Origin of the sequence: Scandinavium lactucae (assembly GCF_033843265.1) — a bacterium.
GTDB lineage: Bacteria > Pseudomonadota > Gammaproteobacteria > Enterobacterales > Enterobacteriaceae > Scandinavium > Scandinavium lactucae.
Genome location: NZ_JAWXRD010000040.1, coordinates 167,714 through 629,086 on the forward strand (window position 1 = coordinate 167,714; position 461,373 = coordinate 629,086).

The window sequence follows — 461,373 nt, forward strand, 5'->3', positions numbered from 1 at the left end:
TGGTGAGTGACAGTGTCACGCAACGGTTGGCGGCGGCGAAAACCCTCCAACGGGATGCCTCGCCGGATCTTCTGCCAATGCTGGAAAAACGGCTGAAGGTTGAACGGGATGACGGTGTCAAACAGCAGCTGGAAATGACGCTGGCGAATTTACAGCTCACCAGCCCGGAGGCGGCGGTGCGTAAGCTGGCGGTCATGCGGCTGGGGCATTCCGGCGATCCGCAAACGCAGGCCCGATTGTTACCCTACACCGATGTGCAGCACGAGCCGGATGCGGGCGTGCGCGCGGCAGCGGCAGACAGCCTGCAACACATCCAGCAGCGGCTGTTTTGGGGCGATATTCTCGGACAGGCGTTTATGGGTATCTCGCTGGGTTCAATTTTGCTGTTAGCCGCGCTGGGGCTGGCGATCACCTATGGTCTGCTCGGCGTGATTAATATGGCGCACGGGGAAATGCTGATGCTCGGGGCGTACAGTACCTGGCTGGTGCAGCAGGGTCTGAGCCAGTTTGCCCCGCAGTGGCTGGCGTTTTATCCGCTGCTGGCGTTGCCGGTGGCGTTTGGAATAACCGGTGGGATTGGCATGTTGCTCGAGCGCACAATTATCCGCCACCTTTACGGACGTCCACTGGAGACGCTGCTGGCGACATGGGGGATCAGCCTGATGCTGATTCAGCTGGTGCGGATGTTGTTTGGCGCGCAGAACGTCGAAGTGGCAAACCCCGGCTGGCTGTCGGGAGGTATTCAGGCGTTGCCGAATCTTATTCTGCCGTGGAATCGACTTGTGGTCATCGGTTTTGTGCTGCTGGTGCTGTTCTTCACCTGGCTGATTCTGAACAAAACGCGGCTGGGCCTGCACGTGCGGGCCGTGACCCAAAACCGCGCGATGGCGGCCTGCTGCGGGGTGCCAACCGGGCGGGTGGATATGCTGGCATTTGGGCTTGGGTCAGGTATTGCCGGGCTGGGTGGCGTGGCGCTATCTCAGTTAGGTAATGTCGGACCGGAACTCGGTCAGGGCTACATTATCGATTCCTTCCTGGTCGTGGTGCTTGGCGGCGTCGGGCAACTGGCCGGTAGCGTGGCGGCGGCATTTGGGCTGGGCATTTTCAATAAAATTCTAGAACCGCAGCTGGGCGCGGTGCTCGGTAAAATCTTGATTCTGGTGCTGATCATTCTGTTTATACAGAAGCGTCCGCAGGGATTATTTGCGCTGAAAGGGAGGGTGATTGACTGATGAGCCAGCCATTAACCTTAACGCTTGCCCGTCGGGCACCGCGTCCACTGCGCTGGATAGGCGGTGTGGCGGTGCTCGCCTTACTGATAATGCCGCTTCTGGCACTCCTGCCCGCCACGCATCCTCTTGCGGTGTCCACCTGGACGCTGACCCTGGTCGGAAAAATCCTCTGTTACGCGGTGGTGGCAGTAGCGCTGGATTTGGTCTGGGGCTATGCCGGAATGTTGTCGCTCGGGCACGGTTTATTTTTCGCCCTCGGCGGCTATGCGATGGGCATGTATCTGATGCGCCAGGCCGCGGGCGACGGGCTGCCCGCCTTTATGTCGTTTTTGTCGTGGAATGAACTGCCGTGGTTCTGGTGGGGAACCCAGCATTTTGCGTGGGCGATGTTGCTGGTAATGCTGGTGCCGGGTCTGCTGGGGCTGGTGTTTGGCTGGTTCGCCTTCCGCTCCAAAATCAAAGGCGTCTATTTCTCGATAATGACCCAGGCGCTGACCTATGCCGGAATGCTGCTGTTTTTCCGCAATGAAACCGGGTTTGGCGGCAACAACGGCTTTACCGGGTTTTCCACCATCCTCGGCTTTTCAGTCACCGCCACCGGCACGCGAGCCGCGCTGTTTCTGGCCACGGTGGTGCTGCTGTTAATCAGCCTGGCTATCGGTTTTGCCCTGGCACGCAGCAAGTTTGGCCGTATTTTGACGGCGGTGCGTGATGCGGAAAACCGGCTGATGTTCTGCGGCTACGATCCGCGTGGCTTCAAGCTGCTGGTGTGGACGCTCTCGGCGGTGCTGTGTGGCCTGGCGGGCGCGCTGTATGTCCCACAGGTCGGAATTATCAACCCGGGCGAAATGTCTCCGACCAACTCAATTGAGGCCGCTATCTGGGTCGCACTCGGCGGGCGAGGCACGCTGGTTGGGCCGGTGCTCGGGGCGGCAATCGTTAATGGCGCAAAAAGTCTGTTCACCGTGGCGATGCCGGAATACTGGCAACTGTTTCTCGGCCTGATTTTCATCGTCGTGACCCTGTTTTTACCGCGCGGCGTGATGGGCCTGCTGCGTAAAGGAGACAAATAATGCAACCCGACGAAGGACTGTTTACCCGCCAGTTGCCGGGCGATCGCTACCGGAATCAGACTGACCCGGTGCTACAGCTGGAAAAAATTAACGTCAACTTTGACGGTTTTCAGGCGCTGACCGATCTGTCGTTACAGATTGGCGTCGGGGAACTGCGCTGCGTGATTGGCCCCAACGGTGCGGGAAAAACCACGCTGATGGATGTGATCACTGGCAAAACGCGACCGCAGAGCGGGAGAGCGATTTACGACCAGACGGTCGATCTCACCGCGCTGGATCCGATTGCGATTGCCCGGCAGGGCATTGGACGAAAATTCCAGAAACCGACGGTATTCGAGGCGCTCACCGTGGCCGAAAACCTTGAGTTGGCAATGCGCGGCGATAAATCGGTCTGGGCCAGTCTGCGGGCGACGCTTTCCGGGGAACAGCACGACCGCATCGATGAGGTGCTGCAATTGCTGCGTCTGCAAGGCGAACGCGTGCGGCGGGCGGGCCTGTTGTCACACGGACAAAAGCAGTTCCTCGAAATCGGCATGCTGCTGGTGCAAGAGCCACATTTGCTGCTGCTCGACGAACCGGCGGCGGGCATGACCGATGCCGAAACCGACTATACCGCCGAGCTGTTTCGCACACTTTCTGGCCGTCATTCGCTGATGGTGGTAGAGCACGATATGGGCTTCGTCGAAACCATTGCCGACCGCGTCACCGTCCTGCATCAGGGTCAGGTGCTGGCAGAGGGGTCGTTGCGCGAAGTACAGGCTAACGAGCAGGTGATCGAAGTTTATCTCGGGCGCTAAGGAGGCAGAATGTTACAGGTTCAGGAATTGCATCAATATTACAGCGGGAGCCATATTCTGCGAGGGGTGAGCTTTAACGCTCTGCCAGGGGAAATCACCTGTTTACTTGGCCGCAACGGGGCCGGTAAAACCACGCTGCTGAAATGTCTGATGGGGCTTATCCCGGCGCGAAGCGGCAGCGTGAACTGGCAGCAGAGCAACATTACCCATCGCAAGCCGCATCAACGCGTGCAGGCCGGGATCGCCTACGTACCGCAGGGGCGAGAAATTTTCCCCCGGCTGACGGTTGAAGAGAATTTGCTGTTGGGCATGTCGCGATTTCCGGCACGAGAAGCACGCGCGGTACCGGAAGAAATTTATCAATTATTCCCGGTCCTGCGGGCGATGAAACAGCGGCGGGGTGGCGACCTGTCTGGCGGGCAACAGCAGCAGCTGGCGATAGGCCGGGCGCTGGCAAGCCGACCGCAGCTGCTGATCCTGGATGAGCCAACCGAAGGGATCCAGCCGTCGGTTATTAAAGAGATCGGCGAGGTTATCCGCCAGCTCGCCCGGCGCGGCGATATGGCTATTCTGCTGGTCGAGCAATTTTATGATTTTGCCGAAGAGCTGGCTGACTGCTATCTGGTGATGTCGCGCGGGACGATTGTGCAGCAGGGGCGCGGAGAAAACATGGCGGCTGATGGCGTGCGGGGGATGGTGGCGATTTGAACGGCATAAGGGTTGATACGGCAAATGTAATAATATAACATTTCATTTTCTGACATCGACCCGAGGGAAAATAAGTGGCCGTGCAACGTGTATCAATGACTATTCTGGGGCTGCTGTTGAGCAGCAGCGCATTCGCGCATTCACACGGGCATCAAATGACCGAAGCCGAACAACAAGCAGCGAAAGGCATTTTTGCCGACGCTGACGTTAAAGACCGATCGCTCGAGGACTGGGACGGTATTTGGCAGTCCGTTTATCCGCTGCTGCAAAGCGGCGATTTAGACCCGGTGTTTAAGCAGAAAGCTGAAAAGGATAGCAGTAAAACCGTCGACCAGGTTAAAGCGTATTATCAGACGGGATACAAAACGGACGTCGGCAAAATTGAGATTGAAAACAAGGTAATGACGTTTTATCAGGGTGATAAGTCAGCCTCGTGTGCGTATCGCTACGACGGTTACAAGATCCTGCACTATGCCTCGGGAAAGAAGGGCGTACGTTACCTGTTTAGCTGCACCGACAGCGCCAGCCAGGCACCTAAATTTGTTCAGTTCAGCGACCACACCATCGGACCGCGCAAATCTCAGCACTTCCATATTTATACCGGCAACAGCTCGCAGGCAGAACTGCTCAAACAGATGGATAACTGGCCGACCTATTATCCGGAGCAGCTTTACGCCCGCCAGGTGGTGGACGAAATGCTGCATCACTAACCCGTAATCACATAGCCCGGCGGTGTAAACTTGCCGGGAAACGATCAACCTCAGGCCGTTTTGAATGCACTGTCTGCGTTCCACGCCTTCACGCTCATTCCGCGCAGGATCATCAGCCACGCCAGCACAATTGCCAGCATCATGAAGGCAAATAGCGTCCAGGCGGGCAGCGAACTGAGGATAATCCCGGTGACCATTGGATTAATGGCAGCCCCCAGCCAACCAAGTGCCTGAGCGGAAAAATAGCTCGCTTTCATCCCCGGCGGGGCGATGTTGTCGATCAACATATATTCGCCGGGGGCATAAATGATTTCTCCCAGCGTAAACACCGCCGCGGCAATGCCCCAGTAAATCAGGTTTTCCCCGGAGAAGATAAAGCCGCCAAGGCCGAGCAGGAAACAGAGCGTGCCGAGGGCCATTAGCGGGCGAATATTATTGGCGGTGATTTTACGCCCGACGAAATATTGCAGACTGACGACCACGACGGCGTTTACCGGCAGTACCACCGAGACCACTTTTTGCGCAAAATCGGCGTTATCAGCCACGGTCAACACGTACTGCGAAATGCAGGTGGCAAACGAACCGCCGACGTATGAGGCCAGCAGGCCTGAGAGCGTGTACCAGAATAGCGCTTTGTCTTTCAGCAGTACCGACGGCTGCCAGACGTTGACGCTTTTCTCCTCGCCGCTTTCCACGCTGCGCTGCACGAAAAACTGAATAAAGACCAACGGGAATGCGGCGCACACGGCGGCAAGCCAGAACGGTAGCTGCAGGCTGTACATGACAAGCCAGGTGCCAATCGGCGGGCCGACGGTCCAGCCAATATTCAGAAAGCTGTAGTTGAGCGAGAAAATGCGCGCTTTTTCTCCCACGCTGAGGACGTCGGCAAACCAGGCTTTCAGCACGGTGGAAAAGACCGAATAGGCGCAGTTAATGAGCGAGAAGAAGAACACCACCAGGGGGATGCTATTGACCAACGGGATCGCCGCGAAACCGGCAATGAATGCCAGGATCGCCACAATCATGTAGCGTTTTTTATCGAATTTATCCGCCAGTATGCCAAAGCCGAGACTGAAGACCACCCCGACGGTAAGGGCGAGGGTCAGCGCATAACCGATGGCCTCGACGCTCATGCCGTACTGGCGCGTCAGGTAAATGGTCATAAACGGCAGCGTGGCACCGCGGCCAATGGTTAACAGCAACGACGACGCCAGCAACGCTGAGGTTGAACGCTTCACAGAGGATTTCATTATTTTACCTGATGTCTGCCCGGCTATGGCTTATGTGATTTTGTTGTGTCTTATCACAATTATCATGCCGTCCGGGGAGTTGTATAGATCCCAATTTATCCGCAAGTGCCTTGACCCCCTGCCAAAAATAATGATCTGTTCCTCGGCCTGAATTTTCGTTACCTTGAACTTGTTTACAAAAACTTAATAATTCTGGGGCGGAGTATGACGCGGAAAGATGGGCTGTTAGCGCTGTTGGTGGTCGTTGTCTGGGGCCTGAATTTTGTGGTCATTAAAGTCGGTCTGCACAACATGCCTCCGCTAATGCTGGCGGGGCTGCGCTTTCTCCTGGTGGCAATCCCGGCCATTTTCTTTGTCGCACGGCCTAAAGTTCCCTTATCGCTCCTGATCGGTTATGGCCTGACCATCAGCTTCGGCCAGTTTGCCTTTCTGTTTTGCGCTATCAATTTCGGCATGCCAGCGGGGTTGGCGTCGCTGGTGTTACAGGCGCAGGCGTTCTTCACCATTCTTCTTGGCGCGGTGGCGTTCGGTGAGCGTTTGCAGGGCAAACAGATGGCGGGCATTTTGCTGGCGGTGTTCGGGGTACTGGTGCTGATCGAGGCGAGTTTGAACGGCCAGCATGTGGCGATGCTCGGGTTTTGCCTTACCCTGGCGGCGGCGTTCAGCTGGGCCTGCGGAAATATCTTCAACAAGAAAATTATGCAGCTGAACACGCGCCCGGCGGTGATGTCATTAGTGGTGTGGAGTGCGCTTATCCCTGTCCTACCGTTTATGCTGGCCTCAGCGCTGCTGGATGGCCCGGCGGTGATGGTGCAAAGCCTGGTGAATATCGACCTGACCACTATTTTATCGCTGGTGTATCTGGCATTCGTGGCGACGATTGTCGGCTACGGGATTTGGGGCTCGCTGCTCGGGCGCTATGAGACCTGGCGGGTAGCACCGCTGTCACTGCTGGTGCCGGTGGTGGGGATGGCCAGTGCGGCATTATTGCTGGATGAAACGCTCTCGGCGCTGCAACTGGTCGGCGCGCTGTTGATCATGGGCGGGCTGTATATCAACGTCTTTGGATTGCGTCTTCGTCGGGCAAAAGCGGTGCAGGGCTGAGGCGGGAGGAAAAAAGCCCCGCATCTGCGGGGCAAAAAAGTTACTGGGAGGTTCCGTTATAGTATGGCACGCCCAGTTCGTCGGATTTGTCGCTGCCTGAACCCATGTGATTGAAGTCAAACGGCGACTTATCCTGTGCGGACGGCATCAACATGGTGTCCTGAGCCCCATGGCTGGCAGGGATTGTGGATTGCTCCGCATAACTCTGGCCGGAGACCAGCACCAAAAGGGTGAGGGCGGCGGAGGCGAACAGTTTCATTTTTTCCTCGATACGTCTTGAATTGTGCAGGCGATTAATAGTTACAGTGGTTGAGCGGCATCAGATAACGCGACTCGCCGGGCATATTTGTTATGCGATACTTGTGTGGCGGTACGTCGAAATAGTTTTTAAAGGTGCGCGTCAACGTCTGTTGGGATTCAAAGCCGTAACGTTCGGCCAGATACAGAATTGGCTCGTCGCTTTTCTTCAGCTGCTGTGCGATTTCAGTCAGCTTACGGCTGCGAATATATTGACCCAGTGAATGGCCCGTCTCTTTCTTGAACATCCGTTGCAGGTGCCACTTGGAGTAACCGGAACGCTCTGACACTTTTTCAAGCGACAGCGGTGATTCCAGATTGCTCTCGATCCAGTCCAAAATGCTATGAATAGTGATAGCGTCAGTATTACGTCTGGACATCGTCTTACCTCTTTCTTCTGTTTACGGCAGGATTTTCTTGAGCAAAAGCTCAAGGGCTGCGACCTCGTCCGCCGTTAAGTTTTTTGTTAATTCCTGGTGCAGGTCCTGACCCACCAACTGGTGGCATTTCTCACATATTGCCGCGCCGTCCGGTGTCAATCGCACCAGTACGCCACGTTTATCATTTGGGTTGGGCAGGCGTTCAATCCAGCCTTTACACAGCAAACGGTCAAGCATTCGGGTTAATGCCCCGAGATCGACCGACAGGGCTTTTTTCAGTTCAACTGGCGTGATGCAGACCGCACAGCGAATCGAACACAGCGTTTTGAACTGTGAGGCAGTGATATCCAAAGGCGACAGATAGTCGTTCAAAAGACGATCTTTTTTCTGGTTGACCATATGGATCAAGCGACCAAGTGGGATGATTTCGTTAAACAGGTCACTGGTGCTTTTCACAAAGGTTGCCCTGGCAAGTAGTTTAGTTGCGGGGGATATTATTGCCCAGGCAATCATAAGTCAACCGAATGGATAAGCTTATGCCACAAATTGCTAAAACGCTTCACGGCACATTTTTTGCTTGATAACCGGTTGATGAATAACCGGCAGTTATGGCCTGGTGTGAGGGGAAAAGGCCTGAAAATAGGCTTAGGCAGGGCGACGAGAATGCTCTTATACTCACTCGGCAGTTGATTGTTATCTGCTCTCACAGGAGTGTTTCTTCATGCTGGACTTGATTAGAGCCATTGGCCTTGGGCTGGTGGTGCTTTTGCCGCTGGCAAACCCGTTAACCACCGTGGCGCTGTTCCTCGGCCTTGCTGGGGATATGAATAAAGCGGAGCGCGACAGGCAGTCATTGATGGCCTCGGTGTATGTCTTCGCTATCATGATGGTGGCGTATTACGCCGGTCAGGTGGTCATGAATACCTTCGGGATTTCGATTCCCGGGCTGCGTATCGCCGGCGGTCTGATTGTCGCGTTTATCGGTTTCCGGATGCTGTTCCCGCAGCAAAAGGCGCACGATTCTCTGGAAGCTCGCCATAAATCGGAAGAGTTGAAAGAAGAGCCGACCGCCAATATCGCCTTCGTCCCGCTGGCGATGCCGAGTACCGCCGGGCCGGGTACCATTGCGATGATCATCAGTTCGGCTTCTACCGTGAATCACGGTTTTAATTTTCCCGGCTGGGTTGTGCTGGTCGCGCCGCCGCTGATTTTCTTTAGCGTCGCGATTATTTTGTGGGGCTGCTTGCGCAGTTCCGGGGCTATTATGCGACTGGTAGGAAAAGGCGGCATCGAGGCCATTTCACGTCTGATGGGCTTCCTGCTGGTGTGCATGGGCGTGCAGTTTATTATCAATGGCGTGCTGGAAATTATTAGCACATATCACGCCTGACTGTTCGCGGGCGGCAATCGTCGCCCGTCATTTCGCGTATTCATGCCTGCCGAGTACCGCATCTTTCATTAACGTCGCGAGTATTTCCTGCGCCGGACAGCCCTCTGACTCCGGTGCGTTTTGCACTAGCGTAATACCCAGTTTACCGGGAGAGGGCAAAAGGTCGTCTGCCGTTAGCAAATTGTCTGGTCTGCCAAAATACGTACGAAGTGTCAGACCTAACCCGGCCTGAACCGCGGCCCAAATGCCGCTCAGGCTGTGACTCACGAAATTGATTTGCCAAGGTATACCGGCTTTATCAAGGCAGTCGATAGCCCGTGAACGCATGACGCACGGGCTGTCAAACAGCACCAGCGGCAGCGGTTTTTGTTCGTCGAGCAACATGGACAGATTCAAATCAGGGTGGTAAATCCATTCCAGAGAACAGTGCATGAATACGTCACCGCGGTTGGGCGTATCCGCCGATTGCCACATCAGCGCCATGTCCAGGCTGTCAGCGGCCAGCGCATTGATAAGGGGCTGATTACGGTCGATGCGCGCGCTCATCCTCAGTTGCGGATGAAGTCTGCTGAATTTACCGAGAATGCCCGGCATCAATGATTCCCCAAAATCCTCCTGCATTCCGATACGAACTTCCCCTTTAAGCAGTTCACCATGCAGAGCGCGATGCACTTCATCATTCAGCGCCAGAAGGCGGCGCGCGTAGCTCATCACTATTTCTCCTTGTGGCGTCAGACGTAGATGACGACCTTCCTTGACGACAAGCTCAGCGTGACACTGTAACTCCAGTTTCTTCAGCTGGGCACTCACCGCAGAAGTTGAACGGGCCAACTGATGCGCAGCGCTGGCAAAGCTCCCGGAATCAATACCAAGGACGAAACTCCGCAATGCGTCGAGGTCGAGCGCCGCAGGTACCTTCACATTAATGCTCCTGAATTTCGGGATGATTTGTTTTGAATAATTCGATATTCAGGACAGAACTATTGCGTGAGGATAGCTGTACTGTCAATAAGGAGAGCGCCAATGAATCCCTCACTCGATCGAGAACACCTGGCCCGCTGTGCGCCAAAACTGGCACAACTCAGCCAGCAGGTATTGTTTGACGATATCTGGAAACGACCTGAACTCTCGCCGCGCGATCGCAGCCTGTTAACGCTGGGTGTGCTCGCCGCGCTGGGCCACACCCAGCAAATCCCGTGGCATTTGCAGTTTGCCCAACAAAATGGTTTGCATGAGGAGGAAATCATCGAAGCCTTTACCCATCTTGCATTCTATGCGGGCTGGCCTGCCGCAGTAAGTGCATTGGGCTGCGTGGAAGAGGAGAAACGAGAATGCCGATAACCCGCATTGTCTGTCGCGCGACGTTAAACGATGCCGATCTGGAACGTATTTCTGACATCTTACACGATAGTCTGGTTCGGGAATTCGCTGTGCCGTCCGACGATAAGTTTCAGATTTTTGAACGATTGCCTGAGCGTCAACGTGTTTATGACCGTCGATATCTTAGCGGTGGTCGCAGTGCTGATTTCATTCTGTTTCAGATAACTGCCGGTAAGCCGCGAAGTGCAGTACAGAAGCAACGATTTTATCGGGCGTTGAGTTCAGGATTGCATGAAAGGTTGGGGATAAATCCAAATGATGTGATGGTCACTCTTCAGTTCACCCAGGCTGAAGACTGGAGCTTTAGCCTGGGTGAACAGTACTGTCCTTAAGTGGGAACGAGGATCCGTTGCTGGTCACGGGTCCAGTTCGGCAATGGCCAGTTCAGCGACGCGAGATTGAATGGAAATGAGCTCGTGGCTTTCGAGTGACCAGGTTGCTGATAGTCCACACCAGGCGATTATCCACTTCAGAAGACGCTCCCTGTCCAGACCCGCCATCCCGGTGACAATAGCCAGACGCTGCCTGAAGATTTCCGCCACTGGCGCAACCCGCACAGTGGGGTTGCCCAGATCGGGATTGGTGAAAATATTGGCATAATCGAATCCTCTTTCACCGATTAGCCCTTTCGGATCGATTGCCAGCCAGCCTGACTCTCCAAAATCAAGAACGTTATCATGATGCAGGTCACCGTGTAATGCGATGACTTCGCGTGGAGCCGCTAGCAGTTCTGCTGCGATTTCAGCGCTGCGGATCAGGAAGCCGCCATGTTCATTGGCGGCAAGTGTTAATGGGGTAAACCATTCATCAAGCGGGGTAAGTTGAGATAACGGCTGTTTCTGGCAAGTATGCAGTCGGTGTGCGGTCAGACACATAACACGACAGGCTTCGGTATCTTCACCGTGTCGGGACATCGCGGCAAGTGACGCAGTACCGGTCGCGCGCGCCAACAGAATGGCCTCATTTTCATGGGCAATCACCGGGGCGGAACCATTCCCTGCCCACCACGCCATCAGTGCATTACCGGTTTGTTCATCCTTGTCATCGGTGATTTTGAGCATGGCTGGCAAGCCGGTTGCTGTTCTCACCGGCAGCAGTTGGGACGTATGCGTCATGAACGGCGTGCCATCTGGAATGAGTTTCCAACGGTGCAGCCAGGGGGTTAACGTATACTGCTCCATGATATTTCCCTTTATCTTCCTGTCGGTTAGATGATGGTATGGGTTAGGGTTGCTGAACCGACTCTTCCAGCTTCACCGGCCAACGGCGGAAAATAATCACCGACCACACTAGAGCCGCCAGCGCCGGAACCGCCCCGACGTAGCCGATATTGGCCATCGAGAAATGCAGGCTGACCTGATTGCCCACCAGCGCACCAGCACCAATGCCGAGATTAAAGATCCCGGAAAACAGCGCCATTGCGACATCGGTCGCGTCCGGGGCAATCGCCAGCACCTTAACCTGCATCCCGAGGCCGATAATCATGATAGCAATGCCCCAGATAATGCTCAGAATAGCGAGCGACGTTTCGTTTTGCGCCGCCAGCGTCAACAGCCCCAGACACAGCGTCAGCAGCGCGATAGCCGCACTGACCAGCGTGGAGGCGTGGTGGTTGCCGAGCTTGCCGAAAATCACCGACCCGATGATCCCCGCGCCGCCCAACGCTAACAGCAGCAGCGTTGCAAAATTGGCATCGAACCCGGCGACGTTAATCACAAAGGGTTCGATATAGCTGTAGGCGGTGTAATGGGCGGTCACCACTACCACTGTCAGTAGATACAGACTCATCAGCGCCGGACGACGGAACAGCAGCGGCAGGCTTTTCAGCGAGCCGGAGTGTTCGCTTGGAATTTTAGGCAGGAGCTTGATCAAGGCGATCAGCGTGACGAGCGCGCCGAGGCCGATAATAAAGAAGGTGGTACGCCAGCCAAAATACTGGCCGACGACGCGGCCAATCGGCAATCCGAGCACCATTGCTAACGCGGTACCGGTGGCAATCAGACTCAGGGCCTGCGCACGTTTCCCGGCGGGAGCAAGACGGATGGCAAGCGAAGCGGTGATTGACCAGAACACCGCATGGGCAAATGCGATGCCGATCCGACTCATCAGCAGCACGTTAAAATTCCATGCGAGGAAAGAGAGCACGTGGCTGGCGATGAACAATACGAACAGGCCAATCAGCAGTTTACGGCGTTCCATTTGGCTGGTGAGCAGCATAAACGGCAGCGACATCAACGCCACCACCCACGCGTAAATGGTCAACATGATGCCGACCTGTGCCGTCTGCATCGAGAAACTGTGGGCGATATCAGACAGCAGTCCCACCGGCACAAATTCCGTTGTATTAAAAATAAAAGCGGCAATGGCCAGCGTGACCACTCGCAGCCACGCCACCTTGCGTGAGACCGTATTTGTTGTCATATCAGTTTTCTGGATGCGTTACAGGAAAGAGAAGAACCGCGATCTTAAAGCTTTCGCTGTACAAAACACAATCGTTTTGTGACTAAGATCTCATAACAGAAGGTGATGACGCGGTAACCGTCAGGGTTACGCTGCGGTCCAGTTTGCGCAAGGCCAGTTCTACGGTTTCAACACGTGAGGAGTGCTCCACGTCGAGCAGGCGGTCGATTTGCGGGGGTTTTTGTTCCAGTTTCCTGGCGAGTTCTGCCTTGCGGGTGCCGGTTTCAATCATCGCGTTATGCAATGCGGCTTTCATGGCCACCAGTAACGGCACGCTCACCGGGTATTCATCATTAACCGGAATGCTGCCGGTAGGGATGGGGCGACGTTCATCTACCTCAATCGCGATGGCTGTCACCAGCCCGTAAACCACTTCGGACAGGGCATGTTCGATGCTGTTGCCCACGGAGTGCATTAACGGCAGATCACGACAGGAAGCAATCCAGCTATTGGTGTCCGGGTCGTGGGTCAATGAGACAGGGTAAGTGTACATAATCTGATATCTCCTGCGGTGTTAGTCTACATCCAGGTCTTTCAGGATGGCCCGACGAAGCGGCTCTGGCATTTCTTTTGCGCCATGATCGGGAAAAACGGAACGCTTCCCCTGACGCAGAACTTTATAGTGGCTTCCACCTCCCGGCGCTTTGGTCAACTCCGCACCATGACGTAACAGCCAGCGTTTGAACTCGGAATACTTCACTACGCGTCCCTCAGTGAAAATACCATCTATGATTAAAAATACAACATTTATGTTTATCCCTTTACGTACAACTTTACCCTGATGCCCGATGAAAGAAAAAACCCGCGCCCTAAACTGGAAGGAGGCTCGTAATTCGCTGCCAAAGACGGTATTAATGTTACTAAGTCGTTATAAAAACAAAGGATACAGACTATGCAGGAAATTCCGTTTTATATGGTCGACGCGTTCAGCGATCGGACGTTCGGCGGCAATGCGGCAGCGGTGTGTCCGCTTATTGAATGGCTGCCGGATGAGACGCTGCTCAACATGGCGCAGGAGCATAATCAGTCGGAAACGGCGTTCTTTGTACGCACTGACAGTGGCTTTGAGCTGCGCTGGTTCACCACCCAGGGTGAAATCAATCTTTGCGGTCACGCTACGCTCGCCAGCGCCCATGTTATTTTCGAGCTGCTGGATTATCCGCATACCGAGATTCGTTTCTCGACCCGTTTTGTCGGCGACTTGACGGTGACCCGCAGCGGCGACTGGCTGACATTGAATTTCCCGGCCTGGAGCACCGAGCCGGTGGATCCACCTGAATTGTTGCTCAGCGCGCTCGGTGTGAATGTCTGGGAAGAAGTGCGGGTGGCACGTGATTATTTGGTGGTGCTGAAAAATCAGCAGCAGGTGGAAGCCCTCACGCCGGATATCCACGCCATGTTACCGCTCGGGAAGATGGTTTGCGTTACCGCTCCCGGCGACACACATGATTTCGTCAGCCGTTTCTTCTGCCCGGGCGAGTCGGTGGCGGAAGATCCAGTCACTGGTTCGGCCCACAGTATGCTCATCCCATACTGGGGTGAAAAACTCGGCAAGCAACAAATGGCGGCGCGACAGGTCTCCACCCGTGGGGGCGAATTACGCTGTGAATGGCAGGGTGACAGGGTGCTGATCGGCGGCCAGGCCACGACGTATCTGATCGGCAGCATTTATCTGCGCGAAGGAGCGTTGTGATGAAAACGGTGCCTGTCTGGCTGATAGACGCATTCAGCGATCGTAACTTTGCCGGTAATCCGGCGGCAGTGTGCGCCCTTGAGCAGTGGCTGCCCGATGAACAGCTGCTGCAAATGGCGCAGCAGCATAATCAATCGGAGACCGCATTTTTTATTCCAGCCAAAGGTGGCTTCGAGCTGCGTTGGTTTACCACCCGTCATGAGGTTAACCTGTGCGGGCACGCCACGCTCGCTACCGCGCATGTGATTTTCAATCATCTCGATTACCCGGATGCCCGCATACATTTTGATACCCTGTCCGGCAGGCTGACGGTCAGCCGGGAAGGCGATTGGCTGACGCTCAATTTCCCCGCCGGGCCAACGGTTGAACAGACCCCGCCCGCGGAAATGTTGGCCGCGTTGGGCATTACGCAATATGTTCATGCGCGCAAAGGGCGGGCGTGGCTGATTGAGCTGGAAAATCGGGCGCAGGTTGAGGCGATAACCCCAAATATCAATGCCATGATACCGGTTGAGCACAAGGTGACGATCACCGCCAAAGGAACCGGTGATTATGATTTTGTCAGCCGCTTTTTCTCGCCGGGTGAAGCGGTATGGGAAGATCCGGTCACCGGCTCGGCGCACACGATGCTGATTCCGTACTGGAGTGAAAAACTCGGTAAAACGCAGATGCTGGCGCGTCAGGTTTCTGCCCGTGGTGGCGATGTGCGTGGTGAACTGCAGGGGAATCGCGTGCTGATGAGCGGTACGGCGGTGACCTGGATGCAGGGAAAGATTTTGCTGCGTCAGTAGGTCAACATGACAGCGGTGGGGTACGCACTATACTTACCTGACGCTCTTCAGACCGTCTGGGTGGACACGTTTGGCATACCAACTTCTTCGCCGCCTCAATGCCGGGCTCGGGTCCGTCACGTTCTGGCGATATCTCTGCGTGGGCGTAGGGAATACCCTGGTCCACTGGACCATTTTTTTCCTGTTAACGATTGGCGCGCACCTGCATCAGGCCAGCGCTAATCTGACTGCTTTTCTCTGTGCGGTGACCGTCAGTTTCTTTGCTAACGCTCGCTGGACATTTTCCAAACCGGCCTCCCCGGCGCGCTTTGTGCGCTATACCTTGTTTATGGCTTGCCTGGCCCTGGTGACGGGGTGGGCGGGGGAATGGCTCAGTTTCGCGCCGTTCCTGACCGTGGGGCTGTTCTCCGCACTCAGTCTGGTGATTGGCTATCTGTATGCTCATCATGTGGTCTTCAGGGATAAACAAGCATGAGGCTCTCTCTTGTGGTGCCCGTTTATAACGAAGAAGCCAGTATCGACGCTTTTTACGATGCGGTCAGAGCGCTGCCTGCGCAGGATTATCAGCTGGAAATCGTGTTTATTAACGATGGCAGCAAAGATGGCACCCAAAAGCGGATTATCGCCCTCCAGCAGCATGACAGCCAGGTCAGGCTGATTAATCTCAGCCGTAACTTTGGTAAAGAGGCCGCGCTGTTTGCCGGGCTGGAATATGCTCAGGGCGAGGCGATGATCCCGATAGACGTGGATTTACAGGACCCGGTGGATCTTATCCCGCTGCTGGTGGAGAAGTGGCAGCAGGGCGCAGACATGGTGCTGGCCAAGCGCGTAGACCGACACAGCGATCGGCCCTTCAAGCGTTTTACCGCCCGGGGATATTATCTGCTGCATAACGTCCTGAGCCGCGAAAAAATCGAGGAGAACGTTGGCGATTTTCGCCTGATGTCGCGCAGCACCGTGCGGCATATTCTGGATATGCCCGAGCGCACCTTGTTCATGAAAGGTCTGATGTCATGGGTGGGGGGCCGAGTCGCCATCGTGGAATACAGCCGTCCCGCCCGCACCTCCGGCAGCAGCAAATTCAACGGCTGGTCGTTATGGAATTTTGCGATGGACGGTATCACCTCGTTTTCTACGCTGCCGCTGCGCGTCTGGACGTATCTCGGGATGATTATCGCCGCAGGTTCACTGCTGTATGGCGTCTGGATAATCATTGCCTACTGGCTATGGGGTAATTCGGTGGCGGGATATTCGTCAATTATGGTGGTTCTGCTGTTTTTAGGCGGCGTACAGTTGATTGGGATTGGCGTGCTGGGCGAATACGTCGGGCGCATTTTCACCGAAACCAAAAGACGGCCCCGTTACATCATTGACAGTATTCTGCCCGAGCCTCCGCCCCGGCAGGATCCTCCGGACAGCTAAATCTCTTTAAATAAGGATGTGGTATCAATGATGCCTACGCATGCCAGGAATCTTCTGCAGACGGTTTGTCTTTTCAGTCTGGTTTTTGCGCTTTTCATTAGCGTGCCGTTATGGACCAATAAGATCTATTACGGCGATGACTTTTTCCGTCTCTATAACGGGGACGGGACCATCTGGTTATCCAACGGACGGCCATTAACCACGCTGCTGCATTATTTACTGGCGTTCAATACCACGCTTATTGATATATCACCGATCCCACTGCTAGCCGGATTAACCGCCCTCAGTTTCTCAGCGGCATTATTTGTCTGTCGGTTACAGTCCGGCCTGCCGCCTGCGGGCATTATTCTGCTGTCGTTGGGGGTATTAGCCAATCCATTTCTGTCGCAGCCGATGCTCTATATCTGGGATTCTTTCAGCATTTTGCTTGCCATTTCACTGGCGATGCTGGCGGCGATGTATTATCCGCGCAGCCTGTGGCGTGACATGGTGTACAGCGCCGGGTTGCTTTTGAGCATGCTGATGCTGTATCAGATTGCCATCAATCTATATCTGGCCTGCGTTGTTATCGTGGGCTATCGGCTGATATGCCTTCGCTTGCCACTGCTGCGTTTCCTGCTGATTAAGGCCGTGACGCTGGGGCTGGTGGTCCTGCTGTATAAATTCTTCATCGCCCCGGCACTGATTAATGACAATTACAGCCTGACGCAGAGCGAGTTTGTCCCTTCGCTGAGCCTGTTTATCACCGCGTTGCCGGACACGCTTGTCAACTTTTATGCGCTTATTCAGGCGGCATTTCCCGGCTGGAGAATGAGTTTTGTCTGGCTGCCAGGACTGGTGGCGGTGTTAGCGGTGCTGTATCAGACCGTTGAAATTCTGCGGGACAGGACGCGCACGCAGCGCATCCCGGCGGCGCTATTTTACCTGTTCGCGCCGGTTCTGATTGTGCTCTCTATTCCCGGCGTGTCGATTTTTCTCAAGGTTCCCTTATTTGCGCCCCGGGTGATGGCGTCTTTCAGCGCCTATACGCTATTTTGTATGCTGGTGATTTTTTCAGTCACGCCGCCACGACTGCGACTCGCGGTGGGGGCGGGATGGGGAATTGTTCTGCTCTATTCGGTGGTTTCTCTGACCACCGTGTTTAATACCCTGAACCGGGACCAGCAGTACCTCTCTTCGGTGATGTGGATGATTAAAGCAGACGTCGCCCGGGTGAAGGCGACGCAGGAGGTGAAAAATATTTCGTTTATCGGCACGCTGGTCATCGTTCCTGACACCGCCCATGCCCGCAATAATTTCCCGTTGGTTACCGAAATAAGACCGGCGATTTCAAAGTATACCTACCCTTATTTCCTGATGGAGAGAAGTACCGGTCTGAAAGCCATCCGGGCGGACGCGTCAATTGTCTACTTCCGGCCCGAAAAATATGTCTCTAAAAGCTGCGATTACACCCTGTACATGGTCAACTCAACCGCGGTGGTGAATTTTAATACCCTCTGTCAACCGAACTGATCAGCATGCAGGCTGGGGTTGTTCGTTCAGCAGGCTAATAAACGCTTCGAGCTGGCGGGTCATGCCGCCGCGTCGCCACACCAGCCAGGTGGTCAGCCAGCGCCATTTCTCTGCCAGCGGCCAGGCATCGACCTGATGATGTCCGGGCATACTTTCCAGCATACTGCGGGGGATCATTGCCAGGCCTGCACCCGCAATCACGCAGGCCAGCATGCCGTGGTAAGACTCCATTTCATGAATGCGCCCCGGCGTGGCGCGATCGGCATGGAACCAGCTTTCAAAATGACGGCGGTATGAACAGTTGGCGCGAAATGCGTAAATACTGGTGCCGTTGACCTCACTGGCTCGCATCACAGGAGCATGACCTTTCGGGGTGACGATCATCATCTCTTCCTGGTACACCGGCACACCTTCCAGATTCGGATGCATCACCGGCCCGTCGACGAACGCCGCGCTTAACCGGCCTTCGGTCACCCCGTCAATCATGGTGCCTGACGGGCCAGTCGCCAGATCGAACTGAATCTTGGGATAACGCTGATTGTACAGCGCCAACGTCGGTGGAATGCGCACCGCGGCGGTACTTTCCAGAGAGCCCAACGAAAACAGCCCCTGAGGTTCATCGCCTGCCACCACCATTCGCGCCTCATCGACCAGGGCTAAGATCTGCTGGCTGTAACGCAGGAAACTGTGTCCGGCAGGGGATAAGCGCAGGCGCTGGTTTTCACGAATGAACAATTCCACCCCTAAATCCGCCTCCAGCTGGCGGATACGGGTTGTCAGATTCGAGGGTACGCGATGCACCTTTTGCGCGGCTTGGGTAATACTCCCGGTCTGGGCGACGGCGTTGAACATCTCGAGCTGGGTTAAGTCCATAGCATTCTCGTATCGTGAATGGAGTGGTTAATATTATTCATTTTCCATAAATAGCAGAGTGGGCCAGTATTAGGCAACAGCCTCAGTGAACAGAGAGAACAAATCATGACATCACCTGCAACTCACGCAATTTCCCTTAACCCCGCCACCGGTGAAACGCTATCGACCCTGGCATGGGCCACACAGGATGACGTTAATCAGGCCGTCGCCCTGGCAGACAGCGGTTTTCGTCAGTGGAAACGCCTGTCCGTCGCCGATCGCGCCGCTGCGCTGCGTAACGTGGGTAACGTTTTGCGTCTGCACGCGGAAGAGATGGCGCAGATGATCAGCCGTGAAATCGGCAAGCCGATTGTTCAGGCCCGCGGCGAAGTGACCAAATCAGCCAACCTGTGTGACTGGTACGCCCAGCAGGGTCCGGCGATGCTGTCGACGCAAGCCACCCAGGTCGAAAATAACAAAGCGGTGATTGAATACCGTCCTCTGGGCCCAATTATGGCGGTGATGCCGTGGAACTTTCCACTGTGGCAAGTCATGCGCGGCGCGGTGCCGATCCTGTTAGCGGGTAACAGTTACCTGCTGAAACATGCCCCGAACGTGATGGGTAGCGCGAAGCTGATTGGCGATATCTTTAGTGAAGCGGGCATTCCTGCGGGCGTATTCGGCTGGGTGAATGCCACCAACGAGGGCGTTTCGCAGATGATTAACGACTCACGCATCGCCGCCGTGACCCTGACCGGCAGTATGCGTGCCGGGAAAGCGATTGGTGCCCAGGCCGGAGCCGCGCTGAAAAAATGCGTGCTCGAACTGGGCGGTTCTGATCCGTTTATCGTGTTGAACGATGCCGATATAGATGAAGCGGTAAAAGCGGCGGTGATTGGCCGTTATCAGAATACCGGACAGGTCTGTGCGGCGGCGAAACGCTTTATCGTTGAAGCGGGCATTGCCGATGTGTTCACCGAGAAGTTCGTTGCGGCGGCCGCCAAACTGAAAATGGGCAATCCGCAGGACGAACAAAACTATATCGGACCGATGGCGCGGTACGATCTGCGCGATGAACTGCATGAGCAGGTGACCGCCACGCTGGAAGAGGGCGCGACGCTGCTGCTCGGCGGGGAAAAGATTGCCGGGAAAGGGAACTACTATCCTGCGACGGTGTTGGGGAACGTCACGCCAGACATGACCGCGTTTCGTCAGGAGATGTTCGGCCCGGTGGCGACAATCACCGTTGCTCGTGACGCCGACCATGCGCTGGCCCTCGCTAACGACAGTGATTTCGGTCTTTCCGCCACGGTGTATACCGCCGATGAGAAACAGGCCCAGCGCTTTGCCGATGAGCTGGAATGTGGCGGGGTGTTTATCAACGGCTATAGCGCCTCAGATGCCCGCGTCGCCTTTGGCGGGGTAAAGAAAAGCGGCTTTGGTCGCGAGCTGTCGCACTTCGGCCTGCATGAGTTCTGTAACGTACAGACCGTGTGGAAAGATCGTCAGTAGTCCTCAGCTGAATGCCCGGTGGCGCTTACGCCTGCCGGGCTTTTAAAACTGTCATGGTTCTGTCATTTTCATTCCGTACACTCGCGCCTAACGTGTTGTTATAGATGAAAAATCATGAACTTAATGCAAATTACCCCACGCTTTACCCGCCGTTTCTTTCCTCAGCAATTTGGTTTACTGACCGGTATCTTCTTCATTATCGGGCTGTTCTGTGCGGTGCAAATCGCGTCCTCATTTCTGCTTTCCTGGTCACTGCATAACGCCCGCCTGAGCGAGCAGCATAATCAGCGTGCGTATCTGCAACAGCTTAAGGTCGATCAGGCCCGGGTGTCTCTTTTGGCCGCCAGCGACCTGCTTAATCGCGCCGGGGTGTATTTTATGCAGGATAAAGAGACCGGCTCGGTGGGCAGTTCCGATGGTCTGCTACAGGATGCTGGCGAGATGTTAAGCCTGTCGCAAAAAGAGTGGCAGGCGTGGCTGACGATGAGCCCACCGAAGGACGACGCGCTTATTAACAGCTATCAGCAGTTCTACGGCGCTATTGCGGAACAGCTTAACGGGCTGCAAAAAACGCAATCGATTGACGCCTTTTTCGCGGTGCCGGTGCAGGCATTTCAACGTGACTTTAACGACAACTATGCCCGCTTTCAGGCCGCAAGCCAGCAACACGCTGATGCAGGACGTCAGTCGTTAATCGGCAGTTTAACGCGTCTCCAGCAAGTGTTCATGCTGGCTCCAGCGGCGTTGTTGGTGGTGGCGCTGCTGGTGTGGCGCGGCATGCTGCGCTGGGTGATTGTGCCGCTGCGTCTTCTTATCGCACACGTTAAAACGCTGTCGGAGGGGAATTTGTCGCAGCCGGTGCCGACCGTGTCGCATTTTAATCGCGAAGTGACGCAGATAAGCGCCAGCCTGGTTGGTATGCAGCTCGGGTTGCAGCAGTTGATCACTCAGGTCAGTCAGGCCACTGGCTCGATCACCGGCAATATTTCGCGTCTGGCGCACAGTAACGAAGAACTGTCCCACCAGGCGCTGAAACAGACGCAAGAGCTGGATGACGTTACCCGGCACATTACGGCGTTGGAATCACATGTCGAGGGCAACGCCACCTACGCAAGCCTGGCGCGTGAACGTGCGGAAGAAGCCAGCCAGGTCGCCGCCGGGGGGGATCGGATGATGGTGACGGTGAATGCGTCAATGCAGGCGATTGTTGACCGTTCGGCGGAGATGCGTGGGATTGTGGCGATGATCGACAGCGTGGCGTTTCAGACCAATATTCTGGCACTGAATGCGGCGATTGAAGCGGCGCATGCCGGAAATCAGGGCCGGGGTTTTGCGGTCGTGGCGAAAGAGGTGGGTTTGCTGGCACGACAAAGCAGTGAATCTACGCAGACGATACAGGGGCTTATCAACCATTCCTTGCAGGGTATCGAGGAGGGATCGCGGGCGGTGAGTTTGCTGGAGGATAATTTACAGCAGGTGACACAGCTGGTGGGCAATTTGAGCGCCTTACTGACCGACATTTCACAGGCCACGCTCAGCCAGGGCGAAAATATTCACCAGATGACGCGACAACTGCATTCGCTCAATCAGGTGGCGGGTAAAACCGGCGAGCTGGTCAATTCAACCGCTTCGTCTTCACGCCAGCTGGAAACCAGCGCCCAACAGCTCACACAGGCGGTAATGCGCTTTCGTCTGCCTGCCTGACGCTGGTATACTCGCAGGCCGAAATTGGCCTGTGGGCAAGGAGCAAGAGTGGCAACGGTCATTAATAACAGCATGCTGGAATCGGTCCTGGCAGAAGTGCAACCGCTGATAGGGCAAGGCAAGGTGGCGGACTATATTCCGGCGCTGGCCTGCGTCGACGGCACTAAGCTTGGGATTGCCATCAGCACCGTCGATGGGCAGCATTTCAGCGCCGGGGATGCACAGGAACGCTTCTCTATCCAGTCAATTTCGAAAGTGCTGAGTCTGGTGGTGGCGATGAACCACTATGCCGAAGATGAGATCTGGCAGCGGGTCGGCAAAGATCCTTCCGGCCAGCCGTTTAACTCGCTGTTACAGCTCGAAATTGAGCAAGGCATTCCGCGTAATCCATTTATTAATGCCGGGGCGCTGGTGGTGTGTGACATGTTGCAAAGCCGTCTCAGTGCGCCGCGTCAGCGGATGCTGGAAATAGTGCGCAAACTGTCGGGTGTGGACGATATCGCCTACGATGCGGTGGTGGCGCGTTCGGAGTTCGACCACTCGGCGCGTAATGCCGCCATTGCCTGGCTGATGAAATCGTTCGGCAATTTCGATAATGACGTGACCACCGTTTTACAGAACTACTTCCACTATTGTGCCCTGAAAATGAGCTGTAGCGAGCTGGCGCAAACTTTCCTGTTCCTTGCTAATCAGGGACATTTCCCTCAGCGTGAGCAACCGATTATCACGCCGTTACAGGCGCGGCAGGTGAATGCGCTGATGGCGACCAGCGGGATGTATCAAAATTCCGGGGAGTTTGCCTGGCGCGTCGGACTGCCGGCGAAATCGGGCGTGGGCGGGGGGATCGTGGCGATCGTACCGCAGGAGATGGCGATCGCCGTCTGGAGCCCGGAGCTTGATGTGGCCGGTAACTCGCTGGCGGGCGCGGCGGTGTTGGAAAAACTCACCCAGCGCATGGGTCATTCGGTCTATTGATCGGGCAACACGCATCCGCGACGGATCGGGCAACTGGGTAACAAATAACTGCCCGGGATAATTGTTAATATGCGCATTGTGATCAATAGTAGTGCGTATTCCCGATTGGTCTCCTCGTTATTCCCGAAATAATCGAAATTAGCGATTATATGGAAAGATATTAATGCGTTCGATTTCTATTCCCCGGCTAACCGTATTTAGTGAAGCGCACATCCTGCGTAATGCCCTTTTCCTGTTTGCTATCACCACGCTGTTTTATGCGGTGGGCGCGATGCTGCGCCTGGTGCAGGAGCTGTCACTGTTCTGGCCGCTGAATGCGGTTATGGCCGGGATATTCGCCCGTTACGTATGGCTTAACCGGCTGCACTATTATGCAATTTGCTATGGCGCGATGCTGCTTTTTGACGTGGTCACCACCCAATGGGGAATGGCCTCATTGATAATCAATGCGTCGAATATGGTGTTTATCGTGATCGTGGCGCAGCTGGTGATGCGTGATAAACATCAGGCGGGAAGTGAGCCCGGCCCGATTAACGCGCTGCGTCTGTTCTATTATTGTCTGATTGCCGCGGTCTTTTGTGCCTTGCTGGGGGCGATAGGATCGGAGGGGATCGACCGGCAGTCGTTTATGCCGTCGCTGGCCGACTGGTTCAGTGAGCAATTTTCCACCGGAGTACTGATTTTACCCTGCGTGATGACCCTGACGTTACCGCATGAAATTACCCGCATCCACGGGAAACAGCTGCTGCCGGTCTTGTTCCTGGTGCTCTCAGTGCTGGCGGCGATTGCTGTCGGCGGGGCAGGCAGCCTGGCGTTTCCGCTGTCGGCACTTATCTGGTGTGCGATCCGTTATCCGCTGCCGGTGACCTGTGCGCTGACGCTCATTACCGGTGCCGCCGAAATCATTCTGGTTGCCAATTCAGTTATTAATCTTGCGGTCAGCGGCCCGCTGCAAACCGCACAGCTGTTTTCTACTCGTCTGGGGATAGCCACCCTGGCGATTAGTCCGGTGATCGTATCGACCAGCGTGGCGGCGATTAACAATCTGATGCGCCAGGTGTCGCTGCGTGCCGACTTCGATTTTCTCACCCGGGTTTATTCGCGTTCGGGTCTGTATGAAGCCCTGAAAAAACAGCCGGTGAACGCCAGTCAGCATATGACGGTGATGCTGCTTGATATCGACTTTTTCAAAAGCGTGAACGACAACCACGGCCATGAATGTGGGGATTATGTGCTGACGGCTTTCGCTCGCCAGGTTCGTGAAGTGGTGGGTGAGCAGGGGCTAGTGGCGCGTATGGGCGGAGAAGAGTTCGTGGTGGCGGCGAAAACCCTCGACCCGCTGGACGGTTATCAACTGGCAGAAAACATCCGCCGCCGCGTGGAATCAACCGTTTTCCATTGGCGACAACAACCTTTGCGGACCACGGTGAGTATTGGAATTGGCAGTGGCACGCTGGATACCCGAGACACCATCGACGCTTTCAATGAATTGCTGGTGGAAGCCGATGAGTACCTGTATCGCGCCAAAAAAGCCGGGCGTAACAAGACCTGCGCCAAATCAGTGGCAGAAACGGATATTCGCCATGAAGAAGCTTCCGCCTAAGCGCGTGAGGCGCTAATAAGTAAGCCCTATGGTCGGCTAGTTGTGTTATCAACGTGTTAAGTGGATAGTGATGAGGTCTTCTAAAGGAGCCTCACATGACGTCGTCGACCCGGGTTATCTCCCTCTCTCACCATGATATTTTGCAACGGCTGCCCGCATTGACCGAGATTCTGGTCGACTGCGTTCACGGCGGCGCGTCCGTCAGCTTTATGCAACCCCTTCACCTGGATACTGCCACCGCTTTCTGGCAAAAGGTTGCCCAAAGTGTGGCAGCCCGTGAACGCGTGGTTCTGGCCGTGGAACAGGCGGACGGCAGTCTGGTAGGTACCGTTCAACTGATCACCGATTTGCCAGAAAACCAACCGCATCGGGCGGACGTCGCAAAGTTGTTAGTCCACTCTCGTGGCCGACGTCAGGGCATTGCGGGCCAGCTAATGACGGCGCTGGAACAGGAAGCGGTGCGACAGGGTAAATCGGTTCTGGTGCTCGACACGGCGACGGGGAGCGGCGCGGAGAGCTTCTATCAGCGGTGTGGCTGGCAAAAGGTCGGTGAGATCCCACGCTACGCGCTCATGCCGGACGGTGAGATGACCGCCACCTCAGTATTTTATAAATTCCTGTAAACCCCTTTAAAAAGCTGCCAGCGGTTTGATCAAAACAGGGTTTCCTGGTTCTAAAGTCTGATAAGTTATTAGACCAATAACGCAGGCTGTATGACCAATCAATAAGGGAAACCATTGTGAAAACATTAAACCGCCGCGATTTTCCTGGCGCTCAGTACCCTGAACGCATCATTCAGTTCGGTGAAGGCAACTTTCTCCGCGCTTTTGTCGACTGGCAAATTGATCTCCTGAACCAGCACACCGACCTCAATGCCGGGGTGGTTATCGTGCGCCCAATAGACAGCGATTTTCCGCCGTCGCTCAGCACTCAGGACGGCCTGTACACCACCATTATTCGCGGTCTGAACGAGCAGGGCGAGGCAGTAAGTGATGCGCGTCTGATTCGCTCGGTTAACCGTGAAATCAGTGCCTATGCCGATTATCAGGAATTCCTGAAACTGGCACACAACCCGGAGATGCGCTTCGTCTTCTCTAACACCACCGAAGCGGGGATTAGCTATCACGCGGGCGATAAATTCGAAGACGCTCCAGCTGTCAGCTATCCTGCCAAACTGACCCGTTTGCTGTTCGAACGTTACAGCCATTTCAACGGCGCGGCGGACAAAGGCTGGGTCATCATTCCGTGCGAACTGATTGATTACAACGGGGATGCGCTGCGTGAACTGGTGCTGCGCTATGCCCATGAATGGGCGCTGCCCGCCGAGTTCGTCACCTGGCTGAATACCGCCAATGCCTTCTGTTCCACCCTGGTTGACCGTATCGTGACCGGCTATCCGCGTGATGAAGCTGCCGCGCTTGAAGCTGAACTCGGTTATAAAGACGGCTTCCTCGATACCGCCGAACATTTCTATCTGTTCGTTATTCAGGGGCCGAAAACGTTGGCCAGTGAATTACGCCTCGATAAACTCCCGCTCAACGTGCTGATTGTCGATGACATCAAACCGTATAAAGAACGCAAAGTGGCGATCCTCAATGGGGCGCACACTGCACTGGTGCCGGTGGCGTATCAGGCCGGGCTGGATACCGTGGGTGAAGCGATGAACGATACAGAGGTTTGTGCTTTTGTCGAAAAAGCGATTTACCAGGAAATCATCCCGGTGCTTGATTTGCCTCGCGATGAGCTGGAATCGTTCGCCAGTGCGGTGACCGGTCGTTTCCGTAACCCATATATTAAGCATCAGTTGTTGTCGATTGCGCTGAACGGCATGACTAAATTCCGCACCCGTATTCTGCCGCAGCTGTTGGCGGGGCAGGCGGCCACCGGAAAATTACCGGCTCGACTGACTTTTGCGCTGGCGGCGCTGATTGCGTTCTATCGTGCGGAACGTAACGGTGAAAGTTATCCGGTGCAGGACGATGCACACTGGATGGAACGCTACCAGCAGCTGTGGACGTTACATCGCGACAAGCAAATCAGCACCACGTCGCTGGTTGAGTCCGTACTGTCGGTGAGAGATCACTGGGAGCAGGATTTGACCGACGTCCACGGTCTGGTTGAGCAGGTGACGCGTGACCTCGACAGCATCCTGACCAAAGGCATGCGTGAAGCGGTCAAACCGCTTTGCTAAAATCTGACCCGGCCATCGAGCCGGGTATTAAATAGTCTTCATTAGTTACAACATACATTTTATTTTCGTTAATACACTTTCTTTAACTCCTCTGCGAAATGGGCTTAATAGCGCTCGAAGAGGAAATAAGCCGAACCTGGCGATTATTCAGCTCACAACATGAGCCGAATTGAGCGTCATTTTCGGCTCATGTCGGTTGGGCAATTTGATAGCGGGTGTTACGTCCTCCGCCGGGGAGCTTTTCGAGTAACCCCTGGTCAAGCAGGTAAGCGAGATGACGCGTGGCGGTGGCTTTACTCACTTTCGCCACCTTTTGATACTGGCTGGCGCTGATCCCGTCGCTAAACCCAGACTCGCCGCCGTCGAGCAGACGATTGAGAACCTTCAGTTGTTCCGCGCTGAGCGTATGCCGGACCGCATCGTGATGTTTCCAGAAACGGCTTTTCGCCAGCGTGCTATCGATTCTGGCCAGCGCACTCTCCAGTGTTGCATCGAGCGTTTGTAAAAACCACTCCAGCCATTCGGTGATGTCCAGCCCACCTTTTTGCGTGTGCTCAAGTATCTGATAATACTGATTTCGCCGCTCAAGAATCGACACCGACATGGCGTATAAACGGATGCTCTGATTATCCGCCTGAGCAAGCGCCAAATCGGTGAGTGCCCGGGTTAAGCGCCCGTTACCGTCATCATAAGGGTGCAGGGTGACAAACCATAAATGTGCCACTGCGGCACGCAGAATCGGGTCGGCCAGCGGATCGTTGTGGCTTTGATTGAACCAGGTGATAAAGGCGTCCAGCCGGGCGTCGAGCCCTTCACGCGGAGGCGCTTCGAAATGCACCACTGGCTTATCTAAGCGGCCGGATACGACTTGCATCGGCTCGCCGCCGCGCAATTCACCCGCGTTGATCGCGTGCATCGTCCACGGATCCTGCGGGAAAAGCCAGCGATGCCATTGGTGTAAACGTGCCAACGACAGCGGCTCATGGCGGTTATCGATAGCGTCGAGCATGATCGATGCCACCCCTTCGGATCGTTCGGACACCGGGAACGGCGTGTCGTCATCAACCCCCAGACGGCGGGCGAGGGAGGAGCGAACCGACTGCGCATTCAGGCGTTCATCCTCAATGGCTGACGAGGCGAGGATATTGGAGAGCAGGGCATCCAGCGTCTGACGATCTTCATCCTGCATTTCACTACGACCAATCAATACCCCGGATTTTCGCTGGAGCTGGCGCAGCAAAGGCAAAACGGTCTCATCCTGCCAGTAAAAAGCAGGCCAGTTCGAATGTTGCCAGATCCATTGCGTCATGATCACCTCTGAGCCGAATAGTGCGTCAATTGGCTCACATTATGAGCCGAATGTATGACAAAGTAAAATTGGCGTTGTTATAAAAATGTAGCGAGATGTCGCAATAAACTTGAAAGAGTGATTTGGATCACGTTAAATAACGCAGCCTTTCTTCAAATGATAATGACCCATGATTGTAAGACCGCACGAACACTGGCTGTCCCGTATTTTTGTCTGGCACGGTTCGGTGTTACCAAAGATTTTCTCCCGATTGCTGCTCAACTTCCTGCTCTCCATCACCGTGATAGCGATGCTGCCGTGGTATTCCTCACTGGGTGTAAAGCTGACGGTTGCGCCATTCAGCATCCTCGGCGTGGCGATCGCGATTTTCCTCGGCTTTCGCAATAACGCCTGCTACTCGCGCTATGTTGAAGCGCGTCAGCTCTGGGGGCAGTTGATGATTGCCTCCCGTTCGCTGCTGCGTGAAGTGAAGAATACGCTGCCACCGGACACCGATATTGCCTCGTTCGTTCGCCTGCAAATTGCCTTTGCGCACTCGCTGCGCATGCAGCTCCGGCACGTGCCGCAGGAACCGACGCTGGCGAAATATCTGACGCAGGAACAACTGACCCAAGTGCTGGCCGTCCAGTCTCCAGCTAACCGTATTCTGCTGTTGATGGGAAACTGGCTGGCGGCTCAACGTCAGCAGGGCGCGTTATCGGACATTCTGTTTCACAGCCTGAATAATCGGCTCAACGATATGTCGGTCGTGCTGGCTGGCTGTGAACGTATCGCAGGCACGCCGGTGCCGTTTGCGTATTCGCTGATCCTGCACCGCACGGTGTACCTGTTCTGCATCATGTTGCCATTCGCGCTGGTTGGTGACCTGCATTACATGACGCCATTTATCTCGGTGCTGATTTCCTACACCTTCATCTCGCTCGATGTGCTGGCCGAGGAACTTGAAGAACCGTTTGGGGTGGAAAATAACGATCTGCCGCTGGACGCTATCAGTACCGCCATCGAAACTGAACTGTTGCAAATGAACGATGAAACGGACATTCCGGCGAAGATTCTGCCAGACAGATGCTATCAACTCACCTAAGGCAATTTGACGATTTCATGCTTAATCGGAAGAATCTGTAGCACTGGCCGATAAGAAATCATTAAGATTTTCCCTAGATAATGGTCAGCAGGCCATCAAGGGGATCCTCGTGGGAAACAAAATCATGGAAAAGAAAATAGAAACCGCCGTAAACATCATTCTGTTCTTATCCCTGTTTGCGACGGCGTGGGACTTATCTTTAGTGCGCGATTTTAGCTGGTAGCGCGACGCGCAATGATGAACAATCGCGGGAACGCCAGCAGGATCTGCCCATTTTGCTGGCGAGGATAGTGCGCTTCCAGCAGTTGCAGATAACGCTGTAAAAATGCCTGCTGGCTGAGGCTATCCAACGCCTGCAAATAAGGGCGCAGCCCGGTCGCGCTCAGCCAGTCAACGATAGCCTGATGCGATTCCATCGGATGAAAATAAGTCGTCCGCCAGATATCCACCTCACAGCCACTGCCGCTCAGCCAATCATAATATTTCTGCACGCCAGCCAGCGGCGTTCTGCCACGCGGAGGATGCCCAAGTTCATTCGCTGCCTGACGCATTGAAGCATGAGAGGGCTCCTCCCAGTTATCCGGCATCTGCACCGCTAATACGCCATCTTTCGCCAATAGCGAAGCCAGATAGGGGAATAGCGTCGGGTGATCGGGCACCCATTGCAGCGAAGCGTTGGCATACAGCACGTCCAATGGCTGTTCCGGTTGCCATTGGCAAATATCGGCATTCACAAACTGACAGTCCGGCAGTGCTTTTTGCGCTTGATCCAGCATCGCCGGGGACGTATCCACGCCAACAATCGCCGCATCCGGCCAGGCCGCACGCAGCAATTCGGTACTGTTGCCGGGGCCACAGCCCAAATCAGCGATGTAACTCGCGGAGGGTTTGGCAATGCGCGCCAGAAGCTCAGCGGCAGGGCGTGTGCGTTCTGATGCAAACTGCAAATACAGGGAAGGGTTCCAGTCGGCCATCTTTGGCTCCTTAGCGCGGCTTCAATGGCATACAGCATAGTGCAGGGCGTAGGATTCGACAGGAAAAGGTTTCGTTAATAATTGACTGAAATGATCGTTTTGTGAAAGATGTTTATTGTAATGCTGTTTATAATAATTTAATTAAATGATTGTAAAGTGCAGGCATAATATGATAGGAAGAATCACCCCACTCCCTAGTTTCTCTAATAAATGCATTAATCATAACAATGACACGCATCCAAAAAAAATATTGAAAAATCAGAAAACGGATTCTGTGATTAATGTAAAAAACACCAATTGTGATTTTCGGATTATCAGCAAAGAACTATCTCTTTACAGAGATGTAAAAAACAATCCCATGTTGGCATCTGTTGCAAATACTAAATCACATTACAGCCTGAATGCTCGATTCAGCTCTTTAGGCGTTGCAGTTACTGCTATATATAATATGATTGAAAATGGAAAGGCTAAAGAAAAATCAGTTGATATATGCGATAAAAACCCTAGAAATCAATCAATGAAATTAAATCTTGATCCTTCTTTAACAACGAGAGGGGTGGAATATATTAATCAATTCATTGATACTGAAACCCCTCTTGATTCTACTAACTATGCAATCGGACTTAAAGTTGGCTCTGATATAAAGAATGCTGTGTTAAATCGAATTATGATTAATCAGTTCAACTCAACATGGAATATTCGGCTTAACATGGCACAAAAAAAGTAGCTGTGTCCAGTCAATGTATTTCATATAGCAGTAACAAACAGGGGTAGTTTCTTACGTTAGCGGGGAGTGTCCTGCGACACTCCCCGCTAATTTTAAGATGAATATCACAGAGCGAAGTTCTTATCCACTTAACACGGGTATACCGCAATATGGGGCTGGTTTAGGCGCTCCCGTTTGAGAGCTTCGGCCCCTTTTCTTTTAGCCAGGATAGATACCACGATCTTTACGCGCCAGCAGGATGCGTTCGCAGGCGACGATGTACGCCGCAGTACGCAGGGAGCAGGATTTTTCCGCTGCTTTTTCCCAGACGTGAACCATCGCGTCGGTCATGATTTTGTCCATACGGGCATTAATTTCTTCTTCACTCCAGAAGAAACTTGCCATGTCCTGAACCCATTCGAAGTAGCTGACGGTTACGCCACCGGCGTTACACACCACGTCCGGCACCACGATAATGCCACGACTGGCCAGCACATCATCGGCATCCGGATAGGTCGGACCGTTCGCGCCTTCGAGGATCAATTTACATTTCAGCACTTCGGCACGGTGACGGGTTATCTGACCTTCCAGTGCCGCCGGGATCAGGATGTCCATGTCAACATCCCAGAATGCGTCGCTGGCGATGGTTTCAGCCCCCGGGAAACCGGCAATTTGCTTATGCTCAATCTGCCAGGCGGTGAGGGCATTCATGTCGATACCCATCGCGTTGAATAACGTGGCGGTATGGTCCTGAATGGCGACCACGCGCGCACCGGACGCAGCGAACAGACGGGCGGCTTCGCTACCAACGTTACCGAAACCTTGCACTGCCACACGCGCACCTTCGACGGCGATATTGGCCCGACGCGCAACTTCCCGACCGCTGATCCATACCCCGCGCCCGGTCGCTTTTTCACGTCCAAGCGAACCGCCGAGATGGATAGGTTTGCCGGTGACCACTCCGGTAATAGTGGTGCCATGATTCATGGAGTAGGTATCCATCATCCACGCCATTACTTTGCCGTTGGTGCCGACGTCCGGCGCTGGAATGTCTTTTTGCGGCCCAATAATAATACCGATTTCGCTGGTATAGCGACGGGTCAGACGCTCAAGTTCGCCTTCTGACAGCGCAAAGGGATCGACACGGATGCCGCCTTTCGCGCCGCCGTACGGCAGATTCAGCGCCGCACATTTGATGGTCATCCAGGCAGACAGCGCCATTACTTCGTTCAGATCCACATCCGGGTGGTAGCGAACACCGCCTTTACCCGGCCCGCGGGAGAGGTTGTGCTGCACGCGATATCCTTCGAAATGACGAATGGAGCCATCGTCCATCTGTACTGGAATATCAACAATCAGGGCGCGTTTTGGATGGCGAAGGGTATCGACCCAACGGGACAGTTCGCCAAGGTGGGGCGCGACGCGCTCGATTTGTTGCAGGTAGGTGTTCCAGGCAGATGTGTTGCTATCTGAAGCGTAAGATAACTTATCCATGATGAACCTTAAGTATTGTAGGTAATATGTTCTTAATTAGCCGTGGACCATAGTGATATCGACTATGTGAGTATAAATTTAACACTATTTTAAAATTTAGCATCAGACGAAACGCGAAAATGAGAGGTGATGGAAGGAATTTTTAACAGCAGGATTGAATAATTATCCATTAAAAAAAGGCGCAAGAGCGCCTTTTTAAGCCTGAATCCATTCATTTTAAGTGCATAATCATTGAAATTAACTATTTCTCAGAAGTATGATGCGCCTCTAAAAGTAAATATAATGATAATGAACTGTGTTGACTTTGTATCTCACCGTCCTGGGTGATGTTCAATATTTACGACAGCCTGACTCAGGCGTAAGGCGTCCCCGCTAAAGCCGCTTTTTGCCCTATAGCACCTCTATCGACTAGTTCCAGAAACATGGCGGCGGCGCGGGTAGGGTCACGCGTGAGCTGATATTCCTTATGCGCACGGGTGAGCGCTACGCTCCAGCTGGCGACGAGTAATGCGGCGGCCAGGTCGGCATCTGCATCGGGCTCAGCAAGGCCTGCGCCGCGTGCCAGTTCGCCGGCAATACCGTTAGCGACTTCGTCACGAATAGCTCTGGCCCGCGCTTTCAGGGTTTCACTGCCGTTAATAATCGCAATAAAGCCCTGGCTATCTTCGGAGAACTGCAGGAAAGGGCGTTGCTCAGCAATGAGCCGATGCGCCAGCAGACGCAGGGATTCTATCGCTGAATCGGCCACTTTTCTTTTGCGCAGCGCATCTGCCAAGGTGTCACGGATTTCATCGTCTCTGTCGAAAAACAGATCCTCTTTACGCGGAAAATGGTTGAACACCGTCATTCTTCCTACATCGGCAGCCGAGGCAATTTCATCGATAGTGACGTTATCAAACCCTTTTTCGGCAAACAGGCCGGTGGCGGCCCAGGAAATGGCGCGGCGCGTTTCAAGCCGTTTTCTGGAACGTCGATCAAGAGCGTCTGACATCTTTTCTCCTTTCATTACGCGGCGTCTGTCGATTCGCTAGAGACGGTTTTACGCGTGCCCAGCACAATGAGCGGCACAGCAATCACATAGACGGCCAGGGCCGAAAGCCAGATAGCGCCCGGCCAGCTTTGTTGCACCACAAAATAGAATGAGGAAAAGCCGAGTGGGGCAACGATCGACGCCAGGCTAATGGCCGAACCTAACACGCCCTGGAATTGTCCCTGACTGTCGGCATCGACCTGACGCGTCGCCAGCGCCTGTAGGGCGGGGGAGCCAATGCCGCCCAATGCGAATAGCGGCATTATCGCAAACACTACCCAGCTTTGTTGGGTGAAGGCCAGGACCAGCAGCCCACAGCATGAACACGCCACTCCGACCAGCGCCGCACCGCGTTCACCAAACAGGCGGGTCGCTGGGCCGGGTAAGAAGGCCTGGACCAACGTCTGAAAAATCCCAAATACGCCGAGGGAAAGACCAATCCACATCCCATTCCAGGCGAAGGTGTCATATCCCCATAGCGCCCAGCAAGTGCCATACACTTCCCCGGTCGCGCTAAGAATGAAAAAGATCAGCACAATCGGCATCAACTTTTTCATTGAAAATATCCAGCGCAGCGGTTTAAGCGGATTGAGCGCGGAGAGCCGCAGTTTACGGTGGGCGGGCTGGCGAGATTCCGGCAGCAGGAACAGGGCCATCAGCAGGTTAGCGCCGTTGAGCACCGCAGCCACCAGAAACGGCAGGCGGATCCAGGCATCACCCAACACGCCACCCAGCACCGGGCCGATGATAAAACCAATGCCAAACATCGCATTGAACAGGCCGAAGCGCCGCGCCCGCTGCTCGGGTTTGGAGATGTCGGTGATATAGGCCGTGGCGACAGAGAGATTGGCGCTGGTCAGCCCGGCAATCGCCCGGCCAACGAACAGCATCCATAACTGCGGTGCAAATGCCATCACGATATAGTTAATCGCCGCTCCGGCGAGAGAGAGCAACAGCACCGGACGGCGGCCAATGTTATCGCTTAATGCCCCGAGCATCGGCGCAAAGATAAATTGCATCGCCGCATACAACGCGGTCATGATGCCGATGTAGGGCGCTATCTGCTGGGTATGGGCCACATCCTCCAGCAAACGCGGAAGAATAGGGAAAATCAGGCCGATACCCACAGCATCGAGGCAGATTGTTGTGAAGATAACAATCAGTGACTTATTCATAATGTTTCTCTAAGAGATGGAAAAGTGTACTGAGGATTAAAATATACTGAGTACAAAATTAGTCTGAGTGAAAGCGGTATGCTTGTCAACACGACCTCTGTAAGGAAAGAAAATGGAACACGATCATCCGTCAGCCGCGAACATCATCGCCCTGTATAACGAAGGTGCCGAGGAGTGGGACCGCGTACGCAAAGGGAATTTAATCGAACAGTCCTGGCTGGAACGATTTCGTGCTCTGCTGCCTTCACAAGGGTGTGTGCTCGATTTAGGCTGCGGCGGGGGTGACCCGATTGCTGGCTATTTTTTGCAGCATGGCTATGACGTCTGTGGCGTGGACAGTTCGGCTCCGCTGATTAGGCTCTGTCAGCAGCGCTTTCCACAGGGTGAATGGCATTTGGGAGATATGCGGACCCTCGCACTGGATAAAACATTCTCCGGGGTAATAGCCTGGGATAGTTTTTTTCATCTTACACGCAGCGACCAACGCAAGATGTTTCCTGTGTTTCATCAGCATTGTCAGCCGGGAACGGCGCTGATATTTACCAGTGGGCCAGAAAACGGCGAAGCGTTAGGTGAGTTTATCGGGCAAACGCTATACCACGCGAGTCTGGGTAACGACGAGTACCGTCAATTGCTCGATGAAAATGGTTTTCAAGTGGTAAAACAATTGACTGAGGATCCGCAATGCGGCGGCAGGACCGTGTGGCTGGCGCAGGTGAGATAACAAATTGTCGGTCAAAGGCATTGCTTATTCATTTGTTGACTATGTATATTTCAATTGAATAAAAAACAGAGAAATAAATATGAGCAAGAGCAATCACCTCGCAGACCGCATCCAACAACTGCAACCCTCCGCCATCCGAGAACTGTTAAAACACAGTAAAATGCCCGGCATCATTTCCCTGGCCGGGGGCATTCCTTCCGCGGAATTATTTGATAAAGAAGGTCTCGCCACCGCCACACAGCGCGTGGTTGAAGAGAGCTTTGGCGATGCCTTTCAGTACGGCTTAACCGAAGGCAACGTGGAGTTACGCCAGCAGTTGGTGGGCTTGTGCCAGGCGCGTGGAATAACGACCTCAGCCGATCGCCTGCTAATCACCTCCGGTTCGCAACAGGCGCTGGATCTGTTGATTCGTTCGTTGGCAAATCCGGGTGACGTATTCGTGGTCGAACGACCAACCTATCTCGCGACCCTGCAAATTCTCAGCCTCACCGAAGCGACAGTGAAATCAGTGGGCAGCGATGCCGACGGGATGAAGGTCGATGAGCTGGAAGCGCTGCTTAATACCACCCGTATTAAAGCGGTTTATATTGTGCCGACGTTCGGCAACCCAAGTGGCACCACGCTCAGCGCCGAGCGCCGTGAGAAGCTGGTGAAGCTGGCAATTAAGCATGATTTCGTGATCATCGAAGATGACCCGTATGGTGCGATCAGCTTTACCGAAGAGCGTCAGAAAACGCTGTTCCAGACCGCCGCAGCGTTAGGCGACCATCACAGCGTGGTATACACCTCAACGTTCTCAAAAATTCTGGCTCCGGGCCTGCGCGTAGGCTGGATTATTTTGCCGGAATGGATGCAGCAGAAAGTGGCCATCGTCAAACAGGCGACCGATCTGCACGCTAACTCCTTTACCCAATCGTTGGTATCGGCATACCTGACGATGGATCGTCTCGAACCACAAATTGCGCTGATTCGTGAAGCCTATAAGCAGAAATGCCAGGCGTTGTCGCGTTTCCTGAAAGAGGAACTCGACGACCACATTACTTTCAATCAGCCTCAGGGCGGCATGTTCCTGTGGGCCCAGTTCCGTTACGATTTTGACACCACCCAGTGGTTGAAGAGCACCCTGGAAAAGGGCGTGGTTTACGTGCCGGGCGAGTTCTTCTTTAGCGATTGCGCCGATAAGAAAACGCTGCGTTTCTCTTATGCGACCGCCACGGAAGATCAACTGTACGAAGCGGTTAAGCGTCTGAAGTCGGCGCTATAATTCCTGTCTGTTTTGCCCGGTGGCGCGATGCCACCGGGCCTGAAATTAAATCTCGCTATTTTTATCCTCTGACTTTAGCAACATAGGCCCGGCTTCTTTCTCGATATGTTTCGCCAGTTTTTTACCCAGTAAGGTAATTAACGGCCCTGCGAACAGGCCGCCTAACCCAGCCATCAATAATAGCTTGTCGTCCTGCGCGTTTCGGGAGAGGACAAAAATACTTAAAAGCATACCGGTGAAACAGGAAACTATCATCTGACAGATAACACCAGGAATGTCCTTGAGAGTTATTGCTTTATTCCTAAGCACAATATAGCGGACCAAACCACCCCAGGCTGATATTCCAATAACAGCCGCTAATATTTCTTTATCCAGAAAAATAATATCTCTGAATTGTGATGCACCAACCATAATTAAATCCTCAGAAGTAAGCGATGAACAATTAACGATACGGATAAAAATACACGCCCAATACCTGAACAGTACAATCAAAAAACAACACAACTCAATTTATCTAAAATTGAGGAAATAAGAGGGAAATGACGAAAGATGATTGACTGTGAGGTTATGGCCGTAATAAACAGTCTTACTGTTGGTTTTATGGGGTTTTGGAATAATGAGGGGTAAGTTGGCACGGATTGACTAATCTATAAAGATGCATCTTGCGGAGTATCGCTCCATGAATGCCTCTTTGTCGCAACGCCTCATCAACACGCTCATTATCGGGCCAATCGTCTCTTTTTTGCTATGCGCAGCCTACGCCGCGCCAACCAAAGCCCCTCCGGCGGATGCGCTGGCGGTGAATCTGGACGATATCCAGCAACCCTGGGTCGGGGATTTGCCGGGCATGTATGACCGGCGGGTGATCCGCGTATTAACAACCTACAGCAAGACGTTCTTCTTCATCGATAAAGGGATGCAGCGCGGATTGACGCATGATCTGTTTATGGTATTTGAGCGCGATCTGAACAAAAAATTAATGAAGCAGGACAAGCTCAGCCACCGGCATCTTCGGGTGCGAGTCCTGTTCGTGCCTGTCACGCGGGGACAGCTCTTCACCGCCTTAAAGGAGGGGAAGGGCGATATCATCGCGGCCAATCTGACCATTACCCCGGCGCGTCAGACGTTCGTGGCATTCAGTGATTCGCTTTACCCGAACGCGCAAGAGTTGTTGCTCACCGGGCCTTTCTCGCCGAAAGTCGAAAACCTGGAGCAGCTCTCCGGCAAAACGGTCTTTGTCCGCTATTCCTCGAGCTATTACGAGAGTCTGGTGGCGTTAAATGCGCGATTCGCGAAAGAGTCAATACCGCTGGTGACGCTGGAACCTGCACCTGAAGCGCTGGAGGATGAAGACCTGATTGAAATGCTTAACGCCGGGCTGGTGCCAATGATCGTCGTTGATAAACATAAGGCACTTTTTTGGAAGCAGGTATTCCCCAAAATTCAGGTTCACGAGGACATTGTGCTGCGAGATCACGCGGATATCGCCTGGGCGGTACGTAAAGACAGCCCACAACTTCTGGCCTTGCTGAATGACTTTGTGAAGCAGAATAAACTCGGCAGCACGCTCGGCAATACGCTGTTATTACGTTACCTGAAGAGTGCCAAATACGTTAAAGACGCCACTTCCGAGCAAGGGCGGCGAAAATTTTTATCGATGGTGAACGTGTTCAGGAAATATGGTGAGCACTACAACGTCGACTGGCTGTTGATGGTGGCGCAGGGTTATCAGGAATCACGCCTGAATCAGTCGGTAAGAAGTCCGGTCGGGGCGATTGGGGTGATGCAGGTGATGCCGAAAACGGGGAAGGAGCTCAACGTGGGCGATATTCGTCAGCTGGAACCGAACATTAATGCCGGGGTGAAATACATGCGCTGGATGATAGACCAGTATTACGGCGACGAGCCAATGACCCCACTGGATAAGGCTCTTTTTTCATTTGCCTCCTATAATGCCGGACCCGCCAGGATTGCGCGCCTTCGAGCGGAAACTAAAAAGCGCGGCTTCGATCCTAACGTTTGGTTTGGCAACGTTGAAAATCTGGCCGCCGAAAAGATTGGTGCTGAAACGGTGACCTACGTGAGCAATATTTATAAATACTACATTGCCTATCGCCTGGTAATGGATGAGATCGCACGAAAACAAAAAGCCGTTAAATTGGCTGAATCGCAACCGCAACCGGAACCGGCTACGCCACCGAACTGAACTCCTTAGCCCAGGAATCAACATGAGATCGATAGATAAACGCAGCAACACGGCTTCTATAGATGTCATCAGAATATTTTATCCAGCCGAGGCAAGGGTATTCTGCCGGAGCGCTTTCTATTAACAGTGAATGGATGTCGTCTTCCGTGAGCAGATCCATCGACGAAAATGTTTCTAAAATCCAGGATTCAAATTGTGTACGGTCCTGTAGTAAAACGGTCTTCATTTGTTCACCTAATAATTAACAACACGAAAAGGCTTCGTGAATGCTCAGCCGCGCGCATCTTAAGGCAGAGTGAAGGTGAAGTTTTAATGATCATTTGTAACAAAGTTGCAAATAGTTATATTGTTCTGTGAAAGCAATGAGTTGTTTTAATGTTTACAGCCTATAAATAACTATGGTTACTATTTATCGGCTAGTTATTTTTATAACGTTTCAGCTATAAATATTAATAAATATAACGCTCCCTCACTGCACCTGGCGCATGTCATGTTGACGGTTATTACGCCATTTGTTTTATATTTATTTTAAAATAAAACTAGCATTGCAATCACCCTGTGTTTATACGGTGTTAGTTTCAAAATGATTGTATTACAACTGCTTACACATGTGTTTCCGTGAAGGCATAGGATTTAACGATATTATATTCTGAATAATTAGCGAGTTAGCCGATTTAAATTCTAGTAAAACGCCTTTTATTTATTTTATCTTATTGTTTTATATGCTTTTTTGTGCGGTGGTGCGAATGTCAGCCAGGCCTTTTAGCCAATCTTTGCAAGGATGTTGGCTTGTTCTATCATAGACATAGTGGAATCTTCTCAGCATCACCAGGTTTCATTCTTGTTATTGAAACAATGTTTAACCTCACTTTATGTCATGCCTGTTATTAGCTGACCTGCCTTTATTCGTGCAGGTCCAGATAGCTACGTAGACACTATCAATTGGAATAACCTCATCATGGAAAATAACGAACTATCCACCGTCATAGAGAAAAGACTGGTTGCCAGATTTCTGGATATGTTCATCAAGCTCTGTCTTATTCTCGGACTAGGCTCTTTTTGCTTTACCATCATTTCGCCTTTCTTAAATATGCTGCTGTGGGCAGTGATTTTGGCGGTCACGCTGTATCCGCTGCATCAACGCTTTGTGGCCCGTATGGGCGGCAAACAGGGGTTAGCGGCGACGGTTCTGGTGGTGTTGGGCATCCTGCTCATTGTGGCACCGACCGTAGCGATGCTGACATCGCTGGGTGATAGCATCAGTAGCCTGGTGGTAAATGTCAGCCATCACAATCTGGTGATCCCGGCACCGCCGGAAGGCATTGCTTCAATTCCATTAGTCGGTAAAAAACTGTTCGCGGTCTGGCATCAGGCATCGGTCGATTTACCCGGTTTAATTCAAAGTTATCGCCCACAGCTCGGCGCGTTCACCAAAACACTGGTCGCGGTGATGGCCAGTATGGGCGGCGGGTTAATTGGCTTCGTATTTTCCTTTATCGTGGCCGGGATCGTCATGGCCTGGGGCGGGCCAGGTGCTCGCAGTGCCGAACGCATCGCGGTGCGTATTACCGATGAACGCCGTGGCGCGAATTTGACCAAACTTTGTACCAGCACCATTCGTGCGGTGGCAATGGGGGTTATCGGTGTCGCCTTTATTCAGGCGTTACTGGCGGGTGTGGTAATGGCGATTGCGGGCATTCCGGCAGTCGGCATCTTCTTTGTTCTGGCGCTGATCCTCGGTATCGCACAGGTGCCGGTCCTGCTTGTCACGGCCCCAGCTATCGTCATCATGTGGATGACAGGCGATCACGGTATGGTGATGAATATTGTCTTCACCGTGTTACTGGTTGTGGCCGGTATGGTCGATAACGTGCTTAAGCCGCTGCTGTTAGGACGCGGGGTTGATGCGCCTATGCCTGTGGTGCTGATCGGTGCGCTCGGCGGCATGGCTGCCAGCGGTATCCTCGGGATGTTCGTCGGGGCGACGTTGCTCTCCATCGGCTATCGCATCTTTATGGCCTGGATTGACCAGGGGCCAGATGGCCTGGCGACGCGCGAAAATGCTCAATGACGACCACTTTGGGCGCTTCCTGATAACAGGGAGCGCCTGCCTGGTGCTGACGGCCTGTACCACGCTGGGTCCGGACTACAAAACGCCTCAGGTCCCGGAGTTGAATCAGTGGCAGCCGACGGCCAAAAGCAGGGTGTCTAACGCAACGCTGACTAATTACGATCAGTGGTGGACGCAGCTCAACGATCCAACGCTGACAATGCTTATTAATGAAGCGCTGCGTAAAAACCCGGATGTGAAGATTGCCGGGCTACGCATTCTGGAATCACGGGCTCAGTTGGGCATTGCTGAAAGCTTACTCGGTCCGCAGGCCACTATCGGCAGCGGGGAAGTCATCACCGGCGGCCAGCGTCGGAACAACCGCTATATTGCGAGCACCAACTATGGCGCTGGATTCAATCTCGGTTGGGAGCTTGATTTTTGGGGCAAATTTCAACGCGGGGTGGAGTCTGCCGATGCGAGTTACTTCGCGACTCTCGCCCAGTATGACGATATTCAGGTGTTGATGGCCGCCCAGGTGGCGCAGCTGTATGTCAACATCCGCACCTTAGAAGCGCGGCTGCAAATCACCCGCAGCAACGCCAAAATTCAGCGCCGTAGCCTCGACATCACCGAGAAACTGTTCCTCAGCGGCAACAGCGCGGAGCTTGATGTCCAGCAGGCGAAAACGCAATACCTCTCGACGCTCTCCAGTATTCCACAGCTGGAAACCAGCCTGAATCAAAGTCAGAACGCGCTCAGCGTGTTACTGGCGCGCAAACCGGGTCCGCTGCCAGAGATGACGAGCAACACCGGCGTTATCCCGCAAGGCACGCTGGCAATGGTATCTGAAGTCCCTGCGGATTTGCTACGCCGTCGGCCTGATGTACGGGTGGCCGAGCGGCAGCTGGCAGCGCAATCAGCGCTGATCGGCGTTGCTGAAAGCGAGTTATATCCCTCGATTTCACTGATTGGCAGCGTGGGGATTAGCGCTCGAAACGGCGGGAGTAGCAGCCTGTCATGGGCAGCAGGCCCAACCTTTAGCTGGAATTTGTTGGATCAAGGGCGGCTGGGTAATCAGGTGCTGGTTCAGGATGCACGTTTTTTGCAACTGCATGAACGCTACCGGGATGCCGTGTTCCAGGCGGCGCGCGAAGTGGACGATGCGGCGGTCGCCTATGCCAATGACAAAGACGAAATTGCGCTCCTGACGCAAACAGGTGAAGCGGCAAATCGTTCGCTGACGATAGCCAATACGCAATATCGCGAAGGGATGGCCGATTTCCAGCGGGTGCTGGATTCGCAACGTGCCTTGTTTAATCAGCAGGAACGGCTGGTCAACAGTCGGGGTGCCCAAATGCGCGACCTGATAACGCTATATAAAGCGCTCGGGGGCGGTTGGGAAAAAGGGCGGGAACGACCGTTGGTTGACCCACAAACTGACGCGCATCTACGCCAGCGGGATAACTGGAAGCCCCTGCTTGATGCGCCATTACCCGCCGCCAACAGTCTTCAGGAAGGAACGCAGCCATGACCGAATCTTCATCTCCAGCGGGGCAAGCCAGTCGTCGCGGAGTGTTTATTCTCCTCGCCGTGATAGCGGTGCTGCTGTGTTGGTATCTCGCTGCCGACAGGTTGACGCCTTATACGTCACAGGCTCGAGTGCAGGCGTTTGTGATCCCCATTTCTGCCGAAGTGGCGGGGCAAATCCAGAAAGTGTACGTCAAGGATAACCAGCGGGTTAAGCCCGGCGATCGCTTATTCGAACTGGATCCGGAACCGTATGACATTGCGTTAGCCAAAGCGCGGTCGGACTACAACACGGTGCTAAGTTCAGTCAACGCCAACAACGAAACTATTGCGGCAGCTAAAGCCGGTGTAGACGCCGCGACCGCCGCTTACCAGAATGCCGCCAAGGACGCCGACCGCCAGGAACGGCTGTATCGGGAAGATCCCGGCACGATTTCGGTGCGTCGTCTTGAAGTAGCGCAGGCCACACGTGAAACCGCCCGCAGCCAGATGGCGGCTGCGGCTGCCGATCTGCGGCGGGCCACCGCAGCCAACGGCGTCGCGGGGGAGAATAACTCGCAGCTTCTAAGCGCCCGTTCGGCGGTACACAAAGCCGAACTGGATCGCAAAAATACGCTGATCGTTGCCACCACTCGCGGCCTGGTGACGGATTTGCAGACTGATATCGGTCAGTTTCTCGGGGCCGGTGCGCCGGTGATGACGCTGGTGTCGATCAACGATGTCTGGATAAGCGCCGACATGACAGAAAATAATATCGGCAATATTAAGCCGGGCGATGAAGTCGCAATTCTGCTTGATAGTATGCCCGGTCATATTTTTAAAGGGCAGGTGCGCAGTATCGGGTATGGCGTGAGTGCCTCGTCAAACCCGCCTGCGGGGAGCTTGCCGACCATCGACAACAATCGTGACTGGCTGCGTCAGGCGCAGCGCTTCCCGGTCAAAGTGGCATTCGCAAAAGAGGATGCCCCTCCGGTTGAAAGCCTGCGGGTCGGCGGGCAGGCGGATGTGCTGGTCTACGCCAACGGCAGCGGCCTGATGAGCGTCCTGGGTAGCATCTATATCCGCCTGATGAGCGGGTTCTCGTATCTCTATTAAGGTGGCGTGCGATGCATAACGGCGATCGTGCTGTCCTCAGGATCAGCTGCGGAACCGCCATTGCGGCGCTGATCTGCTATAGCCTCGCGCTGCCGATGCCGCATCTGGGCTGCATTATGGCGTGGATTGTGCTGTGTCAGGGCAAGCCGCTGCCAATCAAAAAAGGGATCGTCGTCGGACTTCTGCTGATGACCACCCTGGCCGGTGGCGTATTGATGGTGCCCATGCTGACGCATTTTCCGCTGGCAGCGCTGCTGTTCACCGCGCTGCTGCTGTATCTGTTGATGCTGATGGGGCTGGCGGGAAAGGGAACTCAGGCGATGCTGCTGACGGTGGCGGTAACGATCATTCCCATCGCCGGGTTGATTGAACAATCTCTTGCCGTCGGCATTGCCCAGATGATGGGGCTCGGGATCATTATCGGCACGGTGGTTAACCGCCTGGCCTTGGCGCTGTTTCCTCCCCAGGCCACTCCCGCAGGGGCTGCAAAAGTGCCTTTGATGCCAGAATCCCCCCATCAACTGGCCCTGCGCGCGGTGCTGATTGTGCTCCCGGTGTGGCTGCTGGCGTTGAGCAATCCAGCGTTTTATATCCCGGCAGTAATGAAAACCGTGATGCTGGCGCAGCAGACCAATACCCTGTCGGCGAAACAGGTCGGGCGGGAACTGGTGTTGTCGACGCTGATGGGTGCGGCGCTGGCGGTCGGGCTGTGGTTCGGACTAAGCCTCTGGCCGTCATTGATGATGCTCGTGCTGTGGCTGGCGCTGGTCAGCCTGTGGGTCGCGCGTCGTCTGGTGCGACTGGTCGCTACCCGGTTCACGCCCTCTTTCTGGAGCAACGCCTGGATAACGGGCCTGATCCTGGTGGGCCCGGCTATTCAGGATAGCGCCGCCGGGAAAGACGTCTGGCTGGCGTCGGCGATGCGCTGCTCTTTATTTATTATGGTTGCCCTGTATGGCTGGGCATGTGTGGTGTTTGTTGAGCGCTGGTATCCAAGCGGGCGACCCGCGGTAGAAGCGGTCGCAGGAGAGTAATATGCTGTTAGTTTTAGTGACGGGGATGCCGGTCATCCTGTTAAATATGCTGTTGCAGTCGTGGGTGGCGGTGTGCTGTATCCGTTTTTACATCAAACGCTTTCATCACAAAGAAGGGGTGATCGCCGGGGCGCTGGCACTGTTTGGCATCATCTTAATTGTGCTGATGGGGAACCTGTTGCAAATCATGCTGTGGGGGATCCTGTTCCTGCTGTTGGGCGAGTTTTCGACGCTCCATGAGGCGGTTTACCATTCGGGAGTGAATTTTGCCACTCTCGGCTATGGCGATATTGTGATGAGTGCTAAATGGAAACTGCTTGGCCCGCTGGAAGCGGTCAACGGTGCGCTGATGATTGGTCTGTCCGGTGCCAGCATGTTGGCCGTGTTGCAACACCATATCCGCAAGCAGGTTGGCGAGTTTAAATGATATTCACCCGAGTCTGGAGGCAGCCGGACTCGGGTATTTACATCGCGGATTACTTTTTGCTTAGCCGCTGCCGGATCGGTTCAAATTCCGGGGTCGCGTGGCGCGGTAAGGTGTCGGGTTGATTGGCATCCACTGCCTGCCAGTAGGACCACGGCACTTTAGCTTTACCTAACTCGTAATCCATCCCATCCCAGCTGTCCTCGCGAAAGCTGTAAAAAGCCCAGTGCGCCGGGGTCTTATCCAGTATAGTTAAGACATCCTGCAAATACTGCCGACAGCCGGGCAGGGTGCGAATGCAGCCAAATTCCCCGGCGACGACACGGTTAGCCGGGATCTGATGCTTCTTCGCCCAGTCAAAAGGCTGTTGTAAATAGGCCGCCACCCGCTGCGCGTTCCACATCTCGGCCCTCTGACCAAAGGGAGCAACGCCGGGATACTGATAACGTTTCTGACGCTGTTGATTCACGGCTCCCATCACTTCGTAAGGCTCGTACATATGAAAACTGTACAGCACGCGCGAGTCTTCCAGTTTGGCAGGCCAGTAGTTGAAACCGTCAGCCGCCCCGTACCAACCCCCATCGACCATAATCGGCGTGAGCGGGTCGACCTCACGAATCGCCTGAATCACGGTCTGGTAAAACGCAGGCAGGTCCCGGGCGGTGCCTTGATGATGTTGATACCAGTTCACCATTTCTGCCGGGCTGCTGTGCTCTGCCAGCTCGGTCATTTTTTCCGGGGCGGGTTCATTAACGATGTTATAGGCGGCCACGCCCGGGACATCCTTCAGGGCCGCCGCCAGGTCGCGCCAGAATTGTGCGCTCTGCTGCCAGTAAGTTTTGTCCTGCCAGAGTCGATCATCAAACTGGCCGTGATTGTTCTGCGACCAACGCATACCGGGCAACGACAGCGGTGCGATGACCACTTTCAGGCCCGCCTGCTGGGCGCGTTTAAGCGCGGCTTTCAGCGTGACCAGGTCCTCGGGCACCAGCCCCTGATAATGGTCGGCGCTGCCGAGCAAAAAGTCTCGTTGTTTGGGCTGCCATTTGTCGTAGCTCAGCCGTACCCAGCTCGCACCGTAGTCATGCAGGGCGGTGAAATAGGCGCTGCTCGGCGGCAGGCGGTTGAAGCTGTTGCCACCATATTGCGGGGTATCCCAGAAGGTGATTTCATCGCTGGCCAGCGACGGGGTGGACAGCGTCGCCAGAATCATTGCGGCGAGGTTCAGTTTAAGCGTTAGGGTTTTCAGGCTCATAGCACGATCTCAGAGATGACGATGAGCGCGCAGTATCCCCGGTTGTGGCAAGTCGATTGTCAGAGCAATGTCAGGATCTCAGTTTTGCAGCGTGAGTAGCGGCCCGGCCAACCGATGCTCGAGGCGTAAGGTCAGCCCGCCTCGGGCTTCTTCTCTGTCCACCGCGGCAATGCCCCATAACTCAGATGCGTCTTCGCGCCGCGGCCAGGGCTGCATCTGCAATTGATCGCTTTTGAGCGACCAAATTTGCTGATAGTCGCTTCCTTTGAGCATGGCTTGTTCGAGCCACGGAGCAGGGCAGGCGGACGGAGTTTCAGGCGGCAGCAGCGTGACGCTATGCCCCTGACGCTTGATCCAGTTCAGATTACGATTGCCCTGAAGCGCCAGTGATTGCTGCCACACCTCTGATCCCGCACGCAGCGTCAGTTGATATACCCCCATCGGCATCGGTTCACCCAGCTCCTGGCTCTCCAGTTGGAACTGGTCATGGGCGTAATACTCCGCCGTAGCACCAAGCATCAGGTCTTTTCCATTTGGGGCAATCAATGATATTTGCAGATTGCGGGCCGGGCTGCCGCCAACCAACTGAATGCGATAAATACGATTCAGCGGAATATCGCGTTGAATGAGCACCAGCGTGGGGCTGTCCAGCCAGGCAGGCGTTTTGACCGGTATATCGTTCCCGCACTGCGCGGAGATAACGGCATTCAGCGCCTCTTGCCATGCCCTGCGTTGCGCGTTGCTGTTGAGCTGAGGCCAGACGGCGATCAGCTGTTGCCACGCCAGCGCGGTTTGCTGGCTGAACAGGGCGTGATAGACAGGTTCCAGCGGCGTTACCGGTAGCGCCGCAGCCGTTTGATTCACCAGCATCATCCACACCAGACCCGGGAGCAATAGCGAGCGTCTCATGAGGTTTTATCCAGCCGGTAGCCGACGCCGCGTACGCTGGTAATGGCGATGCCCGGCAGTTTCTGGCGCAGTTGTAGAATATGCGTATCGACGGTGCGGGTGGTAGGAAAGGATTGATAGCCCCACACCTGATTAAGCAGTTCGTCGCGGGTGAACACCCGGCCCGCCATTTGTACCAGCATCGCCAGCAGGGCAAATTCCGTTGCGGTCAGGGATACGTCACTATTCCGCCAACGCACCGTCTGGCGTGACGGGAAAATCTGTAACTCGCCTGCCTCCAGCTGGCCTTCGCCCAGGGTGCGTAACTGGGCGCGGATCCGAGCCAGCAGTTCAACATGGGCAAAGGGTTTGGTCAGGTAATCCCGCGCGCCGGCCTCAAGGCCTGCCACCCGATCGTCCACCTGAACCCGGGCGGTGAGCACAATCACCGGCAGCGCTTTTTTGGCCAGCCAGCCTGGCAGATAACGCAGGCTGTCACCGTCGGGAAACTGCCGATCAAGGATCACAAGGTCAGCCTTATGCCACTGGCTTGCCACCTCGGTGACGTCGGGCAACCACAGGCAGGTAAAACCTTCCTGCTGCAAAAAGGTCTGCAACCCGAGGCCTAAAGCCCGATCGTCCTCTATCAGTAACAGCGTCTCGCTAGTCTGTTTCGTCACAGGGCAGCTCCAGAGTAAAAGTCGTTGGCGCAGGGGTAAACGTGAGCCGCCCGTTCAGTCGTTTGATAACCCGCATCACAATCGATAACCCGAGGCCCATTCCCGCCTGAGGTGAGTGCTGCGAGAGTAGTTGCGGCAGTGTGTTCGCGTTCAGCATCCCGCTATCAGTGACTAGCAACCTGAGCATGCCCAGATGCCAGCCCACGGTCAACCGCACTGGCGCACGTCCGTGGCGATAGGCATTTTCTATGAGGTTGGTCAGACACAGATGGGTCCAGTACAACGGCAGCGCCAACTGTTTGTCACTTTCCAGGCAGAACATCAGCCCAGGATACGCCTCTGCGAGGTGAGTCAACCAATCGCTTAACCAGACGATGGAGGGTGTTTCGAGCCTGCCTCGCGGCCCCTCAGCGGAAAGATAATGCTGGCTGGCCTGCGCCATCTGGCGCATTCGCTGTACGCTGTCGGCCAATGCGCCAAATCCTTCCTGCGCCTGCGGCGGTAAATTATCGAAGTCCCGACGAAAATGCTCCACTACATTGCCCAGTTGGGCAATCGGCGTACGCAATTCATGGGTCAACATCTGCACAATAAATCGCTGGCGCTGCTGCATTTTCCTCCGCTGCCAGACCAGCCACAGCAGGCTCAGCAAGGCGATGATCCCTGTTACGCCCAGCAGTGAGCGCCAGCCGATGGCATACGGTTCTTCGGGATTGGCACACAACGTTCCTAGCGATATTTTGCATTGTTGACTGGCAGCTTGCAGCGTCATCCCGGCTTGGCGGGCCAGTGGTTGCCAGACCTCAGGCGCATAACGTCGCCACTGTCGCTGATGTTGATGCCACAGGCTACCGTTTTGCAGCAGCCAGCGCTGCCCGGTTGCCAATGCCTCAAGATTGTCATCGGAAAGTTGACCTATACCGCCGAACGCGCGGGGTCTTTCCCGCAGGTGCAGGAACGGTTCCAGCGCTGCGCTGTCCTGCGGGTGCCGTTGCAGATAATACCAAGCGGTACTGCCACCCAAGGGGGATATCGGATGTGACTGGAACCAGTTTGACGGCAGTTCAGTATGCTGACATAACGCCTGGGCGAACTGGCGCATCGCATCAGTCAGCCCGGCGGTGGGGCCAGCGCATTGCTGTTGATAATGATAAAGCGTCGATAAAATGGGCAGGGGCGTTTCGGAAAATTGTGGATAGAGCGAGCCGGGGCGTAAAAGCTGAGGATCCAGTTGTTGCAAGGCGGCAAGCGGAACCTGCGTTGCCGCCGGGGCCTGGTTCAGTGATGCGGTAAAATCAGCCACTGACTGCGAAAACGGAACGGGCGAACAGGCCCCGAGCAGCAGCCCGGTGATGGGCGCTAATAATCTTACGCATAAACGTCCCATCACGGCGCGTATCGTTCCCGCTTATTCATTACCCCATTGATTGAGGAAGTTGGCGATATCGTCGATACGCGATTCTGCAATTCCGGCCTCGCGCGCCAGCTCACTCTGCGTCTCTTCGCTGATTTCTTCGTTGTTCATTAAGCGGGTGACCAGCGCCTGGAAGTAATGTGCCAGCGGATCGCGCTCGGCTTCACTGACCGGCTTCTCGGTTTCAGTCGAGTATTCATCAACGATGTCATAAAACTTCAGCGGGACTTCATTTGTCATTGGGTATTTCCTGTGGGTTTATTGTCTGTGCCATACCGGCAGGTTATTCGCCGCTGATAGTCTACACCAGTTTTACCCGATCATGCTGCCCGCCAGCGCCGGGGAGAATGACGGGGAAATTACTTCAGCTTGTTACCCTGTTCATCCACAACCCGCTCGCCATCTTCTTTCGTGAATGCGCCGAGCTGAGTATCGGACAGAATGTCTAATACCACTTCCGAAGGGCGGCATAAGCGGGTTCCGAGTGGGGTCACCACAATCGGGCGGTTAATCAGAATAGGGTGTTGCAACATATAGTCGATCAGCTGTTCATCGCTGAAACGGTCTTCTGCGAGCCCTAATTGCTCGTAAGGATCTACGTTCTGGCGCAGCAGGGCACGTACGGGAATGCCCATATCGGCAATCAGTTGCAGCAGTTCCGCACGGCTTGGTGGCGTGTCCAGATACAGAATAACCGTCGGTTCCGTGCCGCTGTTGCGGATCAGTGCCAGGGTATTGCGCGACGTTCCACAGGCCGGATTATGATAAATGGTCACATTGCTCATTGTAATCTCTCAGGTAAAAGGTTTAAAAAGTTACAGTGTCACTGACAACCGCAGGGCCAGGGCCGCCAGGGTGACGAACAGCACCGGGAGGGTCATAACAATGCCCACCCGGAAGTAGTATCCCCAACTGATTTTAATATTTTTCTGCGACAAAACATGCAGCCACAGCAGCGTGGCCAGACTTCCAATCGGGGTGATTTTTGGTCCTAAATCGCTGCCAATCACGTTGGCATAAATCATCGCTTCTTTGATAACGCCAGTGGCGGTACTGCCCTCAATCGACAGCGCCCCAATCAACACCGTGGGCATATTGTTCATTACCGAAGACAGAAAGGCGGTCAGGAATCCGGTTCCTAACGTCGCGGCCCACAATCCCTGTTTAGCCAACTGGTTGAGCAGAGAAGAAAGCGCGTCAGTTAGCCCGGCGTTGCGTAAGCCATACACCACCAGATACATGCCCAGAGAGAAGATGACAATTTGCCATGGCGCGCCGCGTAACACTTTTCCAGTGTTAATAGCATGGCCTTTTTTAGCCACCATAAACAGGATTAACGCCCCCATGGCCGCGACCAGACTCACCGGCACACCAAGCGGCTCCAGGCCAAAAAAACCTACCAGTAAGAGAAGAAGCACCAGCCAGCCGGTTTTGAACGTCGCGGCATCGCGGACAGCGTCTTTCGGTTCTTTTAACAGGGAAACATCGTAAAGCGCGGGAATGTCTTTGCGAAAAAACAGATGCAGCATCCCGAGCGTGGTGGCGATGGCCGCGAGGTTTACCGGCACCATCACGGCAGCGTACTCGGTGAAACCGAGGTTAAAGAAATCCGCCGAGACGATGTTGACCAGGTTCGACACAATCAGCGGCAAACTCGCCGTATCGGCGATAAAACCGGCCGCCATCACAAAAGCTAATGTCGCGCCCTGGCTGAATCCCAGTGCCAGCAGCATCGCAATCACGATAGGCGTCAGGATGAGGGCTGCGCCATCGTTGGCAAACAAAGCGGCTACCGTTGCCCCCAACAGCACAATCCAGGTAAACAGCAGTCGACCACGGCCATTTCCCCAGCGGGAAACATGCAGGGCGGCCCACTCAAAGAATCCGGACTCATCCAGCAGCAGACTGATAATGATCACTGCGATAAAGGTGGCGGTTGCATTCCAGACAATCTGCCAGACCACCGGAATATCCCCCACCTGAACCACGCCGGTCAGCAACGCCAGACCCGCACCGATCGAAGCACTCCAGCCGATACCCAGCCCTTTGGGTTGCCAGATAACCAGCACCAGCGTGAATAAAAAAATAGCCGCAGCCAGTAGCATCAGAAACTCCGTTTACATTTGATTTGATGAATGTGTTAATGCGAATTCAGCATGCAGAAGACGAGGCAGAAGCCATTTTCTGACGGATATTTTCGCGTTCGCTATTCCATGCTGCGTCGATGATGGTTGCCGCCCAGGCAGGCATATGGGGTGACAGTCGATAATGTACCCATTTCCCTTCCCGGCGATCGGTCACCAGCTCAGCCTCGCGTAACAACGCCATGTGTCGTGATATTTTGGGTTGCGACTCCGCGATTGCGGCACAGATATCACACACGCATAACTCGCCGGATTCCCGAAGCAGCAGCACGATAGTCAAGCGGGTATCATCAGAAAGCAGTTTAAAAAGTTGCACGGGTCGGATCATCTGGCACCTCATCATGAGCTGTAAACACATATGTTATTTCATATATGTAAACATTAAAAGGACTCAATTACGCGGATACAAGATCAGCGCCGTTATCGAACAACCAGCCTTCCAGCGCCTGGTTAAATTCACTCAGGGCGTCATTCGCCTTTAACCACAGTGGCAGAATGACCGTTTCTGACTGCTCGGGCAGGAGACAGGCAGCCTCAAGCTCTCGACAGGTGACGACCACCCCCTGAGCTCCGCAAATTTGCGCTGCACCGGAAATGCGATGTATGCATTTGGCCAGTTCAGGCCAGTCCTGCAACTCGAGTAAATCCCTGGCGAGTCGCTGGTCATCCCGGTTGCTGTGTAGAGTCAGGGTCAATAGTTCGCGGAGCATTTCATCGTCATAATTGCTTAGTTCCTCAAGCTTTTGGTAATCAACCAGCTGGCGCAGCAGGTCCTTCTCAGCGCCGTGACCGGGTAGATTCTTCACCACCTCGTTAAGCAGGATTTTAAGCTGCGCGAGCTGCAACGGCTTGAATAAGCATTCGTTCATTCCTGCGGCCAGACAGCGAGCCCGCTCCTCTGGCCAGGCATTGGCCGTCAGCCCAAGAATAGCGACCGATCCCCCCGGGCTTTCGCGGATCAATCGGGTAAGCGCCAGACCATCCATACCCGGCATACTGCAATCGGTGATGACCATATCAAACGGCTCCACCTGCCAGATGGCCCAGGCTTCGGCCCCATCACACGCTTCGGTCACCCGATGACCGAGATGGGTTAACTGGCGTCTGAGCAACATCCGGTTGGCAGGATGATCGTCCACGGCGAGGATCCTTAGCGGCACATGGATAATCGATGTGTCGTTAGCTTCACGCTGCGGTATCTCCGACTGTTTATCGCGCATCATCCCCGGTACGGTAAAACTGACCCGCGTGCCTTTGCCCGTGGCGCTGGTCATGGCGATGGTGCCGCCCATCATGTGGACAAGTTGAGCACAAATCGCCAGACCCAGGCCTGATCCGCTGAGCACCGGGCCATTTTTAGCTTGTACCCACGGGTCAAAAATATCTTTCTGTTCTTCCCACGATATGCCTTTCCCGGTATCCGTGACGCTCACCTGTAACAGGGTGGCTGTCGAATGGGCTTCTTCGGCTAACACCATTTCTACGCTGATATTGCCTTGCTCGGTAAACTTAATGGCGTTACTGACCAGGTTGGACAACACCTGGCGAAAGCGCAGCGGATCGATAAGTACCTGATAAGGCATTTGCGGTGGCATTGAACAGTGCAGCCGCAAAGATTTCTGCCGCGCCAGCCCTTCGAACACCCGCACCACCGGCGGCAACAGTTCCGTGGTTCTGACCCATTCAGGCGTCAGCTCCAGCCGCCCGGATTCAATTCGCGCCATGTCCAGAATGTCGCCTATCAGCCCCATTAACGAACGGGCTGATTCCCACGCGACCCTGAGCGGATCGTCCTCATCGAGTTCCTTTCCCGAGGTATTCACTGTCAGTTCAAGTAAGCCAATAATCGCACTCACCGGGGTGCGTATTTCATGACTCATGGTAGCGAGGAAGGTACTTTTGGCACGATTAGCCTGTTCGGCACGTTCCGTTTCTTCTGACAGGGCATGAGTCAACGTTTCGTTGTACTCCAGCTGAGACTGCAACTTTTGCTGTGCCAGTTTGCGGGCACCAATCTCCCGTCGCAGATAATAAATCCAGATAAGTGACGTCAGGATGGTCACGCCCGCCACCCCGAATACCAGCCAGAAACGTGTTTTATACAATTCCCAGGTATCGAGCCGCACATCCGGTCGGGTTTGCCATTTGTCGATGACCCGGCTGATATCCGCCGGGGAGATATTCTCCAGGGATTTATTGATGATGCTTTGCAGTTCCGGTTGCGAGCGCGATACCGCAAAGGCGATTTTGGCGCTCTGTTCGCCGATCCTGCCGTTAATTTTCAGGCGATCGCGGAAGTAGCGTTCAATCATGTAACTGGCACCGAATAGGGTGTGAACGGCCACATCCGCGTTGCCATCATCGACCATTTGCATCGCGATACTGGCATTCGTCGTTTCAATGATCTTGATCCCCGGATTATTACGGCGCAGTTCAGGGATCAGGGTGTTTTTTTTAACCACCGCCACCCGTGTACCGGGGGGCAAAAGGGCGGGGTAATCCTTGTTTACCGATTCAACCAGCACAAATGGCGAGCTGAAATAGGGCCGCGAGAATAATAAATTCTGATTGCGTTCTTCGCTTTGACTGACCGCTCCGATGAACAGCGCTTTCTGGCTAGCTATCTGCTCATCCATGACTTCGACGGAATCCGCAGAAACCGGTTCGAAATGTAATCCAGTACGCAGGCGGATCATCCGCAGAATATCGGCGGTCACGCCATAAAAACTGCCGCTGGCATCAATCATGGTAAACGGCGCATAGAACGCATTTACCGCGACTTTGACCGATGGATTTTCTGCCAGCCATCGCTTCTCGGCAGCCGTAAATTCAACTTTTTTGCTCACTTTCCACAGATTTGCTCCGGCGCTCCATTGTTGCAAAATCACCTGATTCTGGGTGCGTGGAATGGCCTGAAGTACGCGTTCAATAGAACGAATCAGCGGTGTATTCTCCTTGCGCATCACAAAATGGCTGCCGGTATCGCGCTCCGGATAGACCTGCTGAAAAACCAGAAAGTGCGGGTAGTTACGCTCAAGAAGGTACGAGGTGGTTACCAGATTTCCGATGTAGAAATCGTTCTCGCCGAAAGCAACAGAGGCCATGGCCAGATCGTCGGTTTCATAATGGATGAGGGTCGCGCCCGGAAAATTTTGTTCGATCCAACTGTCGTCCACATACCAGCGGGCGATAGCCAGTTTCATGCCTTTCTCATAACGAAAGGGCGCATTTTGCGAATTTTTGCGATGCACTAACACCGGATGATCGCTGATAAAATTGGATGAGGAGATCAGGACATCATTGAAGGGTAATGCTTTTGCCGACGAGTCGGCCACGACATCGACTTGCTTATGTGCCAGCGCGGCGAGGGCGGCATCGCGGTTGGCGTAAGCCTGAACATCAACCCGCAGGCCAAGATAATCCCCAAGTAGGGCGATATAATCGGCGATCATGCCTTCATATCGCCCCTCGCCGGTATACAGATAGAGCGGCGGGATCTCCGGCAACCAGACCGCCACTTTCAATACGCGTTTATTCCCGAGCCAGCGCCAGTCAGCATCGTCGAGCGTAAATACGGTTCGATCGTAGCTTTCCCGGCTAATGAGCTGTAGCTGATCGGCCGGAACAGTGGCTTGTGCGCGTGCTGAAATTAACAGTAAGAGTACGATAAGTAGCGGGCTGAGAAACTTCATCGTTTAGTCCAGATTGTGGCGGCGAGCAAAATCCACCAGCCCGACCGTGTTGCTGATCTGCAGTTTATTCAGCAGTCGGGTCTTGTAAGTACTGACCGTTTTATTGCTGATAAACATATTCTCGGCGATCTGGTTAATCTTCAGCCCCAGGGCCAGATAGTGCAGCACCTGCAGTTCCCGGTTAGAGAGCGTCTTCACCACATCGGTTTCCCAGACCGGCGCTTTACGCCCGGTTTCAGACAGTCGACGAAGGGGAAAATAACCGTAACCGCGTTCCACGGCTTTTACCGCGTCTCGCAATTCGTCGAGGTTATTGCTTTTACCGACAAAGCCGTCAGCGCCAGTGTGGATACATCGGCTGAGATAATGCTCATCGTCGCGTCCGGTCAGAACTAACATTCTGCCGTTAAATCCAGACTTCCGCAGTCGGTCAATTAATTCCACACCGCTTAGGCCAGGAATATCTAAATCGACAACGACAATTTCTGGCTGGAGTCTTTGCGTCAATCTATAGGCCTCCATTCCATCACCACATTCCGCCACAATATGGTGCTGGTCTTTTTCTAATAACATGCGAATTGCCAGACGAACCATCGGGTGGTCGTCAATGATAAGTATATTTGCCATGAAAGCCCCTGAGGTTGTGTGCTTTTTAAATGCTGACATAGAAGCCATATTAAAATCAATCATAAATACGAATTTAAAAATTAACGTAAATAACCATTTCGGGTTTTGCGTGACGCCTTACAGGAAAGGATGACAGCCTGCGACCCTTGATAGCACTGACTGCGCTTAATTCTGGTTGTATTTCGCGAACTTTGTAGTCATTGGATTACAGGCGATGTCAGATTGGATTACACGCGCCGACGGCTATTCTCAATGTTTAATTATTTCTGACGAGTATAGTAGGTCTCACAAAGCGAACTTAATTACCGGGCAAGATGCTTAATGCGTAATAAAATGACGCGCTTTGTAAAACATCGGGATTAACCGGTAAGCAACAACACTTAATTTACTTACAGGAAATTGTTTTATGAAAAAGCAACTGCACGCCCTTGCATTAGTTTCAGTAATTTGTGGTGCATCCGTTTCAGCGGCAAATGCAGCAGACGGCACAATTCAGTTCAACGGCGAAATTATTGATGCCGCGTGTACTGTTTCGCCATCGAGCGCTAACCAGACCGTTAACTTGGGTCAAATCAGCGACAAAGCCTTCACTGGTGCAGGTGATACCGCGGGTGCGACCGCGTTCCAGATTGATTTGACCAGCTGTCCGGCCAGCGTCAGCTCAGCATCGGTGAAATTCGATGGGACGCCTTATCAGGGTGACAACAGTGCGCTGGAACTGACTCAGGGCGCTGGCGTAGCGACCGGTGTCGGGATCCAGATCCGTAATGCAGATAACAGCGTGCTGCCTTTGTTCACGCAGTCACAAAGCACCACGCTGTCGCAAACCGGCACTAATACCTTGAAATTTAACGCCGCTTACGTTGCCAAGGCCGCTGCCGTTACCGCAGGTCCGGCTAACGCTACCGCGACTTTCAGCGTGGTTTACAACTGATTCAGCAAGGGCAGACCGTTCTGCCGTCACCTTTAGAGCCGGCCCAAAGGCCGGCTTTTTTTACCCAGGAGTCTTCAACGTGACGACAAAAATCTCAACGCTGCTGTTCGCCAGTTTTCTCGCCAGTAGCAGTATCGCGCAGGCTGGCGTAGTGGTCGGCGGAACCCGTGTCATCTATGACGGGGGAAAAAAAGAGGCGTCCATTGGACTGGAAAACCCGGATTCATCGCCGTATCTCATCCAGTCATGGGTGGAAAACGAAGCAGGGCAGAGTGATAAAAGCAGCTTCATTGTGACCCCGCCGTTATTCCGTCTGGACGGTAATCAGAAAAATACCCTGCGGATTATGCAGGCCAATGGTGCGCTCGCCAGCGATCGTGAAACGCTGTACTGGCTGAACATCAAGTCGATCCCAACCGCCGATCCGTCTCGCTCTGACAACACCTTACAGCTGGCGGTCAATACGCGGATCAAGCTGATTTATCGACCACAGGCATTGAAAAATTCAACCCCGGAAAATGCCAGCAGTGCGCTGAAATGGACCCGCCAAGGGGACCGGCTGTCCGTGAACAATCCGACGCCGTATTACATCAATTTTCAGTCCGTCAGCCTGAACGGACGTCCGCTTGAAAAGGTCACGTACGTGGCCCCGCATGCGACCGCTTTCTTCCCTCTGCCGTCAGATGCTCGCGGTAATCAGGTCGAATGGAAAGTGATCAGTGATTACGGCGCTGTTGGCGCAGTTCACAAGACTTCTCTTTAACGCCCCGGAAACTGACCGCTGGAAAAAATAATGTGCCGTTTAACTCAATCTGCAAAAAAACGTCCTGACTTTCGCCCGACATCCTTAGCGATTGCCGTTGCGTTGCTCCTGCCTTCCCTGACTGCACAGGCAAAGGATTATTTTAATCCGGCGCTGTTAGAGCAAACAGGCGAGGGCGGTACTGCGCCTGATTTGTCTGCCTTTGAAAATGGCGGGCAGTTACCAGGGCGCTATCCCGTCGACATCTATCTCAATAACGAAATGGTAGACAGCCGGGAAGTCACGTTTTTTCAGACGCCAGATAAAGGGTTACAGCCTTGTCTTGATGTTGGCGAATTGGCGGGGTACGGCGTGAAGGTCGAATCCTTCCCTGATTTGCAGCCAGACGGGGCCAAATGTGTGGTTCTTACTGCGATCCCTGACGCCTCGGCTGAGTTCGTTTTTAGCGCCCAGCGTCTGGATATTTCTATTCCGCAGGCGGTCGTCAACCCGCGTATCCGTGGCTACGTGCCGCCGTCACAGTGGGATGAGGGGATCAATGCGGCGCTGCTCAATTACAGCTTCAGCGGGGTGAGCGAAGTTGAACATCAGCAGGGCGGCACCGGCAGCAGCCAGTATCTTAACCTGCGCCCGGGTCTTAACCTCGGCGCGTGGCGCTTTCGCAATTACACCACCTGGTCACGCAGTAACAGCGACGAAGGCGACAAGTGGAGCACGATATACAGCTATGCGCAGCGCAGCATTGTGCCGTTGAAAAGTCAGCTGACCCTCGGCGAAAGCCTGGCACCGTCTGACGTTTTCGACAGCGTTCCGTTCCGGGGCGCGCAGCTGGCTTCCGATGATGAAATGTTACCGGAAAGTCAGCGTGGCTATGCGCCGGTAGTGCGTGGGATAGCCCGCAGCAACAGTGCTCAGGTGATCATCCGCCAGAATGGCTACGTGATTTATCAGACCACCGTCCCGGCTGGCGCTTTTGAAATCACGGATATGTATCCGACCGGTGGCAGCGGTGATCTGTATGTCACAGTGAAAGAAGCCGACGGCAGTGAACAAAGCATGGTCGTGCCGTTTGCCTCATTACCGGTGTTGCAGCGCGAAGGGCGGCTGCGCTTCAGCGTCACCGGCGGCCAGTACCGAGCCTATGACAACAGCGTGGAGAAAACGCCTTTCGCACAGGGAACCGCCATCTACGGCGTTGGCAAAGGCTTAACGCTATATACCGGTGCGCAGGCGGCAGAGCATTACCGCTCGGCAGCAGCCGGGATCGGTCAAAATCTCGGCACGTTCGGAGCAATATCTGCCGACCTTACGCAATCGTGGGGCTCAGCAAAAGATGAAGAGACGCGTCAGGGGCAATCGTGGCGAGTGCGTTACAGCAAAAGTCTGGCCGAAACCGGGACACATCTGGCTATTGCGGGCTATCGCTATTCTACCGCCGGGTTTTACACCCTTTCCGAGGTGCTCGAAACCTATAGCGACAATCCGTACAGGTTGCGCAATGACCGTAAACGCAACCGCGCCGAACTGACGCTCAGTCAGGACTTGGGCGACAATCGCGGATACCTGTCGGTGGGGGCGGTCAGCGAAGATTACTGGGGAAATACTCGTAAAACGTCGTCGTGGAACCTTGGGTATAACAATAGCTGGAGTGGCATCAGCTACAGCCTCAATTACGCGATGAACCGCAATACGACATCCACCGGAGCCGGTGAAAACAGCGCTGGTAAAACCTATGAGCGGGACGATGTGGTCTCCCTGAACCTGAGCATTCCACTCGACCGCTGGCTGAGCAAAACCTACGCCAGTTACAACGTGAGCAGCAGTCGCGACCGGGGAACGGTCAACACGGTAGGACTGAACGGGACCGCGCTTGAGGACAACAATCTTAACTGGAACGTGACCCAAGGATACGCCTCGAACGGGCAGGGAAGCAGCGGCTACGCCAGCGCTAATTATCGTGGCACCTATGGCGAAGTAAACGGCGGTTACAGCTACAGCAAGGGGCAGCGCAACCTTAATTACGGCCTGCAGGGCGCTATCGTTGCGCATGCCGATGGCATTACCGCCGGGCAGAGCATGGGCGAAACGTTCGGTCTGGTCAAAGTCCCTGACGCCTCCGGTATCGGGATCAATAACCAGACCGGGGTCAGCACGGACTATCGCGGTTATGCACTGGTGCCGAACCTGATGCCATACCGCCGGAATGACGTCACGCTGAGTACCGAAACGCTGGCAGAAAACGTCGACCTCAAACAGACCAGCCGCAGCGTGGTGCCTACCCGCGGGGCCATCGTGCGCGCCGAATATCGTGCTCAGATAGGACAACGGGTGTTGATGAACCTCACCCGGGCCGACGGCAAAGCCGTCCCGTTTGGCGCGACGGTGGTAAATGAAGCCGATTCCGATGCCGGGAGCAGCATTGTGGGCGATGGGGGGCAGGTGTACCTCGCCGGTCTGCAAAGCAAGGGAACACTTAAGGTTCAGTGGGGTAGCGAAGCCGATCGTCAATGCCGGGTGTCGTACCGCCTCAGCGAAACGGACGAAGGTGCAGGTATTCAGATGGTAAACGGTCAGTGCCGCTGAGCACGCAATGAATAAGGCAAAGCAACAATGAAAACGTTAATGAAGAAATTAGTACAAAGCCGAGTGCTTTCCTGTTTGCTGCTGTTGGTCGTGTCTAAAGGCGCTCTGGCAACCTGCAGCTTTATGGACAGCCGGTTTACGCCAAATGATGCGGTACAACTGAGCCTGGGCACAGTGACCGTGCAGCGGGATGCGCCGATGGGGAGCGTGGTGTGGAGCACCAACAACAGCGTGCTGGGCGGGCGTAACAACTTTATCGAATGTAATGCCACCGGCTTTCAGACGCAGTGGGCTGTAGGCGCAGGATTCGCGCCGGTGGTCTATGGCGGTCAGACCCTTTATCAGTCCGGGGTACCAGGGCTGGCATTCAGAATCGTGACGCCAGGGGCAGGCAGTACCGCCGGACGTTATGGCACCGGTCCGTTACCCCGTCAAATATCCAATACTGCATGTAACAGCGGCAGCAACTGGTGGCGTTTATGTGGCGGTACCTGGGGGAATTATCAACTTCAGTTAGTGAAAGTGGCGCAGACCACAGGCTCAGGCCCCGTGACCACTGGCACCCTGACAAGGGCGCTGATCGTTGGTCAAACCAATATTCTGGAATACGCCATTGCAAGCGGTACGGTGCAGACTGTGGCCTGTTCTGTCACCAACAGCAATATTACGGTCAATATGGGGACGGCGAAAAACACGGATTTCAGCGGCCCGGGGAGCACCAGCGGGGATGCAGATTTTACCATCGCCCTCAATTGCGATGCTTCCGCCAATATCAACATGCGGATCGATGCTGGTAGCGCCGGGGCAGCCGATGCCACCAACGGCATACTGAATCTGGATAATGCCGGAACAGCCGATAACGCCAGCGGAGTGGGCGTGCAGGTGTTGTTCAATAACGCCCCTGTGGCTCTCGGCTCACGGATAGTGGTGGGGCGTCCAACCGCCGATGGTCCCTATGCGGTCCCGTTGAAGGCGCGTTATTACCAGACACAGCCCGCAGTGACGCCGGGTAAAGCCAATGCCAATGCCACTTTTACAATGACTTATCAGTGATGAAGACAGTGATGATGAAAAGAATACGGATGCAAATAGTCGTCGGGGGTTTACTGCTATTGGCCGCGAAAGGGGCGATGGCCTCGTGTACGTTTATGGATGCTCGATTCACGGCCAGCGACAGCGTTGCCCTTAATTTGGGTCACGTCGTGGTCCAGCGTGATGCCCCGGTGGGCAGCGTGGTGGCAACGTTAAGTAATAACGCGCTTGGCAGTCGCAATGATTTTATCGAGTGTACAACGTCTTCATTCGTCACCCAATGGGCGGCAGGTGGCGGCGGTTACACCCCCGTTAGTTATAACGCCGAGACTCTCTATCAGTCAGGCGTCATGGGTTTAGCTTTCCGCATTGTCACCCCTGGGGCTGGGTCCACAGCAGGACGCTACGGTACAGGAGCACTGCCTCGACGGGTGAGTAACATCCCGTGCCGCAGCTCGCCAACCTGGTGGCGACTGTGTGGCGGCAGTTGGGGCAATTATCAGTTGCAGTTGGTTAAAATCGCACCGGTGACCGGCTCCGGGCCAATAACCACCGGAGCAATTTCCCAGGCATTGGTGTCAGGTCAAACACAGGTCATGAATTACACCCTCGCCAGCGGTACGGTGCAAACGGTGGCCTGTTCGGTCACCAACAGTAATATCATCGTCAATATGGGGAGAACGAAAAACACGGAATTCTCAGGCGCGGGAAGTACCGCCGGGGATGTCGCTTTTGCCATCAACCTCAACTGCGATGCGGCGACCAACATTAACCTGACGCTAGAGCCCGGCAGTGCCGGGGCAGCAGATGCCAGTCACGGCGTGCTGAATATCGACCCGGCGGATGCCGGACAGACCGCCAGCGGTGTCGGGGTGCAGATTCTGCATAACGATATCCCGGTTGCGCTCGGTGAAATGCTCAAAATTGCCACCACCCGCACCGACGGGATCTTTGCTATTGCGCTGAAAGCGCGTTACTACCAGACCCGAAGTGATATCACGCCAGGCCGTGCCAACGCCAATGCGACCTTCACGACCACCTATCAGTAGCCCGCCCAGCGGATCGCCAACGCGCGATCCGCTGACTCTATCCCTCAGGCCAAATGATTGCGTTTGGCGAATTCGATCATTTCCAGCGTTTTACTCATTCCCAGCTTGGTCATAATCCGTCTTTTATAGGTGCTGATCGACTTATTACTGACATGCAGTTTTTCCGCGATATCAACCAGCATGTCACCCCGGGCAATGTAGCCCAGCACCTGCAACTCCCGGTTTGACAGCAAGCTTAACAGCTCCTGTTCTGGTTGCGGTTCGGCGGTCATCACTGAAGCGGCCTGACGCTGCGGGAAAAAGTCATAACCGTTCATCACCGCCTTAAATGCATCAGCCAGTTGATCAAGATGATTGTTTTTGCTGATAAATCCGTTTGCTCCAGCGGTTCTGGCACGGTCGATGAAGTGGCGATCGTTGTGGGCAGTCAGCACCAGAATGCCGCCGGGAAAACCGTCCTGTCGCAGTCGGGTTATCACTTCCAGCCCGTTCGGCGGGGGAATATCAATATCAATCACCACCAGATCGGCATGATTACTGCGCAGGAATATCAGGGCATCGCGCCCGTTATCACAACTTCCCACCACCTCGTAGCCGTTGCCGGTGGCGACCACCTGGACGGCAAGCTGCGAGACTGGGTGGTCGTCCACTATGAAAATTTTGCTCATACAAAAAACCTGCTTTTATGACTCACGGGCATCGTTCCTTTCATTATCATCCAGCACCTGCTTTAACTGGGTGTCGAGCTGCATAATCTGCGTGACGCATGTGGCAGCGAGCGTTTTAATTCGGGGTAAATTTGTTTCTTCCGCGGCAATTTCGACGGCTTGACACGCTTGCGCCAGCCCGGCAGCTTCAATCAGATGCGCTCCCCCCACCAGGCTATGGGCTGCGCGGCGAATAGCAGCAAAATCCTCAGTCTCAATCGCCTCTTGCAACGCCGACATATCCTGCTCATTTTGCTTAACGACAGCCAAAATCAATGTGTTAAACATCTCCGGTTGTAATTTCTCCAGCTTATCGAGGCTGAGAATAACGCCAGAATCGAGTTGAGAAGAAGGGGACTGCGCGCTTTCAGCCCCCTCAATACAAGCTAACAGACGCGCCAGTTCCACCGGCTTGAACAGACAATCGGTCATCCCAGCCTGTGCAGCGAGAGATTTCACCTTTTGTTCGGCCATCGCGGTTAAGCCAAACATGGGCTGCGGGTCACGCCCGGCCAGTTTTTCTTGTTCACGAAGCTGCCTGACCAGCTCAAAACCGCTCATTCCGGGCATATTACAGTCGGTTATCACCGTATCAAACGGCGGATCCTCTTCCAGCCAAAGCCGCAGCGCCTGAGCACCATTTTCAGCCGCCACGCTGTGGTGACCCGCGTATTCTAGCTGTTGTGCCAACAACATCCGATTAGGTGCGTGGTCATCTACCAACAGTATTTTGCGGGCGGTCGTCGCAGGGATGATCCCTGGCTGCTGCGTCCCCGCTGGGGTAACGATATCCGGTGGCGCGGAGAAACGGAAGATAAACGTCGTGCCCTCTCCGGGCGTGCTGTCGACCTCTAGCGCACCGTTGAGCAGCCCCGCCAATTGGCGGCATATGCTCAGACCCAGGCCCGTACCCGTTTGCGATGTCTGGCCGGAGTCAACCTGTACAAAAGGTTCAAAGATGGCGGTTTGCTGTTCCGGGGTTAACCCAGGCCCGGAGTCACAGACTTCAAGCACATATTCTGCGTGTGTACCGCGTAACGATCGCGTCTGATAGATGATCATTTCGACTTCACCCTGCGGGGTGAATTTAATGGCGTTACTGAGCAGATTGGACGCGATTTGGGTGAGCATCAGCGGGTCGCAGATTATTCTGTCGGTCTGTACATCGAGCTGCGTCAGCAGCGTCAGACCTTTTTCTTCCGCGCTATAACGGAACAAGGTACTGACATTATTGAGTATTTCACCGAGAGAGACCGGCACCTGGCGTACCGAAAAGGTGCCGGATTCGATTTTGGCCATATCGAGAATGTCGCCAACTAACATCAGCAACGATTTCGACGATTCATAGGCTACCGCGATATTATTGCGTCGCTGTTCCGGCGAGGATTTACCCATATTCTCCAGCTCCAGCAAACCAATAAGCGCATTGAGTGGAGTACGGATTTCATGGCTCATCTGTGACAAAAATACGCTTTTCGAGGCGCTGGCTTTCTCCACCTGCCGTTTAGTGGCTTTCAACTCATTTTGCAATTTCTGCTGGGTTTCGAGATTCCGTTTAAGAAAGCGGTTTCGCCAGTAATAAAACGCCAGCATCAGCACAATCACCAGCACTATCGCGGCCGCGACGGTAAGCGTCGTCCGATAACGCCCCCAGGCTTCAAATCGCTCAAGGGCATAACGCATCTGCCAACCGTTAAGTTGGGCATCCAGGGTGCGAGGGGGCAATTCGCGCAGCATTTTATCAATAATGGAGAGTAAAGGGCGGTTAGCGACGCTGGTCGCCATCGCCAGCCGCAGTGGTGGAAGAGGCAGGATCGTCGCGATACGAAAGCGGTCTTCAAGATAACTTTTCAGGACAAAACTGGCTGAGGTTTGCGGCACGATAGCGCCATCAATCCGGTGTGTTACCAGAGACAGGGCGGTTTCCAGCGAAAAATCTTCTTCAACAAATTGCACCTCTGGAAACTGTTTGCGCAAAGCGGGCAGATAATAGGTGCCGGTAAAAACAGCGACTTTTTTGCCATTCATGGCTGACAATGATTTCACCTGAGGGAAGCTTTTACGTGTCACCAGGACCCAATTGGAAATTTGATAAGGCCGAGAAAAAATAACATCCGGATCTTCATGGGCAGAGGCATCGGCGACGGCAATTAAGGCGTCAGGGGATTTTTTTAGCGCGTTGCGCATTTCAATGACGTTTGGGAACGCATGCCAGCGGAGAGTGATTCCGTTCTGTGCCGCCATTTTTTTTAGTAACGCGCTGGCATAACCGCTTTCTTCACCATCGTCGTTAATGTACGTCAGCGGGATGTGCGTGTGTACCACAAACACCGACAGCTCCGGATGAAGCGCTACCCAGTCGGCTTCCTCGATGGTCAATGCCGGCACTTTAGGTGGGGCAGGAGCCACCGCTTTGAGTCCCCAGGTCTGAGCAATCAGACTGTGCGTCTGTGGGCTGATATTATTCAGAACCTTATTAATTGCGCTGGCAAGCTGGGGCAGATCCCGCCGGGTAATAAATTTGAGATCCTGAACGGGCAGGGCGTGACTACGCGAGATAACCAGACGCTTATCGAACATTCGCCGATTGAGATCTTCAGCGGTGATTGCGTTGGTCCACATCGCCGCACTTTCATCGTTGATCACGGTCATGAACGCGTTGTAATAATCGGGACTGGCGATCAGTTTGAGCTGTGGATAGGCTTCGTGCAGTGCCGCCTGCAATGCATTATTGCCTACGTAGACCAAGGTCTTATAAGGGGCTAATTGTGATTGCTGTACCGGCAACTGACCGACCAAAACCGCGCGGTCGGTCAAATAACTGTCTGTGGCAAGCAGCGAAGGATGTGCATCAGCCAGCGTCGGGTCTCCCGTAATCATATCGACTTCGGCCGAATCCAGTGCCGCGATAGCCGCCTGGCGGTTGGGATATTGCAACACCTGGAATGTGACGCCGAGTGCCGGTGCGAGTAACGCCAGATAATCTGCCGTTATTCCTTCGAAATCTGCCGGGTCTGTATCAAGCTGAAACGGCGGATGCGCCGACGCCGAAACGCCAACCCGTAAAGTGGAATGTTGCTTGAGCCATTGAGCGACGCCAGGCGCTTGCCCGGATACCTCAGTCTGTATCGATGTGTGAGACAACAGCGTTAAAGGAACCGGGGTTGCAGACAGTGCGCACGGAAGGCTGAAGATGCACATTATCCCTAAAAGAGCGTAATTCAAATTCCGTAAAGAGCGCATATAGCCTCAAAAAGGTTTACCGCAGAGTGCTTAACGAAATGATAGTAGAAATCATTTTAGCCGTGGCAGTGATGAAAAATATGGTCGTCCTATTTTCTGCAGAAAGCGCTTTCAGAAGCCATCAGCGACCAGGCATAACGTGCCCACAAAACCCCGGATTCAGCACCGCCGTGCAGGCCTATCTTACCCACACCCGGAAATCGTAGAATGAGTAGTGGCGGGCTGATGGCCGGATTAGGTGTGGGATTATTGGTTAAATGACAACAGGGAAACCTCTGGCATGCAGGCCAGAGGTTTTATATTGCTACATTAGATGTAAAAGCGACTTGCCACTGTAAGAACGCGATGTCTGGAAAACCAATCGTGGTGGGCAGTCTAACAATAAGATGGCATGCATGATGGTATCAACGCTGGAGAAAGAGCTTTCAGAGGCCGTCAGCAACCAGGCCAACGATAACGATGCCCACAAAACCCCGGATTCTGTCGGATTCTTGTCAAAGCTAAGTTCAGATGTCCGTCTGCCAGCAAAGTTGAAATGACCGTCATGCGTGTTGCAAGTATGTGAATATTTCAGTAGCCTTATCTCTTTCGGAGATAGGAAATGCTTGTCACTGATTCACTTCTTGCTTACACCCTCGCTGCAACACTCCTGGCCTTAACGCCTGGTCTTGATACTGCACTTATTCTCCGTACCGCTACTGCTGAAGGTGGCCGAAAAGCCTTTCATGCTGCGTTAGGTATTGATGTAGGGTGCTTTATCTGGGGGGCTTTGGTGGCCTTTGGTTTGGGGGCTTTACTGGCAGTTTCTGAGTTGGCTTATACACTGCTGAAATGGTGCGGAGCGACATATCTTTTCTGGCTGGGCATTCAACTGCTATTGCGCCCGCGACAACAATTCAACTTGAGACTGGAAAATACTAACCCTGCAAGTAATTGGTTCCTGCGAGGAATGTTGGGGAATGTGCTTAACCCAAAAATGGGCGTTTTTTATGTCTCATTTTTGCCGCAATTTATCCCAACCGGACATTCCCCCATCGGCTGGACATTCCTTCTGGTTGCTATCCACGTATTGATTGGCACGCTGTGGTCCCTGGCACTCATTACCGCTACCCACTATGCTTCAGGTGTGTTGAAAAAGCCTGTCGTGGTGAAATGGATGGATCGCGCCACTGGGTGCTTGTTTCTAGCGTTTGCCACCAAATTGGCAATGAGTCGAAGATAGTAATACAGGGGCTTTTGCCCCTGAATTACTTCATACCACTGAAGTTATTCTCTCTTACCAAAGATTTCTTCAGAACGGGACTGTAATGTCTTCAACGCATCAAGCATATCGTCACTATTTAGTGAACGCTGGGATTTCTTCTCAGTTGGTTTTCTGCGACGCCGCGAGGGGCCATTTCCGGCAGGGAGTGCCTGCGAACGGTTATTATCGCGTTTATCCTGAACAAGCTTGATAAATTCAAGTGTCCGCCCGAGGCGTTTGTTGTCCACGATAGCACCCTGGTCAATTTCCTGAAGACGATCATATGTGGAGTAGGGAAGGACGGCTCCGTTTAGCCGGAGTTCTTTCCGGCCATCCGGGTAATGCCAGACCTCGATATATTTCCCGATAGCCCTGCGGCTTAACTCATTATCTTCAATCAGATAAAGCACTTTGTCATACTGCACCGTCAGAGATTTTGAAACACGGCGCGGCTCTCGCCATGTGAAAAATGCAGCCAGATCATCATCAGTTTCAAGTGGCCGGTGAACATCAAAGTCATGACGGGGAGCTTTTTCAAAGCGCCGGTTGTAATCAGCCATAAACTCATCAGCAAATTCATTGGCTGCATCCACAGAAGAAATTCCCCTGAGACGGAGCTCCTTTACTAGGCGATCCTGAAGCGTCAGATGGGCGCGTTCCACGCGACCTTTGGCTGAGCTTGTATTAGCGCAGATAGTCTGGATATTCAGCTCATGCATCGCACGGCCAAACTGGGTATAGCCGTCGCCACCGGTTGCATTTTTATTGTTGATTCTGAAGACGCTGGCTTTGTCGCTGTACAATGCCAGTGGTTTGCCATGCTTTTCCAGATAGCCCCCCTGGTGGCTTCAAAATAGGTAAAGGTCGATTCCGATTTAACAAAACGAAGCTGCATCAGGCGGCTCGTCGCATCATCAACGTAGACCAGAGCAGTACAGGCGGGCGCACGGTTCTCGAACCAGTGATGGTCGCAGCCATCAATCTGTATCAGTTCGCCGCAACAGGCCCGTCGATAGCGTGGCTGCTGAATTTTCGGCGCACGTTGTTTGCGGGGTATCCAGAGACCGGCTTTGACCATGAGTGAACGGACAGTCTCTTTGGACAGGTGAACATCGTGCAGTTCTGCGAGTTTCTCACACGCCAGCGTCGGTCCGAAGTCGGTATAGCGATCTCGAATAATATTGAGCGCGTACTGTGCAAGGCCATCAGGCAGCTGGTGCCAGATTCACGGTAACGCGACAGAAGGCGTCGGCACTGGCGATCGGAAATGCCCAAGCACTGCGCGGCCATCCGTGTGGTCAGACGCCGGTCGATAACGTCCTGAATGATTTTGAGTCGGTTAACTTCGTCCAAAGTGAAAAACTCCGCTGCATGAGCCGTCATCAGAATCCCTCGATGGTGAGTCTACGTGACGGACATCTTAACTTAGCCCATGGCGGACATTACAACTTTGCTACCACAATCTTGGTGCGCATAATGTATATTATGTTAAATTGACTGTATTGGTTTTGTAGGTAAGTTCATCAGCACCTCTCTTCCAGGAACTTACATGCGAATCAGCCGTTTGTTAAAGGACGCCGTCGGAACACCCTCCCAAACGAACATGAATGTCGGTGACGGTGCGGATAATGTTATTCCCTGCATCATCCGCACCGCAGGCCATTGCTGCTTCAGTTGCAGCTTGTAATAAAAGCCAGTTTCGCCGACGGGTGAACAGTGTAATGCCCGGTCAGCAAAATATGCTGCCAGGCCACCGGCGATATATCGGTTAGTTCCTCAATACCTTTGGCATTTCCTCCTCCTGAAGTGTTTTTTTTCGATAATGCAATACTAAAGGACTGGAGATGAATTTTTAACCAACACTTTTGTTTGTGATGTAATTCATAATATATTTTAAACCATTCTTATCAACTTTATTTTCTTTGTTTGTGGATATATCTACAGGGAAAAATTTATTTTTTCCTTTATCATAGAGAAAGTTATTTTCTGACATATCAGAAGGAGCGCAACGTTTTGTGACCATTTCAGCAATAAGATCCATGAAGTTAGTAGTGGCATCAGCTGGAAAGTCTTTTATTTGAGATAAAGGAGCACCTTCTATTTTATCCATACGGATAGCTTTGCCGGAAATAACATGAGCAGTATTTTCACCATAAAACATGTTGAATGAGTTGGCTTGATTGATAATTTCACTCTCTTCAACGTTATCAAAGAATATCTTTAATACTTTATGGTCATTTTTCGCATCTTCTACAACTATAGCTTCTGCCCCCTCACCAATGGTGGGGCCAATGCTATCAGAATATGCATCGACAAAATCCGCACAACTCATATATTTGGTTTGGTTAATTGCCGTTGTCTGCACACTATGTTCTGTTTTGATAAAAGTTGTAGGGTTGCAGTTTTGGATGAAAGCCCCTATTCTATCTCTTAATTCGTGGTTTGAACATTGAGAGGCCACTTTCTTTAGTTCAAAAGCCAACTTCATCGAATAAGCATTTGTTTCTATTTTTTGATTTTTAATAAATACCTTTTTGGCTTCTGCTTTTGTAAGTCCAATGTGAGAATTTGCAATTTTCACAAGCTTATGTAGAGTCTTATTCGAAAGTTTATTATTATCGGTCTTTTTTAAAAGTGCAGTAGTAATTGAGTCTCTATAAATATCAATTCGCTGTTTATTTATAAACATATCGTGTATCCATTATCAATATAATTCAAGATAACAAAAAAAGTAAAATCACATCTATAATAAAACGACCATACAGCTCATAAGATATTATGACATGTTCGCCGGGGATGGCGCATTGTGTTAAGACGAATTTGGTTTTCCGAATTGGGTTATACTATTTTTAATGAGTTCAACACAGCCTCCCAAACGAACATGAATTCAGCTACCAGTCCATCCACACCCCGCCCTGGTCACTGCTGGCGCGCAGGGTTTCGATAAAGCGCATCCCGGACAACCCTTCCATAATTCCCGGCAGCAGCGGCGTTGTGCCACCGCGAATTTTCGTTGCCGCCTCACGGTAGATTTGCGCGAAACCTTCCAGATAGCCCTCCGGGTGACCCGCAGGCGTGCGGCACTGATGGCGGACTGAATCATGATTATTCACGCCGTTACGCGTGACAACGTAGCTATTCCCGTGCAACGGATGGATTTCCAGAATCTCCGGCTGTTGCTGGCGGAAGCAGATGCTGCCTCGACTACCCACAATTCGCAGACGCAGATCGTTTTCAAAGCCCGGCGCAACCTGGCTTGCCCACAGGCGGCCCCGCGCGCCGTTGGCATAACGCATTTCGGCGTAAACTTCGTCGTCCAGTTCGCGCCCTTCAATGCGGGTCAGCAGCTCGCCGCGAATGGATTCAGGCTCCATACCGCTGACAAACGCCGCCAGTTGCCAGGCGTGGGTGCCAATGTCGCCAATCGCACCCGCCCCTGCAAACTGCGCTTTGCCGCGCCAGCTGGCCTGCTTGTTACCCGTTAATTCCAGTCGGTCGTTTAGCCAGCCCTGCAAATATTCCACTTCCACGTTGCGGACGTCGCCAATTTCGCTGTTGGCGATGCGCGCCCTCGCCTCACGCACCATCGGCAGCGCGCTGTAGTTATGAGTCAGAATAAAATGAGAGCCGCTCTGGTTGATAAGAAACGCCAGCGCTTCCCCTTCCGCAAGGCTGACGCCCAACGGCTTGTCACAGATGACATGAATTTTCTTTTCAACGAACGCTTTGGCGATCGGAACGTGCAGGAAATTAGGCGTGACGATGGCAACGGCTTCAATGCCGTCCGATCTTACGGCCTCTTGTTCCGCCATCTCCTGCCAGCTTGCGTAACAGCGATCGGGTTCGACAAACAGCGCTTCTCCGCTGCGTTTTGCCACCTCCGGCGAAGAGGAAAACGCGCCCGCAACCAGCTCAAACTGATCGTCCAGCCGCGCCGCGATGCGATGCACGCCGCCAATAAACGAACCTTCACCGCCGCCCACCATGCCTAAACGTATACGTTTTTTCATCGTTCCCCCTCCAGTCCTAACATTTTACGCACTGCGGCGGTGTCGCTGTCGTGATGCGCAAAATCGTCAAAAGCGTAGTCAGCAACGGGAATGATATGGTCTGCGATAAACGTCGCCCCTTCGCGCGCGCCCGCTTCGCCCGATTTCAGACAGCACTCCCACTCAAGCGTAGCCCACCCCTCGTAGTCGTACTGCGCCAGCCTGCTGAAAATGCCTTTAAAATCGACCTGCCCGTCGCCCAGTGAACGGAAACGCCCTGGACGTTCAACCCACGGCTGGAATCCTGCATATACGCCGCTGCGGGCAGAGCGTTGAAACTCCGCATCTTTTACATGGAAGGCCTTAATACGGGAGTGATAAAGATCGATAAAGCCGAGGTAGTCCATGTGCTGCAGCAACATGTGGCTTGGGTCAAAAAGAATATTGCAACGCGGATGGTTATCAACGAGTTTCAGAAAACGCTCGAACGTGACGCCATCATGCAAATCTTCGCCGGGATGTAGCTCATAACAAACGTCGACGCCAGCCTCGTCAAAAACATCCAGCACGGGCCGCCAGCGGTTTGCCAGCTCTTTAAAGGCCTCATCGATAAGTACGGCATTGCGCGGTGGCCACGGATAGAAATAAGGCCAGGCCAGCGCGCCGGAGAACGTGGCGTGGGCCTTCAGGCCCAGGTTTTGCGAAGCCCGCGCCGCCTGCTTCAGGCTTTCAACGCCCCACTGCTGGCGGGCCTGAGCATCGTGCGCCAGTTCAGGTGGGGCAAAACCAGCAAACGCGGCGTCGTAAGCCGGATGCACGGCAATCAGTTGGCCCTGCAAATGCGTTGAAAGCTCGCTGACTTGCAGACCGACATTAGCCAGCGTACCGCTGATTTCCGCGCAGTAGTCTTTGCTTTCTGCGGCTTTGGACAGATCGAATATATGCGGCAGATGCGTCGGGAGCTGCACCGCTTTGTAGCCCAGTCCGGCAGCCCAGGCCGCAAGAGTTTCCAGCGAGTTAAACGGCGGTCTGTCACCGATAAACTGGGAAAGGAAAATGGATGGCCCTTTTAGCGTTTTCATTACGAAACCTCCTGAATGTTCACCATGCGCTGCTCGCGTGCCGCGAGGTCAGCCGCCAGAACCACCGCCAGGCTCTCAATGGCCTGCTGCTGATGCTGGGTTAAATCGTTATCGTCAAGAATTGCGCGGGCGAAGAACTGTTGTTCCATGCGGCAGAGTTCAAAATGGTCGGGTTCACTGGCAGCGCTTATCCATTCATCCATTCGGGCAAACTCGCCGTCGGCATTTAGCCGGGAGTGATGCAGACGCAGTGACTCCGTGCGGGTATGCGCTTCAACGTTTGCGGACTGCCCTTCACCGCCCGCCTCACGGGCAACAATAGAGGCGGAACCCTCCGGGCCAATAACGTCCTTAATAAAGAACGCCGTCTGGCTCATCATCGGCCCCCAGCCCGCCTCGTACCAGCCTACCGACCCATCGGTAAAGCGCACCTGGAGCTGGCCGTAATTAAACTGTCTATCCGGAATTTCATCGCTTAACCGCACGCCGATAGCGCCGACCGACAGCGGGCTGGCCTGGGTCATCTGGCACATCACGTCCAGATAGTGCACGCCGCAGTCCACAATCGGCGACAGCGACTGCATCAGCATTTTGTGGGTGTGCCAGGCGGCCCCGGCACTCTGCTGGTTGAGGTTCATGCGCATCACCAGCGGTTTACCGAGGGTATGTGCCAGCTCGATAAACTGCTGCCAGATCGGGTGATGACGAAGAATGTAGCCAACGACGAGTTTTTTCCCTGCCAGTTGGGCCGTTGCCACTACACGTTTCGCACCGGAGACGGTGATGGCAATGGGTTTCTCGATAAAGACATGGCAACCGGCGGCCAGGGCCGTCAGCGCCAGCGCTTCATGAGTGTCCGGCCAAGTGGCGATACAAACCGCATCCGCCTGTGTCTGTTTAATCGCCTCCTGCATATCATCGAACAGCATGAGATCGGCCCCCAGCTGCCGCTGAAGACGATTTTTGGAGTCTCCACGGGCGACCAGCCCGCAGAGAATAAATTCCGGAAGCGCCTGATAAGCCAGAGCGTGGGCTGCGCCCATATTGCCGCAGCCCACTACCAGCACCCGGAGTGCTCTATCTGCCATTATCCGCACCTTCTTTGTAATGGAAGGTGAAGAAGAAGATCGCGGCGATAACAACTGCGGCGATGGCAGGCATCCACCAGAAGTGCTGCCACTGAACCAGCGCCTCGGCCCCCTGCGCGGTGACCGAGCGGTTGAACACCGCGCCGCTGATCTGTGAACCGATGAGCATCCCCAGCCCGTAGGTGAACAGCACCAGCAGGCTCTGCGCCTGGCCTTTCACCTTGTCCCCCGCCACTTTATCGGTATAGATAAAGCCGATAACGAAGAAGAAGTCGTAACATACCCCGTGCAGGATGATGCCGATGTAAATCATCCAGCGGGTTTCCTCCGCAATGCTCAGCGCGAACATGGCGTAACGCGCAAACCACGCCAACATACCGATCAGCAGCATCATTTTGATGCCCAGGCGGCGGAAGAAGAACGGGATCAGCAGCATAAACAGCAGCTCGGACATCTGCCCGAAGGCCATTACCCCGCTGACGTTTTCAAAGCCCAGCGCGGAGATAAACGGCGCGGCGTAGGCGTAGTAAGCGGCCAGCGGAATAGAGATCAGCGTGGCGCAGATGATAAACACCATGAAGTGCTTTTGCTTCAGCAGCGCGAAGGCATCGGCGCAGACCAGGTCACGCATGGAGAGAGGTTTGCCGCGATCCGGCGCTGGCGTGTTTGGCAGCGTGAAGCTGTAGATGCCCAACACCACCGAGGCAACCGCGGCCATGGTAAATATCCCGGTGCTGTCAGACAGCCCGCTCATCCCGACAATCAGACCGGCAACAATCCAGCCGATGGTGCCGAAGGCGCGCACAATCGGGAAGCCCTTCTCGCTGTTAGCCAGGCTGTGGAACGCGACGTTATTGCTGAGTGCGATGGTCGGCATATAGCAAAGCATGTAGGCGAAAACCACCCACAGCAGGCCGCTTTGCCCGCTTTCAAACATGCCTGGCAGCCACCACAGCAGCGCCGCACCAACCAGATGCAGAATGCCTAACACTTTCTGCGAGGCAAAGAAACGGTCAACCAGCATCCCAAGCACGAACGGCGAAAGGATCGAGGCGATTGGCCCGGTGGAGTACGCATCCCCTATCACCGCGCTCAGCCCGTATTTGCCCATCACCACGCCCAGCGTCACGTACCAGGCACCCCAGACGAAAAATTCCAGAAACATCATTAACGACAGGCGCGGGATCACCCATTTATGGGTAAGTACCTGAGTTCCAACGGCTGAATGAGAAGACATACATCCTCCACGACAGAGTATTGATTTAAGGGTAAGAGGTTATTTTTGTAATCGATTACATTAACAGATCATTAAAAATGTAATCGATTTCAGAAGGGTTGCCATCATGGCTACGGATTATTTGATACTATTGATGCAAATCTGGAATGTGCTTCACAAATAGCCAATGCGCTTAAAGGATCAGCATGTCGATAGAGAAAGTCGCGCGTACCGCAGGTGTCTCCACCGCCACCGTCTCCAGAGTGCTGAACGGCAATCCTGCGGTTAAGCCCAATACCCGTGACAAGGTTCTGGCTGCCATTGAGTCCTGCGACTACCAGCCTAACCTGCTAGCCCGTCAGCTTCGTACGGCGCGTAGCCGCATGTTATTGGTTCTTGTCTCCAACATTACCAACCCCTTCTGTGCCCGCGTCGTGCGCGGCATTGAGGAAGAAGCGGAAAAACACGGCTACCACATTCTTCTGTGTAACTCTGAATCCCGACTGACGCGCGAATCCGCCTATCTGCAATTGCTGAGCGGTAAAGTTGTGGACGGCGTGATCACCATGGATGCGATCAGTTGTCTACCGGGCTTGACGACGCTTATCGGCGATTCCCCGTGGGTGCAGTGCGGCGAAGGTGACCCGAGCTATAACGCCTCTTCCGTGACGATCGATAACTTCAAAGCGGCCGCGGCTGCGGTGGATCACCTTACCCGTGCTGGCTACAAGCGTATCGCACTGATCAACGGCGATCTGCGTTACCTCTATTCCCAGCAGCGTGAGGCAGGCTACCGAGCGGCGACAAGCGGTGACTGGCAGGCCGTCGTTTATGCGGACAGCCTCGAATATCAGGCAGGTGTACAGGCAATGGCAGAACTGTTCACCATGCCGGAGCCGCCGGATGCGGTGTTTGCCATCTCGGACGCATTAGCCGGAGGTGCCTTACATTACGCCCACATGAACGGACTACGCGTACCGCAAGACGTGGCTATTATGGGCTTCGACGGCGTGCCGTTCGGCTCGGTAACCCACCCGCCGCTGACCACGGTCGAACAACCCATGCACCAGTTGGGCGTGCGCAGCGTACAGCTCCTGCTAGAGAGAATTGATAACCCGGAGGTGGAAACGGTGAATGAAATTCTTGACTGGAAGCTGGTAGTGCGGGGCTCGGTGTAGGGGGGAACGATTTTCGCCCCCTGCGCTACGTGAAATCTACCGTCATCAGTCCACGGTAATTTAAAGATTTCACGCAGCGCACGATGAATTTCCCTTCTACTACTTGAGATTAACGCACCTTACTTATGCTGCGCGGACACGATGTCTGTCGACGGTGGCACATCAGTTTCAACGGTGGGAGTATCAAAGATGTTGCGGCACACCTTGCTGTTGCCCCAGCACTCTTCATATGGATGCCCAATCAACTCTTCCATCACTGCGCGAACATCCGGCGCGATATCCGTAATCTGACCGCCCGCTTTGATTCTGGCGACTTCGCCAAGTACCACCAGGTGGGTTTTACGGTTTAGTTTCATTTGGGTGCTGAACACGATTGCCATTAACGCCAGCGCCACCACGCCCACACAAAATACAACAGCAATGGCGGTAACGGCGCTTTCCGGCTGAGTGTGTGATTTAGACTGGAAACCGAAGAAGCTCAGAATAGCCCCCATCACAAAGACGATAACCGAACGCACCAGTTTGCCTGAAAATGTCATCGCCCCGGCGTAGATCCCCTCGCGACGGCGGCCAGTGAATGCCTCATCAACATCCGCAAGGAAGGTATAAACCGTCCAGGGAATGTAATATACCCCACCCGTTCCGATGCCAAAAATCACCGTAATAGTCAACATCGCCGCCGTGGCGTACTGCTGCGGCAGATTAAAGAAGTGCAGCATGCTATAGCAAATCACCGAAAATACGACAATGGCCAGCGCAAGAATGTACGGTTTGCTGAAACCGTGCTTCACGCAGATGCCGATAAAGATGGCGGTCGAGAACAATTGCAGTATGGAGTTGAGGCTGCTCAGCCCTGCCACCATAGTAGGGTCATACTGCAGCACGAAGATAATAAAGTAGGTGAAGATCGACGCAAACAGCCACTCTGCCCCGAAGCCGCAAAGATACATTCCCAAATGTTTGCGAAATACGCGCAGATGGAAGGTCGATTTCATGTCGCGTACCAGCGTCATGAGAGTTTTCCCGAGTGTCATTTTCTTCTCATCTTCTGGCATCGTCTCTTCTACCGGACGTTCCCAGGATGAAAGGTAAAGCATGCCAATCGCCACGCACAGAATTGCGCCGTAGGTCAGCGCCGTATAAAAGAACGGCTGTGCGGAGTCTTTCCCGTAGATCAGAATGAATTGACCGGGGATGATAGCGGCGAGAAAGTTAGCGATTTTACCGAATATCGCTTTGTAGCCGGTAAGTTTTGAACGTGCCGAGAAGTCGGTGGTCATTTCCGTGGCGAGTGTTTCATACGGCACCATTACGGAGGTATAAATGAGTTCGAACAGCACGTATGTGGAAAGGTAATACCAGAAGCCAAAGCCTTCGACCCACAGCAGCGGATAGACCAGCATCAGCGGAATGCCGAGCATAATGAAGAAGCGGCGGCGACCAAAGCGCTTGCCGAGGCGTGTTTTGCCGAAGTTATCCGATAGATAGCCCATCAGCGGATTGCTGACGGCGTCGATAATGCTGGCGACGGAGAAGATAGCCGACGCCTCCAACAGGGTCAGACCACAGAAAGTGGTGTAGAAATAAAGCAACCAGATGCCGGCAATGGCTAACGCCCCGCTCCCCAGCAGATTCCCACCACCGTAGGCCAGTTGATGTCTGAATAGAATTTTTCTTTCCGCTATCATTATTATTCCCTTATAAATAAACCAGTGTTTTATTTTTAAAGATACGTTGGTTTATAAATCACAATCCGACCCATTGATGTGCGACCGCTCACGCTTAACCCTGCCGCTGATGATTTTTCATCCGTTTTGCAACACGGTTAACAATTCATCCGTTGTGAAGAGAACGAATTTTTGTTTAGTGGTATTTTGTTTTCACATTATTGAAATGGCATTTTAATAAATGAGATGTGCCCTGTTCGCGGCTAAGCTCATTGCTGACAAGAGGATGAATGATGGCAAAGGGTTCTGAAATTCAGTTCAGCTTCAATCGGGTAAAGGATGCGCAGACCCATGCAATGGTCACGCGTCTGACACCCACCGATGTGCTGTGTCACCGCAACTATTTCTACCAGAAGTGTTTTACCCGCGATGGCAATCGACTGCTGTTTGCCGGGGAGTTTGACGGTAATCGCAACTATTATCTGCTCAACCTGGTCACCCAAAGGGCAGTACAGTTGACGGAAGGTCCGGGCGATAACACCTTTGGCGGTTTTCTCTCACCGGACGACAAGCATCTTTATTATGTTAAGAATGAGCGCAGCCTTCAGCGCGTTTCGCTGGCTGACTTCAGCGAGCAGACGGTCTACCGGGTACCCGATACGTGGGTCGGGTACGGCACCTGGGTCGCCAATAGCGAATGTACCAGCCTGGTCGGAATTGAAATCGCCCGCGAAGACTGGACGCCGCTCTCCGACTGGACAATATTCCAGGCGTTCTACCACCGCAAACCTCACTGTCGCCTGCTCCGCGTGGACCTGAATAGCGGTAGATCCCGGGTTATTCATGAAGAAAATGGCTGGCTGGGCCATCCCATCTATCGCCCGTTCGACGACAGCACCATCGCCTTTTGTCACGAAGGCCCGCACGACCTTGTCGATGCCCGGATGTGGCTGGTGAATGAAGACGGGAGTCACGTGCGGAAAGTAAAAACACACGCCGAAGGAGAAAGCTGCACCCATGAATTCTGGGTACCGGACGGCTCGGCGTTAATGTACGTTTCTTACCAGAAAGGCCGTAGCGACCGCTGCATTCGCCGCTTCGATCCGCAGACGGGTGAAGATTCCGGCGTGATGGTGATGCCTAACTGCTCACATCTGATGAGCAACGAAGATGGAACGCTGCTGGTTGGCGACGGGTCTGGCACGCCAGTGGATGTAAAAGACACCGCCAGCCACGTTATCGAAAACGATCCGTGGCTGTACATCTTCAACACCAAAACCCGCAAATATGCTCCGCTGGTTGCACATAACAGCTCGTGGAAAGTCCTGGACGGGGACCGTCAGGTGACTCACCCACACCCCTCTTTCTCTCCCGATAACAAACAGGTGTTATTTACTTCAGATTACGAGGGACTTCCGGCACTGTATCTGGCCGAGGTTACAGAGGATTTGTTAGGTTCTTTAAAGGATTAGATGATCGGTGGTTAAGAGATAGCATAAAAAAAGGGGCTTGCGCCCCTTTCGTTTGTGAGAGTAACGCATTATGCGTTGAGCAGTTTTTCAGCCGTCTCTTTCACGCTTGCTAACAGGATTTTAACATCCTCCAGACACACCGTTGGATTCAACAGGGTCATCTTCAGGCACGTAACGCCGTCAGCTTCAGTTACCCCAACATTGGCGCTACCGGATGCCAGCAGCACGTCGCCGATACGCTGGTTCAGCAACGCGACAAATGCGCTATCGCCACTTTCCGGGCGGAACCGGAACAGCACACTTGCCAACTGTGGCTGCATGACCAGCTCCAGATGAGGTTGAGTAGAAACATACTCTGCCACTTTTTGTGACAGTGTCACACCGTTATCAATGATCTCGGCGTACTGCTTTTTACCCAATGCTTCGAGGCCCATCCACAGTTTAAGCGCATCAAAACGACGGGTGGTTTGCAGCGATTTTGATACCAGATTTGGCACGCCGTGCTCTTCATCAAAATCAGAATTGAGGTACGCCGCCTGGTAACGCATCAGCTCATAGTGACGTGCGTCCTTTAACAGGAATGCGCCACAGCTGATGGTCTGGAAGAACTGCTTGTGGAAATCCAGCGTCACAGAATCTGCGCTTTCCAGACCGTTCAGGTAGTGACGATACTTCTCTGACAGCAGCAGCGCCCCGCCCCATGCGGCATCAACGTGAACCCAGATATTCTCCTGCGCAGCCAGCGTGGTAATCTCGACTAACGGATCAATCGCACCCGCATCGGTAGTACCGGCAGTGGCCACAATCGCCATCACCTGCTCACCGTTAGCTTTCGCCTGTGCCAGTTTGGTTCGCAGATCCGCAACGTCCATCCGCGAGAACGCATCGGTTTTTACCAGGGTGACAGACCGGTAGCCCAGTCCCATCAATGCCATATTTTTTTGCACAGAGAAATGGGCATTTTCAGAGCAGAACACTTTGATTTTACTCAGATCGCCGGTTAATCCCTGCTGCTGTACAGAGTGACCCTGGCGTGCGAAGAAGGCATCGCGCGCCAGCATCAGACCCATCAGGTTACTCTGCGTGCCACCGCTGGTGAACACGCCCGCATCCCCGGCACCGTATCCCACCTGCTCACGCAGCCACTCGATGAGTTTAATCTCAATGATGGTCGCCGACGGACTTTGATCCCAGGAATCCATGCTTTGGTTCGTGGCGTTGATCAACACCTCTGCGGCCTGGCTAATCACCAGGCTTGGGCAGTGCAGATGCGCCACACATTGTGCGTGGTGGACAGACAGGCTGTCTTTGAGGAAATACTCAATCGCACGCGCAATAGTGGCCTGGTTGCCCAGGCCTTCATCAGTAAAGTTTAACTGGATACGATCGCGCAGCTGGTCGACGGTTTTACCCTGATACATTTCAGGCTGCTTTAACCAGTCGATAACGGCCTGGCTACTCTGCGCAATGGCTTCCTGATAGGCGGCGATACTTTGCGCCGAACCGGACAGGATCGGATTGTTATCAGACACTATCATAACTCCGATTAAACCGGCTTAACGCCAGCGCCCAGCAAGGCGTTTTCAAATTTATCGAGGAAAATTTCCAGCTCAGCGTTGGTGATCAACAGAGACGGCAGCAGACGCAGAACGCAACCGTTACGGCCACCGCGTTCCAGAATCAGGCCAGACTCGAAGCATTTTTTCTGCAGCAGTGCTGAGAGCTCGCCATCTGCCGGGTAGCATCCCATGTGATCCTGTGCTTCGTTCGGCTTCACAATTTCAATGCCGATCATCAGACCCAGACCGCGAACGTGACCGATAACCGGGAAACGTTTTTGCATGTCGGCCAGTTTGCCTTTCAGCCACTCGCCCTGGGCGGCAACTTTATCGGCAATACCGTCGTCTTTGATGATTTTAAGCGTGGTCAGGCCTGTGGCCATCGCCAGCTGGTTACCGCGGAAAGTCCCGGTATGGTGGCCTGGCGCCCATGCATCAAACTGTTTTTTGATGCCCAGAACGGCTAAAGGCAGACCGCCACCGACGGCTTTGGACATGACGATGATGTCTGGCTCGATCCCGGCGTGTTCAAACGCGAACAGTTTCCCGGTACGTGCGAAGCCAGCCTGGACTTCGTCGATGATCAGCAGAATGCCATGCTCCTGCGTGACCTTACGGATACGCTGCAGCCATTCGACCGGAGCCGGGTTAACACCGCCCTCGCCCTGCACGGCTTCGAGGATCACCGCCGCAGGTTTGCGCACGCCGCTTTCCACGTCGTTGATCAGGTTTTCGAAATAGTAGGTCAGCGCTTTCACGCCAGCGTCACCGCCAATACCCAGCGGGCAGCGGTACAGATGCGGGTAAGGCATAAACTGCACTTCCGGCATCATATTGCTGACGGCTTCTTTTGGTGACAGGTTGCCGGTTACGGAGAGCGCACCGTGCGTCATACCGTGGTAGCCGCCGGAGAAGCTGATGATGCCTGAACGGCCCGTCACTTTTTTCGCCAGTTTGAGCGCGGCTTCAACGGCATCTGCGCCAGATGGCCCGGTGAATTGCAGGCAGTATTCTTTGCCCTGACCCGGTAATAAAGAGAGTAAATAAGATGAAAATTCATCTTTTAGAGGGGTGGTCAGATCCAGCGTATGTAACGGTAAGCCGCTGCTGATGACACTTTGAATGCTTTGAAGCACGTCAGGATGATTATGACCCAGCGCCAAGGTTCCAGCGCCTGCCAGACAATCAAGATATTGATTATTTTCAACGTCAGTTATCCATACCCCCTGCGCTTTGGCTATTGCCAATGGCAATTTACGGGGATAGCTTCTGACGTTAGATTCAAACTCAGCTTGTCTCGCTAAAAAGGTATCATTGCTTTGTGGTAATGAATTAGCACTTAAAGTATCAATACGGACTTTATCCGTCATCATATCACTCCTACAACCTCGGGTATTATTAACGCCGGGTTGAATAAAGGTTAAGGGACTGGCCTGTAAAAAACGCGGCTAATATATGCCGTTTTAAGAAAGGACTCAATCATTTATTTTTAAGTGGGTAATTTCCTTTTAAATCAATGCATAACCAGAAAATCCTTTGCCGATTTAGTATAGGGTGAAAGGGATAAACAGCAAGTACACAACATCATGAAATCCATCTGGTTGACAAGGTTTTACGCTTTAGCAACACAATTTTACTATTTAAAGACTTTAGGCTCATTCTCAAGGCATTCTTTTTCACTACATTTTTTCTAAGTGTAATAAAAACATCGACCCCTCCAGATAAATCACTTACTATGGCGCGCTTTTTTACGCTATGTGTAAATAAGCGCACCGGTAACGCGTAAGAGGCAATACATGTTATCGACAACAGGATGCATTCCTGGGTTGTCATCAGAAATGTTCGCGGGCGGACATTTCGTAAGGCGAAGCGAGCTTCCCTTATGCCGAGAATGAAAATTTTCTTGCCATCTTTATATGGCGCCCTGATATGAGATTGTTATGACTCGCGTTTATCCACAATTCGTCGTTGCCAAATTTGGCGGTACCAGCGTTGCTGACTTCGACTCAATGAATCGCAGTGCCAGTATTGTTCTTGCAGATGACCACGTACGCCTGGTCGTTTTATCTGCCTCCGCAGGGGTCACAAATCTATTAGTCGAACTTTCTGAAGGGCTGGAAAGTCGCGATCGTATGGATAAAATTGATACCCTTCGCGCTATCCAGCACAACATTATTTCTCGCCTTAAATCGCCATCGATCATTGGCAAAGAAATAGACCAACTCCTTGAAAATATTACACGTCTTTCTGAAAAAGTGTGGGAAGCGCCTTCCGCTGCGTTGAGCGATGAACTGGTGAGCCATGGCGAGCTGATGTCGAGCCTGTTATTCGCTGAAGTGCTACGGGAACGTGAAGCGCAAGCGGAATGGTTTGATGCGCGGAAAGTCATTCGTACCAACAGCCTGTACGGCTGCGCTGAACCCAATATCAGCCAGGTGGAAAAACAGGCTGAAGCCCATCTGCGGCCGCGAATTGAACAGGCGATTGTGATTACCCAGGGTTTTATCGGCAGTGATGATGCCGGGCATACCACGACCCTGGGTCGCGGCGGGAGCGACTATACCGCGTCCCTGCTGGGTGAAGCGTTGCATGCCGCCCGGGTGGATATCTGGACGGATGTGGCCGGGATCTACACCACCGATCCACGCATTGTGGCGCAGGCCCAGCGTATCGACCATATCTCCTTCTCCGAAGCCAGCGATATGGCTGCTTTTGGTGCAAAAGTGCTCCATCCAGCGACGCTGTTACCGGCAATGCGCAAAAATATCCCAGTGTTTGTCGGTTCCAGTAAAAACACCGCTGCCGGCGGCACACTGGTTCGCCGTGAAACGGAGAATCCGCCGCTTTACCGAGCGATTGCCGTTCGTCGCAAGCAAACCCTGCTCAGATTACATAGCCTTAATGCGCAACCGGCATACGCATTTTTTGCCGAAACGTTCGCGATTCTGGCAGAACATCAGGTAGATGTGGATTTGGTTACGACCTCGGAGAAAGGGATTGCGCTGGCCCTGAACGCCACAAGTTCCACTTCTGGCGAAGATAACACCCTAACTACCGCGCTGCTGACCGCCCTCTCAGCGCATTGCCGGGTTGAGATAGAAACCGGGCTGGCTCTGGTGACACTGATTGGCAATCAACTTCATCGTAACGCGGGCGTCTGCCGCGATACCTTTGTGGAGTTGGATGCACATTGCGTGCGCATGATTTGCCATGGCGCATCCAATGATAATCTCTGTTTCCTGCTGCCAGACGATGCCGCCAACGACGCGGTTGCGGCACTGCACCGTCGATTATTTGAGTAAATCAGAACAGGGGCGTGTATGCGCCCCTGTTCTATTTAAGTATCGATCAATGTAGACGCTGGATTGCTAAGCTGAGCCCACCATTAAGTGCATACTCTTTCAGCGGCACGTGCTATGGTGAGGCCCGTTCATTGGAAGGTTAAGCATCATGTCTTTTCTCAATTACGCAATGAAGCTCATAGGTGGTGCCTCAACCACCAGCGTCACCTGCCCCAATTGCGGGCTGAAATCCATACAGCCGGCCTCAAAAATCCGTCTCAAGCAGGCCATGCTGTGCCCTGGATGTAAATCCCTGTTTGTCGCCTCGCGCTAATCCCTGACGAGCGCGGCACCACCACGCCCATGTTCTATACTTAATAGTTAATCCGGCAGCTGTTAAATCCCCGATGCCTTACGCCCATCCTGAGAGAACGTTTCTGAACTGATTTCGCAACTGCTCCTGCGCGTTCACGTCGCATCAGAGCAAGCCTATGAAAATGAAACCTAAGGGGTGGCTGAGCCGCTCCTTGCCCCTGGTCACTGCACCCGATCTCGTCCCGTTCCCGGCCAACGATCCTGCCGGAGAAACAAGCCTACGGGCTGAACTCTTTTCCTCAGCTCAGATGGAACGTTTTGGCAAAAAGCTTGCCGGCTCGCATAAATTATCCCCCGATAAACTGCCTTATTACCTGCTTAAGCGCCTGAGTGACAACGAAACCGTTATCACACAAAACTGCTACGTGCTGAACGCCGGGAAAAAGGCCAGCATTATGCCCGCCGGGGAATGGCTGCTGGATAATTACTACCTGATTGAAGAGCAGATCCGCATCGTACGTCAGCACCTGCCGAAAAACTTCGGTAAAGGCCTGCCCGCACTTGCCGCACCGCACCACTGCCCACGTATTTATGATATTGCAGCTGAAGCTATCGCCCATGGAGACGGACGCTGGGACGCCGCCAGCCTGACCAGCTACATCAGTGCCTATCAGCTGCAAACCCCGCTGACGTTAGGCGAAGTCTGGGCATTGCCCGGCATGATGCGGCTGGCGCTCATTGAGAACCTTCGCCGGGTCAGCATTGATGTGGTAAAAGCCCAGCAGGAACGTAATCTGGCCGACAGCTGGGTGACGCGCATTTTCGAATGTGCGGAGAATGCGCCAGCGGATGTCATTATGGTGATTGCCGATATGGCGCGATCGCAGCCGCCGCTCAGCAGTGCCTTTGTCGCGGAAATGGTGCGTCGTTTACAGGGCCGCAGCAATATGCTGGCGCTGCCCCTCACCTGGATTGAACAGCGTCTGGCGGAACAGGGTGTCACCACGGAGGCCCTGATCCATCGCTTTAATCAACAGCTGGCCGCCAGTCAGCTGTCGGTAAGTAACAGCATCGCCGGTTTACGCCTGCTCAGTGAAACCAACTGGGCCGATTTTGCGGAGGCGATGAGCATGGTCGAGCAGACGTTGCGCCTCGATCCGGCGGGAACTTATCCGCTGATGCATTTTGATACCCGCGACCATTACCGCCATGTAATAGAAATCCTCGCCAGAGGCAGTCGTTTCAGTGAACCGGCTGTGGCTCAACATGTGCTGAGCCTCGCCGGACAAAGCGCGGTGAATACGCCCGCCCGGCATATTGGCTATTGGCTGATGGGGGATGGTCGTCAACAGCTGGAAATCGCGCTGACGGCAGACACTTCGCGCTTCATACGCCTGCGCCACAGCTTTAACCAAATCCCCCTGCTTTCCTGGCTCGGCAGCCTGAGCCTGCTAACCACCGCAATAACCGCCGCGATCCTGCACCAAACCGCCCTGTCCGGGATGAACGCGCTGCTTATTGTGCTGGCGCTGCCGCTGATTATGACGGTGGGCCAAATGGTAAGTGACCTGCTGAGTGAAATGACGACCCGCTTTCGCCGACCGCGCCCTCTGCCGCGGATGGACTTTTCAGCCGGGATCCCAGCGGAGTTCGCCACGCTGGTGGTGATCCCCTGCCTGCTCACCAGCAGCGAAGGCATCAGCAAGCTACTGACCAGCCTTGAAGTCTGCTGGCTCGGCAATCAGCATGAACATCTGCGATTCGCGCTGTTGACCGACCTGACCGATTCCACCAGCCAAAATAGCGCAGGTAGCAGCGCCCTGCTCGATCAGGTCGTTTCGCAAACCCAAGCGCTTAACCGACGCTACCCGGCGAGCCGGCCACGCTTTTATCTGCTGCATCGCGCCCCGGAATGGAACCCGCCAGAGGGTGTATGGATGGGGTACGAACGTAAGCGCGGTAAACTGGCGCTGCTGAACAGCTGGTTACGCCAGCCCGCGGCGCAGTTTTCCAGCGTGGAAGGGTTACCTGCGGATCAACTGCCGGAGCAGATCAAATATGTGATTACGCTCGACAGCGATACCGTTCTGCCGCGCGAGACGGCGCACAAGCTGGTCGCCACGATGGCGCATCCGCTTAACCGCCCCGAATACGATCCCGCTCGACAGCGGGTGGTGAAAGGCTACGGCATATTGCAGCCGGGGCTGGCAGAAGAAATGCCGCGCAACGGGCAAGGCCGCTATGCCGCCCTGCGTAGCAGCGTGCCGGGGAATAATCCCTACTCGATGATGTCGTCCGATATCTATCAGGATTTGTTCGGCGAAGGTTCGTTCGTCGGGAAAGGCATCTACGATGTGGATGTGTTTGTGCAGGCCACCGCCAATACCTGCCCTGAAAATCTGGTCCTCAGCCATGATTTACTTGAAGGCTGCTACGCCCGCTCCGGACTGTTGAGCGAAGTGTTACTTTACGAACAGTACCCGAATAATTACCTGTCAGATGTGGCGCGACGCACCCGTTGGATCCGTGGCGACTGGCAACTACTGAACTGGCTGAAACCCCGGGTGCGTAAAGCCGATGGCAGCCGCGATAAAAATCCATTATCGGCCCTTTCTTACTGGAAACTACTGGATAACCTGCGTCGTAGCCTGGTGCCGCCTTCGCTGCTGGTGCTGCTGTTTTGTACCCTGCTGTGGGTGCCGAATCCACTGTACTGGTTGGGCGTGCTGGCGGTCGTGTGGCTGCTGCCGACCGGACTGGCGGTCACTTACGATTTGTTGCGCAAACCTGCACGCCGCCCTTTAATGCAGCATCTGCTGCTGGTTATGGCTGGCGCACTGAAACGACTTACCCGCGTCGGACTCAATTTCATCACCCTGCCCCATGAGGCCGGATATTCACTGTACGCCATCGCCGTGACGCTGTGGCGACTCGGATTCAGCCAGCGCCACCTCAGCCAGTGGGTCAGCTTTAGCCCGAATAATGAGCAAGCCAAAGTCTCTCCCATCCGCTTTTACCGCGCGATGTGGCTGAACGTGGTCTGCGGGGTGGCGATAACGGTGTCTACCGCACACGTAGCGCCCTGGTTCTCGACCGTCGCCTTACCGATTGGCATTCTCTGGTGTCTGGCCCCGCTGCTGTTGAGCTGGCTGAGCCGTCAACCGGTGCGGAAAACGTTTTCGCCGAATAAAGAGCAAAAACAGCTATTGCGCCAGACCAGTCGTGAAATCTGGGCCTTCTTTGAAACCTTTGCCAACGCAAAAGAAAACTGGTTGCCGCCGGACAATTATCAGGAAATCCCTCAGCCGACCGTGGCGCACCGCACCTCGCCGACCAACATTGGCCTGTCGCTGATGGCCAATCTGACCGCCTGGGATTTTGGCTATCTGCCGATGGGTGACGCGTTACAACGCATCACCCAGACCCTCGATACGCTCGATAAAATGGAGCATTACCGGGGGCATTTGTATAACTGGTACGACACCCGAACCCTTGCTCCGCTGAGCCCACGCTATGTTTCCAGCGTCGACAGCGGCAATATGGCGGGGCATTTATTGACCCTGCGTGAAGGGCTGACGGCGATGCGTAATCAGCCGGTGCTGAACGGCGTACAGCTGTTAGCCGGGCTGGACGATACGCTAAGCATTCTGGAAAAACACTGGGGCCAACATGCCCCGACCGGGCTGCGACTGATGCGCCAGCATTGCCAAAAAGCGACGCATTTGCCACCTGCGCAGCTCTTTACCGAATTAAAATGGATGCGTACCCAAAGCAATCATCTGTATGCGCTGTGTCATCATGAAGATCGGCTAGTGATGCGCTGGATTGAGCATCTCCAGCATCAGCTGGTGCTGATCTGCCATGAATGGACGCACCTGCTGAGCTGGATAACCACAGCGTATAACGCGCAGACGTTACCCACCTTGAGTGAGATTGCGCAGGCCAACCATACCGGTGAAGGAACGCCATCGGCCTCGGCTATCGCGCTGGCCCAGATGCGGCTGGATATCCTAACTGAGCTGGAACAGCGGCTGAACGATCATGCGCAGATGGATTTCACCTTTCTGTACAGCGAGGTCACCAGCCTGTTGAGCATCGGCTACAACTGCGACAGCAACATGCCGGATAAGAGTCATTACGACCTGCTGCCGTCCGAAATTCGTCTGACCAGTTTCCTCGCCATTGCCACTAATCAGCTGCCACTGAAAAGCTGGTACGCGCTGGGGAGACTGTTCACGACGATTGATAACGAAACCGCGCTGATGTCCTGGAGCGGATCGATGTTTGAATATCTGATGCCGAACCTGGTGATGCCAACCTGGCCCGGCAGCCTGCTGGACGAAATGAGTCAGTCTTCGGTGATGCGCCAGATTGACTGGGGTAAAGAGCGCGGCGTACCGTGGGGTGTGTCGGAGTCCGGCTACCACGCGTTTGACGTACAGCAAAATTACCAGTATCAGGCCTTTGGCGTGCCCGGTCTCGGGCTGCGTCGCGGGCTGGCAGATGATATGGTCGTCGCGCCTTACGCCACGCTGCTGGCGCTGATGGTCTCGCCACAAAAGGCCTGTGAAAACCTGGCCCGACTGGAAAAAATCGGCGCGCGCGGTGAATTTGGTTTTTACGAAGCGCTGGACTATACCCCGTCGCGACTGGCCACCGGGCAACTGTATGCCGTGGTGCAATCGTGGATGGCGCATCATCAGGGTATGGCGTTTCAGGCGCTGGCCCACGTGTTGCTCAATGCCCCGATGACCGATCGGTTTATGGCCAGCACCGCCTTCCAGTCGGCAAGCCTGCTGTTGCAGGAACGGGTGCCGGACGCGGTCGATCTCTACAGCCCACGTCGTCATTTCGAATCGCATGAAGGTCGGGTAAAACCGGTGCGCTATGAGCCCCGCGTGTTCACCGATGCAGACAGCCCGGTGCCGGAAGTTCAGCTCCTGTCCAACAGCCATTACCACCTGATGATGACCCATACTGGCGGGAGTTACAGCCGCTGGAACGACCTGGCCCTCACCCGCTGGCACAGCGATACCACCCGCGATAACTGGGGCGCATTCTGTTATATCCGCGATGCCCAAACCGGCGAGCTGTGGAGCAATACCTGGCAGCCCATTGGCGAGGCAGACAGCAATGATGAAGTGATCTTTACCGATTCGGGCGCGGAATACCGACGCTCATTTGGTACGCTGAGCGTCAAAACCAAGATTGTGGTATCCCCCGAAGATGACATCGAACTGCGCCGCGTTACCCTGCTGCACCGGGGCCGCCAGCCGCGCACCCTCGATTTGACCACCTACGCCGAAGTGGTGCTGGCCCCTGCCGCCAGCGACGAAGCGCATCCGGCTTTCAGTAATTTGTTTATCCAGACTGAACTGATCCCCGCCCAGAATGCCATTCTCTGTCACCGTCGCCCCCGCTCGCCGGATGAAAAAACGCCGTGGCTGTTACACATGATGGTGGTGCATGGCGATAAGCAAAATGACGTGTCGTTTGAAACCGACCGGGCAACCTTCCTCGGACGTGGCAAAGGCCCGGCGGATGCGCTGGCGGCTCATCAGAGCGGCTCGCTCAGCAATACCGCCGGTTCGGTGCTGGATCCGATGCTGGCCATTCGCCAGACCCTTACCCTACAACCCGGCCTGCCGGTGACGCTGGATATTGTGTATGGCGTGTGTGAAAACCGTCAGCAAAGCCTTGGCCTGCTGGAAAAATACCGTGACCACCCGATTGCCGATCGGGTCTTTGAACTGGCCTGGTCGCACAGCCTGGTGGTATTACGCCAAATCAACGCCAATGAAGATGACGCCGCACTGTTTAACCGCCTCGCCAGCGCCATTTTGTACCCCTGCCAGGAGTTACGTGCCGACAGCCGCGATATCAGCCGCAATCGTCGGGGGCAATCTGGTCTGTGGGGCTGGGCGATTTCCGGCGACTTGCCTATCGTGCTGCTGACTATCACCAGCGAGGAAAGCATTCTTTCGGTGACCACTCTGATTCAGGCGCACCGCTACTGGCGACTGAAAGGGTTAGCAGTAGATTTGGTTATCCTTAACAACAGGCCCGGTGGCTATCAGCAAGGGTTACAAAACACGATCATGGATTTGATTTACGCCGGGTCGGAAGCCAGCCAGTTAGATAAATCCGGGGGTATATTTGTGCGTAACGGCGAGCATCTTTCCGCCGAAGACAAGCTGCTGTTAATGAGCGTGGCGCACCTGTACCTCGATGACCGCTCAGGTGGCCTGAACGAGCAGCTCGATCAGCGTATTCATACCCTGAAAGCGCTCCCGAGACCATTCGTGCCCAACATGAGCCTGGGTAACAATCTGCATATTCCGTGGTCGCCGGATACCGGCCAACTGCTGCATTTCAACGGTCACGGAGGCTTTTCTCAGGATGGCCGCGAATACCAGATTGTGCTGCGGGAGAATGAACCCACGCCCGCCCCGTGGTCAAACGTGCTGGCCAACCCCCGTTTCGGCAGCGTGCTGTCCGAGGCCGGTCAGGCCTATAGCTGGTATGAGAACGCCCATGAATATCGGCTTACGCCGTGGGAAAACGATCCGGTGAGCGATCGCAGCGGCGAAGCGTTTTATCTGCGCGACGAAGAGAGCGGCGCGTACTGGTCGCCGACCACTCTCCCGGTGCGTGGCGAAGGGGATTACCTCACCCGTCACGGTTTTGGCTACAGCGTATTTGCCCACCGTGAGAACGGGATCGACAGCGAGTTGACCATCCTGGTGGCCGAACAGGATCCCGTTAAACTGGCGATTCTGACGCTAAGCAACAACTCCGGGCGACCGCGTAAGCTGTCGGTGACCGGGTTTGTGGAGTGGACGCTCGGGGCATCACGCGCCCATTCTGCCCTGCATGTTATCACCCATGACGCCAGTGTGAACGGTGGCTGTGGCGTGATGGCAAATAACTTTTATGGCGCGGATGGCGGCGGTCGGACGGCCTTTTTAGCCGTGAGCGGCGTTCACTGTTCGATGACTGGCGATCGCCGTGAGTTTATTGGCCGCAACGGAACGCCAGCAAAACCAGCGGCGATGAACTTGCGCTGGCTGTCGAACAAAACCGGGGCCGGGCTTGATCCCTGTGGCGCGGTGCAGTCTGCGGCAACGCTGATAGACGGCGACCAGAAGACCTTCGTTTTTGTCCTCGGCGTCGGGGACGATCAGGCGCAGGCCCAGACGTTGCTCAACCGTTATTTGAATGAAGATGCGGCCCGGGAAGCGCTGAGCCATGTGCATCAATACTGGCACAACCTGCTCGATAAGCTGGTCGTCACTACCCCGGATACCAGCGTCAATTTGCTGGTTAACGGTTGGCTGCTGTACCAGACCATCGCCTGCCGTCTGATGGCGCGCAGTGGCTACTACCAGTCCGGCGGCGCATTTGGTTTCCGCGATCAGTTGCAGGACACCCTCGCACTTAGCCACGCGGCACCGGAACGCCTGCGCGAACAAATCGTGCTTTGTGCCTCACGGCAGTTTATCGAAGGCGATGTGCAGCACTGGTGGCATCCCCCGCATGGCAATGGGGTGCGCACCCGCTGCTCGGATGACTATCTCTGGTTGCCGCTGGCGGTCTGCCACTATGTGGAAACGACAGGCGATTCCGGAGTGCTCGATCAGCGCATTACCTATCTTGAGGGGCGGCCCCTGCAACCAGGCGAAGAATCTGTGTATGACCAACCGGTGATCAGCGGTCTCGAAGAAACGCTGTGGCAACACTGCGTCAAGGCTATTGAGCATGGTCTACGCTTCGGTCAGCATGGCCTGCCGCTGATGGGGGCGGGTGACTGGAATGACGGTATGAACCGGGTCGGGATCGACGGCAAAGGCGAAAGCGTATGGCTCGGCTTCTTCTTGTATGACGTTTTACACCGCTTCGCCGGGTTGGCCGAACAGCGTCATGACCCCATCGTCGCCGAACCGTGTCGGACCGAGGCGATGCGTTTAGGCAAAAATCTTGAAGCGTCTGCCTGGGACGGCGAATGGTATCGTCGCGGCTATTTTGACGATGGCAGCGCGCTGGGGTCACACGCCTCGCAGGAGTGTCGCATTGATGCGATTGCCCAGAGTTGGTCGGTGCTTTCCGCGGCGGCTAGCCCGGAACGCAGTCATCAGGCGATGCAGTCGCTGGATAACTATCTGGTGGATGACGAGGCCGGGCTGATTAAGCTACTCACCCCGCCGTTCGACGGACATGGGCCGAATCCGGGCTACATTCAGGGTTATCTGCCGGGCGTGCGAGAAAACGGCGGGCAGTATACCCACGGCGCAATCTGGGCAGTGATGGCCTTTGCCCGGATGGGCAATACCGAACGCGCCTGGCAGCTTTGGGCGCGGATCAATCCAATTAACCACGGCCTAAACGAGGAGGATATTCAGCGCTATAAAGCCGAACCTTACGTGATGAGTGCCGATGTATATAGCGTTGAGCCGCATACCGGGCATGCAGGCTGGAGCTGGTATACCGGATCGGCAGGCTGGGCCTATCGCCTGCTGACTGAGGAACTCTTGGGGATAAAACGTTACGGCGTCACTTTTTCGGTACACGCTCAACTGCCCGAGGTCTGGCCTGCAATCAACCTTAATTGGCAAAACGGCAGTAGCCAGTACCAGATAAGCGTCATGCGCGGCAGCGAAGACTATAAGGTGATGCTTGACGGTGTGGCGCTGCCGGATGACAGAATTCCGTTAGTCGATGACGGGCAAAACCATCGGGTTGAGATTACGCAAAGGTAAAACGGTCAGGCCGAAAGAGCGGGACTTAATCCTCGCTCTTTTTACCCTGCCAGTTGGCCCACGGATTGTCGGCAGTGTCGGCTTGGTCTAAGTCTTCCAGTGAATCAATGTACAAATCTTCAACCTCTTTGCGTGCCCAAGGGGTACGGCGCAGGAACTTGAGGCTCGACTTAATACTTGGGTCGCTTTTAAAACAGTTAATCTTGACGTGCTTCGCCAGTTCCGCCCAGCCGTATTTGTCCACCAGCGCAGTCAACAAGGCTTCGAGGGTAACGCCGTGGAGCGGATCTTTTGAGGGCTGAGCGGTCATGATTTTTCCTGCGATATCTGTGAAATTGCGCACACCATACTGGCTGTAAAAGCCTTCTGCAACATTCGTAAAAAAGCGGCGACCCTCAAGTGTGAGAGCCGCCGCTGGTTTATGCCCGTTTAGGCTTTGGCGCGTTTGGCGATAATTTCATCCGCCACATTGCGTGGGGCTTCAGCATAGTGATGAAACTCCATGCTGTACGTGGCCCGCCCCTGTGACATCGAGCGCAGCGTGGTGGAATAGCCGAACATTTCGGCCAGCGGCACGTCGGCACGAATGATCTGGCTGCCAAATCGTTCTTCCATGCCCTGCACCATTCCGCGTCGGGAAGACAAATCACCCATGATGTTCCCGGCGTACTCTTCCGGCGTTTCCACTTCCACATGCATCACCGGTTCCAGAATCACCGGATCGGCCTGGCGCACGCCCTCTTTGAAGCCAAAGATAGCCGCCATACGGAACGCCAGTTCTGATGAATCGACGTCATGGTACGACCCAAAGGTCAGTGTCGCCTTCAAATCGACCACCGGATACCCGGCCAGTACCCCGCTGTTCATCGCTTCGCGCAGGCCTTTTTCTACTGAAGGAATGTACTCCCGCGGTACCACGCCGCCTTTAGTCGCATCTTCGAAGCTAAAGCCGCTCCCGGATGCCTGCGGTTCCAGGCTGAGCACCACGTGGCCGTATTGCCCTTTCCCCCCGGACTGACGCACAAACTTACCTTCAACTTCCTTCACGGCTTTGCGAATGGTTTCGCGATACGTCACCTGTGGCCGACCGATATTGGCTTCCACACCGAACTCACGTTTCATGCGGTCGACGATGATTTCCAGATGCAGTTCGCCCATACCGGAAATAATGGTCTGCCCGGATTCGTCATCGGTATGCAAACGAAACGATGGATCTTCCGACGCCAGCCGTTGCAGCGCGATGCCCATTTTCTCCTGATCGGCTTTGGTTTTCGGCTCGATCGCCAGCGATATCACCGGCTCCGGAAACTCCATCCGTTCCAGGGTAATGACGTGGTCCGGATCGGTCAGCGTGTCGCCGGTGGTCACATCTTTCAGCCCCACGCAGGCGGCGATATCTCCGGTGCGCAGTTCATCGACCTCATGCCGATCGTTGGCGTGCATCAGTACGATGCGCCCGATGCGCTCTTTCTTGCCTTTAACCGGGTTGTACACCGCGTCGCCCTTTTTCAACACGCCTGAATAGACGCGAATAAAGGTTAACTGGCCGACGTACGGATCGGTCATCAGCTTGAACGCCAGCGCCGAGAAGGGTTCGTCATCGCTTGGGTGACGCTCCGCCGGTTGGCCTTTTTCATCAACGCCGTCAATCGCCGGAACGTCCAGTGGCGATGGCATCAGCTCAATCACCGCATCCAGCATGCGCTGTACGCCTTTGTTCTTAAATGCACTTCCCGCCAGTATCGGCTGGATTTCTCCGGCGATGGTCCGTTGGCGTAAACCGGCGATAATTTCGCTTTCATCCAGCGCGCCCGTTTCCAGGTACTTATCCATCAGCGCGTCGCTGGCCTCAGCGGCGGCAGAGACCATTTTCTCGCGCCAGAGCTGGGCCGTTTCCCGTAACGCCGCAGGTACAGGCTCGTAGCTGAAGGTCATACCCTGGGTTGCGTCATCCCAGCGGATCGCCCGCATTTTGACCAGATCGACCACGCCAGTGAAATGCTCTTCCGCGCCAATCGGGATCACAATCGGCACTGGATTGGCCTTCAGACGGTCTTTCATCATCTGCACCACGCGGAAAAAGTCAGCGCCGGGACGGTCCATTTTGTTGACGAACGCGATGCGCGGCACATGATACTTATTGGCCTGACGCCATACGGTTTCCGACTGCGGCTGCACGCCGCCGACCGAGTCATACACCATCACGGCACCGTCCAGCACACGCATGGAGCGTTCCACTTCGATGGTGAAATCGACGTGCCCCGGGGTATCGATGATGTTGATCCGGTGCGGCTCAACATTGCGGTCCATACCGGACCAGAAGGTGCTGACGGCGGCTGAGGTAATCGTTATGCCGCGCTCCTGCTCCTGCGCCATCCAGTCGGTGGTTGCCGCACCATCGTGTACTTCACCCAGTTTATGGCTCATCCCGGTATAAAACAGGATGCGCTCGGTGGTGGTCGTTTTACCGGCATCGATATGCGCGGAGATACCGATGTTGCGATAACGTTCGAGGGGGATGGGTCGGGGCATGATGCGTCCTTAGTCAGTTGACTGTTTGTTTGTGGCCGGAATGAGCCACCATTAGGTTACGGCATCGATAATAGTACAATTGTACGAGTATATTCGAACTATATTATCTATTGGTGTAATCGGTGAGTCGCCCGGCGGCGCTGTGCTTGCGCGGGCCTACAGCAATACGTGACTTTGATGAAGGTCTTTCGGTATATTACCGCGCACCAACCCGCCCCCCCCCGCAGACACAGGAACAGTATGATCGCCAATCACCCCGAACGTGAACAGATTCGCCTGGAAAATGTCCTTTTTGCATTAGGGAATGCGCTGCGTCTGGAGATTGTGAAAATGCTGGCCGATGGCCGCGAAATGAGCTGTGGCGCGCTGCGTCAGGATGTGGCGAAATCGACCATGACGCATCACTGGCGGGTACTGCGTGACAGCGGCGTTATCTGGCAACGTCCGCAGGGCCGGGAGAATATGATTTCACTGCGTCGCGATGATTTAGACGCACGTTTTCCGGGTTTACTGGATACGCTACTGCAGTCTATCCGCCGTAATTAATAGCCTGCCCCCCCTCACTATTTGCCCCTGCCCGTCCACTGCACCTGTCACAGGTTTGTTTTATACTCATCAAAAAGCCCCCTACTGATGAGACACCACAGTGGATAAAAACCAACGCGCCGTTATGCTGCGTGAGAGCTGGCCGTTGCTCTTTGCGCCGGACCCACCCAGACCGCTTAAAGTGGGCATCATGAAGGATTTGATTGCCGATGCCGCAAGGCGCGAGATTGATTTCCCAGGGGTTGAGATTGGTAAAGCCCTGAAGCGTTATACCCGTACTATTCCCTATCAACTGGCGCTGGTCAGAGAAAGCCAGCGCTACGGTATTGACGGCGAACCCGACGGGGTGGTCACCGACGAGCAGCGGGCTATGGCACTGAACTGGTTGAATAACAACCCAAATTATCCACAGGCCGTAGCGCCATCGGAACAACCTTAAACGCTGAATGCCTTTTGATGCGGCGACCCGCTTTCCAGGTTGCTCGCCCTGGCGAATCATACGAGAATGAGCTTCGCTAATGTGAAGGCCTGAATAAGACAGGGATATGATTATCAGCTCACGAATCCACCCTTTTATCACCCGAGTGACCTGGACCAGCGCCCTGATTGCCAGTGCGCTGCTGCTTGGCAGCTGTGGCTCAAAACCGCCTAAGTCGCTCGTGACTCCGCTGCCGCCGGTAGCGAAACACCCCCTGCCGAATAAACCGGATGATAACCGCCCGGTACGCGGCGTGTGGCTTACTACCGTGTCGCGCCTCGACTGGCCGCCGGTCTCTTCGGTCAACGTCAGCGATCCTGCTACCCGCGCCAGCCAGCAAAAGAAAGCGCTGACCGATAAGCTGGATAACCTGCAACGCCTGGGGGTGAATACCGTCTTCTTCCAGGTTAAACCGGATGGCACTGCCCTTTGGCCGTCAAAAATTTTGCCGTGGTCCGATATGCTCACCGGAAAAGTGGGCGAAGACCCGGGCTACGACCCGCTGCAATTTATGCTCGATGAAGCGCATAAACGTGGGATGAAAGTCCACGCCTGGTTTAACCCGTATCGCGTCACCACCAATATCAAACCGGGTACGGTGGCCGAACTGAATCGTACTCAGTCCCTGCATCCGTCCAGCGTGTATGTCGCGCATCGCGACTGGATCCGGGTGTCCAGCGACCGCTACGTGCTCGATCCGGGCCTGCCGGAAGCGCGGGACTGGATCACCAGTATCGTAGCGGAAGTGGTCGCACGGTATCCGGTCGACGGCGTGCAGTTCGACGACTATTTCTATACCGAAACGCCCGGCTCCACCCTTAATGACAGCCAGACGTTCCGCACCTACGGCCAGGGGTTTGCGTCGAAAGCTGACTGGCGACGCCATAATACCGAGCAGTTGATTACTCAAGTCTCGCGCACCATTAAACAGCTGAATCCAAACGTGCAGTTTGGCGTCAGTCCGGCAGGTGTGTGGCGCAACCGCTCGCACGATCCGTCAGGCTCTGACACCCGGGGTGCCGCTGCCTATGACGAATCTTATGCTGATACCCGTCTGTGGGTGCAAAAAGGGTTACTCGATTACATTGCGCCACAGGTTTACTGGCCGTTCGCCCGGGATGCCGCCCGTTATGATGTGCTGGCAAAATGGTGGGCAAACGTGGTGAAACCCACACATACGCGGCTGTATATCGGCGTGGCGCTGTATAAAGTGGGAGAGCCGTCGCGTAACGAACCTGACTGGACCGTTCAGGGCGGTGTCCCGGAACTGAAAAAACAGCTCGATTTAAACGACGCACTCCCGGAAATTCAGGGCACTATTCTGTTCCGTGAAAATAACCTGAACCAGCCCCAGACCCAGCAGGCGGTGAACTACCTGCGAAACCGCTGGGGCAGTTGATTAGCATTATGCGGGTCATCATACCCGCCGCAAGGAGATGATGATGTCACGCATTTTTGTTACAGGTTCAACCGACGGTCTTGGCAAAGCGGTTGCTCAGGCGTTGATGCAGCAAGGTCACGATATGGTGTTACATGCTCGCCATCACGGAAGGATTGAAGCGGTTGACGCCTTGCTATCTCAGGGCGCAGAGATAGTAACCGGGGATCTTGCTGACCTGTCACAAACCAAAGCCATAGCCGAGCACATCAATCGAACAGGTCCGGTTGATGTCATCATCCACAATGCGGGTATTATCTCTGGAAAAGCGCTTTTTCAGGTCAATGTGGTGGCCCCCTGGTTACTCAGCGTGTTAATCGCCCGGCCATCCAGGATGATTTTTTTAAGCAGCAGTATGCATTTTGACGGTCGGATACCTGACACCAATGAGCGCTGGGAAAAGTACATTTCCACCGTGGACTATTCAGACAGCAAACTTCTGCTCACCACGCTGTCTTTTGCCCTGGCACGCATTTGGGAAGATGTGGTCATTAATGCGGTTGATCCCGGATGGGTTGCCACCAAAATGGGGGGTGTAAATGCCCCAGATGATTTCACCAAGGGCATTGAAACGCAGCAATGGCTCGCTACGGCGACGGACGCCTGTGCATTATCTTCCGGGGGTTACTGGCATTATCAGAAGCAACGTGAGCCGCACAAAGAAACCAGAAATATTGCCTTCCAGGAGGCATTGCTCCGCTACCTGGAAAAAATCACTGGTGTGAAAATTCAGTAATCATTGCGTCAGTTCATGGTATACGCTGCGCCAACGGTTAGAAACTCATCGCCAGACCGATGCCATAGCCGCTGGTGTTTTCGCCAAACATGTAGCGCGCCACCAGCCGGGTGCGGGTGATAAACACCGGATATTTACTGCTGTCGAGTTCCAGACCCAGCCCGACGGAGCTCAGGCTGTTGAAGCCCAGTTGGCCGCGCTGTTCGCCGAGATATTCGGTATGCGCACCTTCCAGTACGTAGCGCATCGGGCTTTGCAGCAGCGTCCAGTCAAACAAGGGCGCACGACGACGCAGGTAAAGCCCGAGGTTTTCAGCATTTGCCTCGCCCTTTACCCCCTCAGAGGTGCTGCCAAACGTCTGGAGATTCATCGCTGAATAGCGCAGCTCAACGTCAATATCCTGCGGCGCGGAAATCAGTTCATAGTCCAGCATCAACGACCCCCCCAGACCGTAGGCATTGAGCCTGCCGCCATCCAGGAATTTGAAATCGGCATCGCGGCGTTTCTCAACCACAAAGCTGCCAATCCGTACATCGCTGGCCATCGTCCCGAGCATAAAATTGGCTATCGGACGCAGCACCAGATTTCCGCCCCAACGGTCGGTATGCAGTTTAAAATCCCAGCCGATGCCGCCGGTGGCGGTCAGACTGTTCCATTTGGTGGGAATACTTCGGGTTTCGGTGCCATTAGAAAAGACAAAATGCGGATCGTAACGGCTGTAGCCCATCGCGCCTTCGAGATAGATCGGAACGCTGTCGCTGAGCGTCGCCCCGCCGCCGAACTGAGTCATCGACAGGTCGTTACTCTCGCCGCTGCCGTTATTAATATTCAGGTCGCTGGCGGTGACGTCGGGGAATACCGAATAGCTCATTAAGGAGAGAACCGCATCCGCACGCTGCTTAATACGGCTCCCGTCCGCCGCGGCATCGCTACATGCGACGTAAAACGCGGCGCAAAGACAAATCGTCTGCGGCAGGAAACGACGTTCCGGGAATATTACAGTCATCGGTGTTCACACCTCCCGCAGCCTGAAACAAACTCCTCGTGTGTATGCCCTACCAGGTATAGCCCACCCCGGCGATGACATAAAACTCCCCTTTGTGCTGCACTATCGGGCTGTCGGCAATATCGTTGTCGTACAGTTCGTAGTTGGCGGCAAACAGCCCCATCCAGTGCGGGCTGAAACGGTAGCTGGTGACCACTGCCGCCATCGGCGACACCGTGGTTCCGGTGTCCCACGCTTCGCGCTGCGGGGTGGCTTCTTCTGATGAAACACCGCCAAAATAGTAGTTCGCCATTTTTTTGCTGCGGATCATTACGCCCATGCCCGGCATGACCAGCAAATTATCACGAACGATCGGGAAATCTGCCCAAAGCAACAGTTCCTGGCCGTTGCTGCGCCCGGTGACATCCGAGGCGAAACGGGCGGAAAACAGCGCGTACGGGGTGATGATTGTCCCGCCGACCCCGGCTTCAAGTTCACCTTTACGCTTATGCATCCCGTGCAGAGAATCGGCGTCATCCGGGTCAAGGTTGCCAAAGCGATAGCGACCGTATCCATACAACGCCACGTTATCATCGAAATGGAAGTAGTAGCGTGCCCGATCGCCGAGATACATCAGGTTATCGCCGAAATAGAGCCCGCCTGGAATGAAGTACGTGCTGTTATCCTGGTCTTTATAGCGTGCCTGGCCGCCCAGCGTGGCGGCACCGACGACAAACCCCTTTGGTACCGGGCTGTTCGGATTATCTCGCGCCAGAATATCCATCGAGCCGAGATCCACTTCGGCACAGGCATACGAACTGAAAAGCCATAGCGCGCTAAGCGCAGCCGCGGCGGTGCGGTTAAATGTCATTATTATTCCTGAACATGCTGTTGGCTTTCATAGGGCAACAATAGAATGCTTAAATTTATCAACCGATTAATGTAGCCGCATCCCGACATAAAACCAAAAACTTCGCGACAGGATCGTCCTAATCATCATGAAACGAAGCCGTGCGCTTCGCGATGAAAAGAGCCTGGCACAACGCCAGACACTTTGCGAGTCAGACTGATAACTCCCAAGGATACCGCTGCTGGCAGACCGCCAATACCGTTTGTCGTAGCCAGCGATGGGCCGAGTCGACTTCCATGCGCGGGTGCCACATTTGCGAGATGGTGATAGGCCGGGTTTTAAACGGCAGTTCAAACACGTGCAGGTGAATCTGTGACTGCTGAAGGAATGAAGCCGGAACGAGCGCGATAAGATCGGACGCCTGCGCTACCGCCAGCGCCGAGGGAAAGCCCGGCACGATACTGACAATGTTCCGCGTCAGCCCTAACGCGGCCAGAGCTTCATCAACCGGGCCGTGCGGTTGACCGCGCCGGGAAGCCACCACATGCCCCCAGCGAATATAAGCATTCACATCAACGGATTCTGCCGCGGCCAGTGGATGCTCTTTGCGCACTACGCCAACATAGCGATCGCGAAACAGGGTCTGCAGCCGAATTTCCGGCCCCATATTGCTCTGTACACCAATCTCTATATCCACCAGGCCTTCACGCAGATAACGGGTGTTTTTCTCCGGCTTCGGCATAAAGCGCAGACACACCCTCGGCGCGACCTTCGCCACGGCGGCGATCAGCGCTGGGCCGAACGCGTCAACAAACCCGTCGTTGGTGCGCAGCGTGAATTCCCTCTCAAGCTGCGCAAGATTCAGTTCAACGGATGCGGGTTGCAGGACCGCCCTTGCCTCCAGCACCGCGTTGCGTGCCCGGTCGCGATTCGCCTGAGCATACGGCGTTAGCACCATGATTCGTCCAGCGCGTACCAGCAGTGGATCGCCGGTCACTTCGCGTAAGCGACCTAAAGTGCGGCTCATTGCTGAGGTACTCAAACTCAGGCGGCGGGCCGCCCCGACCACGCTGGCTTCGGTCAGCAGCGCATCAAGGGCAGTCAGCAAATTAAAATCGGGATCGGTCATCAACATGTTTCCCTGAAAGCGTAGATAAGGCGTTTGATGCAACTATACAGTAGCAATGCTGCGTCTTCTGCCTATTTTGGATTGCGCATAAAGTTGCCTCATCAACATATCCCCTGACGAGACAAAAATAATGGAACTCTTTTCTGATAAACCCGGCGACGAAGGATTACCTGGCCGTGAGCGCGCCCTGGTGATGGCCGCCGTCATGACCACCACCCTGATGGCCGTATTCGACGGGTCGATGGTCAATATCGCCCTGCCTCAAATGGCGCGATCCCTACAGGTTAGCGCCCCGGTGGCGGTCTGGTTTGCTAACGGGTATCTGCTCTCCGCCGCCATGACGCTGGCCATTTTCGCCGCGCTGGCGACCCGCTTCGGCTTTCGCCCGGTGTTTATTTTCGGCCTGAGTCTGTTCACATTGACCTCGCTCGGCTGCGCGGTGTCCTCTTCCGCTGAGATGCTGATCGTGATGCGGGTATTGCAGGGCGTCGGCGGGGCTGCAACGCTGAGCATCGCCCCGGCGATATTACGCTCAGTATTTCCGGGTCGCCTGCTGGGCCGCATTCTTGGCCTCAATGCGCTGTTGATTGCGGCCAGTACCGCGCTTGCTCCGGTATTAGGCGGCACGCTGCTTGGCACGTTGAGCTGGCAGTGGCTGTTTGCTATTAACGTCCTGCCGGGTCTGGTGGCGCTGGGGCTGGCTATCAACGCCATTCCGCACAAACCGATGCTGAATACACGACGCTTCGATGTCACTGGAGCGGTCCTTTCCGCCACAATGCTTGGTGCGCTCATCATGGCCGCCAACGGTTTTGCCGAACCTCACGCGGTGAACCACACGCTCAATGCCACGATAACGGGTTGGAGTGTGCTGGCGCTGATCGGCGGGGTGGGCTTCGTCTGGCATATTCGGCAGGCTGAACAGCCGCTACTGCCGCCGATGATTTTCCGCTCCGGGCGTTTTTCCCTCGCCGCGCTGACGTCATTGGCGTCGTTTATTAGCCAGGGAATCACCTTCGTCGCCCTGCCGTTCCTGTTCCAGAGTGTGTATGGCTACAGTGCCTTTACCTCAGCGCTGCTGTTTACCCCGTGGCCGGTCGGCATTGTTCTGGTCGCGCCACACGCCGGGAGGCTGGCCGATAAATACGCCCCAGCGGTCATTTCTACGGTTGGACTGCTGGTGTTTGTGGTTGGGCTGGCATTGTTGGCAACGTTACCCGCGCACGCGGCAGCCTGGGATATCGGCCTGCGCAGTCTGGTGTGCGGCATGGGGTTTGGCTGTTTTCAAAGCCCGAATAATCGGGAGATGCTATCAAACGTGGCGCGGGAATACAGCGGCTATGCCTCAGGCGTGCTGGCGATTATGCGTACCTTCGGACAATGCCTGGGTGCAGCGTTAGTGGGCGTATTATTGGCGGTAATGGCGACATCAACCAACGTCGCGCTGGAGGAACAGGCGGTAAGAATGAGTTTATGGCTGGCCGTCGCTGCATCCGGGCTGGCTATTTTGCTGAGTCTGAGTCGCCTGCACCGCCATCAGCAGCATGATGCACAGGCATAAAAAAGCCCGATAGCGCTAGCGCTTATCAGGCCTGGAGAATTGGCAAGCTTGCGCTGCCGGGCATTCAAAGAATCAATTCAGTTTATAGTCGAGGGTTATCTCGGCTTTCAGAACCTGAGACACCGGGCAACCCGCTTTGGCTTTCTGGATAATTTCATCAAAGGTGCCTGGGTCAATATCTGGCACCGCAATTTTGCTTTGCAGCGCCACTTTAGTAATCGCAAAACCGGCGTCGACTTTATCCAGCGACACGGTGGCTTCGGTGTCAATTGAGGTGGCGGTATATCCGGCTTCGCTCAGCATCAACGACAGCGCCATTGAGAAGCAGGAAGCGTGCGCCGCAGCGATCAGCTCTTCCGGATTGGTGCCTTTCGCGCCCTCGAAACGGGTGTTAAAGCCGTACGGTTGCTTCTCAAGCGCTCCGCTTTCGGTGGAAACGGTGCCTTTACCGCGTTTCAGATCGCCTTCCCAGTGTGCCTGACCTTTCTTGTGGATTGTCATCGTTTACTCCTTTTTCCATTGGACCGTTAAGTATAGAACATCGACTTCACAGCGTCGGGGCCGCAGCCTGTAGCGACGCCATATCAATCACGAAGCGGTATTTCACATCACTTTTCTGCATCCGCTCGTACGCATGATTGATATCCTGAATGTTGATAACTTCGACATCCGCGGCAATGCCTTTTTCCGCGCAGAAATCGAGCATCTCCTGCGTTTGTGCAATCCCGCCAATCGCCGAACCGGCTATCGAGCGCCGATTAATGAGCATTGGAACGGTGTTAAATTGCGGCACATCGCCGAGCAGACCGACGAAGACCAGCGTGCCGTCCAACGCCAGCGTGGGGAGATACGGATTAATATCATGCTCATAGGGAACGGTATCGATAATCAGATCAAACTGATTTTTCACCGATTCCATCTGTTTTGCGTCTGAAGACAGCACGACATTATTGGCTCCCAGACGACGGGCATCGGCTTCTTTCCCCGCCGAGCGGGTAAACAGGGTGACCTCTGCGCCCAGCGCGTGCGCCAGCTTCAGCCCCATATGCCCGAGACCGCCGAGGCCAATCACCGCCACTTTGCTGTTTTCATCAATATTCCAATGACGCAGCGGCGACCAGGTCGTTATCCCGGCGCACAGCAGCGGTGCCGCGCCTTTCAGATCCAGGCCATCCGGCACGCGCAACACGAAATCCTGACTCGCCAGAATGAATTGCGAATAGCCGCCGTAGGTCGGCTGATGATCGTGGCGGTCATGGCCGTTGTAGGTCTGCACATTCCCTTCTTCGCAATATTGCTCTAATCCATCTTTACAGGGCGAACAGACCCGGCAGGAATCGACCATGCAACCGATAGCCGCAAGATCGCCCGGCTTGAATTTTGTGACACTGTCACCAACGGCGGTAACACGACCGACGATTTCATGACCCGGAACCAGCGGATAGGTGCTAAATCCCCAATCGTTGCGCGCCTGATGCAGGTCAGAATGACACACGCCGCAGTACAGAACTTCGAGGGTCACGTCGTCCGATCGCGGCTCACGACGCTCAAAGGAATACGGGGCCAGCGGCGCGGTCGGATTTTGTGCTGCATAACCTAACACTTTCATGGGCAGACCTCACAAAGACTAAACGGGAAACCTCATCGCGAATCAACAAGCTTAGCCTACTCAAATGTCGTTGTGATGGCGGTCGCACAAAGGGTTAAACATCAGGGCTGATTGTCAGAGAGTTCCGGAAAGCGCCTGCTGGTGTTGCTATTTTGCGCGCAATGGTCAAGTATCAATCACGCAGGCAGAAGTCTTGTCTGCGCTAAGGGGTAAATTTCGCCCGGTCATCCGGGATTGACCTTGAAACCATTCACAGGATTAAGGAGTCATCATGAAATCGAACCGTCAGGCACGTCATATCCTTGGCTTGAACTACAAGCTGTCCAACCAGAAAAAAGTCCTTATCGAAGGCGATTCGGAAACTCAGGTAAACCATTCCCACGCAACAGGCCGTAAACGCCGCACCGAGTAATTCCAGGCTATTGAGCCGTTTTCCGATAAAGACCGACACCATCGCGCACCTGCGATGGTGTTTTTTTAGTTATTGAACTGACGCTTTTTCCCTTTTTATTAACACTTGCTTTATACTTTGCCGCGCCGAAGTACCCGCCCGCCCTACCCGCTATGCACGTCCGGGCAGGCAGTGATGACAAAGGATCAGTGAGATGTTAATCAACCATAAAAACAACCGTTCTCTTTATATCCCCTATGCAGGCCCCGTGTTACTGGAGTTTCCTCTGCTCAACAAAGGCAGCGCTTTTAGCCTCGAGGAACGTCGCAATTTCAATCTGTTAGGCCTCCTGCCTGCGGTGGTGGAAACCATCGAAGAACAGGCCGAGCGTGCCTGGATCCAGTATCAGGGCTTCAAGACTGAAATCGATAAGCACATTTACCTGCGCAATATCCAGGATACCAACGAGACCCTCTTTTATCGTCTGGTCGAAAATCACCTCGACGAGATGATGCCCGTTATCTATACCCCAACCGTGGGTGCCGCCTGTGAGCGTTTCTCTGAGATCTACCGTCGCTCGCGCGGGGTGTTTATCTCCTACGAAAACCGGCACAACATGGACGATATTCTGCAAAACGTGCCCAACCACAATATCAAAGTGATTGTGGTGACCGACGGCGAGCGTATTCTCGGCCTTGGCGATCAGGGCATCGGCGGGATGGGGATCCCCATCGGTAAACTGTCGCTGTATACCGCCTGTGGCGGCATCAGCCCGGCGTATACCCTGCCGGTGGTACTCGACGTGGGCACCAACAATCAGCAGTTGCTCAACGATCCGCTGTACATGGGCTGGCGTCATCCCCGTATCACCGACGACGAGTATTATCAGTTTGTGGATGATTTTATTCAGGCGGTGAAACAGCGCTGGCCAAACGTGCTGTTGCAGTTTGAAGACTTCGCGCAGAAAAACGCAATGCCGCTGTTGAACCGCTATCGGGATGAGATTTGCTCGTTTAACGATGATATTCAGGGCACCGCCGCAGTGACTGTGGGGACGCTGATTGCCGCCAGCCATGCAGCGGGCAGCCAGCTCAGCGAACAGAAAATTGTGTTCCTCGGCGCAGGTTCCGCAGGCTGCGGGATAGCTGAACAAATCGTGGCGCAAATCCAGCGTGAAGGCCTGAGCGAAGACCAGGCGCGGGCGCGCGTGTTTATGGTTGACCGTTTTGGCCTGCTCACCGATCAGATGCCGAACCTGCTGCCGTTCCAGAACAAACTGGTGCAGAAGCGAGACAGCCTCAGCAACTGGGATACCCGCGAAGATGTCCTGTCGTTGCTGGACGTGGTGCGCAACGTGAAGCCGGATATTCTGATCGGCGTCTCGGGCCAGACCGGGCTTTTCACTGAAGAAATTATTCGTGAAATGCACAAGCACTGCCCTCGCCCTATCGTTATGCCGCTGTCGAACCCGACCTCCCGCGTTGAAGCGACCCCTCAGGACATCATTACCTGGACCGAAGGCTGCGCGCTGGTCGCCACCGGTAGCCCGTTCGCGCCAGTGACGTGGAAAGAGAAAACCTACCCGATTGCGCAGTGCAACAACTCCTACATCTTCCCGGGCATTGGTCTGGGAGTGATCGCATCCGGCGCGTCACGCATTACCGATGAGATGCTGATGTCGGCCAGTGAAACGTTGGCCAAGCACTCGCCGCTGGTGAACAATGGTGAAGGCCTGGTGTTACCGGAATTGAAGGATATTCATACCGTATCGCGGGCTATTGCCTTTGCCGTGGGTAAAATGGCGCAGCAGCAAGGCGTCGCGGTGAAGACTTCTGCTGAAGCCCTGCAACAGGCGATTGAAGATAACTTCTGGCAGCCGGAATACCGCAGCTACCGTCGGACCTCTATCTAACGTTTTGCCTGATGGGGCTTAGTTTTACAGACCTACCGAAAATAGTAGGCTTGTAAAACTAAGCCCCGTCGGGCACTCTCATTCCACCCATCAATCTCTTGAATATAAAAAAGGAGGATCCCATGCTGTATTGTGAAAAGTTTACTTTTTCACGTACTTTTGGCGATCGCACCTGCTCAAGCGTTATCCGTACCGTGCTGCGATAACATCGGCTTGAGCGAAGACACCAAAGACTGAATCCCTTCCTCGGGCTTACCGGGTTATCGTCGGCGTTATCTGACGAGGCGTTTTTACGCCAGTAACACTTGAGTAAGTTCTATGACCACATTATTAAGCGCGCACTCGCTGTGCAGCGAAACGGCCTTCGGCCAGCTGTTTTCTGACCTCTCTTTCACCCTTCAAAAGGGCTCTCGCGTCGGGCTTATCGGCTATAACGGCTGTGGCAAAAGCACCCTGTTAAAACTGCTGGATGGCACCCTGGCCCCCACCTCTGGCACGATTTCTGTCGCCGGTCACTGTCTGCTCTCCCGCGTAGAACAGCACTTACCGGAATCGCTCGGCCCGCTGACGATGCTGGAGGCAGTGCTCAATAACCTTCCCACCACGGAGCGCGACGTTCAGCGCTGGCGAGCCGAAGCTTTGCTGGGTGAAATGGGTTTTAGCCCCGTGGATATCACCTTAACCGCTGCCACGCTGAGCGGGGGGCAACATACCCGCCTGCTGCTGGCCCGGGCGTTAATCACCTCCCCGGATCTGCTGTTGCTGGATGAACCCGGTAACCATCTGGACCTGCCGACGCTGCTGTGGCTGGAGCGTTTCCTTAACGGCTGGAACGGGAGTTTTATCGTGGTCTCGCACGATCAGCAGTTACTCGACAACGTGACCAATACCAGTTGGATCCTGCGCGACCGTAAGTTGCATAGCTTTTCCCTCCCCTGTAGCGCCGCCCGTCAGGCGCTGTCGGCCCAGGACGAAAGCGATGCGCAGCGTTTCAAAGCCGAACAGAAGGAAATCGACCGGATCACCGCCAGTGCTAAACGGCTTGCCATCTGGGGGCATGTGTACGACAACGAAGATTTGTCGCGAAAAGCCAAACAGATGGAGAAGCAGGTTGAACGGCTGAAAGAGAGCCAGAGCGACGTCACCGCCGGGAGTCAGTGGCGTTTGCAGCTGCAAGGCGACATGCTTCGGGCTGACCGTTTGCTGGAGCTGGAAAATCTGTCCGTGTCACCGGCTGAAGGCGTGGCACCGCTATTCAACCTCCCCATCGCAAGACTGAAAAGCGGCGACCGGGTGGCGGTGATTGGCCGCAACGGCTGCGGAAAATCCTCGTTGTTACGGCTAATCTGGCAGCAATATCGGCAAAACAGGTTAGCCGACGGACTGAAAATCCATCCGCGCGTGGAATTGGGGTATTACGACCAAACGCTGCATCAGTTAGCCGATGAGGCCACGCTATTTGACGCCCTGGAACCGTTCGCCCCCGCACCGGAAGCACGGAAAATGGCACTCATCAGCGCCGGATTTGCGTGGAATCGGCACGGTCAACGCGTCGATTCTCTCAGCGGAGGGGAACGTTCGCGACTACTGTTCATCGGCCTGACTCTGGCGCGTTACAGCCTGCTGATGCTCGACGAACCGACCAACCACCTCGACATGGAAGGCAAAGAGGCGCTGGCTGAGACACTGCAATCCTTCGCCGGTGGCGTGCTGCTGGTGAGCCACGACCGGCATCTGATGCAGCAGAGCTGTAATCGCTTCTGGCTGATTGAAAACGGGGTGTTAGAAGAGTGGCACGATGCCGATGCCGCATGGGAGCGCTTGCGCGAGCCTGCGGGTACGCAGCCCGCGCCCCCCGTGCGGACGGGATCTCCCGTTCAGAGCCAGGACGACGTGCTCGAGCAGCTGATCGCGCTGGAAACGCTGCTGGCGGACGATATCGCCCGCAAAACAAAACACCAGAAGCCTCATTTGCAGGCGCAATGGCGACAAGAGATAACCCGGCTCAACGCGCTAATTGAAAGGCTGTAGCCCTCTCAGGCACCTTCGGGTGCCTTTTTTATCTACAACAGCAGTCATTCATAACTGAATCTAATGGATTTTCCCGCAGGGATAACTACCATTTCCTGTAGAATTATTACTTTATGTTACAGCTCCCTTGCTAATTTCGCAGAAAGCTTTAACTCTAAAGGAGTAACGACGTACCTCATTACGCCGTGCCTGCATCGCAGATTTTCATCACTAAAAGGAGAGATCTATGAAGGCTGCAGTAGTTACCCAGGACCATCAGGTTAACGTCACTGAAAAAACACTCCGTCCGCTGAAACATGGCGAAGCGTTATTGAAAATGGAATGCTGTGGGGTCTGCCACACCGACCTGCACGTTAAAAATGGTGATTTCGGCGATAAAACCGGCGTCATTTTGGGACATGAAGGTATCGGTGTCGTCAAAGAAGTCGGCCCCGGCGTGACCTCGCTGAAACCCGGTGATCGTGCCAGCGTGGCGTGGTTCTTCGAAGGCTGTGGGCATTGTGAATATTGTAATAGCGGCAACGAAACGCTGTGCCGCGCGGTGAAAAACGCGGGTTACTCCGTCGATGGCGGTATGGCCGAAGAGTGTATCGTGGTTGCGGATTATGCGGTCAAAGTGCCTGACGGCCTGGAATCCGCCGCCGCCAGCAGCATCACCTGCGCGGGCGTAACCACCTATAAAGCGGTGAAAATCTCCGGCATCAAACCGGGCCAATGGATTGCCATCTACGGCCTCGGCGGCCTCGGAAACCTGGCGATGCAATATGCTAAAAACGTATTCAATGCCAAAGTTATCGCGCTCGACGTCAATGACGAACAGTTAAAACTGGCCGCAGAGATGGGAGCCGATTTAACCATCAATTCACGTAGCGAAGATGCGGCGAAAATTGTGCAAGAAAAAACCGGCGGCGCGCATGCCGCGGTGGTTACCGCAGTGGCAAAAGCCGCGTTTAACTCCGCTGTCGATGCGGTTCGGGCCGGTGGCCGCGTAGTGGCCGTGGGTCTGCCGCCAGAATCAATGAGCCTCGATATTCCGCGTCTGGTGCTGGATGGCATTCAGGTGGTGGGCTCCCTGGTCGGCACCCGTCAGGATCTGATCGAAGCGTTCCAGTTTGCCGCCGAAGGTAAAGTGGTGCCGAAAGTGACGATGCGTCCACTGGGTGACATCAACGCTATCTTTAAAGAGATGGAACAGGGGCAGATCCGCGGTCGTATGGTTATCGACCTGCGCCATTAAGTATCATTGCCCCTCAAAATCCGGGCAGCCCTGCCCGGATTTAATCTTAAATACAGATTAAAAAACAAAAGCTATTAATGCGTTAGTTAATGCCTAAGGTTAACTAACGGAGTCTGTTAGACCTCCTAATTTCCTTTAAGCGAATAGTCGCGATAATACGGCAAGAATTAATATTCTTTTTGATTTTATTCGCTGAATTTTACAGCAGCCATCAATATTATTAACCTAATATTAATAATCAAGGTATCCAATGAAAAAAATTGTGCTAGCCACTGTTCTGGCTACGACTGTGTCTTCTGCTTTCGCCGCAGAAACTGCGACACTTAACGTGAAGGGAACGCTCACCACCGGTATCTGCACACCTACGCTGAGCAATGGCGGTGAAGTTGATTTCGGTATCATCGAACTGAGTACGCTTTCAGCGTCGGCTGATTAACCAGTTGGGCCAGAAAACTATCACCCTGAGTATCAATTGCGATAATCCAACTAAAGTGGCTTTCACCACCATGGACGATCGCCAGGATTCCTTGAAAAATCTCAATATTGTCGGTGGCGGCGCAGACGGTCGTGATATTCCTGAATCCACGGGTCAATACGGGCTGGGTAAAACTGCAGAAGGCGTGAATATTGGCGCATATTCCATTGCCGTCAATACCGCACTTGTCACCACCGAAGCCGGCAGCAAGGCGACCATCGATCAGGAACTCAATTCTGAAGAGTGGGTCAACTCGGTTGGGGGCATAACAATCGATGGCCGTCCCGGTTTTGGTCGCAAATTTACCGTGGCAGACACAGGTACAACGGTTCCTGTCGCCTTTACCGAAGCCGTGTTCCCGCTTCTGGTTACCGCAGCTATCGACTCCACCACCAATCTGGGGATTACTGACAACACCCCATTAGATGGTCAGGCGACAATCAGTCTGGTTTATCTGTAATTATTATCCCTTAGGGAAAATGACATTCCCATTATTTAAGCACTCATTGATATGAGTGCTTTCGATATTACCGCAAGGATTGGCGAGCATTTCTACGTATCGATAAAACCACCCACTCTTATTTTATCGCCAATCTGAAGCGGCATCTCGCGCTTCAGTAACCAACCATTCGCCCACTATTTGGGCATGATGAAAGGATTAACTGAGTATGTTTTTAACGCGCGTGCTTATCATCTCACTACCTTTATTAGGTGCCGCCCTCTACACCTTACCAGTGAAAGCCGCTGGTATTGTGCCAGAAACCTCTTTACTGATGATTGAAGAAGCCGATATGGGCGGCACATTGAATTTAACCAATACCGATTCCCATCCCAATTTGCTTTACACCACTATTACCGACCTGCCGGATGATCAAGGTACGCATCTTATGGTGACCCAGCCGGTGGTCCGCGTTGAGGCGGGCCAGACTCAGCAGCTGCGATTTATCCTGCGTTCGGATAAACCACTGACCACCGAGCATTTAAAACGCGCGATTTTTGAAGGTATCCCGCCGAAAGACCCGTCCAAAAAAATGAAGATTGGTTTTAACCTGCGTCAGGATATTCCCGTGCTGATTCATCCTAAAGGCCTGCCCGTGGTGAAAGATGCCTGGAAATTGCTGCAATGGTCCGCTACGGGCACCACCATGACAGTGAAAAATCCGAGCCCCTATGTAGTCCGTCTGGCGCAAAACGTCAAAACGCTGCCTTCAGGGGCGAACGGCATATTAGCGAAAACCTACATTCTGCCCGGCGAAACCATGACGACCAAACTCAATAAAACGGCGGAGAGCGACGGTCAACTGCAGTTCATCCCTGCCAGCCGCTATGGAATTGACGTACCGAGTTTCACGGCCCCGCTGAACCAATAACGTTTGATACAAGCCATTGACCGATCGGATCCCCCAATGAAGACGTTACCTACCCTACTTTGTGGGAACCGCGTGCTGAATAAAATCCTGCTACCGGTCATTATTATATTCAGCGCATCGGTCTCAGCCAAAGACGTTACCTTTGATAGCGATATTCTGAAGCTGCGTGGCGTGGACAGCAGTGTGAATACCTATTTTGCCAAAGAAGCCAAATATCTGCCGGGCACCCACTCCGTTTCTCTGAAAGTAAATGGTAAAGACAAAGGCACATTGGCCGTACGCTTTGGGCCTGAAGGCGAGCTATGTGTAGACAATGACTTTCTTTCAGCCGCTGGCCTGCTACCCATCGACGATCCCGGTCCGCAGGCGTGCCATGATTACCGCATCAATTTTCCGAATGTCACCATCACGCCGTTACCCAACAACGAGAGCCTGCTCCTGGTCGTGCCACAAGAAGCGCTTAATAACAGCCTGAATTCAATGCCAGCCAATGTGCAACATGGCGGTACCGCAGGAGTGCTGAACTACAATGTGTTTGGGGTTCATAACCAGTATGCAGGCGGCAGTTCTGATTACCGTCAGCTCTCCCTCGACGGCGGGATAAATATCGCCGACTGGCTGCTGCGCAGCAGTTATCTCATCACCGATAATGATGATACGGTCTCGGCCAATAGCCTGTTTACCTACGTCGCGCACACTTTTGTTGACCAGAAACTGCAGTTGCAGGCCGGACAGGTCAATGCCGTGTCGGGTTTGTTCAGCGGAGCTCCGATCAACGGTCTTCAGCTGACGCCGGCCAGCGCACTGATCGCCGGAGATTCGGGTGTAGCCGTTCGGGGTATTGCCCGCAGCCCGCAGGCTCGGGTTGAAGTCCGCCAGACGGGCCAGCTAATCTATTCCACGCTGGTTCCCGCCGGGCCTTTTGTACTGGAGAGCGTCCCGGTAGTGCGTACCAATACCGATTTGGACGTAACTGTGGTAGAAACTGACGGTTCATCGAGTCAGTTTGTCATCCCCTCATCGACGCTGCGCGCAACCCGTCTGGCGCGCCCGCAAGGATTATCCGTCTCATTTGGACAGGTCCGGGATGTCGATAGCGATTACGCCCCACCGCTGGTGGCAAACCTTTCCGACGGATGGCGACTCAGCCCGAACTTCACCCTGACGGCATCCGGCGTGGCGGCAGCCGATTATCAGGCCATGGGTTCCGAACTTAACTACCTGCCCCTTGAGAACCTGTCATTCAGCGGCAGCGTACTCGCCAGCAGAGAAACCTTTGGCGACGCCACCCGTGGCACGAAGAGCGAGATATCAACCAGCTACTCGCCCGTAAAATCGGTGTCAGTTTCTCTCTCAGCGGCAAAATACAGCGATGATTACCGAGAACTCACCGATGCGTTAAATGATGACTACACCAGCTATCAGAGCAGCTACAACGCGTCGGTCAGCTGGGATCGGTCGGCACTGGGCGTATTCGCACTCACTTACAGCCTGAACAAAGGCCAAGACGCCGACACGGACTCACGCTACGTCAGCGCATCGTGGGGAAAAACGTTTAAATATGCGACCGTGCAGGTGAACTGGCAGAGTCAGGTGGGCAGCAGTGATCCTGAACAGAAGGACGAAGATTTACTCTAAGTCACAATGAGTATTCCGTTTGGTGAACAGAGCATCAGCACCCATTACCGCCAACAAGGCGATGATAGAACGGCAGGCATCAGTACCAGCGGTTCAATTTCGCAGAACACCGCGTATTCAATTTCTGCGGACCATAACCTGGAAGATAACAGCGACAGCTTTAACGGCAGCGTGAACAGCAATCTGCACTATACCCAACTTAACGTCGGTGCAGGTTCGGGGTCCAATCACCAGCGCAATTACAATATGACCCTCAGTGGCGGCATGGTGGCACATGATAATGGCCTCACCTTTTCGCCCTATGCGGTTAAAGACACCTTTGCCATTGCCCAACTGAGCGCCCCTGTCAGTGGGATAGAAATTGCAACCCCCCAGGGCAACGTCTGGACAGATGCCTGGGGTCAGGCGGTCGTTCCGGGAATGCCGCTTTACCGCAACGCGCGTATAGAGATAAACGCCAATAGCCTGCCGCAGAGCATGGATCTGGCTAACGGTACGAAAGTGATCGCCGCCGGCCATGGCTCCGTCAGTAAACTGGGGTTTAAGGTGCTGAACTCACGACGCGTAATGATTCAGGTTAAAAACGCCGACGGCTCGCTGCTCAAAAAAGGCAGCACCGTTGTCGATGATAAAGGTCAATACATTGTTACCGCTGTCGACGACGGTCAGGTATTCCTCAGCGAGGCTGATGACGTATCGGCCCTGTTCGTCATTGATGATGACGGTCAACGTCAATGTCAGATCCACTGGAAACTGGCGGACATGCAAGATAAAGACGCATTCTATGAACTCACCCAGGGTCAATGCCGATGAAAAAACTCTCGCGAACCACCATCACAGCCCACGTTGTTGGTGCCTTATTGCTGGGCTTTATGGGTCAGTGCCAGGCTGATGACAGCTGCCAGATTACCCTTTCTCAACCGCTGCTTGATTTACATATACTCAATAAAGGCGAGGCAATAAAATCGGCTCAAGGCTGGTATCAAATGCAGGACGTCGATGTGAACGTCAGTGTTTTTTGCCCCACCCAGCGTACCCTTGCCGTCTTCTTTGCAGGAAGTGCGGGCGATAAAGGCCGTTTTAAGTTCGGACAGCAAAGCGGCTTAAGCCTGAAAGTTAGCCAACTCACTCTCGATGGAAAACAGTACGCTGTTACTAAAATAGTTCACCCTGGCAGTCTGACGAATTTTGACAGCGTCGCAGACATTCAACCCATTTATAACCATCAGGGAATTATCGCGACCGCCAGCAATCGAGCCGTTGAGGGGCAACAAATGAATTTTACGCTGACGGTTACGCCGTACGTCAAAGAGAGTGAATTCAAGGCATCAGATCGACAAACACTGAGTAGTGATTTAGCTTTAGCTGTAATAGATAAGTGATTTATTCCCTCTAAAAAAATTCAGAATGGGCTATAATTATCGATAATATATACATTATTTGGCACTCAGTATTTGAAAAGGAAATTAATCTCTTGACTAAACGACAAAGTCTGACTGGGCAGCCCGGAAGCATTGCAAAATTAGATTTAAATCTCATTACCTTATTTGAACTGGTCTACCGCCATAAAAGTGTAGCAAAAGCTGCCGACGTGATGGACGTCACTGCGTCCGCGGTGAGTCAGGGGTTGAACAGGCTACGCGCGCATTTTGATGATCCCCTGTTTGTCCGCAATGGATCGAGACTTGAGTCCACGGCTTTTGCAGAGAACGTTCACCGCAGTATTGCCGATAGTTTTGAAGACGTATTAACACAGCTGCAATCCCTCTCACCAACCGTGGCGCAATCTCAGCTCAATATTATTTGCCCCCCCTATTTATCCTTATTTATATTCAAACCCCTGGTGAGAATCGTAGCGGAAATATCGCCCCAATGTAAAATCTTGCATACCCCGGATGATAACCTGGAAGAAACCACCGACAAGGCACTAACCTTTCGCAAGGCTGATATTATTTTCGATCTTCAACCGCATAATATGCATTCACGAATCTCTCACCTTTTGTACAATGAAGAACTAGTCTTTATTCGCGCCAAAAACCATCCGCGCATTAGCGGTTTTGCCTCCTCCGACCAATTGTCGAAGGAACAATTCACGGTATTGAATAGTAATAAATTTTCTGTTGCAAACGTTCAGGACGAAATAAACGCTCGCATCAACGCTGTTCGCGACATTCGCTTCCGCTCGGGTTCAACTTTTTCGATTATCGCTATGGTCAGTGCCTCAGATACCATAGGCGTGGTCTCGCGCAATTTGGCCGAGATGTTTTCAGACACCTTTGATATTGGTATTGTGGAAACCGACATCAGCATTCCCGCAGTGCCTGTTTATATGGTCTACAATAAATTTTCGTTAAAAAACCCGCTAATGAAAAATATTGTTGACCGAATGGTGGAAGAGTTTACGTGATTTTTGGGGCTTTGTTCCGACGATCGTGAATCCATTCTTTGACTTCAAGAGTGAACGACTCAGGCGCTTTTCGGAACATTTTGCGCGCCAGATCGAGGATGGTATGACGACCAAGCTCTTCTTCCATCCGCTGCTGGGCACTGTCCATCACCGAACGCACGCCGCAAGGTCCCTCGCACACCCAGGCTGGCGGCGTTTCTTCAAATAATGCCAGCCGTTGACGAATCTCACGACACTCGAACATCGATTTTTGACCGTCTATAGCGTGAACGATATCCAGCACGCTAATCAACTCACTGGCCCTCGCCAGCCGAAATCCCCCGCCCTTACCTTCTGTACTCACCACCAGCCCGGCCCGGGACAAACGGGTAAAGATTTTCGCGAGATAGTCATACGGTACGTTCTGCAGCTCTGCCAACTCGCGCACGCTCATTTCACGCGCGTTGCCGTTTGCATCAACCATGCTCATCAGGCTGTGAATACCGTATTCCACCCCAGAACTGTAAAACGCCATTGTGTGCTCCTTTTCTGATTCTGTCGGGATGATAACTCAGATACTCAGAAAGATCTTGTCGTAGTTAACTCCGACAAGTATAGTCTCAGTTATCGGGGCGGAACGGCCTTAAAATCAGAAGGACAGAAAAATGAAACAACGTATTCTTATTATCGGCAGCGGGTTTGCTGGCATGTGGGCGGCAGTGAGTGCGGCACGACTGGCGTATCTGCAAAACAACGACGCTGTGGAAATCGCCGTGCTGGCCCCGCAGCCGGAACTCCGCGTCAGACCGCGTTTTTATGAAGCTAACGTCGCCACGACGACTGCCGATTTGCAGCCGCTGTTTGCTGAACTGGATATCCGTTTTATCACTGGTCACGCCGAGCGCATTGATGCGGCTGAGAACAGGGTTTGGTACAAAACGCTGCAATCTGACACAACCTTTATCCCTTACGATAAGCTGATCCTGGCGAGCGGCAGCCATCTGCATCATTTCGGAATCAAAGGCATTGCCGAGTATGGTTTTGATATTGACCAACTGGACACCGCTCAGCGTCTTGAGGATCATCTCAATGGTCTGAAAAATCAGCCAGAAAGCGCTGCCCGTAACACGGTGGTGGTCTGCGGCGGTGGATTCACCGGCATTGAGCTTGCGACGGAACTTCCCTCTCGTCTGAAGACACTTTTTGGACCTCATTCAAAGACAAAAGTAGTCGTAGTTGAAAAGGGTTCGGTGATAGGAGGCCGATACAGTGAAGCGCTGCGGAACATTATTCGTGAGGCATCAGACGAACTGGGCGTCGAATGGCGTCTGAATGCGGGTATTGAAATGGTGGATGCCGAAGGTGTAACCCTTCAGGATGGGAGCCGAATTAACGCCTCCACCGTGGTATGGACTGCAGGTGTGAAAGCCAACCCGCTGGGTGAAAACCTGACCGCCGATCGCGACGCGCTTGGCCGCTTCGTCGTCTCTCCTGAGTTGCAAATCCCGGGTTACAGTAACATCTACGCCACCGGCGACATGGCGCATGCCAAAACCGATGATGTCGGCAATACGGCGCTGATGACCTGCCAGCACGCCATTCAGTTGGGTAAATTCGCCGGACACAATGCCGCCGCCAGCCTGCTTGGGATGGAAGGTTTACCGTATCGCCAGCAGAATTACGTCACCTGTCTTGATCTCGGCGCATGGGGCGCGGTCTATACCGAGGGCTGGGACCAGCAGGTGAAGCTGGTGCGTGAGGAAGGTAAGAAACTCAAGATTGCCATTACCAATGAGCTTATTTACCCACCAAAAGCCGATCGTGAGATCGCCTTCGCCGCCGCCGATCCGTTGGCTAAATTTGTATAGCCTCCCCCTTCCCTGTGATAGAACGGGTCCGGTTTCGTACCGAACCCGTTGTCTTTTTGCGGCGATGCTCGGGCATTTGCTGTGTTCTGCTTGTTGTTTTTCCTTTCCCCCGCAAAATCACCTTCGCCATCTTACATGACGCAAAAATATCCGTTGCGTAATGCGCAACACAGTATATGCTGTTCCTCAAGAAGGAACGGGAGAGGGACTGATGATCATGAGTTTCCGCCACAAGGGATTACGCAACCTGTTCTTTTACAACGACACTACGGGTGTAATGCCCCAGCACGCGAAACGGTTACGCAACCGGCTAACGGTTCTTGATATTGCGTCAAAAGCGACAGAGCTTAATCTGCCGGGCTACCGCTTACATGCATTGAGCGGCGATCGTGAGGGTGTCTGGGCAATAACGGTTTCAGGAAACTGGCGTTTGACCTTTGAGTTTATCAACGGCAATGCCCATTTACTCAACTATGAGGATTATCACTGATGAAAATGGCAGCCCCTTCCAGTCCTGGCGACATCATTCAGGAATCGCTGGATGAACTGAACGTCAGCCTGCGCGAATTCGCCCGCGCGATGAACATCGCCCCTTCCACCGCCAGCCGTTTGCTCACAGGAAAAGCGGCGCTTACGCCCGAGATGGCCATCAAACTTTCGGTAGTGATCGGCAGTTCTGCCGAGGTGTGGATGAATTTGCAGACCAACTGGAGTCTGGCTGTGGCTGAACGTCGGGTGGACGTGTCGCAACTGCAGAAACTGTCGCTAAAGAAAGTGTGAAAAATGGCGCTAGTCAGTCGACAGCGCCATCGGATGTTAACCGTTTAGCGGCTGCTTTCTGCCTTTGCTTTCGCTTCGGCTTCGCCTCGTTCAACTTCGTCATACCAACGTGGATGATGTTTCTTCGCCCAGCGACGGCTGACTTTACCTTCAACCATTCCTTTGATCGACCCCTTAACCCAGAACGCCATGTACATGTGGATGAGGATGGCGTGGATCAGAATGATTGCCGATGTGGCGTGAATCAGCAGGCTGTAGCGAATCACCTGAGTCGGGAAATAATCGGCAAAATACGGACGCCAGATAATCACCCCGGTCACCAGCAGCACAAAAATCATGCTCATGATGGTCCAGAACATCATCTTTTGCCCGGCGTTGTACTTACCCACTTTCGCCACTTTATGTTCGTTCCCCTTCAGCACCTCCACAATCCCTTTCAGCCAGGGAATGTCCTGCTTGTCCGGAATGTTGTGATGCACGAAACGAACGAACATAAACATCAGCGCCACGAAAATCAGCACGCCAAAGAAAGGATGCAGAATGCGCCCCATCTGCGGTGTACCGAAGGTTTCCGTCAGCCATTGCAACGTCGGGAAAAAGAATGAAATCCCGGAAAGCGAGACCAAAAAGAAGCACACTACGACCGTCCAGTGACAGGCCCGGTCAATGAAAGCGGTGCGCACGATCATCTTAGACTTACTCATCGTGGCTCTCCTCATCGTCATCCACTTCGTTGTTCGGCCCAATACCGATGTAGTGATACATCAGCCCGGCGAAGGTCGCGATAAACCCGGCCGCCGAGAGCGGTTTGAGGATCCCCTTCCACAGATTAACCGCTGCATCGACTTTCGGTTCTTGAGGCAGTTTGTGGTAGAGCTCCGGCTGGTCGGCGTGATGAAGAACGTACATCACGTGCGTGCCTCCCACGCCCTGCGGGTTATACACCCCGGCCTGCGCATAGCCGCGAGCCTGTAACTTGCTCACCCGCGCTTGCGCCACCTCCAGCATCTCTTTTTTGCTGCCAAAGTGAATGGCCCCCGTCGGACAGGTTTTCACACAGGCAGGCTCCTGACCGACGCTGACGCGATCGACGCAGAGCGTGCATTTGTAAACCCGGTTGTCCTCTTTATTGAGACGCGGCACATTGAACGGGCAACCCGCAATGCAGTAGCCACAGCCGATGCAGTTATCCTGCTGAAAATCGACGATTCCGTTGGCGTACTGAATAATCGCCCCCGCTGAAGGGCACGCCTTCAGACAGCCCGGATCCTCGCAGTGCATACAACCATCTTTGCGAATCAGCCATTCCAGTTTGCCGTTCTGCTCCGTCTCACTAAAACGCATCACCGTCCAGGACTTGGCGCTCAGGTCGGCGGGGTTGTCATACACCCCGACACAGTGCCCCACTTCATCGCGGATATCGTTCCACTCGGAACAGGCGACCTGGCAGGCTTTGCAGCCCACGCAGGAAGTCACATCGATAAGCTTCGCCACCTCGGCCTTATAGTCCCTCGCACGCGGCGCAGGCGTTATGGCGTTGGTCGCGGAGCGCTTAATGATGTCCTGAGTTTCCATTGACATAAGCTTGCTCCTTACGCTTTTTCGATGTTGACCAGAAACGCTTTGTATTCCGGCGTTTGGGAGTTGGCATCACCGACGTTTGGCGTCAGGGTATTGGCGATATACCCTTTCTGCGCCACGCCTTCAAAGCCCCAGTGCAGTGGGATCCCGACGGTTTCAACCTGCTGTCCATTGACGTTCAGCGTCTGCAAACGACGGGTCACTACCGCCACGGCGCGAATAAATCCACGCTGGCTGCTGACTTTCACCCGGTCGCCATTGCTGATCCCTTTGTTCTTCGCCAACTGCTCGCTGATTTCCACAAATTGTTCCGGCTGCGCGATGGCATTAAGCCGTGCGTGTTTGGTCCAGGTGTGGAAATGTTCGGTCAGGCGATAGGTAGTGCCCACATACGGGAAGCGCTCTTTTTTGCCGAGTCGCAGGGCGTCTTCCTCGTACAAACGCACTACCGGGTTGGAGACCACATTCGGATGCAGCGGGTTGGTCCCGAGCGGCGTTTCCATCGGTTCGTAATGCTCCGGGAACGGACCTTCGGCGAGTTTATCGAGCGCAAACAGACGCCCCATCCCTTCCGGCTGCATGATGAACGGCCCGGTCGCGCTGCCCGGCGGTGCGGTATTGAAATCAGGGATGTCGTTCCCGGTCCATTTGCTGCCGTTCCACTGAATAAGCATTCGCTTCGGATCCCAGGGTTTACCGTTGATATCCGCAGAGGCACGGTTGTAAAGCACCCGACGGTTAAGCGGCCACGCCCAGGCCCAGCCTGCGGTGTTCCCGAGTCCAGATGGATCGGCGTTATCCCGGCTGGCCATCTGGTTGCCTTTTTCCGTCCAGCTGCCCGCGTAAATCCAGCAGGCAGACGCGGTTGAACCGTCATCACGCAGCAGCGCAAAACTGTTCAACAGTTCGCCTTTTTTCGCAACCTGCACGCCGTTTGCATCATAGAGATCGTCCAGCGCATAGCCGTTGTTCTCTTTTGCCACCTCGTCGGAGGCCGGGCTGTCCGGCAGATGATAGTGCCAGCCCATGTTTAACAGAGGCTCAACGCCTTTGCCGCCTTCCGCCTGATACAGTTCACGCAGACGATGGTATATCCCGGCCAGGATCTCGCCGTCATTGCGCGCCTCTCCCGGCGGCTCGGCTGCTTTCCAGTGCCACTGTAACCAGCGCCCGGAGTTGGCAATCGAGCCGTCTTCTTCGGCAAAGCAGGTCGATGGCAGACGGAACACTTCGGTTTGAATATCCGCCGAAGAGACATCGTTCATCTCGCCGTGGTTTTGCCAGAACGTGGACGTCTCCGTCACCAGCGGGTCGATAACCACCATGTACTTGAGCTTGCTCAGGCTTTGCACGACTTTATTTTTATCCGGGAAAGAGGCCACCGGGTTGAAGCCTTGGCAGAAATAGCCGTTTACTTCGCCTTTATCCATCAGGTTGAAGTATTTGATAACGTCGTAGGCCTGGTCCCATTTCGGCAGCCAGTCGAAGCCCCAGTCATTCTCTTTCTGCGCTTTATCGCCATAAAACGCTTTCATCAGACTGACAAAGAATTTCGGGTAGTTGCCCCAATAGTTCACCTGTTCCGCCAGCGTCGCTTTCGGGGTGTTGGCCTGCAGATAGGTTTGCAGCGTGGTGTGTTTCTCTGAAGGCAGCGTCAGATAGCCCGGCAGGCTGGTTGAAAGCAGCCCGAGGTCGGTCAGACCCTGAATGTTCGAGTGACCACGCAGGGCATTCACCCCGCCGCCCGCCATCCCCATATTGCCCAGCAGGAGCTGGATCATCGCCATGGTGCGGATGTTTTGTGCGCCCACGGTGTGCTGCGTCCAGCCCAGTGCATACAGGAAGGTGGTGGTTCTGTCGGCCGCACTGGTCGAGGCCAGCACTTCGCAGATTTTCAGGAAGTCCGCTTTCGGCGTACCACAAATGTTCTCCACGACTTCCGGCGTGTAGCGGGCCACATGCTGTTTCAGCAGATTCCACACGCAGCGCGGATCGGTGAGCGTATCGTCACGCTTAGCAAAACCATTGTCGTCGAACTGGTAGTTCCAGGAGGCTTTGTCGTACTGTCTTTTTTCCGCGTCGTAGCCGCTGAATAACCCGTCTTCAAAGCTAAAATCATCCCGAATCAGCAGGCTGGCATTGGTGTAATGCTTCACGTACTCGGCATTGATTTTTTGGTTTTCAATCAGATACAGCAAAACCCCGGACAGGAAGGTAATGTCCGTCCCGGAGCGGATCGGCGCATAAATATCGGCCACTGATGCCGTGCGCGTAAAGCGTGGGTCAACGACGATCAGCGTCGCATCATTATTGTTTTTGGCTTCCATCGCCCAACGGAAACCGACCGGATGCGCTTCTGCCGCATTCCCGCCCATCACCATCACGACGTTGGCGTTTTTGATATCCACCCAGTGGTTGGTCATCGCACCGCGACCAAATGTTGGAGCAAGACTTGCTACCGTTGGTCCGTGTCAAACGCGCGCCTGGTTGTCTACCGCCAGCATCCCCAGGGAGCGGGCGAACTTTTGCGTCAGCATCCCCGTTTCATTACTCGCCGCTGAGGCACACAACATGCCGGTGGAGAGCCAGCGATTGACCGTGGTCCCCTGCTCATTTTTCTCAATGAAATTGGCATCACGGTCTGCTTTCATCAGGGCGGCGATGCGGCTAAACGCCTCGTCCCAGGAGATACGCTGCCACTTATCTGAACCCGGCGCGCGATATTCCGGATAACGCAGGCGGTTTTCACTGTGGACGTAATCGAGCAAACCGGCCCCTTTCGGACACAGCGCCCCACGGCTTACCGGGTGATCCGGATCCCCTTCGACATGATAGAGTTCTTCGCGCGCATTTTTCGCGCCGTCACCCTGGCTGTACATCAACAGCCCACATCCCACGGAACAGTATGTGCAGGTATTCCGAACCTCTTTAGCACGCAGCAATTTATAATTGCGTGCCTGAGCCAGCGCGAGTTTGGGCGCAAATCCCAGAACCGCCGCTGTTGTTCCTGCCATCCCGCCCGCGCAGATTTTAAAGAATTTTCTGCGACTGACGTCCATTTTTTCCCTCATTGATTAGGACAAAAACTCGCGAAAAAATAGCACCAGGTGCGGCGCGCTTTTTGCGTCAAATCAATGTCTTCAATCAGCGCCCTATTAATAGTCGGGAAGGTCAAATTTTTGTAATCCTTAGGGATTATTCCGCAGAAGTGCTATAAACGTAGGCTGCATTTTCGGGTATCCGTTTAATCCATTATCAATAACAATCCCATGACTAAAAACAGAGCAACTTCTATCGGGCTGCTGGCTATTCTTCTCTGGAGCACCATGGTCGGCCTGATTCGCGGCGTCAGCGAAGGTTTAGGCCCGGTCGGCGGTGCGGCGGCAATTTACACCCTGAGTGGCTTATTGCTGCTGGTCACCGTCGGGTTTCCGCAGGTAAAAACCTTTTCGTTCCGCTATCTGCTGGCGGGCTGTGTGCTGTTCGTCAGCTATGAAATTTGCCTCGCGCTTTCCCTGGGCTATGCCACCACCCGTCAACAAGCGATTGAGGTCGGGATGGTCAATTATCTATGGCCCAGCCTGACAATACTTTTTGCAATTTTGTTTAACGGGCAGAAAGCACGTTGGTGGGTCATTCCCGGTCTGTTGATTTCACTGTTAGGCGTCAGTTGGGTATTAGGTGGTGAGCAAGGCCTGAACCTTGGGGAAATAAAGGACAATATCGCCAGCAGTCCGCTGAGCTATATTCTGGCCTTTGTCGGCGCATTTATCTGGGCCACTTATTGCACCGTAACCACCAAATATGCCAAAGGCAAAAACGGCATCACGCTGTTTGTTTTACTCACCGCAGTGAGCCTGTGGGTTCATTATTTCGCCAGCCCACAGCCGCCAATGGTCTTTAGCTGGCCGGTGGTCATTAAGTTGATTATGTGCGCCCTGTCGCTAGGGATTGCGTATGCGGCGTGGAATATCGGCATCCTGCACGGGAGCGTCAGCCTGCTGGCTGTCGGGTCTTATTTTACGCCCGTGCTCTCCTCCGCCCTGGCGTCTGTTCTGCTCAGCGCCCCGCTCTCCTGGGCTTTCTGGCAAGGAGCCTGCATGGTGTGTGCAGGCTCCTTGTTATGCTGGTCCGCGACGCGGAACTAGTTAGAGGGTCTGGCGCGCTTTCGCCAGACCAAACCAGATCCCCACCGCCAGCACCAGCATCATGCTGCCCGCGCTGAATAACGCCACGCTGTGCGAGGTGATAAACGCGCTTTTCGCCGCCTCTGCCACCGAGTCCGCAAGCGTTGGGGTCAGCGTTTGTGCCAGCTGCATCGCTTCGCCAATTGACGACCCGGCACGGTTGGCAGCCTCTGCGCTAAGCCCCGTCGGCAGCAGGATCGACGCGGTATAGCTCCGGGTCAGAATCAGGCCAAACAGCGCAATACCCAGCCCCGCCCCCAGTTCGTAGGCCATGGTTTCGATAGCCCCCGCGGCCGCCGCTTTTTCTTTCGGCGCGGCGGCCATAATGGCAGCCGTCGAAGCCAGTAACGCACTGGCCGCACTGAAGCCTAATAGCGTCATCAAACCCCACGCTTGCCACTGTTGGGTGCTGAAATCGGTCATCGACAGGCCGAGGAAGCTGATTGCGCTCAGCGCCATCCCGCCCGTCGCCACCTGACGTAAACCCAGACGCGATACCAGAACGCCCGCAATCGGCCCACTGAATCCACTCGCCAGCATCAGCGGCAGCATAAACAGCCCGGCCTCAAACGGTGATTTACCGTGAACAAACTGCAGTTCCTGTGCCATCAGAAGCTCAAACCCGACCAGGGTGATCATCGCCGTCACCGCCATCATTACCCCGCTGAGGATAATACGATGGGTAAACAGACGCATGTCGATCATTGGCGTGCGGGCGTTAAGCTGAATGCGCACGAAGGCGGTGAGCAATGTCGCACCGAACAACAGCACAATGCCGACAACCCACAGCGCCATCACACCTTTCATCGCCGTTTTGGCACTCCACACCAGCAGTAAAATCGCCACAATCAGCATCAGCGCATGGCTGAAATTCAGCGGTTGTTCACGACGGCCAGCCTGCTTCGGAACTATCCGGGCACTCAGCGCCATCACCACCAGCACAATCGGGACGTTGATCAGGAATACCGCTCCCCACGAGAAATGCTCGAGTACGATCCCACCAATCAGTGGGCCGAACGCCGCACCACCGGAACCGACCGCGGCCCACATCCCGAGCGCCATATTACGATGCCGCGCTTCGCTAAACGTATTACGGATCCCCGCCAGCGTGGCCGGAACAATCATTGCTGCACCAATCGCCAGCACGGCGCGCGCCGCAATCAGCCACTCCGCGGTGGTCGCGAACGCCGCACACAGTGAAGCCAGACCGAACAGACCGCTCCCGAGAAGCAGCAGACGTTTAAAACCAATTCGATCGCCCAATGCGCCCATCGGCAGCACCATCCCCGCCATCACCAGCGAGTAGATATCAATGATCCACAGCAGTTCATTACCGCTAGCGCCGAGCGCGACGCTCAGCGTCGGCGCAGCAACGTGTAAAACCGTGGCATCAATCGCTACCGGGATATACACCAGTACGATAGCAACTAACGTTAACCATTGACGAAACATAACCTTTCCCTCTTTCATAACCATTCTGGACACTTGTCCAGGTTGCGATCCTGCTTGAGAGTTGAACGCTTGTCCAGCTTTTTGTTATCATCGCCACATTATCGACAGGGACTAACACTATGAGCTATCTGAATCGGGAAGAACGTCGCGAGACCATTATGCAGGCCGCCATTCAGGTGGCGCTGGAGGAGGGATTCAGTGCGATGACCGTCCGCAATATCGCCACCCGCGCGGGCATTGCCGCCGGACAGGTCCATCATCACTTCACGTCGTCGGGAGAATTACGATCGCAGGCGTTTGTGCGGGTGATCCGCGACATGATGGCCCTGCCACTGGTGCCGGAAAATGCCAGTTGGCGCGAACGTCTGTTTTCAATGCTCGGCAGCGAAGACCGCAGGCTCGAGCCCTATATCCGTCTGTGGCGACAGGCGCAGTTGCTGGCCGACAGCGACCCGGAGATTAAAGCCGCCTATCTGTTGACCATGTCGATGTGGCACGGCGAAACGGTGCGCATCCTCCTTGCCGGACAACAAGCCGGAGAATTCACCCTGCGCGATAGCGCCAACGATATCGCCTGGCGCTTAATTGCGCTGGTCTGCGGGATGGATGGGATCTACGTTTTGGGGATGGCGGAAGTCGATGATGCCGCGTTTAGCCGCCATTTACAGCGAGCCATTACACTCGAATTATTTTAATTATTTACAATTGGTAACACTTAAGCGCAGCGATATTCTGAGCCCATTCGCGAGGCTGCGCTTTTTTATCTATCCTTCATTCTCATAACCCTAAAAAATCCTGACTTTTCGCGAAACAATACGTTTCGGCGACTCCTTATGCTTATTTTTTCATAACGAACTGGTGCAAACGAGGGCGATATGTCACAACAAGATGAGAAGAATAATCATTACCTTTTAAATGACTGGAAGCCGGAAAATCCGCAGTTCTGGGAGAATAAAGGCAAAGGCATTGCCCGGCGTAACCTCTGGATATCCGTGGCCTGCCTGCTTTTGGCCTTCTGCGTATGGATGTTATTCAGTGCCGTCACCGTTAATCTCAATAAAGTTGGATTTAATTTCACGACTGACCAGTTATTTTTATTAACTGCTTTGCCTTCGCTTTCTGGCGCAATATTACGCGTCCCCTACTCCTTTATGGTGCCTATATTTGGTGGCCGTTACTGGACGGTATTAAGCACTGTCATCCTTATTATTCCTTGTATCTGGCTAGGATTTGCGATTCAGAATATTGCTACTCCGTACTGGGTATTTATCACCATCGCTCTGCTATGCGGATTTGCTGGCGCTAATTTCGCCTCGAGTATGGGGAATATCAGCTTCTTCTTCCCGAAAGCAAAACAAGGCAGCGCCCTTGGGATTAATGGCGGCCTGGGCAATCTCGGCGTCAGCGTGATGCAACTGGTCGCGCCGCTGGTGGTATTTCTCCCGATCTTTGCTTTTCTCGGCGTTCATGGCGTGACTCAGGAAGACGGTTCCACGATGTGGCTGACCAACGCCGCATGGATTTGGGCCCCGCTGCTGCTGCTGGCGACTCTCGCCGCCTGGTTTGGTATGAACGATATTGCCAGTTCAAAAGCCTCGATTGCAGACCAGTTGCCGGTTCTGGGACGCATGCACACCTGGATCCTGGCGCTACTGTACCTCGCGACATTCGGCTCCTTTATCGGTTTTTCAGCCGGATTCGCTATGCTCGCCAAAACCCAGTTCCCGGATGTGAACATCCTCAAACTGGCGTTCTTCGGCCCGTTCCTTGGCGCACTGGCCCGCTCGTTTGGTGGGGTGATTTCAGACAAACTCGGCGGCGTGCGTGTGACGTTGATTAATTTCATCTGCATGGCCATTTTCAGTGCGCTTATATTCCTCACGCTGCCGGGCGGCGGTTCGCCGGGCAATTTCACCACCTTCTACCTGGTGTTTATGGGCTTGTTCCTGACGGCTGGGCTTGGCAGTGGCTCGACCTTCCAGATGATTGCGGTGATTTTCCGCCGCATCACCATCGAGCGTGTAAAAGCCAAAGGCGGAAGCGATGAACAGGCACAACAGGAAGCGGTCACTGATACCGCCGCCGCGCTGGGTTTTATCTCCGCCATCGGTGCCGTTGGTGGCTTCTTCATCCCCAAAGCGTTCGGCACCTCGCTGGCGATGACCGGGTCTCCGGTCGGGGCGATGAAAATCTTCCTGGTGTTCTACATCGTTTGCGTGGTGGTGACATGGTTTGTGTATGGTCGTCGCAAGGAGAAATATCATGAGTAAGCTACTGGACCGCTTCCGCTACTTTAAGCAAAAAGGCGACGCCTTCGCCAACGGTCACGGACAGGTGTACAACACCAATCGCGACTGGGAAGACAGTTACCGCCAGCGTTGGCAGTTCGACAAAATTGTGCGATCCACCCACGGCGTCAACTGCACCGGCTCCTGTAGCTGGAAAATCTACGTCAAGAATGGTCTGGTAACCTGGGAAACGCAGCAGACCGATTATCCGCGTACCCGCCCTGACCTGCCTAACCACGAACCGCGTGGCTGCCCGCGCGGGGCAAGTTATTCCTGGTATCTCTACAGCGCCAACCGCCTGAAATATCCGTTGATCCGCAAGAGCCTGATTTCGCTCTGGCGAGAGGCACTGCAACAGCACCCCGATCCGGTCCATGCCTGGAATTCCATCATGCAGGATCCGGCGAAATGCCTGAAGTACAAGCAGGCGCGGGGTCACGGCGGTTTTGTGCGTTCCGACTGGAAAGAATTGAACACGCTGATCGCGGCAGCCAACGTCTGGACCATTAAAGAATACGGCCCGGACCGGGTCGCAGGCTTCTCACCGATCCCGGCGATGTCGATGGTTTCTTACGCCGCAGGGACCCGTTATCTGTCGCTGCTCGGCGGAACCTGCCTCAGTTTTTATGACTGGTATTGCGATTTGCCCCCCGCTTCGCCGATGACCTGGGGCGAGCAAACCGATGTCCCGGAATCCGCCGACTGGTACAACTCATCGTATATCATCGCCTGGGGCTCAAACGTGCCGCAAACGCGCACCCCGGATGCCCACTTCTTTACCGAAGTGCGCTACAAAGGCACCAAAACCATCGCCATTACCCCGGATTTTTCGGAAGTGGCAAAGCTCAGCGATCAGTGGCTGGCCCCGAAACAAGGCACCGACAGTGCGCTGGCCATGGCGATGGGTCATGTAATGCTGCGTGAATTCCATCTCGATAACCCAAGCGACTACTTCATCAACTACTGTCGGCGTTACACCGACATGCCAATGCTGGTGCAGCTTGATGTCCGCGATGACGGCAGCTACGTGCCAGGCCGGATGCTACGCGCGTCGGATTTGGTCGATAACCTCGGCGAGGCCAATAATCCACAGTGGAAAACCGTCGCCTTCAACACCGCCGGAGAGTTGGTGGTGCCCAACGGTGCGATTGGCTTCCGCTGGGGCGAACAGGGAAAATGGAACCTCGAACCGGTGGCCGCAGGCAGCGAAACGGAACTCCAGCTCAGTTTGCTCGGTAATCACGACCGCGTGGCAGGCGTGGCATTCCCCTATTTTGGCGGCAACGAAAACCCACATTTCCGCAGCGTGAAGCAGGATCCTGTCCTGGTGCGCCAACTGCCCGTGAAACAGTTAACGCTGGGCGACGGCACATCAGGTCTGGTCGTCAGCGTTTACGACCTGATCCTCGCCAACTACGGACTTGACCGTGGGTTAGACGACCCGCTCGCCGCGCAGGACTACAGTGAAATCAAGGCCTACACCCCAGCATGGGCCGAGCAAATCACCGGGGTGCCGCACTATCACATCGCGCAAATCGCCCGGGAATTTGCCGATACCGCGCATAAAACCCATGGCCGCTCGATGATTATTCTCGGGGCCGGGGTCAACCACTGGTATCACATGGACATGAACTACCGGGGGATGATCAACATGCTGGTGTTCTGCGGCTGCGTCGGTCAGAGCGGCGGCGGCTGGGCACACTACGTCGGTCAGGAAAAATTACGCCCGCAAACCGGCTGGCTACCGCTGGCGTTCGCCCTGGACTGGAACCGCCCCCCGCGGCAGATGAACAGCACCTCGTATTTCTACAACCACTCCAGCCAGTGGCGTTATGAAAAACTCACCGCCAAAGAGCTGCTCTCCCCGTTGGCCGATGCCAGTCAGTTCACCGGTCATCTGATTGATTTCAACGTCCGCGCCGAACGTATGGGCTGGCTGCCGTCGGCTCCGCAGCTAAATCTCAACCCGCTGTCGGTCAAAAAAATGGCCGATGCCGCAGGCGTTTCCCCGGCGGAATACACCGCACAGGCCCTGAAATCAGGCGATATTCGCATGGCCTGCGAACAGCCGGACAGTGGGAACAATCACCCCCGAAATCTGTTCGTCTGGCGCTCTAATCTGCTCGGCTCATCCGGCAAGGGGCATGAGTATTTACTCAAATACCTGCTCGGCACCGAAAGCGGTATTCAGGGGGAAGCGCTCGGCGAAAGCGACGACGTGAAGCCGGAAGAAGTCGAATGGCAGACGGCAGCGATTGAAGGCAAACTCGACCTGCTGGTGACCCTGGATTTCCGCATGTCCAGCACCTGCCTGTTCTCCGATATCGTGCTGCCCACCGCCACCTGGTATGAAAAAGACGACATGAATACCTCGGATATGCATCCGTTTATTCACCCGCTGTCGGCGGCGGTCGATCCTGCCTGGGAGTCCCGCAGCGACTGGGAAATCTATAAAGGGATCGCCAAAGCGTTTTCAACCGTCTGTGTCGGCCATTTAGGTACCGAAACCGACGTGGTACTGCAACCGCTGATGCATGACTCTCCGGCTGAACTGTCTCAGCCTTTCGACGTTGCCGACTGGCGCAAAGGTGAATGCGAGTATGTTCCGTGCAAAACCGGACCGGGCATCGCAGTGGTCGAACGTGATTATCCGGCCACCTATGAACGCTTCACCTCACTCGGCCCACTGCTCGACAAACTGGGCAACGGCGGGAAAGGCATTTCGTGGAATACCGAAGCCGAAGTCGAGTTCCTCGGCAAGCTCAATTACGTCAAAGCCGACGGCCCGGCGAAAGGCCGTCCGCGCATTGAAACCGCCATTGATGCCTCGGAGGTTATCCTCGCCCTCGCCCCGGAGACCAACGGTCAGGTGGCGGTTAAAGCCTGGGAAGCACTGAGCAAAATCACTGGCCGCGAGCACGCCCATCTGGCACTGAACAAAGAAGACGAGAAAATTCGCTTCCGCGATATTGTCGCCCAGCCGCGCAAAATCATCTCCAGCCCGACGTGGTCCGGCCTCGAGAGCGAACACGTCTCCTACAACGCGGGCTACACCAACGTGCATGAACTGATCCCGTGGCGCACGCTGTCCGGTCGCCAGCAGCTATATCAGGATCATTTGTGGATGCGCGCCTTCGGCGAAAGCCTGGTGGCTTACCGTCCGCCGATCGACACCCGGAGCGTGAGCCACATGAACGCAATCCCGCCCAACGGTTTCCCGGAAAAAGCACTGAATTTTCTGACACCGCACCAGAAATGGGGCATTCACTCCACCTACAGCGAAAACCTGCTGATGCTGACCCTGTCTCGCGGCGGGCCGATTGTCTGGCTCAGTGAAACCGATGCCAAAGAGCTTGGCATCGAGGATAACGACTGGATTGAGGCCTTCAATGCCAACGGTGCCCTTACCGCCCGTGCGGTGGTCAGCCAGCGTATTCCGCCGGGGATGACGATGATGTATCACGCCCAGGAACGCATCATGAATATTCCTGGCTCAGAAGTGACCGGTCGACGTGGCGGCATTCACAACTCCGTGACCCGCATCTGCCCGAAACCCACGCACATGATCGGCGGCTACGCCCAACTGGCGTGGAGCTTTAACTACTACGGCACCGTCGGCTCCAACCGCGACGAATTCATCATGATCCGCAAAATGAAAAACATTAACTGGCTGGATGACGAAGGCAGTGATCAGGTCCAGGAGGCGAAAAAATGAAAATCCGTTCTCAGGTTGGCATGGTACTCAATCTCGACAAATGCATCGGCTGTCACACCTGCTCGGTGACCTGTAAAAACGTCTGGACCGGCCGCGAAGGCATGGAATACGCATGGTTCAATAACGTGGAAACCAAGCCCGGCATCGGCTATCCAAAAAACTGGGAAGATCAGGAGCAGTGGGAAGGCGGATGGATCCGAGGCATTAGCGGCAAATTAACCCCGCGCCTTGGCGGGCGAATCGGCCTGATGGCAAAAATCTTTGCTAACCCGGTCCTGCCTGCTATCGATGATTATTACGAGCCTTTCACCTACGACTATCAGGATTTACATCGTGCGCCGGAAGGCAAACATCTGCCCACCGCCCGACCACGTTCGCTGATCAGCGGCGAACGGATGAACAAAATTGAATGGGGTCCAAACTGGGAGGAGCTGCTCGGCGGCGAGTTTGAAAAACGTGCCAAAGACCGAAACTTCGAGAACATGCAGAAGGAGATGTACGGTCAGTTCGAAAACACCTTCATGATGTATCTCCCGCGCCTGTGCGAACACTGCCTGAACCCCAGCTGTGTGGCGACCTGCCCGAGCGGGGCCATCTACAAACGCGAAGAAGATGGCATCGTCCTGATCGACCAGGATAAATGCCGGGGCTGGCGCATGTGCATCAGTGGTTGCCCATACAAAAAAATCTACTTCAACTGGAAAAGCGGCAAGTCGGAAAAATGTACTTTTTGTTATCCGCGCATTGAATCCGGCCAGCCCACAGTCTGCTCAGAAACCTGCGTCGGACGCATTCGTTATCTCGGTGTGCTGCTGTACGATGCCGACCGCATTGAAGAGGCGGCCAGCACTGAGCATGTGACCGACCTCTACGAACGCCAGTGCGAGGTGTTTCTCAATCCACACGACCCGGCGGTAATCGAAGAAGCGATCAAACAGGGGATTCCGCATAATGTGATAGAAGCCGCGCAGCAGTCACCGGTGTACAAACTGGCGATGGAATGGCAACTGGCGCTGCCGCTGCACCCGGAGTATCGCACCCTGCCGATGGTTTGGTATGTGCCGCCGCTGTCGCCGATTCAGTCGGTCGCCGATGCGGGCGCGCTGCCGCACAACGGCAATATTCTGCCTGCGGTGGAAAGCCTGCGGATCCCGGTGCAATATCTCGCCAACCTGCTGGCGGCGGGCGATACCGGCCCGGTGCTGCGTGCGCTGAAACGCATGATGGCGATGCGCCATTATAAACGCTCGCAAACCGTGGAAGGCGTAACCGATACTCGCGCACTGGAAGAAACCGGCCTCACCGTGGAACAGGTGGAAGAGATGTACCGCTATCTCGCCATCGCCAACTACGAAGACCGCTTTGTGATCCCAACCAGCCATCGTGAAATGGCGAAAGAAGCCTTCCCGGAGCGTAACGGCTGTGGGTTCACCTTCGGCGACGGCTGCCACGGGTCCGACACCAAATTCAATCTGTTCAACAGCAAACGCATCGATGCCATCGACGTCTCCGGCGTGCGTCGGCATGGGGAGGGTGAATAATGCCAATCCTTAAGCTGATTGCCCTGCTGCTGGAATACCCTGACGCGGTGCTGTGGGACAATCGTGAAGAAGCCCTGACGCTGACCACCCAGGATGCGCCAACGCTGGTGCCGTGGGTGGAGAATTATCTCAGCGCCCCGCTGCTCGATCAGCAGGAACTGTGGTGCGATCTGTTTGAACGCGGCAGCGCCATGTCGCTGCTGCTGTTTGAACACGTCCACGGCGAATCCCGTGACCGCGGTCAGGCGATGGTCGATTTGATGTCACAGTACGAACAAGCGGGCCTGCAACTCGACTGCCGGGAACTGCCGGACCACCTGCCGCTGTATCTGGAGTTTCTTAGCACCCGCCCGCCGGACGAAGCCCGGGAGGGGTTACAGAACGTCGCGCCGATCCTGGCATTGCTCGGCGGCAGGCTCAAAGAGCGGCAATCGAACTACTATCAGTTGTTCGACACCCTGCTGTTACTGGCCAACAGCCCGCTAAGAAGTGACAGCGTCACGCCACAGGTAAAAGCCGAACCGCGCGACGACACCCGTCAGGCACTGGATGCGGTCTGGGAAGAAGAACAGGTGAAGTTTATCGAAGATAACGCCACCGCCTGCGACAGCTCCCCGCTGCAAAGTTATCAGAAACGTTTTAGCCAGGATGTCGCCCCGCAATACGTCGATATCCGTTCGGGAGGCCCCAAATGAGTCACTTCTTTGACGTCTTCTTTTACGACATTTACCCCTACATCTGCGGTTCGGTGTTTATCATTGGGAGCTGGCTACGTTACGACTACGGGCAGTACACCTGGCGCGCGGGCTCCAGTCAGATGCTCGACAAACGCGGGATGGTGCTGTGGTCGAACATGTTCCACATCGGCATTCTGGGGGTCTTTTTCGGTCATGCGTTCGGGATGCTGACCCCACACTGGATGTACGAGTCTTTCCTGCCGATTTCGGTCAAACAGCAAATGGCGATGATCCTCGGTGGAGCCTGCGGGGTGTTAACGTTGATTGGGGGGGCCGGACTGCTGAATCGCCGTCTGTTTAACCCGCGCATCCGCGCCACATCGACGACTGCGGATATTTTGATCCTCAGCATTTTGCTGATTCAGTGCATGCTCGGCTTATCGACGATCCCGTTTTCCGCGCAGCACCCGGACGGCAGTGAGATGATGAAACTGGTCGGCTGGGCGCAATCGGTTGTGACCTTCCAGGGCGGCGCATCCAGCCATCTGGCGGACGTCGCCCCAATTTACCGTGTGCATCTGGCGCTCGGGATGACCATCTTCCTGCTATTCCCGTTCACCCGTCTGGTGCATGTCTGGAGCGCGCCGGTGGAATATTTTACCCGGCGCTATCAGATTGTGAGGTCCCGGCGCTAACATTCATCCCTTTTCCCCGGAGCCGGGATACTCTATTTTCCGGCCTCCGGGTGGGTATCAAATGCCGCCATCACTGCGGCTAAATCAGCCAGCGTGAACCCGTTTTTCGGATCATCCACGCCCTGCCCGAATTTATCCTGCAACAGCAGATACAGGCTCTCCACGTCGGGCAGATGCTGCTGCTCGACGGTATGGCCGTTTTCATGATGGGTGAAATGGAAATTGGTGAGCGTCAACTTGCCGCCGTCCGGCAAATGGCGACACATCAGCAGGTGATGACGGAAGTGCGACTGCGGCCAGTGCGCCGACCAGAAGTTACCCGCGACGTGATCGGAAAAATACTGCGGCACCAGGTCAAAGTGGTACATCGACTGCCAGCGGTCGTGATGACGGAACTGTAAAATCCAGTCGTTGCCCTCGTGCAGCAAGCGATACACGCCGTGCGGCGTGATCTGCTCTTTATCCGCCTGAAGCAGAATCGGCGCGGTGAGGGTCTGTCCACCGAATCCAACATCGGCAATCCAGCGCTCGCCGTCCAGTTCGACAACCAGCAAACGGTGGGTGCGCGGCGGCATCTGCGGCGGATTCGACAGCACCACGCGCCCAAGCACACTGCGCACGTCAAAGCCGATATCGCGCAGTACCCGCTCAAACAGACCGTTCTGTTCGAAACAGTAACCGCCTCGTCGCGCCGAAATTAGCTTATCCTCAAGTGACTGGTCGTCGAGCTGAATTTCTCGCGGCAACAGCACGTCGAGATTCTCAAACGGAATGGTACAGTTGTGGCGCAGATGCAGCCCACGTAGCGTTTCAATGTCGACCGCGACGGAATCGGTCCAGTTCAGACGGGCTAAATACGTAGTTAAAAATGGGCTCATACGGCCTCCATGCTTCAGTTATTATTGCTTTTTATAACGTATTTTATTTATTCGCCAGGCGATTTTGTGCGGTCATTGTTCCCGTTTGTGCGCCGTCGCTGTTTTCCGCCCCCGGAACCCGCTTAAATGCAGCAAACCATCAGGAGAATTGTTATGAGCCGTTTTTGCCCCGTGGAATTAAAACATGCCAGCCGCCTGCTCAATCATGGCCCGACGGTATTGATAACCAGCTACGACGACAGTATCGACCGCCGTAATATCATGGCCGCCGCCTGGTCAATGCCGGTGGAGTTCGAGCCGCCGCGCATCGCGATTGTGGTGGATAAAAGTGCCTGGTCACGCGAATTGATTGAGCGCAGCGGAAAATTCGGCATCGTTATCCCCGCCGTGGACGCGGCGAACTGGACCTATGCGGTCGGCAGCGTCAGCGGGCGCGATGAGGATAAATTCAACTGCTACGGTATTCCAGTCGTGCATGGCCCGGTGCTGGGCCTGCCGGTGGTGGAAGAAAAATGTCTGGCGTGGATGGAGTGCAAACTGCTGCCCGCCACGGCAGCGCAGGAGAAATACGACACCCTGTTTGGCGAAGTGGTGGCCGCCGCCGCAGACGAACAGGCGTTCATCGCTGGGCGCTGGCAGTTCAACGGCGACCGACGCAACACTCTGCATCATCTCGGCGCTGGCACCTTTGTCACCAGCGGCCGGATGATTAAAGCGGCAGAATAATCAGTATTTACCGGAGAAATTAGCGCTGATGCGTTGCGCCAGATAATCCCGGGCGGTGATGGGCGGGTACTTTTTGCCCGGTCCCTCAATCAGCACATCCTCATTGGCCTGGCAGAAAAACGCCAGGCTGTAACGGGCATCGACCGATTCCCCCGGTAATGGGCTGCGCACGCGATGGAAATTCGACGGCAGTTGGTCATCGCTCCAGCGCATCAGCATATCGCCGATATTGCAGGTGATAAGCCCTTCCAGCGGCTCAATCGAGGTCCAGCTCTGCGTCTCCTGTTCTTTCCCCGGACAGACCTGTAATCCGCCCTGGCCCGCCTGTTGAAACAGCAGCGTAAGGCAGTCAAAATCGGTATGCGCCCCGGCCCGCCACGGGCCATCCGGTTCACCGGTCAAGGCGAAATAATGCAGCATCCGCAGCGTGCTCTGATAGGTTTCACGTGACGGGTCATGTGCCTGGCTAAAAAATTCTTCCGGAAAGCCCATTTTCAGCGCAAAGCAGGACAATAACTTCATCCCCACCTCCCAGCACTGACGCTCAAATGCCAGCACCTCGTCACGAAAGCCCGGCAGGGTAACCTCGTCTGGCCACAGCCCGGACATGCGCGGGCGCGTCACCTGATAAGACTCTTTTTGATCCGGTTTGCCGGTTGACGGCCTGATTTGCGCCCGGTATTCCCAGCCCGCATTGCGATTGAGCGGATAACGGGCTTTCACCTCCTGCGGCAAGGCAAAAAACTGTGCCGCACGGGCAAAAGCCGCATTGATATCGGCCAGGGGAATGCCGTGCCCGGAGACCTGGAAAAAACCAATTTCGGTCGACGCTTGCCACAGCGCATCGGCGATTTCTGTTTTGCGCTGTTCGAAGTCAGTCAGGTCAATAATGCGGATTTCACGGCTGGTTTCCAAACCGCGTGCGCCCATGCGGGATTCTTTGGTGAGTTCATGCATTGCGTAAGCCGAAGTGCTGTTCATGGGGATACCTCGTTAACAAAAATAACGGAGGACCTGCCGTGGCGTATTAATTTCCAGCGGACAGGTCACGGCATCGTCTGCAACAGACGACAGAGCAATGACCCACCGGCTGGATGCCCGGCTGACAGCTTCTACTCAGGCTGACTAAAGCAATGCGCGTGCCAGGCTGCTTAATCCTGTTTTTTCAGCTAATTAACCCGTTGCCCTAACCTGTATTGCACGCCAGATGTGCAACGGTGAAACGTTTTGCTTCATCGTTGTGCAATGTATCAGCGCCTGAAACAACCATTTCACGCCCGTCAACAGCACCAGGCGCTCATAGCCTGATAAAACGAGCCAGCAAGATGATTGGCACGCCCTTTGCTTTATCGTTGGCAGAGTATAAGCGGTCAGCGTGACAGCACGCGGGACATTGCTCTACAGCTTCGGCTGTACCTCGTCAGGGGGCGGCGCATGGCGTCGTGAGCATCGCTTACCCCCGGACAGACCGTATATTACGTTTCGATTTGGGGGTCTTTTATGTCAATGTCGTCCGTTCGTCTGCTTACCCTGTGCATCACCCTGGGCACCTGCTCCCTCTCCTTTGCCGCCGATAAACTGGTATTACAAACCACCTGGGTCGCCCAGGCGGAGCAAGGCGGTTATTACCAGGCCGTGGCGGCAGGAATCTACAAAAAATACGGGCTGGATGTTGAGGTGCGTTCCGGCGGGCCGCAGCTGAATAACATGACTCTGCTGCTGGCGAATCGTGCCGATGTGATTGTCAGCTACGATTTGCAGGTGCTGAAAGGGGTGGAACAAAACTTCCCCCTGAAAGCGATCGCCGCCCCGTTCCAGTTCGATCCGCAGGGGATCCTCACCCACAGCAACGTCAATTCTCTGTCTGACCTGAAAGGCAAAACCGTGCTGGTGTCTGCCAGCGGTCAGGCCAGCTGGTGGCCTTGGCTCAAGAATCAGTTCCAGCTCGAAGACAGCCAGGTTCGCCCGTATACCTTCAACATGCAGCCGTTCCTTGCCGATCAGAATACCGCTCAACAGGCGTATGCCACCTCCGAAGTTCAGCAGGCCAAAGCCGCCCAGCCCGACAGCAAATTCTGGCTGTTCGCCGAACATGGCTACCCAGCGTACGGCGGAATTTTAGTGACCCGCACTAACCTGCTGGCCGAAAAGCCTGACGTCATGAAGCGCTTCGTTGAGGCATCAATGGAAGGCTGGAAGGCCTATCTGGCGGATCCGACCCTCGGCAATCAGTTGATCAAAAAAGAGAATCCGCAGATGAGCGATGCAGTGCTGGCATTTGGCGTGGCGCAGATGAAAACCCTCCACCTGATTGACGGGGGCGATGCGGCACAAAAAGGTTTGGGCGTGATGACCGATAAGCGGTGGCAGGCAACGCGCAACTTTATGGTCAGCGCCGGGCTGCTGGATAAGGCGACCGATTATAAAGCGGCCTTCACCACCCAATTTTATCCGCAGGCCGCGATGTAAGGAGCCGCTATGCATCACATCTTACCTTTCGAACCGCCTGGCACGACACAATTGTCAGAGGAACCGCGTTTCCTGATGGCGCGCGGCGTGGAAAAAACCTGGCCGAACGGCACCGTCGCGCTGGAGCGCCTGAACCTGAATATAGGTCGCGGGGAACTGGTATCGCTGCTCGGCCCGTCTGGCTGTGGCAAAAGCACACTGCTGAAGATGTTCGCCGGGCTTGAACAGCCTAGCGCCGGGATGCTGCGCTGGAACGGACAACCGTCGCTGGCGCAACAGTGCCAGATGGCAATGGTCTTTCAGGAAGCCACGCTAATGCCGTGGGCCACCGTCGAAGAGAATGTGCGTCTGCCGCTGACCTTGCGCGGTGTGGGTAAAAAAGAGAGTACCCCACAGGTGATGCAGGCCCTGCTGGCGGTCGGGCTGGAGAACTTTCTCCATGCCCGCCCACGCGAGCTTTCCGGCGGGATGCAGATGCGGGTGGCGCTGGCGCGCGCACTGGTGACTGAACCTGATCTGCTGCTGATGGACGAACCCTTCGGTGCGCTGGATGAATTCACCCGCCACAAGCTTGATGCCGATATCCGTGCGCTGTGGGGCCGTCGCAACCTGACGGTGCTGTTCGTCACCCACAGCATCTATGAGGCCGTGTGGCTGTCGTCGCGGGTGATTGTGATGGGTGCCCGTCCGGGGCGGGTCATCGCCGACATCGAGATTGATGGGCCGTCGAGTCGTGATGCGTCCTTCCGCACCTCACCGGCGTTTATCCGTCAGGTGGCACAACTTTCCGACTTACTTGAACAGGCCAGCGGAGGCGTACATGACTAAACCCCTGATCCAGTATCCGCAGGTGCAGCGGGCGCTATGGCCTCTGCTGGTGCTGTGGGTGTTGCTCATCATCTGGGAGGCTGGGTTTCGCCAGTTTGCCGTCCCCGTCTATCTGGCCCCGAAGCCGAGCGATATCGCGTTGACGCTGTGTAGCCAACATTCTGCCCTGTTTGCCAGCCTGCTGGTGACGCTCAAAGTGACGCTGCTGGCATTTTTGCTGGCGGTGGCAATCGGCACGCTGGTCGCGTTTCTGTGCGTGCAAAGTCGGGTGATTGAATCCTGCCTGATGCCGTGGGCGATCCTCTTTCAGGTCACGCCGGTGGTGGCGATAGCGCCGCTGGTGATCATCTGGATCCACAACACCACCCTGGCACTGGTGGTATGTGCGATGCTGGTGGCGGTGTTCCCTATTCTGACCAACACCACCCTTGGGCTGCGCAGCGTCAGTCCTGGGCTACTGAACCTGTTCCACATTAACCAGGCCAGCCGCTGGCAGGTGCTGACGCGCCTGCGGGTGCCCAATGCCATGCCCTATTTCTTCAGCGGGCTGCGAATTTCCTGCGGGCTGGCGCTGATTGGCGCAGTGGTGGCGGAATTTGTCGCCGGAACCGGCGGCACCGGTGCCGGGCTGGCGTGGCAAATTTTACAGGCCGGGTTCCAGCTTAATTTACCCTTGATGTTTGCCGCCCTGTTTCTGATCACCTGCACTGGCCTCGCGCTGTGGGCATTGATGTCGTTATTAACCCGTTGGTGCCTGCGCGGCTGGCACGACAGTGAGTTGGCCTGAGGATAACCATGAACATACTGATTAAAGGCTGTACCGCAATCATGACCGGCAACCGCGACACGCCGCGCAGTTCCGGCCCTGACATCCGCGTAGCCGACGGACAGATTGCCGCTATCGGTAACCTGACACCGCAGGCCAGTGAACGGGTCATTGATGCGCGTGACTGCGTGGCCTATCCCGGCTGGGTTAACACCCATCATCATCTGTTTCAGTCGTTACTAAAAGGCGAACCACAGGGGCTGAACCAGAGTCTCAGCGCCTGGCTGGCCTCCACTCCTTATCGTTTTCGCGGCGCGTTTGATGAACACACTTTTCGCCTCGCGGCGCGCATTGGGTTGGTGGAACTGGTGCGTTCAGGTTGTACCACGGTGGCCGATCATCACTATCTGTACTGGCCGAACATGCCCTTTGACGGCGCGGCGATTTTATTTGAGGAAACCGAAGCACTGGGCGTCCGTTTCGTGCTCTGTCGGGGCGGCGCGACGCAAACCCGTGGCCTGGAAAGCGCCTTACCCACCGCTCTGCGCCCGGAGCGTTTTGACGACTGGATGCAGGATGTTGAGCGTCTCGCCGGGCAGTATCACCAGCCGCATGGCGACGCGATGCGCCGGGTGGTGATGGCCCCGACCACCACGTTACACTCAACCACCGCTCAGGAGCTGCGTGAAAGCGCCCGGCTGGCGCGGGCACTTGGCCTGCGTTTGCACAGTCACCTGTCCGAAACAGTCGATTATCTTGATGCGGCACAAACCAAATTTGGCATGACCCCGCTGCAATTTTGCGCCGAACAGGAGTGGATCGGTCACGATGTGTGGTTCGCGCATTTGGTCAAACTGTTGCCAGAAGAGATAGCTTTGCTGGGTGCCAGCGGCAGCGGTATCGCGCACTGCCCGCAGAGTAACGCCCGACTCGGCAGCGGCATCGCCGATGTGGTAGCGCTGGAACAGGCGGGTGTCACGGTGTCGATTGGCGTTGACGGCGCGGCATCGAATGAAGCCGCCGATATGCAGAGTGAAACCCATGCCGCCTGGCAGCTACAGCGGGCGCGTAAAGGGATGCTGGCCCGCCCACGCTATGAGGGTGGCACCTTTGAAGGCGGGGGTGATGCCGCCCCGGTGGAAGATGTGATCCGCTGGGGAACGTCGGGCGGTGCGACGGTATTGGGCCTGGACACCGGAGAGCTACGCCCGGGCATGGCAGCCGATATCGCGCTCTATCAGCTCGACGACCCGCGTTACTTCGGCCTGCACGATATCGCCATCGGCCCGGTGGCCTGCGGCGGTCGGGCGCATCTGAAGGCGCTGCTGTGTCAGGGGAAAATGATTGTCGAAAATGACGCGATCCCAGGACTGGATCTACGAGAATTAGGGCTTCAGGCGGCAGAGGCAGTTAAGCAACTTCAGCAAAGATCGGGCGTACGTGGATAAGAATAATGCCCGATGGCGCTAACGCTTATCGTGCCTACAAACATAGGCCTGGCAAGCATTAGCGCCGCCGGGTTTGTATTAGAGACTGTAGCCCGGTTTCTTAAGCAGCGTCTCGAGCTGCGGGCCAATCTCTTTATCCCAGACCTGCGCTTTCCAGTCGGCTTCAGCCACCTGTTCCAGACCGATGCTAATCGAGCCGTCTTTACTGCCGAGATGGCGGCCGATCGCGGCGGCGATATCTTCGGCCAGGGCGTTCTTTTGTTCGTCGTTCAGGTCACGGGGAAAACATTTAATGGCTACGTGCGGCATGGTGGTCTCCTTATTGTGTTCCCTAAAACTATCATCTTCTCAGCGACTTAATTAGCGTTTTGTGCAGTTAACAGGTCATTACTGCGCAGGACGGTTTGCAGTTCCTCGCGCTGGGCGATGTGGTCGGCGATGGCACTTAAGCGCGGAGTGTTTTCGGTAAACCACGCCGGACGTGGGCCCCAGGTTCTGATCACCACGATATAGGCATCAAGTAACGTGACGTTGTCACCTAAAGCATATGGCCCTACAAGCTGTTGATCCAGCCACTGATACAGCGTTTTACGGTAGGCAATACAGCTATTTTTCAGCTGTTCCGGCGCGTCGGACGCAAAGCGTTCGGGGTAATCGGCGTAGGTAAACGTAGGATAGACATTCGCCACCAGCCACACCAGCAGGCGCTGGAACAAAGCACGCTGCGATGTACCGATGGGCGGCGCGAGATGGGGATGGGTGTCGAGGATCATCAGCGCGATGGCGGCGGATTCAGTCATCACGCTGCCATCGTCGAGTCGCAACGTGGGCACCTGACACAACGGGTTTATCTGTTCCAGCACGTCGTGCTGCGGGCCAGGATTGTCGAAGCCGTTGACATCAACGAAGTGGTACGGGATCTCGGCCATCGTCAGCATCACTTCGCTGATTGCCGAACCCCAGCCCGGCACGCCATAGAGCGTTAACATACGTTGTTCCTCTTTGGATGCAGAAACCAACAGTATGGACCCAAATCACGGATAGGTGATCCCCGGCGGGTTGACCTCAGATTGCGCCACACCCTCGCCGTCTTCTCCCCAGCGTGCAAGAATTTTTTGAACATCTCCTCGTTCAATGCCGCCGTTGAGCGCGGCTTGCAGGGCATACACCAGCTGGTTACCCTTTTTGCTGGTGGTGGCCACAAACGCCTTTTTCGGCCCCAGCCCGACCACTTTGGTTTTGCCGCTCAGGGCTGCTTTATACGATGACACCGACTGCGGCCCAAAGAACACATCCGCCCGGCCCGACTGGATATAGAGATTGCCCGACGCATCATCGGTCAGATACACCGGCAGCGCCGGGGCGCGCCCGGCTTTCTCATTCTCCGCATTCCAGCCGAGTAAAATCCGTTCCTGATTCGTTCCCGAACCGACGATCACTTTTTTGCCAGAAAGATCGGCCGGGCCTTTCACCGACGCTATCGTACTGTCAGATTTCACCGAAAACGCCAGCGAATCGACGCGATACGTCGCGAAATCGAACTTCTCTTTGCGCTGCTCAGTGACCGCAATATTCACCAGTGCCACGTCATAACGCCCGGAGGTAATGCCGAGCGGCCAGTCTTCCCACGCGGTCGGCACCAGTTTGAGCTTCAGACCCAGGCTTCCCGCCAGCAATCGGGCGATATCCGGGTCGCTGCCGATTCGTGTGCGGTTATCACTGGCCAGCAGCGCCAATGGCGGAGAGTTAAGGGCAGAAATCGCCACCGTCAGGGTGCCCGGTTCAACAAATTTGTAGCTCGCCGGGATCATCGCAATCGCCTTTTCATCCCGCGCGACCGGGAGCGGCTGCTCGTTGGCTTTCAGATCGATGCGCCCTTCCGCCATCGTTGAACTGGCGCACAGCACTCCACAAAGTAAGATCCATTTGTTCATGACAGTACCTTCGATAAAAATTGTCGCGTTCGCGGATGCTGCGGGCGATTCAGCACCGCGTCGCTTTCGCCCTGCTCGACGATTTTGCCGTCGACCATAAACACCACCTGATCCGCGACTTCGCGGGCGAAACCAATCTCATGAGTGACCACCACCAGCGTAGTGCCGGACCGCGCCAGGGTTTTGATCACATCCAGCACTTCACCCACCAGTTCCGGATCCAGTGCCGAGGTCGGTTCATCAAACAGCATCACCCGCGGCTTCAGGGCCAGCGCTCGGGCGATGGCAATGCGCTGCTGCTGCCCGCCGGACAGATGACGCGACCAGGCGTCGGCCTTATTGCGCAGACCGACAACGTCCAGCAGCTCATAGGCCCGTTCTGTCGCCTGCTTCTTACTCAGCTGACGGTGCGCCACCGGGGCTTCAATCAGGTTCTCCAGCACCGTCATGTGCGGGAACAAATTAAAGTTCTGGAACACGTAGCCGACGTTGACACGCTGGCGCAGGATCTCCTTTTCCTTGAGTTCATACAGCTTGTCGCCCTGTCGGCGATAGCCGATGTAGTCGCCATCAATCTGGATAAAGCCTTCGTCGACCCGTTCCAGATGATTGATGGTGCGCAGCAGCGTCGATTTTCCCGAACCTGACGGGCCTAAAATCACCGTCACCGTACCGGGCGGGATCTCCAGCGACACGTTATCCAGCGCCTTGTGGCGACCAAAATTTTTACTGACGCCGGTAATCGAAATATGGCCTTCAGGAGAGTTGAGCATGGGCAGGCTCCTGGGTTGCAGTGGCCGCGGACGTAACGGCGCGGCTGCGGTTAGTATTCACGGCAGAGCGGCGCTCGCTCTTCGCCAGGGCGCGTTCCACCAGATACTGAATGGCGGACAGGAAGCTGGTGATCACCAGATACCACACCGCGCCCACCATCAGCAGCGGGATAACCTCTTGGGTGCGGTTGTAGATCATCTGGATGGTGTAAAACAGTTCCGGCATTGCCAGGACGTAGACCATTGCGGTGCCTTTGGCGAGGCTGATAATTTCGTTAAAGCCTGACGGTAAAATGGTGCGCAGCGCCTGCGGAAGAATAATGCGCAGGGTACGTCGCCAGGCGGGCAATCCGAGAGCCGAGGCCGCTTCATACTGACCTTGATCGACCCCGAGAAAACCGCCGCGAATGATTTCCGCGGTATAGGCACTCTGCACCAGCGTCAGGCCAACCACGGCGGTGGAAAATTGCCCCAGCACGTTGATGGTCTGGTAACTCGCCCACGTAATGCCGGTGAACGGGATGCCGACCGATAGCGTGTCATACAGATATGAGAAGTTGTACAGCACGATCAGCACCACGATCAGCGGTAGCGAACGGAACAGCCAGATGTATCCCCATGCCAGGCTGCTGAGCAACCAGGATGATGACAACCGGCACAGGGCCAGCACGCCGCCGAAGATAACGCTCAACACCGTGCCGAGCAGGGTCAACAGCAGCGTTTGCCCTAACCCTTCCAGGATTATCGGATCGAAGAACCAGCGGGCGAACACCCCCCATTCCCAGCGCGGGTTAAAGGCCACCGACTGGATGACAATCGCCAGAATCGACAGCGCCACCCCGGCACCGACTATGCGCAGCGGATAGCGCGCGGGCACCACTTTAATCGTTTCGTGCGTCTTCATCGTCACTCCTCAGGCGCTTTTGCTGAGCGCGGGCACCGCCAGCGCTTTGGTGAAACGAAGTCGTCCATCGAACGGCGGGCGGCTGTACTCTTCCGGGTCACGATACAGATCGAACTGCGGCTCATAGTCCTGGCTCAAATACAGACGCACTGCCTCAGGCTGGCGAAAACCGGTGGTCAGATACAATTGGGTATATCCGGCGAGCAGCGCCCGCCGTTCCAGTTCTGCCACCATGCGCCCGGCCAGCCCCTGCTGACGCAGGGTTTTATCGGTCCAGATACGTTTGATTTCGGCGGTCTGTGCGTCATAGGGTTTGTAGGCCCCAGTGGCGATGATCGCCCCCTCACGCTCCAGCACGATAAACAGTCCCTGCGGGGGTAAATACCATTCGGTCAGCTCGACTTCGGCATCACGCGAAAAGTAGTCGCCGTAGCGCGCGGCATACTCCGCAAACAGGCCGTTCAAAATGGGCTGGAGTTCTGCATCTTCCGGGGAAACATCTCGAAAGCGTTCGCTCATAGTAGGCTCCTCAGTCACCGAGTCCGGCAGGGTTAACTTCTGATTGCGGAATGCGCTCCACGCCTTCGCCCCAGCGGTTCAGCACTTTGTCATAGTCACCGTTTTTAATGACCCCGTTGAGCGCGGTCTGCACCGGTTCAGCTAAGCCGCTGCCTTTTTTCAGCGTTACGGCGATGTGCGCCGCTTTCGGCCAGCCGCCGTCCACGCTGCCCACCAGCTTGGTTTTGCCATTCAGCGCCGCTTTCCAGGCACCGATCACATTTGGGCCAAAGTAGGCATCGGCGCGACCGGACTGTAATGCCAGCGTCTGGGCGGCATCGTCTTTGGTGTACACCGGGGTAAACGGCTTCAGACCCTTCTTCAGGTTTTCGGCGTTCCACGCCAGCAGGATCGCTTCCTGGTTGGTGCCCGACCCGACGATGATTTTCAGCCCGGCGATATCTTCAGCTTTCTCAATCTTGCCGATATCGCGGGTAGATTTGACGTAGAAGCCGAGTGAATCCTTACGGTAGGTGGCGAAATCGAATTTCTCTTTACGCTCTTTGGTCACCGTAATGTTGCTGACCGCCGCATCATATTTGCCGGAGGCCACACCGAGCGGCCAGTCTTCCCATGAGGTCACCACCACGTTGAGTTGCAGGCCCAGGCTGTCGGCCACCAGACGCGCGATATCCACTTCGCTGCCGAGCAAGGTTTTATTGTCATCGGAGAACACGGTCAGCGGCGGCTGGTTTAACCCCGCCACGGCCACGGTAAATTTACCCGGTACCGCTGGTTTGAACCCCTGCGGTAATTGGGCAATCGCCGAAGGATTTTTGTCGGTATTAACCGGCGCTTTATTGGCCTCGACGCTAACGCCAGTGCCGTTGATGGTGACGTCACTGGCCTGCGCCAGCCCGGAAAATGCCAGCGTGAGAGCCAGCAGCAGCGATGATTTTTGCATGGTGAAGTTTCTCTTATTATTTATTTGGCGAGTGGCGTGAACTGATTAACGGGTTGAGCCAGACCTAAGCTTTCTCGCAGGGTATGGCCGGGATACTCACGGCGGAACAGGCCGCGCGCCTGAAGCACCGGCACTACCTGGTCGACAAAGCGCGGGAACGTGTCCGGGGTGCCGCCCTGAATAATGAATCCGTCGGCGGCATGGCTGTCGAACCACTGCTGCAAACCGTCAGCGACCTCTTCTGCCGTTCCGGAAAAACGCGGCCGCGGGCTGGCGGCTTCCAGCGCCACCTGTCGCAGGCTTAACCCCCGCTCACGCGCATTACGTTTGATTTCATCGGTCGTACTGCGAAAACTGTTCTGGCCCAAATCGCCCAGTTCCGGGAAGGGTTCATCCAGCGGATACTGGCTGAAATCGTGATGCTCAAAGTAGCGCCCGAGGTAGTTCAGCGCGTCGGTAATTGACACCAGCGCCGCTGTGGTTTGGTACTGCTGTTCCACATCGTCGGCATCGTCGCCAACAATCACGCTCACACCCTGGAATATATGCAGTTCATCGCCACGGCGACCGTTAATTTCAAGCTGACTTTTCACATCACGATAAAAAGCCTGCGCTTCGGCCAGCGATTCATGATGAGTAAAAATCGCGTCTGCGTGCGTCGCTGCCAGTTTTTTCCCGTCGTCCGAGGCACCTGCCTGAAATATTATTGGCCGTCCCTGCGGGGTCCGACCTATATTCAGCGGCCCGGAGACCTGGAAAAAATCACCGTGATGATTAAGGGTATGTAATTTGCTCGCATCGAAGAACTGACCGCTGGCTTTATTACGCACAAACGCATCTTCTTCCCAGGAATCCCACAGCCCTTTCACCACCTGTAAATATTCATCGGCGATGCGATACCGCAGGGCATGCTCTGGGTGCTGGGCGCGGGAGAAATTCTTCGCCGATCCTTCCAGCGGTGACGTCACCACGTTCCAGCCCGCGCGACCGTTGCTGAGATGGTCGAGGCTGGCAAACTGACGGGCAGTAATAAACGGCTCGCTGTAGGAGGTCGACAGCGTGCCGACCAGGCCCAGATGTTGGGTCACGCTCGCCAGCGCCGATAAGACCGTTAACGGCTCAAAACGATTTAAAAAATGAGGAATTGATTTTTCGTTGATATATAACCCGTCGGCGACAAAAATAAAGTCGAGCTTCCCTTCTTCTGCTTTTAACGCCGTTTGTTTGACGAATTCTAAATTAATACTGGCATCGGCCTGTGCCGCCGGATGACGCCAGGCAGACATATTTCCCGAAGCGCCATGCAATATCGTGCCGAGCCGCAATTGCCGTTGTGAAGACATAATGACCCCTTAAGTGAACGCTTAAATATGGAGTAATGCTTTTTCCGCCAGCGTGGCAAAATAGTGTGCCGCCGGGGCGAGTAATTTCTCATCCGGATTAAACGCCGGATGGTGCAGGCCAAATTCACTGGCGCTGCCGATACTGACGAACGCGCCGGGGATCTGTTGCAAATACACCGCAAAATCTTCGCCCCCCATGTGGAGATCTGCCTTTGCGGTGTGATAACCCACCTCGGCGGCAACCTGAGTGGCGAGCTCCGCCCATTCGTCGGTATTGACCAGTGCGGTTGGCCCCGCATACCAAATTACGTCGATCTGCGCATTAAAGGCGCTGGCAAAACCGGCGGCCATTTCACTGACCCGCGCTTTCACCTGCTGCTGCACTTCGGTGCGATGGGTGCGGAGTGTGCCTTCCAGTTCGACGTTTTCGGGCAACACGTTCCAGGTATTACCGCCCTGAATGCGCGTCACGCTCAGCACCACCGAATCGAGGGTATTCACCTCGCGGCTGGCGACGCTTTGCAAGGCGTTCACCAGTTGGCTGGCGAGCAAAATGGCATCCTTTCCTTCATGAGGGCGGGCTGCGTGGGCACCCTTTCCGTGCACCCGCACCACGAAGCGATCGACGTTGGCGTAGAAGGCTCCGCCGCGGGTGGCAAAGGTGCCCACCGGCAGCCCAGGTTCGTTATGCATACCGAAAATGGCGGAAACCCCCTCGAGCGCACCGGCGCGGATCAGGGTTTTTGCGCCACCAAAACTCTCTTCGGCAGGCTGAAACAGAATACGTACGCGGCCCGGCAGCTCGGTTTCGCGCGCTTTGAGCAACAGCGCGGCCCCGAGCATCACGCTGGTATGAACGTCATGCCCGCAGGCATGCATCACTCCGCTATTTTGCGATCGAAACGCCACTTCAGCGGCTTCTTCAATCGGCAACGCGTCGATATCAGCACGCAGCGCAATCACCTTTTCTCCCTTGCCGATTTCCGTCACCACGCCCGTTTTCAGGGCGTATGGCGAAATTGACAGACCGGCGCTTTGCAGCCAGTCACGGATCCGCGCGGTGGTCGCCACCTCCTGCAAAGAGAGTTCCGGGTACTGGTGCAGCTCGCGCCGCCAGGCAATCAGCTGTTGTTCGAAGCTCATGACAGCACCTCCGCGCGGTTCAGCGCCTGGGCCAGCAGACGTAATGACGTCTGACGGGCAGTGCCTTCGGCAATCGGGGTGTCGATAATAAATTCGTCCACGCCGTAATACTGATGGAGAGCATCCAGCTGGGTGCGCACCTGCAAGGCGGTGCCTGCAATTAACGACGATTCACGGCGCACGATCTCCACCGCCGGGCTGCCCGCCTGATGCGCAAAGGCTTCGGCCTGCTGCTGGCTGGCGACCGACACGCGCTGACCGTTTTCCAGCCGTACGCCCCAGACTTCAACCTGTTCCGCCAGGGTAGCCGCCTGAGCGGCGTCCGGGGCGACAATCACCTGCACAGCGACAATCGCATCGCGCAGGCTCAGCGTCCGCCAGCGGGTAATCACCTCGCGCAGCAGGTTTTTATCGCCGTTCAGATGTGCGGCGAACACAAAATTCCAGTCCAGCTGCGCGGCGAGTTCTGCACTTTCGAGGCTGGCCCCTAACAGAAAGCCGTCCGGGCGCTGGGGTGGAACCGGCGTCGCCAGCACCGCATCGGGGCTTTCCGCCCGCGTGAGGGATAACCAGTTATCCAGTTGCGCAAGCTGGTCAGCAAAGCTGCCCTTCTGCTGCGGATCCACACCCTGTTGTAAGGCGCGAGTCGAATGCGGTAAACCGCCCGGCGCTTTGCCCACGCCCAAATCGACACGACCCGGCGCGAGAGAGGCCAGCAGGTTGAAATTTTCCGCGACTTTGTACGGGCTGTAGTGTTGCAGCATCACCCCGCCGGATCCGATACGGATCCGCTTCGTCTGCCCCAGAAGCCAGCCAATCACCACTTCCGGTGACGGGCTCGCCAGCTGCGGGGTATTGTGGTGCTCGGCAATCCAAAAACGGTGGTAGCCCCAGGCATCGGCCTGTTGCGCCAGCGTTAAGGTGCGGGCCAGGGCCTGAGATGCGGTCTCGCCATCTGCCAGTGGGCTTTTATCCAGGATACTGATTCGATAAGACATGTCGCAGGCTCGTTATGAGGAACATGCCTGCATTATTAGAAGGGGATGCGTCGCGTGAGAAACAATTTATTTACATTTGCTCAGCACAAAATTAGATATCAGGGGAAGGTTGTTGCGACAATTTGGTAATAAAGGCTTCCGTATCGGCCTGATTGCGCAGTCTGACAAAGGTGAGCCCGGCAAACTGCGGGTCGTGCATATCTGTCAAATAACGTTGCCGATTTTTATGCCATGTTTTAAGCGTCCAGAGAATAATCGAGTCGCGACTCAAAAAAGAACGGCGAAAACGTTCCCTGTTACCGGTGCCTGGCCACAGTTCCTGTTTCGTCCAGGCTCGCGAAAAGGCTCTGCCAATAGCCTGTCGTAGCGTGCGCCAGAAACCATAATCTACCCAGACGATCATCTCGGCATTACGCCATTTCACCGGACGCGTACGGTTATAATTACCGTCGAGCACCCAACCTTCACTGGCGGTTAATACGTCTTCCAGTCGAGCAAACAATTCATCGTCCGGTGTTCCCTGCCAATCAGGCCGCCAGTAAAGCGTATCCATTTCGATATAAGGTACATTCAGTTGCGCAGCCAAGCGGCGAGCCAGCGTTGATTTCCCCACCCCGCTCGTCCCCACCACGTTTATTCTCATCGCTGCGCTCCTTTTGATTGCCCAGCACCATCATGAAGAAGAGTGTCTGGCATTTATTCAAACACAAACGTGTCCCCTGCGGCAGGGGTAACTACCTTGGGCAACCACCATCGTCCCCATATCCCGGTACAATGGCACCCCATTATTTTATCGGGTTTTTGCTGATTGAGAAACGCCCTAACTTGCCATAACACATGCGGAGCAGCACTACGCAGATGAAAACCACCGAATAAAGCGTGGATATGATTTATCCCGGTGATTTTCTGACAATGACGCGCAATATTAATGATCCCACGATGGCCGCAGCCGGTAATAATCACCAGGCCTTTATCTGACTTATAAATCAGCACCCCTTCGTCATTCACATAATCCACACCCGCATTATTTCCGGTAATAACACCGTATGCCTTCTGCTGGGTCATTGGGATTTCCCCTGACCAAAGAAAGCGATCGCTGATAGGCATTGGCGCAGCGCTATATTCCATGCGATGACGCGAGTAATCGATATCTAACGATAATTTCTTAATTTTCTGGCGATAGCCAAGAATCTTTACGCAAGAGAAGCGTTCATTTGCTATTTGAGGATGGCAGATAATACGGCTGTTATCAGGCAACCAGGGCACGCCTCCGCAATGGTCATAATGGCCATGGGATAGCACCGTGGCGGTTAAATTCGAAAGATCGACGCCCATCAGCGCTGCATTTTGCAAGAAACGACCATCAGGCCCGGTGTCGAACAAGATGGCATCTTTGTCGTCCTGAACCAGAAGACTCAGTCCTGCTTTAACAGAAAGTGGATGTAATGCCCTGGCAGAAAGCTGATTTTCCAACAGCACTCTGATTGTTAACGCCATGTTTGCTTTTTCCTTAGGAGGGATCCTTTGTTATTCAGCCTTAATCTTACGCCTTCCTGGTCTCCAAAAAGCGGAAGCAGGCCTGAATTCACGCTTCAGGCCTGCTTCGAAGTTGATAAGAACTGCGTTTAACGTCCGGCGTACTCTTCATCGGTGACTTTCTCAAGCCAGGTTACCGGCGATCCATTCTCGGATTCGGCGATAGCGATGTGAGTCATGGCGGTTTCTGAGCTCGCTCCATGCCAATGCTTAATACCCGGCGGGATCCACGCGATATCACCCTGATTCAGCGCCTGCGCGTCTTTCCCTTCCTCCTGTAACCAGCCACGACCCTGGGTAACAATCAGCGTTTGCCCGAGTGGATGGGTATGCCATGCGGTGCGCGCCCCAGGCTCAAACGTGACCGTTGCCCCGCCGACTTTCGCCGGTTCTGTTGCCTGAAACGGCGCATCAATTCTGACCGTACCGCTAAACCATGCTTCCGGGCCTTTGACCGACGGCAGTGAACCACTACGAATAATTTTCATACTTCCTCCTGGTTGATGGATCTAGCGTAGCGCGGATTGTACAAGACGATTAGACTGCATAATCAGAATGGAACTATGAAATCAATTCATTAATCAGGGTAGGCAATGCTGAAAGACAATATTCATGACCTGCTGTCGTTTATGGTGGTGGCGCGTGAGCGCAGCTTTACCCGTGCGGCGGCGCAGTTGGGCGTATCGCAGTCAGCGCTCAGCCATGCGATGCGTAACCTCGAGGCGCGGCTCGACGTGCGTCTCCTGACGCGTACCACCCGCAGCGTGGCTCCCACCGAAGCGGGTGAAAAGTTGCTGACCCGCCTCGGGCCACAGCTTCAGCAAATCGAAGACGAACTGAATGCGTTGCATGAGCTACGAAATAAACCCGCCGGAAATATTCGGATAACCGCCGGAGAACACGCCACGCAGTCGGTGCTGTGGCCTGCGCTGCGACCGTTTCTTCAGCGTTATCCGGATATCCATGTCGAAGTGACGGTCGATAATGGCCTGACGGACATTGTCGACGGGCGTTTTGATGCAGGCGTCCGGCTTGGCGAACAGGTGGCAAAAGATATGATTGCGGTGAAAATCGCCCCGGAAATGCGAATGGCGGTAGTGGCGTCGCCGGATTATCTGGCGCGTTTCGGTACACCCGTTTCCCCACGCGAGCTGGAACATCATTGCTGCATCAATATGCGCCTGCCGACACGCGGTGGATTGTACGCCTGGGAATTTGAACAAGGCGACCAGGTGCTGCGGGTACGGGTTGAAGGTCAGCTGACACTCAATACGTTGCCTCAGCGTATTGACGCCTCGCTCGCCGGGCTCGGTTTTTGCTATGTCCCGGAAGACACTATCGCCGACGCGGTCAGTTCAGGAAAACTGGTCAGAGTGCTGGAAGACTGGTGCCCCCCCTTCCCCGGTTACTACCTCTACTACCCTGGCCGTCGCCAGCACACGGCGGCGTTTGCCCTGTTGATTGATGCGTTGAGGCTGACATAACGTACTGGAAACGCTACCAAATAATTATGCTATCGGCTCTTTGTTAGGCAGCAGATCTGACCACACGAAATGTTTCGACGGCCGTCACTGGAATGGCGCGTATCTTTTGCGTCACTTAACATTTGCAGGTAGGATGCTGCGCCATGTTTTGCCTTATCTCTACGCCAGAATGTTCAGAAAGGCAGAACTCTGTGCTGCCGCGCAATCGTTTAAACGCTGCGGCACTTTTTGGGCCCCGATAAGGGGTAAAGACAGGAAAACGGGATACAACATGACCACAAAACACGACAGCACGGCGGAGCATCACGCAGCTAAACGCCGCTGGCTGAACTCGCATGAAGCGGGTTATCACAAGGCGATGGGCAACCGTCAGGTTCAAATGATCGCCATCGGCGGCGCAATCGGTACCGGTCTGTTTTTAGGTGCCGGGGCGCGCTTACAAATGGCAGGCCCCTCTCTCGCCATCGTCTATCTGGTGTGCGGCATTTTCTCTTTCTTCATTCTTCGTGCGTTGGGCGAACTGGTGCTGCATCGCCCATCAAGCGGGAGCTTCGTGTCCTACGCCCGTGAATTCCTCGGCGAAAAAGCGGCCTACGTCGCGGGCTGGATGTACTTCGTCAACTGGGCGATGACCGGCATCGTCGACATCACCGCCGTGGCGCTGTACATGCACTATTGGGGCGCGTTTGGCGACGTTCCGCAATGGGTCTTTGCCCTCGGCGCACTGGCTATCGTCGGCACCATGAATATGATTGGCGTGAAGTGGTTCGCCGAGATGGAGTTCTGGTTCGCGCTGGTTAAAGTGCTGGCGATTGTGGCCTTCCTGGTGGTCGGGACACTCTTCCTTGGCAGCGGTAAACCACTCGACGGCGGCACCACCGGCTTCCATTTAATTACCGATAACGGAGGCTTCTTCCCGCACGGACTGCTGCCTGCGCTGGTGCTGGTTCAGGGCGTAGTGTTTGCGTTTGCGTCGATTGAGCTGGTCGGTACTGCGGCGGGGGAATGTAAAGATCCGCAGACCATGGTGCCAAAAGCAATTAACAGCGTTATCTGGCGCATCGGCCTGTTCTACGTTGGATCGGTCGTGCTGCTGGTGCTGCTATTGCCGTGGAATGCCTACCAGGCCGGGCAAAGCCCGTTCGTCACCTTCTTCTCGAAGCTCGGCGTGCCTTATATTGGCGATGTGATGAACATGGTGGTTCTGACGGCGGCACTGTCCAGCCTGAATTCTGGGTTATATTCGACGGGCCGAATTCTGCGCTCAATGTCGATGGGCGGTTCTGCGCCGAAGTTCATGTCAAAAATGAGCAAACAACATGTGCCTTACGCGGGGATCCTGGCCACACTGGTCGTGTATGTGTTTGGCGTGTTCCTGAATTATCTGGTGCCATCGCAGGTCTTTGAGATTGTGCTGAACGTCGCCTCGATCGGCATTATCGCCTCCTGGGCGTTCATCGTGGTGTGCCAGATGCGCCTGCGTAAGTTCATTAAAGAAGGCAAATGCGCCGACGTCAGTTTCAAGCTGCCGGGTGCGCCATTCACCTCATGGTTGACCCTGCTGTTCCTGCTCAGCGTGCTGGTGCTGATGGCCTTTGACTATCCAAACGGCACTTACACCATCGCCTCGATCCCCCTGTTAGCCGTGCTGTTGATTGCGGGCTGGTTCGGTGTGCGTAAGCGAGTGGGCGAGATCCACAGCACCGCCCCGGTGCATCCGGACGAGATGAAATAAAGTTGTAGGCCTGGTCGGCGCAAGCGCCACCGGGCAGGATGGTGAAAGCCCGGCGGCGAAGCTTGCCGGGCTTTTTTGTGGATTACAGCGTAATACGAATCACATCGTCCGGCTGGGTGGCTTCTTTCTCACGGCTGGATGCCTGCTTCACACTGACGTACAGCGTTTTGCCATCGGCGGAAAGCGCCAGGCTGTTCGGGTTGGTTGGCGTATCGAACGTTTTCACCACTTTATGGGTTTTGGCGTCAATCACGCTGACCTGCCCGGCTTTACGATGCGTGACGTAAACTTCGTTCCGGGTTGGGTTGAACAGCACTGCTAAGGATTCCGGCACCGCAATTTTGTGCAGCACTTTACCGGCACGATAATCGACGACCAGCACTTCGGGCTGTTTGAAATCGGTGATGTACGCCCGATGATTGGCGGTATCTAGCGCGATATTCAGGAACGCATGTTCTTTACCGTCATCCAGTAGTTTCTGGCGGGTCAGAATGCTGTTTTTATCGGTGTCTATAGTGACCAGTTCACCCTCTGCGTTCACGGTGTATAAACGTTGCGCCTCGTTATCCAGCGCCAGCGCGGTCGCCCGACTGCCGACGCCGCTGATAGTTGCTTTCAGTTTCAGCGTTGCACCATCAATCACCCACACCACGCTCTCTTTACCGACCCCGGTAACGTAAACGGTATTGGTTTTGCCATCCACGGCCAGCTCGCGCGGCTGCAATGGTTTTACCGTTTCGCTACGCTGACGTGGATCCAGCACCACACGCCCTTTCACATCCCCCGTTTTTGCATCGATGGCAGTAACGGTGCCGTGAGTGGTATTGCCGAACCACAGCGTTTGCGTCTGGGTATCGAGCGTGGCCCCAAACGGTTTTAAATCGCTGTGAATGATCTGGGTCGCCTCCAGCGTCACCGGGTCAAGACGGTAAATCACCCCGCCTTTATCGATTTTACGGCTCTGTGAGGTCGCAACCCACAGCGCGTTTTCCTGCTGGCTGACGGCCATCTCATAAACCCCTTTCCCGACGGCTTTGCGCAGCATTTCATCCGCGGCGTGGGCGCTGAACGATCCGGCCAGCAGTAAAGAGGACAACAGCAGAGAACGGCGAAAACGCGGCATGGACATCTGACGTAAAGACATGACGACTCCCTTTGAAATGCAAAATTTTGTACTGCCCGACATGCTTCCTGCTCGCAGCGTCATGGCACTGCGTTAGTTGTTGAGAATAGTAATCATTAATAACTCAAAAGGGGAGCGTTTATTCCGCCGCTTCGCTATAAATGTGCCATTGTTAAACCTGTGTTTAACGTAACGTGCCGTTAAACTTTTCAAATAATTTACAAAAGAAGTAACATATTCACAGTTGTTCCATTTGGTTCATTATCACGAGAATTACATGAAAATCATTACTGTCCGCAGGGCCGCGCTTCCGGCATTGCTCTTGCCGCTTCTTTCACTGTCTGACGCCCAGGCTGCCGACGAACAGACGATGGTGGTCTCCGCCAGCCCACAAGCCGTTTCTGAACTGGATACGCCAGCCGCCGTTAGCGTCGTTAATGGCGAAGATATGCGTCACGCCGCCCCACAGGTGAATCTGTCGGAATCGCTGGGGGCAGTGCCCGGCCTTCAGGTACAGAACCGTCAAAACTATGCCCAGGATTTACAGCTGTCGGTGCGGGGTTTTGGTTCACGTTCGACCTTCGGCGTGCGCGGCATTCGTATTTATGTGGATGGGATCCCGTCGACCATGCCCGATGGACAGGGTCAAACTTCGAATATCGACATTGGTAGTATCGACAACGTGGAAGTGCTGCGCGGCCCGTTCTCGGCGCTGTACGGCAACTCCTCCGGCGGGGTGGTCAACGTCACCACCCAAACCGGCCAGCAGCCAACGACCCTTGAAGCCAACAGCTATTACGGCAGCTTCGGCAGCTGGCGCTACGGGCTGAAGGCCAGCGGCGCGGTGGGGGATGGAACGCAGGCAGGCGATGTGGATTACACCGTGTCCACCTCCCGGTTCAATACCCACGGTTACCGCGATCACAGCGGCGCGCGCAAGAATCTGGCCAACGCCAAACTCGGCGTACGCATCAATGACGTCAGCAAACTGACGCTGCTGTTCAACAGCGTGGATATCAAAGCCAACGATCCGGGCGGCCTGAGCTATAGCGAATGGCGAGCCGATCCGCGCCAGTCACCGCGCGGCGACCAGTACAACACCCGCAAAGAAACCAAGCAGACCCAGGCGGGCCTGCACTACGAGCGTGAGCTCAGCGCCCACGACGATTTGAGCGTGATGATGTACGCTGGTGAACGCCAGACCACCCAGTATCAGTCGATCCCGATGGCACCGCAGCTCAAGCCTTCCCACTCCGGCGGCGTTATCGACCTTGATCGTCATTATCAGGGGATCGACACCCGCTGGACGCACCGTGGTGAGCTATTGGTTCCGGTCACCTTCACCACCGGTCTCGATTACGAGAACATGAGCGAGAAGCGCAAAGGTTACGAAAACTATGTGCTGAATAACAGCGTGCCGGAGTACGGGCAACAGGGTGCGATGCGTCGCAACGAACGCAACCTGATGTGGAACCTCGACCCGTACCTGCAAACCCAGTGGCAGCTGACCGATAAGCTGACGCTGGATGCAGGCGTGCGCTACAGCTCGGTGTGGTTCGACTCCAATGATTCCTATGTCACTCCGGGCAACGGCGACGATAGCGGCGACGCCAGCTATCACAAATGGCTCCCGGCGGGCTCCCTGAAATACGCTGTGACCGACGCGTGGAACGTCTATGTTTCAGCGGGACGCGGATTTGAGACGCCGACCATCAACGAATTGTCCTACCGTCCAGATAATCAGAGCGGCCTGAACTTTGGCCTTGAGCCCTCGACCAATGAAACGGTCGAAATTGGCAGCAAAGCGCGAATCGGCAACGGGCTGCTCACCGCCGCCCTGTTCCAGACCGATACCGATAATGAAATCGTGACCGACACCAGCAGTGGCGGGCGTACCACCTACAAGAATGCCGGTAAAACCCGCCGTCAGGGCGCGGAGTTGTCGCTCGATCAGCAGTTTGGTGAAAGCTGGAAATTGAAAGCGGCGTGGACGTGGCTCGACGCGACCTACCGCAGCAATGTGTGTGACGACAGTAACTGTAACGGCAATCGTATTCCGGGTATCGCACGCAATATGGGTTACGCCTCGTTTGGTTATGAACCTGAAATGGGCTGGTATGCAGGAAGCGATATTCGTTATATGAGCGATATCATGGCTAACGACGAAAACACCGCCAAAGCACCGTCCTGGACCGTGGTCGGGCTGAACACCGGCTACAAGTTTGGCCTCGGCGACAACTGGAAAATGGACCTGTATGGCCGCGTCGATAACCTGTTCGACCGTGAATATGCAGGATCGGTGATTGTGAACGAATCTAACGGACGTTATTACGAACCGGCCCCAGGGCGTAATTACGGCGTCGGTTTATCGGTGGCGTACCAGTTCCAGTAGTCTTTTTTGCGTGCCGGAAATTCCGGCACGCTATATTAAGTTCGTAATTCGTTAATAACGTAAATTAATTAATATACTGCCGCTGTAAAATAGCCGCCCCCTGATCGATGGCCCGACACATCGCCGCCCCACTCTGCGCTTCATCTTTTTTCTCCAGCGCACTCAGCAAATCGTCATAATAACGATGCTGTTTAAACACCTCGCACGACATCGGATGCAAATAATTAAAGCACGGACCAATCCGCACCCACAGTTGCTCGATGAGTGCGGTCAGCGTCGGCATGTCGGCATAGTCGTACAGACGGAAGCGGAAACGGCAGTTGGCCTGCAACGCCCGCTCCATATCGCCCTGCGCTTTGGCCTCGTGAAATGCCTCCACGTAGTGACGTAAATCGTGCAGTTTTTCCTCGGTCATCAATGCCGCCGCCGCAGACGCCGCCATACTCTCCAGTTTCTTGCGGATCTGATTGATTTCGTTGTATCGCTGGAGTGTTACTTCTGGAACCAAAAACGCCTGCGCAGGCGTGGCCTGAAGAGCACCGGCAGAAACAAGGCGCAACAGCGCTTCCCGCACCGGGGTGATGCTGGTCCCTAATTGCTCGGCAAGATCCCGCGTGACCAGCCGAGCTCCGGGTTTGAGTGCGCCAATAATCAGCGCGCTCTTTAAATTCACTTCAACCTGCATGGTCAGACTCATTCGCTGTGCTTTTTCAAAATCAAGCATGGTTATTTCCTGTTTCCATAAGCATTGTTCTCGTCACGGCCTAAGAGAAAACAACTCTGCACGATGGCAAAAATTCGCCTGTATCGTGGTGGTGTTGGAAATAACATGGAGCAATCTGCTACAAATATTAATTTTTTAATTATTAGGTTGTTATTAAGGCCGTGCACATCATACAAATTAACTATTGCAGGATTAATTAAAGACGCTAATGGGATTTTTGCACGAAAAGTTGCGGCGCTCGGAGCGCCGCTCGTCATTTTTTACTCGTCGGAGCCGACGCGAATAACGACTTTACCGAAATTTTTACCCTTTAACAGACCAAAGAAGGCCTCTGGCGCTTGTTCCAGCCCATCGGTAATCTGTTCACGATATTTTATCAATCCTTCGCTGATCCATTGCCCCATCGCCTGCTGGAACTCACCAATGCGATGACCGTAATCCTGACCGATGATAAAGCCCTGCATGCGGATACGCTTTTTCAGTATCGTGCCCATCAGCAGCGGTAGACGGTCCGGACCGGCAGGCAGGTCAGTCGCGTTGTACCCACTTACCAGGCCGCAGACCGGCACGCGCGCCGCGGTGTTCAGCAACGGCAATACCGCATCAAACACCTTCCCGCCGACGTTTTCGTAGTACACGTCAATGCCCTGTGGACAGGCTTGCGCCAGCTGTTCGGCGAAATCATCCGCGCGATGATCGAGACATTCATCAAAGCCCAGCGTGTCGACGGCGTAACGGCATTTTTCACTACCGCCCGCGATGCCCACAACTCGGCAGCCTTTAATCTTGCCGATCTGCCCAACGGTCGCGCCGACCGGCCCGGTTGCCGCAGCCACTACCAAGGTTTCACCGGCTTTCGGCTGACCGATATCCAGCAGCCCCATATAGGCGGTAAAACCCGGCATTCCGAGAATACCCAGCGCCCAGGAAGGATGTTCCGGATTATCCCCCAGCTTCACCAGCCCTTGCCCGTCTGAAATCTCATAGTTCTGCCAGCCGCCGTAGCTCAGCACCCAATCACCCGGTTTAAAACCGTCGAGATTGGACTGCTCGACGCGGCTCACCGTGCCGCCCACCATCGTCGCGCCTATTTCCACTGGCGGCGAATAGGACGGGGCATCGCTCATGCGGCCACGCATGTACGGGTCAAGCGAAAGATAAACGGTGCGCAGCAGCAGTTGCCCGCTGCCCGGGGTGGGAATGTCGCCCTCTTCAAGGCGGAAATTGTCCTTCACTGGCTCGCCGTGGGGACGTGATGCCAGAACCCAGCGACGATGACGTAACGTGTGTTGACTCATGGTCTGCTCCTTGTGTGAAAACATCTCCTGAGACTAGTCGTTCCTCGCCAGGTGTGCATTACCATTAAGAGCCAGAATGGTTCAGGCGCACCACGAGATAAACGCAGGTTTCAGGGGTTTCATTGATAAAACGACAGTCGTTCGGCGGCCCGAGCTCCAGGCAATCCCCGGCCTGCATCGCGTGCCGGGTGTCGCCTTCGATAAACAGCAGTTCGCCCTTTTGCAGCCAGATAAGCTGACGCGCCAGGGCATAAGACGACGCAGGCATCGGAATATCGCTCCCGGCAGGCAGCTCGACCTGCACCAGGTCAATCGGCAAATCGCTACGCGGCGACACGTGACGGCGCAAATAATGGCTTTGTGGATCGTGCCAGACGGGTTGATTGGCAAAGCGCAGCAGTTTTCCTTCCTGCATTTCGGCCCGGGCGATCAGCGTAGACATGCTAATGCCGAATGCGCCGGATAAGCGACCCAGCATCGTCGCCGTCGGGCTACTGTCGCCGCGTTCGATCTTGTGGATCATCGCCCGCGATGCGCCCGCGCGCTCCGCCAGTTCGCTGAGTGACCAGCCCCGGGACTCACGCTCGATGCGGATCCGCGCGCTGATGCGCTGGTTAAGATTGTCTTCGATAGTCTTCATGGCGTAATACTATAGTGCATTACGTTGTGTTTTCTACCCACTCTCTGACGGGCCTCTTGTCAAACCTGACAGAACTATAGTATCTATATCGTACTACTATAGTGAACACCCGAGGCTTGCCATGAACATCCGTTACGCCAGCATTGATGACTGCGCGGCGATTGCCGAAATCTATAATCATGCGGTACTGCATACCGCGGCTATCTGGAACGACCAAACCGTTGATACCGACAACCGCATTGCCTGGTATGAAGCGCGCCAGATAGCCGGATATCCGGTGCTGGTGAGCGAAGAAAATGGCACAGTGACCGGCTACGCCTCTTTCGGCGACTGGCGTGCCTTCGACGGATTCCGCCATACCGTTGAGCATTCAGTGTACGTTCACCCCGACCATCAGGGCAAAGGTCTGGGCCGGGCGCTGCTGACCCAGTTGATCCTCGAAGCGCAACAGATGGGTAAACACGTGATGATTGCCGGCATCGAGTCGCAAAACCAGGCCTCTCTGAAGCTGCACGCCGCGCTCGGATTCATCACTACCGCGCAAATGCCGCAGGTAGGCACCAAGTTTGGTCGCTGGCTGGATCTGACCTTTATGCAACTCCAGCTCGACGATCGCCGGGACCCGGACGGACGCGGATGAACCAGTCGTTAACCCTCACCTTTCTGATTGCCGCCGGAATCGGGCTGGTTATCCAGAACACGCTGATGGTGCGCATCACCCAGTCGGCATCGACGATCCTTATCGCCATGCTGCTCAATTCGCTGGTCGGCATTGTGCTGTTCGTATCGATTTTGCTGATTAAACATGGACTGAGCGGTTTTCAGGAACTGGCTTCTACCGTCAAATGGTGGACTTTAATTCCTGGATTATTGGGCTCGTTTTTTGTTTTCGCCAGCATCAGTGGTTATCAGTATGTCGGCGCGGCAACCACCATTGCGGTGCTGGTCGCCAGCCAGCTGATTGGCGGCCTGGCGATGGATATCCTGCGCCAACAGGGCATTCCGTGGCGGGCACTGGTCGGCCCGGTTTGTGGTGCAGTGATGCTGGTGGTCGGCGCATGGCTGGTCGCCAGGCGTTCGTTCTGAATCATTTTCTCTATCAAAGCGCCCGGCGGCGCTACACGTGCAAGGCCTACGTCCCGTTCAATAACTTGATTTTGTAGACCTGATAAGCGTCAGCGCCATCGGGCAGAAAAGCGAGCAGAACTAAATAATCGAGCCACCTTTGGTGAGATTCTCGTGGCGTTCTTCCTCTTCTTCCTTGTGATGACGCCCTTTATGCGCGATGGCGGTACGCAGGCGCTGCTGCTGGGTAAACCTATCTTCCCGGCTCAGCTCTGCGTCATCGCTCAGTGTCACCAGCAATTCATTCATCCCGATGATAGAACCATCGTTAATTGCTGCATCCACCCGGGTACTGACCTCATCCAAATGTGACATACCGTCTCCTTAATTCAGCTTCGCTTTTGAAAAATCACTGCCCATCAGGCTGACACTGTATCCGGACACGTTGCTGCGGGTGGCGTAGAAGGTTTTCCCATTAGCAAGCGCAATCCACGGTGCCTGCTTATAGAAAATGTCCTGTGCCTGTTGATACAACTTCGCACGCGCGGCCGGATCGCTGGTCAGTTTGGCTTTTTTAACCAGGCCATCATACCCCTTATCGCACCAGCGTGCGGCATTTGAGCCGGTTTTTATGCTGTCACAGCCCAGCAGCGTATCGGCGAAGTTATCCGGATCGCCGTTGTCAGACATCCAGCCAAACAGCGCCGAATCGTGCTCCCCTTTGCGCATTCCGGAAAGGTATTCGCCCCACTCGTAGGTGGTGATCCTGGCCTTAATCCCGACTTTCGCCCAGTCGCTCTGGATCATCTCGGCAATACGACGGGAGTTCGGATTATACGGACGCTGCACCGGCATCGACCACAGCGTCACTTCCGCGCCCTTCTCCAGCCCGGCCTGCTTCAGCAGCGCTTTGGCTTTTTCAGGGTTGTAATCGTAGTCCGGCAGGTTAGCGTCGTACCCGAGCATTTTCGGCGGCAGCGGAGATTTAGCAACCGTGCCAGAGCCCATAAACACCGCATTGACGATGGCTTTTTTATCGGTGGCGTAGTTCAGCGCCTGACGTACCAGCACGTTATCGAACGGTTTTTTCTCGGTGTTAAACGCCAGATAGCCGACGTTAAGCGCCTCAACCGCATTCAGTTTCAGATCTTTATTTTTCTGAATGACATCAAACTGTACCGGCGATGGCGCAGGGATAATCTGACATTCATTGGTTTGCAGCTTCGCCAGACGGGTTTCAACATTCGGCGTGATGGCGAAGATCAGATGTTTAGTTGGCACTTCACCGTCCCAATAATTCGGATTGGCGAGATAACGAATTTGCGAATCGGTTTTATACTGCTGTAACACGTACGGTCCGGTGCCGATTGGCCAGGTATCAACGTACTCCGGCGTGCCCTTTTTCATCATTGCATCCGCATATTCCGCCGACAGGATTGAGGCGAAATCCATTCCCCAATCAGCAAGGAACGCGGCGTTCGGTTCGGTCAGCTCAAATTGGACGTGGTAATCATCAATCTTCTTCACGTCTTTAATCAGCTTATCGAGGCCGACGTCGGTGAAATATTCGTAATTACCCTGCGACACTTTGTGATAGGGATGATTTTCATCTTTCTGACGCAACACCGAGAAAATAACGTCATCGGCGTTGAAATCGCGGGTCGGTTTAAAATATTTGTTGCTGTTGAACTTCACGCCCTGACGCAGCGTAAAGGTATAGGTTTTACCGTCCGGGGAGATAGTCCAGGCCGTAGCCAGTGATGGAACCGGCGTATTTTTCTGTGGATCGAAGTTGATCAGGCGGTTATACAGAGTTTGCGAGCTTGCCACAAACGTCGGTCCGGAGCTGGCAATCTGTGGATTAAATGACTCCGGTGACGCTTCAGAGCAATAAATCAGTGTGTCGTTATTCGCCGCGATAGCGGTCCCTGCCGGGAATAATGCGCTGAGGGCCAGCGCCAGCAGCGTTTTGCCTTTTAAGGTCATGTTATAAGCCTTTCGCTTTTATTATATGAGGCTTAATCACAGCACAGGAGGTGTATCCTGGCAAATAACCAAAGCGCATCAGGTTATGCTTAAAGCGTAAATTCAGACGATTTATTCACCAGTAATTTCGCTTAAGTCCCTTAGCGGAAAGCAAGCCTTTAGCGCAAATTCAATAGCCAGAGTATTTGCTGTTTTTGCCTTTTCCTCGCCCGTTTATCCCTTACCCGCCTGCGGTAGAGTAGCGGCGTGAAAAAGTCGATGGGATAAGAACGTGGCAAAAACTTTACTACGCAGCGGCAGTCTGGACGATTTCCAGTCCTTGGGCGGCGGCGGCCAGGCCGTATTTGCATCAGCATTACAGATACGTGAGACGCTGCGCCTGCGCAAACAGCAGTTGCTGGTTGACTGTCTGGCGGTTCCGCAGGTCAACGATGAAGGCGATCGCGTGGACTGGTACTCCCCGGTGGAAGGCGACGTGCTGGCGTGGAAAGCGGCAGACGACAACCTGCGCGAACACGCGCTGCGCCAACTGAAAACCATGGCCGACGACGCGTTGAGCCTGGCCCGCAAATGTCAGCAATCCGACAAAACCGCCCAGCAACTGTTCGGCGCGTTGCTGGAAAAAGCATTGCAGTTTCCTGGCGAAAACCACGTTTTCCTCGTCGGCGGCAAGCCGGTGCTCACCTTCTGGGGCTTCGTCAATCTGAACGAAAGCGCCCGCGAAGAGCTGTTAGGCTGCCTGCATCTCGCCCCGGTTCCAGAACCGCAGAGAGAACTCGATGACGACATTCCTGAAGCGGACAGCGTAAAAGTCACCTTCAGCGATGCCGACGAACCGCTGCTGGCTGCGCCTGTATCATTAAGTATCATTCAGCAACCGGTGGCCGAACCTGACCTCATCCCGGAACCGACGGCACCTGCTGAAATCGACATTCCATCCGCACCCGTGGCTGAGAAAAAAGCCCGGCGTATTCCGCTGTGGAGCCTGCCGGTGGCCGCCGTGATTGTAGCCGCCGTCGCCGGGCCGCTGCTCTGGCCGCGTCAGACTACTTCCGCTGAACCGGTCGTGGCGCATGTGGAACCCGAAAAACTCGTGCCTGAGCGCTCTACCCCGCCGCTGCCAGCCCTGAACCCAACTCTGCCGCTGCATCAGGCGATCGTCACGGCCTCAGCGGCTCCGACGATAAAAGAAGACGCGAAGCCAGTGGTGATTGCTGCGATCCCGAAAGACGCGCTGGTCATGGAAGCCGATCAAATGCGGGCGGGCACCACCAGGTTCCTTAATGGCAATTGGCGCGTGCTTGTCGACGTGAAAGATCCGGTCACCGGCAAAGCCCCGTCGCTGCGCTATCAAATTCAAAATAACAAAGGCACCGTCCGCCTGGTGCATGGCGACAGCGTGGTCTGCAAAAGCGAAATATTCTCAGGGCTGCATCAGAACGGCGAGTTGATGATAAAAAGCCGCGGCAATGCGCGTTGCAGCGACGGATCGCGCTATCCGATGCCAGAAATCTCCTGCAAAGCAGGCACCAGCGATGTTGCCGAATGCACAGGCCGTTACGACGCGAATACCGTTGTGCCGATAACCTTCCGTAAAGTGGGAGCGTGATAATGCTGGTTACCCTTTGCGATTACCAACAGAGCGTCACGCTGATTGCCAACAGCGGCGTGCAGTTCCTCGACTTTGGCCTGACGCCACAGGATTCCTTGAGCAATGGCCGCTTCGTGCGTAAAACCGCGAATGGCCCGCTGCTGCGACTGAATTATGACATCGTCAATTGCCGCTACACCCTGCCGCCCATCGACGGTCAGCAGGCGGAAGTGGTCAAGCCGGAAAGCACGCTGCCGCTGGAGCAATCGCTGGCGGTGCTCGACGGTGTCTGGCTCCCGTTGCCGTTCCTGCGTTTTAACCCCCCGCGCACCTTCGTTGAAGGGCCGGATAACTGGGCGCGCGTACAAATTCGTAAACTGCCGGAACCGGACAGCGCCGGAAACACCCATCGCGTGACTATCGCGCTCGACAGTCAGATCCGCGATGACGCGCCGATGGGGTTGGCCCCGGTTGACAATGACCTGCTGAACGGCACCCGGTTTGCGCTGGCCTGGCGCGATGAAGAAGTCGCCGATTTTCTCGATCAAACCTGGATTGACGGCTGGCTGCGGGAAGTCTTCAGCCACTACGCCTGCGTTGAGGAAAACCGAAGCGAGCGGGAAATAGCCCAGGCGATGCGCGGCTTTGAGTATCAGGGCCACTGGCTGAACCTGCTGGCGCTGCTCGGCGAACAGCTCAAGGTGCCGGAAGTGAAAATCGTCACCGCTACCGTCAGCACTCCGGCAATACCGGTCGACTTAATCCTCGATGTCGGTAACAGCCACACCTGCGGCGTAATCATTGAAGATCATGGCGATGCCAACGACGGCCTGCGCCAGACGGCTGAATTACAGGTGCGATCGCTGAGCGAACCGCAGTTCCTCAATGCCCCCCTGTTTACCAGCCGTCTTGAGTTCTCCGAGGCGCGTTTTGGCAAGCAACACTTCTCCGTTGAAAGCGGACGGGAGGATGCCTTCATCTGGCCGTCGATCGTTCGCGTGGGCGATGAGGCCCGCAAACTGGCGATGCAACGGTTGGGTACAGAAGGCAACAGCGGTATCTCCAGCCCACGTCGCTACCTGTGGGATGAAACGCCAACCGTGCAGGACTGGCGTTTCAGCCAGATGAACAGCCGAACCCAGCGCGAACCGGTCGCCGCCGCCTTCCCGCTCGCGTATCTGATGAACGATGACGGACAGCCGCTGTTTACCCTGCCGCAGGATGAGCGGATGCCGGTGTTTTCGCCGCAGTACAGCCGCAGCACCCTGATGACGCATATGCTGTGCGAAATTCTTGCTCAGGCACTGGGGCAAATTAACAGCGTGGCGACCCGTCAGCGTCTCGGTTTTCCGTCCTCACCGCGCCAGTTGCGGACCCTGATTTTGACCCTGCCATCGGCGATGCCCAAGCAGGAGCGGGAGATATTCCGCCGCCGGATGTTTGAAGCGATCGCGCTGGTGTGGAAAGCGCTCGGTTGGCACCCGCAGGACGACGATTTCGCCACCCAAAAACAGCAGGATAAGAGCGTCGTTCCAGTGCCTAAAATCCATATGGAATGGGACGAAGCCAGCTGTGGACAGCTGGTGTGGCTGTATAACGAAGCAATGTCGCATTTTGGCGGGCAAACCGAAGCGTTTTTTGCCGCCCTTGCCCGGCCTGACCGTCAGGCGGAACCCGGCACCCGTCCGGGTCGTGCGCTGCGTGTCGCGGCGGTCGATCTTGGCGGTGGCACCACCGACATGGCGATCACCCATTATCGTCTGGATGAAGGCACCGGTAGCAACGTCAAAATCAGCCCGCAGCTGCTGTTCCGCGAAGGTTTTAAGGTCGCGGGCGATGATATTTTGCTCGACATTATTCAGCGCTGCGTCCTGCCCGCACTGCAAAACCAGCTGCAAAAATCCGGCATTGCCGATGCCCCTGCATTGATGGCAACGCTGTTCGGTGATTCCGGGCGCATCGACACCCAGGCGGTGCTGCGCCAGCAAACTACGCTGCAATTGTTCATGCCTATCGGGCATGCCATCCTCGGCGCATGGGAACAGAGCGACATCAACGATCCGCTGGCTGGCCTGCATGCCACCTTTGGCGAGCTGTTGCCCCAGGTGCCGACCCGCAACGTGATGAACTACGTTGGGCAGGCTATTGGTCACGCCTTACCGCCGGGGTCTGAACCCTTCGACGTGCTGGCGACACCGCTACAGGTCAGCTTCCGCAGCCTACACGAAGCCATGCTCGCCGGGGAGTTCACCATCGCCGCGCCCCTGCACGCGGTCTGCGAAGCTATTTCACACTATGCCTGCGACGTATTGCTGGTCACTGGCCGTCCAGGCTGCCTGCCCGGCGTACAGGCGCTGATTCGCTACCTGCAACCGGTGCCGGTCAACCGAATGGTGTGGATGGACAGCTATCACGTTCATGAATGGTATCCGTTCAGCCAGCAAGGTCGGATTGGCAATCCGAAATCCACTGCGGCCGTTGGCGCGATGCTGTGCAGTCTGGCGCTGGATCTGCGTTTGCCACGCTTCAACTTTAAGGCCGCCGATATCGGGGCTTACTCCACCGTGCGTTACCTCGGCGTGCTGGACAATACCGTCAATACCCTGCGGGAAGAGAACATCTGGTATGCAGAACTCGATCTCGACAAGCCCGGCGCGAAAGTCGATGCCCGGCTGCACTTCCCGCTACGCGGCAACGTCACGCTCGGCTTCCGTCAGCTCGCGAACGCCCGCTGGCCCGCCACACCGCTGTATACGCTGAGCATCAACTCCCCGGAGGTGGCCAAAGCCATCGCCGGAGACGGCGTTTTGCAGGTGCGATTACAGCTATCCGGCGGCAATCGCAGTCAGGGCCCGGAAGCTTTTACCCTGGCAGATGCCTGGCTGCAGGACGGCACCCCGGTGCCACCGGACGCCCTGACGCTGAAACTGAACACTCTGGCCGACCGCCGTCACAGCGGCAGCCACTACTGGATAGACAGCGGGAGCGTTTACCTGAAATGAGCCAACTGCAAACCATCATCGACTGGAGCCGCGCCACCCGCCGGATCTCGCCCATTTTTGATACCGATGCCGACGCGTTGCTAACGCGTTTATATCAGCTGAAAGCGCAGGAAACCGCGCTGCATGAGGCGCATTCCGCACCTGCCAGCATCGCGCTATTTGGCCATTCGCAGGCGGCAAAAGCCCATCTGCTCGGCGCGCTATGCAGTAGCGGTAATGGCCGTCTGCTGGTGCAGGCCGGGAGCAAAACCCTTGACTACTTCACCCATCTCAATCCAGGTCACGCCCTGACGCGAATGGCCCTGCGCTTCAGTCATTGCGAGCAAGCAGCCGATGACGCTTTCCCATTGCGCTTGCGTATCATGCGCGAAGCAGACCTGGTGCAGGTGTTTCTCGCCCACGCCGTACAGCAGGGCAACGTGCGCCCGGTAGCAAAATCGGTGGTGGCGACCCGGCTGAACGCCTGGCAATCGCTGCGTCAGACGCAACCCGTGCCGGGAATTAATCAAGAGGAGGTGGCGGCGATAGCCCGCTTCTGGCAGGAACGTACCCCGGCGCATCAACAACACATCGACGACACTCTGTGGCAGCAGTTTATTCAGCTGTTACCGTGCCTCGATCTCAGCGCACGTGCCAGCGCCTGGGCGTTGCTGTGGGGTGAACAACAGGAGTTGACGCGTCAGTGGCTGACGCTGGCCCATGTGCTCCAGCAATGTGGCAATGCCCGCGAACTGGCAGCCCCGCTGAGTCTGCTGGTTGACAGCTTTACCTTGCCTGCCGAAGGTTTCCTGACGCCGGAAAGCGAGCCTGAAGGTGAAACGGTGGTGCATCCGCTGCGTGACGGGACAATACACAGTGCAGTCAGTCTTCCGCTCAATGCACTCGCCCTGTTGACCATCGAATTAGTGTTACCGACCGAAAATGGCGTACTGGATAATGTCGATCTGATCGATATTCCGCACACTGCGCACGAAGATAACGAGGCATTGTGGGCCAGTAAATGTCGCTGGCTGCTGGACTACTATCGACAGCAGTATCAGCCTGACCTGCTGCTAATCTGCAATGCGGCAGCATCACGCGCACACATCCCTGCCAGCGCCCGCGCGCTGTCGAAATGGGTGGGCGATACGCAACCACAGCATGAGGGGGACCTGCCGGGTCTGGTATGGGCCATCACTCCGCAGGATGACCGCTTTGTGCGAAAACTTAACCTCGACGAAGCCGTGCAGCAACTGATCGAAAAGCCCGGCCAGCGCTGGGGAACATTACAGGCGCTGGACAGCAGCAGCCTGCAACGTTTGATTGAATGGCTGTCGCAGGCCACGGTTCCCGCGCGGCGTGTAGCGCGTTTGCAAAGGCTGGCAGAGCGTCAGCATCAGCAGCTTCGCCAGATAATGTCTGGCTGGCAGCAGGATGCCGGAAGCGATGCCGCCAGCGTACGGCTTCAGGCAGAAAATGTGGTGCGCGAACTGCAGGGCCACGCCGCCATTCTCGGCGAACTGCTGGAAGGGTTACTGCCCCCGCTTGCCAGCTTTGAGTTGCTCAGCCAGGTGCAGCAGCCGCGCGAAGAGAAAGTAAGTGATTTGTTTAGCGACAACGTCGACTTGTTTGCCCAAGCCGACGACTCGCAGCCCAACGGCCATGCCCATCAGGACAATGGCTTTCAGGCGCATGCCCTGTGGGTGAATTACCTGCGCCAATGGAGTCGGAGTGAGGTTCATGCCCAGCGGTATGGGTTGTCGCCTGCGGTTCTGCAACAGTTGGCCGATATACTGATTATCACCAGCTATCGTCTGGAACTGCCTAAGCAACTACAGACCGTTACCCCTGACGAGCGTGCCAGTGCGGCACACCTGCGGGCGACCATCAGTAACTATCTGGCCTGGCTGGGCTACGCCGATTTGCCAGTCGATGCCCGCCCGGCCAGCCGGGTGGTGAAAGGCAGCACACTGTTTGCTCCGACGACGAGCAATACCGAACGCCTGACTCAACTCGGTGAGCGTCCGGCTCACGCCGCCACCCGCTACGTCTATGACTGGTTAGTGGCGCTGTTTACCCGTGCCACCGAAGCCCCTGACTACCGCCCTCCGCTGGATGTCTCCCCGGAAGCCCGCGCCAAACTGACCGCCCTGCTTTGACGGAGTTGAGGCTCACAGGGATGTGAGTCTAAAGATCCCATCTTAACCCTCGTTCCTTATAAAAATTCGGGCCAAAATGGCGGCCAGCGCAGAGGGGTTTTCCCAGGACATAGAGTGCCCCGCGTTAGGAACAACATGGAGTGGGAGCCCGGCGTTTGCCACGGCGGTAGCATCCTCATCGGGTACGGGTAGGTCATGCCAGCGGACGGTAGCCCCGGCAATCGTGGAGAACAAGCTTTGCATTTGGCGCTCCTTTTTAACGATACTGTTTTTTTATACAGCACTTTAAAAAGAATGGCGAGCCCCTGTCCGGATCAGAACATCGACAGCAAGAGTGCCACCGGGAAACTGAACGGCCAGGTCGCGCCGATTAACACCGTGGCAATCAGGCGGATTCGCTTGCTCTCTTTGGTGAGAAACCACGTGATGAAGGCGCTAATGGTGGCCATAATGGCGTAAAAAATAAGCATGTGCTGGTAGAGCGTCATAGGAAAAAACTCGATCTGCGTCAAAAAATTTCGCGCGCAATATGCCATTTTTTTTGACGTGTATCAAATTTCTACAAATACGCAGTAAGAATGAGGGGCCGAATGTAAAAACAGACTTTGTCTGATTGCGAACTTGGGGATCGACGACTATATCATTAGAGGCCGATAAATAGAGGATGGTGCTATGGATGTCTCAAGCAAAACCGTTTTCCTGATTAATGTCTTTGTTGCCGTTGCCCTTGTTAGCCTGCTGTCGATTCGCTTTGGCTGGATTTGATAATGATGCTGAGAACAGAAAAGCAGCCAGTTGGCTGCTTTTTGCTTTTAAAATCATTCAGTTGTGGTTTTAACCTTCGCCGCACTTGCATTGTACGCCGCCTGTAGTGCCGCGGCGTTGTCATACTGCGTGGGATCGTACTGGGGTAACGGATGCGCTTTCTCGTAAGCCCACTCCGCTGCGTTGCAGTCCGCCTCGGAACCCCCTTTCTTTTCGCACTCGGCGATGCGATGCGCCGGTGAATGGGTACAACCACTCAAAAAAGCCAGCGCGATGAACGCGCAAATAAACGGTTTCTTCATGACAACGTAAGATTATGACCAAGGATGAGAAAGCGGACGATCCTCGCATAACGCGTTAAAACCTGTCAAAACCCGATTTATCTGGAAATATGTCGGCGCACCATGTCTTGTCGCTGGCGATGCCACTCTTCCGACTTCAGTACGTAGAACAGGCTCGGCGTGACATTCGCAATATCGGCTATCTGTCCACGCAGCGCCAGCCCGGCTTTTAGCAGCACCCGCTGTGACACCAAATGCTCAGGGCGGACTATCGCGGTGACTTTCTTCAATTGTTGTTCATCAAATGCGTAATCCAGCATTCGCTGACAAAACTCGGTTGCCAGTCCTTTTCCCCAGGCCTCGGTCGCAAAACGGTAGCCGAGATTCCAGGTCATCGCATCTGCCAGCGGGCGAAGGCTGATCCCACCGAAACCAATCACCGCCTGCGGCTGTAGTCTGTCATAAATCGCCATTTGACCGAAACCATGCTGCTGCCAGCCCTGGAGCCATTGCGCCAGCCGGGTTTTAGCAAAAGCGATATCAGGGTACGGTCCGGCGGGATTGAAGGTGTTAGTTGCGGGGTCGCCATAAATTCGGAAAAGACAGGTTGCATCATCGGCGCGCACCGGACGCATGATCAGTCGTTCTGAAGCAATAAATTGCATGTCGATTTTCTCACCGCTCCATGAATGGGATACCCGACGCAGAATCAAAGGCTGGCAGGTATGAGGTCACCTGATTATGGACACTTTTCGCTTTTTTGCGTGGCTGAGCACTGAAAAAAGAAAAGCCGCACGAGGCGGCTTAGCGGGAATGACAAGATTTACGAGACGTTTAGACCGCAGCGCCTTCCAGTGCATCCTGAATGGCATCGGCTAATGTGGCAACTTCCTGCGCCACGTTGCGCAAATCCATCTGGCTGCGAATGCCTGAATTTGCCGTTGAGGCAGACACCGACGCCTTAGAAATTTCTAATGCTGCCTGAACGGCCAGCAGGCGTTTGCGGTTTTCGGCGGCATCCGCACCAGTCGCATCATCGAGATCAAAATACCCTTCTAACATCGCTCTCTCCTTAGTTGTCTATAAATCGGTGGTTAAGAGCAGGATACTGAAAACCCCGACATAAGCCAGAGTTATAGGTAATTGGACCGCCACCGAGGCCTCGAACCTCGTACACTACAACATCAAATGTCATTTGCTCTTCCAGCTGAGCTAGTGGCGGTTTGGGCGAAAGATAATACGCTTGAATAAATGACATTACAATTATTAGGCCTAATAATGTCTTATTGCTCAATAAGTAAACACCACATCCCGCTGGCGCGATGAATGAATTATTCTCAATATCCGCCAGCAATGACGGCAGGTAAGATGAAAAAAAACCGCAGGAGACTGGAATGACCCGTCCACAGTTTGCATCACGTCAGATTGGTGAGTATATCGTTACCGCATTGAGCGACGGAAATATGGCCGCCAGCCTCGATTTGTTAGTCGGCGTCGATTCCGTCGATGCCGGTGAAATTCAGCGCCAGGCCGGGATCGGAGACGCCGGAAACATTCATATCAATGGCTATTTAATCCGTGGAAAAGGTCGCACTATTCTGGTGGATTCTGGCACCGGTGGGCTGAATAACGCCGGCGGCCTGTTGCAACAGAATCTGGTCGCGGTCGGCGTCTGTCCTGAGGAAATTGATACCATTCTGCTGACCCACGCGCACCCCGACCATATCGGCGGCCTGCTTGACGCCGAGGCGCAGCCAGTATTCACCCGCGCCAAGGTGTATATTCATCCGCTTGAAGTTGAACACTGGCTGGATAACGACAAACAGCAGCGAGCCGTTGAACGCGTACAGCGTATTTTTGCCCTCGTCCGTCGTACCCTGAACGCCTACCAGCCCGCCGTTGAGATGCTGAACGACAGCGAAGTGGCTCCGGGCATTCGTCCGGTCTCTCTGCCAGGCCACACACCAGGGCATACCGGCTTTCGGATTGATTCACAGGGGCAAAGTCTGCTTATCTGGGGCGATATCGTGCATTACCCCCATATTCAGACCGCGCATCCCGATGCATCGATAGCCTTTGATATCGATCCTGCGCAGGCCGAGGCCACGCGCACTGCACTGCTCGCACAGGTGGTGGATGAAAATCTGCTGATTGCCGGAATGCATTTCGGCGCGCAGGGTTTTGCGCACATTCTCCCGGCGGGGGATGGTTATCGGGTGGCGTACCTGGAAGAATAAATACCCGACAAGCAGTAGCACAAAACGAATCATCATCTAAGAAGGTTTTGAGTTGTTTCGTGCTAATTTTTTGCCCCACCCATGCCCCATGACCTCACCGGCACATCGTCCAGTGATATGCGTGACTCAATGGAGTCTGTAGCTGGTGAGGATCACGTTACAGGCACAAAAAAAGCCACCGGAAGGTGGCCTGCCATCGTTCTATTTCGATTAGCGTGTCTCGCAACCAGCCTGAGACTTGTCGATGATTTGCGTACCCTCGACACGGTAGCCGAAGGTGCCGAACAGGAATGCATGGTTTAGCTGATAAACGACTACATCACTCAGACCAACCGCACACTTATCTTTCTCTATAGCGCGATCCATTGCAGTTTTCACACTCGGAATGCCAAGTGGGAAAATCACTATCGGCGCTTTATCTTCGCCAGTTACACGCTGTCCTTTTTCGAACTTGGCAGCATTCAGGTTATAGTTTTTGGTACTACCCACGGTCATATCCGCAACGCGGACAGTACAACCAGACAGCATTAATGCGCCAAGCGCTAAAGCAATTACCTTTTTCACTTATGTTTCCTTTGCTTGAAATCGAAAACATATTAACAGCATGATTATTATGGTTAAAGATAAAACCCGCAGTTAAGCGGGTTGGGTTTGCACTGCGTTAACTGAAGCTTCTGGTTAAAACAGCTTTCGACGGTCCGCTCCAGATAGCCCTGCTAAAAAACAACAATTTTGACTTCAATGCCCCGCAGATGCCCCACAAGAAAGTGGCTGGAATACAAGAGATATATATCCCAGCCGCTTAACCACTCCTTAGTGTTTAATCATTACATGCCGCACCACGGTGTAATCTTCGAGGCCGTAGACCGACATATCCTTGCCGTAGCCCGACAATTTTTGCCCACCGTGTGGCATTTCGCTGACCAGCATAAAGTGAGTGTTGACCCAGGTGCAGCCGTATTGCAAACGCGCACTCATGCGATGGGCTCGACCTACGTCCTGGGTCCACACCGATGAGGCCAGGCCGTACTGCGAATCGTTGGCCCAGCCGAGGACCTGCTCTTCGTCATCAAACAGCGTGACGCTAACCACCGGGCCGAACACTTCGCGCTGGACGATATCGTCTTCCTGCTTGGCCCCGGCCAGCACCGTCGGTTGAAAGTGATAGCCGCTGCCCGGTACTTTTTCGCCGCCGGTCACTACCTTGATATGGCTGAGACGGCGGGCTTTTTCCACCGCCTGGCTGACCCTCTCCAGATGCGCCTGCGAGCTCAGCGGCCCCAGCTCGGTGGATTCATCGTTCGGACAGCCCATTTTCAGCGTCGACACCGCCGCGCCGAGTTTTTCAACCAGCGCGTCATATACGCCTCTCTGCACGTACAGCCGACACGCCGCGGTACAGTCCTGCCCGGCGTTGTAGAAGCCGAAGGTTCGTACCCCTTCCACCACCGCCTCCAGATCCGCATCATCAAATACGATGACCGGCGCTTTACCCCCCAGTTCCATATGGGTGCGTTTAATCGACGGCGCGGTGTGGGAGATAATGTGCTCCCCGGTGGCAATCGACCCGGTGAGTGATACCATGCGCACTTTTTCATGTCCGGTCAGGGGGTCGCCGACGGTTTTGCCCCGGCCAAACAGCACATTAATCACCCCGGCAGGGAAAATATCTTTCGCCAGTTCGGCCAGTTTTAACGCCGTCAACGGAGTAATTTCAGAGGGTTTGATCACTACGCAGTTACCCGCCGCCAGCGCCGGGGCAAGCTTCCACGCCGCCATCATCAACGGATAGTTCCACGGCGCAATCGACGCCACTACCCCGACCGGATCACGGCGGATCATCGAGGTGTGCCCTTCCAGATATTCACCCGCCGCCAGGCCATTCAGGCAGCGTGCGGCCCCCGCAAAGAAGCGGAAAACGTCGACCACCGCAGGCAGTTCGTCGTTGATGACACAATGCAGCGGTTTACCGCAGTTCAGCGATTCCAGCTTCGCTAACGTTTCGGCATTTTGCTCAATCACCTCCGCCAGTTTCAACAGGCATTCAGCCCGCGCTTTCGGCGTGGTTTGGCCCCATTGGACAAACGCGCGATCGGCGGCAAGAACGGCAGCATCAACCTGCTCTGCGCTGGCTTCGGCGATTTCTATAATCACTTCTCCGGTGGCAGGATTATAGACCGACTGTTTTTCGCCGTGGCCTGCGACCAGTTCACCGTTTATCAATAAGTTGTGTTGCATACCCTGCTCCCTACTTGTGCAGTTATTTATCGCTACCGGCAGCCGCGCCGTAAAAATATGTTCCTTAATAACCGTAGACGGCGGAATACGCGCGCAGGGGGAAATTTCACCAGGTTGTGACAAAGGGCGCATTACGCTGAAAATGAAACGATATATCTCAATTAAAGGCAGTATAGACAGGAAGTTAAGTGACGTTCTCAGGTATGCATATTTCCTATGATGCGGGTAAACGAAATAACCCAACAAAGGGTTATTAAACTATCGTCGGGTTATTTCCGTTTTGGGAAAAAGATATTCAGTAAATAAGAACGTTTATTCGGTCAACATTTCTTTTATCAACTGGCCCAGCACTTTTACCCCCTGCTCTTCGCGCTCACTCCACCCCCAGGCGGTGTTAAAACGGAAGAACGATGCCCAGCTGTCGGTGGTTGAGAACATCTTGCCCGGCGCGATACTGATTTTATGCGCCAGCGCCCGTGCGCCAAGCTCACCGGCGTCGATCCCGGCGGGTAGCTCCAGCCACAAGAAGTAGCCGCTGTCGTTATGATGGATTTTCACCTCGGCGGGTAAATGGCGAAGCAGCGCCTGCCAGGCCAAATGTTTCCGCTCTGCCAGCTGGCGACGTAGACGCCGCAGGTGCGCGTCATAACGTTTGGTGCCGAGATAATCGACCAGCGCCATCTGCATCGGCGAGCTGGTCGACAACGTGCTCATTAACTGCAAATGCTGAATACGCTGGGCGTGCTTACCCGCCGCCACCCAACCGATGCGAAAGCCCGGCACCAGGCATTTGGAAAACGAACTGCAGTGCAGGGTCATATCATCACGATCCCAGGCTTTAGCGGGCAGCGGCTTCTCGCGACCAAACCACAGTTCGCTGTAAACATCGTCCTCAATCAGCACCACGTTATGCGCACTCAGCAGCGCCACCAGCTGAGCCTTTTTCTCCGGTGAAAGGGTAAAACCGAGCGGGTTTTGGCTGTTGGTCATCAGCCAGCAGGCTTTTACCGGATACTCTTTCAACGCCTGTTCCAGCGCCAGCAGATCGATCCCCTCTTTCACATCCGAGGCCACCGACAGCGCTTTCAGCTTCAGGCGTTCCAGCGCCTGTAAGGCACCATAGAAACAGGGATTCTCGACGATCACCCAGTCGCCCGGTTCGGTCACCGCCTGCAAACTCAGGTTCAGCGCTTCAAGCGCCCCGGCGGTAATCACGATTTCATCGGGCGAAATGTTCATGCCCTGTAACGCATAGCGGCGGGCGATGGCGTGGCGGAGCTCGGCATTCCCCGGCGGCAGATTTTCAATCACGCTCATGGCGGTGGCGGTTTTGCTCACCTGCGCCAGCGAACGGTTCAGCTGCTGGAGTGGAAACAGGCGCGGATCGGGAAACGCCGAGGCGAACGGCAGAACCGCCGCATCGCGGCTGGCCTGCAACACCCCGAAAATATAGGTATTGATATCCACCGCTTCATCGCGCATTACCTGCGCGGGCGGCGCGGTTTTAATCTGTTTCACCGGGCGCGGCGCAACGTAATAGCCCGACTGCGGCCTGGCGATGATCCGCCCCTGGCTTTCCAGCAACTGATACGCGTGGCCAACGGTCATAAAACTCATCCCGCTGATAGTAACCTGCTCGCGCAGCGACGGCAGTCGGTCGCCGGGCTGCCACACGCCAAGGCCAATCTGTTCAGTAATTTGCTGCGCCAGGCGCTGGTATTTTTTCATCGTGGGTTTCGCCGGTTTTATGACAGATGTAAAAAGTAGCATGATTAATGTAACTGTTATAGGTAAATAAACACCGACTGTGGCTGCTACTCCATTGTCACAATCAATACCATGACTGCGAACACCGTTTTATGTCGAGGTTGTCCATGTTCGGTTTAGACGCATTCCATTTGGCGCGCATTCAGTTCGCCTTCACGGTCTCTTTTCACATTATTTTTCCGGCTATTACCATCGGGCTTGCCAGCTACCTGGCGGTGCTCGAAGGCCTGTGGCTGAAAACCAAAAACCCGGTCTGGCGTTCGCTGTGGGCGTTCTGGTCGAAAATTTTCGCCGTTAACTTTGGCATGGGCGTGGTCTCCGGGCTAGTGATGGCCTATCAGTTCGGCACCAACTGGAGCGGCTTCTCACAGTTTGCGGGCAGTATTACCGGCCCGCTGCTGACCTACGAAGTGCTGACCGCCTTTTTCCTCGAGGCGGGTTTCCTCGGGGTGATGCTGTTTGGCTGGAATAAAGTCGGCCCCGGCCTGCACTTTTTCTCCACCTGTATGGTGGCGCTGGGGACGATTATTTCTACTTTTTGGATCCTCGCCTCCAACAGCTGGATGCAAACTCCACAGGGGTATGAAATCGTTAACGGCCAGGTGGTGCCGGTGGACTGGTTCGCGGTGGTGTTTAACCCGTCGTTCCCCTACCGCTTGCTGCATATGTCGGTGGCGGCGTTCCTCAGCAGCGCCCTGTTCGTCGGCGCGTCCGCCGCCTGGCATCTGCTGCGCGGTAACAATACCCCTGCGATTCGGGCGATGTTTTCCATGGCCCTATGGATGACGCTGATCGTCGCGCCGGTGCAAGCACTGATTGGCGATATGCACGGCCTGAATACGCTTCAACATCAGCCTGCCAAAATTGCCGCCATCGAAGGTCATTGGGAAAACACGCCGGGCGAACCGACCCCGCTGCTGATTTTCGGTTGGCCGGATATGGAGCAGGAACGCACCCGCTACGGGCTGGAGATCCCGGCACTCGGTAGCCTTATCCTGACCCACAGCCTCGATAAACAGGTGCCCGCCCTGAAAGAATTTGCCAAAGAGGATCGGCCAAATTCAACCCTCGTCTTCTGGTCGTTCCGCGTGATGGCCGGGCTGGGCGGGCTGATGTTGCTGCTCGGCGTGTTCTCGCTGTGGCTGCGCAAAGGACAACGGCTGTATACCTCCCGTCCGTTCCTGCGCTTTGCGCTGTGGATGGGGCCCTCCGGGCTGATTGCGATTCTGGCGGGCTGGATAACCACCGAGGTTGGCCGCCAGCCGTGGGTGGTGTATGGCCTACAACGCACCAAAGACGCGGTCTCGGCGCACGGCGATTTGCACATGAGCATCAGCCTGCTGGCGTTCTTAATCGTCTATACCTCGGTGTTCGGCGTGGGCTACAGCTACATGATCCGCCTGATCCGCAAAGGTCCGCAGGATTACATCCCTGATCCACACGGTACACCTGCCCGTCCGCTGTCGGCAGCAATCGACGGTTATCAACATGAGGAGTCACGCTAATGGGCATCGACTTATCGGTTATCTGGTTTGTAATTATTGTCTTTGCCACCCTGATGTACATCGTGATGGACGGCTTTGATTTAGGCATCGGCATCCTGTTCCCGTTCGTGCGCGATGCGGAAGAGCGTGACGTGATGGTCAATACCGTCGCCCCGGTATGGGACGGGAACGAGACCTGGCTGGTGCTCGGCGGCGCAGGGTTGTTTGGTGCATTTCCGCTGGCGTACGCCGTTATCATCGACGCGCTGACCATTCCGCTGACCTTAATGCTGATCGGTCTTATTTTTCGCGGCGTGGCGTTCGAGTTTCGCTTTAAGGCCACGCCGTCGCACCGCCCGTTTTGGGATCGGGCTTTTCTCGGCGGATCGATTCTCGCGACCTTCTGTCAGGGCGTGGTGGTTGGGGCGGTACTGAACGGTTTCCCGGTACATAATCGCGCCTTTGCCGGGGGGCCGTTCGATTGGCTAACACCGTTCACGCTGTTCTGCGGCCTGGGCCTGGTGGTGGCCTATGCTCTGCTTGGCGCAACGTGGCTGGTAATGAAGAGTGAAAATCCGCTGCAACAGACCATGCGGGGCGTATCCCGTGGATTAGTGCTGGCGATGCTGGTGGTGATGGCAGTCATCAGCCTGTGGACCCCGCTGGCACATCCGGCGATTGCTGTCCGCTGGTTTAGCCTGCCGAATCTGTGGTATCTGCTGCCGGTCCCGGGTCTGACGCTGGTCGTGGCGCTTGGGCTGTGGCGCTCGCTTGCCAACCCCGCCAATCACGCCGGGCCGTTTATGCTGACCTTAGGGCTGATTTTCTTAGGCTTCAGCGGGCTGGGGATCAGTATCTGGCCGAACCTGATCCCGCCGGATATCAGCCTGTGGCAGGCCGCTGCACCCCCGCAAAGCCAGGGCTTTATGCTGGTCGGTGCCCTGCTGATTGTGCCGATTATTCTGGTTTATACCTTTTGGAGTTACTACGTCTTCCGCGGGAAAGTTCAGCCTGGCGAGGGGTATCACTGATGCAACAATCATTATTTAAACAGCTGTTCTGGATGGTTATTTTGTGGGGCGGCAGCGTGCTGGCGCTGGCGGCAGTGGGGATATTTTTCCGGCTACTGATGAGCGCGGCGGGGTTTAAATCGTAGATGTGATGCCCGCTGGCGCTCCGCTTACCGGCCTTACAAAACCTGTAGGCCTGATATGCGGAGCGCCATCAGGCATTAGCCTTTACGCTTCGGCAGCGTTTTCAGCAATTCTTCCGGGCTGACTGACGCCACCACGCTTCCGGGGTGTGGCATCTTCAGGATGTGATTTTTGATTTTGCCGATGACGTGCATTTCACATGGACGGCAGTCAAATTTCAGGGTCAGCACTTCGTCGCCGTTTATCAGCTGCATCGGCGTGGCTTTCCAGCTTTTGATATTGCCCTTCGCCTGTTTCGGACACAGGTTAAAGGCGAAGCGCAGACAGTGTTTAGTGATCATCACCGGCACATCGCCCTTTTCTTCGTGCGCTTCATACGCTGCGTCAATCAGCTGCACGCCATAGCGATGATAAAACTCGCGCGCTTTGTGGTTGTAAACGTTGGCTAAAAACGTCAGATGCGTTTCCGGGTACACCGGCGCAGGCGTGGAAACCGGCTTACGGCTGCCGCGCTGATAGGCCGCCAGACGCGCGGCATCCAGCATCTCAACCGTTTCACGGCGCAGCTGGTTTAGCAGGCTGTTCGGCACGAACAGTGCGCCAGGCAGAGTCACCTGCACCTCGCGCGGGTAATAAATGGTCTGGCCGAGTTTCGCCACGCCGTCCTGCAAATTGCTCAGCGCTTTTTCCGCGTTCGACGCTTCTTCAAAATTGCCGTCGAGAGTATGCGTCACGCTGACGCCGTCTTCGCTGGTCATGGTCAGGATCAGCTGTTCCTGCCAGCCGCCAATTTCGATATCCACCGCAATACGGCGTTCGCTGGAGGTTTTGGTCAGCGCCTGCGACCAGTTATGGTCGAGGTTGCGATTGAGTGCGGCATTTGGCCGGGCTTTATACAGGTCAGCAGGCATTTCATTCGGCCACACGCGATAGCGATTTTCACCGATTTTCTCGACCGTATTGGCACGGAAACCGACCACTTCACGTTTGATCATCACGTTCAGCCCGTCGCCGTTCGCCAATGGTTCGGTCACTTCCACGTCGAGACTTTCTTTGCTGACTTTCAGCACTTCGCCCACCGGCAGGCCGATGAATTTCGGCGAGTCGAATGCGCCAATATCGCCTTTACGCGCATTCACGAAATAGTCAGTGCTGCCGCGATGGAAGGTTTTGTCGGTCGAGGGAATGAAGAAATGCTCGGTGCGTCCGGCGGAAGCACGCGCCAGGTCGCCCCGGTCTTCGATGATCGCGTCCAGCATCTGGCGGTAGTGCGCGGTGATATTTTTCACATAGCTCATGTCTTTGTAGCGTCCTTCAATCTTGAAGGAGCGCACGCCCGCGTCGATCAGCGCCGCCAGGTTTGCGGTCTGGTCGTTGTCTTTCATCGACAGCAGATGTTTGTCGTATGCCACCACGCGGCCCTGATCGTCTTTCAGGGTGTACGGCAGACGGCACGCCTGGGAGCAGTCCCCACGGTTGGCGCTGCGTCCGGTATGGGCATGAGAAATGTTGCACTGGCCGGAATAGGCCACGCACAGCGCACCGTGGATAAAGAATTCGATGGTCGCGTCGGTGGCTTGGTGAATGGCGTTGATCTGCTGTAAGTCCAGCTCACGCGCCAGCACGATTTGGCTGAAGCCAACGTCGGAAAGGAATTTGGCTTTTTCGACGCTGCGGATATCGCACTGGGTGCTGGCGTGCAGTTCAATCGGCGGGATATCGAGCTGCATGACGCCCATGTCCTGCACAATCAGCGCATCAACACCGGCCTGGTACAAGTCGGTAATCAGTTTTTGCGCCGGTTCCAGCTCATCATCATGAAGAATGGTGTTCAGCGTCACAAATATCTTTGCGCCATAGCGATGGGCGAACGGCACCAGGTCGGCGATGTCGCTCAGGCTATTGCTGGCATTGTGACGGGCACCAAAGCCTGGGCCGCCGATGTAGACCGCATCCGCGCCATGAAGGATCGCTTCACGGGCAATGCTGACGTCGCGGGCCGGGCTGAGAAGTTCAAGATGATGGTTTTGCAGGCGCATCGTTGTTATCCGTTATATCAAAATGGCGGCTATTGTAGTCAGAACTGCAGCGCGGCGAAATCATTTTCCACCCCGCCGATGCGGGCATTTTCCGCATTCCGGCAAAGCATTGATGAATTTGATATTTCCGGACGAAGCGGCAACGATTTACAGTGGCTGTGTATTCCGGATTTTTCCTCGTCGCGTTATGAATTGTCATTGAGTCGTCGTGTTTGCCGCAGCTTACCCTGCGGCTTTTTCTTTTTGCGCGTGCGGGTAATGAATCAATGAGTGAAACAGCACCGTGTGCTCGCCGCTGTTGCGGTAGGCGTGCGGCTTATCGCCTGCGAATTTAAGCCCTTGCCCTTCTCCGACCTGCTGCCACTGCCCGTCAATACACATCTCAAGCGTGCCGTTAATCGCCACCACATGTTCAATCACGCCTGCCTCGTGCGGCGTGGACTCGCTGATCGCACCCGGCGCAAGCGCGATGGCGAAATGATCGTAGTGCAAAACCGGGTCCCACGGGAAAATCGGCGTCACCACCATCGCTTGCTGCTGCGGGTCGAACGCCGTGTCTTCGCTTTCCGCCGGGGTGATAAACAGCGAAAACGGCACGTTGAGACCGGTGGCGATTTTCCACAGCGTCGCTACCGTCGGGCTGGATTCGTTGCGCTCGATTTGCCCGAGCATTGCTTTTGAAACGCCCGTTTCTTCCGCCAGTTTCGACAGACTCCATTCCCGCTGCTGACGCAGAGATTTCAGGGTCGTCGCCAGATGTTGTGCAATATTCATGGTTGCTCCTTTTTTCGGCAGTTTATCACTTGTGCGCTATAACGCCCAATGCTACATTTCACCGGACGTTATAACGCACAAGAGGATTTTATGCGCGCCTTCCCTTTCTCGACCCTACTGGCCGGATTTGTGGCCGTACTGGTGGGATACGCCAGTTCAGCGGCAATTATTTGGCAGGCCGCCGCGGCGGCGGGAGCGGATGCTCAAACCATTGCGGGCTGGATGACGGCCCTCGGTCTGGCGATGGGCGTGAGCACGTTAATTTTGACCCTATGGCGCAAAGTACCGCTGCTCACGGCGTGGTCGACCCCCGGCGCGGCGCTGCTGGTAACGGGGTTGCACGACGTGACGCTCAATCAGGCGGTGGGGATTTTCATTTTTGCCAACGGGCTGATTGTGCTGTGCGGCCTGACCGGGCTGTTTGCCCGACTGATGAAGATTATCCCACATTCACTGGCGGCGGCGATGCTGGCCGGGATCCTGCTACGGTTTGGTTTACAGGCGTTCAGCAGCCTGCAAAATAATTTTCTGCTCTGCGGTTCAATGTTAGCGGCGTGGCTACTGTTTAAAGCCATCGCCCCGCGCTATGCCATCGTTGCGGCGCTAGTCGCGGGCAGCCTATGGGCGGTCTTTGCCGCGGAAATCCACAGCGAATCACTGCATATGACGTTTACCCTGCCGCGTTACATTGCACCAGAATTTAATTTTTCGCTGTTGCTTAGCATCGGGGTACCCTTTTTCCTCGTAACGATGGCCTCGCAAAACGCGCCCGGTATTGCGGCCCTGAATGCTTCCGGCTACTCCGCGCCCGTGTCGTGGCTGATGGTGATCACCGGCGGCATTGCGCTGGCGTTTTCGCCGTTCGGCGTGTTCTCAATTTGTATTGCGGCGATCTCCGCGGCGATTTGCCAGAGCCCGGAGGCGCACCCGGCTGCGGAACAACGGTGGAAAGCCGCCGTGGCCGCCGGAGGCTTTTATCTGCTGGCGGGTATTTTCGGCGGATCAATTACTGCGTTGATGGAAGCCCTGCCGGTCGCGTGGATCCAGATGCTGGCCGGGCTGGCACTGCTCGGCACCCTTAGCGGCAGTTTGGTGCAGGCCCTGACCAAAGAAAACGAGCGTGACGCGGCGATTGTCACCTTTTTGCTCACCGCCAGCGGGTTGACGCTGGCAGGCATAGGTTCAGCATTTTGGGGACTGGTGGCGGGCGGAATGTGCTACTGCGTGCTGTCACTGGCCCGACGCGCGAAGCTGTGACGGGGTCATGCCCAGCACACTTTTAAAGCGGTTGCTGAAATGGCTGGCAGAGCTAAACCCGCAGGCCAGCGCGATCTCGGTCAGCGGTAGCGAGGTGTTGCGTACCAGCTCCTGCGCCCGGGTCATCCGGCGCTGCATCACGTACTGATGCGGGGCCATTTTCATCGACAGGCTGAACATGCGGGCGAAGTGATATTCGCTCAGCGCGGCTTCCTGCGCCAGATCTGCCAGGGTCAGCGGTTGCGCCAGACTGGCCTCGATGAACGCCAGCACATTGCGCAGCGCGAACGGTGCCAGACCACCAGTGACTTTCGGCAACTGCCACTGCACATTGGTGTAATGCTGAATGAGATGGGTCAGCAGCAGTGTGGTGGCGGAGCTTAATGCCAGATGATTCGCCTGCTGCTGCCAGTCACAGTCGAGTAAAAAATGGCGATACAGGGCGGTGATTTTATCGTCGTTAGCGAAAGTTTTTTCGTCCAGACGGAACGAGGCCGGGCTACGATCCCAAATTTTCTCACCGGTGGCGCGCAGGTGTTCATCAGTGCAGTAGAGATGCACAAACGACAGGTTATCGCGGATATCCCAACTCGATTCGCTCTCTTTGGGCATCAGGCAGAAGCGGTCTGGCCCGCCGCCGTTTTTCCAGCCGTGCGGCGTTTTGTGGTAGCTCTCATAGCCGTCAGCCACGTACAAGCTGAGGGTGTGGTGGTCGCTTTGCACCGTTACGTTGTCGTTTTGATTAAACCAGGCCGCCAGCTGAATGCCGGAGTTCAACGCCACCGTGTCACGCAGAACGGCATTTTTTTGGCGCAGGGTTTCAAAAGTCGCGTAATTCTCGGGCATCATATTCGCTGTAGCTATCAATCAGACCGCTAGTCTATGAATTGTTGCCCACCCTTGCCAGCTTTACTCCGTCTGCATTGAAAAAATGCGCAAGAATATGCAACTCCCCCGCAGCCTGCTGCAAGCGATGGCCCTCGCCGTCTGGCACACTTCCGGCATCACAGGCTGAATCGGAATAATAACCATGAACGTATTACTCTATTTTTTGGTGGTGGTTATCTGGGGCACCACCTGGATTGCCATTTTCCTGCAACAGGGACCCGTCGCCGCGCCGGTGTCGATTTTCTGGCGCTTCGCGGTGGCCAGCGTCACCCTGATGGTGGGGCTGAAACTGCTCGGTCGCCTGCGTAAGTTGCAGCTACGCGATCACCTGTTCTGCATTATTCAGGGCTGCTGCGTGTTCTGCTTCAACTTCTGGTGTTTCTATACCGCCGCGAAGTGGATCAACACCGGATTGGAGTCGGTGATTTTCTCAATGGCGGTGTTGTTTAACGCGATCAACAGTTTCCTGTTTTACCGTCAACAGCCACCGGGACGGTTTTACCTCGCCGCCCTGCTCGGTTTAATCGGTATCGTGACGCTGTTCTGGGACGATCTACAGGCCAGCGGCATGAGCAGCGAACTGCTGATGGGCATCGGTCTCAGTGCGCTGGGCACCTACGGTTTCTCGTTGGGCAATATGCTGAGTATTCGTCATCAGCGGCGTGGTCTGGAAACCCTGACCACCAATAGCTGGGCGATGTTGTACGGCACGATAGTGATGGGGGCGATTGCGCTATTGCGGGGCGATAACTTTATGCCGGAGTTTACCGTCAGCTATATGGGTGCGCTGCTGTATCTGGCGCTGTTCGGATCGGTGATTGCCTTCGGGGCGTATTTCACGCTGGTCAGGCGGATAGGCCCGTCCAATGCGGCCTACAGCACCCTGCTGTTCCCGTTAGTGGCGCTAAGCATCTCCACCTTTTACGAAGGTTACGTCTGGCACGCCAACGCGGTGTTTGGCCTGGCGTTAATTTTAGTCGGTAACCTGGTAATGTTTGCGAGACCGGAAACCTGGCTGAAACGGAGTATGTTGCGTAAAAGCGCGGCATAAAAAAACCGGCGGTTTGCGCCGCCGGTTGTCAAAATGGCTTCAGAGTTACTTCTGCGTTGGATCGAATTTCACAGCATCAATCGCCATGTCATCAATCACCGCTTTCAGCGTCTCCGCGGTCACTGGGGTATTCTCGTTTGCCAGGTCTTCCCCTTCACCTTTACGCACGACCTTAATAACCGGCTTATTGGTTTTCGGATCGATAAGTTCGCCTTCAAAATACAGGCTGGTGTCCATGGTACGGTGACCGGTCGCCATCTGAGTTCCCGCTACCACTAAAGCCACGGGAACAACTTCATAGAACTGCAATCCTTCCTCACTGCGATCAACCCCGGTAATGGCACCCCGGAATATCAGGCTGCGCGGGCCTGCAATCGTCGTCAGCGGTCTCCTCTCAGAAATCGCTTTTTTCATTTGCTCATTGGTGTAGTTCAGGATTTCAGACATCGCCTGCTCGCCAAACTGGGTCGTCGGCTTGGGCACCGGGTAATACACAATCGGGTTATAAACGATATTGTCGTAATCTGCCGGATTATAATTCGGATCGATCCAGCGCAGCTCAGGCTTGCCGGACGCAGACGTGGTTTCCTTAAGGTCGGAATATTTTTTCAGAAAACCGGAATACTTTTCCGGCGAGGCGATTTTTGAAGCACATCCCGTTAACGCGATCATGCCCGCAAGTGCGGCCACTTTAAATAAAGTTTTGCTACGCATAAAAGAGTCCCTGTAAAAGTGCAATTGCGGGCTCTTTATAACAAAGCGACCTTAATCTTGTTGTGGTAAAAAAAGCGGTTGCTAACAGATTCGGAATTAAATTAGCACCTACCGAAAATGGCAGGTGCTGGAAGGCTTATTTAATGTCAACCGGATAGAACAAATGCTTACCAAAGGGGTCGATTTCATAGCCGCTGACGTCTTTGCGCACCGGTTCAAAAATCGTGGAATGGGCAATCATCACCGCAGGCATTTGCTCGTGCATCATCTGCTGTGCCTGTTTGTAAAGTTCGCTCCGTTTCTGCTGATCGGTTATCGATTTCGCTTCGGCAATCAGCTTATCAAACGGCGCATAGCACCATTTCGCCGAATTCGAACCGCCGTCCGCCGACTGGCAGGTAAACAGCGGACCGAAGAAGTTATCCGGATCGCCGGTCGCCGTGGTCCATCCCATCAGTGCCGCCTGATGCTCACCGTCTTTCACTCGCTTCAGGTATTCGCCCCACTCATAGGTGGTAATGTTGGTTTTCACGCCGATGGCAGCCCAGTCGGCCTGGATCTGGAACGACGCTTCAACGTCGATTTTGCCTGGACCATCGACTGCTGCGAGCTCGGCGAAATCGTGTATGAGAACTTCAACGCCGCGGCGGCGGAAATTCGCTTCACCGGCGTGACCGCGCACCCGATGTCGGCCAAAGGCGTGCTGGTTAACCCGCTGCTGATGGCAACAGATTTTATCAGCCACTTCGACCGATCAGAAACGCCAGAGCATACCGAAGGCCGCGAGGGCTACGTCTGGTTTAACGGCATCGACGCGGGGCAAAGTTATGCGGTTCTGAACGCCAGCATTCGTGATTTCGACCTGGCCAGTTTCGAGCGTCGCAAACAGCAGATTGGCGACGTCGCCGGAAAGATTGCCGCGCAGTATCCCAGGGCAAAGGTGACGTATCAGATTAGCGATACCTACAGCAACATCAGCAACGCTATCGGTGAAGACCGTCGGGCAATCGACCTGATGTTTGAGGCGATGGAAAGTTTGGGCATTACGCCGAAACCGACGCCGATGCGCGGCGGCACCGACGGTGCGGCGTTGTCAGCCAAAGGGCTGCTGACCCCGAACTTCTTTACCGGCGCGCACAACTTCCACTCGAAGTATGAATTTCTGCCGCTGAAATCGTTCGAGGCCTCGTATAACGTCGCCCTTCAGCTCTGCCTGCTGGCGGCGCGTTAAGCGGGTTTACGCGCAAGAAGGGTGGCAAAGCGCAGTTTGATGCGATTGCCGTTGGCGTCGGTGCGGTGTAATTCGCCGACGTCTTCGTTGTAGCGATCAAACTCCCAACCTGCGTAATACCCTTCCAGCTCGCCGCGTTTGAAGGCAAACGGGAAACCGACGGTACACGGATAATCGTCGGTATCCATCGCCGCCACAATCAGGTTCCAGCCGCCAGGGCGCGTGCAACGCTGCATATTGGCGATAAGTCCCGGAATGGTGTTGGCCTCAAGGAACATCATCACCACCGTCGACAGAATAAAATCGTACTCACCCTCAAAGCTCAGACCGTTGAGATCAACTTCCTTCGCCTGCAGATTGTCCAGCCCTTCTTCCTGACGGATGCTTTCCAGCCGGGCGATGGAGATCGGGTTTTTATCCCATGCGCTGACCTCAAAACCGTTCGCCGCCAGATACAGGCTGTTACGCCCGTTGCCGCAGCCTAAATCCAGGGTTTTGCCCGGCGCGATTTTGCTCGCCGCATGCAACACTTCGGAATGGGTACGTGTCAGACCGTATTTCTCGGTGAAGTAATTTTCATCGCAGCGGTTCATCGTGGCTCCTGGTTTGATATCGGTATCATTTTAAAGGTGTATTTTAAAGGAATCTTAAGGGTCGCGTCATGGAGATTCTTTGCTACGTTTATGTTAAGCCCCCGTAACGAGAAGAGTGATGAACAAGTACCGTCTCAGCGACACCTCACGTGCGTACAGCTATCAGCAAGATGGCGAGAAAAAAAGCGTCACCCTGTGGCAAATCATCGCCCTGCGCGATTTTGCCGATGTGTCGGCGGGCAGCGCAGGCGGCTGGATTGAGGCTGAAAGCGCCCTCAGCCAGCAAGGCGATTGCTGGATTTACGATCACAACAGCGTGGTATTTGCCGACGCACGCGTGACCGGCAACGCCCGCGTGACGCAGGCCTGCACGCTCTCGCATGGCGCGTTGATTGAAAACAACGCCTGGCTCGATAACGCCACGGTAACCGATCGGGCAAGAATAAGTGACAACGTCACGGTTCAGTGTTCGCGGGTCCGCGGGGAATGCCATCTGTTTGGCGACGCGCGGATCCTGAATGAGTGCGACATCATCGCTGCCATCGGCCTGACCCGCGACAGCACGCAGCATCTGCAAATCTATGACCGGGCCACCGTCAGCCGCTCACGCGTCGTTCACCAGGTGCAAATCTACGGCGACGCGATTGTCGATCAGGCGTTTATTGAACACCGGGCAGAAGTGTTTGATGCGGCGCTCATTCAGGGCAACGAAGAAAATAACGTCTGGATCTGTGACTGCGCGAAAGTGTACGGCAACGCCAGGGTGGTCGCCGGTCAGGGTGAAGACGCCATCCCTACGCTGCGCTACAGCTCGCAGGTGGCGGAGAACGCGGTGGTAGAAGGCAACTGCGTGCTGAAACATCACGTGCTGGTCGGGGGGCACGCCTGGCTGCGCGGCGGGCCCATTCTGCTGGATGATAAAATTCTGGTCGAGGGTCACGCGCGGATCAGTGGTGACGTGGTGATTGAGCAGCGGGTTGAAATCTGCGGCAATGCGGTGATCGAGGCCTACGGCGACGACAGCATCCACATTCGTGGCCCGAAAGTGATCAACGGCGATGAGCGTGTCACTCGCACGCCGCTGCTCGGCTCAATCTGACACTTCATCCATGATGCGGGCGTAAATATTCTGGTCATGATAGTGACCGTTGAGGAACTCCGCCTGCTTCAGACACCCTTCCAGTGTGAAGCCGTTACGCAGCGCCACCTGGTTGCTGCGTTCATTCTCCACCCGGCACTTGATCACAAAGCGCCGCACTTCGCCCTGTTGGGCGTAGTAATACATAAACGCCGCCAGGCAGCGGCTGATAATTCCCTGCCCCTGATGCGCTTCATCCAGCCAATAACCGATATACCCCGCCTTGTTCAGCGGCTCGATAGAATTGAAAGAGAGCACGCCCACCAGCGTTTCGCGCTGCACGATCAGGAACATTTTGGCGTAACCACGCTGGTGCAGCAGCCGATTGCTGATCATATTTTGCCGGGAGTCCTCCTCACTGCCGACAAATTGCGGCCAGTTCAACGAGTGCTGCAACCAGTGGCGGTTTTTAAGAACCAATTGGTGCAACTCTGAAACAAAACGCTCATCGGCGGCATGCAGCGTTAGCTCAGGCGTGACCTGAATCATCTCATCCTGTAGCGGCTGTTCGGGGATCATAATGGCTCCTTGTGGCGCTCATTTGCACTAAAACAATGCACCAATACCTTGCAACCCGCGAACTGTGCGGCCTTGCCGGCTGGCACGCCTCTTGCTTTATCCCTTTGTAACCCAAAGGAGAGACAACAAGATGAAAGCAATCGTGATTGGTGGTGGCATTGGTGGCCTCTCTGCGGCCATCGCCCTCAGGCAGTGCGGCATTGAAACCGACGTTTATGAGGCTGTGAAACAGATTAAACCGGTTGGGGCTGCCATTTCAATCTGGCCAAACGGCGTTAAGTGCCTGAACTGGCTGGGAATGAAGGAGCCACTGCGAAAATTAGGGGGGCCTATGGAGTATATGTCCTATCGCGATTTCCGCCATAACCAGACCATGACCCGTTTCAGTCTCGACCCGCTGGTGCAAAGCGTCGGCGAACGTCCGTGGCCGGTGGCCCGCGCCGGATTACAGGAGATGCTTCTGACTGCCTACGGCCATGAAGCGGTACAGTTTGGCAAACGCGTGGTCAGCGTGGAGTCCTTCGCCGACGGCGTGCGGGCAACCTTTGAAGACGGACACACCGCCGAAGCTGACCTGCTGGTCGCCGCTGACGGCACGCACTCCGCCATTCGTTCATGGGTGATAGGCTACCAGACCGAGCGCCGGTATGCGGGTTACGTCAACTGGAACGGGCTGGTAACCATCGACGAAGACTTAGCCCCGGCCAATCAATGGACCACCTGGGTGGGCGAAGGCAAACGCGTGTCGCTGATGCCTGTCGCCGGGAATCGCTTCTATTTCTTCTTCGACGTGCCGCTGCCGAAAGGGTTGAACGAAGACCGCACCACCGCCCGCAGCGATTTGCAGCGCTATTTCAGCGGCTGGGCCGATCCGGTGCAGAAGCTGATTGCGCAGATAGATCCGCAGACCACCAACCGGATTGAAATTCACGATATCGAACCGCTGGAAACCCTGGTGCGAGGCCGCGTGGCGCTGCTCGGCGACGCCGGACACAGCACCACTCCGGACATTGGTCAGGGCGGCTGTGCGGCAATGGAAGATGCGGTGGTGCTGGCGATGACCCTGCAAACCCATTCGCTAGGGATTGAAGACGCCCTGCTACGCTATCAGGAAAAACGCGCCTGGCGGGTGAAGGATCTGGTGCTGAAAGCGCGCAAACGCTGCGACGTGACTCACGGGAAAGATATGCAGGAAACCAAAGCCTGGTATGCCGATTTGTACCATGAAACCGGGGATCGTATTTTGGCCGGGATGCGTGAAACGATTGTCGGCGGGCCGTTAGGGTGAAATGCCCTGTGTCGCCCGGCGGCGCGGTGCTGGCACGGGCCCACAAGGGGCCCGTGCCATTCACCACTTACTTCATCACGCGGTCATCAACGTAGTTACGCTTATCTGGCGCGGGCGGGAAATACTGATACAGCCAGGTTTCACTAATGGCATCGCCCTGACAGCGCAGGAACATACGCATCTCCACCGGATCGGTGGAATCGTTGGTCGGATACCAGTCGAACAGAATGCGGTAGCCGTCGAACGGTTCAACGTACAGGATTTCCACCTGCTTCGCTTCGCCGTTAGAGAGTGTGATGACCGGCTCGATGCCCTTCGGCGCAGCCGCCTTCAGATCGCCCCCGACGAAATCAATCGCAAAACGACGCGCCCATTTTTCCGGATAGTGCTCGCCTGGAGCCCAACCTTCCGGGAAACCGCCCATTCCAGTCCGGGTGGCCATCACGCGGGCCAGCGGAGAGCGCACCGGCGGCTGCGCGGCCCAGTACAGGCGATACTTAAAGTCCAGCTCGTCGCCTGCCTTCACCGCTTTCTTTGGCTGCCAGAAGCAGACAATATTATCCAGCGTTTCACCGGTGGTCGGGATTTCCATCAACGACACCGCCCCTTCGCCCCACTGATTACGCGGCTCTACCCACAGGCTTGGACGCTTGTTGTACCAGCCCATCACGTCCTGATAGTGGCTGAAATCGCGATCGAGCTGGAGTAGACCAAAGCCACGCGGGTTCTTATCCTGGAAGGCATTGAACTGCAGCTTCTGCGGATTATTCAGCGGACGGCAGACCCACTCCCCGTTGCCGCGCCACATCGCCAGACGATCGGAATCGTGGATTTGCGGATGAATGGTGTCACACATGCGGCGTTCGTTATTGCCGCAGCTGAACATGCTGGTCATCGGCGCGATACCGAGCTGCTTGATATCTTTGCGCGCGAAGATGTGGTTTTCCACATCCATGATCACCTGGGTTTCCTGACAGTTCACGGTGAACTTGTAGGCTCCGGTCACGCTCGGGCTGTCGAGTAGCGCGTACACAGTAAACACCGTCGCACCCGGTTTTACGGTTTCGAACCAGAATGACGTAAAGTCCGGGAATTCTTCCGGCGTGTCGGTGAAGGTATCCACCGCCAGACCGCGAGCGGACAGGCCGTACTGATAGGTGCTGTCGACCGCGCGGAAGTAGCTTGCGCCAAGGAACGACACAATATCGCGACGCGCCAGTTCAGGGGCTTTAAAGGTGCGGAACCCGGCAAAACCGAGATCGGTCTGCCCTTCCAGCTGTTTGGTGTCCACGCCCGCGTCGTTATATTTGAACAGCTCCGGGCGGAAGTGAATTTCACGAGCCTGCTGAGAGGCAGAATCCAGCGAGAACATGCGCACCCGGCGACGGAAGCCCATCCCGACGTGGAAAAACTGAATATCCAGTTTACGATCGTCGATGTTGTTCCACAGCGACTGCGAGGCATCATACTGAATGCTGTTGTAGGCCTGCGGAGTCAGTTCTGCCAGGGTTTTCGGCAAGTCCTTCGGCGCGCCGCCCCACGGCTGGGTGGCTAAATCACGCGCCATGGATTGCAGTACGGAATAATCAAAACGGCGCGTTTGTCCGTCGGCAATCGACGAATCGTCAGCCAGCGCGGCTTTTGAAAACAGAGAGGCAACTCCGGTTGTAGCGCTTACCGCGGCTACAGCCATTGAAGATTTAATAAAGTGTCTGCGGTTCATGCCTGCGTCAGCGTCCTTCTGTGATTGTCGACTTCGCTAAGAAGTCGCCCACTCTAGACAAAAAACGCTGATAATCCAATTGTTCGGCGTGCAAAATCCGCGCAAACCGGGAAATAAATTTTTGCGATCGGAAGTGACTGAATCGGGCTGTAAAAAAGCGTAAACCGATACAAACAAAGAGCCCCGGCGAGCGACACCACTGCCGGGGCTATAATAAGACATGAATGGGTTATTTTACGCTGACGTCAATTCCTGGGAAATACGTCGCTGCCAGCTTGGTGATGGTGCCATCGGCACGCACTTTATCGATGGCGGCGTCGAGCTTTTTCTTCTGTTCCGCATCGCCTTTACGCAGGCCGAACCCAATCCCACTGCCGAGAATGGTGTCGTCGGCGACCGGTTTACCGATAAAGCCGAAGCCCTTGCCCTGCGGCTTGCTAAGGAATCCGGCCTGCCCGGCGGCAGACATCACCAGCGAGGCGTCGATACGACCATTGAGCAAATCGGCCCACGCCATATTCTGATCTTTATACGACACCACGGTCACGCCGTGCTTTTCCCAATGCTCTTTGGCGTAGGTTTCCTGAATAGAACCCTGCAACACGCCGATGGTTTTACCCTGCAACCCTTCCGACGTGGCCTGCATCCCGCTGCCTTCTTTGCCCACTAACTGCGAAGGGATTCGATAGATTGGTTGGGTAAAATCGATGCTCTTGCGACGCTGTTCGGTGATGTTCATCGCCGAGTTAATGGCATCAAATTTCTTCGCTACCAGCCCCGGGATGAGCGAATCAAACGAACTTTCAACCCAACTGCATTTCAGCGCCGCCGCCTGACAGATGGCATTGCCCAAATCAATATCAAATCCTTGCAGCTCGCCTGCCGCGTTGCGGCTTTCAAACGGCGGATATTCTGCCTCCACGCCAAAACGCAGTTCGCCTGCGGCAAAGGAAGAGACAGAGCAAATCAGGCCCATGCCCAGAATCAATGCTTTCAGTTTCATCGCCAACGCCCCTTAACGTGGTTTAACCTGACACAGGGCCGCAGCGCCTGCCCGTAATGTCGCCTCATCTTTGGCAAAAGAGAGGCGGATCAGTTTGTTATCCGTGCCATCGGTGTAGAACGCCGACAGCGGAATGGTCGCCACACCGTGATCAATAATCAAGCGCTTTACTATCTCACTGTCGCTTTCGTCGCTGAAATGGCTGTATTCCGCCAGCAGGAAGAACGAGCCCTGGCTCGGCAGCAGACGGAACGGCGACTCCGCCAGCAGCGATTGCAGCAGATCGCGTTTGCGCTGATAAAACGCCGCCAGCGACAGCCACGTCTGCGGGTCAGTCATGTGCTCCGCAAAGGCATACTGCATGGGGGTATCAGCAGAGAACATCAAAAATTGATGCACTTTGCAGATCTCGTCCATCAGCTCCGCCGGGGCCACGCAGTAGCCCACCCGCCAGCCGGTGACATGATAGGTTTTGCCGAACGACGAAATAATCACGCTACGCTCGACCAGCTGGGGATGGGTCGCCATCCCGTGATGCGGCTGACCGTCGAACACCACGTGCTCATATACTTCGTCGGAAAGGATCACGATATCGGTGTTATGCGTCAGGGCCGCCAGCTGCTGTAAATCGTTGGCATCGAACACTTTCCCGCTCGGGTTATGCGGTGTGTTGATGATAATCATCCGTGTACGCGAGGTAATAGCGGCGCGGACTTCATCCCAGTTCACGGTGAAATCCGGCACCGTCAGCTTGATGGCGATCGGGGTAGCGCCTTGCAAACGCACTATCGGCGCATAGCTGTCGAACGACGGTTCAAAATAGATAACTTCATCGCCCGGATGCACCAGCCCGCTTATCGCAGAATAGAGCCCCTGGCTGGCGCTGGCGGTGATTAAAATTTCATTATCGGCGTCATACCGCGCCCCGTACAGATCGGCGATTTTATCCGCGATACGGTTTTTCAGGGCCTGCAACCCGGTCATCGGGGCATACTGATTGTGTCCCTCTTCCATCGCGCGGGTCACGCCCTGCACTAAGCGCGCGTCGCAGGCAAAGTTCGGCGCGCCCTGGGAAAGGTTAATGGCGTTATGCTGAGAAGATAGCTGGCCAATCACGGTAAAGATAGTCGTACCCACGTCGGGCAGCTTGGTGCGGGTTTTCACCGGTGAACGCAGAGTCATCGTCAATCCTTTCTCAGTAAATATGCATAACTATTCAACATAAAGCCATCCGCAGCGACAATCGAATTGTTGTCATACTAGCCATGAGGAAATTGCATAGCTGGAATCCCGTACTAGACTTGGTGCAGATAACAACAGGTATTCACTATGAAAAAAATAGCCATCATCGGCACCGGGCCTACCGGCATTTACACACTCTTCTCTATTCTTAAAAACCAGACGCCGGTCGCGCTGTCGCTTTACGAGCAGGGTGATGAGGCCGGAGTCGGCATGCCTTATGCCGATGAAGATAACTCGCGAATGATGCTGGCTAACATTGCCAGTATTGAAATTCCGCCGATCTTTTCCACCTATCTTGAATGGCTGGAAGACCAGCCCGAGACACATCTGGCACGATATGGCGTCGAAAAAGCATCCCTGCATAACCGGCAATTTCTGCCGCGCATTTTGCTCGGAGAGTTTTTCCGTGATCAGTTCTTGCGCCTCGTGGCACGCGCGAAACAGCACGGCTTTACCCTTGACGTGCATGAGTCCTCCGAAGTGACCGATCTTCAGGTCACCCCGCAAGGCGTGAGGCTATGGGTGAGTGGTGAACAAGCAGAAGAACAATTCGATTTGGCGGTACTCGCCACTGGCCACGTCTGGCCTGATGAAGAGCATTTCCCCCGCGCCTTCTTCCCAAGCCCGTGGTCTGGCCTGATTGAGGCCGATATTAAGGCCGGTAACGTCGGCATCATGGGTCTGTCATTGAGCGCAATTGACGCCGCGATGGCGGTCGTGGTGCAGCATGGGCACTTTACCGAAACCGATGACAACGTGCAGTTCACGCTCGATAAGAACAGTCAGGCGCTAAAAATCTCGCTATTGTCCCGCTCGGGCATTTTGCCGGAAGCAGACTTCTACTGCCCTATTCCGTACGAACCGCTACAGGTGGTGACGGACCCGGCGATCGAACGTGAAATTGCCGCCGGTAGCGCGGAATTGCTCGACCGCGTTTTTGCCCTCATCAAGCAGGAGCTTGAACTCGCTGATCCCGCCTGGAGTGAAAAAGTCGCCCTGCGAACGCTCACCGCGGACACCTTTTCCGCGGCCTGGTTTGCCGATCGTAAAAAGCATAACCCCTGGCACTGGGTGCAGGCGAATCTGCGTGAGGTAGAACGCAACAAGCGCGATAAACATACGGTAGGTTGGCGCTACACCATTCTGCGGCTGCATGAAGTGGTTGAGGAGATAGTGCCACATCTAACGGAACACGATCGCCAGCGCTTTACCTCCGGGTTGGGCCGGGTGTTTATCGACAACTACACCGCTATTCCGTCGGAATCAATTCGTCGATTAATGGCGCTACGCGAAGCGGGGATCCTCAGTCTGCACGCCCTTGGCAGCGATTACACCATGGACGTCCAGCCAGGCAAGACGGTTATCTCCAGTGAGCATGGCGATTTTGCCTTTGATACCTTTATTGATGCCAGAGGACAAAAAGCGCTCAAAATTAAGGACTTACCGTTCCCGAGATTTCGCCAACAGCTGGAGGCGCACGGCGAGGATTTCCCGGACATCGCCGACGATTACACTCTGCTTGAACCGCCGAGCGTGCGCGGGCGTGTCGCCTTTGCGGCCCTGCCTTACCTGATGCACGACAGGCCGTTTATCCAGGGGATTACCGTCTGCGCGGAAATAGGCGAAAACATCGCCAGTGCGGTGTCGCATCCGGCGGCACATTCCCGTCGGCGATTGCCGTTTATCGAGCTGTAGCGCTGTGTCATACTCGCCATGACCAAATTGCATAGCTGGAGCCAGCATGTCACGTAGGCCGTTGCCGCTAAACGCCATAGAAACCTTTCTGGTGACCGCCCGTCATCTCAATCTGACCCACGCCGCCAAAGAGCTGTGCCTGACGCAGGGCGCAGTGAGCCGCAAGATTGCGACCCTTGAGGCGTGGTTCGGTTTCCCGCTGTTTGAACGACTGGCGCGCGGCCTGCGTTTGTCCCCTCAGGGCAGCGCGTTGTACCCGGAGCTGATGACCTCGTTTAATCAGATGCTGATGGTGGCGGAACAGGCGCGCCAGCAGCAAACGGTAGTGCGCCTGAAAGCCCCGACCTGCGCGATGCGCTGGCTGGTGCCGCGCCTGGTTGAGATTGAGCAGCGCTTCCCGGAAATGCAGATTGCCCTGACCACCACCACCGAGCATACGGTCAATTTCAAAACCGAGCCGTTCGATGCCGCGATAGTGTTTGGCCCCCACATGAACGCTGGGGATCTGCTGTTTGAAGAGTCGCTAACCCCGGTGGTCAGCCATCGTCTGGCGGACAACACCCTGTTTGCCGGGATGACGTTTTTACATCCAACCCGCGATAAAACCGACTGGTCGCTGTGGCTGGCGCAACTGCCAGACCCGCTACCCGCCGCGATGCATAAGAATCAGCACTTCGATACCATGGATCTGGCGATCACCGCTGCGTTGCAAGGTTTTGGGGTGGCAATCGCCGATGAAACGCTGGTTGAAGAGGATTTGCTCAGCGGCCGCCTGGTGCGGCCTTACGCACTGAGCGTCAAAACCGGGGCCAGCTATCGGCTGGTGGTACGCGAAGTGTCGGCCAAAGCGATCGGCCTGACCCAGTTCCGTGATGGCCTGCTTAATCCAGCGTCACATGATGGCGCATTACGCGGCGAAACAGCGCCAGCCGGGCGCGCATAAACCGATTCTCCACTTTAAATCCACGCAGCTTGTTCAGGCCGATGCGCAGCAGCCGATCGCGCCCTTTGACGGAGGCGGGCCAGCGAACCGGGCCGGGCAACGTGTCATCATCTGCGCTCGCATGGCGGGCGAAATTCACCCAGTAGTCTGCCACCTGTGAGGAAAAGGCCAGGTCGTTTTCATTAACGTAATCTCGCGTCGGTTCCACCTGGCTTAGCGTATCGAAAACATACGGCACTTCGTTCCCGTGCCATGCCCCGTTTAAATAGGTCTGATGCTCGGCCTCTGCCACATAGTCAAACCAGTAGCGCCAGCACGGTTGCCCGATGCGCTGCTGCGCCTGCATCACCACATACCCGAGCGTGGTGAAGGCCATATCGCGACATACCTGACGCCCCAGTTCTGCATCGCCCTTCACGCCCGGATACAGCAGCTTAATCAGCCCTAACCCCAAACGACGCTCCTGGCGTAGCTTTTGAATTTGTCCGGCGAGGTCAACGCCAAATACCGCCATCACGCTGGCCTCATCGCTGTTGGAGCCAACCATCATCGGGAGCGGATGCTGTCGGGCAGTGAAAAACGTTTCCAGCATCGGGTGGGGTAACACGGCATCACCGCATACCGGAACCGGGCCGGGTTTAAGCGAGCCTTCCAATGGCCAGAACGCATCGGCAGGCAACGCGCGGAGCTGTTCTGCGGTAGGATTGCTCAAGCCAAAATGAGCAGCAAGGGCTTCGCCCTGCGCCAGGGCGGCATCCAGCGGCGTATCCGGCAAGGTATAACCACTCTGAATAATCGCTTTATGAAACAGCCCGTTGGCTTTTGGTGAGGCGAGTAATGACAGCACGCTGCGTGCGCCTGCCGATTCACCGAATAACGTGACGTTGTCACTATCACCGCCGAATGCGGCGATATTGTCCTGCACCCACTTCAGGGCTGCTATCTGATCCAGCAAGCCGAAATTGCACACACGCTCGCCCTCCTCGCCCGCCAGCGCCGGATGGGCAAAGCAGCCGAGATGTCCGAGGCGATAATTGACCGTCACCACGATAACCCCGCGTTTGGCAAGCTGCTGTCCGTCGTACGGCGGCAAGCTCCCCGCACCAATGGTAAACCCGCCCCCGTGCAGCCAGACCATTACCGGCAGCGGCTGTGTGCGCACGGCGGGTGCCCAAACGTTGAGATACAGACAGTCTTCGGAAAACCGGCCTGGATCGCCGCCACCTAACTCGCGGCAGTAGTCGATGTTTTGCCAGCTGGCCGCTGAAAAGGTCTGCGCCTCGCGCACGCCCGTCCACCGCGCAACGGGTTGAGGGGAACGCCAGCGCAACGCGCCGACGGGCGGTGCGGCAAAGGGAATGCCGCGCCAAATATGGATATCGTCTTCGGCCAGCCCCAGCAGGGAACCCTGCTGCGTCTGCACTAACGGCGTGGAGGGATTATGCATCGTTCGCTTCCTTCATCTGCATTTATCCCAGTGTAAACAGTCATCGCATGACCGAACAGAGGAACTATATTTGATCACTTAATCTACCTTCGCAGTTCGCGAAGGTGAAAAAGGAGTGAAAATGAAAGTCACCGTATTTTCAGTGGAAGAGTTAAGGCATCTCAATCCAGAGAGCACAGACGCCGTCTATGTTAGCGGGTATTACCATTCCGGCGATGGCGGTGGCGGATGGTACACCTGGCAAACTGGAACGCCCCGGGAGGATAATGGCGGTACGATTATCACGTCCCTGCATCATCACGCCGGGTACTGGCGACTGTCTCACGGCGGTACCGGTGATTTCAGAATGTTTGGTATTCTGGACGATACCGTCCCGGCCGATGACGCGCTTGAGGCACTGGTCAATGATCCGACGGTAACCGACATTCGTGCCTACAGTGATCTGTGGTTTCGTCGACGACATCGCTTTCAGCGTTCCGGCATCACCCTTGATTTCCAGTCCTTCCATCTGTCCACCCGTGATATTGAACCCGCCCCGGTAAACGATCCCTTCGCCGCGGTCCTCTTTTTCCAGGGCTCGCTGGATACCGAAATAAGTCAGATCACACTGACTGAACCGTTGCTGGAGCTAACGGATATCTTTCCGGTGGATGACAGCAACCACTTTAAGGTCGGCGAGTGGTATGCCGTGAAATCTGATATCTCCGGAGGAGCGGCGGCCCGCGAGCTCCAGAAACTGGTGCAGGTCACGGCGATAACGGACGAACATCATATCCAGGTCAGCTATACCAATGGCTGGACGCTTAACCCCGGGCGGGTCATCTCCTGGCAGCGGGTGGAACCCGTTCAGGATGTTACCGTCAGATCGCTACGGTTTACCGGGGCGGGCAGTGACCAGGTGACCGGCAGTCACCCGCTGGCGTTTGAGTACGCCGTGCGGGCGAATGTCTTCGGCATTCACTCCACGGGGGTCATTCTGGCCGGTAATTATGCGCCGCTGGAATACGCACTACATTACCGAACAGTGTTCCCTGCTCAATCCGCCGGACACCGCCTGGGGCGGCGCGGGTTATCTGACTCAGCAGATCTACTGCCTGTATGGCGATATCCGCGACTGCCACGTGTCCAACGCCAGACACCTGAATGATTTTACCGCCTCGGCCTACTGCCGGGTGGAGAACTGCCATGCCGATGGACAGAGCGCAGAGAAAGGCCCGTTTGTCACGCATGGGCAGTATGAGCATGACCTGACCTACGCCGGAAATTCAGGGCTGATGACGTTTGCCAACTCGGGTGTCACCTGGGGAAACAGCGCCCGGCGTATTCATGTGAGTAAACACGTGTGTCCGTGGTTTGTGGCTCGCGTCGGGGTTAGCGATCTGACGCTGGATGATGTGGTGGTGGTGACCAACAAGACCATTCCCGGCTCAGGGATGCTGTGGGTGAATGCCGATGGCCTAAGGATGACCGGATGTAGCAGTGACGGTATATTGCGCATCACGCAAAGCTCATCGCGATCGGTACGGGCAAATCTTATCCAGCAATGCAGCTTCACGTTACCCGACGATGGCAGCACGCTGGTCGACAACAGCGTTGTGTCTCCGGTGAGCTTTAGTGACACGATTTTTCGCGGGGTAAATGGGCATACGCTGGCGGGCAAGTCGCTGTCTTTCTCACGATGTGAATTTTACGGCGGCGTGAGCGCTACCCCGGCAACCTTTTCCTCGCCGTCGCTTTCCATCCATGCATCGCGCCTTTACACCTGCGAGGTTGTTGTAGGAAATCCGGCGAATAACAGCCGGACGGACATACTCAACTTACAGGCAGAGCATAGCCGACTCGATTTTGCTCCATTGAGCGGCACACTGATGTTTTGTCAGAACCAGTTGCTGGGCACCGAACTGCTGAACCTGCCCGCCGCAGGCGACCGGGTTATTCTGGCGCAAAACATCACCCTCATCTAAGAATGCGTTCTGAAGCGCCCGGCGGCGTGAAACGTGCCGGGCCTACTCTAAGACACCTTGTTATTTCAGGCCCGCTTACAGCAACCCGCAGCGCCGTTTACTGCGGTCTTCGGCAGCCTGATACAGCTCGAACTCATCCAGTACCGGGCAACCGAGCGCTTTCTCAAACGCGGCTTTGCTGGCATTGCCGTGGCTTCTGGCCTGGGTTTCATTCCCGAGATTGGACTGGAAAATACCCGCCGCGCTCACCGGAAGGAAATCCTCATAGGTGATCGGCTGGGCCACCAGCCATCCGCGCTCGATTAACGGCTGGGGATCATCCCCGGGGCGAAACGCCTGGCGGTGCGACTCACCCGCTGGGGTCAGACGGTAGCGGAAATAGGCCAGCGCCTGGCGGCGGAGGAACATTTCGCTGTCCGGGAAGGCTTTGAACATCTCCGACAGATGCTGCTGATGGCTGAGATTGTCCTTACCGGTGCCTGCTTCGGTCAGCAGCGCATCATACAGCGCGCGCCCTTTCGGCGTGAGCGCCACACCGCGCTGTTCGATTTCACCGAAACGCGCGGTATGCGTCCCGCGATGCTCTTCGGCAAACAGCACCGGCTCTTCCAGCGCTTTGAAACTGGTCTGGCGCAGCAAAATCGGCACCTCACGGCGCGGCGGACCTTCGATCAGGACTTTCGGCTCAATGCCATATTCCGGCATCAGCTGCTGAACGCGGTCGATGTCCAGCGTGCGCGGGGTGAGATGGTTGATGTGACAGCCGGGGAAACATACCACGTCGGCAATCAGGCGGTGTTCGTTATGCAGCGCGAGGTAGGTTTCCTGCTCGACCGTGGCGTGACTATGCCAGCGGAAGGTTTCCAGCGCTTCAGTGACAAACTCTTTTGCCTCGGCCGCCGTCAATGCGCCCTGCGCATCATAATGGTCAATCAACTCACGGCAGCGCGTGGTGAAGATATCGCGCTTCGCCAGAATCTCAGCGGCTTTATCACGCAGCTCGAGGTTGTCGATCAGCTCCAGACGTAGCAGGGAAGTAAACACCCGGAACGGGTTGCGCGCCAGGGCCGCGTCTTCCACCGGACGAAACGCGGTGGAATGCACAGGCACCCCCGCCTGCGAGAGATCGTAATAGCTGACCGGGTACATCCCCATAATCGCAAACATGCGGCGCAGCGTGGCCAGTTCATCTGCCGAACCGACACGGATCGCGCCATGACGCTCAACGTTGAGGCGCGCCAGTTCGTCGGCGTTGGCCAGTTGTTCATGCAGGTGCGGGTTATGTTCCAGCACTGCCAGGTTCACATCTGCCACCAGTTCCAGTAGCGTGCCGTACTGCGGAACTTCCTGCTGGTACATCGCTGACATAGCCTGCGAAAAGTTTTCCCGAATCTCATCAGCCGTGATGGTGTTCGCCATGATGTCATGTCTCCAGTGAATATTACCTGGAGTGTACATAAGCCATTTGCGGCCGGGAGGAAGAATTTCCGAATTGTGATCGCGGATAACCTCTGGCTTTAAGCCCTGTTTTGGTGCGGTTTATAACCTGTTGTTATGCAAAAAGCCGTATAAATTCACTTTAAATTAACAATATGATTACACACACTCCAGGTGGTGATATCACAACAATAAGCCGTCCTCTGACCCGGAGCGCCCTATGAACGAAAAATGGACACCACGTGAAGTGGTGCATCGCGATTACAACAATCACCCGCCCGCCTTTGCACCCGGTTATAAAACCAGCGTGCTGCGTTCACCGCGCAATGCGCTTATCTCATTGCAGAACTCACTGTCGGAGATAACCGGCCCGGTATTTAGCCGGGACGATCTCGGCCCGCAGGATAATGACCTGATCCTCAATTACGCCAAAGACGGCTTGCCGATTGGCGAACGCATTATCGTCCACGGTTATGTCCGCGACGGCTTCGGTCGTCCGATGAAAAACACCCTGGTGGAGGTGTGGCAGGCTAACGCAGGCGGTCGCTATCGGCATAAGAAAGACCAGTATCTGGCCCCGGTCGATCCGAATTTTGGCGGCTGTGGTCGGGTGCTGACCGATGAAAACGGCTATTACGTTTTCCGTACCATCAAACCCGGCCCTTACCCGTGGCGTAATCAGGCCAGCGACTGGCGACCGTCGCACATCCACTTCTCGCTGTCGGGAGAAGCCTTTGCCCAGCGTCTGATTACCCAGATGTATTTTGAAGGCGACCCGCTGATTAAACAGTGTCCGATCGTTAAAACCATTAATAACGACGACGCGATTCGCACCCTGATTGCCGAACTCGACACCCACGCGGCGGTACCGCTGGATTGCCTGGCCTACCGTTTCGACCTGGTGCTGCGCGGCAGTCGCGCCACGCTGTTTGAAAATCGCACCCAGGGAGCCGCCCGATGAAAGACTACTTAGCTGAAACTGCCTCACAAACTGCCGGGCCGTATGTTCATATTGGCCTGGCACCCGATGCCGCAGGCTTTCACATCTTCGAGAAAAATTTCGGCCCGGTGCTGACCAACAGTCACACCGAAGGTGAGCGCATCACCATTGAAGGCCGGGTGTTTGACGGCTCCGGCACCCCGGTGCGCGATGTCCTGCTCGAAATCTGGCAGGCCAACGCCGCGGGGCGCTATAACCACCCTGCCGATCAACAGCAGGAGAAAAGCCTCGATACCGATTTCCGTGGCTGGGGACGCAGCTGTTCCGATTTCGACTCCGGTGTCTGGCGGTTTGAAACCATCAAACCCGGTGCGGTCGTGGGCCGTGACGGGCGCGTGATGGCCCCGCACGTCAACCTGTGGATTGTCGCGCGCGGGATCAACATCGGCCTCAATACCCGGATGTACTTCTCTGATGAACAGGACGCTAATCAGCGCGATCCGGTGCTGAATCTGATTGAATGGGAAGTGCGGCGGAAAACCTTAATCGGCCAGCGCGAGCAGCGCGATAATGAGGTGGTGTACCGGTTTGACATTCATCTTCAGGGAGACGCTGAAACGGTATTCTTCGATCTCTAAACGCTTACCTTTCCCGGCGGCGCATGTCTTCGGGATTTTCAACTGCCACCATCCATAACCACATGTGACACAATCAACCAATATGTTAATGATATTTTGCTAGCAAGTTATCAAATTTAAACAAGTTGTCTTGTAACGCGCTGCGCTCTGTCTTTAACATCCGGTTATGGAAAAAAACGGTCTCTTCAGTCAGCGCATTCGCTTGCGCCATTTGCATACCTTCGTCGCCGTCGCTCAACAGGGAACGCTGGGGCGCGCGGCGGAAACGCTTAACCTCAGTCAGCCTGCGCTGTCGAAAACCCTCAATGAGCTTGAGCAGCTTACCGGCACCCGACTATTCAATCGCGGGCGTCTGGGCGCACAGCTCACGCTGGTCGGTGAACAGTTCCTGAGCCACGCGGTAAAAGTGCTCGACGCGCTGAATACCGCCGGGCAAGCGTTGAGCCGTAAAGAAGGCATCAGCAGCGATGTGGTGCGCATCGGTGCCCTGCCTACCGCCGCGCTGGGCATTCTTCCGGCGGTCATTGGTCAATTCCATCAGCAGCAAAAAGACATCACCTTGCAGGTCGCCACCATGAATAACACCATGCTGCTGGCGGGGCTGAAATCCGGAGAGATTGACTTAGGCATTGGCCGGATGTCCGATCCGGAGCTGATGAGCGGCCTGAACTACGAACTGCTGTTCCTCGAATCGCTGAAACTGGTGGTGCGCCCGAATCATCCGCTGTTGCAGGAGACGGTGACCCTGAGCAAAGTGATGGAGTGGCCGGTGGTGGTCTCGCCGAAAGGCACCATTCCGCGTCAAAATGCGGAAGCACTGTTGCTGAGTCAAGGGTGCAAAATTCCGGCAGGCTGTATAGAAACATTGTCGGCGTCGCTGTCGCGCCAGTTGACGGTCGATTTTGACTACGTGTGGTTTGTACCATCGGGCGCGGTAAAAGACGATTTACGTCATGGCACGCTGGTGGCACTGCCGGTGCCGACCCAGGGCGCGGGTGAACCGATTGGGATTTTAACCCGGGTGGATGCCCAGTTGTCGACCGGGGCGCAGACGCTGCTGAGCGCGATCCGTAAATCGATGCCGGGCCATTAAGTTTTCCGGCAATAAAACAGAGGCCGGGTAAGCGCAGCGCCCCCCGGCAAACACGGCTTATTTCTTACGCGGCATCATGCGCAGCAGCGTATTGTCTTTCCACAGATAATGGTGCATCAGCGCCGCCAGCGCGTGCAGACCAATCACGTAGTAGCCAATATTGGCCAGCAGCTCGTGGTATTCCTTCAGGTTATCTGCTAACTCGAAATTCGCCACCGATGCATACGGCATAATGATACCGAACGCCATCCACGGATTGCCCCGGTTGTACATCATCACCAGCCCCAGGACAGGCAGCACGATAAACAGCACAAAGATAATCAGATGCCCTAAATGCGCCATCCCGGTCATCCACGGCTTTGGCTTCGGAACGATAGGCGGTGCAGGCTGCTTAAGGCGCACCAGTAGGCGTGTAACCATCAGTATCAGAATCGAAATTCCGCCAGAGACGTGCACCATATTGAAGATGGGGCGGTACTCGCGCGGGAAGAAACCGCGCAGCTCCATTGCTGCGTACGTAATAACCACCAGCAGAAAAACCAGCCAGTGAATGCCAATTTGCAGGCTCGAGTATTTATCTCGCATCGTTGTAAATCCCGGGAAAAAACGTGAGGAAGTTAACATAGCGATCCAGGCTTAAAAATTCATTAACTTTTCTGTATAGATTTTCAAACCCTTAGCGGTGCCTGAAAATTGTTCAGTTGCCCAATCCGAGCGGCTGGTCTAAGCCTGGAGGAGTTTATTCGCTTAATGAGATAACCCTGACTGGAGAAAATCAATGAGTAAAATTGGTATTAATGGTTTCGGTCGCATTGGCCGTCTGGTCCTGCGCCGCCTGCTGGAAGTAAAAAGCGACCAGCAAGTGGTGGCGATTAACGACCTGACCTCGCCCAAGGTGCTGGCGTATCTGCTAAAACATGACTCGAACTACGGCCCTTTCCCGTGGAGCGTAGAAAGCACCGACGACGCGCTGATTGTCGACGGCAAAAAAATTGCCGTTTACGCCGAGAAAGACGCCAAAAACATTCCGTGGAAAACGGCGGGCGTAGAATTTGTGGTGGAATGTACCGGGTTCTACACCGCCACCGATAAAGCGCACGCGCACCTTGATGCAGGTGCTAAAAAAGTGCTGATTTCAGCTCCTGCCGGGGAGATGAAAACCATCGTCTACAACGTCAATGACGATACGCTGGACGGCAACGATACGATTATTTCCGTGGCATCCTGTACCACCAACTGCCTGGCCCCGATGGCGAAAGCGCTGCACGACGCGTTTGAAATCAAAGTCGGGACGATGACCACCATTCATGCCTATACGGGTACGCAGGCGCTGGTCGATGGCCCGCGCGGGAAAGATTTACGCGCCTCGCGCGCGGCGGCGGAAAACATCATTCCGCACACCACCGGGGCCGCAAAAGCGATCGGTCTGGTGATCCCGGCCCTGAGCGGGAAGCTAAAAGGTCACGCCCAGCGTGTGCCGGTCAAAACGGGTTCGGTAACGGAACTGGTGTCGATTCTGGGTAAAAAAGTGACCGCCGATGAGGTGAATGCCGCCATCAAAAAAGCCGCCGATGGCAACGAATCCTTTGGTTATACGGAGGAAGAAATCGTCTCCACCGATGTGATTGGCAGCCATTTTGGGTCGGTATTCGATGCCACCCAAACGGAAATAACGGAGGTGGGTGATTTGCAGTTGGTGAAAACGGTGTCGTGGTACGACAACGAATATGGCTTTGTCACTCAGTTAATTCGCGTGCTGGAAAAATTCGTCAAATTGTAACTCTCAAGGCGGAGGGCTGCCCCTCCGCCAGTCTCATTCAATCGTTCTGAACCGGCGTATAGCGCAGTACTCCCGCCACCCCGCCGCCGCCGTCAGAAGGATGATGAACACCGTTGGAGACCGTTACCTCGGTGAAGTCAAACGGCGACACGCCTTCGATACAGGCCACGTTGACACCGTACTGATTGGGATTAGAACGTCGCTGATGGAAGGTGTAGATCCCGCATATCGAGCAAAAATAGTGCGCGGCGGTCCGGGTGTTAAACCGGTACTCCGTCAGCTTATCGTTGCCCTCAATCACCTGAATACCCGTCAACGGGGCAGATACCACTACCGCGCCGCGCATCCGACAAAAAGAGCAGTTACAGCGTCGGAGGGTATTAAAACCCTCTGACAGTTCAACGGTAAATTTCACCGCCCCACAATGGCACTGAGCATTCACTTTTTCCGACACAGGCACACCTCTGAGCTTATCGATGGAATAAAAAGTCTTAGCACAGAACGTTTTTTGCCGCACGTTTCTCCCCGCCACAAAAAGTCAAAAAAAGGGGCCAATTGGCCCCTTTTGTCATGTGTCGTGTCTTACGACTGCAAATAGACGACCTGGGTTTGCAGATACTCTTCCAGACCGTGGCGGCCATCAGCCCCGCCGATCCCGGACTTGCGCCAGCCCGCGTGGAAGCCCTGCATTGCTTCAAAGTTCTCTCGGTTGATGTAGGTTTCACCGAATTTAAGTCCTTTGATGGCCTTCATCGCCTTGTTCAGATCCTGAGTATAGACCGAGGAGGTCAGGCCATATTCGCTGTCGTTGGCCATGTTTAGCGCCTCTTCCAGGCTATCAAAGGCCACCACCGGCAGCACTGGGCCAAAGGTTTCTTCGTGCATGATGGTCATATCCTGACGCACATCCAGCAGCAGCGTCGGCGGATAGAAATAACCTTTGCCCTCAACCGCTTTGCCTCCGAGCACCACTTTCGCGCCCTGCTCAACCGCTGTCGCCACTTTCTGCTTAACGCGTTCCAGGGCGGCGGCGTTGATCAACGGCCCCATCGCGATGTCGGTGCGCTGGGCCGGGTCGCCAAACTGTACCGCTTTCATCGCCTCACCCAGACGATTGACGAAGCTGTCATAGATGCCTTTCTGCACGTACACGCGCTCGGCGCAGTTACATACCTGTCCGGAGTTGATGACCCGCGAATCCACAATCGCTTTCACCGCCAGATCCAAATCCGCGTCGTCGAGCACGATAGCCGGGGCTTTGCCGCCCAGCTCAAGGCACACTTTAGTGATATTTTTGGCCGCCGCGGTCATGATTTTCTCACCCGCCCCGACGCTGCCGGTCATGCTGACCATGGCCACTTTCGGGTTCGCCGCCAGCTCCTGACCGACGGTTTCGCCCCGCCCCAGCACGAGGTTAAACACCCCTTTCGGCAGCCCGATTTCGTGTACGATTTGGGCGAAGGCCAGCGCGTTATTCGGCGTGAACTCACTCGGTTTAATAACAATGGTGTTACCGGTAATCAGCGCCGGGGCGAGCTTGCGGGCAATCAGGAAGAACGGGAAGTTCCACGGCAGAATACCCGTGGTCACGCCCAACGCCCGTTTAAAGACAAAAATGTTTTCCCCCGGACGGTCGCTTTGCAGTATTTCGCCTTCATAGCGACGCGCCCACTCTGACATGTAGTCGAGATAATCGGCGGTGAACGCCACTTCAACTTCCGCCAGTTGCTGAATTTTCCCGCCTTCCGCGACGATCAGGGCGCTTATCTCTTCCGCCCGCTCACGAATACCCGCCGCTATTTTTCGCAGCCAGCCTGCGCGTTGAATGGCCGGGAGTGCCTCCCATTCCGGTTGGGCGCGCTCAGCGGCATCAATCGCCAGCTGCGCTTCTTTGGCTGTGCCATCAGGAATACGGGAAATCAGTGCCTCGGTTGACGGGTTTACCACGTCAATCCAGGCCTCGCCCTGCCAGGACACAAACTGACCGTCGATATACATAGGATGTTGTACGGGTGCTGTCATGGGTTACTCCTGTGAACGTATCGTTTTTAACAAGTGAATATATTGTTAAATATCGAGACTTCCGGGTGTGAAACCCAACCCTATGAGCCTGAATTTGTGAGACATCTCATAAAAGTGATGCGCTGAACGCGATTCAGCGCCAGACAAGGGGAGTTAACGTTTGCCCGTTTGCGGCATTTTTATCGCAAACGGGCATCAACGGGGGAGATGATTATAAAAGAGAACGGCTGGCTAACGCCTCACGCAGCAGCGCATCTTCACGCAGAACCTGCCAGGCCGCCTGCACATCGACAGGCATATCAACATGGCCGATGAACCCTTTCCCGCGCGGCCCGTAACCGTGTTCGTCATCCTGAATGCGCGGCAATTCGCCCAACAGTAGCGAGAGATAACGCTCAACGGGCCAGACGGCATCTGCTTCCTCGCTGAACGTCAGGCCATTCCTGCCGTTACATAACACCGGCAGATAACCAGGATAACTGTGCCACTGCGGCGCATCCGGGTCGGCGTGCCAGACGTGAGCGAAAGTCGCCATGGTGCGGCGCTGCATGGTCGGGTCCTGCACCACAATCGCGTTTTGGCAGGTCATCCCTCGCGCTTTCATCAGCTCACGGGTGAAACGGGCATTCTCACCGCAGTTGGTGGATTTGTCTTCGACGACGATGCGCTCCCGCGGGATGTTCCAGAACTGATGCGCGATATCGGCAAGAATTGTCGCCTCGGCAAGCCCGGTAGTGCGCAATGTGTTGTAGCGCGGATGGCGGGCGACCGCCGAATAGAGGAAGGTGGTCGAGTGACCAATCCCGCCGCTGATTAGCAGCGTGCGGTTCTCTGCCGCCAGTCGACAGGCGGCGTCAATGGTCGGCATGACCGCGTTACCCGCCAGGACCACGATATCCGCCTCAACGTTCACCGGCGGCGTAGCAAAATCATTTTGCGCCAGCCATTCGCCTACGCGGTTGGCGGCGTGCAGCGTTGTTTCATTCAAATGTGGAAAGGTCGTTAGCATAAGGCTCCCTTCTTTCGATTGTGATACCACAGGGTAACGTCCGCGGCGGATGATGACAGTAGATCTCTCCGAAAGCGAGCGAGTGGCGCTATTACCCGTCTTTCACGCGGACTTTTTATTCAGAATGGTTTTGTTACACTATGCATATATTCACTTGAATAATGTTTTGTAACAGGATTACAATCATTAGCCCGCTAACGATTAACTTTCCAAATACAATTTCTGTAAGGTCTAAGGGATAAGATGCGCCTGCCGAAACGCGATCCTTACGCGCCACACGACTGGGCACCGCACGAAAAGCCCGCCCTTCTCGGCTCGCCTTCCACGCCGGAACACACCGCACCAAAGCGTATCGCTTACGGGATTGTGGGCCTGCTGGTGTGTCTGACGGGCGCACTGGGCAACGCCGTTGTTACCGCCAACCTGCAAAATTTGCAAGGCACCTTTGCCGCCTGGTCCACTGAAATCGCGTGGCTGCCCGCGGTATATGTCATGACGAACGTCTCGATCAACCTGCTGCTGGTTAAATTCCGCCAGCAGTACGGGCTGCGCGCTTTTACCGAAGGGTTTCTGGTGCTATATGTACTGGTGACCTTTTTCCATCTGTTTGTGAACGATCTCAGCAGCGCCCTGATGGTGCGCGCCGCCCACGGCATGGTGGCGGCGGCACTCAGCTCATTGGGGATTTACTACCAGATTCAGGCCTGGCCCGCGCGCCATCGCCTGAAAGGCCTGACGATTGGCATTACCGGATCGTCGTTGGCGATTCCCCTCGCCCGCCTGTTTTCCACCGAACTGTTACAGCTAGACGAATGGCGCGGCCTCTATTTCTTTGAACTCGGGCTGGCGTTGGTCTGCCTGGCCTGCGTTATCGCCCTAAAATTACCGCCAAGCGATCGTAAAAAGGTATTCGAGAAGAAAGACTTCGTGACCTTTTTCCTGCTGGCTCCCGGCATGGCACTGCTGTGTGCAGTGCTGTCCCTCGGGCGACTCGACTGGTGGTTTGAAGCGCCCTGGCTCGGCTGGTCTCTGGCGCTGGCGACGGTGCTTATTATCAGCGCTATCGTGTTTGAACATAACCGCAGCAACCCGCTGCTCAACACCCGCTGGCTGTCGAGCGGCAGCATTGTGCGTCTGGGGTTGATCATGCTGCTGATCCGCATCGTACTGGCGGAACAGAACACCGGCGTCATCGGCTGGCTGCAATATGTCGGGCTGCAAAACGAGCAGATGATCCCCCTGGCGTGGTCGATTTTTGCCGGGATTACCTGCGGTATTGTCGCCAGCTGTTTAACCCTCAAACCTCAGCGCCTGGCCTGGCCAATTGTCACCTCACTGGCGCTGATGGTGGTCGCCTCTTTGATGGACAGTCAGTCCAGCAGTCTGACCCGACCTGACCAGCTGATGGTCAGCCAGTTCTTACTCGGCTTCGCCAGCGCCTTTTTCATCGCCCCGTCGATGCTGGCGGGCATTGGCGGCGTGATCGCCGACCCGCGCAATCTGGTCAGTTTTTCAGTGCTGTTCGGCATGAGCCAGAATATCGGCGGCCTGCTCGGCTCCGCTATTCTCGGCACCTTCCAGACCTGGCGGGAAAAGTACCATTCGGCGATGCTTGCCGAACAGCTCACGACCCTCAATCCCCTGGTGACCGAGCGCATTCAGCAGTACAGCCAGTTGTTTCAAAGTCAGATTGGCGACAGCTCGCTGCTCGGCGTGCAAGCGCTGACGCAGTTACAAACCGTCGGCACGCTGCAGGCCAATATTCTGGCCTATAACGATACTTATTTGCTGACCGCCTGCATCGCAGGCATGACGCTGGTGTGGATCTGCTGGCGGCTGTTACGCCTGCGCATTACCGCCCATCTGGCATTAAAGAAAAATACAGGAACCCAATAATTATGGTCGAGGTACGGGAGTCGTTATGAGTCAGCAGGATGCCGCCAACGAGCAGGCCCGCACGCGCAATAACCTGCGCGTCGTTTCTATTTTTACCGCAGCGGCCATTGGTCTGGTGGGCGTGCTGGTCATTCTTTATGCCTGGCAACTCCCCCCCTTCACCCGCCACAGTCAGTTCACCGATAACGCCTACGTGCGCGGAATGACCACCTTTATCAGCCCGCAGGTTAACGGCTACATCACGGCGGTGAATGTGAAGGATTTTGACCAGGTGAAACCTGGCGAGGTGCTTATCCAGATAGACGATCGCATCTACCGTCAGCGCGTGCATCAGGCCGAGGCGCAGTTGGCGATGAAAGAAGCGGCGCTGAATAATAATTTGCAGCAGCGCAAAAGTGCCGAAGCAGTGATCGCCCGGAACGCGGCGGCGCTGGCGAACGCCAAAGCACAAAACCTGAAATCGCAGGCCGATTTGAAGCGGGTAAAAGAACTGACCTCTGACGGATCGCTATCGATTCGTGAGCGCGATGCGGCGCTGGCAAGCGCGGCGCAGGGCAATGCCGATATCGAACAGGCCACAGCAACGCTTGAGATGTCGCGCCAGGATTTGCAAACCACCATCGTCAATCGCGCATCGTTAGAAGCAGATGTCGCCAGCGCCAAAGCAGCGCTCGAACTGGCGCAGATTGACCTGCAAAACACCCGGGTTATTGCCCCCCGCGACGGCCAGCTCGGGCAAATCAGCGTCCGACTTGGGGCCTACGTCACCGCCGGGACGCACCTGACGACGCTGCTGCCGCCGCAGCATTGGGTGATTGCCAACATTAAAGAAACGCAGCTGGCCGAGTTAAAAGTCGGTCAGCCCGCGACCTTCACCGTGGATGCATTGAATAACGAGAAATTTAACGGCACGGTGCAAAGTATCTCTCCGGCGACCGGGGTCGAATTCAGCGCCATCTCGCCGGATAACGCCACCGGGAACTTCGTCAAAATTGCCCAGCGTATTCCGGTGCGCATTACCGTGAACGAAGGCCAAAAAAATGCCGAACGCCTGCGTCCGGGGATGTCGGTTCAGGTCACCATTGATACCCGCGAGGCGCAGAAATGAGGCGCTTATCGTTTGTTGCAGTAGCCCTGCTGCTGGCTGGCTGTCAGTCCGCGGATGTGCAAAAAGCGGAGTCGCATCTCGACATTCCAAGCCAGTGGCGACAAAACGTTGGCCCTGCCAGCCAGGCGGAAGGCGTGTGGTGGCGCAATTTCCATGACAGTCGGCTCAATCAGTATGTCGATCAATCCCTGCGCTATAACAGCGATGTGCTGATTGCCCGCGAACGGGTGAATGAGTATCAGGCCCGAGCCTATGCCAGCGAAGGCTCGCTGTTTCCCTCCCTGGACGTGGGGCTGAACGGCACCCGCGCCCGGGCGCAGTCGGCAGCCTCTGGTTTACCGGTCCACAGCACCCTGTATAAAGGCAGCCTGACGGCAAACTACGATGTCGATTTGTGGGGCGCAAACCGGTCTGCCTCGCGCGCAGCGGACGCCACACTGGCAGCGCAACAAGCCGCAGCGGCGGCGGCAGAACTGACCGTGGCCTCTAACGTCGCCGCCGGGTATGTGACCCTGCTGTCGCTCGACGAACAGTTGCGCGTCACCCAGGACACGCTGACATCACGCGAAGAAGCGTACCGGCTGGCAAAACGACAGTATGAAACGGGCTATACCTCACGCCTGGAACTGATGCAGGCCGATTCGGAACTGCGCGGCACCCGGGCGCAAATCCCGCAGTTACAGCATCAAATCGCCCAGCAGGAAAATGCGTTAAGCTTGCTGCTCGGGCAAAATCCGGCCAACGTGCCGCGCAATAGCTTCGACGCGCTCACGCCGCTGGCGGCACCTTCACAACTGCCCTCTTCATTGTTAAACCGTCGACCGGATATTGTGCAGGCGCAACGGGAACTGATCGCCGCCGATGAAACGCTGGCCTCTTCCCAGGCACAGCTGCTGCCGTCGATAAGCCTGACCGCCAGCGGCAGCTATCAGGATGATGGTCTGGCTGGTTTACTGGATAATCCGCTCCGGCTGTGGAGCGTCGGCGGCAGTATTCTCGCCCCGCTGCTCAACCGCCAGGCGCTGAATGCTCAGGTGGATGTGTCGATGTCACAGCGCAATCAGGCGCTATACGGCTATGAAAAAACGGTGCGTAGCGCCTTCGGTGAAGTGAATGACAGTCTTGATGCCATTACCCGTTATGGCGAACAGCTGGCGGCGTTGCGGGAACAGGAACAGGTGGCGGAAGATACGCTGCGCATCGCGCAAAACCGCTATCGCAACGGGTATTCGTCTTATCTTGACGTGCTGGATGCTCAACGCACGCTATTCTCTACCCAACTGAGCGTGGTTCAGGTGAAAAATAACCTGTTGCTGGCGCAAATATCCCTTTACCGGTCGCTGGGAGGCGGCTGGTCTTCTCTGTCAGGCTGACGCTCGCAATGAGGTTCAGAGATGCAAAAATCATGGTCTGCTGTTGATAATTATTTGATTAACCAACTTCTTCCGAACGATCCGTTGCTGGAAAAAGTGCTGGAAAATAACCAGCAGGCGGGCCTGCCCGCGATCGACGTGGCGGCAAATCAGGGCCAGCTTTTGGCTCTATTTGTACGTATGACGCGGGCGAAACGGGTGCTGGAGATTGGCACACTGGGCGGCTACAGCACCATCTGGATGGGGCGGGAACTGCCGGAAGGCGGAAAGCTGACCACCCTCGAATTTGATGCGCATCACGCAGAAGTGGCCCGGCAGAATCTCCAGCTCGCGGGGCTGGAAAATAAGGTCGAGGTTATCGAAGGCCCGGCCCTGGACTCGCTGGCGACGCTCGATCCGTCCGAAACCTTTGACCTGATTTTTATAGACGCCGATAAGCCGAATAATCCCTATTATCTGCAATGGGCGCTGCTGTATTCACACCCGGGCACGCTAATTGTGGGCGATAACGTGGTGCGAGAAGGTGAAGTCACGCGCCCGGAAAGTCAGGATAAAAGCGTTCAGGGCGTGCGGCGATTTATTGAAATGATGGGCAACGATCCGCGCTTAACCTGTACGGCGCTGCAAACAGTCGGATTAAAAGGCTGGGATGGGTTTACTTTGGCGTGGGTGAATGGCTGACTTTTCCCACTTTGCAGGCCCGGCAGGCTACGCGCTGCCGGGGATCTACACCAGACGTCCGGTGGCGCGTAGCTGACCGGGCATACCGGTTTTAGGCTGTCGTTATCTGCTCCATCGCTTGCAAAATACGCTTATCGGATATCGGATACGGCGTACCTAACTGCTGTGCGAAATAGCTGACCCGCAGTTCTTCAATCATCCAACGGATCTCCTGCACGTCATCATCGTCACGACGACCCGGCGGCAGCTTGTTGAGCCACTGCTGCCACGCCTGCTGGACGCTTTCGACCTTCAGCATCTGCACCCGATCGCGGTGCGGGTCGATAGCTAATTTTTCCAGCCGTTTCTCAATGGCATTGAGGTAACGCAGCGTGTCGGCCAGACGCTTAAAGCCATTCCCGGTGACGAAACCGCGATACACCAGACCCGCCATCTGTGCTTTCACATCGGACAGCCCCAGCGCCATCGTCATATCCACGCGCCCTTTCAGCCGCTTATTGATATTGAACACCGCAGTCAGGATTTGCTCGACCTGTTTGGCTATCTCCACCACCGTATCGTTCAGCTCGGCACGCACTTTTTCGTGCAGTTTCGCGAAGTTTTCTTCGGTCCACACCGGGCCGCCCGCTTCGTGGATAAGCTTGTCGATGCCACAGGAAATACAGTCGTCAATCAAATCGAGCACTTTGCCGTAGGGGTTAAAGTACAGGCCCAGCTTGGCTTTATTCGGCAGCTTTTCATGCAGATACTTAATCGGCGACGGCGTGTTGAGCAACAACAACCGACGCAGACCGCGCCACATGGCCTGCTGCTGTTCCAGCGGGTTATCAAATAATTTGATAGCCACGCTGTCACGCTCGTCCACCAGCGCGGGCCAGGCTTTCACCTTGTAGTTGCCGCGCTTCTGTTCATAGCTTTCTGCCAGGGTGCCGAAACTCCACAGATGCAAACCGCTCTGTTCGATACCATCGTCGGCCACCGCCGACAGCGTTTCCTGAACTTTGCCTTTTAACGCGTCTTTCAGTGCTGTCAGGTCACGGCCTTCCTGAAGTTTCTTGTTCTTGTCGTCCACCACACGGAAGGTCATTTTCAGGTGATCGGGCACCTGATCCCAGTGCCAGTCGTCGCGGTCGATGGTCACGCCACTCATCCGGCGTAACTCACGTTCCATCGCATCCAGCAGCGGCATCTCGAGCGGTGTCATGCGGCCCAGCAGCGCTTCGGCGTAGTTAGGCGCAGGCACAAAATTGCGGCGCACGGGTTTTGGCAACGACTTGATCAGCGCAATCAGCAGCTCGCGACGCAGGCCTGGAATTTGCCATTCGAAACCGGCCTCTTCCACCTGATTAAGCAACGGTAGCGGAATGTGTACCGTCACCCCGTCGGCATCCGCACCCGGTTCGAACTGGTAACTCAGGCGCAGTTTGAAATTGCCCTGATGCCAGAAGTTCGGATAGTCGAGTTTGCTGACGCTTTCGGCCCCTTCCTTGATCAGCATGCTTTTTTCAAAGTTGAGCAGATCCGGCGTGTCGCGGCTGGCTTTCTTCCACCAGTTATCGAAATGGCGGGCAGAAATCACCTCATGGCTGATGCGCTGGTCGTAAAACTCAAACAGCGAATCGTCATCCACCAGAATGTCGCGACGGCGCGTTTTGTGCTCAAGTTCTTCAATTTCAGTGCGTAGTTTGAGGTTTTCACGGAAAAAGGCGTGACGCGTTTGCCAGTCACCCTCTACCAGCGCGTGACGAATAAACAGCTCGCGGCACAGCGCCGGGTCAATCTGGCTGTAATTTACCTTGCGCGCGGCGACAATCGGCAAACCGTAGACGGTCACTTTCTCGGTAGCCATCACTGCGCCCTGCGAGCGTTCCCAGTGCGGCTCGCTGTAGGAGCGTTTAATCAGATGCTGGGCCACCGGCTCGACCCATTCCGGATCGATGCGTGCCGCGATGCGGCCCCACAGACGGCTGGTTTCCACCAGCTCGGCCACCATCGTCCATTTCGGCGGCTTTTTGAATAAGCCAGAGCCAGGGAAGATTGAGAAACGGGCGTTGCGTGCGCCGGTAAATTCCTGTTTATCCGCATCTTTCATCCCGATATGCGACAGCAACCCGGTCAGCAAGGCGACGTGAATTTCGCGGTATTCCGCCGGTTCGCTGTTCACCGGGATGCCCAGTTCTTTCACCACCTGACGCAGCTGGGTATAAATATCCTGCCACTCGCGCACGCGCAGATAGTTGAGATAGTCGGTGCGACACAGGCGACGGAACTGATTCGATGACAGCGCTTTTTGCTGCTCGCCGAGGTAATTCCACAGATTCACAAAAGCGAGGAAATCGGACTCTTTGTCGTGGAAACGGCGGTGTTTCTCGTCAGAGGCCTGCTGTTTGTCCATCGGACGTTCACGCGGATCCTGAATCGAGAGCGCCGAGGTGATAATCATCGCCTCACGCACGCAGCCGTGTTTCTGCGCTTCCAGCACCATACGCGCCAGACGTGGATCCACCGGCAGCTGCGAAAGCTGGCGACCCATTGGCGTCAGCTTATACACCGACTGCTGTTCATCCGTGGTGATAGCACCCAGCTCTTCGAGCAGACGCACCCCATCCTGAATATTGCGTTTATCCGGCGCTTCCACAAATGGGAAGGCACCAATGTCGCCCAGCCCTAACGCGGTCATTTGCAGGATAACGGACGCCAGGTTCGTACGCAGAATTTCTGGATCGGTAAACTCCGGACGCGACAGGAAATCGTCTTCCGAATAGAGACGAATACAGATCCCTTCAGACACGCGTCCGCAGCGGCCTTTACGCTGATTGGCCGATGCCTGAGACACCGGCTCAATCGGCAAACGCTGTACTTTAGTTCGATAGCTATAACGGCTGATGCGCGCAGTGCCTGGGTCAATAACGTATTTGATGCCCGGCACCGTGAGCGAGGTTTCCGCCACGTTGGTGGCCAACACGATGCGCCGTCCGCTGTGCGACTGGAACACGCGGTTTTGCTCGCTGTTCGATAAGCGGGCGTACAACGGCAGGATTTCGGTATGACGCAGGTCGCGCTTGCTTAATGCATCGGCGGTATCGCGAATTTCACGCTCGCCGCTAAGGAAAATCAGAATATCGCCCGGGCTTTCCTGACCCAACTCGTCGACCGCATCGAAAATCGCCTGTAGCTGGTCGCGCTCGGTGTCATCGGCGTCTTCCACAATCGGGCGATAGCGGACGTCAACCGGATAGGTTCGACCGGACACTTCGATAATCGGCGCGTTGTTGAAATGTTTTGAGAAACGTTCCGGATCGATGGTCGCCGAGGTGATGATGATTTTAAGATCGGGGCGCTTCGGCAGCAGTTCGCGGAAGTAACCGAGCAAAAAATCGATGTTCAGACTGCGCTCGTGCGCTTCATCAATAATGATCGTGTCGTATTGCATCAGCAGGCGGTCCTGCTGGATTTCCGCCAGCAGAATACCGTCGGTCATCAGCTTGACCATGGTGTTATCGCTGACGTGATCGCTGAAACGCACCTTATATCCGATGCAGCCGCCCGGCTCCGTTTGCAGCTCTTCGGCAATACGGTTGGCGACGGTACGCGCCGCCAGTCGACGCGGCTGGGTATGACCAATCAGCCCCTTCACACCGCGCCCCAGCTCCATACAGATTTTCGGCAGCTGTGTCGTTTTACCCGAGCCAGTTTCCCCCGCCACAATCACCACCTGATGGTCGCGAATGGCGTCAAAAATGTCCTGTTTTTTCTGGCTAACAGGCAGGTTTTCCGGGTAGGAAATGGCCGGACGAGACGCTTCGCGCAGCAGGACTTTACCCGCTGCCTGGGCTATCTCTTTTGCCATCTCCTGCATAATGGCCTGTTGTGATTCAGGATTTTTAACCTTCTTCACGCCATGCAAACGACGGGCAAAGCGCGTTTTGTCGCGCAGCATCAGGCCGTCGAGCTGCTGATGAAGCTGTGAAAAGGTCATTTTCTGTTGTTCTGTCATAGCGTTATCGGGCAGTGCACTGCCGGGCAAATGTCTCTGTTTTTATTGGTGTTAGAGTACCACATCGGGGCTTCGCTTTCCTTCATCAATAAATTTGAACGAAGGCTTCGATATATTGCGCTATCCCTGCGACAGGATTGTGAATAAAGTGTCAGCAAGCAACAGGGCACCGGCCCGTCAATCTCATATAAGGAAACACCCATGAGCAAAGTATTAGTTCTCAAATCCAGTATTCTGGCAGGGTACTCTCAGTCCGGTCAGTTGACCGACTATTTTGTTGATCAGTGGGCTGAAAAACACCCGGCAGATCAGATTACCGTTCGTGACCTGGCTGCACAGCCAATTCCGGTACTGGATGGTGAACTGGTTGGTGCGCTGCGTCCAAGTGATGCCCCGCTGACCCCACGTCAGCAGGAAGCGCTGGCCCTGTCCGACGAACTGATCGCTGAGCTGCAGGCCCACGACGTAATCGTGATCGCCGCGCCGATGTACAACTTCAACATCCCTACGCAGCTGAAAAACTATTTTGACCTGGTAGCCCGTGCTGGCGTGACCTTCCGTTACACTAAAAACGGCCCTGAAGGCCTGGTTACCGGTAAACGTGCTGTTGTCGTTTCCAGCCGTGGCGGCATCCATAAAGATACCCCAACCGACCTGCTGGCCCCGTACATGAAGCTGTTTCTGGGCTTCATCGGCATCACCGATGTGAACTTCGTGTTCGCTGAGGGCGTGGCTTACGGCCCAGAAGTGGCTGCTAAAGCGCAGTCCGACGCCAAAGCGGCAATCAACAGCCTGGTTGCTGCCTAAGTATTTTACCCTCTCACCACCCGGTGAGAGGGTTTTCCCGACCACATTTCCTCACCTCAGTTCTTACTTCATTCCTATAGCAGACGCTTCACGCACATGCTCTATACAAACTTTACTTGCGATAAAAGATAACGTTTTACGAGCGTGCTCGGGGAAACAACATATCGGGCTTTGACAGTGAAGAGAAGAACATACAATGGCGGCGGGTGCTTGAGGCTTTCTGGCTCAGGCATTGGACAGGTCGTTCGTGCCGGAGCTGGAAAGTTGGAGCCCCAGGAGATATTTCTATCAACCTGGGGGACTAACATCCCAAACCTTGCACGTTGGATGTTAGTCCCTTCTTAGCACGGAGGCAATAACATGCTGACAAAGTATGCCCTGGTGGCAATCGTGGTGCTGTGTTTCACAGTGCTGGGGTTCACGCTGATGGTTCGCGAAACGTTATGTGAGCTGAGCATCAAAGAGCGCGGTATGGAAATCAGAGCGGTTCTCGCTTACGAATCGAGGAAGTGACTGACTAACGCGGGGGGTCATCCCCCGCGTCTGACTGTAGGGCACGGAGCCGACAGCACCCGTCTTAGCCCTCTCTGATACCAGAGAGGGCTAACCTGAACTATTTCGCCGATTTTGGTCGCAGATTTTCGTCAAATTCCAGACGTTGCCGCCCTTCTTCCACTTCTCGCAGCGGTTCAACCTGATGCATCGTCAGTTTGCAGCGCTCCACCAGCACCTGATACTCCCGTGTGCCGCGTTTTTTCCATTCCCTTTCTTCGGGACTTAACGCACGAATCGCTTTCGCCGGGCTACCAATAATCAAATAGTCTGCGGGCATTTCCGCTCTCGCTTTTACAAAGGCCGCCGCGCCGATAATGCTGTTTTCACCAATCACCGCCCCATCCATGACGACGGCGTTCATCCCGACCAGCGCATTACGGCGGATAACACAGCCGTGCAAAATGGCGCTGTGCCCAATGTGGCCATCTTCTTCTACCACCGTGTCCTGTTCCGGGAAGCCATGCATCACGCAGTTGTCCTGAATATTGGCCCCGTCTTTGATTACGATGCGGCCAAAATCGCCACGCAGGCTGGCGTTAGGCCCGACATAAACACCTTTACCGAGAATAACATCGCCAATCAGGACCGCCGTCGGATGGACATAGCTCTCTTCCGGCACCACTGGCGTTAAGCCATCAATCTGATAAATCGGCATATACAGGCTCCTTATTGTAGTTTCAGACCACCGAAACGCTGATAAAACGGAGACGCAGGCTGCGGCAGCGGGCCGACCGACGTTTCGCCCTTTTCACTGACCCACGCCAACGCACCTGCGGCAACGCGCTGATAGATATTAATGCACAGCTGGCGCGCAGCCTGTCCGGCCCAGTGTGCGGGCAACAGTTCTTCCGGCAATAGCGGGTCTTTGAGGATAACCCGCCGATAAAGATGAATGGCCAGCAGCTGGACAGCAAAACAACGCTCGGGCGTTAACTCCTCCGGCGAGGCGTCTCTCAGCAGCGGCAGCAGCGGTCTGAAGGTATTAATGAAGTTTTCATACATCTGGTTTTGTTCGGTGAGCTGCCAGCACTCTTCCACCCGGGCGCGCAGGGCGCTGACCGATGTGGCTAACGGCGAACGCGCCTCGAAACAGATAACGTTCTCAGCCACCCCCGCTTCATGCAGCAGCACCTGCACATCGGCCAGTTTTTGGGAGGGGGACGCCATCAGGCTCGGCGCTAAGGTGCCGAAACCCTGCCAGATAAGCTGTTTTTTTACATCGGTCAGGGTGTTTTTATCCAGCCCTTCGGAAAGTAACAGCAGCCAGGTGCCGTCCCAGGCGGGCGGCTCAGCACGATAAATTTTGCTTTCTGCCCGCCGCGTCAGGCGCAACCCTTTATCACTCAGGCGGTAAAAGCTGCGCCGTCCGATACGCGACACGTCCAGCCAGCCCTCTTTGTTGAGTCGAAAAAGTGACGTCCGCACGAAGCGGTCACCGAAGCCAAGCCCTTCCAGCAATGCGGTCAGGCTGCCCAGCCAGATTTCGCCGCCACGATGGGAAAGTGCATCTCCGTACAGAGAGGAAATTAAAGACGTTCCGCTGATCGGCACGGCGGCTACCGCCTGCTGGATAAAGGCATCAAGTTTGCTCATCTGATTCATTCTTTTGTGATTTTTGTCCTTGGTGAATCATAGCATAGATTGTTTTACCCCCACCCCGACCTGAATGGTTGCCCGGCCTACAAAACCTCACGGCGTAGGCCCGGTAAGCTTGCGTCACCGGGCATCAACGGCTCAACCATTGGCCGCCAGTTTCCGCAGATCAAACACGCGACACGCTTTGCCTTCGGAGCGTGGAATACTGCCGCAGTTGACGATGGTCACGTCGGTAGAAATCCCAACCATCGATTTGATGCGGTGGCGCAACTGATGGCACACCTGGCAGCGCTGCTCATGCGACAGCATCAGGCTACTTTCTTTCAGCTCAACTTTGATCGACAGCGAGTCCAGATGCCCGCGACGGTTGACTTCCAGCTGATAGTGCGGTGACAGATGCTCGAACTTGACGATTTCTTCTTCAAGCTGTGACGGAAAGACATTCACACCGCGGATGATCAGCATGTCGTCGCTACGTCCGCTGATGCGATCCATCCGACGCATGGTGCGGGCAGTGCCCGGCAGAAGGCGGGTTAAATCGCGGGTGCGATAGCGAATCACCGGCAACGCTTCTTTAGTGAGCGTCGTGAACAGCAGTTCACCTTGCTGACCGTCGTCGAGCGGCGTACCGTCGTTCGGATTGACGATTTCCGGATAGAAATGGTCTTCCCAAATGGTCGGCCCATCGGCAGTTTCCAGACACTCCATCGCCACGCCCGGCCCCATCACTTCAGACAGGCCATAGATATCCAGCGCGGTAATGCCCAGACGTCGTTCAATTTCTTTGCGCATCGCCATGGTCCACGGCTCGGCACCAAATACGCCGACGCGCAGGCTACAGCCGCTGGCATCTCCGCCCAGTTGGCGTTCCATCTCTTCAATCAGATTCAGGCAGTACGACGGCGTGACCATGATCATGTCAGGTTTGAAATCACGGATCAGCTGCGCCTGTTTTTCGGTTTGACCGCCGGACATCGGAATTACCGTGGCCCCCAAACGCTCAGCGCCGTAGTGCGCCCCCAGGCCACCGGTGAACAGGCCGTAACCATACGCCACGTGAATTTTATCTTTCGCGCTACCGCCTGCGGCACGCAGCGAACGGGCGACGATATTGGCCCAGTTATCAATATCGGTTTGCGTGTAGCCCACCACCGTCGGTTTTCCGGTGGTGCCGGAGGAAGCATGAATGCGCACCACCTGCTCCATCGGCACCGCGAAGGTGTCGAACGGATAGTTATCGCGGAGATCCTGTTTGGTGGTGCACGGGAACTTGCGGATATCGTTCAGTTCCTTGAAATCGTCAGGGTGAACCCCCGCCGCGTCAAATTTGCGGCGGTACATCGGCACATTGTTGTAAGCATGATTCAGCGTCCACTTCAGACGTTCAGTCTGTAAAGCCTGCAGTTCGTCAACGGATGCGGTTTCAATCGGATCAAGTTTTGTTGTTGTCATTGTAGGGTACTCGCAGGTTAATCAGCTCACACGCGCTCCAGGATCATGGCAATGCCCTGACCCACACCGATACACATCGTGCACAGGGCGTAACGTCCCCCGCGACGGTGCAGTTCATTGCTGGCAGCCAGCGCCAGTCGGGCACCACTCATGCCCAACGGATGGCCTAAGGCGATGGCCCCGCCGTTGGGGTTAACATGCGGGGCATCGTCCGGGAGCCCCATCTGTCTCAGGACACCGAGCGCCTGGGCGGCAAACGCCTCATTCAGCTCGATGACGTCCATATCGTTGATGCACAGACCCGCACGCTCTAATACTTTTCGGACGGCGGGCACCGGGCCAAGCCCCATCAGACGCGGCTCCACGCCAGCGGTCGCCATCGCCACAATCCGGGCGCGCGGTGTTAAGCCTTGTTGCGCAGCCCTCTCAGCGCTGGCGATAAACAGCGCGGCGGCCCCATCGTTGACCCCCGACGCGTTTCCGGCAGTGATCACCCCGTTGGCGCGAAACGGCGCTTTCAGGGCCGCAAGCTGTTCGAGGGTGGTGTCGGCACGCGGATGCTCATCCTGCGTCACTTCGGTCACCGTGCCCTTTTTGCCTTTCACGCGCACCGGCACGATTTCCTGCGCCAGAATGCCGTTCTGCTGGGCTGTCGCGGTACGCTGCTGGCTACGCCAGGCGAAGGCATCCTGATCGGCACGGCTTATTTTTAACAATTCAGCTACATTCTCCGCCGTTTCCGGCATGCTGTCAGTGCCAAAATGCTGCTGCATGAGCGGGTTCACAAAACGCCAACCGAGAGTAGTGTCAAACATCTCTGCCTGACGCTGGAACGGGCTGGTGGCCTTGCCCATCACAAACGGCGCACGCGACATCGATTCCACGCCCCCGGCAATCAGCAAATCGGCATCGCCCGCCTTGATGGCCCGCGCCGCAAAGCCAATCGCATCCAACCCGGAACCACATAAACGGTTGATGGTGGTCCCGGACACCGTCTGCGGTAACCCCGCCAGTAGCGACGACATATGCGCCACATTGCGGTTGTCTTCCCCGGCCTGGTTGGCACAGCCGAAAATCACGTCGTCGATGCGTTCGGCATCGAGCTGCGGATGTCGGTCCAGCAGCGCACGCAACGGCACTGCGCCGAAGTCGTCGGCACGGATGCCTGACAGTCCACCACCGTAGCGGCCAATCGGCGTTCTCACCCCGTCACAGATAAATGCGTCACGCATCAGGCTTCTCCTGTCACACTGCCGCCGATGCGGTGAGATTTCCCGCGAAACAGGGCAACGGTTTTTTGCTGTTGGTTAATGATTTCAATGTCATACACGCCGGTCAGTTTGCCCTGATGCTTCACTCGCGCGGTGGCGGTGAGTTTGTCCCCCGCAAAGCCCGGACGCAGAAAGTCGATGTTGCAGGCCGAGGCCACCGCCGCCAGCCCCTGACTGTTGCAGGCGTAAGCAAAGGCGGTATCCGCCAGCGAGAACAACTGTCCGCCGTGGCAGGTTTGATGCCCATTGAGCATGTGCGGTGTGACGGTCATGGTCAGCACCGCAACACCTTCGTCCATCTCGATAATGTCGATCCCCAGCGCCTGGGCGCAGGTGTCGCGCTGGTACATCACCCGGGCGTTATGCCAGGCGGCGTTATGACTCATAGCTACTCTCCAGAAGCGCGCGCTGGCGCAGCAGGGAACAGGGGCGATAACGTTCTTCGCCATAGTGACGTTGCAGGGTTTCCAGCAGGCCCAGCACGCGCTGCCAGCCGAGCTGTTCGCCCCACGCTAACGGTCCGCGTGGGTAATTCACGCCCAGACGCATGGCGGTGTTGATATCCTCTTCGCTGGCGACGCCTTTTTGCAGCGCGTCCAGGGCTTCGTTGACTAACATTGCCACGGTGCGCCATACCAGCAGTCCCGGATAATCGGCGACCAGCAGCACTTTTTTGCCCTGCTGCTGCAACCAGTAAATAGCTTTTTCAGTGGCTTCCAGGCGATTACCCGCAGCGATGGCAATCACCACCACCGCGCCTTCGCTGCGGTCCATCATCACCACCGGACGCTGTAGACGTGTTGCCGCGGCCTGGGCGGTTTCACCGTTAGTTTCCATCAGCAGCACATCATCAAGCGTGACAACGTCACGTTCTTTCTGCACGATGGACGCCTGACGGTGCGCAGGCACCACCGGGTAGAACGCCACTTCGGCGGCACCTGTAGGCCAGGGATAAACACCCTGCCCGGTTTTCTTACCCAAGCGCCCGGCCAGCACCAGCTCCTGCTGCATCAGCGACGGCAGAAAACGGCGCTCCTGCCAGAAGGCGTTGAATACGGAACACGTCACGGCAAAGTTAACGTCCTGACCAATCAGGTCAGTCAGCGCCAGCGGCCCCATCGGAAAGCCGCCCGCTTCACGCAGCGCAGTATCAATCGCTTCCGGGGCAGCCACCTGCTCCTCCAGCGCGCGCCAGGCTTCGGCATAAAAAGGCCGCGCCACGCGATTGACGATGAAGCCCGGCGTCGACTGGCAATGCACCGGCTGTTTACCCCAGGCCAGCACGCACTGGCTAAGCTGGGTGACCACTTCGTCAGAGGTCACAACGCCACTCACCACTTCTACCAGTTTCATCACCGGGGCGGGGTTGAAAAAATGCAGCCCGGCCACGCGCTCCGGATGCTTCACGCCTGCGGCAATCGCGGTGATGGAAATCGACGACGTGTTGCTGGTCAGCAGGGTTTGTGGCGGGCAGATCTCAGCCAGTTGGCTGAACAGCGCTTTTTTGATCTCCAAATTTTCGGCGGCGGCTTCAATCACCAGATCGGCTGCGGCCAGCGCGGCGAGGTCGGTCACCGCCACTATTCGCGCCAGCCCCTGCTCGCAGGCATCTGTACTGAGTTTGCCGCGTGCCACGCGGGCTTCAAGACGCTGACGTAGCGCATCCAGGGCGCGGGTCATCGCCTCGGCAGAAATATCGTGCAACAACACCTGCTGCCCGGCCATCGCGGCCACTTCGGCAATGCCTGCGCCCATGGTGCCGCTGCCTATTACCGCCACGGTTTGAATCGGTTGGCTCATGATTATTTCCCGCTGAACTGGGCTGGACGTTTAGAGAGAAAGGCGCTGACGCCTTCCCGGTAATCGGCGCTGCGCCCGGCCATGCGCTGATAATCACGCTCAAGCTCAAGCTGCGCATCCAGGCTGTTGCTCTCCGCGGCGTTAATTGCCTGCTTGATAAGCCCCAGACCGAACGTCGGTTGAGATGCCAGATGGCGAGCCAGCGTGCCTGCGGTATCGCTCAACTGGGCGTCGTCCACCACCTGCCAAATCATGCCCCACTGCTCGGCCTGTTCAGCACTCAGTTTGTCGCCGAGCATCGCCAGCGCCATTGCCCGGGCCCGACCCGCTACGCGCGGTAAAAACCAGGTGCCGCCACAGTCCGGGATCAGCCCCAGCTTACTGAAAGCCATCATGAAATTGGCCGATCGCGCGGCAATCACAATGTCACAGCCCAGCGCCAGCGTGGCTCCTGCGCCTGCCGCCACGCCGTTGACCGCACAGATAACCGGTTTCGGCAGTTTCGCCAGACGGCGCACCAGTGGATTCCAGAAGGTGTCGACCGAATAGCCGAGATCCGGCGCTGGACCGCTTGGGTCAACGTTCCGGTCGTTCAAATCCTGCCCGGCACAGAACCCGCGCCCGGCTCCGGTGAGCATCAGGCAGCGAATGGTGTCATCGCGTTCGGCTTGGGTCAGACATTCGGCCAGTTGCTGATGCATCACATCGTTAAAACTGTTCAGTCGGTCCGGGCGGTTCAACGTCAGGGTCATCACCCCGTGTTCCACGCGGCTGAGAATGAAGGCGTCCATCGTTAGCGTCCTGTAAATTCGGGTTGGCGTTTGTCGAGAAACGCGTTGATGCCTTCGCGGCGATCGTCAGTGGCGCTGAGCAGCGAGAAGAGCTGGCGTTCCTGAGCCAGACCGGCGCTGAGCGACACCTCCTGCGACTGGCGCAGGGCTTGCTTCGCCGCCTGTAACGCCAGCGGAGCGTGCTTCGCCATCGTCGCCGCTAAGCCGAGAGCGTACTCGACGGTCAGGCCGACAGGATGCACTTCGCTGACCAGCCCGGCCTGCTGCGCACGCTGGGCGTTAATGCTGCGTCCGGTGAGCACCATTTGCGTCGCCAGTGATTTGCCTACGCAGCGGATCAGGCGCTGAGTGCCGCCCGCGCCGGGTATCATGCCGAGGGTAATTTCCGGCAGGCCAAATGCAGCGTTATCGCCCGCTACCACCACATCACACAGCAACCCGAGTTCGCAGCCTGCGCCGAGCGCGTAGCCATTGACGGCGGCGATCAGCGGTTTGCTAAAGGCCTCGATTCGCGCCCAGATGCGGGGGCGAATGTCGTTCAACGTGGCGGCTAAATCCTTCTGGGCCATCTCCTGTAAATCGGCCCCGGCGGCAAACACCCGCTCGCTGCCGGTCACGACCACCGCTCCGACGCTGCTGTCCTGCTGCGCGGCATCGAGCGCATCGGCTAGCTGCGTCAACAGCCCATTGTTTAAGGCATTACGCGCCTGCGGACGATTGAGCGTCAGCAGCAGGACACGATCGTGACGGTTAATCAGCAGTTCGCTCATTTCATCCCCTTCGCATCAAAATCGACTATCACGTCGGCGGTTAGCGGCAGCGACTGACAGCTCAGGACATAGCCAGCCGCCAGTTCATCCGGCTCGAGGCTGTAGTTGGTCGCCATCGACACTTCCCCGCGCAGCACTTTGCATTTGCAGGTGGCACACACCCCGCCTTTGCAGGCATACGGCAGGTCCGCCCCCTGACGCAGCGCCGCGTCGAGAATGCTCTCATCGTCCGCCGAGAGCGTAATCGCCCGGTCACGCCCATCCTGACGCAGGGTGACCGTCTGCCCGTCGGCCTGCACGCTGGAGGCGTGGCGCACGGTACTGCCCGGGGTGTTAAAGCGCTCCAGATGAATGGCGTTTTTGTCCATTCCCAGTGACAGCAGCGCGGTTTCGGCTTCGTCCATCATCGCCGCCGGGCCGCAGATAAAGGCTTCGTCGAACTGGCTGAAATTGAGCAGCGACCGTGACAGCGCCTGTAATTTCTCCCCGTCGATCCGCCCGTGCAGCAGCGCGCTGTCCAGCGTTTCCTGACTGAAAATACTCAGCAGCTGTAGGCGCGTCGGATAGGTATCTTTCAGGTCGGCCAGCAGCGAGCGGAACATCATGCTCTGGCTGCTGCGGTTGCCGTAAATCACGGTAAATTCGCTGTTCGGTTCGGCCTGCAACGTACTTTCGACAATCGCCAGCATCGGGGTGATGCCGGAGCCTGCGGCGATCGCCAGATAGTGCCCGCACCTTTCGGGCTGCGGCTGATAGCCGAAATTGCCCTGCGGCACCATTACTTCCAGGCTCATGCCCGCTTTGATTTCGTCGCGGGCATAGCGCGAGAAACGGCCTCCGTCGATGGCTTTGACCGCCACGCTAATTTCGCCAGGCACCGCCCGGCGACAGATGGAGTAACAGCGACGGAGTTCTTCTCCCGCCAGACGCGCTTTCAGGGTCAGATGCTGACCAGGGCGAAAAGCGTAGGCGGTATGTAGCGTCTGCGGCACAGCGAACGTAATGGTCACCGCATCGCGGGTTTCGGGTTCGACTTTTGCCACCGTGAGCGAATGAAACGTGGTCATGGCAACCTCAGATACATTTAAAGTAATCAAAGGGTTCCCGGCAGCTGTCGCAGCGGTATAGCGCTTTGCAGGCCGTAGAACCAAATTCACTGATCATCGTGGTGTGGGTGCTGGCGCAACGGGGACAGGCCACATCGGTCGGCATTCCCGCCTGGCAGGCGTGGGCCTGTGGCGGGCTGATGCCATACTGTCGCAAGCGTTCGCGGGCGTCCGGCGTCATCCAGTCCGTGGTCCACGGCGGGTCGAGTTGCAGGACGATATGCACCGGGGTAAAGCCCTGCGCGGTCATCACCGTGCGGATCTCACCCAGCAGATGTTCCGTCGCCGGGCAGCCGGAATAGGTCGGTGTGAATCCCACTACCCAGCCCTCACCCTGCGGAGTGACGCTGCGTACCATTCCCAAATCGGTAATGGTTAACACCGGCACTTCCGGGTCTGGGATCTGACTTAACAGCGCCCAAATCTGATGCACTTCGGCGGGAGCGATACTGGCCAGACGTTGCATAGCGACCTCCGTTACCACTGCTGACCGGGATAGGCGCGCTGCAGATACTGCATTTCTGCCAGCATCGGCCCCAGATGTTCGGTATGCAGCCCCTGTTTCCCGCCGGTACGGTACGGCTGTTCCTGAGGAATATTCAGCTCGGCGGCAGTCAATACCGTGGAAATCTCTGCCAGCCACTCGGTTTTCAGTTCACAGGGATCAACGGCTATGCCCTGCGCAATCAGTTCGATATCCAGGGCATCCGCCTCGAACAGCTCGGCGGTAAAGCGCCACAGATTGTCGACTGCGGCCTGCATCCGCGCGGCGGATAACGCTGTGCCACCGCCCAGACGCTCGACCCAACCGCGGCTGAAACGCAGGTGATAACGGGCTTCTTTAATCGCTTTGGCAGCGATGGCCGCAATCTGCGCGTCTTGGCTGTTCATCAGACGACTGAACAGCGCCACGTGCCAGGCGTCAATAAACACCTGCCGCGCCAGGGTGTCGGCAAAATTACCGTTCGGCTGTTCGACCAGCAGTACATTGCGGAACTGGCGTTCATCGCGCCCGAAGGCCAGCGTGTCTTCATCGCCCTGGCCCTGAAGTTCAGCGGCATAGCTCAGGAAGTTGCGCGCCTGGCCCATTAAGTCGAGGCCGATGTTAGCCAGCGCCAGATCGATTTCCAGCTCCGGCGCATGGCCACACCAGGCGGAAAGTCGCTGTGCCAGCACCAGGCAGTTATCACCAAGGCGCAAAGCATAGGTCGCCACAGGAGAGTGATTATTCATGGCAACCTCACATGTGCTCAATGCCGTCTGGCAGGGAGTAAAACGTTGGATGGCGATAGATTTTGCTGTCCGCGGGATCGAAAAATTCACCGCGTTCTTCCGGTTGCGAAGCCACGATTTCGCTGGCTTTCACTACCCAGATTGAACAACCTTCGCTGCGACGGGTGTAAGCATCGCGGGCGTTTTCCAGCGCCATGCGCTCATCGGCGGCGTGCAGACTGCCGACGTGACGATGCGATAACCCCTGTTTGCTGCGAACGAACACTTCATATAACGGCCAGTAAACATTGCTCATCGTTGTTCTCCTTATGCCACCTTACGGGCCTGTTGTTTTTCAGCATGCGCCAGCGCGGCTTCCCGCACCCACGCGCCCTCTTCCCAGGCTTTACGCTTGGCGGCCAGACGTTCGTGGTTACAGATCCCGCGCCCGTTTATCACTTCGTTAAATTCGTGCCAGTCAATTTCGCCGAAACGGTACTGCCCGGTGGTTTCGTCGAGCGTCAGATCAGGATCGGGCACGGTCATGCCGAGCATTTCCACCTGCGGGACGGTGTTGTCGACGAAGCGCTGACGCAGTTCATCGTTACCGAAGCGTTTGATTTTCCACGCCAGACTCTGCGCGCTGTTCGGTGAGCTATCGTCGTTCGGGCCGAACATCATCAGCGCGGGCCACCAGAAACGGTTGATCGCGTCCTGCAACATCGCACGCTGCTCGTCGCTGCCGTTCGCCAGCGCCATACAGGCTTCAAATCCCTGGCGCTGATGAAAACTCTCTTCCTTACAGATTTTCACCATTGCCCGGGCATAGGGCCCGTAAGAGGTACGGCACAGCGCCACCTGGTTGACGATGGCGGCCCCGTCGACCAGCCAGCCGATCACCCCGATATCCGCCCAGTTCAGCGTCGGGTAGTTAAAGATGGAGGAATACTTCATGCGTCCGTCGAGCATCTTCTGGTAGATGTCTTCCCGGGCGCAGCCGAGCGTTTCGGCGGCGCTGTAGAGATACAGCCCGTGCCCCGCTTCGTCCTGCACTTTCGCCAGCAGGATCGCCTTACGGCGCAGCGTCGGCGCACGGGTTATCCAGTTGCCTTCGGGCAACATGCCGACAATCTCTGAGTGGGCGTGCTGCCCAATCTGGCGGATCAGGGTTTTGCGATACGCCTCGGGCATCCAGTCCTGCGGCTCGATGGCCGTCTCTTCGGCGATGCGCGCTTCAAAGCGTTGTTCTTCAGTCACATTGTCACCTTTATGATTCCGTTTTGATTCAAATACAGCATTAACATGAATCACGTTGTTTATGAGAAGTTACATAATGGTTAATCAAAACCCCAAGAATGGTTTGTGTATTCTGTGATGCCTGTCGCAGGTTAAATAAGATTATCCATTTTAAACAATGAATTGGCGTTCGCACCTTCTCCATCTGAGATCTCATTGTTAACAAATTATTAAATTCGGCATTGATTTTTATGATTCATAATCAAACTATGTATAACGAAATGACGTAACATTTACGGAGAGACACTATGCAGCAGTTAACCAGTTTCTTATCCGGCAGCTGGCAGTTTGGCCGGGGCCGGTCGCGAACTATCCATCATGCGATTAGCGGTGAAGCACTTTGGGAAGTCACCAGTGAGGGGCTGGATTTGGCCGAGGCCCGCCGCTACGCGATTGCACACGGCGGTGAAGCGCTGGGCAAAATGACTTTTGTCGAACGTGCCGCGATGCTGAAAGCGGTGGCGAAACATTTACTGGAACAGAAAGAGACCTTCTATGCTCTCTCTGCACAAACCGGGGCCACCCGCGCCGATAGCTGGGTCGATATCGAAGGCGGGATTGGCACCCTGTTTACCTACGCAGGCCTTGGCGCACGCGAACTGCCTGACGATGTGCTGTGGCCGGAGGATGAACTGATCCCGCTGTCGAAAAACGGCGGTTTTGCCGCCCGCCACGTGCTGACCGCCAAATCCGGCGTCGCGGTACACATTAATGCGTTCAACTTCCCGTGCTGGGGAATGCTCGAAAAACTGGCTCCCACCTGGCTTGCCGGAATGCCTGCGATCGTAAAACCGGCTACCGCCAGCGCTCAGGTGACGCAGGCGATGGTCAAAGCCATTGTCGACAGCGGCCTGGTGCCTGACGGCGCGATAAGCCTTCTCTGCGGCGGTGCGGGCGATCTGCTTGACCAGCTCGATTTCCAGGATGTGGTGACCTTTACCGGATCGGCCCAAACCGGGCAATCGCTGCGAGTTCACCCGAACATCGTCAAAAACTCGATTCCCTTTACCATGGAAGCGGACTCCCTGAACTGCTGTGTGCTTGGCGACGATGTCAGCCCGGAGCACCCGGAGTTCGCACTGTTTATCCGCGAAGTGGTGCGCGAGATGACCGCCAAAGCCGGGCAAAAATGTACCGCCATCCGCCGGATTATCGTGCCACAGGCGCAAATCCAGGCGGTGAGCGAGGCGCTGATTTTCCGTTTGCAGGGGGTTAAAGTTGGCGATCCGGCCCTGGAAGGCGTGAAAATGGGCGCGCTGGTCAATGCTGAACAGCGTGCCGATGTGCAGGAAAAAGTGAACGCGCTGGTCGCCGCGGGCTGCGAAGTGCGTCTCGGCGGCAAAGCCGATATGCAGGCCGCCGGGGCCTTCTTCCCGCCGACGCTGCTGTTCTGCCCGCAGCCAGACGAAAGCCCGGCGGTACATGCCATTGAAGCCTTCGGTCCGGTCGCCACCCTGATGCCGTATCAGAGTCGGGAGCACGCCATGCGCCTGGCCCGCGCCGGTCAGGGGAGCCTGGCGGGAACGCTGGTCACCGCCGATCCGAGCCTCGCACGTGAATTTATTCTGGGTGCCGCCCGGGCACACGGTCGTATTCAAATTCTCAACGAAGAGTCATCGAAAGAGTCGACCGGTCACGGTTCGCCGCTGCCGCAACTGCTTCACGGCGGCCCAGGTCGGGCGGGCGGTGGCGAAGAGCTGGGCGGCCTGCGGGCGGTTAAACATTACCTGCAACGCACCGCCATTCAGGGTAGCCCGACGATGCTCGCCAGCGTGAGCAAACAGTGGGTTCGCGGCGCACAGGTGCAGGAAGACCGCGTCCATCCATTCCGCAAATATTTTGAAGAACTCCAGCCAGGCGACAGCCTGTTAACCCCGCGCCGAACGATGACCGAAGCGGATATCGTCAATTTTGCCTGCCTGAGCGGCGATCATTTCTACGCCCATATGGACAAAATCGGCGCGGCGGAGTCGATGTTTGGCGAACGGGTGGTTCACGGTTATTTCGTGATTTCTGCCGCGGCGGGCCTGTTTGTCGACGCGGGCGTTGGCCCGGTCATCGCCAACTACGGCATGGAAAACCTGCGCTTTATCGAACCGGTGAAACCGGGCGATACGATTCAGGTGCGCCTGACCGTGAAGCGTAAAACCATTAAGCGCCAGAAGACCGCCGAGGATAAACCGACCGGGGTGGTGGAATGGGCGGTTGAGGTGTTTAACCAGCATCAACAGCCGGTGGCGCTGTACTCCATTCTGACGCTGGTCGCACGTCAGCACGGCGATTTTTAACCTTCCCCGCAGCCCGGCGGCGTGTCGCGTGCCGGGCCTGCAACCTCATTCCGTAATCTGGCAAATCTGACAAAACATCTGGCAGGAGCAGACAAACACCGTGCGTCTGCCCGCTGTTAGGGTGAGCATGTCGGAAATAAACACAACACCTAAAAATACAAACAACACAACAACATTCAGACGAGGTAACAATGGGAAGTCACTCTCCATTTTCCGCCCGTAAAACGGCGCTGGCCCTGGCAGTCGCGCTGATGTGCAGTTGGCAAATTCCCGTCTTCGCCCACGGCGGTGAAGCCCATATGGTGCCGATGGACGAAGCGTTGCAGGGTTTCGGGGCCGACGTGCAGTGGGATGACTACGCCCAGATGTTCACCATTGCCAAAGACGGGGCCTTCGTGAAGGTGAAACCGGGGGCTAAAACCGCCATCGTCAACGGTAAACCCCTGACCTTATCGGTGCCGGTGGTGATGAAGGATAATAAAGCCTGGATTTCGGACACCTTTATCAACGACGTGTTTCAGTCCGGGCTGGATCAGACTTTCCAGGTCGAAAAACGACCGCATCCGCTGAATGCCCTGACCGCCGATGAAATTAACGCCGCGGTAGCAATAGTCAAAGCCGCGCCGGATTTCAAACCTAATACCCGCTTTACGCAGATTTCGCTCGCGGAGCCCGAGAAGGCCAAAGTGTGGGATTTCGTGATAAGCGGCAAAGCCGTGGATGAAGATCGTCTCGCGAATGTGACGATGCTCGATGGCAAGCAGGTGATTGAAAGCCAGGTCGATTTAAAGAATAAAAAAGTGTTGCGCTGGCAGTCGATTAACGACGCCCACGGCATGGTACTGCTGGATGATTTTGCCACTGTGCAAAGCGTGATTAACGACAGCAAAGCGTTTGCCGAGGTCCTGAAAAAGCACGGTATCACTGATAGCACCAAGGTTATCACCACTCCGCTGACCGTCGGCTATTTCGATGGCAAAGACGGCCTGAAACAGGAAGACCGCCTGCTGAAAGTGGTGAGCTATCTGGACGTAGGTGACGGCAACTACTGGGCGCACCCGATTGAAAACCTGGTGGCGGTGGTTGATCTTGAGCAGAAGAAAATCATCAAAATTGAGGAAGGCCCGGTGATCCCCGTCCCGTTGACGCCACGCCCATACGACGGCCGAGATCGGGTGGCGAAACAGCTTAAACCGCTGGAGATCACCGAGCCAGAAGGAAAAAATTACACTATCACCGGGGACATGGTTCACTGGCAGAACTGGGATTTCCACCTGCGTCTTGATTCGCGCGTCGGGCCGATTCTGTCGACCGTGACGTTTAACGACAACGGCACCAAACGTAAAATCATGTATGAAGGTTCGCTTGGCGGGATGATTGTGCCCTACGGCGACCCGGATGTGGGCTGGTACTTTAAAGCCTATCTGGACTCCGGCGATTACGGCATGGGCACCCTCACCTCATCCATCGCCCGTGGCAAAGATGCGCCGTCCAACGCCGTGCTGCTGGATGAAACCATCGCCGACTACACCGGCAAACCGATGGGCATTCCGCGCGCCATCGCGGTGTTTGAACGCTATGCCGGGCCGGAATATAAGCATCAGGAAATGGGTAAGCCGAACGTCAGCACCGAGCGGCGCGAACTGGTTATCCGCTGGATAAGCACCGTCGGTAATTACGACTACATCTTTGACTGGGTGTTCCACGAAAACGGCACCATCGGCATTGATGCCGGGGCTACCGGCATTGAAGCGGTGAAAGGCGTGCAGGCCAAAACCATGCATGATCCTTCTGCCAAAGATGACACTCAATATGGCACCCTTATCGATCACAACATCGTCGGGACCACCCATCAGCATATTTACAACTTTCGTCTCGACCTGGACGTGGATGGCGAAAATAACCGTCTGGTGGCGATGGATCCTGACGTGAAGCCGAACACCGCCGGGGGGCCGCGGAGCAGCACTATGCAGTTGGATCAGTACAATATTGACAGCGAGCAGCAGGCCGCGCAGAAATTCGACCCGGGCACGATCCGCCTGCTGAGCAACACCCGCAAAGAAAACCGTATGGGCAACCCGGTTTCGTATCAGATTATCCCGTATGCAGGCGGCACCCATCCGGTGGCGACCGGGGCGAAATTCGCGCCTGACGAATGGATTTACCACCGACTGAGCTTTATGGATAAACAGATTTGGGTTACCCGCTACAAGCCGGATGAGCGCTATCCGGAAGGTAAATACCCAAACCGTTCGACGCACGATACGGGCTTAGGCCAGTACAGCAAAGACAACGAGTCACTTGATAACCACGATGACGTGGTGTGGATAACCACCGGCACTACCCACGTGGCCCGCGCTGAAGAGTGGCCAATAATGCCTACCGAATGGGTACATGCTTTACTCAAACCATGGAACTTCTTCAACGAAACGCCGACCCTTGGCGAACCGAAAAAGTAATCTTCAACAGCCAAAGGGGCCACGGCCCCTTTTTTGATCCTGGCCGGAGCAGGCACTGATAAGGGATGATATTGTTAGCAGTGATATACTTTAGCTGCGGACAGAATTGAGTAAGGGTCAGGTCATCTTGGTACATAAAATTCGGAAGGCCACCCTTCTGGCAATTGTCATTCTCACCACTGCCATCTTTTCCGGCCTGCTGTATCGGGAATACGACAGCCTGACGGAATACATGGAGTACATTGCAGAAAACGGCAAATCGGCCTTATTCCATGAAGAGCATATTAATCAGCGCATGGCCTTTGCGCTCTCAACCGCGTTTTCCGCCACCGTGTCACCGGTGGCGGGTGTCAACGATCTCGCCAGCGTGTGCCAAAAGAGTGAACAGGTAAACGATGTTTACGGCCTGAACCTGACCGGACATACGTTCCCGGCGCTGTCAGGCACGCTGCAAACCCGTGACCCTGACTGCACCCATTGGGCCCGCGATGTACCAGAACTGGCGGCACTCATTAACGACAAAGCCAGTCCTTCTCCGCGTTATAGTTTTTCAAATTACACGGGTTATGGCTTTGATAACCTGCGCTATTATATCGATCTTGATAAAAACTATGTGTATGTCAATCGGCTGATCGACAGCCGCCGTTTTCGCTTTCAAAACTGGCTGGAGCGTGACGGCGACGCCATTACTATCGATACCCACGCCATTTCGCTTAATATTGGCCGCCATGCACTGAACGATTTGCAGCAGGGGAATAATATTGTTTCCCATATTTATAAAGACACTTACACTCATAAGAATATTATCAGCACGCTTAACCCTGTCTATTCTGACGGAAAAATAAAAGGGGTGATTGTTACTGATTTTACGATTGACGATTTGGCGACATCATTTTATACCGCCGAACATCCTATTTTGTGGTCATTGTTGACGATATATGTAAAAGACAAACGCAGCGGAGAAATCATTCAATTCCACCAGCCGTCATGGTCATTGTTGCCCGTCATGCATTATCAGACACCAATGACTGTGTATTACACGCTGAATGTGAATCTGGATATTCGTTTTTTTCTGCTGAGTCAACTGTGGCTGATTGCACTGTATTTTGTTACAACCCTGCTGCTTTGCCAGTATGCAAATTATCAGCTTAAACGCCATGCGATGCTTGCCCGCGACAACGTCACCGATCCGTTGACCGGCCTGTTTAATCGCAAAATCCTCACCGCACAACTGGACGCTAAGCTGCGCGAGCTGTTAATGAAACGTATTAGCGTGACAACCATCGCCGTGGACTGCGATGGGCTGAAGCGCATTAACGATACACTCGGACATCATATGGGTGATGAAGCGATTAAATTACTCAGCACAGCCATCGCCAGCTCATTGCGTAAAAGTGATTACGCGATTCGTTCGGGTGGCGATGAATTTAATATTATCCTGATTGATGCCAACCAGAATAAAGCCAGTGAAGTCATACAACGTATTACCGATAAATTACAGCTGATTGATACTCGTCACCTGGTCGCCTTTTCCTGGGGCTGCTATCAAATGCAAAAACAGGACAATCTGGAAACCGCCTTTATCAATGCCGATAAATTGATGTACCAGCATAAAGCAGGTAAGTATTCCCCGCGCAACCCCTAGCGGCGAGCGAATTACGAGCACGCGCGCAGGTTCAACCTTGAGAACGGCAAAACGACACCAGCGGGAATAGTATTCCGTGAAATGACGCCAACCGTACCTTTTTAAGGTGTGCAAGGTGTGCAAGGTGTGCATAGTACGCGAAATGAGTGTGCTATGTACCTGCACAAGGAGAATGTGCTTGCCGCGAAGGTGCTGGCCGTCATTCAGTCTAACCCCGCCTTTTTTCACGAACTGGCTGCGTACTGATGCTATCACCCTCCCTGATGGGAGGGCTGAACTTATGGCTAGTAACGCACGCACACCGATTTGGTTTCACACCAGCCGTCGAGCCAGTCCGGGCCGAAATCGCGTCCGGTTCCCGACTGTTTCATGCCGCCGAACGGCAGATTCGGGTCGATGAGCGTATGGCTGTTCACCCATACCGTACCCGCCTGTAGCCTGTCGCTGTAGCTCAGCGCCTGCGACAGGTTTTGCGTCCAGATGCTGGCTGTCAGGCCGTATTCAGTTTCGTTCGCCAGGCGTAGCGCTTCATCGCCGTCTGCCACCCGCACCAGGTTCACCACCGGGCCAAATACCTCTTCACGGGTCAGACGCAGATGCGCATCAGGATTCACCACCAGGGTTGGACGCACGTAGTATCCCTCCCCGGCTGGCCCGGCATTGCCGACGATCAGCTCCGCGTTATTCTGTTCGGCTTCATGCAGGAAGGCGGCGACTTTATCGCAGTGTGCACGCGAGGCCAGGGCGTTGATCTGCGCGCTTTCGCTCATCCCCGGCCCGACGCTGAGCGATTTCACTGCCTGCTCAAAGCCGGTGATCAGGGTATCAAACAGCGGCGCTTCGATGTAAATCCGCGAGCTGGCGGCGCACACCTGCCCCTGATTAAGAAAACTCCCCATCATCAGGCCTTCAATGACCCACTGCGGATCTGCGTCTTTCAACACAATCGCTGGATTTTTACCGCCCAGCTCGAGCGTAACACGGGTGAGTCTGTCCGCCGCCGCACGCGCAATCTGTTTCCCGGTGGCCGTCGACCCGGTAAAGCTAACTTTGGCCACCTGTGGATGCGAGGTCAACGCTGCGCCGCATTCCGCCCCGCTGCCGGTCACCACATTAAATACCCCTTCCGGGACGCCCGCTTCGGTAGCCAGTTCCGCCACCCTCAGCAGCGTTAACGGCGTGGTTTCAGATGGCTTGATAACAATCGAGCAGCCTGCCGCCAGGGCGGGCATCACTTTCCACATGCCAATCATCAGCGGGAAGTTCCACGGCACAATGCCTGCCACTACCCCGACCGGCTCTTTACGCGTCCACGCCTGATAGCGTGCCCCCGCCGGAAGCGGAATCGACACATCCAGCGTTTGGCCGGTGATTTTGGTCGCCAGCCCTGCGGTGTAGCGCATCCAGTTCAGGGCACAGGCCACCTCAAACGCCCGAGAAATGTTGATCGATTTCCCCTGTTCCAGGGTTTCCAGCTGCGCCAGCTCTTCGCCATGTTTTTCGACCAAATCGGCAAAGCGCAGCAGGATTCGCTCGCGTTCAGCGGGCAACCGCCCGGCCCAGCGGCGGTCCACGAACGCCCGCCAGGCGGATGTCACCGCCACGTCCACGTCCGCACGGTTTGCATCCGCCGTGCTGGCGATGGCCTTGCCCGTCGCCGGATCCCAGACGGTCAGACGCTTGTCGCTTTGTGACGCCTGCTGTGCGCCGTCAATATAAAGCCCGTGCTGGCGCGCCAGAAATTGTTGCACGCTCTCAAGCAGCGCGACCTGTGAATCAGACATATCAGCTCCTTATTACCTTTTACGCTTTCATCCAGTGTAGAAGCCCGCCGCCTGTTCCGTTTTGGTCTCTCTGTCATTCGCTTTGTCGCCTGTGACAGCCCTCGCAAACAGTGACAATAGTCAGATTGTCACCTGTCGCGGGTGATAGTTCTTTCGTATAGTCACCAGCAGACGCTTGTTTACGCAACATAAATGCAACAATGTGATAGCACTTAGACGGCTGAGGCAGGATATGGCGCAGATGACCGGCAATGAGCAGTTCCAGCGATGGCTGGCCCAGGTAAATCAGGAGTGTGGCAGTTTTGCCGCGCGCCCCTTGGAGGGGGAATTCTTTGGGCATCTGGAAACAGGATATACCCGGGCGCTTAAACTCAGCACCGTCACCTCTGCCAACGTCAATCTCTACCGCACCAAAAATGAGATTAAGAACCATAACGACAGCTGGTTTTACACCGTCTTTCAGCTGGAAGGCTTGGCGACTATTGAGCAAAACAACCGCCAGACGGTTATCCAGCCAGGTGACATAACCCTGGTCGATGCGTCGCGTCCTTGCTCTCTCGTCTGGCAGCAACCCTCACGCCAGATTTCGCTCCTGTTGCCCAGAAGTTTGCTCGAGCAGCAGCTCCGCGTTGGCGAGGCGCATTGCGTGCAGCGCTTGAGCAAAAACCTGCCCATGGTGCAGATGAGCCACCGATTGTTGCAGGAAAGCATGAGTAATCATGAATTGTCTGGCAGCGAAAGCGAGGCGGCGCTGGAAGCCATTGTGTGCCTGTTGCGCCCGGTGTTGCAGCAGCAGGACGTGCAACCCTCGCGGCGTGACCGTCAGTTTGAGAAAGTGATACAGCTGATTGAAAGCCATCTCCAGTCAGAAATGCTGCGTCCGGAATGGCTGGCAAATGAAACGGGAATGTCGGTAAGAAGCTTGTACCGCATGTTTGCTGATAAAGGTCTGGTCGTGGCGCAATACATCAAAAATCGTCGGCTCGATCTCTGCGCCCGCGAACTGCGTAGTGCGGCTGATGACGAAAAGCTGGCGGGGATCGGCTTCAGCTGGGGCTTTACCGATCACAGCCATTTCTCGACCGCATTTCGCCAGCGGTTTGGCATCTCACCGGGGGAATACCGCAAACGTCACCGCTAATTATTTCTTCAGCCACTTCCCGTTCAGGCCCTTCACATACTCGCCCGGCAGCGCACGCGCCACCAGCTTCTGTCCGGCCATTTTCGCCACTTCATCGACCGGTAAATTATTGCTGTCTGCCAGCTGCTGATAGCTTTCGCTGCGGGCATTGTTGATTTTCTTCACCAATGCCAGCGTGTCTTTATCCTGGGTTATCGGTGCCAGATAACCGGTCAGAGTTTCCCCCACTCGCCCCTGACCACGGGCTTCATCCAGGGTTAGCGCCTGCGCGCTTTGACCGATCAACCCCAGGCTCAGAACGGCCATTAACACATATTTTTTCATCGCGGCGGCCTCAGAATAAATCGCTGCGCGATTTCAGAAGGTCTTCAACGTCTTTATCGACCTTGATGTGGATCTCATGTTCGATTTTGACATTCATATTGATGGTTATCGGCTCCTTCGGGGCCGCCACCTCAATGCGCGGCGTACAGCCACTGAGGGTTAAGGCGGCCAGTCCGCTCAGCATGGCGGTTGTTGCTTTCATTATTGCTCCTTACATTCCTTGCCTGCCTGGCAGCCCGGGCCGGGAAGGACCGCGTTTTGCTCAAGCCATGCCTGAAGATTGTCGCCAAAGCGCAAACTGCGCCAGAGATCGAACACGTTCTCTTGATGGGTATAGTTTAAATTGACGGTACTGCTTTTGCCGTCCACCCGCCCGGTGCCAGTCACGGTGGATTGCAGCGTAAGCAGGCCGAGATTATCGAGATTGATTTTGGTCCACGATCGGGAAATTTCCATGTACCGCAGCCAGTTAATGGCGGCCCCGGCGACCATATTGTCTTCCACCACCGCATCGGCGGTGTCTTTGTCCAGACGCAGCGTCATCGGTCCGGGATTCATCAACCAGCCGTCTTTGATTATCCATTTCTCGTTATCCAGCCACAGCGGTAGCGCCCCGCTCACCGGGCCGGACATTGTGAACTGCTTTGGATTCACCGCGCTAATCAGTTCGCTCGATGAGATGTTTTGTACCCGCAGCAGGGCGGGATCGTGCTGCGGCATCCGCAGTTGCAGCATCGACAGTTTCCCGCCGAGAATGTCCACATTGACGTCGCTGAGCAACAGTGGATTGCTTTCGCTCCACGGATAGCTGCCCTGCAAATCGGCGGTAAAGTTTTGTGCCGTCACCTGATTGACGATTTCGCCAATCCGTAGCGATACCGGGCCGCGTGTACCCAATTGCCACACGCCCTCACTAAAGCGAAACGGCAACGCAAAATCCACACCGTTGAGCTGATTATCCGGCATCCAGGCGCTGCCACCTTTCAGTACGCCGTGCCCACCGGCTTCAAAACCCTGTCCCGGTGCGGCGGAAAACGCCACCTGGGCGTACAGTGACCCGTCACGCAGGTTCATTTTCCAGTCAGGTGGTACCAGCGGCTGGAACACCGTCAGTGACTGTTTCGGCCACCAGGCTTGCCCGCGCAGACGTTCACCATCCCAGCGGCCGGTGACCCGCACCGGGCCGATAGCGTGAGCACGCAGATCGCCTTTAAACTGGAACCAGGTCGGATCCCGACCGTCAACGCTAAATTTGAGCGTTGACGGGGGTAACAGGCTTCCGCCGCTGAAATGCGTTTCACCCGCATCCAAAGACAGCGCCCCGGTCAACGACGGATGCGGTTCGTTGCGAACCCAGTGAATCGGTTGATCGAGCACCAACCGTGGCTGGTTCACGGTCATGGTGCCGTATTTTAGCTGGTCGAAGCCAGTCGACAGGCTATTCAGCACAATAGCGCTGTCGCGCCATTCCCCTTCGCCTTTAACATCCCAGCGCGCCTGCATCGGCGTGAAATGCCCGTCGCCCCAGTAGCGCCAACGCCAACTGCCGGTATCCGGCAGGAAGTTGTCGGCCTGTCCATCGAGGTGTAATGAAAAATCGCCCATCTCTTGCTCGTGCGCGCGTAAAATTGCCTGAAGTCGGCCATCTACGCCCTCTCGACTGAGATGCACTCCCGCCAGCGGCCAGCGAATTTCATCAATGTTTAGCGAGTCAATAATACGTCCGCGAGAGCGCAGCAGCGAACCGGGCTCAAAACCGAGTTTGGGGTCAGTCAGCGGGCCGCTGAGTTGCGCCGGAAGAATAGCGTACAGCACCAGACTGTCATATTTGGCTTCGCCGGTGAGCTGTAGCGGCATGGCGCTATTATCCATGCTGAGCCTGCCTGGCCCGATGGTTAGCACGGCGTTACCTTTCCCGGCCACGCCGTGTGTCAGCACATTCAGGCGGCCGCTGATCAGCATTTTATCCAACCCCTGTTGCCAGTTATCTACCTTCAGGCCCAGTCTGCCGCTCAGCGGAATGCCTTCCAGCCACGGCCAGTTCCAGCGTCCATCACTGATGGTCAGACGCTCACGGGTCAGTTCCCACGGCACATCAAGCAACGGTTCCGTATTTCCTCGTTCCATCATCAGCAGTTGGCCCTGATTCTCACGCCACTCGAGTTCGGCATCGACGAGGGTAGAAGGATTGGGGACCTGGAAGGTGGACACCACATGACCGTTGACCGGCAGGCCATCAGGCACCAGCGGCAGGGTGAACTCCCCCACCAGTTTAATCGGCGGCTTGTCGTCCTGCACTTGCGCCTCAAAGCGTTTGACGGTCAGCTTTTGTCCTTTCAGGTTGGCCTGTAAATCGACAGCATCGCCGTTGTAGCTCAGTTCCTGCATTGACGGCGTCAATGATACCGCCAGCTTGCCCTGCCATTTTTCCCACGGCGACAGACGCAACTGGTCGATAGTCAACCAGCTGTTAGGCAGCATCGATTGCCATTCGGCGAGGCTACGCGGCGCGCCCGGCGTCGGCGTGCTTTCAGGGAGTTTGCTCAGACAAACGGAATTGATATCGAGTGCGCCGATGTGTAACCGCCAGCGGCTCGGGTGCGACAGTTCGGCGTCGTTTACCTGCGCCAACTGGCAGTCGCCCACCAGATAGCGCAACGCGGGAATGTGCAACGCATTCCGGGTGATTCGAGGACTTTGATCGAGCGCGATTCGCGTACCCGCCGGGAGCCAGATCCCGGCCAAGGTCGGCACCCAATGCGTCAACGTCAACAACAGCGTGAGCGGCAGAAGAATCAGTAACAGCAGTAGCGCAATCGCGGCTTTCCAGGTACCCTTCATGGGCGGTTAACATCCTGATTTGTTGTAATTAAAAGCCGAAGTGGCGCGTATTGTGGCATGTTTAGCCCACCCGTTAAAGTCACCGTCAGGTTTAAGCATAGATGTTGAAGTTTGTCCCTTCCTGAAACAACTGCAATTCATGCTCTACACTCTCTGTATAACCTGATGATTAAACTAAAGTTTAAAATTTGTATGATTATTTGAAATATGCTACCGTGACGTTAATATCACTGGAGAAAAGTCTTATGAAAATCGCAGTTTACAGCACAAAGCAGTACGATAAAAAGTATCTGCAAGATGTTAATGATGCATTTGGCTTTGAACTTGAATTTTTCGACTTCCTTTTAAGCGAGAAAACCGCCAAAACAGCTAACGGCTGCGACGCGGTGTGTATTTTCGTTAACGATGACGGCAGTCGCCCGGTCCTGGAAGAGCTGAAAAAACAGGGTGTGAAGTACATCGCCCTGCGCTGCGCGGGCTTCAATAATGTCGATCTAGATGCCGCGAAAGAGTTCGGTTTGCGCGTGGTTCGCGTTCCGGCCTATTCGCCGGAAGCCGTCGCCGAGCATGCCATTGGCCTGATGATGTCATTGAACCGTCGTATTCACCGTGCCTATCAACGCACCCGTGACGCCAACTTCTCGCTGGAAGGTCTGTGCGGCTTCACTATGCACGGTAAAACAGCGGGCGTGGTCGGCACCGGGAAAATCGGGGTCGCCACACTGCGTATTTTGAAAGGCTTCGGCATGAAGCTGCTGGCGTTCGATCCGTATCCGAGCGCAGCCGCGCTGGATTTGGGCGTTGAATATGTCGATTTGCCCACCCTGTTCTCGCAGTCGGACGTTATCTCCCTGCACTGCCCCCTGACGCCAGAAAACTATCATCTGCTGAACCACAACGCGTTCGAACAGATGAAAGACGGCGTGATGGTGATCAACACCAGTCGCGGCGGCCTGATTGATTCGCAGGCGGCGATTGAAGCGTTGAAAAATCAGAAAATTGGCGCGCTGGGGATGGACGTGTATGAGAACGAACGCGATCTGTTCTTTGAAGATAAGTCGAACGACGTTATCCAGGATGACGTGTTCCGTCGCCTGTCAGCCTGCCACAACGTGCTGTTTACCGGTCATCAGGCGTTCCTGACCGCCGAAGCGCTGACCAGCATTTCAGAAACCACGCTGGAAAACCTGCGCCTGATCGATAACGGCGACGCTACGCCGAACGCACTGGTTTAACCATTCTTGCTCCCCGCCCTCGGGGAGCATTTTCAGATAAGCCCTGGTCACACGCCTCAGACTAGAGTGTCATTCTGATTCAGAATTATTTATTTGGTGAATATCTAATGAACAATAAGAAAGTGAGCGTAGCGCTGCTGGCTACAGGAATGATGCTGGCGGGCTGCGTGTCCACCAGCAAAGTGACGACCCAGCCGGAGCAGCTTCAGCACCATCGTTTTGTGCTGGAAAGTGTGAACGGTAACAATGTAACCAGTCAAAAGCCACTCGAACTGAGCTTTGGCGAAAAAATGCATATCTCCGGCAACATGTGTAATCAGTTTACCGGGGAAGGAAAGCTGTCTGACGGCGAGCTGAAAGTGAAAAATCTGGCCATGACCCGCATGATGTGTACCGATCCGCAGCTGAATCAGCTGGACAGTACCCTGAGCGCGATGCTGCACGATGGTGTGCAGGTTGACCTCACCGAAAACCAGTTAACGTTAGCCACGTCAAATGATTCGCTGGTGTATAAGCTCGCCGATCTGATGAACTAATAGTTACCGCAGGTTCCGGTGGCAAGCGACTGCTCGCTGCATCGCTTGCCATTGGGTAATGCGCACATCCCGATAGCGGAACCGTCAAGCTGACGGGCTACCGATAATGCCCCTCCAATCATCGCGCAATTCGCCTGCCCGGAACCTGACATTGCCGCACGCATTCCTGGCGTGACGTGTGCCGCCGTGGCCTGCTGTTCTGGTTCACTGCTGCATGCCGATAACAACAGTGCCGCGCACCCTACCCAAAAAGCTGCTCGCATTCTTTTCATTCCCCCGTCATATACATTCGCAAAACCTGTTCATAATAGGCAGCAAGCGGCCTGCCGTCGAGAGACGAGGCGCGCATTTCATCGTTCTGAAACATTTGCTGGCAATTTAATGGCGTTTAATTGATCTCTTCACGGGTCAAACAATCATCAAGGACACAAAAGCAAAAATGGCTTTTCCCGTGCTTTGCTAAAATAGAAGGATAACTACAGGACTCGTCGACGTATCACGGGTCCCTTTTCTTGCGCAATGTAAGGGTGTCACATGATTACAACCGACGGTAATGGCGCGTGCGCCTCGGTGGCGTTCCGCACCAGCGAAGTGATCGCCATCTACCCGATCACCCCCAGCTCAACGATGGCAGAACAAGCCGATGCCTGGGCGGGGAACGGACTGAAAAACGTCTGGGGTGATGTGCCTCGGGTGGTGGAAATGCAATCCGAGGCAGGAGCAATTGCTGCAGTGCATGGCGCGTTGCAGACCGGTGCCCTCTCCACCTCCTTTACCTCTTCCCAGGGATTGTTGTTGATGATCCCAACTCTGTACAAACTGGCCGGTCAATTGACGCCGTTTGTGCTGCACGTCGCCGCGCGAACCGTGGCCACACACGCGCTATCGATTTTTGGTGATCACTCCGACGTGATGGCGATTCGTCAAACCGGCTGTGCGATGCTCAGCGCCGCCAATGTGCAGGAAGCGCAGGATTTTGCGCTAATCTCGCATATCGCCACCCTCAAAAGCCGCGTGCCTTTCATTCATTTCTTTGATGGTTTCCGCACCTCGCATGAAATCAACAAAATCGTGCCGCTGGCGGATGACACTATTCTCAATCTGCTGCCTCAGGCAGAAATTGACGCGCACCGTGAACGCGCCCTGAACCCGGAGCATCCGGTTATCCGTGGCACCTCCGCCAATCCGGATACCTATTTCCAGTCGCGTGAAGCGACCAACCCGTGGTACGACGCGGTTTACGCCCACGTTGAGCAGGCAATGAACGATTTCGCCGCTGCGACCGGTCGCCAGTACAAACCGTTTGAGTATTACGGGCATCCGCAGGCCGAACGGGTCATCGTGTTGATGGGTTCCGGGATCGGCACCTGTGAAGAAGTGGTCGATGAACTGCTGACCCGTGGCGAGAAAGTCGGGGTGCTGAAAGTACGTCTGTATCGTCCGTTCTCCGCGGAGCATCTATTGGCAGCGATCCCGGACAGCGTAAAAACCCTCGCGGTCCTGGACCGTACCAAAGAACCAGGTGCACACGCCGAACCGCTGTATCTCGACGTGATGACCGCCCTGGCGGAAGCCTTTAATCGCGGCGAGCGTGAAACCTTGCCTCGGGTGATCGGCGGCCGCTATGGCCTCTCATCGAAAGAGTTTGGTCCGGACTGCGTGCTGGCGGTGTTCAATGAGCTGAGCGCTGCCAAACCTAAACCGCGCTTCACCGTCGGCATTTACGACGATGTGACTAACCTTTCCCTGCCGCTGCCAGAAAACACCCTGCCGTCCACCGCCAAACTTGAAGCGCTGTTTTACGGGCTGGGCAGCGACGGCAGCGTGTCAGCCACCAAGAACAACATCAAAATTATCGGTAACTCGACGCCGTGGTACGCCCAGGGCTATTTCGTGTATGACTCGAAAAAAGCCGGTGGCCTGACGGTGTCGCATTTACGCGTGTCTGAGCAGCCTGTGCGCTCAGCATATCTGGTATCGCAGGCTGATTTTGTCGGCTGTCATCAGTTGCAGTTTATCGACAAATACCCGATGGCAGAGCGGCTGAAACCCGGCGGCATTTTCTTGCTCAATACGCCGTACAGCGCCGATGAGGTGTGGTCGCGTCTGCCGCAGGAAGTTCAGGCGGTACTCAATCAGAAACAGGCCCGATTTTACGTGGTCAACGCCGCCAAAATTGCCCGTGAATGCGGTCTGGCGGCACGCATCAATACCGTGATGCAGATGGCTTTCTTCCAGCTGACGCAAATTCTGCCCGGCGACAGTGCGCTGGTCGAACTACAGGGCGCGATCGCCAAAAGCTACAGCAGTAAAGGTCAAGAGCTGGTTGAGCGTAACTGGCAGGCGCTGGCAATGGCGCGCGAACTGTTGGCTGAAGTGACACTCCAGCCGGTTGATACGAATAGCCCGAATCGTCCGCCGGTGGTTTCCGATGCCGCGCCTGATTTTGTCAAAACCGTGACCGCCGCCATGCTGGCGGGACTGGGCGATGCACTTCCCGTTTCGGCCCTGCCGCCAGATGGCACCTGGCCGGTCGGCACCACCCGTTGGGAAAAACGCAATATCGCCGAAGAAATTCCTATCTGGAAAGAGGATCTCTGTACCCAGTGCAACCACTGCGTCGCGGCCTGCCCGCACTCGGCCATTCGCGCCAAAGTGGTTTCGCCTGAGGAGATGGAACACGCCCCTGCCAGCCTGCATTCGCTGGACGTGAAGTCCCGCGATATGCGCGGGCAGAAATACGTCCTTCAGGTGGCTCCGGAAGACTGCACCGGCTGTAATCTGTGCGTCGAAGTCTGCCCGGCGAAAGACCGTCAGGATCCTGAGATCAAGGCCATCAATATGATGTCGCGCCTTGAGCACGTCGAAGAAGAAAAAGTGAATTATGACTTCTTCCTCGACTTGCCGGAAATTGACAAAAACAAACTGGAACGCATCGATATTCGTACCTCACAGCTGATCACCCCACTGTTCGAATACTCGGGTGCCTGTTCCGGCTGCGGCGAAACGCCGTACATCAAGCTGCTGACCCAGCTGTATGGTGACCGAATGATGATTGCCAACGCCACCGGCTGCTCATCTATTTATGGCGGCAACCTGCCCTCCACCCCGTATACCACCGACATTAACGGTCGCGGCCCGGCGTGGGCGAATTCATTGTTCGAAGATAACGCTGAATTCGGCCTCGGATTCCGTTTGTCGGTCGATCAGCATCGGCAACGCGTAATGCGGCTGCTCGAGACCTTCGCCGATAAACTGCCCGCCGATCTGAACGAGGCTTTACATGCTGACGCTACGCCGGACGCGCGTCGGGAGCAGGTTGCAGCGTTACGTCAGCACCTACAGGGCGTGGACGAGGCTGTCGAACTGTTGACCGATGCCGATGCGCTGGTTGAGAAATCGATCTGGCTGATTGGCGGCGACGGCTGGGCCTACGACATTGGCTTTGGTGGCCTCGATCACGTGCTGAGCCTGACCGAAAACGTCAACATTCTGGTGCTTGATACCCAGTGTTATTCCAACACCGGCGGTCAGGCATCGAAAGCGACACCGCTCGGGGCTGTGACCAAGTTTGGTGAGCACGGCAAGCGTAAAGCGCGTAAGGATTTGGGTGTGAGCATGATGATGTACGGTCATGTCTACGTCGCACAAATATCGCTGGGCGCGCAGCTCAACCAGACGGTGAAAGCCATTCAGGAAGCGGAAGCGTATCCAGGCCCGTCGCTGATCATTGCCTACAGTCCGTGCGAGGAGCATGGCTATGACCTGGCCCTGAGTCACGATCAGATGCGCCAGCTCACCGCTACCGGCTTCTGGCCGCTGTATCGCTTTGATCCACGTCGGGTCGATGAAGGCAAACTCCCACTGGCACTGGATTCACGTCCGCCATCAGATGCCCTCGCCGACACGCTGATGAAAGAGCAACGTTTCCGTCGTCTGAATGCGCAGCAGCCTGAGGTTGCCGAGCAGCTGTGGAAAGATGCGGCGGCTGATTTGCAAAAACGCTACGACTTCCTGGCGCAGATGGCAGGTAAGGCGGAAAAATCAGCCAGCGATTAACCGTCACTCGTTTATTTATTTTTAAATAAAAAAAGCCCGAACAATTGTTCGGGCTTGTCATTTGAATATTGACAAATATAGAAATCATATAACGACACACAGCAACATAACTATTTGCGTGACAATATAGGCATATAACGCGCGCATCATATCCGGATTTATCTTGTGTGTATAATTCCCACCGCAAATGAATCACACCAACACATTCACCGAATCAATCAAGATTACAGTTGAATTATTTTATGCAGAATTTACTCATATAGTAACAATTGAATCTTACCTTCTTTAGATATCTCTCCATTAGCATGGCCCTACTTCCCTTAAGGAAGGCAGAGCATAAAAACAGCTTAAAGGATTATTAAAATGAAAAGAAAAGTACTGGCACTCGTTATCCCTGCATTATTAAGCGCAGGCGCTGTTCACGCGGCAGAAATCTATAACAAAGACGGCAACAAACTCGACCTGTACGGTAAAGTTGATGGTCTGCACTACTTCTCCGATAACAATGGTGCAAACGGCGATCAGTCTTACATCCGTTTAGGTTTCAAAGGTGAAACTCAAATTACCGACCAGCTGACCGGTTACGGCCAGTGGGAATACAACGTTCAGGCGAACAACACCGAGGGCTCTAGCGATCAGGCATGGACTCGTCTGGGCTTCGCCGGTCTGAAATTCGGCGACTACGGCTCATTCGACTACGGTCGTAACTACGGCGTTCTGTACGACGTAGAAGCATGGACCGACGTCCTGCCAGAGTTCGGTGGCGATTCTTATTCCAAAGCCGACAACTTCATGACTGGCCGTGCTAACGGTGTCGCAACCTACCGTAACAGCGACTTCTTCGGTTTGGTTGATGGCCTGAACTTTGCTGTTCAGTACCAGGGCAAGAACGAGAACCCAGGTTCTGGCGAAGGTACCAACAACAACAATGGCCGTAACCTGAAAAATGCGAACGGCGACGGTTGGGGTATCTCCACCACCTATGACTTCGGCGAAGGCTTCAGCGCAGCTGCTGCGTATGCGTCTTCTGACCGTACTAACGACCAGATCAACTACTCAACTGCCGGCGGCGATAAAGCTGACGCATGGACTGCTGGTCTGAAATATGACGCCAATAACATCTACCTGGCGACCATGTATTCTGAAACCCGCAACATGACGCCATATGGTGACCAGGATACTACCGTTGCGAACAAAACGCAGAACTTCGAAGTGACTGCTCAGTACCAGTTCGATTTCGGTCTGCGTCCGGAAGTGTCCTACCTCCAGTCTAAAGGTAAGAACCTGAACAACATCGACGGGACTTCCGCTGGCGATCAGGATCTGCTGAAATATGTTTCTGTTGGTGCGACCTACTACTTCAACAAAAACATGTCCACCTACGTTGATTACAAAATCAACCTGCTGGATGACAACACCTTCACCAACAATAACGGCATCAACACCGATGACGTTGTTGCTTTAGGTCTGGTTTACCAGTTCTAATTTCGGCACACTGTGTTGTAATATACACCCGCCCTCACCGGCGGGTTTTTTTATCCCTTATTTCAGCGATGACCGTAAATATCCCCACAAGTTCCTCAGGAATGTCTCATCTGTAAGAAACGGCTGATTTAAATGTAACAGCGCTCAAATGCGAGGCGGCTATTTCCACCGCACAAAATGAATAAAACGCCCTGCCGAGCGATTATTTTTTGCGCAACGTGGAGTATATTGCGCAAACCCGGAAGTCTATTTTTAATACTATCCGTTTTTCTTCCGGTTTTACTGCACTACAGTGGTTTTATCCCAACTGGAGATAAAATCATGAATAGTGTCCACACCTGGTTACGCAACCTCAAAAGTGCCTGGTTGAATGAACATTCCAATTGCCACGGCCTTGGCCCGCTTTACCTGACGCCTGCGCAACGTTACGCCCTGCTGAAAGAACTGATGATGCCGGTCAGTGAAAGCAAAAAACCGGGCAACTAAATCCGTTGCGACAGAAATCACGCTGGCATTCGGCGCTGTAATCCGTACCATACACGCCAGATTATCGATAGGGCAGCCGCAGATTATTGCTACAATCCATCATGAATCCAGATGTTCGTCAGTGCTCCTGACGCTGGCTGCCATTTACCTACGACCAGAGCCATCATTAAATGTCGCAAAATCAAGAAATTAGCAAAAAAGAAACTTATAACCTGAACAAACTTCAAAAACGTCTGCGTCGTAACGTGGGCGAAGCCATTGCCGACTACAACATGATTGAAGAAGGCGATCGCATTATGGTGTGTCTGTCAGGCGGCAAAGACAGCTACACGATGCTCGAAATTTTACGCAATTTACAGCAGAGCGCCCCGGTCAATTTCAGCCTGGTGGCGGTTAACCTCGATCAGAAACAGCCTGGTTTCCCGGAACACATTCTGCCAGCGTATCTCGAGAATCTCGGCGTTGAATACAAGATTGTCGAAGAGAACACCTACGGCATCGTTAAAGAGAAGATCCCCGAAGGTAAAACCACCTGCTCCCTCTGCTCTCGTCTGCGCCGTGGCATTTTGTATCGCACTGCTACCGAACTGGGCGCGACCAAAATCGCCCTCGGGCACCATCGCGACGACATTTTGCAAACCCTGTTCCTCAATATGTTCTACGGCGGAAAAATGAAAGGCATGCCGCCGAAGCTGATGAGCGACGACGGGAAGCACATTGTTATTCGCCCGCTGGCCTACTGCCGCGAGAAAGACATCGAGCGCTTCTCGCAGGCGAAAGCATTCCCGATTATTCCATGCAACCTGTGTGGCTCGCAGCCAAACCTGCAACGCCAGGTGATTGGCGATATGCTGCGCGACTGGGATAAACGTTATCCGGGCCGTATTGAAACCATGTTCAGTGCGATGCAGAATGTTGTGCCTTCTCACCTGTGCGATACCGAATTGTTCGACTTTAAAGGTCTGCAACACGGCGCAGAAGTCGTGAACGGCGGTGATTTGGCGTTTGACCGGGAAGAGATCCCTTTGCAGCCTGCGGGATGGCAGCCAGAAGAGGAAGAAAACGACGTCATGGCAAATCGCCTGGATATCGTCGAAATCAAATAAGTCTGCAGCTGAATAATGATGAAGCCCTCTTTCGAGGGCTTTTTTTATGTCCCCGCGTTACGCATAAGGCGGCGGGTCGATAATCGGATGCGGATCGGGATCAAGGGGGGGATCGGGGATCGGCTGTGGCCGGGGAATAGGGTCAGGCACCGGAACAGGATCGGTCGGAATCGGGTCGCTCAGTCGCCACGTCATGTTTGCCTCCAGGTCGTCGGGTGTACTCTTAAGGGTAGAAGCTGGACAGCCGGAGGCAAAAAAAAAGCCGACTTATCTAAGTCGGCGTCGTACGAATCAATTGTGCTATGCAGTAATTCAAAAAAGGAAGTAAGACAATATGGAGCGCAACGCCCATCGCTTGACGTTGCATTCACCTGCGAGAAAGATATTGCCCTGAATAGGTAGATTGTTTATTGACCTCGCTCAAATTTAGCGGCGTTTTTGGCCTGCCAGCAAGCATAAATCTGATTTTTTACAACCATTTACTGCGATGTAACCACCACGTAACACCCCCAATCAACACCACTAACCCAATACAGAACAGCGAGAAGCCAAACTGCCAGCCGCCACCGGGGATCCCGCCGAGGTTGACGCCGAACAACCCGGTCAGGAATGTACTGGGCAGAAACACCATCGCCATCAAAGACATGGTGTAAGTTCTGCGGGATAGCGATTCCTGCATCACTTGCGCAATCTCATCGGCCATGATGCCCGTTCGGGCGATACAGGCGTCAATCTCATCCAGCCCGCGACCGAGACGGTCGGCAATGTCCTGCATTCTGCGGCGATGATCGTCTGTCATCCACGGAAAACGCTCACTGGATAAGCGCGCATACACATCGCGCTGCGGAGACATATAACGGCGCATGACAATCAGCTGTTTGCGCAGCAGCGCCAGAAAACCGCGCGGGGGAATTTGCTGATCGAGCAGATTATCTTCAAGGTCGATAATTTTATCGTGCAGCTCTTCGATAAACTCGCTGGCGTGATCGGTCAGTGCATCACACACATCCACCAACCAGCCACCGCAATCCGTGGGGCCAGTGCCCTCTTCCAGATCTTTCACCACGTCGTCCAGCGCCAGCACTTTTCGCTGACGCGTTGAGATAATCAGGCGTTCATCCATGTACACACGCATGGCGACGAGCTGATCGGGCCGTTCATCGGTGCTACCGTTAATGCAGCGCAGCGTGATCAGCGTGCCTTCCCCGACCCGGGTCACGCGTGGGCGCAGACTGTCCCCTGCTAACGCATCGCGCACGCTGTTCGGCAGCAACGGCGTACTGGCCAGCCACTTTGCGCTTTCAGGCTGGGTATAGTTGAGATGTAACCAGCAGGGGTTGTCTTTATCGATAACCCTATCGTCATGCACCGGTATCACCCCGCCTTTACCGTCCAGCATCCAGGCAAATACGGCATCTGGTACGTTCACATCAGCTCCCCTAATGGCTTCCACAACGCCTCCATTAATCATTTGCTTATGCAATGAATTCTAGCCCCGTGAAACTAATACGCAAAACACTGCCTGGGCATCGCACTGAATTTATTCACGAAAGCAGAATTATCTGGCAGGAGGACTCGCAGCGCAATGTGCAAATCGTTAGCGGAGATGAAATGGCCGGGGCATAAATTAAAACGGGCCTGCATATGCAGACCCGCGGAATGACTTTCAGGTGATATTAAAATGAGTGCCAGTAGTTTTGGTCACCGCTGGCGGCGGCAACAGGGACTGGTTTTGAGGGTCCGGCAGGCGTGATTGCCGCCGGGGTTTCATTGCCAAGCCGGAAATTACGCGTCCGGGTCTGCAATTCCACCACCTGATGTTTTAATACATCCGACGAACCGGCCAGTTCTTCCACCACCGCAACGTTACTCTGGGTCACCTTTTCCAGTTCCGATAGCGCCAGGGTAATTTGTTCAATGCCTTTTTCCTGCTGCAACGTTGAGCAGGAAATTTGTTCCATCAGATTGCTCAGCAGGCCAGAACCAGACACTATCTCCTGCATGTTTTTCTCAGCCTCGGCTACAATGCTGGCCCCTTGGGTCACGTTATCGCTGGTGACGCTAATCAGGGTTTTGATACTTTTTGCTGCTTCCGCGCTGCGGTGCGCCAGATTACGAACTTCCCCTGCCACCACCGAGAAACCTTTCCCGTGATCGCCCGCCCGCGCCGCTTCCACCGCCGCGTTCAGCGCCAGGATATTAGTCTGGAATGCAATACCATCAATCATGCCGATGATTTCGGTCATTTGACGTGCGCAGTCGGTAATGGATTGCATATTAGTGGCCACATCCCCCATCAGTTCGCCGCCTCTGCGCGCACACAGTGTGGCATCGCCCGCACGGCCACTGGCAAGACGGGTATTTTCGGCATTGTTTTTGGTGCTGGCGGCAATCTCTTCCATGCTGGACGCCGTCTGCATCAGGGTGGCAGATTGTTGCTCGGTTTTCACCGATAACTCCGCGCTTCGGTTTGCCAGTTGCTCAGACAGCGTCATTGCGGTCTGCGACGACGTGCGAATTTCTGACACCAATGTCGAGATATTGCTCGATAAACTATTAATGCCCGGGATTAAACGCCCGGCACAGTTATTTCCAAATTCAGGGATATACACAGACAAATTCCCCGATGTCACCTCATCAATGCTTCTTTTCACTGCATTAATTGGCGTCACCAGATATTTGGTCATATAAAGCCATAATAATGATATTGCCACCAGCCAGCCGATATTAAACATCACCATTATCGCTACGCTGGCGGATAATAAAAGCGCTAAAACATCAATGATTAAGAAAGTTGCCAGTAAAAACATCAATATGAAGGTTCTGACACTAATATTTCTTAACATAATCAGACTCACAGAGATACTCGGAGGGGTTATATGTTTATAGCACCTGCCTTCGCTAATTCAATATGATTGCCGTGAGAAATTAATCTTCATGGTTAAAAATGGAGAGTTTGGCTTTAGCAAAGTATTTATCTATAAAAACCGTTTAATATAGGTGGAATACTCTAAAATAGACTGTATTCAGACCACAGGACGGGAGATTCTCACAGCGAAACCTTCACAAAGAGCACGAGATTTTATTGGCGCTACAGGTGAGTTGCAGTCACACTTAAATATCAGAGTATTTTTTGCACGCTGAGGTAACCGCTTTGAGAAAAAACGAGCGGTGTAAAATCAATCGAAGGAAATACCCCCTTTCTTCTGTTTTATTTCATGGCATCGCTTTGGAATTTGCTGTTACATTACTTTAACAACTTTGAAAATACGTGGATTGCATGATGCTGTACGTTTCGTGGGACCCGGTTCTGGTCGGCATTTCTTTTTTAGTTGCCTTTATTTCCTCATTTGTTGCGCTCGACAGTGCGGCGAAAATTGCCGCCTGCAATAAAAATGCCGCGCTTTTCTGGCGTTTCGCCGGAGGAGCCACCTTAGGTATTGGTATCTGGTCGATGCATTTTATTGGCATGCTGGCGATGAAAATGCCCATGATGATGCAATACGATTTTACCCTCACCACCATTTCACTGCTGGTAGCCATTGTTGCCGCCACGCTATCGATTAATATTGCCGTCAACGGCAATGTCTTATCACTGCTGCGCCTGTGCCTCGCCACCGCTATCCTCAGTAGCGGCGTGGTGACGATGCACTATGTCGGCATGGCGGCACTGATGATGGAAGACACTATTCGCTGGAGCTATGGGCTGGTGGTCCTGTCTGTCGTTATTGCGATCATTGCCTCCGGCGTAGGCCTGTGGCTGGCCTTCAGACTGCGGCTTAACAGCAAAGGCGTGCTGATAAATCGCATGATGGCCGCCGTAGCGATGGGTATTGCTATCGCCGCCATGCACTACACCGGCATGAGCGCGGCAGAATTTGAAGACAGCGGGCATTACATGAACGGCGGTGTGAGTGAACTCGGGCTATCCATCTGGGTCTCAGCGACGACGTTGGCAATCCTCGGGGTGATGCTGATTATTTCGATGATTGATTCGCAGCTGCGGACTCATCGCCTGACCGAAAACCTACAGCAGCTCAATCGGCAGCTGGAACAACAGGCACGATTTGATGGGCTGACAGGGCTGGCCAACCGCAGCCAGATTGATATGCGCCTCGAAGCCTGCCTGCAACAATCTCAGCTTACCCAAACGCCATTTGCGCTAATCTTCATGGATCTCGATCGTTTCAAGCTGGTGAACGATGCCTGGGGCCATCACGTCGGTGACCATCTGCTGGTTTCCGTCGCCAACCGTATCAGCGCCTGCCTGACACCGAAAATGACCCTCGCCCGACTGGGCGGCGATGAGTTTATTTTGCTGGTGCCGGACGCCGATCATGGCGACATCGAAGATTTAGCCACCCGCATGGTGGAGTGCATTCGTCGCCCATTTTATGAGGCCGGGCAAATGCTCCAGGTCTCGCTCAGCGCGGGCATCAGTCTGTTCCCGGAACACGGCAGAACGTTACAGGAACTAAAGCTTCGCGCCGATACAGCAATGTACAACATTAAGCAGCAAGGTCGTAACGGCTGGGCGATTTATCATCCTGAAATGGTTCATAAAGCTTGGGAAGGCGCAGAGTTTCTTCAGGATTTGACCCAGGCGCTGGAACGGGATCAGTTTGAGCTATGGTATCAGCCGAAGTATCACGCCAGGAGCAAGACCATTTTCGGGTTTGAAGCCCTGCTCCGTTGGCGTCATCCGGCGAAGGGCGTTTTGTTGCCCGAGGTCTTTCTTGCCACTCTGGAGAAAACGGGGCTGATGATTTCCGTCGGCTATTGGGTTATCGACCAGGCCTGTATGCAGCTGCGCCACTGGGGTGACCAGGGCCATACGGACTGGGGTCTGTCGATTAACCTTTCCGCTGCGCAATTTGAGCAGCACGACATTTACGACACCATTTGTGGCGCGCTGGCTCGCCACGCTGTACCGCCGTCGCGTCTGACCATTGAGCTGACGGAGAGTACCGCCCTGCGTAACCTCGATCGCAGCATCACTATCCTCAACGATTTTAATCGTATCGGCATCACCGTCTCTATCGACGATTTCGGCACCGGTTATTCGAACATGCTGACCCTGAAAAACTTGCCCGCCCGCGAACTGAAAATAGACAAAAGTTTTGTGCGTGATATCCGCGATAACAGTAAAAACGTCAAGATCGTGGCCACGATTATTGATATCGCCCATTCAATGAACATGAATGTGGTTGCGGAAGGGATTGAAACGCAGGACCAGCAGCAGCTGTTAACCAGTCTCGGCTGCGGCTACTTACAGGGTTTCCTGTTTGCCAAAGCGCTGCCCGCCAAGGAGATCCCGCAGCTTCTGGCGCAAATTGAGAGCAGTAAAAATAACAGCGTCACGACAGTGCTTGCCGCAGTACAAAAAAACCGCCTCACATAACGCAGGCGGTTTTATGCACAGGTGGCGTTAATGGTGCTTGTACTCACCAGAACTATGCTGAGGGCCAATGCGCCCCGCTTCCACCAGAATTTCCTCAATCAACTCCTCAAGGCACTCCTTCCCATGCTTATCGCAGACCAGATGTACTTGCCTGAATATCTCTTCTGCGTTCATACCATCGCAAAGCGCGGATTTAAGCATGATAGCGGCCCATCGTTTGGCTTCAGAATGCGTCAACATATCCCCTCCTGATACAGGATACTTCACTAAGCGTAGACGGCAGTCGCGCGTTTATCCACATCTCGAGAAGGGTTTTAGATTATTCCTTAAGCAGGTCCAAAAAATGATTCATCACCTCGTCGGGCGAGAGCTGTTCTTCTCGGATAATCAGGTGTAACGGTGTGGCCCGGCGTGCCCCGTGGCTCAGCGGTAAGGGCTTGAGAATGCCCTTCTCCAGCGGGGCCAGAATGTGCGCCTGCGGCAACCAGCCGTAGCCTACCCCGGAGGTCACCGCCTCAATAGCGGCATCTACGGTGGAAAACGTCCATGCATCGCCTGCGGGCAGCGACACATCCCGGCTGTCGGCAATCCTGACCAGCGGATACTGGTTCAGAATTTCCTCCGTCAACGATTCCGGGGTAGTAAACAGCGGATGATCGGCATGGGCGACGGCAATAAAATCAATGTTCATCAGCCATTCCCCGTGCCCATTCACATCCTGACGGCGGGTGACAATCATGATATCCGCCTCAGCAAACGCCTCCGCATCCGGCTGGGTACTCTCCAGCACCTCGGTGAGCTGCACCTGAATGCGTGGGTAGGTCTGCTGAAACTTACGCAGAATAGCGAACAGCCGCCCGCGCGGAAAAATACTGTCGACGACCAGACTCAAACGGCTACGCATGCCATCCTGCAAATCAGCGGCCCGCATTTCGACGTGTGAAAATGCGTTCAGTAACGGCCTGACGCGGCTCAGCAGCAGTTCACCCGCCGGGGTTAATACCGCCCGCCGCCCTTGTGGAATGAGCAACGTCACGCCGAGTCTCTCTTGCAACAGTGACAGGTTATAGCTGACCGAGGACTGGCTTCGGTGCAGTGCATCTGCCGCTTTGGCGAAGCTGCCCAAATCAATCACTTTCTCAAGGATTGCCCATTGTTCGAGAGTTGTCTTTTGCATGAATAATCTAATTATTGAATTAATTTCATCACAAAATAGCGTTATTCATCTAAATTTTAAAGAGCTAAGATAACTTCATCAAAACAAGGAGACACATTATGAGCACCTTCGACAAACATGATTTAAGCGGTTTTATCGGCAAACACCTGGTGTATACCTATGATAACGGCTGGAATTACGAGATTTACGTCAAAAACGGTACTACCCTCGATTACCGCATTCACAGCGGTCTGGTCGGCAATCGTTGGGTTAAAGATCAGCATGCATGGATTGTCCGCGTCGGTGAAAACACCTACAAAATCTCATGGACCGAACCGACCGGGACCGACGTCAGCCTGATTGTGAATCTCGGCGATAAACTGTTCCACGGCACTATCTTCTTCCCACGTTGGGTGATGAATAATCCAGAAAAAACGGTTTGTTTCCAGAACGATCATATTCCACTGATGGAATCCTATCGTGAGGCAGGCCCTGCCTATCCGACAGAAGTGATTGATGAGTTCGCCACCATCACTTTTGTCCGTGACTGTGGCCCGGATGACGACAGCGTCATCGCCTGCGCCGCCAGCGAATTACCGGCTGATTTTCCGCAGAATCTGCGTTAATAACAAACGTAAAGCAGTATTAGAAAGGCAGCTGGCGCGGAGAAAACCGCGCCAGCTGTTTTTACGATGGGGATTAATGCTTGATGATGTACATCGTGCGGCTATAGGCCACGTCTTCCGGGTTTTCGATAGGGTAACCCTTCAACCATGGCTTAATCAGCCGACCGTTGGTGTACTGATAAATCGGCGCAATCGGAGCCTGAGCAGCAATGATTTTTTCGGCTTCGTTATAGTCTGCATTACGGGCCTGTTCGGTAGATTCCAGCGTCGCCTGGTTGAGCACTTTATCATAAGCCGGATCGTTGAAGCGCGAGATGTTGCCGCTGTGCGCAGAGGTCAGCAGTGACAGGAAAGTCGACGGCTCGTTGTAATCTCCGACCCAGGAGGCGCGGATCACATCGAAATTACCGGTGTTTCGGCTGTCGATATAGGTTTTCCACTCCTGGTTCTGCAACTTCACATCCACGCCAAGATTTTTCTTCCACATTGACGCCACTGCAATCGCAATTTTCTGGTGGTTTTCTGAAGTGTTGTACAACAGGGTCAGCTTCAACGGACGGTTCGGGCCATAGCCTGCTGCCTGCAGCAGGGTCTTCGCCTGTGCATTAAGCTCTTCCTGACTCATCTTTTCTGCCGCTGACGGTTGTGGTTTGAAGCCCGCAGTCACGTCCGGGGTGAAACGCCAGGCCGGTTTCTCACCGGTGCCTAACACTTTTTCAGCCATGATGCGACGGTCAATCGTCATGCTCAGCGCCAGACGTACGCGGGAATCGGCGGTTGGCCCTTTCTGGGTGTTGAACGCATAGTAATAAGTGCCAAGCTGTGGCGGGGTATACACCTGGCCCGGAATGTCTTTCAGCAACTGCTGATACTGATTTTTTGGGAAAGATTCGGTGATATCAATGTCGCCCGCAAGATAACGTTTGGTGGCATTCGATTCCTGGTTGATTGGCACAAACGTCACCTGCTTGATGACCGTTTTCGCGTTATCCCAGTAATGGGCATTCGGCACCACCACCAGCTTTTCGTTGACCACACGCTCTTTCAGTACGTAGGCCCCGTTGCCTATCAGCTGACCAGGCCGTGTCCAGTTTGGCGAGCTGTCAACGTTGGCTTTTTGCACCGGATACAGCGAGAAGTTGGCGGTCAGGTTAACGAACCACGGCAGCGGTTTGTCGAGCTGAACGCGCAGGGTTTTGGCATCAATCGCCGTCACGCCGAGCTTATCTGTGGTCGCTTTACCATCAATAATATTTTGTGCGTTGGTAATACCTGCCAGCGCGGCAAACCAGGCAAATGGCGAGGTGGTTTTCGGGTCAACCAGACGCTGCCAGCTATAGACAAAATCCTGCGCGGTCACCGGCGAGCCGTCTGACCATTTCGCGTCATCACGCAGGGTAAAGGTCCAGGTACGGTTGTCATTGGTCTGCCATTTGGTCGCCACGCCAGGCACGATATTGCCTTTCGCGTCCTGATTGACCAGACCTTCGAACAGATCGCGGATCACCTGAATCTCGGGTAATCCCACTGCTTTCGCGGGATCCAGCGAGGCCGGTTCATCCTTGATGTGGCGAACCAGCGTCTGTTGTTGCGCCAGAACGGTTCCCTGCGGAACATCAGCCGCGAAAGAAAGAGAAGACACGCCACTCAGCGCCAGCGCAAAACAGATAGACGATACAGGAAACTTCATGGGATCCCCTTGATTCAAATGACCCAACCAACGTAGTCGGTAATTATTTGTTTCAGCAGGAAGAATTGCAAACGACTTGTGGCGAAATGTTGAAGGATATAGCGAAAAGGTTTCAGATACGGCCTAAAGGAAACTGTTTGATTATCGATAGTTTTTAAACAACACTGCCAGAAACAACACAATAAAGCAGGATCAAGCATGTCTTCCACCCGACCACGCCAACTGCGCGGCGCGTTTCCGCCGGGCACTCAACACTATGGCCGCTCCTTACTGGGTGCGCCGCTGATCTGGTTTCCCGCGCCAATAGCCGATCATAACAGCGGATTAATCATTGCGGGCACCCACGGCGATGAAAACTCATCGATCGTCACCCTCTCCTGTGCGCTGCGCACCCTCGCCTCCGACCTTCGCCGTCATCATGTGGTGCTGACGGTCAATCCGGACGGCTGCCAGTTAGGCCTGCGCGCTAACGCCAACGGCGTCGATCTCAATCGCAATTTCCCGGCGGCGAACTGGAAGGCCGGAGAAACGGTCTACCGTTGGAACAGCTCCGCCGAGAGCCGCGACGTGGTGCTGTTGACCGGCGAGAAACCGGGGTCAGAACCGGAAACCAATGCGCTGTGTCAGCTGATCCACAAAATTCATCCGGCCTGGGTGGTATCGTTCCACGACCCGTTGGCCTGTATTGAAGACCCGCAGCAAACCGCGCTCGGTAAATGGCTGGCGGACGCCTTCGAACTGCCGCTGGTGACCAGCGTCGGCTATGCCACGCCGGGCTCGTTTGGCAGCTGGTGTGCGGATATTGGTTTGCACTGTATCACCGCCGAGTTCCCGCCGATTTCCTCCGACGAGGCCAGCGAGAAATACCTGGCGGCGATGACCGCGCTCCTGCACTGGCATCCTGAATCTAAGGTGGCGTCTACGACGTCCAAATAGCGACAAAAAAACCCGCACGGCTCACGCAGTGCGGGTTTTTCTTCGCTGTGTTGGTGCTTTAGATGAGGCAAAAAACCGCTATTACTACAGCAACAACCACAACAATACCTACAGTATCAATCAGTTGCTTGATTAACACTTCTTGCGTTGCGACGCTATCGTCTTCCCAGTCAATCATCTTTTCTACACCTTCAAAGTCGTGACAGCCGTATGCTAAACGCGCAGCTCAAATGATGGATAATCGTTTTGTGCCTGATTTCGTTTAAAAATAAATGGTCACCCTCACAGGTATAGCGTACCGGCGTCAAAATGCAATGCGGGTTCGGCATCCACCGCCAGCCAGGTCGGACCATCCAGATCGGCAAAGCGCACCAGCGGCGTCAGCGGCAACACGGCGCTAATCGCGCGCGACGTACACAGCATACAGCCCAGCATCAGCCCGAACCCCTGCGCTTTCGCTTCCGCCGCCAGCGCCAGCGCCTCGGTTAAGCCCCCGGCTTTGTCGAGTTTGATGTTGACCATCTCGTAGAGACCGCTCAGTCGGGCGAGGCTTTCACGCGAGTGACAGCTTTCATCGGCGCAAATCGGCAGTGGATGGATAAAGTTCGCCAACGCCCCATCCTCAGCAGCCGGTAACGGCTGTTCGAGCATCGCCACGCTAAGGTCCGCCAATAGCTGACAGCGTGCCGCCAGCCCATCGCTGTGCCAGGCCTCATTGGCATCGACAATCAGCGTCGCCTCGGGCACCGCGGCACGAATGGCGAACATTCTTTCGCTGATCAGATGGTCGTCCAGTTTCACCTTCAGCAGGCGCGCGCCTTTATCCCACAGGGCTTTTGCGCTGTTCGCCATCTGGTCCGGGGTGCCAATCACCACGGTTTGCGCCGTCGTTACGCTCGAGGCCAATTCGCTGCCCACCAACTGCGCCAGTGAGCGACCCGTCTGACGCATTTGCAAATCCCACAGCGCGCAGTCCACCGCATTACGCGCAGCCCCAGCCGGAAGCCGTTGTTGCAGCGCCTCACGCGTCAGGCCTGACTCAAGCTGTTCGCCAATGCTGACAATCTCCGCCATCACCGAAGCAATGCTTTCGCCATAGCGGGGATACGGCGTGCATTCCCCCACGCCTTTGACGCCATTTTCTTCAATTTCGACCACCACCACTTTCGCCTCGCTGCGGCTCCCGCGCGAGATGACGAACGGCGTGTGCAGCGGCCAGGCTTCTTCGTACACTCTCAAACTTCTCATTCCCTGCACCTCGATTGATCAGCGCGATTTACCCGCACTAAAAGGATTTGCCGTGTTAACAGTGGATGTCATACACTAGCGGCGACGTTAACTATATGTAAACAGGAAGATAATCATGTCACAAACTGTGCATTTCCAGGGCAACCCCGTTTCCGTTCAGGGCTCCATTCCGCAGGCGGGCACCAAAGCACCAGCATTCACACTGGTTGCCAAGGATCTCTCCGACGTCGCACTCAGCCAGTTCGCTGGTAAACGTAAAGTGCTTAACATTTTCCCGAGCATTGATACCGGCGTGTGCGCCGCATCCGTGCGTAAATTCAACCAGTTGGCAACCGAACTGAACAACACCGTGGTGCTGTGCATTTCTGCTGACCTGCCGTTCGCCCAGTCTCGCTTCTGCGGTGCAGAAGGCCTGAGCAACGTGGTTACCCTGTCCACCCTGCGTGCGCCAGAATTCCTGCAGCAGTATGGAGTAGGTATCGCAGAAGGCGCGCTGAAAGGCCTGTCTGCTCGCGCTGTCATCGTTCTGGATGAAAATGACAACGTGGTACTGAGCGAACTGGTGAACGAAATCACCAACGAGCCAGATTACACGGCCGCGCTGAACGCGCTGAAAGCCTGATAAAAAAATGCCGCCTTCATCGCTGAAGGCGGCATCTCACTTACTCTTCGCTTTTCTTCTGACTTAATCCATATTCCCGCAGCTTATTCGCAATCGCCGTGTGCGAAACCCCCAGCCGTTTGGCGAGCTTACGCGTGCTCGGATAACTACGATAAAGTTGGGTCAGCACCGACCGTTCAAAGCGGCTGGTGATATCATCCAGCGAGCCTTCCATCGCATCTTCACCCACGGCCACCGTGGTGGTGTCGTAATCCGGCAACAGAATGTCCTGCGGACGCAGCTCATAACCGTCAAGCTGTGTCAGGGCGCGATAGACGGCGTTTTTCAGCTGACGCACGTTGCCGGGCCAGCCGTAACGGGTCAGGACAGTGTTCAGGTCCGCCGCCAGTTTAGGGCGGGCAATGCCCTGCTCATCGGCAAAACGGGCAACGAACAGCTCGGTCAGCGGCATGATGTCCTGCGGACGGTCGCGCAGCGGCGGCAGATTCAGGGTCAGCACGTTGAGACGATAGTAGAGATCTTCGCGGAACAGTCCTTTTTGCACCAGCTCAACCAGGTTCTTCTGGGTGGCGCAAATCACACGCACGTCAACATGGATCTCATGATCTTCCCCGACGCGACGGAAGGTGCCGTCATTCAGGAAGCGCAGCAGTTTGACCTGCATCCCCGGTGACATTTCACCAATTTCGTCCAGCAGCACCGAACCACCGTTCGCCTGCTCGAAGAAGCCTTTTTTGCCTTCCGGCGCGTGGCCGAACAACTCGCTTTCTACCGCATCTTCCGGGATCGACGCACAGTTCAGCGCCAGATACGGCTTCTGCGCGCGCGGGCTGGCAAGATGACAGGCGTTGGCCAGCAAATCTTTCCCGGTGCCCGTATCGCCGACAATCAGCAGCGGCGCACTCAGCAGCGCCAGTTTGCGCGCCTGTTCAACCACATGACGCATTTTCGGGCTGGCGGCGATTATCTGGCTGAACGCGCTGACATCCTGACTGGTCATGGTTTGCAGCTGGCGGCCCATGCGTAACGTTGAACGCAACATCACCACCGCGCCCATCAGCACGCGGGTCGCATTTTCGCCTTCGAGCGTGACGGGCGTGATTTCGAGCAGGAAATTTTGCCCGTTGATAACAACATGTTCGGCGTGGGACTCCACCGGAGAACCGTCCAGCCAGCGCTGGAAGTTAAAGCCGTTAATCAGCTGGGCGGCGTTGTGATTGCGCAGTTTATCCTGAGACTGACCGAACAACTGGCAGCTCGCCGGGTTGGCCAGCTCCACTTTGCTTTTGGTGTCCAGCGACAGCACCGGTTCTGGCATTGCTTCCAGCAGCGCACTCAGCGCCAGATGTTCACGTTCGGACGGCATCCACGGCACGGTGCGCACGTCGGTCACACCGGCGATACGGCGGATTTCCGCCATCAGCGTGCGGAAACTGTCAAATTCCAGTTCCGCAAAATTCAGGTAAATTCGGCCAATGGGGTCAATGTCGATCCCGCGCAGGTCAATGCCACGCAGCACCAGGAGATCGAGCAATTCACGGGTCAGACCAAGGCGGTCCTCACAAAAAACTTCAAGACGCATGGGAAGTATCACCCTCATAGCCAATAACGAATGGATGATAAGCCACTTCTCGGCCTGCGGGAAGATAGCTGTCAACAATTATTGACAGTATGGCGGAAAATCAGGCGGCTTGCCGTAAACTCGCTGGATTAACGCACAAAGCGACAAGGGAAATTGGGTACAGCCTTCCGTTAAGAAGGCCGTTTATTGATGGTCTCTTTCAGTTGCCCAATCAGCTCGCGGCGGAAATCGCCAAGCTTCGGTTTGTCGTTATCAATCCACGGCAGCGGGCGACACACTTCCATCGCTTTTATGCCCAGACGGGCGGTCAGCAATCCCGCACCAATCCCCTGCGCGGCACGGGCCGACAGACGCGCGGCTAAATCCTGCGACATCCAGTCCATTCCCACTTCGCGTACCAACTCGCTGGCCCCGGCGAAAGCGATATTCAGCAGCACCAGACGGAACAGGCGCAAGCGGCTGTAGTAGCCTAGTTCAATGCCGTACAGCGTGGCGATACGGTTGATTAAGCGCAGGTTGCGCCAGGCGATAAACGCCATGTCCACCAGCGCCAATGGGCTGACGGCAATCATTAAGGTCGATTCGGCAGCGGAACGGCTTATCTCACGCCGCGCCTGCGCGTCCAGCACCGGCTGAACCAGATGGGCGTATAGCGTGACCACTTCCCGGTCATTCTGGGTTTCATGAATAGCCGCATACCAGCGCTGGAGTGCCGGGTGGGACTGGTCGATACCGGCCTGCGCCGCGAGCTGTTCACAGAACGCCCGCCCTTTGCCGGTGCCGTGGCTGTGCAGGAGATCGCGTGCTTCATCGCGCTCCTCCGCCCGCTGGCGCAAGCGCCATAATCGCCGCCATTCCGTCGCCACTGATCCCACGCCCGCCCCGACGATCAACGCCCCGGCGGCACAACCGCCGAGCGCCACCCAGTCCTGGGTTTGCCAGGCGTGCATCGTCCACTGTACGCCCTGGGCCACCACGCTAACGCCAAAAATCGCCAGCCCGGCGGTCACCATCCGTCGCCACAGGCTGCGTTTCGGGCGCAGCGCCGCTTCAACGACGGCTTCAGCCTGCCCGTCGCCTTCCAGGCCGTCATCCACCACCGCCGGCGCAAAGCTCTCAGCCTGGCTCTGTTCAAAAGTTTGCGCGCCACGCAGATGTTCCATTTTGTCCGCTTCCAGCGGCCCGGCGAAATCGATACGCGGTTTTAACGGTTCGCTCATCGCAATTTATCTCCAATCAAAAACTCCAGCGCCGCATCCAGACGGATATGCGGCAGCGGTTTGTCGACGTCCATCGCCTGCGGGCGGAAGGCTTCAAACTGAAAGCCCTGCTTTTCCCAGAACGCCTGGCCCGGTAAACGCGCCGGAACCTCGCCGGGATAGACGGTCAGCGGTTCGCCATCGCTCAGACGGTTGCCGCGTAACGCAGGGATTTTCTCACCGTTAACGTCAATCAGCCCGCTTTGCGTCGCCTGCACCGACGCCAGCCCCAGACAGTCCATGCTGATGCCTTCAAAGGCCGCATTTTGCCATGCGTCCTGAATTAACTGCTGCAGCAGCGAAACCATATTGGCATGCTGATCGACGGTGACGTGATCGGCTTTGGTGGCGGCGAACAGCAGTTTGTCGATAACCGGCGAGAACAGGCGGCGAAACAGGGTCCGCTGCCCGTAATGGAAACTTTGCATCAGCTGGGTCAGCGCCAGGCGCATATCGTTGAACGCCTGCGGCCCGCTGTTCAACGGTTGCAGGCAGTCGACCAGCACAATTTGGCGGTCGAAGCGCAGGAAGTGATTTTTATAGAAGCCTTTAACCACATGTTCGCAGTAGTAGTCAAAACGCGCGCGTAACATGCCAGCGTTGGTGTGTTTGTCCGCCTGTGCCAGCCGAGCCTCGCCCACCGCATCGACATCCGGCCACGGGAAGAACTGGAGTGCAGGCGCACCCGCCATCTCACCCGGCAGCACGAAGCGCCCTGGTTGAATAAAGTGCAGCCCTTCCTGTTTGCAGAGGTGCAGGTATTCGGTCCACGCCTGACTGATTTCCGCCAGACGGTTTTCATCTGCCGGGGCCAGCGGATCAAGTCCCTCGCACAATTGACGCCAGCGCGTCGACCATTCGGCACGTTGCCCGGTCAGGAGTCCAGTCATCTGTCGCGACCAGCTCAGGTAGTCCTGCGCCAGCATCGGCAAATCCAGCAGCCATTCGCCCGGATAATCGACGATTTCCAGATACAGCGTGGAGGTGTCTTTGAAATGGCGCAGTAAGGAATCATTGGAGCGGAAACGCAGCGCCAGGCGGATTTCACTCACCCCGCGCGTCGGCGTCGGCCACGTCGGCGGCGTGCCGTACAGCTGCGCCAGGCCTTCATCGTAGGTAAAACGCGGGATGCCGTAATCACGCTGCGGCACCCGTTTGACACCGAGCAGGCGCTCTTCACGTACCGCGCTCAGCAGCGGCAAACGCGCACCTGCGTGCAGGTTCAGCAGTTGATTAACCATCGCGGTAATAAACGCTGTTTTCCCGCTGCGGCTAAGCCCGGTCACCGCCAGGCGCAGATGTCTGTCTACGCCGCGGTTGACCAGTGCATTGAATTCGCTTTTGAGTCGCTTCATCGCCATCCCGTTTTTCCGTATCTCACCTGTCCTTCAGGATACATGACATGAGGTCCGTTAAGAGAATTATCAACCGCACTTCGCTGTATTTCAGGCTTTTTCTCCAGTAAGATGCAGCAGATTGACTCTACGATGGAGCTCGACAGGTGTATGTCACCGACCATATATGATATTGCCAGGGTTGCTGGTGTTTCAAAATCTACCGTCTCGCGCGTACTGAATAATCAAACCAATATTTCGCCCGAGGCGCTGGAAAAAGTGCAGAAAGCGATTAAGGATCTTAATTATCAGCCGAATAAGCTTGCCCGGGCGTTAACGTCCTCCGGCTTTGATGCCATTATGGTCATTTCCACGCGTTCAACCAAAACCACGGCCGGTAATCCTTTCTTCGCTGAAGTGCTGCATGCCATTACATCTCGTGCCGAGGAAGAAGGTTTTGATGTGATATTACAGACCTCGCGCAGTACGGAAGATGACTTGCTTAAATGCGAGAGCAAAATACGGCAAAAGATGATCAAAGGGATCATTATGCTGAGCTCGCCAGCCGATGAATCCTTTTTCACGCGGATCGATGATTATCAAATTCCGGTGGTGGTGATTGGTAAAGTTGAAGGGGATTATCAAAACGTCTATTCCGTCGATACCGATAATTATCAGGACAGCATTTCCCTGACCAACGCCCTGATTTCTCGCGGGCATAATAATATCGCCTGCCTGCATGCCCCGCTGGATTATCACGTTTCCGTTGATCGCCTGGCGGGATATAAAGAGAGCCTCAACCAGCACCACATTCCAGTGCGCGAAGAGTGGGTAATCGACAGCGGTTATACCCATGAAACCGCGCTGGTGGCGGCGAAGAAACTGCTTGCCATGGAGCCGCGTCCGGATGCCGTTTTCGCTACCGACAGCATGAAGCTGGTGAGCCTGTATCGTGCGGCATATGAATCCGATATTCAGATCCCACAGCAGCTGGCGGTGGTCGGATACAGCAATGAAACGCTGTCGTTTATTTTATCTCCGGCACCGGGCGGAATTGATGTGCCGACCTACGAACTGGGGATCAAAAGCTGCGATCGGCTTTTCCAGTGTATATCCGGTAAACCCGGCCCACGGCGGGTGATTGTTTCCACCCGCGTGTCACTGACCGATTCCCTGGCATAAAAGCCGGAGGTTTGCCTCCGGCTTTATTGGCGTCAGAATGCGTAATTAATACCCACGCCAGCGTAATGGAAGCGGTCGTCGTCGCCCTCATCGTGGTGTTCCCACTCGTAGGCGTACTCAAGCGAAACGGAAATACCGTTATCGAAATCGTGGGCGTATTGTAAACCCAGACGGTTGAAGTCATGGCCTTCCCGGGTCGGATCGTCTTGCCAGTCCCAGTTTGTCCACCTGTCGAGACCGAGCCGGGTATACGGGGTTAGCGTGGTCGAACCGAATGAAACAGGCAGATAGATGCGTATTTCCTGGGTAGAAAACTCCCCGTTATCACGGCTCTTATCAAGATTAAAACCGCGCTCCAGATAATAATTGGTCTGGAGCGATACCGACTCCGACAGCTTCCAGGTAAACCCGGTTTCGGTTTCAACCCGGCTATCGGCGTAACCGGTTTGCTCGAGGTCATTCACAAACTGATAGGCCGCCAGCCAGCCGTTAAAATGCACGTCATCCGTCAGGCGTAAATTCCAGTCCGGCTGGAATTTATAACGCTGCATGTTAGCGGTTCCCGCCTCTTTATTATGTTCATCTTTAAAATGATAACCATAATTACGAATACCGCCGGTCAGGCCAAGCGTGAAATCGTCGCTATCCAGTACCTGATAACGAATTTCCAGTTCAGGCCGATTAAAATAGGTTCCCCGTGTGCCGGAACTGTAATCGACCGGACCTTCCTGGTACATTGCGAGCGATATCTTCCACGGCCCCGTAGAGGCATTAAACCACACTGACGGCTCGTATAAGCCGTCCATATCATCGGCTTGCCCTTCAATATTTTCGCTTTCATACATCGCGCCAATATTAAATTTCCAGCCGTCGTTATTTTCTGCATAAGCTGTGAGAGTACATGCACCCAATAGCAGTGCTGCACACCGAGGTAGTGTGTTCATAATTTTCACCCTAAGTTAAGAATGGGAGGAATGATTTCCTCCCTGGTTTGTTATTTTCTTTTATCCGTGAATAGCGAACTCACTTTCAATATCAAAGAAATGACTTTTCGCCATATCGAATGACAGCGCTATCGTATCGCCAGCAGAATAATCACAGGTAGACGGGGCGCGAACGACCAGCTCATGACCGCCGATGGTGATATACAACATAAATTCCGCTCCGGTTAATTCCGCCACGCTAATGCGCGCCGCGACCGGCAAGTTCGATTCGGGGCTGGTTAAGAGATCTTCCGGACGAATACCTAACACAATCGCTTTGCGCTGGTATCCCGCGGCGTTGAGCACTGCCATCTTGTCTGCCGGGATCGGCAACCTCAGGGTTTCGGTGACAAAATCGCTGCCGTCGATGGCCCCCCGAATAAAATTCATTGCCGGTGAGCCAATAAATCCAGCAACAAACATATTTGCCGGTTGGTTATAGACCTGCTTCGGCGCCCCCACCTGCTGGACGATCCCGTCTTTCATGATAACGATCCGCGTCGCCATGGTCATGGCTTCGGTTTGATCATGAGTTACGTAAATCATGGTGGTATTGAGCTTCTGATGCAGTTTGCAGATTTCAGCCCGCATCTGCACACGCAGCTTGGCATCGAGGTTAGACAGCGGCTCATCCATCAAAAACACCCCCGCCTCGCGCACAATTGCCCGCCCGAGTGCCACGCGCTGACGCTGACCGCCGGAGAGTGCGCCCGGTTTACGTGTCAGATACTCCCGTAACCCCAAAATCTGTGCCGCCCAACTGACGCGTTCTTCAATGACTTCCGGCGCAATCTTTTGCATCTTCAGGCCAAAGGCCATGTTGTCGTATACCGTCATGTGCGGATACAGCGCATAGTTCTGGAACACCATCGCGATATTGCGCGATTTCGCCGGAACGTCGTTCATCCGCAGGCCATCGATCATTAACTCGCCGTGGCTTATTGCTTCTAGTCCGGCAATCATTCTCAGGGTGGTAGATTTCCCACAGCCTGACGGCCCGACCAGCACGATGAACTCTTTGTCTTCAATCTCGAGATTGAAATCTTTCACCACGTGGACGTGGTTGTCATAAATTTTCTGAATATGTTGCAGTGATAGTTGAGCCATAGGTTTATTCCTTTGCAGGTGCAGAGGCCGAATGAAGGCGTTGCCAGTACGCATCCAACCGATGCCAGTTCAGTTCTCGTGTGGACGGTAATAACAGCCCCGCCCCCGTCAAATCGTCGCCAATCCCGACCGCTGCCATACCGCAGGCGTTAATTGCCTGGATTCCCGCCTGCGCATCCTCAATACCGATAGCGTGCTGCGCGGTCACACCCAATCCGCGGCAGGCCAGTAGGAAGATTTCCGGATCGGGTTTGGAATGCTTGATACGCGAGGCGTCGGCGCAGTAGTCAAACAGAGGGGTAATCCCGAGCGCATTCAAAATGATCGGCGCGTTAAGCGACACCGACGCCAGCCCGATACGTATTCCGCGAGCTCGAAGATCGTGCAGCAGGTCGGTGATACCCGGCAGAATCGACGCAGGCGTGAGCGACGAAAGAGTAGCCACATAACGATTGTTTTTCCGGGCACACAACGCCTCGCATTCGGCCTGCGAAAAGTGCGCCGCTTTGCCACCGTGTTGCAAAATGCGTTGCAACGACGCCATCCGACTGATGCCCTTGAGCTGTTCGTTGAACACCGGGTCGATAGTGATCCCGATTTCCTGCGCCACATCGCGCCAGGCGATGAAATGCAGATGCGCCGTGTCGGTCACCACCCCATCGAGATCGAATATGACGGCTTCCAGTTTCATTCTGCGCCCTCCCTGGTAGCGGTCCCAATTTCAGCGTTAAAAAAATCCGCTCTGGAATAACGCTGTTGTCCCTGCACAACGATCTCAGTTCCCCACAGCCACAATCGAACGTCTGCCGCACTGTGCAGAGTCACGGCCTCCGGGGTGATGTCCAGCGTCAGACTCACTCCGTGCCAGCAAATCGGTACGCACAGTCGCTGCCACTCCACTGGTAACGCCGGGGCCAGATGCAGTTCACCGTTACAGATGCTCAACCCGGCAAAACCTTCTACCGCGCCCAGCCAGATAGCGCCCGTGGCCGCGGCATGAATGCCATCGTCGCTGCTGTGCGGCTCGTCACCCAGATCAATCAACGTCCCGTCGCGCCATTGGCGATACCCGTCCGCCAACTGCCCACAGCGGGCGCTGACAATGCCGTGAATCGCTTTACTGAGCGAGGAGTCGTGGATCGTGCGCGGTTCGTAGTACGCCAGATTCGCCAGGCAGGCTGCGGTTGAAAAACGTTCCGGCAGCATGTAGTTGAGCATCACCACGTCAGCCTGCTTGAGGATCTGCATTTCGTTGACTTCAGCCCGCGAATAGTCGAGGAGGATCGTCTGTTTTCCGGCTTTCGCTTTGTATTTTGCGAGGTCGATAGTCGGCTTACCCATGAACGTATCGTCCTGCGCCAATACCCCCTGTGCATCAGGTTCAGGCAGCCACAAACGTTGTAGGAAATCGTCGGCTCTGGCGGCGAATCCGGGCTGGAGTTCGCCGAACTGCGGCACGAAATACAGCGCCTGCGCCACGTTGTGCCATGCCATATAGTTAGTAAAGGCGTTGTTGTTAACGTGCTCGGTGTATTCATCCGGGCCGATAACGTCGTGCAATTCCAGCCTTCCGTTGACCTCCACCGCGCGACTTATCCAGAACGTTGCGGTTTCCGTCAGCAGGCTGACGCCTTCGCTGCGCATGAACGCCTCGTCATGGGTGGCGTGCCAGTAGTTCACCACCGCCCAGGCGATATCCGCCACCAGATGATGTTCGGCCTGCGCGGAGGCGATTTTCTGCCGCAGTCCGGTGCGAATGTTAATGGCGGCAAATTCCGGTGTTTCTTCTTCACCGCTGCGCGCACTTTCCCACGGGAACAGCGCCCCATGCCAGCCGTTACGCCGGGCTTTTGCCCGTGCGCCGGGCAAATTCAGATAGCGGTAACGCAGCAACGATCGCGCGGTCGAGGGCGCGGTCAGCAGATGATAAGGCAGCAAAAAGACTTCGGTATCCCAGAACACATGCCCTTTATAGCCTTCGCCGGTCAGCCCCTTCGCCGCGATACTGGTGCGTTCGTCGTGCCGCGGGGTCATGGCGGCCAGGTGATAATGGGCAAAATCAAGCGCGACCTGATCGGCCTGGTTTATAGATTCAACCACCACCCGACGCGCCTGCCAGCCTTTGTGCCACTCCGCCCGCGAAGCATTGCGCAGTGCGTCGTAGCCCATCGCAGCGCTGGTCTGCAAGTCATTCAGACAACGGCGGCTAAAGCTTTCCAGCGATAAGATTTCGCGGCTACGCTGCACTATCCAGTTGATTTTCTCCAGCGTGACACTGTCACCCGCCTTCAGTTGCAGCGTGCTGTTTTGCATGAGGCGGCGGTTCTTGGCTGTAAAACAGATCTCCGCCTGCTGGCTCACCTGAATGCTGCTAGTGATCACCACTTCTGCATCGCCAGACTGTGTCGCCCATGCGCCCTGAAGCACCTGCTGACCGAAAACCCGCAGGGACAGCTCATCCAGATGCTGACGACCACTATTGGTCTGGGTACCATCAATGCCGGTGGAAAAAGCCAGGCTCACATCTTCGTCCAGCGCGGTGACGGTAAATTGCATCGCCAACAGCGGGAGCTGCGCCATTGAGCTAAAACGACGGCTGGTAATGCGCACCCGTGCACCCGACGCTGAACGCCAGATCAGTTCCCGGCGCAGTTCTCCGTCGCTGAAATCCAGTTCGCGCTGCCAGCTTTCGGTCTCCCCGCTCAACAGCGTAAACGGTGCGCCATTCACCTCAAGCTGGATCCCCACCACGTCCGGCAGATTAATCAGTTCATTGGTTTCACCCCGTCCGGCGCAGTGATACAACCCGGCAAGATACAGGCCGCGCACCTGCTGGGTGTAATCTTCTTCATGCGTCGCCCGCACGCCCATATAGCCGTTCGCGCAGGTCATTAACGAGGCGTATTTATTCAGGGTGTGCGGGCTGAAAGCCGGATCGTTCAGGGTAGTGATGTTCAGCATATCTTCACCCATTCGCCCTTCTCCGCTGATTCATACAGCGCCGCGACCAGCTGTTGAACAACAAAGCCCTGGTCTGCGTCAGCGATAGTGACCGCCTCGCCTAGCACGTGGCGCACAAACGCATCCATGCTACGAAAATGGCGATTATCGTCGGCCTGCTCACGCTGGATAATTGAATTGAGTTCGCCGTTCACGTCGTTGTAGACATGCGCCGGGAACAACGTGGCCCCGGCTTTATCTCCGCAAAAGGTCACATTCAAGCGTGACGTTTCGGCGATGTTCAGCACAAATGAAGTCTCGAGTCGTAGCAGGCTCCCGTTTTGAAACTCAATGGTGCCAAACAGCGCATCTTCTACGGTGTACTGGGTCGGGTCCCACTCACCAAACTGACCGCTGCTTTTCACCGTACCGAGCTTCTGGAAGCTGTGCGCCATCACGCGGCGCGCCGGCGGAAACCCCAGCACATACATCGCGGCATCCAGCATGTGAATGCCGATGTCGATCAATGGCCCGCCGCCCTGCATCGCTTTATTGGTAAACACGCCCCAGCCCGGGACGCCGCTGCGGCGTAAAGCGGTGGCGGTGGTGAGATAGACCTCGCCCAACACACCACTCTGCACCTGCTCACGCAACAGCTGGGCGTCAAGGGAGAAGCGATGGTGGAAATCATAGGCCAGCACTTTGCCCTGCTTATGGGCCAGGGCGCGCATCTGGTCGGCCTGCTGCGGGGTCATTGCTGGCGGCTTCTCGCACATCACGTGACAGCCGGCTTCCAGAGCGGCTAACACGTGCTCAAAATGAAAGCGGTTCGGCGAGCAGACGCTGACGATATCCGGCTGCGCTGCCTGCAACATCAGGCGTACGTCGTCATAGCAAGCCGTAATCTCGAACTTCGTCGCAAACGCCTGCGCCTGCTCCAGGCGGCTGTCACAGACAGCCACCATCTGGAGGTCATTTCGCGTGGCATAGTATGAAGCATGGACTTTGTCCGCCACCTGCCCCGCGCCGATGATGGCGACGCGTAACGGGGCGACAGCTGTAGCATTGTTCACGCGATACCTCTCAGCACTCACGCAGATAAACGAGGGAATCCTGGTACGCTTTCGCCGGATCGTCGGCGCGTACCCGGCATTCGTACACCACATAGCCCGGATATTGGTCTTCGCGCAGTTGATCAAACAACGCGGCGAAATTCAGGCTCCCGCTGCCTGGCTGATACCGGTGGTTATCCGCGATATGCACATGGCCGAGCAAATCACGATGGGCGTGTAGCGCCCCCGCAATATCATCCTCTTCGATGTTCATGTGATAGAAATCGCCGATGATCTGCGTATTTTTCAGCTGATTTTCGGTGATATAGCGACGGGCATCCGCCAGGGTGTTGATCATGTGATCCTGATAGCGATTCAGCGGTTCCAGCAGCACGGTAGTCCCGGTGCGAGCCGCGACGTCATCAAGGAAACGCAGTGAGTCGCTGACCGCCTTGCGATCGCCGTCGAGGCTGCGTGGCGAGGTCATCGGCGGCAGGCGGAACGTAAACATCCCCCATGCAGCAGGTACTACAATGCCTTTACCCCCAACGTCCGCCAGCGCTTCGAGAATGCGGGCGATTTGTTGTAACCCGTTGAGACGGCGCTCTTCGATAAAATCCCCAATCCAGCCGTCATAGCCGCCGCAGGCGGTGGTCACTGGCAGGCCGGTTTCTTTAATGGCTGCTTTCACCTCGTCCAGATTGTTCACTAACAAACGACCGTCGATTTCGTAGCCGTCAAAGCCCATCGCTTTGATGTAACGGAATTTCTCCAGAATATTTTCCGGGAAGAAAGCCTGATTCTGCGTTGCAATTTTCATTATTTGCTCTCCTTGCGCTTAAAAAGTGACGCCCATTTTGATGCTCAGTTCAGGCTGTTTATCGACAAACTTCATGTAACTTTCCGGGCTTTCGCTGAACGGCACCACCGGATCAATCAGGTCGTCGCAGTTCAGATAACCGTTCATCAGCAGTTGCCAGCAGGTTTCCTCGATACGCTTCCGACTCCAGCGCGGATAGTCCGGGTTCGGCTCGCTGCACGCACGGGAGAAGACGATTTTGGCATTGTTGAAATGCGCTTCCCGTCCGAGGTTGAAGCCCTCGGCAAACGGTTTGGCAAACGCGACGTATGAAATCGTGCCACCGTAAGCCAGGCCGCGCAGCGCGGATTGCAGCGCGTCCGCATAGCCGCTGGTTTCGATAATCACATCTGCGCCCTGCTTGCCGGTCAGCTTTTTGATTTCCAGGCCGACGTCGGTGCCGATCGGGTTCAGACAGGCATCGGCCCCGTGGCGACGGGCTATCTCGCAGCGATGAGCAATCGGATCGACACCCATCACGACGGATGCGCCCGCTTTCTTCGCCAGCTGTACTGCAATCTGACCAATCGCCCCCAGGCCAATCACTACCACAAAGTCGCCGACGCGTACGTTGGCATCGCGTACGCCGCTCATCGCGAACTGCGCCGGGTCATAGCAGACGGCGTTTTTCCACGACGCGCCCTCAGGCATTTTGCGCAGTTTGTAGTTATCAACTGCGTTAACAATGACGGTTTCAGCCAGCGGGCCGTAACAGCAGACGCTGTCGCCTTCGCGGTAGTCCGTGACATCTGCGCCACACTGGATGATGTCGCCCACCACCATGTTGCCGAGCTGGAATGTGCCAAACTCAATGCCTCGTGGCGCGTTTGCATCACGGGCGGTAAACAGCTGCCACTCTGCGTCGAACTGTTCGTCAATAAACGGGCTGGCCGCGCGGAAATCAACCACTTCGGTGCCGTGTTTCGGCGCGCCGTAACGCACACGAATTTTCACTTCATTTGCCGCCACCGGCGCGTCCTGATATTCCACCAGAGCCGCGACACGCGGGGCTGTTGCTACTAATTTTTTCATTACAGATTCCTTGTCAAACTGAAAGCCTCAGCCCTTAACGCCGCCGGCTGTCAAACCACTTTTAATAAAGCGCTCGGAAAGCGCATACATGATGATGACGGGCAGCGCGGTCACCAGCGATGCGGCCATCATGCGTCCCCAGATATAATCCGGCGTACTGAACAGCGTGTTCAGGCCTACCGGTAAGGTGAAGTTTTCTGCACTGGAGAGGAAAATCGACGCAAACAGATAGTCGTTCCACGCCACCATAAAGCAGTACACAAACACCGAAATCAGACCCGACATCGCCAACGGCACCGTGATACGGAAGATGATCTGCAGTCGGTTCAATCCGTCCATCATTGCCGCCTCCTCGATTTCATCCGGGATGGTGTCAAAGTAGCTTTTCAGCATGAAAATGGCGGTCGGCAGCGTTTGCGTCACCATGGTGACAATCAGCGCCAGTTCGGTGTCGTATATCCCCAACGCGGTGATGATTTTGAACAGCGGCACCACCAGTAATATGCCGGAGAACATGTAGACGGTATAAAAGCTGGCGTTGATGGTTTCCCGGCCGCGAAAGCGCAGTTTTGACAGCGCCCATGCCCCAAGCGTCCCGAGGAACAGCGAGATAGCCGATGAGACAATCGACACCACCAGGCTGTTACGGAAATAGCTGACGAACGGGAAAATCAGCGGATTAAAAATGTCGATGTAGTGCTCGAACGTCCACTGCTGCGGCAGCAGCGTCGGATGCAGCGAGATGGCCTCTTTGGCGCTTTTGAATGAGGTCATCAACATCACGAAGAATGGAAACAGCGTGAAGCCGAGGAACAGTGCCAGCCCGACGTAAAACAGCACGCTATTCCAGCGACGTTGTTTATTTGTTGCCATTTAAATTCACCCGTTTTCTGGTCAGCAGAATCACTGCGAAAATGATCACAAACAGCACCACGGAAATCGCCGCAGCCTTGCCCAAATCGTTGAAGGCAAACGCTGTTTTATACAGATAGACACCGAGAATATTGACCTTGGTGGTCAGCAGATAGACGTCGGCGAACATGTAGAACATCCAGATAGTGCGCAGCGTCACCACGGTCGCCAGCACTGGCATGATCGCCGGGAGCGTGACGATACGAAAACGCTGCCAGGCATTCGCGCCGTCCATCTCTGCGGCCTCGTACAGTGACTTATCAACGGTCTGCAAAATCGCGAGAAACGAGATAAAGGCGTAGGGGAAATAGCGCCAGATAGCGAACAACACCACCAGCACGAAGCTACTGCTCGGGTTGTCGAACCACAGCGGCGCTTGCTGATATAACCCGAGCAGGTCGACTCCGAGATAGTTCACAATCCCGTAGCCGTTGTTGAACATGTATTTCCAGGCGAACACCAGCGAGATAGACGGCGTCACGTAGGACAGCAACACCAGCGAACGCGCTGTTTTGCGCAAACGGAACTCGCGATTAAAGAATATGGCGACGCCCAGCCCTAACCCGGTGCTGCCCAGCACCACTAGCGCGGTGTACCAGAAGGTCATCCACAGCGAGTGCCAAAATTCCGGATCGCTCAAAATACGGGTGTAGTTATCCAGTCCAACAAACGTCGACTCAATGCGCGGGTTCAACGGCAGGCGCAGGAAACTGATTTCAATATTGGAAATCATCGGCCAGGCGACCAACCCGGCCAGCAGCAATAAGCTGGGGCCGAGTAACAGCATGGCGAACGGCAGGTCGGAACGGCCTGACATCAACTTCTTAATCATCCGATTTCCCGCCTGTATCATGGCTGTTGAAGAAGCGCATCGAGTCGTTTCTGACCGTCAGCCAGCAGCGGTTCAATCGGTTTCTTCCCTACCGTCGCCGCGTTCACCATGGCGCTGATGGTGCCAGAACCCGTCACATCGCCCATGCGGGTGAAGTTTTTATCGCCCACCGCGCCGAATACTTTCACGTTCGGGTACTCGGCGATCAGCTCGTACGGCAACTGGCCGAAGGCTTTAATCACCGCGTTATCTTTCCAGGTGGCGGTTTCAACCACACCTTTGGTCATCGGCAATGCCGCACCCGGCGACATCATCACCCAGTCGGCGGAGTTTTGTGGTTTCTCCATCCAGGCGACAAATTTCTCTGCGGCTTCCGTCTGTGCTTTCTCCTGCCCGGAGGTAATGGTCAGCGAGGTGACCATGCCGTATACCGCTGGTGTGGCCTGCGTTGGCACCATAAAGCCCAGGTTCTCAGGTTTGCCCTCTTTGTACACCGCCGGAAGAATGTAGGTGGAGTACATCGCCATCGGCGCAGAGCCGTTCATAAAGGCGTCTTTGATTTCCATCACGTCATTGGAGCCGGGCATGGTGGTCGTGGCTAAATCACGATAAAACGCCAGCGTGTCACGCATTTCCGGCGTATCCAACGAGATGCGCCCCTCGCTGTTAAACACGTTGGCGTTATTCGATAGCGCAAACTGCGAGAATGCCTGTTCGGTCATTACGCTCTCAGCGGTAGGCAACGCGATACCATACTTTTTCATCGCCGGATTGCTCAACGCCTTGCTGGCGGCTAACAATTCCTGCCAGTTTTGTGGCTCAGCAATCCCCGCCGCCGCCAGCACATCTTTGTGATACCAGACGCCCGAAAGCCACGCGCTGATTGGCGCGCCGGTCCACGCTTTTCCATCTTCAGTGCGCACGATACGCAATACGCCATCGTAGAAATTATCTTCCCCGGAATCGGCTATCGATTTGGCAATGGCGTTACGGTCAAGCAGTTGTTCTTTATCCAGCACTTTGGCGTAGTCATGACTGACTTCCATTACCGCAGGTAACGCCCCGGTCCGCGCCAGGGTGATGACTTTGGTGTTAAATGCATCCTCCTCAACCGGCACTGGTTTCACCACAATGCCTGGGTTCTCTTTTTCAAAGCGGGCAATCAGTTGAGTAATCACCGCCTGACGCTCTTGCTCGACTGAAGAATGCATAAATTCGATCGTCACGGTTTTATTATCATCCCGACAGCCTGAAATTAAGGCGCAGGAAACCAGTGCCGAGACCAGCACAGTTTTTGCCATTTTCATTTATTCTTCCTTTTATTTAGAATCTATCCACATAACCTGCCAAGGCGCGAGATCTAATTCGCTATCAGTTATATCGCAGCCGCTTATTAATTCCCGAGCAGGAGGATATTCCTGATGAATGCGCTGAGGCCGATCGCTGAAATTAAATAAACAGGTTATTCGCTGGTTATTTTCCGCGGTACGGGTAATTTGCAAGACGCTATCATTGAGCGCGCTAAATTCGGCTTTCGCATTCGGATGAAAAGCGTGATGTTCTCGACGCAAGGCAATCAGGTGAGTCAGACGACGATAGACGCGTTGACGCAGACTGCCGGTTTGCGACAGCGCCGTCTCGATTTCATCCAGGGTGTATTTCTGGCGATTGATTGCCCGGTTGTAGCCCGCCTTTTCGACGCCCTCGTAATCATTACGCGAGCCAAGAATGCTTTGGATGTATATCGCCGGTACGCCAGGAAAACTGAGTAACACTGCATGCGCCAGCACAAAACGGGCGAGTCTGTCGTCGTCACTGCTGGCTTTCGGGCTGAGCGCATCCATATAGGTGACGTTAATTTCGTAGGGACTGCGGCTGCCGTCCGGGTTATTTTTCCAGTTAACCAACGCGCCCTGCTGCTGCAACTTTTCAACCAGTTGCAGGATCTCCTCTTCGGGCAGAATGCCGCGCAGCGGATTGAGGCCAATGCCGTCATGAGAGGCAAGGAAGTTAAACCAGGTGGTCTCCGTCGACGGCAGCGCCAGACTCTGCGCCCAGCGACACAGCGTTTCTACATTCGCGCTGTGCATCGCATGCAGTACCAGCGGCGGGAGTGAGAACTGGTACACCATCTGTGCTTCGTCATGACCATCGCCGAAATAGGCAATGTTGTCTTTATGCGGGACGTTGGTTTCAGTAATGATCACCGTGCCCGGGGCAACCTCTTCAGCAATGGCGCGGAACAGCTTAATCAAATCATGGGTCTGTGGCAGGTGTATGCACGAGGTCCCCGGCACTTTCCACATAAAGCCCACGGCATCGAGACGCACATAATCCGCGCCCTGCTCCAGGTAATGCAGCAGCACGTTGACCATCGCGATCAGGACTTCTGGCGCGGCAAAGTTGAGGTCGATTTGATCTTCGCTGAAGGTGGTCCACAAATGACGCACCGACTCGTCGCTTAAGGTGAACGGCGTCAGCAAGGGCAAAGCACGTGGACGGGTCACCGCAGAAAGGTCGGTGTCAGGATCAACGGCGATAAAGAAGTTTTCGAACCCCGGCTCCTGGCGCAGATAGCGGGCAAACCATTCACTTTTCGCCGACATATGATTGCAGACAAAATCAAACATCAGCTTTGAGGAGCGCTTCAGGTCAGCAACGTCATGCCAGTCGCCCGACTCCGGTGCCACCTGATGATAATCCACTACCGAGAATCCGTCGTCAGAAGACCAGGGATAAAAGGGCAGAAGATGAACGTGGGAGAAACCCTCTTTTAGCCAGCGATTATAAAAACGGGTAAATACCGGCAGGCTTTTCTCACCCTCGAGACGAAATTGATCGGCATAGGTAATTAATACCACATCCTGTTGATCCCAGTTCATTTTACGCCGCTCACTAATACGTGATTTAGCTTTTTCAATATCGGAAAAAAGCCGCGTTAACTGGTGCGTTAAAAATGAATCGCCATAAACTTTGTCAATCAGATCTTTTATTTTCGGGTTCACGTTTATTTTCCATGGTAGCGGTCCCACGGATTGGAATCTACTCTCCGCAAAATGCGATGTCAACGCGACGGACAGGGGAAAAAACGCAAAATGCGGGTCTGCGGCGGCTCTAATTCATTAAATGTGAGCTGCCGCAAATAAATGGAGGGGGAGAATGCAAAGAACGCAGGAGCGTGCAGTCAGGGGGAGCGCCCTCCCCGCCGGTCAGGAGAAATACTTGCGTGACATCCGGCTGGCCAGGCGGGCCAGTACCGGTTCGAGCGCGACCGCCAGCAGCATTTTCAGTGGGCGACGGGCGACGGATTTGATAGCCCAACCGGCAACGCCCGCCGGGCCGTAACGCAGCGCGGTTAGCAATACCAGCTTACCGGCGATTTTCAGGCCGGGTTTCACTTTCTGCCCGGTGCGTTGCCATTTTGAGTTCATCAAATACCTCTCAGCGTTAAAGTTGGCGGAAACGGCTGCGCAGAGAAAAGGTGTCGGAGGTGACATAACGTTCCATCTCACGCAGACGCTGCTCACCGGCGGCGAGTTCGGCATCGACTGCGTTCAGCAGCTCGCCGCTGGACGGCGTTTTTTCGCCGTACATTTCGTTATCAGGGATCGGGTCGAGGGCGAAGGTCAAAATGATGTACGCCACCACCACGAAGAAAAACAGGCCAAAAATCATTGCCAGCACGGTAATCAGACGCACCAGTTTCACCGGAACGTCGAGCCAGTGCGCAATACCAGCGCATACGCCCTTGACCATGCCCTGCTGCGGAATACGCCACAGCTTCTTACTAAAATCCAATGCTGCCATTATCGTTCTCTCCAGTTCGGATGTTCCGCGTCGAGAATATCTTCCAGCGCCTGAAGGCGTTCACGCATCCGTTTCGCCTCGTCCGTCAGTTGCGCAAGCCGCTGCTGCTCGCTCGACGACAGCTCTGCGCCGGAGCGGTTACTGTAGTGCAGCCACAACCAGACCGGCAGGACAAACAACACAAACAGCGTCAGCGGTATGGCAAGAAAAAGCGCGCTCATAAGGTCTCCTTACAGATGATGAGCGGCGGTGCCAACAGCACCGCCTGAACGTTATTATTGATTATCCTGTTTCATTTTGGCGCGCAGTTCAGCGATTTGTGCGCTGATATCGTCATCCGCTTTCAGTTCAGCAAACTGCTGGTCCAGCGATTTCTGTTTACCGAAACCGTGGCTCTCCGCCTCGGCTTCCATCTGATCGATACGCCGCTCAAAAGATTCGAAACGCGCCATCGCTTCATCAATTTTTCCGCTGTCGAGTTGGCGACGCACATCACGGGACGAGTTCGCCGCCTGATGACGCAGGGTCAACGCCTGCTGACGAGCGCGGGTTTCGCTGAGTTTATTTTCCAGCTCGCCGATCTCTTTTTTCATCCGGGTCAGGGTTTCATCGACCAAAGTGACTTCGTGTTCCAGCGTACCGATCATCTCGGTCAGCTTCTGTTTTTCAATCAGCGCGGCACGCGCCAGATCTTCTTTCTCTTTACGCAGCGCCAGCTCGGCTTTGTCCTGCCATTCGGTCTGTTGCGCGTTAGCCTGTTCAATGCGACGGGTGAGCTGTTTCTTTTCGGCCAGCGCACGGGCAGAGGTAGAACGCACTTCCACCAGGGTGTCTTCCATTTCCTGAATCATCAGGCGGACCAGTTTTTGCGGATCTTCAGCCTTCTCCAGCAGTGTGTTGATGTTGGCGTTCACGATATCGGCAAAACGAGAAAAAATACCCATAATTCAAATCCTCATACGGTCAGTTCTGTTATCGGGCGTTGCCCTGCTAATGAGATAATACAAATGGCGTGCCAACTTTTTATCTTATTGATTTCACTCGTTCTGATTGAATTTTACTCGTCTGACGGCTACAGTAGGATGGCGAATTACACCAACTAGTGGCGAATTTCATCATGGCGGAATACAAGGACAATTTGCTCGGGGAAGCCAACAGCTTCATCGAGGTACTGGAACAAGTTTCACGACTCGCACCGCTCGATAAACCGGTGCTGGTGATCGGCGAACGCGGCACCGGCAAAGAGCTTATCGCCAACCGTCTGCACTTTCTCTCCTCGCGCTGGCAAGGGCCGTTTATCTCACTGAACTGCGCGGCGCTGAATGAAAACCTGCTCGATTCCGAACTGTTCGGTCACGAAGCGGGCGCATTTACCGGGGCGCAAAAGCGCCATCCGGGACGCTTCGAACGCGCGGACGGCGGGACGTTGTTTCTTGACGAGCTGGCCACCGCGCCGATGCTGGTACAGGAAAAACTGCTAAGAGTGATTGAATATGGCGAACTGGAACGCGTCGGTGGCAGCCAGCCGTTGCAGGTCAACGTGCGTCTGGTGTGCGCCACCAATGCCGATTTACCGCAAATGGTCAGTGACGGCACTTTCCGCGCCGACCTTCTCGACCGTCTGGCGTTTGACGTGGTGCAGCTCCCGCCCCTGCGTGAACGCCAGAGTGACATCATGTTGATGGCGGAACACTTCGCCATTCAGATGTGCCGCGAACTGAACCTGCCGCTGTTCCCGGGCTTTACCGACCACGCCCGCCACACCCTGCTCGGCTACGGCTGGCCGGGTAATATTCGTGAACTGAAAAATGTGGTGGAACGCTCGGTGTATCGGCATGCCAGTATCGACGAGCCACTGGATACGATCATCCTCGACCCGTTCCAGCGGCCGGTTGCTGTGCAGGAACAGGTCGAAAAAAGCGCCCTTGCGCTGCCGCTGGACTTACGTGAGTTCCAGCAACAGCAAGAAAAAGACCTGCTACAACAGGCGCTACAGCAGGCCAGATTTAATCAGAAAAAAGCGGCTGAACTGTTAGGTTTAACTTATCACCAACTGCGTGCGTTGTTGAAAAAGCATCAGCTCTGACGCTTATTTCTATCGTGATTTCATTATTGCCCTGGTTAAAAAGGAGCATTACCCCAGCTATGCTCAGCATAAAATGCTTTCTAGGGATTACATCTAGTATATTCAATCAAGACATTTGTACGTTGAATTAATTAAAGGGTTACATATAAAATACAAATAATATAATACAGTTTAAATTCTGGATTTAAAACAATATCGTATGTAATGTACTCCACAACAACTTATTTGGGGAGATTGACATGGCTAACATAATATATGCTACATTTTATGATGACGGTTATAAATTCGATGAAAGCGAATAGTCGATATATAGAATAAAGATATCAATTGAGCAAAGTTGAGAAGTTTTTATCTGTTGTTTACAAGCTAGGGTGGGGTAATCATGTAAAAAAAACATTTTCACCCTTAGCTTAATTAACTTTAAGGTGGTTGCCATTTTTATTTTTTTAACAATACTATTTCTAATTACCACTCCTATTATTATAAACATACTAATAACGAACATTGCAAACGTACCTTTTGTTAATCCATGTATGTATAACATTGCACTAACATTAATCAACCCCATAAAAGTCACCAGAAAAAAAGCACTACTTACAGCATCTGCAATCACGAGGATGTAATTTTCAAATGTTTCATCAACCGCAACTATAGCGCCCCTCCCATATACCTCACGTATAGCCTGGACATATGAGTTTTTCATCTCCAATAACTCTCTATGTGAAAAGCAATTGGTTAATATTAATTCTTTCGCTTTCATTTTAAATTCCATGTTAGTAACATCGCAACCTCGCTAGCTGAACGTCAAGATTGCCACCCGTGAATTCGACCTTAAGTATATCATCTTAAACCCCACCGTAGTTGAATATTATGACATGCACAATTTCTAGCTTTCCCTCTTCTATAAACTTAGATATCTCTGTATTTGTATGTACCGAGGGTTTTGACATTATCACTTAAGAACATTGCGCTCTACAAAAGTCGTTTCCCAATAGTCCAGCGCCTATACATAACTCAGGTCAATACATCAAGAGAATGCCTTTAGTAGAATCCAGTTCGGATTCAAGTAAGTTTTTGCAATACACAAAGGCATAAGAATGAAACCTATCTCTGCGACAATAATCGTCACTTTATTAACGGGATGTGCGTCATCAACGAATGACCTCATGTATAAGAATTGCAGAGAGGGGGGAGCGTCTGTTGAAGAATGCAACGCTCGCATATCTACATATGACTCATCATCTGAGACACATACAGATTGGGGGCGATATTGGCACAAAAGTAATAACAGGAGCCGCTGTGGCAGCTTTCGTAGTCGGTGAAGCCATAGCAGGTTCAAATGGAGCAGGTGCAACGCAGAATACTTACACAGGGAATTGCGAATACTCCTGTGATACCGCCGCTGACGGCTCATCCTGTGGAGCGCGATCTGCTGAAGCAAGATCCGGTGGTTACGAACCTTATTAGCCATCAAAACGAAACAAGTACTGGCACTTTGATGTCTGCGTCGCACTGCTAAAAAAGCATCAGCTCTGATCCCGCCATCGCCCAGCGGCGCTACGCTTGCGCGGGCCGACTTAAAAGCACTGCACTTGCCAGCATTGACCCGACGCACAACGCGCTGTTAAACAACAGTGCGTACTGGGCCGCACTTGCCATGCCGAAGGGTAAAAATATGGCATACAGTGATGCGGTGACCGCAATGCCCATCGCCCCACCCAGTGAGCTGCCCATTTTGTAGATGCCGGATGCCACGCCCACTTTCTCCTCTGGTGCGTTAACCACGGCGGTGTCGGTGGACGGCGTAGCGTAGCAGCCCAGCCCAAGTCCCAATAGGATATTGCTGAAGAATACGACCCCGATATAAATCTCTTTCTCAAGGAAGGTACAGGAGATCAGCGCCACGCCAATCCCGGCGATAATCGGCCCGGTCATCATTGGCAAACGCGCTCCGTAGCGCTGGAGCAGTTTTTCACCAACGCGAATCATCACCAGCACCGTCACCAGATATCCCATCGTCATCATCCCGGTTTGCAGGGCGGAGAGATGATGCCCCTGCTGGAGCCAGATACTGGTGATCATCAGCGTGCCGATACAGCCATTGAGCATGAAATTCGACAACACCGCCCCGCTGTAGGCGCGATTTTTGAACAATGCGAAATCAATCAGCGCCTCGTCACCTTTGCGTAATCCCGAGCGAACAAACCACGTCGTCGCCAGTACCGCGCCGCACAACATGGTGAGTGACAAACCGCTGATCCAGCCCCAGCTGTGCCCTTTGCTGATAAACAGATTGAGCATCACCAGCGCACTCACGAAGCTGAGCAAGCCGCTAAGATCCAGTTTTCGATTCTGGGCGCTTTCACTGCGGCTTTCCGGCGTACCGCGAATGAGCAGCAATGACACCAGCGCGGCCAGCATCGAGAAAACGAAAATCCAGCGCCAGCCCAGGCCGGTGGCGATCGCCCCACCGACGAAAGAGCACAGGCCGCTGCCGCCCCAGGAACCAATCACCCAGAAGCTGATCGCCCGCTGACGCGCCTTCCCTTCGTACCAGGTTTTGATCAGCGCCAGCGTCGCGGGCATGATGCATGCCGCCGACAGCCCCTGAATCACCCTGCCCGCCAGGAACAACACCGGGCCGTGCGACAACACCAGCAACGCGCTGCCGATAATGCTCAGCACCAGGCCAATCAGCGTCAGGCGCACGCGGCCAAACTTATCCGCCAGCCCGCCGCTCGCCACCACAAAACAACCGCTGAATAAAGCGCTGAGGCTAACCGCCAGGGTCAGCGTCTCTAGCGAAATATCAAGGCTATTTTTCATCGCCGGAACTACGTTGATAACCGACTGTGCAAACAGCCAAAAAGTTAAAACGCTAAGAACAATGCCCGCCAGCAGTCGGTCATTACCGGCAAACGGACGGGTTTCTGTCAGGGGAACGGTACTCATCGGGCGGCCCTCCTTCGTGGTGATTCATCAACGCAGATAGTGTTCGGTCAGCCCGCTCCACAATGCCGCGCCGGTGATGAGGATCTTGTCGTTGAAGTCGTAACCGGGGTTATGCACCATACAGCGATCCGGCTCGTCGCCCGCGCCGATCGTGAAATAACAGCCGTTCGGGTTCTTTTCGAGCATGAAGGCGAAATCTTCGCTGCCCATGAATGAACCGATGGTCACCACCTGATCCTGACCAAACAAATCGCACGCCACGCTGCGCACCATTTCGTTCGCCGCCGGGTCGTTTTTCAGTACCGGGCTACCATTGACGTGAGTGATGGATGCGGTGGCGTTAAAGCTTTCTGCCTGGGCAATGGCAATATCATGAATGCGTTGCAAAACCGTCTGGCGCACTTTTTCGCTGAGCGTGCGCACGGTGAGTTTCATCAGCACTTTTTCATTGATGATGTTTGGGGCGTGACCCGCCTGAATGCTGCCGACGGTGACGACCGCAGGCTCGAACGGAGTGATATTGCGCGAGACAATCGACTGCAACGCAATCGTGATATGACAGGCAACCAGCGTGGCATCCACGGTATGTTCCGGTACCGCGCCATGACCGCCGACGCCGTTGACCTCAATGTGCAGCGTATCGGACGAGGCCATCATCGCGCCATCGTGCAGGCCGATTTTGCCCAGTTTCTGTGAGGGCATATTGTGCAGGCCGAAGATGTGGTCGCAAGGGAATTGGTCGAACAGACCGTCTTCCACCATCACCCGGCCACCGTACAACAGTTCCTCGGCTGGCTGGAAAATCAGATTCAGCGTGCCGCTAAAATTGCGCGTGCGGGCCAGATATTCCGCGGCGTACAGCAGCGTGGTGGTATGGCCGTCATGTCCACAGCCGTGGAATTTACCGTCGGTTTTACTGGCCCACTCTTTGCCGCTGTTCTCCTGCATCGGTAAGGCATCCATATCGGCGCGGATCCCTAACCGCTTACTGCCATTCCCCACTTTCAGCGAGCCAACCACCCCGGTTCCCGCCAGCCCACGATGCACTTCATAACCCCATTTAGTCAGCAAACGCGCCACCTGCTCGCTGGTTTGATGTTCCTCAAAGCCAATTTCCGGGTGCTGATGAAAGTGACGACGTAGCTCGGTGAACTGCTCTTCAGTGCCCTGCAATGCTTCAACAATTGGATGTGTCATTTTTGTTATCCCTTTATTGCTTCACAGTGATAATGTCGAGTTTATGCCGCCGCTTTGACGGAAAAGTGCATTTTTTTGTTGTGAAGTGACGCATTCCTGAAGACTGTTTTTCATACAATTCAGTTATGACAAAAAACAGCAGGAGATTATTTGTCTTACTGTGAGGTGAATCATGGATCAAAGTGGCAGCGAGTTTGCAGTTACAGTCCTCGACGTGCGCCAGCTCAGCCAGGAGGAAAGCAACGCCCTGACGCTGCTGTGGCTGCTCGAAGGCAGCGCCGAGCTGGAAACGCAGGATCAACGCCAAACGTTGAGCGCCAATAGCTTGACCGTGATTAACCGCAACCAGCGCTTTCACCTGACCAGCACCTGCCCCAATGCTACCCTGCAGGTCACCCTTTCCGGTCCATGGCTGACGCGGTTGTACAACGACATTTTCAGCCACGAGTACCACATTCCCGATGAGTCCAGCGGCAGCTGGCCGCAGTGCGATGAACTCCGTCATCTGCTGCGCCAGCTATTGGTGGTGACGCTGATTAATCACCCGAGCCGCTACCGGCTGGAGGCCCAGCGTTGGCTCAGCGAGATCCTGCTCTTGCTGACCACCCGCTTTCAGCAACCGGCACGTATCAGCCAGCGTTCTGATAATCCCGGCTGGAGCAAGCGCATTACCCAGGTGGTGGAACGCATTGACGCAAGCTTTACCCGGCGTATCACGTTGGCGGAGATTGCCGAAGCCGAGTTTGTGTCAGAAGCGTGGCTTTCCCGGCTGTTTCGTAAGGAAGTCGGGGTGAGCTTTATGCAATACATCACCACCTTAAGGCTGGAAAAAGCCGCCGATGCGCTGCGCCTGAGCAATCGCCCTCTGCACCAGATTGCGCTCGAGCAGGGTTTTGCCAGCACCCGCATGATGAGCGACCTGTTTCGCCGCTATCACCAGATGACGCCGCGCGAGTTTCGCCGCCTGCGGCAAAACCCGTCTAGCGGAGCGCGTCCCCGCCAGGCCACAAGCGACTGCTTATTCCCGGTCGCCGTCGATAAACTTTTCAGCCTGCTGAATGAGCCTGAAACGCGCGGCTGGGAGCCATCGCCGTTGACGCTGCATCAGCAGCAGGAACGCATCGTCGACTTGCGCGAACTGACGCCGCGCACCACGCCGCTGCGCCATACCCGGGTGATGATTACCCTGCGCGAACTGGATGATTTGCTGCGGGAAGACGTGCGCCGGGAACTGGAAAGCCTCGACGCCCAGATTCCAGTACACGGAATCGACATCAGCGAACCGTTTCTCAGTAGCCGTTTATTTGCCAGTGGCTGGGATGACCCGCTGATGGCGGGCTACGCCTGCTGGTATAATCTGCATCAGATTTTCAGCTGGCTGGCAGAAAAGAGATGGACCGTACTGCTGCACACCGGCCTGACCACCCGCAGCGATTTGCTGCGCCAATTCCTGAAACAGTCGATCAATCATTTCCCGCCGCAGGTCACCGCAGGCTGGCAGTTCGTCTGGCACTGGTCGGCGCAGGCTAGCGATGAGACGCGGGAAAACGTGTGGCAAACACAGCGTGCTGCGCTGCGTGAGTTTCTGCCGAAAGCCAAATTTGGCCTGTGGCACCGCTTTGCCGTCAGCCCGTTGCCGCTGGCCAACGAGGCGATCTTTCAGTCACGCCTGCTGCGTGAGGCCGACTTCCTCGCCTGCCCGGCGGATGCTAATGAGCTGCTTAATCTGACGGAGTTAGATCCGGCACGTCTTGCCTCCACGGAGAACTATCCGGTGCAAAAGATCCGCCAAATCCAGAGCGCACTGCGTCAGCAGCAAATTTCCCTGCCGTTGTGGCTGCTCTCCTGGAACACGCTCACCGGCAACACCCGCGCCACCAACGGCTGGTTTTTCCGCGGCGCACTGCTGATGCACAATCTGTTGGGACTATCGGAACAGGTCTGGCTGGCGGGATTCTGGCTCAATTCGGGGTTGCAAGGGGAAGCCCGCGCCAATGACACGCTCGACACCTCAAGCCTGGCGCTACAGTACAATCACGGCCTGCCACGTCCGATTTATTGGGTGCTATGGCTGTGGCAACGCCTGCGCGGCGACGTTCTTGTGAACGACAAAAACCTGCTGCTGTTGCGCCACGAAGACCGCTATCAGTTACTGCTCCGCAACACCGTGGTGTTCAATCCGTGGCTTTCCAGCGAAGAGGCCTTTATTCAGCGTTTCCGCCAGCAGTACCGGGTCCAGCTGGGGGGTTTAAGCGGCGCATGGCGTATTAAATCGCATCTCTACGATCAGCATAACGGCGCACTGTATCCGCTGCTCGATGCCTTCACCGTCGCCAGCGGCCCCGACGAAGAAATCTGGCGTTGGGTGCGGCATAAAGCTCGCCCTACGCTTGCGGTGCGCGATGAACATCTGCACGACAGCTGGCAAATCACCGACTCGCTGGAAAGTAACGCGCTGGTGCTGTATGAATTGACTCCGATCCGTTGAAAGCGGGATGTGAGGATCAGGACAACAAAAAACCGCCCGTGAGCGGTTAATGCGAATTCACTGCAAGAACAACTACTTTTTACTTTTCTGCGGGCTTTTGACGTTGTCTTTCGGCGTGTTGTCTGGCTTTTTCGGTGCGTCTTTGCTGGCATGGGTCGCGTAATTTTTCATGGGTTACTCCAGTAGGTAAGCAGCGAAATGCTGTGTAACCAGTATAGAAGTGCTCACTAAATAAGCTATACGAAGCGGGAGCATCTCCTGCTCATGAATACCCCACTCGCAGGTTATTCCCCTTACCCCCACTGAACTGGCGACTTTTACAGCGGTTGGTCGCAGAGTTTTGTACCTGGCTGCCTCAAGTGCGATACACTTTGCAGATCGGTCTGAATTATGAAGAAATTATGCGCCTGAAATTATCATCCTTACTGGCAGTGATGGGGTTAATGTGCGGCAACGCGGTGGCGGCGACGCCGCCTGCGCTCGCGCCAAATGCCGACATACGCGACAGCGGTTTCGTCTACTGCGTCAGCGGCCAGGTGAATACCTTTAACCCGCAAAAAGCGGGCAGCGGCCTGATTGTCGATACACTCGCGGCACAGATTTATGATCGCCTGCTGGACGTCGATCCTTACACCTATCGGCTGGTGCCGGAACTGGCAGAGAGCTGGGAAGTGCTGGATAACGGGGCGACTTACCGCTTCCACCTACGCAGCGGCGTGCAGTTCCAGAAAACGGCGTGGTTCAAACCGACCCGGACCCTGAATGCTGACGACGTGGTGTTTACCTTTGCGCGCATTTTTAACCGCAATCATCCGTGGCATAACGTCAATGGTCCGAACTTCCCCTATTTCGATAGTCTGCAGTTTGCCGATAGCGTCGAAAGCGTGCGCAAGCTCGACAGCCGCACCGTTGAGTTTCGCCTTAAACGCCCTGACGCCTCATTCCTTTGGCATTTAGCCACGCATTATGCGTCAGTGATGTCCGCCGAATACGCGGCGAATCTGGCCAAAATTGACCGCCAGGAACTGATGGATCGCCAGCCGGTCGGCACCGGGCCATACCAGCTTGATGAGTACCGGGCCGGGCAGTACATCCGCCTGCAACGCCATCCGCTGTTTTGGCGCGGCGAGCCGATGATGCCGCAGGTGGTGGTGGATTTAGGCTCCGGCGGCACCGGGCGACTGTCTAAACTGTTGACCGGGGAGTGTGATGTGCTTGCCTGGCCCGCAGCCAGCCAGTTAACCATTCTGCGTGACGATCCGCGTTTACGCCTGACGCTGCGTCCAGGCATGAACATCGCCTATCTGGCGTTTAATACCGATAAACCGCCGATGAATAACCCGGCGGTGCGTCACGCCCTGGCGCTGGCAATCAATAACCAGCGTCTGATGCAATCCATTTATTACGGCACCGCTGAAACCGCCGCGTCAATTCTGCCGCGCGCGTCGTGGGCCTACGATAATGAAGCTAAAATTACCGAATACAATCCGGCGAAAGCGCGCGAACAGTTGAAAGCACTCGGTCTGGAAAATATGACCCTGCGGCTGTGGGTGCCGACCACTTCTCAGGCCTGGAACCCGAGCCCGCTGAAAACCGCCGAACTGATTCAGGCCGATATGGCGCAGGTCGGTGTGAAAGTGATCATCGTCCCGGTGGAAGGTCGTTTCCAGGAAGCACGGTTGATGGACATGAATCACGACCTGACCTTAACTGGCTGGGCGACGGACAGTAACGATCCGGACAGCTTCTTCCGCCCGCTGCTAAGCTGTGCGGCGATTGGATCGCAGACCAACTTTGCCCACTGGTGTAACCGTGAATTCGATGAGGTGCTGCAAAAAGCCCTGGCCTCACAGCAGCTGGCATCGCGCATTGACGCTTACGATGAAGCGCAGCAAATTCTGGCGCAAGAGCTGCCAGTACTGCCGCTGGCGTCGTCGCTGCGTTTACAGGCCTATCGGTACGATATCAAGGGGCTGGTCCTGAGCCCATTCGGCAATGCCTCCTTTGCCGGGGTGTCGCGTGAAAAAGAAGAAGAGGTGAAAAAACCATGATCATTTTTACCCTTCGCCGCCTGCTCCTGCTGCTGGTGACCCTGTTCCTGCTGACCTTTGTCAGCTTCAGTCTGAGCTATTTTACGCCACACGCCCCGTTACAAGGCGCGTCCCTTTGGAACGCCTGGCTGTTCTGGTTTGAAGGCTTCCTGCACTGGGATTTCGGCGTGTCGAGCATCAACGGTCAACTGATTTCCGATCAGCTGAAAGAGGTGTTCCCGGCAACCATGGAACTGTGCGTTCTGGCGTTTGGTTTTGCGCTGCTGGTGGGGATCCCGGTCGGGATGCTGGCAGGCATTATGCGCAACAAATGGCAAGATAATGTCATCAGCGCCCTCGCCCTGCTCGGCTTCTCGATTCCAGTGTTTTGGCTGGCGCTGCTCCTGACACTGTTCTTCTCGCTAACGCTTGGCTGGCTGCCGGTCTCGGGGCGCTTTGACCTGCTGTATGAAGTGAAAAACGTCACTGGCTTTGCGCTGATCGACGCCTGGCTGTCTGATTCGCCGTGGCGCGATGAGATGATCATGAGCGCCCTGCGCCATATGGTGTTGCCGGTGCTGACCCTGGCCGTCGCCCCCACCACCGAAGTGATCCGCCTGATGCGTCTCAGCACCATCGACGTGTACGACACCAACTATGTGAAAGCGGCAGCCACCCGTGGGGTGTCGCGTCTGACGATTTTACGTCGCCATGTGCTGCATAACGCCCTGCCGCCGGTAATCCCGCGTCTCGGCCTGCAGTTCTCCACCATGCTGACTCTGGCGATGATTACCGAGATGGTATTTAGCTGGCCGGGCCTCGGGCGCTGGATGATCAACGCCATTCGCCAGCAGGACTACGCGGCGATTTCCGCCGGGGTGATGGTGATTGGCGCGTTAGTGATAATTGTGAACGTGCTTTCTGACATTTTGGGTGCTATGGCTAACCCGCTGAAACATAAGGAATGGTATGCCTTACGATAGCGTCTATCTGGAAAAGCGCCCGCCCGGTGTGCTGCGCACCGTGTGGCGGAAATTCTATGGCGATACCACGGCCATGATTGGCCTGTATGGCTGCGCCGGGCTGGCGCTGCTGTGCATTTTCGGCGGCTGGTTTGCGCCCTATGGTCTCGATCAGCAATTCCTGGGTTATCAGCTACTGCCACCTTCGTGGTCTCGCTACGGCGAAGTGTCGTTCTTCCTCGGCACCGATGACCTCGGGCGTGACGTGTTGAGCCGTCTGCTTAGCGGCGCGGCTCCGACTGTCGGAGGGGCATTTGTTGTGACGCTGGGCGCTACGCTCTTTGGTCTGGTGCTTGGGGCGTTCGCCGGTTCTACCCGCGGCCTGCGTTCGGCGGTACTGAACCATATCCTCGACACCTTGTTGTCGATCCCGTCCCTGCTGCTGGCAATTATCGTGGTCGCCTTCTCCGGCCCGCACCTGCTGCACGCGATGTTCGCGGTCTGGCTGGCGCTGCTGCCACGCATGGTACGTTCGGTCTACAGCATGGTGCATGACGAACTGGAAAAAGATTACGTGGTCGCGGCGCGTCTCGATGGCGCAACCACCCTCAATATTTTGTGGTATGCGGTACTGCCGAATATCGCCGCCGGGCTGGTGACGGAAATCACCCGCGCGCTGTCGATGGCTATCCTGGATATCGCCGCCCTCGGTTTCCTCGACCTCGGCGCGCAGCTCCCTTCCCCGGAATGGGGCGCTATGCTCGGTGATGCGCTGGAACTTATTTATGTCGCGCCGTGGACCGTGATGCTGCCGGGTGCGGCGATCATGCTAAGCGTGCTGCTGGTTAACCTGCTGGGCGACGGGATCCGCCGTGCCATCAATGCGGGGGTGCAATAATGCCGTTACTTGATATCCGCAATTTGACCATCGAATTTCGTACCAGCGAAGGCTGGGTGAAAGCGGTCGACAGGGTCAGCATGACCCTCGCCGAAGGAGAAATCCGTGGTCTGGTCGGTGAATCCGGATCCGGTAAGAGCCTGATTGCGAAAGCGATTTGCGGCGTGACCAAAGACAATTGGCGCGTCACCGCAGACCGTATGCGCTTTGATGATATCGACCTGCTGCGCCTTTCCAACCGGGAACGACGTAAGCTGGTTGGTCACAACGTGTCGATGATTTTCCAGGAGCCGCAGTCGTGTCTCGATCCGTCCGAACGCGTGGGTCGTCAACTGATGCAGAACATCCCCGGCTGGACCTTCAAGGGCCGCTGGTGGCAGCGGGTGGGTTGGCGCAAACGCCGCGCAATCGAACTGCTGCACCGCGTGGGCATTAAAGATCATAAAGACGCAATGCGCAGCTTCCCGTATGAGCTGACCGACGGCGAGTGTCAGAAGGTGATGATTGCTATCGCGCTGGCGAACCAGCCCCGTTTGCTGATAGCCGATGAACCGACCAACGCCATGGAACCAACCACCCAGGCGCAGATTTTCCGCCTGTTGACGCGTCTGAATCAGAACAACAACACCACCATTTTGTTGATCAGCCATGACCTGCAAATGCTCAGTCAGTGGGCCGACAAAATAAACGTGATGTACTGTGGGCAGACGGTAGAAAGCGCCCCGAGCGAAGATCTGGTGAGTACTCCGCATCATCCTTATACCCAGGCGCTGATCCGCGCAATGCCGGATTTTGGCCGCTCGATGCCACATAAAAGCCGTCTGAACACCATGCCTGGGGCCATCCCGCTGCTGGAGTCGCTGCCGATTGGCTGCCGCCTCGGTCCGCGCTGTCCTTACGCCCAGCGTAAATGCATTGAAAGGCCGCGGCTGACCGGGCCGAAGAACCATTTGTTTGCCTGTCATTTCCCGCTGAACATGGAGAAAGAGTGAAATGGTCGAGACCCTGCTCGAAGTTCGCAATCTGAGTAAGACCTTTCGCTATCGTACCGGATTGTTCCATCGTCAGACGGTAGAGGCGGTGAAGCCGTTGAGTTTTACCCTGCGTGAACGTCAGACCCTGGCGATCATCGGTGAGAACGGCTCCGGTAAATCGACGCTGGCCAAAATGCTGGCGGGGATGATAGAACCGACGACCGGGGAACTGCTGATTGACGATCATCCGCTGGAATTCGGCGACTATTCGTTCCGTAGCCAGCGGATTCGAATGATTTTCCAGGATCCGTCGACTTCGCTTAATCCGCGTCAGCGTATCTCGCAAATCCTCGATTTCCCGCTGCGACTGAACACCGATTTGGATGCAGAGTCGCGGCGTAAGCAGATTATCGATACCCTGCGACTGGTCGGTTTGCTGCCGGATCACGTCAGCTATTATCCGCATATGCTGGCCCCGGGTCAGAAGCAGCGTCTGGGCCTCGCGCGCGCGCTGATCCTGCGCCCGAAGGTAATTGTCTGCGATGAAGCATTGGCTTCGCTGGATATGTCGATGCGTTCGCAGCTGATTAACCTGATGCTCGAATTGCAGGAAAAACAGGGCATTTCGTATATTTACGTGACCCAACATTTGGGGATGATGAAGCACATCAGCGATCAGGTGCTGGTGATGCATCAGGGCGAAGTCGTCGAACGCGGTAGCACCGCTGACGTGCTCTCTTCCCCGCTCCACGAGCTGACCCGACGCTTAATTGCCGGGCATTTTGGCGAAGCCTTGACCGCCGATGCGTGGCGCAAAGACCGCTAGAACCTGACCTAAGTGGTCGGATTAACGCTCTGCGCGACTCTATGCTAGAATCGCGACGTTTAACGACGGCCTGCCTATAATTGATGCAGCCGCTACAACAATGACATAAGGATTAAAAGCTATGGGTTTTCTTTCCGGTAAGCGCATTCTGGTAACTGGCGTTGCCAGCAAACTGTCCATCGCCTACGGTATCGCACAAGCTATGCACCGTGAAGGCGCTGAGCTGGCCTTCACCTACCAGAACGACAAGCTGAAAGGCCGTGTTGAAGAGTTTGCCGCGAACCTGGGTTCCAGCATTGTTCTGGAATGTGACGTTGCTCAGGACGAAAGCATCGATGCCCTGTTCACCGAACTGGGAAAAGTATGGCCGAAATTTGACGGCTTCGTACACTCCATCGGCTTCGCACCTGGCGATCAGCTGGACGGCGACTACGTTAACGCGGTAACCCGTGAAGGCTTCAAAATCGCACACGACATCAGCTCCTACAGCTTCGTGGCAATGGCAAAAGCCTGCCGTGAAATGCTGAACCCGGGTTCTGCGCTGCTGACCCTGTCCTATCTGGGCGCTGAGCGTGCGATTCCAAACTACAACGTAATGGGCCTGGCGAAAGCATCCCTGGAAGCTAACGTGCGCTACATGGCGAACGCAATGGGTCCAGAAGGCGTGCGTGTCAACGGTATCTCCGCAGGTCCAATCCGCACCCTGGCCGCGTCTGGAATCAAAGATTTCCGTAAAATGCTGGCTCACTGCGAAGCGGTAACCCCGATTCGTCGTACCGTGACTATCGAAGACGTCGGTAACAGCGCAGCGTTCCTGTGTTCTGACCTGTCTGCCGGTATCTCCGGTGAAGTCGTTCACGTTGACGGTGGTTTCAGCATCGCCGCAATGAACGAACTGGAACTGAAATAAGTTCTTTTTCCGCCCTGCACGCGCGGGGCGGAAATCCCGCCGTTATTCCACTCTGTTATTTGTTATCACGCTTCAATATTTTTACCTGCTCCCGCCTTACGTCAGGATAGCTATCCATAAACGATACGACGTCCTGAAGGAACTCCCATGGAGCAACGCCGCGCTCACGGCAAAAGCCATTGGTATCATGAAACGCAAGCGAGAAACCAGGCTGCCGATGTATTGCCGCTGGTTCCGGAAGCGGCCCACCATACAGACCGATTTTTACTGGATCTGACGCTGCCCCCGCACGTCGCTGCCGCAAGTCAGCCCTGGCTTGAGGTTTCCCGCCAGCTCGCTGAACAGCTTTTCCCTGATAACGTAAACGTCACGCGCCTGAATACCTTCAGTGCTTACGAACGCCTGAGCACCGCCCTCACCGTGGCGCAGGTTTTTGGCGTGCAGCGATTATGCAATCACTACGCGGCCCGTCTGGCCCCGCTGCCCGGCCCGGATTCGTCCCGCGAGAGCAATCATCGTTTAGCCCAAATCACGCAATACGCCCGTCAGTTGGCGAGTTCGCCGTCGGTTATCTGCGCCCAGTCGCGTCAGCAGCTGGATGCCGTGGGCCTGACCCCGCCAGACATTGTGCTGATCACCCAAATCGTCGGCTTCATCAGCTATCAGGCGCGGGTGATTGCCGCCGGACAAGCGCTGCAAGGGCTCCCGGTGAGGTGGATCCCCGGGATGCCGATGCAGGACGATGCACCATCCGCATTGTTCACCTCACCGTCCGGGGAATGGCAGCCCGGCCTGGACACAGTCGAAATCCGTCACGCCAGCGTGGAGCAGATGGACGCCCTCGCCCGATGTCTGGCTCAGCCAGCGTTAGAGAGTCTTGCTCCGCTGCTGGTGTGGGATGATGCGTTACTGGAGGGGCAACACGCGCTGCTGCACTCCTTGCCGGTCGACTCAATCCTCGCATCACTCGTGTCACTTCTCACCGCCCGCATCAATGGCAGCGTGAGCTGTTTTCAGCAAAACACTGCTGATGCCGACCTGAAAGCGGCGGCCCTGGAGGGCGAGCGCGCGTTACAGCGCTGGAGCACCGATAAGCCACTTCTCCCGGCATTGATTCAGGCCACGCAGCTAATGACCCGCGCCCCGGACCGCTTCAGCGCCGCGCAATTTACCCCCCTGACAGAGCAGGGTCTTTCGGGTGAACAGGCCTTTGCGCTGCTGGCATGGAGTGGCATCTGTGGGTGGCTCAATCGCCTGAAAATCGGCCTTGGCACGGTCTCTGCTGATGCGTAAAAGCCTTAAAGTTCGCTTGCTGCGACAGGCATATTCGCGTAAAACTGTCAGCCGCTCTTTAGGCCACGAAAATACATAATTATGCTTCAGGACAACCCGCTGCTTGCGCAGCTTAAACAGCAACTTCATTCCCAGACTCCTCGCGCTGAAGGGGTAGTCAAAGGCACCGAAAAAGGCTTTGGTTTTCTCGAAGTCGATGCCCAGAAAAGCTATTTCATCTCCCCTCCTCAGATGAAAAAAGTGATGCATGGCGATCGTATTATCGCCACCATCCATAGCGACAAAGGAAAAGAAAGCGCCGAACCAGAAGAACTGGTCGAGCCGTTTCTGACGCGTTTTGTTGGCCGTGTGCAGAAGAAGGACGATCGTCTGTCGATTGTGCCGGATCATCCTCTGCTCAGAGATGCCATCCAGTGCCGCCCTGTGCGCAGTCTGGAACACGATTTTAAAGAGGGTGACTGGGCCGTGGCAGAAATGCGCCGTCATCCGCTGAAAGGCGACCGCAGTTTCTACGCCGAACTCACCCACTTCATTACCTTCGGTGACGATCATTTCGTGCCGTGGTGGGTGACGCTGGCGCGCCATAATCTTGAGAAAGTCGCTCCGGACGGCGCGGCGACCGAGATGCTGGATGACGGTCTGGAACGTCGCGATCTAACCGCGCTGAACTTCGTCACCATCGACAGTGCCAGCACCGAAGATATGGACGATGCGCTGTTCGCCGAAGAAGCCGCAGACGGCAAACTGCATCTGACCGTTGCTATCGCCGATCCGACCGCGTGGATCAGCGAAGGCAGCAAGCTGGATAACGCCGCAAAAATCCGCGCGTTTACCAACTATCTGCCGGGCTTCAACATTCCGATGCTGCCACGTGAACTGTCTGACGATCTGTGCTCGCTGCGCCCCAATGAAGTGCGTCCAGTACTCGCCTGTCGCATGGTCATCGCTGCCGATGGCACCATCGAAGACAATATCGACTTCTTCGCTGCAACCATCGAATCGAAAGCCAAACTGGCCTACGACGATGTATCCAACTGGCTGGAAGGCAACGGCAACTGGCAGCCGCAGAATGACGCGATTGCTGATCAAATTAAGCTGCTGGAACGCATTTGCGGTCTGCGCGGAGAGTGGCGTCATAACCACGCCCTGGTGTTCAAAGATCGCCCTGACTACCGCTTCGTGCTGGGTGAGAAAGGCGAAGTGCTGAATATCGTCGCTGAGCCTCGCCGTATCGCCAACCGCATCGTTGAAGAGTCGATGATCGCCGCTAACATCTGTGCGGCCCGCGTGCTGCGCGATAAGCTCGGCTTCGGCATCTATAACGTGCATACCGGCTTTGATCCGGCGAAAACCGAACAGCTCTCCGAACTGATGAAGACCCACGATGTGCACGTCGATCCTCAGGAAGTGCTGACTCTGGAAGGCTTCTGCAAGCTGCGCCGCGAGCTCGATGCGATGCCAACCGGCTTCCTCGATAGCCGTATTCGTCGCTTCCAGTCCTTCGCGGAAATCAGCACCGAACCGGGCCCGCACTTCGGCCTGGGTCTTGACGCGTACGCCACCTGGACTTCGCCTATTCGTAAATACGGCGACATGGTGAACCATCGTCTGTTGAAAGCGATCATCAAAGGTGAAACCCCGCAACGTCCGCAGGATGATGCCACGATCCAGATGGCAGAACGCCGTCGTCTGAACCGCATGGCAGAACGCGACGTCGCCGACTGGTTGTATGCCCGCTTCCTGAGCGATAAAGCGGGCACCGATACCCGTTTCGCGGCAGAAATCATTGATATCACCCGGGGCGGTATGCGCGTGCGGCTGGTTGAAAATGGCGCGGTGGCGTTTATCCCGGCACCGTTCCTGCACGCCGTCCGTGATGAAATGGTCTGCAGCCAGGAGAACGGCACCGTGCAGATCAAAGGCGAAACCGTGTACAAAGTCACCGACGTGATTGACGTCACTATCGCCGAAGTGCGCATGGAAACCCGTAGCGTTATCGCGCGTCCGTTCCAGGCATAACACTTAAGGGCGGCTAATCCTTAGCTGGCCGCCCTTTTCTTCTCCCTACATGCGATATCCCCCACAATTTTTTTCCAGTTTCCCCCCACATTCCAGCAAAAGCGATCACAATAAAGTGGTGGATCACCGCTTAAAACAATAACCTGGCTGTGCTGGCTTTTATCAATGTTTGCGCTAATGGTGTTTGGGAGAAGACATGGCTGAGGAAACGGAGCAGAACCTACTTTATCGGTATCTGGGGACCACCAGTCCCTACTGGCGATTATCGGGTGACAGCAACGCGCTGCATCTGGCTGCCAGCGAGGAGACCGAAACAAGTCAGGTTGTGGCGCTAAGCGCAGAACAGGCAGACAGCATTCGCGAGATGACGGTGATCACCTCCAGCCTGACGCTAAGTCTGAGTCTTTACGGTAACACCGTGCCGGTGCATCTGGTGGGCCGCAAAATTAATAAGTCGCAATGGGCTGGCAGCGCCTCTGCCTGGGATGACACCGGATCCGTTGCCCGCGATTTAGTCCAGGGTCTTTCATTCGCCGAACAGGTGGTTTCCGAAGCCAATTCGGTAATCGTTATTCTCGACCGGCACGGCAATATTCAGCGCTTTAATCGTCTGAGCGAAGAATATACCGGGATGAAAGAGCAAGAGGTCATCGGGCAGAACGTTTTTAAGCTGTTCATGAGCCCGGCCGAAGCCGCCGCTTCCCGACGCAATATCAGCGGATTTTTTAAAAATGGCAGTTCGTATGAAGTCGAACGCTGGGTTAAAACCCGCAAAGGCCAGCGCCTGTTTTTGTTCCGTAATAAGTTCGTGCACAGCGGCAGCGGCAAAAATGAAATCTATTTAATCTGCTCCGGGACGGATATTACCGAGGAGCGCCGGGCGCAGGAACGCCTGCGGGTGCTGGCGAATACCGACACCATCACGGGTCTGCCCAATCGCAACGCCATCAACGACATGATCAGCGACGCGATTACCACCCGCGAGGATAATCAGGTCGGTATCGTGTACCTCGACCTTGATAACTTCAAAAAAGTGAACGATGCCTATGGGCATATGTTTGGCGATCAGCTGCTGCAATCGGTCGCCTTGTCGATTTTAAGCTGCCTGGAAGAAGGCCAGACCCTGGCGCGCCTCGGCGGCGATGAGTTCATCGTTTTGGCAACGCATACCTCCCAGGGTAGCCTGGAGGCGATGTCGTCCCGGATCCTGACCCGTTTGCGTGACCCGTTTCGTATTGGGCTGATTGAGGTCTACAGCGGCTGTTCCCTCGGTATTTCCCTCGCCCCCCAGCACGGCAACGATCGTGAAAGCCTGATCCGCAATGCTGACACCGCAATGTATACCGCTAAAGAAGGCGGTCGCGGCAAGTTCTGCGTGTTCTCGCCCGAGATGAACCAGCGGGTGTTTGAGTATCTGTGGCTCGACACCAACCTGCGTAAGGCCCTGGACAACAATCAGTTAGTTATCCATTACCAGCCGAAAATTACCTGGCGTGGCGAAGTGCGCAGCCTGGAAGCCCTGGTGCGTTGGGAATCGCCCGAACGTGGCCTGATCCCGCCGGGTGATTTTATCTCCTACGCCGAAGAATCCGGGCTGATTGTACCGCTCGGTCGCTGGGTGATGCTCGACGTGGTGCGTCAGGTGGCGTTGTGGCGCGACAAAGGGATTAACCTGCGTGTGGCGGTGAACGTCTCGGCCCGCCAGTTAGCGGATCAAACCATTTTCAGTGACCTCAAACAGGCGCTGCGGGATCTCAAGTTTGAGTATTGCCCTATCGATGTGGAGCTGACGGAAAGCTGTCTGATTGAGAATGAAGAGCTGGCGCACTCGGTGATTCAGCAGTTTAGTGCCCTCGGAGCCCAGGTGCATCTGGACGATTTCGGTACCGGCTACTCTTCCCTATCACAGCTGGCGCGTTTCCCGATTGATGCTATCAAGCTCGATCAGGTATTCGTCCGCGATGTGCATAAACAATCGGTCTCGCAATCGCTGGTCCGCGCGATTGTGGCGGTGGCGCAGGCGTTGAATTTACAGGTGATTGCCGAAGGGGTGGAGAGCGCAAAAGAAGACGCCTTTCTTACCAAGAATGGCGTCAACGAACGGCAGGGATTTTTATTTGCTAAGCCGATGCCCGCTGCCGTTTTCGAGCGCTGGCTTAAACGGCGTCAGACCCGCAAGCTGCGCTAACTGGCTTTACGCAGCGCAACCTGAGTATGCCGATTCTGTAGCATGACCAGACGTTCCATATAGGCAATGTCTTTCTCCTGGAGGCAGAACGCGGCCTCCACCCAATCCTCGGTGATGTCCATCAGCTCGCTTCTCGGCAGGGTTAACACCCGCTGACGCGCCCGTAGCATGGCACGCACGCCATTGAGCTTCGGCAGCAACGTGTCAATGAAAGTACGCGTTGCCACGTAACTGTCCCCCGGTTCAAACAACACATCCACCAGACCTCGCTGCTCGTGCCATTCCGCGGTATGCGCCTCGCCCCGGTAAATCAGCTGTTCGGCGAGCTTCATGCCCGATCGACGACTGACCAGCGAGTAGGCCCCCATGCCGGGGAAGAGATTAAACGCTATTTCCGGGAATCCCATTCTCGCATCGCGCTGAGCAAGGATGAAATGGTGCGCCAACGCCGCCTCAAAGCCGCCGCCCAGCGCACTGCCCTCAACCATCGCTATGCTGATAGCCCCGGTATCAAACGCTCTCGACGCCGCATGGACGCAATCGACGCAGGCGCGAGCGTAGGCGCGAAGCGCTTCCCGCCGCCCGTTGCGAATACATTCCACAAAAAAGCCCAGATCGCCGCCCGTGTTGTAGATCCCCGTGACCAGAGAGCCGGTGACCCAGAAATCAACGACAAACCCCTGCTGCTTTACCAGCCATGACAGGTTCATGATCTCTTCAATCAGCACATGGTTGAAGCACGGGCGCGGCTGGGCACGCAGCATCATCCAGACGGTGCGCCGCTCCTCCTCGTAGAAAGCAGAGAGTTGAGTGAATCGTTCAGTATCGGTGAACAGTTTACAGGTAGGCTGATTAATCACAGTCATAATCTAATCCTCATAGAAAAAAGCGCGTTGCGCGCCCCCTCAGACTAATCCAGCCCATTTGTCGCGGAAATGTAATGGTGGCAATTAATAATTTTATGTTATGTGTTTTTTCGGCAAACCATTTTCCGCTTCTCTTTTGCCGCCATTTTTTGCATCATTGATTTTTCTTACTTTTCTCTCAGGAAGGCCTATGTCAAACCTCGATGCGCGCCAGTTAGCTCAACGTGTTGATACCGTGCTGGATATTCTGGTAGCGGGTGACTATCACTCTGCGATTAACAATCTGGAAATTCTGAAGGCAGAGCTGTTGGCTCAGGCGTCCGGCGAGCAGGAACAGAATTCTGCTCAGCCGAAATCTCCCTGGGAAATTTAATAAAGCAGCGATCGTGATATGAACGCCCGACAACAATCTATTTTACAAATGGTGATCGACAAAGGCCGCATGAGCGTTGCCGATCTTGCCCTGATGACCGGTGTTTCAGAAGTGACCATTCGTCAGGATCTGAATCTGCTGGAAAAACAAAGTTATCTGCGCCGCACCCACGGTTTCGCCGTCCCGCTGGACAGCGAAGATGTCGAAACGCGCATGATGAACAATTTCTCGCTCAAGCGTGAACTTGCTGCCTATGCGGCCGGTCTGGTTAACCCTGGCGAGACGGTGTTTATCGAAAACGGTAGCAGCAACGCCCTTCTCGCGCGGGCGCTCGCGGAGCAGCCAGGCATAACCATCATTACCGTTAGCAGCTACATCGCCCATTTGCTGAAAGAGACGCCGGGGGAAGTCATTCTGCTGGGCGGCATCTATCAGAAGAAAAGCGAAAGTATGGTTGGGCCGTTAACCCGCCAGTACATCCAGCAGGTGCATTTCAGTAAAGCATTTATCGGTGTGGATGGATGGCAGAGCGACACCGGGTTTACCGGGCGCGATATGATGCGTGCTGATGTGGTGAGCGCGGTGCTGGACAAAGGCTGTGAAGCCATCGTCCTGAGTGACAGCTCGAAATTTGGCGCGGTTCATCCTTATCCGTTGGGCCTGACGAGCAAGTTTAATCGAGTCATCACCGATGACGGGCTGGCAGCCGAACAGCAGCAACAGCTGGAGCGTTCTGGCCTGACGGTAGACATCGTCAAACGTCCATAAACGTTACCCCCGCGTGCGGGGGGGATTTTTTTAACACCTTTTAACACGCGTTATTCTGTTTCACTCTTCAATATCCCGTCACATCTAGGACTGTTCTGACGCACCAATTAAGATTTTTTACCTGCCTGTTATCCCCCAACGACGTAAAATTAATGTTAGCGATATAACAGGAAGTGACTATCACTTGCGTGATTTAAGTAACCCCTGCGCAACCTGTTCCATGAATGCCGCACGGTTTTCCATTCCGGACTAAACTGAATGTAGGCACTTTCGTGGAGATATTATTCAGGAGAGAACTTTATGACTTCAATGAGCAAAAAAATGACTGCTGCCGTATTGGCTGCAACCTTGATCATGTCCCTTAGCGCATGTTCTAACTGGTCCAAACGCGACCGTAACACCGCTCTCGGGGCCGGTGCAGGTGCGATTGGCGGCGCAGTGCTGACGGATGGTAGTACCTTAGGTACTCTCGGCGGTGCAGCAGTCGGTGGTATTATTGGCCACCAGGTTGGTAAATAATTCCCTGACGGGGAATGATAAAAAAAATAATAGTCAGGTCTGACTTACGCACGATAAAAAAACAGGGCCACGCAATTGCGTGGCCCTTTTATTTAGGTCGATTATGCGACGGTTAACCACCGGCCAGTTTGACCTTCATACCTTTAGCTTCCAACAGCGATTTAATTAGGTCGCGTTTATCGCCCTGAATTTCAATCACGCCGTCTTTCACTGCCCCACCACATCCGCATTTTTTCTTCAGTTCGGCGGCAATTTTGGCCAGTTCGGTATCATCCAAATCAATGCCAGTCACCAGACACACACCCTTACCTTTACGGCCGCTGGTCTGGCGCTGAATACGCACAATGCCATCGCCTTTAGGGCGCTCGACGGCGGCTTTCGGCTCGTCAATGCGGCCACTATCAGTGGAGTACACCAGACGGCTGTTAGAATCGTTCATTAGGCCTCCTTCGTGAGAGACGCGTTAATTTGACGCAGGGTTTGTGCCGGATCGGCAGATTGAGTTACCGGCCGCCCGATAACCATATAATCAACGCCCGCCGCCTGCGCCTGTTCCGGGGTCATAATCCGCCGCTGATCGCCAGCATCACTTCCTGCCGGTCGAATGCCTGGTGTAACCAGTTTAAACGCCTGTCCGCGTTCCTGCTTGAAGCGCACCGCTTCCTGCGCGGAACAGACCACCCCGTCCAGACCGCAACGCTGGGTTAAAGCCGCCAGCTTCGCCGCGTGATCGGCCGGAGAAAGGGTAATCCCCAAATCCTGCAAATCACTGGCTTCCATGCTGGTCAGCACGGTGACCGCAATCAGCAGCGGCGCATCTTTGCCAAAGGGCAGCAGCGCTTCACGGGCCGCCGTCATCATCCGTGCCCCACCAGAGGCATGTACGTTGACCATCCACACGCCCAAATCGGCCGCAGCGGCGACCGCATGTGCCGTGGTGTTCGGAATGTCGTGGAATTTCAGATCGAGGAAGATATCGAACCCGCGCTGTTGCAGGTCACGAACCAACTGCGGCCCAAACAGGGTGAACATCTCTTTCCCGACTTTCAGACGGCAGTCGCGCGGGTCGATTCTGTCGACAAAGGCTAAGGCTTTATCACGATTATCATAATCAAGGGCAACGACTACGGGAGAGGAAGTAACAATACGGGATTCAGACGTCATGACCAGACCTTCTTGTTGTGGGCCGCAACCGGCGAAAAATCGGTAAACGGCGTGCATTCTACCTGTGAAGTGCTGAAATTGACAGGCTGGATTGGCCGGTTCCCGCCTGCCAGACTTAGGCGGGCACGATGCCACAGATGAGGTGTAAAAAGTCATAAGGATGTTGTAACTAATGCAGGCGTTTTTTAAAAATTACTGGCCGTCGAGGCCGCGGATAGGTTTGACCGTGGACCAGGCCCGGCAGGATGGACAGTGCCAATAGAGGGTGTACGCCGTGAAGCCGCATTTCTGGCAGCGATAGCGCGGTTTACTGCGGACCTGCTCACCTACCATGTCACGCAGCACCATCAGGCTGTCTTTCGCGCGCCCGGCTTCCGCTTCATTGAGGTGGTAGTCCATCAGTTTGTGGAACACGCGCATGGTCGGATGGCGTTGTAGCTGGCGCGTGACGTAGGTTTGCGCGGTATCAGCGCCTTCGCGCTGTTCCATAATTTGAGCCAGCATCAGCTCGGCAGTTGCTCCGGTGTTTTCTTCCACCGCACGTCTCAGGAAGTGTTCCCACTCCTCATCTTTACCGAGCTGCTGGTAGCAGGTTTGCAGCATTTCCAGGGTTTCACTGACCAGCTCGCGGTCCTGATCGATGACTTTTTGCAGCGATTCTACCGCTTTGGCATATTCGCCTTTGGCCATCAGCACCCGACCAATCATTATCGACACACGCGCGCTATTACGATCGGCGGCTGCGCCCTTTTTCAGGAACGTCATGGCTTTATCCATGTCGTCATTGCCCATCTGTTGCAGGGCCAGTTCGCACCAGAAATGGGCTATTTCAGGACGGTGTTTTTCTTTACCGAGTTTCACGAGACGTTCGGCCACCTCGATGGCTTTCTGCCAGTCGCTGGTCGCCTGATAAATCTGCAACAGCTGCTGGAGGGCACTCACGCGGAATTCGGTTTCATCCACCAGCTGGTTGAACATGTCTTCCGCACGGTCATACAAGCCCGCGGCCATGTAGTCACGGCCCAGCTGCTGCACGGCCAGCAGGCGCTGATCGTAGGTTAACGATGCGCTTTCCATTAAGGTCTGGTGAATGCGGATAGCGCGGTCAACTTCACCACGCGAGCGGAACAGGTTGCCGAGCGTCAGGTGCGCTTCGACGGTGCCGGTGTCCTCTTTAAGCATGTCGAGGAACAAGTCGACCGCTTTGTCCTGCTGATTGCTCAGCAGAAAGTTAACGCCCGCGACATAGTCACGGGAGAGGCGGTTCGCATCGTCCTGTTTGGACTGTTGTGCACTTCTGCGGCCCATATACCAGCCGTAAGCGGCAGCAACAGGCAAAAGCAGAAACAACAACTCCAGCATAGAAAGTTATTCCTTCACAGCCGGAACGACCGGCGCAGACGAAGCAGGGGTCGCCGGAGCAAGCTGTTGCTCGAGGCGTTTAATTTTGCGTTCAGCACGCATCAGCGAAACGCGGGTACGCAGCCAGAACATGCCGCAAATCAGCCAGCCGATGGCAAAGCCCGCAGCAAACAGTACCGCTAACAGGGTGGAGATCCGAAACTCCCCTTGCGCCAGCAAATAGTTGAAAGTGACCTGCTGATCGTTTTGTGCGCCGAGGGTGACGGAGATAACGAAAATCGCCAGCACCAGTAGGAAAATGAGTAAATATTTCACATTACTTCCCGTTATGTGGTTTATGTGAATAAATCATGTTCAGTCTTTCGCTTCCAGCCCTATAAAGTACCATCTTCGCCGCAACGGCGAAACTGGCAAGCGTGCTGCCCGCTAAGGATTTGTGGGTAGAAATGCCCTAAATCAACCTTCGTCACTCTTCAGACTCGCGGTTTCGGATTTCCCTTGCTTCTTCACCCGGTGGCGTCAATGGACCACAAAGCTTCTGGGCAAGCCAGGTGGCGACCGTGACTAACAACCAGGACATCAGGGTAGCGACCACCAGATCGCGCGGCCAGTGCATCCCCAGGAGCAGTCGACTGCCCATCACCGCCGTCGCCCAAACCAACAACACAACAAGGGTGACGGTGCGACGGCGCGGCCACAGCAGACCTACCCCCAGCAGCGCCCAACTTGCTGCAAACATGGTGTGGCCCGACGGAAACGCGAATCCAGTCTCTTTTTGCCAGTGTTGACGTAAAAATAGCGGTAAATCATTTCGGTCCGCCAGTTGGTGTTTCACCAAATGCGCGCGGTCCTTACGCTTTAAAGTGTAGAACTCCTCCACCGGCACCTGTTGCGTTTTTTCCAGCCAGATGACAAACGGTCTTGGCTCCTGCACGCGGTCTTTTACCCAGGATTTTGCCCCCTGGCCGATGAGGATGGCCCCGGCGAGGATCGCGAACAGGGTTAACGCTGCACGCAGGCGGAAGCGAAGGCACCACAAAAACCACGCGCAGAGAATGACATGCGTAATGATACCCCAGGGCTGGGTCACGGTTTCGGTTACCCAGTACAACACTTTCAGCCACCAGGCATTGTTCCCCGGCTGCCACGTCCAGCCGGAAATCCATACCGCAACCGGCATGATGAGTAACACCGCGGCTCCTGCCGTGGTTCGTCTGGCAATAGAAAGCATGGTCTCTCCTTTTTCCTTAAACATCACAATCATAACTGAAAAACGAAACTTCGTGAAAAGAGGTCGAATTGTGCGCTTAAGCAGCAGACAGCTGTCAGCCATTAGGTGAAGCCTGAGCGTTGTGGCAAAATAGCCGGAAACAGAAGGCACGAATATGCCGATATAATCTGGAGAATCACATGCAGCTTAAACGTGTGGCAGAAGCCAAACTGCCAACCCCCTGGGGCGACTTCCTGATGGTGGGCTTTGAAGAACTGGCAACCGGGCAGGATCACGTCGCCCTGGTGTTCGGCGATATATCCGGGAAAACGCCTGTCCTGGCGCGCGTGCATTCTGAATGTCTGACCGGTGATGCCCTGTTCAGCCTGCGCTGTGACTGTGGTTTCCAGTTGGAGGCAGCGCTGACACACATCGCCGAAGAGGGTCGCGGGATCCTGATGTATCACCGTCAGGAAGGTCGTAATATTGGCCTGCTGAATAAAATCCGCGCCTATGCGCTGCAAGATCAAGGATACGATACCGTCGAAGCGAACCATCAACTGGGTTTCGCGGCGGACGAGCGTGATTTCACTCTCTGTGCAGATATGTTCAAGCTGCTGGGCGTTGACGAAGTGCGTCTGCTGACCAACAACCCGAAAAAAGTCGAGATCCTCACCGAAGCCGGGATCAACATCGTTGAACGCGTGCCGCTGATTGTTGGCCGCAACCCGAAAAACGAACACTATCTTGATACCAAAGCCGCGAAGATGGGTCACCTGCTCGGCAACTAAATCCAGCGCGGTGCCTGCGGGTGCCGCACTGCATTGTGTCGAATCTCAATTTACGTTATTGTCAAACCATGAACAGCAATCGCATCTCCCTCACTTTGCGTTGGTGGCAGCCTTAATCAAGGCAGCCTGATATCCCCTACTCTTTTTTTACTCTCAGGCCGCCGGAAGGCGTCCACTCTGTCAGCAGAACCGTCTCCGGGGCCAAACACAGGAGCTTCTGATGACACACTCACCCTCTTCACAACACGTTATTTTGACCGGCGATCGTCCTACCGGGCAGCTGCATCTTGGCCATTACGCGGGATCTTTGCGCCAGCGCGTCGAACTACAGGCCTTGCACCCACAGTACATTCTGATCGCCGATTTACAGGGTCTGACCGATAATGGCTCGCAGCCGGAAAAAATCGCCCGTAACGTGCTGGAAGTGATGGCCGATTATCTGGCGGTGGGAATTGATCCACTGCGCACCACTATCTGTCTGCAATCGGCGCTACCCGCCCTGGCAGAGTTGACCATGCTGTACATGAACATCGTTACTGTCTCGCGGGTGAAACGTAACCCCACGGTAAAAAATGAGATCCAGCAGAAAGGCTTCTCCCGTTCTCTGCCTACCGGTTTCCTGGTCTATCCGATCAGTCAGGCGGCAGACATCACCGCGTTTGGTGCCGATCGGGTGCCGGTCGGCGACGACCAGTTGCCAATGATTGAGCAGACCAATGAGATTGTGCATAAGATGAACAGCCTGCTGGATGCGCCGGTGCTGCGCCATTGCACAGCGCTGCTAAGCGCCACCAGCCGCCTGCCGGGTATTGACGGCGCGGCCAAAATGTCGAAATCACTGGGCAATACGTTAACGCTTGCCGCCAGCGAAGAGGAGATTCATCGGGCGGTCAGCGCGATGTACACCGACCCGGGCCATCTGCGGATTAGCGACCCAGGTAAGATTGAAGGCAACGTCGTATTCACCTATCTCGATGCGTTCCATCCCGACCGCGATAAAGTCGCGGAAATGAAAGCGCACTATCAGCAAGGCGGCCTCGGCGACCGGCAGTGCAAGAACGAACTGGAGGAATGCCTGCAAACCCTGTTGGCCCCTGTACGTGAACGTCGTCAGAAGTATATCGCCGATAAAGAGATGCTGATGGGATTGCTGAAGCAAGGCAGTGAAAAGGCACATCAGCGCACGCAGGAAACGCTTGTGGCAGTTAAGCGCGGGTTGGGGTTACCGGTGATGTTCTGAGCGATGGTGTCAGGTGGCACTGCGTTTGCCAGACCTACAGTGGGATCCGTAGGCCTGGCAAGTGTGCGCCGCCGGGCGCTTTTACATTAACGAAGCATATTGCGAATCACATAATGTAGGATACCGTCGTTCTGGTAGTAAGTCAGTTCGGTGGCGGTATCAATCCGGCAACGACACTCAATCACTTCCTTTTTACCGTCGGCGCGCGTCAGGGTCACCGGCACGGTAGCCCCTGGTTTCAGACTTTGCAGATCGGCAATGTCTATCTGCTCTGCGCCCGTCAGCCCCAGCGTGTTGCGCGTTGTCCCCTGCGGGAACTCCAGCGGTAAAATGCCCATCCCGATCAGGTTCGAACGGTGAATACGCTCGAACGATTCGGAGATAACCACCCGGACACCCAGCAGACGTGGGCCTTTCGCTGCCCAGTCACGGCTCGATCCGGAACCGTACTCTTTCCCGGCGATCACCGCCAGCGGCGTGCCCTGTTCCTGATAACGCATGGCCGCATCGTAAATCGAAATGACTTCGGAACCCGGCAGATGGCGCGTCATGCCGCCTTCCACGCCCGGCACCATTTCATTGCGGATACGGATGTTGGCAAAAGTCCCGCGCATCATGACTTCATGGTTACCGCGTCTTGAACCGTAGGAGTTGAAATCGCGACGCTCAACGCCGTGGTTTTGCAGATAGCGCCCCGCCGGGCTGTCTGCTTTGATATTGCCCGCCGGAGAGATATGGTCGGTGGTAACGGAATCCCCCAGCATCGCCAAAATACGCGCCCCGCGAATATCTTGCACCGGATCCGGCTCTGCACCCATTTCGTCGAAGAACGGTGACAGACGGATGTAAGTGGAATCCTGCTGCCAACCGTAGGTATCCGATTTGTCGACCTGAATAGCTTTCCACTCCGGCGTGCCTTCAAAGACTTCGGCATACTCTTTGCGGAACATTTCGGTAGAGACTTCTTCTACCGCACGCGCAATCTCTTTCCCACTCGGCCAGATATCTTTCAGATACACCGGGTCGCCCTTTTGGTCGTGTCCCAGTGGATCAGTGAGCAGATTAATATTCATATTGCCCGCCAGCGCGTAGGCCACCACCAGCGGCGGCGAGGCCAGCCAGTTGGTTTTTACCAGCGGATGAATACGGCCTTCGAAGTTGCGGTTACCGGAGAGCACCGCCCCTACGGTCAAGTCACCTTTTTTAATCGCCGTTTCAATCGGGTCTGGCAGTGGACCCGAGTTACCGATACAGGTGGTACAGCCGTACCCCACCAGATTAAACCCCAGTTCATCGAGATACGGCGTCAGCTTAGCGTGTGCCAGATAATCCGACACCACTTTCGACCCCGGCGCTAATGAGGCTTTAACCCACGGTTGGCGAACCAGCCCCAGTTTAACGGCTTTTTTCGCCAGCAAACCGGCGGCCATCAATACGCTTGGGTTCGAGGTGTTGGTACAGGAGGTGATCGCCGCAATAACCACGGCCCCGTCGGGGAGCTGATACTGATGCCCGTTCAACGTATAGTCGACCGGATTACGGTCCTTTTGCGCGGTATTCAGTTCCAGTTCGGAACTCCGGGCGAAGGCTTTCGGCACATCGCCCAACGCCACGCGGTCCTGTGGACGTTTAGGCCCGGCCAGGCTGGCCTCTACCTCATCCATATCCAGTTCGAGGGTGCTGGTAAACACCGGTTCATCGCCAGTATTACGCCACATCCCCTGGGCTTTGGCGTAGGTTTCCACCAGTTCGAGTTGATCTTCACTGCGTCCACTGAGGCGCATGTATTCAAGGGTCACACCATCTATCGGGAAGAAGCCGCAGGTTGCGCCATATTCCGGTGCCATGTTGGCGATGGTTGCCCGATCTGCCAGCGGCAGCGTGTCCAGTCCGTCGCCGTAGAATTCGACAAATTTACCGACCACGCCATGCTTACGCAGCATCTGGGTGACGGTCAATACCAGGTCAGTGGCGGTGATCCCTTCGCGTAGTTTGCCGGTCAGTTTAAAACCGACGACATCCGGGATAAGCATTGAAACTGGCTGGCCGAGCATCGCCGCTTCCGCTTCAATCCCGCCGACACCCCAACCTAGCACGCCGAGGCCGTTGATCATGGTGGTATGGGAGTCGGTGCCGACTAAGGTATCCGGATAGGCAATCCACTCGCCATTTTGCAGTTCACTCCACACCGCTTTACCGAGATATTCCAGGTTGACCTGGTGGCAAATACCGGTGCCCGGCGGCACGACGCTAAAGCGACTGAACGCCTGTTGCCCCCACCGCAGGAACTCATAGCGTTCGTGGTTACGCTCCATTTCAAGGCGTACGTTTTCACCAAACGCGTCGTCATCACCAAAGTGATCGACGGTCACCGAGTGGTCAATCACCAGGTCCACGGGTGAGAGCGGATTGACCTTTGCGGTATCGCCACCGAGGCGTTTCACCGCCTCACGCATCGCCGCGAGATCAACCACGGCGGGCACACCGGTGAAATCCTGCATCAGGACGCGGGCAGGACGATAGGCAATTTCACGGTCAGCATGGGCATTTTTCAGCCACCCGGCCAGGGCGTGAATATCTTCTTCAGTAACGGAATCACCGTCCTGCCAACGCAGCAGATTTTCGAGCAGGACTTTGAGTGATTTAGGCAAACGGGTAAGATCGCCAAGGGTTTTGGCGGCCAGCGGCAGGCTATAATAGTGATACGTTTTGGCCTTGGCCTGTAGCGTGTCCTTACTGGCTTCTCGTAGGGTTGACGACATAGCTCCTCCTTTATGACAGGGATTGCGAGCCCTGAAACTCCTCAGGGTCTGTCTATAAAGATAACACAACCTCAACGTAACGCTTTGATAACAACCCGAATTGCTAAATGGACGATAAACGGGGCAGGTAAAAAAGGAAAACCCGACGTAAGCGTCGGGTTTGTCAGAGGATTATTTGATCAGCATCAAGACCAGTTGGCACCAGAAAAGGACTGAGAGTGAAAACGCCCCCATCCAGGCCCAGTATTTCGTGCTACGGTTCGTATTCATAATATAACACCAAATAGTTATTCATTTTTACAGCCTATTCAGGCAACGGAGTAATTGCTGTGGTGTATTTATTAACGAGTACAAAACGAAAAGTACCAACAACTCACAGAAACAATCAAAGGGATGAATTAACGTTTTTTATTATCAGCATCAGCAAAGGAATCAATAAAATCCTGCTGCTGCGTTGTCAGTTTCCAGGATGCGGGAACGGTCACCGTCGGCTTCTTGCGGCTCTGTGGTTTGTCATTTGACTGACATGTAGGCTTCACGGACACACTCTGACCAGAAACAACCATTTTTAACCCCAATATTTCCAGATGAGCACTGCAACCACTACCCAAAACAGCGCGGAGCCCAGGAATACCGCCAGCCAGGCTTTACGTTTCAGCTCAGCTTCCCTCTGCGGTTCTTCACGTCCTGAAGGCATTGCTAACCTCATACAATCGGCATCACTTATCAGTATTGCACCGAACAATCGGTACGATTAATCACCATTGAGATAAATCCTAATTAAAAAAGCGCCAAAAATCCAGCGATTTTACGAATCATGACCCGCTGAATCTCCAATCTTTGACGGCAAATAAATAATTGATGAGTAAAATTTGCGTAGCGGCAAAATAGTTTCTACTTTTGTCGGCATTTAACAGGATAGTAAGGCGAAAAAGAACATAGGGAGTGGCGAACAGAAAGGCAGTAAATGCAAATGAGGGAGATTTTAATTTACGTTAAGTGATCTATTTCACGATATCCCCCGACTGGGGGATATCACTATTAATGACCCAGGAAACTATTTCTCGGGCAATTTGATATCTTTAAACATCTCTTCGATATCTTCATTAGACCGCAACGCCACGGCGGTATCCACCACGTCACGGGTCAGATGCGGGGCAAAGCGCTGAATGAAATCATACATATAGCTGCGCAGGAAGGTGCTACGGCGGAACCCGATTTTGGTGGTACTGTGGCTGAAGATATCCCCTGCTTCGAGCTTGATCAGGTCCGGGTCGGAAACGGGGTCAACCGCCATGCTCGCAATCACGCCCACGCCTAAGCCCAGCCGGACGTAGGTTTTAATCACGTCGGCATCAGTGGCGGTGAATACGATCCGCGGCGTCAGCCCTGCACGGTTGAAGGCGGTATCCAGTTCGGAGCGGCCAGTAAAGCCAAAGGTGTACGTTACCAGTGGATACTGTGCCAGTTCTTCAATCGTGACTGATCCTTTCCCTGCCAGAGGGTGATCCGGCGTCACCACAATCGAGCGGTTCCAGTGGTAGCACGGCAGCATCACCAGGTCATCGTAAAGATGCAGCGCTTCGGTGGCGATAGCAAAATCCGCATTCCCTTTGGAGACCGCCTCTGCGATTTGCGTCGGCGAACCCTGATGCATATGCAATGAGACGCGCGGATAACGCTCGATAAACCCTTTGATAACGCCTGGCAGCGCGTACCGGGCCTGCGTGTGAGTGGTGGCAACGTATAGCGAACCTTTGTCAGGCCAGGTGTGCTCCCCTGCTACCGACTTAATCGCATCCACTTTGGATAGCACTTCCCGGGCAATACGGATAATTTCCTGTCCGGCGGGCGTAACCTGCGTCAGATGCTTTCCGCTGCGGGCGAAGATCTGAATACCCAACTCATCCTCGAGCATGCGAACCTGTTTACTGATGCCCGGCTGAGAGGTATATAACCCTTCAGCAGTCGAGGAGACATTGAGGTTATGGTTCACAACCTCAACGATATAACGGAGTTGCTGTAGTTTCATGACCGGTATCCGATAGGCGTATGGCACTGATGCCTAATACGATTTAATAATAAGAAATGGGTTAACTATAACCACTATATCATTTATACCGGATGTGTATAGATGGGAAGAAAAAATAATAACGCAGGTGATTTCCCCTAAACAAAAGGGCCGCAGAGCGGCCCTTGGGGGAAGGTTTAGTGGTGCTAAAAAACGTTATTTTTTCGCGACTTCTTGCCACTTACCGTCGATGAAGAAGGCAGACCAGCCGGTTGCTTTACCGTCTTTTTCCGAAGCCACATACTGCTGCTTGGTTTTACGGCTGAAACGCACCATGGTCTTGTTGCCCTGCGGGTCTTCCTGCGGAGCATCCGCCAGATAGCGCAGTTTTTCCGGCAGGCGATCGCGGAAGCGGTACAACTCTTCCACCAGCGGCGCGCGGGTCTCACGCGATTTCGGGAAGGTATTGGCAGCGAGGAACACGCCCGCCGCCCCGTCACGCAGAACGAAGTAGGCGTCTGATTTCTCGCAAGGCAGTTCTGGCAGCGGAACCGGATCTTCTTTCGGCGGAGCCACTTCACCGTTACGCAGGATCTTACGGGTATTTTTACAGTCGTCGTTGATGCACGCCATGTACTTACCAAAACGCCCCATTTTCAGGTGCATTTCAGAACCACACTTCTCACACTCAACGATCGGGCCGTCATAACCCTTGATACGGAACTCACCTTCTTCGATTTCGTAGCCGTCGCAGGTTGGGTTATTACCGCAGACATGCAGCTTGCGCTTCGGATCGATAAGGTAGCTGTCCATCGCGGTGCCGCATTTGGCACAACGGCGCTTAGCTCGCAGCGCGTTGGTTTCCGCATCATCGCCTTCGAGCACGTTCAGCACTTCGTTTTCCGGCACCAGGTTAATGGTGGTTTTACAACGCTCTTTCGGCGGTAACGCATAGCCGGAACAGCCCAGGAACACGCCGGTGCTGGCAGTACGAATGCCCATCTTACGACCACAGGTTGGGCAGTCGATGCTGGTAAGTATCATCGAGTTAGGCTGCATCCCGCCTTCTTCCGGATCCTTCTCAGCGGTTTCCAGCTGACGGGTAAAGTCGCCGAAGAAATCGTTCAGTACCTGTTTCCACTCGGCCTGATGGTTTGCGACCTGGTCGAGGCTGCTCTCCATCTGCGCGGTGAAGTCGTAGTTCATCAGCTCGCGGAAGTTGGCTTCGAGACGATCGGTGACGATTTCGCCCATTTTCTCGGCGTAGAAACGACGGTTTTCCGTACGAACATAGCCGCGATCCTGGATGGTCGAAATGATCGACGCATAGGTAGACGGGCGGCCAATGCCACGTTTTTCGAGTTCTTTAACCAAAGACGCTTCGCTGAAACGCGCTGGCGGCTTGGTAAAGTGTTGCGCCGGAAGCAGTTCAACCAGTGCCAGCTCTTCACCTTTTTTAACCGGTGGCAGGGTGCGGTCTTCATCGCCTTTGCGCAGCGCAGGCATGACTTTCGTCCAGCCGTCGAAACGCAGGGTACGGCCACGCGCTTTCAGTTTGAAATCACCCGCGCCAACGGTCAGCGTGGTGGAATCGTACTGCGCCGGTGTCATCTGACAGGCCACAAACTGACGCCAAATCAGCTGATACAGCTTCTGCGCGTCGGCTTCCATATCTTTCAGCGACTCCGCCAGCACCGCGACATCAGAAGGACGAATCGCTTCGTGCGCTTCCTGAGAGTTCTCTTTGCTGGTGTACTGATTGGCGTTTTCTGGCAGATATTTCTTGCCGAAGTTATCGCCAATATAGTCGCGAACCATGTTCACCGCGTCCTGGCTCAGGTTGGTAGAGTCAGTACGCATATAGGTGATGTAACCCGCTTCATACAGACGCTGGGCCATCATCATGGTTTTCTTCACGCCGTAACCGAGACGGGTACTTGCCGCCTGTTGCAGGGTGGAGGTAATGAACGGCGCGCCCGGCTTGCTGCTGGTTGGCTTATCTTCACGCTCAAGCACGGTGTAGCGTGCTTTTTCAAGCAGGCTAACGGCCGCCATGGTTTCGTCGCGGGTGACCGGACGGAACGGCTTGTCATTATGATGGCTGACTTCGAGCGGCAGAGCCTCGCCTGACGGCGTGGCGGTATTGGCGTCAATTTCCCAGAACTCTTCCGGGACGAACGCTTTAATTTCGCGTTCACGCTCAACTACCAGACGTACGGCAACCGACTGCACGCGTCCCGCAGACAGGCCACGGGCGATTTTTTTCCACAGCAGTGGAGAAACCATGTAACCCACCACGCGATCGACAAAGCGACGCGCCTGCTGAGCGTTAACACGGTCAATGTTCAGTTCGCCCGGCGTGTCAAACGCCTGACGAATTGCATTCTTGGTTATCTCGTTAAACACCACGCGGCTATAGCGCGAGTCATCACCACCTATCACTTCCCGCAGGTGCCATGCAATGGCTTCCCCTTCGCGGTCAAGGTCGGTTGCGAGATAGATGTGGTCAGCTTTTTCGGCTAACTGTTTGAGTTCAGCGACAACCTTTTCTTTGCCTGGCAGCACTTCATACTGGGCAGCCCAGTCGTGCCACGGATCCACGCCCATGCGGTTGACCAGCGCGCCGCGCTCATCTTTTTTCGGCTTTTTGGCCGGTTTGGCGGCGGTAGAGTCAGCGCTCTTTTTGCTTGCTGAGCCACTTGTCGGCAGATCGCGGATATGACCCACGCTGGATTTAACCACGTAGTCATTACCCAGATACTTATTGATCGTTTTGGCTTTTGCCGGGGACTCAACGATAACGAGAGCTTTACCCATATTCACCTTTACCTAATTTGATTCTTCCAGGAATACACACCCATCCCAAAAGGATGCGGCGCATATATCGCACTTGAATTCACCTTCCACTGGCGACGTGCCTAAATCTTGTGGCGGCGTCAATGGATATCAACCCCTTCTCTGGCCTGGCCCCAGAAGCCTGAGTCAGAGGATTGAGTTTGCTGGCCTTTTCCTGCCAGGTGGTATAGCACGAAGAATTTTCGGTCGAATGTCAAGCAAATCTGTTGCCAGATTGCGAAAGCGTCACACTGTACCTGATAAAATCCGTTACGCAACTTTATTAGCATGCAAAAGCAATTCCTGCCAGCAGACGGCCCTGCGCGATGTCCTTGTCTTTCACAGGGAAAATTTGCCCGTATGGCACTCGCGGCGTAGACTATTGGCAGTGTTTTAGAGGAGTCAGAGATGCAAGAACCATCCCAACCAATTGACAAGCAGTCCTTACTGGCAGAAGCCAACCGCCTTATTCGTGACCACGACGACACCATGAAAGGTATCGAGGCCACCGACGTCACACAGCGTAACGGCGTGCTGGTCTTCAGCGGCGAATTCTATCTCGATGAGCAAGGTTTACCGACGGCGAAAAGCACGGCGGTATTCAATATGTTCAAATACCTCGCTCACCAGCTGTCGGAAAAATACCACCTGGTAGATTAAAAAAATGCGAGGCTTCGGCCTCGCATTTCGTTTACATCATCGGTTTTTGCCCGCGCTGCCACCAGCGCATCAGCAGATGGTCAGCGCTTTCGGCGGCGCTACCGGTAAAACGGTCCATCAGTTTCTTGCGTTGCAGATAACGCACGTTTAACACCTCGTGACCCTCCATCAGCCCCAGCAGCAGATCGTCACTGGTGCCGATTTCATCGACCAGTCCTTTTTCCAGCGCCTGCTGTCCGTACCAGTGTTCGCCGGTCGCCACCTGGTCAATGTCCAGTTGCGGACGCATTTGATGCACAAAGTCCTTAAACAGATGATGCGTCTCGTTGAGGTCTTCGCGGAATTTCTGCCGTCCTTCTTCGGTATTCTCGCCGAGCAGCGTCAAGGTGCGCTTATATTGCCCCGCGGTATGCAGCTCGATGTCGATGTCCTTATTTTTCAGGAATCGGTGGAAGTTAGGGATTTGCGCCACTACGCCTATCGAACCGATAATCGCAAAGGGTGCGGAGACAATTCGGTTGCCAACGCAGGCCATCATGTAGCCGCCGCTGGCCGCGACTTTATCGACCGCGATGGTCAGCGGGATATTTTTATCGCGCAGGCGCTGGAGCTGTGACGCCGCCAGACCGTAGCCGTGTACCACGCCGCCAGGGCTTTCCAGCCGCAGCACCACCTGATCCTGCGGCTTAATCACCGCCAGCACCGCCGTCACTTCTTCACGCAGCGCAGTCACCTCATGGGCGTCCATGCTGCCTTTGAAATCCAGCACCCAGACTTTTGGTTTATCACCAGATGCCGTTACCCCCTTCTTCGCATTGGCTTTGGCATTTTTTGCCTCAAGCTTGTGCTTTTTCTTCTGCGCTTTGTGCCAGAGTTTTTGCTGTGGGCCATCCAACAGCGCCACGCTCATGTCATCCTGCATCTCTTTATATTGTTCACTGAGATTGGTGATCCGCAGCTCTCCGCGCTGCCGCTTACGTTGGGTAAGATTCACGATAAGCGTAGCAACCACCGCAATCGCGACCACAATCGTGGCGATTTTCGCCAAAAACAACCCATATTGAGAAAGTAGTTCCACGCTTCCACCTTGAAAAGAATCACTCGGATATCGCGCACAGTGTACAACAGCCCAAACGGTGCGTCTCCCGCCTGAATTGTACGCTGCGAGCACGCTTCCCGTTTTTTTCTCCATCAATGAAATGATTGCAAAATGTTAATTCTGAACAGGCTTTCCGCCTGGCTGATTGAAATACCTCGCCGTTTAGGGCATAAAGCCGAAAAGCGAACAAACAGAAGCAGAACAGTAACGTGGCGCAACGAAGTGCTACAGGAGACAGGCCGTGCATTATCAACCACAGCGTGATTTGCTACAAAACCGCATCATTCTGGTCACAGGGGCCAGCGATGGTATCGGACGCGAAGCCGCCCTGACCTACGCCCGCTATGGCGCGAGCGTCATCCTTGTCGGTCGCAACGAAGACAAACTGCGGGCCGTCGCCCAGCAGATCCAACAGGAAGGCGGCCTTGCGTCGCAGTGGTTTATTCTCGATTTACTCACCTGCACGCCAGAGGCATGTCAGCAGCTGGCGCAAAAAATCAGCATTCATTATCCGCGTCTCGATGGCGTGCTGCATAACGCCGGGCTGTTAGGGGATGTTGTGCCAATGGATCAGCAAAAAATTGATGTCTGGCAGGATGTGATGCAGGTGAACGTCAACGGGACGTTCATGCTCACTCAGGCACTTCTTCCTTTATTACTCAAGTCCGATTCCGGCTCACTGGTCTTCACCTCCTCCAGCGTAGGTCAGCAAGGGCGTGCCCACTGGGGTGCCTATGCGGTGTCTAAATTCGCCACCGAGGGCATGATGCAGGTACTGGCGGAAGAGTATCAGGGCCAGCTACGGGTGAACTGCATTAACCCAGGCGGCACCCGCACCGGGATGCGCGCCAACGCATTCCCGACGGAAGATCCGCAGAAACTGAAAACCCCTGCCGATATCATGCCGCTGTATCTGTGGCTGATGGGCGACGACAGCCGTCGCAAAACCGGGACCACCTTTGATGCCCAGCCGGGCCGTAAACCAGGAATTTCGCAATGAGTGACTCCCGTCATCAGGAACGCCAGCAGCGACTGAAAGAGAAAGTAGACGCCCGCGTGGCCGAGGCCCAGGAGGAGCGCGGCATTCTGCTGGTGCTCACCGGAAACGGTAAAGGAAAAACCACCGCAGCGTTTGGCACAGCCACGCGCGCCGTCGGTCACGGTAAGAAAGTCGGGGTCATCCAGTTTATCAAAGGCGAATGGCCGAACGGCGAGCGCAACCTGCTGGAGCCGCACGGCGTCGAATTTCAGGTGATGGCCACCGGATTTACATGGAATACGCAGGATAAAGAAGGTGATACCGCCGCCTGTCTGTCGGTCTGGCAACATGCGAAGCTCATGATGGCGGACGACACGCTGGATATGGTTATCCTCGACGAGTTGACCTATATGGTGGCTTACGACTATTTACCGCTCGAAGAGGTGCTCACCGCGCTGCGTACACGCCCGGCACACCAAACGGTGATCATCACCGGTCGCGGCTGTCATCGGGATATTCTGGAGATGGCGGATACGGTGAGCGAACTGCGCCCGGTGAAGCACGCCTTTGATGCGGGGATTAAAGCTCAGCTCGGTATCGACTATTAAAAAAGGCCCCTCGGGGCCTTTTTCGTATTACGAACCGCTGCCGTTGTTACGGCTGCTGGAGCGGCGTGCGCTGCCGCCGCCCTTCGGCTTGGCGGGTTTAGCGCCCACCTGAGTGTGGCGTTTCACCGCGCGGCGGATCTGGTTCGCCTTCATGCGGCGACGATCTTTTTCTACCGCCACTTTCGATTCGGTTTCCGGCTTCAGTTCCACCAGCTCGCGCAGATAGTTGGTCTGGGCCAGATCCAGTTCGGTGTAACCACCGCGTGGCAGGCCTTTCGGCAGAGGGATATCGCCGTAGCGAACACGAATCAGACGGCTCACCTGCACGCCAACCGCTTCCCACAGACGACGCACTTCGCGGTTACGCCCTTCGGTCAGGGTCACGTTGTACCACTGGTTGATACCTTCCCCACCGGTAAATTTGATGGTTTTGAACGCCGCCGGGCCATCTTCCAGCTGCACGCCACGCGACAGCTGACGGACTTTGTTGTCGTCGACTTCACCAAACACGCGCACGGCGTATTCACGCTCAACTTCACGGCTCGGGTGCATCAGGCGATTCGCCAGCTCCCCGTCGGTGGTAAACAGCAACAGACCGCAGGTATTCACGTCCAGACGGCCAACGGCAATCCAGCGCGCACCGCGCAGTTTAGGCAGACGGTCAAATACCGTCGGACGCCCTTCCGGGTCGCTACGGGTACACAATTCGCCTTCTGGTTTGTAATACGCCAGCACGCGGCAAATCTGTTCCACGGATTCTTTAACGGAAATCAGGTGTCCGTCGATACGAATTTTAAGCCCGGGGATAACTTCAACACGATCGCCCAGCGTGGCGACTTTGCCATCAACGCTGACGCGACCTGCCTGAATCATAGTTTCAATTTCACGGCGGGAGCCGTGGCCGGCACGGGCCAGCACTTTCTGTAATTTCTCGCTCATCGAGCATCCTTTAGGTGTCGCCTTCCCAGGCGTCTGGTATACATGCAAAATCAACTCGTTAGACAACTCTTAACGCATTGACAGAACTCATTCCCGGCTGCAATTGAACACTTTTCAACCAATGCAGCGCTACGTGACCGCACATCTTACATGAATTTTAGGGTAAATGATTCATCTCGTTAAGCTTCAACCTACCTTAAACGAGAGGAACTTTACCTGCTAAATATTCATGCTAATAATGTTTGTCTCGATTTATCCGGAGTTGCTCAATGAAAGACGCCGATGAAAGACCCCATTCTGACAGCTGGCTAACTCTTCAACACGATGCCGACACCGGGATAGAAAGCGTCTGCGCGCACTTTAAAGGCCATGCCTACGATCCGCATGACCATGACGAAGTGCTGATAGGCGTTACGCACCAGGGCTTACAGCGCTTTCACTGCCACCGGGCGCTGCACACCAGCACGCCGGGCCGGGCGATTTTGATTGAGCCAGGAGCGGTCCATGACGGACATGCTCCCGATGCACAGGGCTTTACCTATTCGATGCTGTACATCCCGCAGCGCTGGCTTGCCGGAATGATGGACGCGCGTGGGTTGGGCGATATTTCGGGCCTGCAATCGGCCTTTCGTCACACGCTGACCGACGATGACCGGCTGACCCATGCCATTGGGCAAAGCGTCTTTGCTATCCATCATCAGGAAGGCAAGCTCGCCCGGGATCAGAGCCTCGACCACCTGCTGTCGCTGCTATCCCGGCATATCCGCCCTGCACCGACGTCCACCCTGAGTGACTCTCAGCGTCAGATGTATCAGGTCCGGGATTATCTGCATGACCGGATGGGGAGCGACATTGGGCTGGACGAACTTGCCGCCTGGGCAGGACTCGATCGCTTTCGCCTCAGCCGTCAGTTCAAGAAGACGTTCGGCCTGAGCCCTCATGCCTGGCTGGTGCGCCTGCGCTTACGTACCGCGCGGATGCTACTGGCCAAAGGTCAGGATCCGGCGCAGGTTGCCCTGCTGGTTGGATTTTCTGACCAAAGCCATATGGGTCGCTGGTTCCAGCGCGCCTATCGCCTCTCTCCGGCGGCTTATCAGCGCCAGTGCACAAACGTTCTATATTAAAAAACGCCCCTCTCCGATGCTGTCCCTCTGCAACATGACTGGAGAACACCTGTGATTTTTGATACTAAAAATGCGCTGATCGTGCGCAATGATTTAGCCCCGTGGCAACGTCTTAACGTCGTCGCCTTCCTCGCCACGGGCATTACTTCCGGTGCACCTGAAATTTTAGGCCAGCCCTACGTCGATAGCCTCGGTCGCCAGTACGGCAAACTGGCCGGAGAGCCAATGCGAATATTTGAAGCTGACCTGGCGGCGCTGCAAAAAGCGCATGGCAAAGGGCTGGAGCGTGAATTGACGCTGACGCCTTATGTGGAAGCAATGTTTGCCACGGGCCACGATGCGGCTAATCGGGAGGTATTTCTGGCAGAAGATGCCAATAACCTGAACCTGGTGGGGCTGGCGATTCGCGGCCCTAAAAAGGCGGTCGATAAGGTGATTAAGGGGCTGAAACTGCATCCCTGAATAAAGAAGTGGGGAATGGCGAGAGCCGCCATTCCCAGCGATTTACAGGAACGGCTTCACATCACCAACGCCTTCGCGCAGCACCACCGGTGCATCTTCGGTGATATCAATCACCGTGGTCGGCTGCTGGCCGAGATAGCCACCGTGAATGATCAGGTCCACCTGCTTCTCCAGACGATCTTTGATCTCTTCCGGATCGGACTCGGTAAAGTCACTGCCCGGCAGCATCAATGAAGTTGACAGCATCGGCTCCCCAAGCGCTTCGAGCAGCATCTGCGCAATCGGGTTCGACGGCACGCGCATCCCGATGGTTTTACGCTTTTCCTGCAACAGACGGCGCGGCACTTCTTTAGTCCCTTTCAGGATAAACGTGTAGTTGCCGGGGGTGTTGTTCTTGATCAGACGAAACGCCACGTTATCAACATAGGCGTAGGTCGACAGCTCCGACAGGTCGCGGCACATCAGGGTAAAGTTATGCCCGTCTGGCAGATGGCGAATGCGGCAAATCCGCTCCATCGCGCCCTTGTCTTCAATTTTGCAGCCGAGTGCATAACCGGAATCAGTGGGATAGACGATAACGCCGCCCTTACGCACGATTTCTACCGCCTGATTAATCAGACGCTGCTGCGGGTTTTCCGGGTGAACATAAAAAAACTGACTCATACTTCCTCTCGTTTATCTTGGGGCTGTTCCCAGCTTTGCCACACGCCCTCCACCCCCGCAGGGAGCCACAGCTTACGTCCGAGTTCAATCCACGGACAGGGCTGATGAAAATCAGAGCCCTGGGACGCCAGTAGTCCGTACTGGTTCGCATAAGCGGCAAGCTGCGCACGCTCGTGGGGAGCCTGTTGGCACTGGGCGACTTCCATTGCATCGCCGCCACATTCACTGAAGAAGGCCAACAATCTTTTCAGCCACTTGGCAGACAGGTTGTAACGCCCCGGATGGGCGATCACCGCCTTACCGCCAGAATGATGAATCACATCAATAGCTTGATCTATTGTACACCACTGTGGCGGAACGTAACCGGTTTTACCGCGCGCGAGATACTTTTTAAAGACGTCGTTAAAGTTGCTCGCTCTGCCTGATTCCACCAGAAAACGGGCGAAGTGACCTCGGGTCACCGCCGCGCCATCAGCCAGTGCCAGTGCGCCTTCCCACGCCCCCGGGATCTGCGCTTTTTCCAGACGCTCGGCAATCAGCTTAGCGCGCTGCTGGCGACGCTCGGTTTGCGCGGCCAAAAATTCGGTCATTGCCGGATGGTCGATATCAATGTTCAGGCCAACGATATGAATATCGTGATTTTCCCAGACGGTGGAGATTTCCACCCCGGTAATCAGGTCGAGTGGCAATCCGGCCCGGGTGATTTCAGCCCGGGCGGCGGGGATCGCTGCGACAGTATCGTGATCGGTAATGGCTAACGTACCCACGCGCATTTCCAGCGCACGATGCACCAACTCTTCCGGCGTCAGACGGCCATCAGAGGCGGTGGTGTGGCTGTGCAGGTCGTAAATCACGGCGTAGGGATGGTCGCTCAAAATTGCTCCGGTATTCAGTTATCGCTATCAGATTTGGGTTTGACGGCACCCATCATAGCCGTTGTGCATCATTTTCTGAAATCAGGGGTTGACTTTACTCCCCTGGACTAGTTAACTAGTACGAAAGTTCACACAACGAGGTATCTGCGATGACACATTATTCCGTTACTCTGCATGGCTGGTGGCGTACAACCTGAATCCGGGCTGTAACTACGCGTCTGCACAAGACAAACAGATACCAGGCCCGCCATGCGCGGGCTTTTTTTTGAACACGACATACCAGACAACGAGAACGAAAATGCAAACACAGAAACCCGCGCTCGAATTGCTGACCAGTGACGCCATCTATCGGGAAAACCCGACGGCGCTGTTCCACCAGCTGTGCGGTGCCCGCCCGGCAACCCTGCTGCTGGAATCAGCGGATATCGACAGTAAAGATGATTTAAAAAGCCTGCTGTTGGTTGACAGCGCCTTACGCATTACCGCATTAGGTGACACCGTCACTATTCAGGCATTATCCGACAACGGCGCAGCCCTGCTGGATTTGCTCGACAGCACTCTGCCCGCAGGCATCGACAATCAGCGTCAGCCCAATGGCCGTGTTCTGCATTTCCCGGCGGTGAGCAATCTGCTCGATGAAGATGCCCGCCTCTGTTCCCTGTCGGTATTCGACGCCTTCCGTCTGTTACAGTCTCTGGTGTCCGTGCCGGTCGATGAGCGCGAAGCGATGTTCTTCGGCGGATTGTTCGCCTATGACCTGGTCGCGGGCTTCGAAGATTTACCGGCCCTCGAGAGCGACACCGCCTGCCCGGACTACTGCTTCTATCTGGCCGAAACGCTGTTAGTTATCGATCACCAGACTAAAACCACCCGGATTCAGGCCAGCCTGTTTACGCCGCTGGAAGCAGAAAAACAGCGTCTGACCCAGCGCGTGGCGCAGGTTCGCCAGCAGCTGAACGAGCCGCCAATGCCGCTGCCGGTGACCAAAATCGAGCAGATGCAGACCGAGATGAATCAGAGCGACGATGAGTACGGCGCGGTAGTGCGTAAAATGCAGCGCGCCATTCGTGCCGGAGAAATCTTCCAGGTGGTGCCATCCCGTCGCTTCTCGCTGCCCTGCCCGTCGCCGCTGGCGGCCTATGACGTGCTGAAGAAGAGCAACCCAAGTCCGTACATGTTCTTCATGCAGGATAACGATTTCAGCCTGTTCGGTGCCTCACCGGAAAGCTCGCTGAAATACGATGCCAGCAACCGCCAGATTGAAATTTACCCGATCGCCGGAACCCGCCCACGCGGTCGTCGTGCCGATGGTTCGCTGGACCGCGACCTCGACAGCCGCATTGAGCTGGAAATGCGCACCGACCATAAAGAGCTCTCCGAGCATTTGATGCTGGTCGATTTAGCGCGTAACGATCTGGCCCGCATTTGTACCCCCGGCAGCCGCTACGTGGCTGACCTGACGAAAGTTGACCGTTACTCATTCGTGATGCACCTGGTTTCCCGCGTGGTCGGCGAACTGCGTCAGGATCTGGACGTGCTGCACGCCTACCGCGCCTGCATGAACATGGGCACCCTGAGCGGTGCGCCGAAAGTCCGGGCCATGCAGCTGATTGCCGCCGCCGAGGGCAAACGCCGCGGCAGCTACGGCGGTGCGGTGGGCTATTTCACCGCCCACGGCGACCTTGATACCTGCATTGTTATTCGTTCTGCTTTTGTTGAAAACGGCATTGCTACCGTCCAGGCAGGTGCTGGGGTGGTGCTCGACTCCGTGCCGCAGTCCGAAGCCGATGAAACCCGAAATAAAGCTCGCGCGGTGCTGCGCGCCATTGCTCAGGCCCACCACGCTAAGGAGATTTTCTGATGGCTGACATTCTGCTGCTCGATAATATCGACTCCTTTACCTACAACCTGGCAGACCAGCTGCGCGCCAGCGGGCATAACGTGGTTATCTACCGCAACCACGTTCCAGCGCAAACTCTGATTGAGCGTCTGGCTACCATGGATAATCCGGTGCTGATGCTCTCTCCCGGCCCCGGCGCGCCGTCAGAAGCGGGCTGTATGCCAGAACTGCTGACCCGTCTGCGCGGCAAGCTGCCGATCATCGGCATCTGCCTCGGTCATCAGGCGATTGTGGAAGCCTACGGCGGCTACGTCGGTCAGGCGGGCGAAATCCTGCACGGGAAAGCGTCAAGCATTGAACACGACGGTCAGGCGATGTTTGCCGGACTGAGCAACCCGCTGCCGGTGGCACGCTATCACTCGCTGGTCGGGAGCAACGTTCCGGCCGGGCTGACTATCAACGCCAGCTTCAATGGAATGGTGATGGCGGTGCGTCACGATGCGGATCGCGTGGTGGGCTTCCAGTTCCACCCGGAATCGATTCTGACAAGCCAGGGCGCTCGCCTGCTGGAACAAACGCTGGAATGGGCGCAGAAGAAGCTGGAACCGGCCAATACCCTGCAACCGATTCTGGAAAAGTTGTATCAGGCACAAACCCTGAGCCAGTCGGAAAGCCACCAGCTATTTTCCGCTGTGGTGCGCGGGGAAGTGAAGCCGGAACAGCTGGCTGCCGCGCTGGTCAGCATGAAAGTGCGTGGCGAGCAGCCGCAGGAAATTGCCGGGGCCGCCACCGCCCTGCTGGAAAATGCCGCTCCGTTCCCCCGCCCTGACTATCCGTTTGCCGATATCGTCGGCACCGGTGGTGACGGCAGCAACAGCATTAACATTTCCACCGCCAGCGCCTTTGTGGCGGCGGCATGTGGGCTGAAAGTGGCGAAGCATGGCAACCGCAGCGTGTCGAGCAAATCCGGTTCCTCCGATTTACTGGCCGCATTTGGCATTAATCTGGAAATGAATGCCGATAAATCTCGCGAAGCGTTAGACGAACTCGGCGTGTGCTTCCTGTTCGCACCGAAATACCACACCGGTTTCCGCCACGCTATGCCGGTCCGTCAGCAGTTGAAAACCCGCACCCTGTTCAACGTCCTGGGTCCGTTGATCAACCCGGCGCATCCGCCGATTGCGCTGATTGGCGTCTACAGCCCGGAACTGGTGCTACCGATTGCAGAAACCCTGCGGGTGTTGGGCTACCAGCGTGCGGCAGTGGTTCACAGCGGTGGAATGGACGAGGTTTCGCTGCACGCACCGACGGTGGTCGCGGAGCTTAAAGACGGTGAGATCCAGAGCTATCAATTGACCGCCGACGACTTCGGATTGACTCCGTATCATCAGGAACAGCTGGCAGGCGGCACCCCGGAAGAAAACCGTGACATTCTTTCACGCTTGCTACAAGGTAAAGGTGAAGCCGCCCACGAGGCCGCTGTTTCCGCCAACGTCGCCATGCTGATGCGCCTCCACGGTCATGAAGATTTGAAAGCCAACGTGCAGCAGGTTCTTGACGTTCTGCACAGTGGTGCAGCTTACGATCGCGTGACCGCATTAGCGGCAAGAGGATAAGAAATGCAGACCGTTTTAGCCAAAATCGTTGCCGATAAGCGCATCTGGGTTGAAGCCCGTAAAGAGCAGCAACCGTTAGCCAGTTTCCAGAATGAGATTCAGCCCAGCACCCGTCATTTTTATGATGCGCTGCAAGGCGCGCGCACCGCGTTCATTCTGGAATGCAAAAAAGCGTCACCGTCTAAAGGCGTTATCCGCGATGATTTTGACCCGGCGCGTATTGCCGGTGTCTACAAACACTATGCGTCGGCGATTTCGGTTCTGACCGACGAAAAGTATTTCCAGGGTAGCTTTGATTTTCTGCCGATTGTCAGCCAAATCGCGCCGCAGCCGATTCTGTGCAAAGACTTCATCGTCGACCCGTATCAGCTTTATCTGGCGCGTCACTATCAGGCGGATGCCTGTCTGCTGATGCTGTCGGTGCTTGACGATGACGAATATCGCCAGCTTTCGGCGGTGGCGCACAGTCTGAGCATGGGTGTGCTGACCGAAGTGAGCAACGAGGAAGAACTGGAGCGCGCCATTGCGCTGGAAGCCAAAGTCGTTGGCATCAACAACCGCGATCTGCGTGACCTCTCCATTGACCTCAACCGCACCCGCGAACTGGCCCCACGCTTAGGCGCAGGTGTCACGGTGATCAGCGAGTCGGGGATCAACACCTACGGCCAGGTGCGTGAACTGAGCCACTTCGCCAACGGTTTCCTGATTGGTTCGGCCCTGATGTCGCACGATGATTTGAATGCCGCCGTTCGCCGGGTGCTGATGGGCGAAAACAAAGTCTGTGGGCTGACCCGGACCCAGGACGCGCAGGCCGCCTTTGAAGTCGGAGCCGTTTATGGCGGGCTAATTTTTGTGCCGTCCTCGCCGCGTTTCGTGACTGATGAGCAGGCGCAGGACGTTATCCACAGCGCCCCCTTGAGCTATGTCGGCGTGTTCCGTGATGCGCCGGTGAACGACGTGGCGGCAAAAGTTAAAAGCCTGGCGCTGGCGGCGGTGCAACTGCACGGCCGCGAAGATCAGGCCTACATCGACACCCTGCGCGCGGCACTGCCTGAGAAAGTACAAATCTGGAAGGCGCTGAGCGTCAACGATTCTCTGCCCGCCCGCAACCTGAACCACGTAGACAAATACGTGCTGGATAACGGCCAGGGCGGCAGCGGACAACGTTTCGACTGGTCACTGCTCAACGGTCAGGACTTAAGCAACGTCCTGCTGGCAGGCGGCCTGGCCCCTGATAACTGCGTAGAAGCGGCAAAAAGCGGCTGCGCGGGGCTCGATTTCAATTCCGGCGTAGAGTCTGAACCGGGTATCAAAGATGCCAACAAACTGGCCTCGGTTTTCCAGACGCTGCGCGCATATTAAGGACATGGACATGAACACATTACTGAACCCTTATTTTGGCGAATTTGGCGGCATGTACGTGCCGCAAATCCTGATGCCTGCCCTGCGCCAGCTGGAAGAAGCTTTCGTCAGCGCGCAGAAGGATCCTGAATTTCAGGCCCAGTTTACCGATCTGCTCAAAAACTACGCTGGCCGCCCGACGGCGCTGACCAAGTGTCAAAACCTGACCGCAGGCACCAAAACCACGCTGTACCTCAAGCGTGAAGATTTACTCCACGGCGGGGCGCACAAAACCAACCAGGTGCTTGGCCAGGCGCTGCTCGCCAAACGGATGGGCAAAACCGAAATCATCGCTGAAACCGGAGCCGGACAGCACGGGGTGGCCTCCGCGCTGGCGTGCGCCCTGCTCGGCCTGAAATGCCGTATCTATATGGGTGCCAAAGACATTGAGCGTCAGTCGCCGAACGTGTTCCGTATGCGTCTGATGGGGGCCGAAGTGATTGCGGTTCACAGCGGGTCCGCCACCCTGAAAGATGCCTGTAACGAGGCGCTGCGTGACTGGTCTGGCAGCTACGAAACCGCGCACTACATGCTCGGCACCGCGGCAGGCCCACACCCGTTCCCGACCATTGTGCGTGAATTCCAGCGCATGATCGGGGAAGAAACCAAAGTGCAAATCCAGCAACGTGAAGGACGTCTGCCGGATGCGGTGATTGCCTGCGTGGGCGGTGGTTCGAACGCCATTGGTATGTTTGCTGATTTCATCGACGACACCACCGTCGGCCTGATTGGCGTAGAGCCTGCCGGACACGGGATTGAAACCGGGGAGCACGGCGCACCGCTGAAACACGGTCGCGTAGGCATCTACTTCGGTATGAAATCGCCGATGATGCAGACCGATGAGGGCCAGATTGAAGAGTCGTATTCTATTTCCGCCGGGCTGGACTTCCCGTCCGTTGGGCCGCAGCACGCATTCCTGAACAGCATTGGCCGTGCGGAATATGTGTCGATTACCGACAATGAAGCGCTGGATGCATTCAAAGCGCTGAGCCGCCACGAAGGGATTATCCCGGCGCTGGAGTCCTCACACGCCCTGGCCCACGCGCTGAAAATGATGCGCGAAAACCCGGAAAAAGAGCAGCTGCTGGTGGTTAACCTCTCCGGTCGCGGCGACAAAGACATTTTCACCGTTCATGACATTCTGAAAGCGCGAGGGGAAATCTGATGGAACGCTATGACAACCTGTTTGCTGAACTGAAAAATCGCAAGGAAGGCGCGTTTGTTCCCTTCGTTACGCTGGGCGACCCCGGTCCGGAACAGTCGCTGAAGATTATCGACACTCTGATTGAAGCCGGTGCCGATGCGCTGGAATTGGGTATTCCGTTCTCCGACCCGCTGGCAGATGGCCCGACCATTCAGAACGCCACCCTGCGGGCGTTTGCGTCTGGCGTGACGCCGACCCAGTGCTTCGAAATGCTGGCGACGATTCGTCAAAAACACCCGACCATTCCGATTGGTCTGCTGATGTATGCCAACCTGGTCTTCAACCGTGGGATTGATGCGTTTTACGCAGAATGCGCGCGCGTCGGTGTCGATTCGGTGCTGGTCGCTGACGTGCCGGTGGAAGAATCTGCCGAGTTCCGTCAGGCGGCTATGCGCCATAACGTCGCGCCGATTTTCATCTGTCCGCCGAATGCCGATGACGAACTGCTGCGTCAGATTGCGTCCCACGGGCGCGGATATACCTATCTGCTGTCGCGGGCGGGTGTCACCGGAGCGGAAAACCGCGCCGCACTGCCGCTGCATCATCTGATTGAGAAACTTAACGAATACCATGCCGCTCCACCGTTGCAGGGCTTTGGCATTTCCGCCCCGGACCAGGTGAGCGCCGCCATTGGGGCCGGTGCGGCGGGGGCAATTTCTGGATCGGCGATCGTTAAAATTATCGAGAAGAATCTGGATGATCACCCGGCGATGCTGGCTGAGCTGAAAGCCTTCGTGCAGAACATGAAGGCTGCCACCCACGGGTAATGGGGATTCCCCAAAAAAGAAGGGGTTGAAGTTATTAATGAGAAGCATTATCTTTCTCATTACCGAATGGTTGAGCAAATCACTCAGGTATTCGGTACGACATTGCTCACATTGCTTCCAGTATTATTTGCCCGCCTGCGCGGGCTTTTTTTTATTTCTTGTTCAGCTCGTCATCCGGCCAGTATTTATAGCCGTTGATCATCGCCTGCGCCGCGAGGCCTTTTTCGGTCATCTCATATACGCTGACCTTTGACGGCAGCGATTGGGTGTCGGTTGCCACGCCGCTGGCAGATGCCCCGGTGCCTGCACCTTTATCGTCGTACTTCGCCGCCGCATTGGCATCTGCACCCACGACGTAGCCGTCAGTGATGAATTTGTTCAGCGACTTGGTGTCATGGAACACCATCACCGTGCTCAGCTGCTTAATGCCGACCCCGACGCCTGCCCCGCCCTGCGCCATTTTCATATAGGTATCTTTGCCGCTGTGCTGATCTTTCACCACGCCATAGCCGCTGCCGAATCCAAAGAAGAAAATTTTACTGCTGTTGCTGGCGAAGACTGCATAACCGGTCGAATGCTGAATGTCACTCCGCGCTTCCGGATGCAGCTTATAGAGCTGCGTTAAGGTATCGGTGCGCATTTGTTGAATGGTGGCGCGCTGTTGACTGGCGGTATCGCCTTTAGCGCTACATCCGGCAAGCACCAGGGCAGAAACAATGAAAAGGGATTTAAATTTCATAAGTTACATCTGTCTCTCTTTATTTTGAGAGCGCCATTTTAGTGACAACCTAAACAGATGCGAGAAATGAGCGGAATGCTGATGTAAGGAATTTATTTTTAAATTACAGATAATTGGAGCATTTTTGAACGGTGAGAGTGGCCGCCCGGCAGCCACTCTTAATACCATCAGAAGCGATAACCTGCGGAGAACATAAACACCCACGGGTCAAGACGCGTATTAATGGTGTGATTTTCGCCACCGGCCTTAAATTTGATATCGGTGTCGACATCCATATACCAGACCGAGGCGTTAATCAGCCAGTCACGGTTGATCAAGTAATCCACCCCAACCTGCCCCGCAGCCCCCCAGGAATCACTGGCGCTGAGGTCAGATAACCCCGCGTCTTTCCCGGTATCGTTGAAGTCGGCGTTAAAGAAGGTGGTGTAGTTGATCCCGGCCCCGATGTACGGACGCACTTTGCTGCTGGCATCAAGGAAGTACCACTGTGCCATCAGCGTCGGCGGTAACAGATTCACCGTGGCTATCGTTCCTGTTGGGCCAGTGCCCACTTTGCTGCGGAACGGTGACGCGGCCAACAACTCGATCCCGATGTTATCGGTGGCCATATAGGTGAAAGTTAAACCAAGCTGGGTATTGTTATCGACGGTAAAGCTGCCCAGCCCAAGTACGTTATCAGAGCCTTCGGTTGGACGGATGGTCGCCGACCCGGCACGGATAAAGAACTCGCCCGCTTCATGCGCCCAGGCTCCGCCAGAGAGACTGCTCAAAACCAGCGCTGCCACTGCTAACTTTTTCATTTCCACTCCTTCGTTATGGTTTTATAAGCGCGCTGAATATACCCACAAATAAGTAAAAACGATCCAACTCAGATCACATTCAATCTTGAGATTTAACATTCATTGATCTGGATTAATTTTTCGTTACCAAATCCGCAGAGATAAACCCCATCCACATCAATTTTCTTTCTTTTCTCTGTTACAAATAAAAGGGTAACGGCGGCGAAAAAAACGCCACAGGCCCCGGCGGCTTACCGCCTCTTTACAAAGATATGCTTTTCCATACAGGTGTTGATGCTGCCACTTTGGCGTCGGGTGGGTTACAATTGCCGGCTTATTACTACCAGTCAGACTCAAGGAGAGTGCATGTCTATCACGGCTAAGTCGGTTTACCGTGACACGGGTAATTTTTTTCGCAATCAGTTCGTTACGGTTCTGTTGATTGCGTTGTTGTGTGCGTTTATCACGGTGGTGCTTGGCCATGCGTTCTCACCGAGCGATGAACAGCTCGCCCAGTTGAGCCAGGGGGATAACCTGGCAGGCAGCGTGGGTCTGTTTGAACTGGTGCAAAACATGACCCCGGAACAGCAGCAAATTCTGTTGCGGGCGTCGGCGGCGTCAACATTTTCCGGGCTGATTGGCAACGCCATTCTCGCGGGCGGCGTACTGCTGATGATTCAGATGATTTCCGCCGGACAGCGTGTGAGCGCTCTGCGTGCGATCGGGGCCAGTGCGCCGGTGCTGCCGAAACTGCTGCTGCTGATTTTAATCACCACCTTTCTGGTACAGATGGGCGTGATGCTGGTTGTGGTCCCAGGCGTCTTGCTGGCTATTGTGCTCGCTTTCGCGCCTATCATGCTGGTGCAGGACAAAATGGGGATTTTCTCCTCAATGCGCAACAGTATGCGTCTGGCGTGGGGCAACATGCGTCTGGTCGCACCGGCGGTGATTGGCTGGCTGCTGGCGAAAACGCTGCTGCTAATGTTCGCGCCGAACTTCGCGGTACTCACGCCGAACGTCGGCGCGGTGGTGGTAAACTGCATCAGCAATTTGATTTCCGCTTTATTGCTGATCTATTTATTCCGCCTGTATATGCTTATTCGTAACTGATCCCCCAGGCCCGGCGATCCCGGGCCACTATTGAAATACGGAACCGATGTATGAAGCAGTTTTTGGATTTTTTACCGTTGGTGGTGTTCTTTGTTTTCTACAAACTGTATGACATCTTTACCGCTACCGCGGCCCTGATAATCGCCACCGCCATCGTCCTGGTTTACTGCTGGGTACGCTATCGCAAAGTCGAAAAAATGGCACTGATTACCTTTGTGCTGGTTGCGGTATTTGGCGGCATGACCCTGTTCTTCCATAACTCTGAGTTTATTAAATGGAAGGTGACGGTTATTTATGTCCTGTTTGCCGGGGCGCTGCTGTTCAGCCAGTGGGTTATGAAAAAGCCGCTGATCCAGCGGATGCTCGGCAAAGAGCTGACCCTGCCACAGTTCGTGTGGTCGCGACTGAATATTGCCTGGGCGCTGTTCTTTATCATTTGTGGCCTGGCGAACATCTATATCGCCTTCTGGCTGCCGGAAAACATCTGGATTAACTTTAAAGTGTTCGGCTTAACCGCCCTGACCCTGATTTTCACGCTGCTGAGCGGGGTGTACATCTACCGCCACATGCCGCAGGACGACAAGTAAATGACCGTGAGCAGTAACGTCCCGCAGGGCGATTTAGTTCTGCGTACCCTGGCGATGCCAGCGGATACCAACGCCAATGGCGATATCTTCGGCGGCTGGATCATGTCGCAGATGGACCTCGGTGGTGCCATCATGGCCAAAGAAATTGCGCAGGGCCGTGTGGTCACGGTGCGCGTTGATGGCATGACGTTTTTACGTCCCGTCGCGGTCGGTGATGTGGTGTGTTGCTATGCCCGCTGCACCAAACGCGGTACCACCTCAATCACGGTGAACATTGAAGTGTGGGTGAAGAAGGTCTCTTCTGAGCCAATCGGTCAGCGTTATAAAGCGACCGAAGCCCTGTTTATCTATGTGGCGGTGGATAGCGAAGGAAAGCCCCGGCCCTTCCCGCAGGCGTAAAAAAAGCCCGGTCAATACAACAGTTTGACCGGGCTTTTTTATTACAGAAAACCGAGCAGTTTAAAGAAGAAGTATCCCGCCACAATCACAATCACCGGCAGGACATACAGGGTGAAAATCTGCAAAAAGATGGTGTGGTGCGGAACCACAATTTTCGCATCGATTTGTACTTTGTTTAACCCTTCCGGCCCTTTGGCTTTCTCCAGAATCAGCTGATCCTCCACGCCTTCGCGTAGAAACTTGGCCTGACGACTCATTCGCGCCCCGGAGGCCTGCAACGCCAGCCCGATGAAAATCAGGGCAAAGATAATCCAAAAGCCGATATTCAGGCTGTGATGAAAATCGGGCTGCGGCGAGTTGTACCAGAAAAAGTTCAGGAACGGCGTATTGAAGCGGATCATCTCAATCATTACATGGGCGAAATCGAGCAGAACCGCATCGATCCCTGGCTGCTTCTCACTGTGCTCAAACATGAATTTGAACACCGAAATGAGGGTGGAGATAACGGCCGGGATAAAGATGACCCAGCCCAAAATGCGTTTCAGTACGGCGATGCGTCCTGCTTGTTGATACGTCATGGGTTCCCCTTGTTCAGACGCGCTTTCTGTTTCGCAGTAAGTCTACCTTTAGTTGCGCCTTTTCGCCTGCGCTTTAAAAGCGATATGGTGTACGATGAGGTCGAATCTCAGGTCTTTTTCCCTACAGGAGTTGCCTTATGACAGCCGAGCGTCAAATTGTTGCCGCTATCTTTGATATGGATGGTTTACTGATTGATTCCGAACCGTTGTGGGATCGTGCCGAACTGGATGTCATTGCCGGTCTGGGCGTAGACATTTCGCGCCGCAACGAGCTGCCGGACACGCTCGGTCTGCGCATTGATATGGTGGTAGAGCTGTGGTTTGCCCAGCAACCGTGGAACGGCCCAAGCCGCGACGAGGTCACCGCCCGTATCATCGGCCGCGCAATAACTCTGGTTGAAGAACAACGTCCGCTGCTGCCGGGTGTGCGCGAAGCGATTGCGCTGTGCAAATCTCAGGGGCTGAAAGTCGGTCTGGCCTCTGCTTCCCCGTTACTTATGCTGGAAAAAGTGCTGGATATGTTCGACCTGCGCGATCAGTTCGACGCCCTGGCCTCCGCCGAAAAACTGCAGTACAGCAAACCGCATCCGCAGGTGTATCTCGACTGTGCGGCGAAACTCGGCGTTAACCCGCTGGCCTGTGTGGCGCTGGAAGATTCCGTTAACGGCATGATTGCCAGCAAAGCGGCGCGGATGCGGTCGATTGTTGTCCCGGAGCATGCCAACTTCGCCGACCCGCGCTACGTCCTGGCTAACGTGAAGCTTTCTTCGCTGGAACAGCTCACCGCCGAACATTTGCGCGGTTAACCCGGCGCGCGGTTTGTTAATCTAAGAGAGTGACAAACAGTTACACCGTCACCTCTTCCGCCTACTGTATAAAAACCCTATACTGTATGAATTGACAGTTTGACGGGTATTATCATGACGGCGGAAGGACACCTGCTCTTTTCTATCGCCTGTGCGGTGTTTGCTAAAAATGCAGAACTGACCCCGGTTCTTGCACAGGGTGACTGGTGGCACATTGTTCCCGCTGCGGTGTTGACCTGCCTGCTGCCAGACATCGATCACCCCAAATCCTTCCTCGGGCAACGCTTAAGCTGGATAGCCAAGCCCGTGGCGAGGATGTTCGGCCATCGCGGTTTTACCCATAGTCTTCTGGCCGTTTTCGGCGGCCTGACCCTGTTCTACCTGAAAGTACCCGAGAGCTGGTTTATCCCCGCCGATGTGTTGCAGGGCATGGTGCTGGGCTATCTGAGCCATATCCTCGCCGACATGTTAACCCCTGCCGGGGTGCCGCTGCTGTGGCCGTGTCGCTGGCGCTTTCGATTACCTATTCTCGCCCCACGCAAAGGTAACCAACTGGAACGCGTATTATGCATGGCGTTGTTCGTGTATGCCGTGTGGATGCCGCAGTCGATACCGGATAACAGCGCGGTGCGTTGGTCCTCAAGCCTGATCAGCGCCCTGCAATTTCGCTTCGACCGCTTTATTAATCATCAAAGCGGACAGTAAACCAGCAGTATCAGCGCTTTTGTCATAAACCATTCCATTTGGATATAAGCGCCACTTCACACTTCTGATAATCTTGCGTCATTAAAAGCAGTATATTTCTAGACAGAATAAAGAGATCAGGAGAACGGGGATGAATTTTCCATTAATAGCGAACGTGCTGGTGTTCGCGATATTGCTGTTTGCTCTGGCGCAAACCCGCCATAAAAACTGGAGCCTGGCCAAGAAAGTGCTGGTCGGTCTGGCGATGGGCGTGGCGTTTGGTCTGGTACTGCAGCTGATTTACGGTGCAGACAGCACGGTCCTTAAAGAGTCTATCCAGTGGTTCAACGTCGTGGGCAATGGCTATGTTCAGCTGCTGCAAATGATCGTCATGCCGCTGGTGTTTGCCTCTATTCTCAGTGCGGTAGCGCGTCTGCACAATGCGTCGCAGCTGGGTAAAATCAGCTTCCTGACCATCGGCACCCTGCTGTTTACCACGCTGATTTCTGCGCTGGTCGGTGTGCTGGTTACCAACCTGTTCGGTCTTACCGCTGAAGGTCTGGTTCAGGGTACCGCCGAAACCGCGCGTCTGAATGCCATTCAGAGCACTTACGCCGGGAAAGTGGCTGACCTGAGCGTGCCGCAGCTGCTGCTCTCCTTCGTGCCGAAAAACCCGTTTGCTGACCTGACCGGCGCAAGCCCGACGTCAATTATCAGCATCGTCATTTTCGCGGCCTTCCTCGGGGTGGCAGCCCTGAAACTGCTGAAAGACGACGAGCCAAAAGGCAAACGCGTGCTGACCGCTATCGATACCCTGCAAAGCTGGGTAATGAAGCTGGTGCGTCTGGTCATGCAGCTGACACCTTACGGTGTGCTGGCGCTGATGACCAAAGTCGTGGCGGGTTCTAATCTGCAGGACATCATCAAACTTGGCGGTTTCGTGGTTGCCTCTTACCTGGGCCTGGCGATCATGTTCGTGGTTCACGGTCTGCTGTTGGGTGCCAACGGCATCAACCCGCTGAAATACTTCCGTAAAGTATGGCCGGTGCTGACCTTCGCGTTCACCAGCCGTTCCAGCGCCGCGTCGATTCCGCTGAATATTGAAGCGCAGACCCGTCGCCTGGGCGTACCTGAATCCATCGCCAGCTTCTCCGCTTCGTTTGGTGCCACCATTGGTCAGAACGGTTGTGCGGGTCTGTACCCGGCGATGCTGGCGGTGATGGTTGCCCCAACCGTTGGGATTAACCCCCTGGATCCGCTGTGGATTGCGACCCTGGTCGGTATCGTGACCGTGAGTTCCGCAGGCGTGGCGGGTGTGGGTGGCGGGGCAACCTTCGCGGCGCTGATCGTTCTGCCTGCGATGGGCCTGCCGGTGACCCTGGTTGCGTTGCTGATTTCCATTGAACCGCTGATCGACATGGGCCGTACCGCTCTGAACGTCAATGGCTCAATGACCGCCGGGACCCTGACCAGCCAGTGGCTGCGTCAGACCGACAAAGCGGTGATGGAAAGTGAAGATGAAGTAGAGTTGGCACATCGCTAAGCCTGCCCTCTGCGCCATACACCACAACGGTGAGCCATCTGGCTCACCGTTTTTTTTTGCTTACAGACCGCGATACAGGCGCTGTGGCCGGCCCACTTTACCGTAAACAATCTCCGCCAAAATCTGCTGCTGCCCGGCGGCGAACTCCAGATAGCGCCTTGCGGTGGTGCGGCTTAACTTCAGTTCCTGCGCCACGCTCTCTGCCGTATGCCGCGCCGCGCTATCGGCAAACAGGCCCAACACTTTCCCGAGTGTCAGCGCATCGATACCGGCGGGTAACTCCGCTTTGGGCTCCCCACGCGCGTAGGCATTGAACATCTGATCGATTTGGCGCTGGCTGGCACTGGCGCAGGTCTCCAGCATCAACCTCCGTTGCTGATAGCGCTCCAGAGTTTGCTCCAGCCGCTCGTAAGAAACCGGTTTAACCAGATAATCAAACACCCCGCCACGCACGGCCTCGGACACAGTGTCCATATCGCTTGCCGCGGTGGTAAAAACCACCCCACAGGGACTGTGCGCCTGGGTTAACTCATGCAACAGAGTGATACCTTTTCCGTCCGGCAAATAATTGTCGAGCAGGATAAGTGACGGCCTGAAACGCGCAATCATCAAGCGGGCCTGGGCTAGATTCCCGGCCAACCAGACTTGCCCACAGCCGTGGAAATGGCGGATAAATTCCGCGTGCATTTCAGCCAGCGGGGTTTCATCTTCAACTATCAAAATCGTGAGAGGCTGTAGCATCGGTCAATTTCACTTTCGGAATAAAAACGGAGAATAAAGCGCCACACGGGGCATTGTCTTCGAGGGTAATCACCCCGCCGCAACGCCCGACGTAGCTCGAAATCAGATACAGACCAATGCCGTGCTCACTGGCTTCATCGCGCTTAGTGCTCACGCCCTGGTCAAAAATAGCGTCACCCAGGCCGACCGGGACCCCGCAGCCGTGGTCGCCGACTTCAATAATCACCTCGGGCCCTTCGTCGCTCAGGTACAGCTCGATGATGTTATCACCCTGCGGATTGCGCAGGCTGGCCTCAAAGGCGTTATCCAGCAGGTTGCCAACTATGGCCGCAAATTCAGTGCTGTCCAGCCCGGCAGGAAGCTGTTGCAGCTGGCTGCCCTCCACTATTTTCAGGCTTAAGCCCAGCTCGCGGGCGCGTTGTACTTTGCCAAACAGCAGCCCGGCGACCTGGCGGTCATCAAAGGATGCGCGGAGGCTGTCGATCAGTTCCTGCTGCGCCTGAGACTCACCCTTCACCATCTCCAGCACCCGGTCGTACTCTTTCATTTGCAACAGCCCGCTGAGGGTCGACATCCAGTTCAGATGTTCGTGACGCAGGGCTCTGAGGCTTTCGACATACTGTTTAATCTGCGTCAGTTGCGCGTTCAGGGTGCTTATCTCGTCCTTGCTGCGAAAGCTGATGATCGCCCCAAGCATTTCATTCCCGGAACGGATCGCCCCCCGGTTAGCGATGACGCTCAGCCCGTTAAAAGTGCAGATCACATCCTGGCGCTTTTCGGCAATTTTATCGGTGAAAAAGCTGCAAGGCTGCACCACGTCGCAAATCGGTTGGCCCAGCCACTGCCGCCCCGGCGACGCCAGCCCGAGCATCCGTCGGGCATTGCGGTTTATGGCAGTGATATGCCCTTCGGGATCGACCGCAATCAGCCCCTCAAACACCGAACCGAACAGCGCCTCCTGCTGGCGGACTACCCGCGCAATCTGACGCGGCTCCATGCCCATCATCTGACGGCGGATGTGCGCGGCAAACAGCCATGACAGCAGCAGTAAAATAATCAGGATAAGCACGAACACACCTGCCATTGGCAGCAAAAAGTCGAGCCGCCAGCTGTCGATTTTGCTGACCAGATACCCCAGAGACACGACGCCGATAACCTGACCGTGCTCGTCAAAAACCGGCGTTTTGGCGCGCATCGCCATGCCAATCGAGCCTTTCCCGGTGATGAAGTAGCTTTCCCCTTTTTCCATTGCACCTGGCTTGGTCCACTGCATCGGGTAGCCAATTTTTGCGGGATTGGGGTGATAAAGCCGAATCGAATGACGGTCGCCAATCACCACGTAGTCAAAGTCAGACCCGTCGGCCAGCTTGTGGGCGATCGCCGCCAGCCGGGCGCTGTCGCGGTTTTTAACGCCCTCCACCACGCTGTCGTTGGAGGCGATAATTTTGGCCTGATTCATCGCCATATCGCGCACGTGACGAGTGAGATAGTCTTCAAAGCTAGCGGAGAGATATTGGCCAAGTGCGGCGACCAATACAGTGGAAATCAATAACAGCAGCAGGAAAATACGCAGCGGGAAAGCGAGGCGGCGGAAGAAAGCGAATCCTTTCGCCTGTTGAGGTAATAACGGAACTTCCATAGGTCGACATTTTCCCTGGCATAATCACCCTGCCAATGTAATGGTTTTGTTTTCATCGCGTCCAGTTATCACCGCCAAATTCGTTACCAATTGCACAAATAAAAATAATTAAGCAAATAAAAACCACGCAATTAACACTCATAAGTTTAATTAAGAAAATAAAAACTATTAACTCTATTTAAATCAGACAACCCTTTGTGAAACACGTCAAAAAAGCACGCATAAATAGGCCGTACACTCGCCGCGTGGTTCAGGGATAACAAAGACCCACCGCTACAATGTTATTAATTTGCAAAGAATTATCATCAGTTGCGTTGCCTTTCCGACGACGTGAATAACAGGAAGTTCTGAACAATGTTTTCTCAAACCGTATTTGCTCAGGTGAAGCGTGCTGAAAATAAAAAAATAGCCGCCATTACGCAATTTCTGCGCGAAAACGACCTGAGTATTGATACCACGGTAGATGTCTTTATTACGGTGAGCCGTGACGATCGGCTTATCGCCTGTGGCGGCATCGCCGGAAATATTATTAAGTGTGTCGCTATCAGTGAGTCCGCGCGCGGAGAAGGTCTGGCGCTGACCCTGGCCACTGAATTAATAAACCTCGCCTATGAAAGGCAATGTACACAGTTATTTATCTATACCAAAACTCAAAACGAAGCCCTGTTTAAACAGTGTGGTTTTTACACCCTGGCAAGCGTGCCGGGGGTGATGGTGTTGATGGAGAACAGCGCCACCCGTCTGCAACGCTATGCAAGTTATCTCACCCCCCTGCGCCAGGACGGCAGCAAAATCGGCTGCATTGTGATGAACGCCAATCCGTTTACCCGCGGGCATCGGTATCTGATTCAACAGGCCGCCGCTCAGTGCGACTGGCTGCATGTCTTTTTGGTCAAAGAAGATACCTCGCGCTTCCCCTACGAAGACCGGCTGGCGCTGGTTCGCGCCGGGACACAGGATATCCCCAGGGTAACCGTGCATCGTGGCTCGGAATACATGATTTCCCGCGCCACCTTCCCCTGCTACTTCATTAAAGAGCAGAGCGTGATTAATCACTGCTACACCGAAATAGACCTGCAAATCTTCCGCCAGCATCTGGCCCCGGCGTTGGGTATCACCCATCGTTTCGTCGGTACCGAACCCTTCTGCACCGTGACCGCAGGCTACAACCACGATATGCGCCAGATCCTGGCTGACACCTCAAGTTCAGCCCCGCCGGTCCAACTGGTGGAAATCGAGCGCCTACAGTGCCAGGGGAAAGCAATTTCCGCCTCCTGGGTGCGTCGGCTACTGGTGAAAAACGACCTGGCGACGATAGCGCTTTTGGTGCCCGACGCTACCCGGGCTTATTTGCAGCAAATGCTCACCCCGAGCACGCAACAGACATCCGCATTAGTAACAGGTGAAAAATGAAAATTACCCATGCAGCCGTCGCCGGCACTCTGGAGTCGGGCGACGTGATGGTGCGAATCGCACCGATTGATACCCCCGACATTGACCTGCAGCTCAACAGCAGCGTTGAGAAGCAGTTTGGCGACGCCATCCGTGCCACCCTTCTGGAGGTGCTCTCCCGCCATGAGATCCACGGCGTACAGCTGATTGTCGATGATAAAGGTGCGCTCGACTGCGTGCTACGCGCCCGCCTCGAAACGCTGCTGGTACGCGCCAGTGACGTGGCCGCCCTGCCGTGGGAGGAACGCTCATGATCTTATCCGTCGCCGAACAACGGAAAACCCGCCTCCGTCGCAGCATGTTGTTCGTGCCGGGCGCGAACGCCGCCATGGTCAGCAACGCCTTTATCTACCCTGCCGATGCGCTGATGTTCGATCTCGAAGATTCGGTCATCCTGCGTGAGAAAGATTCCGCCCGCCGTCTGGTGTATCACGCCCTACAGCATCCGCTGTATCAGGACCGGGAAACCATTGTCCGGGTTAACGCCCTCGATTCGGAGTATGGGCTTCAGGACCTTGAGGCGGTGGTGCGCGGCGGGGTGGACATTGTCCGCCTGCCAAAAACCGACACCGCCCAGGACGTTATCGACATCGAAACAGAAATCGCACGCATTGAAGCCGAGTGTGGCCGCGAGCCAGGCAGTACCGGCCTGCTGGCGGCGATCGAGTCGGCACAGGGCATCACCCAGGCGGTGGCGATTGCGCACGCCTCCCCGCGGTTAATCGGTATCGCCTTGGGCGCGGAAGACTACGTCCGCAACCTGCGCACCGAACGCTCACCCGACGGGGTCGAACTGCTGTTCGCCCGCTGTTCCCTGTTACAAGCCGCGCGTTCCGCCGGGATCCAGGCGTTCGATACCGTCTATTCCGATGCCAACAACGACGCTGGCTTCCTGCACGAAGCGGCGCACATCAAACAGCTCGGCTTCGACGGCAAATCGCTGATCAATCCGCGCCAGATTGAGCTGCTGCACAACCTCTACGCTCCGACGCAGAAAGAAGTAGATCACGCGCAACGGGTGGTCGAGGCCGCTGAAGCCTCGGCGCGTGAAGGCCGTGGCGTGGTGTCGTTGAACGGCAAAATGGTCGACAGCCCGGTGATTGAACGCGCACGACTGGTGCTCTCCCGCGCCGCCCTTTCCGGCATCCGTGAAGAATAAGGACCCAACATGACTCAGACTCTACAACAGGAACGCGTTGCCGCCTGGAACCGTCGCACTGAAAACCACGCCCCGGCGTTTAACCCTGTTTCCAAGCTCAACCTGCAAACGCAGAAGCCGCGCGACAAAAAGCTTTGCGCCAGCCTCGAAGAAGCCATCCGCCGCTCCGGGCTGCACGACGGGATGACCATTTCATTCCATCATGCGTTTCGCAACGGCGACCTGACGCTCAATCGGGTGATGGACGTTATCGCCCGAATGGGCTTCAAGAACCTGACTCTGGCCTCCAGTTCGCTGAGCGACTGTCATGCGCCCCTGGTGGAGCACATTCGTAATAACGTGGTCAGCCGGCTCTACACCTCCGGACTGCGCGGCCCGCTGGCGGAAGAAATCTCCCGTGGCCTGCTGGCAGAACCGGTGCAAATCCACTCCCACGGTGGGCGCGTGCATCTGGTGAAAAGCGGCGAACTGAATATTGACGTGGCGTTTCTCGGGGTGCCGGCATGCGATCCGTTCGGCAATGCTAACGGCTATAGCGGCAAGGCCTGCTGCGGCTCGCTGGGGTATGCCAAAGTCGATGCCGAACACGCCCGCCAGGTGGTGTTACTTACCGAGACGCTGCTGCCCTATCCGCACAGCCCCGCCAGCCTGGCACAGGATCAGGTCGACCTGATTGTGCAGATTGACCAGGTCGGCGATGCTGACAAAATCGGGGCCGACGCTACCCGCATGACCTCCAACCCGCGTGAACTGCTGATTGCCCGCAGCGCCGCTGATGTGGTGGTCAATTCCGGTTACTTTAAAGAAGGGTTTTCCCTGCAAACCGGCACCGGCGGCGCATCGCTGGCAGTGACCCGTTTCCTGGAAGACAAAATGCGCCATCGCAATATCCATGCCGCGTTTGCGCTGGGCGGCATTACCTCCACCATGGTCGACCTGCATGAAAAAGGCCTGATCCACAAGCTGCTGGATGTGCAGAGTTTTGACCGCGCGGCGGCAGGATCGCTGGCCCGTAATCCTAATCATATTGAGATAAGCGCCAATGAGTACGCCAACTGGGGCTCCAAGGGGGCGTCCGTCGACCGGCTTGATGTGGTGGTGCTCAGCGCCCTGGAAATCGATACCCGATTTAACGTCAATGTGCTGACCGGGTCCGACGGCGTGCTGCGCGGCGCATCCGGCGGTCACTGCGATACGGCGGTCGCCGCCGCGCTGTCGATAATCGTCGCCCCGCTGGTCCGTGGCCGCATTCCGACCCTGGTTGACCAGGTCACCACCTGCGTCACGCCGGGCTCCAGCGTCGATATTCTGGTCACCGACCATGGGATAGCCGTCAACCCGGCGCGCCCGGAACTGGCGGATCGCCTGAAAGAGGCCGGGCTGAACGTGGTGTCGGTGGCATGGTTACGCCAGCGTGCCGAAACGCTAACCGGCCAGCCTCGCGCCATCGAATTTACCGATCGGGTGATTGCCGTGGTGCGCTATCGCGACGGCTCGGTGATTGACGTGGTTCACCAGGTGAAGGAGTAAGTCGATGCCGCTGTATCTGACCTGTGCCAGCCACCGCATTATTACCCTGCCTGAACTGCTTGCCAGCCGCGATGCGCGTCAGGTGCGACAGCAGACGTGGCTGGCGCAGTACGGGCTGCCGCTGATTTCGTTCACCACCCTCGCCCCCGGCCCGGTAAAAGACAGCGAACTGACCCGACGGATTTTTAATCACGGTCTGCGTGCGCTACGGGAAAGGCTGGCGGTGTCAGCGTGGGAAATCAGACGTCAGTCCTGCCTCGGTCTGACGACCGGGGCGGAAGGGTTGCTGGCAGTCGAGGCCCCGGCCCCAGCGCTAAAGCAGGCCGCTATCGCGCTCGAGCAACAGCACCCGCTGGGACGTTTGTGGGATATCGACGTGCTCACGCCGCAGGGAGAAATACTCTCCCGCACGGCACTCACCCTTCCGGCCCGCCGCTGCCTGCTGTGTGATAACGACGCCCGAATTTGCGCCAGAGAACGCGCGCATCCGCTGGCCTCCCTGCTGTCCCGCATGGAGGTACTGCTGCATGAAGCCGATCATCTCCACGCCTGATCCGAGAGTGGTTGAGCAGGTCAGTTGGCTCGCCTGGCGTGCAATGGTCGCCGAAGTGAATCTGTCGCCTAAACCGGGCCTGGTCGACCGGGTTAACAGCGGCGCACACCGGGACATGGCGCTGACCGATTTTTACCACAGCGCCGACGCAATCCGCCCGTGGCTGCCGCGTTTTATCCGCTATGGCGCGAGCCTTGCCGGGTTATCAGCGCAAGAGGTTTTACCCGGCCTGCGCGCGATGGGGCTCGGCTGCGAGGCTGATATGTTCCGCGCCACCGCAGGCGTCAACACCCATAAGGGCAGCATTTTTTCGCTGGGATTACTCTGCGCCGCCGTGGGCCGCCTGCGCGAACGCCAGCAGTCTGTGACCCCGGAAGCGCTCTGTGCCACCGTGAGCGCATTTTGTCAGGGACTGACCGCCCGCGAGCTGCAACGTAACAACCCAAAACAAACCGCGGGCCAACGGCTGTATCAGCAGTTGGGCCTGACCGGGGCGCGGGGCGAGGCCGAGGCGGGTTATCCGTTGGTTATCAACCTCGCGCTGCCGCATTACCAGACCCTACGGGCAGAGGGCATCGATCCTGAACTGGCGCTGCTCGACACCCTGCTGTTGCTGATGGCCCACAACGGCGATACCAACGTGGCGTCCCGGGGCGGCGTGCAGGGCCTGAACTGGCTACAACGACAGGCCAAAACGCTGCTCGCTCAGGGTGGCATTCGCCGCCCAGCCGACCTGTTTCAGTTACATGCTTTCGACCAGCGTTGCATTGCCCGCAATCTCAGCCCGGGCGGCAGCGCTGACCTGCTGATCGTGACCCATTTTTTACATGAAGTTAGCGCTGCACCTTACCTCGGAAACCTATAAAAATCCTTGCAGGAGTTTCAGTTATGTCTGTGTCAAAAGGTAATATATGGAAGTTGATCGCCCCGCTGTTGGTGATGGCGGTAATGCTGATTATCCCGGTGCCGGACGGTATGCCGCCGCAGGCATGGCACTACTTTGCGGTGTTCGTGGCGATGATTGTCGGGATGATCCTCGAACCGATCCCCGCCACCGCCATTAGCTTTATTGCAGTCACCATTTGCGTCATCGGCAGCGACTATTTGCTGTTCGACGCCAAGGAACTGGCTGACCCCACCTTTAATGCAGGCAAACAGGCGCTGAAATGGGGGCTGGCAGGATTTTCCAGTACCACCGTCTGGCTGGTGTTTGGTGCCTTTATCTTCGCCCTCGGCTATGAAGTCACCGGACTCGGTCGGCGAATTGCGCTGTTTATGGTCAAGTTCATGGGCAAGCGGACGCTGACGCTGGGCTACGCCATTGTGATTATTGATATCCTGCTGGCTCCGTTTACGCCATCTAACACCGCGCGTACCGGCGGTACCGTATTCCCGGTTATCAAAAACCTGCCAGCGCTGTTCAAATCGTATCCTAACGATCCGTCGTCAAAACGTATCGGCGGGTATCTGATGTGGATGATGGTGATCAGTACCAGCCTGAGTTCCTCAATGTTCGTCACCGGCGCAGCACCCAACGTACTTGGCCTCGAGTTCGTGAACAAAATTGCGGGCATTCAGATAAGCTGGCTGCAGTGGTTCCTGAGCTTCCTGCCGGTGGGCATTATCCTGCTGATCGTCGCCCCGTGGCTGTCTTACGTGCTGTATAAACCTGAAATTACCCACAGCGAAGAAGTGTCTGGCTGGGCCAGCGATGCGCTGAAAGAGATGGGTAAACTGACGGGGAAGGAGAAAACCCTGATTGGCCTGGTGCTGTTAAGCCTCGGTCTGTGGGTGTTTGGCGGGGAGTATATTGACGCGACGGCGGTGGGCCTGCTGGCCGTGTCATTAATGCTGGCGCTGCACGTGGTGCCGTGGAAAGACATCACCAAATACAACAGCGCGTGGAACACCTTAGTCAATCTGGCGACGCTGGTGGTGATGGCCAGCGGCCTGACCCGCTCCGGCTTTATTGACTGGTTCGCCAACACCATGAGCACGCACCTGGAAGGCTTTTCAGCCAATACTACGGTTATCGTGCTGGTGCTGGTGTTCTACTTCGCCCACTACCTGTTTGCCAGCTTGTCGGCCCATACCGCCACCATGCTGCCGGTTATTCTTGCGGTAGGCAAAGGCATCCCGGGTGTGCCGATGGAGCATCTGTGTATCCTGCTGGTACTGTCCATCGGGATCATGGGCTGCCTGACGCCTTACGCCACCGGGCCAGGGGTGATCATCTACGGCTGCGGCTACGTGAAATCGAAAGATTACTGGCGTCTGGGGGCTATCTTCGGGGTGATTTATATCTCGCTGTTGCTGCTGGTCGGCTGGCCAATCCTGGCGCTGTGGAGCTAATCCCGCACGCCTGACCGCCTCCCTTCTCAGCGCAGAAGGGAGCGATTTTACTCTTCCACTTTACTCTTCCACTTCCCCTTCCTGACGCATTTGTGCCGCCCAGCGCTGGGCAGACTCTGGCCCGGTAAACGGCTGCGAACGCTGAAAGCGATCGCCCATCAGCACAAACGCCACGTATTTTCCCCGCAGCAGCCAGACATCGCGAAAGCCATCGACTTTCGAGGCATGATCGGGCGGGGCCGGTTCGACACGCGGCACATAGCTGATGACGGGACGATTGTTGTGTTGACGCAGCGGTTTCATAAGCGGAAAAGCACCAAAACGGAAAAAAAGTCATGAAACTCCTATGATAGCTGATTGCGACCGCTACCGTCGCGCGCTCTGTGCTATCTCAGTTGAATCGGCAACGCGCATTAGGCATTTGTCCCACTTTGGTCAGGTCCTACCATGGCATGTTCTATAGTTAAAGGGTTTTGACGCAAAAACGACCCTTTTATTACCCCTGACCACAGGAGACGAAAGCAATGTCGAAGCAGCAAGAACCTAAAAAGAATCATAACTCACCGGTCCATGATGAGGCCGAAGCGAAGCCAGGGCTGGGCTCACTTGCTCCCGCCGATAACTCTCACCTTGCCTCTCCTCATCCTACTGCCCCAGGCGAAGAACCTACGGCCCCCGGCAGTCTGAAAGCACCGAAAACCCACAGCGAGAAACTGGACGCGCTGCAATCGTTTCGTAAAGGTGGCGAAAATGCGCCGCTGACCACCAATCAGGGCACGCGTATCGCCGATGACCAGAACTCCCTGCGCGCAGGCAGCCGTGGCCCCACGCTGCTGGAAGACTTTATCCTGCGCGAAAAAATCACCCATTTCGACCACGAGCGTATTCCTGAACGTATCGTGCATGCCCGTGGCTCTGCCGCCCACGGCTATTTCCAGCCTTACTCCGATCTGAGCGATATCACCAAAGCCAGCTTTTTAACCCACCCGGATAAACCGACCCCGGTTTTCGTGCGTTTTTCCACGGTACAGGGCGGCGCGGGGTCGGCGGATACCGTGCGTGACATTCGCGGTTTCGCCACCAAATTTTATACCGATGAAGGCGTGTTCGATTTAGTCGGCAACAACACCCCGGTGTTTTTCCTCCAGGATGCGATGAAGTTCCCCGATTTCGTCCATGCGGTAAAACCGGAACCGCACTGGGCCATTCCGCAGGGCGGCAGCGCGCACGACACCTTCTGGGATTATGTTTCCCTGCAACCGGAAACGCTGCATAACGTGATGTGGGCGATGTCGGATCGCGGGCTGCCGCGCAGCTACCGCACGATGGAAGGCTTTGGTATTCATACCTTCCGCCTGATTAACGCCGAGGGTAAGGCCACGTTTGTCCGTTTCCACTGGAAGCCACTGGCGGGTAAAGCGTCAATGGTATGGGATGAATCGCAGAAGCTGACCGGGCGCGATCCCGATTTTCACCGCCGTGAGCTGTGGGAAGCCATCGAGGCGGGCGACTTCCCTGAGTATGAATTGGGCTTCCAGCTGATCCCGGAAGAGGATGAATTCAAGTTCGATTTCGACCTGCTCGACCCAACTAAGTTAATCCCGGAAGCCTTGGTGCCGGTGCAGCGCGTCGGTAAAATGGTGCTCAACCGCAACCCGGATAACTTCTTTGCCGAAAACGAACAGGTGGCGTTCCATCCGGGGCATATCGTGCCGGGGATCGATTTCAGTAACGACCCGCTGTTGCAGGGGCGGTTGTTCTCCTACACCGATACTCAAATCAGCCGCCTCGGTGGGCCGAACTTCCATGAGATCCCGATTAACCGTCCGACCTGCCCGTATCACAATTTCCAGCGCGACGGCATGCACCGGATGGATATTGACACCAACCCTGCCAACTATGAGCCGAATTCGATCAACGACAACTGGCCACGCGAAACGCCACCTGCACCAAAACACGGCGGATTCGAGTCCTATCAGGAGCGGGTGGATGGCGGCAAAATTCGCGAGCGTAGCCCGTCATTCGGCGAATATTACGCCCATCCACGCCTGTTCTGGCTGAGTCAGACCCCGGTGGAACAGCAGCATATTGTCGATGCGTTCAGCTTTGAACTCGGCAAGGTCGCCAGGGCGTATATTCGCGAGCGCGTGGTCGATCAGTTAACCTACATCGACATTCAGCTGGCACAGAGAGTGGGCGAAAACCTCGGTATCACCCTCAGCGATGAACAGGCTAAACGGCCAGCGCCAGGCGATGTGAACGGCCTGAAAAAAGATCCGACCCTGAGCCTGTACGCCATTCCTGACGGCGGGGTTAAAGGCCGGGTAGTCGGCGTGCTGCTGAACGATAAACCGGATGCGAAACAGCTGCTGACGCTGCTGCAAGGCCTGAAGGACAAAGGCGTCCACGCCAAATTGCTTTACAGCCGGATGGGGGAACTCACCGCTGATGACGGGTCGGTTCTGACCATCAGCGCCACCTTTGCCGGTGCGCCGTCGTTGACGGTGGATGCCGTGGCGGTGCCGGGCGGGGATATCGCCAGCCTCGAGAAGAGCGGCGATGCACGTTACTACCTGCTGGAAGCCTATAAGCATCTGAAACCCCTCCTGCTGGCGGGCGAGGCGCGTAAGCTGAAGGCGGTCATTAACGTTGGCGATAAAGGTGAGGAAGGCGTTGCTGAAAGTGACACTGTCACCAAAAAATCGGTAGACTATTTCCTGACGCTGCTGGCCGGGCACCGGGTGTGGTCCCGCGAGGCGAAGATCGCGACCATTCCGGCTTAATCCGTCGACAAAAAAATGCCGGGACATCTGCCCGGCCTAACCCCTAACACGGTGCCCAGGGAGAAATCCGGGCACCAACAAAGCACTCTTTGATCGGTTATAGGTCGCGGAACGTCCCGAGACGATATCCCCGCTCTGCCACCGCATACTTCAGCGACGGCGACGTCAGCACATCCAGTTCCTTCAGGCGTGGATAACAGTAGGCGCTGCCCATAATCGTATTATCGACAAACGCCGGGTGACACATCACTTCTAGCGAGGACTCCCCTGCCTGAGCGGAGGTTTCCAGGGTTTGCAGGAACAGTTCCTCGCTGATGGCCTCGCCGTAAAACTCTACCGCAAAACCGGCGCTGCTGCGCACCCCCAAATCATCCAGTCTGTGCAGCTTTTGCTGCTGGCGGTCGATTCGCATCGGCACCCCTTTCGCTTTGGCAAACGCCGCCACAATCGGGAAAATCTGCGGGATCATATGCACATGATGATGGCTGTCGATGTGCGTCGGTTCGCAGCCGAACAGGTCAATAAAGCGGTGATACTGGCAGTCAAGCTCGCGGGAAATTTCTTCCAGCGGCAGCGTATTTTCTTCCGCCATCTGCCAGATCCATTTCCCGAACTTACCTTCGCGGGTCAGACCTGGCATCGCCGACAGCGGCATCCCCAGCGTGAGGACAAAATGCATCCCAACCGCCAGCTCCGGCAAACAGCGGCTCATCTGCGCCGCGTGTTCGATAGCCGCACCGTTCACCAGCGCGGTTGTGGAGGTCACCAGACCGTTTTTGCAGGCATCGACAATGCCGTAGTTCTGACCTTTGCTCAGACCAAAATCATCGGCATTCACGATAAGCACACGTTCCATCTGCAACTCCTTTTACTGCTTGAGGGTTTTCACCGTTTCGGCAAAGTTAGGCAGCCATTTCTCATGGGCGAGGATCAGCTCGCGGGCCAGCACTTCTGCGTCTTTGTCGGAATGAATCAGTGGGCTGAGGTTCAGCGCCAACAGCACGTCATTGAACTCACCGCTCAGCGCAGCATGGCTGGCCGCCACTTCAAAGCCTTTGATGGTATGAATCAGTCCCAGCACTTTATCATCGAAATGCGTCAGGCGTGGGTGCGGCTTCGCGCCATCACGGCCCAGGATACAGGTCATTTCAACCGCCCAGTCCGCCGGGATGTTATCCACGTGACCATGATGCGGCACGTTGACGTAGTGCTCAGCCTGCTTGTCATTGTAGATAGCGTTGATCACTTCACAGGCAGCATCTGAATAATACGCCCCGCCGCGCTGCTCCAGCTCTTTTGGCTTGATGTTGAGGTCCGGATCTTTGTACAGCTCGAACAACTGCTTCTCAACTTTCTGCACCACCTGAGCTCGCGCCCCACCTTTGTAGTACTCGCCCATTTCAATCGCCAGCATCTCTTTCTGCTTGAAGTAGTACAGCAGATACGAGCATGGCAGCAGGTTCAGGGAGCGGATCAGGCCTTCGCTAAACGGCATGTCGAAGATGTTCTTCACCGTGTTGGCAGTCAGCTTGCCGGAGGCTACACCGTCCAGCAGTTCGGCAAAGCGCGACTCACCGTTGACGATCACATCGCGAATGAAGACCATGTGGTTCAGGCCGAACAGGTCAATCGACAGGTCGTCTTTTTCGCTGAGCTTCAACACATCGGTAATGAACATTTTCATACCGATGGGGATGTTGCACACGCCGATGAAACGTTTGAAGTTGGTGTGACGGTACACCGCTTCGGTCACCATCCCGGCCGGGTTGGTGAAGTTAATCACCCACGCATCCGGGCAGATTTCTTCCACATCTTTGATGATGTCAAAGATAACCGGAATGGTGCGCAAGCCTTTGAACAGGCCGCCTGCACCGTTGGTTTCCTGGCCGAGATAGCCGTGGCTCAGCGGAATACGTTCGTCTTTTTCACGCGCCTGTAGCTGGCCTACACGCAGCTGGGTGGTCACGAAGTCGGCATCTTTCAGCGCTTCACGGCGATTCAGGGTTTTATGCACCGTCATCGGCACGCCTGCTTTCTGTACCATGCGCTCGCACAGGGCGTGGATAATATCGAGTTTTTCCTGACCGCCCTCTACGTCTACCAGCCACAGTTCGCTGACCGGCAGTTCGTGATAACGCTTAATAAAGCCTTCCAGTAATTCCGGGGTATAGCTGCTGCCGCCGCCGATGGTAACGACTTTTAATTTCTGGCTCATAACTTTCTCCCTCGTGACCCGCGAACAACGTGTGAGTGATGCTCCACATTATACGCGGATAGCTAATCGAATTTGGCGCGTGCGGCGAACCGCACGATATTAATTAATCACGGTGAGCTGTTTGCGATAGTTGCTTGGTGTGAATGAAGTCAGCTTTTTGAAAGTCTTAATAAACAGACTTGGACTGCTGTAACCTGATTCATACGCAATATCGGTCACCGAATAATTGGTAATTTCCAGTTGTTTCATGGCGAAGTTAATGCGGATGTCATTAATTATCTGCATTGGCGTTTTGCTGTAAAAGCGTTGGGTTGCCCGGGTCAAATATTCCTGAGATTTGCCGGATAACGCCACCATATTTTCCAGTGCGCCTTCACCAAATTTATGTTTATCGTGCATCTCTTCGACGGTGGTTTTTAACCACTGCGGAATAACATCCTGCGTCTGCTCTTCACGGAAATGACGGAGGCGGTTAATCACATAGAAAGAGACGACTTCAATAAACTCATCAAATTCATTTTCGCGGAAATTGAGTGACGCAATCACCGACTCTATATAGCTGAGAAAGGTACTTTTAACCGAGTAGACCTGAGAGGCCACCAGACAGGTCGGCAGCAGCGGCTGATAGTGTTGCTCAAAAAAGCGCTTGCTGATGCCAACATTCAGGATTCGGGTCGCGCCAAACTCATAAAAGCTCTGGTGGTACGACCCCATCGGGATAAAGACAAAATCCCCGCGCTCCAGCATTACCCGTTTGCCATTGATCTCCTGGTAATAGCGCCCGGTCAGTACGAGGGTAAACTCGTAGTAGTCATGCTGATGTAACCCGCTGATGCTTTCCGTTTTGTTGTAGATGAAGACGTGAAAATTTTTCCCGTTAAACAGTTGTTGTTCAAGCGCGGTACTGATTTCCAGGGTCGTCATCTTTGGTTGCCTCATGGTGGTATCTGCCCGTTATTGTACCTTCTCGTGAAGCTCAATCAATTCGGCAACCAGTTCGCGGGCCAGCATTGAGGTCATAAGATGATCCTGAGCATGAACCAGCACCAGGCTGACCTTCATTTTGCCTTCGCCTTCATCGCTTTCGATGAGCTGCGTCTGCACGCGATGCGCTTCGCTCAGCGCCACGCGGGATTGTTCCATGGTGGCTTTGGCAGTGACGAAATCCCCCTGCTTCGCCTGTTTCAGTGCGGTGTACGCCAGGCTGCGCGCCTGTCCGGAGTTAATAATCAGCCCCATCACCACTTCTTCGAGGTCGTTTTCTGCAACCTCATCTGCCACGATATTTTCCAGATCGAACATACTCTTTCCCTCTTTACGTCTGGCGGTACGGGAGTCGCCTCCCGCACCGCGTTACATCAGAATTTCAGTGCGTTAGCGATATCTTCTTCGCTCTCTTCCTGCTCGATAACAGCCTGTGCTTTGTTGGAGACCGCCACGAATGGCAGGTAGACCAGCACCGAGACCCCGAGGTTGAACAGCGCGACACACAGCGCCGCCACGCTACCGTTACTGTTGAAGAATGCGCCCAGACCGGTCGGCATGGTCCACGGAGCCAGGTTGGTGACCGGTGGGATAATGCCCATCGAGTACGCCAGCAGGGTGATAGCGGCCAGAATCGGCTGGATAAGCACGAACGGGATGAACATCACCGGGTTCATGATGATCGGCAGACCAAACAGAATCGGTTCGTTAATCTGGAAGATGCCGGATGGCAGGGCCAATTTCGCAACCTGACGATGGTCAGCGCGGCGCGAACCGATAAAGATAGCGATAATCAGACCTAACGTTGCACCGGAACCGCCCAGCAGAATGTAGGAGTCCAGCATCGGCTTGGCCCAGAAGTGGAACTCTTTCCCGGCAGCGATCGCCGCGTCGACAGAGCCGTACTGCTGGTACAGCGCAATGTTTTCCAGCGCCCACGGGGTCATGATGCCGTTGTCCAGCGCGGTGAGAGCCAGTGAACCGTGTACCCCGAAGAACCACAGCAGTGAGTTAAAGATAACGTATGCCCAGCCCACTACGCTGCCCATTGACGCCAGCGGCTTGGAGATAGAGTCGAGGATAATCTGGTGGAAGTTGCTGCCATGATTCGCCAGCACCCAAGAGATAACGCCGAATACGGTCAGGATCAGGAAGCCGGGGATCAGCGCCGAGAAAGAGCGTGACACCGAGGTCGGCACGCTATCCGGCAGGGTAATCACCCAGTTACGACGAATGACGAAGGTGAACATTTCCGCCACGATCAGGCCAATCACCATGCCCGATATAATATTTTGCCCGCCGAGCCAGTTAGCCCCTACCGCGTAAGCTTCGCCGACGCTGTAAGGCGTGACTGTCATAAAGGCGGCAACGGATAATAAGCCCGCCGCCAGTGGGTCAACTTTGCGTTCTTCAGCCAGCGCCATACCAATGAAAAAAGGTGCCATCAGCGACATAATGCCCAACGTACCGTTGTACACGTTGCCGCCGATGGCTTTAAAACCATTCAGAGTCTCAATGGTGGAAGCGTCTAACCGAATGCCCATCGAATAGAAAAACGAGCCTTCGCCAAAACTCAGAAAAACGTTATTTATTAAAACAAACATGGCCCCTGCGAGGGTCAACGGCATCAGTTTAATAAAACCGTTTTTAATCGCATTAATATGCGGCTGCTTTCCTATTTTGACAGCAAAAGGAAGGAGTACCTTTTCAAGAGAGCTAATAACTTTACTCATAGAAAATACCCTTAAAGGCCGCAATCAAATATTGCGGCGATTGTGTGTGAAATTACTCTTTGACGGGAAAATTAAAATAAATCAAAAGTTACTGCGCTGCTGCTTTCTTAATTGCGGCAACAGCGGCTTTAAGCACACCTAAACCATCGATCTTGCCATACAACGTTGAATCAATAACTTCTACCGGCTTATTGGGCAGCAGACGCTGAATTTCCGGCAACATATACGCAATTTGTGGTCCGAGTAATATCACATCAGCCTGCTCCCCTTTTTCACCCGCGAGGGTTTCAGGAAAGGCTTCAATAACCACCGGCACTTCGTATTTCTCAGCCTGCGCGCGCATTTTGGTCACCAGCAGTGATGTGGACATGCCCGCAGAACAGAACAGATAGATATGTTTTTTTTCCATAATCGCTTCCTCAATGTGCATTTTCTGCCCACCGTCAGGAGTGTCTTCCTTTTCTCACCGGGGGCGTAATGGCGGTAACGAATTGTTACTTTGTGTTTATGGGGTTGAGTATACGGCATCAGAAAGCGGCAGGATAATTCGTGGCGAACCTAAATTGTCTCTCATTGACCTTGGCTTATGACTACCCTCACATTTTGGCCAAATAATTCGCGCAATTAAATAAGCAACTCAAGACAACAAAAAGCCCGGCCAACGGGCCGGGCTTACGTAGAACTCAGCAGAATGAGCGATTCTGTTACTGCTTGGTCTGCGGGTCGGTATCGTACTCAGCACAGGTCTGGTAACCGGAATTGATCACGTGACCGGTGTCATCCAGTGCGACGAAGTAGGTTTGCGCTTTACCATCCCGTTGACCCAGGATATAGGTCTGGCAAGTACCACGGGCGTGAACCATGGTAATTTCAGAAGAAGGTTTACCGGCAATCTGCGCCACCTGCTGGCGGCTCATGCCTTTCTTAACGTCTTTCACCACTGGCTGTGTGAACTGGTCAGTGGTACGGTCGTAGGCGGTACAACCCGCCAACATGGTCAGTACTGCTGCTGCACCTAAAATTCCCGCTACGTTCTTGTTCATATTCCGTCCTCTTTTTTTTTACTCTAAATAATTCATGTTGGGGGAAGGCGGCAAGCCCGTAAGTCCCCGGGTGCATAGAAAACTATGTGACTGGGGCACACGAGTGCAGCCAACGCACCAACAACTTGAAGTATGACGAGTTATCAGTGTGTTATAAGCCTGGAATAAAGTTCGCGATATTTCAACCCGATGGCACAAATGGTATAACTTTCAGATAATTCTAGTAATTATGTACTATGCGGTTAAATCGCCGGATTTTAGCGCAGTCAAAACTGTGATCCTTGTCGTTTTCCCGGCAAAGAGGTAGCTTTAAGCACAGACACGACAACCATTTTTGGGAGGGGTAAATGGCTCTTCAACAAGAGATTATCGCGGCACTGGGCGCTAAGCCACAGGTCAACAGCGAAGAAGAAATTCGCCGCAGTGTGGATTTTCTGAAGGCATATCTGCGCACCTATCCGTTCATTAAGTCTCTGGTGCTCGGCATCAGCGGCGGTCAGGATTCCACCCTGACCGGTAAACTGTGCCAGCTCGCCATTAGCGAACTGCGCGAAGAGACTGGTGACAGCAGCCTGACCTTTATCGCCGTACGCCTGCCGTTTGGCGTGCAGGCCGACGAGCAGGATTGCCAGGACGCGATTGCTTTTATCCAGCCCGACCGCGTGCTGACCGTCAACATCAAAGGCGCGGTGCTGGCGAGCGAGCAGGCGCTGCGTGAAGCCGGAATTGAGCTAAGCGATTTTGTGCGCGGCAACGAAAAAGCTCGCGAGCGCATGAAAGCCCAGTACAGCATTGCAGGCATGACCAAAGGTGTAGTGGTCGGGACCGATCATGCGGCCGAAGCGATTACCGGGTTCTTCACCAAATACGGCGATGGCGGCACCGACATCAACCCGATTTTCCGTCTCAACAAGCGCCAGGGCAAACAGCTGTTAGCCACCCTCGGATGCCCGGAGCATCTGTATCAGAAAGCGCCGACCGCCGATCTGGAAGACGACCGCCCTTCTCTGCCGGATGAAGCCGCGCTCGGCGTGTCCTATGACAACATCGACGATTATCTCGAAGGCAAGCCGGTGGATGCCGGAATTGCCAGCATCATCGAAGGCTGGTATCTGAAGACGGAGCACAAGCGCCGTCCGCCGATTACCGTTTTCGACGATTTCTGGAAACGCTAAGTCTGTGATTTTGCCGGGTAACCTCTGTTTACCCGGCCCCTTCTCCACCCGCCCGGTCGTTTTTTTGCTTTTTTCTTGCGCATTCCCGCTGCTATACTGTACGAATACACAGCATCAGGAGTGAGTGTGGCCCGGCGTCAATCCGCCCCGCGACTTGAATTTGAAGCGGCGGCAATCTACGAATATCCCGAACATCTGCGTCCCTCACTGGAAGCCCTGCCTTCGGTGCCCGGCGTGTATGTTTTCCACGGTGAGAGTGAAACGCTGCCGCTGTATATCGGCAAAAGCGTGAACCTGCGCAGCCGGGTGCTCTCGCACCTGCGCACCCCGAATGAGGCCGCGATGTTACGGCAGTCCCGGCGCATCAGTTGGACACGTACCGGCGGTGAAGTCGGAGCCCTGTTGCTCGAAGCCAAAATGATCAAAGAGCAACAGCCGCTGTTCAATAAACGCCTGCGCCGCAATCGCCAGCTCTGTTCTTTATTGCTGAGCGACACTCAGCCGCAGGTGGTGTATGCCAAAGAGATTGATTTTGCCCACCAGCCGGGGCTGTATGGCCTGTTTGCCAACCGCCGGGCGGCGCTCCAGGCGCTGCAAACCATCGCCGATGAGCATCAGCTATGCTACGGCCTGTTAGGGCTGGAATCTGTGACCCGCGGGCGGGGATGTTTCCGCTCGGCGCTGAAACGCTGTGCCGGGGCATGCTGCGGGAAGGAAAGCGCGGAGGCGCATCATCAGCGTTTGCTGACCGCACTCGCCAGGCTGCAACTGATTTGCTGGCCGTGGCAAGGGGCTATCGCCCTGAAAGAAAGCACCCATGAGCTGACTGAATACCACATCATTCACAACTGGCTATGGCTGGGGTCGGTCACTACGCTGAGCGCTGCCGATGACCTGCGCCGCCTGCCCGCCGGGTTCGATCACGACGGCTATAAAATCCTCTGCAAGCCGCTGCTAACCGGCCAGGCTGAGATCATCGACCTGGCGGACGGACGTTAACGGCCACGCCGGGTTCCAGCTGATGGCGCTGTAGAGAATTTTGCCTTCATCCTTCAGCAACCGAATAGTATGATGCTCATCCTGCCAGTACGCGCCCTGATCGGCGGTGAGCAGTTTATCGCCCAATTGCCATGCGCCGCTCAGCACCAGCACCATACCCCCGCCCGCGCCAAAGGTAGTAAAGGTTCTGTCTGCCACCCGCACTTTGGCCTGGCAGCGTTCGCGCCGGGTCATGATATTGAGATCCATCGACATCAGCCCCTCACCCAGCTCGGCCCGCACCGTTTGCTCCCCGGCAAAGCGAAACGGCTGAAACGGCTTCAGGGTATGGTGAAAGGCGTTCCCGCCGTGGAGCGTCACTTCGCACCCTTCCAGCAGGGTAATCACCCGGTCAACGCCGGGGAACGCGGAGAACTCGCCGTTGCCCGCAATCGAGGCGATGCTGGCGCGCCAGTGAAAATCGCGGGTGGCAGGTGGAAAACAGCACAGCTCGCGGGTTTCGCCTGCACCATTTTTCCACAGACTGACCGGCATCGTGCGGATATCAAAGTATTCCATCATCACTCCTGAAGAACGACCGAGGCTGCATCGGCGGCAGCCCTCGTTATTATCTTTTTTTCACCACTGAGGGATTATCGGCAGAAGGCGCGCAGAGCCTTAGCGGCTTTCCGCCGTTATTGACACACAGAGTCAGTAACAGACTGATATCCGGGGAAAAAGAGTCTACGGGTGTAGAAGAAGAATACCGGGAATGGCGCGACAGGCAAGAGGGCTGAAAAGAAAAACCGCCGGTCCTGCCCACTGCATTTATCAGCATGTGGGCAAGACCGGCGGTCTTTAAGTCAGGGGGCTGAATTACTCAGCAGATGACGGCATTGTACCTTCCGGTGCGTGACGTTCTGTCAGACGCTTCTCAAAATTGGCATTAAATTGCTTTTTCTGTTCCGGGGTCAGAATGTTGTAGATCTTGTTCTGGGTTTCCATACGGGAAACGGCCATATCTTTGTGCTGCGCTTCCATTTTGGTCACCATCTCTTCGGCTTTGGCTTTGTCGAAGGTGTCGCTCGCAATCAGGTTGTGCATCGCACGGCGTTCGTCAACGGACGGACGCTGCATTTTGCCGCGCTGCTCTTTCATGATGCTGCGGATCTGTTGTTTCTGCGCATCGGTCAGGTTCAGATCTTTGAACATCATGTCGTGATGCATACCCGGCTTGCCTTTATGGTGCATCATCGGTGCCGTTTCAGTGCTGGTCGCGGAGGTGGTGTCAGCGGCGTGAGCCAGGTTCGCCGCGCCCAGCGCCAGGGTAGAAGCAATAATCAGAGCAGAGGTCATCTTTTTCATAATTCGTTCCTTACTTTCAGTTATTTTCTACGGCGCATTGCCGTGTTGACGTGATTAACTTTACGGGCTTTAACGTCAATTAGTCAGAGCAAGCGTAAAACAGTGAAAGTATAAAAACGACTTTTCAGCCAATTATGGAGGAAATAAGGAAAAAGTGTGGAGAGTTGCAAGAGGAAATAAATAAATGACTGTTCTGGAACGGAATATGTAGAAGTCTAGCGTAAGTCTGATTAATTAAAAAGCATTATCCAGGAATAGTCCGCAATTTTTTGTAATGCCACGTTTAGCATAACTGATAAAAAAACAGCGGTGAAACATTTCACCGCCGCAATGGAAAAAATTATCCTTCCCGAACCAGCATCAACCCCGCCCGCAGGCCGGGGGCGACGTTCGGGTTGGGGAATAACACATATTCGGTCTGATGTTTGACCATCCAGCGCGTGTCACCCTCTTGCGCCAGCAACGTGCCTTCACTAAACGGGGTGAAGTTCAGCGTTTCAGGCGACATATGCAGCTGGAAGCTGTCGTCATGGCGGGTGATTTGCTGCGCCACACGATAGGTCACCGGCAGTGGCGCAGAGGCCACTTCCCCGCCGAGCAGCTGCCCAAGTGCGTGTTGCACCCTGGCAAACTGGTTTAAATCGTTATGACCAAACGGGAGGGCTTTACCCAGCTCCAGCGTGCAGGCATAGGTGCTAAAACGTTCGGTGCTGAAATGGGTAAAGGTGCCGCCGGGGCTTTGATGGTACACCAGCGCTTCCAGCCCGGCCGCGCCAAGCCAGTGCAGAAACGCCTCGTCCCACGGTTCCTTACGCAGCGGCAGCACGCCAAAACGGACGTGATGCGAGCCGCGAATGGCGGTGTGCATATCGAGATGCCAGCGCAAGGTATCGGTGGGCTGCCAGAACTGCGACAGGGCATGTTCCAGCCGCGCCGCACGGGCGGTTTCCAGCGACGGGACAAACTCATGCCAACGCCCACCGAACATCCGGTTCATGTCGCTGTGCAGGTAGCGCTTGTTGTCCACCAGCGCCGGAGGATTCCCGAGCACCACCAGCAGACGCCAGCTCAGCGTCAACGCCCCGCTAAACAGGCCTGTCATCAACCCGTCAAGGATCTCCACCGGGGCGGTTTCATTACCGTGAATTCCCGCCGACAGCACCAGCGCCTGGGTACACGGCGCAAACGGGGTCAGCTCCAGAATACCGCGATCGTGCCACTGCCAGTGAAATTGTGCCGTTTCGCCGCGCGTGTGCGCCGGGTTTTCACCCGACAGCGTCAGGGCCAGAAAGTCCTCCATCGTGCCTCCTTTACTGCTGGAACGGGTAAACCGAGCCGAGTCCCAAAATTTGCGTCAGCTGATCCAGGGCGTCACGCCCTTCGCGCAACAGCTGCGGATCCGCGAGGTCGGCCTGGGTCAGACGATCACGATAGTAGCGGTCTACCCAGGTATTGAGCGTATCGAACAGGGTGTCGCTCATTAACACCTTTGGATTCAACGCCTGGATCTCCGCCTCGGTCAGCACCACGCGCAGACGTAAACACGCCGGGCCGCCGCCGTTGGCCATACTTTCCCGCAGATCAAACACCTTCAGTTCATTGATAGGATTATCCTGCGCCAGCACATCTGTGAGATACGACCACACGCCCGCGTGTTCCTGCGACTCTTTCGGCAACACCAGCATCATGCTGCCGTCGGGCTTGCTCAGCAGTTGGCTATTAAACAGATAGGTCGCCACCGCATCGTTGACCGAGACACGCGCGGTCGGCACTTCCACCGGGGTAAAGCCCGGGACGCGTTCCCGCAGCTGGGCCAGCAGTTCAGGCTGATTCAGAAACGCCTGTTGATGGCAGAACAGCACCTGCCGGTTACTGACCGCGATCACATCATTGTGGAACACGCCCTGGTCGATCACCCCCGGGTTCTGCTGGGCGAAAATAACCTGCTGCGGATTGACCTGATTCAGTCGGGCCACCGCCTGGCTGGCCTCTAACGTCTGACGCGCCGGATAGCGCTGAGGCTGATGATGCCCGCCCTCTTCCCGGCCATAGACGAACATTTGCAGGCCCGGCTGAGGGTACTCACCGCCGAGACGGTTATGGTTCGCCGCCCCTTCGTCGCCAAACATCGCCACCTGCGGCAGCGCGCCGTGTACCGCAAACGCTTGTTCATTATTGAAAATCGCCCGCAGCACCGCCTCGGTGGTCGGTGCCTCGCTGGCGCGGTGGAATTTATTGTTAAGGTTGGCGACGGTGAGATGCACTTTGCCATCCAACGCATCAGCCGACGGGCAAACGGTGGCGGCATTCGCCACCCACATTGACGAGGCCGAACTCACCGCCGACAACAGCTGCGGTGCCTGGGTGGCGGCTTTCTCTACCACCTGTTCGTCGCTGCCGGTGAAGCCCAGCTGACGCAACAGCGGCACATTCGGGCGTTCCTGCGGGGGCAGAACGGCTTGCTTAAAGCCGAGATCGGCCAGCGCTTTCATCTTCAGCAGGCCCTGCTTAGCCGCCAGCTGCGGGTTGGAGACGCGAAAACGGTGTTTGGTCGAGGCCTCATTGCCGAACGACAGCCCGGCATAGTGATGCGTCAGCCCCGGCAGCCCGTCAAAGTTCACTTCCCAGGCTTTCATGATTTCACCTCAGACGAAAAATCGAGGCCCGGGTTGAGCGTGCCCGGCAGACTGAGCGCCGGAGACTCAAGGCTCGCCATCGGCCAGGCGCAATAATCTGCGGCATACCACGCCCCAGGACGATGGTTGCCCGATGCGCCCACGCCACCAAACGGGGCGGTACTCGCCGCGCCGGTCAAGGGTTTGTTCCAGTTGACGATCCCGGCGCGTGCTTCCAGCAGCAGCTGGTCGAATTTCTCGCGCTCGGCGGAAATCAGCCCGCACGACAGGCCATACCGGGTGTTATTGGCCAACGCAATCGCCTCATCAAAAGTGTCGTAACGCCAGACGCCCAACAGCGGGCCAAACACTTCTTCGTCGGCCACGTTCTGCACGTGGGTCATGTCGATAATGCCCGGCGTGACCAGCGAGGTGCCTGCTTCCAGCAAGCGCGGCTCGAGCAGCGTGACGCCGCCGTTAGCCACATGTTGCTCCCAGGCGGAGCGTACATTCTGCGCCGCCTGCTCGGAGATCAGGCCACCGATAAACGGCTGCGGTTCGGCGTTCCAGCTACCGGGTATAATGCGCCCGGTGACCTCCACCAGCCGTTTGAGGAACGCATCCCCGGCGGCTCCGCGCTTCACCAGCAGACGACGCGCACAGGTGCAGCGCTGTCCGGCGGTGATAAACGCCGACTGCACCGCGACGTGAACGGCGGCATCCTGATCCTGCGGCTCATCAACAATCAGCGGGTTATTGCCGCCCATTTCCAGGGCGAGGATTTTCTGTGGCTGTCCGGCCAGTTGGCGATGCAGGGTGAACCCGGTATTCGAACTGCCGGTAAACAGCAGCCCGTCGAGATCCGCCTGCCCGCTTAAGGCTTCTCCAACCGCGCGTCCGCCCTGGATCAGGTTAAGCACGCCAGCCGGTAAACCCGCCTGTTCCCACAGTTTGACCACCGCTTCGCCGCTCATCGGCGTGAGTTCGCTCGGCTTGAACACCACGGTATTTCCGGCCAGCAGCGCAGGCACAATATGCCCGTTCGGCAAGTGCCCCGGGAAGTTATACGGGCCAAACACCGCCAGCACGCCGTGCGGACGATGACGTAAGGTCGCCGCCCCGTCAGGCATCGGGGTTTCCTGCTCGCCGGTGCGGCTGTGATAGCCCTTCACCGAAATAGCAATTTTGTTGATCATCGCCCCGATTTCGGTGGCCGCTTCCCAGCGCGGTTTGCCGGTTTCGCGGGCGATCACCTCGGTCAGCGCTTCTTTATGGCTTTCCAGCAACCCGGCAAATTTTTCTGCAATCTGCTGGCGGGCGCTGAACGGCTGCTTTGCCCAGCCAGGGAACGCGGCACGGGCGGCTTTCACCGCGTCCGCCACCTGCTCTGCGTCGGCATCATTACCGCGCCACACCGTTTCGTGAGTGACCGGATTGTTTTTGCTGCGGGCCTCTGCTCGCCCGGTGACCCAGTCACCGCCTATCCATAAACTCATGCTTTTTTCTCCTCAGGGCAAAGACGAACCAGCCGCACGCGGTCACCCGCATGGCATTTCAGGGCATCGAGCTGTTGTGCGCTCAGTAACAGTTTGTCGGTGTGCGGATCGGCCTGAACCAGCATGGCGCGATACTGATGGTATTGTTCATTAGCCACCAGACAGGTCGGCAGTTCGCCCGGCGCAGGCTGGCCTTCGCCCACTTCCACCAGACGACTTTTACGAATGGCACGTACCCGGTCGATATCGCACTCCAGGGTCGGGCCGCCGTCGAAAATATCGACATAGTTGCGATAGCGGAACCCTTCTTTTTCCAGCACCGCCCGAGCAGGGGCGGTTTGCGGATGTACTTCGCCGATCACCGCCCGTGCTTCCGGGGAGAGGAAATCGGTATAAATCGGATGCTTAGGCATCAGCTCGGCGATAAACGCTTTTTGCCCGGTGCCGCACAGGTAATCCGCGCGGGCAAACGGCATCGAGAAGAAGCGCTGCCCAAGGCTTTCCCAGAACGGGGAATAGCCGTGCTCGTCAATCACTCCGCGCATTTCCGCCACCACTTTGTCGTTAAAGCGATCGCGGAAGGCAGCCATAAACAGGAAACGTGATTTCGACAACAGATAGCCGTTGCCCTCTTTGCGCCATTCCGGATCAAGGAACAGCGTACACAGCTCGCTGCTGCCGGTGTGGTCGTTACTCAGAAACAGCGTCGGCAGCGCGTTGTACACGTTCAGCTCTTTCGAGGCGTGGACCTGGGTGCCGACGCGGTAGTTGTACCAGGAGTCGTGCAGCCCGACGGCGACTTCAATCGCGCAAATCCCCGCCACGGTGCCGCTGGCGGTATCTTCCAGCACAAAAACGTAGCCCTGCTCGCCCTTTTCCAGGCTGCCGTTCCAGGTATTGATCGACCGTTCAATACGCGCCGAGAGCGTGTTCTCATCCGCTGGGAGTGAGGTGAGCCCCCCGCCGGTTTTCCCTGCGAGTGTCAGCAGGCCGGACAAATCCTCGCGTCCGACCGGGCGGATGACCATCATGATGACACCTCAGACACAAAGCGTTCGCAGGCTTTCTCGAAGCGATCCAGCCCGGTGTTGACCTCTTCTTCGCTGATCACCAGCGCAGGCGCGAAGCGCACCACGTTGGCCCCGGCAATCAGCACCATCAGGCCATTTTCGGCAGCCAGTTGGCTAATCTGTTTCGCTTTTCCGGCATACCCGGCTTTCAGCACGCAACCGATCAGCAGGCCCATGCCGCGCACCTCGTCGAACAAACCGAACCTGGCGTTGATGGCGGTCAGGCGTTCGGTGAACCACTGGTTGCGTTGTTTGACGCCATTCAGCACGTCATGAGTATTAATCATTGACAGCACCACGCCCGCCACCGCGCAGGCCAGCGGGTTCCCGCCGTAGGTGGTGCCGTGGGTGCCTACGGTCATCACGCTGGCAAATTCATCACGCGTTAGCAGGGCGCCAATCGGGAAACCGCCGCCCAGCGCTTTGGCGGTGGACAGCACGTCCGGGGTCACGCCGTAGTGCATATACGCATACAGCTCCCCGGTACGGCCTACCCCGGTCTGCACTTCGTCAAAAATCAGCAGCGCATTATGCTGGTCACACAGGTCACGCAATTCCTTCAGGAACGCCGGAGTCGCAGGTACCACCCCGCCTTCGCCCTGAATCGGCTCAACGATCACCGCGCAGGTATCGTCATTGATAAGCTGACGGGCAGAGTCGATATCGTTGTAGATAGCGTGCTGGATTTGCGGCGGCAGCGGCGCAAAATCCTGAGAATATGACGGCTGGCCCCCGGCGCTGACGGTAAACAGCGTCCGGCCATGGAAGGCGTTTTTGAACGCCACAATCCCGCTTTTATGTGCGCCGAACTTATCGTGGGCGTATTTACGCGCCAGTTTGAGTGCCGCTTCGTTGGCTTCCGCCCCGGAGTTACAGAAAAATATTTTGTCGGCAAAGGTGGCATCAATCAGCTGTTTCGCCAGCTTGAGCACCGGTTCGTTACTGTAGCCGTTGCCGGTATGCCAGAATTTCCCCGCCTGCTCGGTCAGCGCCGCGATCATCGCCGGGTGCGCATGACCCAGGGCGTTCACCGCAATGCCGCCTGCAAAATCAATGTACTCTTTGCCCTGCTGATCCCACAGGCGAGAACCTTCCCCACGTACCGGAATAAAAGGCGCCGGGGCGTAAACCGGCATCATCCAATCGTCAAAATTTCCACGCGTAACTGACTGAGTCATAGCAACCTCTTCTTCCGGTAAACATAACGTTATTGTGATGTTAATAAATATGAGTGTTTGTGCTGTAAATGTATATTGCACGCATCGTGCCAGCCAGCGACAAAACTGCATAAACGGAAGTGCTCAACTCAATATCAATAACTTACAACCGAACGCTATTCATACAAACTGCATACAAAGTGAATAAATTTGCATTTAACGCCATTAGCAACGCTAATATCAGCAACATTATGCATTAGTAAAACTTAATTCAGGATTTGTGATCGCCTGCGATATTTGTCGGCATTTTGTGCGCCAAAACGGAGCGGAATGCGCCAAAAAGGGGCGTCTGTTCCGACATTTGTCTGCATTGATACCCTGCACTACGCTCAATCAATCTGTGCTATTCGATAATTCAGGGTGAGGTCTAGCGTGAAGGCAGTGGATTCAGTATTGATTGGGGCGGGTCAAGCCGCGCCCTCTTTAGCGGTCTCATTGGCGGCGAACGGTCAGCAGGTGGTGCTTATCGAGGGCAATCTTTACGGCGGCACCTGCGTGAATGTGGGCTGTACGCCAACCAAAACGCTGCGCAAATCGGCGCGGGTCGCCCATCTGGCGCGACGCGCGGCGGAGTTTGGCGTAATGACCGGCCCGATCAGCGTCGATTTCCCGGCGGCTATCCAGCGGATGCGCGACAAGGTTGAGGCCTCGCGCCACGGACTGGTGCAGTGGTTAGAGGGCACGGAGAACCTGGAGCTGATCCACGGCTGGGGCCGCTTTGAAGGACGCGATGGCGAACGGTTTTTGATTAGCGTTAACGGCGAAATGTTGTCTGCGGCCCATGTCTATCTGAACACCGGCACCCGCGCCCTGACGCCTGACCTGCCCGGCCTCGACAGCGTGCCGCATCTGGATAACGCCAGTTTGTTAGCGCTCAATGAATGCCCGGAACATTTGCTGATAGTTGGGGCCAGCTATATCGGCCTGGAGCTGGGGCAAATCTACCGTCGTCTGGGGGCCAGGGTGTCGATCATCCATCGCGCGGGCCGGATTGCCGAGCGCGAAGACGACGACATCAGCGCGCAGATCGCCGAGTTTCTGCGGGCCGAAGGGATCGAGTTTATTCTTAATAGCAGCGTCACCCGCCTCGCCCCTCACGCCGACGGCGTCAGCGCCGAGTTAAGCGACGGCAGCACCCTCATCGGGAGCCATATTCTGTTTGCCACCGGACGGATACCGAACGTCGAACGGCTGAACCTTGCCGCCGTGGGCGTGGAAACCGACAAGCGCGGCTTTATCCGCACCGATGCCCATTTCAATACCAACGTGGCAGGCATTAAAGCGCTGGGCGACATCAACGGGCGCGGGGCGTTTACCCACACCAGCTATCACGACTATCAGATTGCGTGGGCGGAACTCGACGGCCAGCAGCCCGACGGGCAATGGCTCGATGCCGATCGGCGGGTGCTGAGCTACGCGATGTTTACCGATCCGCCGCTTGGCCGGGTCGGCATCACCCTCGCCCAGGCCCGGGAACGGGTTCAACAAGGCCAGTCGATTCTGGTGGCGGACATCCGCATGGCCGACGTCAGCCGGGCAAAAGAAGAGAGTGAAACCGACGGCATGCTGCGTCTGATTGTCGATGCGCAAAGCGAGCGCTTCCTCGGGGCGGCGATCCTCGGTATCGGCGGGGATGAAATCATCGCGGTTATCTCCAACTACATGGCTACCGGAGCCAGCTACCGGCTGATGATGCAGGCGCTGCCGGTGCACCCTACGGTGGCGGAGTTTTTTCCGACGGTGTTGATGAGGCTTAGGGCTGTGGGCTAGAGACAAGGCGGAGGCCGATTATTTCGGCCTCAGTGTGTGGGGCATTGTCTGAACCTGTTTCCCTGCACGAAACTAGCCTGCCCCATTTCCATCAAAATTTAGGCTCGGCAGGCTTTTTTTTCCTGTTGGTATAACGACCGGTTTGTGCCAATAGCGGACATTACGAACCCGGAATGTTAGCCTGCAATCTGAAACTCAGTGTAGGAGGTGTATTAATCGGATTGTACTTAAGGCTCGATACATATGATTGGCAGAATGTATCCATGCACTAAGGATGAGTCTTAACTCATACCCTTAGAGCGTTTAAAATCAACTTGAATGCAGGAAGAGCCTGCCTTCTACTTGGATAATAAAGATGGTAACCAGGAAATGTGGGTGACCAGTCCTCAAGTACAGGTATTAATTTTCCCTCTCTGATATATTTTTGCACCACATCCTCAGGAGCATACGCCAGCCCGTACCCTGCAAGCGCCGCCGATAACAGTTGAGGCGAAGTATTGAATATCATCTGGCCGGATACCTGAACTTTCAACTCCTGCCCGTCTTTCTCAAACTCCCAGGCGAACAGGCCTCCGTGTGTGGAAAGCCGCAAATTTGCGCAGTTGTGTGAAGTCAGATCTTGTGGCGTTTCTGGCTTAGGATGTCTGGAAAAGTAATCAGGAGAGCCAACAACGATCATGCGAAAATCAGGAGAGATACGCATGGCAATCATATCTTTGGCAATCTGATCCCCGACACGGACTCCCGCATCGAAACGACCGGTCACAATGTCGATCAATCCATAGTCTATGTTGATTTCAAGCGTGATATCCGGGTACTCCCTCAATAACGTTGAAAGCTTTGGCCAGAGTATAGTGGTTGCCGCATGGTCATGAGCGGTGATGCGTATCATGCCTCCTGGCTTCTCGCGCAGCTCTCCCAAAGAGGTAAGCTCGGTCTCAATCCCATCATAGTAGGGAGCAAGATTGGCAAGCAGTCGTTCTCCCGCCTCTGTTGGCACTGCCCCCCGGGTTGTCCGGGTCAGAAGACGTATCCCCAGCCTTTCCTCCAGACCTCGAATGCTATGACTGATTGCTGATTGTGAAACGCCCAGGTGCGCCGCGGCCCGCGTGAAGCTTTTTTCACGCGCTACCGTAATGAAAACAGCAAGATGATTGAAATCCGTATGATTCATCATTAGTTCCACTCATGTCAGTTATCTGATTATGCCACTTCAGTAATGACCAGTCATTCCTTAGAGTAGATGAACACCACCTAATCAAGCCGTGCTTGTGAGGTGTTCAATCCATAAACAGGAGACTCATTATGCAAAAGCGACAATTAGGTAACAGTGGCCTTGAAGTATCGGCAATTGGTCTGGGATGTATGGGACTGACCTTTGGCTACGGGCCTGCGACAGACAAAGCTGAAGCCATCAAACTTATCCGTGCAGCTTATGAGCGCGGCGTAACGCTGTTCGACACTGCAGAAGCGTATGGTCAGATCAATGAAGAAATGGTCGGGGAAGCTGTGGCACCGTTCCGTGACCAGATCGTTATCGCTACAAAATTCGGTTTCAAAGAGGGTAATGCAGCGGCGGGACTCGACAGTCGTCCTGAGCGTATTCGTACTGTCGTTGAACAGTCCCTTAAGCGGCTGAAAACGGATTACATCGATCTCTTTTACCAGCATCGTGTGGATCCAAACGTGCCAATGGAAGATGTCGCCGGAGCTGTACGCGACCTGATTCAAGAAGGAAAGGTGAAATATTTTGGGATGTGTGAGGCGGGCGTAAAAGCTATTCGTGACGCACATGCTGTTCAGCCGCTGTCCGCACTGCAGAGTGAATACTCTATGTTCACCCGTGAACCTGAAGACGTCATTATCCCGACGCTGGAAGAGCTGGGTATCGGCTTCATTCCTTTCAGCCCGCTGGGTAAAGGTTTTCTTACAGGAAAGATTGATGGTGCAACCACCTTTGCTGAAGGAGATGTCCGAAATAATCTGCCGCGTTTTGCTGACGAAGCCCGTCAGGCCAACCATAACCTTGTCGCCCTGATCGGTAAAGTTGCTGAGCGTAAACAAGCAACCCCGGCACAGATTGCTTTAGCCTGGTTGCTGGCTCAAAAACCATGGATTGCTCCGATCCCCGGCACCACAAAACTTCACCGTCTCGAAGAAAATGTAGGCGGGGCTGCAGTTGAACTCACGGCCGCAGACCTACAGGAAATTGCAGATGTGCTGGCAAAAGTTCCCGTCCAGGGCGAGCGTTATAACGCTGCAATGATGAAGTCCATTAACCGCTAAGCCTTGCTTCATTAACCGGCGACGCCATGTCGCCGGTATCCTCCCCCGTATTCATTCTCAGAGGACATCATCATGACGACCCAATCTCTTAAAGGCCGTATCGCACTGGTCACCGGCGGAACAACCGGCCTGGGTTTCGGTGCAGCGAAGCGACTGATTGAACACGGCGCAACAGTCTATATCACTGGCCGCCGACAGAACGTGCTGGACGAGGCAGTAACCAAACTGGGCAACTCCGCCAGAGCTATATGTGCGGATGTCTCAAGTAAAGAAGACATGCTGCGTGCGGCTGCCACCATTAAAGCCGAACAGGGGCATCTGGATATTTTGTTCGCTAATGCGGGTGGTGGCCACGCCACGCCACTCGAAGAACTGACCGAAGATCAGATCGACAGCGAACTGAGCATAAATGTTAAAGGTGTTGTACTCACTATGCAGAGCATGCTGGACGTGCTTCGTGACGGTTCCTCCGTAGTGCTGAATGCGTCGATTACTGCAGATATGGGGTTACCTGGATTTGCTGTTTATGCCGCGACCAAAGCGGCAGTGCGTTCACTGGCTCGCAGCTGGACCACGGATCTAAAAGGGCGAGATATCCGGGTCAATACCATAAGTCCCGGTGTAGTCCCGACCGAGGGTTACAGCAACGAACAGAAAATGAGTGACAACGATATTGCCTCATATGCTGAGCGAGTTTCCGCAGAAATACCGGCCGGGCGCGTGGGCACCGCGGCAGATATCGCGGATGCGTTGATTTTTCTGGTATCAGACTCGAGTACTTACATCCGTGGCATTGACCTGATAGTCGATGGCGGTATGACCCGTGTTTATGCCGGTAAGAACTGAGGAAATGACGATGCAGAAAATAAAATCGGAAGAACGCCACATCATCTGTGAACTGCGATGTGAACCTGAAAATCGTGAGCGCGTTAAAGAGCTGGTCCTGAAATTTGTTGAGCCTGCACGCCTTGAAGCCGGTTGCCTTTATTACGATTTTTATCAAAAAATCGATGAACCCGACACGTTTTATATTATTGACGGCTGGGTAAACCAGGATGCAGTAACCAGCCATGCGGAAAACCCGCATGTTGCAGAAGTTATGTCATACCTGCAACCGCTGCTGACATTCGGACCTTCTGTCAGTCTCATTACCCGTGTCAGTGACTGATAAGGGTAACCCCTCGCTTTCTTATTCATGGCATCACGTATGCTTCCTCTAAGCCACAACGCTAAAAAGGGACTCAAATGAATGGTATAAATCCTTATATTACGTTGAATAATGGTGTGAAAATGCCCGCTCTGGGATTGGGTGTTTATCAGGCCAAACCTGAAGAAACTACCGAGGCGGTGAAGAAGGCACTGGAAACCGGATATCGGCTTATCGATACCGCTGCGGCCTATTTTAATGAACGTGAAGTCGGCGCCGGGATCCGTCGGTCGGACGTAGACCGCGACGATATCTTTATTGAAACTAAATTGTGGATTTCCGACTATGGCTACGATTCTGCTCTTCGCGCCTTTGATGTCAGTCTGAATAAATTAGGCATTGAGCAACTGGACCTCTGGCTGCTTCATCAGCCTCTGGCATCAGAATTTGAAAAGACCATTCAGGCCTATAAGGCGGCTGAAAAGCTGCTGGCCGAGGGGCGCGTGCGTGCCATTGGTGTATCCAACCTCACGCCCACTGAACTCGACAGATTGATTACAGAGACCAGTGTTGTTCCTGCGGTGAATCAGATCCAGGTTCATCCATATTATTCACAGGCGGAATGGCGTGCGGCTAACGACCACTATGGCATTATCACACAATGCTGGTCACCACTGGGTGGGTCTTATACCTACAACAATGCGGAGAAAAATCCTTTCGAAGATAAGGTAATCACTGGCATTGCCAGAAAATATTCGAAGACGCCGGCACAGGTTATTCTTCGATGGCATCTGGATCACGGATATTCCGCCATTCCTAAATCTGTAAAACCCCACCGAATTGTCGAAAACTTCGACGTGTTTGATTTCAGGCTCACGGCTAATGAAATTAAAGCTATTGATGCGCTTGAAACAGGCGTTCGTGGCGGCCCGGATCCCGACTCACTGGATCTGGCAACCTATGGTTTCCAGATCCCTGACTGATGATTTTCCAGTGTAATGACAAAGGTGCGTAAATGCGCCTTTGTCATGGTAGTGGGTGAGCGCTAAACCGCTGCGATGCAGGCGACCATCACACATTAACTTAGCTGATTAAAGGCCGGAAAACTGCTCCGCCTCAAAGGGATCATTCTATGAAAGTTACAGAGCTGACGAGTCGCCAGCAGGCGATCGCTCCAATTTCTGCATTCACTGCGTTGGGCGATAATCATAAACTGAGAGCCGCACTGGAAGCAGGCCTACATGCTGGCCTGACTATTAACGACATAAAAGAAATACTGGTACAGCTTTATGCTTACCTTGGTTTTCCACGTGCGCTTAACGCACTTGGAACCTTTATGACCCTTGTGAATGAACGAAAAGAACAGGGTATAAATGATATTGCAGGTTCCGAAGCCAGCCCGCTGCCTGCTGGCCGATCCCTCCTTGAACTGGGCACATCTGTGCAGACATACCTGATAGGTGTGCCAGCCAAAGGGCCTGTATTCGATTTTGCTCCTGCTATTGATACGTACCTGAAAGAACATCTGTTTGGTGACATTTTTGGACGGGACAACCTCAGTTATGAAGATCGTGAGATTGCCACCCTTGGCGCACTTGCAGGCCTGGAAGGCGTTGAGCCGCAGCTAATGTCCCATTTCAACATTTCTTTAAACATTGGTTTGACTGAAACGCAATTATGGGGGGTGATCGTCGCCCTTGAAAATTCGGCCTGTCCGGTCGTCGCTCAACGTGCAACGTCAGCCCTTGAGAAGGTGCTGGCAGCCAGTAAGTAAAATCTATGCAGCTTCTCTCTGTAGCGCAAAAGCTGCGTAATGGCATGATTATTAAAAAACAGTGAGGCCGATTTGATGGCTTTCGCGACGTGATGTCGTAAGCCCTGACCTAAAGGAATATGGCAATAATCTGGAATGCGGGGCCCATGCCTTTAATGACTTAAAAATAAAGGCATGTCCTGACAAAGTCAGCAGGGCTTTCGATGCAATGTCCGCTTTTCGCTCACAGCGGACCTTCGCCTCTGTCAGTTCGTCCGTTCCGTGCCAGGAGTGGACGTTATAACAACAACGAAGAGTTAATCAACGCCGGGGCAGGTCAACTCTTGCAGCAGTTGACAGAGATCGCATGCAAAAATGGTCGTCCGATTTTCGGTTGTGAGGGTTTCGTCGGATGTTCTAGATTTATCTTCATTCTAAAAGGAGATAATCATGAATTTCATTGAGCTTCATAATCAAAACAAACCGCTACTCATCGCGAATGTCTGGGATGCTGGAAGTGCAATTGCAGCGCAGCAGGCGGGCTATCAGGCCCTTGGTACTTCCAGTGCAGCGATTGCCGCTACGTTAGGTTACGAAGATGGAGAAGCCATGTCTTTTGACGAATTGTTCTATTTCATCACTCGCATCAAATCCGTCAGTAACCTGCCATTAAGTGTTGATGTAGAATCAGGATTTGGTGGTACAGCTGAAGAGATGATGACTCATTTTAAACGCCTCGTACAACTTGGGGTGGTTGGCATAAACCTTGAGGACAGCAGAGTGGTTAACGGTATCAGGCAACTTGATGATGCCCCGGCATTTGCCAGTACATTAAAAGAAATTCGCAAGACGTTGAACGTAGAGAATTATCAATTATTTCTTAATATCCGTACTGATACATACCTGCTTAATCATGAGCAGGCTTTGCAGGAAACGTTGTTACGCGCCCGACTTTATGAAGCAGCGGGTGCAGACGGGCTTTTTGTCCCATGCCTCACGTCAGAAAAAGATATTGCAACCATTACCAAAGAGATAAATCTGCCTTTAAATGTTATGTGTATGCCCCATCTCCCCGCATTCGACAGATTAGAAAAACTCGGCGTGAAGCGCATTTCTATGGGTAATTTCGTTCATTCAGCCATTCAATCGAAGCTTAAAGATTTAATGCAAATTATCCATTCACAACAGACCTTTGCAGGAGTTTTTGTTGATGAAAGTTCTCGATAATGAACAGTGCGATGTCTGGTATCAGGCATTACTCGAGCGCGCTTCAGAGTATACGGGGGTGTTTTTTGTTGGTGTCAAAACAACAGGGGTATTTTGTATATCGGTATGTCGGGCACGAAAACCGAAACGTGAAAATGTCGAGTTTTATAAAGATTTTAAAGCTGCTCTGGATGCAGGTTTTCGCCCTTGCAAAGTGTGCCGACCCACTGAAAATGCACACAGTGCGCCGTTGTTAATCGAACAAGCGCTTGAACTCGTGCGCGCTAATCCTAAAACAAGAATTAACGATACAGAATTACGGAAACAGGGTATCAGCCCGGAGCGGGTACGGCGCTGGTTTCTACAAAATCACGGAATTACCTTCCATGCATTTCAAAGAATGCAACGGGTGAATATCGCGCTTCAGGAGCTAAAAGGTGGGCGAACTGCCACTGATGTTGCTTTGGATAACGGCTACGAATCATTGAGCGGTTTTGGTTATACCTATAAGCGGGTCACGGGTGTTGCTCCAACTCAACAGAGTCAGGTGATTATGATCCACCGTTTTACCACACCGCTCGGCCCCATGTTTGTCTGTGCCACTGAACGTGGCGTTTGCCTGCTGGAATTTACTGACCGTCGGATGCTGGAGACTGAGTTTCGCGATCTTCAACGTTTGCTTAAAGCGCGAATAATATCAGGGGGAAATAGTCATACGCGCCAGGCAGAAAAAGAGATTAGCGAGTATTTTTCTGGAACTCGCCAACAATTTGATCTTCTCCTCGATGCCCCAGGTAGTGATTTTCAACGTTCCGTCTGGCAAGAGCTACGTGCGGTTTCTTATGGTCAAACGTCGCACTACCAAGCGCTATCAGAGCAGATTGGAAATCCCAATGCGGTACGCGCGGTGGCCGCAGCAAATGGAGCAAACCGAATAGCCATCGTCATTCCATGCCACAGAATTATCGGCAAAGATGGTGCGATGACTGGCTACGGCGGTGGCATTGCGCGCAAAGAATGGCTTATTGAGCACGAACGAAAACAGCGTTAAAAGTGGTGCTGGCAGTCAACGGCTATAACGAAACAGTGTGGCGAAGCTCATTTTTCACTTAGCTAACTCTTACCTGATCTACAAGAAAACCAAGAATCTCCGGGTGATCCAACTTCTGTTGGGTCATAAGAAACTGGAAAGCGCAGCCCGTTATCTGGGCATTGAAGTCGATGATGCGTTAGAGATCTCTGAATCGATTGAAGTCTAAGGTTGTCAGGGCTGCAACAGCAGCCCTGTGCCAGGAGCGGACGTTCATGATTTTGAGATAAGCATAAAAGTGCATACGATTTCAGAAAGCATTAACTGCCTGATACAGATTACAGAGACAGGCCGGACTCACCAATAAAATCGACAAAGCAGCGTATTCTAGGTGAGAGATACCGGCTGGCCGGCCAGAGTGCCGAGAAAACCCCCTGCCTGGTACAGCTACCTGGCAATACCTCTTTCAGTTGCCCCGTGTTCAAAGATTCGCGAACGACAAAACCGGGTACATAGCAAATCCCCATACCTGACAGGCTCAGGCGAACAGAAGCCTCTATATTATTTACGGTCAGAACAGAGACTGTCTTCGAGTCAGCACCCGGGCACATACCGCGCAGTTCCCAGGGTTGGAGCAGCCCCGTTGAAGGAAAACGAAAAGAAATGCACCTGTGCATCGTTAAATCCGCTGGCGAGCCGGGTACACCATACTCATTCAAATAAGCAGGGCTGGCGCAGAGCACAAAACGAAAATCACCAACCTTTTTAGATTTCAGTCGGGAGTCCGTCAGTTCACCGCTTCGTATGGCTACATCAAATCCTTCATCAATAATGTTTACCAGCCGGTCGCTGAAATCGAGATCGAGTTCTACATGAGGATAACGGCGGGAAAAGTCCGGCAGAAGAGGAAGGATCAACCTGTAGCCAATGACAGGAAGTGAAACCCTGAGCTTCCCAGCAGGCTGCGCTAAGCTGCTCGTCAGTTCTGACTCCGCCTCATGTAATTGCTCAAGAATATGCTGGCACCGGATTAATAAAGCAGCCCCCTCTGCTGTCAGACTCACGTTTCTTGTGCTGCGGTTTAAGAGACGTACGCCCAGTTTGTGCTCAAGTCTGGCGACATTCTTCCCGACCGCTGAGGCAGAAATCCCAAGCAACCTTGCGGCCTGTACAAAACTCAGCGTCTCCGCTGTCCGAACAAACGAAGTAAGAGAGGTCAGACTGTCCATTGATTATAAACTTAATGTCCGTTAAGAAGGGATTTTCAGTGTATTTATTCACTCTAATGTCTGCAATAACATTGCTGAAGTTTGTTAACCCATCCGCTTGGCGGAAACATAAGGTCACCCAATGGCAACTTCAGCCAGAACTCCCAGTCCATATGCCATGAATTTGGCAGCCTTTTCTGTCTATCTGGCGGCTATATTGCTGCCGTTAAGCTTTACCGGTGGTGTAATCTCCACGCCGGCAATACAAAAGGCTCTTGGCGGCTCGCCTGCCGCGCTGTCATGGCTGACGAATGGATTCATGCTGACTTTCGGCAGTTTTTTGTTGTCAGCAGGTGTTGCTGCGGATGTTACTGGCAGAAAGCGCATTTTTACCGCAGGCTCAGCCCTGTTTTGCCTGAGCAGCGTTATGATCTGCCTGACACAGGATATCTTTATGGCTGGGTTATTCAGGTCACTGCAGGGCCTTGCGGCGGCCTTGATATTGGCCAGCGGCAGCGCTGCACTGGCCCGTCTCTATGAAGGTCCGGACAGGACACGGGCCTTCAGCATACTTGGCACTATGTTTGGCGTGGGCCTGGCGTTCGGCCCTGTGTTGATGGGTTTCATTACGGATGCTTTGGGTTGGAGATGGTTGTATGCCATGTTAGCTCTGCTTTCAGGCATTGTAATTTTGACCGGTGCTACGTTTCTGCCAGCATCAGAGGAGAGCGGACATCAGAAACCAGACGGCACAGGATTAATCATGTTTACTGCAGCCCTGATGTTATTTACATCAGCGGGGATGCTTATACCTGCCTTTGGGTTTTTATCGTTTCCCACACTCGCCCTTTTCATTTCCGCCATGCTGCTTTTCAGCAGGTTTGTAGTGCGTTGTCTGGGGGTTGAAAATCCTGTTCTGGATATCTCTCTGCTGCTGCGCCCGCGCTTTGCCGGCGTTCTGCTTCTGCCGATAGCAACATGCTATTGCTATGTTGTACTGCTGATTATTATTCCGCTGCATTTTATGGGCGGTGACGGGATGAGTGAGTCCCGGAGTGCTTTATATCTTATGGCGCTGACGGCTCCAATGCTGGTTTTCCCGTCCATTGCCGCACTGCTGACACGGTGGTTTTCTCCGGGAACCGTTTCAGCTGCGGGACTTATTATTGCATCAGTCGGGCTGCTTTTCCTCGGATACGCACTTCCGGGTAACAGCAGTAATTTTCTTGTGCTTTCACTAATTATGACGGGTATCGGCGCTGCGCTTCCATGGGGACTGATGGATGGTCTGGCACTTTCAGCTGTATCTGTGGAGAAAGCGGGCATGGCCGCAGGCCTCTTTAATACCGTTCGCGTTGCCGGAGAAGGGATCGCTCTGGCGATGGCGTCAGCATTTTTAACAGAAATGAATGATTTGAATCTGAAAAAAACCGTTCACGGGTATGCGCCAGAGGTCATTCACCAGGCTGCCGCATGGCTGGGTGGCGGCAGTACTGAGCAGGCCGCTACGATGTTACCCGGTATTTCACGATTATTGCTTCAGGACAGTTATGACACTGCATATACGTTTCTTTTTAGAGTTCTGGCTGCTGTCACGCTGATTTGCGCGCTAATGGTCTGGATCACGCTGGGTCGGCAGAGGCAAGGCTGTGCTGCAGGCAATACGCTAGCCAGAGATGAGTGAAAAATCCTGATCGAATAAGGTCGTAAGCGTTCATTTCATCACTTCCGCTTTTCGCTCACTGCGGACCTTTAGCTCAGTGAGCTTGTCCGCACTGTGCCAGGAGCAGACATTGTGACAGCCTGGAAGTCCTTATCTGAAAGAAAAGAAATAATGTCGACGGGATGGTTTACTTTACAATGCCATTTTTAAACAGCCTACAAAACAGGTGATCGCGTGCATACCAACATGATTGAATACCTTAATATTTTCATACAGGTTGTTGAGCAGGGTAGCTTCACAAAAGCCGCTGATGTACTGCAGATCCATCGCCCCACCGTGAGCAAAGCGATACAGCAGATAGAGCATGATCTGGGTGTAAAACTCATTCATCGCACAACCCGAAAGCTGAGCGTTACTGCTGAAGGGGATGAGTTCTATCATCATGCCAGGCATGTTCTGGCCGAAGTGAATGACATGATGGCCAGTTTTTCACCGACTCTTCCCCCGCGAGGACGCCTGAGAGTTGATGTACCCCTGGCGCTGGCGCATTCCATATTGATCCCTAATCTCAGGCACTTTCAAGCCCAATACCCGGATATTGAAGTTGTGCTGGTTTCATCGGATAAAAAAACGGATTTGATTACGGAAGGCGTAGATTGCCTTGTCCGCCTGGGCGCGCTTCAGGATTCAAGTTTTATATCCAGACGTCTTGGTAACCTCCGGATGGTTACCTGTGCAGCCCCGTCTTACCTGCAGCAGCATGAGCGGCCAGAAACACTTGCGGATCTGGATAAACATCGGGCAATTAATTTTTTTAGCGACCACAGTCGTGACGTTATGGATTGGAAGTTTATCGAAGACGGGAGCATTGTTTCGCTACGTCCTGCAGGCAGCCTGCTGGTTGATAATTCCGATATTCTGCTTTCCTGTGCTCTGGCTGGTCTGGGCATTATTCAGGCCACCTATGATGCCGTTGCTCCCCATATTGCTTCCGGCGCTCTTGAAGAGATTCTGTCGCAATACCCATCGGTGTCAAAGCCAGTGTCAGTGATGTATCCGGACAGGCGCTATCTTTCTCCAAAAGTGCGTGTCTTTATCGACTGGTTCAGTGATGTTCTGGCCACGCAGATCCGCTGAAGCAGGCGGATTATTAATGGATAATTAATACTGAAGTTCCCTCTCAGGTATTTCTGATGTGTTTGTAACAACGTAGATTGTTCACAAATGATTCGGGCATCCCTTCGGCATTATTCTGAAGGTGTGCCGTTAACTGATGAGAGCTGAATATGTCTAAAGTTATTACCTTTAACCGCACCGGTGGCCCGGAAGTGCTGGAAGTTGTTGATGTACATGTACCTGCCCCCGCAGCGGGGGAAGTGCAGATTCGCGTACATGCGATAGGTATCAACCGTGCAGAAATCATGTACCGCAACGGCCAGTATGTTATTGAGCCTGAATTTCCGGCACGTCTTGGTTATGAAGCGGCTGGCGTTGTGCAGGCCGTAGGTGAGAATGTTGATGAGTTTACCAGTGGAGATCTGGTCAGCGTAATCCCTTCATTTATGTTTAATGAATACGGTATGTACGGCGAGGTGGTCAATGCACCTGTGCACGCTGTTGTGAAGCATCCTGAAAACCTTTCTTTTGAGGAAGCCGCTGCAAGCTGGATGATGTATGTCACCGCCTACGGTGCACTGGTTGAATATGGCCATCTTCAGACTGGTCAGAATGTCGTGATCCGTGCCGCGTCAAGCAGCGTGGGTCTGGCTGCCATACAGATAGCTAACATGCTGGGTGCAAACCCAATTGCACTCACACGGACTTCTGAAAAAAGCGAAATGCTCCTGAAAGCCGGTGCAGCCGCCGTCATTGCTACTGCGGAGCAGGATATGGTTGCTGAAATCAATCGTGCAACAGATGGCGCGGGTGCCCACATTGTTTTTGATCCCGTCGGCGGCCCGGACGTGGCTAAACTGACTCAGGTTATGGCACCGCAGGGCATGTTCTTTCAGTATGGGGCGCTCGACAGCCGTGACATGCTTGTGCCTGTATTTGATATTCTCGGTAAGCATCTCACTCTGCGTGGATATGAGCTGTTTGAAATCACGACGGACTCTGAAAAAATGGCGCGCGCAAAATCCTTTATCATTGAGGGTTTACGAGCCGGCAAACTGAAACCGGTCATCGATAAAACGTTCCCGTTCGAAGAGATTGCAGACGCCCACCGCTATATGGAGGCCAACGGGCAAGTCGGCAAAATAGTCGTGATCGTTGAGTAATCCTTACCGCAGCATTTTATAAATGAGACTGGCGCAGCCTGGATATTTTCCAGGCTTTTTATTGTTCGTGGTTTCGATACTATGGCTGCGGCAGGCACTGGCTTCGATTTCCCCTACTTGAAAATTAAATGTCCGTTTCTCGTTCACAGCGGACCTTACCGCTATAGCTGATGAGTTAATGGATCAGACTATGCAGAGAAAAAGCAATGAGCAACATTCCGCCGACAATGTTGACGTATTTTTTGAGCATTAATGGGTTAGTTTTTTTTACTGAAAATATCAGTGTCTGACTGACTGAGAAAAGCCAAACACTCATAACCACTACATGTACTGATGCCAGCGTCAGGTAGTTGCAAACACCCCCCTTTAACCCTGCGAACTGTGAAACGACTGTCAGATAAAAAAGGATGGCTTTCGGATTCAAAACATTAGCAAGCCATGCCTCTTTTAATGTCACCAAATGCTTTGTATTAGTAAACCCGCCTGTATTTACCGTCATACCACTGCGGACGAGCATCGCTCCTAACCAAAGCAGATAGGCCGTGCCAACAACTTTAAGCACAGCAAACGTTGCTGGAGACGAGATGAGCACAGCTGTCAGACCAAGCCCTATTAAAACCGCATGGGTATATATGCCCAAAGCTGTTCCGGCGAGAGTTTTGAATAGGCCTTTGTGCCCACCTGCCAGAGCAATGTTCATAACGAGAGTGAAGCTTGCTCCGGGGGACAGTGCAACAGGCAGTAGTGCTGGCATAAAGCCAAAAATGTTCACATCCATAGGGTTTGGATAGTAATAGACACTCTCATAGATTGCCAGTTAAGGCGCTTCGTAAGGAAGTAATGTTCAGCGCAACGGAAACACATAATCGTCATAAATGATAGTTCCGCTCTTCGCTCACAGCGCGCCTTCCTCTTTGTGCCAGGAGCGGACGTTGCATGTCCACTGGAGCGCTATGGAAATATTGCAGTACAACTTTTCCCTATCGTCAAAAAATGGCACTAACTGAAAGATGTCAATCTACTTCCTCATGTATATCTACATCCCCCCATAGTCATTAATAAGGATGGATGAAGATGCTGAGAGGTAAAAGAGCTGTAATTACCGGTGGCGGCGCGGGATTTGGTCAGGCGCTGAGCGTATGGCTGGCGCGAGAAGGCGTCGAGGTGGATTTTTGCGCGAGGCGCGCTGATGATATTCAAAAAACTTGCAGTGTCATCACGGCTGAGGGCGGAATGGCGAAAGGGCATCTCTGTGATTTAACCCAGCCTGAATCCCTTTCTCAGTTTTCTGCACAGTTGTTAACTTCAGACAAGCCCATAGACATTTTAATCCTCAATGCTGCTCAGTGGCTTTCAGGAACGTTAGACGATCAACCAGACACAGAAATTATCAATACCGTCAGTTCAGGACTGACAGGTTCTATTCTACTGACTCAGGCATTGCTACCTGGGTTAAGACGTTCAGAAAGCGCGGATATCGTCTCAATTATATCTTCATGTGGGGTTCCTAATTTTACAGATTCAATTGCACACCCCGCTTTTTTTGCCAGTAAACACGGGCTTAGCGGGTTTACAACTAAACTCTCGGACCAGTTGTCCGAAGAAAATATACGCGTAACTGGGTTGTATCCCCCGGATTTCGAGCTGACAGGGTTAGATACTTTTGTCGATAGCCAGACCAAAATGGGGGAACGTCTGATGAATGGGCGTTCAGTCTGGGAAACAATTCGCTTTGTGCTGACTCAGCCGCGTAGTTGCCATATCAGGAGCATCTACTTTGAAGGCCCAACTCGCGAAAAACTGGGAGTCTGAAGCTGAATCTGGCGACGTTTAACAGTGTAGCCAACGTCCGTTCCTCGCTCATATCAGCCCCCAACCCTCCCCTCCAACCTCCGGAAACACACTTGTTCACCTCCCCCCATCGCAGTATTCTCGCCCGGCACCTGCAAAATCAGGTGCCTGGATTAGCCTCCTGATTTACACTTGTTGGCGACACATGGCGCTTCGCGCCTTTTTTGTGTCGTGCGCACGGCTGCACTCCAATGGTGGGCCGGGCGAGGGCGTCGAAAGACGCGCCGGTTCCCAACAAGGCCGGTAAGGCTAACCTCTCCTGGTCCGCCACCCGTGAGATTAGCCTCTCCGCTGGCGGTATTTATTTACCACTTGTTGGAGTACTACCTATGACGACTATCCTTTCCCCCGACTGCGATTTACTGACACTCCCCTTTAGCGCCTCATCAGATTTTCTCGATCTGGCCGAATGCTGTGACCGTTTTGCTGAAACCCTTGTTGAATGTGGCAGTGACGAAGGCGTTTATAAGCTGGCCCTGTTAGGCCGACTCGGCTCCTGTCTGGCTCTGCTGGCCCCGACGCTGAACGACCCTATTCCACCGCATCTGGTTGATCGTTTGACCGTGGATAAACTGCCTGAGCCAGAACCCTTTTTCGACCCGGATCACACTGCGCTGTGCGAGTATTGCCAGGCTCTGACGCAGCTGCTGTGCCAGCAGACTTTGCCCCCTGAAATGGAGGTCACGCTACGCGGTTTATTGTGCGAGCTGGTGTGGATGTTCGCGGCAGATATGAAAGCGCCGCGTTGGGAGCGTCAGTCAGCAGACCACTGATTGAATAACGTCGGGATTGTGCCAGCGCATCGGGTTGGCACAACCCTGTTCGTTTTTATCTGCCTGACCGACGTCTGAAATTCTGCTAACATCCGTGCATCATTCACCTTGCACAGTGGCAGCGACTATGAAATTTGTTTCATTTAATATCAACGGCCTGCGCGCCCGCCCACATCAACTGGAAGCCATCGTCGAAAAGCATCAGCCGGACGTGATTGGCTTACAGGAAACCAAAGTTCACGACGATATGTTCCCGCTTGAGGATGTCGCCAAGCTTGGTTACAACGTGTTTTACCACGGGCAGAAAGGCCACTACGGCGTGGCGCTGCTCACCAAAGAGACACCGATTGCCGTGCGTCGTGGCTTCCCGGGCGATGATGAAGAGGCCCAGCGCCGTATCATCATGGCGGAAATCCCGTCTCCTTTCGGCAACCTGACGGTCATCAACGGTTACTTCCCGCAGGGTGAAAGCCGCGACCATCCGACCAAATTCCCGGCGAAACAGAAGTTTTATCAGGATCTGCAAAACTATCTCACCCGCGAGCTGAAACCTGAGAACCCGGTGTTGATCATGGGTGACGTCAACATTAGCCCGACGGATCGGGATATCGGTATCGGCGAAGATAACCGTAAACGCTGGCTGCGCACTGGCAAATGTTCGTTCTTGCCGGAAGAGCGCGAGTGGATGGATCGCCTGATCGGCTGGGGCCTGGTGGATACCTTCCGCCACGCCAATCCGGAAACCCAGGACCAGTTCTCGTGGTTTGACTACCGCTCGAAAGGCTTTGATGACAACCGTGGCCTGCGCATTGACCTGCTGCTCGCCAGCCAGGGCCTGGCACCCCACTGCATCGAAACCGGGATCGACTACGACATCCGCAGCATGGAAAAACCGTCCGATCACGCCCCGGTCTGGGCGACGTTTAAGGGCTGAGTCAGCGAAGCCGTGATGACACGTAAAAGTGATTACACGTAAAATTGAACACATCTAAAATAGTGCTGCTGGCGTTGCTGGCAGCCTGTATGGTCGCGGGGTTCGCGTTCCTCCCCCGGGAGCTGCTCACCCTGAGCACTTTGCAACACGCCCATGCCGCCGCCGTTGACGGCTATGTCCGGCATCCTCTGCTCGCCAGCCTGCTCTATTTTCTGGTGTACGTCCTGATTACCGCACTTTCCATTCCCGGTGCCACCCTGTTAACGCTGCTCGGGGCCGCGGTGCTGCCCTTCTGGCTGGCGGCGCTGCTGGTGTCGTTCGCCTCGACTTTCGGCGCTCTGCTGGCGATGCTGGTCAGCCGGTATCTGCTGGCCGAGTGGGTCAGCCAGCGCTTTGCCCGCCAGATGGCGACCGTGAACGCGGGTATCGCCCGCGAAGGCGCGTTTTATCTGTTCGCCCTGCGCCTGACGCCGCTGCTGCCGTTTTTTGTGGTGAATCTGCTCGCAGGCATTACGCGCATCGGCATCCGGCGCTACTGGTGGGTGAGTCAACTCGGGATGTTGCCCGCCACCCTGATTTACCTCAATGCCGGGCGGCAGCTGAGTCAGCTACACTCCCTACAGGATATTCTCTCTCCGGGCATGCTGCTGGCACTCACCCTGATCGGCGTCCTGCCGCTGGTGTCACGCAGGCTGTTCGGCCGCTTTCTTCACCGTTAAAGGAGTACGTATGCGCCGTGTGCGTTATGGCATCTTATTGGCTGGATTACTGGCGAGCGCCCCGCTGCTGGCGAACACCTCGTGGCAAAAAACTGAAAGCGAAGCACGCGGGCAAACCGTGTGGTTCAACGCCTGGGGCGGCGATCCGGCGGTGAATCGCTATCTCGACTGGGTCAGCGGGGAGGTTAAACGCGACTACGGCGTCACCCTCAAAATGGTCCATCTGGCTGATGCTGCCGATGCGGTGCAACGTATCCAGACCGAAGCCCGCGCCGGACGCCGCCAGGGCGGTTCGGTCGATTTACTGTGGGTCAACGGCGAGAACTTCCGCACTCTGAAAGAGGCCGGGCTATTGCAAACCGGTTGGGCGCAGGCTCTGCCGAACTGGCGCTATGTCGACCAGCAAAAGCCGGTGCTGGAGGATTTTTCGATTCCGACCGACGGGGCGGAATCCCCGTGGGGCAGCGCGCAGTTAACCTTTATCGCCCGCCGGGATCAGTCCCCGCAGCCTCCTGCTTCGCCAGCGGAACTGCTGGCGTTTGCCACCGCCCATCCGGGGATGGTGACCTATCCGCGCCCGCCTGATTTCACCGCCACCGCCTTTCTGGAACAGCTGTTGCTGAACCTGACCTCGCACCCCGAAGCCTTAAAGCAGCCGCCGGATGCGCAGACCTTTGCCACCGTGACCGCACCGCTGTGGGCGTATCTCGACCAATTGCACCCGCAACTGTGGCGTAAAGGCAGCGATTTCCCGGCCTCTCCGGCACGGATGGACGCGATGCTGGCGAATGGCACGTTACGCCTGTCGCTAACCTTCAACCCGATGCACGCCAGCCAGAAAGTCGCCAGCGGCGAACTGCCAAAAGACAGCTACAACTTCGGCTTCCGCGAAGGCATGCTTGGCAACGTCCATTTTGTGACTATCCCGGCCAACGCCCGTTCGCTGGCCGGTGCGCAGGTGGTGGCGAATTTCCTGCTGTCGCCTGCCGCGCAGCGGCGCAAGGCTGACCCGGCGGTCTGGGGCGATCCGACGGTGCTCGACAGGACGAAATTACCTGAACCGTGGCCTGCCGCGTCCCAGCCACAAACCACCCCGCCGGTGCTGGCGGAACCGCACGCGGCCTGGGTTAACGCCCTGGAGCAGGAATGGCTGCGCCGTTACGGTACGCACTGACCGGCCTGCTGTGGGCGGCGATGGGGCTGATTTATCTCCCGCTGCTGCCCGCCGCCGTTCAGTTGCTCACCCCCGCGTTGACGGTTGCAAACTGGCAGGCGCTATTCGCTGACACGCAGCTACCACAGGCCGCGCTGGCGACGCTCATTTCCACACTGCTGGCGATGGCTGGCGCGCTGGGGATCACCTGCGCGGTGGTCGCGGCCCTGTGGCCTTCTCCCGCCTGGCAACGGCTGGCCGGGCGTCTGCCGCTGCTGCTGGCCGTGCCGCATGTCGCCTTTGCCACCGCGGCGTTGCTGCTGTTTGCCGAAGGCGGGTGGCTGTTTCTTCAGTTCCCACAATTGACGCCGTTTATCGACCGTTATGGGATTGGCCTCGGCCTGACGCTGGCGGTGAAAGAGAGCGTGTTTCTGCTGTGGGCGGTCTACGCCCTGCTCGGTGAGAAACGGCTGACGGAACAGAGCCTGACCTTACGCAGCCTGGGCTACGGGCGCTGGCAGTGTCTGGCATGGATTGTCCTGCCCCAACTGCTGCCGCAGTTGCGCATTGTGCTGCTGGCCACCGCCGCCTGGACGCTCTCGGCGGTCGATGTGGGGCTGATCCTCGGCCCCGGCAATCCGCCGACGCTGGCGGTGCTGGCCTGGCAGTGGCTGTCACAGGGCGATGCCTTGCAGCAGGCGATGGGATCGCTGGCCTGCCTTCTGCTGCTGGTGATGCTGGCGGGGCTGATGCTGGGGGCCTATCTTATCTGGCGCGGTTTTCGGGCATGGGTGCCGAACGTGGATGGCGTCCGACGCCCGGCCCCTGTCGCATTCCCGGGTCACGGGCTGGCCTGGCTGCTGCCGCTCAGCGGCGGGATCTGCGTCGGAACGCTATTTCTGCTGGCAGACCGCAGCCTGGCGAACACCGACAGCATCAACAACAGTCTGTGGCTGGCGCTCGGGTCATCGTTGTTGAGTGTCATGCTAGGCCTGCTGTGGCTCGAGTTCGGCCCACCGCGCTTTGGGGCATGGATCTGGCTACCGCTGGTGCTGCCCGCCCTGCCGCTCGCTGCCGGGCAATATCAGCTGGCGCTGCTAAGCTGGCAGGACGGGGAGTGGCGCACGGTGCTGTGGGGCCATCTGCTGTGGGTGGTGCCGTGGACGCTGTTTATTCTGCGCCCCGCCTGGCGACGACTCGACCCGCGTTTACTGACGGTTGCGCGCACGCTGGGCTGGGGACGCGGGCGCTGTTTCTGGCAGCTGAAATGTCCATTGCTGTTGCGCCCGATCCTGGCCGCGCTGGCGGTTGGGTTTTCGGTCAGTATCGCGCAATATTTGCCGACGCTGTGGCTCGGCAGCGGGCGCATCACCACCCTGACCACCGACGCGGTGGCGCTCAGCAGCGGGGGCAGTACGCCGATGCTCGCCACCCAGGCGCTGTGGCAACTGCTGCTGCCCGGCGTTTTTTTCCTGCTGGTCGCCCTGCTGCTTAGGGCAATCGGCCATTTTCGACAAGGACTCCGTTAATGCTAAAAGTGGATGCGCTGACACTCAAAATGCGGGGCCGGACGCTACTCAACGGCGTGGATTTTCAGGCTGAGAACGGCGAGATCCTGACGCTGATGGGCGCTTCCGGCAGCGGGAAATCGACGCTGCTGGCCTGGATGGCGGGCGCGCTGGACCAGACCTTTCAGGCCAGCGGCCAACTGTGGCTGAACGATCGACGCTGCGACACCCTGCCGACCGAACGGCGGCGAATCGGCATTCTGTTCCAGGACGCGCTGCTGTTTGACCACTTTAGCGTCGGGCAAAATCTGCTGCTGGCCCTGCCTCGCGCGGTGCCGCGGGCTCGACGTCGCCCGGAGGTTGAAGCCGCGCTGGCAGAGGCCGGGTTGAGTGGATTTTATGCGCGTGACCCGGCGACGCTCTCCGGCGGCCAACGGGCCCGGGTGGCGCTGTTACGCTCCCTGCTGGCTCACCCGGACGCGCTGTTGCTCGACGAACCGTTCAGCGGGCTGGATGCCACCCTGCGCGACAGTTTCCGTCGCTGGGTGTTCACCGAAGTGCAGCTGCGCAATATTCCGGTGATTCTGGTCACTCACGACGTGGCCGATATTCCGCCCGGTGGCCGCTGTCTGCGGCTTGAAAGCTGGAGCTAAGCTGCGCCAGCGCAAGGATTTTCCTAAATCGGGAGTTCAAAATGTCGTTTCAATTTTCCTCTGACGGGCAATTCGATGAAACGTGTTTCTCAACTGACCGCGCTGGCCCTGCTGATCGGGCTTTCCTCCTCGGCTATCTTCGCCGCTGATAGGCTTTCTCCTCTGACCTTTACCCAACTGCAACAGCAGAAAGGGGTCGCGATTGATACGCGTCTGAGCGCGTTCTACAACGGCTGGCCACAGACGCTGAACGGCAGCCAAGGCCATGAACCGGCGGCGCTAAACCTGTCCGCCAGCTGGCTTTCGGCAATGAACGAGGCGCAGCTTGCCGACTGGATCAAACAGCATCAGCTCCAGCCGTCCACGCCGGTCGCCTTATACGGCGCACAGAGCGATAACCAGGCGGTGGCCGAGCGCCTGAAAAAAGCCGGGCTAACCCAGATAAACCTGCTCGGCGATGCGCTCCAGCAGCCGGAACGCCTGCAAAAACTGCCGCACTTTGAGCAACTGGTGTATCCGCAGTGGCTGCATGATCTCCAGCAGGGTAAAGCCGTTACCGCCCCGCCGAAGGGCGACTGGAAAGTAATTGAAGCCGCCTGGGGCGCGCCGAAGTTCTATCTGCTGAGCCATATTCCGGGCGCGGGTTATATCGATACTAACGACGTCGAAAGCGAGCCGCTGTGGAATAAAGTCTCTGACGACAAGCTGAAAGCATTGCTGGCAAAACAGGGGATCCGCCACGACACTACCGTGATTTTATATGGCCGTGACGTGTACGCCGCCGCCCGCGTGGCGCAAATTCTGCTGTATGCCGGGGTGAAAGATGTGCGCTTGTTGGATGGCGGCTGGAAAACCTGGTCCGATGCCGGTTTGCCGGTCGAGCGTGGCACGCCGGACAAGGTGACCCCCGCGCCAGATTTCGGGGCGACGATCCCGGGCCAGCCGCAGCTGATGCTGAGCATTGACCAGGCACGAGGCCTGTTGCAGCGGAAAGATGCCTCGCTGGTGAGTATTCGTTCGTGGCCAGAGTTTATCGGCACCACCAGCGGCTACAGCTACATTAAGCCTAAAGGTGATATCGCCGGGGCGCGTTGGGGCCATGCGGGCAGCGATTCCACCCATATGGAAGATTTCCACAATCCGGATGGAACCATGCGCAGCGCCGATGATATCGCTGCGATGTGGGCTGAGTGGCACATCCTGCCCTCGCAGCAGGTGTCGTTCTACTGCGGCACCGGCTGGCGCGCCTCCGAAACCTTTATGTACGCCCGCGCGATGGGCTGGGAGAACATTTCGGTGTACGACGGCGGCTGGTATGAATGGAGCCAGGACGCGAAGAATCCGGTAAGCCACGGCAACCGTGGCCCGGACACCTCGCTTTAAGGCCGATCTGGCCCGGCAGCATCTTTGTTTGCCGGGCCTGAGAATTGACTCAGCGTCAGATACCCACTCCACACCCGCGTAAAGGTCGTCAGCCAGCACAGGCTGCCGAACAGCCACGCCATCCACGCAAAAGAGTGCGGCAACAGACAGCTCAACACGAACAGCGCGAAGGTTTCGGTGCCTTCGGTCAGGCCGCCGAGATAATAAAACGATTTATGCGCATAGCCGGGGTTATCAATCTGATGCTTCGCCGCCAGGGCAGCAAACGCCAGGAAGCTGCTGCCGGTGCCGATAAACGCGAACAACAGCCAGCCGCCCGCCAGGGCGTTAGCCTGCGGATCGGCCAGAATAAACCCGAACGGCACCAGCGCGTAAAACAGGAAATCGAGCGCGATATCCAGAAAGCCCCCGGCATCGGTCAGACCACGCCGCCGGGCCAGCGCCCCATCTAACCCGTCGAGCAGCCGGTTGAGCACAATCGCCACCAGCGCCGGGATATACCAGCCCAGCGCCAGAAACGGCAGCGCCAGCACGCCTATCGCAAACCCCACCAGGGTAATGCCGTCCGGCGAAATACCCGGTCGGTCGAGCATTTCGGCGAGGCGATTCAGCCCCGGTTTCAGGCGGGGATGCAGATGACGGTCAAGCATGAGATTTCCCCTGCGTGTCACATAACCCTTGCGAAGGGATATCCAGCGCGGCATTAAAACGCGCCGAAAGATTCTGAAACGCCACCAGGGCAGTCATTTCACAGATAGCGTCGTCCGCATAAAAGCGTTTGAGCGTCGCCTTTTGATCATCGCTAATCACCGGTGGCGTGGCGGTCATCCCGTCGGCATACGCCAGCGCGGCACGCTCTGCGTCGCTGAACAGCGTCGAATCTTGCCAGTGCGCCACCGCCTGCACTTTCTCCAGCGCATGGCAGCGCTGCGCCAGCCGCAGGGTGTTGGCATCAATACAGAACGCGCAGTGGCATTGCTGCGAAACGCGGGTCATTAGCAGGGCGCGCAGTTCCGGCGACAAGCGTGCTTTTTTACGCTCCAGCCAACCGACAAACAGTGCCACCAGCCAGAACAGGCGCGGCATTCGCCCCCACCAGCGCGTCGGATGCAGCACATCGCCGTAATGTTTCTTCTGCATCATCACGATGGGGGTCAGTGACGACGGGATGTGGTCCAGCGGTGGTACCCACGGTTGATGTTTTTTCACCCGGAAACTCCTGTAAACCTTAAACATTTCAGATAGTATGACACGCTCTTGAAAGGAACCTTGACCTCTATGCTGAAAACAATTGATGTGGTGGCGGCGATTATTGAACAAGATGGGCTGATTTTGCTGGCTCAGCGCCCGTTACATGCCGACCAGCCCGGGCTGTGGGAATTTCCCGGCGGCAAAGTGGAAGCCGGTGAAACGCAGCCCGAGGCGCTGAAGCGTGAACTGCGCGAGGAGTTAGGCATCGACGCCTTACCCGCGGCGTATGTGGCGAGCCATCAACGGGAAGTCTCCGGACGGCTGATTCATCTCCATGCCTGGCATGTGCCGGACTTTCACGGCGAGCTGACCGCGCACGAGCACAGCCAGCTGGTGTGGGTCAACCCGGAAGCCGCGTTCAGTTGGGACCTGGCCCCCGCCGATATTCCGCTGCTGGAAGCCTTTATGACCTTACGCGCCGCCAGACCAGCGGATTCGTACTGATGGTTTTCTCATCGCGCTGGCACTGCAACAGAATGCCGTCAGCTTTCACCACCGCCCCTTCGCTGTAATTCTGGTCCTGATAAATGCAGCACTGGGAACAGGGCTGCGCTCGCTGGCCGCCGCTGCTGAACACTTCCGCTGGCACATTGACCTCGACGTCCGGCCCAAAGCGCTGCGCCGCCTGCCCGCCAGATGCGGCCAGCAGCAATAATCCTGTCATTAACACGCGTTTCATCGTCATTCCTTTTTTAAAAACTCTTCTAATAACTATATCGACACTGACGCCGTTTTCTTAAATTTTCATGGTCATCGCGTTTGGTTATGACAGACCGCTGATTATAAGTTTTCCCTCACGACGACGATTTTTTCTTGCCTGCCACGGCCTCAGCGGAGATAGTCGAAAGAAAGCGAACCGCAAAAAATAAACACACCAACATCATACCGTTATCACTATAAGAGGAACTTATCGTAATGGAATCTCTGGAAACGTTTCTGACCCGCGTGCAGCAGCGCGATCCCAACCAACCGGAATTTGCGCAGGCGGTGCGCGAGGTGATGTCCACCCTGTGGCCCTTCCTCGATGACAATCCACGCTATCGCCAGATGGCGCTGCTCGAGCGGCTGGTTGAACCCGAACGCGTGATTCAGTTCCGCGTCACCTGGGTCGATGACCGCAACCAGGTGCAGGTCAATCGCGCGTGGCGGGTGCAATTCAACTCGGCGATTGGGCCCTTCAAAGGTGGAATGCGTTTTCATCCGTCGGTGAATCTGTCGATCCTTAAGTTCCTCGGCTTTGAACAAACCTTCAAAAATGCCCTCACCACCCTGCCAATGGGCGGCGGCAAAGGCGGCAGTGATTTCGATCCGAAAGGCAAAAGCGAAGGCGAAGTGATGCGTTTCTGCCAGGCACTGATGAGCGAACTGTATCGCCATCTCGGGGCCGATACCGACGTGCCCGCCGGTGATATCGGCGTTGGTGCGCGTGAAGTCGGCTTTATGGCCGGGATGATGAAAAAGCTCTCCAATAACACCGCCTGCGTGTTTACCGGCAAAGGGCTGTCGTTCGGTGGAAGCCTGATCCGTCCGGAAGCCACCGGCTACGGACTGATTTACTTCACCGACGCGATGCTCAAGCGCCACGGTCTGGGCTTCGAAGGGATGCGCGTGGCGGTCTCTGGCTCCGGCAACGTGGCGCAGTATGCGATTGAGAAAGCGATGGCGCTGGGTGCGCGGGTGATTACCGCCTCGGATTCCAGCGGCACCGTGGTGGACGAAGCCGGGTTTACGCCTGAGAAATTAGCCCGTCTGGAAGCGATTAAAGCCAGCCGTGATGGCCGGGTCGCCGATTACGCCCGCGAATTTGGCCTGCAATACCTTGAAGGCCAGCAGCCGTGGGCGGTGCCGGTGGATATCGCCCTGCCGTGCGCAACGCAAAACGAACTGGACGTCGAGGCAGCACGGACGCTGATCGGCAACGGCGTGAAGGCCGTTGCCGAAGGGGCCAATATGCCGACCACCATCGCCGCCACCGATCTGTTCCTTGAGGCGGGCGTACTGTTTGCCCCAGGCAAGGCCGCAAATGCGGGCGGCGTGGCCACCTCCGGGCTGGAAATGGCGCAGAACGCCGCACGGATGGGCTGGAAAGCGGAGAAAGTCGATGCCCGTCTGCATCACATCATGCTTGATATTCATCAGGCGTGCGTGGAGTACGGTGGGGAAGATAAACATACCCATTACGTACGCGGGGCAAATATCGCCGGGTTCGTCAAAGTCGCTGACGCGATGCTGGCGCAGGGTGTGATTTAAGGTTTTAGCGTGTTGATTGCCCGGCGGCGCTGACGCATGCGCGGGCCTACGGGGGTTGTCAGGCCGACAAAACCTGTAGACCTGACAAACGCAGTGCCGTCGGGCAAAGTTATGACGCTTCGGTTTTCTTTTTCCGCGCCTTGCTGAAGGTTTTCTTCTTCTGTTGTTCGCCACCCGGTGCGACCAGCCCCCGGAACTGCTTCACCGGGGTGCTTCGCGCCTGCTGAATGAGATCGAACAGCGTGCCAACCAGCGGCTGCATGAAGTCCTGATAGCGGCACTGCTTCTCGCTGATTTGGGTTAGCACTGACTCCCAGTGCGCGGTCATATCCGGTCGCCCGGCCATTTCCGGCAGGGAGTGGATCAGCGCCCGTCCCGCTTCGGACGAGTGAATATAGCGCCCTTTCTTGGTCAGGAACCCGCGCTTGAACAGCAGTTCGATAATCCCCGCGCGCGTGGCTTCGGTGCCTAACCCATCCGTCGCACGGAGGATTTTCTTCAGATCTTTGTCCTGCACGAAACGCGCGATACCGGTCATCGCCGACAGCAGCGTGGCATCGGTGAAATGTCGCGGCGGCTGGGTTTGGCGTTCAACCACTTCGCCTTTTTCGCACAGCAGTTGATCCTCTTTCGCCACCACCGGCAGCGGCGTGCCGTCGTTCTCTTCGTCGCGCTCTTTGTTGCCCAGCAGCGTACGCCAGCCCGCTTCCGCGAGGAACCGCGCTTTGGCAACGAACTTGCCGTTGGCAATATCCAAGTCAATCTGACACTTGCGGAACACCGCATCCGGGCAGAACTGCATCAGATATTGACGGGCAACCAGCTCGTACACCTTGGCTTCATTGTCGGTCATGTTGACCGAGGAACTGCGCGCGGTCGGGATGATGGCGTGGTGCGCATCGACCTTTTTATCATCCCAGCAGCGGTTACGAATGTCCGGGTCAACCACCGGCTGCGGCAGCAGGCCAGAGGCATGAACGCTAATCGCATTCAGCACCGCATGACGACCAGCAAAATGCTCTTCTGGTAGATAGCGGCTATCGGAACGCGGATAGGTAATCAGCTTGTGGGTTTCGTACAGCTTCTGGCAGATATCGAGCACGTTCTGCGCGCTAAACCCGAAGCGTTTGGCGGCCTCAATCTGCAATGCGGATAGCGAAAACGGCAGCGGAGCCGGTTCGGAATCCCGTTTATCGTTATAGGCCGTGACCACCGCCGGTTGTCCGGCAATCCGCGCCACGACGTGATCGGCCAGCGGCCTGTGCAACAACCGCCCTTCTTCGTCCTGATAAGGTTCGCAGGCCTCGCTCGGCTGCCAGGTCGCGGTAAAACGTTCATCCGCAGGGGTGACGATATGCGCCTTCACATCGAAGAAATCTTTGGCGACAAAGTTTTCAATTTCTTCATCACGACGCACCACCAGCCCAAGCACCGGGGTTTGCACCCGGCCAACGGAGAGCACGCCCTGATAGCCCGCGTTTCGCCCCAGTAAGGTGTAGGCGCGGGTCATGTTGATGCCGTACAGCCAGTCGGCACGGGCACGGGCCAACGCCGATACGCACAGCGGGATAAACTCATTGTTAGAGCGCAGGCGAGAAATCGCCCGCTCGACCGCCGACGGATTCAGATCGTTAATCAGACAGCGCTGAACCTCCCGGCGTTTTTCCGCGGGCATGTCGAGGTAATCCAGCACCTCATCCACCAACAGTTGGCCTTCCCTGTCCGGGTCACCGGCGTGGATCACTTCGGTGGCCTCTTTCAACAGGCGCTTGATCGCGTTTAACTGTTTGGTCACCGAGGGTCGCGGTTGCAGCTTCCATTTTTCTGGCACAATCGGCAGATCCATCAGGTTCCAGCGCGCATAGCGGCTGTCGTAGACATCCGGCTGCGCCTGTTCCAGTAAGTGGCCGATACACCAGGTCACCACCTGACCGTTACCACATTCAATGTAGCCATCGCCGCGACGGTGCGGCTTGGGCAGCACATCGGCGATGGCACGGGCCAGGCTCGGTTTTTCCGCGATAAACAAGCGCATGCGGTTAGCGAATCTCAATCATCGGACGCCCGCCCCGGGCGGTAACCAGTTCACCAATCGCCGTCAGGGTGATGCCATACTCCGCCGCCGTGGCTTTGGTTTCGTTTTCCGCTTCCGGTAACACCGCCAGCAGCAGACCGCCAGAGGTTTGCGGGTCGCACAGCAGGTTGCGCCACGCTTCCGGCATGTCACCCATCAGATGACCATAGCTGGCAAAGTTACGGCTCGTACCGCCCGGCACCGCGCCCTGAGCAATGTACTCTTCCACGCCCGGCAGTTTTGGCACGTCGGCAAACCGGATTTGCGCCTGCACGCCCGCGCCCTGGCACATTTCGCTCAGATGCCCGAGCAGGCCAAAACCGGTCACGTCGGTCATGGCTTTGATGCCGTCGATATTGGCAAACGCCGCGCCCGCGATATTCATCTGACACATCACTTCCGTCGCCAGCCCCTGATGTTCTGGCTTCAGCAGCGATTTTTTCTCCGCGGTGGTCAGTACGCCAATGCCCAGCGGCTTGGTGAGATACAGCTTGCAGCCCGCCTGGGCGGTGCTGTTTTTCTTTACGCGCTCGGTCGGCACTACGCCGGTGACCGCCAGGCCAAAGATCGGTTCCGGGGCATCAATTGAATGCCCGCCCGCCAGCGCAATACCCGCCTGTTGGCAGGCAAACCGCCCGCCCTCAATCACTTCCCGGGCAATTTCCGGTGCGAGGGTGTTGATCGGCCAGCCGAGAATAGCGATCGCCATGATCGGCTTCCCGCCCATCGCGAAGATGTCGCTGATGGCGTTGGTCGCCGCGATGCGCCCGAAATCAAACGGGTTATCAACGATCGGCATGAAGAAATCGGTGGTGCTGATGACCGACGTGCCGTTACCCAAATCGTATACGGCCGCATCATCGCGGGTTTCGTTGCCGACAAGCAGGTTCGGGTCGACAAACTTCGCCTGCTCGCTGTGGAGAATGGTCTCCAGCACTTTGGGGGAAATTTTACAACCGCAACCGGCTCCGTGGCTGTATTGCGTCAAACGAATGGCTTGCTCGCTCATGGACATCTCCTGTCATTGCAATCCTGCTATGTTAGCGCCCAAACACGGTGCTGGTAAGTCAGACAGTCTGATTTCGCGCACTGTTGCTCACTATCCGCGCAATTACGGGGTTGGGCGTACATCCGGCGTGAAATTTAATTCATTCACAAGATTTATGTATCTGCCGTTTTGCGAGCTAACGCAACTTTTTCAGCCTTGATTTATGACAGAAATGTGACAGCCAGACCTTTGGACGATTCACATAAAAAAGGAACCACAATGAAAAAGAGTATTCTTGCGTTTTGCGTTGCCAGCCTGTTTTCCGTTAATGCCTTTGCGCTGGTACCTTCAGGGAATGATGCCACCACTAAACCTGACCTCTATTTCCTGAAAAATGCCCAGGCCATCGACAGCCTGGCTCTGTTGCCGCCTCCACCGGAAGTGGGCAGCATTGCCTTCCTGAACGATCAGGCGATGTATGAGCAGGGTCGTCTGTTGCGCAGCACCGAGCGCGGCAAGCAGGCGGCGGAAGATGCCAACCTGAGCAGCGGCGGCGTGGCGAACGCCTTCTCCGGCGCGTTTGGCTCGCCGATCACCGCCAAAGACAGCCCGGAACTGCACAAGCTGCTGACCAATATGATTGAGGATGCCGGAGACCTGGCGACCCGTTCGGCGAAGCAGAAATACATGCGCGTGCGTCCGTTCGCCTTCTATGGCGTGCCGACCTGTAATACCAAAGAGCAGGATGAACTGGCGAAAAACGGGTCTTATCCGTCGGGCCATACGTCTATCGGCTGGGCAACCGCGCTGGTGCTGGCGGAAGTGAACCCGGCGCGTCAGAACGAGATCCTTAAACGCGGCTATGACCTGGGCCAAAGCCGGGTTATTTGTGGTTATCACTGGCAGAGCGATGTCGATGCGGCGCGTATTGTCGGCTCGGCGGTGGTCGCCACACTGCATACTAACCCGGCCTTCCAGCAGCAGTTGCAGAAAGCCAAAGACGAGTTTGCTAAAACGCAGAAGTAAAACAGAGACTGCCCGGCATGCCGGGCAGTTTAGGATGACTTAAAAACGCACCACGAAGGGCGTGGTATCCGGTACTGAGACCGTCGTCGAGGCTTTCAGCTGTGGCGTACCCAGATAGAGGAAGCCGACGATCTTATCCTGTTCGCGGCACTGTAAGCCGTCGCGCACTACCGGGCTGTCGGTCAACGCCCCACTACGCCAGATGCCGTTAAAGCCCTGCGCCACCGCCGCCATCTGCATCGCCATCACCGCACAACCGGCGGACATTTCCTGCTCCCACACCGGCACCTTGTGCCCGGTCTCACATTTCGCCACCACTGCGATAATCAGCGGTGCGCGGAATGGCGCATTACGCGCTTTATCAATCGCTTTTTCATCCTGCCCGGCAGCAATAGCCCCTTTTTCCAGCAGCAGGCTGAAACGGTCGCGCCCTTCGCCTTCAATCACAAAGAACTGCCACGGCTGTAGGGTGCCGTGATCGGGCGCACGCAGGCCCGCACGCAAAATATTTTCCAGCTGTTCGCCTTCCGGTGCCGGTTCGGCCAGACGGGAAGCGCTACGGCGATTAACGAGTAGTTCGAGTGCATCCATTGAGAGATCTCCTGACATAGGGTTTTCATAAAATTAACATGAGAGCAGATTTTGTTACAGCGGCGGAGGCGATTCCTGCTGACAACCGGCGACGGTGTCTTTAGGATAGCCACACGTCGCGCCTTTGCGGGCGGACCTCTATTCATTCAGGCAGGGAGAAAACATGCGAACCCTTTGGCGATTCATTGCCGGATTCTTTAAATGGACGTGGCGCTTACTGAACTTCATCCGTGAGCTGGTGTTGAACGTGTTCTTTATTCTGTTGGTGCTGGTGTGCGTGGGCATCTGGATGCAGCTGAGTAGCAGCAGCACGGAAAGCTCGGGCCGCGGCGCATTGCTGATGGACCTGACCGGGGTGGTGGTTGATAAGCCCTCGACCAGCAGTAAAGTGGGTGCCATTGGCCGCCAACTGTTAGGCGCAAGCTCTGACCGTTTGCAGGAAAACTCGCTGTTCGATGTGGTGCAAACCCTTCGCCAGGCGAAAGACGACCGGAATATCACCGGGATCGTTCTTGATTTGAAAAACTTTGCCGGGGCGGATCAACCGTCGATGCAGTACATCGGGAAAGCGCTGCGCGAATTCCGCGACAGCGGCAAGCCGGTTTACGCCATTGGCGACGGTTACACCCAGGGTCAGTACTATCTGGCCAGCTTCGCCAACAAGATTTACCTCTCGCCGCAGGGCGAAGTGGATCTGCATGGCTTTGCCACCAACGGACTGTACTACAAATCCCTGCTCGATAAGCTGAAAGTGACGACCCACGTGTTCCGCGTCGGCACCTATAAGTCTGCTGTGGAACCGTTCATCCGGGACGATATGTCTCCTGCCGCACGTGAAGCGGACAGCCGCTGGATTGGCGAACTGTGGCAGAACTATCTGAACACCGTGGCTGCCAACCGCCAGACAACCCCGGAACAGATTTTCCCGGGTGCGCAAGGAGTGCTCGACGGTTTGCGTAAAGTCGATGGCGATACTGCGAAGTATGCCCTGGATAACAAACTGGTCGACGTGCTGGCCTCCAGCACCGAAATTGAAAAAGTACTGACCAAGCAGTTTGGCTGGAGCAAAGCGGATAACGATTATCGTGCCGTGAGCTACTACGACTACTCACTGAAAACGCCTTCTGATAAAGGGGCCAGCGTGGCGGTTATCTTCGCCGACGGGGCAATCATTGATGGGCCGGAAACGCCGGGCAACGTCGGCGGCGACACCACCGCGTCACAGATCCGCGATGCGCGTCTTGATCCGAAAGTGAAAGCTATCGTGCTGCGCGTCAACAGTCCGGGCGGCAGCGTCAGCGCCTCTGAGGTGATCCGCTCTGAACTGGCGGCGGCGCGTGCGGCCGGGAAACCGGTAGTGGTGTCGATGGGCGGCATGGCGGCCTCCGGCGGGTACTGGATTTCCACCCCGGCGGATTACATCGTGGCGAACGCCAGCACCCTCACCGGCTCGATTGGCATCTTTGGGGTTATCAATACCGTGCAGGACAGCCTGGGCTCTATCGGGGTGCATACCGATGGCGTCGCGACCTCTCCGCTGGCAGATATTTCGATGACCAAAGCCCTGCCGCAGGAAGTCAAGGAGATGATGCAACTGAGCATTGAGAACGGCTATAAGCGCTTTATCACCCTGGTGGCGCAGTCACGTCACAGCACGCCGGAACAGGTAGATAAAATTGCTCAGGGCCACGTGTGGACCGGTCAGGACGCGAAAGCCAACGGCCTGGTCGATAGCCTCGGTGATTTTGATGATGCCGTCGCCAAAGCCGCCGAACTGGCGAAGCTCAAGCAGTGGCACATCGATTATTACCAGGAAGAGCCGACGCTGTTCAACTCGGTGGTCGACAGCCTGACCGGTTCGGTTCGGGCTGCGCTGCCGGAAGCGTTGCAGGCCTATCTGCCTGCCCCGCTGGTTACCGCGGCAACAGCGGTGAAAGCCGAAGGCGATAAGCTCGCGGCCTTCAATGACCCGCAGAACCGTTATGCGTTCTGCCTGACCTGCGCTAACATACGCTAATACACATCCCCTCCACTGGAGGGGATTTTTTCATTCTGAATCCGTTACTTATCATGCAAAAGAAATCAATCTACGTCGCCTACACCGGCGGGACCATTGGGATGCAGCGCTCTGAACAGGGTTACATTCCGGTGTCCGGCCATCTGCAACGCCAGCTGGCGCTGATGCCTGAATTCCATCGCCCGGAAATGCCGGATTTCACCATCCACGAATATGCCCCACTGATGGATTCTTCTGATATGACGCCGGAAGACTGGCAGCATATCGCCGAAGATATCCAGGCACATTATGATGAGTATGACGGCTTCGTTATCCTGCACGGCACGGATACCATGGCGTTCACCGCCTCAGCACTGTCTTTCATGCTGGAAAATCTCGGCAAACCGGTCATTGTGACAGGGTCACAAATCCCGCTGGCGGAGTTACGTTCCGACGGACAAATCAATCTGCTGAATTCGTTGTACGTGGCGGCAAACTACCCGATTAACGAAGTAACGCTGTTCTTCAACAATCGCCTGTATCGCGGGAATCGCACCACTAAAGCCCATGCCGACGGTTTTGACGCCTTCGCCTCGCCGAACCTGCAACCCCTGCTGGAAGCCGGGATCCACATTCGTCGGCTAGGTACGCCCCCTGCGCCGCACGGCATGGGCGAGCTTATCGTCCACCGCATTACCCCGCAGCCAATTGGGGTGGTCACCATTTACCCTGGCATTTCTGCCGATGTGGTGCGTAACTTCTTACGCCAGCCAGTCAAAGCGCTGATCCTGCGCTCTTACGGCGTGGGTAACGCCCCGCAAAACGGTGATTTCCTCAAGGAACTGGCAGAAGCCAGCCACCGCGGCATCGTGGTGGTCAACCTGACGCAGTGCATGTCCGGCAAAGTGAATATGGGCGGCTATGCCACTGGTAACGCCCTCGCCCATGCAGGCGTGGTGAGCGGGTTTGATATGACCGTGGAAGCGACGCTGACCAAGCTACACTATCTGTTAACGCAGGGTCTGGATGTCGATGCGGTGCGCACCGCGATGCAGCAGAACCTGCGTGGTGAACTGACGCCTGACGAGTAAGGAACCATCATGAACCGACGCGCGTTGTTACTGGTCGATTTGCAGAACGATTTTTGTGCCGGGGGTGCCCTGGCGGTGCCGGAAGGCGACAGCACGGTGGATGTGGCAAATGCGATGATCCACTGGTGTCTGGTACGCGGGGACGCGATTGTGGCCAGCCAGGACTGGCATCCGGCCAATCACGGCAGCTTTGCCAGCCAGCATGACCTTGAGCCGTATACGCAAGGTACGCTCGATGGCCTGCCGCAGACCTTTTGGCCCGATCACTGCGTGCAGAATAGCGAAGGGGCTGCGCTGCACCCGATGCTGAACACGCAGTTTATCGACGTGGTGTTTCCGAAAGGGGAAGCCGTCAACATCGACAGCTACAGCGCCTTTTTCGATAACGGGCATCGGCAGAAAACCGGACTCGACGCGTGGCTGAAAGGTGAGAAGGTCACCGAGCTTATCGTGCTCGGGTTAGCCACCGATTACTGCGTGAAGTTTACGGTGCTCGATGCGTTAGCGCTGGGTTACGAAGTGAACGTGATTACCGACGGCTGTCGTGGGGTCAATCTCACGCCACAGGACAGCGTTCAGGCGTTTATGGAAATGGCCGCCGAAGGCGCGACGCTCTACACCTTCGCAGACTGGCAAGAAACCCAGGCCTGACGCCCTGCCCGGCATCCCGCCGGGCAATTCCTCTCAAATACAATAATTTGAAGCTTTCTCGCAGTTTTAGCGAAGCGGCAATGCTACTCTTTTCTGGCTGTTTTTTCGCCACGCCGTTGTGTGGCGTGCGTACTTTTTTATCAGTCAAAGAGGAAACTGTATGAAACTTATGCCTGTTCTGGCAGCCTTACCCCTGCTCTGCGCCCCCTACGTTTTTGCTGCGGATATGATGTCCGTCGGCTATTTCAACGGTGGTGGCGATGTGACCGCGGGCCCTGGCGGGGATATCGACACGCTGGATGTGCGCCAGATTACCCACCTGAACTACTCGTTCGGCCTGATTTACAACGATGAAGCAGGTGAAACCAACGAGGCGTTAAAAGATGCCACTAAACTGCATCAGATTTGGCTCTCGCCGAAGGTGATTGCCGACCTGCAAAAAATCCCTGAACTGCGTAAACAAAACCCACAGCTGAAAGTGCTGCTGTCGGTCGGTGGTTGGGGAGCACGAGGATTCTCCGGGGCAGCTGACAGCCGGGAGAGCCGCGCGGTATTTATCCACTCCGTGAATGACATCGTCAATACCTACGCTCTGGATGGCATCGACCTCGACTGGGAATATCCGGTCAACGGTGCCTGGGGGCTGGTCGATAAGCAGCCGCAGGATAAAGACAACTTCACCGCGTTGCTGAAAGAGCTGCGGGAAGCCCTGCCGAAAGAGAAATTAGTTACCGTCGCGCTGGGCGCGAATGCGGAAAGTCCGAAAAGCTGGGTCGACGTGAAGGCCATCGCGCCGTATCTGAACTACATCAACCTGATGACCTACGATATGGCCTACGGCACGCAGTACTTCAACTCCAACCTGTATGACTCCCGCCACTGGCCGACGGTAGCTGCCGCTGACAAATACAGCGTGGATTTTGTGGTCAACAACTATCTCGCTGCAGGACTGAAACCTGAGCAGATGAATCTGGGGATTGGCTTCTACGGCCGCGTGCCAAAACGCAGCGTTGAGCCGGGTATCGACTGGGCGAAACCCGATGCGGCGAAAAATCCGGTGACGCAACCCTACTTTGGCGCGCCGGAAGTCGAGTTGTTCAAATCGCTGGGCTACGACCTGACCAAAGATACTTATGTGAAGTACAACGACATCGTCGCCAGACTGATTAACGATCCGCAGAAACGCTTTACCGAGCACTGGGACGACGAGGCGAAGGTGCCGTGGCTGTCGGTGAAATCAGCGAAAGGCAAACCGCTGTTTGCGCTGTCGTATGAAAATCCACGGTCGGTTGACCTGAAGGCGCAGTACATCAAAGAGAAAGGTCTGGGCGGGGCGATGTTCTGGGAGTATGGCGCAGACTCGCATAACCAGCTGGCGAAGCAGCTCGCAACGTCGCTGGGGATCAAACACTAACGAGATACCCACCGGGCTGACGACAACCAGCCCGGTAGTCCCGGGAAGCGAAGCGCTACCGGGCAACAAACCACTCACTGCATTTTCAGCGTCGCAATGGGCTTCGGCGCGAGGCCAAAATCCTCTTTCAGCTGCTGTTTACTTTTCATCACCATCTGCCCTTGGGTGTCGATGGTCATGTGCTGCGCATCGGTGTTGTAACGCGCCTGCCACAGCATCACCAGTTGCAGACTGTTCTCTTTTTGCTCTGGGGTTAGCGCTACGCCATCCGGCCATTTTCCCAGCTCTACGGCGGTGGCCAGACGCTGATAAACGTCCTCTGTCATACCGTCGATAATTTGCTCAATTTCCACGTTCAGGCCCGCTCCTCAGGAATAATTTGCTGAATCGTTTCTTCAACCTTTAGTTTGGTCACCATTTTGCTCATCGGTGAAGCTCAGTGACGCCGAGTTCACACAATAACGCTCTCCGGTCGGCTGCGGACCATCCGGGAACACATGGCCGAGATGTGCGTCACAGTTCCCGCAACGAATTTCGGTGCGCTGCATCCCGTGAGAGTAATCATTCAGGTATTTGATCGCGGCGTCGTTCACCGGCTCATAAAAGCTCGGCCAGCCGCAGCCTGAATCATACTTGCTTTCGGCAGTAAACAGCGGCGCATCGCACACCAGACAATGGTAGACGCCGTCACGCTTGTTGTGCAGCAGGCGGCCGGTGAACGGCGGTTCAGTACCGTGATTCTGGGTCACGTAAAATTGCATTTCGCTCAAAGAGCCTTTCAGCTCTTCCGGGGAAGGTTTATTGGCCATATGCTCACTTCTCGCTGTAAAAGGGACCACTTCTGCGACGATTCTAACAAAACATTAACAATGAAGTGCGAACTTTTGTTCTAAACTTATTCGTTGCGAAAGGGCAGCCAGGTAATTGTGACCCACATCACATTATTATCTCTTATGGCCTTTAAAATTCCCGCCGCAGGCCGCATATGGAAATGAGCCCAATGGATGAGTGAGGCAGTCAGTCGCGCAAAGGTTGTGCATAGGATTGATTTGTCGCAATGATTGACACGATTCCGCTTGACGCTGCGTAAGGTTTTTGTAATTTTACAGGCAACCTTTTATTCACTAACAAATAGCTGGTGGAATATATGACTATCAAAGTAGGTATCAACGGTTTTGGCCGTATCGGTCGCATTGTTTTCCGTGCTGCTCAGGAACGTTCTGACATCGAGATCGTTGCAATCAACGATCTGTTAGACGCTGACTACATGGCATACATGCTGAAGTATGACTCCACTCACGGTCGTTTTAACGGCACCGTAGAAGTGAAAGACGGTCATCTGATCGTTAACGGTAAAAAAATCCGTGTTACCGCTGAGCGTGACCCGGCTAACCTGAAGTGGAACGAAGCAGGCGTTGACGTTGTTGCTGAAGCAACTGGTCTGTTCCTGACCGACGAAACCGCGCGTAAGCACATCACCGCTGGCGCGAAGAAAGTTGTTCTGACTGGCCCATCTAAAGATGACACCCCAATGTTTGTTAAAGGCGCTAACTTTGACAAATACCAGGGTCAGGACATCGTTTCTAACGCATCTTGCACCACCAACTGCCTGGCACCGCTGGCAAAAGTTATCAACGACAACTTCGGCATCATCGAAGGTCTGATGACGACTGTTCACGCGACCACCGCAACTCAGAAAACCGTTGATGGCCCGTCTCACAAAGACTGGCGCGGCGGCCGCGGCGCAGCACAGAACATCATCCCATCCTCTACCGGTGCTGCTAAAGCAGTAGGTAAAGTACTGCCAGAACTGAATGGCAAACTGACTGGTATGGCGTTCCGCGTTCCGACTCCAAACGTATCCGTTGTTGACCTGACCGTTCGTCTGGAAAAAGCAGCGTCTTACGAAGAAATCAAGAAAGCAATCAAAGCGGCTTCTGAAGGCGCAATGAAAGGCGTTCTGGGTTACACCGAAGACGACGTTGTTTCTACCGACTTCAACGGCGAAGTTTGCACTTCCGTGTTCGATGCTAAAGCTGGTATCGCACTGAACGACAACTTCGTGAAACTGGTTTCCTGGTACGACAACGAAACTGGCTACTCCAACAAAGTTCTGGACCTGATTGCTCACATCTCCAAATAAGTTGAGATGAGAATCTGATTCAAAACGGATCTAAAAAGGCGACCTCGGTCGCCTTTTTTATTGCTTTACGTTTACGGCTAACCTTTAGGATTGCACCATGATTAACAAAATTTTTGCTCTCCCGGTAGTTGAACAACTTACCCCTGTACTTTCTCGCCGCCAGCTTGATGACCTGGAACTGGTTGTGGTCGATCACCCACAGGCCAAAGCCTCTTTTGCTCTTCAGGGCGCACATTTGCTCTCCTGGAAACCGGCCGGAGAAGCCGAGGTCCTGTGGCTGAGCAACAACACTCCGTTCAAAAACGGCGTCGCGCTGCGCGGCGGCGTGCCGATTTGCTGGCCTTGGTTTGGCCCGGCGGCACAGCAGGGTCTACCTGCTCACGGCTTCGCGCGTAATCTGCCGTGGACGCTAAAAGCACATAACGAAGACGACAACGGCGTGGTGCTGACGTTTGAACTGCAAAGCAATGAAGAAACGCTGAAACTGTGGCCGCATGACTTCACGCTGTACGCCCGTTTCAAAGTGGGGAAAACCTGCGAGATTGAGCTGGAAGCCCATGGCGACTTTGAAACCACTTCCGCCCTGCACAGCTACTTCAACGTCGGCGACATTAGCGCGGTGAAAGTGAGTGACGTTGGCGATCGTTACATCGATAAAGTCAAAAATGCGGAAGAAGGTGTGTTGTCCGATGGCGTACAGACTTTCCCTGACCGTACTGACCGCGTGTACCTGAATGCAGAAGCCTGCAGCGTGATCCACGACGGTGCACTGGGTCGTAACATCGACGTGATTCACGGCCATCACAGCAACGTGGTGGGCTGGAATCCAGGCCCGGCACTGTCCGTCAGCATGGGCGACATGCCGGATGACGGTTATAAGACCTTCGTTTGCGTCGAAACCGCGTGTGTGACCCAACCGCAGAAAGCGTCGGAAGAAAAACCTTCCCGTCTGTCTCAGTCGATTCGCGTCGCAAAACGCTAATCGCTGCCGACACCAACACGCTGCACCAACACAATGCAAAACAGGGCGTTTCCGCCCTGTTTTATTGCATCTTAGGCACTGAAAAAGTGCGCTATCAGAAGCTGTAGGTTATACCGGTGGACAACAGCCCGGTCCAGTTTTTATCGACCATCGGGCTGTCGGTCACTTCGTCCGACAGGCGGGTATAGCGCCCTACCCCATACACGCTCCAGTCTGCATTCAGCTTATAGTTCACAGAAAGCTCGACATACGGGTTCCAGCCGTCGTTAGGATCGTAGCTGCGCAGGCCACTTTTCTTCGACTCGTTTTTGGAAACACCATAGTAGTAATCGTTCTGGTTCTCGCTGTTCCACTGTAAACCGATCCCCGGGGTGACGGTCAGGTTACCGGCGTTATAACGGTACAGCCACGCCATATCCCAAGCGATGCCGTTGCTCTTATCAAGCGTGTCACCGGCAAGCGTGGTGCGCAGGAAGCCGTATTGGGTGAAGTGCATATAGGACAGGCCGGCCATCATCGTCGACTGGCGACGATCGAGCTTACGCAGCTGATTGTTGTCGCTGTCACCTGGCTTAAAGTACAGCGGCGACCAGTAGGCGGTGATGGAGAGCTTATCGGCAGTATCGTTCCACAGGTAGTACCCTGCGCCGATGCCATGGAACCAGAAGTTATCACTTTCAAAATCAATGGCCGGGAACGGGTACACATCACTGCTGTACTGTTTGTACGGATGCCCAACGACCCCCACGCCTGCGCCGAGCGTCAATTTATTGTCGGCAGCCTGCACAACGGTCGATGCTGTTGCGAAGAGCAGACCCGTTGTTAATAGTTTGATTAATTTCACGTTGCATATCCCTTTCAAATTACAAGCGGCTGAAGTTTACCCGCCCGGTCCGCTGACCTCAAATTCTTTACTTCTGCTTACGAAATTTAATCGCTCAAATTGCCACTTTCGGATGACACGCCGCTTGCAGTCCGATGACAGTCCGGTGAATGCATTAAATATCTTCCACTTTAAGTGGCGGTATTTTTTGATGAGTTATTGATATGTCATTGAAATTGACTTTTACCAACATGCAAGTTTTCCAAATGCCATCTACGCTTAAATTCAGAAGGTGTAATCGCGGGGCACGTTATGTTTTCAGACCCGTCAACCTGGCATAAGGGTTGCTGGAGATTGGACAAGCGCGGTTCAGTTTACCTCTTCCGGGAGCCTCTATTACTCATACGAACGGCTCTTATCCTGTGCTAAAAAACGAAAGGACGGCATGCCATGAATATATTCGATCACTATCGCCAGCGTTATGAAGCTGCCAAGGACGAAGAGTTCACACTGCAGGAATTTCTTGCAACCTGTAAGCAAGATCGCAGTGCCTATGCCAATGCGGCAGAGCGTCTGTTAATGGCCATTGGTGAGCCAGTAATGGTGGATACTGCCCATGAGCCACGGCTGTCCCGTCTATTTTCGAATCGGGTGGTTGCACGCTACCCGGCGTTTGAGGAGTTTTACGGCATGGAAGATGCTATCGAACAGATAGTGTCGTACCTGAAACATGCCGCCCAGGGACTGGAAGAGAAGAAACAGATCCTCTATTTACTTGGCCCAGTGGGTGGCGGTAAATCATCGCTGGCAGAACGTCTGAAAGCGTTGATGCAACGCGTGCCGATTTATGTGCTGAGCGCCAACGGCGAGCGCAGTCCGGTCAACGATCACCCGCTGTGCCTGTTCAATCCGCAGGAAGATGCGCAGCTTCTGGAAAAAGAGTACGGCATCCCGAACCGCTACCTCGGCACCATCATGTCGCCATGGGCGGCAAAACGGTTGAATGAGTTCGGCGGTGATATCACCAAGTTCCGGGTGGTGAAAGTGTGGCCGTCGATTCTGGCGCAGATTGCGATTGCGAAAACAGAACCGGGCGATGAGAACAACCAGGATATCTCGGCGCTGGTCGGTAAAGTGGATATTCGTAAACTGGAAAACCACGCGCAGAACGATCCAGATGCGTACGGTTACTCCGGGGCGCTGTGCCGCGCGAACCAGGGTCTGATGGAATTCGTCGAGATGTTTAAAGCACCGATTAAAGTGCTGCATCCGCTGCTGACCGCCACCCAGGAAGGTAACTACAACGGTACTGAGGGGATCTCCGCCCTGCCGTTCAACGGGATTATTCTCGCGCACTCCAATGAATCGGAGTGGGTGACCTTCCGTAATAACAAGAACAATGAGGCGTTCCTTGACCGTGTGTACATCGTCAAAGTGCCTTATTGCCTGCGGATCTCCGAAGAGATCAAAATTTACGAAAAACTGCTTAACCACAGTGAACTGACCCATGCACCCTGTGCGCCGGGCACGCTCGAAACCCTGGCGCGATTCTCTATTCTGTCGCGTCTGAAAGAGCCAGAAAACTCGAGCATCTACTCGAAAATGCGCGTGTATGACGGGGAAAGCCTGAAAGACACCGATCCGAAAGCGAAATCCTATCAGGAGTATCGCGACTATTCGGGCGTGGATGAAGGGATGAACGGTCTGTCGACGCGCTTTGCATTCAAGATTCTCTCGCGGGTGTTCAACTTTGACCACGTAGAGGTGGCGGCCAACCCGGTCCATCTGTTCTACGTCCTGGAGCAGCAGATTGAACGCGAGCAATTCCCGCAGGAGCAGTCGGAACGCTATCTCGAGTTCCTCAAAGGCTACCTGATCCCGAAATATGCCGAGTTCATCGGTAAAGAGATCCAGACCGCCTATCTTGAATCCTATTCTGAATATGGACAGAACATTTTCGACCGTTATGTCACCTACGCAGACTTCTGGATCCAGGACCAGGAATACCGCGACCCGGATACCGGTCAGTTGTTCGACCGCGAATCGCTGAATGCGGAACTGGAAAAAATTGAGAAGCCCGCCGGGATAAGCAACCCGAAAGACTTCCGTAACGAAATCGTCAACTTCGTGCTGCGCGCCAGAGCAAACTACAGCGGACGGAACCCGAACTGGACCAGCTACGAGAAACTGCGCACGGTCATTGAGAAGAAAATGTTCTCGAATACCGAGGAGCTGTTGCCGGTGATTTCGTTTAATGCCAAAACGTCAACCGACGAGCAGAAAAAACACGATGATTTTGTCGATCGTATGATGGAGAAAGGCTATACCCGCAAACAGGTTCGCCTGCTGTGCGAATGGTATCTGCGCGTACGTAAATCGTCGTAATGTAGAAAGTCGCCCGGCGGCGCATCGCCTGCCGGGCCTACGCAGCAGAAGGTTGGCAAATGCAGTACGGGAGGGAATATGACCTGGTTCATAGACCGACGCCTGAACGGTAAGAATAAAAGTGCGGTGAACCGCCAGCGCTTTTTGCGCCGCTATAAGGCGCAGATAAAACAGTCGATCTCCGAAGCGATTAACAAGCGATCGGTGACCGATATCGACAGCGGTGAGTCGGTTTCTATTCCGACAGACGATATCAGCGAACCGATGTTCCATCAGGGACGCGGCGGCCTGCGCCATCGCGTTCATCCTGGTAACGATCACTTCGTGCAAAACGACCGTATCGAACGCCCTCAGGGTGGCGGCGGCGGCGGGGGGAGCGGTCAGGGACAGGCGAGTCCGGACGGCGAAGGCCAGGACGAATTCGTGTTTCAGATTTCCAAAGATGAATACCTGGATCTGCTGTTTGAAGATTTGGCCCTGCCCAATCTGAAGAAAAATCAGCACCGCCAACTGACGGAGTACAAAACGCATCGTGCCGGATACACCGCCAACGGCGTGCCGGCCAACATTAGCGTGGTGCGTTCTTTGCAGAACTCACTGGCGCGGCGCACGGCGATGACCGCCGGGAAACGTCGCGAATTACGGGAACTGGAAGCCAGTCTCGACACCGTCGCCAAAAGCGAGCCGGTGCAACTGCTGGAAGAGGAACGTCTGCGCAAGGAGATAGCCGAACTGCGGGCGAAAATCGAACGCGTACCGTTTATCGACACTTTTGACCTGCGTTATAAGAACTACGAGAAACGCCCGGAACCCTCCAGCCAGGCAGTCATGTTCTGTCTGATGGATGTCTCAGGCTCGATGGATCAGGCGACCAAGGACATGGCGAAACGTTTTTACATCCTGCTGTATCTGTTCCTCAGCCGGACCTATAAAAACGTCGATGTGGTGTATATCCGCCATCACACCCAGGCGAAAGAAGTGGACGAGCATGAGTTCTTTTATTCACAGGAAACCGGCGGAACCATTGTCTCCAGCGCCCTGAAGCTGATGGATGAAGTGGTGAAAGAACGTTACGACCCCGCGCAGTGGAATATTTATGCCGCGCAGGCGTCGGATGGTGACAACTGGGCCGATGACTCACCGCTGTGTCATGAAATTCTGGCGAAGAAAATTCTGCCGGTGGTGCGCTACTACAGCTATATCGAAATCACCCGCCGGGCGCATCAAACCCTGTGGCGTGAATACGAACATCTGCAGGCGATGTTTGAGAATTTTGCCATGCAGCATATCCGCGATCAGGAAGATATTTATCCGGTCTTCCGGGAACTGTTCCACAAACAAGGCACCACCACCAGCTAACCTCATCAGCCAGATAGCATTTATCTGGCTGATTTTCTTCTGTCTCCCCGATCCCTGCCCCGCGCTTGCCCCATCGCATCTGAGCGATTATTCTGACCGTTCGGTTCTTTTGATGGAGTCACTATGTCTGATTTAACGTCGTCTGAAATAGCCTCCCGCGACGTTCACCAGCATTTGCTGGCCGTGCTGAATACTCAGCAGGCGCGTTTTCGGGTGATGGAGCATGAAGCCATCGGCAAGTGCGAAGCGGTGTCTGAGGTGCGCGGTACGGCGCTCGGACAAGGTGCTAAGGCGCTGGTGTGCAAGGTGAAAGGAAACGGCGTCAAACAGCACGTGCTGGCGATCCTGGCCGCCGATCAGCAGGCCGATTTATCCCGCCTGGCGTTGCATCTCGGCGGTCTGAAAGCCTCGCTGGCAAGCCCGGCAGAAGTGGATGCCCTCACCGCCTGTGTGTTTGGCGCGATCCCACCGTTCAGCTTTCACCCGGCCCTGAAGCTGGTCGCCGATCCGCTGCTATTTGAGCGTTTTGATGAAATCGCCTTTAACGCGGGATTACTGGAAAAATCGATTGTGATGGATACTCAGGATTACCTGCGGATTGCCCAGCCAGAACTGGTTGATTTTCGACGCGCGCAAGACACTGAATAATACCAGGCGCTAGGGGTGTCTTTCCAGAAACAGGACGGACGCCACCAGAATCCCCCCCACTGATAAAAATGAAAGCAGGATAGTCAGCGTTTCGACGAACAGTTGATCGTGCATCATTACCCTCCCATTCTGATTTTCTCTTTTTACACCCTATTAATGACACTGGCATGACAGCCTGTTTTTTCTCCTGCGCAATAATAAAAGCGTAATTTGTTACCGGTATCACGAAAAGGATTTTCCATAAGTCTGATGCCAGATCTCGTAATTGTTAACTTTGCCCTGCTGGTTAACCATCAATGTCAGAACATCCTCAAATAAACCTTACACTGGCAAGGTGAATACAATGACTGACAAGGTAACCCGCAAAGAAAAAATCAGTTATGGGTTGGGCGATATGGCCAGCCATATAGGGCTGGATAACGTCATTATCTTTCTGACTTTTTATTATACCGATGTGGTTGGGCTACCTGCTGCCTTCGTCGGCACCATGTTTCTGTTGGCGCGAACCGCGGACGCCATTATCGATCCGGCGATGGGCTATCTTGCCGACAGAACGAAATCGCGTTGGGGAAAATTCCGGCCATGGATGCTGTGGCTTGCTCTCCCTTTCGGTGCCAGCTGTCTGCTCACCTACGCGGTGCCAGAATCGCTGGATTTGCACGGTAAAATGATTTTCGCCACCCTGAGCTACACCTTCATGATGCTGATGTATACGGCGATTAATATTCCCTACTGCTCAATGGGGGCCGTTATTACCCCGGATAACGACACGCGTATTTCTCTGCAATCGTATCGCTTTTTCCTGGCGACACTCGGCGGGGCGTTATCCACATTCTTTATGATGCCTTTGGCGGAATATTTAGGCGGCGCAGATAAATTACTCGGCTATCGCTGGGCAATGGGAATTATGGCCTCGGTGGCAGTGGTTATGTTCTGGGTCTGTTTCGCGAATACCCGTGAGCGGATTAACGCTCCGGCTACACATAATAATTACCTCGCTGAATTACGTGATTTATTGCGCAACGATCAATGGCGCGTGGTGGCCGTCCTGGTATTAACCAACATTGGTTTTGGGGTTATTCGTCTCGGGGCGATGATGTATTTCGTCACCTATTATCTGGGCAGCGCCAGCTATTTTATGTGGATGCTCGGGGCGCATATTCTGGGTAAAGCCGCGGGTAGCGCGCTGGCGAAACGACTCACCCATAATTACAGCAAAGTGCAAATGTTTGGCTATTGCGCCGTGCTGGCCGGGGTGATGAGCATTGCACTGTTCTTCGCGCCGAAATCGGTGTTCATCCTGGTGCCGCTCACGTTTGTGATTTCAACCCTGTACCAGGCCACGACCACCCTGATGTGGGTGATGATGGCAGATGTCGCCGACTACGCCGAATGGAAGCAAGGCAAACGCATGGACGGCGTTATCTTCTCGACCTTCCTCGCAGTGCTCAAATTGGGGATGGCGATCAGCGGGGCGATCGTCGGCTGGACCCTGGGCTTGAGCGGCTATGTGCCGAATGCCGCCGCCCAAACCTCTACCGCGATGTACTGCATTATCGCCCTGTTTACCGTCGTTCCCGGACTGTTGTCTCTGGGCGCATTCGCCACCCTGCGCTGGTACAAACTCGATGACAGCACCATGAAATCCATCAATCTCGCCAGACACAGTATTTCGTAAAAGGACAGTTAAGCCATGAGTGAACTCATTTCGCATTCCAGTAGCATTGAGTGGCGCTTCGAACGCCAAATCCTGCGCATTGAGCCGTGGGGTAAAAACAGCCTGCGCGTCAGAGCGACCTGCGCACCCGAATTCAGTGAAAGCCTTCATGCGCTGCTACCCGCTGAATCTTGCGCTGCGGCGGTAACATCCAGCGCCGAAAGCCTGACCCTGCGCAATGGCAATATTACCGCGGTGCTTAATCTGAAAGGACAGCTGGCCTTTTATAATCAGCGCGGCGAACTGCTGCTGGAAGAAATGTGGCGACAGCGCTCAACCGTGGGCATTGGGGCCAGTGAAAAAAGTCAGGATAAATATGTCAGTGCCTTAAAACTCGACGGTCGCGAATTTAAGCCGCTGACGGGCGGAAAGTATCAGCTCACCGTGCGCTTTGAATCGCGCCCCGAGGAGCGGCTTTATGGCATGGGACAGTATCAACAGCCGTGGCTGGATCTGAAAGGCTGTACTCTTGAGCTGGCCCAGCGTAACTCCCAGGCCAGCGTGCCTTTCATGCAGTCGAGCCTTGGCTACGGCCTGCTGTGGAATAATCCGGCGATTGGTGAAGTGAGCTTTGCCAAAAACCAAACCGAGTGGCGGGCACGCGTCACCGGGGAGATGGACTACTGGATAACCGCCGCCGACAGCATCGTCGACATCACTCGCCAGTATGCCAACGCGACGGGGACTCCGCCGCCCGCCCCCGCCTTTATCAGCGGTTTATGGCAGTGTAAATTGCGCTATCGCACCCAGCAGGAAGTGTTGGATGTCGCTCGCGAATACCGTCGCCGCCAACTGCCGCTTTCCGTGATGGTGATTGATTTCTTCCATTGGCCGAATCAGGGTACATGGTGTTTCGACCCGATTGATTGGCCCGATCCTAAAGCGATGGTCGACGAACTCAGCGCCATGGGGATTGAACTGATGGTGTCAGTCTGGCCCACGGTTGAAGCGCGTAGCCCTTTATATCCGCAGATGAAGGCCAAAGGCTGGCTGGTCAGCAGCGAGCGCGGTGTGCAGGTGAATCTTGATTTTATGGGGAATACCACCTTCTTCGACGCCACACACCCGCAGGCGCGCCAGTTTGTCTGGGAGACGGTGAAGAAAAATTATTATGATTTGGGGATTAAGCTGTTCTGGCTCGATGAAGCCGAGCCTGAGTATCGGGCCTATGATTTTGATAACTATCGCTACCACGCCGGGCCGGTGCTGGAAGTGGGCAACCGTTATCCACGCGACTTTGCTCAGGGGTTTTACGATGGCCTACAGGCCAACGGCGAGCGCGATATCGTCAACCTAGTACGCTGCTCCTGGGCGGGAAGTCAGCGCTACGGCGTGCTGGCCTGGTCCGGGGACGTACACTCCTCATTCCATGCTTTCCGCAATCAGATTGCCGCCGGACTGAACATGGGTCTGGCCGGTATTCCGTGGTGGACCACCGACATTGGCGGTTTCCAGGGCGGAAACGTCAACGATCCCGCCTTCCATGAACTGTTGATCCGCTGGTTCCAGTGGGCGGTATTCTGTCCGGTCCTACGGATGCATGGCTATCGTGAGCCGCAGATCCAACCGCCTGAACGCTATCGCGACGGCATTCCGCAGTGTAACAGCGGCTCGCCCAATGAGCTGTGGAGCTACGGTGAGGCTAATTTCGACATCATGCAGCACTGGCTTAGCGTGCGGGAAAAGCTGCGGCCATACATTGATGCGCTTTATGACAACGCGCATCAGCATGGGGATCCGCTGATGCGTCCGCTGTTCTGGCATTATCCGCAACAGCAGCAGAGCTGGGAGACGGAAGATCAGTATCTGTTTGGCGAGGATTTACTGGTCGCCCCGGTGATGCACGCCGGGCAACGCCAGCGTGAAGTCTGGCTACCCGCGGGCACCCAGTGGATCGCTCTGAACGGGGAGCGTTATCAGGGGGGCGAGCGCATCACTGTCGACGCAGCGCTGGAAACCATTCCGGTCTTCATCCGTGCAGGCAGCGAGTTGGTTAACATCCTCGTGAACTGACTATAGCCCCCGAAAAACAAGACTTTTTTTTACAAAAGCCTGTTTACTCACGTATTTATGCGTAAAGTAAGCAGGCTTACTTTTTTTGGCAAGGATTCCTGCATGTTTGACTCTACCCTGATGATTCTCCTCGGGCTGGCGGCGCTGGGTTTTATCAGCCATAACACCACCGTCGCGGTCTCGATTCTGGTGCTGATTATCGTGCGCGTCACCCCGCTCAGTACCTTCTTTCCCTGGATTGAAAAACAGGGTCTCAGCATTGGTATTATCGTGCTGACCATTGGTGTGATGGCCCCGATAGCCAGTGGCACCCTGCCGGCCTCGACGCTGCTGCATTCGTTCTTTAACTGGAAATCGCTGGTCGCTATCGCGGTGGGGGTGTTTGTCTCATGGCTCGGTGGCCGGGGCGTACAGCTGATGGGGACCCAACCGCAGATGGTCGCGGGCCTGTTAGTCGGAACGGTTCTTGGTGTGGCGCTGTTTCGCGGCGTGCCGGTGGGACCGCTGATCGCCGCCGGGATCGTGTCGCTGTTTATTGGCAAGGGTTAGTCAGACAGCCCGTTCAGATAACGCCCTGGGGTTTGCCCTAATCCTTTGCGAAACATAGTGATAAAGGCGGTGGTGGAATCGTAGCCCAGCGCATGGGCGGTCTGCTGGACGGTCTGCCCACGAATAAGCCCCTGTAGCGCCAGGATCAGCTGAAGCTGATGCCGCCAGCGGCGAAAGCTGAGTCCGGTCTCTTTCACCACCAGTCGGGCCAGATTGCGCTCGCTCATCGCGAAGTGGCGGGCCCACTGCCCCAACGTTTGCCAGACCGCCGGTTCGGCGGCCATCGTCTCCACCATCGTGCGAATTTTCGGATGCGTTGACACCGGCAGTTGCAGCTGTTGCTGTGGCTGCTGCGGTAACTCATCAAATAATACCTGAATCAGCCGCTGCATCGCCGGGGTCTGTTTCTCGCCCTGATTGCGCGTGGCCATCGTCAGAATAAGTTCCCGCACCAGGGGCGAAATCTTCAGCGTGCAGCAGTGGTCCGGCATCGCCGCCACCCCAGGCTCAATAAACAGAAAACAGAGTCTGGCCCCCGGTGTGGCACGGTTACTGTGCGGCAGTTGGCCTGGGATCCACACCGCATACTGCGGCGGCACCATCCACATCGCGTTTTCCACTTCGCAGGTTATCGCCCCGTGCAGGGCCAGAATCAGCTGGCCTTTACGGTGCTGATGCACGGGAATGAATTGTTCATCTTCGACCACCTGAATGCGGAACGCTTCCGCGGCGTCGTGCTGGCTGTCGGGCTCATACCCTTCCAGCCCTAATCCTGACAGCATTGTTTTGTCCGATTTGAGCGATTATTTGTCATTTTAGCTTGATTTAAAGCTGGGGGAAAACCGCTATTGTAAGCGCTCCTGAGAATGACCGAGAACACCATGAGTACAGTTGCTATGACCTCCCGTCGACAGACCCTGCTGTTGATTGCCGGGATATTACTGATCGCCACCTCACTGCGGGTGATTTTTACCGGTGCCGCCCCACTGCTGGACAGCATTCGCGCCGACTTTGGCTTGTCCACCGCCCAGACCGGAATGCTGACCACCCTGCCGCTGCTGGCGTTTGGCTTGATCTCCCCAATGGCGGCGGGCATTGCGCGCCGTTTTGGCATGGAGCGCAGCCTGCTGGCCGCGCTGCTGTTGATGTGTATCGGGATTGGCCTCCGTTCCCTGCCCTCTCCGGCGATGTTGTTCGTCGGGACCGCGATTATCGGCAGCGGCATTGCGCTGGGTAACGTCCTGCTGCCGGGGCTGATTAAACGTGATTTTTCCGGCCATGTGGCGCGCATGACCGGGGCATATTCTCTGACCATGGGCGTTGCCGCCGCGCTGGGTTCCGCCTTAGTGGTGCCGATTGCTATAAGCGGTGCAGGATGGCATGGGGCGCTGTTAGCGCTGATGGTGTTCCCGCTGCTCGGTCTGATCGTTTGGCTGCCGCAGCTGAGCAACCATACGCCTGGCACCGTCACCGGGGCGCGCAGTCTGCACAACAAGGGCATCTGGCGTTCGGCGCTGGCCTGGCAGGTGACCCTGTTCCTGGGTATCAACTCTTTGGTGTATTACGTGGTCATCGGTTGGCTGCCCGCCATTCTGATTAGCCACGGCTACAGCGAAGCGCAGGCGGGTTCGTTGCACGGCTTATTACAGCTGGCGACCGCCGTGCCGGGGCTGCTCATTCCGCTGGTGCTGCATAAGCTGAAAGACCAGCGCGGTATTGCCGTCGGGGTGGCTCTGATGTGTGCCGTCAGCGCCGCAGGCTTCTGGCTGTTGCCGCAACAGGCCACATTGTGGACGCTGATTTTCGGCTTTGGCTGCGGGGCGACGATGATTTTGGGACTGACGTTTATCGGTCTACGTGCAGGTTCAGCGCATCAGGCTGCGGCCCTGTCCGGGATGGCACAATCCGTGGGTTATCTGCTGGCCGCCTGTGGTCCACCGCTGATGGGTAAAATTCATGACGCCAGCGGCGACTGGCATATTCCATTGATTGCGGTGGCGATTCTTTCGCTGATGATGGCCGTATTCGGTGGGCTTGCCGGACGTGACCGGGAGATCGGTGGGTAGTGGAATAATGCCCGGTCGCGCTGAGTTTACCGGGCCTACACCGCGAGCGTAGGCCCGAAAAAAAGACATTTTTTTAGTTGGCAGCCGCGCGTAAAAACGCATGAACCAATGGCGCAGGACGGCCCTCCAGGGCATTGCGTTCGTGCTGGAACAGCGTGCCGACAAAGAACGGATGGGTGATGAGTTCTACCGCCCGAATCTCGCCCTCATCATCCCAGCCGGTCACGCGCAGAGCACCAGATTCAAGCTCAGCCGCAAACTCCGGTGAAATACCGTAGTTACAGTGATACCCCTCTTCAATGCTCAACCGACCGTAGGCTTTGGCTGTCAGCGTATTGGCCCGCAGCTCAATGGCATCGGTTTTTTCCACCAGCGAACAGGCCAGCGGCGCAATCACCATCCGGCCTTCGGTGTCGGTTTCGGCGTGCGCGGCATCGCTCCAGCCCAGCACGTTACGGGCATATTCGATTATCGCATGCTGGAAACCACCGCAGGTGCCGAGGAACGGGATGCTGTTTTCACGCGCGTAGCGGATGGCGATCAACGCCCCTTCAGCATTTTTGTACGGGCTGGCCGGCACCAGCCAGATAGCGTCATAACCCACCAGGTCGTCGCCACTGCGGATATCGGCGGTTGCAAGCCAGTCGTAGTCGGCGGTAAGTTCCTGAACGGCAGCAGCATCGTCAATCGCCAGCGGGATCGCCTGATGGGCAATCACGTCGGCATTAAAGTCGCCAACGAGGGCAATTCGGAGTGTCGTTTTGTTCGAAGGGTGTTCCATGAGGGGATTCCTTATGCGGTGCAGTTTACGGGCTACATAAGGAACACCAGACTACCGGGATTTTGCATGCAGAACAATCCCTAGAATGAGCAAGTGGCGATCGTTTCATCTGATGAGGGAAAGTATTACTCTTGAAGCAGACAGCCAATGGAGTTGAGATGAAAACAAAAATCCTGGTCAGCGCATGCCTGATGGGCCATCCGGTACGTTACAACGCCAGCGCCAAGACGCAGCTCGGAGAACTGCTGCAGCGTCTGCGGGAAGAAAACCGACTGGTGATCCACTGCCCGGAACTCGCCGCCGGGTTGCCCACCCCACGCCCCTCAGCAGAAATAATTGCCGCTCAGGGAGAACAGGTGCTCGCAGGTCAGGCGCAAATTTTTGAACGCACCGGAGCCGATGTTACCGGTCATTATCAGCTTGCAGCCTGGCTGGCGTTGAAAGCAGCGCAGGAATCAGGTTGCCGGGCCGCGCTGTTGACCGATGGCAGTCCTACCTGCGGCAGTACAGAAATTTATGACGGAAGCTTTAGTGGCCGAAAAATTGCCGGTAACGGCGTTGCCGCAGCGCTTCTGCGCCAGCACGGTATCGCCGTGTTTTCACATCAACAGATCCCGGCGCTGTTGACCTGGATTGCAGAGCAAGAGCAATAAACCGCGTGGGGTGATTTACTCAATCACCTTTTCAAGCTCATCAGCGGGCAGCATGTCCGGATTAAGCGGCATCAGATGTTCCGGGCGTACGAACGCAAATCCGGCCTGACCGTCTACCGACTGAATATTCCCGGTCACCAGCCACAGCGGGCGCTGCGCTTCACGCGGTAACTCTGTCACCACGCCGTTCACGGGATTGAGAATACGTTCCCCGGGCTGACACAGCGCAAAAAGTGAAACCGATTTGCCGATGTTGGCACGACCTGTAGGGGTTCGGGCCGCGATGATCATCGCCAGAGTGCCCGGTTTAAGCTGAAACATGCTGCTCTCACACTGTCCAGTTTTAAGATTTATCTTAACTCTGATTGTATCCTGGAGAGCAGCGCGCTGTCACGACTGAGAATGATCGCGACGGTACAGCGTCCACTCGTCAATCACTTCGCCGTTCGGCAATTTGCAGTCGGTACGCACGCCCTGAGGGCTCTGCACGGGTAATTCCGTCCCGCCCTTTTGCTGGCAGTAGACCGCCGCAGGATTGGCCATCCCCATGTTTGGTGGCGGTGGCGCATCGTGTTGTTTGGCCGCAGTGCATCCCGCCAGTACCAACGGGAGTAATAATCCGACGTATTTCATTGATATTCCATCCTTTAATTGGGCTAAAATGCCTTATTCTTCACTATTTCTTCATTTTAATTGCACTTTTGCAACTTAAATTAGGAGCGTTCTCGAACTTACCCGAGAACATATCATTCCATAATCAATGAGTTTTGCCCCGCCTCCCCCGGCGGGGCTTTTTTGCAACAAAATCCCGCTTTTCTCGCCCATTTGATGTATAAAATTTGATGTATTCATGTTTTACTATTGTTAGATAGTCGATATTTTCAGCATAGCGTGCAGTTGTAGCCGTTATTGCACGGGAGCTTCCAGGTCATGTCAGATATTATTCTTGCCCGCGTCTCACAAACCCTTGCCACCGAACAAACGCTCGAAAGCCTGGTGCGCCAGCTGCTCGAAATGCTGGAACTGGTTACGCATATGGAATCGACGTATCTGACTAAAATCGACAACGCCACTCGCCTCCAGCACATTGTTTATGCCCGCAACAGCAGCCAGATGCAGATCCCCGAAGGGTTTTCCGTGCCGTGGGATGACACGCTGTGCAAACGCGCCGTCGAAGAGCAGCACTATTTCAGCAATGACGTGGCTACCCGCTGGCAGGAATGCCAGGCCGCTCAGTCTCTCGGCATTAATACCTTCTTCACCACACCGGTACACCTTGCCGATGGTTCACTGTATGGCACCCTTTGCGCCGCCAGCCGCGATACGCACAGTTACAGCCTCAACAGCGAACACGTGTTGCATCTGTTTGCGAGCCTGATTGCGCGTTATATCGAGAAAGAGTCTTTAGTGATGCAGCTGCGCGAGGCTAATGCGGCCTTGGTCGCGCATTCCTATACCGATGCGCTGACGGGCCTGGCCAATCGACGGGCGGTGTATGAACTTCTTGATGCGCTGTTTGAACGCGTGCGCCGCAATCAAACCCGGGTCCTGGTGGCATTTATCGATCTCGACGATTTTAAAGAGATTAACGATATTCATGGGCATCAGGCGGGAGATGATTTCTTGATTCAGGTCGGCCATCGGCTGACGTCAGTGATGAGCGATACCGATATCGTCGGTCGCCTCGGCGGAGATGAGTTCCTGGTGGCCTGTGAAATCAGTTCCAGCGGCCAGAAACAGCCTTTTATTGAGCTGCTGCGTCGTCAAATTTGTGGTCACTATCAGCTTTGCAACCACAGTATTCACTACCCAGGTGCCAGCATTGGTGCCATCGACGTGTGCCCACAAGAGATGGACGCTGAGAGCGCTATTCAGGCCGCCGATGCCGCGATGTATATCGATAAAAAATATCGTCAGCGCGTCGGGGTGGCGACCTGACGCGCTAACGCTTTACTTATCGCGGCCTGGCTCCAGCAAAATAAAACCTAACGGGATTGAGCACAGTAAGGTGAAGACGGTACTGTAAACCACTACCATCGCACCCTGCATGATAAACATTGACGTTGACCATGCGTCGTACGGTAAATCGTATTCCTGCACTACCCCACCAAACGTAGCCTGCCCGACCAGCATCAAGGCAACCGCAAAGATAACTATCACCGCCAGAATAAAGCGTTTACCGTTTTTTGTTTTCAATTGTTCCAGCTGCATTACAGACTTCTCTGATGGGATTTCCGGCGCATTTTTAACATTAAAATAACCTGACGGATATCTGTTTTTACGCCGATTTTGTATCTGTTCTTTTCTTGCACAAAAAATACGCCGGGCTGCCCTTCCGTGGCGCTCTTTGCGTATTTCGCGACGAATTACAGGCATAAAAAAACCGCCCAGAGGGGCGGTTATTTGGAGAAGCAGATTTACAGATACTTTTTCGCTGCTTTGAGAATATCTTCTGCAGCACGTTCTCTGTCTGCGGCAACCTGACGTCGCCTTTCCAAAAATAGATTTTAACTGTTAACGACGGTGCGATTACTTTCTGATTTCAGCAGAAACAGAGGCAGGTCGATGCCAGGTGAATACATTATCGAACGTCGTCATTGCCGATTTACAAAATATGCATTTTGCGCCAAACGGATTTTTCTCAGTCACATCGAACGATGAAGTCCGATATTGTGAACCGTGGCAACATGGGCAACGGAAGTGGATTGAATCAGTAATAATCAAGCCCTCAGCGTGGTACCACGTTGACAGCGGAAGGACCTTTAGGACCTGCTTCAACGGAGAATTCAACTTCTTGATTTTCATACAGAGTACGGAAATCATTGCTCTGGATAGCCGAGAAATGTACGAAGACATCTTTGCTACCGTCTTTAGGGGTGATAAAGCCGAAACCTTTTTCAGCGTTAAACCACTTTACTAAACCAGTCATTTGATTAGACATATCATTTTACCTTTTATTTTTATTTCGCCCGCAGGCCATTTTGGTCTGAATAAACTGTTAATGCTAAGAAACGATGCTGGAAGCTGAGAAAACTGAAGAAGAGACATCAAGGAGAGAAAATGATGAGAACGACTTAAGAGAACTGTTTCAGATAACGTGTATGTTCAAACCGATGAGCCATTAACGCATGATTAACTTTTTAACGCAAGGGGTATCTCAGAAAGATTTGTCAGCGCCCGGAAAAATCCGCAATGTTAAAAATAAAAAAATGAATGAGGGCTTTTCCGGGGCTATTGAGGTATTGTTTTGCGCCAACATAAAAGGAATACACATGGCTGAACGTAAAAATCGTCAACTTCGCCCTTCCCAACCCGCAGAGTGTTCTTGCCCGAAATGTGCAAAACAATCCATGCACAGTCCATCCAGAATCAAAAAAAATAGCCCTTTGCTTTGCCCCTATTGCGGGACGCTCTTTTCCGCATCGCAGCTTTCTGCCAGGTAATATCAACGCCAGCGGCCAGAACCTCGAGTTCAATGAAGTCGCGAGCGAAAAAAAACGGGAACCCTTACGGTTCCCGTTTTTGTTGTGTCCTGCCCGCTATCATTACAGCGATTTATCGACGGTGGTGTCCGAGCCCCTGGTCAGGATCCGCACCTTATCGCCTGGGTTAAAGACGAGGCTACCGTCGTAATTTTGCACCACATCGATGGTCGCGCCGGAATTGGTTTTGATCAGTAAATCGACTTTATGCGGTGCCTGCTGAGTGCTCTGATGATAGCGAGAAGCACCCGCCCCGGCGGCAGCTCCCGCAACGGTCATCGCCGTTTTGCCTTTCCCGTTACCAAACTGGTGGCCAATTACGCCGCCTAACGCCCCTGCCGCCACGGTGCGCAGAGGATGATATTGCCCATTGGTCTCGGCCATTACCTGGCTCCGCTGAACCACGCCATACTCCACTAAGGTCTTGGTGCCTGCAAAACTGGACTGACTGGCAAGAAACAGAAAACTGATTGCGATGAATGCATTTTTTTTCATGTGGTTAACTTATTGTCGTTACGAAAGTACTCAAGATTCTGCCATCCCCGGTTTATTTCCTCTAAGACATTAATGCTACCGGACGCCCGCAGACTCGTTATCAGAACATACCCGTGCTCATCCTCTGCAGGCCCCGCTTGACACTGAGTATTCATACAGTATAAAACTGCACGCCTAATCCGTACAAAGGAAGCAGTCATGTTCGTCGAACTCATCTATGACAAACGCAATGTGGAAGGTTTACCCGCAGCAAGAGAGAAAATCCTCAATGAACTCACCCGCCGCGTTCATCACATTTTCCCGGAAGCCGAGGTGCGAGTGAAGCCGATGATGACCCTGCCCGCGATCAACACCGATGCCACTAAACACGAAAAAGAACAGATCAGTCGTGCTGTGCAGGAAATGTTCGAGGAAGCCGACATGTGGATGGTCGATGAATAACCTCGATTACTCAGTTCACCATTAACCTCAGACCTAAGTTTTCCGGATACGGGGCAAAGTAATTTTGCGTTTGCAGATAACGGTCCGGGTATTCAGCCAGATAATGTTTTAGCAAGGTCAGCGGAGCCAGGATCGGCAATTGTCCTTCACGGTAGCCGAGGATCACCTCGCGCAGTTCGCCGCGCTGACGCGTATTCAGCTGTTCGCGGAAATAGCCCTGAATGTGCATCAGCACGTTGGTGTGATTTTTGCGCGAGGCCGGTTTTTTCAGGATCGTCATCAGTTTTTCACGGTACACCACGAAGAATGCGTCCAGGTCTTGCCACTCGTGCAGCGAGGCGACGAAGGGGCCAATCTCACGGTAGCCCGGCTGATGATGCGCCAGTAGTTGAAGTTTATAGCGGCTATGGAAATCCAGCAGCGCATGGCGGCTAAGACCGTTGGCGCGCAGGGTATTGAGTTCATGAAGGGCAAACACCCGCTCGACAAAGTTTTCCCGCAGCACCGGATCGTGCAAGCGACCATCTTCTTCCACCGGGAGCCACGGATATTTCTCCAGTAGCGCCCGGGTAAAGACCCCCACGCCTTCTTTGCGGCCACGATTGCCTTTTTCATCGTACAACCGCACGCGCTCCATCCCGCAGCTCGGGGATTTGGCGCAGACGATAAAGCCCGCCAGTTCACCCAGGCGTGGCAGATAATCGTCAGTGAATTTCGTCATTTTCTCCGTCACGTCGTCGTGTGGGGCATGGCTAAAGCGCATACGGATATCCCCGGCTGTAGTTTGTACCAGTCGCAGAGCCGGACGAGGAACAGGCAGGCCCATCGCCATCTCCGGACAGATGGGCTTAAAGGTGACCCATTGCGCCAGGCCATCCATCACAAAGCCCATTCGTTTATGGCCGCCGTCAAATCGTACCGCCGAACCGGTTAAACATCCGCTAATTCCAATCACGGGTTGAGTGTTCATGGCGTTATCCTCTCTCTACTGCGCTTTGCGGGTGAAGAACAGCGTGACGGTTGCAACGGTCACGCCGAATTTCTTCATCTCGGTTTTATTAAAAAGATGGGTGCCGTCTTGCAGATACATCCAGTCATCGAAGTGCAGCAGCCAGGTGCTGCCTTTTGCGGTCACATTCATGCTGTATCGCCAGTTAAAGGCGTTACCCGCCGCCTGCCCGGTGGCAACACCGTCGATATCGCCTGCGGTGCCTTCGTAGCTGTCGGCCCCAATGCGGCGGATGTGCCACACCCGTTGCTGCTTCTCGCCATCGTCATAGACAAAGTGTTCATTGAGCGTCAGGGTGTCGCCTTTAACATCACCGGTAATCTCGACATGGAAACGACGCAGCTGTTTGCCGCTGCGGTCCTGCACCATGCCCCACGCTTCGGTGTTGCCCTGGAAATAACGGAAGATATCCAGCGGCGGCTGTTGAGGGCGGTATTCGCTGACGTCAGTGCTACAGCCTGCCAGCATCATTATCAGCGCCAGACCCAGTGTCAGGATGCGTATCATTTGTCACCTCCGATCAACTGCTGACGCAGTTCAGGATATTGGGTGCGGGGATCGAGCCAAATCGCCAGGAAGCGTTGGCTGAAGCCTGCTGACTGGCGCGCCCCCAAAGGAGTAAAGGTTTTTTGCGCCGCCGATGCGCGATACCAGAACTGGCCTTGTTGACCGGTAAGGACAAAGGCCAGCTGCGCCCCCGGTGTCACGTCGGGCCAGAGGGATTGCAGCATGTTCAGCCAGGCGTCACTCTGCGGTTCCTGTTTAAGAATGCCCAGCGCCTGCCACTGCTCGCGGGTGGCATCGACCAGTTCCTCCCGGTCGATATCACGCTGGTAAGTAATGATCAGCGCCTGATCCTGCGTAGGGCCGTCATAGTGCCCAGCGGGCGTTCGCAGCTGAGACGTGTAGACGGTAAACGGCCCCCACGTCAGCGTCGCATCGCCCACTTTGCGCCAGCGTAACCAGTCGGCGGCATGGCTGTTCTGAGGGATAACCACCAGCCACAGCAGCATCAGTAGCGCGATTCTCATTGTCGTTTCCCCATCAAAATATGGAAAAATAGCATCAGTACCAGCCAGCCCGGCACCATCCAACTGACGACAATAAAGGTCGGTTGCAAAAAAACGATTGCCCCCAGACGTTCACCCAACACATACGCCACCGGGCCACCGCAGGTTGCCAGCAGCGCGAGGATCCACCCCGGCAGCGTGGAGGTGCGGCTGAGCGCGGTCCAGACGGTGGCAAACATTAGCCACAGCGCCACCATCCACAGCGGTAACAAGGAGCCGCCGGTAAAATCGATAAGCTTTGTCTGCGCCCAGAAGGCATCCAGCGCACAGCCTGCGACTGCCAACAGCAGGGCATAAACTCGGTGTGCAGGCGACAGCATGAGGTACGCCAGGATCGCAACACCGAGCCACAGAAACAGGCCACGCTCACGAAACAGCACCACCAGCGCCCAATAAAAATCGAACGCCACCGCCAGCAAAAAAACCTGCACATAGTGTTTCATACCCGCTCCGCCGTAAGCTGCACCACGCTTATGGTCCGGGCATTGAACCCAGCTTCACAATAGCCAAAGTAGTACAGCCACATGCGACGGAAGCGGTCATCAAAGCCCAGTTGTTCAATCTCCTGCCAGGCCTGAACAAAACGTTGCCGCCAGTGTGCCAGGGTGCGGGCATAATCGGGCCCCATATCGAACAGATTACGTACCACAAAGTCGGTATGGCGGGTCATCAGCTCGCTCATCGCGGTGATGCTCGGTAAAAAGCCACCGGGAAAGATATAACGCTGGATAAAATCGACGCTTTTGCTGTAGTCCCGGTAGCGTTGATCCTGAATGGTAATCGCCTGAATCGCCATCCTGCCTCCGGGACGCAGCCGGGCCTGGCAGGTGCGGAAGAACCTCGGCAGGTAGCGTTGCCCCACCGCTTCAATCATCTCGACCGACACCAGCTTGTCGAAGACGCCAGTCAGATCGCGGTAGTCGCACAGCAGCACCTGCACCTTATCCTGTAACCCTGCGCGGGCAATCCGCGCTGTGGCCCAGGTGTACTGCTCCTGCGACAGCGTGGTGGTGGTGACACGACAGCCGTAGTGGCGGGCGGCATATTCCGCCATCGCACCCCATCCGGTGCCGATTTCCAGCAGATGATCGTCCGCCGTCAGTGCCAATTGCTCACACAGACGCGCCATCTTTGCCTGCTGAGCCTGGTTTAGCGCCTGCTCGTCGGCGGTAAACAACGCACTGGAGTACAGCAGGTCTTCATCAAGGAAGTGCGAGTAAAACGCGTTCCCGAGGTCATAATGCGCAGCGATATTTTCCCGCGCCTGGTCACGAGAGTTACGCCGGGTCCAGTGCCGGAGTCGCTCGACGGGTTTGCCCAGCAGGCGGAAGCCGCTTTCCAGCCGCCCCAGCACCCGGCCATTCAACGCCAGGATCTGCAACAGCGCAGTGAGTTGATGAGTTTCCCACTGGCCGTCTACCCAGGCGTCTGCCGCAGCAAGACTCCCGCCGGTCAGCACTCGCCAGTAAACACCCGGCGTCAGGATCTGCACGTCGGCACGCAGGCTTGCGGACGCATCGCCAAAATGCGTTGCCTGCGTTCCTTCATAAACGGTGAGCGAGCCGTGCCGGATCCCGCGCAGCAGGCGGAACAACAACCAGCGTGCGACACGGACGTTGCGCGGGATATCGCGCTCAAGCGCAAAGACGGGATCGGTCATGAGCGGTCACTCCTGCTAACGGGGTGGTTATGGATCGGCACGCGTTTGAGCCACAGCCGTAGCGCCTGCCAGTAGATAGCAAACAGGGTTTTCAACGTCATCAGCGGCAGACAACGCAACAGCGATGACAGATTCTTGCGCGTCAGGGGCTCGCGGTGCAGCAACAGCGTGGCATCAAACACTTTCGCCGCCTGATGGTTTTCGATATGCATATGCAGCGTTTTGCCGGGCGGGTTGAATCGCCAGTGATACACCATGTCCATTGGGTTAAAAGGCGAAACGTGAAACGCTTTTTCCATCGGCCCTGGGGTCTGGCCATCGATGGCATAGTAATGGCGTTCGTTCCATGGAGTGTTGCGTACCTCGGCCAGCACCCAGCGCAGGGTGTTGGCCTGGTCATAACAGTAATAAAAGTTGACCGGATTGAAGTGGAAGCCGAAATACCGCAGCTGGGTCAGGAGCATCACCTGCCCCACCGGACGCTCGCCGGTCAGCGAGTGCAGCCGGTCGAGGACGTTCGCTTTCAGCGGCGTGCCCAGCGGATAATCCGCATCGTGGAAGGCGGCAGCGGCAAAGCGGTTGCGGCGGATGCCCACGGACGGCAGCATATCCAGCTCATCCAGGTCGAGCCCGGCCATAAACAGGCTGTAGCGAAACTGATGGGGTGTCGGCTGGAGGCGACGATGGCGTAGCACGCCCTGATACAGGCAGCTGTTCATCTTATTTGCCCTCTCCGGCGGCAATCCCATGCACCAAATCCAGTGCGCTGCGCACCCCATCCTCATGAAAACCGTTGTACCAGTAGGCACCGCAAAACCAGCTCCGCTGATGGCCGTTTATTTCTTGCCGACGGGCCTGCGCGCGCCAGCTTTTGGGGTTAAAGAGCGGATGTTGATACACGAAGCGCTTCCAGACGTAGCGCGCGTCGACCGGGGTATCCGGGTTCAACGTGACGCAGAACAACGGGCTCCCCTCGGGTAACCCTTGCAAAATATTCATGTTGTAGGTGACGCAGGCGCTGGCCTGATCCTGGTCGCTCAGACGATAGTTCCAGCTCGCCCAGGCGCGCTGGCGCACCGGCAGCCAGCGCGGGTCGCTGTGTAACACCACTTCGTTGCGCTGCCAGCCAATGTCCCCGAGCACTTCCGTTTCGGCTTGCGTGGGGTCGGCCAGCATGGCTAATGCCTGCGCGGAGTGGCAGGCAAAAATAACCTGGTCGAAGGTATGGCTTGCGTTTTCAAGCTCGATTTTCACCCCACCGTCGAAGCGAATCACCTGCTGCACCGGGGCGTTGAGATGCAGGCTGAGACGATCGCCCAGCTTCGCCAGCATCGCGCGGATATATTCCCGCGAACCACCGGGCACAACGTACCACTGCGGGCGATGAGTGATATCCAACAGACCGTGATGCTCAAAGAAGCGCAAAAACAGCGGCAGCGGAAAACGGCGCATCTCCTGGAGCGACGATGACCAGATAGCGGCCCCCATCGGCAGAATATAATGACGTGCGAAAAAGGGGCTAAAGCGGTGCTGCTCGAGGAAGGTTTGCAGCGTGTCGTTAGCATCGGCGTCGTTCAGGGCCTGTTTTGCCAGGCGGTTGAAGCGCCCGACCTCTTTCAGTAGCCCCCAGAATGACGGATTCACCAGATTGCGACGCTGCGCGAACAGCGAGGTCAGGGTATGACCGTTATACTCCAGGCCACTTTGCGGATTATGCACCGAGAAACTCATCTGCGTTTTTTGCCCGCTAATGCCCAGCTCGCTCAGCAGCCCCATGAAACGCGGATAGGTGCGGTCGTTGTAAACGATAAACCCGGTATCAATGGCATAAGTGCCCTGAGGGGTTATGACATCCACCGTGGCGGTATGTCCGCCTGCGGTAGATTCGGCTTCGAATAAGGTGACCTGATGATGCCCTGCCAGCCGCCAGGCGCAGGTCAGCCCGGCGATGCCGCTGCCGATAATGGCGATTTTCATGAGCGCACCATCCGGCGCAGTAATGCACGCTGTATAAATGCCGGAAGCCCGGCCAGCAGGCGCAGGATAAGACTGAACCCTGTCGGAAAGGCGATATGGTTTTTCCCTTTCGCCAGCCCGCGTCGGATAGCGGCCACAGCCTGTTCAACGCCCACCTGACCCGGCATCGCAAAATCATTTTTACGGGTCAGCGGGGTATCGACAAAGCCCGGCGACACCACCGTGACGGCAATCCCTTTCGCTTCCCAGTCCAGACGCAGACTTTCGGCAAACCAGGTCAATGCGGCTTTCGATGCGCCATACGCTTCCGCCCGCGGAAAGTGCAGCCAGTGCGCCATCGAACTGACCAGCACTACGCGGTTGCCCGATACCAGCTGCGGCCCAAGCACCGCCAGGCAGTTCACCGGCCCGAGGAAATTTGTGGTCATCACCCGCTCCACCAGCGCGGCGTCGACCACGCCATTCTCAAGATATTCGCAGGTGCCGGCACAGAGGATGACCAGGCTGGGGGAACAGTCTGCCAGCGCCTGGCGACAGGCTTCCCTGTCTGTCATATCGAACAGGCGAATCGAGATATTGGGGCTGTATTGATGCAGGGCTTCAAGCCGGGCCGGGTCTCGCCCACAGGCAATGACGTGGTAGCCGTCATTAGCCCAGGATTTGGCGAGCCCGGCTCCAATGCCAGAGCTTGCGCCGGTGATGAGGACAGTCATCATGAGCGCACTCTCCTTTTGACACTGCGAACCGCCCACCCCAACAGCGGCAGATGTTCGTAAATCATCTCGCCCGCATCGTAGTAATCGCGCTGGAGGACGACCCGGTCGTTAGCGACATCCACTATTGAGCATCCTGGCAGGGCCAGCGTTTCACCGCCGGCAATCCGTGGATGCGACCAGTTCATCGTCCAGGTCAGGGCAAAACGATGTCCGTCGCAAACCGGGGCATCAATCACAAAGCGGCAGTGCTCGACGTTGGTCAACAGATGGGTGAAGTAACGTTGAATGGCAAACAATCCGCGATGCTCACCAAAGGGATCGATAAGCGCGGCCTGAGCGTCGTAAAGCCCCGCCAGCGCCGAGGGCGGTTGGTTATCCAGCTCGGCGTAGTAATCAATAAATCGATTGATAACGGATGGCATTGCACTCATGACTCTCACCCTAAACCTGAACAACGTGAAGTTATCGTATAATTAAACTTATACAATAATGATATTTTGTCCAAGTTTTGGCTGTGCTATTTTTATTAGCGCAATACTTTCAGTGAGATGGCAATGACTCTAGAGGGAGATAATCTCGAGGGAAGTGACCTGCTGCTGCCAAAGGTCAACCTGCCTTTGACGCGCAGCAGTCGGTTTGCCGGTACTGACCAGCAGCCATTTGCGTTGCGGGAAGATCTCCGGCGCAAGGGTAGCGGGCGGGATCGGCAGCACATCGATGCGATGCCCCTGACCGGTGCGTTTGAGCGCTTCGAGCCAGATCTCGCAAGGGTCAGTCAGGTGCCAGCCGGTAATCAGGTAATTATCGCCAGGCGCTTTTTTGTCACCTTCGAGGCAAAACGAGGTGTAGGAGATGATGATCCCGTCGAGGATTTCGCGCAGGGTCATCATCGCCGGAATGGTGGCTGAAACCTGGCTGCGCAGCGGACGTAACACTTCGGTGACCAGTTCCGGGCGCGGATATTCGCGGCCTGAGTCGTAAATCAGTTGGCGCAGGGATTCAATTTTTCCCTCTTTCAGCCGTTGCAGCATGCTCTCCTGCAAGGTGAGCCAGTTATTGGTTCGACCCGCCCCTGGACGTGCCAGCAGCGGTTTCACCTGGCTGACGGGAACCCCTTTCCTCACCCAGTCGAGGATTTTGAGCGCCTGTTGAACGTCGTCGTCGCTGTACAGGCGATGACCGCCATCGGTACGCAGCGGTTTCAGCAGACCGTAACGTCGCTGCCAGGCACGGAGCGTGGTCGCGTTAATCCCGCAAAGCCGGGCAAATTCACCGATGGAGTAAGACATGTCAGGCACCTGATAACAAAGAATACTCTCAATATACTACGAATAATGGCGGCTTGAATGAAGAGTGGAATGTTTGCACTACACTTTACTTCCAACTGCCCTGATGAAAGGAGTTCTCATGAAGCTATGGCCTGTTGTGACCGGGGTCGCTATTGCGCTGACCCTGGTTGCCTGTAAATCCCCTACCCCTCCTAAAGGCGTTCAGCCAATAACCGACTTTGATGCGAGCCGCTATCTTGGCAAATGGTACGAAGTTGCGCGCCTGGAAAACCGCTTCGAGCGCGGGCTGGAACAGGTGACCGCCACCTACGGCAAGCGCAGTGATGGCAGCATCAGCGTGCTCAATCGCGGTTACGACCCGGAGAAAAAAGCGTGGAAGGAGAGCGAAGGGAAAGCATTGTTTACCGGCGCACCAAGCACCGCCGCGCTGAAGGTCTCGTTCTTTGGCCCCTTCTACGGTGGCTATAACGTGATCAAGCTCGACGATAATTATCAGTACGCGCTGGTGAGTGGCCCTAATCGCGACTATCTGTGGCTCCTGTCCCGGACACCGACCCTGCCGGATGCAGTAAAACAGGATTATCTGGACACCGCGCGCCGCCTGGGCTTCCAGGTTGATAAGCTCGTGTGGGTGAAGCAATAATCTGACGGTCAGGTTAGGCGATTTTTGTGTTCATAAAATAAACCTCGCCCTTAATTTATTAAGGGGGTAATCTCGCAAAAAAAACAGGGGGCCATTATGAAAAACTTGATACTCGGCGTGATTGCCAAAATTTCCAAAATGGATGCTGAAGCCAAGCAGCTGGCGGCTAAAGTAGAGGCACAGTCTCTTCTGATAGGCGCATTATTACTGACCGTGGGTAAAAATGGCGGTATGAACGAAATGCTGGAAAACGTGAGGAAAGCAATCAACGCGGCTTTAGATGCAGCAGATACACCTTTGAAGAGTGATGCGGAATTATTATTGAATGAATTCAATGAGCTGCTAATGTTAACTCAGTTACTTGAAACATCTGATTCAGAAATTGATCTTGAGGCATTGAAATCAATGCCTGGAGAAACGACTACAGACTGATCCCATCCTGCATGGCTGGGGTTCATACCCCAGCTTTTCTGTTCCACACCAGGTCGTGATCGATTTTAAATTATACAGTTGGCGGGATTTTGTAAACAGGCATTATATTATGACCGCTAAGGGGATATTTTTTCTGATTCCTAAGGGACAACCAACCAAGCAATAAGCAGGTTCCACCTGTGAATAATAGAAATATTGCAAGCCCAACAGCATACATTACCTGCAATAAAATGCTCTCGTTACCTGGCATACTACGCGAACCTTTCGTAATGGTGCCGACTACCGGAATCGAACTGGTGACCTACTGATTACAAGTCAGTTGCTCTACCTACTGAGCTAAGTCGGCATTATTATCAATCCATAAAACAGTAAAAAAATCCCGGACAGGCCCGGGAAAAGCAACGATAAAGAAACTTTTAATAAGCATCATCCTTTTGCTTGAAGAGAAGAATAATCGAATGACGTCAATTTGACAATGCAGTTTTGCTGTCCACTAAAAGACCGAACTCAGACACCCTAATTTAAAATTGAGTTATACACTTCACTGAGTAAATTTATTTTTGTACAAACTGGCCACCACCGAATATATGAGAAAGGTTGCTCTCAATATTATTTTTCTATCCCGTTAAAGCTATTGCGTCATGTTGTAATATTGCAGTTGATGTGCTTGCGATGTGAGCTAAATAAAAAGGGTGGTATGAATGAAATGCCTGGATAAACGGCAACAGACTGAACCCCATTCCATATAGCGGGGATTGATGCTCCAGCTAACCACGCTTTGCAATTCACAGCAGATAAAAAGCTCTGTAATGGATAAAGCATAACGTAATTCAACGCTTCACGTTAGATGAACCTGGGTCTAAAACCCCAATAAGACTTCAACATATTGCGTAGATGCTCGCCTGAAACCGTCAATGTGGACCGACCGATATGCGATAAGAGGATAAATGCATTCTCCGCTTCTGACTTCACCACCCGCCACCAGTTACCCAAGTAAAAAAAACAACTCATAAAACTCGCCTGCGATCTAAATAACGCTCATCCATAATTTATTTTTGGATTTTTATATGTTGCTGTCTACAAGTATCCTCTCAAAAAGGAGGGGTTTTCACTCAGACCGCATTTCACCATTACCCGCCCTTAACGACGGAGAGGTTTGCGCATTGCTGAAAAAAAAACGGGAACCATCAGGCTCCCGTTTTTGTGTAACCGCTAAAAGCGAATTACATATTTGCGATGATCGCGTCACCAAACTCTGAACATTTCAGCAGCTTAGCGCCTTCCATCAGACGTTCGAAGTCATAGGTCACGGTCTTGGCAGCGATTGCGCCTTCCATGCCTTTAACAATCAGGTCTGCGGCTTCGAACCATTCCATGTGACGGAGCAGTATTTTTCAAGATGTCTATTAACCTAATGAATTTGTTATGTAAAACTGTAATATCACACCAGATAGGCCATTTTTTGCTTACGCCGTAACTGTCTGATTTTGCATTATCATTTTTGAGTTTTGATAACCCTTTTTCAATAAGGACAAGCCTCTTCTGTTGTGGCACGGTTGATGAAGAACGTCACTCGTCCAAGCACTTCTACCTCTTCCTGAGCAGTTCCCTCTATTGCCTCGCCATTATCCGTAATGAGTGCCTTCCTCATTAGTGTTGCAAACTGCGTGTGTCCATCGCACAGAATCAACAACACATCCCCTGCCGTCTTTTTCGTGACAGGTTCAATGACGGCGAACCCAACATCAGTTTCAAGCACCCTGCTCTCCTGCCCTATGTTGCAGAGAACGACTGGAGAGAGCTGGCGCTCAATATCATCGATCGCTGGTGAAGGAAAGCCCATTAGTGAACCCTCCCCATATTGCGCAAGATCGAGTAACGGTTCTCGCTACCATCGGTAGTTTAATCCGCGAAATCGGGCTGGTACCGCTCAATCCAGGCATTTGCATCTGCCTGACTAAAGTGTCAGTTGATTTCACGCAATTTCGCGATGAATAAATTTGTATGTAGAAATCGGTATCCTTTCGGATTTAGTTGTATTACCGCTACAAAAGCGGCATGGATGTCTGCTGTGCGTCGCATAATTCCCCCTTAAAAATAACTGTATGCATAAACAGCAATCGAGACGTGAGAATATTTCACGGGCACATTAGGAAACTTTTAGAAAGCCAATGATAGTTAAGGTGCTTTGAGTCTCCGTCATATTGATCGCTTTCAGCGATCGATAGGCCGCAATTGATCTACAAAACCAATTTGAGTTAAGCCAATTACCCATGCTCTTATTGCGTCAATTTTTAAGAGAATGAAATCAACATGAAAAACAAGAAAGTCAGTCTTGTGGCCACGTACAGCGCCGCCAACAGGGATGCCGCAAAGTCATTAATGTCCAACCCTGCTGCAATGGGGCTTTATGAGGTCATTCTCGTTAACGAGGGCAACACAGAAGACATCACTGACCCTGCCGCAACATCCATCCGCGTTACCAACTTCAAACACCATTCAGAGCCTTTTGTCATGGCCATTGGGGCGCACCATGCCACAGGTGATGTTGTTGTCTTGTGTCGCAAGCCTGAAAGCATCACAGCCGGTTTGTGCAAGCAATTACACAAAGCCCGAAAGCGTTACAGCCCCGGTGAAGGACTTCACGTTTTTATGCGTACAGATTTCCCCTGGCCTTATGACATCGACACCGGGTTTGAAAAAGGACAGGCAGGGCGCTTTTTAAATCTGTCATGGGAAGTCATAAGCCATGTGGAAGGGTAACCCGCACGCTGAATTTATCTTTGCCATCATCATTGTTGTTTGCACGTTCGGCGCGTTGTTGCTGTTGGCATTGGATAGCTGGCGCGTGTTGCGCCGCTATATGAAGAGCAGAAAAAATAAGGGGCAATGATGCCCCTTTTACTTTATGCGGGCAATGCTGGCCATTCAGGCGCATCAACGCCAACATCAACCCTGTTAAGCGCCACGCGGTATGTTTTCCACGCCTTCAGTAAGGCGATCTCTTCTTTGGTGGCAATCCCTAATTCAACCGCATCAGCAAGGGGCGCGACAGATTGCGCGGCCAGTTGTAACAGTCCCAGCTTTCTGGCTTCGGCTAGCGCCACGTGATCAACTGGCGCAGGGACGATTTTCTCCCCGTCATACATCCATTCGCCGTCAATGTTGAAACCTTTCGGTACGGATTTTTTAGCTACTTCAGCCACGGTCATATTCACAGGCCACAACGCAGAAACGTCATAATCTGCCGTTCTGATAATGCCATCAGCGGTAAACGCAATTTTGAGTTTCACCGCCGAGAATTTTTCCTGGCTTGCATACCAGTCATTACCATCTTCATCTTTCAGATAAAGGATATTTTCAGCCTCTTTTACTTCAGGCTCGTAAAATGAAAGTTGTTTTAATTGCATAATTACCCCGAAATCGTTCGCCAGGCGCCGTTAATATTAATCTGGACAGGCTTGTACTGAATTGTGTCATCAAGTGGTGCATCACCCTCAACGTACCAGCCCGTAAATGCACATCCCCCCGGTACGTAATTCCAGCCATTACGTTTCAGGACGATCGTTCCCGGACTCCCCTGACGAACGTCAATCACTGTTGAGGTTTTTAGCGGATAGCGCCCGTCGCTTTCACCTTTTGTATAGGCTCCCGTTTTCGCCATATACCCAGCATCCGACTGCGCTTTGGTGTAAGAGTCCCCCGCTTTAGCCAGCACGACAACTGCATCGCTGGCCGTGTGGCGCAGGTAAGGCCGTGCAGCGTCACCCGAAACAAACCCGCCAATATGAGAGCCGTCGCGCGCTATGCAATTGACAATATCCGGGGTTGGCCTGTTGTTCGATCCGTACATCTCAACCCATGGAGACCACGGACCTGAGCCAGTCCATGCCCCCTGTACCGCCCTGAGAAATAAACGCCCAGTGTAGGTGATATACATTTGCTGGCAGCCATAGGCTGATTGTGTCACAAACAGCGTGCCTGCAATCGTTACAGGATAGTGATAAGCAGCCGTTGCGCCTGCATTGGATGGTTGATAGTAAACACCATGGTTAACCCTGTCGCCCAAGGTGTTTAAGTCTACCGCAAGGGCATTTCGGGATGCCGGTAGCGCCCCTATATCATCCGGGGTGGGTTTATTAAATGGTCCCCAAATTTTCTGTTTTTTCTTTGCAACTACCGAACCATCAGATTTTTTAATTGCGAGCCATTCAACAGATAAATTACCGGAAGAGTCGATAAACAAATTGGCACTCAGAGCCTGAGAGCCATCACCGCTGTCGCCATAGAGAAGATGAACACCACACCCATAGCTGCCAAAATTTATGCTTTTTGACCCGCCGCCCTGCTTGAACATCATTGATACCAGACCGTTCTTATCAGCAAGATTGGCATCTGTAACTGGAAGCGCCGTGCCCAAAAGTCCGCCGTCACCAACTTTGGTGATTCTTCCGGGGGTTGGATCGCTTGTTGAAGTGGTGACATCCTGAATTGCCGCCGTTCCCAGACTCTTTTTAACGCCGGTCAGGTCATCATTAACGGTTTTCACCGCTTTCGGCGTCGCAGCGAGCCCCTCAGACGTGCTGTCGGTCGCACTACTGAGCTGAACAAGACCTTTACGCACGGTCGTGGCATCCAGAACTCCAATGGCTTCACGCGAGCTTTTTTGGGCTGCCTCGCCTTTTGCCGCTATCTCAGAAAGATTTTTATCGATCCGCAGGAACAGGCCATCGCCGGTCGCAACTTTTAATTCAACATTTGCCGTCTCCGATACCGCAAGGCGGTATTGCAGGCTCACACTAACCCCGTTTTCCGGCTTCTCTATGGCGGCACAGTTCGCAACGGAATACAGCTCCCCCGCATCGGTCAGCAGGCCGACCTCCCTGACAACGAACCCGCCAACATCGACCGGCAAGACCAGTTGCGCGATAAACTGGTTCTCCTGGTCTGGCGAAACCTGCAGTGCAGAAATGGCGTTGCGATACACTTCACATACCAGTTTCGTTTGTGCCGGATCCGGCCTGACGGCCTGCCCGTTCCCGTCACCCACCACAAAATCTTTAATAATGACGGGCTTCCCGGTCGCAGAGGACTGCGCCTCCAGCTCTTTGCCCTTGTTGGTCAGAATGCTGTAATACTTCTCAGCCATGGCTAAACTCCTGCCTCAATAACAACGTCAATCCAGGCGGTAACAGCGCCGCCGGTATAATAGGTTCCCTTCGCGCCTAGATCGGCGATCACGTCGATGGTGGTCAGCAGACTGCGAAGGTTTTTGGCTTTATCCACCTGACGGCGTATGCGCTGGTACAGCGCCTCATCAACGGCCTGCACGCTGTAGACCTCCACGCGGAAGGTATAGGGGTCTTTGCGCGGCTCATCTTCCCACCACTCCACGACGGTGGTTGGCAGACTGACCGCGCTCAGCGACCGGCGAACTGCACCGGCCGTACCGCGATGCTGATGCACGTAAGCTGCATCCTTAATCACCTGCCGTTTTTCTTCCTCCGTCCAAGCGTCATCCCACGAGTCCACCGCAAATTCCCAGGCCAGCCAGGGCAGAAGATGAGCCGGACAGGTATCAGGATTTTTCGCCTTACGCACCATGTCAGTATCCAGCGCAACAATCTGCTCCGTGCTGGCCTTCTCCTGCGCACGTTCCGGATGAAGGGCTGAGGGAGGCAGAAGGGAGCGAAATTTATTCACCGGAGCCCCCCTTTACGTGTAACTTTTAACGCGCTGCACCAGGGTGCCTGGCCCGCCACGGCTTCCAGATCTACCGTCGGACTGATCAACCGGACCCGGGATACGCCCGGCTGCTGAAGTGCAGAGTAAATCGCGGAGAGTGGTACGATAGCGTTAATGCGATGGGAAAGCCGGGTGTAACTCGTCAGTGTGCTGATCGCGTTTTCCAGAACAGTCTGTGCATCCGGCCCGTCAGATATTTCAAGCTCTGCCGTGACGGTATAACTGGCGATACTGGCACTTTTCACGCTGACAAAATCGGTGAGCGGCCTGACTTCATCCGCGCTAAGTGTTTTTATTACAGCTTCGATCAAGTTAACGTCTGCCTCGCCGTTATCTTTGCGCGAGAGCACGTACACATCCACCTCGCCAGGGCGGTTATGGGTTTCTGGCCCGTAAGCATCCGCGTCCAGCACATCATTATCTGCGGATTTTGCATGGAAACGGTACGCATTGCGGGCACCAGCCGTATTCAGCTGCGCCCATGAAAGCTGTATACGTTCACGAAAAGCGTCATCGTCTTCATAGACAGAATCGACAGGGGGAACCGCATCCGGAGCGCCGGGTTTAATCACCAGGCGGGAAACATTAAAACCCGCACCTAACTGATCGAGATCGGGGCCTCTGGCACTGGCGAGGAAAACTGCGCGTACCGCGTCATTAACCCGCTGAAACGCCAGGGTGAGCTGGTAGGCGTTGATTTCGCCTTGTTTATACGCCGGGTCAGATTCTACCAGCGCATCAAATTCCGAATCGAGTTCGCGTAGCCGCCCCAGCCAGCGGGTAAAAATGTCAGCGGTATCGGGTACCACCAGGGCATCTGGTACCGCAAGGTTGGACAGGTTAATTACGTCATAGCTGTTTGCCATAAATCGGTATACCTCCGGTGCTGACAGGAAGATTGTTCTCTTTGTTAATCCCTTCGATATCCACCACACACCCCGTTTCTGCAGGGAAGGAAACGACCACGCGTGTGACCTTCAGCCGGGGTTCCCAGCGCGCCAGCGCTGAAGCTGTCGCTGCGATAATGCGCAGCCTCGTCAGGTCGTCACGGGGGTTGTCCACCAGCGAAAACAGATCGCTGCCATAATCACGGACCAGCACACGGCTGCCGACGGGTGTGGAGAGAATATCGCTGACGGACTGGCGCAAATGGTCGCTACCGGACAGGCGTTTCCCGGTCCGGCTGTTTACACCGTTCATAGTATTTTCCGTATCTGTTTGCCGGATGGCGGAGGGTTAGCCGAAGTAATCCGGGCCGGTTTTATCCTTGCTGCCAGATTGTTTTGAAGATTTCGCTGGCTTACGAATATCAACCACCAGGTTGTACGTGTAGCTGAATCCGGCTGGAGTCAAGGAAAACACCAGTGACTCAACCACCCAAGCACGGTCTTCCCGCTCGCCAAAACCGGACGTGGAAACGCCGGATTCTGCCGTAAGGGGAACATGTTTCGGTCGGCAGGGTCCGGTTACCGTCATTTTCTGTTCATTACGGCGGGCCTGCGTTTTTTTCGCTTTGGCCTGCTGGTCGGCGGTGGCCTTTACTGGCTGGGTGTACGGATTAGCCATCGAGGGGCCGTCATGATCAACCGTGGTGGTTTTGGTCTTGCCGTCAGCCTCATCGTAATAACGCACCCCGATTTTGCCCGATGACTTACCGCTGCTGGCGGTGGCCTTACCCGTCGAACTCCCCCGCTCGCCTTCGTTGTATGACCAGCTGGAGACCTCTTCAGGAGTGATGACCACTGTTCCTGTCTGCTCACCGGAAGCATTCGCCGTCGCACCCTGACGCAGAAATAGCCAGTAACCGCCCGACGGTTTGCTGACCGCGTTCCACGTTCGGGCAAGGCGGGTCAGCAAATTGGCGTCCGATTCTGCCACCTGATCAACGTGATCGATATGGATGTCGGCGAGCTCTCCGGCCACTTTCGGCACCAGACCGTTTTCAGTGGCCACGGTTTTGACCAGATCCGCCAGTCGCAGATTATCCCAGCTACGGGTTTTCTGACTGAGCACATCACCGGGCTGTTTTTGCGCGTTCATGGGCGCTGCAGTGGCATAAATCTCGATACGACGTGGCGGGCCGCCGCTGCCCACGCCGGACACCACGAACCAGCCCTTATCCACCAGCTGGTCGTTAAAGCCCAGCGCCACGCGTAGCCGTGCCCCTTTTGTCGGTAAAGGGAGCGTTTCCGACAATAGCGTGATTTTCAGCTCATCCGCTTTTGCCGTGGCACCTCCGTAATCAGTCAGCGTCAGCTCGGCCAGGCTTTGCTGCAGCGCGCGGGTAATATCTTTTCCCTCCGCGCTGACGCTGAAAGCGGGAGCATATTCGGGTTTAACACTCTGTTCGGTCATTTTAATCCCACAGACTGAACGCAGAATCCTGAACCGGCGGAGCCAGATCCGGCAGGGTGATAAACAGTCCTGACGGATAAACAGCACCGACATCGGCCAGCCCCGGATTCGCTTCGAGAACCTGCGTCACAATATAAGAAAGGTTTTCAATGCCGTAATGCGCCGCGCAGACAGCATCCAGCACGTCACCGTCACGGGTTTGATATATCGTCTGCATAATGTTTCAGCGTCATCGTCCAGTTTTTATTACGGTGGCCGCCACCAGGCAGGAATCGACTGGTCGTGTCGGAGAAGTCGATCACCACCCACCAGCCCAGCACATCCCCTTCACCGCTGACCAGTTGCTGTGGCTTGTTCTGGTCTGCGAGATCATAGAGATCGTTAACGGCATTCACCCCCTTACGGAAGAAGGCGTGCGACTCCCCTTCAAGCCGGACGGTTCGCCCGGGCTTGCCGGTATACTGCAATAAATCTTGCTTCCCGATCCGCTCCTGCTCGCTCCATCGCCAGCTGGCCTCGCGGGTCAGCTGGTTATACGCCGTGGTGTCGATGGAAAAGGCAAAGTCGCCCAGCATCATCATCACCCGGGCAGCCTGTACGCCACGAACCGAGCTAGCCCCTGTCTGCCCAAAGTCTTCAAAGACAGGAATGATTTCACTCACCAGATTTGCCCTCCGTCCAGCATGCTGCTGTCACCCGTAAAAGCCGGGCTGCTTTTCGTCACTGCCTCAACTTCATCAGCAATCCCCCGCTCGTCCTGCCCCGGTGCACCGTGAATTTCAAACCGGTATTCATACTTACGGTTATCTGTCAGTTGTCGGGGAGGCGGCGCTTTGTCCGCGGAATCCAGCTTTTGAAGCAACATCACCCAGTCACTTCCACCCTCTTCTACTGACTGGCCTGCCGGCGGTGTCGGTATCTCCGCTGTGAGCCAGCTGTGGTTTTTTTCAAACGCAGGAGAGGAAGGAAGCCTGTAATTTCTCCAGGCGCAGGCATAATCGTCGGATGTCTCACGCCCGGGTTGAGCAGACTCTCTCTGGTTGTTGTTGAGAACTGAGCCCCAGCTGAACAGCGCGTCGCTGCTTTCCGGCGTCACATATTTATCGAGAGTATTGTTGAATGACTCCTCGTCGTCGCGGAAAAATCCGCGGCTGTCCCGGTACGATTTTTTCACGTCATCCACCAGCGCCGGTTTCTCAGTGAGCTGCTGCTCAAACCATTCGCCCTGCCCGTTTTTCTGGGCCGTCATACGGGCGATATCAACCGAACCGGTCATCGCCAGCGATTTAAGGACATCACGCTGATCGCTTCGCTCATCCGGCAGCAGCCAGGACAGTTTTTTCGCCAGTGCGAACGCCACCTTTCCGACGAAAACGATCCCCTGCCCGAACGTCAGCACACCGGGGTAGAGGTCATTACGCAGAAAACTGACGATGTGCCTGATCCCCCCGCCTTTAAACCACTCCGCCATATCGTCAGTCAGACGGCGGATATCCGGCGCCAGTTCGTTACCGAGCTGACCGGAGATTTCCGCCACCGCAGAAGAAAAGACAGTCTGAAGGTTGGTAATGGCGCGGTTGCCCTCCATCGCGCCTTCAGCACCCTCTTTCGTGACCAAGTTATACCGGCGCTGCTCGTCCATCAGATCGCGGTAACTCTTCCCGGACTGCTTCAGCAGCATCAGCAGCTTGCTGGCCTCGCCGCCAAACAGCGAATCCAGCGCAAAGGAGGCTTTCGATTCATCCTGCAGGCTGAGCGCGCGCTCGACGATTTTCTCAAACTGCGCCATATCGCTGACGCCGGCTAAATCTCCCGCCTTAAACCCCAGCGTTTCAAACGCGTCCTGCAGCGATCCCTGCTTGCCGTTCTGCTTGTACTCCCCCGCCTTGTGCAGATACTCCTCGAACAGATCGCCGATGTTCTCCCCGTTCATGTCGTACTGTTTTGCGAGCGTGTCCCAGGCATCAAACGTCGGGATTTCCACGCCATAGCTTTTCGCCACGCCGGCACGCCGGGCCGTCTCCGCGTTGGTGGCCGCCGGGGCAATCAGGGTGCCCAGGGCGGAAGCCACCACCCCGCCGCCGCCGATCGCCAACCCCGGCGCCACCATAGAGCCCAGCTGACCGGCGATACCCAGACCGCGGCGAAACAGACCTTTACCTGCCCCCTTGAATGCCGACAGCCGCTGTGCCTTCTGCATCTGCTGGTTCAGCTTCTGCTGCTCGGCTTCGGTTTTGCGAATTTCACGGGACACGTCACTGTACCGCCGCTTAAGGTCGCCCAGGCTTTGCCCGGCAAGCTTTGCCCGCTTGATTTCCGCCGCCAGCTTAGTCTGATCTTTCGTCAGTTTTTCTGACTGCTTCCCGACGTCCTTCAGGCTCTTTTGCAGGCCGTTTGCTGAACGGCTCCATGAACTGTCGATATTGCCACCAAAGGTAATGACGGCCTTAAGGTTCTGGCTTAATCCGGCCACGATTTACCGCCTCCACTTCGTCGGTGAGAAAATCAGAAAACACGCTGAACGGCATATCCAGGTATTCCGTCATGGGAAAATGCAGGCGCCGCCCGAGAAAGCGTATCGCCCGGATCAGGCCTCTTTCGGTCGCTCCGCGGGCGGGAGCATAAAAACATTAAACGCGTCCAGCAGCTGCGCATAATCCGCCGCCGTCAGCTGCCAGATATCCTGCTCGCTGAGGTTGCACAGAAGCGCAATCATGCGCGCTTCTTTCTCTTCTTCACTGCCGCGGTCTTTGGAAAAGGCGATGCGGTCACGCACAAGCGGCTCGCGCAGCGTCACCTGTTCGAGGAGACCGCCGTTCTCAACGGAAACAGGGGAATACAGTTTGATAACGCGGGTTTCACCGGGAAAATTCATAACACTCTCCGTAAAGTAAAAACGGCCCGCAGGCCGTTATAGAAAGGAAGTTAGTCTCAGAGGCGAACTTTAGCCGCCAAGCCGGATAACACATCCACACCATTCACCCGGCGCGAGAAGCGTTCAGTATCAATTTCAAAAAGCTCGCGGCCGTCTTTGGTCTGACGGTAATAGCTCACGGCGATGTCCACCGTGATAGCGTTTTCCGAGAGGCTGTCCTTGCCGCGCGCATCGGGCGTGACGGTCTGTACAAAGCCCTCGATCTCCTCGATGGTGCCCAACGCGGTACCGTTAGCCAGATACCCCTGATAGGCCGTAAAGCGCGGACGGCTGCCGCTGACAAAACCGAAGGCGGTCAGCATGTCCACGTCCACACCGTAAAACTTCAGCTGGCAGGTGAGAGCCTCCATGCCGTCATCGACGGGGGATGGCGCGTCCTGTGCGCCGGTGCGCAGATCGGTTTTGACAATGGACAGTGCCGGCGGCGTGAATTCATGCGCCCCCTGTATGCGGATCCCCTGCCGGAAGAAGGTCCAGACACGTAATGTGTTTTTTTCGCTCATGCTGCCAGCATCTCCTCAAGCGCATAGTTGTTATTCACCCGGACGCGCAGGCTGATAAGCTCAGTCGGCGATTTCGGACCAAAGTCATAGTTGATGTACAGCACGCCCGCCGCCATGCTCTCAGCGGTGTTAAGCTCCTCATCCAGCCAGGCACGACCGCCGAAGATGGCACCGAGCCCGACCAGCTGGCGCATGTAGGCATTGATGGTGCCGATAATGTCGTCGGCGTTTTCCCGGTCCAGCGGACGGTCAACGTACTCCAACATCGTTTCCTGAATGCTGTCCTCAATGACGTCGGCGGTACGGCGAACCGATTCGAAGCGCCACTGTGGGTTGGTACCACAGAGACGGTTGCCCCAGTGCTTAAACCCGGCCCGGCGGATGATGGTGGAGACGTTCTGCATGTTGAGCAGGTTCGCATCGCAGTTTTCATCTCCGAGAATGAACTCGTCGATCTGCTCCACGCCGAGGATGTTGTTAATGTCCTGGTTGGACTTACTCCACCACCAGCCCTTCTCAAAGTCGATACGGGCGCGCAGCCCCGCCGCAAACGCAGAATAAGGGCGATAGACCAGCTGACCGTCGGCATTGCTGACCTGAACGCGCGGGCGCAGCAGCTCGGTGCGGGTGCCATAAGACCGGCGACGCTGCACCACCTCCTGCAGCGTGGCACCGGACTCGCAGTCAACATACGCCACCGCCCGCAGTTTGCCCGCAACGGTTTCCAGCGCCTTGCCCACGGCATCATCCTCACTGAACCCCGGTGCAATGACGATTCGGGGCTGGTATGTCGTCACGGAGCGTGCAGATGACAATGCACCGATCCCGGTCAGCACCGCCGCACGCTGTTTCGCTTCGTCGCTTTCTTCTGCCACACGAACTACCACCGTCAGTGCATTTCGCTGGTCGTTAATTTCGGTGAGCGCCTGTTTCAGCGTACCTTTTTCACCGAGCCGGGAAAGCATTGAGGTACCAACAATCGCCACCGGCGTATTCAGCGGGAACGGCTCATCCTCTCCACCGGACAGCTGCAACCGGAACGGTGTGACCACGCCGCTGCCGCTTCCCGCTGCGGTCACCTTCGCATCTGCCACCGCGCCCACGGCAGTGGACACTGCTGAGGGCGTTGCCGTCAGCTTGCCTGTTTCATCACAGCCAAGCGTGATAGTCAGCGTTAATGCTTCTGCCTCCCAGACGGCAGAAGTTTCAATCGCAGCGGGATTTTCTTCATCTGGGACGCCGGCTACAGCCTCAACCACCACCACGTTTCCTGCCCTGCCAGCAATAGTCGCGGAAAAATCCACAACGTTATCCAGAATAGGGGTTCCTGTGCTGGCACCGGCCGGCGTTCCGGCAGAGGCATCAGGCGCAGTACCCACCAGGCCGATAATAGCCGTCTGGATCGTCGTGACCGCGACCGTACCGGATGTCAGCTCGATCGTTTCCACACCATGTAAATTCGCCATTCATTTTCTCCAGGCATAAAAAAAACCTGCCGCGGCAGGTCACATTTTTTGATTGGGGGGATTCGTGGTACCACCGCCGTCACCATTTTCTTTATGGTTATGGCTGTTGTAGGTTTCGCGGATCCCGCTCATTTTCCCGGTACCGTCCGAAATTTCCTGGGTTGCTCCGATATTTCCGGCCACGTTCGTGTCGGCGTTTATCTGCGTTTTCCCCTGTACGGTCAGGGTATCGGTAATTTCCACCGGACCGTCCAGCGTACCTTTCCCGATGATTTTGTAGGTCCCGCCCTCCGCCAGGGTGATGGTCAGGGCATGCGCGGCGCGGTCATAGCGGATCTCGGTACCGTCGCCGTAGCGGGTGATATGCTCGCTGTCGCTGCCCTCCGGCACCGGCAGACCGCCGGTATTCCAGCCGGGAAACACCCGGCCATTATTCAGCTCGCCCGCCTCCGACAGTACCGTGACCGCATCCCCGACCGCATACGGATTGAAGTCAGCCCGGTTAGTACCCGAAAAGCCCTGGCAGAGCGGCAGCCATGTGGTGGTGATGTCGCCCAGATCCACGCGGCATTTCGGTATACCGTCATGCTTAACGGAATGAATAACTCCGCGCCGGACGATATTCGCCAGGCGGCGCTGTAAATCGCCCTCAATATCACTCATCGGGTTTCGCCTCGTAAATCAGCTGATAATCGTCGACATGCGCCCGGCCAATATCCGGTGCCTTACCGAGCCAGACGGCATTCAGCGGGGGATTAGTCTGAGCAAACGGATCCGAACCAAAAGCCGCGGACTGTGTGAAGGAAATACGCCAGACCAGGTAATCATCCATGCGCGGATCAAACTCATCGCGTGACGCATCGATAAACACGGCAGGCTCCAGACTGCTCAGGCCGAACAGCTGACCATCAATCCACTGGGTGATATCTGCGGCCGCCGTGCGCAGGAAAATTTCGGGCCGGCTGACGCCCGCGCCGGCCGCATCCACCACCACGAACAAATCGCAGGACAGGGTGACATTGAGCTGCCCCTCGTTGCCTCCGCCCTGCTCCCAGCCGTTAATGGATAAATACACCGCCGGCGTTGTCAGCCCGGTAAAGCGCGGCACATTTTTTTCCGGATAGGTATCGGCGTCGCGCACCCAGTCAATTTTTTTCAGTGCGCCGGTGACAGCATCGTGATACTGCCCCAGCAGCAATGGCTCGGCCATGGTTAACCTCAGACAGAAATACGGGCTTTCACGCGCCCGCGCAGATCTGTTTCAAAGTGATGCATGAAAATCTCCATCGCCTCGGCAAAGGCGTTATCCTCGATGTAGTTCAGCATCGGCTCATAAATATCGACTTCCGCTTCGCGGGTCCGCCGGGTATCCGGATCGCGAATAACCACCGTCCGCCGGTTTTCACGGCGGGAGCGCGCCACTTCCCCGTTTTCAAACGTGCGCGGGGAAAGCAGGCTGCCCTTTGGGGTGAATCCGGCGTTTTCTGCCTGGCGCCGCGCCTTTATAAACCGTCCGGTGGATTTATCCCGCCGGGTATGGTGAGGCCTCAACCTCCCGCTAATCCGGCCTTTCAGGTCTTTTACCTTGATGGCGTTCAGGCCGAACCAGAGCCGAAAGTTATCCAGCTGAGACTGAGAACTACGATCGAGGCGAAAGGAAAGCAAGCGCCGGCGCACCATATCCAGACTGCGCGGCGCCAGACCATCCTTCATGTCAGCAACCGCTTTCTTACGCAGCGTGGCGGCGGTGCGTTTCAGCGCGCGGGAATACGCCGCCCGAAACTGCTTATGGCTGGCTCCGATGTGCTCCGCAATCCGCCAGATGGCCTCCACATCGATATCGACGGGTAAATCCCGTCGCAGTCTAGATTCACGCGCCATATCAGCTCCACTTGTTGATTTCCGGCTGCGGTTTGCCCGGCTTACCATAAGCCAGGGTGACGCGGGTCCGCCCTTCTTCATCGGCACCAACGTGCGTTACGCGGTAAGCGGTACCGTTAATTTCCACCTCGTGGTGCTTCTCAAGCCCCGCGATATCGGCGGTCATCGCGCTGAAGGCCGGGGCCCGATCCTGAATCTGCCCCCCGCCCTGCACATCAACCGGCGCATCCGGCGTTTCAAAAATCACGGTGACAGAACGCAGTTCACTGTCGATGGACAGGATTGCAGGCACTTCTTCGGCAAATGCCCGGGAGATCCGGGCATCCGCGTTTAACAGGCGTTGACGAAAGCGGTTCATCAGTAGCCAAGCCGGACCGGAACAGTTCCGACATCAGCCGCCGCGTCTGCCCAGGCCGTTCCGGCCAGAGGATTCGGTGTGGCCGCTTCTCCCGCCTCAATAGTCAGTTTACCGTCGGCCAGATACAGCTTCTGGCCGACAGTGACCGCTTCCGCCGCCTTTGGCAGAACGAAAACGCCCGTGGTATGCAGCACGCCCCACTGCCCTGCCGGGATGTCATCGTGAGCGACGCCAACCAGCGCCCCTGAAAGCACGGCGTCACCGGAGTGAATACCGGTCGCACCGTTATTCTGAAAATCAAGGGTGTTGCCGTCCTGCTGATAATTTTTCGCCATTTTTCTCTCCAGACAAAAAAGGAGCAGCACGCGCCACTCCGTAATAAAAAACCGTCAGATGACGGTCGTTATTTTTTCGTGACTTTAACCATGCCGCGCCAGTCAAGCGGTGCCACACCTGCATCGATGCGGACCTTGAATGCGGCACCGTCAACGGTGAAGCCCTGCTGCTGCTCCAGATATGGCGTATCGATACCGTCCAGATACGCCACTTCGATAGTGTCACGTCCCTGTGCAGCGGTCAGGTAGTAATCCGTCGGGCTGCTGTCATCCAGACGCGCCTCAGAGACGACCGTCACAAAGTTCTGGAGCGGGTTGACGATACCGCTGTTCGCATCCGCGCCCGGTACGCTGGCCGATTTGATGAGCTGGTTAGCGCGGGACTCAATGGCCACTGGTGCCAGCATGTAGGCCGGGCGAATGTTCAGACGGCGGTCGCCTGATTTTTGCAGCAACATCGCCTTACGCGCCGTATCCAGGCCTTCGATACTCAGATCGGCTGAGACAAGGTTGCCGTGATCGGCATGGAACAGCGGCTTGCCGTCTGACATTTTCGGGTTGCTCGTCAGGACTGCCCAAACCAGATCGCCCACGGTGGCACGCGCAGCAAGCCCCATGGCCTGTGGAATACGGGTCAGCATATCCAGATCATCGTTGATGATGGTCTGTCGGTCGATGCTGAAGAGTTCACCGTAGGTGGCCAGCGCAATCGGCTCGCCGCGATCCTTGATGGTGATATATTTATATTCTGCCCCGGCACGCACCTTACGAAGCGATGCCAGTGATTCCAGACCGACACGGTGCGCGGTTTTGAAATCGGTCAGCGTGCCCTTCCGGGTCCACTGTTCAAAGGTTTCGGTGGCTTCATCCCAGCCCATCAGTGCCGCCTTGTGCGCCACATCCATCAGGATATTACCGAAGTCGCTGCTGCTGTGGGTGAACGCAAGCCCGACCATTGCCTGTGCCGTGCCAGCCCCGGAGATGCCGATGCCGCGATCGACCAGGGAAGCACGCGCCAGTTCGCGCAGGGTATAACCGTTGTAGGCGTTATCTTTTTCAGCCTGCGCATAACCCGCTCGGGTCATTACCGCAGCGCGAATGGAATCACCGACCAGATTGCCGTTACCGGCATAAAGATGAATGGCTCCCGGACCAGCGCTCGGGGTGGTGCCCGCCGCCAGCGCCTGCAGAAGTTTATCGCGGGCTTTTTCAGCGTTGCAGGTGAAGTCGGCAAGGCACTCCGCCTTCAACGTCGCGAAGGTCGGGAACGCCTCAAACACGGCAGAAACGGAATTCACGCGCTCCGCGTTTGCCGTCTGCATCTGCTGCTGCAGCTGCTGGGCCAGCGCGGTGATATCGATATTTGTCATCTGCGGCGCGGGCTGTTGTGGCGCTGACGGGTTTAGGTTTGCCTGAACCGGCGCGGGCTGCTGTACCGGAGCAGGTTGCTGTGGCTGATTCACCGGAGCTTCGGCGCGCGGCGCAAAAAGGGATTTAATCTGTTCTGGCATGTTCTGGTAATCCTTCAGTTTATTTTCATTCACACAGGCCGCGGCCTGCAGTTCAGGTTCAAGCAGGTCGGCGAAACCTTTATCCACCGCCTCGGCACCGTTAAGCCAGGTCTCTGCTTTCAGCATCGCCTCCAGCTCCTCCTGCCCCAGTCCGGTTTTGTTCATGTAGGCGCTGAGCATCAGGGCTTCGTTACGATCAAGCCAGGCGGCGTAATCGCGCATGTCGTCAGAATCCCCGGCGATGCCGCCCCATGGTTTGTGGACCATGATCCAGGCGTTTTCCGGCATGTGTACCGTGGCGCCGGGCAGGCAGACAATCATCGAGGCCATGCTGGCTGCCACACCGTCCACCCAGATATCCACTTTCGCTTTCAGCCGCGACAGGGTGTTGTAGATGGCAAAACCCTGCATGACATCGCCGCCGGGGCTGTGGATATGTAAATCCACCGCGCTGGCGTCAAACACCCCCGCCTCTTTACAGTCCGCGACGAACTGCTGGGCTGTGATGCCCCAGCCACCGATCACGTCATAGAGGAAGATTTCAACGCGCCCGGGAGACAGCGCGCGGATTTCGTACCAGCACTGACCGTTGGCCGCATCGACACCCGCCAGGCTGGCGTGGGGGTTAATCATCATCGTCCAGCTCGCGCCGATCGTCTTTTGGTTTTGCCGTTGCATCTGGCATCGCTCCTTTGTCGTTGGCGGCGTCGGAATCAAACACCAGCCCGTGTTGACGGTTAAACTCGGTTTCACGCAGTCGCTGGCGTTTAACCTCCTGCGGGTTTTTACCTCGCGCCCGTGCCCATTCCGCTTCAGTACCGGCACCGCCACGCACAATAGCCTTCCAGGCGTTCGCCTCTTTCCCCGGATCAATCCAGGGCATCACCGGCCCGAGATAAAGCGCGTTATAGAGAGAATTCGGATCCACATCCGGCGGGACTTCAATGCCGCTCAGCAACGCCATCGCCAGCCATGCGCGGTAAACGGGGCGGCTGTGCTGACCGACAAACCACTGTTGCAGGACGTTGTACCCTTCGAAGCTCTCCACCAGCTCCTGTCGCTGGGAGCTGTAGGTGCCGTTATAGTCCCGGGCAATGCTGGAATAGCTGCCGCGTGTACCGGCGGCCACGGCCCGCATCTGTCCGTTTCGGAATTCGTAGAGATGAACGTTCGGGCGGTTTGATTCCACCATGCCCAGGTCTTCGCCGGGCCGGAGCTCGTCGTAAATCATGCCCGGCGCGATATCGTAGTGACGCTGACCACCGGGCGTTGAAAACTCACTTTCATCGCCAAGGGACTGGGCATCGCCACGCTTGATATAGAACCCCAGCGCGGCGGCAATACGGGCGGCCACGCGCTCGCTCTCTTCATAATCCTTGATGTCTGACAGACGGGTAATTACCCCGTGGATCAGGCTGATACCGCGCAGCTGGTGCAGTCGCTTGCGCTGTGCCAGGTGAAGCATGTTGTCAGCAGAGACGGTTTTAAGTTCGGCGCTGAACCGCGTCATATTCGCCGGATGATATTTGTAAACGCGGTAGCCGACGGGACGCCCCCACTCGTTCACGATGATGCCCTGACGAACCTGCTGGCCGGCGGTGCTGTTCAGGTTGAACGGTACAAAATCCGCCTCCAGCATTTCCAGCGAGAACGGTACGGAGGTGGCATGCTGTAGGCCCGGCACATTCCCCCTGACCAGCTGCGTGAACACCTCTCCGTCACGCAGTGCTGAACGCAACAGCAGGCGCTCGGCTTCCGGCCGGGTAAACATACCGGTCACTTCCGGACGCACCGACCATTCCGCCCAGAGTGCCGAAAGCTGCTCGGCAAAATCGGAATGGAGATTGCCCTCCAGATCGAGGGGCTGCGGCTCAACATGGATGCCGTGGGCACCAATTACCCGGTCTTCCATTTTGTCGAACAGGCCGATCACGAGGTCATGGTTTTCGTCGAGCCAGCGGGCCTGTTCCCGCAGGGACTGGCCTGCTGCAAATACCGAGGTATCCGCAGACTGGCTTTGCTTTTTGGCCTTGTGCAGCCGTGATGGGTTGGCCGCTTCATACGCGTTGAGCCGGAGACGATCCCGCGCGCGTGCCGCAGCCCACCCGGGGGAAATTGCCCCCAGTGTTCTTTCAAGAATGCCCATAGAACGCCTTACAGAAAGTTAGCGAGTTTGTACGAACCATCACGGCTGTTAATCGTCCGCCAGCGACGCTCCCAGTATTCAAGCTCGTCGCGCAGCGCTTTCGGGTCGTGGTTGGTAATGGCGCGACCATTTACGCCGGTAAAGGAGATACTCTTGCCGTCCAGCGAATCCTGGTAGGCCTGGCGAACCATCAGCAGCGTTCTCCAGATGTCGTCTTTCGTCACAGCCAGCCTCCCTTACCGGAAGATCCCAGCCAGCTGCCGGACAGTCCGGATCCCTTTTCAGGTTCAGCCTGGACAGGCGACTGTACGGGTTTTGTTATTTTCATGGTTATCTCCCGGGGGCGTTCCCCTTCATGAATATTTGGGTTGAGATCCTGCGGCTCAGCCCAGGCAGGGGGTTTTTCCCAGTCACGAATTTTTTCGTAGCCGCGCAGAACCGCAACGGCATGGGCATAGCAGAACAGGTCAAAGGCTTCGTTGGCGCCCTTGCCGGGCTTGCGCCATTTACCGTCCACACCGCGCTCTTCGTAGGTCAGTTCCTCGTAGAACCACTCCCCCAGCCAGTCAGGAAAATGGATATAGCCCGCACCGGGAGTCTCACGGTCCAGATTGTTGCTGAGCTGATCCTTAAGCAGGTCGGTCTGCAGCAGATACACCGGCACCTCGCCACGCGCATCGGCGCGACGATCGCTGCGTTCGGTATTATTTGGATGGGTTTTAGTGATGATTTTCTGGCGCTTTGTGCTGTCGCCCTTGACCAGGTAAACACGTTTACCCAGGCCGTCACGGCGGCACTGCCGCCAGAATTTATAGGCGTTGTCGGTTACGCCCTCTTCACCGCCGCTGTCGACGGCCATGGCCAGCACCGGCATACGGCGCGTCGGGTCAGACTGAAGCGCATACGTTTTTTCCAGCACATCGGAAACCAGCAGTTGCCAGTCCTCCGGATACGCACCGGGATGGATCGGTTCCGTCTCACCATGCTCATTGCAGCGCAGCGACTGGCGGATGTTGTAGCGATCCACCAGCCAGCGTTCACCATTTTCGCCATAACCGATAATCTGCACGACGAAACGGCGCTTTTTGCCGCCCTGGACGTCAACGGCCGCCAGCAGGAAACGCACTTTTGGCGGAACCAGCCGTTTACCGTAATCCTCCGCGCGCAACATCAGAGCATCGGCGCGCCGCTGTTCGCTGGCCGAGCGCGGCAGATACGGCAGCCCCCAGTCGGTGTTGATCACCGCCTTCAGGGTTTCTTCACTGCCGGTGGCTTCATACTCCTGCTCAGCAGTCAGCAGTTTGTACACCAGCTGCGCCCAGGTCTGGTACGCAGCTGCGGGCCCTTCCATCCAGAACGACGCTATACGCGAACGCCGTGGCTCACCGGAGATATTGCCGTCGCGGTCAATACTCTGACCTTCACGCAACCAGACTCCCACCCCGTTAAGCTCGCGCTTTTGGTCGGCGGTGATAATGCTGCTGCAGTGCGGGCAAAGCAGATGCGCCGACTCACTGGCTTTTACCGGATCCGCTTCATCGCGGTAGCCAGTCATCGCCTCCATCGTGGGCTGAAAATATTCACCACAATGCGGGCACGGCCAGTACCACCGACGACGATCGCCGCGGTTGTACAGAGAAAGAATACCGGTTGTCGGTGGCGCTTCATGAGGAGACTTGCGGCGCCATTTACTGTCACGAATGTCGCGCCCCGGAGAACTCTCTACCAGGGTCATACCGGCGGACATGAAGGTGGTTGTACGTTTGGAGGCCAGGGAAAAGCCATCACCTTCCCCGTCGATATCTTCAGGGAAGCGATCATAATCCGTCAGTGCCACACACTTAAAATCTGATGACGACATGACATTGATGGATGGCCAGCCAATTTTCAGGAAGCTACCTGAAAGGAAATATTTATCGTGAACGTTGTTGTCATTACGCCGGGGGCTCAGGTTTTTTCTAACCTCCGGGCTGCAGCGAAATGTTCGGGCAAGACGCTTTTTTGAATGCTCCTGCGCCTTATCCTGTGTCATTTGCACCAATAGCATATCCGACGGATCACAGACGATGTTGTAAACCACCCACCCGTCAATCAGACCATTTGTTTTTCCCGTTCGGGCAGGTCCGACGAATATCACGGCGTCGTATTCACGGGATGCCAGGCAGTCCATAGGTTCCATGACATAAGGAGCAACCATCGGATCCCAGGGGACGGAATTACCTCCGGAGGTGGGGACACGCATATATTTCGCTACCGCCACAGATACAGGCATTCTGCGCGGGGCTTTAATCAGTTGTCCGGTGTCACGTTTTAATGTTAGGGCGGTCGCCAGTGCCGACATTATTCCTCCTCCGGGATGTCCTCCTCTGCTTTCTCTTCGTCATCCATGACCCTTCTGGCTATTTCATCCCGAAGATCGTCAATAATTGACTGAACGCGGGAGACCGCAGCGGGAGCAAGCGCACAGTCACGCTCAAGAATATCCGGCAACGTTTCAAGTACCTGAATCATGGCCTTCGCCATTTCGGCAAACTCTCTGGCAACATCTGAAGCAGGGATTAACTCTCCTACTTCCTGCTCAAACTTCAGCCTTTCACGTTCGGACTGGTACCAGGCTTTTCGATCCTGAGGCTCCATTTCCCCTTCAGCTACCGGAGCAGGCATTTTCATCAGCTCAGCCAATACATCGGTCAGGCCATACAACTTCAGGTTGCTTTCGTTGCCACCCGCAGGACGGACATTCTTCAGCCTGGCGGACACGGTCTGGCGATGAACGCCGGACAATGCTGCCAGCTGACTGACATTAAGTTGAAGACGCTTTAATTCATGATCCATGGAAAGCTCCAGTGGTGAATAAAAAACAAGCAAAATCGACACCAGGGAAAATTTAATTCTGATGTTTCAATAAATTGAAGTGGTGGTGATGGTCGATAAAAATGCAAAAATTTGGCTTTTTCCGCGCGTACTGGCCCCCACGGTGTGCAGAATCGCCAGGAGTACCTTTTGAAAATGGGAATTACTATCACCTGACGGCGGGGCATTGTCCGTAAAAAAGCCCCGCATGAGCGAGGCTAACTATGAGGGTATAGCTAAATCAGTGGAAAATTCATGTGCCAACAAAAAACTGCCAAAGGCGGCTTCAAGTCAGTAAATGGATTTTAAATCAGCTTACCGATGAACTTAGCCTGAACGGTTAACGATGCACCCGGTACACCTGCAATGCTTCCTTCGAGATAATAGCCATCCCCGATATCTTTCACAGACAGTTCCATCACATAATCATTAAGCCCTGCAATGACGTTTTGCGCAGCTTGATTGTGACGTGATACGTGGAGGTTTAATCTTCCGTCCTGGACGCGGCCTTGATATGTAAAACCAAAATCCCCCCCATTGACTGCGTTGTCTTTGACAACGACAGTACCGTTTCCAACATCATTCTGACCGCTTCTGAACACGACAAAATAAATACCGTCTTTCATGTGTATAGTCCCTTCAAAATGAAAGCACCCAAATTAGATGCTTACTAGTTATAAGGCCGTAACACTTCAAATCAATCAGGTAAAATACGACAAAACCTTATTTTTTTCATATTGTGATCGCTATCCTAAAAACGTTGCAAAGTCTTTCCTCTCATTAAGATGTCAGGTAGTTCGCCTGCCACGCTTTGTTTAAGGCTCACTGTCTCCCTTGCTCAATTTGCCGTATGCCAGTCAGGTTGTTGTTGCCCTTCTCAATTACGGCCAGCAGCGGCTTAATCCAGAGAACAGCCTGGCAGTACGTCATAGAGTTGGTGGCAACGGCACGATCATCGGCTGCATCAGGTCTGTTGGTATCGGCGTGCATTGCGCTGGCACGTAAACGGTGCGCGTATTCGAGCAGCCCACCAGCAATGTCAGCAGGAACAGGCAGATCACAGGTTTTTTCACGACGGATAATCTCCCGGTATTCGATAACAGTTTTATCGGAGCTAGCATCAATCAGTGAGTTAAGGTTGCTGGCGTGTTCAGCCACTTGGTTAAACCGGTTGAAGTTGAAAGCCTGAGTGGCGATCACCTCACCCTGTAAAGCGTTGTCACTTCGCAGAACGTCGTTGTCACTCTGTACGCTGCTGGCGTATGAACAACTTTTAACGAGTGCGATTGACAGGCCAGCAATAACGACCGCGACGATAAGACCCAGATTAATCTTCATTGGTCCAGCCCCCAGCATGCCAGCGCGCTTTCCTGGTCTCGCCGCTCAACCTGGCCATAGCAGCCATTCTTCTGGCCTTTGGTGAGTCGGCAATCACGGCCACCGTCTTTAATCCACCAGCGGATTGCTGCACATGCACCGATGCGGTCACCGTCGTTGATGCGCTTATAGAAGGTTGAAGGGAAACATTTACCGGGGCC

Annotated in this window: 437 protein-coding genes, 2 tRNA genes, 7 pseudogenes and 1 other annotated feature (2 of these 447 only partly in view); of the genes and pseudogenes, 208 read left to right on the forward strand and 238 right to left on the reverse strand. The window is 55.2% G+C overall.

Features of this window, described 5'->3' with window-relative positions; genetic code table 11:
* The 5 genes from urtB to zinT all read left to right on the forward strand — a co-directional run.
* Positions 1-1,232, forward strand: the 3' portion of a protein-coding gene (urtB, locus tag SIK69_RS18490) for an urea ABC transporter permease subunit UrtB (RefSeq protein ID WP_319786753.1). It extends 334 nt beyond the left edge of the window; 1,232 of the gene's 1,566 nt are visible here — the last part of the coding sequence; its start codon lies beyond the left edge, outside the window; it ends in the stop codon at positions 1,230-1,232.
* Positions 1,232-2,305, forward strand: coding sequence for an urea ABC transporter permease subunit UrtC (gene urtC / locus SIK69_RS18495; RefSeq protein ID WP_319786754.1), 1,074 nt, complete (start codon positions 1,232-1,234; stop codon positions 2,303-2,305). Before urtB ends, urtC begins: the two co-directional genes overlap by 1 nt.
* Positions 2,305-3,102, forward strand: a complete 798-nt coding sequence (urtD, locus tag SIK69_RS18500; protein ID WP_319786755.1) for an urea ABC transporter ATP-binding protein UrtD — start codon at positions 2,305-2,307, stop codon at positions 3,100-3,102. Before urtC ends, urtD begins: the two co-directional genes overlap by 1 nt.
* 9 nt (positions 3,103-3,111) lie before the next feature.
* Entirely contained in the window at positions 3,112-3,810 is a 699-nt protein-coding gene (urtE, locus tag SIK69_RS18505) for an urea ABC transporter ATP-binding subunit UrtE (RefSeq protein WP_319786756.1), read from the forward strand.
* A 95-nt stretch (positions 3,811-3,905) separates the two neighbouring features.
* Positions 3,906-4,520, forward strand: coding sequence for a metal-binding protein ZinT (gene zinT / locus SIK69_RS18510; RefSeq protein ID WP_319787215.1), 615 nt, complete (start codon positions 3,906-3,908; stop codon positions 4,518-4,520).
* Between the two features lie 50 nt (positions 4,521-4,570).
* Here zinT and ydeE read toward each other — a convergent pair whose 3' ends face one another.
* On the reverse strand, positions 4,571-5,770 hold the full coding sequence (ydeE, locus tag SIK69_RS18515; RefSeq protein ID WP_319786757.1) for an efflux MFS transporter YdeE: 1,200 nt from the start codon (positions 5,768-5,770) through the stop codon (positions 4,571-4,573).
* A gap of 204 nt (positions 5,771-5,974) precedes the next feature.
* On the opposite strand from ydeE, the gene eamA reads away from it, so the two are divergent.
* A complete protein-coding gene (eamA, locus tag SIK69_RS18520; protein WP_319786758.1) occupies positions 5,975-6,874 on the forward strand; it encodes an O-acetylserine/cysteine exporter in 900 nt (299 codons plus the stop codon).
* A 40-nt stretch (positions 6,875-6,914) separates the two neighbouring features.
* Here the strand turns inward: eamA and marB are convergent, their stop codons facing one another.
* The 3 genes from marB to marR are packed head-to-tail and all read right to left on the reverse strand — an operon-like array spanning position 6,915 to position 8,007.
* Positions 6,915-7,133, reverse strand: a complete 219-nt coding sequence (marB, locus tag SIK69_RS18525; RefSeq protein ID WP_319630387.1) for a multiple antibiotic resistance protein MarB — start codon at positions 7,131-7,133, stop codon at positions 6,915-6,917.
* A gap of 34 nt (positions 7,134-7,167) precedes the next feature.
* Positions 7,168-7,551 carry an MDR efflux pump AcrAB transcriptional activator MarA gene (gene marA, locus SIK69_RS18530; RefSeq protein ID WP_319630386.1) on the reverse strand — a complete coding sequence of 128 codons (384 nt, stop codon included), beginning with the start codon at positions 7,549-7,551 and terminating at the stop codon, positions 7,168-7,170.
* A 21-nt stretch (positions 7,552-7,572) separates the two neighbouring features.
* Positions 7,573-8,007, reverse strand: a complete 435-nt coding sequence (marR, locus tag SIK69_RS18535; RefSeq protein WP_319787216.1) for a multiple antibiotic resistance transcriptional regulator MarR — start codon at positions 8,005-8,007, stop codon at positions 7,573-7,575.
* 265 nt (positions 8,008-8,272) lie between these two features.
* Here marR and SIK69_RS18540 point away from each other — a divergent pair, with 265 nt between their 5' ends.
* Positions 8,273-8,941, forward strand: a complete 669-nt coding sequence (locus SIK69_RS18540) for a MarC family NAAT transporter (RefSeq protein WP_319630384.1) — start codon at positions 8,273-8,275, stop codon at positions 8,939-8,941.
* A gap of 27 nt (positions 8,942-8,968) precedes the next feature.
* Here the strand turns inward: SIK69_RS18540 and SIK69_RS18545 are convergent, their stop codons facing one another.
* Positions 8,969-9,868: a LysR substrate-binding domain-containing protein gene (locus SIK69_RS18545; RefSeq protein WP_319787217.1), complete on the reverse strand. Its 900-nt coding sequence runs from the start codon at positions 9,866-9,868 to the stop codon at positions 8,969-8,971.
* Positions 9,869-9,964: 96 nt separating this feature from the next.
* Between SIK69_RS18545 and SIK69_RS18550 the strand changes: the two genes are divergently transcribed.
* Together SIK69_RS18550 and SIK69_RS18555 are read left to right on the forward strand one after the other, a co-directional pair.
* Positions 9,965-10,282 carry a carboxymuconolactone decarboxylase family protein gene (locus SIK69_RS18550; protein ID WP_319630383.1) on the forward strand — a complete coding sequence of 106 codons (318 nt, stop codon included), beginning with the start codon at positions 9,965-9,967 and terminating at the stop codon, positions 10,280-10,282.
* Positions 10,273-10,653, forward strand: coding sequence for a tautomerase family protein (locus SIK69_RS18555; protein WP_319786759.1), 381 nt, complete (start codon positions 10,273-10,275; stop codon positions 10,651-10,653). Before SIK69_RS18550 ends, SIK69_RS18555 begins: the two co-directional genes overlap by 10 nt.
* Before the next feature lie 24 nt (positions 10,654-10,677).
* On the opposite strand, the gene SIK69_RS18560 is transcribed toward SIK69_RS18555, so the two are convergent.
* The 4 genes from SIK69_RS18560 to SIK69_RS18575 all read right to left on the reverse strand — a co-directional run bounded on the left by SIK69_RS18560 (position 10,678) and on the right by SIK69_RS18575 (position 13,481).
* Positions 10,678-11,502, reverse strand: a complete 825-nt coding sequence (locus tag SIK69_RS18560; protein ID WP_319786760.1) for an aminoglycoside phosphotransferase family protein — start codon at positions 11,500-11,502, stop codon at positions 10,678-10,680.
* A gap of 43 nt (positions 11,503-11,545) precedes the next feature.
* Entirely contained in the window at positions 11,546-12,742 is a 1,197-nt protein-coding gene (locus tag SIK69_RS18565) for a sugar transporter (RefSeq protein WP_319630380.1), read from the reverse strand.
* A gap of 82 nt (positions 12,743-12,824) precedes the next feature.
* Entirely contained in the window at positions 12,825-13,274 is a 450-nt protein-coding gene (locus tag SIK69_RS18570; protein ID WP_319630379.1) for a type II toxin-antitoxin system HicB family antitoxin, read from the reverse strand.
* Between the two features lie 21 nt (positions 13,275-13,295).
* A complete protein-coding gene (locus SIK69_RS18575; protein ID WP_319786761.1) occupies positions 13,296-13,481 on the reverse strand; it encodes a type II toxin-antitoxin system HicA family toxin in 186 nt (61 codons plus the stop codon).
* Positions 13,482-13,673: 192 nt separating this feature from the next.
* On the opposite strand from SIK69_RS18575, the gene SIK69_RS18580 reads away from it, so the two are divergent.
* From SIK69_RS18580 to SIK69_RS18600, 5 genes are all read left to right on the forward strand, one after another.
* The gene (locus SIK69_RS18580; protein WP_319786762.1) at positions 13,674-14,474 is read left to right on the forward strand and encodes a PhzF family protein; all 801 of its coding nucleotides are present in this window, start codon (positions 13,674-13,676) and stop codon (positions 14,472-14,474) included.
* Complete coding sequence (locus tag SIK69_RS18585) at positions 14,474-15,265, forward strand: PhzF family protein (protein WP_319786764.1); 792 nt, start codon at positions 14,474-14,476, stop codon at positions 15,263-15,265. The genes SIK69_RS18580 and SIK69_RS18585 overlap by 1 nt, the downstream gene beginning before the upstream one ends.
* A gap of 70 nt (positions 15,266-15,335) precedes the next feature.
* Positions 15,336-15,740 carry a GtrA family protein gene (locus SIK69_RS18590; RefSeq protein ID WP_319786765.1) on the forward strand — a complete coding sequence of 135 codons (405 nt, stop codon included), beginning with the start codon at positions 15,336-15,338 and terminating at the stop codon, positions 15,738-15,740.
* Complete coding sequence (locus SIK69_RS18595; RefSeq protein WP_319786766.1) at positions 15,737-16,687, forward strand: glycosyltransferase family 2 protein; 951 nt, start codon at positions 15,737-15,739, stop codon at positions 16,685-16,687. Before SIK69_RS18590 ends, SIK69_RS18595 begins: the two co-directional genes overlap by 4 nt.
* 27 nt (positions 16,688-16,714) lie before the next feature.
* Entirely contained in the window at positions 16,715-18,199 is a 1,485-nt protein-coding gene (locus SIK69_RS18600; protein WP_319786767.1) for a glucosyltransferase domain-containing protein, read from the forward strand.
* On the opposite strand, the gene ptrR is transcribed toward SIK69_RS18600, so the two are convergent.
* A complete protein-coding gene (gene ptrR, locus SIK69_RS18605) occupies positions 18,200-19,072 on the reverse strand; it encodes a putrescine utilization regulator PtrR (protein WP_319630373.1) in 873 nt (290 codons plus the stop codon).
* A 102-nt stretch (positions 19,073-19,174) separates the two neighbouring features.
* Between ptrR and sad the strand changes: the two genes are divergently transcribed.
* The 6 genes from sad (at position 19,175) to SIK69_RS18635 (ending at position 27,036) form a co-directional block, all read left to right on the forward strand.
* Entirely contained in the window at positions 19,175-20,563 is a 1,389-nt protein-coding gene (gene sad / locus SIK69_RS18610) for a succinate-semialdehyde dehydrogenase (RefSeq protein WP_319787218.1), read from the forward strand.
* Between the two features lie 114 nt (positions 20,564-20,677).
* Positions 20,678-22,267, forward strand: a complete 1,590-nt coding sequence (locus SIK69_RS18615; RefSeq protein ID WP_319630372.1) for a methyl-accepting chemotaxis protein — start codon at positions 20,678-20,680, stop codon at positions 22,265-22,267.
* Between the two features lie 48 nt (positions 22,268-22,315).
* Positions 22,316-23,242 carry a glutaminase B gene (glsB, locus tag SIK69_RS18620; RefSeq protein ID WP_319786768.1) on the forward strand — a complete coding sequence of 309 codons (927 nt, stop codon included), beginning with the start codon at positions 22,316-22,318 and terminating at the stop codon, positions 23,240-23,242.
* Between the two features lie 163 nt (positions 23,243-23,405).
* Positions 23,406-24,845, forward strand: a complete 1,440-nt coding sequence (locus SIK69_RS18625) for a GGDEF domain-containing protein (RefSeq protein ID WP_319630370.1) — start codon at positions 23,406-23,408, stop codon at positions 24,843-24,845.
* A 95-nt stretch (positions 24,846-24,940) separates the two neighbouring features.
* Entirely contained in the window at positions 24,941-25,468 is a 528-nt protein-coding gene (locus tag SIK69_RS18630; RefSeq protein ID WP_319630369.1) for a GNAT family N-acetyltransferase, read from the forward strand.
* Between the two features lie 116 nt (positions 25,469-25,584).
* Positions 25,585-27,036: a tagaturonate reductase gene (locus SIK69_RS18635; RefSeq protein WP_319630368.1), complete on the forward strand. Its 1,452-nt coding sequence runs from the start codon at positions 25,585-25,587 to the stop codon at positions 27,034-27,036.
* Between the two features lie 187 nt (positions 27,037-27,223).
* Here the strand turns inward: SIK69_RS18635 and SIK69_RS18640 are convergent, their stop codons facing one another.
* The gene (locus SIK69_RS18640; protein ID WP_319630583.1) at positions 27,224-28,348 is read right to left on the reverse strand and encodes a Fic family protein; all 1,125 of its coding nucleotides are present in this window, start codon (positions 28,346-28,348) and stop codon (positions 27,224-27,226) included.
* A 166-nt stretch (positions 28,349-28,514) separates the two neighbouring features.
* On the opposite strand from SIK69_RS18640, the gene SIK69_RS18645 reads away from it, so the two are divergent.
* Entirely contained in the window at positions 28,515-29,429 is a 915-nt protein-coding gene (locus SIK69_RS18645) for a bestrophin family protein (RefSeq protein WP_319630367.1), read from the forward strand.
* 212 nt (positions 29,430-29,641) lie between these two features.
* Here SIK69_RS18645 and tam read toward each other — a convergent pair whose 3' ends face one another.
* Complete coding sequence (gene tam / locus SIK69_RS18650) at positions 29,642-30,403, reverse strand: trans-aconitate 2-methyltransferase (RefSeq protein ID WP_319630366.1); 762 nt, start codon at positions 30,401-30,403, stop codon at positions 29,642-29,644.
* Between the two features lie 169 nt (positions 30,404-30,572).
* Between tam and SIK69_RS18655 the strand changes: the two genes are divergently transcribed.
* The gene (locus SIK69_RS18655) at positions 30,573-31,130 is read left to right on the forward strand and encodes a hypothetical protein (RefSeq protein WP_319630365.1); all 558 of its coding nucleotides are present in this window, start codon (positions 30,573-30,575) and stop codon (positions 31,128-31,130) included.
* Between the two features lie 198 nt (positions 31,131-31,328).
* Here the strand turns inward: SIK69_RS18655 and SIK69_RS18660 are convergent, their stop codons facing one another.
* From SIK69_RS18660 to SIK69_RS18670, 3 genes are all read right to left on the reverse strand, one after another.
* A complete protein-coding gene (locus SIK69_RS18660) occupies positions 31,329-32,603 on the reverse strand; it encodes a Glu/Leu/Phe/Val family dehydrogenase (RefSeq protein WP_319630364.1) in 1,275 nt (424 codons plus the stop codon).
* A 352-nt stretch (positions 32,604-32,955) separates the two neighbouring features.
* Positions 32,956-33,594 (reverse strand): TetR/AcrR family transcriptional regulator, encoded by a 639-nt coding sequence (locus SIK69_RS18665; RefSeq protein WP_319630363.1) that lies wholly within the window; start codon positions 33,592-33,594, stop codon positions 32,956-32,958.
* A gap of 14 nt (positions 33,595-33,608) precedes the next feature.
* Positions 33,609-34,808: a TCR/Tet family MFS transporter gene (locus tag SIK69_RS18670; protein ID WP_319630362.1), complete on the reverse strand. Its 1,200-nt coding sequence runs from the start codon at positions 34,806-34,808 to the stop codon at positions 33,609-33,611.
* Between the two features lie 112 nt (positions 34,809-34,920).
* On the opposite strand from SIK69_RS18670, the gene SIK69_RS18675 reads away from it, so the two are divergent.
* Both SIK69_RS18675 and SIK69_RS18680 read left to right on the forward strand, forming a co-directional pair.
* The gene (locus tag SIK69_RS18675) at positions 34,921-35,532 is read left to right on the forward strand and encodes a class I SAM-dependent DNA methyltransferase (protein ID WP_319630361.1); all 612 of its coding nucleotides are present in this window, start codon (positions 34,921-34,923) and stop codon (positions 35,530-35,532) included.
* A gap of 79 nt (positions 35,533-35,611) precedes the next feature.
* Positions 35,612-36,796, forward strand: a complete 1,185-nt coding sequence (locus SIK69_RS18680) for an aminotransferase-like domain-containing protein (protein WP_319786769.1) — start codon at positions 35,612-35,614, stop codon at positions 36,794-36,796.
* Between the two features lie 45 nt (positions 36,797-36,841).
* Here the strand turns inward: SIK69_RS18680 and SIK69_RS18685 are convergent, their stop codons facing one another.
* On the reverse strand, positions 36,842-37,207 hold the full coding sequence (locus SIK69_RS18685) for a phage holin family protein (protein ID WP_319630359.1): 366 nt from the start codon (positions 37,205-37,207) through the stop codon (positions 36,842-36,844).
* A gap of 268 nt (positions 37,208-37,475) precedes the next feature.
* On the opposite strand from SIK69_RS18685, the gene SIK69_RS18690 reads away from it, so the two are divergent.
* The 6 genes from SIK69_RS18690 to SIK69_RS18715 all read left to right on the forward strand — a co-directional run bounded on the left by SIK69_RS18690 (position 37,476) and on the right by SIK69_RS18715 (position 45,138).
* Positions 37,476-39,002 carry an MltF family protein gene (locus SIK69_RS18690; RefSeq protein WP_319630358.1) on the forward strand — a complete coding sequence of 509 codons (1,527 nt, stop codon included), beginning with the start codon at positions 37,476-37,478 and terminating at the stop codon, positions 39,000-39,002.
* 958 nt (positions 39,003-39,960) lie between these two features.
* On the forward strand, positions 39,961-41,073 hold the full coding sequence (locus tag SIK69_RS18695; protein ID WP_319630357.1) for an AI-2E family transporter: 1,113 nt from the start codon (positions 39,961-39,963) through the stop codon (positions 41,071-41,073).
* Positions 41,042-42,586 carry an efflux transporter outer membrane subunit gene (locus tag SIK69_RS18700; RefSeq protein WP_319786770.1) on the forward strand — a complete coding sequence of 515 codons (1,545 nt, stop codon included), beginning with the start codon at positions 41,042-41,044 and terminating at the stop codon, positions 42,584-42,586. Before SIK69_RS18695 ends, SIK69_RS18700 begins: the two co-directional genes overlap by 32 nt.
* Positions 42,583-43,677, forward strand: a complete 1,095-nt coding sequence (locus SIK69_RS18705; RefSeq protein WP_319786771.1) for an HlyD family secretion protein — start codon at positions 42,583-42,585, stop codon at positions 43,675-43,677. The genes SIK69_RS18700 and SIK69_RS18705 overlap by 4 nt, the downstream gene beginning before the upstream one ends.
* 11 nt (positions 43,678-43,688) lie before the next feature.
* Positions 43,689-44,711, forward strand: a complete 1,023-nt coding sequence (locus SIK69_RS18710) for a DUF2955 domain-containing protein (RefSeq protein WP_319630354.1) — start codon at positions 43,689-43,691, stop codon at positions 44,709-44,711.
* A 1-nt stretch (position 44,712) separates the two neighbouring features.
* On the forward strand, positions 44,713-45,138 hold the full coding sequence (locus SIK69_RS18715; RefSeq protein ID WP_319630353.1) for an ion channel: 426 nt from the start codon (positions 44,713-44,715) through the stop codon (positions 45,136-45,138).
* A gap of 49 nt (positions 45,139-45,187) precedes the next feature.
* On the opposite strand, the gene SIK69_RS18720 is transcribed toward SIK69_RS18715, so the two are convergent.
* The 10 genes from SIK69_RS18720 to SIK69_RS18765 form a co-directional block, all read right to left on the reverse strand.
* The gene (locus SIK69_RS18720) at positions 45,188-46,390 is read right to left on the reverse strand and encodes a glycoside hydrolase family 5 protein (protein ID WP_319630352.1); all 1,203 of its coding nucleotides are present in this window, start codon (positions 46,388-46,390) and stop codon (positions 45,188-45,190) included.
* A 78-nt stretch (positions 46,391-46,468) separates the two neighbouring features.
* The gene (locus SIK69_RS18725; protein ID WP_319786772.1) at positions 46,469-47,299 is read right to left on the reverse strand and encodes a DUF2861 family protein; all 831 of its coding nucleotides are present in this window, start codon (positions 47,297-47,299) and stop codon (positions 46,469-46,471) included.
* Entirely contained in the window at positions 47,296-47,958 is a 663-nt protein-coding gene (locus SIK69_RS18730) for a response regulator transcription factor (protein ID WP_319630350.1), read from the reverse strand. The genes SIK69_RS18725 and SIK69_RS18730 overlap by 4 nt, the downstream gene beginning before the upstream one ends.
* Positions 47,942-49,345: an ATP-binding protein gene (locus tag SIK69_RS18735; protein WP_319787219.1), complete on the reverse strand. Its 1,404-nt coding sequence runs from the start codon at positions 49,343-49,345 to the stop codon at positions 47,942-47,944. The genes SIK69_RS18730 and SIK69_RS18735 overlap by 17 nt, the downstream gene beginning before the upstream one ends.
* A gap of 21 nt (positions 49,346-49,366) precedes the next feature.
* A complete protein-coding gene (locus SIK69_RS18740; protein ID WP_319630349.1) occupies positions 49,367-49,612 on the reverse strand; it encodes a DUF2543 family protein in 246 nt (81 codons plus the stop codon).
* A gap of 119 nt (positions 49,613-49,731) precedes the next feature.
* Entirely contained in the window at positions 49,732-50,157 is a 426-nt protein-coding gene (gene arsC, locus SIK69_RS18745; RefSeq protein ID WP_319630348.1) for a glutaredoxin-dependent arsenate reductase, read from the reverse strand.
* A 30-nt stretch (positions 50,158-50,187) separates the two neighbouring features.
* The gene (locus SIK69_RS18750; protein WP_319630347.1) at positions 50,188-51,477 is read right to left on the reverse strand and encodes an arsenic transporter; all 1,290 of its coding nucleotides are present in this window, start codon (positions 51,475-51,477) and stop codon (positions 50,188-50,190) included.
* Between the two features lie 46 nt (positions 51,478-51,523).
* Complete coding sequence (locus SIK69_RS18755) at positions 51,524-51,844, reverse strand: metalloregulator ArsR/SmtB family transcription factor (protein WP_319630346.1); 321 nt, start codon at positions 51,842-51,844, stop codon at positions 51,524-51,526.
* Between the two features lie 67 nt (positions 51,845-51,911).
* Positions 51,912-55,208 carry a response regulator gene (locus tag SIK69_RS18760; protein ID WP_319786773.1) on the reverse strand — a complete coding sequence of 1,099 codons (3,297 nt, stop codon included), beginning with the start codon at positions 55,206-55,208 and terminating at the stop codon, positions 51,912-51,914.
* Between the two features lie 3 nt (positions 55,209-55,211).
* Positions 55,212-55,835, reverse strand: coding sequence for a response regulator (locus tag SIK69_RS18765; RefSeq protein WP_319786774.1), 624 nt, complete (start codon positions 55,833-55,835; stop codon positions 55,212-55,214).
* Positions 55,836-56,241: 406 nt separating this feature from the next.
* Between SIK69_RS18765 and SIK69_RS18770 the strand changes: the two genes are divergently transcribed.
* From SIK69_RS18770 to SIK69_RS18790, 5 genes are all read left to right on the forward strand, one after another.
* Positions 56,242-56,769, forward strand: coding sequence for a fimbrial protein (locus tag SIK69_RS18770; RefSeq protein ID WP_319630343.1), 528 nt, complete (start codon positions 56,242-56,244; stop codon positions 56,767-56,769).
* Between the two features lie 79 nt (positions 56,770-56,848).
* The gene (locus SIK69_RS18775) at positions 56,849-57,532 is read left to right on the forward strand and encodes a fimbrial biogenesis chaperone (protein ID WP_319786775.1); all 684 of its coding nucleotides are present in this window, start codon (positions 56,849-56,851) and stop codon (positions 57,530-57,532) included.
* A 30-nt stretch (positions 57,533-57,562) separates the two neighbouring features.
* A complete protein-coding gene (locus SIK69_RS18780) occupies positions 57,563-60,115 on the forward strand; it encodes a fimbria/pilus outer membrane usher protein (protein WP_319786776.1) in 2,553 nt (850 codons plus the stop codon).
* Between the two features lie 39 nt (positions 60,116-60,154).
* Positions 60,155-61,168, forward strand: a complete 1,014-nt coding sequence (locus SIK69_RS18785) for a fimbrial protein (protein WP_319630340.1) — start codon at positions 60,155-60,157, stop codon at positions 61,166-61,168.
* Between the two features lie 11 nt (positions 61,169-61,179).
* Complete coding sequence (locus tag SIK69_RS18790) at positions 61,180-62,196, forward strand: fimbrial protein (RefSeq protein WP_319786777.1); 1,017 nt, start codon at positions 61,180-61,182, stop codon at positions 62,194-62,196.
* A gap of 44 nt (positions 62,197-62,240) precedes the next feature.
* Here SIK69_RS18790 and SIK69_RS18795 read toward each other — a convergent pair whose 3' ends face one another.
* Complete coding sequence (locus SIK69_RS18795) at positions 62,241-62,864, reverse strand: response regulator (protein ID WP_319630338.1); 624 nt, start codon at positions 62,862-62,864, stop codon at positions 62,241-62,243.
* A gap of 15 nt (positions 62,865-62,879) precedes the next feature.
* Positions 62,880-66,047: an ATP-binding protein gene (locus SIK69_RS18800; RefSeq protein WP_319786778.1), complete on the reverse strand. Its 3,168-nt coding sequence runs from the start codon at positions 66,045-66,047 to the stop codon at positions 62,880-62,882.
* Positions 66,048-66,541: 494 nt separating this feature from the next.
* On the opposite strand from SIK69_RS18800, the gene SIK69_RS18805 reads away from it, so the two are divergent.
* Together SIK69_RS18805 and SIK69_RS18810 are read left to right on the forward strand one after the other, a co-directional pair.
* Entirely contained in the window at positions 66,542-66,685 is a 144-nt protein-coding gene (locus SIK69_RS18805; protein WP_319786779.1) for a hypothetical protein, read from the forward strand.
* 62 nt (positions 66,686-66,747) lie between these two features.
* Positions 66,748-67,368, forward strand: a complete 621-nt coding sequence (locus tag SIK69_RS18810) for a LysE family translocator (protein WP_319786780.1) — start codon at positions 66,748-66,750, stop codon at positions 67,366-67,368.
* A gap of 44 nt (positions 67,369-67,412) precedes the next feature.
* Here the strand turns inward: SIK69_RS18810 and SIK69_RS23020 are convergent, their stop codons facing one another.
* Positions 67,413-68,192 (reverse strand): transposase family protein, encoded by a 780-nt coding sequence (locus tag SIK69_RS23020; RefSeq protein WP_510467974.1) that lies wholly within the window; start codon positions 68,190-68,192, stop codon positions 67,413-67,415.
* A 184-nt stretch (positions 68,193-68,376) separates the two neighbouring features.
* Positions 68,377-68,691 (reverse strand): hypothetical protein, encoded by a 315-nt coding sequence (locus SIK69_RS23025; protein WP_510467973.1) that lies wholly within the window; start codon positions 68,689-68,691, stop codon positions 68,377-68,379.
* Here SIK69_RS23025 and SIK69_RS18820 point away from each other — a divergent pair.
* Positions 68,644-68,748: pseudogene (locus tag SIK69_RS18820) on the forward strand (hypothetical protein); the annotation flags it as partial. The gene SIK69_RS23025 and the pseudogene SIK69_RS18820 overlap by 48 nt on opposite strands.
* 493 nt (positions 68,749-69,241) lie before the next feature.
* Here the strand turns inward: SIK69_RS18820 and SIK69_RS18825 are convergent.
* From SIK69_RS18825 to SIK69_RS18845, 5 genes are all read right to left on the reverse strand, one after another.
* Positions 69,242-70,078: an OspG family effector kinase gene (locus SIK69_RS18825; RefSeq protein ID WP_319786781.1), complete on the reverse strand. Its 837-nt coding sequence runs from the start codon at positions 70,076-70,078 to the stop codon at positions 69,242-69,244.
* Between the two features lie 202 nt (positions 70,079-70,280).
* Positions 70,281-71,399 (reverse strand): Gfo/Idh/MocA family protein, encoded by a 1,119-nt coding sequence (locus tag SIK69_RS18830; protein ID WP_319630329.1) that lies wholly within the window; start codon positions 71,397-71,399, stop codon positions 70,281-70,283.
* Positions 71,396-72,460: a sugar phosphate isomerase/epimerase family protein gene (locus tag SIK69_RS18835; RefSeq protein ID WP_319630328.1), complete on the reverse strand. Its 1,065-nt coding sequence runs from the start codon at positions 72,458-72,460 to the stop codon at positions 71,396-71,398. The genes SIK69_RS18830 and SIK69_RS18835 overlap by 4 nt, the downstream gene beginning before the upstream one ends.
* Positions 72,460-73,548, reverse strand: a complete 1,089-nt coding sequence (locus tag SIK69_RS18840) for a Gfo/Idh/MocA family protein (protein ID WP_319630327.1) — start codon at positions 73,546-73,548, stop codon at positions 72,460-72,462. The genes SIK69_RS18835 and SIK69_RS18840 overlap by 1 nt, the downstream gene beginning before the upstream one ends.
* Positions 73,538-74,785, reverse strand: coding sequence for an MFS transporter (locus tag SIK69_RS18845; RefSeq protein WP_319786782.1), 1,248 nt, complete (start codon positions 74,783-74,785; stop codon positions 73,538-73,540). The genes SIK69_RS18840 and SIK69_RS18845 overlap by 11 nt, the downstream gene beginning before the upstream one ends.
* A gap of 185 nt (positions 74,786-74,970) precedes the next feature.
* Here SIK69_RS18845 and SIK69_RS18850 point away from each other — a divergent pair, with 185 nt between their 5' ends.
* Positions 74,971-75,942 (forward strand): LacI family DNA-binding transcriptional regulator, encoded by a 972-nt coding sequence (locus SIK69_RS18850; RefSeq protein WP_319786783.1) that lies wholly within the window; start codon positions 74,971-74,973, stop codon positions 75,940-75,942.
* Positions 75,943-76,061: 119 nt separating this feature from the next.
* Here the strand turns inward: SIK69_RS18850 and SIK69_RS18855 are convergent, their stop codons facing one another.
* The gene (locus SIK69_RS18855; RefSeq protein ID WP_319786784.1) at positions 76,062-77,630 is read right to left on the reverse strand and encodes an MFS transporter; all 1,569 of its coding nucleotides are present in this window, start codon (positions 77,628-77,630) and stop codon (positions 76,062-76,064) included.
* Between the two features lie 272 nt (positions 77,631-77,902).
* Here SIK69_RS18855 and SIK69_RS18860 point away from each other — a divergent pair, with 272 nt between their 5' ends.
* Entirely contained in the window at positions 77,903-79,081 is a 1,179-nt protein-coding gene (locus tag SIK69_RS18860) for an oligogalacturonate lyase family protein (RefSeq protein WP_319787220.1), read from the forward strand.
* 68 nt (positions 79,082-79,149) lie between these two features.
* Here SIK69_RS18860 and SIK69_RS18865 read toward each other — a convergent pair whose 3' ends face one another.
* Entirely contained in the window at positions 79,150-80,613 is a 1,464-nt protein-coding gene (locus tag SIK69_RS18865; protein WP_319630322.1) for a pyridoxal phosphate-dependent decarboxylase family protein, read from the reverse strand.
* Positions 80,614-80,627: 14 nt separating this feature from the next.
* Positions 80,628-82,013: a diaminobutyrate--2-oxoglutarate transaminase gene (locus tag SIK69_RS18870; protein WP_319630321.1), complete on the reverse strand. Its 1,386-nt coding sequence runs from the start codon at positions 82,011-82,013 to the stop codon at positions 80,628-80,630.
* Between the two features lie 567 nt (positions 82,014-82,580).
* Between SIK69_RS18870 and lysC the strand changes: the two genes are divergently transcribed.
* The 3 genes from lysC to SIK69_RS18885 all read left to right on the forward strand — a co-directional run bounded on the left by lysC (position 82,581) and on the right by SIK69_RS18885 (position 92,992).
* Entirely contained in the window at positions 82,581-83,942 is a 1,362-nt protein-coding gene (lysC, locus tag SIK69_RS18875; protein ID WP_319786785.1) for a lysine-sensitive aspartokinase 3, read from the forward strand.
* A 148-nt stretch (positions 83,943-84,090) separates the two neighbouring features.
* Positions 84,091-84,255: a YnfU family zinc-binding protein gene (locus SIK69_RS18880; RefSeq protein WP_319630319.1), complete on the forward strand. Its 165-nt coding sequence runs from the start codon at positions 84,091-84,093 to the stop codon at positions 84,253-84,255.
* A gap of 157 nt (positions 84,256-84,412) precedes the next feature.
* Positions 84,413-92,992, forward strand: coding sequence for a GH36-type glycosyl hydrolase domain-containing protein (locus SIK69_RS18885; protein ID WP_319786786.1), 8,580 nt, complete (start codon positions 84,413-84,415; stop codon positions 92,990-92,992).
* A gap of 25 nt (positions 92,993-93,017) precedes the next feature.
* Here the strand turns inward: SIK69_RS18885 and SIK69_RS18890 are convergent, their stop codons facing one another.
* On the reverse strand, positions 93,018-93,302 hold the full coding sequence (locus SIK69_RS18890; RefSeq protein ID WP_319786787.1) for a VF530 family protein: 285 nt from the start codon (positions 93,300-93,302) through the stop codon (positions 93,018-93,020).
* Between the two features lie 119 nt (positions 93,303-93,421).
* Positions 93,422-95,524, reverse strand: coding sequence for an elongation factor G (gene fusA / locus SIK69_RS18895; RefSeq protein WP_319630316.1), 2,103 nt, complete (start codon positions 95,522-95,524; stop codon positions 93,422-93,424).
* 240 nt (positions 95,525-95,764) lie between these two features.
* On the opposite strand from fusA, the gene SIK69_RS18900 reads away from it, so the two are divergent.
* The 4 genes from SIK69_RS18900 to SIK69_RS18915 all read left to right on the forward strand — a co-directional run bounded on the left by SIK69_RS18900 (position 95,765) and on the right by SIK69_RS18915 (position 98,722).
* Positions 95,765-96,070: an ArsR/SmtB family transcription factor gene (locus tag SIK69_RS18900; protein WP_319630315.1), complete on the forward strand. Its 306-nt coding sequence runs from the start codon at positions 95,765-95,767 to the stop codon at positions 96,068-96,070.
* A 100-nt stretch (positions 96,071-96,170) separates the two neighbouring features.
* Positions 96,171-96,509 carry a ProQ/FINO family protein gene (locus tag SIK69_RS18905; RefSeq protein ID WP_319630314.1) on the forward strand — a complete coding sequence of 113 codons (339 nt, stop codon included), beginning with the start codon at positions 96,171-96,173 and terminating at the stop codon, positions 96,507-96,509.
* A gap of 106 nt (positions 96,510-96,615) precedes the next feature.
* Positions 96,616-97,947: a glycoside hydrolase family 10-like protein gene (locus tag SIK69_RS18910; RefSeq protein WP_319630313.1), complete on the forward strand. Its 1,332-nt coding sequence runs from the start codon at positions 96,616-96,618 to the stop codon at positions 97,945-97,947.
* A gap of 37 nt (positions 97,948-97,984) precedes the next feature.
* Entirely contained in the window at positions 97,985-98,722 is a 738-nt protein-coding gene (locus tag SIK69_RS18915; RefSeq protein WP_319786788.1) for an SDR family NAD(P)-dependent oxidoreductase, read from the forward strand.
* Positions 98,723-98,759: 37 nt separating this feature from the next.
* On the opposite strand, the gene SIK69_RS18920 is transcribed toward SIK69_RS18915, so the two are convergent.
* From SIK69_RS18920 to SIK69_RS18930, 3 genes are all read right to left on the reverse strand, one after another.
* Complete coding sequence (locus SIK69_RS18920) at positions 98,760-99,728, reverse strand: hypothetical protein (protein WP_319630311.1); 969 nt, start codon at positions 99,726-99,728, stop codon at positions 98,760-98,762.
* 49 nt (positions 99,729-99,777) lie between these two features.
* Positions 99,778-100,578 carry a MipA/OmpV family protein gene (locus tag SIK69_RS18925; RefSeq protein WP_319786789.1) on the reverse strand — a complete coding sequence of 267 codons (801 nt, stop codon included), beginning with the start codon at positions 100,576-100,578 and terminating at the stop codon, positions 99,778-99,780.
* A gap of 190 nt (positions 100,579-100,768) precedes the next feature.
* A complete protein-coding gene (locus SIK69_RS18930) occupies positions 100,769-101,686 on the reverse strand; it encodes a LysR family transcriptional regulator (protein WP_319630309.1) in 918 nt (305 codons plus the stop codon).
* Positions 101,687-101,816: 130 nt separating this feature from the next.
* On the opposite strand from SIK69_RS18930, the gene SIK69_RS18935 reads away from it, so the two are divergent.
* On the forward strand, positions 101,817-103,247 hold the full coding sequence (locus SIK69_RS18935; protein WP_319630308.1) for an MFS transporter: 1,431 nt from the start codon (positions 101,817-101,819) through the stop codon (positions 103,245-103,247).
* Positions 103,248-103,319: 72 nt separating this feature from the next.
* Here the strand turns inward: SIK69_RS18935 and SIK69_RS18940 are convergent, their stop codons facing one another.
* Positions 103,320-103,748 carry an OsmC family protein gene (locus SIK69_RS18940; protein ID WP_319630307.1) on the reverse strand — a complete coding sequence of 143 codons (429 nt, stop codon included), beginning with the start codon at positions 103,746-103,748 and terminating at the stop codon, positions 103,320-103,322.
* A 46-nt stretch (positions 103,749-103,794) separates the two neighbouring features.
* The gene (locus tag SIK69_RS18945; protein WP_319630306.1) at positions 103,795-104,856 is read right to left on the reverse strand and encodes an NAD(P)-dependent alcohol dehydrogenase; all 1,062 of its coding nucleotides are present in this window, start codon (positions 104,854-104,856) and stop codon (positions 103,795-103,797) included.
* A gap of 271 nt (positions 104,857-105,127) precedes the next feature.
* Here SIK69_RS18945 and sra point away from each other — a divergent pair, with 271 nt between their 5' ends.
* The 11 genes and pseudogenes from sra to SIK69_RS19000 all read left to right on the forward strand — a co-directional run bounded on the left by sra (position 105,128) and on the right by SIK69_RS19000 (position 116,317).
* Positions 105,128-105,268: a stationary-phase-induced ribosome-associated protein gene (gene sra, locus SIK69_RS18950; RefSeq protein ID WP_319630305.1), complete on the forward strand. Its 141-nt coding sequence runs from the start codon at positions 105,128-105,130 to the stop codon at positions 105,266-105,268.
* A 193-nt stretch (positions 105,269-105,461) separates the two neighbouring features.
* Positions 105,462-107,159 (forward strand): NAD-dependent malic enzyme, encoded by a 1,698-nt coding sequence (locus SIK69_RS18955; RefSeq protein WP_319786790.1) that lies wholly within the window; start codon positions 105,462-105,464, stop codon positions 107,157-107,159.
* A 318-nt stretch (positions 107,160-107,477) separates the two neighbouring features.
* Positions 107,478-109,190: an ABC-F family ATP-binding cassette domain-containing protein gene (locus tag SIK69_RS18960; RefSeq protein ID WP_319630303.1), complete on the forward strand. Its 1,713-nt coding sequence runs from the start codon at positions 107,478-107,480 to the stop codon at positions 109,188-109,190.
* Between the two features lie 226 nt (positions 109,191-109,416).
* Positions 109,417-110,427 carry an alcohol dehydrogenase AdhP gene (adhP, locus tag SIK69_RS18965; RefSeq protein WP_319630302.1) on the forward strand — a complete coding sequence of 337 codons (1,011 nt, stop codon included), beginning with the start codon at positions 109,417-109,419 and terminating at the stop codon, positions 110,425-110,427.
* 250 nt (positions 110,428-110,677) lie between these two features.
* The gene (locus SIK69_RS18970; RefSeq protein WP_319786791.1) at positions 110,678-110,863 is read left to right on the forward strand and encodes a DUF1120 domain-containing protein; all 186 of its coding nucleotides are present in this window, start codon (positions 110,678-110,680) and stop codon (positions 110,861-110,863) included.
* Between the two features lie 55 nt (positions 110,864-110,918).
* A complete protein-coding gene (locus tag SIK69_RS18975; protein WP_319787221.1) occupies positions 110,919-111,362 on the forward strand; it encodes a DUF1120 domain-containing protein in 444 nt (147 codons plus the stop codon).
* A gap of 208 nt (positions 111,363-111,570) precedes the next feature.
* Positions 111,571-112,272 (forward strand): fimbria/pilus chaperone family protein, encoded by a 702-nt coding sequence (locus tag SIK69_RS18980; protein WP_319786792.1) that lies wholly within the window; start codon positions 111,571-111,573, stop codon positions 112,270-112,272.
* Positions 112,273-112,308: 36 nt separating this feature from the next.
* Positions 112,309-114,441: pseudogene (locus tag SIK69_RS18985) on the forward strand (fimbrial biogenesis usher protein); the annotation flags it as partial.
* A gap of 36 nt (positions 114,442-114,477) precedes the next feature.
* Positions 114,478-114,723, forward strand: coding sequence for a FimD/PapC C-terminal domain-containing protein (locus tag SIK69_RS18990; RefSeq protein WP_319787222.1), 246 nt, complete (start codon positions 114,478-114,480; stop codon positions 114,721-114,723).
* Positions 114,720-115,292, forward strand: a complete 573-nt coding sequence (locus SIK69_RS18995; protein ID WP_319786793.1) for a DUF1120 domain-containing protein — start codon at positions 114,720-114,722, stop codon at positions 115,290-115,292. Before SIK69_RS18990 ends, SIK69_RS18995 begins: the two co-directional genes overlap by 4 nt.
* Positions 115,293-115,384: 92 nt before the next feature.
* On the forward strand, positions 115,385-116,317 hold the full coding sequence (locus tag SIK69_RS19000; protein ID WP_319786794.1) for a LysR family transcriptional regulator: 933 nt from the start codon (positions 115,385-115,387) through the stop codon (positions 116,315-116,317).
* Here SIK69_RS19000 and SIK69_RS19005 read toward each other — a convergent pair.
* Entirely contained in the window at positions 116,310-116,831 is a 522-nt protein-coding gene (locus SIK69_RS19005) for an RrF2 family transcriptional regulator (RefSeq protein WP_319630296.1), read from the reverse strand. The two genes, SIK69_RS19000 and SIK69_RS19005, sit on opposite strands and share 8 nt — an antisense overlap.
* Positions 116,832-116,961: 130 nt before the next feature.
* Between SIK69_RS19005 and SIK69_RS19010 the strand changes: the two genes are divergently transcribed.
* The 3 genes from SIK69_RS19010 (at position 116,962) to SIK69_RS19020 (ending at position 118,944) form a co-directional block, all read left to right on the forward strand.
* Complete coding sequence (locus tag SIK69_RS19010) at positions 116,962-118,164, forward strand: NAD(P)/FAD-dependent oxidoreductase (RefSeq protein ID WP_319786795.1); 1,203 nt, start codon at positions 116,962-116,964, stop codon at positions 118,162-118,164.
* Between the two features lie 211 nt (positions 118,165-118,375).
* Positions 118,376-118,654 (forward strand): type II toxin-antitoxin system RelE/ParE family toxin, encoded by a 279-nt coding sequence (locus tag SIK69_RS19015; RefSeq protein ID WP_319786796.1) that lies wholly within the window; start codon positions 118,376-118,378, stop codon positions 118,652-118,654.
* Positions 118,654-118,944: a HigA family addiction module antitoxin gene (locus SIK69_RS19020; protein WP_319630294.1), complete on the forward strand. Its 291-nt coding sequence runs from the start codon at positions 118,654-118,656 to the stop codon at positions 118,942-118,944. The genes SIK69_RS19015 and SIK69_RS19020 overlap by 1 nt, the downstream gene beginning before the upstream one ends.
* Positions 118,945-118,988: 44 nt before the next feature.
* Here the strand turns inward: SIK69_RS19020 and fdnI are convergent, their stop codons facing one another.
* From fdnI to fdnG, 3 genes are read right to left on the reverse strand one after another with little or no spacing between them, the layout of a single operon-like run.
* Positions 118,989-119,648, reverse strand: a complete 660-nt coding sequence (fdnI, locus tag SIK69_RS19025) for a formate dehydrogenase-N subunit gamma (RefSeq protein ID WP_319786798.1) — start codon at positions 119,646-119,648, stop codon at positions 118,989-118,991.
* Positions 119,641-120,525, reverse strand: coding sequence for a formate dehydrogenase subunit beta (fdxH, locus tag SIK69_RS19030; protein WP_319786799.1), 885 nt, complete (start codon positions 120,523-120,525; stop codon positions 119,641-119,643). Before fdxH ends, fdnI begins: the two co-directional genes overlap by 8 nt.
* An 11-nt stretch (positions 120,526-120,536) precedes the next feature.
* Entirely contained in the window at positions 120,537-123,584 is a 3,048-nt protein-coding gene (fdnG, locus tag SIK69_RS19035; RefSeq protein WP_319786800.1) for a formate dehydrogenase-N subunit alpha, read from the reverse strand.
* A 210-nt stretch (positions 123,585-123,794) separates the two neighbouring features.
* Here fdnG and yddG point away from each other — a divergent pair, with 210 nt between their 5' ends.
* Complete coding sequence (yddG, locus tag SIK69_RS19040; protein ID WP_319786801.1) at positions 123,795-124,673, forward strand: aromatic amino acid DMT transporter YddG; 879 nt, start codon at positions 123,795-123,797, stop codon at positions 124,671-124,673.
* Here the strand turns inward: yddG and SIK69_RS19045 are convergent, their stop codons facing one another.
* A complete protein-coding gene (locus tag SIK69_RS19045; protein WP_319786802.1) occupies positions 124,674-126,164 on the reverse strand; it encodes an MFS transporter in 1,491 nt (496 codons plus the stop codon).
* Positions 126,165-126,283: 119 nt separating this feature from the next.
* On the opposite strand from SIK69_RS19045, the gene SIK69_RS19050 reads away from it, so the two are divergent.
* The 6 genes from SIK69_RS19050 (at position 126,284) to narI (ending at position 135,080) form a co-directional block, all read left to right on the forward strand.
* Positions 126,284-126,859 carry a TetR family transcriptional regulator gene (locus tag SIK69_RS19050; protein ID WP_319630288.1) on the forward strand — a complete coding sequence of 192 codons (576 nt, stop codon included), beginning with the start codon at positions 126,284-126,286 and terminating at the stop codon, positions 126,857-126,859.
* Positions 126,860-127,039: 180 nt separating this feature from the next.
* Entirely contained in the window at positions 127,040-128,434 is a 1,395-nt protein-coding gene (locus tag SIK69_RS19055; RefSeq protein WP_319786803.1) for a NarK family nitrate/nitrite MFS transporter, read from the forward strand.
* Complete coding sequence (locus SIK69_RS19060) at positions 128,427-132,167, forward strand: nitrate reductase subunit alpha (RefSeq protein WP_319786804.1); 3,741 nt, start codon at positions 128,427-128,429, stop codon at positions 132,165-132,167. Before SIK69_RS19055 ends, SIK69_RS19060 begins: the two co-directional genes overlap by 8 nt.
* Positions 132,164-133,708 (forward strand): nitrate reductase subunit beta, encoded by a 1,545-nt coding sequence (gene narH / locus SIK69_RS19065; RefSeq protein ID WP_319630285.1) that lies wholly within the window; start codon positions 132,164-132,166, stop codon positions 133,706-133,708. The genes SIK69_RS19060 and narH overlap by 4 nt, the downstream gene beginning before the upstream one ends.
* Positions 133,708-134,403 (forward strand): nitrate reductase molybdenum cofactor assembly chaperone, encoded by a 696-nt coding sequence (gene narW, locus SIK69_RS19070; RefSeq protein WP_319630284.1) that lies wholly within the window; start codon positions 133,708-133,710, stop codon positions 134,401-134,403. Before narH ends, narW begins: the two co-directional genes overlap by 1 nt.
* Positions 134,400-135,080 (forward strand): respiratory nitrate reductase subunit gamma, encoded by a 681-nt coding sequence (narI, locus tag SIK69_RS19075; RefSeq protein ID WP_319786805.1) that lies wholly within the window; start codon positions 134,400-134,402, stop codon positions 135,078-135,080. Before narW ends, narI begins: the two co-directional genes overlap by 4 nt.
* Positions 135,081-135,112: 32 nt before the next feature.
* Here the strand turns inward: narI and nhoA are convergent, their stop codons facing one another.
* Positions 135,113-135,958: an N-hydroxyarylamine O-acetyltransferase gene (gene nhoA, locus SIK69_RS19080; protein WP_319786806.1), complete on the reverse strand. Its 846-nt coding sequence runs from the start codon at positions 135,956-135,958 to the stop codon at positions 135,113-135,115.
* Between the two features lie 153 nt (positions 135,959-136,111).
* Between nhoA and SIK69_RS19085 the strand changes: the two genes are divergently transcribed.
* Positions 136,112-136,684 carry a flavin reductase family protein gene (locus tag SIK69_RS19085; protein ID WP_319630281.1) on the forward strand — a complete coding sequence of 191 codons (573 nt, stop codon included), beginning with the start codon at positions 136,112-136,114 and terminating at the stop codon, positions 136,682-136,684.
* Here SIK69_RS19085 and SIK69_RS19090 read toward each other — a convergent pair whose 3' ends face one another.
* Positions 136,685-137,665: an isopenicillin N synthase family dioxygenase gene (locus SIK69_RS19090; RefSeq protein ID WP_319786807.1), complete on the reverse strand. Its 981-nt coding sequence runs from the start codon at positions 137,663-137,665 to the stop codon at positions 136,685-136,687. It lies immediately after the preceding gene.
* A 519-nt stretch (positions 137,666-138,184) separates the two neighbouring features.
* Between SIK69_RS19090 and SIK69_RS19095 the strand changes: the two genes are divergently transcribed.
* The 4 genes from SIK69_RS19095 to SIK69_RS19110 are packed head-to-tail and all read left to right on the forward strand — an operon-like array spanning position 138,185 to position 142,195.
* The gene (locus tag SIK69_RS19095; RefSeq protein WP_319630279.1) at positions 138,185-139,153 is read left to right on the forward strand and encodes an ABC transporter substrate-binding protein; all 969 of its coding nucleotides are present in this window, start codon (positions 138,185-138,187) and stop codon (positions 139,151-139,153) included.
* Between the two features lie 9 nt (positions 139,154-139,162).
* Entirely contained in the window at positions 139,163-139,981 is an 819-nt protein-coding gene (locus SIK69_RS19100; protein WP_319786808.1) for an ABC transporter ATP-binding protein, read from the forward strand.
* The gene (locus SIK69_RS19105; protein ID WP_319786809.1) at positions 139,974-140,768 is read left to right on the forward strand and encodes an ABC transporter permease; all 795 of its coding nucleotides are present in this window, start codon (positions 139,974-139,976) and stop codon (positions 140,766-140,768) included. Before SIK69_RS19100 ends, SIK69_RS19105 begins: the two co-directional genes overlap by 8 nt.
* Positions 140,769-140,776: 8 nt before the next feature.
* Positions 140,777-142,195 carry an amidohydrolase family protein gene (locus SIK69_RS19110; RefSeq protein ID WP_319786812.1) on the forward strand — a complete coding sequence of 473 codons (1,419 nt, stop codon included), beginning with the start codon at positions 140,777-140,779 and terminating at the stop codon, positions 142,193-142,195.
* A gap of 78 nt (positions 142,196-142,273) precedes the next feature.
* On the opposite strand, the gene pptA is transcribed toward SIK69_RS19110, so the two are convergent.
* The 13 genes from pptA to SIK69_RS19170 form a co-directional block, all read right to left on the reverse strand.
* Positions 142,274-142,504, reverse strand: a complete 231-nt coding sequence (gene pptA, locus SIK69_RS19115; RefSeq protein ID WP_319630275.1) for a tautomerase PptA — start codon at positions 142,502-142,504, stop codon at positions 142,274-142,276.
* Between the two features lie 47 nt (positions 142,505-142,551).
* Positions 142,552-143,184 carry a glutathione S-transferase family protein gene (locus SIK69_RS19120; protein WP_319786813.1) on the reverse strand — a complete coding sequence of 211 codons (633 nt, stop codon included), beginning with the start codon at positions 143,182-143,184 and terminating at the stop codon, positions 142,552-142,554.
* 45 nt (positions 143,185-143,229) lie between these two features.
* The gene (locus SIK69_RS19125; RefSeq protein WP_319630581.1) at positions 143,230-144,081 is read right to left on the reverse strand and encodes a transporter substrate-binding domain-containing protein; all 852 of its coding nucleotides are present in this window, start codon (positions 144,079-144,081) and stop codon (positions 143,230-143,232) included.
* Between the two features lie 44 nt (positions 144,082-144,125).
* Positions 144,126-144,902: an amino acid ABC transporter ATP-binding protein gene (locus SIK69_RS19130; RefSeq protein WP_319786814.1), complete on the reverse strand. Its 777-nt coding sequence runs from the start codon at positions 144,900-144,902 to the stop codon at positions 144,126-144,128.
* Complete coding sequence (locus SIK69_RS19135; protein WP_319786815.1) at positions 144,886-145,806, reverse strand: amino acid ABC transporter permease; 921 nt, start codon at positions 145,804-145,806, stop codon at positions 144,886-144,888. Before SIK69_RS19135 ends, SIK69_RS19130 begins: the two co-directional genes overlap by 17 nt.
* A gap of 9 nt (positions 145,807-145,815) precedes the next feature.
* A complete protein-coding gene (locus SIK69_RS19140; protein WP_319630271.1) occupies positions 145,816-146,325 on the reverse strand; it encodes a GNAT family N-acetyltransferase in 510 nt (169 codons plus the stop codon).
* Between the two features lie 10 nt (positions 146,326-146,335).
* A complete protein-coding gene (locus SIK69_RS23030; protein WP_510463476.1) occupies positions 146,336-147,268 on the reverse strand; it encodes an ABC transporter substrate-binding protein in 933 nt (310 codons plus the stop codon).
* 20 nt (positions 147,269-147,288) lie between these two features.
* On the reverse strand, positions 147,289-148,611 hold the full coding sequence (locus SIK69_RS23035; protein ID WP_510463475.1) for an LLM class flavin-dependent oxidoreductase: 1,323 nt from the start codon (positions 148,609-148,611) through the stop codon (positions 147,289-147,291).
* 21 nt (positions 148,612-148,632) lie between these two features.
* Positions 148,633-149,754: an amidohydrolase gene (locus SIK69_RS19150; RefSeq protein ID WP_319786816.1), complete on the reverse strand. Its 1,122-nt coding sequence runs from the start codon at positions 149,752-149,754 to the stop codon at positions 148,633-148,635.
* Positions 149,751-150,752 (reverse strand): LLM class flavin-dependent oxidoreductase, encoded by a 1,002-nt coding sequence (locus SIK69_RS19155; protein ID WP_319630269.1) that lies wholly within the window; start codon positions 150,750-150,752, stop codon positions 149,751-149,753. Before SIK69_RS19155 ends, SIK69_RS19150 begins: the two co-directional genes overlap by 4 nt.
* A 91-nt stretch (positions 150,753-150,843) precedes the next feature.
* Positions 150,844-151,395: an AAA family ATPase gene (locus tag SIK69_RS19160; protein ID WP_319630268.1), complete on the reverse strand. Its 552-nt coding sequence runs from the start codon at positions 151,393-151,395 to the stop codon at positions 150,844-150,846.
* Positions 151,396-151,448: 53 nt separating this feature from the next.
* The gene (locus tag SIK69_RS19165) at positions 151,449-152,249 is read right to left on the reverse strand and encodes an MBL fold metallo-hydrolase (RefSeq protein ID WP_319630267.1); all 801 of its coding nucleotides are present in this window, start codon (positions 152,247-152,249) and stop codon (positions 151,449-151,451) included.
* 128 nt (positions 152,250-152,377) lie between these two features.
* Complete coding sequence (locus tag SIK69_RS19170) at positions 152,378-152,776, reverse strand: (R)-mandelonitrile lyase (protein WP_319630266.1); 399 nt, start codon at positions 152,774-152,776, stop codon at positions 152,378-152,380.
* A gap of 105 nt (positions 152,777-152,881) precedes the next feature.
* Here SIK69_RS19170 and SIK69_RS19175 point away from each other — a divergent pair, with 105 nt between their 5' ends.
* Together SIK69_RS19175 and ansP are read left to right on the forward strand one after the other, a co-directional pair.
* Positions 152,882-153,772 carry a LysR family transcriptional regulator gene (locus SIK69_RS19175; protein ID WP_319630265.1) on the forward strand — a complete coding sequence of 297 codons (891 nt, stop codon included), beginning with the start codon at positions 152,882-152,884 and terminating at the stop codon, positions 153,770-153,772.
* Between the two features lie 271 nt (positions 153,773-154,043).
* Positions 154,044-155,507 (forward strand): L-asparagine permease, encoded by a 1,464-nt coding sequence (gene ansP / locus SIK69_RS19180; protein ID WP_319786817.1) that lies wholly within the window; start codon positions 154,044-154,046, stop codon positions 155,505-155,507.
* Between the two features lie 82 nt (positions 155,508-155,589).
* On the opposite strand, the gene yncE is transcribed toward ansP, so the two are convergent.
* Positions 155,590-156,651 (reverse strand): 7-bladed beta-propeller protein YncE, encoded by a 1,062-nt coding sequence (gene yncE, locus SIK69_RS19185; RefSeq protein WP_319786818.1) that lies wholly within the window; start codon positions 156,649-156,651, stop codon positions 155,590-155,592.
* A 256-nt stretch (positions 156,652-156,907) separates the two neighbouring features.
* On the opposite strand from yncE, the gene pqqU reads away from it, so the two are divergent.
* The gene (gene pqqU, locus SIK69_RS19190) at positions 156,908-159,022 is read left to right on the forward strand and encodes a TonB-dependent receptor PqqU (protein ID WP_319630262.1); all 2,115 of its coding nucleotides are present in this window, start codon (positions 156,908-156,910) and stop codon (positions 159,020-159,022) included.
* 64 nt (positions 159,023-159,086) lie between these two features.
* On the opposite strand, the gene SIK69_RS19195 is transcribed toward pqqU, so the two are convergent.
* The 3 genes from SIK69_RS19195 to SIK69_RS19205 form a co-directional block, all read right to left on the reverse strand.
* The gene (locus tag SIK69_RS19195; RefSeq protein WP_319630261.1) at positions 159,087-159,746 is read right to left on the reverse strand and encodes a GntR family transcriptional regulator; all 660 of its coding nucleotides are present in this window, start codon (positions 159,744-159,746) and stop codon (positions 159,087-159,089) included.
* 260 nt (positions 159,747-160,006) lie between these two features.
* Positions 160,007-161,044 carry an NADPH-dependent curcumin/dihydrocurcumin reductase gene (curA, locus tag SIK69_RS19200; protein ID WP_319630260.1) on the reverse strand — a complete coding sequence of 346 codons (1,038 nt, stop codon included), beginning with the start codon at positions 161,042-161,044 and terminating at the stop codon, positions 160,007-160,009.
* 64 nt (positions 161,045-161,108) lie between these two features.
* Positions 161,109-161,684, reverse strand: coding sequence for a helix-turn-helix domain-containing protein (locus SIK69_RS19205; RefSeq protein WP_319786819.1), 576 nt, complete (start codon positions 161,682-161,684; stop codon positions 161,109-161,111).
* Between the two features lie 121 nt (positions 161,685-161,805).
* Between SIK69_RS19205 and SIK69_RS19210 the strand changes: the two genes are divergently transcribed.
* Positions 161,806-162,324: a GNAT family N-acetyltransferase gene (locus tag SIK69_RS19210; protein WP_319786820.1), complete on the forward strand. Its 519-nt coding sequence runs from the start codon at positions 161,806-161,808 to the stop codon at positions 162,322-162,324.
* The gene (locus tag SIK69_RS19215) at positions 162,321-162,770 is read left to right on the forward strand and encodes a DMT family transporter (RefSeq protein WP_319630257.1); all 450 of its coding nucleotides are present in this window, start codon (positions 162,321-162,323) and stop codon (positions 162,768-162,770) included. The genes SIK69_RS19210 and SIK69_RS19215 overlap by 4 nt, the downstream gene beginning before the upstream one ends.
* A gap of 120 nt (positions 162,771-162,890) precedes the next feature.
* Here SIK69_RS19215 and SIK69_RS19220 read toward each other — a convergent pair whose 3' ends face one another.
* Together SIK69_RS19220 and SIK69_RS19225 are read right to left on the reverse strand one after the other, a co-directional pair.
* The gene (locus SIK69_RS19220; protein WP_319630256.1) at positions 162,891-163,124 is read right to left on the reverse strand and encodes a DUF2526 family protein; all 234 of its coding nucleotides are present in this window, start codon (positions 163,122-163,124) and stop codon (positions 162,891-162,893) included.
* Positions 163,125-163,133: 9 nt separating this feature from the next.
* Entirely contained in the window at positions 163,134-164,735 is a 1,602-nt protein-coding gene (locus tag SIK69_RS19225) for an ABC transporter substrate-binding protein (protein WP_319630255.1), read from the reverse strand.
* A gap of 271 nt (positions 164,736-165,006) precedes the next feature.
* Between SIK69_RS19225 and SIK69_RS19230 the strand changes: the two genes are divergently transcribed.
* The 3 genes from SIK69_RS19230 to SIK69_RS19240 are packed head-to-tail and all read left to right on the forward strand — an operon-like array spanning position 165,007 to position 171,466.
* The gene (locus SIK69_RS19230) at positions 165,007-166,344 is read left to right on the forward strand and encodes an SrfA family protein (RefSeq protein ID WP_319630254.1); all 1,338 of its coding nucleotides are present in this window, start codon (positions 165,007-165,009) and stop codon (positions 166,342-166,344) included.
* Between the two features lie 2 nt (positions 166,345-166,346).
* Entirely contained in the window at positions 166,347-169,328 is a 2,982-nt protein-coding gene (locus SIK69_RS19235; RefSeq protein ID WP_319786821.1) for a virulence factor SrfB, read from the forward strand.
* Positions 169,325-171,466 (forward strand): virulence factor SrfC family protein, encoded by a 2,142-nt coding sequence (locus tag SIK69_RS19240; RefSeq protein ID WP_319786822.1) that lies wholly within the window; start codon positions 169,325-169,327, stop codon positions 171,464-171,466. The genes SIK69_RS19235 and SIK69_RS19240 overlap by 4 nt, the downstream gene beginning before the upstream one ends.
* A gap of 314 nt (positions 171,467-171,780) precedes the next feature.
* Here SIK69_RS19240 and SIK69_RS19245 read toward each other — a convergent pair whose 3' ends face one another.
* Positions 171,781-171,954 carry a GhoT/OrtT family toxin gene (locus tag SIK69_RS19245; protein ID WP_319630250.1) on the reverse strand — a complete coding sequence of 58 codons (174 nt, stop codon included), beginning with the start codon at positions 171,952-171,954 and terminating at the stop codon, positions 171,781-171,783.
* Positions 171,955-172,138: 184 nt separating this feature from the next.
* Between SIK69_RS19245 and yncL the strand changes: the two genes are divergently transcribed.
* Positions 172,139-172,231 (forward strand): stress response membrane protein YncL, encoded by a 93-nt coding sequence (yncL, locus tag SIK69_RS19250; RefSeq protein ID WP_319630249.1) that lies wholly within the window; start codon positions 172,139-172,141, stop codon positions 172,229-172,231.
* A 53-nt stretch (positions 172,232-172,284) separates the two neighbouring features.
* On the opposite strand, the gene SIK69_RS19255 is transcribed toward yncL, so the two are convergent.
* The 4 genes from SIK69_RS19255 to SIK69_RS19270 all read right to left on the reverse strand — a co-directional run bounded on the left by SIK69_RS19255 (position 172,285) and on the right by SIK69_RS19270 (position 173,734).
* Positions 172,285-172,533: a hypothetical protein gene (locus tag SIK69_RS19255; protein ID WP_319630248.1), complete on the reverse strand. Its 249-nt coding sequence runs from the start codon at positions 172,531-172,533 to the stop codon at positions 172,285-172,287.
* A gap of 77 nt (positions 172,534-172,610) precedes the next feature.
* Entirely contained in the window at positions 172,611-173,177 is a 567-nt protein-coding gene (locus SIK69_RS19260; RefSeq protein WP_319786823.1) for a GNAT family N-acetyltransferase, read from the reverse strand.
* A gap of 169 nt (positions 173,178-173,346) precedes the next feature.
* Entirely contained in the window at positions 173,347-173,574 is a 228-nt protein-coding gene (locus SIK69_RS19265; RefSeq protein ID WP_319630246.1) for a hypothetical protein, read from the reverse strand.
* Between the two features lie 82 nt (positions 173,575-173,656).
* Positions 173,657-173,734, reverse strand: a tRNA-Gln gene (locus tag SIK69_RS19270).
* A 172-nt stretch (positions 173,735-173,906) separates the two neighbouring features.
* On the opposite strand from SIK69_RS19270, the gene SIK69_RS19275 reads away from it, so the two are divergent.
* Positions 173,907-174,749, forward strand: a complete 843-nt coding sequence (locus tag SIK69_RS19275; protein WP_319630245.1) for an MBL fold metallo-hydrolase — start codon at positions 173,907-173,909, stop codon at positions 174,747-174,749.
* A gap of 210 nt (positions 174,750-174,959) precedes the next feature.
* On the opposite strand, the gene SIK69_RS19280 is transcribed toward SIK69_RS19275, so the two are convergent.
* The 3 genes from SIK69_RS19280 to SIK69_RS19290 form a co-directional block, all read right to left on the reverse strand.
* A complete protein-coding gene (locus tag SIK69_RS19280; protein ID WP_319786824.1) occupies positions 174,960-175,313 on the reverse strand; it encodes a hypothetical protein in 354 nt (117 codons plus the stop codon).
* A 249-nt stretch (positions 175,314-175,562) separates the two neighbouring features.
* Complete coding sequence (gene patD / locus SIK69_RS19285) at positions 175,563-176,987, reverse strand: aminobutyraldehyde dehydrogenase (RefSeq protein WP_319786825.1); 1,425 nt, start codon at positions 176,985-176,987, stop codon at positions 175,563-175,565.
* Positions 176,988-177,299: 312 nt separating this feature from the next.
* The gene (locus SIK69_RS19290) at positions 177,300-178,715 is read right to left on the reverse strand and encodes an aminotransferase-like domain-containing protein (protein WP_319630243.1); all 1,416 of its coding nucleotides are present in this window, start codon (positions 178,713-178,715) and stop codon (positions 177,300-177,302) included.
* A gap of 146 nt (positions 178,716-178,861) precedes the next feature.
* Between SIK69_RS19290 and SIK69_RS19295 the strand changes: the two genes are divergently transcribed.
* From SIK69_RS19295 to SIK69_RS19305, 3 genes are read left to right on the forward strand one after another with little or no spacing between them, the layout of a single operon-like run.
* On the forward strand, positions 178,862-180,259 hold the full coding sequence (locus SIK69_RS19295) for a cytochrome ubiquinol oxidase subunit I (RefSeq protein ID WP_319786826.1): 1,398 nt from the start codon (positions 178,862-178,864) through the stop codon (positions 180,257-180,259).
* Positions 180,259-181,269 (forward strand): cytochrome d ubiquinol oxidase subunit II, encoded by a 1,011-nt coding sequence (gene cydB, locus SIK69_RS19300; protein ID WP_319786827.1) that lies wholly within the window; start codon positions 180,259-180,261, stop codon positions 181,267-181,269. Before SIK69_RS19295 ends, cydB begins: the two co-directional genes overlap by 1 nt.
* On the forward strand, positions 181,269-181,394 hold the full coding sequence (locus SIK69_RS19305) for a DUF2474 domain-containing protein (RefSeq protein WP_319786828.1): 126 nt from the start codon (positions 181,269-181,271) through the stop codon (positions 181,392-181,394). The genes cydB and SIK69_RS19305 overlap by 1 nt, the downstream gene beginning before the upstream one ends.
* Positions 181,395-181,469: 75 nt before the next feature.
* On the opposite strand, the gene SIK69_RS19310 is transcribed toward SIK69_RS19305, so the two are convergent.
* Positions 181,470-183,431, reverse strand: coding sequence for a peptidase U32 family protein (locus SIK69_RS19310; RefSeq protein ID WP_319630239.1), 1,962 nt, complete (start codon positions 183,429-183,431; stop codon positions 181,470-181,472).
* On the opposite strand from SIK69_RS19310, the gene SIK69_RS19315 reads away from it, so the two are divergent.
* A complete protein-coding gene (locus SIK69_RS19315) occupies positions 183,411-183,701 on the forward strand; it encodes a hypothetical protein (protein ID WP_319786829.1) in 291 nt (96 codons plus the stop codon). The genes SIK69_RS19310 and SIK69_RS19315 overlap by 21 nt on opposite strands.
* Here SIK69_RS19315 and SIK69_RS19320 read toward each other — a convergent pair.
* Positions 183,654-184,205: a helix-turn-helix domain-containing protein gene (locus SIK69_RS19320; protein ID WP_319786830.1), complete on the reverse strand. Its 552-nt coding sequence runs from the start codon at positions 184,203-184,205 to the stop codon at positions 183,654-183,656. The genes SIK69_RS19315 and SIK69_RS19320 overlap by 48 nt on opposite strands.
* A gap of 90 nt (positions 184,206-184,295) precedes the next feature.
* Here SIK69_RS19320 and SIK69_RS19325 point away from each other — a divergent pair, with 90 nt between their 5' ends.
* Positions 184,296-185,462, forward strand: coding sequence for a benzoate/H(+) symporter BenE family transporter (locus SIK69_RS19325; RefSeq protein ID WP_319786831.1), 1,167 nt, complete (start codon positions 184,296-184,298; stop codon positions 185,460-185,462).
* On the opposite strand, the gene SIK69_RS19330 is transcribed toward SIK69_RS19325, so the two are convergent.
* The gene (locus SIK69_RS19330; RefSeq protein ID WP_319786832.1) at positions 185,436-186,308 is read right to left on the reverse strand and encodes a helix-turn-helix domain-containing protein; all 873 of its coding nucleotides are present in this window, start codon (positions 186,306-186,308) and stop codon (positions 185,436-185,438) included. The two genes, SIK69_RS19325 and SIK69_RS19330, sit on opposite strands and share 27 nt — an antisense overlap.
* Positions 186,309-186,492: 184 nt before the next feature.
* Here SIK69_RS19330 and SIK69_RS19335 point away from each other — a divergent pair, with 184 nt between their 5' ends.
* Positions 186,493-187,401 (forward strand): DMT family transporter, encoded by a 909-nt coding sequence (locus tag SIK69_RS19335; RefSeq protein ID WP_319786833.1) that lies wholly within the window; start codon positions 186,493-186,495, stop codon positions 187,399-187,401.
* A 45-nt stretch (positions 187,402-187,446) separates the two neighbouring features.
* Here the strand turns inward: SIK69_RS19335 and SIK69_RS19340 are convergent, their stop codons facing one another.
* Entirely contained in the window at positions 187,447-188,115 is a 669-nt protein-coding gene (locus tag SIK69_RS19340) for a DUF3313 domain-containing protein (protein WP_319630233.1), read from the reverse strand.
* A gap of 136 nt (positions 188,116-188,251) precedes the next feature.
* A pseudogene (locus SIK69_RS19345) lies at positions 188,252-188,674 on the reverse strand (ABC transporter substrate-binding protein); the annotation flags it as partial.
* Here SIK69_RS19345 and SIK69_RS19350 point away from each other — a divergent pair.
* A pseudogene (locus SIK69_RS19350) lies at positions 188,669-189,346 on the forward strand (peptidase T); the annotation flags it as partial. The pseudogenes SIK69_RS19345 and SIK69_RS19350 overlap by 6 nt on opposite strands.
* On the opposite strand, the gene tehB reads toward SIK69_RS19350, so the two are convergent.
* The gene (tehB, locus tag SIK69_RS19355; protein ID WP_319630232.1) at positions 189,343-189,939 is read right to left on the reverse strand and encodes a tellurite resistance methyltransferase TehB; all 597 of its coding nucleotides are present in this window, start codon (positions 189,937-189,939) and stop codon (positions 189,343-189,345) included. The pseudogene SIK69_RS19350 and the gene tehB overlap by 4 nt on opposite strands.
* Before the next feature lie 118 nt (positions 189,940-190,057).
* Here tehB and ydcK point away from each other — a divergent pair, with 118 nt between their 5' ends.
* Positions 190,058-191,038, forward strand: a complete 981-nt coding sequence (ydcK, locus tag SIK69_RS19360) for a YdcK family protein (protein ID WP_319786834.1) — start codon at positions 190,058-190,060, stop codon at positions 191,036-191,038.
* Here ydcK and rimL read toward each other — a convergent pair.
* Complete coding sequence (gene rimL / locus SIK69_RS19365) at positions 191,030-191,596, reverse strand: 50S ribosomal protein L7/L12-serine acetyltransferase (protein WP_319786835.1); 567 nt, start codon at positions 191,594-191,596, stop codon at positions 191,030-191,032. The genes ydcK and rimL overlap by 9 nt on opposite strands.
* Positions 191,597-191,726: 130 nt before the next feature.
* Between rimL and hpxO the strand changes: the two genes are divergently transcribed.
* Complete coding sequence (gene hpxO, locus SIK69_RS19370) at positions 191,727-192,884, forward strand: FAD-dependent urate hydroxylase HpxO (RefSeq protein WP_319786836.1); 1,158 nt, start codon at positions 191,727-191,729, stop codon at positions 192,882-192,884.
* 67 nt (positions 192,885-192,951) lie between these two features.
* On the opposite strand, the gene SIK69_RS19375 is transcribed toward hpxO, so the two are convergent.
* The 3 genes from SIK69_RS19375 to SIK69_RS19385 all read right to left on the reverse strand — a co-directional run bounded on the left by SIK69_RS19375 (position 192,952) and on the right by SIK69_RS19385 (position 196,792).
* Positions 192,952-194,607: a glucan biosynthesis protein D gene (locus tag SIK69_RS19375; RefSeq protein WP_319630228.1), complete on the reverse strand. Its 1,656-nt coding sequence runs from the start codon at positions 194,605-194,607 to the stop codon at positions 192,952-192,954.
* 229 nt (positions 194,608-194,836) lie between these two features.
* On the reverse strand, positions 194,837-195,610 hold the full coding sequence (locus SIK69_RS19380) for an ABC transporter substrate-binding protein (protein ID WP_319786837.1): 774 nt from the start codon (positions 195,608-195,610) through the stop codon (positions 194,837-194,839).
* A gap of 12 nt (positions 195,611-195,622) precedes the next feature.
* Entirely contained in the window at positions 195,623-196,792 is a 1,170-nt protein-coding gene (locus tag SIK69_RS19385) for a pyridoxal phosphate-dependent aminotransferase (protein ID WP_319786839.1), read from the reverse strand.
* 147 nt (positions 196,793-196,939) lie between these two features.
* Between SIK69_RS19385 and SIK69_RS19390 the strand changes: the two genes are divergently transcribed.
* The gene (locus tag SIK69_RS19390; RefSeq protein WP_319786841.1) at positions 196,940-198,547 is read left to right on the forward strand and encodes an FAD-NAD(P)-binding protein; all 1,608 of its coding nucleotides are present in this window, start codon (positions 196,940-196,942) and stop codon (positions 198,545-198,547) included.
* Positions 198,548-198,593: 46 nt separating this feature from the next.
* Positions 198,594-199,490: a LysR family transcriptional regulator gene (locus tag SIK69_RS19395; RefSeq protein ID WP_319630224.1), complete on the forward strand. Its 897-nt coding sequence runs from the start codon at positions 198,594-198,596 to the stop codon at positions 199,488-199,490.
* Here SIK69_RS19395 and SIK69_RS19400 read toward each other — a convergent pair.
* A complete protein-coding gene (locus SIK69_RS19400) occupies positions 199,429-200,937 on the reverse strand; it encodes a carboxylesterase/lipase family protein (protein ID WP_319786842.1) in 1,509 nt (502 codons plus the stop codon). The two genes, SIK69_RS19395 and SIK69_RS19400, sit on opposite strands and share 62 nt — an antisense overlap.
* Before the next feature lie 121 nt (positions 200,938-201,058).
* Here SIK69_RS19400 and SIK69_RS19405 point away from each other — a divergent pair, with 121 nt between their 5' ends.
* Both SIK69_RS19405 and SIK69_RS19410 read left to right on the forward strand, forming a co-directional pair.
* Positions 201,059-202,084, forward strand: coding sequence for a putative phage tail protein (locus SIK69_RS19405; protein ID WP_319786843.1), 1,026 nt, complete (start codon positions 201,059-201,061; stop codon positions 202,082-202,084).
* Positions 202,059-202,901, forward strand: coding sequence for a hypothetical protein (locus SIK69_RS19410; protein WP_319786844.1), 843 nt, complete (start codon positions 202,059-202,061; stop codon positions 202,899-202,901). The genes SIK69_RS19405 and SIK69_RS19410 overlap by 26 nt, the downstream gene beginning before the upstream one ends.
* A 75-nt stretch (positions 202,902-202,976) precedes the next feature.
* Here SIK69_RS19410 and hglS read toward each other — a convergent pair whose 3' ends face one another.
* Positions 202,977-204,320, reverse strand: a complete 1,344-nt coding sequence (gene hglS / locus SIK69_RS19415; protein WP_319786845.1) for a 2-oxoadipate dioxygenase/decarboxylase HglS — start codon at positions 204,318-204,320, stop codon at positions 202,977-202,979.
* Between the two features lie 238 nt (positions 204,321-204,558).
* Between hglS and pcaH the strand changes: the two genes are divergently transcribed.
* The 3 genes from pcaH (at position 204,559) to SIK69_RS19430 (ending at position 207,009) form a co-directional block, all read left to right on the forward strand.
* Entirely contained in the window at positions 204,559-205,299 is a 741-nt protein-coding gene (gene pcaH / locus SIK69_RS19420; RefSeq protein ID WP_319630220.1) for a protocatechuate 3,4-dioxygenase subunit beta, read from the forward strand.
* Positions 205,296-205,916: a protocatechuate 3,4-dioxygenase subunit alpha gene (gene pcaG / locus SIK69_RS19425; protein ID WP_319630219.1), complete on the forward strand. Its 621-nt coding sequence runs from the start codon at positions 205,296-205,298 to the stop codon at positions 205,914-205,916. The genes pcaH and pcaG overlap by 4 nt, the downstream gene beginning before the upstream one ends.
* Positions 205,917-206,082: 166 nt before the next feature.
* Complete coding sequence (locus SIK69_RS19430) at positions 206,083-207,009, forward strand: LysR substrate-binding domain-containing protein (protein ID WP_319786846.1); 927 nt, start codon at positions 206,083-206,085, stop codon at positions 207,007-207,009.
* A 57-nt stretch (positions 207,010-207,066) separates the two neighbouring features.
* Here the strand turns inward: SIK69_RS19430 and cybB are convergent, their stop codons facing one another.
* Positions 207,067-207,594, reverse strand: coding sequence for a cytochrome b561 (cybB, locus tag SIK69_RS19435; RefSeq protein ID WP_319630217.1), 528 nt, complete (start codon positions 207,592-207,594; stop codon positions 207,067-207,069).
* Between the two features lie 193 nt (positions 207,595-207,787).
* Here cybB and gap point away from each other — a divergent pair, with 193 nt between their 5' ends.
* A complete protein-coding gene (gene gap, locus SIK69_RS19440) occupies positions 207,788-208,789 on the forward strand; it encodes a type I glyceraldehyde-3-phosphate dehydrogenase (protein WP_319630216.1) in 1,002 nt (333 codons plus the stop codon).
* 37 nt (positions 208,790-208,826) lie between these two features.
* Here the strand turns inward: gap and SIK69_RS19445 are convergent, their stop codons facing one another.
* The 3 genes from SIK69_RS19445 to SIK69_RS19455 all read right to left on the reverse strand — a co-directional run bounded on the left by SIK69_RS19445 (position 208,827) and on the right by SIK69_RS19455 (position 211,820).
* The gene (locus SIK69_RS19445; protein ID WP_319786847.1) at positions 208,827-209,243 is read right to left on the reverse strand and encodes a GFA family protein; all 417 of its coding nucleotides are present in this window, start codon (positions 209,241-209,243) and stop codon (positions 208,827-208,829) included.
* Positions 209,244-209,371: 128 nt separating this feature from the next.
* Positions 209,372-210,811, reverse strand: coding sequence for an aldehyde dehydrogenase (gene aldA, locus SIK69_RS19450; RefSeq protein WP_319786849.1), 1,440 nt, complete (start codon positions 210,809-210,811; stop codon positions 209,372-209,374).
* A gap of 211 nt (positions 210,812-211,022) precedes the next feature.
* Positions 211,023-211,820: a YdcF family protein gene (locus SIK69_RS19455; protein ID WP_319786850.1), complete on the reverse strand. Its 798-nt coding sequence runs from the start codon at positions 211,818-211,820 to the stop codon at positions 211,023-211,025.
* Positions 211,821-212,063: 243 nt separating this feature from the next.
* Between SIK69_RS19455 and SIK69_RS19460 the strand changes: the two genes are divergently transcribed.
* From SIK69_RS19460 to SIK69_RS19475, 4 genes are read left to right on the forward strand one after another with little or no spacing between them, the layout of a single operon-like run.
* Positions 212,064-213,716, forward strand: coding sequence for an MFS transporter (locus SIK69_RS19460; protein WP_374941378.1), 1,653 nt, complete (start codon positions 212,064-212,066; stop codon positions 213,714-213,716).
* A gap of 25 nt (positions 213,717-213,741) precedes the next feature.
* Entirely contained in the window at positions 213,742-214,824 is a 1,083-nt protein-coding gene (locus SIK69_RS19465) for an HlyD family secretion protein (RefSeq protein ID WP_319786851.1), read from the forward strand.
* Positions 214,821-216,197 carry an efflux transporter outer membrane subunit gene (locus tag SIK69_RS19470; protein WP_319786852.1) on the forward strand — a complete coding sequence of 459 codons (1,377 nt, stop codon included), beginning with the start codon at positions 214,821-214,823 and terminating at the stop codon, positions 216,195-216,197. The genes SIK69_RS19465 and SIK69_RS19470 overlap by 4 nt, the downstream gene beginning before the upstream one ends.
* Positions 216,198-216,218: 21 nt before the next feature.
* Positions 216,219-216,878: an O-methyltransferase gene (locus tag SIK69_RS19475; RefSeq protein ID WP_319786853.1), complete on the forward strand. Its 660-nt coding sequence runs from the start codon at positions 216,219-216,221 to the stop codon at positions 216,876-216,878.
* Positions 216,879-216,969: 91 nt separating this feature from the next.
* Here the strand turns inward: SIK69_RS19475 and hrpA are convergent, their stop codons facing one another.
* Positions 216,970-220,875 carry an ATP-dependent RNA helicase HrpA gene (gene hrpA, locus SIK69_RS19480; RefSeq protein ID WP_319786855.1) on the reverse strand — a complete coding sequence of 1,302 codons (3,906 nt, stop codon included), beginning with the start codon at positions 220,873-220,875 and terminating at the stop codon, positions 216,970-216,972.
* 201 nt (positions 220,876-221,076) lie between these two features.
* Here hrpA and azoR point away from each other — a divergent pair, with 201 nt between their 5' ends.
* Positions 221,077-221,682, forward strand: a complete 606-nt coding sequence (gene azoR, locus SIK69_RS19485; protein ID WP_319786856.1) for an FMN-dependent NADH-azoreductase — start codon at positions 221,077-221,079, stop codon at positions 221,680-221,682.
* A gap of 360 nt (positions 221,683-222,042) precedes the next feature.
* The gene (locus tag SIK69_RS19490) at positions 222,043-222,195 is read left to right on the forward strand and encodes a Hok/Gef family protein (protein ID WP_319630207.1); all 153 of its coding nucleotides are present in this window, start codon (positions 222,043-222,045) and stop codon (positions 222,193-222,195) included.
* Between the two features lie 100 nt (positions 222,196-222,295).
* Here the strand turns inward: SIK69_RS19490 and paaY are convergent, their stop codons facing one another.
* The 13 genes from paaY to paaA form a co-directional block, all read right to left on the reverse strand.
* Positions 222,296-222,892 carry a phenylacetic acid degradation protein PaaY gene (paaY, locus tag SIK69_RS19495; protein ID WP_319786857.1) on the reverse strand — a complete coding sequence of 199 codons (597 nt, stop codon included), beginning with the start codon at positions 222,890-222,892 and terminating at the stop codon, positions 222,296-222,298.
* Positions 222,893-222,903: 11 nt separating this feature from the next.
* Positions 222,904-223,839: a phenylacetic acid degradation operon negative regulatory protein PaaX gene (paaX, locus tag SIK69_RS19500; protein WP_319786858.1), complete on the reverse strand. Its 936-nt coding sequence runs from the start codon at positions 223,837-223,839 to the stop codon at positions 222,904-222,906.
* A gap of 132 nt (positions 223,840-223,971) precedes the next feature.
* Positions 223,972-225,285 (reverse strand): phenylacetate--CoA ligase PaaK, encoded by a 1,314-nt coding sequence (gene paaK, locus SIK69_RS19505; protein ID WP_319786859.1) that lies wholly within the window; start codon positions 225,283-225,285, stop codon positions 223,972-223,974.
* A gap of 26 nt (positions 225,286-225,311) precedes the next feature.
* The gene (gene pcaF, locus SIK69_RS19510; RefSeq protein WP_319786860.1) at positions 225,312-226,517 is read right to left on the reverse strand and encodes a 3-oxoadipyl-CoA thiolase; all 1,206 of its coding nucleotides are present in this window, start codon (positions 226,515-226,517) and stop codon (positions 225,312-225,314) included.
* Complete coding sequence (paaI, locus tag SIK69_RS19515; protein WP_319630202.1) at positions 226,517-226,942, reverse strand: hydroxyphenylacetyl-CoA thioesterase PaaI; 426 nt, start codon at positions 226,940-226,942, stop codon at positions 226,517-226,519. The genes pcaF and paaI overlap by 1 nt, the downstream gene beginning before the upstream one ends.
* Positions 226,932-228,356: a 3-hydroxyacyl-CoA dehydrogenase PaaH gene (gene paaH, locus SIK69_RS19520; RefSeq protein ID WP_319786861.1), complete on the reverse strand. Its 1,425-nt coding sequence runs from the start codon at positions 228,354-228,356 to the stop codon at positions 226,932-226,934. Before paaH ends, paaI begins: the two co-directional genes overlap by 11 nt.
* A gap of 2 nt (positions 228,357-228,358) precedes the next feature.
* Positions 228,359-229,147, reverse strand: a complete 789-nt coding sequence (paaG, locus tag SIK69_RS19525; RefSeq protein WP_319786862.1) for a 2-(1,2-epoxy-1,2-dihydrophenyl)acetyl-CoA isomerase PaaG — start codon at positions 229,145-229,147, stop codon at positions 228,359-228,361.
* 2 nt (positions 229,148-229,149) lie between these two features.
* Positions 229,150-229,917 (reverse strand): 2,3-dehydroadipyl-CoA hydratase PaaF, encoded by a 768-nt coding sequence (gene paaF, locus SIK69_RS19530; RefSeq protein WP_319630199.1) that lies wholly within the window; start codon positions 229,915-229,917, stop codon positions 229,150-229,152.
* Positions 229,914-230,984: a 1,2-phenylacetyl-CoA epoxidase subunit PaaE gene (gene paaE / locus SIK69_RS19535; protein WP_319786863.1), complete on the reverse strand. Its 1,071-nt coding sequence runs from the start codon at positions 230,982-230,984 to the stop codon at positions 229,914-229,916. Before paaE ends, paaF begins: the two co-directional genes overlap by 4 nt.
* Positions 230,985-230,991: 7 nt before the next feature.
* Complete coding sequence (gene paaD, locus SIK69_RS19540) at positions 230,992-231,489, reverse strand: 1,2-phenylacetyl-CoA epoxidase subunit PaaD (RefSeq protein WP_319786864.1); 498 nt, start codon at positions 231,487-231,489, stop codon at positions 230,992-230,994.
* 11 nt (positions 231,490-231,500) lie between these two features.
* Positions 231,501-232,256 carry a 1,2-phenylacetyl-CoA epoxidase subunit PaaC gene (gene paaC / locus SIK69_RS19545; RefSeq protein WP_319786865.1) on the reverse strand — a complete coding sequence of 252 codons (756 nt, stop codon included), beginning with the start codon at positions 232,254-232,256 and terminating at the stop codon, positions 231,501-231,503.
* Between the two features lie 7 nt (positions 232,257-232,263).
* Positions 232,264-232,551, reverse strand: coding sequence for a 1,2-phenylacetyl-CoA epoxidase subunit PaaB (paaB, locus tag SIK69_RS19550; RefSeq protein WP_319630195.1), 288 nt, complete (start codon positions 232,549-232,551; stop codon positions 232,264-232,266).
* Positions 232,552-232,562: 11 nt separating this feature from the next.
* Positions 232,563-233,492 carry a 1,2-phenylacetyl-CoA epoxidase subunit PaaA gene (gene paaA / locus SIK69_RS19555; RefSeq protein ID WP_319786866.1) on the reverse strand — a complete coding sequence of 310 codons (930 nt, stop codon included), beginning with the start codon at positions 233,490-233,492 and terminating at the stop codon, positions 232,563-232,565.
* A 287-nt stretch (positions 233,493-233,779) separates the two neighbouring features.
* Between paaA and paaZ the strand changes: the two genes are divergently transcribed.
* The 3 genes from paaZ (at position 233,780) to dgcJ (ending at position 239,923) form a co-directional block, all read left to right on the forward strand.
* Positions 233,780-235,819 (forward strand): phenylacetic acid degradation bifunctional protein PaaZ, encoded by a 2,040-nt coding sequence (gene paaZ, locus SIK69_RS19560; protein ID WP_319786867.1) that lies wholly within the window; start codon positions 233,780-233,782, stop codon positions 235,817-235,819.
* 191 nt (positions 235,820-236,010) lie between these two features.
* Positions 236,011-238,278, forward strand: a complete 2,268-nt coding sequence (tynA, locus tag SIK69_RS19565; protein WP_319786868.1) for a primary-amine oxidase — start codon at positions 236,011-236,013, stop codon at positions 238,276-238,278.
* Positions 238,279-238,405: 127 nt separating this feature from the next.
* Complete coding sequence (gene dgcJ / locus SIK69_RS19570) at positions 238,406-239,923, forward strand: diguanylate cyclase DgcJ (protein ID WP_319786869.1); 1,518 nt, start codon at positions 238,406-238,408, stop codon at positions 239,921-239,923.
* A 284-nt stretch (positions 239,924-240,207) separates the two neighbouring features.
* Here the strand turns inward: dgcJ and SIK69_RS19575 are convergent, their stop codons facing one another.
* The gene (locus SIK69_RS19575) at positions 240,208-241,707 is read right to left on the reverse strand and encodes an aldehyde dehydrogenase family protein (RefSeq protein WP_319786870.1); all 1,500 of its coding nucleotides are present in this window, start codon (positions 241,705-241,707) and stop codon (positions 240,208-240,210) included.
* Between the two features lie 232 nt (positions 241,708-241,939).
* Between SIK69_RS19575 and feaR the strand changes: the two genes are divergently transcribed.
* The gene (gene feaR, locus SIK69_RS19580; protein WP_319786871.1) at positions 241,940-242,848 is read left to right on the forward strand and encodes a transcriptional regulator FeaR; all 909 of its coding nucleotides are present in this window, start codon (positions 241,940-241,942) and stop codon (positions 242,846-242,848) included.
* Here feaR and SIK69_RS19585 read toward each other — a convergent pair whose 3' ends face one another.
* From SIK69_RS19585 to SIK69_RS19595, 3 genes are read right to left on the reverse strand one after another with little or no spacing between them, the layout of a single operon-like run.
* Positions 242,849-243,172 (reverse strand): YdbL family probable chaperone protein, encoded by a 324-nt coding sequence (locus SIK69_RS19585; RefSeq protein ID WP_319630188.1) that lies wholly within the window; start codon positions 243,170-243,172, stop codon positions 242,849-242,851.
* 10 nt (positions 243,173-243,182) lie between these two features.
* Positions 243,183-243,374, reverse strand: coding sequence for a YnbE family lipoprotein (locus SIK69_RS19590; RefSeq protein WP_319630187.1), 192 nt, complete (start codon positions 243,372-243,374; stop codon positions 243,183-243,185).
* Positions 243,374-246,013 carry a YdbH family protein gene (locus SIK69_RS19595; RefSeq protein WP_319786872.1) on the reverse strand — a complete coding sequence of 880 codons (2,640 nt, stop codon included), beginning with the start codon at positions 246,011-246,013 and terminating at the stop codon, positions 243,374-243,376. Before SIK69_RS19595 ends, SIK69_RS19590 begins: the two co-directional genes overlap by 1 nt.
* 245 nt (positions 246,014-246,258) lie before the next feature.
* Here SIK69_RS19595 and SIK69_RS19600 point away from each other — a divergent pair, with 245 nt between their 5' ends.
* Together SIK69_RS19600 and hslJ are read left to right on the forward strand one after the other, a co-directional pair.
* The gene (locus tag SIK69_RS19600) at positions 246,259-247,248 is read left to right on the forward strand and encodes a 2-hydroxyacid dehydrogenase (RefSeq protein ID WP_319630185.1); all 990 of its coding nucleotides are present in this window, start codon (positions 246,259-246,261) and stop codon (positions 247,246-247,248) included.
* Between the two features lie 107 nt (positions 247,249-247,355).
* Positions 247,356-247,784, forward strand: coding sequence for a heat shock protein HslJ (gene hslJ / locus SIK69_RS19605; protein WP_319630184.1), 429 nt, complete (start codon positions 247,356-247,358; stop codon positions 247,782-247,784).
* Here hslJ and SIK69_RS19610 read toward each other — a convergent pair.
* Positions 247,781-248,047 carry a putative hemolysin gene (locus tag SIK69_RS19610; RefSeq protein WP_319630183.1) on the reverse strand — a complete coding sequence of 89 codons (267 nt, stop codon included), beginning with the start codon at positions 248,045-248,047 and terminating at the stop codon, positions 247,781-247,783. The two genes, hslJ and SIK69_RS19610, sit on opposite strands and share 4 nt — an antisense overlap.
* A 271-nt stretch (positions 248,048-248,318) precedes the next feature.
* Between SIK69_RS19610 and nifJ the strand changes: the two genes are divergently transcribed.
* From nifJ to ttcA, 4 genes are all read left to right on the forward strand, one after another.
* Complete coding sequence (gene nifJ, locus SIK69_RS19615) at positions 248,319-251,843, forward strand: pyruvate:ferredoxin (flavodoxin) oxidoreductase (RefSeq protein ID WP_319630182.1); 3,525 nt, start codon at positions 248,319-248,321, stop codon at positions 251,841-251,843.
* A gap of 363 nt (positions 251,844-252,206) precedes the next feature.
* The gene (gene ompC, locus SIK69_RS19620) at positions 252,207-253,328 is read left to right on the forward strand and encodes a porin OmpC (RefSeq protein ID WP_319786873.1); all 1,122 of its coding nucleotides are present in this window, start codon (positions 252,207-252,209) and stop codon (positions 253,326-253,328) included.
* 321 nt (positions 253,329-253,649) lie between these two features.
* Positions 253,650-253,814: a hypothetical protein gene (locus SIK69_RS19625; protein ID WP_319786874.1), complete on the forward strand. Its 165-nt coding sequence runs from the start codon at positions 253,650-253,652 to the stop codon at positions 253,812-253,814.
* 170 nt (positions 253,815-253,984) lie between these two features.
* The gene (ttcA, locus tag SIK69_RS19630; RefSeq protein ID WP_319630179.1) at positions 253,985-254,920 is read left to right on the forward strand and encodes a tRNA 2-thiocytidine(32) synthetase TtcA; all 936 of its coding nucleotides are present in this window, start codon (positions 253,985-253,987) and stop codon (positions 254,918-254,920) included.
* Positions 254,921-254,977: 57 nt separating this feature from the next.
* Here the strand turns inward: ttcA and ynaL are convergent, their stop codons facing one another.
* The 3 genes from ynaL to SIK69_RS19645 form a co-directional block, all read right to left on the reverse strand.
* Positions 254,978-255,115, reverse strand: a complete 138-nt coding sequence (gene ynaL, locus SIK69_RS19635; protein ID WP_319630178.1) for a proline-rich small protein YnaL — start codon at positions 255,113-255,115, stop codon at positions 254,978-254,980.
* Between the two features lie 274 nt (positions 255,116-255,389).
* On the reverse strand, positions 255,390-256,373 hold the full coding sequence (gene zntB, locus SIK69_RS19640) for a zinc transporter ZntB (RefSeq protein WP_319630177.1): 984 nt from the start codon (positions 256,371-256,373) through the stop codon (positions 255,390-255,392).
* 223 nt (positions 256,374-256,596) lie between these two features.
* Positions 256,597-257,661, reverse strand: a complete 1,065-nt coding sequence (locus SIK69_RS19645; protein ID WP_374941379.1) for a methyl-accepting chemotaxis protein — start codon at positions 257,659-257,661, stop codon at positions 256,597-256,599.
* Positions 257,662-258,203: 542 nt separating this feature from the next.
* On the opposite strand from SIK69_RS19645, the gene SIK69_RS19650 reads away from it, so the two are divergent.
* Entirely contained in the window at positions 258,204-260,321 is a 2,118-nt protein-coding gene (locus SIK69_RS19650) for a putative bifunctional diguanylate cyclase/phosphodiesterase (RefSeq protein WP_319630579.1), read from the forward strand.
* A 27-nt stretch (positions 260,322-260,348) separates the two neighbouring features.
* Here the strand turns inward: SIK69_RS19650 and SIK69_RS19655 are convergent, their stop codons facing one another.
* Complete coding sequence (locus SIK69_RS19655) at positions 260,349-260,561, reverse strand: hypothetical protein (protein ID WP_319630175.1); 213 nt, start codon at positions 260,559-260,561, stop codon at positions 260,349-260,351.
* 79 nt (positions 260,562-260,640) lie between these two features.
* Complete coding sequence (locus SIK69_RS19660) at positions 260,641-261,498, reverse strand: LysR family transcriptional regulator (RefSeq protein WP_319630174.1); 858 nt, start codon at positions 261,496-261,498, stop codon at positions 260,641-260,643.
* A gap of 95 nt (positions 261,499-261,593) precedes the next feature.
* Here SIK69_RS19660 and SIK69_RS19665 point away from each other — a divergent pair, with 95 nt between their 5' ends.
* Positions 261,594-262,103, forward strand: coding sequence for a phenolic acid decarboxylase (locus tag SIK69_RS19665; protein ID WP_319630578.1), 510 nt, complete (start codon positions 261,594-261,596; stop codon positions 262,101-262,103).
* Between the two features lie 73 nt (positions 262,104-262,176).
* Here SIK69_RS19665 and SIK69_RS19670 read toward each other — a convergent pair whose 3' ends face one another.
* Positions 262,177-263,793 (reverse strand): peptide ABC transporter substrate-binding protein, encoded by a 1,617-nt coding sequence (locus tag SIK69_RS19670; protein WP_319786876.1) that lies wholly within the window; start codon positions 263,791-263,793, stop codon positions 262,177-262,179.
* A gap of 198 nt (positions 263,794-263,991) precedes the next feature.
* Here SIK69_RS19670 and mpaA point away from each other — a divergent pair, with 198 nt between their 5' ends.
* A complete protein-coding gene (gene mpaA, locus SIK69_RS19675) occupies positions 263,992-264,729 on the forward strand; it encodes a murein tripeptide amidase MpaA (protein ID WP_319630172.1) in 738 nt (245 codons plus the stop codon).
* A 282-nt stretch (positions 264,730-265,011) separates the two neighbouring features.
* Here mpaA and ycjG read toward each other — a convergent pair whose 3' ends face one another.
* Complete coding sequence (ycjG, locus tag SIK69_RS19680; RefSeq protein WP_319786877.1) at positions 265,012-265,977, reverse strand: L-Ala-D/L-Glu epimerase; 966 nt, start codon at positions 265,975-265,977, stop codon at positions 265,012-265,014.
* Positions 265,978-266,092: 115 nt separating this feature from the next.
* On the opposite strand from ycjG, the gene tpx reads away from it, so the two are divergent.
* Positions 266,093-266,599, forward strand: a complete 507-nt coding sequence (gene tpx / locus SIK69_RS19685; RefSeq protein WP_319630170.1) for a thiol peroxidase — start codon at positions 266,093-266,095, stop codon at positions 266,597-266,599.
* 40 nt (positions 266,600-266,639) lie between these two features.
* Here tpx and tyrR read toward each other — a convergent pair whose 3' ends face one another.
* The 3 genes from tyrR to SIK69_RS19700 form a co-directional block, all read right to left on the reverse strand.
* Positions 266,640-268,181, reverse strand: coding sequence for a transcriptional regulator TyrR (tyrR, locus tag SIK69_RS19690; RefSeq protein ID WP_319630169.1), 1,542 nt, complete (start codon positions 268,179-268,181; stop codon positions 266,640-266,642).
* A 170-nt stretch (positions 268,182-268,351) separates the two neighbouring features.
* A complete protein-coding gene (locus SIK69_RS19695; RefSeq protein WP_319786878.1) occupies positions 268,352-269,401 on the reverse strand; it encodes a TIGR01620 family protein in 1,050 nt (349 codons plus the stop codon).
* Entirely contained in the window at positions 269,398-270,795 is a 1,398-nt protein-coding gene (locus tag SIK69_RS19700) for a YcjX family GTP-binding protein (protein WP_319630167.1), read from the reverse strand. Before SIK69_RS19700 ends, SIK69_RS19695 begins: the two co-directional genes overlap by 4 nt.
* A gap of 150 nt (positions 270,796-270,945) precedes the next feature.
* Here SIK69_RS19700 and SIK69_RS19705 point away from each other — a divergent pair, with 150 nt between their 5' ends.
* On the forward strand, positions 270,946-271,956 hold the full coding sequence (locus SIK69_RS19705) for a LacI family DNA-binding transcriptional regulator (RefSeq protein WP_319630166.1): 1,011 nt from the start codon (positions 270,946-270,948) through the stop codon (positions 271,954-271,956).
* A 32-nt stretch (positions 271,957-271,988) separates the two neighbouring features.
* On the opposite strand, the gene SIK69_RS19710 is transcribed toward SIK69_RS19705, so the two are convergent.
* The 15 genes from SIK69_RS19710 to pspA all read right to left on the reverse strand — a co-directional run bounded on the left by SIK69_RS19710 (position 271,989) and on the right by pspA (position 286,424).
* Positions 271,989-272,900 (reverse strand): OmpG family monomeric porin, encoded by a 912-nt coding sequence (locus tag SIK69_RS19710; RefSeq protein ID WP_319630165.1) that lies wholly within the window; start codon positions 272,898-272,900, stop codon positions 271,989-271,991.
* Positions 272,901-272,960: 60 nt separating this feature from the next.
* Positions 272,961-274,046 carry an ABC transporter ATP-binding protein gene (locus tag SIK69_RS19715; RefSeq protein WP_319630164.1) on the reverse strand — a complete coding sequence of 362 codons (1,086 nt, stop codon included), beginning with the start codon at positions 274,044-274,046 and terminating at the stop codon, positions 272,961-272,963.
* A gap of 4 nt (positions 274,047-274,050) precedes the next feature.
* Positions 274,051-274,737, reverse strand: coding sequence for a beta-phosphoglucomutase (pgmB, locus tag SIK69_RS19720; RefSeq protein ID WP_319786879.1), 687 nt, complete (start codon positions 274,735-274,737; stop codon positions 274,051-274,053).
* Positions 274,734-277,007 carry a glycoside hydrolase family 65 protein gene (locus SIK69_RS19725; RefSeq protein WP_319787224.1) on the reverse strand — a complete coding sequence of 758 codons (2,274 nt, stop codon included), beginning with the start codon at positions 277,005-277,007 and terminating at the stop codon, positions 274,734-274,736. The genes pgmB and SIK69_RS19725 overlap by 4 nt, the downstream gene beginning before the upstream one ends.
* Complete coding sequence (ycjS, locus tag SIK69_RS19730; protein WP_319786880.1) at positions 277,001-278,059, reverse strand: D-glucoside 3-dehydrogenase; 1,059 nt, start codon at positions 278,057-278,059, stop codon at positions 277,001-277,003. The genes SIK69_RS19725 and ycjS overlap by 7 nt, the downstream gene beginning before the upstream one ends.
* A 10-nt stretch (positions 278,060-278,069) precedes the next feature.
* A complete protein-coding gene (ycjR, locus tag SIK69_RS19735) occupies positions 278,070-278,858 on the reverse strand; it encodes a 3-dehydro-D-guloside 4-epimerase (RefSeq protein ID WP_319786881.1) in 789 nt (262 codons plus the stop codon).
* 18 nt (positions 278,859-278,876) lie between these two features.
* On the reverse strand, positions 278,877-279,929 hold the full coding sequence (gene ycjQ / locus SIK69_RS19740) for a D-guloside 3-dehydrogenase (protein ID WP_319630160.1): 1,053 nt from the start codon (positions 279,927-279,929) through the stop codon (positions 278,877-278,879).
* Between the two features lie 27 nt (positions 279,930-279,956).
* Positions 279,957-280,802: a carbohydrate ABC transporter permease gene (locus SIK69_RS19745; protein ID WP_319630159.1), complete on the reverse strand. Its 846-nt coding sequence runs from the start codon at positions 280,800-280,802 to the stop codon at positions 279,957-279,959.
* On the reverse strand, positions 280,789-281,670 hold the full coding sequence (locus SIK69_RS19750; RefSeq protein ID WP_319787225.1) for a carbohydrate ABC transporter permease: 882 nt from the start codon (positions 281,668-281,670) through the stop codon (positions 280,789-280,791). The genes SIK69_RS19745 and SIK69_RS19750 overlap by 14 nt, the downstream gene beginning before the upstream one ends.
* A 20-nt stretch (positions 281,671-281,690) precedes the next feature.
* Positions 281,691-282,980 carry an ABC transporter substrate-binding protein gene (locus tag SIK69_RS19755; protein ID WP_319630158.1) on the reverse strand — a complete coding sequence of 430 codons (1,290 nt, stop codon included), beginning with the start codon at positions 282,978-282,980 and terminating at the stop codon, positions 281,691-281,693.
* Positions 282,981-282,992: 12 nt separating this feature from the next.
* On the reverse strand, positions 282,993-284,678 hold the full coding sequence (locus tag SIK69_RS19760) for an alpha-amylase family glycosyl hydrolase (protein WP_319786882.1): 1,686 nt from the start codon (positions 284,676-284,678) through the stop codon (positions 282,993-282,995).
* Between the two features lie 204 nt (positions 284,679-284,882).
* Positions 284,883-285,104 carry a phage shock protein PspD gene (pspD, locus tag SIK69_RS19765; RefSeq protein WP_319786883.1) on the reverse strand — a complete coding sequence of 74 codons (222 nt, stop codon included), beginning with the start codon at positions 285,102-285,104 and terminating at the stop codon, positions 284,883-284,885.
* Between the two features lie 16 nt (positions 285,105-285,120).
* Positions 285,121-285,480, reverse strand: coding sequence for an envelope stress response membrane protein PspC (pspC, locus tag SIK69_RS19770; protein ID WP_319786885.1), 360 nt, complete (start codon positions 285,478-285,480; stop codon positions 285,121-285,123).
* On the reverse strand, positions 285,480-285,701 hold the full coding sequence (gene pspB / locus SIK69_RS19775; protein WP_319630154.1) for an envelope stress response membrane protein PspB: 222 nt from the start codon (positions 285,699-285,701) through the stop codon (positions 285,480-285,482). Before pspB ends, pspC begins: the two co-directional genes overlap by 1 nt.
* A gap of 54 nt (positions 285,702-285,755) precedes the next feature.
* Entirely contained in the window at positions 285,756-286,424 is a 669-nt protein-coding gene (gene pspA, locus SIK69_RS19780) for a phage shock protein PspA (protein ID WP_319630153.1), read from the reverse strand.
* Between the two features lie 158 nt (positions 286,425-286,582).
* Here pspA and pspF point away from each other — a divergent pair, with 158 nt between their 5' ends.
* Entirely contained in the window at positions 286,583-287,566 is a 984-nt protein-coding gene (gene pspF, locus SIK69_RS19785) for a phage shock protein operon transcriptional activator (RefSeq protein ID WP_319786886.1), read from the forward strand.
* Between the two features lie 277 nt (positions 287,567-287,843).
* Here pspF and SIK69_RS19790 read toward each other — a convergent pair whose 3' ends face one another.
* The 3 genes from SIK69_RS19790 to SIK69_RS19800 form a co-directional block, all read right to left on the reverse strand.
* Complete coding sequence (locus SIK69_RS19790) at positions 287,844-288,326, reverse strand: hypothetical protein (protein WP_319786887.1); 483 nt, start codon at positions 288,324-288,326, stop codon at positions 287,844-287,846.
* Between the two features lie 797 nt (positions 288,327-289,123).
* Complete coding sequence (locus tag SIK69_RS19795) at positions 289,124-290,518, reverse strand: MFS transporter (protein ID WP_319630148.1); 1,395 nt, start codon at positions 290,516-290,518, stop codon at positions 289,124-289,126.
* A gap of 27 nt (positions 290,519-290,545) precedes the next feature.
* Positions 290,546-291,715, reverse strand: a complete 1,170-nt coding sequence (locus SIK69_RS19800; RefSeq protein WP_319786888.1) for a M20 aminoacylase family protein — start codon at positions 291,713-291,715, stop codon at positions 290,546-290,548.
* 172 nt (positions 291,716-291,887) lie between these two features.
* Between SIK69_RS19800 and SIK69_RS19805 the strand changes: the two genes are divergently transcribed.
* From SIK69_RS19805 to pdeR, 10 genes are all read left to right on the forward strand, one after another.
* Entirely contained in the window at positions 291,888-294,203 is a 2,316-nt protein-coding gene (locus SIK69_RS19805) for a helix-turn-helix transcriptional regulator (protein ID WP_319630146.1), read from the forward strand.
* A gap of 401 nt (positions 294,204-294,604) precedes the next feature.
* Entirely contained in the window at positions 294,605-296,254 is a 1,650-nt protein-coding gene (sapA, locus tag SIK69_RS19810) for an ABC transporter substrate-binding protein SapA (RefSeq protein WP_319786889.1), read from the forward strand.
* Positions 296,251-297,216, forward strand: a complete 966-nt coding sequence (gene sapB / locus SIK69_RS19815) for a putrescine export ABC transporter permease SapB (protein ID WP_319630144.1) — start codon at positions 296,251-296,253, stop codon at positions 297,214-297,216. The genes sapA and sapB overlap by 4 nt, the downstream gene beginning before the upstream one ends.
* Positions 297,203-298,093 carry a putrescine export ABC transporter permease SapC gene (gene sapC, locus SIK69_RS19820; RefSeq protein ID WP_319630143.1) on the forward strand — a complete coding sequence of 297 codons (891 nt, stop codon included), beginning with the start codon at positions 297,203-297,205 and terminating at the stop codon, positions 298,091-298,093. The genes sapB and sapC overlap by 14 nt, the downstream gene beginning before the upstream one ends.
* Positions 298,093-299,085, forward strand: coding sequence for a putrescine export ABC transporter ATP-binding protein SapD (sapD, locus tag SIK69_RS19825; protein ID WP_319630142.1), 993 nt, complete (start codon positions 298,093-298,095; stop codon positions 299,083-299,085). The genes sapC and sapD overlap by 1 nt, the downstream gene beginning before the upstream one ends.
* Position 299,086: 1 nt before the next feature.
* On the forward strand, positions 299,087-299,893 hold the full coding sequence (gene sapF / locus SIK69_RS19830; RefSeq protein ID WP_319630141.1) for a putrescine export ABC transporter ATP-binding protein SapF: 807 nt from the start codon (positions 299,087-299,089) through the stop codon (positions 299,891-299,893).
* Positions 299,894-300,014: 121 nt separating this feature from the next.
* Positions 300,015-300,803: an enoyl-ACP reductase FabI gene (gene fabI, locus SIK69_RS19835; protein ID WP_319630140.1), complete on the forward strand. Its 789-nt coding sequence runs from the start codon at positions 300,015-300,017 to the stop codon at positions 300,801-300,803.
* A 147-nt stretch (positions 300,804-300,950) separates the two neighbouring features.
* On the forward strand, positions 300,951-302,096 hold the full coding sequence (locus SIK69_RS19840; protein ID WP_319786890.1) for a CMD domain-containing protein: 1,146 nt from the start codon (positions 300,951-300,953) through the stop codon (positions 302,094-302,096).
* A gap of 81 nt (positions 302,097-302,177) precedes the next feature.
* Positions 302,178-304,115: an exoribonuclease II gene (locus SIK69_RS19845; protein WP_319630138.1), complete on the forward strand. Its 1,938-nt coding sequence runs from the start codon at positions 302,178-302,180 to the stop codon at positions 304,113-304,115.
* A gap of 196 nt (positions 304,116-304,311) precedes the next feature.
* On the forward strand, positions 304,312-306,303 hold the full coding sequence (pdeR, locus tag SIK69_RS19850) for a cyclic di-GMP phosphodiesterase (RefSeq protein ID WP_319630137.1): 1,992 nt from the start codon (positions 304,312-304,314) through the stop codon (positions 306,301-306,303).
* Here pdeR and SIK69_RS19855 read toward each other — a convergent pair.
* Entirely contained in the window at positions 306,300-307,169 is an 870-nt protein-coding gene (locus tag SIK69_RS19855; RefSeq protein ID WP_319630136.1) for a crotonase/enoyl-CoA hydratase family protein, read from the reverse strand. The genes pdeR and SIK69_RS19855 overlap by 4 nt on opposite strands.
* Positions 307,170-307,359: 190 nt before the next feature.
* Between SIK69_RS19855 and SIK69_RS19860 the strand changes: the two genes are divergently transcribed.
* The 3 genes from SIK69_RS19860 to osmB all read left to right on the forward strand — a co-directional run bounded on the left by SIK69_RS19860 (position 307,360) and on the right by osmB (position 308,829).
* On the forward strand, positions 307,360-307,542 hold the full coding sequence (locus SIK69_RS19860) for a YciZ family protein (protein WP_319630135.1): 183 nt from the start codon (positions 307,360-307,362) through the stop codon (positions 307,540-307,542).
* Between the two features lie 18 nt (positions 307,543-307,560).
* The gene (gene yciT / locus SIK69_RS19865) at positions 307,561-308,310 is read left to right on the forward strand and encodes a DNA-binding transcriptional regulator YciT (RefSeq protein ID WP_319630134.1); all 750 of its coding nucleotides are present in this window, start codon (positions 307,561-307,563) and stop codon (positions 308,308-308,310) included.
* Positions 308,311-308,610: 300 nt separating this feature from the next.
* Positions 308,611-308,829: an osmotically-inducible lipoprotein OsmB gene (gene osmB / locus SIK69_RS19870; protein ID WP_110507938.1), complete on the forward strand. Its 219-nt coding sequence runs from the start codon at positions 308,611-308,613 to the stop codon at positions 308,827-308,829.
* Positions 308,830-308,941: 112 nt separating this feature from the next.
* Here the strand turns inward: osmB and yciH are convergent, their stop codons facing one another.
* The 5 genes from yciH to pgpB form a co-directional block, all read right to left on the reverse strand.
* Complete coding sequence (gene yciH / locus SIK69_RS19875; RefSeq protein ID WP_319630133.1) at positions 308,942-309,268, reverse strand: stress response translation initiation inhibitor YciH; 327 nt, start codon at positions 309,266-309,268, stop codon at positions 308,942-308,944.
* The gene (gene pyrF / locus SIK69_RS19880; RefSeq protein ID WP_319630132.1) at positions 309,268-309,993 is read right to left on the reverse strand and encodes an orotidine-5'-phosphate decarboxylase; all 726 of its coding nucleotides are present in this window, start codon (positions 309,991-309,993) and stop codon (positions 309,268-309,270) included. Before pyrF ends, yciH begins: the two co-directional genes overlap by 1 nt.
* 192 nt (positions 309,994-310,185) lie before the next feature.
* Positions 310,186-311,355 (reverse strand): lipopolysaccharide assembly protein LapB, encoded by a 1,170-nt coding sequence (gene lapB / locus SIK69_RS19885; protein WP_319630131.1) that lies wholly within the window; start codon positions 311,353-311,355, stop codon positions 310,186-310,188.
* A gap of 6 nt (positions 311,356-311,361) precedes the next feature.
* A complete protein-coding gene (locus SIK69_RS19890) occupies positions 311,362-311,670 on the reverse strand; it encodes a LapA family protein (RefSeq protein WP_319630130.1) in 309 nt (102 codons plus the stop codon).
* Positions 311,671-311,821: 151 nt separating this feature from the next.
* Positions 311,822-312,586, reverse strand: a complete 765-nt coding sequence (gene pgpB / locus SIK69_RS19895; RefSeq protein ID WP_319786891.1) for a phosphatidylglycerophosphatase B — start codon at positions 312,584-312,586, stop codon at positions 311,822-311,824.
* Between the two features lie 179 nt (positions 312,587-312,765).
* Between pgpB and ribA the strand changes: the two genes are divergently transcribed.
* Both ribA and trpS read left to right on the forward strand, forming a co-directional pair.
* On the forward strand, positions 312,766-313,356 hold the full coding sequence (gene ribA / locus SIK69_RS19900) for a GTP cyclohydrolase II (RefSeq protein WP_319786892.1): 591 nt from the start codon (positions 312,766-312,768) through the stop codon (positions 313,354-313,356).
* A gap of 220 nt (positions 313,357-313,576) precedes the next feature.
* The gene (gene trpS, locus SIK69_RS19905) at positions 313,577-314,596 is read left to right on the forward strand and encodes a tryptophan--tRNA ligase (protein WP_319786893.1); all 1,020 of its coding nucleotides are present in this window, start codon (positions 313,577-313,579) and stop codon (positions 314,594-314,596) included.
* A gap of 86 nt (positions 314,597-314,682) precedes the next feature.
* On the opposite strand, the gene acnA is transcribed toward trpS, so the two are convergent.
* The 6 genes from acnA to topA form a co-directional block, all read right to left on the reverse strand.
* Positions 314,683-317,358 (reverse strand): aconitate hydratase AcnA, encoded by a 2,676-nt coding sequence (gene acnA, locus SIK69_RS19910; RefSeq protein ID WP_319786894.1) that lies wholly within the window; start codon positions 317,356-317,358, stop codon positions 314,683-314,685.
* Between the two features lie 171 nt (positions 317,359-317,529).
* On the reverse strand, positions 317,530-317,628 hold the full coding sequence (gene ymiC / locus SIK69_RS19915; protein ID WP_319630125.1) for a small membrane protein YmiC: 99 nt from the start codon (positions 317,626-317,628) through the stop codon (positions 317,530-317,532).
* A 128-nt stretch (positions 317,629-317,756) separates the two neighbouring features.
* Complete coding sequence (locus tag SIK69_RS23040) at positions 317,757-317,924, reverse strand: YciX family protein (protein WP_510463474.1); 168 nt, start codon at positions 317,922-317,924, stop codon at positions 317,757-317,759.
* Between the two features lie 2 nt (positions 317,925-317,926).
* Entirely contained in the window at positions 317,927-318,088 is a 162-nt protein-coding gene (locus tag SIK69_RS19920) for a YmiA family putative membrane protein (RefSeq protein WP_510463478.1), read from the reverse strand.
* A gap of 327 nt (positions 318,089-318,415) precedes the next feature.
* A complete protein-coding gene (gene cysB, locus SIK69_RS19925; RefSeq protein ID WP_097161090.1) occupies positions 318,416-319,390 on the reverse strand; it encodes an HTH-type transcriptional regulator CysB in 975 nt (324 codons plus the stop codon).
* A 195-nt stretch (positions 319,391-319,585) separates the two neighbouring features.
* A complete protein-coding gene (topA, locus tag SIK69_RS19930; RefSeq protein WP_319786895.1) occupies positions 319,586-322,186 on the reverse strand; it encodes a type I DNA topoisomerase in 2,601 nt (866 codons plus the stop codon).
* Positions 322,187-322,612: 426 nt separating this feature from the next.
* On the opposite strand from topA, the gene SIK69_RS19935 reads away from it, so the two are divergent.
* Positions 322,613-322,864 carry a YciN family protein gene (locus tag SIK69_RS19935; protein WP_319630122.1) on the forward strand — a complete coding sequence of 84 codons (252 nt, stop codon included), beginning with the start codon at positions 322,613-322,615 and terminating at the stop codon, positions 322,862-322,864.
* Positions 322,865-322,895: 31 nt separating this feature from the next.
* Here SIK69_RS19935 and sohB read toward each other — a convergent pair whose 3' ends face one another.
* Entirely contained in the window at positions 322,896-323,942 is a 1,047-nt protein-coding gene (gene sohB, locus SIK69_RS19940) for a protease SohB (protein WP_319786896.1), read from the reverse strand.
* 262 nt (positions 323,943-324,204) lie between these two features.
* On the opposite strand from sohB, the gene SIK69_RS19945 reads away from it, so the two are divergent.
* Positions 324,205-324,963, forward strand: a complete 759-nt coding sequence (locus SIK69_RS19945) for a YciK family oxidoreductase (protein WP_319786897.1) — start codon at positions 324,205-324,207, stop codon at positions 324,961-324,963.
* Positions 324,960-325,550 carry a cob(I)yrinic acid a,c-diamide adenosyltransferase gene (gene cobO, locus SIK69_RS19950; protein ID WP_319786898.1) on the forward strand — a complete coding sequence of 197 codons (591 nt, stop codon included), beginning with the start codon at positions 324,960-324,962 and terminating at the stop codon, positions 325,548-325,550. Before SIK69_RS19945 ends, cobO begins: the two co-directional genes overlap by 4 nt.
* A 27-nt stretch (positions 325,551-325,577) precedes the next feature.
* Here the strand turns inward: cobO and rluB are convergent, their stop codons facing one another.
* Positions 325,578-326,489 (reverse strand): 23S rRNA pseudouridine(2605) synthase RluB, encoded by a 912-nt coding sequence (gene rluB / locus SIK69_RS19955; protein WP_319630118.1) that lies wholly within the window; start codon positions 326,487-326,489, stop codon positions 325,578-325,580.
* A gap of 269 nt (positions 326,490-326,758) precedes the next feature.
* Between rluB and SIK69_RS19960 the strand changes: the two genes are divergently transcribed.
* Positions 326,759-327,613, forward strand: a complete 855-nt coding sequence (locus tag SIK69_RS19960; protein ID WP_319630117.1) for an AraC family transcriptional regulator — start codon at positions 326,759-326,761, stop codon at positions 327,611-327,613.
* A gap of 54 nt (positions 327,614-327,667) precedes the next feature.
* Entirely contained in the window at positions 327,668-328,075 is a 408-nt protein-coding gene (locus tag SIK69_RS19965) for a DUF2000 family protein (protein ID WP_319787226.1), read from the forward strand.
* A 42-nt stretch (positions 328,076-328,117) separates the two neighbouring features.
* Here the strand turns inward: SIK69_RS19965 and SIK69_RS19970 are convergent, their stop codons facing one another.
* Positions 328,118-328,738: an L-threonylcarbamoyladenylate synthase gene (locus SIK69_RS19970; protein ID WP_319630116.1), complete on the reverse strand. Its 621-nt coding sequence runs from the start codon at positions 328,736-328,738 to the stop codon at positions 328,118-328,120.
* Positions 328,735-329,613 carry an RNase RNM gene (gene rnm, locus SIK69_RS19975; RefSeq protein WP_319630115.1) on the reverse strand — a complete coding sequence of 293 codons (879 nt, stop codon included), beginning with the start codon at positions 329,611-329,613 and terminating at the stop codon, positions 328,735-328,737. Before rnm ends, SIK69_RS19970 begins: the two co-directional genes overlap by 4 nt.
* Positions 329,614-329,786: 173 nt before the next feature.
* Positions 329,787-329,880, forward strand: a sequence feature (Trp leader region).
* A 31-nt stretch (positions 329,881-329,911) separates the two neighbouring features.
* On the opposite strand from rnm, the gene SIK69_RS19980 reads away from it, so the two are divergent.
* The 5 genes from SIK69_RS19980 to trpA are packed head-to-tail and all read left to right on the forward strand — an operon-like array spanning position 329,912 to position 336,441.
* Positions 329,912-331,474, forward strand: coding sequence for an anthranilate synthase component 1 (locus SIK69_RS19980; RefSeq protein WP_319786899.1), 1,563 nt, complete (start codon positions 329,912-329,914; stop codon positions 331,472-331,474).
* Positions 331,474-333,069: a bifunctional anthranilate synthase glutamate amidotransferase component TrpG/anthranilate phosphoribosyltransferase TrpD gene (trpD, locus tag SIK69_RS19985; RefSeq protein ID WP_319630113.1), complete on the forward strand. Its 1,596-nt coding sequence runs from the start codon at positions 331,474-331,476 to the stop codon at positions 333,067-333,069. Before SIK69_RS19980 ends, trpD begins: the two co-directional genes overlap by 1 nt.
* Positions 333,070-333,072: 3 nt before the next feature.
* Positions 333,073-334,431 carry a bifunctional indole-3-glycerol-phosphate synthase TrpC/phosphoribosylanthranilate isomerase TrpF gene (gene trpCF / locus SIK69_RS19990; protein WP_319786900.1) on the forward strand — a complete coding sequence of 453 codons (1,359 nt, stop codon included), beginning with the start codon at positions 333,073-333,075 and terminating at the stop codon, positions 334,429-334,431.
* Positions 334,432-334,441: 10 nt separating this feature from the next.
* The gene (trpB, locus tag SIK69_RS19995; RefSeq protein WP_319630111.1) at positions 334,442-335,635 is read left to right on the forward strand and encodes a tryptophan synthase subunit beta; all 1,194 of its coding nucleotides are present in this window, start codon (positions 334,442-334,444) and stop codon (positions 335,633-335,635) included.
* Positions 335,635-336,441 carry a tryptophan synthase subunit alpha gene (trpA, locus tag SIK69_RS20000; protein WP_319786901.1) on the forward strand — a complete coding sequence of 269 codons (807 nt, stop codon included), beginning with the start codon at positions 335,635-335,637 and terminating at the stop codon, positions 336,439-336,441. Before trpB ends, trpA begins: the two co-directional genes overlap by 1 nt.
* Before the next feature lie 151 nt (positions 336,442-336,592).
* Here trpA and SIK69_RS20005 read toward each other — a convergent pair whose 3' ends face one another.
* Positions 336,593-337,180, reverse strand: coding sequence for a lipid-binding SYLF domain-containing protein (locus tag SIK69_RS20005; protein ID WP_319630109.1), 588 nt, complete (start codon positions 337,178-337,180; stop codon positions 336,593-336,595).
* 167 nt (positions 337,181-337,347) lie between these two features.
* Positions 337,348-337,980 (reverse strand): outer membrane protein OmpW, encoded by a 633-nt coding sequence (gene ompW, locus SIK69_RS20010; RefSeq protein ID WP_319630108.1) that lies wholly within the window; start codon positions 337,978-337,980, stop codon positions 337,348-337,350.
* A 191-nt stretch (positions 337,981-338,171) separates the two neighbouring features.
* Here ompW and SIK69_RS20015 point away from each other — a divergent pair.
* The 4 genes and pseudogenes from SIK69_RS20015 to yciA form a co-directional block, all read left to right on the forward strand.
* Positions 338,172-338,342, forward strand: a pseudogene (locus tag SIK69_RS20015) (hypothetical protein); the annotation flags it as partial.
* A complete protein-coding gene (locus SIK69_RS20020) occupies positions 338,326-339,069 on the forward strand; it encodes a YciC family protein (RefSeq protein WP_319630107.1) in 744 nt (247 codons plus the stop codon). The pseudogene SIK69_RS20015 and the gene SIK69_RS20020, both read left to right, overlap by 17 nt.
* A 50-nt stretch (positions 339,070-339,119) precedes the next feature.
* Positions 339,120-339,656: a septation protein A gene (locus SIK69_RS20025; RefSeq protein WP_319630106.1), complete on the forward strand. Its 537-nt coding sequence runs from the start codon at positions 339,120-339,122 to the stop codon at positions 339,654-339,656.
* Positions 339,657-340,055 (forward strand): acyl-CoA thioester hydrolase YciA, encoded by a 399-nt coding sequence (gene yciA / locus SIK69_RS20030; protein ID WP_319630105.1) that lies wholly within the window; start codon positions 339,657-339,659, stop codon positions 340,053-340,055. It begins immediately after the preceding gene.
* A 41-nt stretch (positions 340,056-340,096) separates the two neighbouring features.
* Here yciA and SIK69_RS20035 read toward each other — a convergent pair whose 3' ends face one another.
* Entirely contained in the window at positions 340,097-340,633 is a 537-nt protein-coding gene (locus SIK69_RS20035) for a YniB family protein (protein WP_319786902.1), read from the reverse strand.
* A 137-nt stretch (positions 340,634-340,770) separates the two neighbouring features.
* Here SIK69_RS20035 and hxpB point away from each other — a divergent pair, with 137 nt between their 5' ends.
* The 3 genes from hxpB (at position 340,771) to SIK69_RS20050 (ending at position 343,666) form a co-directional block, all read left to right on the forward strand.
* The gene (gene hxpB / locus SIK69_RS20040; protein ID WP_319786903.1) at positions 340,771-341,439 is read left to right on the forward strand and encodes a hexitol phosphatase HxpB; all 669 of its coding nucleotides are present in this window, start codon (positions 340,771-340,773) and stop codon (positions 341,437-341,439) included.
* Positions 341,440-341,553: 114 nt separating this feature from the next.
* A complete protein-coding gene (locus SIK69_RS20045; RefSeq protein ID WP_319630102.1) occupies positions 341,554-342,144 on the forward strand; it encodes a metal-dependent hydrolase in 591 nt (196 codons plus the stop codon).
* 130 nt (positions 342,145-342,274) lie between these two features.
* Positions 342,275-343,666: an L-cystine transporter gene (locus tag SIK69_RS20050; RefSeq protein ID WP_319630101.1), complete on the forward strand. Its 1,392-nt coding sequence runs from the start codon at positions 342,275-342,277 to the stop codon at positions 343,664-343,666.
* Between the two features lie 60 nt (positions 343,667-343,726).
* On the opposite strand, the gene dpiA is transcribed toward SIK69_RS20050, so the two are convergent.
* Together dpiA and dpiB are read right to left on the reverse strand one after the other, a co-directional pair.
* Positions 343,727-344,407: a two-component response regulator DpiA gene (gene dpiA / locus SIK69_RS20055; RefSeq protein ID WP_319630100.1), complete on the reverse strand. Its 681-nt coding sequence runs from the start codon at positions 344,405-344,407 to the stop codon at positions 343,727-343,729.
* The gene (gene dpiB, locus SIK69_RS20060; protein WP_319786904.1) at positions 344,376-346,046 is read right to left on the reverse strand and encodes a sensor histidine kinase DpiB; all 1,671 of its coding nucleotides are present in this window, start codon (positions 346,044-346,046) and stop codon (positions 344,376-344,378) included. Before dpiB ends, dpiA begins: the two co-directional genes overlap by 32 nt.
* 354 nt (positions 346,047-346,400) lie before the next feature.
* On the opposite strand from dpiB, the gene citC reads away from it, so the two are divergent.
* Genes citC through SIK69_RS20095 form a run of 7 tightly spaced genes read left to right on the forward strand, consistent with a single transcriptional unit; the run spans position 346,401 to position 353,092 of the window.
* Positions 346,401-347,459, forward strand: coding sequence for a [citrate (pro-3S)-lyase] ligase (citC, locus tag SIK69_RS20065; RefSeq protein ID WP_319786906.1), 1,059 nt, complete (start codon positions 346,401-346,403; stop codon positions 347,457-347,459).
* Positions 347,456-347,752, forward strand: a complete 297-nt coding sequence (gene citD, locus SIK69_RS20070) for a citrate lyase acyl carrier protein (RefSeq protein ID WP_319630097.1) — start codon at positions 347,456-347,458, stop codon at positions 347,750-347,752. Before citC ends, citD begins: the two co-directional genes overlap by 4 nt.
* The gene (citE, locus tag SIK69_RS20075; RefSeq protein ID WP_319630096.1) at positions 347,749-348,657 is read left to right on the forward strand and encodes a citrate (pro-3S)-lyase subunit beta; all 909 of its coding nucleotides are present in this window, start codon (positions 347,749-347,751) and stop codon (positions 348,655-348,657) included. Before citD ends, citE begins: the two co-directional genes overlap by 4 nt.
* Before the next feature lie 9 nt (positions 348,658-348,666).
* The gene (gene citF / locus SIK69_RS20080; protein WP_319786907.1) at positions 348,667-350,187 is read left to right on the forward strand and encodes a citrate lyase subunit alpha; all 1,521 of its coding nucleotides are present in this window, start codon (positions 348,667-348,669) and stop codon (positions 350,185-350,187) included.
* A gap of 4 nt (positions 350,188-350,191) precedes the next feature.
* Positions 350,192-350,740: a citrate lyase holo-[acyl-carrier protein] synthase gene (gene citX, locus SIK69_RS20085; protein ID WP_319786908.1), complete on the forward strand. Its 549-nt coding sequence runs from the start codon at positions 350,192-350,194 to the stop codon at positions 350,738-350,740.
* Positions 350,715-351,605, forward strand: a complete 891-nt coding sequence (gene citG / locus SIK69_RS20090) for a triphosphoribosyl-dephospho-CoA synthase CitG (protein WP_319786909.1) — start codon at positions 350,715-350,717, stop codon at positions 351,603-351,605. Before citX ends, citG begins: the two co-directional genes overlap by 26 nt.
* Positions 351,606-351,628: 23 nt before the next feature.
* Complete coding sequence (locus tag SIK69_RS20095) at positions 351,629-353,092, forward strand: anion permease (protein WP_319630092.1); 1,464 nt, start codon at positions 351,629-351,631, stop codon at positions 353,090-353,092.
* Positions 353,093-353,152: 60 nt separating this feature from the next.
* On the opposite strand, the gene cedA is transcribed toward SIK69_RS20095, so the two are convergent.
* Positions 353,153-353,395, reverse strand: coding sequence for a cell division activator CedA (cedA, locus tag SIK69_RS20100; RefSeq protein WP_319630091.1), 243 nt, complete (start codon positions 353,393-353,395; stop codon positions 353,153-353,155).
* 221 nt (positions 353,396-353,616) lie between these two features.
* Between cedA and katE the strand changes: the two genes are divergently transcribed.
* Positions 353,617-355,875, forward strand: coding sequence for a catalase HPII (katE, locus tag SIK69_RS20105; RefSeq protein WP_319786910.1), 2,259 nt, complete (start codon positions 353,617-353,619; stop codon positions 355,873-355,875).
* 97 nt (positions 355,876-355,972) lie between these two features.
* Here katE and chbG read toward each other — a convergent pair whose 3' ends face one another.
* From chbG to osmE, 7 genes are all read right to left on the reverse strand, one after another.
* Entirely contained in the window at positions 355,973-356,731 is a 759-nt protein-coding gene (gene chbG, locus SIK69_RS20110; RefSeq protein ID WP_319786911.1) for a chitin disaccharide deacetylase, read from the reverse strand.
* Between the two features lie 12 nt (positions 356,732-356,743).
* Positions 356,744-358,090, reverse strand: a complete 1,347-nt coding sequence (locus SIK69_RS20115) for a 6-phospho-beta-glucosidase (protein WP_319630088.1) — start codon at positions 358,088-358,090, stop codon at positions 356,744-356,746.
* Between the two features lie 99 nt (positions 358,091-358,189).
* Positions 358,190-359,014 carry a transcriptional regulator ChbR gene (chbR, locus tag SIK69_RS20120; protein WP_319786912.1) on the reverse strand — a complete coding sequence of 275 codons (825 nt, stop codon included), beginning with the start codon at positions 359,012-359,014 and terminating at the stop codon, positions 358,190-358,192.
* Between the two features lie 30 nt (positions 359,015-359,044).
* Positions 359,045-359,392, reverse strand: a complete 348-nt coding sequence (gene chbA, locus SIK69_RS20125) for a PTS N,N'-diacetylchitobiose transporter subunit IIA (RefSeq protein ID WP_319630086.1) — start codon at positions 359,390-359,392, stop codon at positions 359,045-359,047.
* 56 nt (positions 359,393-359,448) lie between these two features.
* Positions 359,449-360,807: a PTS N,N'-diacetylchitobiose transporter subunit IIC gene (gene chbC / locus SIK69_RS20130; protein ID WP_319630085.1), complete on the reverse strand. Its 1,359-nt coding sequence runs from the start codon at positions 360,805-360,807 to the stop codon at positions 359,449-359,451.
* A gap of 88 nt (positions 360,808-360,895) precedes the next feature.
* Positions 360,896-361,216, reverse strand: a complete 321-nt coding sequence (locus SIK69_RS20135; RefSeq protein ID WP_319630084.1) for a PTS sugar transporter subunit IIB — start codon at positions 361,214-361,216, stop codon at positions 360,896-360,898.
* 295 nt (positions 361,217-361,511) lie between these two features.
* Positions 361,512-361,850, reverse strand: coding sequence for an osmotically-inducible lipoprotein OsmE (gene osmE / locus SIK69_RS20140; protein WP_319630083.1), 339 nt, complete (start codon positions 361,848-361,850; stop codon positions 361,512-361,514).
* A 347-nt stretch (positions 361,851-362,197) separates the two neighbouring features.
* Here osmE and nadE point away from each other — a divergent pair, with 347 nt between their 5' ends.
* Together nadE and cho are read left to right on the forward strand one after the other, a co-directional pair.
* A complete protein-coding gene (gene nadE, locus SIK69_RS20145; protein ID WP_319786913.1) occupies positions 362,198-363,025 on the forward strand; it encodes an NAD(+) synthase in 828 nt (275 codons plus the stop codon).
* A gap of 126 nt (positions 363,026-363,151) precedes the next feature.
* The gene (gene cho / locus SIK69_RS20150; protein ID WP_319786914.1) at positions 363,152-364,024 is read left to right on the forward strand and encodes an excinuclease Cho; all 873 of its coding nucleotides are present in this window, start codon (positions 363,152-363,154) and stop codon (positions 364,022-364,024) included.
* Here cho and ves read toward each other — a convergent pair.
* From ves to astC, 7 genes are all read right to left on the reverse strand, one after another.
* Complete coding sequence (gene ves / locus SIK69_RS20155) at positions 363,980-364,582, reverse strand: environmental stress-induced protein Ves (RefSeq protein WP_319630080.1); 603 nt, start codon at positions 364,580-364,582, stop codon at positions 363,980-363,982. The two genes, cho and ves, sit on opposite strands and share 45 nt — an antisense overlap.
* A gap of 297 nt (positions 364,583-364,879) precedes the next feature.
* A complete protein-coding gene (gene spy, locus SIK69_RS20160) occupies positions 364,880-365,371 on the reverse strand; it encodes an ATP-independent periplasmic protein-refolding chaperone Spy (protein ID WP_319630574.1) in 492 nt (163 codons plus the stop codon).
* Between the two features lie 337 nt (positions 365,372-365,708).
* Positions 365,709-366,668 (reverse strand): succinylglutamate desuccinylase, encoded by a 960-nt coding sequence (gene astE, locus SIK69_RS20165; RefSeq protein WP_319630079.1) that lies wholly within the window; start codon positions 366,666-366,668, stop codon positions 365,709-365,711.
* A 10-nt stretch (positions 366,669-366,678) separates the two neighbouring features.
* On the reverse strand, positions 366,679-368,004 hold the full coding sequence (gene astB, locus SIK69_RS20170) for an N-succinylarginine dihydrolase (RefSeq protein ID WP_319630078.1): 1,326 nt from the start codon (positions 368,002-368,004) through the stop codon (positions 366,679-366,681).
* Complete coding sequence (astD, locus tag SIK69_RS20175; protein ID WP_319630077.1) at positions 368,001-369,479, reverse strand: succinylglutamate-semialdehyde dehydrogenase; 1,479 nt, start codon at positions 369,477-369,479, stop codon at positions 368,001-368,003. Before astD ends, astB begins: the two co-directional genes overlap by 4 nt.
* On the reverse strand, positions 369,476-370,510 hold the full coding sequence (astA, locus tag SIK69_RS20180) for an arginine N-succinyltransferase (protein ID WP_319630076.1): 1,035 nt from the start codon (positions 370,508-370,510) through the stop codon (positions 369,476-369,478). The genes astD and astA overlap by 4 nt, the downstream gene beginning before the upstream one ends.
* The gene (gene astC / locus SIK69_RS20185) at positions 370,507-371,727 is read right to left on the reverse strand and encodes a succinylornithine/acetylornithine transaminase (RefSeq protein ID WP_319786915.1); all 1,221 of its coding nucleotides are present in this window, start codon (positions 371,725-371,727) and stop codon (positions 370,507-370,509) included. Before astC ends, astA begins: the two co-directional genes overlap by 4 nt.
* Before the next feature lie 411 nt (positions 371,728-372,138).
* Here astC and SIK69_RS20190 point away from each other — a divergent pair, with 411 nt between their 5' ends.
* Positions 372,139-373,536, forward strand: coding sequence for a mercuric reductase (locus SIK69_RS20190; RefSeq protein ID WP_319786916.1), 1,398 nt, complete (start codon positions 372,139-372,141; stop codon positions 373,534-373,536).
* Between the two features lie 286 nt (positions 373,537-373,822).
* Here the strand turns inward: SIK69_RS20190 and SIK69_RS20195 are convergent, their stop codons facing one another.
* Positions 373,823-374,710, reverse strand: coding sequence for a LysR family transcriptional regulator (locus tag SIK69_RS20195; RefSeq protein ID WP_034458343.1), 888 nt, complete (start codon positions 374,708-374,710; stop codon positions 373,823-373,825).
* Between the two features lie 131 nt (positions 374,711-374,841).
* Between SIK69_RS20195 and SIK69_RS20200 the strand changes: the two genes are divergently transcribed.
* From SIK69_RS20200 to SIK69_RS20235, 8 genes are all read left to right on the forward strand, one after another.
* Complete coding sequence (locus SIK69_RS20200) at positions 374,842-375,822, forward strand: aldo/keto reductase (protein WP_064793398.1); 981 nt, start codon at positions 374,842-374,844, stop codon at positions 375,820-375,822.
* Between the two features lie 72 nt (positions 375,823-375,894).
* Entirely contained in the window at positions 375,895-376,668 is a 774-nt protein-coding gene (locus SIK69_RS20205) for an SDR family oxidoreductase (RefSeq protein ID WP_034458340.1), read from the forward strand.
* 10 nt (positions 376,669-376,678) lie between these two features.
* The gene (locus SIK69_RS20210) at positions 376,679-376,990 is read left to right on the forward strand and encodes a putative quinol monooxygenase (RefSeq protein ID WP_034458338.1); all 312 of its coding nucleotides are present in this window, start codon (positions 376,679-376,681) and stop codon (positions 376,988-376,990) included.
* A gap of 77 nt (positions 376,991-377,067) precedes the next feature.
* Positions 377,068-377,952, forward strand: coding sequence for an aldo/keto reductase (locus tag SIK69_RS20215; protein WP_089600845.1), 885 nt, complete (start codon positions 377,068-377,070; stop codon positions 377,950-377,952).
* Positions 377,953-378,101: 149 nt separating this feature from the next.
* Positions 378,102-378,743 (forward strand): carboxymuconolactone decarboxylase family protein, encoded by a 642-nt coding sequence (locus tag SIK69_RS20220; protein ID WP_067436684.1) that lies wholly within the window; start codon positions 378,102-378,104, stop codon positions 378,741-378,743.
* A 429-nt stretch (positions 378,744-379,172) separates the two neighbouring features.
* Entirely contained in the window at positions 379,173-379,949 is a 777-nt protein-coding gene (locus SIK69_RS20225; RefSeq protein WP_319630071.1) for an isocitrate lyase/PEP mutase family protein, read from the forward strand.
* A complete protein-coding gene (locus SIK69_RS20230; protein WP_319630070.1) occupies positions 379,933-380,979 on the forward strand; it encodes a bifunctional transcriptional activator/DNA repair enzyme AdaA in 1,047 nt (348 codons plus the stop codon). Before SIK69_RS20225 ends, SIK69_RS20230 begins: the two co-directional genes overlap by 17 nt.
* Before the next feature lie 103 nt (positions 380,980-381,082).
* Positions 381,083-381,187, forward strand: a complete 105-nt coding sequence (locus tag SIK69_RS20235; protein WP_319630591.1) for an integrase — start codon at positions 381,083-381,085, stop codon at positions 381,185-381,187.
* Positions 381,188-381,296: 109 nt separating this feature from the next.
* Here the strand turns inward: SIK69_RS20235 and SIK69_RS20240 are convergent, their stop codons facing one another.
* Positions 381,297-382,187 carry a LysR family transcriptional regulator gene (locus SIK69_RS20240; protein ID WP_319630069.1) on the reverse strand — a complete coding sequence of 297 codons (891 nt, stop codon included), beginning with the start codon at positions 382,185-382,187 and terminating at the stop codon, positions 381,297-381,299.
* A gap of 121 nt (positions 382,188-382,308) precedes the next feature.
* On the opposite strand from SIK69_RS20240, the gene SIK69_RS20245 reads away from it, so the two are divergent.
* From SIK69_RS20245 to SIK69_RS20255, 3 genes are all read left to right on the forward strand, one after another.
* Positions 382,309-383,850: an MFS transporter gene (locus tag SIK69_RS20245; RefSeq protein WP_319786917.1), complete on the forward strand. Its 1,542-nt coding sequence runs from the start codon at positions 382,309-382,311 to the stop codon at positions 383,848-383,850.
* A 225-nt stretch (positions 383,851-384,075) separates the two neighbouring features.
* Entirely contained in the window at positions 384,076-384,966 is an 891-nt protein-coding gene (locus SIK69_RS20250) for a LysR family transcriptional regulator (protein ID WP_319787227.1), read from the forward strand.
* Positions 384,967-385,115: 149 nt separating this feature from the next.
* Positions 385,116-386,108, forward strand: a complete 993-nt coding sequence (locus tag SIK69_RS20255) for a zinc-dependent alcohol dehydrogenase family protein (RefSeq protein ID WP_319786918.1) — start codon at positions 385,116-385,118, stop codon at positions 386,106-386,108.
* A gap of 175 nt (positions 386,109-386,283) precedes the next feature.
* Here SIK69_RS20255 and SIK69_RS20260 read toward each other — a convergent pair whose 3' ends face one another.
* Positions 386,284-386,886, reverse strand: coding sequence for a LysE family translocator (locus tag SIK69_RS20260; protein ID WP_319786919.1), 603 nt, complete (start codon positions 386,884-386,886; stop codon positions 386,284-386,286).
* Positions 386,887-387,182: 296 nt separating this feature from the next.
* Between SIK69_RS20260 and SIK69_RS20265 the strand changes: the two genes are divergently transcribed.
* The 8 genes from SIK69_RS20265 (at position 387,183) to SIK69_RS20300 (ending at position 395,082) form a co-directional block, all read left to right on the forward strand.
* On the forward strand, positions 387,183-387,920 hold the full coding sequence (locus tag SIK69_RS20265; RefSeq protein ID WP_319630065.1) for an SDR family oxidoreductase: 738 nt from the start codon (positions 387,183-387,185) through the stop codon (positions 387,918-387,920).
* Positions 387,921-388,288: 368 nt separating this feature from the next.
* Positions 388,289-388,732 carry a hypothetical protein gene (locus SIK69_RS20270; protein ID WP_319630064.1) on the forward strand — a complete coding sequence of 148 codons (444 nt, stop codon included), beginning with the start codon at positions 388,289-388,291 and terminating at the stop codon, positions 388,730-388,732.
* Between the two features lie 127 nt (positions 388,733-388,859).
* Positions 388,860-389,666, forward strand: coding sequence for an exodeoxyribonuclease III (gene xthA, locus SIK69_RS20275; RefSeq protein WP_319630063.1), 807 nt, complete (start codon positions 388,860-388,862; stop codon positions 389,664-389,666).
* 44 nt (positions 389,667-389,710) lie between these two features.
* Complete coding sequence (locus SIK69_RS20280) at positions 389,711-390,385, forward strand: TVP38/TMEM64 family protein (RefSeq protein WP_319630062.1); 675 nt, start codon at positions 389,711-389,713, stop codon at positions 390,383-390,385.
* 10 nt (positions 390,386-390,395) lie between these two features.
* Positions 390,396-391,559 (forward strand): ABC transporter substrate-binding protein, encoded by a 1,164-nt coding sequence (locus tag SIK69_RS20285; RefSeq protein ID WP_319786920.1) that lies wholly within the window; start codon positions 390,396-390,398, stop codon positions 391,557-391,559.
* Positions 391,532-393,067: an ABC transporter permease subunit gene (locus tag SIK69_RS20290; RefSeq protein WP_319786921.1), complete on the forward strand. Its 1,536-nt coding sequence runs from the start codon at positions 391,532-391,534 to the stop codon at positions 393,065-393,067. Before SIK69_RS20285 ends, SIK69_RS20290 begins: the two co-directional genes overlap by 28 nt.
* Entirely contained in the window at positions 393,067-393,699 is a 633-nt protein-coding gene (locus tag SIK69_RS20295; RefSeq protein ID WP_319786923.1) for an ATP-binding cassette domain-containing protein, read from the forward strand. Before SIK69_RS20290 ends, SIK69_RS20295 begins: the two co-directional genes overlap by 1 nt.
* Positions 393,700-393,774: 75 nt before the next feature.
* Positions 393,775-395,082 (forward strand): sulfurtransferase, encoded by a 1,308-nt coding sequence (locus SIK69_RS20300; RefSeq protein ID WP_319786924.1) that lies wholly within the window; start codon positions 393,775-393,777, stop codon positions 395,080-395,082.
* Here SIK69_RS20300 and SIK69_RS20305 read toward each other — a convergent pair.
* Positions 395,079-395,732 carry a CDP-alcohol phosphatidyltransferase family protein gene (locus SIK69_RS20305; protein ID WP_319630057.1) on the reverse strand — a complete coding sequence of 218 codons (654 nt, stop codon included), beginning with the start codon at positions 395,730-395,732 and terminating at the stop codon, positions 395,079-395,081. The genes SIK69_RS20300 and SIK69_RS20305 overlap by 4 nt on opposite strands.
* On the reverse strand, positions 395,725-396,291 hold the full coding sequence (locus tag SIK69_RS20310; RefSeq protein ID WP_319786925.1) for a carboxymuconolactone decarboxylase family protein: 567 nt from the start codon (positions 396,289-396,291) through the stop codon (positions 395,725-395,727). Before SIK69_RS20310 ends, SIK69_RS20305 begins: the two co-directional genes overlap by 8 nt.
* Before the next feature lie 69 nt (positions 396,292-396,360).
* Here SIK69_RS20310 and SIK69_RS20315 point away from each other — a divergent pair, with 69 nt between their 5' ends.
* Positions 396,361-396,777, forward strand: a complete 417-nt coding sequence (locus tag SIK69_RS20315; protein WP_319786926.1) for a pyrimidine (deoxy)nucleoside triphosphate diphosphatase — start codon at positions 396,361-396,363, stop codon at positions 396,775-396,777.
* Here SIK69_RS20315 and SIK69_RS20320 read toward each other — a convergent pair.
* A complete protein-coding gene (locus SIK69_RS20320) occupies positions 396,737-397,012 on the reverse strand; it encodes a YnjH family protein (RefSeq protein ID WP_319630054.1) in 276 nt (91 codons plus the stop codon). The two genes, SIK69_RS20315 and SIK69_RS20320, sit on opposite strands and share 41 nt — an antisense overlap.
* A 236-nt stretch (positions 397,013-397,248) precedes the next feature.
* On the opposite strand from SIK69_RS20320, the gene gdhA reads away from it, so the two are divergent.
* Entirely contained in the window at positions 397,249-398,583 is a 1,335-nt protein-coding gene (gene gdhA, locus SIK69_RS20325; protein ID WP_319630053.1) for an NADP-specific glutamate dehydrogenase, read from the forward strand.
* 109 nt (positions 398,584-398,692) lie between these two features.
* Here gdhA and SIK69_RS20330 read toward each other — a convergent pair whose 3' ends face one another.
* Together SIK69_RS20330 and selD are read right to left on the reverse strand one after the other, a co-directional pair.
* Positions 398,693-400,618, reverse strand: coding sequence for a DNA topoisomerase III (locus tag SIK69_RS20330; RefSeq protein WP_319786927.1), 1,926 nt, complete (start codon positions 400,616-400,618; stop codon positions 398,693-398,695).
* A gap of 4 nt (positions 400,619-400,622) precedes the next feature.
* Positions 400,623-401,666 (reverse strand): selenide, water dikinase SelD, encoded by a 1,044-nt coding sequence (gene selD, locus SIK69_RS20335; RefSeq protein WP_319630051.1) that lies wholly within the window; start codon positions 401,664-401,666, stop codon positions 400,623-400,625.
* Positions 401,667-401,924: 258 nt separating this feature from the next.
* Here selD and phoC point away from each other — a divergent pair, with 258 nt between their 5' ends.
* Positions 401,925-402,671, forward strand: a complete 747-nt coding sequence (gene phoC, locus SIK69_RS20340; protein ID WP_319786928.1) for an acid phosphatase PhoC — start codon at positions 401,925-401,927, stop codon at positions 402,669-402,671.
* A 39-nt stretch (positions 402,672-402,710) separates the two neighbouring features.
* On the opposite strand, the gene SIK69_RS20345 is transcribed toward phoC, so the two are convergent.
* A complete protein-coding gene (locus SIK69_RS20345) occupies positions 402,711-403,262 on the reverse strand; it encodes an NAD(P)H nitroreductase (RefSeq protein WP_319786929.1) in 552 nt (183 codons plus the stop codon).
* Positions 403,263-403,425: 163 nt separating this feature from the next.
* Between SIK69_RS20345 and sppA the strand changes: the two genes are divergently transcribed.
* From sppA to chiD, 4 genes are all read left to right on the forward strand, one after another.
* Complete coding sequence (gene sppA / locus SIK69_RS20350) at positions 403,426-405,279, forward strand: signal peptide peptidase SppA (RefSeq protein ID WP_319786930.1); 1,854 nt, start codon at positions 403,426-403,428, stop codon at positions 405,277-405,279.
* A 53-nt stretch (positions 405,280-405,332) separates the two neighbouring features.
* Positions 405,333-406,349 (forward strand): asparaginase, encoded by a 1,017-nt coding sequence (gene ansA / locus SIK69_RS20355; RefSeq protein WP_319630047.1) that lies wholly within the window; start codon positions 405,333-405,335, stop codon positions 406,347-406,349.
* 9 nt (positions 406,350-406,358) lie between these two features.
* On the forward strand, positions 406,359-407,000 hold the full coding sequence (gene pncA / locus SIK69_RS20360) for a bifunctional nicotinamidase/pyrazinamidase (RefSeq protein WP_319630046.1): 642 nt from the start codon (positions 406,359-406,361) through the stop codon (positions 406,998-407,000).
* A gap of 160 nt (positions 407,001-407,160) precedes the next feature.
* Positions 407,161-408,414, forward strand: a complete 1,254-nt coding sequence (gene chiD / locus SIK69_RS20365) for a chitinase ChiD (protein ID WP_319786931.1) — start codon at positions 407,161-407,163, stop codon at positions 408,412-408,414.
* A 74-nt stretch (positions 408,415-408,488) separates the two neighbouring features.
* Here chiD and SIK69_RS20370 read toward each other — a convergent pair whose 3' ends face one another.
* Both SIK69_RS20370 and msrB read right to left on the reverse strand, forming a co-directional pair.
* Positions 408,489-408,767, reverse strand: a complete 279-nt coding sequence (locus SIK69_RS20370) for a YeaC family protein (RefSeq protein ID WP_319630042.1) — start codon at positions 408,765-408,767, stop codon at positions 408,489-408,491.
* A gap of 42 nt (positions 408,768-408,809) precedes the next feature.
* Complete coding sequence (gene msrB / locus SIK69_RS20375) at positions 408,810-409,223, reverse strand: peptide-methionine (R)-S-oxide reductase MsrB (protein WP_319630041.1); 414 nt, start codon at positions 409,221-409,223, stop codon at positions 408,810-408,812.
* A 338-nt stretch (positions 409,224-409,561) separates the two neighbouring features.
* Here msrB and gapA point away from each other — a divergent pair, with 338 nt between their 5' ends.
* A complete protein-coding gene (gene gapA, locus SIK69_RS20380) occupies positions 409,562-410,557 on the forward strand; it encodes a glyceraldehyde-3-phosphate dehydrogenase (RefSeq protein WP_319630040.1) in 996 nt (331 codons plus the stop codon).
* A 97-nt stretch (positions 410,558-410,654) separates the two neighbouring features.
* Complete coding sequence (locus SIK69_RS20385; RefSeq protein WP_319786932.1) at positions 410,655-411,539, forward strand: D-hexose-6-phosphate mutarotase; 885 nt, start codon at positions 410,655-410,657, stop codon at positions 411,537-411,539.
* A 94-nt stretch (positions 411,540-411,633) separates the two neighbouring features.
* Here the strand turns inward: SIK69_RS20385 and SIK69_RS20390 are convergent, their stop codons facing one another.
* Entirely contained in the window at positions 411,634-412,383 is a 750-nt protein-coding gene (locus tag SIK69_RS20390) for a MipA/OmpV family protein (protein WP_319786933.1), read from the reverse strand.
* Between the two features lie 429 nt (positions 412,384-412,812).
* Here SIK69_RS20390 and yeaG point away from each other — a divergent pair, with 429 nt between their 5' ends.
* The 3 genes from yeaG to SIK69_RS20405 all read left to right on the forward strand — a co-directional run bounded on the left by yeaG (position 412,813) and on the right by SIK69_RS20405 (position 416,754).
* Positions 412,813-414,747, forward strand: a complete 1,935-nt coding sequence (yeaG, locus tag SIK69_RS20395) for a protein kinase YeaG (protein WP_319630037.1) — start codon at positions 412,813-412,815, stop codon at positions 414,745-414,747.
* 78 nt (positions 414,748-414,825) lie between these two features.
* Positions 414,826-416,106, forward strand: coding sequence for a YeaH/YhbH family protein (locus tag SIK69_RS20400; protein WP_319630036.1), 1,281 nt, complete (start codon positions 414,826-414,828; stop codon positions 416,104-416,106).
* Between the two features lie 123 nt (positions 416,107-416,229).
* Positions 416,230-416,754 carry a YbaK/prolyl-tRNA synthetase associated domain-containing protein gene (locus tag SIK69_RS20405; protein ID WP_319630035.1) on the forward strand — a complete coding sequence of 175 codons (525 nt, stop codon included), beginning with the start codon at positions 416,230-416,232 and terminating at the stop codon, positions 416,752-416,754.
* 9 nt (positions 416,755-416,763) lie between these two features.
* Here the strand turns inward: SIK69_RS20405 and yoaI are convergent, their stop codons facing one another.
* Positions 416,764-416,871: a small membrane protein YoaI gene (yoaI, locus tag SIK69_RS20410; protein ID WP_319633083.1), complete on the reverse strand. Its 108-nt coding sequence runs from the start codon at positions 416,869-416,871 to the stop codon at positions 416,764-416,766.
* Positions 416,872-417,097: 226 nt separating this feature from the next.
* Here yoaI and SIK69_RS20415 point away from each other — a divergent pair, with 226 nt between their 5' ends.
* From SIK69_RS20415 to SIK69_RS20425, 3 genes are all read left to right on the forward strand, one after another.
* The gene (locus tag SIK69_RS20415) at positions 417,098-418,432 is read left to right on the forward strand and encodes a glycoside-pentoside-hexuronide (GPH):cation symporter (RefSeq protein ID WP_319630034.1); all 1,335 of its coding nucleotides are present in this window, start codon (positions 417,098-417,100) and stop codon (positions 418,430-418,432) included.
* Positions 418,433-418,447: 15 nt separating this feature from the next.
* Entirely contained in the window at positions 418,448-420,484 is a 2,037-nt protein-coding gene (locus SIK69_RS20420) for a glycoside hydrolase family 31 protein (protein ID WP_319630033.1), read from the forward strand.
* 102 nt (positions 420,485-420,586) lie between these two features.
* Complete coding sequence (locus tag SIK69_RS20425; protein ID WP_319630032.1) at positions 420,587-421,033, forward strand: DUF441 domain-containing protein; 447 nt, start codon at positions 420,587-420,589, stop codon at positions 421,031-421,033.
* On the opposite strand, the gene SIK69_RS20430 is transcribed toward SIK69_RS20425, so the two are convergent.
* The gene (locus SIK69_RS20430) at positions 421,030-421,815 is read right to left on the reverse strand and encodes an AraC family transcriptional regulator (protein ID WP_319786934.1); all 786 of its coding nucleotides are present in this window, start codon (positions 421,813-421,815) and stop codon (positions 421,030-421,032) included. The genes SIK69_RS20425 and SIK69_RS20430 overlap by 4 nt on opposite strands.
* 99 nt (positions 421,816-421,914) lie before the next feature.
* On the opposite strand from SIK69_RS20430, the gene SIK69_RS20435 reads away from it, so the two are divergent.
* Entirely contained in the window at positions 421,915-423,099 is a 1,185-nt protein-coding gene (locus SIK69_RS20435; protein WP_319786935.1) for a CynX/NimT family MFS transporter, read from the forward strand.
* Between the two features lie 73 nt (positions 423,100-423,172).
* Here SIK69_RS20435 and SIK69_RS20440 read toward each other — a convergent pair whose 3' ends face one another.
* Positions 423,173-423,880 carry a CTP synthase C-terminal region-related (seleno)protein gene (locus tag SIK69_RS20440; RefSeq protein ID WP_319786936.1) on the reverse strand — a complete coding sequence of 236 codons (708 nt, stop codon included), beginning with the start codon at positions 423,878-423,880 and terminating at the stop codon, positions 423,173-423,175.
* A gap of 158 nt (positions 423,881-424,038) precedes the next feature.
* Here SIK69_RS20440 and SIK69_RS20445 point away from each other — a divergent pair, with 158 nt between their 5' ends.
* On the forward strand, positions 424,039-424,533 hold the full coding sequence (locus tag SIK69_RS20445) for a 2-thiouracil desulfurase family protein (RefSeq protein ID WP_319630028.1): 495 nt from the start codon (positions 424,039-424,041) through the stop codon (positions 424,531-424,533).
* Positions 424,534-424,548: 15 nt separating this feature from the next.
* On the opposite strand, the gene SIK69_RS20450 is transcribed toward SIK69_RS20445, so the two are convergent.
* On the reverse strand, positions 424,549-424,854 hold the full coding sequence (locus SIK69_RS20450; protein WP_319630027.1) for a hypothetical protein: 306 nt from the start codon (positions 424,852-424,854) through the stop codon (positions 424,549-424,551).
* A gap of 69 nt (positions 424,855-424,923) precedes the next feature.
* Positions 424,924-425,166 carry a putative hemolysin gene (locus SIK69_RS20455; RefSeq protein ID WP_319630026.1) on the reverse strand — a complete coding sequence of 81 codons (243 nt, stop codon included), beginning with the start codon at positions 425,164-425,166 and terminating at the stop codon, positions 424,924-424,926.
* Positions 425,167-425,463: 297 nt separating this feature from the next.
* On the opposite strand from SIK69_RS20455, the gene SIK69_RS20460 reads away from it, so the two are divergent.
* Positions 425,464-426,471 carry a sensor domain-containing diguanylate cyclase gene (locus SIK69_RS20460; protein ID WP_319630025.1) on the forward strand — a complete coding sequence of 336 codons (1,008 nt, stop codon included), beginning with the start codon at positions 425,464-425,466 and terminating at the stop codon, positions 426,469-426,471.
* Positions 426,472-426,483: 12 nt separating this feature from the next.
* Here the strand turns inward: SIK69_RS20460 and SIK69_RS20465 are convergent, their stop codons facing one another.
* The 3 genes from SIK69_RS20465 to cspE all read right to left on the reverse strand — a co-directional run bounded on the left by SIK69_RS20465 (position 426,484) and on the right by cspE (position 427,474).
* On the reverse strand, positions 426,484-426,744 hold the full coding sequence (locus tag SIK69_RS20465) for a DUF2534 family protein (protein WP_319786937.1): 261 nt from the start codon (positions 426,742-426,744) through the stop codon (positions 426,484-426,486).
* 318 nt (positions 426,745-427,062) lie between these two features.
* Positions 427,063-427,251 (reverse strand): cold shock small protein YmcF, encoded by a 189-nt coding sequence (ymcF, locus tag SIK69_RS20470; protein ID WP_319630571.1) that lies wholly within the window; start codon positions 427,249-427,251, stop codon positions 427,063-427,065.
* 10 nt (positions 427,252-427,261) lie between these two features.
* Complete coding sequence (cspE, locus tag SIK69_RS20475; RefSeq protein ID WP_319630023.1) at positions 427,262-427,474, reverse strand: transcription antiterminator/RNA stability regulator CspE; 213 nt, start codon at positions 427,472-427,474, stop codon at positions 427,262-427,264.
* Positions 427,475-427,661: 187 nt separating this feature from the next.
* Here cspE and SIK69_RS20480 point away from each other — a divergent pair, with 187 nt between their 5' ends.
* The gene (locus tag SIK69_RS20480) at positions 427,662-427,976 is read left to right on the forward strand and encodes a YnfU family zinc-binding protein (protein WP_319630022.1); all 315 of its coding nucleotides are present in this window, start codon (positions 427,662-427,664) and stop codon (positions 427,974-427,976) included.
* A gap of 102 nt (positions 427,977-428,078) precedes the next feature.
* On the opposite strand, the gene SIK69_RS20485 is transcribed toward SIK69_RS20480, so the two are convergent.
* Entirely contained in the window at positions 428,079-428,510 is a 432-nt protein-coding gene (locus SIK69_RS20485) for a glycine zipper 2TM domain-containing protein (protein ID WP_319630021.1), read from the reverse strand.
* Positions 428,511-428,708: 198 nt separating this feature from the next.
* Here SIK69_RS20485 and SIK69_RS20490 point away from each other — a divergent pair, with 198 nt between their 5' ends.
* Positions 428,709-428,951, forward strand: coding sequence for a DinI family protein (locus SIK69_RS20490; protein ID WP_319630020.1), 243 nt, complete (start codon positions 428,709-428,711; stop codon positions 428,949-428,951).
* 10 nt (positions 428,952-428,961) lie between these two features.
* Here the strand turns inward: SIK69_RS20490 and SIK69_RS20495 are convergent, their stop codons facing one another.
* The 10 genes from SIK69_RS20495 to SIK69_RS20540 all read right to left on the reverse strand — a co-directional run bounded on the left by SIK69_RS20495 (position 428,962) and on the right by SIK69_RS20540 (position 436,672).
* Positions 428,962-429,921: a YbgA family protein gene (locus SIK69_RS20495; protein WP_319630019.1), complete on the reverse strand. Its 960-nt coding sequence runs from the start codon at positions 429,919-429,921 to the stop codon at positions 428,962-428,964.
* Positions 429,922-429,936: 15 nt separating this feature from the next.
* Entirely contained in the window at positions 429,937-430,467 is a 531-nt protein-coding gene (locus SIK69_RS20500; protein ID WP_319786939.1) for a DUF3833 domain-containing protein, read from the reverse strand.
* Positions 430,464-430,991 (reverse strand): hypothetical protein, encoded by a 528-nt coding sequence (locus SIK69_RS20505; RefSeq protein WP_319630017.1) that lies wholly within the window; start codon positions 430,989-430,991, stop codon positions 430,464-430,466. Before SIK69_RS20505 ends, SIK69_RS20500 begins: the two co-directional genes overlap by 4 nt.
* Positions 430,988-431,473 carry a DUF2878 domain-containing protein gene (locus SIK69_RS20510; RefSeq protein ID WP_319786941.1) on the reverse strand — a complete coding sequence of 162 codons (486 nt, stop codon included), beginning with the start codon at positions 431,471-431,473 and terminating at the stop codon, positions 430,988-430,990. The genes SIK69_RS20505 and SIK69_RS20510 overlap by 4 nt, the downstream gene beginning before the upstream one ends.
* Positions 431,470-432,690, reverse strand: a complete 1,221-nt coding sequence (locus SIK69_RS20515) for a class I SAM-dependent methyltransferase (protein WP_319786942.1) — start codon at positions 432,688-432,690, stop codon at positions 431,470-431,472. The genes SIK69_RS20510 and SIK69_RS20515 overlap by 4 nt, the downstream gene beginning before the upstream one ends.
* Positions 432,687-433,409, reverse strand: coding sequence for a DUF1365 domain-containing protein (locus tag SIK69_RS20520; protein WP_319786943.1), 723 nt, complete (start codon positions 433,407-433,409; stop codon positions 432,687-432,689). Before SIK69_RS20520 ends, SIK69_RS20515 begins: the two co-directional genes overlap by 4 nt.
* A gap of 1 nt (position 433,410) precedes the next feature.
* The gene (locus tag SIK69_RS20525; RefSeq protein ID WP_319786944.1) at positions 433,411-434,667 is read right to left on the reverse strand and encodes an NAD(P)/FAD-dependent oxidoreductase; all 1,257 of its coding nucleotides are present in this window, start codon (positions 434,665-434,667) and stop codon (positions 433,411-433,413) included.
* Positions 434,664-435,383, reverse strand: a complete 720-nt coding sequence (locus SIK69_RS20530; RefSeq protein ID WP_319630012.1) for an SDR family NAD(P)-dependent oxidoreductase — start codon at positions 435,381-435,383, stop codon at positions 434,664-434,666. The genes SIK69_RS20525 and SIK69_RS20530 overlap by 4 nt, the downstream gene beginning before the upstream one ends.
* A complete protein-coding gene (locus SIK69_RS20535) occupies positions 435,380-435,814 on the reverse strand; it encodes a nuclear transport factor 2 family protein (RefSeq protein WP_319630011.1) in 435 nt (144 codons plus the stop codon). Before SIK69_RS20535 ends, SIK69_RS20530 begins: the two co-directional genes overlap by 4 nt.
* A gap of 129 nt (positions 435,815-435,943) precedes the next feature.
* A complete protein-coding gene (locus SIK69_RS20540) occupies positions 435,944-436,672 on the reverse strand; it encodes a MerR family transcriptional regulator (RefSeq protein WP_319630010.1) in 729 nt (242 codons plus the stop codon).
* A 118-nt stretch (positions 436,673-436,790) separates the two neighbouring features.
* Between SIK69_RS20540 and SIK69_RS20545 the strand changes: the two genes are divergently transcribed.
* Both SIK69_RS20545 and iraP read left to right on the forward strand, forming a co-directional pair.
* Positions 436,791-437,315 (forward strand): lipocalin family protein, encoded by a 525-nt coding sequence (locus SIK69_RS20545; RefSeq protein WP_319786945.1) that lies wholly within the window; start codon positions 436,791-436,793, stop codon positions 437,313-437,315.
* 96 nt (positions 437,316-437,411) lie between these two features.
* Positions 437,412-437,747 carry an anti-adapter protein IraP gene (gene iraP, locus SIK69_RS20550; RefSeq protein WP_319630008.1) on the forward strand — a complete coding sequence of 112 codons (336 nt, stop codon included), beginning with the start codon at positions 437,412-437,414 and terminating at the stop codon, positions 437,745-437,747.
* A 270-nt stretch (positions 437,748-438,017) separates the two neighbouring features.
* On the opposite strand, the gene SIK69_RS20555 is transcribed toward iraP, so the two are convergent.
* The 4 genes and pseudogenes from SIK69_RS20555 to SIK69_RS22955 all read right to left on the reverse strand — a co-directional run bounded on the left by SIK69_RS20555 (position 438,018) and on the right by SIK69_RS22955 (position 439,829).
* Positions 438,018-438,093, reverse strand: a tRNA-Thr gene (locus SIK69_RS20555).
* An 877-nt stretch (positions 438,094-438,970) separates the two neighbouring features.
* Positions 438,971-439,141 (reverse strand): annotated as a pseudogene (locus SIK69_RS20560) (NADP-dependent isocitrate dehydrogenase); the annotation flags it as partial.
* A 128-nt stretch (positions 439,142-439,269) separates the two neighbouring features.
* Positions 439,270-439,590 (reverse strand): hypothetical protein, encoded by a 321-nt coding sequence (locus SIK69_RS20565; protein WP_319786946.1) that lies wholly within the window; start codon positions 439,588-439,590, stop codon positions 439,270-439,272.
* A 59-nt stretch (positions 439,591-439,649) separates the two neighbouring features.
* A pseudogene (locus SIK69_RS22955) lies at positions 439,650-439,829 on the reverse strand (hypothetical protein).
* Positions 439,830-440,060: 231 nt separating this feature from the next.
* Between SIK69_RS22955 and SIK69_RS20570 the strand changes: the two are divergent.
* On the forward strand, positions 440,061-440,510 hold the full coding sequence (locus tag SIK69_RS20570) for a glycosyltransferase family protein (protein ID WP_319786947.1): 450 nt from the start codon (positions 440,061-440,063) through the stop codon (positions 440,508-440,510).
* A 143-nt stretch (positions 440,511-440,653) separates the two neighbouring features.
* Here the strand turns inward: SIK69_RS20570 and SIK69_RS20575 are convergent, their stop codons facing one another.
* The 25 genes from SIK69_RS20575 to SIK69_RS20695 all read right to left on the reverse strand — a co-directional run.
* Positions 440,654-441,157: a tail fiber assembly protein gene (locus SIK69_RS20575; protein WP_319786949.1), complete on the reverse strand. Its 504-nt coding sequence runs from the start codon at positions 441,155-441,157 to the stop codon at positions 440,654-440,656.
* Between the two features lie 2 nt (positions 441,158-441,159).
* Positions 441,160-442,896, reverse strand: coding sequence for a phage tail-collar fiber domain-containing protein (locus SIK69_RS20580; protein ID WP_319786950.1), 1,737 nt, complete (start codon positions 442,894-442,896; stop codon positions 441,160-441,162).
* Between the two features lie 2 nt (positions 442,897-442,898).
* Positions 442,899-443,450, reverse strand: a complete 552-nt coding sequence (locus tag SIK69_RS20585; RefSeq protein WP_319786951.1) for a phage tail protein I — start codon at positions 443,448-443,450, stop codon at positions 442,899-442,901.
* Positions 443,447-444,358, reverse strand: a complete 912-nt coding sequence (locus SIK69_RS20590; protein ID WP_319786952.1) for a baseplate assembly protein — start codon at positions 444,356-444,358, stop codon at positions 443,447-443,449. Before SIK69_RS20590 ends, SIK69_RS20585 begins: the two co-directional genes overlap by 4 nt.
* Positions 444,342-444,692: a GPW/gp25 family protein gene (locus SIK69_RS20595; protein WP_319786953.1), complete on the reverse strand. Its 351-nt coding sequence runs from the start codon at positions 444,690-444,692 to the stop codon at positions 444,342-444,344. The genes SIK69_RS20590 and SIK69_RS20595 overlap by 17 nt, the downstream gene beginning before the upstream one ends.
* Positions 444,693-444,728: 36 nt before the next feature.
* Positions 444,729-445,847 (reverse strand): contractile injection system protein, VgrG/Pvc8 family, encoded by a 1,119-nt coding sequence (locus tag SIK69_RS20600; protein ID WP_319786954.1) that lies wholly within the window; start codon positions 445,845-445,847, stop codon positions 444,729-444,731.
* Position 445,848: 1 nt separating this feature from the next.
* Complete coding sequence (locus SIK69_RS20605; protein WP_319786955.1) at positions 445,849-446,064, reverse strand: tail protein X; 216 nt, start codon at positions 446,062-446,064, stop codon at positions 445,849-445,851.
* The gene (locus SIK69_RS20610; RefSeq protein WP_374941380.1) at positions 446,039-446,509 is read right to left on the reverse strand and encodes a phage tail protein; all 471 of its coding nucleotides are present in this window, start codon (positions 446,507-446,509) and stop codon (positions 446,039-446,041) included. The genes SIK69_RS20605 and SIK69_RS20610 overlap by 26 nt, the downstream gene beginning before the upstream one ends.
* Positions 446,506-448,320 carry an AAA family ATPase gene (locus SIK69_RS20615; protein ID WP_319786956.1) on the reverse strand — a complete coding sequence of 605 codons (1,815 nt, stop codon included), beginning with the start codon at positions 448,318-448,320 and terminating at the stop codon, positions 446,506-446,508. Before SIK69_RS20615 ends, SIK69_RS20610 begins: the two co-directional genes overlap by 4 nt.
* Before the next feature lie 114 nt (positions 448,321-448,434).
* Positions 448,435-448,722 carry a phage tail assembly protein gene (locus SIK69_RS20620; protein WP_058610431.1) on the reverse strand — a complete coding sequence of 96 codons (288 nt, stop codon included), beginning with the start codon at positions 448,720-448,722 and terminating at the stop codon, positions 448,435-448,437.
* 56 nt (positions 448,723-448,778) lie between these two features.
* Positions 448,779-449,285 (reverse strand): phage major tail tube protein, encoded by a 507-nt coding sequence (locus SIK69_RS20625; RefSeq protein WP_319786957.1) that lies wholly within the window; start codon positions 449,283-449,285, stop codon positions 448,779-448,781.
* Positions 449,282-450,751 (reverse strand): phage tail sheath C-terminal domain-containing protein, encoded by a 1,470-nt coding sequence (locus tag SIK69_RS20630; protein ID WP_319786958.1) that lies wholly within the window; start codon positions 450,749-450,751, stop codon positions 449,282-449,284. Before SIK69_RS20630 ends, SIK69_RS20625 begins: the two co-directional genes overlap by 4 nt.
* Positions 450,752-450,790: 39 nt before the next feature.
* Complete coding sequence (locus SIK69_RS20635) at positions 450,791-451,414, reverse strand: phage baseplate assembly protein V (protein WP_319786959.1); 624 nt, start codon at positions 451,412-451,414, stop codon at positions 450,791-450,793.
* The gene (locus SIK69_RS20640) at positions 451,407-451,961 is read right to left on the reverse strand and encodes a hypothetical protein (protein WP_319786960.1); all 555 of its coding nucleotides are present in this window, start codon (positions 451,959-451,961) and stop codon (positions 451,407-451,409) included. Before SIK69_RS20640 ends, SIK69_RS20635 begins: the two co-directional genes overlap by 8 nt.
* An 8-nt stretch (positions 451,962-451,969) precedes the next feature.
* Positions 451,970-452,632, reverse strand: coding sequence for a hypothetical protein (locus tag SIK69_RS20645; RefSeq protein ID WP_319786961.1), 663 nt, complete (start codon positions 452,630-452,632; stop codon positions 451,970-451,972).
* A gap of 1 nt (position 452,633) precedes the next feature.
* Positions 452,634-452,990 carry a head-tail joining protein gene (locus tag SIK69_RS20650; protein WP_319786962.1) on the reverse strand — a complete coding sequence of 119 codons (357 nt, stop codon included), beginning with the start codon at positions 452,988-452,990 and terminating at the stop codon, positions 452,634-452,636.
* Positions 452,990-453,325 carry a DUF2190 family protein gene (locus SIK69_RS20655; protein WP_319786963.1) on the reverse strand — a complete coding sequence of 112 codons (336 nt, stop codon included), beginning with the start codon at positions 453,323-453,325 and terminating at the stop codon, positions 452,990-452,992. The genes SIK69_RS20650 and SIK69_RS20655 overlap by 1 nt, the downstream gene beginning before the upstream one ends.
* Before the next feature lie 68 nt (positions 453,326-453,393).
* On the reverse strand, positions 453,394-455,472 hold the full coding sequence (locus tag SIK69_RS20660; protein ID WP_374941385.1) for a ClpP-like prohead protease/major capsid protein fusion protein: 2,079 nt from the start codon (positions 455,470-455,472) through the stop codon (positions 453,394-453,396).
* Positions 455,462-456,982 (reverse strand): phage portal protein, encoded by a 1,521-nt coding sequence (locus tag SIK69_RS20665; RefSeq protein WP_319786964.1) that lies wholly within the window; start codon positions 456,980-456,982, stop codon positions 455,462-455,464. Before SIK69_RS20665 ends, SIK69_RS20660 begins: the two co-directional genes overlap by 11 nt.
* Before the next feature lie 8 nt (positions 456,983-456,990).
* On the reverse strand, positions 456,991-457,206 hold the full coding sequence (locus SIK69_RS20670) for a hypothetical protein (RefSeq protein WP_319786965.1): 216 nt from the start codon (positions 457,204-457,206) through the stop codon (positions 456,991-456,993).
* Positions 457,203-459,323 carry a phage terminase large subunit family protein gene (locus SIK69_RS20675; protein WP_319786966.1) on the reverse strand — a complete coding sequence of 707 codons (2,121 nt, stop codon included), beginning with the start codon at positions 459,321-459,323 and terminating at the stop codon, positions 457,203-457,205. The genes SIK69_RS20670 and SIK69_RS20675 overlap by 4 nt, the downstream gene beginning before the upstream one ends.
* Positions 459,323-459,817, reverse strand: a complete 495-nt coding sequence (locus SIK69_RS20680) for a DUF1441 family protein (RefSeq protein ID WP_319786968.1) — start codon at positions 459,815-459,817, stop codon at positions 459,323-459,325. Before SIK69_RS20680 ends, SIK69_RS20675 begins: the two co-directional genes overlap by 1 nt.
* Before the next feature lie 323 nt (positions 459,818-460,140).
* On the reverse strand, positions 460,141-460,461 hold the full coding sequence (locus tag SIK69_RS20685) for a GrlR family regulatory protein (protein WP_319786969.1): 321 nt from the start codon (positions 460,459-460,461) through the stop codon (positions 460,141-460,143).
* Positions 460,462-460,657: 196 nt separating this feature from the next.
* Entirely contained in the window at positions 460,658-461,173 is a 516-nt protein-coding gene (locus SIK69_RS20690) for a hypothetical protein (RefSeq protein ID WP_319786970.1), read from the reverse strand.
* On the reverse strand, positions 461,170-461,373 hold the final stretch of the coding sequence (locus SIK69_RS20695) for a lysozyme (RefSeq protein WP_319786971.1). It continues 333 nt past the right edge of the window; 204 of the gene's 537 nt are visible here — the last part of the coding sequence; its start codon lies off the right edge, out of view; it ends in the stop codon at positions 461,170-461,172. The genes SIK69_RS20690 and SIK69_RS20695 overlap by 4 nt, the downstream gene beginning before the upstream one ends.

Excerpts from the sequence above, each read along its gene's own strand:
- SIK69_RS18795 (WP_319630338.1), bottom strand. The coding sequence starts at position 62,864 with ATGAGCAAAATTTTCATAGTGGACGACCACCCAGTCTCGCAGCTTGCC.
- SIK69_RS18595 (WP_319786766.1), top strand. The coding sequence starts at position 15,737 with ATGAGGCTCTCTCTTGTGGTGCCCGTTTATAACGAAGAAGCCAGTATC.
- lapB (WP_319630131.1), bottom strand. The coding sequence starts at position 311,355 with ATGCTGGAGTTGTTGTTTCTGCTTTTGCCTGTTGCTGCCGCTTACGGC.
- SIK69_RS20530 (WP_319630012.1), bottom strand. The coding sequence starts at position 435,383 with ATGATGACTGTCCTCATCACCGGCGCAAGCTCTGGCATTGGAGCCGGG.
- SIK69_RS19305 (WP_319786828.1), top strand. The coding sequence starts at position 181,269 with ATGCAACAATCATTATTTAAACAGCTGTTCTGGATGGTTATTTTGTGG.
- fusA (WP_319630316.1), bottom strand. The coding sequence starts at position 95,524 with ATGCCCCGACCCATCCCCCTCGAACGTTATCGCAACATCGGTATCTCC.
- cobO (WP_319786898.1), top strand. The coding sequence starts at position 324,960 with ATGAGTGACTCCCGTCATCAGGAACGCCAGCAGCGACTGAAAGAGAAA.
- trpS (WP_319786893.1), top strand. The coding sequence starts at position 313,577 with ATGACACACTCACCCTCTTCACAACACGTTATTTTGACCGGCGATCGT.
- SIK69_RS19710 (WP_319630165.1), bottom strand. The coding sequence starts at position 272,900 with ATGAACACACTACCTCGGTGTGCAGCACTGCTATTGGGTGCATGTACT.
- SIK69_RS20450 (WP_319630027.1), bottom strand. The coding sequence starts at position 424,854 with ATGTTTCAGCTTAAACCGGGCACTCTGGCGATGATCATCGCGGCCCGA.
- SIK69_RS20490 (WP_319630020.1), top strand. The coding sequence starts at position 428,709 with ATGTTCGTCGAACTCATCTATGACAAACGCAATGTGGAAGGTTTACCC.
- SIK69_RS19205 (WP_319786819.1), bottom strand. The coding sequence starts at position 161,684 with ATGAAGACTATCGAAGACAATCTTAACCAGCGCATCAGCGCGCGGATC.
- SIK69_RS18540 (WP_319630384.1), top strand. The coding sequence starts at position 8,273 with ATGCTGGACTTGATTAGAGCCATTGGCCTTGGGCTGGTGGTGCTTTTG.
- SIK69_RS20255 (WP_319786918.1), top strand. The coding sequence starts at position 385,116 with ATGTCTAAAGTTATTACCTTTAACCGCACCGGTGGCCCGGAAGTGCTG.
- SIK69_RS19325 (WP_319786831.1), top strand. The coding sequence starts at position 184,296 with ATGCGCGCCTTCCCTTTCTCGACCCTACTGGCCGGATTTGTGGCCGTA.
- azoR (WP_319786856.1), top strand. The coding sequence starts at position 221,077 with ATGAGCAAAGTATTAGTTCTCAAATCCAGTATTCTGGCAGGGTACTCT.
- cspE (WP_319630023.1), bottom strand. The coding sequence starts at position 427,474 with ATGTCTAATCAAATGACTGGTTTAGTAAAGTGGTTTAACGCTGAAAAA.
- pspC (WP_319786885.1), bottom strand. The coding sequence starts at position 285,480 with ATGGCAGCATTGGATTTTAGTAAGAAGCTGTGGCGTATTCCGCAGCAG.
- SIK69_RS18740 (WP_319630349.1), bottom strand. The coding sequence starts at position 49,612 with ATGACAAATGAAGTCCCGCTGAAGTTTTATGACATCGTTGATGAATAC.
- trpD (WP_319630113.1), top strand. The coding sequence starts at position 331,474 with ATGGCTGACATTCTGCTGCTCGATAATATCGACTCCTTTACCTACAAC.
- ycjG (WP_319786877.1), bottom strand. The coding sequence starts at position 265,977 with ATGAGAAGTTTGAGAGTGTACGAAGAAGCCTGGCCGCTGCACACGCCG.
- tehB (WP_319630232.1), bottom strand. The coding sequence starts at position 189,939 with ATGAACCGCTGCGATGAAAATTACTTCACCGAGAAATACGGTCTGACA.
- SIK69_RS18990 (WP_319787222.1), top strand. The coding sequence starts at position 114,478 with ATGATTCAGGTTAAAAACGCCGACGGCTCGCTGCTCAAAAAAGGCAGC.
- SIK69_RS18735 (WP_319787219.1), bottom strand. The coding sequence starts at position 49,345 with ATGGGACGTTTATGCGTAAGATTATTAGCGCCCATCACCGGGCTGCTG.
- SIK69_RS18755 (WP_319630346.1), bottom strand. The coding sequence starts at position 51,844 with ATGATCCGACCCGTGCAACTTTTTAAACTGCTTTCTGATGATACCCGC.
- sapB (WP_319630144.1), top strand. The coding sequence starts at position 296,251 with ATGATCATTTTTACCCTTCGCCGCCTGCTCCTGCTGCTGGTGACCCTG.
- SIK69_RS18930 (WP_319630309.1), bottom strand. The coding sequence starts at position 101,686 with ATGACCGATCCCGATTTTAATTTGCTGACTGCCCTTGATGCGCTGCTG.
- SIK69_RS20680 (WP_319786968.1), bottom strand. The coding sequence starts at position 459,817 with ATGGATCATGAATTAAAGCGTCTTCAACTTAATGTCAGTCAGCTGGCA.
- SIK69_RS18600 (WP_319786767.1), top strand. The coding sequence starts at position 16,715 with ATGATGCCTACGCATGCCAGGAATCTTCTGCAGACGGTTTGTCTTTTC.
- SIK69_RS18870 (WP_319630321.1), bottom strand. The coding sequence starts at position 82,013 with ATGATGACGGATAAAGTCCGTATTGATACTTTAAGTGCTAATTCATTA.
- SIK69_RS19255 (WP_319630248.1), bottom strand. The coding sequence starts at position 172,533 with ATGAAGAAACCGTTTATTTGCGCGTTCATCGCGCTGGCTTTTTTGAGT.
- gapA (WP_319630040.1), top strand. The coding sequence starts at position 409,562 with ATGACTATCAAAGTAGGTATCAACGGTTTTGGCCGTATCGGTCGCATT.
- SIK69_RS19805 (WP_319630146.1), top strand. The coding sequence starts at position 291,888 with ATGGATCAAAGTGGCAGCGAGTTTGCAGTTACAGTCCTCGACGTGCGC.
- SIK69_RS19400 (WP_319786842.1), bottom strand. The coding sequence starts at position 200,937 with ATGCATAATCCCTCCACGCCGTTAGTGCAGACGCAGCAGGGTTCCCTG.
- SIK69_RS18935 (WP_319630308.1), top strand. The coding sequence starts at position 101,817 with ATGGAACTCTTTTCTGATAAACCCGGCGACGAAGGATTACCTGGCCGT.
- SIK69_RS18830 (WP_319630329.1), bottom strand. The coding sequence starts at position 71,399 with ATGAAAAAACGTATACGTTTAGGCATGGTGGGCGGCGGTGAAGGTTCG.
- yciA (WP_319630105.1), top strand. The coding sequence starts at position 339,657 with ATGACCGTGAGCAGTAACGTCCCGCAGGGCGATTTAGTTCTGCGTACC.
- chiD (WP_319786931.1), top strand. The coding sequence starts at position 407,161 with ATGAAACTTATGCCTGTTCTGGCAGCCTTACCCCTGCTCTGCGCCCCC.
- SIK69_RS19210 (WP_319786820.1), top strand. The coding sequence starts at position 161,806 with ATGAACATCCGTTACGCCAGCATTGATGACTGCGCGGCGATTGCCGAA.
- SIK69_RS20050 (WP_319630101.1), top strand. The coding sequence starts at position 342,275 with ATGAATTTTCCATTAATAGCGAACGTGCTGGTGTTCGCGATATTGCTG.
- astE (WP_319630079.1), bottom strand. The coding sequence starts at position 366,668 with ATGGAGGACTTTCTGGCCCTGACGCTGTCGGGTGAAAACCCGGCGCAC.
- zinT (WP_319787215.1), top strand. The coding sequence starts at position 3,906 with ATGACTATTCTGGGGCTGCTGTTGAGCAGCAGCGCATTCGCGCATTCA.
- SIK69_RS19260 (WP_319786823.1), bottom strand. The coding sequence starts at position 173,177 with ATGCAATTTATTGCTTCAGAACGACTGATCATGCGTCCGGTGCGCGCC.
- SIK69_RS18700 (WP_319786770.1), top strand. The coding sequence starts at position 41,042 with ATGGCCTGGCGACGCGCGAAAATGCTCAATGACGACCACTTTGGGCGC.
- SIK69_RS20595 (WP_319786953.1), bottom strand. The coding sequence starts at position 444,692 with ATGAACGGTGTAAACAGCCGGACCGGGAAACGCCTGTCCGGTAGCGAC.
- SIK69_RS20420 (WP_319630033.1), top strand. The coding sequence starts at position 418,448 with ATGAGTGAACTCATTTCGCATTCCAGTAGCATTGAGTGGCGCTTCGAA.
- paaC (WP_319786865.1), bottom strand. The coding sequence starts at position 232,256 with ATGAATAATCACTCTCCTGTGGCGACCTATGCTTTGCGCCTTGGTGAT.
- SIK69_RS19380 (WP_319786837.1), bottom strand. The coding sequence starts at position 195,610 with ATGAAACTGAAAGCATTGATTCTGGGCATGGGCCTGATTTGCTCTGTC.
- SIK69_RS20215 (WP_089600845.1), top strand. The coding sequence starts at position 377,068 with ATGAATGGTATAAATCCTTATATTACGTTGAATAATGGTGTGAAAATG.
- SIK69_RS20300 (WP_319786924.1), top strand. The coding sequence starts at position 393,775 with ATGAAACGTGTTTCTCAACTGACCGCGCTGGCCCTGCTGATCGGGCTT.
- SIK69_RS20195 (WP_034458343.1), bottom strand. The coding sequence starts at position 374,710 with ATGAATCATACGGATTTCAATCATCTTGCTGTTTTCATTACGGTAGCG.
- SIK69_RS20500 (WP_319786939.1), bottom strand. The coding sequence starts at position 430,467 with ATGATACGCATCCTGACACTGGGTCTGGCGCTGATAATGATGCTGGCA.
- SIK69_RS19245 (WP_319630250.1), bottom strand. The coding sequence starts at position 171,954 with ATGACGCTCTACCAGCACATGCTTATTTTTTACGCCATTATGGCCACC.
- SIK69_RS20400 (WP_319630036.1), top strand. The coding sequence starts at position 414,826 with ATGACCTGGTTCATAGACCGACGCCTGAACGGTAAGAATAAAAGTGCG.
- SIK69_RS19215 (WP_319630257.1), top strand. The coding sequence starts at position 162,321 with ATGAACCAGTCGTTAACCCTCACCTTTCTGATTGCCGCCGGAATCGGG.
- SIK69_RS20465 (WP_319786937.1), bottom strand. The coding sequence starts at position 426,744 with ATGCAGCTGGAACAATTGAAAACAAAAAACGGTAAACGCTTTATTCTG.
- pptA (WP_319630275.1), bottom strand. The coding sequence starts at position 142,504 with ATGCCGCACGTAGCCATTAAATGTTTTCCCCGTGACCTGAACGACGAA.
- SIK69_RS20265 (WP_319630065.1), top strand. The coding sequence starts at position 387,183 with ATGCTGAGAGGTAAAAGAGCTGTAATTACCGGTGGCGGCGCGGGATTT.
- SIK69_RS23030 (WP_510463476.1), bottom strand. The coding sequence starts at position 147,268 with ATGCAAAAATCATCGCTGCTGCTGGCTCTCACGCTGGCATTTTCCGGG.
- nadE (WP_319786913.1), top strand. The coding sequence starts at position 362,198 with ATGGCTCTTCAACAAGAGATTATCGCGGCACTGGGCGCTAAGCCACAG.
- SIK69_RS19490 (WP_319630207.1), top strand. The coding sequence starts at position 222,043 with ATGCTGACAAAGTATGCCCTGGTGGCAATCGTGGTGCTGTGTTTCACA.
- marA (WP_319630386.1), bottom strand. The coding sequence starts at position 7,551 with ATGTCCAGACGTAATACTGACGCTATCACTATTCATAGCATTTTGGAC.
- sapC (WP_319630143.1), top strand. The coding sequence starts at position 297,203 with ATGCCTTACGATAGCGTCTATCTGGAAAAGCGCCCGCCCGGTGTGCTG.
- chbR (WP_319786912.1), bottom strand. The coding sequence starts at position 359,014 with ATGACGACCCTGGAAATCAGTACCGCGCTTGAACAACAACTGTTTAAC.
- SIK69_RS20250 (WP_319787227.1), top strand. The coding sequence starts at position 384,076 with ATGATTGAATACCTTAATATTTTCATACAGGTTGTTGAGCAGGGTAGC.
- SIK69_RS18765 (WP_319786774.1), bottom strand. The coding sequence starts at position 55,835 with ATGGCAAATATACTTATCATTGACGACCACCCGATGGTTCGTCTGGCA.
- SIK69_RS19120 (WP_319786813.1), bottom strand. The coding sequence starts at position 143,184 with ATGTTAACGCTCTATGGCGTGCCGGGCTGGGGTTCGGCAATCAGCGAA.
- katE (WP_319786910.1), top strand. The coding sequence starts at position 353,617 with ATGTCGAAGCAGCAAGAACCTAAAAAGAATCATAACTCACCGGTCCAT.
- SIK69_RS23040 (WP_510463474.1), bottom strand. The coding sequence starts at position 317,924 with ATGGTTGTTTCTGGTCAGAGTGTGTCCGTGAAGCCTACATGTCAGTCA.
- SIK69_RS20035 (WP_319786902.1), bottom strand. The coding sequence starts at position 340,633 with ATGACGTATCAACAAGCAGGACGCATCGCCGTACTGAAACGCATTTTG.
- SIK69_RS19705 (WP_319630166.1), top strand. The coding sequence starts at position 270,946 with ATGTCACCGACCATATATGATATTGCCAGGGTTGCTGGTGTTTCAAAA.
- SIK69_RS19980 (WP_319786899.1), top strand. The coding sequence starts at position 329,912 with ATGCAAACACAGAAACCCGCGCTCGAATTGCTGACCAGTGACGCCATC.
- cedA (WP_319630091.1), bottom strand. The coding sequence starts at position 353,395 with ATGAAACCGCTGCGTCAACACAACAATCGTCCCGTCATCAGCTATGTG.
- SIK69_RS19020 (WP_319630294.1), top strand. The coding sequence starts at position 118,654 with ATGAAAATGGCAGCCCCTTCCAGTCCTGGCGACATCATTCAGGAATCG.
- SIK69_RS18695 (WP_319630357.1), top strand. The coding sequence starts at position 39,961 with ATGGAAAATAACGAACTATCCACCGTCATAGAGAAAAGACTGGTTGCC.
- pdeR (WP_319630137.1), top strand. The coding sequence starts at position 304,312 with ATGGCTGAGGAAACGGAGCAGAACCTACTTTATCGGTATCTGGGGACC.
- SIK69_RS18840 (WP_319630327.1), bottom strand. The coding sequence starts at position 73,548 with ATGGCAGATAGAGCACTCCGGGTGCTGGTAGTGGGCTGCGGCAATATG.
- SIK69_RS19290 (WP_319630243.1), bottom strand. The coding sequence starts at position 178,715 with ATGAAAAAATACCAGCGCCTGGCGCAGCAAATTACTGAACAGATTGGC.
- SIK69_RS19390 (WP_319786841.1), top strand. The coding sequence starts at position 196,940 with ATGAAAAAAATAGCCATCATCGGCACCGGGCCTACCGGCATTTACACA.
- feaR (WP_319786871.1), top strand. The coding sequence starts at position 241,940 with ATGGCGCAGATGACCGGCAATGAGCAGTTCCAGCGATGGCTGGCCCAG.
- SIK69_RS20225 (WP_319630071.1), top strand. The coding sequence starts at position 379,173 with ATGAATTTCATTGAGCTTCATAATCAAAACAAACCGCTACTCATCGCG.
- aldA (WP_319786849.1), bottom strand. The coding sequence starts at position 210,811 with ATGACAGCACCCGTACAACATCCTATGTATATCGACGGTCAGTTTGTG.
- SIK69_RS18970 (WP_319786791.1), top strand. The coding sequence starts at position 110,678 with ATGAAAAAAATTGTGCTAGCCACTGTTCTGGCTACGACTGTGTCTTCT.
- SIK69_RS20580 (WP_319786950.1), bottom strand. The coding sequence starts at position 442,896 with ATGGCTGAGAAGTATTACAGCATTCTGACCAACAAGGGCAAAGAGCTG.
- SIK69_RS18550 (WP_319630383.1), top strand. The coding sequence starts at position 9,965 with ATGAATCCCTCACTCGATCGAGAACACCTGGCCCGCTGTGCGCCAAAA.
- SIK69_RS18685 (WP_319630359.1), bottom strand. The coding sequence starts at position 37,207 with ATGGTTGGTGCATCACAATTCAGAGATATTATTTTTCTGGATAAAGAA.
- SIK69_RS19840 (WP_319786890.1), top strand. The coding sequence starts at position 300,951 with ATGGAGCAACGCCGCGCTCACGGCAAAAGCCATTGGTATCATGAAACG.
- SIK69_RS20220 (WP_067436684.1), top strand. The coding sequence starts at position 378,102 with ATGAAAGTTACAGAGCTGACGAGTCGCCAGCAGGCGATCGCTCCAATT.
- SIK69_RS19090 (WP_319786807.1), bottom strand. The coding sequence starts at position 137,665 with ATGAACAGCACTTCGGCTTACGCAATGCATGAACTCACCAAAGAATCC.
- citF (WP_319786907.1), top strand. The coding sequence starts at position 348,667 with ATGACTCAGACTCTACAACAGGAACGCGTTGCCGCCTGGAACCGTCGC.
- paaK (WP_319786859.1), bottom strand. The coding sequence starts at position 225,285 with ATGACAACAACAAAACTTGATCCGATTGAAACCGCATCCGTTGACGAA.
- hxpB (WP_319786903.1), top strand. The coding sequence starts at position 340,771 with ATGACAGCCGAGCGTCAAATTGTTGCCGCTATCTTTGATATGGATGGT.
- SIK69_RS20440 (WP_319786936.1), bottom strand. The coding sequence starts at position 423,880 with ATGGAACACCCTTCGAACAAAACGACACTCCGAATTGCCCTCGTTGGC.
- narW (WP_319630284.1), top strand. The coding sequence starts at position 133,708 with ATGCCAATCCTTAAGCTGATTGCCCTGCTGCTGGAATACCCTGACGCG.
- SIK69_RS18860 (WP_319787220.1), top strand. The coding sequence starts at position 77,903 with ATGGCAAAGGGTTCTGAAATTCAGTTCAGCTTCAATCGGGTAAAGGAT.
- pcaH (WP_319630220.1), top strand. The coding sequence starts at position 204,559 with ATGAACGAAAAATGGACACCACGTGAAGTGGTGCATCGCGATTACAAC.
- SIK69_RS18720 (WP_319630352.1), bottom strand. The coding sequence starts at position 46,390 with ATGAGCCTGAAAACCCTAACGCTTAAACTGAACCTCGCCGCAATGATT.
- gdhA (WP_319630053.1), top strand. The coding sequence starts at position 397,249 with ATGGAATCTCTGGAAACGTTTCTGACCCGCGTGCAGCAGCGCGATCCC.
- SIK69_RS19465 (WP_319786851.1), top strand. The coding sequence starts at position 213,742 with ATGAGTCAGCAGGATGCCGCCAACGAGCAGGCCCGCACGCGCAATAAC.
- SIK69_RS19100 (WP_319786808.1), top strand. The coding sequence starts at position 139,163 with ATGCATCACATCTTACCTTTCGAACCGCCTGGCACGACACAATTGTCA.
- SIK69_RS20430 (WP_319786934.1), bottom strand. The coding sequence starts at position 421,815 with ATGCTGTCAGGATTAGGGCTGGAAGGGTATGAGCCCGACAGCCAGCAC.
- SIK69_RS18845 (WP_319786782.1), bottom strand. The coding sequence starts at position 74,785 with ATGTCTTCTCATTCAGCCGTTGGAACTCAGGTACTTACCCATAAATGG.
- SIK69_RS18760 (WP_319786773.1), bottom strand. The coding sequence starts at position 55,208 with ATGAAGTTTCTCAGCCCGCTACTTATCGTACTCTTACTGTTAATTTCA.
- narI (WP_319786805.1), top strand. The coding sequence starts at position 134,400 with ATGAGTCACTTCTTTGACGTCTTCTTTTACGACATTTACCCCTACATC.
- SIK69_RS18645 (WP_319630367.1), top strand. The coding sequence starts at position 28,515 with ATGATTGTAAGACCGCACGAACACTGGCTGTCCCGTATTTTTGTCTGG.
- SIK69_RS20205 (WP_034458340.1), top strand. The coding sequence starts at position 375,895 with ATGACGACCCAATCTCTTAAAGGCCGTATCGCACTGGTCACCGGCGGA.
- osmE (WP_319630083.1), bottom strand. The coding sequence starts at position 361,850 with ATGAACAAGAACGTAGCGGGAATTTTAGGTGCAGCAGCAGTACTGACC.
- urtC (WP_319786754.1), top strand. The coding sequence starts at position 1,232 with ATGAGCCAGCCATTAACCTTAACGCTTGCCCGTCGGGCACCGCGTCCA.
- SIK69_RS20005 (WP_319630109.1), bottom strand. The coding sequence starts at position 337,180 with ATGAAATTTAAATCCCTTTTCATTGTTTCTGCCCTGGTGCTTGCCGGA.
- ynaL (WP_319630178.1), bottom strand. The coding sequence starts at position 255,115 with ATGACGTGGCGACTGAGCGACCCGATTCCGACCGATCCTGTTCCGGTG.
- SIK69_RS20425 (WP_319630032.1), top strand. The coding sequence starts at position 420,587 with ATGTTTGACTCTACCCTGATGATTCTCCTCGGGCTGGCGGCGCTGGGT.
- astC (WP_319786915.1), bottom strand. The coding sequence starts at position 371,727 with ATGACTCAGTCAGTTACGCGTGGAAATTTTGACGATTGGATGATGCCG.
- SIK69_RS19095 (WP_319630279.1), top strand. The coding sequence starts at position 138,185 with ATGTCAATGTCGTCCGTTCGTCTGCTTACCCTGTGCATCACCCTGGGC.
- yciT (WP_319630134.1), top strand. The coding sequence starts at position 307,561 with ATGAACGCCCGACAACAATCTATTTTACAAATGGTGATCGACAAAGGC.
- ydcK (WP_319786834.1), top strand. The coding sequence starts at position 190,058 with ATGAACAAGTACCGTCTCAGCGACACCTCACGTGCGTACAGCTATCAG.
- paaI (WP_319630202.1), bottom strand. The coding sequence starts at position 226,942 with ATGAGTCATAACGCCGCCTGGCATAACGCCCGGGTGATGTACCAGCGC.
- SIK69_RS20020 (WP_319630107.1), top strand. The coding sequence starts at position 338,326 with ATGTCTATCACGGCTAAGTCGGTTTACCGTGACACGGGTAATTTTTTT.
- SIK69_RS19600 (WP_319630185.1), top strand. The coding sequence starts at position 246,259 with ATGAAAATCGCAGTTTACAGCACAAAGCAGTACGATAAAAAGTATCTG.
- chbC (WP_319630085.1), bottom strand. The coding sequence starts at position 360,807 with ATGAGTAAAGTTATTAGCTCTCTTGAAAAGGTACTCCTTCCTTTTGCT.
- ttcA (WP_319630179.1), top strand. The coding sequence starts at position 253,985 with ATGTCGCAAAATCAAGAAATTAGCAAAAAAGAAACTTATAACCTGAAC.
- SIK69_RS18580 (WP_319786762.1), top strand. The coding sequence starts at position 13,674 with ATGCAGGAAATTCCGTTTTATATGGTCGACGCGTTCAGCGATCGGACG.
- SIK69_RS19790 (WP_319786887.1), bottom strand. The coding sequence starts at position 288,326 with ATGAAAGCGAAAGAATTAATATTAACCAATTGCTTTTCACATAGAGAG.
- ydeE (WP_319786757.1), bottom strand. The coding sequence starts at position 5,770 with ATGAAATCCTCTGTGAAGCGTTCAACCTCAGCGTTGCTGGCGTCGTCG.
- SIK69_RS19275 (WP_319630245.1), top strand. The coding sequence starts at position 173,907 with ATGACCCGTCCACAGTTTGCATCACGTCAGATTGGTGAGTATATCGTT.
- marB (WP_319630387.1), bottom strand. The coding sequence starts at position 7,133 with ATGAAACTGTTCGCCTCCGCCGCCCTCACCCTTTTGGTGCTGGTCTCC.
- pspB (WP_319630154.1), bottom strand. The coding sequence starts at position 285,701 with ATGAGCGCGCTTTTTCTTGCCATACCGCTGACGCTGTTTGTGTTGTTT.
- paaD (WP_319786864.1), bottom strand. The coding sequence starts at position 231,489 with ATGCAACGTCTGGCCAGTATCGCTCCCGCCGAAGTGCATCAGATTTGG.
- cysB (WP_097161090.1), bottom strand. The coding sequence starts at position 319,390 with ATGAAACTACAGCAACTCCGTTATATCGTTGAGGTTGTGAACCATAAC.
- SIK69_RS18750 (WP_319630347.1), bottom strand. The coding sequence starts at position 51,477 with ATGCTACTGGCTGCGGCTATTTTTTTATTCACGCTGGTGCTGGTTATC.
- SIK69_RS20625 (WP_319786957.1), bottom strand. The coding sequence starts at position 449,285 with ATGAGCGAAAAAAACACATTACGTGTCTGGACCTTCTTCCGGCAGGGG.
- ribA (WP_319786892.1), top strand. The coding sequence starts at position 312,766 with ATGCAGCTTAAACGTGTGGCAGAAGCCAAACTGCCAACCCCCTGGGGC.
- patD (WP_319786825.1), bottom strand. The coding sequence starts at position 176,987 with ATGCAACACAACTTATTGATAAACGGTGAACTGGTCGCAGGCCACGGC.
- SIK69_RS18915 (WP_319786788.1), top strand. The coding sequence starts at position 97,985 with ATGATGATGTCACGCATTTTTGTTACAGGTTCAACCGACGGTCTTGGC.
- SIK69_RS19385 (WP_319786839.1), bottom strand. The coding sequence starts at position 196,792 with ATGACTCTGCGTTCACCGGTGAAAACCCGCACCAAGCTGCCCGACGTG.
- selD (WP_319630051.1), bottom strand. The coding sequence starts at position 401,666 with ATGAGCGAGCAAGCCATTCGTTTGACGCAATACAGCCACGGAGCCGGT.
- SIK69_RS20305 (WP_319630057.1), bottom strand. The coding sequence starts at position 395,732 with ATGCTTGACCGTCATCTGCATCCCCGCCTGAAACCGGGGCTGAATCGC.
- SIK69_RS19315 (WP_319786829.1), top strand. The coding sequence starts at position 183,411 with ATGATGGTTTTGCAGGCGCATCGTTGTTATCCGTTATATCAAAATGGC.
- urtD (WP_319786755.1), top strand. The coding sequence starts at position 2,305 with ATGCAACCCGACGAAGGACTGTTTACCCGCCAGTTGCCGGGCGATCGC.
- SIK69_RS20135 (WP_319630084.1), bottom strand. The coding sequence starts at position 361,216 with ATGGAAAAAAAACATATCTATCTGTTCTGTTCTGCGGGCATGTCCACA.
- SIK69_RS19050 (WP_319630288.1), top strand. The coding sequence starts at position 126,284 with ATGAGCTATCTGAATCGGGAAGAACGTCGCGAGACCATTATGCAGGCC.
- SIK69_RS19395 (WP_319630224.1), top strand. The coding sequence starts at position 198,594 with ATGTCACGTAGGCCGTTGCCGCTAAACGCCATAGAAACCTTTCTGGTG.
- urtE (WP_319786756.1), top strand. The coding sequence starts at position 3,112 with ATGTTACAGGTTCAGGAATTGCATCAATATTACAGCGGGAGCCATATT.
- tynA (WP_319786868.1), top strand. The coding sequence starts at position 236,011 with ATGGGAAGTCACTCTCCATTTTCCGCCCGTAAAACGGCGCTGGCCCTG.
- SIK69_RS18725 (WP_319786772.1), bottom strand. The coding sequence starts at position 47,299 with ATGAGACGCTCGCTATTGCTCCCGGGTCTGGTGTGGATGATGCTGGTG.
- SIK69_RS20655 (WP_319786963.1), bottom strand. The coding sequence starts at position 453,325 with ATGGCGAAAAATTATCAGCAGGACGGCAACACCCTTGATTTTCAGAAT.
- phoC (WP_319786928.1), top strand. The coding sequence starts at position 401,925 with ATGAAAAAGAGTATTCTTGCGTTTTGCGTTGCCAGCCTGTTTTCCGTT.
- chbG (WP_319786911.1), bottom strand. The coding sequence starts at position 356,731 with ATGGAACGTGTGCTTATCGTGAATGCCGATGATTTTGGTCTGAGCAAA.
- SIK69_RS18560 (WP_319786760.1), bottom strand. The coding sequence starts at position 11,502 with ATGGAGCAGTATACGTTAACCCCCTGGCTGCACCGTTGGAAACTCATT.
- SIK69_RS18835 (WP_319630328.1), bottom strand. The coding sequence starts at position 72,460 with ATGAAAACGCTAAAAGGGCCATCCATTTTCCTTTCCCAGTTTATCGGT.
- SIK69_RS19295 (WP_319786826.1), top strand. The coding sequence starts at position 178,862 with ATGTTCGGTTTAGACGCATTCCATTTGGCGCGCATTCAGTTCGCCTTC.
- SIK69_RS19845 (WP_319630138.1), top strand. The coding sequence starts at position 302,178 with ATGCTTCAGGACAACCCGCTGCTTGCGCAGCTTAAACAGCAACTTCAT.
- SIK69_RS19235 (WP_319786821.1), top strand. The coding sequence starts at position 166,347 with ATGCTGGTTACCCTTTGCGATTACCAACAGAGCGTCACGCTGATTGCC.
- SIK69_RS20025 (WP_319630106.1), top strand. The coding sequence starts at position 339,120 with ATGAAGCAGTTTTTGGATTTTTTACCGTTGGTGGTGTTCTTTGTTTTC.
- SIK69_RS20540 (WP_319630010.1), bottom strand. The coding sequence starts at position 436,672 with ATGTCTTACTCCATCGGTGAATTTGCCCGGCTTTGCGGGATTAACGCG.
- ompC (WP_319786873.1), top strand. The coding sequence starts at position 252,207 with ATGAAAAGAAAAGTACTGGCACTCGTTATCCCTGCATTATTAAGCGCA.
- SIK69_RS18810 (WP_319786780.1), top strand. The coding sequence starts at position 66,748 with ATGCTTGTCACTGATTCACTTCTTGCTTACACCCTCGCTGCAACACTC.
- tpx (WP_319630170.1), top strand. The coding sequence starts at position 266,093 with ATGTCACAAACTGTGCATTTCCAGGGCAACCCCGTTTCCGTTCAGGGC.
- sra (WP_319630305.1), top strand. The coding sequence starts at position 105,128 with ATGAAATCGAACCGTCAGGCACGTCATATCCTTGGCTTGAACTACAAG.
- SIK69_RS19590 (WP_319630187.1), bottom strand. The coding sequence starts at position 243,374 with ATGAAAGCAACAACCGCCATGCTGAGCGGACTGGCCGCCTTAACCCTC.
- SIK69_RS20285 (WP_319786920.1), top strand. The coding sequence starts at position 390,396 with ATGCGCCGTGTGCGTTATGGCATCTTATTGGCTGGATTACTGGCGAGC.
- SIK69_RS20345 (WP_319786929.1), bottom strand. The coding sequence starts at position 403,262 with ATGGATGCACTCGAACTACTCGTTAATCGCCGTAGCGCTTCCCGTCTG.
- SIK69_RS20545 (WP_319786945.1), top strand. The coding sequence starts at position 436,791 with ATGAAGCTATGGCCTGTTGTGACCGGGGTCGCTATTGCGCTGACCCTG.
- SIK69_RS20330 (WP_319786927.1), bottom strand. The coding sequence starts at position 400,618 with ATGCGCTTGTTTATCGCGGAAAAACCGAGCCTGGCCCGTGCCATCGCC.
- SIK69_RS20575 (WP_319786949.1), bottom strand. The coding sequence starts at position 441,157 with ATGCAATTAAAACAACTTTCATTTTACGAGCCTGAAGTAAAAGAGGCT.
- SIK69_RS19455 (WP_319786850.1), bottom strand. The coding sequence starts at position 211,820 with ATGCTAACGACCTTTCCACATTTGAATGAAACAACGCTGCACGCCGCC.
- SIK69_RS20245 (WP_319786917.1), top strand. The coding sequence starts at position 382,309 with ATGGCAACTTCAGCCAGAACTCCCAGTCCATATGCCATGAATTTGGCA.
- paaF (WP_319630199.1), bottom strand. The coding sequence starts at position 229,917 with ATGAGCGAACTGCTGATTAACCGTCACGATCGTGTCCTGCTGCTGACG.
- SIK69_RS19475 (WP_319786853.1), top strand. The coding sequence starts at position 216,219 with ATGCAAAAATCATGGTCTGCTGTTGATAATTATTTGATTAACCAACTT.
- SIK69_RS18785 (WP_319630340.1), top strand. The coding sequence starts at position 60,155 with ATGAAGAAATTAGTACAAAGCCGAGTGCTTTCCTGTTTGCTGCTGTTG.
- yddG (WP_319786801.1), top strand. The coding sequence starts at position 123,795 with ATGACTAAAAACAGAGCAACTTCTATCGGGCTGCTGGCTATTCTTCTC.
- pgpB (WP_319786891.1), bottom strand. The coding sequence starts at position 312,586 with ATGCTTTCTATTGCCAGACGAACCACGGCAGGAGCCGCGGTGTTACTC.
- pqqU (WP_319630262.1), top strand. The coding sequence starts at position 156,908 with ATGAAAATCATTACTGTCCGCAGGGCCGCGCTTCCGGCATTGCTCTTG.
- SIK69_RS19960 (WP_319630117.1), top strand. The coding sequence starts at position 326,759 with ATGAAAGACGCCGATGAAAGACCCCATTCTGACAGCTGGCTAACTCTT.
- SIK69_RS19610 (WP_319630183.1), bottom strand. The coding sequence starts at position 248,047 with ATGCGAGCAGCTTTTTGGGTAGGGTGCGCGGCACTGTTGTTATCGGCA.
- SIK69_RS20600 (WP_319786954.1), bottom strand. The coding sequence starts at position 445,847 with ATGACCGAACAGAGTGTTAAACCCGAATATGCTCCCGCTTTCAGCGTC.
- SIK69_RS19695 (WP_319786878.1), bottom strand. The coding sequence starts at position 269,401 with ATGAGCGAACCGTTAAAACCGCGTATCGATTTCGCCGGGCCGCTGGAA.
- SIK69_RS19150 (WP_319786816.1), bottom strand. The coding sequence starts at position 149,754 with ATGAGCTTCGAACAACAGCTGATTGCCTGGCGGCGCGAGCTGCACCAG.
- SIK69_RS18885 (WP_319786786.1), top strand. The coding sequence starts at position 84,413 with ATGAAAATGAAACCTAAGGGGTGGCTGAGCCGCTCCTTGCCCCTGGTC.
- SIK69_RS19175 (WP_319630265.1), top strand. The coding sequence starts at position 152,882 with ATGCTGAAAGACAATATTCATGACCTGCTGTCGTTTATGGTGGTGGCG.
- SIK69_RS19335 (WP_319786833.1), top strand. The coding sequence starts at position 186,493 with ATGAACGTATTACTCTATTTTTTGGTGGTGGTTATCTGGGGCACCACC.
- SIK69_RS20565 (WP_319786946.1), bottom strand. The coding sequence starts at position 439,590 with ATGGGCTTTCCTTCACCAGCGATCGATGATATTGAGCGCCAGCTCTCT.
- dpiB (WP_319786904.1), bottom strand. The coding sequence starts at position 346,046 with ATGGAAGTTCCGTTATTACCTCAACAGGCGAAAGGATTCGCTTTCTTC.
- SIK69_RS18925 (WP_319786789.1), bottom strand. The coding sequence starts at position 100,578 with ATGACATTTAACCGCACCGCCGCGGCTGCGCTTAGCGCGCTATGGCTT.
- SIK69_RS18715 (WP_319630353.1), top strand. The coding sequence starts at position 44,713 with ATGCTGTTAGTTTTAGTGACGGGGATGCCGGTCATCCTGTTAAATATG.
- SIK69_RS19130 (WP_319786814.1), bottom strand. The coding sequence starts at position 144,902 with ATGCTCAACTCTCCTGAAGGCCATATTTCGATTACCGGCGTCAGTAAA.
- narH (WP_319630285.1), top strand. The coding sequence starts at position 132,164 with ATGAAAATCCGTTCTCAGGTTGGCATGGTACTCAATCTCGACAAATGC.
- SIK69_RS18585 (WP_319786764.1), top strand. The coding sequence starts at position 14,474 with ATGAAAACGGTGCCTGTCTGGCTGATAGACGCATTCAGCGATCGTAAC.
- citX (WP_319786908.1), top strand. The coding sequence starts at position 350,192 with ATGCCGCTGTATCTGACCTGTGCCAGCCACCGCATTATTACCCTGCCT.
- SIK69_RS19310 (WP_319630239.1), bottom strand. The coding sequence starts at position 183,431 with ATGCGCCTGCAAAACCATCATCTTGAACTTCTCAGCCCGGCCCGCGAC.
- ymiC (WP_319630125.1), bottom strand. The coding sequence starts at position 317,628 with ATGAATACGAACCGTAGCACGAAATACTGGGCCTGGATGGGGGCGTTT.
- SIK69_RS19970 (WP_319630116.1), bottom strand. The coding sequence starts at position 328,738 with ATGAGTCAGTTTTTTTATGTTCACCCGGAAAACCCGCAGCAGCGTCTG.
- SIK69_RS19855 (WP_319630136.1), bottom strand. The coding sequence starts at position 307,169 with ATGACTGTGATTAATCAGCCTACCTGTAAACTGTTCACCGATACTGAA.
- SIK69_RS20115 (WP_319630088.1), bottom strand. The coding sequence starts at position 358,090 with ATGAGCCAGAAATTAAAAGTCGTTACCATCGGCGGCGGCAGCAGCTAT.
- sapD (WP_319630142.1), top strand. The coding sequence starts at position 298,093 with ATGCCGTTACTTGATATCCGCAATTTGACCATCGAATTTCGTACCAGC.
- SIK69_RS19140 (WP_319630271.1), bottom strand. The coding sequence starts at position 146,325 with ATGAGCGAACGCTTTCGAGATGTTTCCCCGGAAGATGCAGAACTCCAG.
- trpCF (WP_319786900.1), top strand. The coding sequence starts at position 333,073 with ATGCAGACCGTTTTAGCCAAAATCGTTGCCGATAAGCGCATCTGGGTT.
- SIK69_RS19595 (WP_319786872.1), bottom strand. The coding sequence starts at position 246,013 with ATGAAGGGTACCTGGAAAGCCGCGATTGCGCTACTGCTGTTACTGATT.
- tam (WP_319630366.1), bottom strand. The coding sequence starts at position 30,403 with ATGGCCGACTGGAACCCTTCCCTGTATTTGCAGTTTGCATCAGAACGC.
- adhP (WP_319630302.1), top strand. The coding sequence starts at position 109,417 with ATGAAGGCTGCAGTAGTTACCCAGGACCATCAGGTTAACGTCACTGAA.
- SIK69_RS18705 (WP_319786771.1), top strand. The coding sequence starts at position 42,583 with ATGACCGAATCTTCATCTCCAGCGGGGCAAGCCAGTCGTCGCGGAGTG.
- SIK69_RS18890 (WP_319786787.1), bottom strand. The coding sequence starts at position 93,302 with ATGACCGCTCAGCCCTCAAAAGATCCGCTCCACGGCGTTACCCTCGAA.
- hslJ (WP_319630184.1), top strand. The coding sequence starts at position 247,356 with ATGAACAATAAGAAAGTGAGCGTAGCGCTGCTGGCTACAGGAATGATG.
- SIK69_RS19165 (WP_319630267.1), bottom strand. The coding sequence starts at position 152,249 with ATGGCGTTAACAATCAGAGTGCTGTTGGAAAATCAGCTTTCTGCCAGG.
- pspA (WP_319630153.1), bottom strand. The coding sequence starts at position 286,424 with ATGGGTATTTTTTCTCGTTTTGCCGATATCGTGAACGCCAACATCAAC.
- SIK69_RS20605 (WP_319786955.1), bottom strand. The coding sequence starts at position 446,064 with ATGCAGACGATATATCAAACCCGTGACGGTGACGTGCTGGATGCTGTC.
- SIK69_RS18805 (WP_319786779.1), top strand. The coding sequence starts at position 66,542 with ATGATGGTATCAACGCTGGAGAAAGAGCTTTCAGAGGCCGTCAGCAAC.
- paaY (WP_319786857.1), bottom strand. The coding sequence starts at position 222,892 with ATGCCGATTTATCAGATTGATGGCTTAACGCCAGTGGTGCCGGAAGAG.
- SIK69_RS19015 (WP_319786796.1), top strand. The coding sequence starts at position 118,376 with ATGATCATGAGTTTCCGCCACAAGGGATTACGCAACCTGTTCTTTTAC.
- SIK69_RS19935 (WP_319630122.1), top strand. The coding sequence starts at position 322,613 with ATGCAAGAACCATCCCAACCAATTGACAAGCAGTCCTTACTGGCAGAA.
- hglS (WP_319786845.1), bottom strand. The coding sequence starts at position 204,320 with ATGGCGAACACCATCACGGCTGATGAGATTCGGGAAAACTTTTCGCAG.
- pncA (WP_319630046.1), top strand. The coding sequence starts at position 406,359 with ATGAACCGACGCGCGTTGTTACTGGTCGATTTGCAGAACGATTTTTGT.
- SIK69_RS20240 (WP_319630069.1), bottom strand. The coding sequence starts at position 382,187 with ATGGACAGTCTGACCTCTCTTACTTCGTTTGTTCGGACAGCGGAGACG.
- SIK69_RS19005 (WP_319630296.1), bottom strand. The coding sequence starts at position 116,831 with ATGGCGTTTTACAGTTCTGGGGTGGAATACGGTATTCACAGCCTGATG.
- SIK69_RS20495 (WP_319630019.1), bottom strand. The coding sequence starts at position 429,921 with ATGAACACTCAACCCGTGATTGGAATTAGCGGATGTTTAACCGGTTCG.
- fabI (WP_319630140.1), top strand. The coding sequence starts at position 300,015 with ATGGGTTTTCTTTCCGGTAAGCGCATTCTGGTAACTGGCGTTGCCAGC.
- SIK69_RS19650 (WP_319630579.1), top strand. The coding sequence starts at position 258,204 with ATGCTGTACGTTTCGTGGGACCCGGTTCTGGTCGGCATTTCTTTTTTA.
- SIK69_RS20315 (WP_319786926.1), top strand. The coding sequence starts at position 396,361 with ATGCTGAAAACAATTGATGTGGTGGCGGCGATTATTGAACAAGATGGG.
- SIK69_RS18710 (WP_319630354.1), top strand. The coding sequence starts at position 43,689 with ATGCATAACGGCGATCGTGCTGTCCTCAGGATCAGCTGCGGAACCGCC.
- fdnI (WP_319786798.1), bottom strand. The coding sequence starts at position 119,648 with ATGAGTAAGTCTAAGATGATCGTGCGCACCGCTTTCATTGACCGGGCC.
- citD (WP_319630097.1), top strand. The coding sequence starts at position 347,456 with ATGAAAATTACCCATGCAGCCGTCGCCGGCACTCTGGAGTCGGGCGAC.
- SIK69_RS19170 (WP_319630266.1), bottom strand. The coding sequence starts at position 152,776 with ATGAAAATTATTCGTAGTGGTTCACTGCCGTCGGTCAAAGGCCCGGAA.
- chbA (WP_319630086.1), bottom strand. The coding sequence starts at position 359,392 with ATGTTCGATCTGGAAAATATCGTGGCAGATGAGGTTGCAGAAAACGAC.
- pyrF (WP_319630132.1), bottom strand. The coding sequence starts at position 309,993 with ATGACGTCTGAATCCCGTATTGTTACTTCCTCTCCCGTAGTCGTTGCC.
- SIK69_RS18880 (WP_319630319.1), top strand. The coding sequence starts at position 84,091 with ATGTCTTTTCTCAATTACGCAATGAAGCTCATAGGTGGTGCCTCAACC.
- SIK69_RS18910 (WP_319630313.1), top strand. The coding sequence starts at position 96,616 with ATGATTATCAGCTCACGAATCCACCCTTTTATCACCCGAGTGACCTGG.
- SIK69_RS20570 (WP_319786947.1), top strand. The coding sequence starts at position 440,061 with ATGAAAAACAAGAAAGTCAGTCTTGTGGCCACGTACAGCGCCGCCAAC.
- trpA (WP_319786901.1), top strand. The coding sequence starts at position 335,635 with ATGGAACGCTATGACAACCTGTTTGCTGAACTGAAAAATCGCAAGGAA.
- SIK69_RS20045 (WP_319630102.1), top strand. The coding sequence starts at position 341,554 with ATGACGGCGGAAGGACACCTGCTCTTTTCTATCGCCTGTGCGGTGTTT.
- xthA (WP_319630063.1), top strand. The coding sequence starts at position 388,860 with ATGAAATTTGTTTCATTTAATATCAACGGCCTGCGCGCCCGCCCACAT.
- SIK69_RS19625 (WP_319786874.1), top strand. The coding sequence starts at position 253,650 with ATGAATAGTGTCCACACCTGGTTACGCAACCTCAAAAGTGCCTGGTTG.
- rimL (WP_319786835.1), bottom strand. The coding sequence starts at position 191,596 with ATGATCCCCGAACAGCCGCTACAGGATGAGATGATTCAGGTCACGCCT.
- ycjQ (WP_319630160.1), bottom strand. The coding sequence starts at position 279,929 with ATGAAAAAATTAGTAGCAACAGCCCCGCGTGTCGCGGCTCTGGTGGAA.
- SIK69_RS19135 (WP_319786815.1), bottom strand. The coding sequence starts at position 145,806 with ATGAAGACGCACGAAACGATTAAAGTGGTGCCCGCGCGCTATCCGCTG.
- SIK69_RS18565 (WP_319630380.1), bottom strand. The coding sequence starts at position 12,742 with ATGACAACAAATACGGTCTCACGCAAGGTGGCGTGGCTGCGAGTGGTC.
- SIK69_RS19010 (WP_319786795.1), top strand. The coding sequence starts at position 116,962 with ATGAAACAACGTATTCTTATTATCGGCAGCGGGTTTGCTGGCATGTGG.
- SIK69_RS23035 (WP_510463475.1), bottom strand. The coding sequence starts at position 148,611 with ATGTCTTCACAACGGCAATTGCGGCTCGGCACGATATTGCATGGCGCT.
- SIK69_RS19160 (WP_319630268.1), bottom strand. The coding sequence starts at position 151,395 with ATGAGAATAAACGTGGTGGGGACGAGCGGGGTGGGGAAATCAACGCTG.
- SIK69_RS19240 (WP_319786822.1), top strand. The coding sequence starts at position 169,325 with ATGAGCCAACTGCAAACCATCATCGACTGGAGCCGCGCCACCCGCCGG.
- SIK69_RS20455 (WP_319630026.1), bottom strand. The coding sequence starts at position 425,166 with ATGAAATACGTCGGATTATTACTCCCGTTGGTACTGGCGGGATGCACT.
- tyrR (WP_319630169.1), bottom strand. The coding sequence starts at position 268,181 with ATGCGTCTTGAAGTTTTTTGTGAGGACCGCCTTGGTCTGACCCGTGAA.
- ansP (WP_319786817.1), top strand. The coding sequence starts at position 154,044 with ATGACCACAAAACACGACAGCACGGCGGAGCATCACGCAGCTAAACGC.
- hpxO (WP_319786836.1), top strand. The coding sequence starts at position 191,727 with ATGAAAGCAATCGTGATTGGTGGTGGCATTGGTGGCCTCTCTGCGGCC.
- osmB (WP_110507938.1), top strand. The coding sequence starts at position 308,611 with ATGACTTCAATGAGCAAAAAAATGACTGCTGCCGTATTGGCTGCAACC.
- SIK69_RS20405 (WP_319630035.1), top strand. The coding sequence starts at position 416,230 with ATGTCTGATTTAACGTCGTCTGAAATAGCCTCCCGCGACGTTCACCAG.
- SIK69_RS20200 (WP_064793398.1), top strand. The coding sequence starts at position 374,842 with ATGCAAAAGCGACAATTAGGTAACAGTGGCCTTGAAGTATCGGCAATT.
- SIK69_RS19265 (WP_319630246.1), bottom strand. The coding sequence starts at position 173,574 with ATGTTAGAAGGGTATTTTGATCTCGATGATGCGACTGGTGCGGATGCC.
- SIK69_RS19430 (WP_319786846.1), top strand. The coding sequence starts at position 206,083 with ATGGAAAAAAACGGTCTCTTCAGTCAGCGCATTCGCTTGCGCCATTTG.
- SIK69_RS20095 (WP_319630092.1), top strand. The coding sequence starts at position 351,629 with ATGTCTGTGTCAAAAGGTAATATATGGAAGTTGATCGCCCCGCTGTTG.
- msrB (WP_319630041.1), bottom strand. The coding sequence starts at position 409,223 with ATGGCCAATAAACCTTCCCCGGAAGAGCTGAAAGGCTCTTTGAGCGAA.
- astB (WP_319630078.1), bottom strand. The coding sequence starts at position 368,004 with ATGAAAGCCTGGGAAGTGAACTTTGACGGGCTGCCGGGGCTGACGCAT.
- nhoA (WP_319786806.1), bottom strand. The coding sequence starts at position 135,958 with ATGAGCCCATTTTTAACTACGTATTTAGCCCGTCTGAACTGGACCGAT.
- SIK69_RS19660 (WP_319630174.1), bottom strand. The coding sequence starts at position 261,498 with ATGCAAAAGACAACTCTCGAACAATGGGCAATCCTTGAGAAAGTGATT.
- SIK69_RS19700 (WP_319630167.1), bottom strand. The coding sequence starts at position 270,795 with ATGAAGCGACTCAAAAGCGAATTCAATGCACTGGTCAACCGCGGCGTA.
- trpB (WP_319630111.1), top strand. The coding sequence starts at position 334,442 with ATGAACACATTACTGAACCCTTATTTTGGCGAATTTGGCGGCATGTAC.
- SIK69_RS18900 (WP_319630315.1), top strand. The coding sequence starts at position 95,765 with ATGATCGCCAATCACCCCGAACGTGAACAGATTCGCCTGGAAAATGTC.
- SIK69_RS19800 (WP_319786888.1), bottom strand. The coding sequence starts at position 291,715 with ATGACACATCCAATTGTTGAAGCATTGCAGGGCACTGAAGAGCAGTTC.
- SIK69_RS18940 (WP_319630307.1), bottom strand. The coding sequence starts at position 103,748 with ATGACAATCCACAAGAAAGGTCAGGCACACTGGGAAGGCGATCTGAAA.
- citG (WP_319786909.1), top strand. The coding sequence starts at position 350,715 with ATGAAGCCGATCATCTCCACGCCTGATCCGAGAGTGGTTGAGCAGGTC.
- SIK69_RS18920 (WP_319630311.1), bottom strand. The coding sequence starts at position 99,728 with ATGACTGTAATATTCCCGGAACGTCGTTTCCTGCCGCAGACGATTTGT.
- SIK69_RS20295 (WP_319786923.1), top strand. The coding sequence starts at position 393,067 with ATGCTAAAAGTGGATGCGCTGACACTCAAAATGCGGGGCCGGACGCTA.
- SIK69_RS19330 (WP_319786832.1), bottom strand. The coding sequence starts at position 186,308 with ATGCCCGAGAATTACGCGACTTTTGAAACCCTGCGCCAAAAAAATGCC.
- SIK69_RS18670 (WP_319630362.1), bottom strand. The coding sequence starts at position 34,808 with ATGAATAAGTCACTGATTGTTATCTTCACAACAATCTGCCTCGATGCT.
- ves (WP_319630080.1), bottom strand. The coding sequence starts at position 364,582 with ATGGAATACTTTGATATCCGCACGATGCCGGTCAGTCTGTGGAAAAAT.
- yoaI (WP_319633083.1), bottom strand. The coding sequence starts at position 416,871 with ATGATGCACGATCAACTGTTCGTCGAAACGCTGACTATCCTGCTTTCA.
- SIK69_RS18850 (WP_319786783.1), top strand. The coding sequence starts at position 74,971 with ATGTCGATAGAGAAAGTCGCGCGTACCGCAGGTGTCTCCACCGCCACC.
- SIK69_RS20635 (WP_319786959.1), bottom strand. The coding sequence starts at position 451,414 with ATGAGTGATATTGAGGGCGATTTACAGCGCCGCCTGGCGAATATCGTC.
- astD (WP_319630077.1), bottom strand. The coding sequence starts at position 369,479 with ATGAGTTTATGGATAGGCGGTGACTGGGTCACCGGGCGAGCAGAGGCC.
- SIK69_RS19155 (WP_319630269.1), bottom strand. The coding sequence starts at position 150,752 with ATGTCTTATCGAATCAGTATCCTGGATAAAAGCCCACTGGCAGATGGC.
- paaX (WP_319786858.1), bottom strand. The coding sequence starts at position 223,839 with ATGAATCAGATGAGCAAACTTGATGCCTTTATCCAGCAGGCGGTAGCC.
- ansA (WP_319630047.1), top strand. The coding sequence starts at position 405,333 with ATGCAAAAGAAATCAATCTACGTCGCCTACACCGGCGGGACCATTGGG.
- citE (WP_319630096.1), top strand. The coding sequence starts at position 347,749 with ATGATCTTATCCGTCGCCGAACAACGGAAAACCCGCCTCCGTCGCAGC.
- SIK69_RS20535 (WP_319630011.1), bottom strand. The coding sequence starts at position 435,814 with ATGAGTGCAATGCCATCCGTTATCAATCGATTTATTGATTACTACGCC.
- sapA (WP_319786889.1), top strand. The coding sequence starts at position 294,605 with ATGCGCCTGAAATTATCATCCTTACTGGCAGTGATGGGGTTAATGTGC.
- citC (WP_319786906.1), top strand. The coding sequence starts at position 346,401 with ATGTTTTCTCAAACCGTATTTGCTCAGGTGAAGCGTGCTGAAAATAAA.
- paaE (WP_319786863.1), bottom strand. The coding sequence starts at position 230,984 with ATGACCACGTTTCATTCGCTCACGGTGGCAAAAGTCGAACCCGAAACC.
- SIK69_RS20460 (WP_319630025.1), top strand. The coding sequence starts at position 425,464 with ATGTCAGATATTATTCTTGCCCGCGTCTCACAAACCCTTGCCACCGAA.
- ycjR (WP_319786881.1), bottom strand. The coding sequence starts at position 278,858 with ATGAAAATTGCAACGCAGAATCAGGCTTTCTTCCCGGAAAATATTCTG.
- SIK69_RS18945 (WP_319630306.1), bottom strand. The coding sequence starts at position 104,856 with ATGAAAGTGTTAGGTTATGCAGCACAAAATCCGACCGCGCCGCTGGCC.
- SIK69_RS20630 (WP_319786958.1), bottom strand. The coding sequence starts at position 450,751 with ATGGCGAATTTACATGGTGTGGAAACGATCGAGCTGACATCCGGTACG.
- SIK69_RS19060 (WP_319786804.1), top strand. The coding sequence starts at position 128,427 with ATGAGTAAGCTACTGGACCGCTTCCGCTACTTTAAGCAAAAAGGCGAC.
- SIK69_RS20230 (WP_319630070.1), top strand. The coding sequence starts at position 379,933 with ATGAAAGTTCTCGATAATGAACAGTGCGATGTCTGGTATCAGGCATTA.
- arsC (WP_319630348.1), bottom strand. The coding sequence starts at position 50,157 with ATGAGCAATGTGACCATTTATCATAATCCGGCCTGTGGAACGTCGCGC.
- SIK69_RS19460 (WP_374941378.1), top strand. The coding sequence starts at position 212,064 with ATGCGCCTGCCGAAACGCGATCCTTACGCGCCACACGACTGGGCACCG.
- astA (WP_319630076.1), bottom strand. The coding sequence starts at position 370,510 with ATGATGGTCATCCGCCCGGTCGGACGCGAGGATTTGTCCGGCCTGCTG.
- hrpA (WP_319786855.1), bottom strand. The coding sequence starts at position 220,875 with ATGACAGAACAACAGAAAATGACCTTTTCACAGCTTCATCAGCAGCTC.
- SIK69_RS20320 (WP_319630054.1), bottom strand. The coding sequence starts at position 397,012 with ATGAAACGCGTGTTAATGACAGGATTATTGCTGCTGGCCGCATCTGGC.
- curA (WP_319630260.1), bottom strand. The coding sequence starts at position 161,044 with ATGAGTCAACACACGTTACGTCATCGTCGCTGGGTTCTGGCATCACGT.
- cydB (WP_319786827.1), top strand. The coding sequence starts at position 180,259 with ATGGGCATCGACTTATCGGTTATCTGGTTTGTAATTATTGTCTTTGCC.
- SIK69_RS20505 (WP_319630017.1), bottom strand. The coding sequence starts at position 430,991 with ATGAGAATCGCGCTACTGATGCTGCTGTGGCTGGTGGTTATCCCTCAG.
- cybB (WP_319630217.1), bottom strand. The coding sequence starts at position 207,594 with ATGCGAGATAAATACTCGAGCCTGCAAATTGGCATTCACTGGCTGGTT.
- SIK69_RS19055 (WP_319786803.1), top strand. The coding sequence starts at position 127,040 with ATGTCACAACAAGATGAGAAGAATAATCATTACCTTTTAAATGACTGG.
- paaH (WP_319786861.1), bottom strand. The coding sequence starts at position 228,356 with ATGAGCCAACCGATTCAAACCGTGGCGGTAATAGGCAGCGGCACCATG.
- SIK69_RS19320 (WP_319786830.1), bottom strand. The coding sequence starts at position 184,205 with ATGAATATTGCACAACATCTGGCGACGACCCTGAAATCTCTGCGTCAG.
- SIK69_RS19645 (WP_374941379.1), bottom strand. The coding sequence starts at position 257,661 with ATGGTGATGTTTAATATCGGCTGGCTGGTGGCAATATCATTATTATGG.
- SIK69_RS18630 (WP_319630369.1), top strand. The coding sequence starts at position 24,941 with ATGACGTCGTCGACCCGGGTTATCTCCCTCTCTCACCATGATATTTTG.
- SIK69_RS18980 (WP_319786792.1), top strand. The coding sequence starts at position 111,571 with ATGTTTTTAACGCGCGTGCTTATCATCTCACTACCTTTATTAGGTGCC.
- SIK69_RS18690 (WP_319630358.1), top strand. The coding sequence starts at position 37,476 with ATGAATGCCTCTTTGTCGCAACGCCTCATCAACACGCTCATTATCGGG.
- yciH (WP_319630133.1), bottom strand. The coding sequence starts at position 309,268 with ATGAACGATTCTAACAGCCGTCTGGTGTACTCCACTGATAGTGGCCGC.
- SIK69_RS19715 (WP_319630164.1), bottom strand. The coding sequence starts at position 274,046 with ATGGCTCAACTATCACTGCAACATATTCAGAAAATTTATGACAACCAC.
- SIK69_RS20685 (WP_319786969.1), bottom strand. The coding sequence starts at position 460,461 with ATGAAAGACGGTATTTATTTTGTCGTGTTCAGAAGCGGTCAGAATGAT.
- ompW (WP_319630108.1), bottom strand. The coding sequence starts at position 337,980 with ATGAAAAAGTTAGCAGTGGCAGCGCTGGTTTTGAGCAGTCTCTCTGGC.
- SIK69_RS19220 (WP_319630256.1), bottom strand. The coding sequence starts at position 163,124 with ATGTCACATTTGGATGAGGTCAGTACCCGGGTGGATGCAGCAATTAAC.
- SIK69_RS19860 (WP_319630135.1), top strand. The coding sequence starts at position 307,360 with ATGTCAAACCTCGATGCGCGCCAGTTAGCTCAACGTGTTGATACCGTG.
- paaG (WP_319786862.1), bottom strand. The coding sequence starts at position 229,147 with ATGGACGCCTTCATTCTCAGCCGCGTGGAACACGGGGTGATGACCCTG.
- SIK69_RS18790 (WP_319786777.1), top strand. The coding sequence starts at position 61,180 with ATGATGAAAAGAATACGGATGCAAATAGTCGTCGGGGGTTTACTGCTA.
- SIK69_RS19340 (WP_319630233.1), bottom strand. The coding sequence starts at position 188,115 with ATGCGTAGCAAAACTTTATTTAAAGTGGCCGCACTTGCGGGCATGATC.
- SIK69_RS20640 (WP_319786960.1), bottom strand. The coding sequence starts at position 451,961 with ATGGCCGAGCCATTGCTGCTGGGGCAGTATCACGATGCTGTCACCGGC.
- SIK69_RS18675 (WP_319630361.1), top strand. The coding sequence starts at position 34,921 with ATGGAACACGATCATCCGTCAGCCGCGAACATCATCGCCCTGTATAAC.
- SIK69_RS18555 (WP_319786759.1), top strand. The coding sequence starts at position 10,273 with ATGCCGATAACCCGCATTGTCTGTCGCGCGACGTTAAACGATGCCGAT.
- SIK69_RS18625 (WP_319630370.1), top strand. The coding sequence starts at position 23,406 with ATGCGTTCGATTTCTATTCCCCGGCTAACCGTATTTAGTGAAGCGCAC.
- SIK69_RS20690 (WP_319786970.1), bottom strand. The coding sequence starts at position 461,173 with ATGAAGATTAATCTGGGTCTTATCGTCGCGGTCGTTATTGCTGGCCTG.
- topA (WP_319786895.1), bottom strand. The coding sequence starts at position 322,186 with ATGGGTAAAGCTCTCGTTATCGTTGAGTCCCCGGCAAAAGCCAAAACG.
- SIK69_RS18995 (WP_319786793.1), top strand. The coding sequence starts at position 114,720 with ATGAAAAAACTCTCGCGAACCACCATCACAGCCCACGTTGTTGGTGCC.
- SIK69_RS19045 (WP_319786802.1), bottom strand. The coding sequence starts at position 126,164 with ATGTTTCGTCAATGGTTAACGTTAGTTGCTATCGTACTGGTGTATATC.
- fdxH (WP_319786799.1), bottom strand. The coding sequence starts at position 120,525 with ATGTCAATGGAAACTCAGGACATCATTAAGCGCTCCGCGACCAACGCC.
- SIK69_RS18780 (WP_319786776.1), top strand. The coding sequence starts at position 57,563 with ATGTGCCGTTTAACTCAATCTGCAAAAAAACGTCCTGACTTTCGCCCG.
- SIK69_RS20590 (WP_319786952.1), bottom strand. The coding sequence starts at position 444,358 with ATGGCAAACAGCTATGACGTAATTAACCTGTCCAACCTTGCGGTACCA.
- SIK69_RS19745 (WP_319630159.1), bottom strand. The coding sequence starts at position 280,802 with ATGGCAACAAATAAACAACGTCGCTGGAATAGCGTGCTGTTTTACGTC.
- SIK69_RS18615 (WP_319630372.1), top strand. The coding sequence starts at position 20,678 with ATGAACTTAATGCAAATTACCCCACGCTTTACCCGCCGTTTCTTTCCT.
- SIK69_RS20435 (WP_319786935.1), top strand. The coding sequence starts at position 421,915 with ATGAGTACAGTTGCTATGACCTCCCGTCGACAGACCCTGCTGTTGATT.
- SIK69_RS20515 (WP_319786942.1), bottom strand. The coding sequence starts at position 432,690 with ATGACCGATCCCGTCTTTGCGCTTGAGCGCGATATCCCGCGCAACGTC.
- SIK69_RS20270 (WP_319630064.1), top strand. The coding sequence starts at position 388,289 with ATGACGACTATCCTTTCCCCCGACTGCGATTTACTGACACTCCCCTTT.
- SIK69_RS19375 (WP_319630228.1), bottom strand. The coding sequence starts at position 194,607 with ATGAACCGCAGACACTTTATTAAATCTTCAATGGCTGTAGCCGCGGTA.
- SIK69_RS19575 (WP_319786870.1), bottom strand. The coding sequence starts at position 241,707 with ATGTCTGATTCACAGGTCGCGCTGCTTGAGAGCGTGCAACAATTTCTG.
- SIK69_RS20385 (WP_319786932.1), top strand. The coding sequence starts at position 410,655 with ATGATTAACAAAATTTTTGCTCTCCCGGTAGTTGAACAACTTACCCCT.
- lysC (WP_319786785.1), top strand. The coding sequence starts at position 82,581 with ATGACTCGCGTTTATCCACAATTCGTCGTTGCCAAATTTGGCGGTACC.
- dpiA (WP_319630100.1), bottom strand. The coding sequence starts at position 344,407 with ATGCTACAGCCTCTCACGATTTTGATAGTTGAAGATGAAACCCCGCTG.
- SIK69_RS19755 (WP_319630158.1), bottom strand. The coding sequence starts at position 282,980 with ATGAAAATGGCAAAAACTGTGCTGGTCTCGGCACTGGTTTCCTGCGCC.
- SIK69_RS19725 (WP_319787224.1), bottom strand. The coding sequence starts at position 277,007 with ATGCTGAACATCACTACCCTGAACGATCCGGCTTTCAGCCCGCACACC.
- SIK69_RS18825 (WP_319786781.1), bottom strand. The coding sequence starts at position 70,078 with ATGTTTATAAATAAACAGCGAATTGATATTTATAGAGACTCAATTACT.
- SIK69_RS19585 (WP_319630188.1), bottom strand. The coding sequence starts at position 243,172 with ATGAAAAAATATGTGTTAATGGCCGTTCTGAGCCTGGGGTTGATCGGT.
- SIK69_RS20520 (WP_319786943.1), bottom strand. The coding sequence starts at position 433,409 with ATGAACAGCTGCCTGTATCAGGGCGTGCTACGCCATCGTCGCCTCCAG.
- SIK69_RS20480 (WP_319630022.1), top strand. The coding sequence starts at position 427,662 with ATGATTAACTTTTTAACGCAAGGGGTATCTCAGAAAGATTTGTCAGCG.
- SIK69_RS18955 (WP_319786790.1), top strand. The coding sequence starts at position 105,462 with ATGTTAATCAACCATAAAAACAACCGTTCTCTTTATATCCCCTATGCA.
- SIK69_RS20415 (WP_319630034.1), top strand. The coding sequence starts at position 417,098 with ATGACTGACAAGGTAACCCGCAAAGAAAAAATCAGTTATGGGTTGGGC.
- mpaA (WP_319630172.1), top strand. The coding sequence starts at position 263,992 with ATGTCTTCCACCCGACCACGCCAACTGCGCGGCGCGTTTCCGCCGGGC.
- ptrR (WP_319630373.1), bottom strand. The coding sequence starts at position 19,072 with ATGGACTTAACCCAGCTCGAGATGTTCAACGCCGTCGCCCAGACCGGG.
- SIK69_RS19110 (WP_319786812.1), top strand. The coding sequence starts at position 140,777 with ATGAACATACTGATTAAAGGCTGTACCGCAATCATGACCGGCAACCGC.
- SIK69_RS19405 (WP_319786843.1), top strand. The coding sequence starts at position 201,059 with ATGAAAGTCACCGTATTTTCAGTGGAAGAGTTAAGGCATCTCAATCCA.
- SIK69_RS19195 (WP_319630261.1), bottom strand. The coding sequence starts at position 159,746 with ATGCTTGATTTTGAAAAAGCACAGCGAATGAGTCTGACCATGCAGGTT.
- SIK69_RS18855 (WP_319786784.1), bottom strand. The coding sequence starts at position 77,630 with ATGATAGCGGAAAGAAAAATTCTATTCAGACATCAACTGGCCTACGGT.
- eamA (WP_319786758.1), top strand. The coding sequence starts at position 5,975 with ATGACGCGGAAAGATGGGCTGTTAGCGCTGTTGGTGGTCGTTGTCTGG.
- yeaG (WP_319630037.1), top strand. The coding sequence starts at position 412,813 with ATGAATATATTCGATCACTATCGCCAGCGTTATGAAGCTGCCAAGGAC.
- SIK69_RS18665 (WP_319630363.1), bottom strand. The coding sequence starts at position 33,594 with ATGTCAGACGCTCTTGATCGACGTTCCAGAAAACGGCTTGAAACGCGC.
- SIK69_RS20510 (WP_319786941.1), bottom strand. The coding sequence starts at position 431,473 with ATGAAACACTATGTGCAGGTTTTTTTGCTGGCGGTGGCGTTCGATTTT.
- SIK69_RS18655 (WP_319630365.1), top strand. The coding sequence starts at position 30,573 with ATGATAGGAAGAATCACCCCACTCCCTAGTTTCTCTAATAAATGCATT.
- SIK69_RS20620 (WP_058610431.1), bottom strand. The coding sequence starts at position 448,722 with ATGAATTTTCCCGGTGAAACCCGCGTTATCAAACTGTATTCCCCTGTT.
- SIK69_RS19655 (WP_319630175.1), bottom strand. The coding sequence starts at position 260,561 with ATGTTGACGCATTCTGAAGCCAAACGATGGGCCGCTATCATGCTTAAA.
- SIK69_RS18660 (WP_319630364.1), bottom strand. The coding sequence starts at position 32,603 with ATGGATAAGTTATCTTACGCTTCAGATAGCAACACATCTGCCTGGAAC.
- SIK69_RS20485 (WP_319630021.1), bottom strand. The coding sequence starts at position 428,510 with ATGAAAAAAAATGCATTCATCGCAATCAGTTTTCTGTTTCTTGCCAGT.
- iraP (WP_319630008.1), top strand. The coding sequence starts at position 437,412 with ATGAAAAACTTGATACTCGGCGTGATTGCCAAAATTTCCAAAATGGAT.
- SIK69_RS20290 (WP_319786921.1), top strand. The coding sequence starts at position 391,532 with ATGGCTGCGCCGTTACGGTACGCACTGACCGGCCTGCTGTGGGCGGCG.
- SIK69_RS20675 (WP_319786966.1), bottom strand. The coding sequence starts at position 459,323 with ATGTCGGCACTGGCGACCGCCCTAACATTAAAACGTGACACCGGACAA.
- pgmB (WP_319786879.1), bottom strand. The coding sequence starts at position 274,737 with ATGAAACTGGAAGCCGTCATATTCGATCTCGATGGGGTGGTGACCGAC.
- SIK69_RS20525 (WP_319786944.1), bottom strand. The coding sequence starts at position 434,667 with ATGAAAATCGCCATTATCGGCAGCGGCATCGCCGGGCTGACCTGCGCC.
- SIK69_RS19795 (WP_319630148.1), bottom strand. The coding sequence starts at position 290,518 with ATGAGTACCGTTCCCCTGACAGAAACCCGTCCGTTTGCCGGTAATGAC.
- sppA (WP_319786930.1), top strand. The coding sequence starts at position 403,426 with ATGCGAACCCTTTGGCGATTCATTGCCGGATTCTTTAAATGGACGTGG.
- SIK69_RS19470 (WP_319786852.1), top strand. The coding sequence starts at position 214,821 with ATGAGGCGCTTATCGTTTGTTGCAGTAGCCCTGCTGCTGGCTGGCTGT.
- SIK69_RS20445 (WP_319630028.1), top strand. The coding sequence starts at position 424,039 with ATGAAAACAAAAATCCTGGTCAGCGCATGCCTGATGGGCCATCCGGTA.
- SIK69_RS19085 (WP_319630281.1), top strand. The coding sequence starts at position 136,112 with ATGAGCCGTTTTTGCCCCGTGGAATTAAAACATGCCAGCCGCCTGCTC.
- yncE (WP_319786818.1), bottom strand. The coding sequence starts at position 156,651 with ATGTCTTTACGTCAGATGTCCATGCCGCGTTTTCGCCGTTCTCTGCTG.
- pcaG (WP_319630219.1), top strand. The coding sequence starts at position 205,296 with ATGAAAGACTACTTAGCTGAAACTGCCTCACAAACTGCCGGGCCGTAT.
- nifJ (WP_319630182.1), top strand. The coding sequence starts at position 248,319 with ATGATTACAACCGACGGTAATGGCGCGTGCGCCTCGGTGGCGTTCCGC.
- rluB (WP_319630118.1), bottom strand. The coding sequence starts at position 326,489 with ATGAGCGAGAAATTACAGAAAGTGCTGGCCCGTGCCGGCCACGGCTCC.
- SIK69_RS20645 (WP_319786961.1), bottom strand. The coding sequence starts at position 452,632 with ATGGCGCGTGAATCTAGACTGCGACGGGATTTACCCGTCGATATCGAT.
- yncL (WP_319630249.1), top strand. The coding sequence starts at position 172,139 with ATGGATGTCTCAAGCAAAACCGTTTTCCTGATTAATGTCTTTGTTGCC.
- pspD (WP_319786883.1), bottom strand. The coding sequence starts at position 285,104 with ATGAACTCAAAATGGCAACGCACCGGGCAGAAAGTGAAACCCGGCCTG.
- SIK69_RS19225 (WP_319630255.1), bottom strand. The coding sequence starts at position 164,735 with ATGACCTTAAAAGGCAAAACGCTGCTGGCGCTGGCCCTCAGCGCATTA.
- SIK69_RS20665 (WP_319786964.1), bottom strand. The coding sequence starts at position 456,982 with ATGGGCATTCTTGAAAGAACACTGGGGGCAATTTCCCCCGGGTGGGCT.
- SIK69_RS18680 (WP_319786769.1), top strand. The coding sequence starts at position 35,612 with ATGAGCAAGAGCAATCACCTCGCAGACCGCATCCAACAACTGCAACCC.
- pcaF (WP_319786860.1), bottom strand. The coding sequence starts at position 226,517 with ATGCGTGACGCATTTATCTGTGACGGGGTGAGAACGCCGATTGGCCGC.
- SIK69_RS19670 (WP_319786876.1), bottom strand. The coding sequence starts at position 263,793 with ATGAAGTTTCCTGTATCGTCTATCTGTTTTGCGCTGGCGCTGAGTGGC.
- gap (WP_319630216.1), top strand. The coding sequence starts at position 207,788 with ATGAGTAAAATTGGTATTAATGGTTTCGGTCGCATTGGCCGTCTGGTC.
- SIK69_RS20650 (WP_319786962.1), bottom strand. The coding sequence starts at position 452,990 with ATGAACCGCTTTCGTCAACGCCTGTTAAACGCGGATGCCCGGATCTCC.
- SIK69_RS19125 (WP_319630581.1), bottom strand. The coding sequence starts at position 144,081 with ATGGCGGAAGGGCGCATCGATCTGAAAGCCAACGAGCAGCCGCTCCCG.
- sapF (WP_319630141.1), top strand. The coding sequence starts at position 299,087 with ATGGTCGAGACCCTGCTCGAAGTTCGCAATCTGAGTAAGACCTTTCGC.
- SIK69_RS18770 (WP_319630343.1), top strand. The coding sequence starts at position 56,242 with ATGAAAAAGCAACTGCACGCCCTTGCATTAGTTTCAGTAATTTGTGGT.
- SIK69_RS18570 (WP_319630379.1), bottom strand. The coding sequence starts at position 13,274 with ATGTACACTTACCCTGTCTCATTGACCCACGACCCGGACACCAATAGC.
- SIK69_RS20210 (WP_034458338.1), top strand. The coding sequence starts at position 376,679 with ATGCAGAAAATAAAATCGGAAGAACGCCACATCATCTGTGAACTGCGA.
- SIK69_RS20260 (WP_319786919.1), bottom strand. The coding sequence starts at position 386,886 with ATGGATGTGAACATTTTTGGCTTTATGCCAGCACTACTGCCTGTTGCA.
- acnA (WP_319786894.1), bottom strand. The coding sequence starts at position 317,358 with ATGTCGTCAACCCTACGAGAAGCCAGTAAGGACACGCTACAGGCCAAG.
- SIK69_RS20660 (WP_374941385.1), bottom strand. The coding sequence starts at position 455,472 with ATGATGATTAACCCCCACGCCAGCCTGGCGGGTGTCGATGCGGCCAAC.
- SIK69_RS18960 (WP_319630303.1), top strand. The coding sequence starts at position 107,478 with ATGACCACATTATTAAGCGCGCACTCGCTGTGCAGCGAAACGGCCTTC.
- SIK69_RS19105 (WP_319786809.1), top strand. The coding sequence starts at position 139,974 with ATGACTAAACCCCTGATCCAGTATCCGCAGGTGCAGCGGGCGCTATGG.
- paaB (WP_319630195.1), bottom strand. The coding sequence starts at position 232,551 with ATGAGCAATGTTTACTGGCCGTTATATGAAGTGTTCGTTCGCAGCAAA.
- paaZ (WP_319786867.1), top strand. The coding sequence starts at position 233,780 with ATGCAGCAGTTAACCAGTTTCTTATCCGGCAGCTGGCAGTTTGGCCGG.